At 67.3% G+C, this 347,342-nt stretch carries 331 protein-coding genes and 2 pseudogenes (1 of these 333 cut by a window edge); 180 read left to right on the top strand and 153 right to left on the bottom strand.

Features of this window, described 5'->3' with window-relative positions; genetic code table 11:
* The first annotated feature begins 29 nt into the window (after window positions 1–29).
* Window positions 30–1,247 carry a patatin-like phospholipase family protein gene (locus tag U5798_RS09520; RefSeq protein WP_185658147.1) on the top strand — a complete coding sequence of 406 codons (1,218 nt, stop codon included), beginning with the start codon at window positions 30–32 and terminating at the stop codon, window positions 1,245–1,247.
* Between the two features lie 60 nt (window positions 1,248–1,307).
* Window positions 1,308–1,772 carry a signal peptide protein gene (locus U5798_RS09515; protein ID WP_322081886.1) on the top strand — a complete coding sequence of 155 codons (465 nt, stop codon included), beginning with the start codon at window positions 1,308–1,310 and terminating at the stop codon, window positions 1,770–1,772.
* 43 nt (window positions 1,773–1,815) lie between these two features.
* Here the strand turns inward: U5798_RS09515 and U5798_RS09510 are convergent, their stop codons facing one another.
* Window positions 1,816–2,694: a LysR family transcriptional regulator gene (locus U5798_RS09510; RefSeq protein ID WP_124450664.1), complete on the bottom strand. Its 879-nt coding sequence runs from the start codon at window positions 2,692–2,694 to the stop codon at window positions 1,816–1,818.
* Window positions 2,695–2,815: 121 nt separating this feature from the next.
* Here U5798_RS09510 and argC point away from each other — a divergent pair, with 121 nt between their 5' ends.
* On the top strand, window positions 2,816–3,757 hold the full coding sequence (argC, locus tag U5798_RS09505) for an N-acetyl-gamma-glutamyl-phosphate reductase (RefSeq protein WP_322081885.1): 942 nt from the start codon (window positions 2,816–2,818) through the stop codon (window positions 3,755–3,757).
* Window positions 3,758–3,867: 110 nt separating this feature from the next.
* Here the strand turns inward: argC and U5798_RS09500 are convergent, their stop codons facing one another.
* Window positions 3,868–4,791: a LysR substrate-binding domain-containing protein gene (locus U5798_RS09500; protein WP_322081884.1), complete on the bottom strand. Its 924-nt coding sequence runs from the start codon at window positions 4,789–4,791 to the stop codon at window positions 3,868–3,870.
* 115 nt (window positions 4,792–4,906) lie between these two features.
* Between U5798_RS09500 and U5798_RS09495 the strand changes: the two genes are divergently transcribed.
* Complete coding sequence (locus tag U5798_RS09495) at window positions 4,907–5,992, top strand: tartrate dehydrogenase (protein WP_124450670.1); 1,086 nt, start codon at window positions 4,907–4,909, stop codon at window positions 5,990–5,992.
* 38 nt (window positions 5,993–6,030) lie between these two features.
* Here the strand turns inward: U5798_RS09495 and U5798_RS09490 are convergent, their stop codons facing one another.
* The 3 genes from U5798_RS09490 to U5798_RS09480 form a co-directional block, all read right to left on the bottom strand.
* Window positions 6,031–6,192, bottom strand: coding sequence for a hypothetical protein (locus U5798_RS09490; RefSeq protein WP_322081883.1), 162 nt, complete (start codon window positions 6,190–6,192; stop codon window positions 6,031–6,033).
* A gap of 195 nt (window positions 6,193–6,387) precedes the next feature.
* Window positions 6,388–6,867 (bottom strand): DUF1348 family protein, encoded by a 480-nt coding sequence (locus tag U5798_RS09485; RefSeq protein WP_124450672.1) that lies wholly within the window; start codon window positions 6,865–6,867, stop codon window positions 6,388–6,390.
* 63 nt (window positions 6,868–6,930) lie between these two features.
* Complete coding sequence (locus tag U5798_RS09480; protein WP_322081882.1) at window positions 6,931–7,536, bottom strand: TetR/AcrR family transcriptional regulator; 606 nt, start codon at window positions 7,534–7,536, stop codon at window positions 6,931–6,933.
* A 168-nt stretch (window positions 7,537–7,704) separates the two neighbouring features.
* Between U5798_RS09480 and U5798_RS09475 the strand changes: the two genes are divergently transcribed.
* Together U5798_RS09475 and U5798_RS09470 are read left to right on the top strand one after the other, a co-directional pair.
* Window positions 7,705–8,343 carry a GNAT family N-acetyltransferase gene (locus U5798_RS09475; protein ID WP_322081881.1) on the top strand — a complete coding sequence of 213 codons (639 nt, stop codon included), beginning with the start codon at window positions 7,705–7,707 and terminating at the stop codon, window positions 8,341–8,343.
* Entirely contained in the window at window positions 8,340–8,756 is a 417-nt protein-coding gene (locus U5798_RS09470) for a hypothetical protein (protein WP_322081880.1), read from the top strand. The genes U5798_RS09475 and U5798_RS09470 overlap by 4 nt, the downstream gene beginning before the upstream one ends.
* A gap of 373 nt (window positions 8,757–9,129) precedes the next feature.
* Here the strand turns inward: U5798_RS09470 and tdh are convergent, their stop codons facing one another.
* Window positions 9,130–10,158, bottom strand: coding sequence for an L-threonine 3-dehydrogenase (gene tdh / locus U5798_RS09465; protein WP_047902093.1), 1,029 nt, complete (start codon window positions 10,156–10,158; stop codon window positions 9,130–9,132).
* A gap of 13 nt (window positions 10,159–10,171) precedes the next feature.
* Window positions 10,172–11,371 carry a glycine C-acetyltransferase gene (locus U5798_RS09460; RefSeq protein ID WP_124450682.1) on the bottom strand — a complete coding sequence of 400 codons (1,200 nt, stop codon included), beginning with the start codon at window positions 11,369–11,371 and terminating at the stop codon, window positions 10,172–10,174.
* 161 nt (window positions 11,372–11,532) lie between these two features.
* On the opposite strand from U5798_RS09460, the gene U5798_RS09455 reads away from it, so the two are divergent.
* The 3 genes from U5798_RS09455 (at window position 11,533) to U5798_RS09445 (ending at window position 13,785) form a co-directional block, all read left to right on the top strand.
* A complete protein-coding gene (locus U5798_RS09455) occupies window positions 11,533–12,144 on the top strand; it encodes a helix-turn-helix domain-containing protein (RefSeq protein ID WP_124450684.1) in 612 nt (203 codons plus the stop codon).
* Between the two features lie 141 nt (window positions 12,145–12,285).
* Window positions 12,286–12,663 carry a DUF2471 family protein gene (locus U5798_RS09450; RefSeq protein WP_124450686.1) on the top strand — a complete coding sequence of 126 codons (378 nt, stop codon included), beginning with the start codon at window positions 12,286–12,288 and terminating at the stop codon, window positions 12,661–12,663.
* Window positions 12,664–12,765: 102 nt separating this feature from the next.
* The gene (locus U5798_RS09445) at window positions 12,766–13,785 is read left to right on the top strand and encodes a tyrosine-type recombinase/integrase (RefSeq protein ID WP_124450688.1); all 1,020 of its coding nucleotides are present in this window, start codon (window positions 12,766–12,768) and stop codon (window positions 13,783–13,785) included.
* A 137-nt stretch (window positions 13,786–13,922) separates the two neighbouring features.
* Here U5798_RS09445 and U5798_RS09440 read toward each other — a convergent pair whose 3' ends face one another.
* Complete coding sequence (locus tag U5798_RS09440; RefSeq protein ID WP_124450690.1) at window positions 13,923–15,104, bottom strand: DNA-binding protein; 1,182 nt, start codon at window positions 15,102–15,104, stop codon at window positions 13,923–13,925.
* Window positions 15,105–16,925: 1,821 nt separating this feature from the next.
* Here U5798_RS09440 and U5798_RS09435 point away from each other — a divergent pair.
* Window positions 16,926–18,293, top strand: a complete 1,368-nt coding sequence (locus tag U5798_RS09435; RefSeq protein ID WP_006480193.1) for a replication initiation protein — start codon at window positions 16,926–16,928, stop codon at window positions 18,291–18,293.
* A gap of 91 nt (window positions 18,294–18,384) precedes the next feature.
* Here U5798_RS09435 and U5798_RS09430 read toward each other — a convergent pair whose 3' ends face one another.
* Together U5798_RS09430 and parA are read right to left on the bottom strand one after the other, a co-directional pair.
* Complete coding sequence (locus tag U5798_RS09430; protein ID WP_322081879.1) at window positions 18,385–19,446, bottom strand: ParB/RepB/Spo0J family partition protein; 1,062 nt, start codon at window positions 19,444–19,446, stop codon at window positions 18,385–18,387.
* Window positions 19,447–19,469: 23 nt separating this feature from the next.
* A complete protein-coding gene (parA, locus tag U5798_RS09425) occupies window positions 19,470–20,132 on the bottom strand; it encodes a ParA family partition ATPase (protein ID WP_124450694.1) in 663 nt (220 codons plus the stop codon).
* Window positions 20,133–21,082: 950 nt separating this feature from the next.
* Between parA and arsC the strand changes: the two genes are divergently transcribed.
* Window positions 21,083–21,439, top strand: a complete 357-nt coding sequence (arsC, locus tag U5798_RS09420) for an arsenate reductase (glutaredoxin) (protein WP_322081895.1) — start codon at window positions 21,083–21,085, stop codon at window positions 21,437–21,439.
* Between the two features lie 124 nt (window positions 21,440–21,563).
* Here the strand turns inward: arsC and U5798_RS09415 are convergent, their stop codons facing one another.
* Complete coding sequence (locus U5798_RS09415; protein ID WP_322081878.1) at window positions 21,564–21,779, bottom strand: zf-HC2 domain-containing protein; 216 nt, start codon at window positions 21,777–21,779, stop codon at window positions 21,564–21,566.
* On the bottom strand, window positions 21,757–22,356 hold the full coding sequence (locus tag U5798_RS09410; protein WP_124450698.1) for an RNA polymerase factor sigma-70: 600 nt from the start codon (window positions 22,354–22,356) through the stop codon (window positions 21,757–21,759). The genes U5798_RS09415 and U5798_RS09410 overlap by 23 nt, the downstream gene beginning before the upstream one ends.
* A gap of 365 nt (window positions 22,357–22,721) precedes the next feature.
* Here U5798_RS09410 and U5798_RS09405 point away from each other — a divergent pair, with 365 nt between their 5' ends.
* On the top strand, window positions 22,722–23,276 hold the full coding sequence (locus U5798_RS09405) for an NADPH-dependent FMN reductase (protein WP_124450700.1): 555 nt from the start codon (window positions 22,722–22,724) through the stop codon (window positions 23,274–23,276).
* A gap of 59 nt (window positions 23,277–23,335) precedes the next feature.
* Here U5798_RS09405 and U5798_RS09400 read toward each other — a convergent pair whose 3' ends face one another.
* Window positions 23,336–25,585 carry a hybrid sensor histidine kinase/response regulator gene (locus tag U5798_RS09400; RefSeq protein WP_322081894.1) on the bottom strand — a complete coding sequence of 750 codons (2,250 nt, stop codon included), beginning with the start codon at window positions 25,583–25,585 and terminating at the stop codon, window positions 23,336–23,338.
* Window positions 25,586–26,055: 470 nt separating this feature from the next.
* On the opposite strand from U5798_RS09400, the gene U5798_RS09395 reads away from it, so the two are divergent.
* From U5798_RS09395 to U5798_RS09385, 3 genes are read left to right on the top strand one after another with little or no spacing between them, the layout of a single operon-like run.
* Window positions 26,056–26,424, top strand: coding sequence for a response regulator (locus U5798_RS09395; protein WP_034187557.1), 369 nt, complete (start codon window positions 26,056–26,058; stop codon window positions 26,422–26,424).
* Window positions 26,417–27,043 (top strand): chemotaxis protein CheC, encoded by a 627-nt coding sequence (locus U5798_RS09390; protein ID WP_124450704.1) that lies wholly within the window; start codon window positions 26,417–26,419, stop codon window positions 27,041–27,043. The genes U5798_RS09395 and U5798_RS09390 overlap by 8 nt, the downstream gene beginning before the upstream one ends.
* Entirely contained in the window at window positions 27,040–27,978 is a 939-nt protein-coding gene (locus U5798_RS09385; protein ID WP_124450706.1) for a GGDEF domain-containing protein, read from the top strand. The genes U5798_RS09390 and U5798_RS09385 overlap by 4 nt, the downstream gene beginning before the upstream one ends.
* Window positions 27,979–27,994: 16 nt before the next feature.
* Here U5798_RS09385 and U5798_RS09380 read toward each other — a convergent pair whose 3' ends face one another.
* Window positions 27,995–28,879, bottom strand: a complete 885-nt coding sequence (locus U5798_RS09380; RefSeq protein ID WP_322081877.1) for an alpha/beta fold hydrolase — start codon at window positions 28,877–28,879, stop codon at window positions 27,995–27,997.
* 192 nt (window positions 28,880–29,071) lie between these two features.
* On the opposite strand from U5798_RS09380, the gene U5798_RS09375 reads away from it, so the two are divergent.
* The 5 genes from U5798_RS09375 to U5798_RS09355 all read left to right on the top strand — a co-directional run bounded on the left by U5798_RS09375 (window position 29,072) and on the right by U5798_RS09355 (window position 34,474).
* On the top strand, window positions 29,072–29,404 hold the full coding sequence (locus U5798_RS09375; protein ID WP_322081876.1) for a hypothetical protein: 333 nt from the start codon (window positions 29,072–29,074) through the stop codon (window positions 29,402–29,404).
* Between the two features lie 258 nt (window positions 29,405–29,662).
* The gene (hpnD, locus tag U5798_RS09370; RefSeq protein WP_322081875.1) at window positions 29,663–30,511 is read left to right on the top strand and encodes a presqualene diphosphate synthase HpnD; all 849 of its coding nucleotides are present in this window, start codon (window positions 29,663–29,665) and stop codon (window positions 30,509–30,511) included.
* Between the two features lie 13 nt (window positions 30,512–30,524).
* Window positions 30,525–31,778 carry a hydroxysqualene dehydroxylase HpnE gene (hpnE, locus tag U5798_RS09365; RefSeq protein ID WP_322081874.1) on the top strand — a complete coding sequence of 418 codons (1,254 nt, stop codon included), beginning with the start codon at window positions 30,525–30,527 and terminating at the stop codon, window positions 31,776–31,778.
* A gap of 11 nt (window positions 31,779–31,789) precedes the next feature.
* Window positions 31,790–33,763, top strand: a complete 1,974-nt coding sequence (shc, locus tag U5798_RS09360) for a squalene--hopene cyclase (protein WP_322081873.1) — start codon at window positions 31,790–31,792, stop codon at window positions 33,761–33,763.
* A 54-nt stretch (window positions 33,764–33,817) separates the two neighbouring features.
* Complete coding sequence (locus tag U5798_RS09355; protein ID WP_322081893.1) at window positions 33,818–34,474, top strand: phosphorylase; 657 nt, start codon at window positions 33,818–33,820, stop codon at window positions 34,472–34,474.
* A gap of 101 nt (window positions 34,475–34,575) precedes the next feature.
* Here the strand turns inward: U5798_RS09355 and U5798_RS09350 are convergent, their stop codons facing one another.
* Both U5798_RS09350 and U5798_RS09345 read right to left on the bottom strand, forming a co-directional pair.
* On the bottom strand, window positions 34,576–35,604 hold the full coding sequence (locus tag U5798_RS09350; protein WP_322081872.1) for a VacJ family lipoprotein: 1,029 nt from the start codon (window positions 35,602–35,604) through the stop codon (window positions 34,576–34,578).
* A complete protein-coding gene (locus U5798_RS09345) occupies window positions 35,597–38,230 on the bottom strand; it encodes an MMPL family transporter (RefSeq protein WP_124450723.1) in 2,634 nt (877 codons plus the stop codon). The genes U5798_RS09350 and U5798_RS09345 overlap by 8 nt, the downstream gene beginning before the upstream one ends.
* Before the next feature lie 326 nt (window positions 38,231–38,556).
* On the opposite strand from U5798_RS09345, the gene U5798_RS09340 reads away from it, so the two are divergent.
* Window positions 38,557–39,153 (top strand): phospholipid-binding protein MlaC, encoded by a 597-nt coding sequence (locus tag U5798_RS09340; protein WP_124450725.1) that lies wholly within the window; start codon window positions 38,557–38,559, stop codon window positions 39,151–39,153.
* A 472-nt stretch (window positions 39,154–39,625) separates the two neighbouring features.
* On the opposite strand, the gene U5798_RS09335 is transcribed toward U5798_RS09340, so the two are convergent.
* The 9 genes and pseudogenes from U5798_RS09335 to U5798_RS09295 all read right to left on the bottom strand — a co-directional run.
* Entirely contained in the window at window positions 39,626–39,853 is a 228-nt protein-coding gene (locus tag U5798_RS09335) for a hypothetical protein (protein WP_322081871.1), read from the bottom strand.
* Window positions 39,850–40,443, bottom strand: a complete 594-nt coding sequence (locus U5798_RS09330) for a type VI secretion system amidase effector protein Tae4 (RefSeq protein WP_124450727.1) — start codon at window positions 40,441–40,443, stop codon at window positions 39,850–39,852. Before U5798_RS09330 ends, U5798_RS09335 begins: the two co-directional genes overlap by 4 nt.
* Window positions 40,443–41,006 carry a PAAR domain-containing protein gene (locus U5798_RS09325; protein ID WP_322081870.1) on the bottom strand — a complete coding sequence of 188 codons (564 nt, stop codon included), beginning with the start codon at window positions 41,004–41,006 and terminating at the stop codon, window positions 40,443–40,445. Before U5798_RS09325 ends, U5798_RS09330 begins: the two co-directional genes overlap by 1 nt.
* Before the next feature lie 209 nt (window positions 41,007–41,215).
* Window positions 41,216–41,860, bottom strand: coding sequence for a response regulator (locus tag U5798_RS09320; RefSeq protein WP_059238338.1), 645 nt, complete (start codon window positions 41,858–41,860; stop codon window positions 41,216–41,218).
* 32 nt (window positions 41,861–41,892) lie between these two features.
* Window positions 41,893–43,275 (bottom strand): cache domain-containing protein, encoded by a 1,383-nt coding sequence (locus tag U5798_RS09315; protein WP_322081869.1) that lies wholly within the window; start codon window positions 43,273–43,275, stop codon window positions 41,893–41,895.
* A gap of 135 nt (window positions 43,276–43,410) precedes the next feature.
* Window positions 43,411–44,976, bottom strand: coding sequence for a diguanylate cyclase (locus tag U5798_RS09310; RefSeq protein ID WP_322081868.1), 1,566 nt, complete (start codon window positions 44,974–44,976; stop codon window positions 43,411–43,413).
* A gap of 568 nt (window positions 44,977–45,544) precedes the next feature.
* Window positions 45,545–47,719, bottom strand: coding sequence for a malate synthase G (locus tag U5798_RS09305; RefSeq protein ID WP_322081867.1), 2,175 nt, complete (start codon window positions 47,717–47,719; stop codon window positions 45,545–45,547).
* A 44-nt stretch (window positions 47,720–47,763) separates the two neighbouring features.
* A complete protein-coding gene (locus U5798_RS09300) occupies window positions 47,764–48,168 on the bottom strand; it encodes a GlcG/HbpS family heme-binding protein (protein ID WP_322081866.1) in 405 nt (134 codons plus the stop codon).
* 20 nt (window positions 48,169–48,188) lie between these two features.
* Window positions 48,189–48,453, bottom strand: a pseudogene (locus U5798_RS09295) (heterodisulfide reductase-related iron-sulfur binding cluster); the annotation flags it as partial.
* A 337-nt stretch (window positions 48,454–48,790) separates the two neighbouring features.
* On the opposite strand from U5798_RS09295, the gene U5798_RS09290 reads away from it, so the two are divergent.
* Entirely contained in the window at window positions 48,791–50,242 is a 1,452-nt protein-coding gene (locus tag U5798_RS09290; RefSeq protein ID WP_322081892.1) for a DEAD/DEAH box helicase, read from the top strand.
* A 79-nt stretch (window positions 50,243–50,321) separates the two neighbouring features.
* On the opposite strand, the gene U5798_RS09285 is transcribed toward U5798_RS09290, so the two are convergent.
* The 5 genes from U5798_RS09285 to U5798_RS09265 all read right to left on the bottom strand — a co-directional run bounded on the left by U5798_RS09285 (window position 50,322) and on the right by U5798_RS09265 (window position 56,663).
* Window positions 50,322–51,173 carry a carbohydrate ABC transporter permease gene (locus U5798_RS09285; protein ID WP_322081865.1) on the bottom strand — a complete coding sequence of 284 codons (852 nt, stop codon included), beginning with the start codon at window positions 51,171–51,173 and terminating at the stop codon, window positions 50,322–50,324.
* Between the two features lie 21 nt (window positions 51,174–51,194).
* A complete protein-coding gene (locus U5798_RS09280) occupies window positions 51,195–52,136 on the bottom strand; it encodes a sugar ABC transporter permease (RefSeq protein ID WP_322081864.1) in 942 nt (313 codons plus the stop codon).
* A gap of 54 nt (window positions 52,137–52,190) precedes the next feature.
* Entirely contained in the window at window positions 52,191–53,450 is a 1,260-nt protein-coding gene (locus U5798_RS09275; RefSeq protein ID WP_322081863.1) for an ABC transporter substrate-binding protein, read from the bottom strand.
* A gap of 64 nt (window positions 53,451–53,514) precedes the next feature.
* Window positions 53,515–55,506, bottom strand: a complete 1,992-nt coding sequence (locus U5798_RS09270; protein ID WP_322081862.1) for a beta-galactosidase — start codon at window positions 55,504–55,506, stop codon at window positions 53,515–53,517.
* A gap of 8 nt (window positions 55,507–55,514) precedes the next feature.
* The gene (locus U5798_RS09265) at window positions 55,515–56,663 is read right to left on the bottom strand and encodes a sn-glycerol-3-phosphate ABC transporter ATP-binding protein UgpC (RefSeq protein WP_322081861.1); all 1,149 of its coding nucleotides are present in this window, start codon (window positions 56,661–56,663) and stop codon (window positions 55,515–55,517) included.
* Between the two features lie 189 nt (window positions 56,664–56,852).
* Between U5798_RS09265 and U5798_RS09260 the strand changes: the two genes are divergently transcribed.
* Window positions 56,853–57,878, top strand: a complete 1,026-nt coding sequence (locus tag U5798_RS09260; protein WP_322081860.1) for a LacI family DNA-binding transcriptional regulator — start codon at window positions 56,853–56,855, stop codon at window positions 57,876–57,878.
* A 21-nt stretch (window positions 57,879–57,899) separates the two neighbouring features.
* Here the strand turns inward: U5798_RS09260 and U5798_RS09255 are convergent, their stop codons facing one another.
* Window positions 57,900–58,541: a GntR family transcriptional regulator gene (locus U5798_RS09255; RefSeq protein ID WP_322081859.1), complete on the bottom strand. Its 642-nt coding sequence runs from the start codon at window positions 58,539–58,541 to the stop codon at window positions 57,900–57,902.
* A gap of 132 nt (window positions 58,542–58,673) precedes the next feature.
* On the opposite strand from U5798_RS09255, the gene U5798_RS09250 reads away from it, so the two are divergent.
* Window positions 58,674–59,150: an OsmC family protein gene (locus tag U5798_RS09250; RefSeq protein ID WP_124450753.1), complete on the top strand. Its 477-nt coding sequence runs from the start codon at window positions 58,674–58,676 to the stop codon at window positions 59,148–59,150.
* Between the two features lie 28 nt (window positions 59,151–59,178).
* Complete coding sequence (locus U5798_RS09245; protein ID WP_322081858.1) at window positions 59,179–59,823, top strand: glutathione S-transferase family protein; 645 nt, start codon at window positions 59,179–59,181, stop codon at window positions 59,821–59,823.
* An 87-nt stretch (window positions 59,824–59,910) separates the two neighbouring features.
* On the opposite strand, the gene U5798_RS09240 is transcribed toward U5798_RS09245, so the two are convergent.
* Window positions 59,911–60,861, bottom strand: coding sequence for a LysR substrate-binding domain-containing protein (locus U5798_RS09240; protein WP_124450755.1), 951 nt, complete (start codon window positions 60,859–60,861; stop codon window positions 59,911–59,913).
* 114 nt (window positions 60,862–60,975) lie between these two features.
* Between U5798_RS09240 and U5798_RS09235 the strand changes: the two genes are divergently transcribed.
* The 7 genes from U5798_RS09235 (at window position 60,976) to U5798_RS09205 (ending at window position 69,406) form a co-directional block, all read left to right on the top strand.
* On the top strand, window positions 60,976–62,727 hold the full coding sequence (locus tag U5798_RS09235) for an IlvD/Edd family dehydratase (protein WP_124450757.1): 1,752 nt from the start codon (window positions 60,976–60,978) through the stop codon (window positions 62,725–62,727).
* Window positions 62,728–62,843: 116 nt separating this feature from the next.
* The gene (locus U5798_RS09230) at window positions 62,844–63,773 is read left to right on the top strand and encodes a dihydrodipicolinate synthase family protein (protein ID WP_124450759.1); all 930 of its coding nucleotides are present in this window, start codon (window positions 62,844–62,846) and stop codon (window positions 63,771–63,773) included.
* A 25-nt stretch (window positions 63,774–63,798) separates the two neighbouring features.
* Window positions 63,799–64,728, top strand: coding sequence for a Gfo/Idh/MocA family protein (locus U5798_RS09225; RefSeq protein ID WP_124450761.1), 930 nt, complete (start codon window positions 63,799–63,801; stop codon window positions 64,726–64,728).
* An 88-nt stretch (window positions 64,729–64,816) separates the two neighbouring features.
* Window positions 64,817–65,830: an arabinose ABC transporter substrate-binding protein gene (locus U5798_RS09220; protein WP_124450763.1), complete on the top strand. Its 1,014-nt coding sequence runs from the start codon at window positions 64,817–64,819 to the stop codon at window positions 65,828–65,830.
* A gap of 20 nt (window positions 65,831–65,850) precedes the next feature.
* Window positions 65,851–67,401: an L-arabinose ABC transporter ATP-binding protein AraG gene (araG, locus tag U5798_RS09215; RefSeq protein ID WP_322081857.1), complete on the top strand. Its 1,551-nt coding sequence runs from the start codon at window positions 65,851–65,853 to the stop codon at window positions 67,399–67,401.
* A gap of 32 nt (window positions 67,402–67,433) precedes the next feature.
* Complete coding sequence (gene araH, locus U5798_RS09210; protein ID WP_124450767.1) at window positions 67,434–68,453, top strand: L-arabinose ABC transporter permease AraH; 1,020 nt, start codon at window positions 67,434–67,436, stop codon at window positions 68,451–68,453.
* A gap of 50 nt (window positions 68,454–68,503) precedes the next feature.
* Window positions 68,504–69,406 (top strand): SMP-30/gluconolactonase/LRE family protein, encoded by a 903-nt coding sequence (locus U5798_RS09205; protein ID WP_322081856.1) that lies wholly within the window; start codon window positions 68,504–68,506, stop codon window positions 69,404–69,406.
* Between the two features lie 74 nt (window positions 69,407–69,480).
* Here U5798_RS09205 and U5798_RS09200 read toward each other — a convergent pair whose 3' ends face one another.
* Window positions 69,481–70,389, bottom strand: coding sequence for an amidohydrolase family protein (locus U5798_RS09200; RefSeq protein WP_322081855.1), 909 nt, complete (start codon window positions 70,387–70,389; stop codon window positions 69,481–69,483).
* Between the two features lie 169 nt (window positions 70,390–70,558).
* Here U5798_RS09200 and U5798_RS09195 point away from each other — a divergent pair, with 169 nt between their 5' ends.
* The 3 genes from U5798_RS09195 to U5798_RS09185 all read left to right on the top strand — a co-directional run bounded on the left by U5798_RS09195 (window position 70,559) and on the right by U5798_RS09185 (window position 74,879).
* A complete protein-coding gene (locus tag U5798_RS09195) occupies window positions 70,559–71,386 on the top strand; it encodes a p-hydroxycinnamoyl CoA hydratase/lyase (protein ID WP_124450773.1) in 828 nt (275 codons plus the stop codon).
* 42 nt (window positions 71,387–71,428) lie between these two features.
* Entirely contained in the window at window positions 71,429–72,880 is a 1,452-nt protein-coding gene (locus U5798_RS09190; protein ID WP_322081854.1) for an aldehyde dehydrogenase, read from the top strand.
* Between the two features lie 97 nt (window positions 72,881–72,977).
* Window positions 72,978–74,879, top strand: coding sequence for a feruloyl-CoA synthase (locus tag U5798_RS09185; RefSeq protein ID WP_322081853.1), 1,902 nt, complete (start codon window positions 72,978–72,980; stop codon window positions 74,877–74,879).
* A gap of 264 nt (window positions 74,880–75,143) precedes the next feature.
* Here U5798_RS09185 and U5798_RS09180 read toward each other — a convergent pair whose 3' ends face one another.
* The 3 genes from U5798_RS09180 to U5798_RS09170 all read right to left on the bottom strand — a co-directional run bounded on the left by U5798_RS09180 (window position 75,144) and on the right by U5798_RS09170 (window position 78,066).
* Complete coding sequence (locus U5798_RS09180) at window positions 75,144–76,106, bottom strand: PDR/VanB family oxidoreductase (protein ID WP_322081852.1); 963 nt, start codon at window positions 76,104–76,106, stop codon at window positions 75,144–75,146.
* Between the two features lie 55 nt (window positions 76,107–76,161).
* Window positions 76,162–77,205 carry an aromatic ring-hydroxylating dioxygenase subunit alpha gene (locus U5798_RS09175; protein ID WP_322081851.1) on the bottom strand — a complete coding sequence of 348 codons (1,044 nt, stop codon included), beginning with the start codon at window positions 77,203–77,205 and terminating at the stop codon, window positions 76,162–76,164.
* Between the two features lie 93 nt (window positions 77,206–77,298).
* A complete protein-coding gene (locus tag U5798_RS09170; protein WP_322081850.1) occupies window positions 77,299–78,066 on the bottom strand; it encodes a GntR family transcriptional regulator in 768 nt (255 codons plus the stop codon).
* 255 nt (window positions 78,067–78,321) lie between these two features.
* Between U5798_RS09170 and U5798_RS09165 the strand changes: the two genes are divergently transcribed.
* The 4 genes from U5798_RS09165 (at window position 78,322) to U5798_RS09150 (ending at window position 83,277) form a co-directional block, all read left to right on the top strand.
* A complete protein-coding gene (locus tag U5798_RS09165) occupies window positions 78,322–78,816 on the top strand; it encodes a MarR family winged helix-turn-helix transcriptional regulator (RefSeq protein ID WP_185658148.1) in 495 nt (164 codons plus the stop codon).
* A 290-nt stretch (window positions 78,817–79,106) separates the two neighbouring features.
* Window positions 79,107–80,312 (top strand): 3-(3-hydroxy-phenyl)propionate transporter MhpT, encoded by a 1,206-nt coding sequence (mhpT, locus tag U5798_RS09160; protein ID WP_124450787.1) that lies wholly within the window; start codon window positions 79,107–79,109, stop codon window positions 80,310–80,312.
* 67 nt (window positions 80,313–80,379) lie between these two features.
* The gene (locus tag U5798_RS09155; RefSeq protein ID WP_322081849.1) at window positions 80,380–81,519 is read left to right on the top strand and encodes a porin; all 1,140 of its coding nucleotides are present in this window, start codon (window positions 80,380–80,382) and stop codon (window positions 81,517–81,519) included.
* 33 nt (window positions 81,520–81,552) lie between these two features.
* Complete coding sequence (locus U5798_RS09150; RefSeq protein ID WP_124450792.1) at window positions 81,553–83,277, top strand: tannase/feruloyl esterase family alpha/beta hydrolase; 1,725 nt, start codon at window positions 81,553–81,555, stop codon at window positions 83,275–83,277.
* Window positions 83,278–83,352: 75 nt separating this feature from the next.
* Here the strand turns inward: U5798_RS09150 and U5798_RS09145 are convergent, their stop codons facing one another.
* Window positions 83,353–83,829: an Lrp/AsnC family transcriptional regulator gene (locus tag U5798_RS09145; RefSeq protein ID WP_309288222.1), complete on the bottom strand. Its 477-nt coding sequence runs from the start codon at window positions 83,827–83,829 to the stop codon at window positions 83,353–83,355.
* Between the two features lie 182 nt (window positions 83,830–84,011).
* Between U5798_RS09145 and U5798_RS09140 the strand changes: the two genes are divergently transcribed.
* Window positions 84,012–85,244: a diaminopropionate ammonia-lyase gene (locus tag U5798_RS09140; protein ID WP_124450796.1), complete on the top strand. Its 1,233-nt coding sequence runs from the start codon at window positions 84,012–84,014 to the stop codon at window positions 85,242–85,244.
* A gap of 38 nt (window positions 85,245–85,282) precedes the next feature.
* Window positions 85,283–86,467 carry a M20 aminoacylase family protein gene (locus U5798_RS09135; RefSeq protein ID WP_124451130.1) on the top strand — a complete coding sequence of 395 codons (1,185 nt, stop codon included), beginning with the start codon at window positions 85,283–85,285 and terminating at the stop codon, window positions 86,465–86,467.
* Between the two features lie 52 nt (window positions 86,468–86,519).
* Here the strand turns inward: U5798_RS09135 and U5798_RS09130 are convergent, their stop codons facing one another.
* Entirely contained in the window at window positions 86,520–87,878 is a 1,359-nt protein-coding gene (locus tag U5798_RS09130) for an aspartate aminotransferase family protein (protein ID WP_124450798.1), read from the bottom strand.
* 438 nt (window positions 87,879–88,316) lie between these two features.
* Here U5798_RS09130 and U5798_RS09125 point away from each other — a divergent pair, with 438 nt between their 5' ends.
* Window positions 88,317–88,895, top strand: a complete 579-nt coding sequence (locus U5798_RS09125) for a hypothetical protein (protein WP_124450800.1) — start codon at window positions 88,317–88,319, stop codon at window positions 88,893–88,895.
* A 655-nt stretch (window positions 88,896–89,550) separates the two neighbouring features.
* Here the strand turns inward: U5798_RS09125 and U5798_RS09120 are convergent.
* A complete protein-coding gene (locus U5798_RS09120; protein ID WP_124450802.1) occupies window positions 89,551–90,060 on the bottom strand; it encodes a GNAT family N-acetyltransferase in 510 nt (169 codons plus the stop codon).
* 229 nt (window positions 90,061–90,289) lie between these two features.
* Window positions 90,290–90,925 carry a glycine zipper 2TM domain-containing protein gene (locus U5798_RS09115; protein ID WP_124450804.1) on the bottom strand — a complete coding sequence of 212 codons (636 nt, stop codon included), beginning with the start codon at window positions 90,923–90,925 and terminating at the stop codon, window positions 90,290–90,292.
* A 465-nt stretch (window positions 90,926–91,390) separates the two neighbouring features.
* On the opposite strand from U5798_RS09115, the gene U5798_RS09110 reads away from it, so the two are divergent.
* The 3 genes from U5798_RS09110 to U5798_RS09100 all read left to right on the top strand — a co-directional run bounded on the left by U5798_RS09110 (window position 91,391) and on the right by U5798_RS09100 (window position 94,371).
* Window positions 91,391–92,590 (top strand): amidohydrolase family protein, encoded by a 1,200-nt coding sequence (locus U5798_RS09110; RefSeq protein WP_322081848.1) that lies wholly within the window; start codon window positions 91,391–91,393, stop codon window positions 92,588–92,590.
* Between the two features lie 66 nt (window positions 92,591–92,656).
* The gene (locus tag U5798_RS09105) at window positions 92,657–93,841 is read left to right on the top strand and encodes an amidohydrolase family protein (RefSeq protein ID WP_322081847.1); all 1,185 of its coding nucleotides are present in this window, start codon (window positions 92,657–92,659) and stop codon (window positions 93,839–93,841) included.
* 56 nt (window positions 93,842–93,897) lie between these two features.
* Window positions 93,898–94,371 carry a nuclear transport factor 2 family protein gene (locus U5798_RS09100; protein WP_322081846.1) on the top strand — a complete coding sequence of 158 codons (474 nt, stop codon included), beginning with the start codon at window positions 93,898–93,900 and terminating at the stop codon, window positions 94,369–94,371.
* Window positions 94,372–94,444: 73 nt separating this feature from the next.
* On the opposite strand, the gene U5798_RS09095 is transcribed toward U5798_RS09100, so the two are convergent.
* Window positions 94,445–95,308: a LysR family transcriptional regulator gene (locus U5798_RS09095; RefSeq protein WP_124450814.1), complete on the bottom strand. Its 864-nt coding sequence runs from the start codon at window positions 95,306–95,308 to the stop codon at window positions 94,445–94,447.
* Between the two features lie 153 nt (window positions 95,309–95,461).
* Between U5798_RS09095 and U5798_RS09090 the strand changes: the two genes are divergently transcribed.
* A complete protein-coding gene (locus tag U5798_RS09090; RefSeq protein WP_415859492.1) occupies window positions 95,462–95,785 on the top strand; it encodes an ankyrin repeat domain-containing protein in 324 nt (107 codons plus the stop codon).
* Here U5798_RS09090 and U5798_RS09085 read toward each other — a convergent pair.
* On the bottom strand, window positions 95,764–96,243 hold the full coding sequence (locus tag U5798_RS09085) for a helix-turn-helix domain-containing protein (RefSeq protein WP_124450816.1): 480 nt from the start codon (window positions 96,241–96,243) through the stop codon (window positions 95,764–95,766). The genes U5798_RS09090 and U5798_RS09085 overlap by 22 nt on opposite strands.
* Before the next feature lie 158 nt (window positions 96,244–96,401).
* Between U5798_RS09085 and U5798_RS09080 the strand changes: the two genes are divergently transcribed.
* The 4 genes from U5798_RS09080 (at window position 96,402) to U5798_RS09065 (ending at window position 99,167) form a co-directional block, all read left to right on the top strand.
* Complete coding sequence (locus tag U5798_RS09080) at window positions 96,402–96,647, top strand: AbrB/MazE/SpoVT family DNA-binding domain-containing protein (RefSeq protein WP_124450818.1); 246 nt, start codon at window positions 96,402–96,404, stop codon at window positions 96,645–96,647.
* Window positions 96,644–97,042 (top strand): PIN domain-containing protein, encoded by a 399-nt coding sequence (locus U5798_RS09075; RefSeq protein WP_124450820.1) that lies wholly within the window; start codon window positions 96,644–96,646, stop codon window positions 97,040–97,042. The genes U5798_RS09080 and U5798_RS09075 overlap by 4 nt, the downstream gene beginning before the upstream one ends.
* Window positions 97,043–97,467: 425 nt before the next feature.
* On the top strand, window positions 97,468–98,271 hold the full coding sequence (locus tag U5798_RS09070; RefSeq protein ID WP_322081844.1) for an ABC transporter substrate-binding protein: 804 nt from the start codon (window positions 97,468–97,470) through the stop codon (window positions 98,269–98,271).
* Between the two features lie 47 nt (window positions 98,272–98,318).
* Window positions 98,319–99,167, top strand: a complete 849-nt coding sequence (locus U5798_RS09065) for a phytanoyl-CoA dioxygenase family protein (RefSeq protein WP_322081843.1) — start codon at window positions 98,319–98,321, stop codon at window positions 99,165–99,167.
* A gap of 74 nt (window positions 99,168–99,241) precedes the next feature.
* On the opposite strand, the gene hutC is transcribed toward U5798_RS09065, so the two are convergent.
* Both hutC and U5798_RS09055 read right to left on the bottom strand, forming a co-directional pair.
* Window positions 99,242–99,979 (bottom strand): histidine utilization repressor, encoded by a 738-nt coding sequence (gene hutC, locus U5798_RS09060; RefSeq protein ID WP_124450826.1) that lies wholly within the window; start codon window positions 99,977–99,979, stop codon window positions 99,242–99,244.
* A gap of 30 nt (window positions 99,980–100,009) precedes the next feature.
* Window positions 100,010–100,552 carry an XRE family transcriptional regulator gene (locus tag U5798_RS09055; protein WP_322081842.1) on the bottom strand — a complete coding sequence of 181 codons (543 nt, stop codon included), beginning with the start codon at window positions 100,550–100,552 and terminating at the stop codon, window positions 100,010–100,012.
* 133 nt (window positions 100,553–100,685) lie between these two features.
* Between U5798_RS09055 and U5798_RS09050 the strand changes: the two genes are divergently transcribed.
* Window positions 100,686–101,468 carry an aldolase gene (locus U5798_RS09050; protein ID WP_124450830.1) on the top strand — a complete coding sequence of 261 codons (783 nt, stop codon included), beginning with the start codon at window positions 100,686–100,688 and terminating at the stop codon, window positions 101,466–101,468.
* 137 nt (window positions 101,469–101,605) lie between these two features.
* On the opposite strand, the gene U5798_RS09040 is transcribed toward U5798_RS09050, so the two are convergent.
* Window positions 101,606–102,370, bottom strand: coding sequence for an SDR family oxidoreductase (locus U5798_RS09040; protein ID WP_322081841.1), 765 nt, complete (start codon window positions 102,368–102,370; stop codon window positions 101,606–101,608).
* A 383-nt stretch (window positions 102,371–102,753) separates the two neighbouring features.
* Between U5798_RS09040 and U5798_RS09035 the strand changes: the two genes are divergently transcribed.
* The gene (locus U5798_RS09035) at window positions 102,754–103,464 is read left to right on the top strand and encodes a YceH family protein (protein WP_124450834.1); all 711 of its coding nucleotides are present in this window, start codon (window positions 102,754–102,756) and stop codon (window positions 103,462–103,464) included.
* A gap of 32 nt (window positions 103,465–103,496) precedes the next feature.
* Here U5798_RS09035 and U5798_RS09030 read toward each other — a convergent pair whose 3' ends face one another.
* Genes U5798_RS09030 through U5798_RS09020 form a run of 3 tightly spaced genes read right to left on the bottom strand, consistent with a single transcriptional unit; the run spans window position 103,497 to window position 105,766 of the window.
* Window positions 103,497–104,762, bottom strand: coding sequence for a hypothetical protein (locus U5798_RS09030; protein ID WP_124451133.1), 1,266 nt, complete (start codon window positions 104,760–104,762; stop codon window positions 103,497–103,499).
* Entirely contained in the window at window positions 104,762–105,184 is a 423-nt protein-coding gene (locus U5798_RS09025; RefSeq protein ID WP_124450836.1) for a hypothetical protein, read from the bottom strand. Before U5798_RS09025 ends, U5798_RS09030 begins: the two co-directional genes overlap by 1 nt.
* A gap of 27 nt (window positions 105,185–105,211) precedes the next feature.
* Window positions 105,212–105,766 (bottom strand): hypothetical protein, encoded by a 555-nt coding sequence (locus U5798_RS09020; protein ID WP_322081840.1) that lies wholly within the window; start codon window positions 105,764–105,766, stop codon window positions 105,212–105,214.
* 405 nt (window positions 105,767–106,171) lie between these two features.
* On the opposite strand from U5798_RS09020, the gene U5798_RS09015 reads away from it, so the two are divergent.
* The 4 genes from U5798_RS09015 (at window position 106,172) to U5798_RS09000 (ending at window position 110,373) form a co-directional block, all read left to right on the top strand.
* On the top strand, window positions 106,172–107,488 hold the full coding sequence (locus U5798_RS09015) for a lipase family protein (protein ID WP_322081839.1): 1,317 nt from the start codon (window positions 106,172–106,174) through the stop codon (window positions 107,486–107,488).
* 195 nt (window positions 107,489–107,683) lie between these two features.
* Window positions 107,684–108,814, top strand: a complete 1,131-nt coding sequence (locus U5798_RS09010; RefSeq protein WP_322081838.1) for a 3-deoxy-7-phosphoheptulonate synthase — start codon at window positions 107,684–107,686, stop codon at window positions 108,812–108,814.
* 48 nt (window positions 108,815–108,862) lie between these two features.
* Window positions 108,863–109,798 carry a hypothetical protein gene (locus U5798_RS09005; RefSeq protein ID WP_322081837.1) on the top strand — a complete coding sequence of 312 codons (936 nt, stop codon included), beginning with the start codon at window positions 108,863–108,865 and terminating at the stop codon, window positions 109,796–109,798.
* A gap of 146 nt (window positions 109,799–109,944) precedes the next feature.
* On the top strand, window positions 109,945–110,373 hold the full coding sequence (locus tag U5798_RS09000; protein ID WP_322081836.1) for a PRC-barrel domain-containing protein: 429 nt from the start codon (window positions 109,945–109,947) through the stop codon (window positions 110,371–110,373).
* Between the two features lie 104 nt (window positions 110,374–110,477).
* Here the strand turns inward: U5798_RS09000 and dapF are convergent, their stop codons facing one another.
* Window positions 110,478–111,308 carry a diaminopimelate epimerase gene (gene dapF / locus U5798_RS08995; RefSeq protein WP_322081835.1) on the bottom strand — a complete coding sequence of 277 codons (831 nt, stop codon included), beginning with the start codon at window positions 111,306–111,308 and terminating at the stop codon, window positions 110,478–110,480.
* Between the two features lie 270 nt (window positions 111,309–111,578).
* Between dapF and U5798_RS08990 the strand changes: the two genes are divergently transcribed.
* Both U5798_RS08990 and U5798_RS08985 read left to right on the top strand, forming a co-directional pair.
* Window positions 111,579–113,657: a carbon starvation CstA family protein gene (locus U5798_RS08990; RefSeq protein ID WP_124450848.1), complete on the top strand. Its 2,079-nt coding sequence runs from the start codon at window positions 111,579–111,581 to the stop codon at window positions 113,655–113,657.
* A 12-nt stretch (window positions 113,658–113,669) separates the two neighbouring features.
* Window positions 113,670–113,876 (top strand): YbdD/YjiX family protein, encoded by a 207-nt coding sequence (locus tag U5798_RS08985; protein ID WP_006480280.1) that lies wholly within the window; start codon window positions 113,670–113,672, stop codon window positions 113,874–113,876.
* 136 nt (window positions 113,877–114,012) lie between these two features.
* Here the strand turns inward: U5798_RS08985 and U5798_RS08980 are convergent, their stop codons facing one another.
* Window positions 114,013–115,170 carry an MFS transporter gene (locus tag U5798_RS08980; RefSeq protein ID WP_322081834.1) on the bottom strand — a complete coding sequence of 386 codons (1,158 nt, stop codon included), beginning with the start codon at window positions 115,168–115,170 and terminating at the stop codon, window positions 114,013–114,015.
* Window positions 115,171–115,305: 135 nt separating this feature from the next.
* On the opposite strand from U5798_RS08980, the gene U5798_RS08975 reads away from it, so the two are divergent.
* Both U5798_RS08975 and trhA read left to right on the top strand, forming a co-directional pair.
* Window positions 115,306–115,692, top strand: a complete 387-nt coding sequence (locus U5798_RS08975) for a transcriptional regulator (RefSeq protein WP_322081833.1) — start codon at window positions 115,306–115,308, stop codon at window positions 115,690–115,692.
* A 202-nt stretch (window positions 115,693–115,894) separates the two neighbouring features.
* Window positions 115,895–116,515: a PAQR family membrane homeostasis protein TrhA gene (trhA, locus tag U5798_RS08970; RefSeq protein ID WP_124450852.1), complete on the top strand. Its 621-nt coding sequence runs from the start codon at window positions 115,895–115,897 to the stop codon at window positions 116,513–116,515.
* Between the two features lie 24 nt (window positions 116,516–116,539).
* Here trhA and U5798_RS08965 read toward each other — a convergent pair whose 3' ends face one another.
* The 4 genes from U5798_RS08965 to U5798_RS08950 form a co-directional block, all read right to left on the bottom strand.
* Window positions 116,540–117,892 carry an MFS transporter gene (locus tag U5798_RS08965; RefSeq protein ID WP_322081832.1) on the bottom strand — a complete coding sequence of 451 codons (1,353 nt, stop codon included), beginning with the start codon at window positions 117,890–117,892 and terminating at the stop codon, window positions 116,540–116,542.
* Between the two features lie 53 nt (window positions 117,893–117,945).
* Window positions 117,946–118,383: a nuclear transport factor 2 family protein gene (locus U5798_RS08960; RefSeq protein WP_322081831.1), complete on the bottom strand. Its 438-nt coding sequence runs from the start codon at window positions 118,381–118,383 to the stop codon at window positions 117,946–117,948.
* Between the two features lie 119 nt (window positions 118,384–118,502).
* Window positions 118,503–118,856, bottom strand: coding sequence for a DOPA 4,5-dioxygenase family protein (locus tag U5798_RS08955; RefSeq protein ID WP_322081830.1), 354 nt, complete (start codon window positions 118,854–118,856; stop codon window positions 118,503–118,505).
* Window positions 118,857–118,949: 93 nt separating this feature from the next.
* On the bottom strand, window positions 118,950–119,189 hold the full coding sequence (locus U5798_RS08950) for a hypothetical protein (protein ID WP_322081829.1): 240 nt from the start codon (window positions 119,187–119,189) through the stop codon (window positions 118,950–118,952).
* Between the two features lie 157 nt (window positions 119,190–119,346).
* On the opposite strand from U5798_RS08950, the gene U5798_RS08945 reads away from it, so the two are divergent.
* From U5798_RS08945 to U5798_RS08935, 3 genes are all read left to right on the top strand, one after another.
* A complete protein-coding gene (locus tag U5798_RS08945; RefSeq protein ID WP_322081828.1) occupies window positions 119,347–119,724 on the top strand; it encodes a hypothetical protein in 378 nt (125 codons plus the stop codon).
* 223 nt (window positions 119,725–119,947) lie between these two features.
* Window positions 119,948–120,427, top strand: coding sequence for a hypothetical protein (locus tag U5798_RS08940; RefSeq protein WP_124450866.1), 480 nt, complete (start codon window positions 119,948–119,950; stop codon window positions 120,425–120,427).
* A gap of 169 nt (window positions 120,428–120,596) precedes the next feature.
* Window positions 120,597–120,857, top strand: coding sequence for a hypothetical protein (locus tag U5798_RS08935; protein ID WP_322081827.1), 261 nt, complete (start codon window positions 120,597–120,599; stop codon window positions 120,855–120,857).
* Window positions 120,858–121,011: 154 nt separating this feature from the next.
* On the opposite strand, the gene hpnH is transcribed toward U5798_RS08935, so the two are convergent.
* A complete protein-coding gene (gene hpnH, locus U5798_RS08930; protein ID WP_069749367.1) occupies window positions 121,012–122,172 on the bottom strand; it encodes an adenosyl-hopene transferase HpnH in 1,161 nt (386 codons plus the stop codon).
* Window positions 122,173–122,184: 12 nt separating this feature from the next.
* Window positions 122,185–123,126, bottom strand: coding sequence for a 4-hydroxy-3-methylbut-2-enyl diphosphate reductase (ispH, locus tag U5798_RS08925; protein ID WP_124450870.1), 942 nt, complete (start codon window positions 123,124–123,126; stop codon window positions 122,185–122,187).
* A gap of 401 nt (window positions 123,127–123,527) precedes the next feature.
* Here ispH and U5798_RS08920 point away from each other — a divergent pair, with 401 nt between their 5' ends.
* On the top strand, window positions 123,528–124,715 hold the full coding sequence (locus tag U5798_RS08920) for a glycosyltransferase (RefSeq protein ID WP_322081826.1): 1,188 nt from the start codon (window positions 123,528–123,530) through the stop codon (window positions 124,713–124,715).
* A gap of 112 nt (window positions 124,716–124,827) precedes the next feature.
* On the opposite strand, the gene U5798_RS08915 is transcribed toward U5798_RS08920, so the two are convergent.
* Window positions 124,828–126,237 (bottom strand): phage tail protein, encoded by a 1,410-nt coding sequence (locus U5798_RS08915; protein ID WP_322081825.1) that lies wholly within the window; start codon window positions 126,235–126,237, stop codon window positions 124,828–124,830.
* 108 nt (window positions 126,238–126,345) lie between these two features.
* Window positions 126,346–127,353, bottom strand: a complete 1,008-nt coding sequence (hpnA, locus tag U5798_RS08910) for a hopanoid-associated sugar epimerase (protein ID WP_226223478.1) — start codon at window positions 127,351–127,353, stop codon at window positions 126,346–126,348.
* 154 nt (window positions 127,354–127,507) lie between these two features.
* On the opposite strand from hpnA, the gene U5798_RS08905 reads away from it, so the two are divergent.
* The 3 genes from U5798_RS08905 (at window position 127,508) to U5798_RS08895 (ending at window position 130,252) form a co-directional block, all read left to right on the top strand.
* Window positions 127,508–127,804: an acylphosphatase gene (locus U5798_RS08905; protein ID WP_322081824.1), complete on the top strand. Its 297-nt coding sequence runs from the start codon at window positions 127,508–127,510 to the stop codon at window positions 127,802–127,804.
* 16 nt (window positions 127,805–127,820) lie between these two features.
* Window positions 127,821–128,720 (top strand): EamA family transporter RarD, encoded by a 900-nt coding sequence (gene rarD / locus U5798_RS08900; RefSeq protein ID WP_322081823.1) that lies wholly within the window; start codon window positions 127,821–127,823, stop codon window positions 128,718–128,720.
* Between the two features lie 407 nt (window positions 128,721–129,127).
* Window positions 129,128–130,252 (top strand): OpgC domain-containing protein, encoded by a 1,125-nt coding sequence (locus U5798_RS08895; protein ID WP_124450880.1) that lies wholly within the window; start codon window positions 129,128–129,130, stop codon window positions 130,250–130,252.
* 46 nt (window positions 130,253–130,298) lie between these two features.
* Here the strand turns inward: U5798_RS08895 and U5798_RS08890 are convergent, their stop codons facing one another.
* The gene (locus U5798_RS08890; RefSeq protein WP_124450882.1) at window positions 130,299–130,505 is read right to left on the bottom strand and encodes a hypothetical protein; all 207 of its coding nucleotides are present in this window, start codon (window positions 130,503–130,505) and stop codon (window positions 130,299–130,301) included.
* A gap of 119 nt (window positions 130,506–130,624) precedes the next feature.
* On the bottom strand, window positions 130,625–132,145 hold the full coding sequence (locus U5798_RS08885) for a peptide MFS transporter (RefSeq protein WP_124450884.1): 1,521 nt from the start codon (window positions 132,143–132,145) through the stop codon (window positions 130,625–130,627).
* A gap of 498 nt (window positions 132,146–132,643) precedes the next feature.
* Between U5798_RS08885 and U5798_RS08880 the strand changes: the two genes are divergently transcribed.
* The 7 genes from U5798_RS08880 to U5798_RS08850 all read left to right on the top strand — a co-directional run bounded on the left by U5798_RS08880 (window position 132,644) and on the right by U5798_RS08850 (window position 140,516).
* Window positions 132,644–133,222 (top strand): cupin domain-containing protein, encoded by a 579-nt coding sequence (locus tag U5798_RS08880; RefSeq protein ID WP_322081822.1) that lies wholly within the window; start codon window positions 132,644–132,646, stop codon window positions 133,220–133,222.
* A gap of 179 nt (window positions 133,223–133,401) precedes the next feature.
* Window positions 133,402–135,015 carry a peptide ABC transporter substrate-binding protein gene (locus U5798_RS08875; RefSeq protein ID WP_124450888.1) on the top strand — a complete coding sequence of 538 codons (1,614 nt, stop codon included), beginning with the start codon at window positions 133,402–133,404 and terminating at the stop codon, window positions 135,013–135,015.
* 11 nt (window positions 135,016–135,026) lie between these two features.
* Window positions 135,027–135,965 carry an ABC transporter permease subunit gene (locus U5798_RS08870; protein WP_124450890.1) on the top strand — a complete coding sequence of 313 codons (939 nt, stop codon included), beginning with the start codon at window positions 135,027–135,029 and terminating at the stop codon, window positions 135,963–135,965.
* A gap of 13 nt (window positions 135,966–135,978) precedes the next feature.
* Window positions 135,979–136,881, top strand: a complete 903-nt coding sequence (locus U5798_RS08865; protein WP_124450892.1) for an ABC transporter permease — start codon at window positions 135,979–135,981, stop codon at window positions 136,879–136,881.
* Between the two features lies 1 nt (window position 136,882).
* Window positions 136,883–137,875, top strand: coding sequence for an ABC transporter ATP-binding protein (locus U5798_RS08860; RefSeq protein ID WP_124450894.1), 993 nt, complete (start codon window positions 136,883–136,885; stop codon window positions 137,873–137,875).
* Window positions 137,872–138,891, top strand: coding sequence for an oligopeptide/dipeptide ABC transporter ATP-binding protein (locus tag U5798_RS08855; RefSeq protein ID WP_322081821.1), 1,020 nt, complete (start codon window positions 137,872–137,874; stop codon window positions 138,889–138,891). Before U5798_RS08860 ends, U5798_RS08855 begins: the two co-directional genes overlap by 4 nt.
* 164 nt (window positions 138,892–139,055) lie before the next feature.
* Complete coding sequence (locus U5798_RS08850) at window positions 139,056–140,516, top strand: OprD family outer membrane porin (protein WP_124450898.1); 1,461 nt, start codon at window positions 139,056–139,058, stop codon at window positions 140,514–140,516.
* 56 nt (window positions 140,517–140,572) lie between these two features.
* Here the strand turns inward: U5798_RS08850 and U5798_RS08845 are convergent, their stop codons facing one another.
* The 3 genes and pseudogenes from U5798_RS08845 to U5798_RS08835 all read right to left on the bottom strand — a co-directional run.
* The gene (locus U5798_RS08845; protein ID WP_322081820.1) at window positions 140,573–141,568 is read right to left on the bottom strand and encodes a DedA family protein/thiosulfate sulfurtransferase GlpE; all 996 of its coding nucleotides are present in this window, start codon (window positions 141,566–141,568) and stop codon (window positions 140,573–140,575) included.
* Between the two features lie 154 nt (window positions 141,569–141,722).
* On the bottom strand, window positions 141,723–141,992 hold the full coding sequence (locus tag U5798_RS08840; RefSeq protein WP_012493620.1) for a hypothetical protein: 270 nt from the start codon (window positions 141,990–141,992) through the stop codon (window positions 141,723–141,725).
* A gap of 277 nt (window positions 141,993–142,269) precedes the next feature.
* A pseudogene (locus U5798_RS08835) lies at window positions 142,270–142,616 on the bottom strand (phospholipase domain-containing protein); the annotation flags it as partial.
* A 220-nt stretch (window positions 142,617–142,836) separates the two neighbouring features.
* Between U5798_RS08835 and U5798_RS08830 the strand changes: the two are divergent.
* Together U5798_RS08830 and U5798_RS08825 are read left to right on the top strand one after the other, a co-directional pair.
* Window positions 142,837–143,337: a GNAT family N-acetyltransferase gene (locus tag U5798_RS08830; protein WP_322081819.1), complete on the top strand. Its 501-nt coding sequence runs from the start codon at window positions 142,837–142,839 to the stop codon at window positions 143,335–143,337.
* Window positions 143,338–143,597: 260 nt separating this feature from the next.
* On the top strand, window positions 143,598–145,196 hold the full coding sequence (locus U5798_RS08825) for a thioredoxin family protein (RefSeq protein WP_322081818.1): 1,599 nt from the start codon (window positions 143,598–143,600) through the stop codon (window positions 145,194–145,196).
* Window positions 145,197–145,235: 39 nt separating this feature from the next.
* Here U5798_RS08825 and U5798_RS08820 read toward each other — a convergent pair whose 3' ends face one another.
* Entirely contained in the window at window positions 145,236–145,487 is a 252-nt protein-coding gene (locus tag U5798_RS08820; RefSeq protein WP_124450906.1) for a DUF4148 domain-containing protein, read from the bottom strand.
* Window positions 145,488–145,854: 367 nt separating this feature from the next.
* Window positions 145,855–147,258, bottom strand: a complete 1,404-nt coding sequence (locus tag U5798_RS08815; RefSeq protein ID WP_124450909.1) for a GntP family permease — start codon at window positions 147,256–147,258, stop codon at window positions 145,855–145,857.
* A 316-nt stretch (window positions 147,259–147,574) separates the two neighbouring features.
* On the opposite strand from U5798_RS08815, the gene U5798_RS08810 reads away from it, so the two are divergent.
* From U5798_RS08810 to U5798_RS08790, 5 genes are all read left to right on the top strand, one after another.
* Complete coding sequence (locus U5798_RS08810; protein ID WP_322081817.1) at window positions 147,575–149,062, top strand: sigma-54 interaction domain-containing protein; 1,488 nt, start codon at window positions 147,575–147,577, stop codon at window positions 149,060–149,062.
* Window positions 149,063–149,116: 54 nt separating this feature from the next.
* A complete protein-coding gene (locus U5798_RS08805; RefSeq protein ID WP_124450913.1) occupies window positions 149,117–149,644 on the top strand; it encodes a BON domain-containing protein in 528 nt (175 codons plus the stop codon).
* 61 nt (window positions 149,645–149,705) lie between these two features.
* Window positions 149,706–149,978 (top strand): hypothetical protein, encoded by a 273-nt coding sequence (locus U5798_RS08800; protein WP_282508284.1) that lies wholly within the window; start codon window positions 149,706–149,708, stop codon window positions 149,976–149,978.
* A gap of 103 nt (window positions 149,979–150,081) precedes the next feature.
* Complete coding sequence (locus tag U5798_RS08795; RefSeq protein ID WP_322081816.1) at window positions 150,082–150,384, top strand: H-NS histone family protein; 303 nt, start codon at window positions 150,082–150,084, stop codon at window positions 150,382–150,384.
* Window positions 150,385–150,956: 572 nt separating this feature from the next.
* The gene (locus U5798_RS08790) at window positions 150,957–153,314 is read left to right on the top strand and encodes a GNAT family N-acetyltransferase (RefSeq protein WP_322081815.1); all 2,358 of its coding nucleotides are present in this window, start codon (window positions 150,957–150,959) and stop codon (window positions 153,312–153,314) included.
* Window positions 153,315–153,957: 643 nt separating this feature from the next.
* On the opposite strand, the gene U5798_RS08785 is transcribed toward U5798_RS08790, so the two are convergent.
* Window positions 153,958–154,509, bottom strand: a complete 552-nt coding sequence (locus tag U5798_RS08785; protein ID WP_124450921.1) for a hypothetical protein — start codon at window positions 154,507–154,509, stop codon at window positions 153,958–153,960.
* A gap of 177 nt (window positions 154,510–154,686) precedes the next feature.
* A complete protein-coding gene (locus U5798_RS08780) occupies window positions 154,687–155,508 on the bottom strand; it encodes an IclR family transcriptional regulator (protein WP_124450923.1) in 822 nt (273 codons plus the stop codon).
* A 663-nt stretch (window positions 155,509–156,171) separates the two neighbouring features.
* Between U5798_RS08780 and U5798_RS08775 the strand changes: the two genes are divergently transcribed.
* Window positions 156,172–157,020 (top strand): ureidoglycolate lyase, encoded by an 849-nt coding sequence (locus U5798_RS08775; protein WP_124450925.1) that lies wholly within the window; start codon window positions 156,172–156,174, stop codon window positions 157,018–157,020.
* An 89-nt stretch (window positions 157,021–157,109) separates the two neighbouring features.
* Here the strand turns inward: U5798_RS08775 and U5798_RS08770 are convergent, their stop codons facing one another.
* Together U5798_RS08770 and U5798_RS08765 are read right to left on the bottom strand one after the other, a co-directional pair.
* Window positions 157,110–157,493, bottom strand: a complete 384-nt coding sequence (locus U5798_RS08770; RefSeq protein WP_124450927.1) for a VOC family protein — start codon at window positions 157,491–157,493, stop codon at window positions 157,110–157,112.
* Window positions 157,494–157,522: 29 nt separating this feature from the next.
* On the bottom strand, window positions 157,523–157,648 hold the full coding sequence (locus U5798_RS08765; protein ID WP_260434874.1) for a hypothetical protein: 126 nt from the start codon (window positions 157,646–157,648) through the stop codon (window positions 157,523–157,525).
* Between the two features lie 99 nt (window positions 157,649–157,747).
* On the opposite strand from U5798_RS08765, the gene U5798_RS08760 reads away from it, so the two are divergent.
* Window positions 157,748–158,407, top strand: a complete 660-nt coding sequence (locus U5798_RS08760; RefSeq protein WP_322081891.1) for a CGNR zinc finger domain-containing protein — start codon at window positions 157,748–157,750, stop codon at window positions 158,405–158,407.
* Between the two features lie 21 nt (window positions 158,408–158,428).
* On the opposite strand, the gene prpR is transcribed toward U5798_RS08760, so the two are convergent.
* Window positions 158,429–160,411: a propionate catabolism operon regulatory protein PrpR gene (prpR, locus tag U5798_RS08755; protein WP_322081814.1), complete on the bottom strand. Its 1,983-nt coding sequence runs from the start codon at window positions 160,409–160,411 to the stop codon at window positions 158,429–158,431.
* Window positions 160,412–160,581: 170 nt separating this feature from the next.
* Here prpR and prpB point away from each other — a divergent pair, with 170 nt between their 5' ends.
* The 4 genes from prpB (at window position 160,582) to prpF (ending at window position 166,581) form a co-directional block, all read left to right on the top strand.
* Window positions 160,582–161,475, top strand: coding sequence for a methylisocitrate lyase (gene prpB / locus U5798_RS08750; protein WP_006480320.1), 894 nt, complete (start codon window positions 160,582–160,584; stop codon window positions 161,473–161,475).
* A gap of 39 nt (window positions 161,476–161,514) precedes the next feature.
* A complete protein-coding gene (prpC, locus tag U5798_RS08745) occupies window positions 161,515–162,687 on the top strand; it encodes a 2-methylcitrate synthase (RefSeq protein WP_124450931.1) in 1,173 nt (390 codons plus the stop codon).
* An 82-nt stretch (window positions 162,688–162,769) separates the two neighbouring features.
* The gene (gene acnD / locus U5798_RS08740) at window positions 162,770–165,364 is read left to right on the top strand and encodes a Fe/S-dependent 2-methylisocitrate dehydratase AcnD (protein ID WP_322081813.1); all 2,595 of its coding nucleotides are present in this window, start codon (window positions 162,770–162,772) and stop codon (window positions 165,362–165,364) included.
* A 26-nt stretch (window positions 165,365–165,390) separates the two neighbouring features.
* Window positions 165,391–166,581, top strand: a complete 1,191-nt coding sequence (prpF, locus tag U5798_RS08735; RefSeq protein ID WP_322081812.1) for a 2-methylaconitate cis-trans isomerase PrpF — start codon at window positions 165,391–165,393, stop codon at window positions 166,579–166,581.
* Window positions 166,582–166,639: 58 nt separating this feature from the next.
* Here the strand turns inward: prpF and U5798_RS08730 are convergent, their stop codons facing one another.
* The 7 genes from U5798_RS08730 to U5798_RS08700 all read right to left on the bottom strand — a co-directional run bounded on the left by U5798_RS08730 (window position 166,640) and on the right by U5798_RS08700 (window position 174,166).
* On the bottom strand, window positions 166,640–167,578 hold the full coding sequence (locus tag U5798_RS08730; protein WP_322081811.1) for an alpha/beta hydrolase: 939 nt from the start codon (window positions 167,576–167,578) through the stop codon (window positions 166,640–166,642).
* 37 nt (window positions 167,579–167,615) lie between these two features.
* Entirely contained in the window at window positions 167,616–168,770 is a 1,155-nt protein-coding gene (locus U5798_RS08725) for an acyl-CoA dehydrogenase (protein ID WP_322081810.1), read from the bottom strand.
* A gap of 38 nt (window positions 168,771–168,808) precedes the next feature.
* Window positions 168,809–170,131, bottom strand: a complete 1,323-nt coding sequence (locus tag U5798_RS08720; RefSeq protein ID WP_322081809.1) for an MFS transporter — start codon at window positions 170,129–170,131, stop codon at window positions 168,809–168,811.
* Between the two features lie 10 nt (window positions 170,132–170,141).
* Window positions 170,142–171,194 carry a porin gene (locus U5798_RS08715; protein ID WP_322081808.1) on the bottom strand — a complete coding sequence of 351 codons (1,053 nt, stop codon included), beginning with the start codon at window positions 171,192–171,194 and terminating at the stop codon, window positions 170,142–170,144.
* Between the two features lie 85 nt (window positions 171,195–171,279).
* A complete protein-coding gene (locus tag U5798_RS08710) occupies window positions 171,280–172,080 on the bottom strand; it encodes an enoyl-CoA hydratase/isomerase family protein (protein ID WP_322081807.1) in 801 nt (266 codons plus the stop codon).
* Window positions 172,077–173,297: a CoA transferase gene (locus tag U5798_RS08705; RefSeq protein WP_322081806.1), complete on the bottom strand. Its 1,221-nt coding sequence runs from the start codon at window positions 173,295–173,297 to the stop codon at window positions 172,077–172,079. Before U5798_RS08705 ends, U5798_RS08710 begins: the two co-directional genes overlap by 4 nt.
* A gap of 86 nt (window positions 173,298–173,383) precedes the next feature.
* A complete protein-coding gene (locus tag U5798_RS08700) occupies window positions 173,384–174,166 on the bottom strand; it encodes a crotonase/enoyl-CoA hydratase family protein (protein ID WP_124450948.1) in 783 nt (260 codons plus the stop codon).
* Between the two features lie 134 nt (window positions 174,167–174,300).
* On the opposite strand from U5798_RS08700, the gene U5798_RS08695 reads away from it, so the two are divergent.
* The 4 genes from U5798_RS08695 (at window position 174,301) to U5798_RS08680 (ending at window position 176,859) form a co-directional block, all read left to right on the top strand.
* The gene (locus U5798_RS08695) at window positions 174,301–175,068 is read left to right on the top strand and encodes an IclR family transcriptional regulator (protein WP_124450950.1); all 768 of its coding nucleotides are present in this window, start codon (window positions 174,301–174,303) and stop codon (window positions 175,066–175,068) included.
* An 89-nt stretch (window positions 175,069–175,157) separates the two neighbouring features.
* Entirely contained in the window at window positions 175,158–176,210 is a 1,053-nt protein-coding gene (locus tag U5798_RS08690; RefSeq protein WP_322081805.1) for a CaiB/BaiF CoA-transferase family protein, read from the top strand.
* Between the two features lie 129 nt (window positions 176,211–176,339).
* Window positions 176,340–176,588 (top strand): type II toxin-antitoxin system Phd/YefM family antitoxin, encoded by a 249-nt coding sequence (locus U5798_RS08685; protein WP_124450954.1) that lies wholly within the window; start codon window positions 176,340–176,342, stop codon window positions 176,586–176,588.
* Window positions 176,578–176,859 (top strand): type II toxin-antitoxin system RelE family toxin, encoded by a 282-nt coding sequence (locus U5798_RS08680; RefSeq protein WP_124450956.1) that lies wholly within the window; start codon window positions 176,578–176,580, stop codon window positions 176,857–176,859. The genes U5798_RS08685 and U5798_RS08680 overlap by 11 nt, the downstream gene beginning before the upstream one ends.
* 40 nt (window positions 176,860–176,899) lie before the next feature.
* Here the strand turns inward: U5798_RS08680 and U5798_RS08675 are convergent, their stop codons facing one another.
* Window positions 176,900–177,343 (bottom strand): PaaI family thioesterase, encoded by a 444-nt coding sequence (locus U5798_RS08675; protein ID WP_011353771.1) that lies wholly within the window; start codon window positions 177,341–177,343, stop codon window positions 176,900–176,902.
* Between the two features lie 270 nt (window positions 177,344–177,613).
* On the opposite strand from U5798_RS08675, the gene U5798_RS08670 reads away from it, so the two are divergent.
* Window positions 177,614–179,233, top strand: a complete 1,620-nt coding sequence (locus U5798_RS08670) for a methyl-accepting chemotaxis protein (RefSeq protein WP_322081804.1) — start codon at window positions 177,614–177,616, stop codon at window positions 179,231–179,233.
* On the opposite strand, the gene U5798_RS08665 is transcribed toward U5798_RS08670, so the two are convergent.
* Entirely contained in the window at window positions 179,206–180,315 is a 1,110-nt protein-coding gene (locus tag U5798_RS08665) for an AGE family epimerase/isomerase (protein WP_124450960.1), read from the bottom strand. The genes U5798_RS08670 and U5798_RS08665 overlap by 28 nt on opposite strands.
* A gap of 115 nt (window positions 180,316–180,430) precedes the next feature.
* On the opposite strand from U5798_RS08665, the gene U5798_RS08660 reads away from it, so the two are divergent.
* From U5798_RS08660 to U5798_RS08645, 4 genes are all read left to right on the top strand, one after another.
* Entirely contained in the window at window positions 180,431–181,129 is a 699-nt protein-coding gene (locus U5798_RS08660) for an MgtC/SapB family protein (RefSeq protein ID WP_322081803.1), read from the top strand.
* A 92-nt stretch (window positions 181,130–181,221) separates the two neighbouring features.
* Complete coding sequence (locus U5798_RS08655) at window positions 181,222–182,598, top strand: flagellar hook-length control protein FliK (RefSeq protein ID WP_322081802.1); 1,377 nt, start codon at window positions 181,222–181,224, stop codon at window positions 182,596–182,598.
* Between the two features lie 175 nt (window positions 182,599–182,773).
* The gene (locus U5798_RS08650; RefSeq protein WP_185658149.1) at window positions 182,774–182,929 is read left to right on the top strand and encodes a hypothetical protein; all 156 of its coding nucleotides are present in this window, start codon (window positions 182,774–182,776) and stop codon (window positions 182,927–182,929) included.
* A 191-nt stretch (window positions 182,930–183,120) separates the two neighbouring features.
* Window positions 183,121–183,600: a GNAT family N-acetyltransferase gene (locus U5798_RS08645; RefSeq protein ID WP_322081801.1), complete on the top strand. Its 480-nt coding sequence runs from the start codon at window positions 183,121–183,123 to the stop codon at window positions 183,598–183,600.
* 139 nt (window positions 183,601–183,739) lie between these two features.
* On the opposite strand, the gene U5798_RS08640 is transcribed toward U5798_RS08645, so the two are convergent.
* The 3 genes from U5798_RS08640 to U5798_RS08630 form a co-directional block, all read right to left on the bottom strand.
* A complete protein-coding gene (locus tag U5798_RS08640) occupies window positions 183,740–186,835 on the bottom strand; it encodes a heavy metal translocating P-type ATPase (protein ID WP_124450967.1) in 3,096 nt (1,031 codons plus the stop codon).
* Window positions 186,836–187,025: 190 nt separating this feature from the next.
* Complete coding sequence (locus U5798_RS08635; RefSeq protein ID WP_124450969.1) at window positions 187,026–187,349, bottom strand: type II toxin-antitoxin system HicB family antitoxin; 324 nt, start codon at window positions 187,347–187,349, stop codon at window positions 187,026–187,028.
* Window positions 187,346–187,597, bottom strand: coding sequence for a toxin HicA (locus U5798_RS08630; RefSeq protein WP_124450971.1), 252 nt, complete (start codon window positions 187,595–187,597; stop codon window positions 187,346–187,348). Before U5798_RS08630 ends, U5798_RS08635 begins: the two co-directional genes overlap by 4 nt.
* A 269-nt stretch (window positions 187,598–187,866) precedes the next feature.
* Between U5798_RS08630 and U5798_RS08625 the strand changes: the two genes are divergently transcribed.
* Both U5798_RS08625 and U5798_RS08620 read left to right on the top strand, forming a co-directional pair.
* Window positions 187,867–189,303: a DUF1254 domain-containing protein gene (locus U5798_RS08625; RefSeq protein ID WP_124450973.1), complete on the top strand. Its 1,437-nt coding sequence runs from the start codon at window positions 187,867–187,869 to the stop codon at window positions 189,301–189,303.
* Window positions 189,304–189,451: 148 nt separating this feature from the next.
* Window positions 189,452–193,258 (top strand): DUF748 domain-containing protein, encoded by a 3,807-nt coding sequence (locus U5798_RS08620; protein ID WP_322081800.1) that lies wholly within the window; start codon window positions 189,452–189,454, stop codon window positions 193,256–193,258.
* A gap of 53 nt (window positions 193,259–193,311) precedes the next feature.
* On the opposite strand, the gene U5798_RS08615 is transcribed toward U5798_RS08620, so the two are convergent.
* Window positions 193,312–193,533 carry a hypothetical protein gene (locus U5798_RS08615; RefSeq protein WP_124450977.1) on the bottom strand — a complete coding sequence of 74 codons (222 nt, stop codon included), beginning with the start codon at window positions 193,531–193,533 and terminating at the stop codon, window positions 193,312–193,314.
* A 251-nt stretch (window positions 193,534–193,784) separates the two neighbouring features.
* Between U5798_RS08615 and U5798_RS08610 the strand changes: the two genes are divergently transcribed.
* The gene (locus tag U5798_RS08610; RefSeq protein ID WP_322081799.1) at window positions 193,785–195,467 is read left to right on the top strand and encodes an alkaline phosphatase family protein; all 1,683 of its coding nucleotides are present in this window, start codon (window positions 193,785–193,787) and stop codon (window positions 195,465–195,467) included.
* Between the two features lie 81 nt (window positions 195,468–195,548).
* Here U5798_RS08610 and U5798_RS08605 read toward each other — a convergent pair whose 3' ends face one another.
* Window positions 195,549–196,445: a LysR substrate-binding domain-containing protein gene (locus tag U5798_RS08605; protein WP_322081798.1), complete on the bottom strand. Its 897-nt coding sequence runs from the start codon at window positions 196,443–196,445 to the stop codon at window positions 195,549–195,551.
* Window positions 196,446–196,607: 162 nt separating this feature from the next.
* Here U5798_RS08605 and U5798_RS08600 point away from each other — a divergent pair, with 162 nt between their 5' ends.
* The 8 genes from U5798_RS08600 (at window position 196,608) to U5798_RS08565 (ending at window position 203,034) form a co-directional block, all read left to right on the top strand.
* Window positions 196,608–197,459 carry an ABC transporter permease gene (locus U5798_RS08600; protein ID WP_124450983.1) on the top strand — a complete coding sequence of 284 codons (852 nt, stop codon included), beginning with the start codon at window positions 196,608–196,610 and terminating at the stop codon, window positions 197,457–197,459.
* Between the two features lie 7 nt (window positions 197,460–197,466).
* Complete coding sequence (locus U5798_RS08595) at window positions 197,467–198,510, top strand: ABC transporter ATP-binding protein (protein ID WP_322081797.1); 1,044 nt, start codon at window positions 197,467–197,469, stop codon at window positions 198,508–198,510.
* 26 nt (window positions 198,511–198,536) lie between these two features.
* Window positions 198,537–199,625, top strand: a complete 1,089-nt coding sequence (locus tag U5798_RS08590; RefSeq protein WP_322081796.1) for an extracellular solute-binding protein — start codon at window positions 198,537–198,539, stop codon at window positions 199,623–199,625.
* A gap of 10 nt (window positions 199,626–199,635) precedes the next feature.
* A complete protein-coding gene (locus U5798_RS08585) occupies window positions 199,636–200,466 on the top strand; it encodes an ABC transporter permease (protein WP_124450987.1) in 831 nt (276 codons plus the stop codon).
* Window positions 200,467–200,542: 76 nt separating this feature from the next.
* Window positions 200,543–200,998, top strand: coding sequence for a TIGR00725 family protein (locus U5798_RS08580; RefSeq protein WP_322081890.1), 456 nt, complete (start codon window positions 200,543–200,545; stop codon window positions 200,996–200,998).
* A 121-nt stretch (window positions 200,999–201,119) separates the two neighbouring features.
* The gene (locus U5798_RS08575) at window positions 201,120–201,314 is read left to right on the top strand and encodes a YqaE/Pmp3 family membrane protein (RefSeq protein WP_124450989.1); all 195 of its coding nucleotides are present in this window, start codon (window positions 201,120–201,122) and stop codon (window positions 201,312–201,314) included.
* 103 nt (window positions 201,315–201,417) lie between these two features.
* Window positions 201,418–202,734 carry a type II toxin-antitoxin system HipA family toxin gene (locus U5798_RS08570; protein ID WP_322081795.1) on the top strand — a complete coding sequence of 439 codons (1,317 nt, stop codon included), beginning with the start codon at window positions 201,418–201,420 and terminating at the stop codon, window positions 202,732–202,734.
* 15 nt (window positions 202,735–202,749) lie between these two features.
* Window positions 202,750–203,034, top strand: coding sequence for a helix-turn-helix domain-containing protein (locus tag U5798_RS08565; protein ID WP_322081794.1), 285 nt, complete (start codon window positions 202,750–202,752; stop codon window positions 203,032–203,034).
* A 327-nt stretch (window positions 203,035–203,361) separates the two neighbouring features.
* Here the strand turns inward: U5798_RS08565 and cydB are convergent, their stop codons facing one another.
* Complete coding sequence (cydB, locus tag U5798_RS08560; RefSeq protein ID WP_034187693.1) at window positions 203,362–204,369, bottom strand: cytochrome d ubiquinol oxidase subunit II; 1,008 nt, start codon at window positions 204,367–204,369, stop codon at window positions 203,362–203,364.
* Between the two features lie 29 nt (window positions 204,370–204,398).
* Window positions 204,399–205,811: a cytochrome ubiquinol oxidase subunit I gene (locus U5798_RS08555; RefSeq protein ID WP_322081793.1), complete on the bottom strand. Its 1,413-nt coding sequence runs from the start codon at window positions 205,809–205,811 to the stop codon at window positions 204,399–204,401.
* Window positions 205,812–206,275: 464 nt separating this feature from the next.
* On the opposite strand from U5798_RS08555, the gene ltaE reads away from it, so the two are divergent.
* A complete protein-coding gene (gene ltaE, locus U5798_RS08550) occupies window positions 206,276–207,289 on the top strand; it encodes a low-specificity L-threonine aldolase (protein WP_322081792.1) in 1,014 nt (337 codons plus the stop codon).
* A 104-nt stretch (window positions 207,290–207,393) separates the two neighbouring features.
* Here ltaE and U5798_RS08545 read toward each other — a convergent pair whose 3' ends face one another.
* From U5798_RS08545 to U5798_RS08535, 3 genes are all read right to left on the bottom strand, one after another.
* Complete coding sequence (locus U5798_RS08545; RefSeq protein ID WP_124451001.1) at window positions 207,394–207,606, bottom strand: DUF1059 domain-containing protein; 213 nt, start codon at window positions 207,604–207,606, stop codon at window positions 207,394–207,396.
* A 159-nt stretch (window positions 207,607–207,765) separates the two neighbouring features.
* Complete coding sequence (locus U5798_RS08540) at window positions 207,766–208,671, bottom strand: HTH-type transcriptional regulator ArgP (protein ID WP_124451003.1); 906 nt, start codon at window positions 208,669–208,671, stop codon at window positions 207,766–207,768.
* Window positions 208,672–209,049: 378 nt separating this feature from the next.
* A complete protein-coding gene (locus U5798_RS08535) occupies window positions 209,050–209,652 on the bottom strand; it encodes a hypothetical protein (RefSeq protein WP_124451007.1) in 603 nt (200 codons plus the stop codon).
* A gap of 1,485 nt (window positions 209,653–211,137) precedes the next feature.
* Here U5798_RS08535 and U5798_RS08530 point away from each other — a divergent pair.
* Entirely contained in the window at window positions 211,138–212,208 is a 1,071-nt protein-coding gene (locus U5798_RS08530; protein WP_322081791.1) for a rhodanese-like domain-containing protein, read from the top strand.
* 124 nt (window positions 212,209–212,332) lie between these two features.
* A complete protein-coding gene (locus U5798_RS08525) occupies window positions 212,333–212,992 on the top strand; it encodes a glutathione S-transferase family protein (protein WP_124451011.1) in 660 nt (219 codons plus the stop codon).
* Between the two features lie 101 nt (window positions 212,993–213,093).
* On the opposite strand, the gene U5798_RS08520 is transcribed toward U5798_RS08525, so the two are convergent.
* Both U5798_RS08520 and U5798_RS08515 read right to left on the bottom strand, forming a co-directional pair.
* Window positions 213,094–213,786, bottom strand: a complete 693-nt coding sequence (locus tag U5798_RS08520; RefSeq protein ID WP_124451013.1) for a phosphatase PAP2 family protein — start codon at window positions 213,784–213,786, stop codon at window positions 213,094–213,096.
* Between the two features lie 436 nt (window positions 213,787–214,222).
* Window positions 214,223–215,455 (bottom strand): MFS transporter, encoded by a 1,233-nt coding sequence (locus U5798_RS08515; RefSeq protein WP_124451015.1) that lies wholly within the window; start codon window positions 215,453–215,455, stop codon window positions 214,223–214,225.
* A gap of 101 nt (window positions 215,456–215,556) precedes the next feature.
* On the opposite strand from U5798_RS08515, the gene U5798_RS08510 reads away from it, so the two are divergent.
* Window positions 215,557–216,555, top strand: a complete 999-nt coding sequence (locus U5798_RS08510; protein WP_322081790.1) for a LysR family transcriptional regulator — start codon at window positions 215,557–215,559, stop codon at window positions 216,553–216,555.
* A 14-nt stretch (window positions 216,556–216,569) separates the two neighbouring features.
* Here the strand turns inward: U5798_RS08510 and U5798_RS08505 are convergent, their stop codons facing one another.
* Window positions 216,570–217,208, bottom strand: a complete 639-nt coding sequence (locus U5798_RS08505; RefSeq protein ID WP_322081789.1) for a 2-hydroxychromene-2-carboxylate isomerase — start codon at window positions 217,206–217,208, stop codon at window positions 216,570–216,572.
* 148 nt (window positions 217,209–217,356) lie between these two features.
* A complete protein-coding gene (locus tag U5798_RS08500) occupies window positions 217,357–218,175 on the bottom strand; it encodes an IclR family transcriptional regulator (protein WP_124451022.1) in 819 nt (272 codons plus the stop codon).
* A 172-nt stretch (window positions 218,176–218,347) separates the two neighbouring features.
* Between U5798_RS08500 and U5798_RS08495 the strand changes: the two genes are divergently transcribed.
* The 4 genes from U5798_RS08495 (at window position 218,348) to U5798_RS08480 (ending at window position 223,140) form a co-directional block, all read left to right on the top strand.
* Window positions 218,348–219,334 (top strand): hydroxymethylglutaryl-CoA lyase, encoded by a 987-nt coding sequence (locus tag U5798_RS08495; RefSeq protein ID WP_124451024.1) that lies wholly within the window; start codon window positions 218,348–218,350, stop codon window positions 219,332–219,334.
* Entirely contained in the window at window positions 219,331–220,623 is a 1,293-nt protein-coding gene (locus U5798_RS08490; RefSeq protein ID WP_124451026.1) for a CaiB/BaiF CoA transferase family protein, read from the top strand. Before U5798_RS08495 ends, U5798_RS08490 begins: the two co-directional genes overlap by 4 nt.
* 83 nt (window positions 220,624–220,706) lie before the next feature.
* A complete protein-coding gene (locus U5798_RS08485; protein ID WP_124451028.1) occupies window positions 220,707–222,014 on the top strand; it encodes an MFS transporter in 1,308 nt (435 codons plus the stop codon).
* Between the two features lies 1 nt (window position 222,015).
* The gene (locus U5798_RS08480; protein WP_124451030.1) at window positions 222,016–223,140 is read left to right on the top strand and encodes an amidohydrolase family protein; all 1,125 of its coding nucleotides are present in this window, start codon (window positions 222,016–222,018) and stop codon (window positions 223,138–223,140) included.
* Window positions 223,141–223,155: 15 nt separating this feature from the next.
* Here U5798_RS08480 and U5798_RS08475 read toward each other — a convergent pair whose 3' ends face one another.
* From U5798_RS08475 to U5798_RS08465, 3 genes are all read right to left on the bottom strand, one after another.
* Complete coding sequence (locus tag U5798_RS08475) at window positions 223,156–223,632, bottom strand: SRPBCC family protein (RefSeq protein WP_124451032.1); 477 nt, start codon at window positions 223,630–223,632, stop codon at window positions 223,156–223,158.
* 127 nt (window positions 223,633–223,759) lie between these two features.
* A complete protein-coding gene (locus U5798_RS08470) occupies window positions 223,760–224,245 on the bottom strand; it encodes an SRPBCC family protein (RefSeq protein ID WP_124451034.1) in 486 nt (161 codons plus the stop codon).
* Window positions 224,217–224,582 (bottom strand): ArsR/SmtB family transcription factor, encoded by a 366-nt coding sequence (locus U5798_RS08465; protein ID WP_124451036.1) that lies wholly within the window; start codon window positions 224,580–224,582, stop codon window positions 224,217–224,219. The genes U5798_RS08470 and U5798_RS08465 overlap by 29 nt, the downstream gene beginning before the upstream one ends.
* A gap of 201 nt (window positions 224,583–224,783) precedes the next feature.
* Here U5798_RS08465 and U5798_RS08460 point away from each other — a divergent pair, with 201 nt between their 5' ends.
* Together U5798_RS08460 and U5798_RS08455 are read left to right on the top strand one after the other, a co-directional pair.
* Entirely contained in the window at window positions 224,784–225,314 is a 531-nt protein-coding gene (locus U5798_RS08460; RefSeq protein WP_124451038.1) for a GNAT family N-acetyltransferase, read from the top strand.
* Between the two features lie 145 nt (window positions 225,315–225,459).
* Window positions 225,460–226,038 carry a hypothetical protein gene (locus U5798_RS08455; RefSeq protein ID WP_322081788.1) on the top strand — a complete coding sequence of 193 codons (579 nt, stop codon included), beginning with the start codon at window positions 225,460–225,462 and terminating at the stop codon, window positions 226,036–226,038.
* A 20-nt stretch (window positions 226,039–226,058) separates the two neighbouring features.
* Here U5798_RS08455 and U5798_RS08450 read toward each other — a convergent pair whose 3' ends face one another.
* Window positions 226,059–226,643 (bottom strand): TetR/AcrR family transcriptional regulator, encoded by a 585-nt coding sequence (locus U5798_RS08450; RefSeq protein WP_124451042.1) that lies wholly within the window; start codon window positions 226,641–226,643, stop codon window positions 226,059–226,061.
* 342 nt (window positions 226,644–226,985) lie between these two features.
* Between U5798_RS08450 and U5798_RS08445 the strand changes: the two genes are divergently transcribed.
* A complete protein-coding gene (locus U5798_RS08445) occupies window positions 226,986–227,690 on the top strand; it encodes an SDR family oxidoreductase (RefSeq protein WP_322081787.1) in 705 nt (234 codons plus the stop codon).
* Window positions 227,691–227,747: 57 nt separating this feature from the next.
* Here the strand turns inward: U5798_RS08445 and fabV are convergent, their stop codons facing one another.
* Window positions 227,748–228,950, bottom strand: a complete 1,203-nt coding sequence (fabV, locus tag U5798_RS08440; protein ID WP_322081786.1) for an enoyl-ACP reductase FabV — start codon at window positions 228,948–228,950, stop codon at window positions 227,748–227,750.
* A 160-nt stretch (window positions 228,951–229,110) separates the two neighbouring features.
* Between fabV and U5798_RS08435 the strand changes: the two genes are divergently transcribed.
* From U5798_RS08435 to U5798_RS08410, 6 genes are all read left to right on the top strand, one after another.
* Window positions 229,111–229,644: a GbsR/MarR family transcriptional regulator gene (locus U5798_RS08435; protein WP_006480371.1), complete on the top strand. Its 534-nt coding sequence runs from the start codon at window positions 229,111–229,113 to the stop codon at window positions 229,642–229,644.
* Between the two features lie 88 nt (window positions 229,645–229,732).
* A complete protein-coding gene (locus U5798_RS08430; RefSeq protein WP_322081785.1) occupies window positions 229,733–231,055 on the top strand; it encodes an SDR family oxidoreductase in 1,323 nt (440 codons plus the stop codon).
* Window positions 231,052–231,522 (top strand): DUF2269 domain-containing protein, encoded by a 471-nt coding sequence (locus U5798_RS08425; RefSeq protein WP_322081784.1) that lies wholly within the window; start codon window positions 231,052–231,054, stop codon window positions 231,520–231,522. Before U5798_RS08430 ends, U5798_RS08425 begins: the two co-directional genes overlap by 4 nt.
* A 102-nt stretch (window positions 231,523–231,624) precedes the next feature.
* Window positions 231,625–232,494 carry a DUF393 domain-containing protein gene (locus U5798_RS08420; protein WP_322081783.1) on the top strand — a complete coding sequence of 290 codons (870 nt, stop codon included), beginning with the start codon at window positions 231,625–231,627 and terminating at the stop codon, window positions 232,492–232,494.
* Window positions 232,491–233,990, top strand: a complete 1,500-nt coding sequence (locus U5798_RS08415; protein ID WP_322081782.1) for a TIGR01777 family oxidoreductase — start codon at window positions 232,491–232,493, stop codon at window positions 233,988–233,990. Before U5798_RS08420 ends, U5798_RS08415 begins: the two co-directional genes overlap by 4 nt.
* 72 nt (window positions 233,991–234,062) lie before the next feature.
* On the top strand, window positions 234,063–234,686 hold the full coding sequence (locus U5798_RS08410) for a glutathione S-transferase (RefSeq protein WP_322081781.1): 624 nt from the start codon (window positions 234,063–234,065) through the stop codon (window positions 234,684–234,686).
* A gap of 67 nt (window positions 234,687–234,753) precedes the next feature.
* Here U5798_RS08410 and U5798_RS08405 read toward each other — a convergent pair whose 3' ends face one another.
* Window positions 234,754–236,154 carry a serine hydrolase gene (locus tag U5798_RS08405; RefSeq protein WP_322081780.1) on the bottom strand — a complete coding sequence of 467 codons (1,401 nt, stop codon included), beginning with the start codon at window positions 236,152–236,154 and terminating at the stop codon, window positions 234,754–234,756.
* Between the two features lie 223 nt (window positions 236,155–236,377).
* Between U5798_RS08405 and U5798_RS08400 the strand changes: the two genes are divergently transcribed.
* From U5798_RS08400 to U5798_RS08380, 5 genes are all read left to right on the top strand, one after another.
* Entirely contained in the window at window positions 236,378–236,797 is a 420-nt protein-coding gene (locus U5798_RS08400; protein ID WP_124451061.1) for an HIT family protein, read from the top strand.
* A 253-nt stretch (window positions 236,798–237,050) separates the two neighbouring features.
* Window positions 237,051–237,215: a hypothetical protein gene (locus U5798_RS08395; RefSeq protein WP_011353821.1), complete on the top strand. Its 165-nt coding sequence runs from the start codon at window positions 237,051–237,053 to the stop codon at window positions 237,213–237,215.
* 158 nt (window positions 237,216–237,373) lie between these two features.
* Window positions 237,374–238,033 carry an isoprenylcysteine carboxylmethyltransferase family protein gene (locus U5798_RS08390; RefSeq protein ID WP_322081779.1) on the top strand — a complete coding sequence of 220 codons (660 nt, stop codon included), beginning with the start codon at window positions 237,374–237,376 and terminating at the stop codon, window positions 238,031–238,033.
* A gap of 377 nt (window positions 238,034–238,410) precedes the next feature.
* Window positions 238,411–238,857, top strand: a complete 447-nt coding sequence (locus tag U5798_RS08385; RefSeq protein WP_124451065.1) for a hypothetical protein — start codon at window positions 238,411–238,413, stop codon at window positions 238,855–238,857.
* A 789-nt stretch (window positions 238,858–239,646) separates the two neighbouring features.
* Complete coding sequence (locus U5798_RS08380; RefSeq protein ID WP_124451067.1) at window positions 239,647–240,483, top strand: bifunctional allantoicase/(S)-ureidoglycine aminohydrolase; 837 nt, start codon at window positions 239,647–239,649, stop codon at window positions 240,481–240,483.
* Window positions 240,484–240,636: 153 nt separating this feature from the next.
* Here the strand turns inward: U5798_RS08380 and U5798_RS08375 are convergent, their stop codons facing one another.
* The 3 genes from U5798_RS08375 to U5798_RS08365 all read right to left on the bottom strand — a co-directional run bounded on the left by U5798_RS08375 (window position 240,637) and on the right by U5798_RS08365 (window position 242,297).
* Entirely contained in the window at window positions 240,637–240,978 is a 342-nt protein-coding gene (locus U5798_RS08375) for a hypothetical protein (RefSeq protein ID WP_322081778.1), read from the bottom strand.
* 98 nt (window positions 240,979–241,076) lie between these two features.
* Window positions 241,077–241,484, bottom strand: coding sequence for a nuclear transport factor 2 family protein (locus U5798_RS08370; RefSeq protein WP_322081777.1), 408 nt, complete (start codon window positions 241,482–241,484; stop codon window positions 241,077–241,079).
* A gap of 30 nt (window positions 241,485–241,514) precedes the next feature.
* Window positions 241,515–242,297: a glucose 1-dehydrogenase gene (locus U5798_RS08365; protein WP_322081776.1), complete on the bottom strand. Its 783-nt coding sequence runs from the start codon at window positions 242,295–242,297 to the stop codon at window positions 241,515–241,517.
* A 114-nt stretch (window positions 242,298–242,411) separates the two neighbouring features.
* Here U5798_RS08365 and U5798_RS08360 point away from each other — a divergent pair, with 114 nt between their 5' ends.
* The gene (locus U5798_RS08360) at window positions 242,412–243,311 is read left to right on the top strand and encodes a LysR family transcriptional regulator (RefSeq protein ID WP_322081775.1); all 900 of its coding nucleotides are present in this window, start codon (window positions 242,412–242,414) and stop codon (window positions 243,309–243,311) included.
* Window positions 243,312–243,430: 119 nt separating this feature from the next.
* Here U5798_RS08360 and U5798_RS08355 read toward each other — a convergent pair whose 3' ends face one another.
* Window positions 243,431–244,225 carry an aminoglycoside phosphotransferase family protein gene (locus tag U5798_RS08355; protein ID WP_322081774.1) on the bottom strand — a complete coding sequence of 265 codons (795 nt, stop codon included), beginning with the start codon at window positions 244,223–244,225 and terminating at the stop codon, window positions 243,431–243,433.
* A gap of 243 nt (window positions 244,226–244,468) precedes the next feature.
* Between U5798_RS08355 and U5798_RS08350 the strand changes: the two genes are divergently transcribed.
* On the top strand, window positions 244,469–246,589 hold the full coding sequence (locus U5798_RS08350) for a PBP1A family penicillin-binding protein (protein ID WP_322081773.1): 2,121 nt from the start codon (window positions 244,469–244,471) through the stop codon (window positions 246,587–246,589).
* 8 nt (window positions 246,590–246,597) lie between these two features.
* The gene (locus U5798_RS08345) at window positions 246,598–247,209 is read left to right on the top strand and encodes a trimeric intracellular cation channel family protein (RefSeq protein WP_124451079.1); all 612 of its coding nucleotides are present in this window, start codon (window positions 246,598–246,600) and stop codon (window positions 247,207–247,209) included.
* Window positions 247,210–247,231: 22 nt separating this feature from the next.
* On the opposite strand, the gene U5798_RS08340 is transcribed toward U5798_RS08345, so the two are convergent.
* The 10 genes from U5798_RS08340 to U5798_RS08295 all read right to left on the bottom strand — a co-directional run bounded on the left by U5798_RS08340 (window position 247,232) and on the right by U5798_RS08295 (window position 256,769).
* Window positions 247,232–247,615, bottom strand: coding sequence for a VOC family protein (locus U5798_RS08340; RefSeq protein WP_322081772.1), 384 nt, complete (start codon window positions 247,613–247,615; stop codon window positions 247,232–247,234).
* A gap of 87 nt (window positions 247,616–247,702) precedes the next feature.
* Window positions 247,703–248,524, bottom strand: a complete 822-nt coding sequence (locus U5798_RS08335; RefSeq protein ID WP_322081771.1) for a heme ABC transporter ATP-binding protein — start codon at window positions 248,522–248,524, stop codon at window positions 247,703–247,705.
* A 19-nt stretch (window positions 248,525–248,543) separates the two neighbouring features.
* Window positions 248,544–249,632: a FecCD family ABC transporter permease gene (locus tag U5798_RS08330; RefSeq protein WP_124451083.1), complete on the bottom strand. Its 1,089-nt coding sequence runs from the start codon at window positions 249,630–249,632 to the stop codon at window positions 248,544–248,546.
* 15 nt (window positions 249,633–249,647) lie between these two features.
* Entirely contained in the window at window positions 249,648–250,565 is a 918-nt protein-coding gene (locus tag U5798_RS08325; RefSeq protein ID WP_322081770.1) for a helical backbone metal receptor, read from the bottom strand.
* A complete protein-coding gene (locus U5798_RS08320) occupies window positions 250,562–251,653 on the bottom strand; it encodes a hemin-degrading factor (protein ID WP_322081769.1) in 1,092 nt (363 codons plus the stop codon). Before U5798_RS08320 ends, U5798_RS08325 begins: the two co-directional genes overlap by 4 nt.
* Before the next feature lie 49 nt (window positions 251,654–251,702).
* Entirely contained in the window at window positions 251,703–253,970 is a 2,268-nt protein-coding gene (locus tag U5798_RS08315) for a TonB-dependent hemoglobin/transferrin/lactoferrin family receptor (protein WP_322081768.1), read from the bottom strand.
* Window positions 253,971–254,206: 236 nt separating this feature from the next.
* Window positions 254,207–254,434 carry a hypothetical protein gene (locus U5798_RS08310; RefSeq protein ID WP_124451104.1) on the bottom strand — a complete coding sequence of 76 codons (228 nt, stop codon included), beginning with the start codon at window positions 254,432–254,434 and terminating at the stop codon, window positions 254,207–254,209.
* A gap of 190 nt (window positions 254,435–254,624) precedes the next feature.
* Window positions 254,625–255,017, bottom strand: coding sequence for a DUF6232 family protein (locus U5798_RS08305; RefSeq protein ID WP_322081767.1), 393 nt, complete (start codon window positions 255,015–255,017; stop codon window positions 254,625–254,627).
* Between the two features lie 124 nt (window positions 255,018–255,141).
* Window positions 255,142–255,402 carry a DUF2866 domain-containing protein gene (locus U5798_RS08300; protein ID WP_011548992.1) on the bottom strand — a complete coding sequence of 87 codons (261 nt, stop codon included), beginning with the start codon at window positions 255,400–255,402 and terminating at the stop codon, window positions 255,142–255,144.
* A gap of 209 nt (window positions 255,403–255,611) precedes the next feature.
* Window positions 255,612–256,769 (bottom strand): porin, encoded by a 1,158-nt coding sequence (locus U5798_RS08295; protein WP_124451107.1) that lies wholly within the window; start codon window positions 256,767–256,769, stop codon window positions 255,612–255,614.
* Between the two features lie 595 nt (window positions 256,770–257,364).
* On the opposite strand from U5798_RS08295, the gene U5798_RS08290 reads away from it, so the two are divergent.
* Window positions 257,365–258,171, top strand: coding sequence for a MetQ/NlpA family ABC transporter substrate-binding protein (locus tag U5798_RS08290; RefSeq protein ID WP_124451110.1), 807 nt, complete (start codon window positions 257,365–257,367; stop codon window positions 258,169–258,171).
* 136 nt (window positions 258,172–258,307) lie between these two features.
* On the opposite strand, the gene U5798_RS08285 is transcribed toward U5798_RS08290, so the two are convergent.
* From U5798_RS08285 to U5798_RS08270, 4 genes are all read right to left on the bottom strand, one after another.
* On the bottom strand, window positions 258,308–259,423 hold the full coding sequence (locus U5798_RS08285) for a succinylglutamate desuccinylase/aspartoacylase family protein (protein ID WP_322081766.1): 1,116 nt from the start codon (window positions 259,421–259,423) through the stop codon (window positions 258,308–258,310).
* A 226-nt stretch (window positions 259,424–259,649) separates the two neighbouring features.
* A complete protein-coding gene (locus U5798_RS08280; RefSeq protein ID WP_124451114.1) occupies window positions 259,650–260,432 on the bottom strand; it encodes an ABC transporter substrate-binding protein in 783 nt (260 codons plus the stop codon).
* 226 nt (window positions 260,433–260,658) lie between these two features.
* Entirely contained in the window at window positions 260,659–261,579 is a 921-nt protein-coding gene (locus U5798_RS08275) for a LysR substrate-binding domain-containing protein (protein ID WP_185658152.1), read from the bottom strand.
* Between the two features lie 67 nt (window positions 261,580–261,646).
* Window positions 261,647–262,594, bottom strand: coding sequence for a GlxA family transcriptional regulator (locus U5798_RS08270; RefSeq protein WP_322081765.1), 948 nt, complete (start codon window positions 262,592–262,594; stop codon window positions 261,647–261,649).
* Window positions 262,595–262,700: 106 nt separating this feature from the next.
* On the opposite strand from U5798_RS08270, the gene U5798_RS08265 reads away from it, so the two are divergent.
* Window positions 262,701–263,009, top strand: coding sequence for a DUF3817 domain-containing protein (locus tag U5798_RS08265; protein WP_322081764.1), 309 nt, complete (start codon window positions 262,701–262,703; stop codon window positions 263,007–263,009).
* On the top strand, window positions 263,006–263,407 hold the full coding sequence (locus tag U5798_RS08260) for a CopD family protein (protein WP_322081889.1): 402 nt from the start codon (window positions 263,006–263,008) through the stop codon (window positions 263,405–263,407). Before U5798_RS08265 ends, U5798_RS08260 begins: the two co-directional genes overlap by 4 nt.
* A gap of 18 nt (window positions 263,408–263,425) precedes the next feature.
* On the opposite strand, the gene U5798_RS08255 is transcribed toward U5798_RS08260, so the two are convergent.
* From U5798_RS08255 to U5798_RS08245, 3 genes are all read right to left on the bottom strand, one after another.
* Window positions 263,426–264,019 carry a hypothetical protein gene (locus U5798_RS08255; RefSeq protein WP_124451122.1) on the bottom strand — a complete coding sequence of 198 codons (594 nt, stop codon included), beginning with the start codon at window positions 264,017–264,019 and terminating at the stop codon, window positions 263,426–263,428.
* Window positions 264,020–264,224: 205 nt separating this feature from the next.
* Window positions 264,225–265,613: an NCS2 family permease gene (locus tag U5798_RS08250; RefSeq protein ID WP_124455488.1), complete on the bottom strand. Its 1,389-nt coding sequence runs from the start codon at window positions 265,611–265,613 to the stop codon at window positions 264,225–264,227.
* Between the two features lie 539 nt (window positions 265,614–266,152).
* Window positions 266,153–266,830, bottom strand: a complete 678-nt coding sequence (locus tag U5798_RS08245; protein ID WP_124455489.1) for a TetR family transcriptional regulator — start codon at window positions 266,828–266,830, stop codon at window positions 266,153–266,155.
* Between the two features lie 48 nt (window positions 266,831–266,878).
* On the opposite strand from U5798_RS08245, the gene U5798_RS08240 reads away from it, so the two are divergent.
* Window positions 266,879–267,544, top strand: a complete 666-nt coding sequence (locus U5798_RS08240; protein WP_322081763.1) for an O-methyltransferase — start codon at window positions 266,879–266,881, stop codon at window positions 267,542–267,544.
* A 123-nt stretch (window positions 267,545–267,667) separates the two neighbouring features.
* Here U5798_RS08240 and U5798_RS08235 read toward each other — a convergent pair whose 3' ends face one another.
* From U5798_RS08235 to U5798_RS08205, 7 genes are all read right to left on the bottom strand, one after another.
* Window positions 267,668–268,186, bottom strand: a complete 519-nt coding sequence (locus U5798_RS08235; protein WP_124455491.1) for a DUF3455 domain-containing protein — start codon at window positions 268,184–268,186, stop codon at window positions 267,668–267,670.
* A gap of 138 nt (window positions 268,187–268,324) precedes the next feature.
* The gene (locus U5798_RS08230; RefSeq protein WP_124455492.1) at window positions 268,325–269,287 is read right to left on the bottom strand and encodes a cyclase family protein; all 963 of its coding nucleotides are present in this window, start codon (window positions 269,285–269,287) and stop codon (window positions 268,325–268,327) included.
* 19 nt (window positions 269,288–269,306) lie between these two features.
* On the bottom strand, window positions 269,307–270,422 hold the full coding sequence (locus U5798_RS08225; RefSeq protein ID WP_322081762.1) for an alkene reductase: 1,116 nt from the start codon (window positions 270,420–270,422) through the stop codon (window positions 269,307–269,309).
* 222 nt (window positions 270,423–270,644) lie between these two features.
* On the bottom strand, window positions 270,645–271,451 hold the full coding sequence (gene dkgB, locus U5798_RS08220) for a 2,5-didehydrogluconate reductase DkgB (protein WP_124455494.1): 807 nt from the start codon (window positions 271,449–271,451) through the stop codon (window positions 270,645–270,647).
* A 151-nt stretch (window positions 271,452–271,602) separates the two neighbouring features.
* The gene (locus U5798_RS08215) at window positions 271,603–272,553 is read right to left on the bottom strand and encodes an LLM class oxidoreductase (protein WP_124455495.1); all 951 of its coding nucleotides are present in this window, start codon (window positions 272,551–272,553) and stop codon (window positions 271,603–271,605) included.
* A gap of 12 nt (window positions 272,554–272,565) precedes the next feature.
* Window positions 272,566–272,889, bottom strand: coding sequence for a MoaF-related domain-containing protein (locus U5798_RS08210; RefSeq protein ID WP_124455496.1), 324 nt, complete (start codon window positions 272,887–272,889; stop codon window positions 272,566–272,568).
* A 29-nt stretch (window positions 272,890–272,918) separates the two neighbouring features.
* A complete protein-coding gene (locus tag U5798_RS08205) occupies window positions 272,919–274,121 on the bottom strand; it encodes an MFS transporter (RefSeq protein WP_124455497.1) in 1,203 nt (400 codons plus the stop codon).
* A gap of 101 nt (window positions 274,122–274,222) precedes the next feature.
* Here U5798_RS08205 and U5798_RS08200 point away from each other — a divergent pair, with 101 nt between their 5' ends.
* Window positions 274,223–275,161, top strand: a complete 939-nt coding sequence (locus tag U5798_RS08200) for a LysR family transcriptional regulator (RefSeq protein WP_322081761.1) — start codon at window positions 274,223–274,225, stop codon at window positions 275,159–275,161.
* Window positions 275,162–275,232: 71 nt separating this feature from the next.
* Here the strand turns inward: U5798_RS08200 and zwf are convergent, their stop codons facing one another.
* Complete coding sequence (gene zwf, locus U5798_RS08195; RefSeq protein ID WP_124455499.1) at window positions 275,233–276,708, bottom strand: glucose-6-phosphate dehydrogenase; 1,476 nt, start codon at window positions 276,706–276,708, stop codon at window positions 275,233–275,235.
* Between the two features lie 200 nt (window positions 276,709–276,908).
* On the opposite strand from zwf, the gene U5798_RS08190 reads away from it, so the two are divergent.
* On the top strand, window positions 276,909–277,487 hold the full coding sequence (locus U5798_RS08190) for a TetR/AcrR family transcriptional regulator (RefSeq protein WP_124455500.1): 579 nt from the start codon (window positions 276,909–276,911) through the stop codon (window positions 277,485–277,487).
* Between the two features lie 153 nt (window positions 277,488–277,640).
* Window positions 277,641–278,516, top strand: a complete 876-nt coding sequence (locus U5798_RS08185; protein WP_124455501.1) for an SDR family NAD(P)-dependent oxidoreductase — start codon at window positions 277,641–277,643, stop codon at window positions 278,514–278,516.
* 114 nt (window positions 278,517–278,630) lie between these two features.
* Here the strand turns inward: U5798_RS08185 and rfbB are convergent, their stop codons facing one another.
* The 10 genes from rfbB to U5798_RS08135 form a co-directional block, all read right to left on the bottom strand.
* Window positions 278,631–279,647 carry a dTDP-glucose 4,6-dehydratase gene (gene rfbB / locus U5798_RS08180; RefSeq protein ID WP_322081760.1) on the bottom strand — a complete coding sequence of 339 codons (1,017 nt, stop codon included), beginning with the start codon at window positions 279,645–279,647 and terminating at the stop codon, window positions 278,631–278,633.
* Window positions 279,644–280,528 (bottom strand): dTDP-4-dehydrorhamnose reductase, encoded by an 885-nt coding sequence (gene rfbD / locus U5798_RS08175; RefSeq protein WP_322081759.1) that lies wholly within the window; start codon window positions 280,526–280,528, stop codon window positions 279,644–279,646. The genes rfbB and rfbD overlap by 4 nt, the downstream gene beginning before the upstream one ends.
* Window positions 280,525–281,106, bottom strand: coding sequence for a dTDP-4-dehydrorhamnose 3,5-epimerase (rfbC, locus tag U5798_RS08170; protein WP_322081758.1), 582 nt, complete (start codon window positions 281,104–281,106; stop codon window positions 280,525–280,527). Before rfbC ends, rfbD begins: the two co-directional genes overlap by 4 nt.
* Window positions 281,103–281,999 carry a glucose-1-phosphate thymidylyltransferase RfbA gene (gene rfbA / locus U5798_RS08165; RefSeq protein WP_124455505.1) on the bottom strand — a complete coding sequence of 299 codons (897 nt, stop codon included), beginning with the start codon at window positions 281,997–281,999 and terminating at the stop codon, window positions 281,103–281,105. Before rfbA ends, rfbC begins: the two co-directional genes overlap by 4 nt.
* Window positions 282,000–282,098: 99 nt before the next feature.
* On the bottom strand, window positions 282,099–283,496 hold the full coding sequence (locus tag U5798_RS08160) for an MFS transporter (RefSeq protein ID WP_322081757.1): 1,398 nt from the start codon (window positions 283,494–283,496) through the stop codon (window positions 282,099–282,101).
* On the bottom strand, window positions 283,493–284,212 hold the full coding sequence (locus tag U5798_RS08155; RefSeq protein WP_124455507.1) for an ABC transporter ATP-binding protein: 720 nt from the start codon (window positions 284,210–284,212) through the stop codon (window positions 283,493–283,495). The genes U5798_RS08160 and U5798_RS08155 overlap by 4 nt, the downstream gene beginning before the upstream one ends.
* Window positions 284,209–284,994, bottom strand: a complete 786-nt coding sequence (locus U5798_RS08150) for an ABC transporter ATP-binding protein (protein ID WP_124455508.1) — start codon at window positions 284,992–284,994, stop codon at window positions 284,209–284,211. Before U5798_RS08150 ends, U5798_RS08155 begins: the two co-directional genes overlap by 4 nt.
* Entirely contained in the window at window positions 284,991–285,878 is an 888-nt protein-coding gene (locus tag U5798_RS08145; protein WP_322081756.1) for a branched-chain amino acid ABC transporter permease, read from the bottom strand. The genes U5798_RS08150 and U5798_RS08145 overlap by 4 nt, the downstream gene beginning before the upstream one ends.
* Window positions 285,871–286,764 carry a branched-chain amino acid ABC transporter permease gene (locus U5798_RS08140; RefSeq protein ID WP_124455510.1) on the bottom strand — a complete coding sequence of 298 codons (894 nt, stop codon included), beginning with the start codon at window positions 286,762–286,764 and terminating at the stop codon, window positions 285,871–285,873. Before U5798_RS08140 ends, U5798_RS08145 begins: the two co-directional genes overlap by 8 nt.
* 36 nt (window positions 286,765–286,800) lie before the next feature.
* Window positions 286,801–287,901, bottom strand: a complete 1,101-nt coding sequence (locus tag U5798_RS08135) for an ABC transporter substrate-binding protein (protein ID WP_124455511.1) — start codon at window positions 287,899–287,901, stop codon at window positions 286,801–286,803.
* A gap of 318 nt (window positions 287,902–288,219) precedes the next feature.
* Between U5798_RS08135 and U5798_RS08130 the strand changes: the two genes are divergently transcribed.
* The 10 genes from U5798_RS08130 to U5798_RS08085 all read left to right on the top strand — a co-directional run bounded on the left by U5798_RS08130 (window position 288,220) and on the right by U5798_RS08085 (window position 296,974).
* Window positions 288,220–288,570 carry a RidA family protein gene (locus U5798_RS08130; protein WP_185658242.1) on the top strand — a complete coding sequence of 117 codons (351 nt, stop codon included), beginning with the start codon at window positions 288,220–288,222 and terminating at the stop codon, window positions 288,568–288,570.
* A 17-nt stretch (window positions 288,571–288,587) separates the two neighbouring features.
* A complete protein-coding gene (locus U5798_RS08125) occupies window positions 288,588–289,832 on the top strand; it encodes a D-amino acid dehydrogenase (RefSeq protein ID WP_322081755.1) in 1,245 nt (414 codons plus the stop codon).
* Window positions 289,829–290,644, top strand: a complete 816-nt coding sequence (locus U5798_RS08120; protein ID WP_124455513.1) for an aspartate/glutamate racemase family protein — start codon at window positions 289,829–289,831, stop codon at window positions 290,642–290,644. The genes U5798_RS08125 and U5798_RS08120 overlap by 4 nt, the downstream gene beginning before the upstream one ends.
* A 90-nt stretch (window positions 290,645–290,734) precedes the next feature.
* Window positions 290,735–291,436, top strand: a complete 702-nt coding sequence (locus U5798_RS08115; RefSeq protein ID WP_124455514.1) for a GntR family transcriptional regulator — start codon at window positions 290,735–290,737, stop codon at window positions 291,434–291,436.
* 155 nt (window positions 291,437–291,591) lie between these two features.
* Complete coding sequence (locus U5798_RS08110; protein WP_124455515.1) at window positions 291,592–292,476, top strand: glycosyltransferase family 2 protein; 885 nt, start codon at window positions 291,592–291,594, stop codon at window positions 292,474–292,476.
* A 79-nt stretch (window positions 292,477–292,555) separates the two neighbouring features.
* Window positions 292,556–293,491: a dihydrodipicolinate synthase family protein gene (locus U5798_RS08105; RefSeq protein WP_124455516.1), complete on the top strand. Its 936-nt coding sequence runs from the start codon at window positions 292,556–292,558 to the stop codon at window positions 293,489–293,491.
* A gap of 104 nt (window positions 293,492–293,595) precedes the next feature.
* Window positions 293,596–294,774, top strand: coding sequence for an L-rhamnonate dehydratase (gene rhmD / locus U5798_RS08100; RefSeq protein ID WP_124455517.1), 1,179 nt, complete (start codon window positions 293,596–293,598; stop codon window positions 294,772–294,774).
* A 76-nt stretch (window positions 294,775–294,850) separates the two neighbouring features.
* Window positions 294,851–295,639: an SDR family NAD(P)-dependent oxidoreductase gene (locus tag U5798_RS08095; protein ID WP_124455607.1), complete on the top strand. Its 789-nt coding sequence runs from the start codon at window positions 294,851–294,853 to the stop codon at window positions 295,637–295,639.
* A 17-nt stretch (window positions 295,640–295,656) separates the two neighbouring features.
* A complete protein-coding gene (gene rhaM, locus U5798_RS08090; RefSeq protein ID WP_322081754.1) occupies window positions 295,657–295,971 on the top strand; it encodes an L-rhamnose mutarotase in 315 nt (104 codons plus the stop codon).
* A 106-nt stretch (window positions 295,972–296,077) separates the two neighbouring features.
* The gene (locus U5798_RS08085; protein ID WP_322081753.1) at window positions 296,078–296,974 is read left to right on the top strand and encodes an amidohydrolase family protein; all 897 of its coding nucleotides are present in this window, start codon (window positions 296,078–296,080) and stop codon (window positions 296,972–296,974) included.
* An 83-nt stretch (window positions 296,975–297,057) separates the two neighbouring features.
* Here U5798_RS08085 and U5798_RS08080 read toward each other — a convergent pair whose 3' ends face one another.
* Entirely contained in the window at window positions 297,058–297,768 is a 711-nt protein-coding gene (locus U5798_RS08080; protein WP_322081888.1) for an IclR family transcriptional regulator, read from the bottom strand.
* Between the two features lie 165 nt (window positions 297,769–297,933).
* Between U5798_RS08080 and U5798_RS08075 the strand changes: the two genes are divergently transcribed.
* From U5798_RS08075 to U5798_RS08020, 12 genes are all read left to right on the top strand, one after another.
* Window positions 297,934–298,632 carry an RraA family protein gene (locus U5798_RS08075; RefSeq protein WP_322081752.1) on the top strand — a complete coding sequence of 233 codons (699 nt, stop codon included), beginning with the start codon at window positions 297,934–297,936 and terminating at the stop codon, window positions 298,630–298,632.
* Complete coding sequence (locus U5798_RS08070; RefSeq protein ID WP_322081751.1) at window positions 298,632–299,579, top strand: NAD(P)-dependent oxidoreductase; 948 nt, start codon at window positions 298,632–298,634, stop codon at window positions 299,577–299,579. Before U5798_RS08075 ends, U5798_RS08070 begins: the two co-directional genes overlap by 1 nt.
* 21 nt (window positions 299,580–299,600) lie before the next feature.
* The gene (locus tag U5798_RS08065) at window positions 299,601–300,530 is read left to right on the top strand and encodes an SMP-30/gluconolactonase/LRE family protein (protein ID WP_322081750.1); all 930 of its coding nucleotides are present in this window, start codon (window positions 299,601–299,603) and stop codon (window positions 300,528–300,530) included.
* A gap of 86 nt (window positions 300,531–300,616) precedes the next feature.
* Entirely contained in the window at window positions 300,617–301,996 is a 1,380-nt protein-coding gene (locus tag U5798_RS08060; protein WP_322081749.1) for an MFS transporter, read from the top strand.
* 44 nt (window positions 301,997–302,040) lie between these two features.
* Window positions 302,041–303,192, top strand: a complete 1,152-nt coding sequence (locus tag U5798_RS08055; RefSeq protein WP_322081748.1) for a porin — start codon at window positions 302,041–302,043, stop codon at window positions 303,190–303,192.
* Window positions 303,193–303,203: 11 nt separating this feature from the next.
* Window positions 303,204–304,247 carry an amidohydrolase family protein gene (locus U5798_RS08050; protein ID WP_322081747.1) on the top strand — a complete coding sequence of 348 codons (1,044 nt, stop codon included), beginning with the start codon at window positions 303,204–303,206 and terminating at the stop codon, window positions 304,245–304,247.
* Window positions 304,247–305,527 (top strand): MFS transporter, encoded by a 1,281-nt coding sequence (locus U5798_RS08045; protein WP_322081746.1) that lies wholly within the window; start codon window positions 304,247–304,249, stop codon window positions 305,525–305,527. Before U5798_RS08050 ends, U5798_RS08045 begins: the two co-directional genes overlap by 1 nt.
* Window positions 305,524–306,762: an MFS transporter gene (locus tag U5798_RS08040; protein ID WP_322081745.1), complete on the top strand. Its 1,239-nt coding sequence runs from the start codon at window positions 305,524–305,526 to the stop codon at window positions 306,760–306,762. Before U5798_RS08045 ends, U5798_RS08040 begins: the two co-directional genes overlap by 4 nt.
* 11 nt (window positions 306,763–306,773) lie before the next feature.
* The gene (locus tag U5798_RS08035; RefSeq protein WP_322081744.1) at window positions 306,774–308,096 is read left to right on the top strand and encodes an MFS transporter; all 1,323 of its coding nucleotides are present in this window, start codon (window positions 306,774–306,776) and stop codon (window positions 308,094–308,096) included.
* 2 nt (window positions 308,097–308,098) lie between these two features.
* The gene (locus U5798_RS08030) at window positions 308,099–309,031 is read left to right on the top strand and encodes an amidohydrolase family protein (protein WP_322081743.1); all 933 of its coding nucleotides are present in this window, start codon (window positions 308,099–308,101) and stop codon (window positions 309,029–309,031) included.
* 167 nt (window positions 309,032–309,198) lie between these two features.
* A complete protein-coding gene (locus U5798_RS08025) occupies window positions 309,199–310,389 on the top strand; it encodes a M20 aminoacylase family protein (RefSeq protein ID WP_322081742.1) in 1,191 nt (396 codons plus the stop codon).
* 56 nt (window positions 310,390–310,445) lie between these two features.
* Window positions 310,446–311,777 (top strand): MFS transporter, encoded by a 1,332-nt coding sequence (locus tag U5798_RS08020; RefSeq protein WP_322081741.1) that lies wholly within the window; start codon window positions 310,446–310,448, stop codon window positions 311,775–311,777.
* 34 nt (window positions 311,778–311,811) lie between these two features.
* Here U5798_RS08020 and U5798_RS08015 read toward each other — a convergent pair whose 3' ends face one another.
* Window positions 311,812–312,732: a LysR family transcriptional regulator gene (locus U5798_RS08015; RefSeq protein WP_322081887.1), complete on the bottom strand. Its 921-nt coding sequence runs from the start codon at window positions 312,730–312,732 to the stop codon at window positions 311,812–311,814.
* Window positions 312,733–312,869: 137 nt separating this feature from the next.
* Here U5798_RS08015 and U5798_RS08010 point away from each other — a divergent pair, with 137 nt between their 5' ends.
* Both U5798_RS08010 and U5798_RS08005 read left to right on the top strand, forming a co-directional pair.
* Entirely contained in the window at window positions 312,870–313,661 is a 792-nt protein-coding gene (locus U5798_RS08010; protein WP_322081740.1) for a transporter substrate-binding domain-containing protein, read from the top strand.
* Window positions 313,662–313,720: 59 nt separating this feature from the next.
* Complete coding sequence (locus tag U5798_RS08005; protein ID WP_322081739.1) at window positions 313,721–314,836, top strand: succinylglutamate desuccinylase/aspartoacylase family protein; 1,116 nt, start codon at window positions 313,721–313,723, stop codon at window positions 314,834–314,836.
* Between the two features lie 210 nt (window positions 314,837–315,046).
* On the opposite strand, the gene U5798_RS08000 is transcribed toward U5798_RS08005, so the two are convergent.
* On the bottom strand, window positions 315,047–315,835 hold the full coding sequence (locus U5798_RS08000) for an IclR family transcriptional regulator (RefSeq protein ID WP_124455524.1): 789 nt from the start codon (window positions 315,833–315,835) through the stop codon (window positions 315,047–315,049).
* A gap of 226 nt (window positions 315,836–316,061) precedes the next feature.
* On the opposite strand from U5798_RS08000, the gene pcaF reads away from it, so the two are divergent.
* Window positions 316,062–317,264, top strand: coding sequence for a 3-oxoadipyl-CoA thiolase (gene pcaF / locus U5798_RS07995; RefSeq protein ID WP_124455525.1), 1,203 nt, complete (start codon window positions 316,062–316,064; stop codon window positions 317,262–317,264).
* Window positions 317,265–317,364: 100 nt separating this feature from the next.
* On the opposite strand, the gene U5798_RS07990 is transcribed toward pcaF, so the two are convergent.
* The 4 genes from U5798_RS07990 to U5798_RS07975 form a co-directional block, all read right to left on the bottom strand.
* Entirely contained in the window at window positions 317,365–317,844 is a 480-nt protein-coding gene (locus U5798_RS07990) for a DUF523 domain-containing protein (protein WP_415859491.1), read from the bottom strand.
* Between the two features lie 122 nt (window positions 317,845–317,966).
* The gene (locus tag U5798_RS07985; protein WP_322081737.1) at window positions 317,967–318,527 is read right to left on the bottom strand and encodes a GNAT family N-acetyltransferase; all 561 of its coding nucleotides are present in this window, start codon (window positions 318,525–318,527) and stop codon (window positions 317,967–317,969) included.
* The gene (locus U5798_RS07980; protein ID WP_322081736.1) at window positions 318,524–319,381 is read right to left on the bottom strand and encodes a class I SAM-dependent methyltransferase; all 858 of its coding nucleotides are present in this window, start codon (window positions 319,379–319,381) and stop codon (window positions 318,524–318,526) included. Before U5798_RS07980 ends, U5798_RS07985 begins: the two co-directional genes overlap by 4 nt.
* Window positions 319,378–319,530 carry a hypothetical protein gene (locus tag U5798_RS07975; RefSeq protein WP_185658233.1) on the bottom strand — a complete coding sequence of 51 codons (153 nt, stop codon included), beginning with the start codon at window positions 319,528–319,530 and terminating at the stop codon, window positions 319,378–319,380. The genes U5798_RS07980 and U5798_RS07975 overlap by 4 nt, the downstream gene beginning before the upstream one ends.
* A gap of 163 nt (window positions 319,531–319,693) precedes the next feature.
* Between U5798_RS07975 and U5798_RS07970 the strand changes: the two genes are divergently transcribed.
* Window positions 319,694–321,238: a methyl-accepting chemotaxis protein gene (locus U5798_RS07970; RefSeq protein WP_322081735.1), complete on the top strand. Its 1,545-nt coding sequence runs from the start codon at window positions 319,694–319,696 to the stop codon at window positions 321,236–321,238.
* A 123-nt stretch (window positions 321,239–321,361) separates the two neighbouring features.
* Here U5798_RS07970 and gabD read toward each other — a convergent pair whose 3' ends face one another.
* Complete coding sequence (gabD, locus tag U5798_RS07965) at window positions 321,362–322,831, bottom strand: NADP-dependent succinate-semialdehyde dehydrogenase (RefSeq protein ID WP_124455533.1); 1,470 nt, start codon at window positions 322,829–322,831, stop codon at window positions 321,362–321,364.
* Window positions 322,832–322,931: 100 nt separating this feature from the next.
* Window positions 322,932–324,221 carry a 4-aminobutyrate--2-oxoglutarate transaminase gene (locus U5798_RS07960; protein ID WP_185658234.1) on the bottom strand — a complete coding sequence of 430 codons (1,290 nt, stop codon included), beginning with the start codon at window positions 324,219–324,221 and terminating at the stop codon, window positions 322,932–322,934.
* Window positions 324,222–324,340: 119 nt separating this feature from the next.
* Here U5798_RS07960 and U5798_RS07955 point away from each other — a divergent pair, with 119 nt between their 5' ends.
* Entirely contained in the window at window positions 324,341–325,849 is a 1,509-nt protein-coding gene (locus U5798_RS07955) for a PLP-dependent aminotransferase family protein (protein ID WP_322081734.1), read from the top strand.
* Between the two features lie 98 nt (window positions 325,850–325,947).
* On the opposite strand, the gene U5798_RS07950 is transcribed toward U5798_RS07955, so the two are convergent.
* The gene (locus U5798_RS07950) at window positions 325,948–326,784 is read right to left on the bottom strand and encodes a DMT family transporter (protein ID WP_322081733.1); all 837 of its coding nucleotides are present in this window, start codon (window positions 326,782–326,784) and stop codon (window positions 325,948–325,950) included.
* 115 nt (window positions 326,785–326,899) lie between these two features.
* On the opposite strand from U5798_RS07950, the gene selD reads away from it, so the two are divergent.
* From selD to U5798_RS07935, 3 genes are all read left to right on the top strand, one after another.
* The gene (selD, locus tag U5798_RS07945) at window positions 326,900–327,964 is read left to right on the top strand and encodes a selenide, water dikinase SelD (protein ID WP_124455541.1); all 1,065 of its coding nucleotides are present in this window, start codon (window positions 326,900–326,902) and stop codon (window positions 327,962–327,964) included.
* A gap of 72 nt (window positions 327,965–328,036) precedes the next feature.
* Window positions 328,037–328,630, top strand: coding sequence for a LysE family translocator (locus U5798_RS07940; RefSeq protein ID WP_124455542.1), 594 nt, complete (start codon window positions 328,037–328,039; stop codon window positions 328,628–328,630).
* Window positions 328,631–328,860: 230 nt separating this feature from the next.
* Window positions 328,861–329,940, top strand: a complete 1,080-nt coding sequence (locus U5798_RS07935; protein WP_124455543.1) for a purine-nucleoside phosphorylase — start codon at window positions 328,861–328,863, stop codon at window positions 329,938–329,940.
* Window positions 329,941–330,148: 208 nt separating this feature from the next.
* Here U5798_RS07935 and U5798_RS07930 read toward each other — a convergent pair whose 3' ends face one another.
* Both U5798_RS07930 and U5798_RS07925 read right to left on the bottom strand, forming a co-directional pair.
* Window positions 330,149–330,442 (bottom strand): DUF4148 domain-containing protein, encoded by a 294-nt coding sequence (locus tag U5798_RS07930; protein ID WP_124455544.1) that lies wholly within the window; start codon window positions 330,440–330,442, stop codon window positions 330,149–330,151.
* A 382-nt stretch (window positions 330,443–330,824) separates the two neighbouring features.
* Entirely contained in the window at window positions 330,825–331,607 is a 783-nt protein-coding gene (locus U5798_RS07925) for a response regulator transcription factor (protein ID WP_260434965.1), read from the bottom strand.
* Between the two features lie 229 nt (window positions 331,608–331,836).
* Between U5798_RS07925 and U5798_RS07920 the strand changes: the two genes are divergently transcribed.
* Together U5798_RS07920 and U5798_RS07915 are read left to right on the top strand one after the other, a co-directional pair.
* Window positions 331,837–332,154 (top strand): H-NS family nucleoid-associated regulatory protein, encoded by a 318-nt coding sequence (locus U5798_RS07920; RefSeq protein ID WP_124455545.1) that lies wholly within the window; start codon window positions 331,837–331,839, stop codon window positions 332,152–332,154.
* Between the two features lie 297 nt (window positions 332,155–332,451).
* The gene (locus U5798_RS07915; RefSeq protein ID WP_322081732.1) at window positions 332,452–333,150 is read left to right on the top strand and encodes a hypothetical protein; all 699 of its coding nucleotides are present in this window, start codon (window positions 332,452–332,454) and stop codon (window positions 333,148–333,150) included.
* An 18-nt stretch (window positions 333,151–333,168) separates the two neighbouring features.
* Here the strand turns inward: U5798_RS07915 and ceoR are convergent, their stop codons facing one another.
* On the bottom strand, window positions 333,169–334,173 hold the full coding sequence (gene ceoR / locus U5798_RS07910; protein WP_124455547.1) for a putative multidrug efflux transcriptional regulator CeoR: 1,005 nt from the start codon (window positions 334,171–334,173) through the stop codon (window positions 333,169–333,171).
* Window positions 334,174–334,347: 174 nt separating this feature from the next.
* Here ceoR and U5798_RS07905 point away from each other — a divergent pair, with 174 nt between their 5' ends.
* From U5798_RS07905 to opcM, 4 genes are read left to right on the top strand one after another with little or no spacing between them, the layout of a single operon-like run.
* Entirely contained in the window at window positions 334,348–335,208 is an 861-nt protein-coding gene (locus U5798_RS07905) for an alpha/beta hydrolase (protein WP_124455548.1), read from the top strand.
* A gap of 32 nt (window positions 335,209–335,240) precedes the next feature.
* Window positions 335,241–336,458, top strand: coding sequence for a multidrug efflux RND transporter periplasmic adaptor subunit CeoA (gene ceoA / locus U5798_RS07900; protein WP_124455549.1), 1,218 nt, complete (start codon window positions 335,241–335,243; stop codon window positions 336,456–336,458).
* Window positions 336,459–336,503: 45 nt separating this feature from the next.
* Complete coding sequence (gene ceoB / locus U5798_RS07895; RefSeq protein WP_322081731.1) at window positions 336,504–339,689, top strand: multidrug efflux RND transporter permease subunit CeoB; 3,186 nt, start codon at window positions 336,504–336,506, stop codon at window positions 339,687–339,689.
* Between the two features lie 10 nt (window positions 339,690–339,699).
* On the top strand, window positions 339,700–341,235 hold the full coding sequence (opcM, locus tag U5798_RS07890; protein WP_124455551.1) for a multidrug efflux transporter outer membrane subunit OpcM: 1,536 nt from the start codon (window positions 339,700–339,702) through the stop codon (window positions 341,233–341,235).
* 216 nt (window positions 341,236–341,451) lie between these two features.
* Here opcM and U5798_RS07885 read toward each other — a convergent pair whose 3' ends face one another.
* Window positions 341,452–342,192: an SDR family NAD(P)-dependent oxidoreductase gene (locus U5798_RS07885; protein WP_322081730.1), complete on the bottom strand. Its 741-nt coding sequence runs from the start codon at window positions 342,190–342,192 to the stop codon at window positions 341,452–341,454.
* A gap of 122 nt (window positions 342,193–342,314) precedes the next feature.
* Here U5798_RS07885 and U5798_RS07880 point away from each other — a divergent pair, with 122 nt between their 5' ends.
* On the top strand, window positions 342,315–343,205 hold the full coding sequence (locus U5798_RS07880) for a LysR family transcriptional regulator (RefSeq protein ID WP_322081729.1): 891 nt from the start codon (window positions 342,315–342,317) through the stop codon (window positions 343,203–343,205).
* Between the two features lie 101 nt (window positions 343,206–343,306).
* Here U5798_RS07880 and U5798_RS07875 read toward each other — a convergent pair whose 3' ends face one another.
* Window positions 343,307–343,801, bottom strand: a complete 495-nt coding sequence (locus U5798_RS07875) for a GNAT family N-acetyltransferase (protein WP_322081728.1) — start codon at window positions 343,799–343,801, stop codon at window positions 343,307–343,309.
* Window positions 343,802–344,311: 510 nt separating this feature from the next.
* On the opposite strand from U5798_RS07875, the gene U5798_RS07870 reads away from it, so the two are divergent.
* The 4 genes from U5798_RS07870 to U5798_RS07855 all read left to right on the top strand — a co-directional run.
* The gene (locus tag U5798_RS07870) at window positions 344,312–344,689 is read left to right on the top strand and encodes a carboxymuconolactone decarboxylase family protein (RefSeq protein ID WP_322081727.1); all 378 of its coding nucleotides are present in this window, start codon (window positions 344,312–344,314) and stop codon (window positions 344,687–344,689) included.
* 1 nt (window position 344,690) lies between these two features.
* Window positions 344,691–345,998 (top strand): MFS transporter, encoded by a 1,308-nt coding sequence (locus U5798_RS07865; protein ID WP_322081726.1) that lies wholly within the window; start codon window positions 344,691–344,693, stop codon window positions 345,996–345,998.
* Window positions 345,995–346,978, top strand: coding sequence for an aKG-HExxH-type peptide beta-hydroxylase (locus tag U5798_RS07860; protein ID WP_322081725.1), 984 nt, complete (start codon window positions 345,995–345,997; stop codon window positions 346,976–346,978). Before U5798_RS07865 ends, U5798_RS07860 begins: the two co-directional genes overlap by 4 nt.
* 243 nt (window positions 346,979–347,221) lie before the next feature.
* A protein-coding gene (locus tag U5798_RS07855) for a hypothetical protein (protein ID WP_322081724.1) crosses the window boundary here: on the top strand, window positions 347,222–347,342 show its 5' portion. 293 nt of this gene lie beyond the right edge of the window; the window shows 121 of its 414 coding nt (coding positions 1–121); the start codon lies at window positions 347,222–347,224; the stop codon falls past the right edge of the window.

Below are 347,342 nucleotides of genomic sequence, written 5' to 3'. Positions count from 1 at the left end.
TTCATCGTCAGCCACGGCTGGTTCATGCAATGAAGCCGCACGCCCGCACCGAAAAGCAGGCCGTCGATGCGGCGGACCTGCAACACGAAGCCGGCGCACCGGCCCCCGCGCGGTCGCTGCCGTACGAAACGATCGCGCTCGTCCTGCAGGGCGGCGGCGCGCTCGGCGCGTATCAGGCCGGCGTGTTCGAAGGGCTGCACGAGGCGGGCGTTCCGCTCGACTGGATCGCGGGCATCTCGATCGGCGCGCTCAACACCGCGCTGATCGCCGGCAATGCGCCCGAGCATCGCGTCGAGCGCCTGCGCGAATTCTGGGAAACGATCTGCCAGCCGGCGTTCTTTCCCGCGATTCCGGCCGCGTTCGAATTCGCGCTGTTCAACAGCATCGACCAGGTCCGCACGTTCTTCACCGCGTCGCAGGCAGCCAGCGCGATGATGCAGGGCCAGCAAGGATTCTTCGTGCCGCGCTTTCCGCCGCCGCTGCCGGGCGTGGCCGATCATCCGGAAAAGATCAGCTGGTACGACACGTCGCAACTGCGCGCGACGCTGCTGAGGCTGTGCGACTTCGACCGGATCAATTCGGGCGAGACGCGCGTGTCGGTCGGCGCGGTCAACGTCGGTACCGGCAACTTCGTGTACTTCGACAACTCGCGCATCCGTCTCGAGCCCGAGCATTTCATGGCGTCCGGTGCGTTGCCGCCCGCGTTCCCGCCCGTCGAGATCGACGGCGAGTACTACTGGGACGGCGGTGTCGTGTCGAATACGCCGCTGATGGAAGTGCTCCGCGCCCGGCCGCGCCGCGACACGCTCGCGTTCCAGGTCGATCTGTGGAGCGCGCGCGGGCCGCTGCCGCGCACGATGGCCGACGTGGCCGAGCGCACGAAGGACGTGCAGTATTCGAGCCGCACGCGTTTCGTCACCGACACGCTGCAGCGCGAACAGCGCTACCGCAACGTGCTGCGCCACGTGCTCGAACAGGTGCCGGAAGAGCAGCGCAAGAACGACCCGTGGTGCGTCGAGGCTGATGCGATGTCGAGCGGGAAGAAGTACAACATCCAGCACCTGATCTACCAGCAGAAGGCGTACGAGCACCACTACAAGGACTATCAGTTCGGTCTGTCGACGATGCGCGACCACTGGTCCGCGGGTCTCGACGACATCCGCAAGACGCTCGCAGTGAAGGACGGCCTCGCGCTGCCCAACAACGACGCGGGCTTCGTCACGCACGACATTCACCGCCGCCGGTAATGCCGTGTCCGGCGGCCCGGCGCGATGCATGCGCCGGGCCGTTCTCTTTTCCGATTCGACATGCCGATTTTCATTGCGCTATTCGCGCTCATCGCAATTGGATGGGGCGCGGTTCACCTGTTTCACGTCATCGCCGCGCAGTTCGGCCAGCCGGTCGCGATCGCGGCCGCCGTGCTCGCCGCCGCCATCGCGATCGCACTGGTCGCGTGGTGGATCAAGCGCCGCCGCGACATCGCACCGAATACGAAGGAAGACGGCTGGACGCACATCGTGCATCGCGCGTGGGGCGAGTTGCGGCTTTCCGCGACGCAAGGGCTGCTGTGGCTGTCGCATGACGGCGCAGACGGCCGCTATACGCTGTCGCAGCTCGACGGCTGCCAGGCCGCGCCGATCGGCGGCCGCTGGCATCTCGTCGTGCGCGTGCGCGACGCCGTACCCAGCGAATGGAAGCTGCCGATGACCGACAAGCGCGATGCGCAGCGCTGGGCGCGCGTGCTCACGCTCGCGAAGGACAACCGGCTCTGAACGACGCGCGTCCGACCCGCACGGGCCGCCGCGCCGCGATCCGCTATCGCGCGCCGAGCAGCGCATCGAGCACGTGCTGCGTCGCCCGTTCGACCGGGCCGGCGCGATGGGCAATACCCAGCTCGCGCCACAACGCCGGGCGTAGCGGCCGCATGACGATGCGCGCATCCGGCAGCGGCGCACCGGCCTCGTGCGGCAGCAGCGTCGCACCGTAGCCTGCGGCGACCAGGCTCTTGATCGCATCGTTGTAGTTGAGCTCGATCCGCGGCTCGGGCCGGTGGCCGCCGAGCGCGAACCATTCCGTCGTGAGCCGTGACAGGCGCGTCGTCGCGTCGTTGAGAATCAGCGGGCGCGCAGCCAGATAGGCCGGCGTCACGCGTGCCGGAAGCCGCCAGTCGGCGGGCAGGAAGGCCATCACCGGATCGCGCCGCCATGCGCGGATCGACAGCCCCGCGACCGGCGCCTGCGGCAGCGCGACCAGCCCGACGTCGAGCGTGCCCTGCGCAATGCGCGCCAGCGTGTCCTGCGACGTGAGCACCGCGATCTGCACATCGATATCCGGATGCTGTTCGCGCAGCCGCGCCACCGCCTGCGGCAGCAGGTGTGCGATCGCACCGGTCGACGCGCCGAGGCGCACCCGTCCGGTCAACCCCTGCACCTGCCGCTGCACGTCGTCGAGCGTGGATTCGACCTCGGCCAGCAGGCGTCGCGCCCGTTCGACCAGCACTTCACCGATCGTCGACGGCCGCACGTTTCCGCGCGTGCGGGACAGCAGCGGCGCGCCGACGCGACTTTCCAGTTCGGCAATATGAAGACTGACGGTCGGCGGTGCGAGATGCAGCCATTGCGCCGCCGCGACAAAGGATCCGTGGTCCGCGATCGCGACCAGCGTACGCAGGCGGTCGAGACTGATCTCGCGCATCAAACACCTCTCGTTCAGGAAAGCTGAATCGGATGGTCAGTAAATTCAACTTTTCCTATTCTATGCGCCGGCGGACGATACGGCTTTCCCCCGACGACCGAACGCGAGGAACACGACCATCATGAGCTTCCCCACTGTCTTCATCGACGGCGACCAGGGCACGACCGGGCTGCTGATTCACGAGCGCCTGCGCGAGCGCACCGACGTGCGGGTGCTCACGCTTCCGGCAGCCGAACGCAAGGACCCCGCACGACGTGCCGACGCGCTCAACGCATGCGATATCGCGATCCTGTGCCTGCCCGATGCGGCCGCGCGCGAAGCGGTCGGCTTCATCCGGAACCCGGCGGTGCGCGTGATCGATGCGAGTTCCGCTCATCGCACGCAGCCCGAATGGGTCTACGGCTTTCCCGAGATGGCCGACGGACACGCGCAGAATATCGCGCACGCGAAGCGCGTCACCAATCCGGGCTGCTACCCGACGGGTGCGATCGGCCTGCTTCGCCCGCTGCAACAAGCCGGCCTGCTGCCGCGCGACTACCCGGTGAGCATCCATGCGATCTCCGGCTACTCGGGGGGCGGAAGGGCGGCCGTCGATGCATTCGAATCGGCTGACGCCGACGCGCGCGCGCTGCCGCTGCAGGTGTACGGCCTCGCACTCGAGCACAAGCATGCCCCCGAGATCGCGCTGCACGCCGGGCTCGCGCACCGCCCGTTCTTCGTGCCGGCCTACGGTGCCTATCGACAGGGCATCGTGCTCACCATACCGATCGAGCTGCGCCTGCTTGCGGCCGGCGTGACCGGTGAGCAACTGCATGCCTGTCTCGCGCACCATTACGCCGTCGCGCGTCACGTCGACGTCACGCCGCTTGCCGACGCGCACGCGATCACGCATCTCGATCCGCAAGCGCTGAACGGCACCAATGACCTGCGGCTCGGCGTGTTCGTCAACGAAGCGCGCGGCCAGGTGCTGCTGTCCGCCGTGTTCGACAATCTCGGCAAAGGCGCATCGGGCGCAGCCGTGCAGAATCTCGACCTGATGCTCGGTGCGTCGAGCGTGGCGTGAGTCTTCCGCAGGCATCGTCGGAGTCCGGTCCGGCAAGCGGATCGGCGTCGCATCCAGCGCTGCGTCGGTGCCTGCGCACGCCTCCCGCAAAAGCTCACCTTTAGCCGAATTCAGGCCGTATCGTCAGCCGCTGCGGCATTCGAGGCGGCGAGCGTCTCCGCCAGAAAGTCCACGCACACGCGCACCTTCGCCGACGCCGCGACGCGCTCCGGATATACGGCCCAGATGTTCGCGGGCTGGATCGCGTCCGGCAGCACGCGGCACAGTTCACCGCGCTCGATCAGCGGCGCAGCCTCCCAGATCGAACGCAACACGATCCCGCGTCCGGCCAGTGCCCATTGCACGGCCACCTCGCCATGGTTCGTCGACAGCGCGCCGCCGACCTTCACCGTGACCGTCTCGCCGCGCACGTTCAGCCGCCATACACCGAACGGATGGTCGCGCTCCTTGATTGCAAGACAATCGTGCGAAGCAAGATCCGCGAGCGAGCGCGGCGTGCCGCGTCGTGCGAGATAGTCGGGCGACGCGCAGAGCACGCGATGGTTCGCGGCGAGGCGGCGCGCGATCAGATGATCGGCGATCTCGTCGCCGATGCGCACGTCGAGGTCGTAGCCTTCGCCCGCGACGTCGACGAGCCGGTCGAACAGATCGAGCCGCACGTTCAGTTGCGGGTAGCGCGCAATGAAGTCGAGCAGCGCCGGCGCGACGACGTGCCGGCCGAAGCCGAAGCTGCTGGAGATGCGCAGCGTGCCGCGCGGCACCGTGCGGGTGGTCGACACGTCCTCGACGAGATGATCGACGTCGTCGAGAATCTTCTCGGCACGCGCGAACACGCGTTCGCCGGCCTCCGTGACGGTGACGCGGCGCGTCGAGCGATGCAGCAGGCGCGTCCCGAGCTGCGCCTCGAGCAGCGCGATGCGCTTGCTGACGTACGCGGGCGACACCGCGAGCTGCTCGGCGGCCGCGCTGAAGCTCGTCAGGCGGACGACCAGGCTGAACACGCGCAGGTCGTCGAGATTCGGCGATTTATTCACGATTCGTGGAAAGTCGATTAACCTTTCGTGCGATTCTAATCCAGATGGAAATAAATAGAATGGCGTGACAGGCCGTTGCCTCCCCGCAGCCGGCCAACCAGCCAAGGAGATTTGCATGACCGACAAGACCTACAGGATTGCCGTGATCCCCGGCGACGGCATCGGCCGCGAAGTGATGCCCGAGGGCCTGCGCGCGCTCGCCGCCGTGACCGCGCGCTTCGGCATCCGCTTCGATTTCGTCGAGATCGACTGGGCGAGCTGCGACTACTACGCGCAGCACGGCAAGATGATGCCGGACGACTGGAAGGCGCAGCTGTCGGGCATGGACGCGATCCTGTTCGGCGCGGTCGGCTGGCCCGCGACGGTGCCCGATCACATCTCGCTGTGGGGCTCGCTGCTGAAATTCCGCCGCGAATTCGACCAGTACATCAACCTGCGGCCCGCGCGCCTGTTCGACGGCGTGCCATCGCCGCTCGCCGGCCGCCGCGCGGGCGACATCGACTTCATGATCGTGCGCGAGAACACCGAGGGCGAATATTCGTCGGTGGGCGGCACGATGTTCGAGGGCACCGAGCGCGAAGTCGTGATGCAGCAGTCGATCTTCACGCGGCACGGCACCGAGCGCGTGCTGAAATTCGCGTTCGAGCTCGCACAGCGGCGCGCGAAGCGTGTCACCGTCGCGACGAAGAGCAACGGCATCGCGATCAGCATGCCGTGGTGGGATGCGCGTGCGGCCGACATGGCCGAACGCTATCCGGAGATCGCCGTCGACAAGCAGCACATCGACATCCTGTGCGCGCGCTTCGTGCTGCAGCCGGACCGCTTCGACGTCGTCGTCGCGTCGAACCTGTTCGGCGACATCCTGTCGGATCTCGGGCCGGCCTGCACGGGCACGATCGGCATCGCGCCGTCGGCGAACCTGAACCCCGACCGCACGTTCCCGTCGCTGTTCGAGCCCGTGCACGGTTCGGCACCCGACATCGCGGGGCAATACATCGCGAACCCGGTCGCGATGATCTGGTCGGCGGCGATGATGCTCGACTTCCTCGGCAACGGCGCGGGCCGCGAACGTGAAGCGCACGACACGATGATCGCCGCGATCGAGGACGTGCTGCGCACAGGGCCGCATACGCGCGATCTCGGCGGCAACGCAGGCACGCAGGAAGTGGGCGAGGCGGTCGCCGCGCGGATCGCGGGCTGAAGCGCGAGGGTGATGCCCGGCGCGCGCCGGGCATCACTTCATGAATCGCTCGGCGGTGAGCAACGCACGACGCGTTTGCGCACTCGTGCAGATTCCTCGGCGGCCTGCATGGTGAAGTCGATCCGATCGGTGAGATGCACGTCACGCGCGCGCACACCGATCGTCGACGCTTCACCAATGCGATCGGTGAGATGCATCACGCGACGAAGCACACCGCTGCATGTCGACATGCGTGCTTTACCCGTGCGATGCCGCGTCGACCTGCTCGAAGCACACAGGCCGACACGACATTTCATCGCGTCCCGAAAAATCTCACCTCAGCGTAGCAACTCCCGAATTTCCTCACCATTGGACCGCGGTGATGCGTTCGCCGCTCCGCTGAATCGACGTGAACCTCACAGCCCGAGGTCGGACAGCCCCGGATGATCGTCCGGACGACGACCGAGCGGCCAGTGATAAAGACGGTCGGCCTCGCGAATCGGCAGATCATTGATGCTCGCGTGACGATGCGCCATCAGGCCGTTCTCGTCGAACTCCCAGTTCTCGTTGCCGTACGAGCGGAACCAGTTGCCCGCATCGTCGTGCCATTCGTACGCAAAGCGCACCGCGATGCGATTGCCGTCGAACGCCCACAGCTCCTTGATCAGACGGTAGTCGAGTTCGCGCGCCCACTTGCGCTGCAGCAGCCCGACGATCTCGTCGCGGCCCGTCACGAACTCGGCACGATTGCGCCACCGGCTCTGCGGCGTATAGGCGAGCGACACGCGCTGCGGGTCGCGCGTGTTCCACCCGTCCTCGGCGGCGCGCACCTTCTGGCGCGCCGTTTCGAGCGTGAAGGGCGGAACGGGCGGGCGGACTTCGGGGGAATCGGACATGAGTTGCTCCTGTTCAGGTTCTGGCCGCGAACGAACGCAGCCGGTTCGGATTCGCTGCGTCGCCTACCGCGACACGGTATCGAGCAGCAGTTCGGCCGTCGCGCGCGCATCGCGCGCGGCGTTTGCATCGCCGCTGACGAGCGCCACGCCGATCGCGCCGTCGATCAGCACGAGCCACTGGCGTGCGATGCGCGCAAGCCCGCGACGCTCGATGCCGGCTTCGTCGGCATACGCATCGAAGCGCTCGCGCACGAACGCCAGCAACCGTGCCTTGTGTTCGCGCGCGACGACACGCACGGGATCGTCGGCATCGGGGATCTCGCCCGATGCGTTCAGGAACGCGCAGCCGTGAAAATCGGGCTGCCCGAACCAGTCGCGCAACACGTCGAACATGCCGAGCAGCTGCGTGCGCGGCGCCTTGCCGCGCGCCAGCGTGGCGTCGACGAACCAGCGCATCCAGCGTTCGTCGCGACGCTCGAGCGCGGCGACCACCAGCGCCTCTTTCGATTCGAAATGCGAATAAAAGCTCTTTCGTGCCGCGCCGGAGCGCTTGACGATCGCATCGACACCCGTTGCATGGATGCCGCCCGAATAGATCAGCGCTTCGGCCGCGTCGAGCAGCCGGTCGCGAACGCCCGGTTCGCCGGAGGAGTCGTGAGGTGTATTCATGGGTTTACGGTAGAACGATCGTTCTCCGTCGTCAATACCCATGTGAAAGGCCCTGTCGGTGAGAGGGCTGATGCGCGGCCTGGCGGCGCGCGTTTACGACATTTTTTCTTGAAGCCGATACGGGACGCTCACTACACTTCGGTCACCCTGTCTGGGCACAAGGACATCATGCAGCGACCGGAATCCGCGCGCCCCGCGCGCGCCTATGCGGCTTATGCGAAGCGGCTCGACGGCCGCGTCGTCGTGCGGCGCTTCGATCCGCGCAGCGATTCGTACGACGCACTGACCGCGCTGCTGCATCGCGCGTTCGCGCCGCTCGGCGCACTGGGCTTCAATTGCCCGGGCGTCGATCAGCCGGCGTCGGCGACGCGCGAACGCATGCTCACCGGCGAGTGCTTCGTCGCGCTCGGCAACGCGCATCTGGTCGCGACGATGACGCTGCAGTCGCACGATCCCGACTCCCGCTGCGATCCGTATCGCAGCCGGCGCGTCGCGACGCTCGGCCAGCTGGCCGTCGATCCCGTCTGGCAGGACCGCGGCATCGGTCGTTCACTGCTCGCGTTCGCACAGCATCGGGCCGCCGCGCGCGGCGCGACGCACCTGGCGCTCGACGCGCCGCATGCGGCGGTTCGGCTCATCGATTTCTATCGTCGCGAAGGATTTCAGCCGGTCGACGTGATGCGTTTTCCGGGGCACAACTACGACAGCGCGATCCTGTGCAAGGCCGTCAGCATCGCGAACGACCGCATGCGCGCGGTCGGCACGATGCAGATCGAGGTCGCACGGCAAGCCGGTGCGGCGACATGAGACACGAGGTGCCGAAGCGCGACGACGGCGACGATCGCACCCGGCTCGACGCCTGGCATGCCCGCGTGCGTGCCGCTCTGCGGCTGCGCGGCGTGATGAAGCTGACGATCGTCACGATCGCGGTCGCGCAGGCGCTTGCGTTCGCGTTCGAAAGCCTGCTGGTTGCGGCCGGATTCGCGCCGGACGCCGCGACGGTGCTGCTGTTCCGCTTCGTGACGTGTGCGCTCGTCAGCTTCTGGCTGCAGGCCGATGCATTGCGTGCGTATCAGTATGCGGCGCAGCACGGGTTCATCACGATTCCCGGCACGCATGGCGATCCGGTCGACATTGCGCCTCAATGCCCAAAGCGCTGGCTAGTCGTGTTGAATCTTCAGCTCGAACCGCGATGGATGAAGGGTGAACGGAGCAAGTAGTGATCTGCGCACCGTTGGACGCCGTGCGCCATGCGCATGAGTGAGTCGCAACGAGGTTTGCGGGCTCACGGTTGATGTTCCGGTTCGGTTCGGCGCCGCATGCGGTGCGTCGCGAACGATCACCCGGCCAGCGAAGTAGCAACTCATGTGGAAGGGCGTGGAAGGGACTAAGCGAAGCGGAGGCAGACAGGTGAAGCGAACGTGCGCTTGCAATTCACCGATGCCGAATCGCGTCGCGATTCGGCGCACAAACACATCTCCCGAATATTCTCACCTCAAGCGTTGAATCACGCGCTTCGGTGCGACGGTACGCACGTAAACGAAAGCGGGGCAGGCGGCCAACATGCCGCGCTGCCCCGCCTCGACACTCGACTCAGGCCGTCCAGTCGAGAATCACCTTGCCGCTTTCGCCGGACAGCATCGCGGCGAAGCCTTTCTCGTAATCGTCGGCCGCGAAGCGATGCGTGATGATCGGCGACAGGTCGAGGCCGCTCTGCAGCATCGCGACCATCTTGTACCAGGTCTCGAACATCTCGCGGCCGTAGATGCCCTTGATCTCGAGGCCCTTGAAGATCACCTGGTTCCAGTCGATCGCCGTCTGCGCGGGCGGGATGCCGAGCAGCGCGACCTTGCCGCCATGGTTCATCGCCTCGAGCATGCTCGTGAACGCGCTCGGCACACCCGACATCTCGAGACCGACGTCGAAGCCTTCGGTCATGTGCAGGTCGGCCATCACGTCGCGCAGCGACTCGCGTGCGACGTTGACCGCGCGCGTCGCGCCCATCTTGCGCGCGAGCTCGAGCCGGTAGTCGTTGATGTCGGTGATCACGACGTTGCGCGCGCCGACGTGCTTCGCGATCGCGACGGCCATGATGCCGATCGGGCCCGCGCCGGTGATCAGCACGTCCTCGCCGACGAGGTTGAACGACAGCGCCGTGTGCGTCGCGTTGCCGAACGGATCGAAGATCGACGCGAGATCGTCGGAGATCTCCGGCGGAATCTTGAACGCGTTGAACGCCGGGATCGCCAGATACTCGGCGAACGCGCCTTCGCGGTTCACACCGACACCGACCGTGTTGCGGCACAGATGCCGGCGCCCCGCGCGGCAGTTACGGCAGAAACCGCACGTGATGTGGCCTTCGCCGGACACGCGATCGCCGATCGCGAAGCCGCGCACTTCCTGCCCCATCTCGACGATCTCGCCGACATATTCGTGACCGACGTGCATCGGCACGGGAATCGTCTTCTGCGCCCAGTCGTCCCACTTCCAGATATGGATGTCGGTGCCGCAGATCGCCGTGCGGCGGATCTTGATCAGCACGTCGTTGTGGCCGACTTCGGGACGCTTCACGCGCGTGAGCGTCAGGCCGGGGCCGCGTTCGAGCTTTGCCAGTGCTTTCATGGTCGCGCCTCCGTCAGATGATGCCGAGCGACTTGCCGACGCGCACGAACGCGGCGACCGTCTGGTCGATCTGCTCGGGCGTATGCGCGGCGCTCATCTGCGTGCGGATGCGCGCGCGGCCGCGCGGCACGACGGGGAACGAGAAGCCGATCACGTAGACGCCTTCGCCGAGCAGCTTGTCGGCCATGTTCGTCGCGAGCTGCGCGTCGCCGAGCATCACCGGAATGATCGGGTGTGCGCCGGGCACGAGCGTGAAGCCCGCTTCGGTCATCTGCTGGCGGAACCGCGCGCCGTTCTCGCGCACGCGCTCGCGCAGCTTCGCGCCTTCGTCGCTGCCGAGCAGTTCCAGCACCTTCAGCGATGCCGCGGCGATGCTCGGCGTGAGCGTGTTCGAGAACAGGTACGGGCGCGAGCGCTGGCGCAGCAGCTCGATCACCTCGCGACGCGCGGCGACATAGCCGCCCGATGCACCGCCGAGCGCCTTCCCGAGCGTGCCCGTGATGATGTCGACGCGGCCTTCGACGCCGCAGTACTCCGGCGTGCCGCGACCGTGCGTGCCGATGAAGCCGACCGCATGCGAATCGTCGACCATCACGAGCGCGCCGTAGCGATCGGCGAGATCGCAGATGCCTTTCAGGTCGGCGATGATGCCGTCCATCGAGAACACGCCGTCGGTCGCGATCAGCTTGTGGCGCGCGCCGGCCGCGTCGGCTTCCTTGAGCTTCGCCTCGAGGTCGGCCAGGTCGTTGTTCTTGTAGCGGAAGCGCTTCGCCTTGCAGAGGCGAATACCGTCGATGATGCTCGCATGGTTCAGCTCGTCGCTGATGATCGCGTCGTTCTCGTCGAGCAGCGTCTCGAACAGCCCGCCGTTCGCGTCGAAGCAGCTCGAATAGAGGATGCTGTCCTCGGTGCCGAGAAACGCGGCCAGCGCGCTTTCCAGTTGCTTGTGGACGGTTTGCGTGCCGCAGATGAAGCGGACCGATGCCATGCCGAAGCCGTCCTGGTCGAGGCCGGCCTTCGCCGCCGCGATCAGGCGCGAATCGTTCGCCAGACCCAGATAGTTGTTCGCGCAGAAATTGAGCACGCCGGCACCGCCGGCGAGCCGCACGGCTGCCGCCTGGGGACTCGCGATCTCGCGCTCGGTCTTGTAAAAACCGTCCGCGCGGATCTGGTCGAGCGTCCCGCGCACCTGGGCGAGAAAGGCATCACGCATCGCAAAGCTCCTGACAGGGATTCGCATTCCGCGGCGCACCGCTCGTGGCGGCGGCGCAACGGCCTGCTACTGTTATAGTCGGTCGTTCGGTTGACCGCGTTTATCCGATATTCCGAACTAGAATTCGAAATATCGAACAACTCTAAGCGAACGGAATCCAAATGGCAAGTTCCTCCGGGCCGCGGCGCACGCCTGCCGGCGCCGCGCCGCAGCCGCCGGCCATCACGCCGCCGCGTGTGGGCGAGCAGATCCAGCGGCTGCGCAACGAGCGCAAGCTGACGCTCGACGACCTGTCGCGCGCGGCCGGCGTATCGAAATCGATGCTCTCCGAGATCGAACGCGACAAGGCCAACCCGACGATCGCCGTTGCGTGGCGGCTGACGAATGCGCTCGGCATCACGCTCGACGAGCTGTTCTCGCAGCCGAAGGCGCCCGAGACGATCCGGGTGGACGGCCCGCACGACATCCCGACACTCGCCGGCCACGACGGCCGGTACCAGTTGCGCGTATGGGGCCCGATCGACCTCGCCGGCAAGTTCGAGTGGTACGAACTGACGCTGCCGGGCGGCGGCGCACTGGTGTCGAACGCGCACGAACCCGGCACGCGCGAGCACCTCACCGTGCTGCAGGGCGCGATGGAAATCGAGGCCGCAGCGGCCAGCCGGCGCCTGAAGGCGGGCGACACGGCACGCTACCCGGCCGACGAGCCGCATGCGATCCGCAACCCCGGCAAGGCCGAAGCGCGTGCATTGCTGATCGTGATCCATCGCTGACGACGCGGATAGTCGGCCGAAAGGTCAATCGCAGGCCAGTTGCGGAAAATACTGTATGTTTGTACAGTATACGGACATTCCGCCATGCACGGGCCGGAGCCGGCGCACCGAGGCGCCCGTCCCGGTCGACAGGAGCCTGCAATGACAGAAGAACAAGATTTGGCCGCGCTCAGCTTCAAGGCTGCCGCGCATGATCTCGAGCTGATCGTCCGGCATATCGCCGGGCGCTACATCCGCCAGCGCGTGCCGCTCACGTGGCGCCTGCTGCACGCGATCGAAGCCGAGGCGCTCGCCGATCTCGGCTTTGCCAGCCGGCACGACGCCGGCATGCGTCAATTATTCGAACGGCCGTCGGACATGACGTTTCCCGAAACGGACGATCCGATCGACTTCGGGCGCTCGAATGCGCTGCCCGCCGTCTTTTCGTTCGCGGTCCTCGCGTACGAGGCCGCGGCAACGTCGCACGGCACGGCACCCCGCGAGCGCGCTCACCGTCAGTCCAAGGCGTGGGGCGACTGACGGCCAGGCTCCGGCCGCGGCGCACGGCGGCCGGTTCAGTCCCTTGCTGCCCGACATGTTGCGGAAAGGGCTACCATATACGCAACTAACGGAATTAACACCATGTCCCTTCCCGCCTCTCCCGACACCGCTGCACGCCCGGAAGAAAAGGATCTGTTCGACCGCGGTGCGTCCGACTGGATCCTCTCACCCGAAACCGCGTTCGACGCGTGGCTCGCGATGCAGGACTATCGCCGTTCGTCAGCCGACGTCTATCGCGCGCAATGGGGCGCCTTTCTCGCGTGGATGCGTGCGCATCAGAAGAATCTGGCCACGGTCGACACGGCCACCATTGCAAACTTCGTCGGCGAACTGCCGATCAAGAAGACGCAGCGCATGCGCTATTTGCGGCTGATCGAGCGTGTGCTCGATCACATCCGGCGTACCGAATACGCATCGACCAACCCGGCCCGTTTCATTGCTCAGGATGGCGAAGCGAACTGGCGCCAGGCACGCGACAACGAGCCGACCGGTTTCCTCACGCCGGCCGAACGCGCGACGTTGCTCGCCTATCTGTTCTCACCGATCGGCGTATCGGGTTCCGCGTACTGGAAAGAGCGGCGCGACCGCGCGCTCGTTGCCGCGTTTCTCGGTGCCGGCATCAAGACCGGCGAAGCGCGTGCCCTCACCATTAGTTGCATCAATACGACCGGCACGTCATTGCAGATCGAGTCGACGCATCCGGATTACGCGCGCGAAACCCATCTGGCCTCGTTTGCAATCGCGCTGCTCGAAGCATGGCTGACCGAGCGCAAGCGCCAGGAGATCCCGGGAGAACTCGTATTCCCCGCATCGCATGCCGGGCGGCCGATGCACAAGGCCACAATGCTGCGCGCGATCGACGCGATCGTCGAATCGGCCGGGCTCACGTCGTCGCGCACCGCACGCGCGAGCCCGCAAACGCTGCGCAATACCTATGCGGCCGAGCTGTTCGAACATGACGTGCCGCCCGAGCGCGTCGGCAAATGGCTGGGCTTCATGCGGCCGATCTCGTCGAACCGCCTGCATCGCGCGTGGAAGAACTGGCGCGATGGCTTGGCCGACCACAACGGTGACGCGACCGACAGCGACGAAACTCACTGATCCTGATGCGGCTGCTCACGCGATACCATCCGTGAGCAGCCTTGCGTGGCGCAGCCTCACCGTTCCACAGCTCCCGAAAAACCTCACCTCAAGCGTCCCGAATCGTCTCACCTGTGCGGGTGCCGCCGATCTCCGGGTCAGGAATGCGCAAAGCGCGCGACGGCTTCGAACCGCGACGGCCACGCGCCCGAAGCGTGTTCGCATTCCGGGCACGCCACTTCAAATCCTTCGTCACCGTGCGACAGTTCCGGCTCCCCATCGCAATGCGGGCACCGGGCCGGCACCGGAATATCGTGATCCAGCGCGGTACCGATCGCGGAAAACGCTTCCGCATCCAGTTGCCCGGCATCGGCCAGGCGCCGGATCAGCGCAGCGATTTCCGGATTCATCCCTCGGCTCGCACGTAACGAACTCACGTCGCGCGTCGCACGTTCCAGTTCATCGCCCTGCGTACGCAACTGTTCTTCGAGCCGATCCGCGCGGGCCTTGGCCGAACTCAATTGCTGCAGGAAATCGAATTCCTTGCGCTGAACGTCGCGCAAGCCACTCTGGTAGGTCGACGCCATGCTGCGCAACGAATCCAGCTCGACCAGCATCGGTTTCACGCGGCGCTCGGCTTCGGCCACGGCGTCCTTGATTTGCTGCGCGTAGTGCTCCGTGCGTTGCTGCAATTCAGCTTGCAATGCATCGATGCGGTCGCGAAGCGTCGCGTTTTGCGCCTGCTCGGTGTCGATACGGGCCGCTGCCGCGGCGAGTTCCTTCTCCAGTCGGGCGACTGTGGTGAGTAACGTCGCTTCGCTTGCCGAACCGTGTGTCGATTGAGACGCGAGTTGAACCTCGAGTTCGGTCACGCGGGCCTGCAGCTGTTCGTTTCGGGTTTCGCCGCGGGCGAGCGCCGCTTCGAGCGTTTCCTGGCGGACGGTTGCGTCGCGCAACCGCTGCTCGGCGTCGGCCACGCTGGCCCGAACCTGTTCGCGATCGCTATCGAGACTGTCGCGAGCTGCTTTCAGTGCTTCTTCATAGAGTGCACCGAGCAAGGCGCCGGCTTTTTCCTCGACGGCCTTCGGGATGGCTGCTCCGTCGAGCCGGATCTTGGACGCGGAACGGATGCGCTCCCAGAAATGGTCGATATCTTTCGGAATGTCGCTGGCGCTGCCGGTCTGGGTGAGATCGCGAACGTTGGCGGCCGACGGACGGATGCCGAGATCGAAGAACAAACGCTTGCAGGCATGCAGCGACAATTCCTGACGGCGTGCACCGCTGGCACGCAGCGATTCCAGTTCGTCGCGAATGACTTGGCGCATTTCGTCCAGGGTCATGACAGTGCTCACAGACATTGAAATGTGGCAATCATAACGAAATACGTATTTCTTGATACTTGTTTTGTGCGGACGTGGTGAATTTACGTCGCTTCGCACAGAAATCGGATCTGTGAGCCGATCTGGTCGACTGTGCTCAAGGATTCCGTGAAACAAAGCGAAGAAAGTCAGCCAAGTCTTTGTCTTACAAGCGTTTTCTTGCAGACCCCGAATTTCGGCGTTTGTTTCACATGACAACGGATCCCGTTGCCTGTGGGTGTTCAGGGGTTGGGGTGTCTGTGGAAAACTCGTCAGCCGATGTCTTGAGAGTATTAGAAGTAAACACCCTTGAACCCTTAGTTAAAAACGTTAACGCCACGGCACAGCCTTACGTAGCAAGGCTTTCCGGCCGACAAGGTGAAGTTTTACGGGAGCCAAGGTGATCTTCTGCGGGAGCTGACGTGATGGGGTTCAGGGAGCAGCGTGAGCCGTTGCAGGAAAGATCGTGAGCGGATTCGGGATCACAGTGAAACACGAGATTTCCCAAAGGTGAGGGTTTTCGGGGCCACACAGCCACGGAACCCGCGCTATGCCTGTCTGCACAGTTTTCTGCCTGTGCAGACACAGGTGAGAACTTGCGGGACCTTCTTCGCGCCCCGATTCTGCCCATCTTTTGGGCAGTTTTGGCGAAAGGTGAGGTTTCACGGGACTCCGCGGGATTTTGCTGTGAGGATTTCCGGGACGCGAGCGCCATTTTGCACAGCAAAAGTGCGCACAGGGGCCTGTGATGCCCTAAAGGTGAGGTTTTTCGGGAGGGAAATCCGGGTTTTCCTGCCCTGATCCCACTAAGGTGAGCTTTTTCGGGGCATGGATCACAGGCTTTGTACGTGCCCACAGGTGAGGCTTTTCGGGAATGGAATTTGCCCGAAAAATGGTCAAAGGTGAGGCTTTTCGGGACCTGTGATCGGCCGGATTCGCCGAAAAGCCCGCCAGGACTGGAAGAAATCTCGTTTTTGCTGTGCCACTTTTTGGCACAGGTGAGATTTTTCGGGGGGCGACATACCGTTGTCGTATGAAGGATTCCCGTCTAAAGGTGAGGCTTTTCGGGGGATGTCCATGATGCACAGCCAAATGCCTTCTGAGCATAAGTATCGGAACGCATTGAGGTTTTTGATACTGTGGCGGTTACGGTGAGGTTTTTCGGGAGCCATTTCCGTGCCCGTTGCGGCACAGCATTTTTTCCGAAAGGTGAGCGTTTTCGGGAGGCGTTGCCAGCCAATCCCGCGCGTGCCGGGCATTCGTCGGCATCCGGACGAAAGAACTTGCTGTGCTCAAGGTGAGTATTTTCGGGACCTGATCCTATTGGTGCGCTGTACAATGCGCGCCCAGGCCTGCAAATCAGGTCCGGTCGGGCCGTACGGGCCGGTTTCGGCGGTGTCTTTTCGAACGTCTGACCCGATCCCTGTCCCTCCGCGAACCGTGCCTGTACATGCATACAGGCGCCCGTGAGCGATCGGGGACGCACAGCGACGGACAATCGCGACCCTGTGCAAAACGCACGGCCGTGCAGTCGCAAAATTACGACAAATTCAAAGGTGAGCCGATACGGGAGCGAATTCCGCACGTGTCGTGCACAGGTGAAATTCTGTGAATCCGCGCATCCCGCGGCACGTCTGGAAGAGTCCGGAACGCTGCAATGGCGGACCGGTGAGGGTTTTCGGGAGTGGTTGGGGTGAGCGCCGTTTTGCATGCGCGCTTCACCGGCTATGGTGAGCATGTCGTTCTGGACGCACATCACCGCAGGCGCTATCCTTCCGGGAAACTTCACCTCCGACCCGACGTATGGCCACGACGAAGCGCGCCAAGAAAACCGATGTGGATGTGGTGAGTGCCAGTTCAGCCGAATTGCGCAAGGCCGTCGAGGCGATTGCCATTCAGCCGAAAAGCGGCAAGATCACGCTCCTCACTCGCAAGCTGTTCAATGTCCTGCTGGCCGTCGCGCAGCAGGCCGACGACTCGGGCGACACGTATCGCGCGCTGCTGTCGGACATCGTCGCCAACTCCGCTTTCGATTCGAACGACACCGCGCTGGTGAAGGAACACCTGCGCCGCATGGTGTCGGTGCAGGTCGAATGGAGCACGGGGACGTCGAGCCAGAAGCCTGGCCGCAAGTGGGGGATCTCGACGCTGATCGCCGACGCGGAAATTCTCGAGGATCCGACGACCCGCCGCGTGTGGGTCGAATTCTCGTTCGCACCGAAGATCAAGAAGAAGCTGCTCGACCCGGTCCAGTACGCGCGCCTGAGCCTGCAGTTCCAGAGCCAGCTGCGCAGCAGCGCCGGTCTCGCGCTGTACGAGATCTGCGTGCGCTACCTGACGAACCCGAGCCACCTGACGATGCGCGAGCCGTGGGAATGGTGGCGGCCGATCCTGTCGGGTACGCCCGATACGGAAGCCGGCGACGAGGCGAAGCGCGAGTACAAGTACTTCAAGCGCGACTACCTGCGTCCCGCGATCGCGGAAGTCAACGCGGTCACCAACATCTTCGTCGAGCTGATCGAGCACCGCGAAGGGCGGCGGGTGGCCGAGATCCAGTTCCGCGTGACCGAACGCAAGCAGCCGATGCTCGCGCTCGATGAACACCCGAACGTGTTCGACAGCACGCTGGTCGACCGGATGGTCAAGCTCGGGATCCCGCTGAAGGAAGCGCAGACGCTCTATGCGGACAGCGAGGAGAACCGGATTCGCGCCGCCCTGCAGATGACCGAACAGCGGATGCGCAGCACGACGCTGCCGCCGGTGCGCAGCGCGCCGGCGTTGTTCAAGGATGCGCTGAAGAAGGGCTATGCGCCGCCGGTCGAGTCGGTCGACGCGCTGCCTGCCGGCACGCCGTCCGCGAAGGTCGCGGCGGCCCAGCCGGACGATCTGAAGGCGCGCTTGCTGAGCGAGTTCGCGGCGTTCCGCCGCAAGGAAGCGAAGGTGCTCTACGAAGAGCAGGGCGACGCGGAGCGCGAAGTGGCGCGCGAGTCGTTCGAATCGGAGGCGCTGCCGACGATGGGCTCGCATCTGCGCGACGACTGGCGCAAGCGCGGCCTCGATTCCAAGCTGGCCGAGACGGCCTTTTTCGACTGGCTGGCCCAGAAGACCTGGGGCGAGCCGACGGACGGCGACCTGCTGTCGTTCACACTGAACCAGTCGCGGGCCGCCTGAGGCCCGCTCAGGCCCGCTGACGGGCCGCCGCCGGCCTTGCCCCTAGTGGGGCGGGCCCGGTGTCCTCACCAGGCCCTGCCGGCCGTTTCCATCACTCCGACAACAGCATCCGCTCGAGCTGCTCGAGAATCGCGTCGCGCTTGTCCTTCGGGAGGCCGCGCAGGCGCAATTCGATGCGATCTTCGCCATACGACTTCAGGTCGCCGACCGATTTACCGCCGAGCTTGATCTCGAGACGCTGCGCATAGCGCTGACGGCCTGCAGCCTTCGGCGTTTCCTGCGCTGCGACGCGGCCCTTGACGATGTCCGACACCTGGCGTGTGCTCAGGTCGTCCGACACGATCTTGTTGATCAGCCGCAGCGTCGCCTCGGTACCGCGCGCGTTGTGATAGCGGCCGACCTGATACGCCATGTTCGAACCGAAGCGGTCGGGGCGCGCGACCATTTCCTGCATGATCGATTCCGGCAGCTTGCCGATCGACAGCGCGACGGCCACCGTCGACTCGTCGAGGCCGAGGTGCTCGGAGAGCTCCTTCTGGCTCTGGAAATGCTTGTCGTCGAGGAAGCGACGCCACACGACGGCGTTGTCGAACACCGTCTGCGAATCGCGCTGGACGTTCAGGTCGTAGCCGAGCTTGTAGCTCTGGATGCCGATCGGCACGTCGATCACGATCGCCTTGACCGACTCCTTGTTCGCTTCCTTCAGCGCCCGCACGCGGCGCCCGCCGTCGCTGACGAAATACGTGCCCGGGTTGTCGTAATCCGGAATCACGTGGATGGCCTGCTGCTGCCCCTGCTTGGCAAGGTTGACCGCGAGTTCGGCAATCGACGACTTCAGATAGAAGTGCCGCGGGTTGAACGGGCTATGCTTGATCGCCTTCAGCGACAGCTCGATCACCTGGCCCGGCGCGTAGCGATTCTCGAGGCGCCACGCGCGATATTGCGGCGACTCGTCGATCGACGGATCGATCGTCAGTTCCGGAGCGGGCGGCGGCGCGATGTCTTTCTTGGCGGATTTGATCGGCGTCGGCGTGGGTGTCTCGGACTTGACGATGCCGTCGATCGCATTGAGCCGGTCGAGCGCCGTGCGCTTCTCGCTCGTCGTGATATCCGGGCGCGCTTGGAATCCTTTGGCAAATTGGGAGGGTTTCATGTGACTCCTTTATGCGCATAAAGTCAGGGCAGCATGGCGACGATTTCGTCGGCACATGCGCGTATTTCGGTGGCGGCCAGCTTGCCGCCGCGATCGTTCATCTGCAGCACGGTCTGACCGAGCGCCATCGCCTGCTTGTACGCTTCCCGTGTCGGGATCTGCGTTTTCAGCAACGGGAAGCCGAGCTCCTCGAGCGCGCGCTTCAGCTCGCGGGTCAGCATGCGCTTCTCTTCGGTCTTGTTCAGCAGGAAGACCGCGCGGAGGTCTTCGTTCATGACCTGCGCCTGCTGGATCAGCTTGACCAGCCCGACGCTCGACCAGTAGTCGGCCGGCGACGACGAAGTCGGGATCACGGCAATCGATGCGGCCAGCAGGACGACGCCGGAGACCTTCTCGGTGATCGACGGCGGGCAGTCCACGACGATGATGTCGTAGTCGTTGATGAACTTCTTGATCTCGCGATGGATCTGGCCGTCGGCTTCGGCAAGGTTGACGACCGGAAACGGGATGCCGTTTTCGCTGTCGCCGGCCGCGCTCGACCAGTGAACCAGCGTGTTTTGACGGTCTGCGTCGATGACGAGGACGCGCTTCCCTTTTTCATGGAACGCGGCGCCGAGGTGCATGGCAATCGTGCTTTTGCCGACGCCACCTTTTTGTTGAGTGACTGCAATGATTTCCGCGGCCAATTTTCACTCCTGTTTTGGTCGTTGGAATTCTACAGGACGATATTTGAATTTCAATGAAATTGTCGTTCGACAACTACGCATTAGCCATTCGGGCTATCGGTTTATGCGCATAAACGAGCCTGAGGAGATCGGTGACTCGATTGGATGGTGTCGCGGATGCCTTGCTTCGTCGATGGAATGCTGGATGGATGTGTCATCGCGTGCGGTGTCGTCGGGTGAGTGATCGCGCTCTGCGATATCCCGTATGCACTGCCCTTTCGACGGATGGCGTGGGTGTGTGGGAAAGCCGGTAAGTTTGTGCGCATAAACTCGACCGAGATCGAGCGGCCAACCTTGTGCTGCAACAGCTGGGCATTCACGAGCGAGGGCCTTCTTTGGGTACATCCCCCCGCATTGCGCTTCGGTGTTGCGTGTCGTTGAACGCGCATGCGCGGATGTGAGGTCCTGTTCAGACGCGACGTTTATGCGCATAAACCGGTGGCGCTCGATGGCGAGCAGCGACGGGCCATGTGCAGCCTCCACGTGAATCCGATGCACGATGATGCTGTGGCGAGTCCGCGTATCGATGCAGCGATCCCTCGGTGCCGTGGCGTTATCGACATACGGTCCGCCATGGATCGCGATACATGTCCCCCGACGATCGCCGGCTTTATGCGCATAAACCAATCGGTTTACGCTATCCCCCGTACCACTCATTCAGCGCTGCGGCCGTCACGAGGAATTGGCTCGCAGATCCATCCCCCTCGTCCCGCAACAATGCACCGCCCGTCTTTATGCGCATAAACACATCCATTCGTCGACGCGCGCTTTCCGGACCGTACTCCCCTTTCGAGCCTTCAGTTCGCGATGCGTCGCCCCGCCGATTCAACGAATCCATACGCGACCGCGTCCCTCCGAATCCCCATCCCAGACTGGCTACAATACAGGGCTCTACCATCCAGGCCTGAATGATGATCACGATCTACCACAACCCCCGATGCTCGAAGTCGCGCGAGACGCTTGCGTTGGTCGAGTCGCTGAATGCCGCCGGCACGCCGCTGAATGTCGTCGAGTACCTGAAGACGCCGCCGACGGTCGAGGAACTGGAAACGCTGCATCGGCAACTCGGCCGCCCGGTCCGTGACATGTTGCGTGACGGCGAGGAGCCGTACAAGGCGCTGGATCTGGCGCGCGCCGATCTGACCGACGCCGACGCCTATGCCGCGATTGCCGCGCATCCGATTCTGCTGCAGCGGCCCATCGTCGTGTATCGCGGCAAGGCAGCCATTGGCCGGCCGCCCGAATCGGTGAAGGCGCTGTTCGAATAATTCTTTCCCACCGTATTTTTCTTATTGCATCAGCCCGGCGTAAGCACCGGCATTCACCGCCTGCGCGATCGCCGGGCAATCCGACGCCCGCGACGCGAACGGTAGCGGCAACACGAACCGAGTCTTAACGCTCCCCGGACGACGCATCGCCGTCGTCCGGTTCCTGCCCCGCCGCCGCTTTCGCGGCCGTCCGCAACAGCGAAATCTGTCCGCGATAGGCTCTGCATCCGCTGCAGGTCGGCAGATGCACGCGCACCTGCAGTCGCTCGTGCAGTGTCAGATGCCGGTCGAGCGCATCCGACAGCAGTCGCGTGATGTCAGTACATTTCCCCGGCAGCATCTTCGGTCGTCAGTCCTTTTTCGCTCAGGCAGGTTCGCAGGCGCGTGCGCGCCCGATACAGCAGCACGCTGCAATGATTCGTCGTCAGCGTCAATTCGCTGCAGATGTCCGGAATCTCGACATCGAGAAATTCGCGCATCATGAACACGCGCCCGATCTGCTCCGGAAGGTGGTCGAGGCAGACCTGGAACAGCGTCCAGAACTGCTGCTGCTGCAACAGCGTCTCGGGCTTCGGCCACGGTCGCGGCTTCGCATGCGCGGCCCAGTGCCCGTTCTCCTTGAACAGTTCGCGATCGAGCAGCGATTCGCCGTCGAGTTCGGCGTCGAGCGCGGACAGGTTGACCGTCCGCTGCCGCGCGCGCAGCACGTCGATCAGCTTGTTGCGCAGGATGCCGAACACCCAGGTCTTGTGGGCCGACAGCCCGGCAAAATCGCCTGCGTGCGACCACGCGGCGGTCAGGGCTTCCTGCACGGCGTCTTCGGCCGCGTCGGCATCGCGGAGCTGGAGTCGCGCGAAGCGCAGCAGGTCGCGCCGCAGTTGCGCGAGATAAACGGGATCGTCGTAGTCGGACGGCATGTCTGGATTGGGGTGTTTCGAAACGATCGCGCCTGCGCCACCGCGCGCGCATCGTGGTGCGAGCAGCTTACTGGGCGCGCCGCCTGCCCGCAACGCATGTTCCGTCACGATTTCATGAAACCGGCCGGCGCGCTGCGCTATGCTTGCCGAACCCCGGCTCGCGCGTCGACGGCGCCGCGCGGCGGGCAATCTGTAACGTCAGAACATAACGGTCGAGTTATCCACAATTTCTGTGGAAAACCTTGTGGAAAGTCGGCCGGACGGCCCCGTGGGACGGCTCGCGGGCTGGCTTGCCTATAAACAGACCTTTGTCGCCCATTCGGAAGCAATCGATCCGATTCCTCACTCACCGGAAGGAGAATGCCATGTCCTATCGTATTGCGGTCGTCGTCGGCAGCCTGCGCCGTGCTTCGACGAACCGTGCGCTCGCGCACGCCGTGATTTCGCTCGCCCCCGCCGATTTTTCGTTCGAGTTCGTCGAGATCGGCGAACTGCCGCTGTACAGCCAGGACTACGACGCGGATTTCCCGGAAGTCGCGAAGCGCTTCAAGCAGTCGATCGAAGCCGCCGACGCGCTGCTGTTCGTCACGCCCGAGTACAACCGGTCGATTCCGGGCGTGCTGAAGAACGCGCTCGACTGGGGCTCGCGCCCGTGGGGTTCCAACTCGTGGTCGGGCAAGCCGGGCGCGGTACTCGGCACGTCGCCGGGCGCCGTGGGCACCGCGCTCGCACAGCAGCACCTGCGCAACGTGCTCGCGTACCTCGACGTGAAGACGCTCGGCCAGCCCGAGATGTTCATCAAGCATGATCCGGCACGCATCGACGATCAAGGCCAGATCGTCAGCGAGGACACCCGCAAGTTCCTGCAGGGCTTCGTCGATCGCTACGCGGGCTGGGTGCGCCTGCTGAAATCCGCCTGATGACGCCGGCCTGAGCGTCACGCCCGTTCAGCCGCCGGCGCCGGCCCGCATGCCGCGGGTCACGCGCCGGCGTGCCGCGCGTCGCGTGCGTCGCGGATGCCCAGCAGGATCTCGTCGAGCAGCGCGATGTCGAACGGCTTCGACAGCACGCGGACGTTGACGGTGCGGGTGCGGTCGAGCTCCTCCGCGTAACCCGTGACGAGAATCACGGGCAGCTTCCCCGGCCGCTTGTCGACCGCTTCCGCGAGGTCGATGCCGTTCAGGCGGCCCGGCATGTGGATATCCGAAATCACGAGGTCGAACGCATCGTTCGCGGCCGCGCCCTCGATCAGGCGCAACGCGTCGTCGGCGGTGGGCGCATAGGTCACGCGGTGTCCGAGCAGCGACAGCAGCGCCTCCGTGCCGGCCGCGACTTCGCTGTTGTCCTCGACGAGCAGCACGTGCAGGCCCGCGAGCGCGCCGGTGCCTGCGTCGTGCGCGACGGCCGGCGGCCGCGCGACGACGTCCTCGGCACGTGCGCGCGGCAGATAGAGGCGCACCGACGTGCCGGCGCCGACCGCGCTGTCGATCGTCGCAAGGCCACCCGAGCGTTCGCAGAACGCGAACACCTGCGGCAGGCCGAGCCCCGTCCCCATCCCCTGCGCCTTCGTCGTGAACAGCGGTTCGAAGGCGCGCGCGAGCACGTCGGGCGCCATGCCCGAACCCGTATCGTCGAGCGAGATCTGTACGAAATCGCCGGTCAGCGGGAAGCCGTCCTCGCGACGCAGCGTCACGTTGCGCGCACCGACCGTGAAGCGCCCGCCCGTCGCCATCGCATCGCGCGCGTTGACGGCGAGGTTGATCACCGCGAGCTCGAGTTCCGCGACGTCGACGCGGATCGGCCAGACGCCGGGCTCGATCGCGACGACCAGCGACGACGTCGAACCGAGCGACGTCTTGAGCAGTTCGCGGCAGGTGCCGACCCATTGGCCGACGTCGATCGTCTCGTTGTGCAGCGGCTGCTTGCGCGCGACGCCGAGCAGCTGGCGCGTGAGCGACTGCCCGTTCTTCAGCGCGCGTTCGATCGCGCCGAGTTCCTTGTCGAGATGCTGGACGCCGCGCCGCCGCGCGATCTGCACGTTGCTCGAGATGATCATCAGCAGGTTGTTGAAGTCGTGCGCGACGCTGCCGACGAGATTGCCGAGCGCCTGCATCTTGCGCGACTGCCGGTATGCCGACTCGATCGAACGCCGCATCGATGCTTCGGCCTGCCAGCGATCCCATGCCTCCTCTTCCGCCTTCAGCCGCTTGAGCGACAGCCAGATCACCGACCACAGCGCGATCGACGGCGCGAACATCGAGAGGAACAGCACGCTCAGGTGTTCGTACCATTCATGCCAGATCGCCGACGTGCGGTACGAGCAGGTCACGTACACGGGATAGCTGCCGACCTGGCGGTACGCGACGATCTCGCTGCTCGCGCCTTCGTGGCGTACGCGTACGACACCTGCACGCGCATCGTTGCGCGCGTTGCCGAACGTGACCGAGCGATCGGTGTGCGCGAGCGACGGCGGCGGCGGATACGACGCGATCACCGCGCCGTCCGAGCGCGCGAGCGCCATCGTCATCGGCGTGCTCGCACCGCCGAGCAGGTCGCGATAGAACGCATTGAAATACGACGACTTCAGCGCGATCGACACCATTCCGGCGAACGAACCGTCGCTATGACGGCGCGCGACGCCCGTGTTGAACACCGGAATGTTCTCGAGCTTGAGCGGCCCCATCATCAGCCGCGAGATGTGTTCGATGACCTTGCCGTCGCGGATGCCCGCGAAGTCGTCGCGGTTCGCGATCGACGCATACGGCGCCGGGTAGTAGAGGCTGTTGGCGAGCAGCATCCCGCTCGCGCCGAAGATCGACACGGCGGCCACCTGCGGATAGCCGCCGCCGATCGTGTTCAGCGCTTCGTGGATGTCGGATTCCTTGTTGCGCACGGTGGCGTCGTCCATGTCCTGCACGAGGTCGACGATGCGCGCATCGAGCGTCTCGCTCAGGTCGAACACCTTGAGCGCATGCTCCTCGGCGACCCGCACCGTGCGCATCGTCACGTCGCTCGCGGCGGCCTCGCGGGTCTTCAGGTCGTTGTACGCCATCACCACCACGTAGATGCACGGCAGCACGATCGCCGCGACGAGCAGCACGATCAGCGTCACGCGGCGCACCGCGAAATCGTGTTCGGGTGCGCCGGACGCGTAGCTGCCGTCGTCCTGCCAGTCGTCGGCGGGCGGGGAGGCGGGAGCGTGGGAGTCGGCAGGCCGGTCGGACGTCATCGAAGCAGAGGGTGAAGCGGAGGTGCCTGCCATCATAAACGAGTTGCGATGCCCCGCCGCGCAGCCCCGCAACGACGCGATCCTGTCGGTTCCGACAGGGGGAGAATGTCAGATTGAAAACGCGACGAATCCGGCAGCGCAAACGTACACAAGGAAAAATCTTGCGTGCTTATCTCGAAAATAATCGGGACTGTTTCCGGAATGGCGCGCGATCGGAGCGATTCTGTTCGAAATGGTGAAAATGGCGAGTTGCATCGCCTCCGGTTTACTCCGAGAATCGCGCCTTGCTTTCCCTATGACAGATATATGCGCCCGCCGGCGATCGCCGCGCGGGCATCGCGCGCACCTGCGTCGCGACGCCCGCGCACGGCTGCAAGGCGGTTGCCTGCGCCCGATCGCACGGCCCCCTAAAGAAGTGCGCCGCGCGGTCGTTAACGCGAGAGAGACCATTCCGTATACTGCATCGCCCCATGCCTTTGCCGATTGTAATTGCCGACGATTCGCTGCTCGCTCGCAAACTTCTGACAAAGGCGCTGCCGGGAGACTGGGACGTTGAAGTCGCGTATGCCGCGAATGGTCGCGAGGCCTTGGCGCTCTATCGTGACGGCAAAGCTTCCGTGATGTTTCTGGACCTGACGATGCCCGACATGAGCGGATATCAGGTCCTCGAGACACTGCGCCACGAAGATCTGAACACGTTCGTGATCGTGGTATCCGCCGATATCCAGCCGCAGGCGCAAGCACGCGTGCGTGAATTGGGCGCGATCGCATTCGTAGCCAAGCCCGTGACGTCGGAGGCATTGCTGCCCATTCTCAAGGAGTATGGGTTGTATGCCTGACTCGGTGTTCACGGCGGAGCAACGCGACGCGTTGCAGGAGATCGCCAACCTTGCAATGGGCCGCGCCGCCGCGCGGCTTGCGTTGCTGCTCGGGCGCTTCATCGAGTTGTCGGTGCCGCGCGTGCGCGTCGTGAAGGCAGCCGACGCGGGCAACGCGCTGCGCGAGATGACGGGCATTCACGACAACGTGACCGCCGTGCGCCAGGGTTTCCGGTCCGACATCAAGGGCGAGGCGATCGTGCTGTGCCGCACGTCGGGCGTCGCGCGGCTCATGTCGGTCGTCGACCGCACGTTCGGCGACGGCGTCTATGGCGGGATGGCGACGCCCGACGAACTCGTGTTCGACGTTGCAAACGTGCTGATGGGCGCATGCGTCGCGTCGATCCTCGACGAGCTCGGCCGCAAGCCCGTGTTCTTCCCGCCGGGGCTGCTCGGTGCGAACGTTTCGTTCGACGACGTGTTCGAGCCGAACGCGCTCGCGTGGAGCGACGCGCTGCTGCTCGAGGTGAACTTCGGGCTCGAGGACCACACGTTCCGCGCTCACTTCGTGATGCTGATGGCCGAGGATTCGATCCGGCTGATGGGTGACGCGCTCGACGCGTTGCTGTCCGCGCTATGACGGCCGCCGCTCCGTCGCTGAGCGACCTCGTGATCGAGCGGGTCGGCTTCGGGCTGTTCGTGCTCGACCGCTCGATGACCGTGCTGATGTGGAACCGCTTCATGCAGGATCACAGCGGCATTCCGGCGGCCGACGTGATCGGCCGCAACCTGTTCGACTGCTTTCCGGATCTGCCGCACGCGTGGCTGTCGCGCAAGCTCGAGAGCGTGTTCCAGCTCGGCAGCTTCGCCTTCAGCTCGTGGGAGCAGCGGCCCTACCTGTTCCGCTTCGAGCACGACCGCCCGATTACCGGCGGCGTCGACTACATGCAGCAGGACTGCACGTTCATGCCGCTCACGCGCGGCCGCGACGTCGAGGCCGTGTGCGTGACGATCTCGGACGTCACGCACGTGAGCGTGATGCAGCGCGAGCGCGAGGAAGCGGTCGCGAAGCTGCGCGAACACGCGAATCGCGACGGGCTGACCGGCATCGCGAACCGGCGCTTCTTCGAGGCGCGGCTCGGCGACGAATTCGCGCGCTGGCAGCGCTACGGCGGCGACATGTCGGTGCTGCTGTTCGACCTCGACCACTTCAAGACGATCAACGACCGCTTCGGGCATGCGGCCGGCGACGCCGTGCTGCGCGAGACGGCGCGCCGCGTCTCGTCGATCGTGCGCGCGCAGGATACGTTCGGCCGCTTCGGCGGCGAGGAATTCGCGCTGCTGCTGCCGTGCACGAATCTCGACGAGGCGATGCGGGTGGCCGACAAGGTGCGCGACGCGATCGGCAGCGTGCCGGTCGATGCCGAGGGTGTCAGCGTGCCGGTGACGGCGAGCGTCGGCGGCACGTGTGCGAAGGCGGGCGTGCCGACCAGCGACGTGCTGGTCAACGAGGCCGACGCCGCGCTCTATCGTGCGAAGCGCCTCGGGCGCGATCGTTCGGTGGCCTACGCGTAGACCGCGCCCGCCCCGCTCAGCTTTTTGCGATGTCGGCGAGCACGCCGGCCAGCACGGCCGGCTGCGACATGAACGGCGAGTGGCTGCTGTCGAGCTGGTGCACGTGGGTTGGATTGCCGGGCGCGAGCGTGTCGGCTTCGTCGATGAAGCGCTGCTGCAGCGCGGGCAGGATCACGCGATCCTCGAGACACTTGATGTAGTGGCGGTCGATCGCGCCCCAGCGCGCGGCGGTGGTCGGGATCGCGGTCGCGAACGGCGCGGCCGGCACGTCGCAGGTCATCAGGTTCGCGACGGCGTCGAAGTCGGCCTGCGGCACGTCTTCATACAGCGCACGCTTCATCGTGTCGCGATACGCGGCGTCGCCGCTGTGCGGATCGATGCGCAGCGCACCGGCGACGCGCGGGCTCGCGAGCATCAGCGGGCCGAGCATCTCGCCCTTGTTCTCCGGCGCGCGCACGTAGTCGAGGCCCGGCACGCCCGAGCCCGGCATGAAGGCCGCGAGATAGACGATCTTCGCGATCTTCTCCGGTGCGCGCTCGGCGGCCGCCGTGATCGCGAGGCCGCCCATGCTGTGCCCGACGAGCACGACCTTGCCGCGACCGAGCGCATACGCGTCGTCGACGGCCTGCATCACTTGCGTCGCGTAGTCGTCGAGCGTCGTGTTCGCGACCGGCGAAGGCTCGGCGCCGAACGCATCCTTGTCGAGCGGGCGTTCGAGATACGACGCGGGAAAGCGCGCGTTGATGCCGTGCGCGGGCAGGTCGCGCGCGATCGACAGGTAGCCGCGCGCGGCCAGCGCAGCCGCGACGTGCGTGTAGCACCAGGCGCCATGCCAGGCGCCGTGCACGAGCACGAAAACGGGATGGCCGGACTGCGGGGTGGCGGTGTCGTTCGTCTCCATGATGTCCGTATTTTTTTCGGGAAAGGTGTCATCTTAGACGAACCGGCCGGCATCCAGACGCGGACGCGCGCGCGGTTGCGCGGCCGGTCGCGATCCGTCCCGCTTGTCTCGTGCAGGCCACATTTCGTTCGTATCCGATTTGAATTTGTGCCGAAGCACGCTAATTTGTTGCTTTACTCGCGATTGCGCCCCATGAACGTCGACTATCTCTTCTACCGGAAGCCGGACAAACCCGGCCCCTATTCGCTCGACGACCTGGGCGACATCGCGCCGCCGATCGGCCCGGGCGACCTGGTGCGCGCGGGCATCGCGCGCGTGTTCGAACAGATCGACTGGAAGGAATCGGCCGACGTGCCGGGCGCGTGGTTCGGCACCGGCGGCGCGGTGTTCCAGTTCACTGCGGAGCCCGACGGCCGCGTGACGAGCTTCATGGGCTCGCGCCTCGAACGCCGCTCGATGCTGCAGCTCACGCGCGAAATGGGGCTCATTGCGCTCGATCTGCAGCGCGACATCGTTTACGGCTGACGCGCCGCCGGTGCCGCGCGGCGCCGTTTCCCGCCGAGGCCGGCCGCGCCGGCCTCCGGCGCCCCGCCGGGCGTGGCGCGTGTCCGCCATCGAACTTCAAAGATTGCTATACTTTCGCCCAATTCCGGCTTCCGGCCGGTAATTTGTGCCTGTCTGCGTCGATCGTTCGCATATCTCGCACGCATTTGACGCCCTGACCATCCCAGCCGGGCATGGCTTCTTCAATCGCCCCGCGTGGGTGTCTCCGTGGAGCTCGTCTTGGCCGTTTCCAATTCCGTCGTGGACGAACAAGAAACCGACGCCGCTGCCGTTACATCGGGCAGTTCTTTCTACCTGGCGATGCGCATCCTGCCGGCCGTGCAGCGCGATGCGATGTTCCAGGTCTATGCGTTTTGCCGCGCGGTCGACGACATCGCCGACAGCGACCTGCCGCGCGCGAAGCGCCACGCGGGCCTCGATCGCTGGCGCGCGGACATCGACGCGTGCTTCGCGGGCCGCCCGCCGCGCCACCTGGCTGCGCTCGACCGCGAGATCCGCGCGTTCAACCTGCAGCGCGCCGATTTCCACGCGATGATCGACGGGATGGCGATGGACGCGGTCGAAGACATCTGCGCGCCCGACGAGCCGACACTCGACCTGTTCTGCGATCGCGTGGCGAGCGCGGCCGGCCGGCTGTCGGTGAGGATTTTCGGGATGCCGGAAGCCGAAGGGATCACGCTGTCGCACCACCTCGGCCGCGCGCTGCAACTGACGAACATCCTGCGCGACATCGACGACGACGCGGCGATCAATCGCTGCTACCTGCCGCGCGAGCTGCTCGAGCGCGAAGGCATCGCGATCACCGATCCGGCGACGATCGTGCGCGATCCGGCGCTGCCGCGCGTGTGCGCGACGCTCGTCGAGCGCGCGCTCGAGCACTTCCGCCAGGCCGATGCCGTGATGGATACCTGCCCGCGTGCGCAGGTGAAGGCGCCGCGCATCATGTCGGGCGCGTATCGCTGCATTCTCGAAGCCGCGGTCGCACGCGGCTTTGCCGCGCCGCGCGCGCCGCTGCGCAAGCCGAAGGCGCGCATGCTGATGATCGCCGCGCGCTACGCGCTGTTCTGAACCGGCCGAGTCGATGCCCAGAACCGTCCACGTGATCGGCGCCGGACTCGCGGGCCTGTCGGCCGCGGTCGAGCTGCAGCGCCGCGGGCGGCGCATCGTGCTGCACGACGCGCACGCGCATGCGGGCGGCCGCTGCCGCTCGTGGTTCGACGGGACGCTGAACGCGACGCTCGACAGCGGGCTGCACACGGTGTTCGCGGGGCAAGCCGCGACGCAGCGCTACCTGCGCGCGATCGGCGCGGCCGACCAGCTCGCGGGGCCCGCGCTGCCTGAATGTCCGGTCGTCGACATCGCATCGCTGCAGCGCTGGACGCTGCGCTTCGGCAACGGGCGCTGGCCGTCGTGGCTGTTCGATGCCGCGTCGCGCGCGCCGGGCACGACACCGCTCGACTACCTCGCGCTCGCGCCGCTCGCGTTCGCGCGCACGGGCCGCTCGCTCGCACAGACGATGCGATGCGACGGCGTGCTGTGGGATCGTTGGCTGCGGCCATATTTCCTCGGTGTGCTGAACGTCGAGCCGCGCCACGCGAGCGCCGAGCTCGCGCGCGCCGCGCTGTGCGGCACGTTTGCCGCGGGCGGGCCCGGCAGCCGTCCGCTCGTCGCGCGCCACGGGCTCGGCAGCGCATTCGTCGAGCCGGCGCTGCGGATGCTGCAGCACGGCGGCGCGCAGATCCGGCTGAATTCGCGACTCGACGCATTCGAATTCGGCGCGCACGGCAACGCGGTCGATGCGGTTTCGGCCGGCGGCGAGCGCATCGATCTCGCGCCGGGCGACGCGGTCGTGCTGGCCGTGCCGCCCGAGGTCGCGCAGCCGCTCGTGCCCGAGCTCACCGCGCCCGACACGTTCAGCGCGGTCGTGACCGCGTATTTCGCGGTCGAAACGCCGGCCGGCCATCCGCTGCAGACGACCGTCGTCAACGGCGTCGTCGATGCGGTGCGCAACGGCGGCGGCCAGCTCGCGGCGACGATCCGCGACGCGGGCCGCTGGCTCGACGTGCCGCGCGACACGCTCGCGCGGCGCATCTGGGAAGACGTCGCGCGCGTGACCGGCGCGAACCCGGAAACCATCCCCGCGTGGCAGCTCGTCGTCGAGCCGCGCGCGGGCTTTGCGGCGGTGCCGTCGCAGGAAATGAAACGTCCGGCCGTGCGTACGCGCTGGACCAATCTTGTGCTGGCGGGCGACTGGATTGCCACCGGCTTGCCCGCCACGATCGAGGGCGCGATCCGTTCCGGCCAGCTGGCCGCGGACGTGCTCCAGACACAATAAGAGAGGGACCGATGAACGATCTCACCGAAATGGCTACCTTGTCCGCCGGCGCCGTGCCGGCCGGCGTCGACGCGGCTGTCGCACGTGCGACCGACGCGCTGCTGGCCGCGCAGCAAGCGGACGGACACTGGGTCTACGAACTCGAAGCCGATTCGACGATTCCGGCCGAATACGTGCTGCTCGTCCACTATCTCGGCGAGACACCGAACCTCGAGCTCGAACAGAAGATCGGCAACTATCTGCGCCGCATCCAGCAGGCCGACGGCGGCTGGCCGCTGTTCACCGACGGCGCGCCGAACATCAGCGCGAGCGTGAAGGCGTATTTCGCGCTGAAGGTGATCGGCGACGACGAGAACGCCGAGCACATGCAGCGCGCGCGCCGCGCGATCCACGCGATGGGCGGCGCCGAGATGTCGAACGTGTTCACGCGCATCCAGCTCGCGCTGTACGGTGCGATTCCGTGGCGCGCGGTGCCGATGATGCCGGTCGAGATCATGCTGCTGCCGCAGTGGTTCCCGTTCCACCTGTCGAAGGTGTCGTACTGGGCGCGGACCGTGATCGTGCCGCTGCTCGTGCTGAACGCGAAGCGCCCGATCGCGAAGAACCCGCGCGGCGTGCGCATCGACGAGCTGTTCATCGATCCGCCTGTCAACGCCGGCCTGCTGCCGCGCCAGGGCCACCAGAGCGCCGGCTGGTTCGCGTTCTTCCGGGTGGTCGACCATGCGCTGCGCGCGGTCGACGGCCTGTTCCCGAGCTATACGCGCGAACGGGCGATCCGCCAGGCCGTGTCGTTCGTCGACGAGCGCCTGAACGGCGAGGACGGCCTCGGCGCGATCTATCCGGCGATGGCCAACGCGGTGATGATGTACGACGTGCTCGGCTACGCGGAAGATCATCCGAACCGTGCGATCGCGCGCAAGGCGCTCGACAAGCTGCTCGTCGTGCACGAGGACGAAGCGTACTGCCAGCCGTGCCTGTCGCCGGTGTGGGACACGTCGCTCGCCGCGCATGCGCTGCTCGAGACGGGCGATGCGCGCGCGGAAGAAGCCGTGCTGCGCGGCCTCGAATGGCTGCGTCCGCTGCAGATCCTCGACGTGCGCGGCGACTGGATCTCGCGCCGCCCGCACGTGCGGCCCGGCGGCTGGGCGTTCCAGTACGCGAACGCGCACTACCCGGACGTCGACGATACGGCCGTGGTCGTGATGGCGATGGACCGCGCGCAGAAGCTCAAGCAGTCGGATACGTATCGCGATTCGATGGCGCGTGCGCGCGAATGGGTCGTCGGCATGCAGAGCAGCGACGGCGGCTGGGGCGCGTTCGAACCGGAAAACACGCAGTACTACCTGAACAACATCCCGTTCTCGGATCACGGCGCGCTGCTCGATCCGCCGACGTCCGACGTGTCGGGCCGCTGCCTGTCGATGCTGTCGCAGCTCGGCGAGACGCCGCTGAACAGCGAGCCGGCCCGCCGCGCGCTCGACTACATGCTGAAGGAGCAGGAACCGGACGGCAGCTGGTACGGCCGCTGGGGGATGAACTACGTGTACGGCACGTGGACCGCGCTGTGCTCGCTGAACGCGGCCGGCCTGACGCCGGACGATCCGCGCATGAAGCGCGGCGCGCAGTGGCTGCTGTCGATCCAGAACAAGGACGGCGGCTGGGGCGAGGACGGCGACAGCTACAAGCTGAACTACCGCGGTTTCGAGCAGGCGCCGAGCACGGCGTCGCAGACGGCGTGGGCGCTGCTCGGCCTGATGGCGGCGGGCGAAGTGAACAACCCGGCCGTGGCGCGCGGCGTCGACTACCTGGTCGCCCACCAGAACGACGAAGGCCTGTGGGACGAGACGCGCTTTACTGCGACGGGCTTCCCGCGCGTGTTCTACCTGCGCTACCACGGCTATCGCAAGTTCTTCCCGCTGTGGGCGCTGGCGCGCTACCGCAACCTGAAGCGCGGCAACACGACGCGCGTCACTGTCGGGATGTAACGCGTGGGCGTGTCACGACACAACGGCGCATTGCCCGTCATCGCGGTGACGGGGATGGCGTTCGAGGCGCGCATCGCGCGCGGTAACGGCGTCGAGGCCGTGTTCGCCGCGCGCGCCGACCGGCTCGAACGCGCGCTGGCCGACGCGACCGCACGCGGTTGCGCGGGCATCGTCAGCTTCGGCACGGCGGGCGGGCTCTCGCCCGACCTGGTGCCTGGCGCGCTCGTGATCGCGAACGCGATCGACGGGCCGTTTGGCCGCGTGGAGACCGACGCGGGCTGGAGCACGCGGCTCGTCGCGTCGCTGCACGACACGCCGGTGTGGGCACGCGTCACGCGCGGCACGATCGCGGCCGTCGGCGCGCCGGTCGTCAGCGAACAGGAGAAGACGTCGCTGCATCACGCGAAGGGTGCGCTGGCCGTCGACATGGAGTCGCACATCGCGGCGGCCTTCGCGGCGGCGCGCGGCGTGCCGTTCGCGGTGTGCCGCGCGATCGTCGATCCGGCGTGGCGCACGCTGCCGCGTGCGGCGACAGCCGGCCTGCGCGACGACGGCAGCACGGCGATCCTGCCGATCCTGCGCGAATTGCTGAAGCAGCCTTCGCAGCTCGGCCCGCTGCTGCAGGTCGCCAGCGACGCGCGCGCCGCGCGCACCACGCTGATTCAGGCGCGCCACGCGTTCGAGCGTACAGGCGCGATGCGGATCGTCTGAGCGGGCTGCGCCGCTTTCCCCCTCTTCCCGTTTCGTACGGACAAAAAAAGAGCGCTGCATCATGCAGCGCTCTTTGCTTTTGCGCGGCCGCCGTTGCAGCGTTACTGCACGGCCGGACTGCTTGCAGGCACGGTCGGCATCGCCGGCGCGATCGGCGCGCCGTTGGCGGCCGGCGCTGTCGTCGCTCCGGCCGAAGCGGCAGCCGGCACTGCGGCCGACGCCGCGGCCGGTGCCGCAGCAGGCGCACTCGCGGGCATCGCATTGTCCGCACCCGGATCGTCGTATTGCGGCAATCCCGGCGCGGCCGGTGCGTTGCTCGGCGCGGTACCCGATGCACCGCCCGACTCGCCCGGATCCTCGTAGTTCGGCAGCCCCGGCACGGCCGGCGTCGCGGCCGGCACGGCGCCGGATTCACCCGGCTCGTTGTAGGCCGGCAGCGCGGCCGACGACGACTGGCTGCGGTACGTCAGCGACTTGCGCTGCTGCAGGTATGCGTCGCGCACGAACGAATACGGATCGAGCGCGGCCTGCTTCAGCAGGTCGGTCGCGCCGAGCAGGTCCGAACGCGCGCTGATGAACTGCGCGATGTACATCGGGTTGCGTGCGGCCGGCTCGATGTAGTTCAGCAGGTTGAAACGCACGTCCACCGCGCGGCCGACGCCGTCGCGGATCGTGCTCGGCCCGAACACGGGCAGCACGAGGTACGGGCCGGACGGCATGCCCCAGCGCGCCATCGTCAGCCCGAAATCCTGGTGGTGCTTCGGCAGCCCGGCCGGCGTCGCGATGTCGATCAGGCCGGCGACGCCGAACAGCGAGTTCATCGCCACGCGCATCAGATCCTGCGTCGCATCGGTGATGCGCAACTGCAGCAGGTTGTTGGCCATGTTGCCGAGATCGCCGAGGTTCGAGAAGAAGTTGCTGATCGCGGTACGCACCGGCGTGGGCGTCACCTTCTGGTACCCCTTCGCGATCGGCTGCGCGATATTCGTGTCGACCGTGTCGTTGAACTTGTACATCGCCCGGTTCATCGGCTCGAGCGGGTCGTTGGGATTGCGGTTCGGTCCCGTCGCGCAGCCGGTCAGCATCGCGCTGGCGGCGACGGTCGCCGCAATGATTCGCACCTTATTCATTGATTCCTTGCGATTGGTTCTTGGCGCGTTTGACGCGCGGTTTGCCCATCAGGACGGGCTGGAACACCACGGCGCCGATCAGCGTGCAGGTCAGGGCCAGCGCGAGCAGCTTGCCCATGCTCGACGTGCCCGGATGGTGCGACAGCCACAGGCTGCCGAATGCGGTTGCCGTCGTCGCGGCGCTGAACAGCACGGCGTGCGTGAGGCTCGAGTGCAGCAACCCCGTCTGCCCCGCGCGCCACGCCATCACGAAATACACCTTGAACGCGACGCCGACGCCGAGCATCAGCGGCAGCGCGATGATGTTTGCGAAGTTGAGCGACATGCCGAGCACGACGCACATCTCGAGCGTCACGATGCCCGACACGAGCAGCGGCACCAGCGTGCGCAGCACGTCGCCGAAGCGGCGCAGCGTGATCCATAGCAGGACCGTGATCGAGATGATCGACCACAGCGCCGCGTGCAGGAACGCGTTGATGATCGTGTCGGCCGAATGCAGGATCGAGATCGGCCCGCCGGTCGCGCCCGGCTCCGCGGCCTTCACCGTCTTCGCGAAGCGGCGCAGCATCGTGTCGTCGTTCGGGTCGACGCCCTTCGGCACCTTCGGCGAGATCTGCACGAGCGCGTGGCCGTCCGGCGCGACCCAGTCGCGCACGAGTTGCGGCGGCAGCGATTCGCGCGTGACGTCCTGCGGCTGCAGCAGCGACGCGAGCTGGTTGAGCGCGATGCGCAGCGTATCGCCGAACGCGCGTTCGGCGCGGTCGCGCGTCGCGCTGTCGGCGGCCGCGAGCTTCGCCAGCGAGGCGGACAGGTGCTGCGCGGCAGCCGCGCCGGGGCCCGGGTGGTCTTCGGCAGCATAGCCCAGCAGGTCCGACACGCGCTTGAGCGCGGCGACGCGCTGCGCATCGGTCGCGGGCGGCGCGGCCGGCTGCGTCAGCGCCGGCAGCAGGTTGCTTGCGGCCGCGGCGATCGCCGCGCGCTTGGCCGGCTGGTCGGCGGGGATGAAGGTCGACAGCGTGGTCGTGCGGCCGACTTCGGGCAGCGCGTCGAGGCGTTTCGCGGCCGCGTCGGCTTCGGCGAGCGACGGCGCGAGCAGCGTCACGTCGTTGACGGCGGCTTCCGGCGAATCCTTCAGCGCGAGCAGCGTGGCCATCGATTCGCTGTTCGGATCCTTCAGGTGCAGCGGGTTGAAGTCGAAGCGCAGGAACGCGAGCAGCGGCAGCGCGCCGATCACGACGACGAGCGTGCCGATCAGGATCGGCTTGCGATGGCGATCGAGGTAATCGTCGACCGGTGCGAGCCACGGGAAGCCCGGCGTCTTCGATTCGCCCGGCGGCGCGAACAGGCGCAGCAGCGCCGGCAGCAGCGTGATCGTGGTCAGCAGCGCGACGAACATCCCGACGCCCGCGATCAGCCCGAGCTCGGACACGCCGCGATACGCAGTGGGGATGAACGAGAAGAAGCTCGCGGCGACGGCCGCGGTGGCCAGCGCGAGCGGCATGCCCATCGAGTGCGCGGCGCCGATCAGCGCGTGATCGATACGCGGATCGCGGAAGCGTTCCTCGCGGTACTTCACGCCGTACTGGATCGAGAAGTCGACGCCGAGGCCGACGAACAGCACCATGAACGCGACCGAGATCATGTTCAGCGAGCCGACCATCGCGAGGCCGAGTGCCGCGGTCACGACCAGGCCGACGAACAGCGTGACGAGCACCGAGCCGATCATCCGCTTCGAGCGCAGCGCCAGCCACAGGATCACGAGCACGGCGAGCAGCGTGAGCGCGCCGTTGAGCGCGGCGCCGTCTTCGACCGATGCGAATTCGTCGTCGGCGAGCGGCTGTTCGCCGGTCAGGCGCACGGCCGCGCCGTAGCGCTTCTCGAGGTCGAGCGCACGGGCCGCGTCGCGGATCACCTGGCTTGTTGCCGCGCCGGCCTTCAGCGCGCCGTAGTTGACCACCGGCTGCACGGTGACGAACGCGCGCGCGGGCTGCCGTGCGGCATCGTTGTCGACCAGTGCGCGCCACGAGAACGCGGCCGGCTTCCCGGCCAGCACGTCGTCGACCGTCGCCGCGCTGCGCGCGAGCAGCTTCGCCATCGCGGGCAGTTTCACCTGGCCGGTCAGCAGCGGCTGGCCGAGCGTGGTGGCCAGTGTGGTGGCGAGCCCGGTCAGGCTCGGGTTCTTCGCGAGCTCGTTGACGAGCGGGCGCGCGCTCGCGAGCTGCGACGTCGTGTCGGAGACCTCCTGCGGCGACAGGAACAGCAACCCGTTGTGCTCGAAGAACGGCCCGCCGCCGGGCTCGGCGACCTGGCCGATGCGGCCGGCTTCGGCATCCTTCTGCAGCGCTTCGGTCAGCGCATGCGCGGCGGCATTCGCGAATTCGGACGCGGGCGCCTCGACGACCGCGAGGATCGTGCCGTTGCGCTGCGGGAACGCCTTGTCGACGGCCTGGCCGAGCGCGGCCCATTGCGGTTCCGCATCGACGAGCTTGCTGATGTCGGTGTTGATCTTGAAATGCTGCGCGACGTAGACGCCGCTGACGGCGGCGATGACGAGCGACAGGACGACGACCCAGACGGGGCGGCGCACCGACCACGCAACGAGTCGGACGATGAGAGATGTCACCATGTGGCGGTGGGGAGCGGCTGGCAAGGGCAAAGTAGCCAAGTATACCGGCGCGGCGTGGCGGCGGTCGTGACGTTGGGGAGATTCGGGGCGGGAAGGATATTTGCTCGCGACGGCGGAATCGATACCGGCGGCCGGTTCATTTGTATGGGGATATTTACATAATCGGCGAAGCGGTGCGTCGACATGCCGCTGCGCCCCTGTGACAAACGGCGCTGAAAGGTAACAGTCGGTCACCGGACGGCAACCGGGCGTCGGGCCCGGTATACTTTGCTTCGCCGGCCGACGCAAAGAGCCGGTCGTTTTTTCCCATCGAGTGCGATATCCGTATGAAACGTCAATTGTTTGCTTTCGTCGCGGCCGCCGCCGTGTCGGTTTCCGCTTTCGCGCAGAGCGCGCCGGTCGATATCGTCCGCAATGCGGTCGAGGGCACCGTCAATGCGATGAAGGCCGATCCGGCCGCGCGCGGTGGTGACATGGCGAAGGTTTCGGCCGTCGTCGAGCAGCGCTTCCTGCCCGCGACCAACTTCGAGCGCACGACCCGCATCGCGGTCGGCGACGCATGGAAGCAGGCCACGCCGCAACAGCAGCAGGAGCTGTACAAGCAGTTCAAGCTGCTGATGACGCGTACCTATGCCGCATCGCTCGCGCAGCTCGGCAGCCAGGACGCGAAGTTCTCGTTCAAGGCCGGCGGCGCGTCGGGCGCCGACGCGCTCGTGCAGTCGACGGTCTCGACGCCGGGCGACAGCCAGTCGGTCGGCTATCGTCTCGGCAAGGTCGGCAACGACTGGAAGATCTACGACATCGACATGTCGGGTGCGTGGCTGATCCAGGTCTACCAGGGCCAGTTCAAGAGCCAGCTGGCGTCGGGCGGGATCGACGGCCTGATCGCGTACCTGCAGAAGCACAATTCGCGGACGAACTGACGGCCGTTGCAAGGCCGCGGACCGGATGCATGAAGGGCGCCCTCGGGCGCCCTTTTTTATTCGTAGGTCGGTCGAGCGGTGGAGAGAGGATGGCTACCGCGAGATGCTGGCTCATCGAATCACATACGAAGCGAGAAAAAACAGCATCGTAGGGGCAATTAATGTGGCCAAGGAGCACAGCACCTTTTGCGGTGTCGCCCGTCGCTGCCCTTAGTCTCCAGCCCGCGAGGCAAACCCAAGCGATGGCCCAATCAGAAACCCGACCAGCAGAGTGACAAGCGGCCACGGCGGTGAGCACAGGTCGATCTCATGGCAACCGTCCCGGCCCGAAGGCAGTCGCAAGCCGATATGAATTTGCCAGTTGATCCGGTTTCCGATCCAGCATGCGAGCCAAGTCGTGATCAGGCCGGCGATCCAGTACAGGGGCGAGTATCCGACGCGTCTCATTCTGAGTTGCCAGTCGGTCGGATGGTTAACGGGATTTCCTGCGAGTTACGGCAATTGCGCCGGCCAATGCGAAAATTAAAATCAATCCGCCCCATGCGACGAAAAATAGATTCGCGATCTCGGGGTTCGTGTCGAAGAGGCTTCCCTTGCCGCGCAGGACGAATGCCCCGTACACGTAGAGCGCTCCCCAGCAGATCATTGTCGCGAGCGCTCCACCGACAAGTGCGCCAGCTACCACGTTCACGAGTTTCATTTGACGGGAAAAAACAAGATGGTTTTCGAATTTCGGAAATCCGACCAGATGCCCGGTAGGACTATATTCCATGAAATCCGCACGCCTGATCCGAAGCCGGTGAGTTTGTTCCCGTTCCAGAGGTCGACGTGACCGCCACTCAAGTTGTCTGGTGAGTCGCCATCCTGCAGCCAATAGCCGTCGAAGAATATGATTCCGGTCCGCCCGGATACCTTACTCGCCCAATTCGGTCCCGTGATGTTCTCGGGAGCCAGTACTCCCGCGACCGGCCGCAGCTTCAACCACTCCGCGAACTCGTATGCGCGAGTCGCGGTCGGCTTGTCGTCGATCAGAAGTCGGCCCAGCGTCGGTTTGCCCGGCATCGGCCGAACCTGCTTCTGCGAAAACGACTTCATTGCGATGCCGACCTTGTGCAGCGTCACGCTCATCCGGATCGCACACTGGTTCTTGTATTGTCCGTTCGGATCGTCGTATGGGTTTCCGTGCGCGTAGTTCTTCCAGAGCTCGGAAAACGTCACCGACTTCAACTCGACTTCCTTGTGCGACTTCGGCACGGCGGTCGTCTTTACGGCTGTTCTCGGGTTCGGCATTATGCGGCCCCCCTTGATCTGGCGAGGGCTTCGTCACCCCAGTAGACGACGTATTCATCCTCACTCGCAGTGTGAATACGCGGCAGATACCCGCTGTCGTCGAGTTGGCCCGAGTGGATGCGTCCATCCGATGTCTCGATAACGTACGGATAACCGGCCGACGCTCCACTCCCGATGGCGTGAACGGATTCGTCGTAAGTGCCCGCGATGATCGACACGACACCGCCTTCCCGATTTCTTCCGGACGTCACAACACCTGCCGTTTCCATCATGTCGTCGCACCATGATTCACCGGCGAGAAGCGCAACGATGCGTGGCGGTGTCGGGCAGCCGCATAAGACGACGTCGCCGTCGGCGGCCGTTTCACCCATGAATTTGAGGCGTCGTGGCCCGCCGGACTTGGCGATCGGCCCGGTACCTTGGCATGCATCGCAGAATGCCAGACCGCCGATCAGCGCAACCTGACGGCCGGGACTGCCGAATGTGAATGTCGGCCCCGTGTAGGCAAGAATGCTTCCCCCGGTTTCCAGCGCGTCGCCGACCACCGCGATACGGCGCATCATGATTTCGCTCCTCGGTTCTGGTCGCCAACCCGTGTCGGCGATGCCGTGTGCCGCGTGACGACGTCGCGCACTCGAAGGCGTGGCTCATGAAGCTGTCGCCCGCCGCGGCAAGCGAAAGAATTCCATCGCCCCCGGGGTGAGGTCGATTGGACAAGTATGAAATTTGAAGGTGAATCGCGCGTCGCGCGAGCAATCTAGGTACGCTTGCCCTATCGCCGCCGATGCTCGACCGCGAACTTGATCAGCTCGGCCTGCCCTTCGATCTCCAGCTTGCGCTTCAGGTTGAGCCGGTGCGTTTCGACCGTGCGCACCGACAGCCCCGTCTGCTGCGCGATCTGCTTGCTCGACAACCCTTCCGCCAGCGCATCGAGGATGTCGCGTTCGCGCGGCGTCAGCCGGTCCAGCGGCGACGCGGTCGCGCTCGCCTGGATCATCCGCGCGGCGAGCCCTTCGCTGAAGAACGTCTGCCCGGCCAGCACCGCGCCGATCGCGCGGACGATCTCGCTCGCGGGCGAATCCTTCAGCAGGTAGCCGCTCGCGCCGGCCCGCACGGCCTGCGTCACGTATTCGACGTTGTCGTGCATCGACAGCATCAGCACGCGGATGCCGGGAAAACGATCGTGGAACACGCCCGCGAGCGTGATGCCGTTCATCCCGTTCATGCCGACGTCCATCAGCGCGAGGTCGGGCTCGAGCGACGCGGCGAGCGCGAGCGCCTCGTCGGCGTTGCCGGCCTCGCCGACCACCGACAGGTCGGCCGCTTCGAGCCGCATCCGCAGGCCGTCGCGCACGAGCGGGTGATCGTCGACGAGCAGCAGTCGGGCGGCGGGCCGGGCGGTGTCGGGGGCGCTCATGCGTGAAAGGTCTCCTGTCATGGGGCGTATCGTCACGCCGCACTGCGCAGCGGCACGCGCGCGGCAACGATCGTATGGCCGACCTGCGACGTGATCGACAGCATGCCGCCGAGCGCGTCGAGGCGCTCGCGCATGTTGCGCAGGCCGATGCCGCGGCGCGCGTCGGCCTGCGAGCGTTCGGCGTCGAAGCCGCAGCCGTTGTCGGCGATGGTCAGCGTGACGGAATGCGCGCCGACGTCGAGCGTGACGGCCGCGCGCGACGCCTGCGCATGATGCACGATGTTGCTCAACGCTTCCTGCGCGATCCGGAACAACGCGGTGTTCACGGCCTCGGGCAGCGGCTGCGCGCCGCTGTGCGCAACCTGCGTATAGCCGATGTCGATGCCGCTTTCGGCGCCGAGCTCGCGCACGAGCTGTTCGAGCGCGGCCGCGAGGCCGAGATCGTCGAGCATCGACGGACGCAGCGCATGCGAGATGCGCCGCACTTCGCGCAGCGTGTCGCCGAGCCGCCCGACACCCGACGCGAGCGCCTGCTCGGCCTCGGGCACGCGCGACGTGCCGCGCTCGAAGCGCGCGAGCGCGGATTCGAGCATCAGCTTCGCGGACACCATCATCTGGCTGATCCCGTCGTGCAGCTCGCGCGACAGCCGCGCCCGCTCCTGCTCCTGCGATTCGACGACGCGCTGCGCGAGCAGCTTGAGCTTCGCGTCGGCGCTGCGCGACTCGCTGACGTTCAGCACCAGGGCGCACACGGCGATCGCCGCCGCGCCGGTCAGTGCGATCGCGGTGAGCCAGCTCATCGTGCGCTCGATGTTCGCGGACGCGCGCGCGTCGATGCGTTGCAGCGCGGTATCGACATCGTCGAGATAGATGCCGGTGCCGACCATCCAGCCCCAGCGTTCGAGCGCGACGACGTAGCCGAGCTTCGGCGCGACGCGGCCGGTGGACGGCCGCTGCCACGCATAGCGCACGTAGCCGCCGCCGCTCGACGCGGCGCCGATCAGCTGCTGGATCGTCAGCGCGCCCTGCGGGTCGCGCATCGACCAATAGTTGTGGCCGACGCGTTCGGGCTCGCGCGGATGCATCAGCGAATTGCCGTGCAGGTCGTACACGAAGAAATAGCCGTCCGGGCCGAAATCCATTTTCTGCAGCATCGCGAGCGCCTGCGTGCGCAGCAGCGCGTCGTCGCGCGCGTTGCGGCCGCTCGCGTCGTAGAGCGGCATGATCGCGCTCGTCGCGAGCTCGACGTAGTGCTTCAGCTCGACTTCCTTGCTCGACAGGTACGCGGCCTGGATCGTCGCGTGCTGCGTACGCGCAAGCGACGTAGCCTGCTGGCGCACGCCGAAGCCGATGCCGGCGATCGCGAGCAGGAACGGCACGATGGCCAGAAGGAAGATCTTTGCCTTGAGTCTCATGGTGGTGCGAAGCGGCCGCGAACCGGCGCGGGCCGGCCGGGCGCATCAGCCGCGCGGCGGCGTGGTGGCGGATCGAGCCGACATTGTCGGCGATTTTGCGCGCGGGCGGCTGCAGCGGCCCGGGCACCCGGGCGCTCAGGCCCGGCGCGATTCGAGATGGCTGGCGGACACTGCCGTCTGCACGACGATGCGGTTGCGCCCGGCTTCTTTCGCGCGATACAGCGCGTCGTCGGCGAGCTTCAGCGCGCCCTGCATGTCGTCGTCGCGTTCGGGATAGCTCGTCGTCACGCCGATGCTCACGGTCAGGCGGCCGGCCGTGCCGGCGTCGTGCCGGATGCCGAGATCGAGGATGCCCGTGCGGATCGTTTCGGCGATCGTCACCGCGCCGTCCGTGTCGATGTCGGGCAGCACCACGACGAATTCCTCGCCGCCGTAGCGTGCCGCGTAGTCGGCCGGGCGGCGCAGGCAGCCGGCGATGCAGTGGCCGACCGCGGCGAGCGCGTCGTCGCCGGCCTGGTGGCCCTGCGTGTCGTTGTAGCGCTTGAAGTAGTCGACGTCGATGAACAGCAGCGACAGCGCGTGCTGCGAACGGGCGGCGCGGCGCCATTCGCGCGCGAGCGTGACGTCGAGCATCCGGCGGTTGTCGAGGCCGGTGAGGCCGTCGGTACGCGCGAGCGCCTGCAGTTCGGTTTCCGCGCGGTGGCGCTTGCGCAGCTGCACGTCGAGCAGCAGCGACAGGCCGACGAAGCCGATCGCGAGCGCGGCCATCGCGGAGCCGATCGGAATCGCGCGGTCGTACCACGCGGCGTAGGTGTCGGCTTCCGAGCGCGCGACCATGATGATGAGCGGCAGGTGCTCGAGGTGCCGGAACACGTACAGGCGCCGCACGCCGTCGATCGACGCGGTGTCGGCGAAGCTGCCTTCGTTGGCCATCATGAAGCGCCGGAACGTGCTGGCATGGCTGATGTCGCGGCCGACGATCTTGGGGTCGTACGGCTCGCGCGCGAGCATCTTGCCGTCCGTATTGATCAGCGCGATCGAGCCGCGATCGCCGAGCGACAGCCGCGAGAACAGGTTCTGGAAATATTCGAGCCGGATCGACATCACCGCGACGCCGCCGAACGACCCGTCGGGTTTCGTGATCCGCCGGCTGAGCGCGATGCTCGGCGAGCCGCCGCGCAGCCGCGAATGGTATGGCGGGCTGACGTACAGGCCGACGTCGGGGTGGTCGCGAGGCACGGTGAAGTACGGTTCGTTGGCGAAGTTGGCCTTGCGCGGCACGTCGCCCTTGCCGTCGACCGAGATGTCACCCTTCGCATCGAGCACGTAGATGCCGCCGAGGTACTTGGCCGTCGTCGCCCGGTCGAACAGCACCTGGCGGCGCAGCGGCATCGGCAGCTTGACGACGTCGGGGTCGTTCTCGCCTTCGACGACGGCCTGCAGCGACAGCGAGTAGATCTCGATGTTGCGTTCGATGTCCCACGACGCCATCAGTGCGAGATTCTGCTGCATGGCGATCGAGCGGTCGCGCGCGTCGATGCGGCCTTCGTACAGCACGATCCCGCACAGGAGCAGCAGGATCAGCGCGATCAGCAGCCCCGTATAGAAGATCAGGTGCGGCAGCAGGAACCTGCGCAAATGAGCGGCGACACGGCTCGTCAGGCCGGATTCGCTGGGCATTGCGTAGTCGGTTTCTGCCATGGTCCGAGGATCGATGGGCATCGTCGCCAGGCGGCGGGCCGATGCGATTGTTCGTATGACGTGTCGGCGGCGATCCGGCGTGCGGCCCTTCCGGCGCCTCTCAGCCTTTCAGCGGAGAAAATGGACACCGATTATCGGCAATCGCGGCCAGATAAACCGGTAAATCATCGATTCACCGGCAACATCTGCCGCGATTCGACGATCCGGAGAATCGGGCGGCGCGGATTCAACGGAGTATAACGCGCGCGTTCGCGTACGCGGAAAATGTTGCAGCCCGTTGATCCGGATCAAATTACCGTGAATACCCGAACTTGCAAATATCGGGGAAAGCGTTGCGGCGCAAGGCTCCGTGGGGTGGCAGATGCGTCCGCGATGCGCAAGACCGGCGATTTCGCCGGTTTAACGGCGCGCACGCCTGAAACTTGAATGCGGAAGATGCGTACCGATTATCGGTTTCAACGGACGATTTCAACGGCCGTACGAAAGTGAATATGAAAACGGGCGGCCGCGCGGGCCGCCCGTTTCATGACGCCGGCTGGCATGCGGGCCGGGCCCGCATGCGCTTGCCTCAAGCGCCGTGCTGTTGCGCCTTGAATGCGAGGCGGAACTGGTGCAGCAGCGGCTCGGTGTAACCGCTCGGCTGCGACGTGCCCTGCAGCGCGAGCGCGCACGCGGCCTTGAACGCGGTCGACTGGTCGTAGCCGGGCGCCATCGGTCGATAGTTCGGGTCGCCGGCGTTCTGCTGGTCGACGACGCGCGCCATCCGCTTGAACACGTCGAGCACGAACGCCTCCGTGATCACGCCGTGGCGCAGCCAGTTCGCGATGTGCTGGCTCGAAATGCGCAGCGTGGCACGGTCTTCCATCAGGCCGACGTCGTGGATGTCGGGCACCTTCGAGCAGCCGACGCCCTGCTCGACCCAGCGCACGACGTAGCCGAGGATGCCCTGCGCGTTGTTCTCGACTTCGCTCAGGATCTCGGCCTCGCTCCACGCGGCGCGCTCGACGACCGGCACGGTCAGCAGGCCTTCGAGCAGCGTGTCGCGTTCGCTCGCGTACGGCGTCTTCTCGAGTTCCTGCTGGACGGCCTGCACGTCGACGAGGTGGTAATGCAGCGCGTGCAGCGTCGCGGCGGTCGGCGACGGCACCCAGGCGGTGTTCGCGCCGGCGCGCGGATGCGCGATCTTCTGCTCGAGCATCGCGTGCATCAGGTCCGGCATCGCCCACATGCCCTTGCCGATCTGCGCGCGGCCGCGCAGGCCGGCCGACAGGCCCGCGAGCACGTTGTTGCGCTCGTACGACTGGATCCACGCCGACGATTTCATGTCGCCCTTGCGGATCATCGGGCCCGCTTCCATCGCGGTGTGCATCTCGTCGCCGGTGCGGTCGAGGAAGCCGGTGTTGATGAACGCCACGCGCGCGGCGGCGGCGGCGACACACGCGGCGAGATTCACGCTGGTGCGTCGCTCCTCGTCCATGATGCCCATCTTCAGCGTGTTGCGCGGCAGGCCGTACAGATCCTCGATGCGCGCGAACAGCGTATCGGCGAACGCGACTTCGACCGGGCCGTGCATCTTCGGCTTCACGATGTAGATCGAGCCCGTGCGCGAATTGCGTTTCGCCTTCAGGTCGTGCAACGCGCACAGCGTCGTGACGACGCCGTCGAGGATGCCTTCCGGAATCTCGTTGCCGTTGCGGTCCAGCACGGCGCCGTTGGTCATCAGGTGGCCGACGTTGCGCACGAACAGCAGCGAGCGGCCGTGCAGCGACAGCGTGCCGCCGTCGGGCGTCGTGTACTCGCGATCGGCGTTCAGGCGGCGCGTGAAGCTTTTGCCGCCCTTCGCGACTTCCTCGACCAGCGTGCCCTGCATCAGGCCGAGCCAGTTGCGGTAGAGCTGGACCTTGTCTTCGGCGTCGACCGCCGCGACCGAATCCTCGCAGTCGATGATCGTGCTGACCGCGGCTTCGAGCACGACGTCCTTCACGTTCGCGAGATCGGCGCGGCCGATCGGCGTCGAGGCATCGATCTGGATCTCGAGGTGCAGCCCGTTGTGCTTCAGCAGGATTGCGGACGGTGCGTCGGCGGCGCCCTGGTAGCCGACGAACTGCGCCGGCTGCGCGAGATGCACGACGCCCTTGCCGGTTTCGACGGCGAGCTGGCCGTCCTGCACGCGATAGCGCAGCGCGTCGCGGTGCGAGCCGCTCGCGAGCGGCGCCGCGTTGTCGAGCACGTCGCGCGCGTAGTCGATCACGCGCTGGCCGCGTGTCGGGTTGTAGGCGGCGGTGCGTTCGGCGCCGCCGTCTTCGGGCAGCGCGTCGGTGCCGTACAGCGCGTCGTACAGGCTGCCCCAGCGGGCGTTCGCGGCATTCAGCGCATAGCGCGCGTTCGACAGCGGCACGACGAGTTGCGGGCCGGCCTGCGTGGCGATCTCGCTGTCGACGTTCGCGGTGGCTGCCGCGACGTTCGACGGGACCGGCACGAGGTAGCCGATTTGTTCGAGGAACGCGCGGTACGCGGCGTGGTCGCGTACGGGGCCCGGGTGTGCACGGTGCCACGCGTCGAGTTCCTGCTGCAGGCGGTCGCGTTCCGCGAGCAGTTCGCGGTTGCGCGGCGCGAGATCGTGCACCAGGGCCGAGAAACCGCTCCAGAACGCGGCCTTGTCGATGCCGGTGCCCGGCAGCGCTTCGTTTTCAATGAACTGGCTCAGCGCTGGCGCGACTTGCAGTCCTGCTTGGTCGATCATCGTGATTCCTCCCGGGGAATGAAAAACGCGCGCACGTTGGCTGGCTATGCCACGACGCTTTGTGTACCGGCGTGGGCGATCTGCGCGTCTTGTTCGGACTTTACGCCAGACACACCGATCGCGCCTGCGATCCGGCCGCCGACCGTGACCGGCACGCCGCCTTCGAGCAACCCCGTCAGCGGCGCGCTGAGAAACGCGGTGCGGCCACCGTTGATCATATCCTCATACGCCTTCGTCTCGCGACGTCCGAGCGCCGCCGCGCGCGCCTTGTCCTGCGCGATGGCGCTGCTGGCCGGCGACGCACCGTCCAGCCGCGCGAACGCGAGCAGGTGGCCGCCGTCGTCGACGACGGCGATCGACACGGCCCAGCCGTGGCGCTCCGCTTCCGCGCGGGCGGCGGCGAGCATGCGGTCGGCATCGGCCAGTTCGAGTTCGGGTTTCGTCTGCATGGAGATCCTCCGGAATCAGGTCAGTTGACGAGTCGGTTGTCGACGAGCTCGATCCAGTGGCGCACGGGCGTGCGGCCCGCGCCGTTCAGGTGAGTCTGGCAGCCGACGTTCGCCGTGACAATCAGGTCCGGCCGCGCGGCTTCGAGCGCATCGAGTTTGTTGTCGCGCAGTGTCGTCGCGAGTTCGGGCTGCGGGCTGCGTCAGCGAATCCGTGCCGGCCCGGTCGCGGCATCGAGGGCCGTCGGCGGCATTCGTCAGATCAAATCCGGGCCGCGTCGGGACGCTGCAATCGCTGACCGGCCTGCTGCTCAGTTCGGTGTTCGCGTCGGTGAACAACCTCTATCACCGCGAGCCGCTGAAGAAGCAGATCGATCGCCAGCATGCGCGGCACTACAACGCGGTCACGGGGCGGTTGCCCGACCAGGCGCGCAAGGCCGCGAGCGAACCTGTCCGCCAGTGCGTCGCGTATCTGCGCGAGATCGAGCGGGAGGAGCAGCGGCTCGTGCGCTCGACGTTGCGGCTCGAAGGGTGGACTCGAGCCGGCGTGGCTGCGCGGCGGGGCGCACGGGTCGCAACCAGCGCCGTAACCGCTAGAATTGCGGTTTTAGCCCGGAATACGTCCATGTCCTTTGCCTCGCTTGGCCTGATCGAGCCGCTGCTGCGTAACCTGCAGGGCCTCAATTACCAGACACCTACGCCGGTGCAGGCCAAGGCGATTCCCGCCGTGCTCGGCGGCAAGGACGTCATGGCCGCGGCGCAGACCGGCACGGGCAAGACGGCCGGTTTTGCGCTGCCGCTGCTGCAACGGCTCGTGCAACACGGCCCGGCGGTGTCGAGCAACCGCGCGCGCGTGCTGGTGCTGGTGCCCACGCGTGAGCTGGCCGAGCAGGTGCTGCAAAGCTTCGTCGAGTACGGCAAGGGCCTCGATCTGCGTTTCCTGGCCGCCTACGGCGGCGTGAGCATCAACCCGCAGATGATGAAGCTGCGCAAGGGCGTCGATGTGCTCGTTGCCACACCGGGCCGTCTGCTCGACCTCAATCGCCAGAACGCGGTGCAGTTCGATCAGGTGCAGACGCTGGTGCTCGATGAAGCCGACCGCATGCTGGACCTCGGCTTTGCGCGCGAACTCGACGCCGTCTTCGCCGCGTTGCCGGCTCGGCGCCAGACGCTGCTGTTCTCCGCGACGTTTACCGACGATATCCGCGCGATGGCGGCGAACATCCTGCGCAGCCCGGTCGATATCAGCGTCAGCGCGCCCAATGCGACGGCCAGCAAGATCAAGCAGTGGGTGGTGACGGTCGACAAGCGGAACAAGCCCGACTTGTTCATGCACCTGGTGGCCGAGAACAACTGGGAGCACGCGCTGGTGTTCGTCAAGACCCGCAACGGCGTGGATTACCTGGCGGCGATGCTGGATGAAGCGGGCTATGCGGTCGACACCATCCATGGCGACAAGCCGCAACCCGCGCGCCTGCGTGCGCTGGAGCGCTTCAAGGCACGCGAGGTCCAGATGCTGGTCGCCACCGACGTGGCGGCGCGCGGACTCGATATCGACGATCTGCCGCTGGTGATCAACGTCGATCTGCCGATCGTCGCGCAGGATTACGTGCACCGTATCGGCCGTACCGGCCGCGCGGGCGCCAGCGGGGTGGCGGTGTCGCTCGTGTGTGCCGATGAGGCGCCGCAGCTGGCGGCGATCGAGGCGTTGATCCGGCAGACGCTGCGGCGTGAAGAAGAGCCGGGCTTCGAAGCCGAACACCGCGTGCCGGAAACGAGCGCGACGGGGCAGATCGTCAAGAAGCCGAAAAAGCCGAAGAAGCCCAAGGTGCAGCAAGCGGCGCCGGTCGCCAAGCCGATGCCGGGAAAGAAGCCGCGTCCGCAAGCGCAAGGCGGGGAAGGCAAGCGCAAGCCCGCCGCGCCGCACGCGAAGCCGGCCGGTAACGGACCGGATTACACCATCGGCAGCCCGTTCAGTGTGCAGAAGCCGCGCAGCAAGCCCGCTGGCAAGGCGGGTTCGGGGGCAGGCAAGCCGGCGGGGAAACCCGCTGTTGGCCGTGGCAAACGCCAACCCTGATCCGGAATGAAAAAAGCCCGCCAAGGCGGGCAACCTCACGATGCGGAGGGGGAGATACGAAAACGCGGGCCGCGCGCGTTCAGCCTTTCGTCGCGCCGAACGTGAGCCCTGCGACGAAATGCTTCTGCATCGCGAAGAACATCGCGACCGACGGCAGCGCGGCGAGAATCGAGCCGGCCGATACGAGATTCCACGACGTCGTCCATTGCCCTTTCAGCGCCGCGACACCCGCCGTGATCGGTGCGGCCTCATCGCCTTGCGTGAGACACAGCGCCCAGAAGTAATCGTTCCACACGAACGTGAACACCAGGATCGCCAGCGCGGCCAATGCCGGCCGGATCAACGGCAGCACGATCCGCCAGAACACCGTCCATTCCCCGGCGCCTTCGATACGCGCGGCCTCGATCAGCTCGAACGGCAGCTGCTTGATGAAGTTGCGCAGGAACAGCGTGCAGAACCCTGTCTGAAACGCGACATGAAACAGGATCAGCGCTTCGACGGTATTGAACACGCCGAGCCTCAAGGACAGGTCGCGCACCGGAATCATCAGCACCTGCACGGGCACGAAGTTGCCGGCGACGAACGTGCCGAACAGCGCGACATTGCCGCGAAACCGGTAGGTTGCGAGCGCGAAGCCGGCCATCGACGCGAGCGCGATCGAGCCGACCACGGACGGCACCGTGATCTGCACGCTGTTCCAGAAGTAATGCAGCATCGGCGACGTCGTCAGCGCGTCGCGGTAGTTCTCGACCATCGCGAAGTGCCGCGGCCAGCCCCAGTAGTGGCCTTCGACGAGTTCCTCGGTCGAGCGCACCGACGTGACGAACACGGCGATCATCGGCAGCAGCCAGATCACGAGCGCGACGGGCAGCGACAGCTTGTACAGCCGGCGCGATACCGGTTTCCAGTGGGCAACGGGTGTCGGAAACATGGTGAATGAACTCCCGAAAGGTCACTGTTCGTTGCGCAGCATGCGGCGCAACTGGAACACGATGTAGACGAGCATGATCGCGAACAGCACGACCGCGATCGACGCGGAATAGCCGAGCCGGTAGTACTTGATCGCCTGGTCGTACATGTAATACGCGAGCACAGTCGAACTCTCGAACGGGCCGCCGCTCGTCATCACCGAGATCAGGTCGAAGCTGCGCAGCGCGCCGATCACCGTGACGACGATCGCCATGAACGTGGTCGGCCGCAGTTGCGGCAGCACGACGTGCCACAGCAGCGCGAAGCCGCGCGCGCCTTCCATTCGCGCCGCTTCGATCTGTTCCGGATTGACCGACGTGAGGCCGGTCAGGTACAGGATCATGCAGTACGCGGTCTGCGGCCACAGCGCGGCGAACACGACGCCGAGCGTTGCATAGCGCGCGTCGCCGAGCACCGGGATGCCGTGCCCCGCGAGCAGCGCGAGCAGCCCGAAGGTCGGATCGTAGAACCACGAGAAGATCAGGCCGACGACCACGCCGGACAGCACGAACGGCGCGAAGAACAGCGATTTCACGAGCCGGATGCCGCCCACCGCCTGGTTCAGGTACAGCGCGAGCGCAAGGCCGAGCGGCGGCGCGAGCATGAAGAGCGCGAGCCAGATCACGTTGTTGCGCAGCGCCGTGTAGAACGTCGGCGCCTGCAGCAGTTCGGCATAGTTCGCGAAGCCGACGAACGTGCGCTCGGTCATCCCGTCCCAGTTGTACAGGCTCAGCCATAACGTCGACAGGATCGGCCAGATCACATAGACGGCAACCATTGCGCAGGCCGGCGCGAGAAACAGCCACGCGGCGCGCCGTTGCCGCCGCACGGCGGGCGAAGGGCGGCGCGCGGGCAACGCGGTGGCGGATGTCCCGCGCGGCGGCGCGGTGCCGGCGGGCGGGGTGGACGTGATCGGACTGGACACGGCAAGCCTCCTGAACGGACACGGCGGCACGCGGCCGCCGGTTGGGTCACGCGGTCACTTCTTGTAGATCCGCTTGCGGGTCTGTTCGAGTTGCGCGAGCACCGTATCGAGCTGCGCGGGATTCGCGAGGAACTGCTGCATGCCCTTCATCCCTTCGTCGGCCATTTCCTTCGTCATGTCGCGGTCGTAGAACTGCGCGACGCCGCCCTTCGTGTCGGCGAGGATCCGGAAACCGATGCGCGAGATCGGATCGGCCGGCTCGGGCGACTTGCTGTTGGCCGACAGCGAGCCGAGGCCTTCCGCGAGCTTCGCGCCCATCTCGGGCGTTTCGACGAACGCGAGGAACCTGTGCGCGTCGGCCTTGTTCTTCGCCTTCGTCGGGATGTGCAGCGATTCGACCGGGCCGTCCTCGGCGGTCGGCACCTTCGGGTCGATGATCGGGAAGCGGTAGTAACCCATTTCCGGCTTCACGTTCGGCGGGAAACCGGCCGCGATGAAGGTGCCCATCAGCATCATCGCCGCCTTGCCCTGGAACAGGAACGGCTGCGCGCCGTCGAGATCGTAGGACAGCGCGTTGTCGATGAAGTAGCCGGCATCGATCAGCGACTTCCACGTCGTGTAGACCTTCTTCACGCGCGGGTCGGTGTACGGCACGTCGCCGGCCATCAGCTGCTGGTGGAACGCGTTGCCGTTCAGGCGCAGGTCGAGATAGTCGAACCAGCCGGCGAGCGTCCATGCGTCGCGGCCGCCGATCGCGACCGGCGTGATGCCGGCCGCCTTCAGCTTCTTGCACGCGTCGAGAAACTGGTCCCAGGTCTTCGGCTCGTCGGCGATGCCGACCTTGCGGAACAGATCCTTGCGGTAGAACAGCCCCCACGAGTAGTAGACGGTCGGCGCTGCGTACTGCTTGCCGTTGTACGACGATGCGCTGCGCGTCGACGCATACATCGCGTCCCAGCCGTTCTTCGTCCAGTCGCCGCTCAAGTCCTCGAACAGCCCGCGCTTCGCGTAGTACGCCATCCGCTCGCCCGCGTGCCAGTTCACGACGTCCGGCGCGACAGTCGTGAGCCACGCGGGGAGCTGCACCTTGTACGCTTCCTCGTCGACGAAAGTAGGCTTCACGTCGATGTCGGGATGCGCCTTGTGGAACGCTTCGATCGTCGATTGCCAGACCGCGCGCTGGCTCGCGCCCTTGAACGCGATGTTGATCGTCAGCGTGCCGGCATCGGCGGGCGCGGTCATGCCGAGCGACGCGAAGGCGACGGCGGCGGCCGTGGCGAGCCGTGCGGCGGCGCGAAGGGGGCGATGTGTCATGCGTGTCTCCAGTCCTGGGTGTCGTTGTGCGTGACCGGCGTGGCGTGGCGCCGGTGGCGGGGGGCTACGAACGGCTTCGATACACGGCCACGTCCTGCGGGCCGACCTGCGCGGCGCCGAGCACGAACGCCGACGGCGGTACTGCGTCGATCGTGTGCGGTGCGTTGCCGTAGTTGAACACGTAGGTCAGGCCGCCGCGCCGGCTCACGCGCACGCCGTCGCCGAGCGGCGTCGGTGCGAGGCCCGCTTCGGCCGCGACATCGGCGAACAGCTTCACGGTGGTCGTCTCGTCGAACAGCGCGGCCCAGTAGTGCAGCGCGCCATGCGACACGCAGGCCGGATGACCGTCGGCGAAGCGTGCGTGCACGACGCTGCGCGTGCCGTCGTGCAGTTCGACGAAGTCGCGCCAGTGACGCGCGTGGCCCGCGAGCGGCGAACCGTCGCGCAGCGTGCCGTCGATCCGCTCGGTCACGTTCGGCCGCAGCGACTCGACGCGCCACACGCGCACCGGCAGGCTCGATGCGAGCGGGCCGGGCGGCAGCGTCGGCGGAATCTGCAGGTCGACGGTCTTCGAGCCGGTGCGCGGCCCGAACACCGCATGGGCGCCCGATGCGGCGAGCCGTGCCGCGAAATCGTCCGGGACGACGGGCAGCGGCGGGACGACGACCAGACGGTAGCCGTCGAGCGGCGCGTGCGCCGACACGATGTCGACGTCGAGGCCGAGCGAGCGCAGCGCCGAGTAGTACTCGAACGCGAAGCGCGGGTAGTGGAAATCGGCGCCCTGCGGCTGCACTTCGAGCAGCCACTTCGCCTCGTAGTCGAACACGAGCGCGACGGGCGCACGCACCGTACCGTTCGCGTCGGCATCCGCGCCGGCGTCGAGCACGGCGGCGATCTCCCGGGCGACCCGCTGCGCTTCGCGCCCGCCTTCGTCGAGCTGGTTGTCGGGCGTGTTCAGGCCCGCATGCATCTGCTCCTGCGCGAACGGCGCCTGCCGCCAGCGGAAGTACGACACGCAGCCTGCCCCGTGCGCGAACGCTTCCCAGCTCCACAGGCGCACCATGCCCGGCAGCGGCGCGGGGTTCCACTGCGCCCAGTTCACGGGCCCCGGCTGCTGCTCCATCACCCAGAACGGCAGCTTCGACATGCCGCGATACAGGTCGTGATTGAACGACGCGAAATCGGGATGGCCGGTGCGCAGCCAGCGCGCCTTCACGTCGGGTGCGAACCACAGCTCCTCGAGCGCACCGAGCGGGTAGCTGTCCCACGTCGCGATGTCGAGGTCGCGCGCGACCTCGTAGTGATCGAACTCGGTGAACAGCTGCATGAAGTTGTGCGCGACGGGCCGGCCCGGCGAATGCGCGCGGATCACGTCGACCTGCATCCGGTGATAGCGCGCGACCTCGTCGGACGCGAAGCGCCGGTAGTCGAGGCGATGCGACGGATGGGCTTCGGTCACGGTGCCGACGGGGGCATCGACTTCGTCGAAATGGCGATATTCCATGCTCCAGAACACGGTGCCCCACGCGCGGTTCAGCGCGTCGATCGTGCCGTAGCGTGCCTTCAGCCACGCGCGGAAGCGTACGAGCGCGGCCGGCGAGTAGCTGACGACCGTCTGGTGGCAGCCGAGTTCGTTGTCGGTCTGCCAGTAGCGCACGGCCGGGTGGCGGCCGTAGCGTTCGGCGACCGCCGTGCAGATCTGCCGCGACGCTTCGAGATAGGTCGGCGACGAGAAGTCGTAGTGGCGGCGCGAGCCGAACGCGCGCGGCCGGCCGTCCGCGCCGATCGCGAGGATGTCGGGATGGCGGTCGACCAGCCACTTCGGCGGCGTCGCGGTCGGCGTGCACATCACGATCTCGAGGCCGGCCGCGCCGAGCACGTCGACCGCACGGTCGAGCCAGCCCCAGTCGTATTCGCCCGGCGACGGCTCCATGCGGCTCCACGCGAATTCGGCGATCCGCACCTGCTCGATGCCGAGCGCTTTCATCCGGCGGGCGTCATCGGCCCACATCGATTCCGGCCAGTGTTCCGGGTAGTAGCAGACTCCGAGGCGCATGCCGATCCTTATGCGTAGTGGTGGACGTGGAGGTCGGCGCACGCGGGCACCGCGCGGCCGTCTTCGGTGAAGAGATGGCAGGCCGCGGCCGGCGCGTGCACGCGGACACGCTCGCCGGTGCGCACCTGCGCGTCGCCGGGCACCTTCGCGATCAGCGGTGCGCCGCCGGGCGTGTCGAGGTGCACGTAGGTCTGTTCGCCGAGGCGTTCGATGAGCGCGACGTCGCGCGCGAGCGTCGTGGCGTCGAGCGCGGCGCCGAGCGTCAGGTGTTCGGGGCGAATGCCGAGCGTCACGGCGGCGCCGGCACCGAGCGCAGAGCCGTCGCGCGGCAGTGTGAAGGTTTCGCCGGACGGCACGAGCGTGACCGTCGTGCGACGTGCGTCGCACGCGGTGACGACGGCCGGCAGGAAGTTCATCCGCGGCGAGCCGATGAAGCCCGCGACGAAGCGGCTGGCCGGGTGGTGGTAGAGGTCGAGCGGCGCACCGACCTGCGCGATGCTGCCGTGTTGCGCGGTGTCCGCGCCGGCGTGCAGCAGCACGATCTTGTCGGCGAGCGTCATCGCCTCGGTCTGGTCGTGCGTCACGTAGACGACGCTCGCGCGTTCGAACTGCCGGTGCAGCTTCGCGATTTCGACGCGGGTCTGGCCGCGCAGCGCCGCGTCGAGATTCGACAGCGGTTCGTCGAAGAGGAACACGCCGGGCTCGCGCACGATCGCGCGGCCGATCGCGACCCGCTGCCGCTGGCCGCCCGACAGCGCCTTCGGCTTGCGCTCGAGCAGCGTGTCGAGCTGCAGGATGCGCGCGGCGTCGCGCACCTTCCGGTCGATCTCGGCTTTGGGCACGCGGGCGAGCTTCAGCCCGAACGCCATGTTCTCGTACACCGTCATGTGCGGAAACAGCGCGTAGCTCTGGAACACCATCGCGACGCCGCGCTCGGCGGCCGGCACGTCGTCGACGCGGCGCCCGTCGATCGACAACTCGCCCGCGCTCAGGTCCTCGAGGCCGGCAATCATGCGCAGCAGCGTCGACTTGCCGCATCCGGACGGCCCGAGGAACACGCAGAACTCGTGCGCGCCGATCTCCAAATCGACGTCGCGTATGACCGGCGCGTGCTCGCCATAGGCTTTCTGCACGCGCCGCATCGAGATGCTCGCCATTGTCTCCGCTCCATGTTTTAATGCGCCGTACAGCTTGATTAAGCGCTTAATCATTGCGATCAAAAAAAGGGGCGATGCGATCGCGGCCGAGTCGCGCCCGTCGGTCGGGCGGCAAGGTGTGCGACGATAGTGCGCCGCTTCGGTGAGCGAAGCAAATACTGGATCGGTGTCTCATATAGTGAGCAAACGATGGCAACACTGGATGAAGTGGCGCGCCGCGCCGGCGTGACGGCCGCGACGGTGTCGAACGTGCTGCGCGGCCGTGGCCGGGTGGGCGACGCGACGCGTGCGCGCGTGCTGGAGGCCATCGAGGCGCTCGGGTACCGGCCGCATCTCGCCGCGCGGGCGCTGGCGGAAGGGCGCGCGCCGACGGTCGCGCTGATGGTGTCGAGCATCGCGAACCCGTTCTATCCGGAGTTCGCGCTGGCGGTCGAGCGGGCGGTGCGCCGCAACGGGCAGTTCCTGATCGTCTGCAATACGAACGAAGATCCGTTGCAGGGGCGCGCGTATCTCGACCAGATCGCCGGCACGATTTCCGAGGGGATACTCGTGACCAACGCGAACCTGCACCTGCCGGATCTGCTCGACGTCGCGCGGCGCGGCGTGCCGGTCGTGCTGTGCCTGTGGGAGCGGCCCGAGGCGCCGCCCGACGGATTGCCGTGCGTGGCGATCGATTTCCGCGAGGCGGGACGGATCGCGACGCGGCATCTGCTCGAACTCGGTCACGAGAAAATCGGCGTGATCATCGGCGGGTCGGCGAGCGGCGTGCAGGCGGCACGCTACGACGGCTTCATCGACGTGATGCGCGAGGCCGGGCTCGATGCGTCGATCGTCGCGGCCGAGCCCGATTCGATCGAAGGCGGCGTGCGCGCGGCGGGGTGGCTGCTCGATGCGCATCCGCAGCTGACCGCGCTGGTGGCGACCAACGACCTGCCGGCGATCGGCGCGCTGCATGCGGCGGCCGATCGCGGCAGGCGCGTGCCCGATGATCTGTCGATCGTCGGGATGACCGACATTCACCTCGCCAGCGATACGCGCCCCACGCTGACGACCGTCGCGATCCCGACCGCCGAAGCGGCCGGCCTTGCGGTCGAGCTGCTCAATACGTTGCGCGAGGCGGGCGGCCAGAGTGACGAGGCGTCGCGCGTGCGTGTCGCGTCGTTGCCGAAACTGAGGGTGCGCGGGACGACCGGGCCGGTGCCGCGCGCGGTATAACGGCACGCGGGCGAGCCGGGCTCAACTGCCTTCGACGAGCCGCATCACGATGCTTCTCGCCGACTCGAGATGCGCGATCGTCATCGAGCGTGCCGCACGCGCATTGCGTTCGCGACATGCCCGCAGAATCTCTTCGTGCTCGACCTGGAACGACGGCGTATCGGCGAGCAGCGTGGTCTGCAGGCGCTCGTAACGTTCGACCTGGCTGCGCAATTCGGCAATCGACTTCAACTGTCGCGCGTTACCGCAGCACGAGTAAAGCAACGCGTGGAATTCGCGGTTCAGTTCTCCCTGCCTGCGCGACACGGTCGCATCGCCGAGCAGGCGATGCACGAGTTCGGCGCGCGCCAGCGTTTCGTCGTCGAGCCGCTTCACGCTCCGGTAGATCGCGTCGCCTTCGAGCAGCACGCGCAGGTCGTAGATTTCCTGCACGTCGGACGCACTCAGCATCCGCACGACCGCGCCGCGATTCCTGAAGATATCCAGCAAGCCTTCGCGTTCCAGCCGCTGGATCGCCTCGCGCATCGGAATCCGGCTGACGCCGAACCGCTCGGCCAGGTCGCGCTCGACGAGCCGTTCGCCGGCCGAAAGCTCGCCGTTGATGATCATGTCGCGCAGCGATGCGGCGACGGCATCCGCCGTGGAGTCGAGTTTGGCTTCCATGCCTGCGTGTTTCGTCAATTTGGAATAATGGTATACCAAACGGCAATCCAGTGCCACAATGACGGCACACAGGCGGGTGCTGCAAAACGGCATCCGGCACGGTCGAAGCAACCGACATCAATGGAGAGCGAGATGGCATCAGGTGAACACACGTATCGCGTCGCAGTGGAGTGGACGGGCAATCGCGGCACCGGCACGTCGGGATATCGCGAGTACGGCCGCGATCATGTGATCCGTGCCGGATCGAAGCCGGATATCCCCGGTTCGTCGGACGCGGCGTTCCGCGGCGATGCCGCGCGCTGGAACCCCGAGGACCTTTTGGTCGCGTCGGCATCAGCGTGCCACAAGCTCTGGTATCTGCACCTGTGCGCCGAGGCAGGCATTCGCGTGCTCGGCTATGTCGACGACGCGGAAGGCACGATGGTCGACAACGCCCAGGAAGGCCGCTTCACCGAAATCGTGCTGCGCCCGCACGTGACCATTCAGGCGGGCGACGATCGCGAAAAGGCGGCGCACCTGCATCACGATGCGCATGCGAAGTGCTATGTCGCGAACTCGGTCAATTTTCCGATCCGCTGCGAGCCGGTGATCGAGTTTGCTGCTGCCTGACACAGACGCCCGCTAAACGAAATCGACGATGAAGCTTTTCTATTACCCCAGCAATGCCAGCATGGCGCCGCACTTCGTGCTCGAAGAAATCGGTGAGCCGTTCGAGCTTGAGTATGTCGACCGCATGCACGACCAGCATAAGTCGCCGGACTACCTTGCGCTGAATCCGAACGGGCTCATTCCGGTGCTGGTCGATGGAGGTCTCGTGCTGTACGAAGCGGCGGCGATCTGCCTGCATCTGGCTGACACGCATCCGGAGCAGCGGCTTGCGCCTGAACTCGGCACACCGGAGCGCGCGCAGTTCTACAAGTGGCTCATGTGGCTCACCAACACGCTACAGGCGACGCTGATCGCGTACTTCTATCCGGAGCGCTGGGTCGATGCGGGCAACGCGTCAGGCGCCGCGCAGGTCAAGGCGCATGCGGAGGCAAAGATCGCGACGCTGCTGGACCAACTCGAGCAGCAACTGGAAACGAGCGGCGGCTCGTGGCTGCTCGGTGCGCACTACACGGTGCTGGATCCTTATGCGCTGATGCTGTGCCGCTGGACGCGCGGTTTCGCGGCGCCGGCCCGGCAGCGGCCGGTACTCGGTGGTTATCTGCAGCGGGTGCTTGCGCGCCCGGCGATCCAGCGGGCGTTGAAGACGGAAGGGCTCGCGGCGCCCTGGGTGTAACGCGTTAGTGCGGCAGCATGTGCGCCACGCGGCGCGCATGCATTTCGGGTGATACGGCAACCCGGCGACCAAATTGCCGCCGCATCGTCACTGCACGACCCCATAAACCTCCCGCGCAGCCGCACGAATCGCATCGGCCATCATCGCGACGGCCGGCGAATGCAGCCGGTCGGTGCGCGTGATGATGCCGAAATCGTCCATCCGGCAATCCATCTCCAGCGGCAGCAACGTGACGATCCCGTGCCGCGCGTAATAGCGCGCGACGTCCTCGGCGAGCACCGCGATCATGTCGCTCTGCTCCAGCAGTTGCGTGATGAACAGCAGCGCCGCCGTTTCGACGAGGTTCGCCGGCGGCGCGAGGCTCGCGCGCTGGAACACGAGCTCGAAGCGGTGCCGCAGCACGCTGCCGGCCGGCGGCACGACCCACGCGGCGCGCTGCACGTCCGCGAGCGACAGCGGCGCCTGCGCGAGCAGCGGATGGCCGGGCCGCACGACGGCGGCGACCGACTCGCCGGTCAGCGGCTCGTAGCGCAGGCGCAGCTTGTCGTGTTCGGCCGAGAGCCGGCCGAGCACGATGTCGATCTTCTCCTGCGCAAGATGTTCGAGCAGCACGTTGCTGGTGTCGATCTCGACCGACACGTGCAGGCCCGCGTGCGTGCCCTTCACCGCGGCGACGGCCGGCGGCACGAGCCGCAGCCCCGGCGACGTGATCGCGCCCACCGCCACGTGGCCGAGATGGCCGGCCTTCAGCGCGGCCAGTTCCTCGTGCGCCTGGTCGAGGCTGCCGAGCGCCGCACGCGCGTGGCGGATCAGCGCGTCGCCGTACAGCGTCGGCCGCATCCCGCGCGGCAGGCGTTCGAACAGCACCGCGCCGATCGATTCCTCGAGTTCGCGCAGCAGCTTCGACGCGGCCGGCTGCGTCATGTTCAGCGCGGCCGCCGCGCGATGAATGCTGCCTTCGTCGGCAAGCGCGACGACCAGCAGGAGCTGGCGCGTCTTCAGGCGGCCACGGTTTCCCCACGGACTGGCTTCGGGCATCGTACGGGTTTATATCGATATCGGAATCTATATCGTAATCGCCAAAAACGTCATTAGCCAGTTATCAAAATTCTGCCTAGACTGCGCCGGTATCCCGTCACCACAGGACTGACGATGTCGGCAACAAAACCCAGGCTGCGCTCCGCTCAATGGTTCGGCACGAACGACAAGAACGGCTTCATGTACCGGAGCTGGATGAAGAACCAGGGCATCCCCGATCACGAGTTCGACGGCCGGCCGATCATCGGCATCTGCAACACGTGGTCCGAACTGACGCCGTGCAACGCGCACTTCCGCAAGCTCGCCGAGCACGTGAAGCGGGGGATCTCCGAGGCGGGCGGCTTCCCGGTCGAGTTCCCGGTGTTCTCGAACGGCGAATCGAACCTGCGTCCGTCGGCAATGCTCACGCGCAACCTCGCGTCGATGGACGTCGAGGAAGCGATCCGCGGCAACCCGATCGACGCGGTCGTGCTGCTCGCCGGCTGCGACAAGACGACGCCCGCGCTGCTGATGGGCGCGGCGAGCTGCGACGTGCCGGCGATCGTCGTGTCGGGCGGCCCGATGCTGAACGGCAAGCTGGAAGGCAAGAACATCGGGTCGGGCACGGCCGTGTGGCAACTGCACGAAGCGCTGAAGGCCGGCGAGATCGACGTGCATCACTTCCTGTCGGCCGAAGCCGGGATGTCGCGCTCGGCCGGCACCTGCAACACGATGGGCACCGCATCGACGATGGCGTGCATGGCCGAGGCGCTCGGCGTCGCGCTGCCGCACAACGCGGCGATTCCGGCCGTCGATTCGCGCCGCTACGTGCTCGCGCACATGTCGGGCATCCGCATCGTCGAGATGGCGCTCGAAGGGCTCGTGCTCTCGAAGATCCTGACGCGCGCGGCATTCGAGAACGCGATCCGCGCGAATGCGGCGATCGGCGGCTCGACGAACGCGGTGATCCACCTGAAGGCGATCGCCGGCCGCATCGGCGTGCCGCTCGAACTGGAAGACTGGATGCGCATCGGCCGCGACACGCCGACGATCGTCGACCTGATGCCGTCGGGGCGTTTCCTGATGGAGGAGTTCTATTACGCGGGCGGGCTGCCGGCCGTGCTGCGCCGGCTCGGCGAAGGCGGGCTGCTGCCGCACCCGGACGCGCTGACGGTCAACGGCAAGTCGTTGTGGGACAACGTGCGCGAAGCGCCGAACTACGACGAGGAAGTGATCCGCCCGCTCGACCGGCCGCTGATCGCGGACGGCGGCATCTGCATCCTGCGCGGCAATCTCGCGCCGCGCGGCGCGGTGCTGAAGCCGTCGGCGGCGAGCCCCGAACTGCTCAAGCATCGCGGTCGCGCGGTGGTGTTCGAGAACCTCGACCACTACAAGGCGACGATCAACGACGAAGCGCTCGACATCGACGCGAGTTCGGTGATGGTGCTGAAGAACTGCGGGCCGCGCGGTTATCCGGGCATGGCCGAGGTCGGCAACATGGGGCTGCCGCCGAAGCTGCTGCGCCAGGGCGTGAAGGACATGGTGCGGATTTCCGACGCGCGGATGAGCGGCACCGCGTACGGCACGGTCGTGCTGCACGTCGCGCCGGAAGCCGCCGCCGGCGGGCCGCTCGCGGCCGTGCGCAACGGCGACTGGATCGAACTCGACTGCGAGGCCGGCACGCTGCATCTCGACATTACGGATGAAGAGCTGCAGCGCCGCCTGTCGGACGTCGATCCGACCGCGGCGCCGGGCGTGGCCGGCCAGCTCGGCAAGGGCGGCTACGCGCGGCTGTACATCGATCACGTGCTGCAGGCCGACGAGGGGTGCGACCTCGACTTCCTGGTCGGCACGCGCGGCGCGGACGTGCCGAGCCATTCGCATTGAGCGGCGGGCGGCGCGACATGCGCCACCGCCGGTTGCGGACCGTTCCGGTCCGCGCAACGTGAAACCGTGAACGCAAGACGGCCGGCCATTACCGAGGCCGGCGCAGGACGCGAAACATGACTTCGAGCAGCACGCCGCGCTATCGCGGCATCTTTCCCGTCGTCCCGACGACGTTTACCGATTCCGGCGAGCTCGACCTCGCGAGCCAGAAGCGCGCGGTCGATTTCATGATCGACGCGGGCTCGGACGGGCTGTGCATCCTCGCGAACTTCTCCGAGCAGTTCGCGATCACCGACGACGAACGCGACGTGCTGACGCGCACGATCCTCGAACACGTCGCCGGCCGCGTGCCGGTGATCGTCACGACGTCGCACTACAGCACGCAGGTGTGCGCGGCGCGCAGCCTGCGCGCGCAGCAGCTCGGCGCGGCGATGGTGATGGCGATGCCGCCGTATCACGGCGCGACGTTCCGCGTGCCGGAAGCGCAGATTTTCGAGTTCTACGCGCGCGTCTCCGACGCGATCGCGATCCCGATCATGATCCAGGACGCGCCCGCGAGCGGCACCGCGCTGTCCGCGCCGTTCCTGGCAAGGATGGCGCGCGAGATCGAGCAGGTCGCGTACTTCAAGATCGAGACGCCGGGCGCGGCGAACAAGCTGCGCGAGCTGATCCGGCTCGGCGGCGATGCGATCGAGGGGCCGTGGGACGGCGAGGAGGCGATCACGCTGCTCGCCGACCTGCATGCGGGCGCGACCGGTGCAATGACGGGCGGCGGCTTTCCTGACGGGATCCGGCCGATCCTCGAAGCATGGCGCGAAGGGCGGCACGACGATGCGTTCGCGCATTACCAGGCGTGGTTGCCGCTGATCAATCACGAGAACCGCCAGTCCGGGATCCTCACCGCGAAGGCGCTGATGTGCGCCGGCGGCGTGATCGCGTGCGAGCGGCCGCGGCATCCGATGCCGGAACTGCATCCAGACACGCGCGCGGAGCTGCTCGCGATCGCGCGCCGGCTCGATCCGCTCGTGCTGCGCTGGGCGCACTGAGCGATTCGCGAAGGAGACATGCACGATGAGTGATCCGATTTCGCTGGGTGTCGTCGGGATCGGCAAGATCGCGCGCGACCAGCATTTGCCGGCGATCGCCGCCGAACCGGGCTTTGTGCTGACCGCGTGCGCGAGCCGCCACGCGGAAGTCAGCGGCGTGCGCAACTATCAGGATCTGCGCGCGCTGCTGGCCGCCGAGCGCGAGCTCGACGCCGTGTCGCTGTGCGCGCCGCCGCAGGTGCGCTACGCACAGGCGCGCGCGGCGCTCGAAGCCGGCAAGCACGTGATGCTCGAGAAGCCGCCGGGCGCGACGCTCGGCGAAGTGGCGGTGCTGGACGCGCTCGCACGCGAACGCGGCCTCACGCTGTTCGCGACCTGGCATTCGCGCTGTGCGAGCGCGGTCGAGCCCGCGCGCGCGTGGCTCGCGACGCGCACGATCCGCGCGGTGCAGGTGCGCTGGAAGGAGGACGTGCGGCGCTGGCATCCGGGGCAGCAGTGGATCTGGGAGCCCGGCGGCCTCGGCGTGTTCGATCCGGGCATCAACGCGCTGTCGATCGTCACGCGGATCCTGCCGCGCGAGCTCGTGCTGCGCGAGGCGACGCTGTTCGTGCCGAGCGACGTGCAGACGCCGATCGCGGCCGATCTCGATTGCGCGGATACCGACGGCGTGCCGGTGCGCGCGGAATTCGACTGGCGGCACGGCCCTGTCGAGCAATGGGAGATCGCGGTGGACACGGCCGACGGCGTGCTCGCGATCAGCCGCGGCGGCGCGCAATTGTCGATCGCGGGCGAGCCGGTCGAGATCGGCCCCGAACGCGAGTATCCGGCGCTGTATGCGCATTTCCGTGCGTTGATCGCGCGCGGTGAGCGCGACGTCGACGTGCGGCCGCTGCGGCTCGTCGCCGACGCCTTCCTGTTCGGCCGGCGCGTGCAGACCGACGCGTTCGGCCGCTGAACGTGCGCGGACGCTTCGGCTCGACGCGCGCACGACGTATCAATTTCGGCACACATCACGGCACCAGCCGACATAAAGGAGACACCGCATGAACCGCACGACTCACACGATTCGCCGCCATACGTTGCGCGCGCTGCTGGCCGCGCTCTGCATCGCACCGCTCGGTATGCAGGGCGCCGCGCGCGCCGATGCGCCGCTAAAGATCGGCTTCCTCGTGAAGATGCCCGAGCAGGCATGGTTCATCAACGAGCAGAACGCGGCGTCCGCGCTCGGCCAGAAGGAGAATTTCTCGGTCGTGAAGATCGGCACGCCGGACGGCGAGAAGGTGCTGGCCGCGATCGACAACCTCGGTTCGCAGGGCGCGCAGGGCTTCGTGATCTGCGCGCCGGACGTGCGCCTCGGCCCGGCGATCGCCGCGCGCGCGAAGCGCTACAACATGAAGTTCGTGACGGTCGACGACCAGCTCGTCGATTCGACCGGCAAGCCGCTGACGAACGTGCCGCACCTCGGGATGTCGGCGACCAAGATCGGCAACCAGGTCGGCCAGGCGATCGCCGACGAGATGAAGCGGCGCGGCTGGAAGCCCGAGGAGGTCGGCGCGCTGCGGGTCACGAACTACGAGCTGCCGACCGCGAAGCTGCGCACCGACGGCGCGACGCAGGCGCTGCTCGCGAACGGCTTCCGCAAGGAGAACATCTTCGACGCGCCGCAGAAGACGACCGACGACGAAGGCGGCTTCAGCGCGGCCGCACCCGTGCTCGCGCGCCATCCGAACGTGAAGAAATGGGTGGTCTACGCGCTGAACGAGGAAACCGTGCTCGGCGCGGTGCGCGCGACCGAACAGCTGCACATCCCGGCGTCCGACGTGATCGGCGTCGGCATCAACGGCGCGGGCGAGGCGTTCGCCGAATTCCAGAAGAAGGAGCCGACCGGCTTCTACGGGACGATCGCGGTCAGCTCGACGAACCACGGCAAGGACAGCACGCAGAACCTCGTCGACTGGATCCGCAACGGCAAGATGCCGCCGGCCGACACGCAGACGAGCGGCAAGCTGATGACGCGCGCGAACTGGCAGGCCGTGCGCACCGAGCTCGGCATCTGAGCGCACGAGGCGAGAACGCGATGACGATGCAGACGATGACGGCCGTGTCCGGGCGCGACGCCGAAGCGGGAACGCCGAGGCCGGACAGCCCGCTGCTCGCGCTCGACGGCATCACGGTGACGTTCCCGGGCGTGCGTGCGCTCGACGCGGTGTCGCTGTCGGTGCGTGCGGGCGAAGTGCACGGGCTGATGGGCGAGAACGGCGCGGGGAAATCGACGCTGCTGAAAGTGCTGTCCGGCGTGAACCAGCCGCAGGCCGGCACGCTGATGCTGAACGGCGCCGTGCAGCGCTTCGCGTCGACGCGCGCGGCGCTCGAGGCCGGCATCGCGATCATCTACCAGGAGCTGCATCTGGTGCCCGAGCTGACAGTCGCGGAGAACCTGATGCTCGGGCAGCTGCCGAGCCGGCTCGGCGTGGTCGACGAGCGCACGCTCGCCGCGCGCGCGCTCGATGCGCTGGAGCGGCTCGGCGAGCACATCGATCCCGGCATCCCGGTGAAGTATCTGTCGATCGGTCAGCGCCAGATGATCGAGATCGGCAAGGCGCTGATGCGCGATGCACGCGTGATCGCGTTCGACGAGCCGACGAGTTCGCTGTCCGCGCGCGAAACCACGCAACTGTTCCGGATCATCCGCGCGCTGCGCGCGGAAGGCCGCGCGATCATCTACGTCACGCACCGGATGGAAGAGGTCTACGAACTGTGCGACCGCGTGACCGTGTTTCGCGACGGCCGCCGCATCGACACGTTCGATTCCGTCGCCGATCTCGACCGCGACCGGCTGATCGGCTGCATGGTCGGCCGCTCGATCGAGGACGTGTACGGCTATCGGCCGCGCACGGCCGGCGACGTGCTGATCGAGGCCAAGGGGCTCGCGGGGCCGGGCCTTGCGGAACCCGTGTCGTTTACCGCGCGGCGCGGCGAGATCGTCGGCTTCTTCGGGCTCGTCGGCGCGGGCCGTTCGGAGTTGATGAAGCTGCTGTACGGCGCGGTGCGCCCGAGCGCGGGGCATGTCGAGCTGAACGGGAAGCGCGTCGCGTTCGGCAGCCCGCGCGACGCGGTGCGCGCCGGCATCGCGCTGTGTCCGGAAGACCGCAAGCAGGAAGGCATCGTCGCGATCGCGTCGGTGGCCGACAACCTGAACATCAGCGCGCGCCGCCATTTCAGCCCGGCGCGCGTGCTGCTCGACGGACGGCGTGAACGCGAACTCGCGCAACGCTACATCGAGCGGCTGGCCATCAAGACCCGCGACGGCGATACGCCGATCGGCGCGCTGTCGGGCGGCAACCAGCAGAAGGTCGTGCTCGCGCGCTGGCTGGCCGAGCGCATCGACGTGTTCCTGATGGACGAGCCGACGCGCGGCATCGACGTCGGCGCACGCGCGGAAATCTACAACTTGTTCTACGAACTCGCGGAAGCGGGCCGCACGGTGATCCTCGTGTCGAGCGATCTGGCCGAGGTGATCGGCGTGTCGGACCGCATCATCGTGATGAAGGAAGGACGGATCGCGGGCGAGGTCACGAAGGAGCACGCGACGCCCGACGCGCTGATCAAGCTCGCACTGCCGCGCTAGCGGCGCGCTGCAACAACCGGAACGCATACGACATGAGCCAGGCCATGCAACCCCAACGCACTTCCCCGTCACCCGATGCCGCCGCCGTGCCTGCACGCGCGCGCGGCGGCGTGTGGCAGCTGATCAACCGCTCCGGCATCGTGATGGTGTTTCTCGTGCTGTTCGCGACGCTGTCGCTGACGGTGCCGGACTTCCTCACGCCGCGCAACATCCAGGGCCTGCTGCTGTCGGTCACGCTGATCGGCTCGATCGCGGTGACGATGATGTTCGTGCTCGCGCTCGGCGAAGTCGACCTGTCGGTCGCGTCGATCGTCGCGTTCGCGGGCGTCGTCGCATCGACGCTGATCACCGCGACGCACAGCGTCGTGCTCGGCATCGCGGCCGGCGTGCTCGCGGGCGGCGCGGTCGGCCTCGTGAACGGCGTGCTGATCGCGCGCTACCGGATCAATTCGCTGATCGTCACGCTCGCGATGATGGAAGTCGTGCGCGGGCTCGCGTTCATCACGTCGAACGGCGACGCGGTGATGATCTCCGAGGAGCGCTTCTTCGATCTCGGCGGCGGCTCGTTCCTCGGCATTTCGTATCCGATCTGGAGCAACATCGTCGGCTTCGTCGTGTTCGGCTTCCTGCTGCGCAAGACGGTGTTCGGCAAGAACGTGCTGGCCGTCGGCGGCAACGGCGAAGCCGCGCTGCTCGCGGGGCTGCCGGTGATGCGCATCAAGATCACGGTGTTCGTGCTGCAGGGGCTCGTGACGGGCTTCGCCGGCGTGATGCTCGCGTCGCGGATGAGCCTCGGCGACCCGAAGACGTCGGTCGGCCTCGAACTCGGCGTGATCTCCGCGTGCGTGCTCGGCGGCGTGTCGCTGACGGGCGGCGTCGCGACGATCTCCGGCGTGCTGGTGGGCGTGCTGATCATGGGCTCCGTGCAGGATGCGATGAGCCTGCTGAACGTGCCGACCTTTTACCAATATCTGATACGCGGCGGAATTCTGTTGCTCGCGGTGCTGTTCGACCAGTATCGTCGCAACCAGCGGCGCGCGATGAAGATCTGACTTCGACCACGCGCGGCCGCCTGCAAATACGACGAATATCGGGAGACGGCATGCAACAGACTCAACCGGCCGCGTCGGCGACGCTGCTGGCCGACACCCGCAACACGCTCGGCGAAGGCGCGACGTGGTGCGACAAGGCGCACGCGCTGTACTGGGTGGACATCGAAGGCGCGCAGCTGTGGCGCTGCCGTGCGGACGGCGCCGGCCTGACGTCGTGGGCGATGCCCGAGCGGCTCGCGTGCTTCGCGCTGACCGGCGATCCGGACGTGCTGCTCGTCGGGCTCGCCACGCATCTCGCGTTTTTCGACCTGCGCAGCGGCGCGTTCACGCGGATCGTCGACGTCGAGCCCGATTTGCCCACGCGGTTGAATGACGGGCGCTGTGACGGGGCGGGTGCATTCGTGTTCGGGATGAAGGATGAGGGCGGCGAGCCGCCGCGCGCGGTCGGCGGGTTTTATCGGCTCAATCCGGATCTCACGCTCGAACGGCTTGCGTTGCCGCCGGCCGCGATCGCGAACAGCATCGCGTTTTCGCCGGACGGCTCGAAGATGTATTTCTGCGATTCGCTGGTGCGCGAGATTTTCGTGTGCGACTACCGCGCGGGCGGCGACGTCGCGAACGTGCGGCCGTTCGCGCGGCTGACGGACGTCGACGGCGACCCGGACGGCTCGACGACCGATCGCGACGGCGGCCTGTGGAACGCGCAGTGGGGCGGCCGGCGGGTCGTGCGCTACGGGCCGGACGGTGTCGAGACCGAACGCGTCGCCGTGCCGACCGCGCAGCCGAGCTGCGTGGCGCTCGACGGCGACGGCCGGCTGTACGTGACGAGCGCGCGTGTCGGGCTGAGCGACGCCGCGCTGGCGAGCGATGCCGAGGCCGGCGGCGTGTTCGTGACCCGGACGCGCCATGCGGGGCTGCCGACCGCGCGCTTTGCGGGCCGCTCCACGCCCTGAATACGGCGGCGCGGCGGCGTACCACCCACCGACTGCCGCGCTGCGTTCACCGCGATCGTCGCGCTTCCGGTTCCTCACATCCCCGCATCGACGCGTGATGCCTGTTCCGCGTCGAGCCCCAGCAACGCCACCGCGTTGTCCTTCAGGATCAGCGGATGCACGTCGGGCCGGAAGCCGGCGCCCTGGAAATCCTCCAGCCAGCGATCCGGCCGGATCAGCGGAAAATCCGATGCGAACAGGACCTTGTGCCGCAGCAGCGTGTTCGCATGCTTGACCAGCTCCGGCGAGAAATACTTCGGCGACCATCCCGACAGATCGATGTAGACGTTCGGCTTGTGCAGCGCGATCGACAGCGCCTGCTCCTGCCACGGCCACGATGGATGCGCGATCACGATCTTCATGTCGGGGAAATCCGCGGCGACATCGTCGAGGTGAATCGGTTCGGAATACTTGAGGCGCAGCCCGCCGCCGCCGCGCATGCCCGATCCCATGCCTGAATGGCCGCTGTGAAACACGGCCGGCAACCCGTATTCGGCGATGACTTCATAGATCGGATAGGCGATCGGGTCGTTCGGATAGCACCCTTGCATTGTCGGGTGGAACTTGAAGCCCTTCACGCCGTGTTCGTCGATCAGGCGACGCGCCTCGCGCGCGCCGAAGCGGCCCTTGTGCGGATCGATGCTCGCGAACGCGATCATGATGTCGCTGTTCTCCTGCGCAAAACCGGCGATCTCCTCGTTCGGAATGCGGCGCCGGCCAATGTTCGTCTCGCAGTCGACGGTGAACATCACGAAGCCGATGCGGCGCTCGCGGTAATACGCGATCGTTTCCGGAATCGTCGGCCGGCGGCCCTGCTTCAGCACCGTGCCGAAGTACTTGTCGGCCGCGTCGTCGAATGCCTTCGCGAACAGGTCGGGCGGCTGGCAGCACGACACTTCGGCATGCACGTGCGTGTCGATTGCAATCAGGTTCCGGATATCCAAGCGTGTCTCCTCATGTCGTGAGCCGTCGCCGCAGCGACGTGTTTTCCAGGCGTTTGCGCCCGATTAGGGGTTTCTCCCGAGCCGTTTCCATTCTACTTTACATATCAGGCTACCTGATAGTAAATTGGCGACGAGTCGCGTAGGGCGGCACTGTCATTGGAGAACGAAGATGAGTTACGAAGGTCGCTGGAACACCGTGAAAGTCGCGGTCGAGGGCGGGATCGCATGGGTGACGCTGAACCGTCCGGAGAAGCGCAACGCGATGAGCCCGACGCTGAATTCGGAGATGATCGACGTGCTGGAAACGATCGAGCTCGATCCGGAAGCGCAGGTGCTCGTGCTGTCCGGCGAAGGCGACGCGTGGACGGCGGGGATGGACCTGAAGGAGTACTTCCGGGAAATCGACGCGGGCCCGGAAATCCTGCAGGAAAAGATCCGCCGCGACGCGAGCCGCTGGCAGTGGCAATTGCTGCGCATGTACGCGAAGCCGACCATCGCGATGGTCAACGGCTGGTGCTTCGGCGGCGGCTTCTCGCCGCTCGTCGCGTGCGATCTCGCGATCGCGGCCGACGAAGCCGTGTTCGGCCTGTCGGAGATCAACTGGGGCATCCCGCCGGGCAACCTCGTCAGCAAGGCGATGGCGGACACGGTCGGCCATCGCCAGGCGCTGTACTACATCATGACCGGCGATACTTTCACCGGGCAGCAGGCCGCGCAGATGGGGCTCGTCAACAAGAGCGTGCCGCGCGCGCAACTGCGCGACGAAGTGCTTGCGCTGGCCGCGAAGCTGCTCGACAAGAACCCGGTCGTGATCCGCAACGCGAAGCATGGCTTCAAGCGCTGCCGCGAGCTGACGTGGGAGCAGAACGAGGACTACCTGTACGCGAAGCTCGACCAGGCGAACCATCGCGATCCGGAAGGCGGCCGCGAGCAGGGGCTCAAGCAGTTCCTCGACGACAAGAGCATCAAGCCGGGCCTGCAGGCGTACAAGCGCTGACGCGCGAAGCGGCACGCAAACGGACTGAGGGGAGACAGCGAAATGCATGAAGTGAGTTTGTTGATCGATGGCGTGTCGCGCGGCGCGTCGGACGGCGCCACGTTCGACCGGATCGATCCGGCGACGGGGCAGGTGGCCTCGCGCGCCGCGGCGGCGACGCTCGCCGATGCGGATGCCGCCGTCGCGGCGGCGGCGCGCGCGTTCCCGGCGTGGGCCGCGCTCGGGCCGACCGAGCGTCGCCGGCGGCTGCTGGCGGCGGCCGACCGGATGGACGCACGCGCCGGCGAATTCATCGAGACCGGCCGGGCCGAAACCGGCGCGATGGCGAACTGGTACGGCTTCAACGTCATGCTCGCGGCGAACATGCTGCGCGAGGCCGCCGCGATGACGACGCAGATCGACGGCGCGGTGATTCCGTCCGACGTGCCCGGCAGCATCGCGATGGCCGTGCGCCAGCCGTGCGGCGTCGTGCTCGGGATCGCACCGTGGAACGCGCCGGTAATCCTCGCGACCCGCGCGCTCGCGATGCCGCTCGCCTGCGGCAACACGGTCGTGCTGAAGGCGTCGGAAGGCTGCCCCGGCGTGCACCGGCTGATCGGCAGCGTGCTGCACGAAGCGGGGCTCGGCGACGGCGTCGTCAACGTGATCACGCACGCGCCGCAGGACGCGCCCGCGATCGTCGAGCGGTTGATCGCGAACCCGGCCGTGCGGCGCGTGAACTTCACCGGATCGACGCGCGTCGGCCGGATCGTCGCGACGCTCGCCGCGCAGCATCTGAAACCGGCGCTGCTCGAACTCGGCGGCAAGGCGCCGGTGCTCGTGCTCGACGACGCGGATCTCGATGCCGCGGTCGACGCGGTCGCATTCGGCGCGTTCTTCAACCAGGGGCAGATCTGCATGTCGACCGAGCGCGTGATCGTCGACCGCAAGGTCGCGGACGCGTTCGTCGACAAGCTCGTCGCGAAGGCGCGTACGCTGAAGGCCGGCAACCCGGCCGCGCCGGGCGTCGTGCTCGGCACGCTCGAAAGCGCGGCGGCCGCGCAGCGCATCGCCGCGCTGGTCGCCGATGCGCGCACGCACGGCGCGGCGTTGCCGCTCGGCTGCGAAGTCGACGGCGCGGTGATGCAGCCGACGATCGTCGACGGCGTGACGCGCGACATGAAGCTCTACGCAGACGAATCGTTCGGGCCGGTCGTGACCGTGCAGCGCGTCGACGGCGACGACGCAGCGCTCGCCGCCGCGAACGACAGCGAATACGGATTGTCGGCGGCGGTGTTCAGCCGCGACATCGCGCGCGCGATGCAGGTCGCGAAACGGATCGAGTCGGGCATCTGCCACGTCAACGGCCCGACCGTGCACGACGAGGCGCAGATGCCGTTCGGCGGCGTGAAGGCGAGCGGTTACGGCCGGTTCGGCAGCAAGGCGTCGATTGCCGAATTCACCGACCTGCGCTGGATCACCGTGCAGACCGGGCCCCGCCACTACCCGATCTGAGCGGGCCGCCGCCTCGCGGCAAACACGACGACAACGACACAACGCAGTGTCCGCCGGCGCGGCCCAACGCGCCGGCGGAACCGACTGGAGACAAACCTTGGATGCGGATCCGACTCCCCTGCGCGGCACGGCCGCCGTGCAGCCCGACCTCGCCGGTTACCGTCCCGTCGCGATCGGCGCGGCGCCGCCCGAGATCGCGCAGCGCGACGGCTGCTGGACCCTGCGCGCCTCGACCGCGCTCGGCGCGTATCCGCGCCGCCTGACCGACCGGCTCGTCAGCGGCGCGCAAGCGCACCCGGACCGCTGGCTCGTCGCGCAACGCGGCGCCGACGGCGCATGGGTCGGCATCAGCTATGCGCAAATGCTCGAACGGGCGCGTGCGATCGGCCAGGCGCTGCTCGATCGCGGGTTGTCGGCCGAGCGTCCGGTCGCGATCCTGTCCGGCAACGATCTCGAACATCTGCAGATCGCATTCGGCGCGATGTGGGCCGGCATTCCGTACGCACCGCTGTCGCCCGCGTATTCGCTCGTCTCGAGCGATTACGGCAAGCTCCGCCATGCGCTGGCGCTGCTGACGCCGGGCCTGGTGTTTGCCGCCGACGGCGGCGCGTTTCGCGCGGCGCTCGATGCGACGGTGCCGGACGACGTCGAGCGCGTGGTCGTGTCGGCGCCGGACGGGATGCGCGGCGTCACGCGCTTCGCGGCGCTGCTCGACACGGCGCCGCACGGCGTGGACGCGGCGCACGACGCGATCACCGGCGACACGATCGCGAAATTCCTGTTCACGTCCGGATCGACGCGCATGCCGAAGGCCGTGCCGACCACCCACCGGATGCTGTGCAGCAACCAGCAGATGCTGCTCGAAACGTTTCCGCAATTCGGCATCGAGCCGCCGGTGCTCGTCGACTGGCTGCCGTGGAACCATACGTTCGGCGGCAGCCACAACGTCGGCATCGCGCTGTACAACGGCGGCACGCTATACGTCGACGACGGCAGGCCGGTGGCGGGCAAGTTCGACGAGACGCTGCGCAACCTGCGCGAGATCGCGCCGACGGTGTATTTCAACGTGCCGAAAGGCTGGGAGGAACTGGCCGCCGCGCTCGAAACCGATGCCGCGCTGCGCGCGACCTTCTTCTCGCGCGTGAAGATGTATTTCTTCGCGGGCGCGGGGCTGTCGCAGGCCGCCTGGGACCGGCTCGAACGCGTGACGCTCGCGCACTGCGGCGAGCGCATCCGGATCATGGCGGGTCTCGGGATGACCGAAGCCGCGCCGTCCTGCATGTTCACCACGGGGCCGATGTCGGGCGCCGGCTACATCGGGCTGCCCGCGCCCGGCTGCGATGCGAAGCTGGTGCCGGTCGACGGCAAGCTCGAAGCGCGTTTTCGCGGGCCGAACGTGATGGCCGGCTACTGGCGCGCGAGCGGCGACGACGCGCGGGAAGTCTTCGACGACGAAGGCTATTACCGCAGCGGCGACGCGGTGCGTTTCGTCGACGCGCAGCGCCCGGAGATCGGGCTGATGTTCGACGGCCGCATCGCCGAGGATTTCAAGCTGTCGTCGGGCACCTTCGTGAGCGTGGGGCCGATGCGCGCGCGGATCGTGTCGAACGGCGCGCCGTATGTGCAGGACGCGGTCGTGACCGGGATGAACCGGGACGACGTCGGCGTGATGATCTTCCCGCGTGTGGACGAGTGCCGCCGTCTCGCCGGCGCGGGGCCGGACGCCGACGTGCGTACCGTGCTGCAGGCGCCGCGCGTACGGGCGTTCTTTGCCGACCTGCTGGCGCGGCTGAACCGCGAGGCAACCGGCAGCGCGACGTTCATCGCGCGGCTGTGCCTGCTCGACACGCCGCCTTCGCTCGATCTCGGCGAGGTGACCGACAAGGGTTCGATCAACCAGCGCGCGGTGCTCGCGCAGCGCGCGGCGCTCGTCGACGCGATGCATGCGGCCGACGCCGCCGACGCGGGCGTGCTCGTCGCCGGCCCGCGCGGCGCGTGACGCGTGACGCTCGCGAGCTGAACGGCCGGGCAGCCGATTTCGCGCGTTGAAGCGCGACAGGCCGTTCGTCATCGGCGAACGGCCCGGCGCGCTGGCGTTGCGGCGAACGAATTTGCCAGGCAGACGGCGCGTCTCACGCGTTGCACGTGCCCCGAAGGCGGTCCCGTCTAGGACGCCTGTCGACGCACGTTCGCAAGCTCGTCATCGACGTGAACGGGCACCGGGCCGCGTGCTTCGCGACCGGGCGCCGCTTCACGGACACCTTCACAGATCCAGCACCAGCATCGGCGTCACCGCACGCGAGCAGCACGGCAGCATCTGGTCGTTGGCCGCGCGTTCGTCGTCGGTCAGGTAGACGTCGCGATGATCGGGCGTGCCGGACAGCACGCGCGTGAGACACGTGCCGCACACACCCTGTTCGCACGACACCGGCACGTCGATGCCGCAGCCGCGCAGCGCTTCGACGATCGATGTGCCGACGGGCACGTCGACCACGCGTCCCGATTGCGCGAGCGATACCTGGAAAGCTGCGTCGCCGCCGCCGGAAGGCGCGGCATCCGCATCCGGGCCGACCGGGCCGAAGTGCTCCCGATGCACGTTCGCCGCGTCCCAGCCTGCGTCGGCCGCCGCCGCCAGCGCGGCGCCGATGAAGCCGCCGGGGCCGCACACGTACAGATGCGTGCGGGGCGCGGGGTTCGCGAGCAGCTGCGCGAAATCGATGCGCCGGCCGGCCGGCGCGTCGTCGAACCAGAGCCGCGTGCGGGCCTTCAGCCCCGGCGTGTCGAGCCGGTCGAGAAAGGCGGCGCGCGCCGGCTCGCGCGCGCAGTAATGCAGTTCGAACGACTGTCCGGTCTCGATCAGGTGCGCGGCCATGCTGAGCAACGGCGTGATGCCGATGCCGCCGGCCAGCAGCACGCTGTGCGCGGCATCCGGGGCGAGCGGGAAATGATTGCGCGGGGCGCTGACGTCGAGCGTCGCGCCGGGCTCGCACGCGTGCATGGCGCGCGAACCGCCGCGCGACGCGGGCGCGTCCAGCACGCCGATCCGGTAGACGCCCGCTTCGGACGGGCTGTTGCACAGCGAGTACTGGCGGACGAAGCCGCCGACGTGAACGTCGATATGCGCGCCGGCCGTGAACGGCGGCAGCGCGGCGCCGTCGGCGGACGCCAGTTCGAACACGCAGATGTCGGTCGCGGCGGGAAGCTTGCGGGTGACTGTGACTTTCATGGGAAGAAGGGAGTGAGCGACTCGCACCGCCGCGGCGCGACGGTGCGGGTCGCGGTCAGCACGACAGCGCGGCGGCGCGCTCCTGGTCGATCAGCCGGTCGAGCACGCGCCGCGACTGCACGCCGCCCGCGTCGATGTTGAGCTTGAGGAGCGGCCGGTCGGGCCAGGTCAGCAGGTTGCGCTGCTGCGCTTCGAGCATGTCGAGATCCTCGGCGAAGATCGCGCCCTGTCCGTTGCGGATCGTCTCCGTCAGCGAGCGATCGTCGACCGCGAAGCTGCGCGCCATGCCCCAGAAGTACCAGATCGACGTTTCCGTCTCCGGCGTGATGAAGTCGACGACGATGCTCGACACCTTGTCGCGCGGGTCCGCGTCGTAACCGCCCTTGCCCGCATGCGCGACGCCGACCTCGATCATCACGTGGCTCGGCGGCGTGAAGTGGCAGATCTGCCAGCGGTCGCAGCGCACGTCGTCGGCCAGGCCGTTGCCGCGCAGTGCGGCCGCCCAGAACGGCGGCGGAACGATGCCTTCCATGAACCGGCTGGTCGTGACCGTGTCGCCGTTCACTTTCGTCGCGGGCGGCGCTTCCTCGATCTCCGGCTGCCCGATGCTCGACGCATGCACGTAGGTTTCATGCGTGAGGTCCATCAGGTTGTCGATCATCAGCCGGTAGTCGCAATCGATGTGATACAGGCCGCCGCCGTAGGCCCAGCCCGGATCGTCGGCCCACTCGAGGCGGTGGATCGCGGCCGGATCGGCGCGCTCGGGATCGCCGGGCCACACCCATACGAAGCCGTACCGCTCGACGGCCGGATAGGTGCGGATCGCGGGAATGCCGCCGACGCGCTGGCACGGCATGCTCGTGCACTTGCCGTTCGACGCCATCGTCAGCCCGTGATAGCCGCACACGAGCCGGCCGTCCCGGACGGTGCCGAGCGACAGTGGCGCACCGCGGTGCGGGCAGAAATCCTCGAGCGCGGCGACCGCGCCGTCCGCGTCGCGAAAGAACACCATCCGCTCGCCGCAGATCTGCCGGCCGAGCGGCTTGCCCGCGAATTCGTCGGGCGTGCACGCGACATACCACGCGTTTTTCAGGAACATGCGTCTCCTCCATGGCGTGCGCGCACGCCAGGCGTCTCGTTGAATGAACGGTGCCCCATGCTTCATGCACCGTGCGAAGAGGCCGCGCGCCGGTCAGCCGGCGTCGCGGCGAATCAGGTTGCCACCCTTGAGCCGCGTCATCGCGCGCTGGTTGTCGAGTACGCGCCGCAGGTTGCCGTGCGCGATCTGCGCGTGCTCCCGCATCAGCGCTTCCGCGCGCGCACCCTGGCGGCATTCGATCGCGTCGAGCACGGCGCGATGCTGGGCCTGCGCGACGATCAGCGTGTCCCGCGCGCGCGGATCGAGCGATTGCACGACGACGAATGCGCTCGCGGACGCGAACGGCAGCGTAGCGACCTTGTCGATCTGCCGCGCGACCACGTCGCTGCCGGCCGCGGCCGCGAGCAGCCGATGGAAACGGGCATTTGCGTCGACGTAGCGGGAGATAGTGTCGTCGGTCAGCGGGCCGGCCAGCAGCACGTCGATTTCGTCGGCGCACGCATGCAGGTCGCGCAGGATCGACGGCGGCACACCGCGCTCGGCCGCGAACCGCGCGGCGAGCCCTTCGAGCGTGCCGCGCAGCTCGATCGCGTCGCCGATCTCGCGCGCCGAGAACGCGCGCACCGCAAACCCGCCGGTTGCGATCGGCTCGATCAGCCCTTCCTCCTGCAGCCGGATCAGTGCCGCGCGCACCGGTGTGCGCGACACGCCGAGCCGCTCGACGACCCACAGTTCGGAAATGCGCGCGCCGGGCGCGAGTTCGCCGCCGACGATGAGCTCGCGCAGGCCGAGCAGCGTACGGACGGTTTGCGACGGGGAAGCGGTGCGAAGGTCGGAAGGCGAGGTGTCGAGGTCGGTCATGGCGAGTAGCGGGGCGGTGCCGCAAAGTCTGCGTCGATGTGCGGTGTTGTCAGGTTGCCTGAGAAAATTGTATACATCGATGCTGCACGATCAAGCGAAATCGTGCGGATCCTCGGGTAAACGACGATCGAAACAGCCGGAAGCCGGGCGTCGTGTATACAGTGCGCCGGCCGCCGCGATCGGGCCCTCGCGCGCCTGTCCGCCGTGCGGGTCGCGTGAGGTAAGATGGCCCGCGATATTCATCCCGACACGTTCATGAGTTCGACTCCCGTCAAACCGGCCGGCGCGAAACGCGCTGCCCGCGCCACCGAAGCCAAATCGCCGATGCGTGCGCAGCAACGGCTGACTTACCTGATCGGCAATCTCGATCGGTTGCTGCGCCGCCAGATGAGCGATGCGCTCGCGCCGCTCGGCGTGACGCTCGCGCAATACACGGCGCTGTCGGTGCTGGAGGCGCGCGGCGCGCTGTCCAACGCGCAGCTCGCGGTGCGCTCGTTCATCACGCCGCAATCCGCGAACGAGGTGATGGTGGCGATGGCCGCCCGCGGCTTCGTCACGCGCGAGGCCGATCCGAACCACGGCCGCGTGATCCTGCTGCGCCTGACCGACGAAGGCTCGGCGATCCTGCGCGACTGCGAACGGGTGCTGCGCCCGCTCGAGCGCCGGATGCTCGGCGACGACGTGACCACCGACGAAGTCGCACAGGTTCAGCACACGCTCGAACTGTTCGTGCGCAACCTGCGCGACTGAGCGTCCGTCCCTTTCGGCACATTGCGCGTTCCGCGCGGCCGTGTCCGGCCGGTTTCCGCGCGCCTTGCGGGTTAACACCGGCGCTCCGCACACTTGAAATATCAGGTTACCTGTTATTAAATCGTCCCGTCCCGTGAAGGGATGACGATCCGAACGGTCTGCTGCCGAGCGGATTTTATTTCGGACACTGAATCAGGTTGCCTGATATTTTGTGGTACGTGATCCGATCATGAAAAATGACCCCGCGCATGCATTCGGGCATGTCGCGCAAGTCAAGGCTTGGAGACGAAATGGATACTACCGTTGCCGCAAGGCCGGCCGTCGCGACGACGCTCGGTCTGTGTTTCGCGATCGCGCTGCTGGAGGGGCTCGACCTGCAGTCGGTGGGCGTGGCCGCGCCGCGCATGGCGCATGAATTCGGGTTGACGGTGTCCCAGATGGGGCTCGCGTTCAGCGCAGGCACGTTCGGCCTGCTGCCGGGCGCGATGCTCGGCGGCTGGCTCGCCGACCGCGTTGGCCGCAAACGGGTGCTGATCGCGTCGGTCTGCCTGTTCGGACTGCTGTCGATCGCGACCGCGCAGGTGTCGACCTTCGCGATGCTGGTCGTGGTGCGCGCGCTGACCGGGCTCGGGCTCGGCGGCGCGATGCCCAACCTGATCGCGCTGTCTTCCGAAGCCGTCGACGCACGCTCGCGCAGCAGCGCGGTGGCCGTGATGTATTGCGGCATTCCGTTCGGCGGCATGATCGCGTCGCTGATCGGCGTGCTGCTGGCCGGCGACACCGAATGGCGGCACATCTTCTACGTCGGCGGCGTCGGGCCGCTGCTGCTCGCTCCGCTGTTGCTCGTCCTGCTGCCGGAATCGCGCGCATTCCTCGACGTCAGCGCGTCGGGCGCCGCGCGTCCGGGCGTCGCGCACACGCTGTTCGGCGGCGCGCGCACGGGCACCACGCTCGCGCTGTGGCTCAGCTATTTCTGCACGCTGATCGTGCTGTATTTCCTGCTGAACTGGCTGCCGTCGCTGATGGCGGCGAAGGGGCTCGCGCGCAGCCAGGCCGGGATCGTGCAGATCTTCTTCAACATCGGCAGCGGCCTCGGCGTGCTCGGCATCGGCATGTCGATGGACCGGATGAAGCCGTCGCGGGTCGTCGTCGGGATGTATGCGGGGATCGTGCTGTCGCTTGCCGCGCTGGCGGTCGCGCCGGGGCTGGCCTGGCTGTCCGTCGCGGCATTCGCGGCAGGGATGTTCGTCGTCGGCGGCCAGTCGGTGCTGTATGCGCTTGCCGCGATGTATTACCCGACCGCGATGCGCGGCACCGGCGTCGGCTCCGCGGTCGCCGTCGGCCGGCTCGGCTCCGTCGTCGGGCCGCTCGCGGCCGCGACGCTGCTGGCCGCCGGGCGCAGTGCGCCGATGGTGATCGGCGCGAGCATCCCCGTCACGCTGGTCGCCGCCGTCGCCGCGCTGGTGCTGATCCGGCGGCCGCAGGCACACGACTGAGTTCCGTTTCTTTCATCCACGAGCGCCGACAGAGCGCGATATCGACACAGGTCTGGAGACACCCACCATGAAGCACACCAAAGCCTTGCTGGCAGCCGGCGCATGCGCGCTGGCCGCGACCGGCGCGCATGCGCAATCGAGCGTGACGCTGTACGGGATCATCGACACGGGCGTCGAGTTCGTGTCGCACGCGAACGCGGCCGGCGACCACGTCGTGCGCATGCCGGCCGTGACGGGCGAACTGCCGTCGCGCTGGGGGCTGCGCGGCAGCGAGGATCTCGGCGGCGGCTATCAGGCGGTATTCACGCTGGAAAGCGGCTTCAACGTGCGCGGCGGCGATCTCGGCCAGGGCGGCCGGCTGTTCGGCCGGCAGGCATTCGTCGGGCTGAAGGGCGGTTTCGGCACGCTCGCGTTCGGCCGCCAGTACACGATGACCTACCTCGCGCTGCAGGGCGCGGACATCATCGGCCCCGACATCTACGGGCTCGGCTCGTTCGACGCATACGTGCCGAACGGCCGCGCCGACAACGCGGTGACCTACCTCGGCACCTATCGCGGCGTGACGCTCGGCGCCGCGTATTCGTTCGGCCGCGACGGCGCGGGCACCGGCAACTCGCCGGGGCAGGGCACGTGCGCGGGGCAGGTGCCCGGCGACGCGGTCCAATGCCGCAACTGGTCGGTGATGCTCAAGTACGACAGCGCGAACTTCGGCGCGGCGGCGTCGTATGAAGAGCAGCGCGGCGGCACGGGCGCGGCCGCGAACTTCTTCGACGGTGTCGCGCCGGTCGCGTTCACGAGCCACGCCGGCAAGGACGCGCGCGTGCACGTGAGCGCCTATGCGCAGGCGGCCGGCGCGAAGATCGGCGCGGGCTGGATCGGTCGGCGCGTGTCGACCGGGTCACCGGCCGCGCCCGGCGCGCATTCCGACCTGTTCTTCGTCGGCGCGTCGTATGCGGTGAAGCCCGATTTCGTCGTCGACGGCGAAGGCTACCGGATCGTCAATACCGCGCACGACACGCGCGCGACGATGGCGACGCTGCGCGCGACCTATCTGCTGAGCAAGCGCACGGCCGTCTATGCGCAATCGTCGTATCTGTGGAACAGCGCGCATGCACGCTACGCGGTCAGCGGCGGCGGGCCCGGCACGACGCCCGGCGCAGGGATGGGGCAGCTCGGCGCGATGGTCGGCGTGCGGCACATGTTCTGATTCACCGGCGTGACGAACCCAACGGGAGTTATCTTGAACAGGAAATCTGCATTCCTCTGTATCGCGCCGCTCTCCGCTGCGGCCGTGCTCGCCGGTTGCGGCGGCGACGATTCGGTCAGCTCCGCGCCGACGCACCTGAGCGCCGCGACGCCGGCCGCGATGGCGCAGACCTGCGACGCACTCGCCGCGAAACTCGCGTATGCGAACACGTCGTTCACGTCGGTGACGACCGCGGCCGCCGGCGCGCTGACGGTGGCCGGCAAGCCGGTCGCCGAGCACTGCGTGATCGCAGGGAAGATGAACGAGCGCGTGAGCGCGGTGGACGGCAACACCTATGCGATCGGATTCGAGATGCGTTTGCCGAAAGCGTGGAACGGTCGCTTCTTCTACCAGGCGAACGGCGGGCTCGACGGCAGCGTCGTCACCGCAACCGGTGCGATCGGCGGCGGCGGGCCGCTGACCAATGCGCTGAACCAGGGCTTCGCGGTGATCAGCTCGGATTCCGGGCACAGCGCCGCGCAGAATCCGCTGTTCGGCCTCGACCCGCAGGCGCGGCTCGACTATGGCTACGGCGCGGTCGATGCGCTCACGCCGATGGCGAAGCAGGTGATCCGGCTCGCTTACGGCAAGGCGCCCGATCGCAGCTATTTCGGCGGGTGCTCGAACGGCGGCCGTCACGCGATGGTCACGGCCGTGCGCAATCCGGCCGACTACGACGGCATCATCGCCGGCGATCCGGGTTTCCATCTGCCGAAGGCGGCGATCGGCGAGATGTACGGCGCGCAGCAGTTCGCGAAGATCGCGTCGGCCACCGGCTCGAACGGGCTGCCGGACATCCGCAGCGGCTTCAACGATGCGGAGCGGCAGTTCGTCGGCGCGAAGATCCTCGAGAAATGCGATGCGCTCGACGGCGCGGCCGACGGGATGGTGCAGGACGTCGCCGCATGCCAGGCGCATTTCAGCGTCGATGCCGATATCCCGACCTGCGCGAACGGCACGCGCACCGGCGCCTGCCTGACGCCTGCGCAGAAAACCGCGCTGGAGAACGTGTTCGCGGGGGCGCGCAACAGCGCGGGCACGGCGCTGTACGCGAGCTTTCCGTACGATCCGGGCGTGGCCGCCGGCGGCTGGGCTGCATGGAAGCAGTCGAACTCGGTCACGCTCGATCCGGCCGCGATGGCGTTCACGTTCATGACGCCGCCGAAAACCGCCGCGACGCTCGCGAACCTCGCCGGCTTCGCGCTCGGCTTCGACATGGACAACGATGCGCCGGCGATCTTCGCGACAAACGGCACGTACACGCAATCGTCGTGGTCGTTCATGACGCCGCCCGACGAGACGAACCTGTCCGCGCTGAAGGCGCGCGGCGCGAAGCTGATCGCCTATCACGGCACGGGCGACCCGGTGTTTTCGTTCAACGATACGCGCGACTGGTACGCGAAGGTCGCGCAGGCGAACGGCGGCGATGCGTCGGATTTCGCGCGCTTCTATCCGGTGCCGGGGATGAACCATTGCTCGGGCGGGCCGGCGACCGACCAGTTCGACATGCTGACGCCGCTCGTCGCGTGGGTCGAGCAGGGGCAGGCGCCTGCCGCGATCGTGGCCGCCGCGCGCGACACGACCAATGCGGTGCCGAACGCGGACGTGCCCACGTCGTGGGGCGCCGGACGCACGCGGCCGCTGTGTCCGTATCCACAGGTCGCGCGCTACAACGGCTCGGGCGACGTGAATTCGGCCGCGAGCTTCAGTTGTCGTTGACGTAGCCGTCGATGGGAAGCGGCCGGCGCGTGCAGTCTCGCGCCGGCCGTTTCATTTCTGCAAGCGGGCGCTCACTCACTCGCCGGGATCGACCGGCACGTCGAGCCCGACCTTCACGCGGCTCATGCTCACGAGCGTCTTGAACCGCTTCACGTTGTTGTTCGCGAAGAACAGCTCGCGCGTGAGCGCGTTGTACTGATCCATGTTGCGCACTGCGAGGATCAGCACGAAATCCCATTCCCCCGTCACGTAGTAGCACTGCTGGATCTGCGGGCAGCGCTCGAACGCGCGCTTCATCGCGTCGAGCTGGTCGATCTGCTCGCTCTCGACTTCGACGTTCACGACGATCGTCAGCGGATGGTCGACCTTGTCCGGCGCGATCACGGCCGTGTAGCGCTCGATCACGCCGTCTTCCGCGAGACGCCGCAGGCGCCGGTTCACGGCGGCGGTCGACAGGTTGACGCGCGCGCCGAGCTCGGCCTGCGGCGTTTGCGCGTCGCGCTGGAGTTCCATCAGCAGCTTGCGGTCGAACGCATCGAGTGGGGTCGTCATGATGGCGCGTGAAACCTCGAAAGAATGAGAAATTTTTGCGTTGATGCCGTCGATTTGGCGATTTTGTTGACCGGCTTGCGCAATATTATTTTTCCATCCGACGACGAGCGCAACCGGCGCTTGCCCGATCCGACCCACTCGACAGGCCGCCCGCGCGCGGTCCCGCTCAGGAACCTTCCGCCATGCTGATTGCCAACCCGCGCGCGTCGCGCACCGCCTACCCGAACGCGCTGCGCCGCGTGATGAACATCGCCTCGGCCGACGAAAGCGGCGCGTGGCTGGCGCACTGGCCGCTCGTCGGCCACGCGCGCACGCCGCTGCGCACGCTGCCCGACCTCGCCGCGCGGCTCGGCGTCGCGAGCGTCAGCGTGAAGGACGAGTCGTGCCGCTCGCCGCTCGGCAGCTTCAAGGCGCTCGGCGCGCCGATCGCGCTGGTGCGGCTCGTGAAGCGGCTGCGCCGCACGCAGGATCTCGATCCGCAAGGGCTCGTCACCGGCGCCTATGCGTCGGCGCTGGCCGACCTGACGGTGATCAGCGCGACCGACGGCAACCACGGCCGCGCGCTGGCCGCCGCCGCGCGCGCGATCGGCTGCGGGTGTGTGATCGTGCTGCACGCGAACGTCGACGCCGAGCGCGAACGCGCGATCTCGGCGTACGGCGCGCGGATCGTGCGTATCGCGGGGAACTACGACGAGTCGGTCGTCTGCGCCGCGCAGCTCGCGCAGGCGAACGGCTGGTACGTCGTGTCGGATACGTCGTACGACGGCTACGAAGCGATTCCGCGCGATGTGATGCAGGGCTATGGCGTGATCGCCGCCGAAGCGGCCGCGCAGGCGGCAGAGGAGGACGGGCGGCCGTTCACGCACGTGTTCCTGCAGGGCGGCGTGGGCGGCCTCGCCGCGGGCGTCGCGAGCTATCTCTGGGAGCGCGACGGCGTGCAGCGGCCGCGCTTCGTCGTCGTCGAGCCGCGCCAGGCCGATTGCCTGTACCAGAGCGCGCTGGCGGGGCGCGCGACGAGGGCGACCGGCAGCGTCGATTCGGTGATGGCCGGGCTCGCGTGCGGCGAGGCGTCGCCGCTCGCGTGGGATTTCCTCGAGATGTGCATCGACCACTTCATGCTGATCGACGACGAAGACGCGGTGCACGCGATGCGCGGCCTCGCGGCCGGCAGCGAGCGCGACGTGCCGCTCGTCGCCGGCGAATCGGGCGCGGCCGGCGTCGCGGGGCTGGCGGTGCTGATGCGCGACCCGGCGCTCGCGCGGCAGGTCGGGCTCGACGCGAACGCGCGCGTGCTGGCGATCAATACGGAAGGCGCGACGGCGCCGTCCGTGTACCGGAACTGCGTCGGCGAGACGGCCGACGCGGTGCTCGCACGGCAGCGCGACTGGCTGAGCCGCGCGGCGGTGGCTGCCTGAACGACATGACGACCGACGAGGCGAATGCAATGGACCCAATGGACCCAACCGACGCAAGCGAAGAAAGCACGCTCCAGGGGCGACTGAAGACCTGGCGCCGCCATCTGCACCAGTATCCCGAGACGGGTTTCGAAGAAGTGAACACGTCGGACTACGTCGCGCGCATCCTGACGACGCTCGGGCTCGACGTGCATCGCGGGATCGGCGGCACGGGGCTCGTCGCGAACCTGACGGCCGGCACCGGCGCGCGCGCGATCGGCATCCGTGCGGACATGGACGCGCTGAACATCGCCGAGCACGCGCCGGGCCGCGAACATGCATCGCGCACGCCGGGCAAGATGCATGCGTGCGGGCACGACGGCCACATGTCGATGGTGCTCGGCGCCGCGCAGCTGCTGGCCGAGCGCAAGGATTTCGACGGCACGGTGCGCTTCATTTTCCAGCCGGCGGAAGAGCATGGCCGCGGCGCGAAGGCGATGATGGCCGACGGTTTGTTCGAGCGCTTTCCGGTCGATGCGATCTTCGGCGCGCACAACATGCCGGGCATGCGTGCAGGCACGTTCTCGACGCGCGCGGGCGGCATCATGGCGAGCGAGGACAATTTCGTAATCCGGATCAATGGGCGCGGCACGCATGCCGCGCGGCCGCACATGGGCATCGATCCGATCGTGATCGGCTCGCAGATCGTGCTCGCGCTGCAGACGATCGTGTCGCGCAATCTCGACCCGGGCCAGCAGTCCGTGATCTCGTGCACGGAATTCATCACCGACGGGCTGCGCAACGTGCTGCCGTCGACCGTGACGATCAAGGGCGACACGCGCAGCTATTCGCGCGATGTGCAGGCGTTGCTGGAAACGCGGATGCGCGAGATCAGCGAAGGGATCTGCCGCACGCACGGCGCGACCTGCACGTTCGAGTACACGCACGAGTTCGCGCCGACGGTGAATTCGCCGGAATGGGTCGACACGGCTGTGCAGGCCGCCGCGCAGATTGCCGGCGCCGACGCGGTGAACGCCGACGTGCAGCCGATGATGATCTCGGAGGATTTCGGCGCGTTCCTGCAGGCGGTGCCGGGCAATTTCGTGTTCATCGGCAACGGCGAAGCGGCCGGGCAGGGCGGCGTGCCGCTGCACAACGCGACGTACGATTTCAACGACGCGATCTTGCCGGTCGGCGCGCGGTATTTCGCGGAAGTGGCGCGGCGCGCGTTGAAGGCGGACTAACGGAACCAACGGGCGAGGCGGTACGGCGCGCGCCGTACCGTGCGTCAGCCCCTCACACCAGTTCGCCGAGGCACGCGTCGAACTGCGCGACGAGCCGGTCGACATCGTCGGCCGTCGTCTGCGGACACACGAGCATCATGTTGTGGAACGGCGTGATCAGCACGCCGCGATTCAACAGGTACAGGTGCACGATGTGTTCGAGTTCGCTGTCGAGTTGCGCGCCGGCCAGCGTGCCGTTGCGCGGCGGCACGGGCGCGAACTGGAATTCGGTGCGCGCGCCGATGCGCGTCACGCACCACGGCAGCCCGTGTTTCGCGATCGCCTGTTCGAGCCCCGTCGCCAGCCGCGCGGCGAGTTCGAACATGTGCGCATACGCGGCGTCGGTCGCGACGTCGGCCAGCGTCGCGCGCATCGCATGCATCGCGAGCATGTTCGCGGTGAGCGTCGTGCCGATGCCCGAATGGCCGGGCGGTGCGTTCAGCTTCGCCTGCTTCGCGCGTTCGGCGAATTCGGCGCTGAAACCGTACACCGCGCACGGCACGCCGCCCGCGATCGGCTTGCCGACCACCAGCATGTCCGGTTCGAGATCGTGCGCGACCGCGTAGCCGCCGGGGCCGCTGCTGATCGTGTGCGTCTCGTCGATCACGAGCAGCGTGCCGTGGCGGCGCGTCAGTTCGCGAGCGGCCTCCCAGAAGCCCGGGTCGGGCAGCACCATCCCGATGTTCGTCATCGCGGGCTCGGCGAGCACGCACGCGACATCGCCATGTTTCAGCGCGGCTTCGAGTGCGGCCAGGTCGTTGAATTCGACGACGCGCGTGTTCGCGAGCAGGTCGTAGGACTGCCCGAGCAGGCTGTCGCGCTGCACCGGGCGGCAGTCGACGAGATCGACGAACACGTCGTCGACCGTGCCGTGATAGCAGCCGTTGAACACGACGATCGTATTGCGGCCGGTGGCCGCGCGCGCCCAGCGCAGCACGAAGCGGTTCGCGTCGCTGGCGCTCAATGCGAATTGCCAGACCGGCAGCCTGAAGCGGCGTGCGAGTTCGCGCGATACCCATGCGGCGTCCTCGCTCGGCAGCATCGTCGTGTAGCCGCGCGTGGCCTGCTCGACGAGCGCGCGGGCGACCGGTTCCGGCGCATGGCCGAACATCGCGCCGGTATCGCCGAGGCAGAAGTCGACGTAGCGGTGGCCGTCGACGTCGGTGAACGTCGCGCCGCGCGCCTCCTTCACGTACAGCGAGAACGGTGTCGACCAGTCCTGCATCCAGTGCAACGGCACGCCGAACAGCAGGTGCTCGGACGCTTCCGCGGACAGCGCGCGGGAGACCGGCATGGCTTCGGTGAACGCTTGGCGCTCGCGATCGAACAGCGCGCGGGCGCGGATGAGGTCGACTCCGTGGCGGGAAGGCAAAGGCAGCTCCTGGGCTGTGAAGAAGGAGAAACGATAGCGCGGGCGGCAGGCGGCTGAACAGGGGCGGAATTACCGAGGCACGTCGGCGAGGGATTTTCCGGGCATGTCCTATTTGATTTCAAGATGGCACTGGTGAATGGAAACCGCAATGAACCGTGAAGGTTTCCATGGATGTCTAACGGATCTTTCGCGACCTATCGTTGTTGCATGCCGTGGCGCGACGGGTTCGCGCGAGCAGGCCGGTATTGGCCTGCGCGCGAATCCGGTACGTGGTTGCGATCGAATCCGGCTGACTCGATCGTGCGCGCATGCGGCAGGGCGCAGCGAAATCGACGGGGATATTGCGGGCTAATTTCGGGATAGTGGAATACCGGAATCGCCTGCAATGGGACGCGTTCGGGCGCCCGAATCCAACTCTCCAGAATGCGGGGCCGCACAATGAAAATCCGAACCCATCTCGCCACGCTCGTCGCCTGCGGTGCATTGGCCGGCATCGCGCACGCCGGCCCGACGTCGCCGCAAGCTGTCGTCAAGACAATCACGCTGACCGCGCATATCGGTGACAGCTTGTTCGCATCGAAGCCGAACGACACCGCGTACGACGTGGTCGAGCTGAATGCGATGGACGGCGCGCAGCAGACGTTCGCGGCGACGCTGCCGATCCGCATGCGCACGACGAATCCCGATATCAACGTCACGGTGCTGCAGCCGCTGCGGCTGTCGAACGGCCGCGACGACATGGTCAACGCGAAGGTCGTGCTGATGATGGCGGGCGCGGGCACGGCGGATATCGTGCCCGGTGCCGCTTGCCCGCTCACGCTGGTGAGCCGCGGACACGACGGATTCGACGGCTACGACGAAACCCGCAACGTGAAGATCAGCGCGCAAGCGCCGGCCGCCGGTGACGCGGTGTCGCCGAACCGGCACTATCGCGGCGACCTCGTGCTGGTGTTCGAGGCGGCTGCTTCAGCAGGGCGCGAGCCGGCGACGGGGGCCGTCGCGTCGGCTGGCGAGTAGGAAGTCGCCCCGGCGGAGAGCTTCCGCCGGGGATTTCTAGTTGAAGTTTTTGCGCATAAACATACGACAACACATCTCTAGAGATGCGTTTTTCAAATGTGAGTGTGCGCACACATTCGCGGCATTGAGTCAGTAAAAAATGGGTTGGCCGGCAAATACCTGCCCTGTTTGAATTGCGTCCAGACTGAGCGATGTAGTACGACGACGTATGAATAACAATCCGCCGTCCCGGCGCATCGATATCCCTACGCTGAAGGAATGCCTACCGCCGCCGTTCGTCTAAGTCCGTCCTGTCGCTCTCGTCGAAGCGGGTGTCGCGCCGTGCCTTCATCGGTCGGACCGGCGCATGATGCGGTGCGCCCACGCCCACCCATCGTGCAGACCGTGATGAACCAGGTCGTGAAGGCGAGCAACGCGAGGCTGAACGGCGTGACCGCGTCGTGTGTCCAGGCGATCGTCGCGCAGGGGCCCATTGCGTTCGACTGCAACGGCACGCTGCCGATCACGTCGCCGGGCAGGTGGTCAACACGACGATCACCGACAAGCGGTGAAGCAATGAGGTGCGGGAGGAAGGGTGTTCGCGTGCGGGGTGGCCGCTCGATGCACGCGAACGCGACGGCACAGGCAAAAGCAAAAGCGAGCGAACGTGAACGCGTTACGCGAGCGTCTTCACCATGTGGTGCTCGTCGTAGAACTTGCCGTCGACGAACAGCGAGCGCGGCTCCGTGCCGAACCGCACGAATCCCTGCGACGCATACAGGCGCTCCGCGGTGCCGTTCGCTGCGTTTACGCACAGCATCAGCTGCTTGCAGGCCCACGCTTGCGCGGCATGCCCGGTCGCGCTTTCGAGCAGCGCCTGCGCGATGCCTCGCCCGCGATACGCGGGATCGACGAACACGCCCCAGATCGTCGCCTTGTGCGCGATCTTCACGCGTGCATCGCGGCGCACGCCGGTGATGCCGACGAGCGTGTCGCCGTCGAACGCGCCGAACACCGCGCGCTCGTGGGTCGGCGTGATGCGCGTTGCGAATTCGTCGACCGGCACCTGGGATTCCTCGTCGAGCGTCGGCAGGAAGGACGTGGGGGCGGTGTCGACCGCACGCAGGCGAACGGTCTGGAAACGGGCGGCGTCGGCCGCATCGAGCAGGCGGGTCGTGATCGTCATCGGCTGGATTCCGGTTGAAGGTCGTGCATGCCGGCGCGCGCCGCTGCGGCCGCGCGATGCATCGCGCCTATCCTAATCGGAATCCGGATCACGCGTGGTCGCGTTCGGCGCGTGGCGCCGGCTTCAAGGAAGGGATGACGTGAAGCGCGCGACGTCGTGGCGAATCCGTGCACGACGTCGAACGTGCAACGTGCGCGCGATCAGGTCACGCGCACGCAACGGGCATCGATCAATACCGCGACAGCTGATTGCCGTTGATCTGCACGCGGTCGCCCGGACGCAGGTTGCCCGGCGACTGCACGTCGAACGAGCGCATCGAGCCGTCGCTGACCTGCACGTCGATCCGGTAGCTGCTCGGGCCTTGCGCGGCGCCCATCTGCTGGCCGATCTGGTTGCCCGCGACCGCACCGCCGAGCGCGCCGATCACGGTTGCGGCATCGCGGCCATGGCCGCGGCCGAACTGGTTGCCCACCAGGCCGCCGACCAGCGCACCGACGACGGTGCCGGCCACGCCCGACGGGCCGACCGAGCCGTTGACCGGCTGGATGTTCGACACGGTGCCGTACTGCGTGCCGTACGGGGTCGCGTATTGCTGTTGCTGATTGCCGTACTGGTCATACGGTTGCGATCCGTACTGCGGCTGGTTGCCGTATTGATCGTACGGCTGCGGCGCCTGGTTCGGGTATGCGGGCTGCTGCTGCACGTAGCCCGGTTGCGAATACGCGGGCGTCGCGTATTGCTGCTGCTGCGGATAGCCCGGCTGCGCGCCGTAGTAGCCGGGCGCGACACAGGCGGTCAGCGGAAGCGCCGCCACGGCGACGAGCGAGGCGAACAGAACGGTCTTCGTGGAAGGCATGCGCATCATGGTATTTCCTGCATCGGCAACGTGTCCGCCGATGGATTCCCGTCAAGGGTGGCGAACTCGGCGTGAGTATAAGGAATGGCCGGATGCGCGTCCGGTGCGGCCGGGTAACAACGTGTAAAGTCTGTTGCCGCGTAAATCGCCGCGCGGACGGGCCGTTCCAGCCATGCCCGGCAAGGGCGCGCGGCGGTTGCCGGCCAGCCGTGTGACGGTGACGCGGCCCACGTGTTTCAGGCGGCATCGCCGTCCTCTCCCCGGCGATCGAGCCCCGTCGTCGCGCCAGGCCCGGCGGGCATGTGCGCCGCGCATCGCGAAATCGAATGCGCGGCATCGCGACATTTAATTGGCCTCGGGCGGCAGCGTCCGATATCGTGGCCGGATTCCCTGCCAACGTTCGCGCCGCGCCGGCTGCGGTTCCTTCCCCTGTCCGCGCCGGCATCGCGCAGCGACTGCCCTACATGCCAAGCCATGACTGAACGACTCTTCATCAACGCCGTCGATGCCGGCGGCCAGCCCGTCAACCTCGTCGTCCGTGACGGCCGCTTCGCCGCGATCGGCGCCGATTGCGCAGCCGCGCCCGGCGCGCAGACGATCGACCTTGGCGGCCGCGTCGTGCTGCCCGGTTTCGTCGACGGCCACATCCACCTCGACAAGAGCTTCGTCGGCGATCGCTGGGTGCCGCACGAATCGGCCGGCTCGCTGCGCGAGCGGCTCGCGGTCGAGAAGCGCCAGCTCGCCGCCGCGCCGCCGATCGTCGAGCGTGCGAACGCGCTGATCGCGCAGGCCGCCGCGTTCGGCACGATCGCGATGCGCAGCCACGTCGACGTCGATGCGACGACGGATTTGTCGAACCTGCAGGCCGTGATGGCCGCGCGCGAACAATGGCGCGGGATCGTCGACATCGAACTGGTCGCGTTTCCGCAGGCCGGCGTCGTGACGTGCCCGGGCACCGCCGAGATTCTCGATGCAGCCGTGCGCGAAGGCGCGGACGTGGTCGGCGGGATCGACCCGACGACGCTGGACGGCGATGCGGACGGCCAGCTCGACATCGTGTTCGGCATCGCCGAGAAGCGCGGCGCGAAGATCGACATCCACCTGCACGAGCCGGGCGAAACCGGCATCGCGCAATTGCTGCGGATCGCGGCGCGCACGCGTGCGGCCGGGCTCGGCGGCCGTGTGAACGTGAGCCATGCGTATGCGCTCGGCCAGGTGAGCGATGACGACGTGCAGCGCACCGCGGCGGCACTCGCCGAAGCCGGCGTGTCGATCCTGACGAATGCGCCGGGCGATTGCGCGTTCCCGCCGGTACGGCAACTGCGCGACGCGGGCGTGCACGTGTTCGCGGGCAACGACAACATTCGCGACGCGTGGTGGCCGTACGGCAACGGCGACATGCTGCAGCGCGCGATGATGGTCGGCTACCGGTCGGGCTTCTACACCGACGAAGCGCTCGCCATCGCCCTCGACATGGTGACGCATGCCGGCGCACGCGCGATCGGCAAGGAACGCTACGGCATCGCGGTCGGCTGCGACGCGAGCTTCGTCGCGGTGCGTGCGCCGAACGCGGCGGCTGCCGTCGCGGGCGTGCCGGCCGAGCGCTGGGTATTCCGTCGCGGCGAAAGCGATACGGGTGCGCCGTTCGCGCCGTCGCTGCGCTTCACGCGCTGATCCACCGACCGGCGGCGCGGCATGCGCCGTGCGCGCTTCGCACTGACCGTCCCCATCGGAACCGACATGACGAACCTGCTGATCCGCAACGTCCGCACGAGCGCCGATACTGCGCTCGACCTCCTGATCGAAGGCGACCGCATCGCGCGTGTCGGCCCGTCGCTCGACGCGCCCGCCGGCTGCGCGATCGAGGACGGCGCGGGCGCGCTTGCACTGCCTGGCCTCGTCGAAGGCCACACGCACCTCGACAAGACGCACTGGGGGATGCCGTGGTATCGCAACCAGGTCGGGCCGCGCCTCGTCGACCGCATCGAGAACGAGCGTCACTATCGCGCGACCAGCGGCCACGACGCGGGCGCCGCATCGCTCGCGCTCGCACGCGCATTCCTCGCGGCCGGCACGACGCGCATCCGCACGCACGTCGACGTCGATACCGAAGCCGGGCTGCGCCATCTGCACGGCGTGCTCGCGACGCGCGAGACGCTGCGCGGGCAGGTCGAAATCCAGATCGTCGCTTTTCCGCAATCGGGCGTGCTCAAGCGGCCGGGCACCGATGCGCTGCTGTCCGACGCGCTCGGCGCGGGAGCCGACCTGCTCGGCGGGCTCGACCCGTGCGCGATCGAAGGCGATCCGGTCAAGGCGGTGGACGTGCTGTTCGCGATCGCCGAGCGCCACGGCCGCGGGCTCGACATCCACCTGCACGAGCGCGCGTCGATGGGCGCGTACTCGCTCGACCTGATCCTGCAGCGCACGGCCGCGCTCGGCATGCAGGGGAAGGTCACGATCAGCCACGGCTTCTGTCTCGGCGATATCGCCGAACGCGAGCGCGACGCGCTGCTCGCGCAGATGGCCGAACTCGGCGTGGCGATCGTCACGACCGCGCCGGCGGCGGTGCCGGTGCCGCCGGTGGCAGCATGCCGCGCGGCCGGCGTGACCGTGATCGGCGGCAACGACGGCGTGCGCGATACGTGGACGCCGTACGGCTCGCCCGACATGCTCGAACGCGCGATGCTGATCGGCATGCGCAACGACTTCCGCCGCGACGATGCGCTCGAAGTCGCGCTCGACTGCGTGACCCACAGCGCGGCGCGCGGTTGCGGTTTCGCGGCTTACGGGCTGGAGCCGGGCAGCCGCGCGGACGTCGTGCTCGTCGATGCGCTGACCTTCGCCGAAGCCGTCGTCGCGCGGCCGGCGCGGCGTCTCGTCGTGTCGTCGGGGAAGATCGTCGCGCGCAACGGCGCACTGGTCTGAGCGCGGCGTCGCCCCGGTATGATCCGGTTTTCAGCCGGATTTCCGGGGAAACGACGATGCGACGCACGACAGCGGCACGGGCCGCACGATGGATGGCGGCGGCCCTGTTCGCCGTGACGGCCGCGCATGCGGTGGCGGCCGGCCCGGCCGACGCGCAGCAGGAAGCGAACCGGCGCGCGGTGCTGGCGTTCTACGAGAAAGGCCTGAACGAGAAGGACGCCGACGCCGCGCTCGCGTATGTCGGCGATCGCTACGTGCAGCACAACCCGAACGCGGCCGACGGCCGCGACGGCTTTCGCAAGTTCGTCGCGTTTCTGCGCGACAAATATCCGCAGTCGCACAGCGAGATCAAGCGCTCGTTCGTCGACGGCGACTACGTGATCCTGCACGTGCACGCGGTGCGTGAACCGGGCACACGCGGCAGCGCGATCATGGACATCTTCAGGCTCGAGAACGGCAAGATCGTCGAGCACTGGGACGTCAACCAGCCGGTGCCCGAGCAGGCCGCGAACGGCAACACGATGTTCTGATGCGCGCGGGGCGCAGCACGCCTCGTTCCGTTCTCCGTTCCGTGCTGCCGAATGAAACCCGCTTCGCTTTTGCCTACTGACGCTCGAGCTCCAGCATCGCCGCGAGCGTCTTCGTCAGCTCGCTGACCATCGGGTCGGCCGTCGGCCGGTGCAGGATCGCGATGTCCATGTGCTCGATCGGCGCGAAACCCTGCTTCGCGGTCAGCACGACGTGCTCGTCCGTGACCACGCGCGCGGGCAGCACGCTGATGCCGAGCCCGTCCGCGACGGCCGCCTGGATGCCGCTCAGGCTCGACGTCGTGAAGCTGATCCGCCAGCGGCGGCCGCGCTCCTCGATCGCCTTGATCATGTCGTCGCGGTAAAGCCCGCGCGGCGGAAACACGACGATCGGCACCGGGTCGAGATCGATCGACGGATGCTTCGCGCTGTCGATCCAGCGCAGTTTCTCGGGCCAGCGCGCGACGGCCTCGCGGCTGTCGCGCCGCTGCTTGATCAAGACGAGATCGAGTTCGCCGCGATCGTAGGCGGCGCTGATGTCGCGGCTCAGCCCGCACGTCACTTCGAGCTTGACCTGCGGATGCTCGCGCTTGAATGCGGCGAGCGCATGCGTCGTGCGGCCCGCTGCGAAATCGTCGGGCACGCCGAGCCGGATCGTCAGCGCGACCGTCGCGCCCGACAGCGCTTCCAGCATTTCGTCGTTCAGCGCGAGCATGCGCCGCGCATAGCTGAGCACCGTCACGCCCGCGTCGGTCGGCCGGACGTCGCGCGTGCCGCGGTCGAGCAGGCGGTGGCCGGCGATTTCCTCGAGCCGGCGCACCTTCTGGCTGACCGTCGACTGCGTCGAATGCAGGCGCGCGGAGGCCGTCGTGAAGCTGCCGCAGTCGGCGACCATCACGAGTGCACGCAACAGGTCGAGGTCGAACAGGGGTCTATTCATTTCTGCACTTTTGCGGATTCAAGCATTTCATTTTCAAATGTGTGCGACGACTTTTAACATGACCGGAGGCTGCGGACAATCGCGGTTTCGCCGGACTGGGCGGGGCGTTTTCGCAGCGGCTTTGAAGCGTCTGACGCATCGTATTGACCGCGCATCGGCGAGCGTGGGCATGTCGATACGGCGCGCACGCTGATCGACGCGGGCGTGAACGTCGACCACGTGAACCTGCTCGGCTGGACCGCGCAGCTGGAGGCGATCAGGCTCGGCGACGGCAGCGAGCGTTATGTGCGGATCGTGAAGTTGCTCGTCGACGGGCACGCGAACGTCGATCTGCCCGATTCGAACGGTGTGACGCCGCTGCGGCATGCACAGCAGCGTGGGTGCGGCGCGATCGAGCGGGTGCTGGTGGCGGCGGTGGCGCGGTGGGGTTTAGCGGGGGCAGCAAGGCGCTGCGGTCAGACCCATACTTTCCGGTAGAGGTGCAGCGCCTGTGACCATGCGGCAAGGTTTTTCCAGATGGACCGCAGTGGGATGCCAGAGCGTTGCGCAGCTTCCTCGGCTGCCTGCACGACGACGGGTAGCGGAACCTCGTCGAGCATGACGGCGAACTGCGATTCATATCCTGCCGGGATGTGCCCGGTGGCCAATGCGTCGACCAGTCGCAGCTCGGTCAATTCACCTTTGTAGCTGACGTTCGCACTCACGACGGCTTTGTGGAGGCCCCTTTGAGCGGGCCGCGCACGGGTCACGAGGTCGATGCCGAGCAATGCGAGCAACGGAATCAGCTTGTTGATGCCGAGATCGTTGAGCTTACCCGTTTCGAGCTGGTTGACGGTGAGGCGAGACAGCCCGGCGAGCCTGGCCAGTCGGGCCTGTGTGAGGTCAAGTTCGGCACGCCGTTTCGCGATGGCCTGACCGATTTCATAAAGTTGCATGAAGACCTTCCAACAATGGCCGAGGGTTCTCGAGTGTAAGATATATCTTACATTTCAGGGTCGGTTATCGCATGCCATCGGCAACGAGTTGCGTCGGCGGGGCGCCCTTGCTTTATCATTCTCCTTACCTTAAAGTAAGGAATCAAGGAGGTGCCATCATGACGGCAGCAACGATCACTTCGAAGGGCCAGGTCACGATCCCCGTGGACGTGCGCAATCAGCTTGGCTTGCAGTCTGGCGACCGGATCGAATTCAGTTTCAACGAGACAACCGGCCGGTATGAAGTCATTCCGGCCACGCGCTCGCTTGCGTCGCTCAAGGGCATCGTGAAGAAGCCCCTGAAACCTGTGTCGATCGAGGACATGAATCGGGCCATCGCCGAGCAGGGAGCATCCGGGCGATGATCGGACTGGATACGAATGTGCTGGTTCGCTATTTCGCTCAGGATGACGTCGTGCAATCGAAGAGGGCGACGGCGCTGATGGAGTCCCTGTCGGCCGAGCGGCCGGGGTATATTTCACAGGTGGCCCTGGTCGAGGTCGTGTGGGTGCTCGGGCGCTGCTACGGCGTCGAGCGCGAGCAGATGAAGGACATCATCGACTCGATGATCGGCACCAAGGAACTCGTGGTTGAAGGCGCCGATACGGTGCGAAAGGCGCTTCGTGTTTTCGCGGCGTCCGCGAAGGCGGACTTCTCGGACTGCCTGATCGAGCGCTCGGGGTTTGCGGCCGAGTGCGAGTACACAGCTACATTCGACGTGACGGCCTCGAAGGTCGCCGGGATGCGGTTGATCAAGTAGTTATCGCCCTGGCCGAAAAGCCGCCACATGGGACGGCCGCGCGGAGCGATTCGCGATGCGGTATAGGTCGCAATGTCGATATCGCGCTGGGCGCACCTTCGCGCCGATCATCCGTACAAATATCGCCACTCCACGGAAATCCGAAAAAAGCCCTCTTTGGCGAGCGTGCTTCGTGCAGGGTAAACACCCCAAAACCCCCACAGTAGTGCTATAGATCAAGCTCCGTCCCACCCCTCCGATACCTCCTTACCCTCGGTTCACGCCACCCGGTGCGCTCCTGCTTGCGCTCGAAAATTAAGCGGTCTAGACTGCATCGCAGTTTCATCGAAGTCCCCCGTCTTTCGCGTACCGTGCCGGCGTCCCGGCGCGGCGCCTCCACCGGACGCCGGCGTCGCCCGCCGCGTCGAGACTTTCAAGGACACGCCATGAACCGCACTGCAAAGCTCCTCGTTTCCACGCTGGCGTTCGCGCCGCTCGTGTCGTTCGCCCAGGACACGTCGACGATCCGCTGGGGTATCGACCCCACGTATCCGCCGTTCGAGGCGAAACAGCCCGACGGCTCGCTCGCCGGCTTCGACATCGACCTGCGCAATGCGATCTGCGAGCAACTGCATGCGAAATGCGTGTGGGTCGAGCAGGGCTTCGACGGGATGATTCCGGCGCTGCGTGCGCGCAAGTTCGACGTGATCATGTCCGCGATGACGGCCACCGACGAGCGGCTCAAGCAGATCGACTTCTCGAACAAGCTGTATGCGTCGCCGGGCGCGCTCGTCGCGCCGGCCGGCTCGAAACTGCTGCCGACCGCCGCGTCGCTCGCGGGCAAGCGCATCGGGATCGACCAGGGCACGACGCAGGAGGCCTACGCGAAGGCCGAATGGGCGACCAAGGGCGTGACGATCGTCTCGTACCAGAACCAGGATCAGGTGTACCAGGATCTCGTCAACGGCCGCCTCGACGCAACCTTCCAGGACAAGACGCAGGCCGGCTACTCGTTCCTGAAGACCCCGCGCGGCAAAGGCTATGCGTTCGCAGGCCCCGATGTGACCGACGTGCGGATCACCGGCTACGGCGTCGCGATGGGCGTGCGCAAGGGCGACGCCGACATGAAGAAGCGGCTGAACGACGCGATCGTCGCGATCCGCGCGAACGGCACGTACCAGAAGATCGCCGCGAAATACTTCGACTTCGACATCTACGGCGCGAAGCAGCAGCTGACTTCTGCACCGTGACTCCGTGATTCCGTGACTCCGTGACTCATTCCATCGACAGGCACACCATGACGAGTATCCAGGACCGCGTCGCGCAAGCCGTGACGCCCGAACTGATCGCCGCGTTCCGCGAAGAAGGGGCGGTCTGCATCAAGGGCATCTTTTCGCCCGACGAAGTGGCCGCGCTGCGGGCCGGCATCGACGCGAATCTCGCGCAGCCGAGCGAGCGCGCGAAAGTGGCGAGCCGGCCCGACGATCCCGGCTGGTTCTTCGAGGATTTCTGCAACTGGCAGCACAACGACGCGTATCGCGATTTCATCGTGCGCTCGCCGGCGCCGTCGGTCGCCGCCGCGCTGATGGGGACAGAGAGCGTGCGGCTGCATCACGACCACCTGCTCGTGAAGGAGCCCGGCACGCGGCAGCGCACGCCATGGCACCAGGACCAGCCGTACTACAACATCGAAGGCGACGACAACGTCAGCATGTGGATTCCGGTCGACCCGGTGCCGCTCGAATCGACGCTGGAATTCGTCGCGGGCTCGCATCGCGGGCCGTGGCTGATGCCGCGTACGTTCATGGACAAGGAAGCGAAGTGGTTCCCGGAGGGCAGCCTGGCCGACCTGCCCGACATCGAAGCCGACCGCGCGGCGTTCCCGATTCGCCACTGGGCGCTCGAACCCGGCGACATGGTCTGCTTCCGGATGCTCACGCTGCATGCCTCGGGCGGCACGCAGAACCGCCGGCGCGCGTTCTCGATCCGCTTCGTCGGCGACGATATCCGCCACGCGCCGCGCCGCTGGAAGACGTCGCCCGAATTCCCCGGCCTCGCGGAGCAACTGGCCGACGGCACGCCGCTCGACCACCCGCTGTTTCCGGTCGTATGGTCGCGTGCGGCGGGGCAGGTTCGCGCGATCTGAACCACGCAGGTCACGAACGCGGCGGCCGTTTCAGCACGAAACGGCCGCCGTGCGCTTTGAGCGGGTGATAAAGGTCAGGTCGGGTGACGCCCCGCGCCCGGCTTGAAGCGCGAGCCGAGCCGGTAGCGGTTGCCCGGATGCAGGAAATGCACGAACGTGACCGGCAGCCCGTCCGTCCAGGTGCGGCGCGTGAGCGTGAGGCACGGCTCGTCGGCGCGCATGTCGAGCAGCCGCGCCTGCTCGACGGTCGGCAGCGACGCGTCGACGACGTGCTCGATTTCCAGTTCGTAGTGCGACACGTTGTTGAACAGGTATTCGGAGGGCGGCTCGGCCTGGAAATCCTGGTCGATGAAGCCGGGCGCGGCGGCCGGGTTCACGTAGCGGTCCTCGAGCTGGATCGGGCGGCCGTTCTCCTCGTGCACGCACACCACGTGAAAGACCGGTGTATTGACCGGCAGCCCGAACGCGGCCGCGACGTCGAACGACGCGGGCTCGCTCGACCGGCTCAGCACGCGACAGCGATATTCGTGCCCGCGTGCGCGGATTTCATCGCGGATATGCGCGATCATCAGCAGGTTCGACTGCGGCTTCACCTCGGCGACGAAGGTGCCGACGCCCGCGATGCGCTTCAGCACGCCTTCCTCGGTCAGCTCGCGCAGCGCGCGGTTGACCGTCATGCGCGCGACGCCGAACTGCGCGGCGAGATCGAGTTCCGACGGAATGCGGTCGCCGGGGCGCCAGTCGCCGGACTCGACGTTCTGGCGAACGAGCGTCTTGATCTGCTGGAACGGTGCGGTGGCCTTGGTGACCATCGGGGGTCCTTGCGCGAAGAAGTGACGAGGCTAGTCGTCGTGACTGACGATGACCAGGATCTCCGCCTGCGCGGTGCCGAGGCTGCGCGTGCGGTGCGGGATGAGTGCGTTGAAATAGACTGAATCGCCGGTCTTGAGTTGCACCGTCTCGTTCGGAAATTCGATTTCGACGCGCCCCTTGTGCACGAACAGGAATTCCTCGCCCTCGTGCTCGCGCAATGTCGACGCGACGAATTCGTGCGGCGGCTGCACGACGAACGGCAGCATCCTCTTCGGCGCGACGCCGGCCGCGATGCTTTCGAAGCGGTGCGCGTGGCGGTCGGCCGCTGCGCCCATCGCCGTGCGCTCGCCGGCGCGCGTGACCGTGATCAGCTCGCGGTTGTGGCTTTCCGAGAACAGCTGCTCGACGTCGACGTTCAGCGCCTTCGACAGCTTCAGCGCGACCGCGATCGACGGCACGCTCAGGCCGCGCTCGACCTTCGACAGGTAGCTCTTGGTGAGGCCCGTCTCGTCGGCCAGCACATCGAGCGTCCAGCCCTTCTGTTTTCTGAGCAGCTTCAGGCGAATCGTCATGGGGCGCCAAGTGTCCGTCGAAAAACCGATTGTAACGCATGACACAATGTGTCCTAGGGTGTATCGTGTGTCACGTGATCCCGAAAAACGGCCGCGGACGGCGCGGCAGACCCGATTCATTCAGGAGGCGAACATGGCGGAAACGCTGAACTTGACGAAGGAAGCGCTGGTCGCGCTGGCGGAGCGGCGGCTCGAGAACGAGGTGGGCGACAGCGGCTGGACCGCGCGGCAGAAGCTCGCGCTCACGTGCCGGATCCTGTTCGATGCCGGCCACGACTCGGGGCTGGCCGGGCAGATCACCTGCCGCGCGGGCGATGCCGGCACGTATTACACGCAGCGGCTCGGGCTCGGGTTCGACGAGATTTCGGCCGCGAACCTGTTGCACGTCAACGAGGATCTCGACGTGGTCGACGGCGAGGGCATTCCGAATCCGGCCAACCGGTTCCATACGTGGATCTATCGCGAGCGCCCGGATGTGAACTGCATCATCCATACGCATCCGGCGCATGTCGCGGCGCTGTCGATGCTCGAGCAGCCGCTCGTCGTGTCGCACATGGACACCTGCCCGCTGTACGACGATTGCGCGTTCCTGAAGGACTGGCCCGGCGTGCCGGTCGGCAACGAGGAGGGCGAGATCATCTCGAAGGCGCTGGGCAGCAAGCGCGCGATCCTGCTGTCGCATCACGGCCAGCTCGTGGTCGGCAAGACGATCGAGGAAGCGTGCATCCTCGCGCTGCTGATCGAGCGCGCCGCGAAGCTGCAACTGCTTGCGATGTCGGCCGGGGAGATCAAGCCGGTGCCGCCGGCGCTGGCGCGCGAAGCGCACGACTGGATCTCGAAGCCGAAGCGTGATGCGGTGACGTTCGACTATTACGCGCGCCGTGCGCTGCGTACGCATCGGGACTGCGTCGCCTGAACGCGCGTGTCGACCCGCGCGGTGCGCCGTGCCGCTGCTGCCGCCCGGCTGGCACAAGATGCCTGACAAGCGCCGGACGGAACGGCTGGTCGAAGGCTGGACGAAGCGGCTCGAAGGGTGACGGGCCGCGCCGCGGCTTACTGGGCCGGCAGGTTCCGCACGTCGGCGGTCGGCTCGGTGCCGAACGCGTCGCTCAGCGCATAGCTGATCAGTTGCCGTGCGGCTGCCGCGGGCGTCGCGAGCGCGCCGCTCGACTTCAACTCGTCGAACTTCTCGCGCATCGGGAAGTTGTCTTCGCTGGTCGAGCGGATCGTCGCCTGCATGCCCGTGTCGACGACACCGGGCGCAACGCTGCAGATCCGCAGCGTGCCGTTCGCGTCGAGCGCGACTGCGCGTGCATGGTGATCGAGCGCGGCCTTGGTCGCGCAGTAGATGCTCCAGCCCGCGTATGCGTTGCGTGCTGCGCCGCTCGACACGTGCAGGATCCGGCATTCGGTCGTGGCCGTTGCCGCCTGCGCGAGCGCGGCCGACAGCATCAGCGGCGCAGCGACGTTCAGGCCGACCGCGCGCGCGACGATCGCAGGGTCTTGCGTGGCGAGCGTGCCGATCGGATCGACGATGCCTGCGTTGTTGAACAGCAGCACGAGCGACGCGCCGTCGACGAAGCGGCGCAGCGTGTCGCCGGCCAGCCAGGTTGCGACGGCCGCGGAGTCGGACAGATCGATCTCGACTTCGGAGAAGCGGTCGCCGGCTTGCGACGCGAGCGACGGATGACGGCTGCGCGACACGCCGAGCACGGCGACGCCTTCCAGCAACAGTTGTTCGGCGAGCGACGCGCCGAGGCCGCGCGTGTGTCCGGTGACGATGGCGCGTACGTGCGGCGCGGAAGAGGATGCAGTCATGACGGTGAACCGGTGAAGGGGTGAACGGTGTTGACGGGCGGCGTGCATGCGCGGCGGCAGCACGTTCAGGACGGGCGATGCGTGGCATCGGCGCGTGAAGACGGTCGCGCGCGGCGCCACGGATATCGGGGTGAACGCACATCGTAGCGCCAGCGTGCGCATCGCGCAAACGCCGGGGTATGCGCGTACGCGTCGCCGCGCGGCACTGCGCGGTATCGAGCGCGCCGACAGGTTGGACGAAAGCCCGCTGCGGCAAGTGCGCGCGCCGGCGCGGCGAGCGGTGCCGGGCTACCCGCCGCGAGCTATCATATGGCTCGCCCGTGCGCGATGCCGGACGGGCCGCGACCGTTTCCCTTCACCTGCTGCACGCTGCGAAGCTACTCATGAACACCACGCCGGACATGCCCACGCCACGCGCCCTGCGCGAACTCACGCCCCTTGAGGCTCGCATTCTCGGGGTGCTCGTCGAGAAGCAGCACACGGTGCCGGATACTTACCCGCTGTCGCTGAATGCGCTGACCGCGGGCTGCAACCAGAAAACCGCGCGCGCGCCGGTGATGAACGTCAGCGAGGACGAAGTCACGACCGCGCTCGACGGGCTGAAGCACCTGAGCCTCGTGATGGAGGGCAGCAGCAGCCGCGTGCCGCGTTTCGAGCACAACATGAACCGCGTGCTCGGCATCCCGAGCCAGGCGATCGCGCTGCTGACGATCCTGCTGCTGCGCGGCCCGCAGACGGCCGCCGAGTTGCGCCTGAACAGCGCACGCCTGCACGGCTTCGCGGATATCTCGTCGGTCGAGGCGTTCCTCGACGAGCTCGCGACGCGCGCGCAGGCGCTCGTCGTCCGGCTGCCGCGTGCGCCGGGGGCCCGCGAGAACCGCTGGATGCACCTGATGTGCGGCGAAGTGAACATCGCCGACTTCGCAAGCGCGGAGGCCGGTGGCGGCGCGGATTCGGTGCCGCCTTCCGAGTTCGAGGCGCTGAAGGCCGAGCAGAAGCGTCTCGCGGACGAAGTGGCACGGCTGAGTGCGCTGGTTCAGCGGATGGCGAGCGAACTTGGCATCGACGCCGACGCGCCGGGCGAAGCGTCTTGATGCCATGACGGCGGTGCATGCGCACCGCCGCGCTACTTCAGTTTCACACCCGGCACGAGATAGCGCGCACCACCCGATTTCAGGATCGGTGCGAGCGTCGCAAACGGCGCGTCGAGCTGCGGCCCGAGACAGGCGCCCGCCGCGTGGACGATCCCGGATACGACGAACGACAGCTTGCCGGGGGCATCGAGTTCAAACGCCAGATATTGAGGGAATACGTCGGCACACGACAGCGAGTTGCCTTCGCCGTCGGTCGCCTGGTTGCGCGGGGCCGCCCCGTCGCGCAGCCGCGTGATGAAATTCACTAGCGCGGGGCTTGTTGCCGATTCGCCGTCCTTGTCGGCCGTTGTCGTGTCGATCACGCGGTTCCAGTCGAGGTACGCGCCGCGCAGCAGGTCGAACGTGACCGGATCGTAGTGATTGTCCGGATACGCGCCGCCGCAGAACGTGCTGCCCGATTCCACGATGCTCAGCGCCGCGTTCGACAGCCACGTGACTGTCACTTGCTCGTCGTCGTAGCCGCCGAGTGTTCCTGCGGCCGGCCCGTCGTCGGTAAAGCGTGTCGACGCGCATTCAAGCGCCGCGAGATTCATCCGCCAGTGCCGCTGTTCGAGCAGATGGTTGACGCGTGCCATTACGGCCGGATCGGGGTGGCGGCTCAGCCGCGGATACGCGAACACCGTGCGCGAATCGCGCCACATCCGGTACGCGACCGTGCCATCGCCGATTTCGCGACCGGCCGGCCGTGCGTGTCCGGCCAGCTTCAGCGTGGCATATGGCGCATGCTTCATGTCGATGGCCGCGCCGCGGGCGATGCCGCTGCCGACCCCGCCCGCGGAGACCGCGGTAATCGCCTCGACCGGGCTGGGCGCGATTGCATCCGGATCGTATTCGGCCACGCGGCGCAACGTGAAGGTGCGCACCTTGCCCGAGCGGGCATCGGTCCAGCGGCCGCGATAACCATCCTTGTCCCGCGTGCCCTGCCAGGCTGCAGCGACATGATCGAAATCGGCGTGCTCGTGGAATGTCGATGAGTCGCGCGCATTGTCCGGCAATTGCGTACGCGCGAGCGGCTCAACCAGTTGCGCGGGTTTGCCGTGCAGTGGAATGTCGACGCCGAACTGTGCGTAGAAATAGCGGCCAGAGAGCGTGCCGTCCGCGGCCGGCAGCGTGTCGAGTTCCATCACGACGGTGCCAGCACCTTGCAACGTTCCTTCGTAGACCGTGCGCGGCGCGCCATCGGCGAAGCCCGCGTGCAGCGCGATCAGTACCACAGCCATCCGGATCGACGGGCGCATCACCAGCGGCACCCGGTTTGCTCGGACGCGTCGACATCCAGTGCGCGGCCGAACGAAGTCTTCTTGCCGGTGCGCGCGGAGGTGTAGGTCATCGAATAGATCATCGCGCCCTGGCTCGTCATTTCGTACCGCCCGTTGATCCTGCCGTCCACCAGTTCGACCCAGGTGGTCGTGTACTGGTGTGGGCGATCTTTCGCGAGCACTTCGTCCTCTTCATGTTCGATCACCAGAGGGAGCGCCGTTTTCGCGTTCGCGTACCGGACCATGCCTCCCGACCATTTGACCACATCGTCGTAGTAGGTACGCATCTCGAAGCGCACGGGTTTGTCGCCATCCGACCTGAAGCAAAATACTTCGGTGGAAACCGTGGCGAGTGCCGGCAACGAGATGCATAGCAGCAGCGCGGCGAGGAGTTTTTTCATGAGGATAGTTACCGATGACGAGCGATATTAACCGACACTGATCCGCGTCGCACCCGCATCGACGAGCCGGAACAGCAGATCCTCGACGGCCGTTTCGGGCGCGGAACCGAGATCTGCGTTGACGCGCCACCCGTGCTCCGTGCGAACCGGTTCCGACAGGTAATGCACGATGCCGTGCAGCCCGTCTTCGGCCGGATCGTTCTCGTCGTCGACATCGAACCACGCGAGGAACCACGTCTTGAACGCATCGGCCGCAGCGCTTTCGTCGAGACCGTCGGCCTCGATCTCGGCCCAGTCCCACACGAACGGGCGGATCGACACGGCCGCCGTTTCAAGGTCGAACTCGAGCGGGTCGAAATCCAGCTGCGTGGTCGAATCGATCATCACGGGCTGGCCGGCCGCTTCGCCTTCGGCCGCGATGGTGTCGGCGCGGCACGGCAGCGCGAGCGGCCCTTCGGTGGCGAGCGTGCCGTCGGCCTGCCGGTAGGCCGGCTCGACGATCACCGACGGTTGCGTGGCCGCATGCGCGAGCAGGTCGGCGTAGGGTTGGCGGATGGCGCGGAGCAGTTCGGATACGGTCATCGTGGCGTGTCGGTCGGGCAGGGACGATCGGTTGCGGGCAAGCGGTGCACGGTGCGCCCGTGCGTCATGCGACGGGCCGCTTCGTTACCGGACAGCCGTGATCGTACGGTGCTTCGTCGGCTCGCGAACAGTCGGCCGAACGGCCGGTGCGTTCGCGTCGACCGGCAAGGGTTTTAGACGTTTACCTTCAAACAATCGAAAACCGGCATCGAACGCGTTCGCGCTGTGCTTCAATGAAATCCGGTTTGTACTCCTACTAAAACTGCAGATTCAGAACAAACCGGATCACTCATATACAGGAGACAGTCGATGGCACGGACGCACATTTGATTCGGCAAGCGAGAGGGTCTGCAATACCGCCGAACTTCCTTCGATGAAAGCAGGTTATCCCAAGGGCCCCCACCCATGTCCTCCAGACGAGTCATGACCGTCGCGGCCGCCGTGTGCGCCGCGCTGGCCATCATCGCACCGTCGGCCGGCACCGCCGCGCCGACCGTGCCCGATCCGTTCTATACGTACACCGGCACCACGCCGCTGGCATCGATTCCACCGGGCACGGTGCTGAAGACGCGCAACGTCACCTATCACGTGGCCGGTATCCCGACGGCCGTGACCGCGCAGCAGTTGCTGTACCGCACCAACGACGCGCGGAACCAGCCCGTCGTCAACGTGACGTCGGTGATCCGCAGCCAGGTCAGCAACGGCCAGGCCATCTCGTACCAGTCGGCCTACGATTCGCTGAACCCGTACGACGAGCCGTCGCAGGTGATCGCCGGCGACCGCGACGTGACCAAGGTCATCAACATCGGCACGCTGCTCTACAGCGCGGAATCGGTTCCGCTGTCGACGCTGCTGCTGCTCGGCTACAACATCATCGTGCCCGATACGGAAGGCCAGACGGCCGACTTCGCGGCCGGCCCCGAATACGGGATGACGACGCTCGATTCGATCCGCGCGGCGCTCAATACGCCGTCGACCGGCCTGAATCCGTCGAGCAAGGTCGCGATGATCGGCTATTCCGGCGGCGCGATCGCGACGAACTGGGCCGCGCAGCTCGCGCCGAGCTATGCGCCCGACGTCAACAAGCAACTCGTCGGCGCGGCGGAAGGCGGCGTGCTGGTGGATCCCGCGCACAACCTGCGTTACGTCGACGGCAGCATCGTGTGGGGCGGCGTCGCGGCGGCCGCGCTGGCCGGCCTGTCGCGCGGCTACGACTTCGACCTGACGCCGTATCTCAGCGAGACGGGCGTCGCCGTGTTCAAGGACATCCAGAGCCAGTCGCTCGCGTACATCCTGCCGAAGTACACGGGGCTGCACTGGGGCACGCTGTTCAAGCCGCAATACGCGAACGACATCAACAGCATCCCGGCCTACGTGACGTATGCGAACAAGGTGAATGCGGGCCTGGCCGCGTCGCCGACGATTCCGATGTTCATCGGCCAGGGCACGGCCGGCGCGCTCGACGGCACCTTCGGCAGCCAGGTGGGCGACGGCGTGATGCTCGCGTACGACGTGCGTGCGCTGGCGCAGAAGTTCTGCGCGAGCGGCACGCCGGTCACGTACACCGAGTATCCGCTGGAGCATGCTGGCGCGATCGTGCCGTGGGTGGCCGGGATGCTGCCCTGGCTCTACGACCGCTTCAACGGGAAAGCCGCGCCGAGCAATTGCTGGCTGACGTCGCTGCTGCCGAGCAACTCGCTGGCGCCCGAGACGCTGCACTAGACGCGAGGGCGTACGACTCGATGCATGGCCGGGCGACCCTTTTGCGGGTCGCCCTTCTTTTTGACGGCGATTCGACGTCGGTTGCGCGATCGCAGCCACCGCCACCCGCGTTACGCCACCGTAACCTTCTGCCACCTTCTCCGGGTGCCATAATCGAGCCTGCCCATCATTCCAGACGTCCCCCGGAGAATCACCATGCAGAACCTCGACAATCCTTCCCATGATCGCGAGGTAGGCAGCGCCGACGCGACGCAGGACACCACGCGCATCGACGACGTCCGCATCGGCGCCGTGCGCCCGCTGATTTCGCCGGCGCTGCTGCTGGACGAGCTGCCGGTGCCGGCCGGCACGCAGACGCTCGTCGAGGATACGCGCCGCGCGATCGGCGACATCCTGCACGGCCGCGACGACCGGCTGCTGCTCGTCGTCGGCCCGTGCTCGATCCACGACCACGACCAGGCGCTCGACTACGCGCGCCGCCTGAAGGTCGCCGCCGATGCGCTGAAGGACGACCTGCTGATCACGATGCGCGTCTACTTCGAGAAGCCGCGCACGACGGTCGGCTGGAAGGGCTACATCAACGATCCGCGTCTCGACGGCAGCTTCCGCATCAACGAAGGGCTGCGTGCCGCGCGGCAACTGCTGCTCGACGTCAATGCGCTCGGCCTGCCGGCGTCGACCGAATTTCTCGACCTGCTGAGCCCGCAGTACATCGCCGACCTGATCGCGTGGGGCGCGATCGGCGCGCGCACGACCGAGAGCCAGAGCCATCGCCAGCTCGCGTCGGGCCTCAGCTGCCCGATCGGCTTCAAGAACGGCACCGACGGCGGCGTGCAGGTCGCGGCGGACGCGATCGTTGCCGCGGCTGCGAGCCATGCGTTCATGGGGATGACGAAGATGGGGATGGCCGCGATCTTCGAGACGCGCGGCAACGACGACGCGCACGTGATCCTGCGCGGCGGCAAGACCGGCCCGAACTACGACGCCGAGCATGTCGACGCGTGTTGCGCGGTGCTGCGCAAGGCCGGGTTGCGCGAGCAGGTGATGGTCGACTGCTCGCACGCGAATTCCAACAAGTCGCACGACCGGCAGGTCGACGTCGCGCAGGATCTCGCACGGCAACTGTCGCAGGGCGAGCAGCGGATCGTCGGCGTGATGGTCGAGAGCCATCTCGAGGCCGGGCGCCAGGACCTGAAGCCGGGCGTGCCGCTGAAGTACGGCGTGTCGATCACCGATGCGTGCCTGAGCTGGACGCAGACGGAGCCGGTGCTTGACGTGCTGGCGGAGGCCGTGCGGCAACGGCGTGCGCAGTCGCGCAACGCGTGACGGGGGCGAGGCCGACATGACCGATTTCCCGTCGACGACGCAACGGCCATGCCGGGCGAACCGGCTGCTTCCGGCCGGGCGGCATCGGCCGCACCGGTGCCGCCTGGCAAGCTGTTCACGATGGCGGGCGTCGGCTGGGCGGCATTTCTCGGCTCGCCGCTCGCCGGCGGCATCCTGCTCGCGGCGAATGCGCGGCGTCTTGGGAATCGCGCGCTCGCGCAGCGGCAGATTCTCGCCACGGCGCTCGTCACGCTCGTGTCGATCGTGCTGTACGCGGCGGTGAACATTCCGGAAGCCGCGGCGGTGCCGCCCGTGCTCGTGCATGCAGTCGTCATTGCGGGTCTCGCCGGGACGATCGTCTACGCACGGCACACGCAACGCGCGGCCGTCGACGCGCACCGGGCCGCCGGCGGCGCGCTGCAGTCGAACTGGCGCGCGGCGGGCATTGGCCTGCTGACGCTGCTCGGTGTCTGGCTGTCGATTGCAGTGGTGGTCGTGGCGCTGGGTGTCGCGGGCGTGCTGAACTTCAACAACGATCTGCAACTCGTGCGCAATTATCCGGCGCCTGCGGAGCTGCGTTTGCCGGCGGGATGGCGGGTCGCGAACCAGCCGGAGAATCGCGGCGAGGCGAGCTACCGGATCCGGCGTTTCCGATTCGGACTGATCTCCGCGGGGATCGATTTCGTCATCGGCGACAAGAGTGACGATGCCCTGTCGAGCTTCTGCGACGGGTGGGACGATCCGGTCAAGGAAGCTGGCGGCGCAATCGAGTCGTCGCGCGCGACGAACGGCACGCTAGCCGGCCGACCCGCGCAGATGTGCGAGCACAAGGAGGCGCTCAACGATGCAATCGTGCACCAGGCGGTCGTGGCGACCTCCGGCAACACCAAGACCTGTGCACTGATCTACACCGCGCGCGAGGAGAACTACGCGCGCTATCTGCCTGAATTCGCGCAGGTTCGCGATTCGCTGCGTTGTCCGTAACGCTGCGATCGCCCGGGCTGCGTCATCGCGTCCGATGCAGCATTGTGCGAGTGGCGCTAACATGGGCCGGTGCGATGTGTCGCGCATACGGAGGCGGAGAGGCCGGCCGCCGATACCGACAACAATTCACCGGAGTGCATAACAGCATGGCTTTCTACAAGACCCTCATCGCAGCAACCATCCTCGCCTCGAGCGTCAGCGCGCATGCGCAGATCGCGGGTTCGCAACCGATCAGCGTGACCGTCGAGCAATCGCAGGCGCTGCTCGAAGGCTGGAGCGTGAAGAAGAGCGTGCTCGGCAAGGCCGTGTACAACGACGACAACCAGAAGGTCGGCACCGTGCGCGACCTGATCGTCGCGCCGGACGGCTCGGTGTCGGCTGCGATCGTGTCGGCCGGCGGCTTCCTCGGCGTGGCCGCGCATGACGTCGCGGTGCCGATCGCATCGCTCGACGTGCGCAAGGGCAACATCTACCTGCCGGGCGCGACGAAGGAAGCGCTGAAGGCGACGCCGGCGTTCCAGTACGCGAAGGTGCCGTCGCCGCCGAAACCGAAGAAGATCGACGAAAAGCAGTGATGCAGGTGGCCCGGCACGCCCTGTGCCGGGTCATGCCGACCGCGCGTCCGGAATCGCCGCGCGTGTCGGCATCCCGATTCCCTCCGCAGTACTCATGCCGGCGATCAGCTTGCCGCTGCCTCCCCGTCCACCCACACCGCGCTGAATCCGAACGCAACCGGCCCGCTCAGGAACACGCTGCCGGCGCCGTCCCATTGAACGGTGACGTCGCCGCCGTCGCAGGTCACGCGTACCGTCTCGTCGAGCAGCCCGCGCCGGATGCCGTTGACCACCGCGCCGCATGAGCACGAGCCCGATCCGAGCGGCACGCCGCCGCCACGTTCCCAGATGCGCAGGCGAATGTGCGAACGGTCGATGACCTGCACGACATGCACGTTGGTTTTCTGCGGAAACAGCGGATGCGTTTCGATTGCGGGGCCGAACGCTTCGAGGTCGACCGTATCGACATCGTCGACGAAGAACGTGCAGTGCGGATTGCCCATGCTGCACGCGGCCGGCGCGCCGGGCAGCGGCAGCGCGAGCGTGTCGGCGGCTTCGGCGACGGGCACGTCCTGCCAGCCGACACGCGGCGCGCCCATCTCGACCTTGATCAACCCGTGCGCGTCGTGTGCACACAGCAGGCGCCCGCGATTCGTGCGCAGCACGACCGACGCCGCGCCGGTTTCCCGCATCAGCTTCCATGCAACGCCGCGCGTTGCGCTGCCACAGGTATCGAGCGCGGAACCGTCGGGATTCCAGAACGCGACGCGCGCGGCCGCGTCGTCGCAGTCCGAGATCACCGCGAGCTGGTTGAAGCCGATACCGTTATGCCGGTCGCCCATGCGCCGCACGAGGTCGCGATCGATGCGCGGCACGTGATCCCGATCCTGACCGCGCAGGTCGACGATGACGAAGTCATCGCCGTTCGCATTCATCTTCTGAAATCCGATCGGCATGGCGGTTCCGGAATGGAGGCAGGTGAATACTGTACGTGGCTCGCCGTTCACGATCAATCGCACGTCGGACAATGCACGCGCAACCGGCATCTACGTAATTCTACGTAGCCCCGCATACGTAGTTAACCGCTTGTAAGCCGCCCCCGTCACACGGAATACTACGGCCCATCGTCGCGGCCTTTGCGAGGCCGCGGCACGACGCATCGACGTCACGCGGGTTCGGCGCCTCGCCGCATCCACTCAAAAACACATTGGAGACCAGGAGACGCCATGAATCGGGCTTCCAGTACCCTGCTCTGGATCGCGGTCGCGCTGCTCGGCGCGTTCTCGTTCGGAACGATCGCACTCGCGCACGGCGAGCGCGTCAGTGCCCTCTGGATCGTGATCGCCGCAGTCTGCGTGTATCTGATCGCGTATCGCTTCTACAGCCGTTTCATCGCCAGCAAGGTCATGCAGCTCGACGGGCTGCGGATGACGCCGGCCGTCAAGTACAACGACGGCCTCGACTACGTGCCGACCAACAAGTACGTGCTGTTCGGCCATCACTTCGCCGCGATCGCCGGCGCCGGCCCGCTCGTCGGGCCCGTGCTCGCCGCGCAGATGGGCTACACACCCGGCATGCTGTGGATCCTGGCCGGCGTCGTCTTCGCCGGCGCCGTGCAGGACTTCATCGTGCTGTTCATCTCGACGCGCCGCGACGGACGCTCGCTCGGCGACCTCGTCAAGATGGAACTCGGTACGGTGCCCGGCGTGATCGCGCTGTTCGGCGCGTTCCTGATCATGGTGATCATCCTCGCGGTGCTCGCGCTGATCGTCGTGAAGGCGCTGACCAACTCGCCGTGGGGCACGTTCACCGTCGCCGCGACGATTCCGATCGCGCTGTTCATGGGCGTCTACACGCGCTACATCCGTCCGGGCCGTATCGGCGAAGTGTCGATCATCGGCTTCGTGCTGCTGATGGCGTCGATCGCGTTCGGCCAGCATGTGCACGATTCGCCGACGCTCGCTGCGTGGTTCACGTTCACCGGCACGCAGCTCACGTGGATCCTGATCGGCTACGGCTTCGTCGCCTCGGTGCTGCCGGTGTGGCTGCTGCTCGCGCCGCGCGACTATCTGTCGACGTTCCTGAAGATCGGCACGATCCTCGGCCTCGCGATCGGCATCCTGGTCGTCGCGCCGGAACTGAAGATGCCCGCGCTGACGAAGTTCGTCGACGGCACGGGCCCGGTGTGGTCGGGCAACCTGTTCCCGTTCCTGTTCATCACGATCGCGTGCGGCGCAGTGTCGGGCTTCCACGCGCTGATCTCGTCGGGCACGACGCCGAAGCTGATCGACAACGAAACCAACGCGCGCTTCATCGGTTACGGCGCGATGCTGATGGAGTCGTTCGTCGCGATCATGGCGCTGGTCGCCGCCTGCGTGATCGAACCGGGCATCTACTTCGCGATGAACGCGCCGGCCGCCGTGCTCGGCTCGACGCCTGAGGCCGTCGCGAACACCGTCACGCAATGGGGCTTCGTGCTGACGCCCGACATGCTGACGCAGACCGCGAAGGCGGTCGGCGAAACGACGATCATCGCGCGTGCGGGCGGCGCGCCGACGCTGGCCGTCGGCATGGCGCACATCCTGCACCAGGTGATCGGCGGCGAAGCGATGATGGCGTTCTGGTATCACTTCGCGATCCTGTTCGAGGCGCTGTTCATCCTGACGGCCGTCGACGCCGGCACGCGTGCGGGCCGCTTCATGCTGCAGGACCTGCTCGGCACGTTCCACCCGGCGCTCAAGCGCACCGAGTCGCTGCCGGCGAACCTCGTCGCCACCGCACTGTGCGTGGCCGCGTGGGGCTACTTCCTGTATCAGGGCGTGGTCGATCCGCTCGGCGGCATCAACACGCTGTGGCCGCTGTTCGGCATCTCGAACCAGATGCTCGCCGCGATCGCGCTGGTGCTCGGCACTGTCGTGCTGTTCAAGATGAAGCGCGAACGCTATGCGTGGGTGACGATCGTGCCGACCGCGTGGCTGCTGATCTGCACGCTGACGGCCGGCTGGCAGAAGATTTTCGACGCGAACCCGAAGGTCAGCTTCCTCGCGCACGCCGCGAAGCTGCAGGCCGCGGTGGACGAAGGCAAGGTGCTCGCCCCGGCGAAGTCGATCGCGCAGATGAAGCGGATCATCTTCAACGACTACATCGATGCGGCGCTGGCCGGGCTGTTCATCTTCGTGGTCGTGGCAATCGCGGTGTACGGCGTGATCGCCGTGCTGCGCGCGCGCCGCGAGTCGAAGCCGACCGTGCGCGAGACGCCGTACGAAGCGATGCCGGCCGCGCAGGCGCTCGGCAGCGGACGTTAAGGGGAGGCCGCGATGTTCAGCGATCTTGGCAGCGACCTGCGCAGCGCGGGGCGTTACCTCGGGCAGGCGTTGCGGCTGATGGTCGGCCTGCCCGACTACGACACCTACGTCGCGCACATGCGCGAAACCCATCCGGACCGCGAGCCGATGACGTACGAGGAATTTTTCCGCGAACGCCAGAATGCGCGGTACGGGTCGGGTGCGGGGAAGTGCTGTTGAGCGTGTGAAACGGCACGAACGAAGAAACGAGGCGTCATGGCGTGAAGGCCATGACGCCTTTTTTCATGGCGGCGCATGGCGATGGGGTCGCGCGACGCATCGTCTCACGGGCAGCCGTAGTCGGCCGTCGCGACGGTCAGTCGCTTTCGTTCCGGAGCGCAAGAACCGCTGCGGCCCCCGCGACGAGCGCGATGACGGTCAGTGCGACGGCAAAGCCGGTCGCGCCGGCCGTGAAGCCGATGCGATCGATCGCGTACCCGGTCATCACGGGCATCAGTCCCGCCGGAAGGTAGCCGCCGATGTTCATGACGGCGTTCGCCTCGGCGCGTCGTGCGTCCGATACGTGCAGGCCGATCAGCGTCAGGCCGCCGAGCTGCCCGAGGCCCTGCCCCGCACCCGCGAAGAGCGCCGCCGCGACGAGGACGGCGGCCGACGACGCATGCACGGCGATGCACAGCATCACCATCGACAGCGTGGTGGCGACCGTGCCGGCCACGAACGTCGTGCGGATCGATCCGCGCCGCGCGACGAACTGGACTCCGGTGGCGGCGATGAACATCGCGCAGGCCATCCCGCCCGCGAGCAGCGGGCTGCGCACGTGAAGCAGGCGCGCCAGCAACGACGGACCCAGCGCCAGCACGAAGGAGGTCGCGGTGATGCCCGGCCCGAACACGGCGATGCCGCCGGCGACATGGCGCCGGTTGTGCGACGGTACGGACGGCAGGCGCAGCGGCGGCGCGTCGCCAGGCACTTGCGCGGGCCGGTTGCGCGGCAGCCGCAGGGCGACGGCCAGCGCGCTCAGCAGGATCACGAATTCGACGCCGAAGACGAGGGCGACCGGATGTGCGGCGGTTTGCGCGGCAATTCCGGCGAGCAACGGTCCGAGCCCCGCGCCGAGCACCATCGCCACGGACGCGAGCAGCGCGGCCTTGCGCCGCTCGGTGCCGGCGAGATCGATCACCGATGCCATGCCCGCCGACACGATGACGCCGACCGCGATGCCCGTCAGCAAGCGGGCGACCGCGAGCATCGCGACGGACGACGCGGTCGCGAACAGCGCGCACGCGATCAGCGCCGCGGCGAGGCCGGGCAGCAGGACCGGCTTGCGCCCGTAACGGTCCGAAAGCTGGCCGGCGACGAGCAGCGTACCCAGCAGCCCGGCGATGTAGAGCGCGAAGATGACGGTCAGCGTGCCGGACGAGAAGCCGAGTGTGCGCTGCCAGGCAACGTACAGCGGTGTCGGCGAGTTGGACAGCATGAACACGGCGGTGACCATCCAGGCAGCATGTGCCATGCGGGGCACGCCGCGCGGAGCTGCGCGTTGCGATTGGGGAACGACGGTGTCGGACATGAACGGACTCCTTGTACGAGTTTTTTCGAACTATAGCCTAGTTCGAAAAAACTCGTACAAGGTGATATGCTGGCGGACATGAAACGAGTTCATCCTGAACGGGCGGCCGGCAGCGTGCCGGCACCTGCGGATTTGCCCGATCCGCTGCCGGAGCCGGCCGTCGCCGAGCTTCGCCTCGAAACCATTCTTGGCGCGCTGGCCGATCCGCTGCGGCTGACGATCGTGCAGAAGCTGATGCTGGAATCCGAGGCATACGACCATCCTTGCGGCTGGTTCGGCTTCGATCGCCCGAAATCGTCGCTTACCCACCATTTCAAGGCGCTGCGTGACGCGGGCGTGCTGCGCCAGCGTCAATACGGGCTCGAGCGGCGCAGCCGCGTGCGCACGGAAGATCTCGACCTGCGCTTTCCCGGCCTGCTGAAGCTCGTGGCCGAGTGGGCGCCGCTGGCCAGCCACGACGGTTGATGGCGGCCATCCGGGATGGACGCGCGGCGACGGGCCGGGCCGGTCGCCATGCGGCGGCGAGCGTGACGCGCCGGGCACGCCGCGCTGCGCAGCCGTCCTTGTGTCGAGCTTGATCTACCCGCAACCCGGGAGCGTTTCCCGGCCGGTATCATGTGAGCTTGAGCCGTTGGCTCCCGATGAACCCGCACAGGAGGATCCCGTCGTGCATGCCGGTGAGCGTTTCAACAGCATTACCCATCTCGTCGGCGCGGTGCTATCGGTAGCAGGGCTGGCAACACTGGTGACGATGGGCGCGCTCGAAGGCGACGCCTACAAGGTGGTGAGTTTCAGCGTCTACGGCGCGATGCTCTGCGCGCTTTACGCAATCTCGACGCTGTATCACAGCGTGCGCAATCCGCGCCTGAAAGCGATCCTGCAGAAGTGCGACCACTCGGCGATCTACCTGCTGATCGCCGGCAGCTATACGCCGTTCACGCTCGTCACGCTGCGCGGCCCGTGGGGCTGGTCGCTGTTCGGCGTGAGCTGGGGGCTCGCCGTGTTCGGGATCGTGCAGGAGCTGACGCTCGGGCGCCGCACGCGCTTGCTGTCGATGATCCTGTACGTGCTGATGGGCTGGCTCGCGCTCGTCGCGGTGCGGCCGCTGATCCATGCGCTGCCGCCGATCGGCACCGCGTGGCTGGTGGCCGGCGGCCTGATCTACAGCGCCGGGATCTACTTCTTCATCAACGACGAACGCATCCGTCACGGGCACGGCATCTGGCATCTGTTCGTGCTGGCAGGGAGCCTGTGCCAGTTCGTCAGTGTCGCGATGTACGTTGCGTGAGCGGCGCATCTGCCGCGGCATGCGCTAGCGGCGCGTGGCGGCCGCCTGCAGCTGCGCGGCCGCTTCGCCGGCTGCCGGTGCCGGCCGCGTCGTGATCCACCACGTTGCCGCGGCGAGCGCCGACAGCGCGATCGCCATGACCAGCGCCACCCGCATCGCCACCGGAAACGGCTGCAGCGTCGCGATGCACGCACCGAAGATCGCCACGCCGAGCGCCGAACCGCTCTGCCGCGCCGCGTTCAGTGCCGCCGCCGCCACGCCGGCGCGGCGGCGGTCGATCGTCCCGAGCGCCGGTGACGTCGCGGCCGGCGAAATGAATCCCGATGCGAAGCCGATCGAGAGCATGGGCGCGACGGCGAGCCATGCGGGCGTCGTCGCCCCGATGGCCGTCATCCCGAGCGCGCCGGCCGCATAGAGCCCGAACGCCGCGCACATCGTGCCGCGCGCGCCGAAGCGCGCCACCAGCCGCCCCGAACCCAACCCGCCGAGCGCGACCATCGCGGTCATCGGCAGGAACGCGAGCCCCGTGTCGAGCGGGCTCGCGCCGCGCACCTGCCGATAAAAGAGGCTGAGCACGAACAGCAGGCCGTAGAACACGAACGCCGATGCCATCGACACGAACGTCGATCCCGCGAACAACCGGTTGCGGAAGAAGGCGAGCGGCAGCATCGGCTCGCGGCGCCGTGCTTCGATCGCGATGAACGCGATCCACGCGACGACACTCGTCACGGCACCGCCGACGATCGGCGCCGAGCGCCAGCCGAGCGACGGCCCTTCGATCAGCGTGCCGATCAGCGCGGCGATCGCGACGATGGCGGTGGCCTGGCCGGCCCAGTCGAACTGCCGCGACGTGTCGGCGGCGGTGCGCGCGACCGTGCGGCCGAGCCAGATGCCGGCGAGCCCGAACGGCAGGTTCACGAAGAACAGGCTGCGCCACCCGAATAGATCGATCAGCAGCCCGCCGATCAGCGGACCCGACGCCATCGCGATGCCGCCGCAACCCATCCACAGGCTGATCGCCGATGCGCGTGCGGCCGGTGCGGGGAATGCGCGGTTGATCAGCGCGAGCGAGCAGGGCACCAGCATCGCGCTGCCGACGCCTTGCAACGCGCGAGCGGCGGCGAGTGTCGGGAGGGTCGGCGCGAGGCCGCACAGTGCCGACGCGGCGACGAATACCGCGAGCCCCGCGACATAGACGGTGCGGTCGCCGAGCCGGTCGCCGAGCGTGCCGCCCGTCAGCAGCAGGCTCGCGAACGCGAGCGTGTAAGCGTTCACTATCCATTGCAGGCCAGCGACCTGGCTGCCGAACGTATGCGCGATGTCGGTGAGCGCGACGTTGACGATCGACGCGTCGAGCAGCACGAGCGTGTAGCTCATGCAGGTCGCGGCGAGCACGCGGCGCGCCGCAGCCCTGTTTGGTGCGGCGGCCGTCATGCGTGGCCGCGCGACGGCGTGGCAGCCCGCAGCGCATTGAACCCGACCCATCCCCAGTACACGCGATGATGCGCGATCAGCCCGTCGCGGAGATCCATCACTTCGACGAGATCGACCTGGTCGCCGTCCGGCGTGGCGCGCGGGTATTCCCAGACGAGCTGGCGACCGTTCGAGAAGAACAGCCCGGTCCGGTACCAGCGCCCGAGCTTGTTGTCCGGATTGCGCAGGCCGGCCGCGAAGAATGCGCCGATCGCGGCCTTGCCGTGCAGCACGCCCGAGCCGTGTTCGGGCAGCGTGGCGACGACGAGCGGCGTTTCGAGCACCGCGTCGTCGGCATACAGCGCCATCAGCGCGTCGAGGTCGCGCGCGACGACGGCGGCGTGCCAGTTTTCATGGATGCGCCGGGCGGCGGCGTCGGTCTCTGCGGGTGTCATGGCGGGTGTCCGGAAGCGTCGTTGACGGAAGCCCACTGTATGGGCGCACCGTCGCGTGACGTTTCACGTCGACCCGAAACGTGGATGCAGCGTCGGGCAGGTTGCGCCGTGGCCCGCCCTTATCCGGCCAGCGCGTCGAGATTCAGCGTATACGACTTGCCGATCCACACCGCGCAATCGCGATGGTCGCGCAGTTCGTCGTGCGTATTCGGATGCAGGAAGATGTCGAGCGCGCCGTGGTTCAGCACGAGCCACGGCACGATGTCGTCGAAGCGCGCGGCGTCGAACGCGATCTGGTACGACCATGCCGGATGCGGGCCGACGAGCCGTTCGTGAAAGCGCCCGAGTTCGATGACCGCGCCGAACTTCGCGTCGACGACCTGGCGAAACGCCCAGGCCGCGTCGCGGCTCGCCGCATCGAAATAGACGTGCGCGTGCCAACTGTCGATGGCGGTAATGTCGAGGGCAGCCATGGAGAGACTCGATTAAAAATGAAGAATGCGTGAGAGGCCCTGCGAAACGGCCGATGCGTGATTATCGCGCGTCCTTGCATATTGAGTCGCGTCTCAATCCGGCACGTCGATGCGAGTGATTTGTCCTGCATCAGAAGAATCGGCTGATCCGACGAAATCGCTTCGGCGGCATCCGCGTGCGCGATATTGCGCCGAAAGCCTTGTGCGCAGGCGCGCCCGCCGAAATCGCACCGGCAACACGTCATTTCGGAAATTGAAAAAGCGGGGCGAGCGCCCCACCGGATCGCCGGTAAAAATCCGATCAGATCGTTGAATGAAATAAAGAAATTCCATTTCGAAGGGATCCGCGAATGACGCAACTCGAACGCCGAATGCGCGGCTGAAAATAACAATTGCGGATTCGGCTATTCAAGCGGCATACGGCCCGACATACGATGATTTCAACGCATCGACGCTCGATCGATGCGGGGACAACCATCTGGAGGCCATTATGCGATCCCTCGTTCCCGTTGCCGTTCTTTCCTGCGCACTCGCTGCGCTGCCGGCCGTCAGCTTCGCGCAGTCGATCGGCGTCGCCGACGCCCCGAATCCCGCGCCGTTGACCTGGTCGGCGGCGCGTGCCGAAACCGATGCGCAGCTGATGCAGATGACGCGTGCCGGCTACCGCGCGACGACGGCCGGCAACCAGAACTATCCGCTCGCGATGCAGCGTGCGCTCGAGCGTGTGTACAACCCGGTGCCCGACCGGTGGGCCGACGAGAAGGCCGCGATGGAGGCGCGGGCGGCCCGCGACGCGCAGAGCGGCCATCCGGTGAAGGCGTTCTTCGTGAAAACCGCGTACTACCTGAAGGGCGAGAACACGTTTTGAGGCAGGAGACGAACATGGCATGCCCGAACCGACTGCCCGGCGTGTCGCGTGCGTCGGCGATACGCAAGCTGCCGGAGGCGTGCGCGGCACGGCGGCGCGTCGATGTGCACGGCATGCGACGCCGGGCGAATACCCTGCGCGACGCGGGCCGCGGCGGCGCCATGTGCCGCCGCGCGTGGCCGGGCGCGGCGGGGGATGACGCGTCCGCGAACGAGGTCGCATCATGAAGGCTGCCCGCAAAGGCCGTCGCCATCCGCCGTTGACGCGCGAATGGCTGCTGCCGCTGCCGCCCGCGCATGCCCGTGACATCTCGCTGAAATGCCACATGGCGCTGGTCGCGCTGCGCGGCGAGCACGGCAGCGAAACGCTGCTGATGCGGCTGCGCACGAGCGTGTATCTGGTGTTCCTCGCGCTCGACGATGCGGTTTCTCCCGACGCGACCATCGACCTGTGCGTCGACGCGGAGCGCGTGCTGGACGCAAGCGTGGCGCGAGCCGCGCAAAGCGGTGCCTGGATGCTGCACGACGACGAATGTGCGGTGCTCGAACGCGTGCTCGCCGCCAACGACGCATGCGTGGCGACGCTCACGCGGCATCGGCTGGCCGAGCTGTGGCGTCATGTCTGCACGTTCGCTTCCGCCGAACAGCCGGGGATCGTCGCGCAGGCCGCGGAGAAGATGCGGGCGTCGGCCGTTCTGCATTGAATGGCAGGCCGCAGGACGTGTTTCATACGCGTCCGATTCCATCGCGCGGCCGCGCGCCGTCTAATGACTTGACTGGAACCTGGCGTGGCCGGGTGACGAGGATCCATCCTCGCGTTTGCGACGGTCGTGCGTGTCGACGCGAACGCATTCGTTTTAGTCAGGAGGAGCGATGGCGCTATACAGGAGCGGCGGCTACTTCACATGCGGAAGTGGCCGCGCATTCAGCGAGAATCTGCCGCCGGGCAGCAAGGTGACGGTCGCGGGCATCTATCGATGCACTGTATGCGGCGACGAAATCGGCATCGCGAAATGGCAGGCATTGCCGTCCGAGGACGCGCATCGGCACGATCTCGATCCGCCGTCCGACCCGCTGCTCGATCCGGGGCCGACCGCGTGGCAACTGATCGCCGCGGCTGAGTCGCGAAGCTAGGCATCTGACGTTCGCCCCCGCGCGCAGGCGCGCAAGCGCTGCCCGTCACACGGCGTCCGTCAAAACAAAAAGCGCCACGGAGCGAACTCCGTGGCGCTTCTTCGATGCGAGGCCGCTGCGAAGGCGCAAACCTCCGCGCAGCGCAACGCGTGGCTTAAGCCGCCGTTGCCGGCTTCGCCGGCTTCTGCAGCTTGCCCTTGCCGGCGCGCTGGATTTCCTCGAGCTTGATCTCGACGTGGCGCGAGAACACGTACTCGGCCGGACGCTGCTTCGCGATCGAGATGTCCGGTGCGAACGGGCCGTCGGTCTTGATGCCCTTGCGGCTCACGCGCAGCGCCTTCAGCGGGTTCGAGATGGTGTCCATCACGGCCGTCGCCTCGAAGCCGCAGTGGACCATGCAGTCCGCGCACTTCTCGTAGTTGCCGACGCCGTAGTTGTCCCACTCCGTCGTTTCCATCAGTTCCTTGAAGGTCTTCACATAACCTTCGCCGACCAGGTAGCACGGCTTCTGCCAGCCGAACACCGTACGCGCCGGGTTGCCCCACGGCGTGCACTTGTACGTCTGGTTGCCGGCCAGGAAGTCGAGGAACAGCGACGACTGGCTGAACGACCAGCGCTTGCCGCCTTCGCCGCGCTTCAGGATTTCGCGGAACAGGTTCTTCGTCTTGTCGCGGTTCAGGAAGTGCTGCTGATCCGGCGCGCGCTCATAGGCGTAACCCGGCGACACCGTGATGCCGTCGACGCCGATCGGGCCCAGCGTGTCGAAGAACTTCGCGACGCGCTCCGGCACGGCATCGTTGAACAGCGTGCAGTTGATGTTCACGCGGAAGCCGCGGCGCTTCGCTTCCTTGATTGCCGCGACGGCCTTGTCGTACACGCCTTCCTGCGACACCGAGTGATCGTGCGCTTCCTTGTCGCCGTCGAGGTGGACCGACCAGACGAAATACGGGCTCGGCTCGTAGTCGTCCATCTTCTTTTCCATCAGCAGCGCGTTCGTGCACAGGTACACGAATTTCTTGCGCTTCATGATGCCTTTGACGATTTCCGGCATCTCCTTGTGGAGCAGCGGCTCGCCGCCGGCGATCGACACGACGGGCGCGCCGCACTCGTCGACGGCCTGCAGGCATTCCTCGACGGACAGGCGCTGGTTCAGGATCGGATCCGGATAATCGATCTTGCCGCAGCCGTTGCACGCGAGGTTGCAGCGGAACAGCGGCTCGAGCATCAGCGCGAGCGGATAGCGTTTGTTGCCGGACAGGTGCTGGCGCACGATGTAGGCGCCGACACGGACTTGCTGGAGCAGCGGAATAGACAAGGGATGTCCTCCTTAAACTTCGCGGGCGACAGCTTGCGTGAGCTTCGCCGGCAGCTTGAATTCGACTTTTTCTTCACGGCCCGCCATCGTCGCGACATCGACGGGCCCCAGTGCGCGCAGCGCGCCAATTACATCCTCGACCATCTCTTCGGGCGCCGACGCGCCGGCCGTCAGGCCGACCGTCTGCACACCCGTGAACCATTCGGCCTTCACTTCCGAGCCGTCGGCGACGAGATAGCTCGGCACACCGCTTTCGGTGCCGATCTCGCGCAGGCGGTTCGAGTTCGAACTGTTCGTCGCACCGACGACGAGCAGCACGTCAACCTGTTCGCTCAGCTCGCGCACGGCGGCCTGGCGATTTTGCGTCGCGTAGCAGATGTCGCGCGTGTCCGGGCCGACGATGTCGGTGAACCGGCGCTGCAGCGCTTCGATGATGCCGCGCGTATCGTCGACCGACAGCGTGGTCTGCGTGATGTACGCAACCGGCGTGTCGACGGGCAGCGTCAGCGTATCGACTTCGGCTTCGCTCTGCACGAGGATCACCTCGGCCGGAATCTGGCCGATCGTACCCTCGACTTCCGGGTGGCCCGCGTGGCCGATCAGGATCAGCCGGCGGCCGGCCCCGACATACTGGCGGCCCTGCACGTGCACCTTCGTGACGAGCGGACACGTCGCATCGAGCACGTCGAGCCCGCGCGTTTCCGCGTCGCGCTCCACCGTCTGGGCGACACCGTGCGCGCTGAAGATCGCGACAGCGCCGTGCGGCACCTCGTCGAGCTCCTCAACGAATCGTGCCCCTTTATTACGCAGATTTTCTACGACGTGCCGGTTATGCACGATTTCATGGCGTACATAAACCGGCGCACCGTGCTGCTGCAGCGCGCGATCGACGATCTCGATCGCACGGACAACCCCCGCACAAAAGCCGCGGGGCTGGGCAAGGATGACTCGCATAGGTGAGCGAACTCCGACGACAGACGCCGGGGTTCGAGAGCTGGCACTCGCTTGCTCGCCCCGGCTTGATGTTATGAAGGCAGGAACGAACCGGCCGGCCAGGCCCCGGAACCCCGAATTAATCGCGCATTTTAACCCTATCGCGCCGTCCGTGCTTTGGTGCTGTGCCGGCACTGTTGCAATTGCGGGAGAGCCGCGTCGGCGCTGGCGCGCGCGGAACCCGGTAAACTGCGCGGTTTCGCGGGCGGCCGCTCCGGCTGCCCGGCGTCGCGCTCATTTCAAGGCCATTCGATGACCGTCGATTCTTACGCGTATTGCCCGGCCGCCCCTGCGGTTTCGGGTGTTTTGTTCCAGACCCCAATTAAGCCCGGGCGAGCCGGCACCCGGCAGGAGGCATGCCGATGATGCTGGTGATCGCTTTCCTGGGGTCCGGCCTGTCGCTGGTGATCTGGCTCGTGCTGCTCGTCGCGCGCGGCGGCTTCTGGCGTGCGCAGCCCGCGCGGCCGCTGCCGCCCGAGGCACGCGGGGCGGCGGCCGAGGCCGGCTGGCCGGCCGTCGTCGCGGTCGTGCCGGCGCGTAACGAAGCCGACGTGATCGCCCGCGCGGCGACTTCGCTGCTCGAGCAGGACTACCCGGGCGAATTTCATCTGATCATCGTCGACGACCACAGCGACGACGGCACCGCCGATGCGGCCCGCGCGGCCGCGCTCGCGATCAACCGCGCCGACCGGCTGACGGTGCTGGGCGCGAAGCCGCTGCCGGCCGGCTGGTCGGGCAAGGTGTGGGCGCAGTCGCAGGGGATCGCCGCGGTGCAGACGCTCGGCCTGCCGGCCGACTACCTGCTGCTGACGGATGCCGACATCGGCCATCCGCCCGACGCCGTCGCGCAGCTGGTCACGCGCGCGCAGGCCGAGAACCGCGATCTCGTGTCGCTGATGGTGCGGCTGCGTTGCGATTCGTTCTGGGAAAAGGCGCTGATCCCGGCGTTCGTGTTCTTCTTCGCGAAGCTGTACCCGTTCTCGTGGATCAACAACCCGCGCAACCGCACGGCCGGCGCCGCCGGCGGCTGCATGCTCGTGAAGCGCACGGCGCTCGAGGAAGCGGGCGGCATCGAGTCGATCCGCGGCGCGCTGATCGACGATTGCAGCCTGGCCGCGCAGATCAAGCATCGCGGCAGCGGCCGCCATCCGATCCGGCTCGACCTCGCCGACCGCAGCGTGTCGCTGCGCCCGTACGACAGCTGGCGCGACATCTGGAACATGATCGCGCGCACCGCGTTCACGCAGCTGCACTATTCGCCGCTGCTGCTGGCCGGCACGCTGCTCGGGATGACGATCATCTACCTCGTGCCGCCCGTCGCGGCGCTCGCGTACGGCGCGCGTGCATGGCCGGCCTGGCTCGCGTGGGCGTCGATGTGCGCCGCGTATGCGCCGATGCTGCGCTACTACCGTCGCTCGCCGCTGTGGGCGCCCGCGCTGCCGCTCGTCGCGCTCTTCTACGTGGGCGCGACGTTCGCTTCGGCGTGGCGCTACTGGCGCGGCAAGGGCGGCCAGTGGAAGGCGCGCGTGCAGGCGCCGGTGGATCGCTGAGTATTGATTGCCCGGGAGGTACGTCTCCCGGCAGCCCGAAAGCAAACAGCCCGATCGGTGCGAACCGGTCGGGCTGTGTCGTTTTCGGCGGGGCCGCCGACGGTGCGCGTGCTTACCGCTGGGTCAGCATCATGTACATCTGGACCACGACGTCCGGCGAGAACGTGAACGGCACCCAGCCGTAGCCGGTGTGGCGCGCGACCAGCAGGCGGTCGCCGTTCGACTGCTTCTGCACGGCCATCATCGGGTTCTTCGTCGTCACGAAACGCCAGCCGGCCGGGATGCCGGGCGGCGGCTCCGGCTGCATCGACGCGCGTGCGTGCGCGAGCTCCTCGATCAGCTGGCCCAGTTGCTCCGGATGCAGCGTGATCGACTGGCCGTTGACGGTCAGCGTGAGTTCGTTCTGGGACGGGCGCGCGACGTGCAGCGTCGCCTTGTCGGCCGGGGCGGGCGCGGCCTCGACTTCGACCGCGGGTTCGGCTTGCGCCGCCGGGACGATCGCAGTACCGGCTGCAGCCGCAGCGGTAACGTCGGCCGTTTCTGCCTCAAGCGCTGCAACTGCGCTCGCGACCGGTTCAGCCGCCGGCGTATCCGCCGGTGCCGCTTCGACGTCTTCGGCCGCAGCGGCCGCAACGGCCGGGGCGGCAACCGCGTGCGTCGCGGCTTCCTTGACGACGGCCTCGACCAGCGCCTCCGCGTCGGCGATGGCCTTCGCGTGGTGCTGCGCGGCCGCTTCGGCCTGCGCGATCGCTTCGGTATGGCGCTGCGTGACGGCCTCGGCCTCGGCGGTCGCCTGCGCGTGACGTTGCGCGGCGGCTTCGGCCTGCGCGATCGCTGCCGCGTGGCGCTGCGTGACGGCTTCGGCCTCGGCGGCCGCTTCGGCGTGACGCTGCGCGGCAGCCTCGGCTTCGGCGATCGCCTGCGCGTGACGCTGCGCGAGTGCTTCGGCCTCGGCGATCGCAGCCGTATGGCGTCGTGCGGCAGCTTCGGCCTCGGTCGTCGCTTCCACGTGGCGCTTCGCGGCGGCTTCGGCTTCGACCGTCGCGGCCGCATGGCGTTGTGCGGCCGCATCGGCTTCGGTCGCGGCGGCGTGATGACGCTGCGCGGCGGCCTCGGCTTCGGCGATCGCGGCCGCGTGGCGCTGCGACGCGGCTTCGGCATCCGCGTGACGCTGCGCGAGCGCTTCGGTCAGCGCGGTGGCTTCCGCATGGCGCTGCACGGCCGCCTCGGCTTGCGCGGCGGCATCGGTGTGACGTTGGGCGGCAGCTTCGGCGGTGGCGGTCGCGGCGGCGTGGCGTTGCTGCGCGGCTTCGGCGTCGGCAGCAGCGGCCGTGTGGCGCTGCGCGGCAGCCTGCGCCTCGGTTTCCGCGGCGGCGTGACGCTCGGCCGCGGCCTGGGCTTCCGCCGCGGCGGCGCGCGCGAAGGCTTCCGCGCTGCGTGCCGCCTGCTGGGCGGCGTGGTGATCGTGGAGGAGCTGATCGACGCCCGTGGCGAGCGAAGCGATCTGATCGTTCAGGTTCATGCGTGTCTTCTCTGCGTAAGACCCGCGATTTTAACCGCTGCGCCGGTGCCGGTCCGCGCGGGACGTGTAACAAAATGCGCAAAGCGGCGCGAGGCGCGCCGCTTTGTGTTACTTCAGGTAGCCCGCCGAGCCGAACCAGTCGAGCGCATCGCGCAGCCCTTCGCGGTATGGACGCGCACGGTAGCCGAGCTCGCGCTCGGCCTTCGCGGACGTGAAATACATCTTGTTCTTCGACATCCGCAGCCCGTCCACGGTGACGAACGGTTCCTTCTTCGTGAACTTCGCGACCGCTTCGGCGCCGACCGCGAGCGGGTACAGCGGCCAGCGCGGCAGCGCGATCGTCGGCGCCTTGCGGCCCGTCATCTGCGCGATGTCGGCGAGCATCTGCTGCAGCGGCAGGTTCTCGCCGCCGAGGATGTAGCGCTCGCCGATCCGGCCGCGCTCGAGCGCGAGGAAGTGGCCGTGCGCGACGTCGTCGACGTGCACGAGGTTGAGCCCCGTATCGACGAACGCGGGAATCTTGCCGAGCGCGGCTTCGACGATGATGCGGCCGGTCGGCGTCGGCTTCACGTCGCGCGGGCCGATCGGCGTCGACGGATTGACGATCACGGCCGGCAGCCCTTCGTCGGCGATCATCCGCTCGACCGCGCGCTCCGCGAGCACCTTGCTGCGCTTGTACACGCCGATCGCCTGCTCGGCCGTGAGCGGCCGGTTCTCGTCGGACGGGTCGCCGGCGCTTGTCACCTTCAGCGTCGCGACGCTGCTCGTGTAGACGATCCGCTCGACGCCCTCCGCGCGGGCCGCGCGCATCGTCGCGACGGCCCCCTCGAGGTTCGCGCGCTCGATTTCGTCGGGATCGGGCGCCCACAGCCGGTAGTCGGCCGCGACGTGCAGCAGGTAGCGCACGCCGCGCAGCGCGGCGCGCATCGACGCCTCGTCGCGCATGTCGCCGGTGACGATCTCGGCATCGAGATCCGCGACGTTCGTGCGCAGGCTGGTCGGGCGCACGAGCACGCGCACCGCATAGCCTTTCTGCTGCGCAATGCGTGCGACGGCCGAGCCGACGAAACCGGACGCGCCGGTGACGAGAACGAGATCGCGGGAGGTATCAGTCATGCGTTTCCTTCAGGGCCGCGCGCGGGCGGCGCGGCGGTTGGGCATCGGCGAGATTGTACGTGGTCGGCGCGCGCGGCGACGCCTGGCCGGCGCGTGTGCGAAGCGGCCGACGCGACTACAATGCCGGGCTTGAATGCAACGGGAGGGCGACGCGATGAGCCGCAATGAACTGGACGAACGGATCGAGACCTACTATGTGCGGGTGCGCGGCGTCGTGCAGGGCGTCGGTTTCCGTCATGCGACGGTGCGCGAGGCGCATGCGCTGAAACTGCGCGGCTGGGTCGCGAATCTCGAGGACGGCACCGTCGAGGCGATGATCCAGGGCCCCGGCGCGCAGATCGACCGGATGCTCGCATGGCTGCGTCACGGGCCGCCGGCCGCGCGCGTGACCGAGGTGACGTTCGAGGAACGCCAGACCGCAAGACGCTTCGAGCGTTTCCAGCAGCAGTAAGAGGCACACAACAATCATGACGGGGTATCCGGAAGCCGGGCGCGGCCTCATGCTGTCGGTGATGGCGTCGACGCTGTTCGCGCTGATGTCGGCTTACGCGAAACTGCTCGCGCCGCTCACGGGGCTCGACATCTTCGCGTGGCGCGTATTGTGGACCGCACCGGGCGCATTCGCGCTGATCGCACTGCGCGGCCGCTGGCCGTCGCTCGTCGAGCTCGCGCGGCGCACCGCGCGCGACTGGCGCCTGCTGATCGCGCTTCCGGTGAGCGCGGCGCTGCTCGGCGTGCAGCTGTGGCTGTTCCTGTGGGCGCCGCTGCACGGCCGCATGCTCGAAGTGTCGCTCGGCTATTTCCTGCTGCCGCTGACGATGGTGATCGTCGGCCGCTTCTACTATCACGAACGGCTCGACCCGCTGCAATGGGCGGCGGTCGCGTGCGCCGCGCTCGGCGTCGCGCACGAAGTGTGGGCGACGCGCGCGTTCGCGTGGCCGACACTCGTCGTCGCGCTCGGCTATCCGCCGTATTTCGTGCTGCGCCGGCGGATCAACGCCGATTCGCTGGCCGCGTTCGCGATCGAGATCGCGCTGCTGGGCCCGGTCGCGTTCGCGATGGTCGCGACGAGCACGACTCGCGTCGCAACGCATCCGGTGCTGTGGGCGGTGCTGCTGCCGGGGCTCGGCATCCTCAGCACGCTCGCGCTCGCGAGCTACCTGAAGGCGAGCCGGATGCTGCCGATGGCACTGTTCGGGATCCTCGGCTACGTCGAACCCGTGCTGCTCGTCGCGGTGTCGCTGCTGCTGCTCGGCGAGACGCTGAGCGTCGCGAAGCTCGCGACGTACGGGCCGATCTGGGTCGCCGTCGCGCTCACTGCGTGGCACAGCGCAATGCTGATGCGGCGTCTGCCCGCACGCGGATAAGCGTCGATCGCGATGCCGGGGCCGCACGGAACGTGCCGCGCCTCGCCGATCGATCGACGATCGAACGGGAATCGTTCGGCGGTCGAATGCGACGATGCTGACCGCGAACTGGCGTCGCGCTGACGTGAATCTGGCGACGCCGACCGCCTTGCCCCACAAGGCTCGCGCGTGTAATCGAAGAGAAGATTCGGTTGCACTTTGTTACTTAGGGTCTCCCCTGATCGGCCATTAGACTGGTCTGAACGACTTCCCTTCGTATGCAGCTTTTCAATGAACGGTCATCTCCGTGCCTGGCCAGCCGGGTTGGCGCGATGCGAGCATACGCGCATCGCCGCTGATCGCGCTCGCCTTCTCCTTTCCGATCCCTTCCCCGGTGCGTGCCGCACCGCCGTCGTGCAGGTGCGCTCATGTCGTTGAGCCCGCCGCCTCCCGCCACGGTCCAGCCGCCACGCAGCGGCCGCCTGATCGAAATCGACTTCTTCCGCGGGCTCGTGCTGTTGATGATCGTCGTCGATCACATCGGCGCGAGCGTGCTGTCGCGCGTGACGCTGCACGCGTTCGCGCTGTGCGATGCGGCCGAGGTGTTCGTGTTTCTCGGCGGCTTCGCGACCGCGAGCGCGTACGGCGCGATCGCCGAGCGGCACGGCGCGCGCGCGGCGCAGGCGCGGTTCGTGCGCCGCGCGATGCAGATCTACCGCGCGTTTCTCGCGACGTCGACGCTGATGCTGGTCGTGTCGGCCGTGCTCGACCACTACGGGATCGATGCGCCGAACCTCTCGCTCGACGACGTCAGCGTGATGCTTGCGTCGCCGCTCACGGGCCTGGCCGAATTGCTGACGTTCCAGCGCCAGCCGTATCTCGCGTCGGTGCTGCCGATGTACGTGCTGTTCGCGCTCGCGTCACCGGTGCTCGTGCCGTTCGCACGCCGCCATCCGTGGCTGCTCGTCGCGTTCAGCGTCGCATCGTGGATCGCGGCCGGCTGGCTCGGCCCCGAGCTGCTGGACACCGACGGCTTTCGCTGGAGCTTCAACCCGTTCGCCTGGCAGCTGATGTTCGTCGCCGGCGTGCTGGCGCGCTGCCAGCCGTTTTACCGGCACGTCGCGCTCGGGCGCTGGGGCGCGGCGGCGACCGGGCTCGCGTGCGCGGTCGTGCTCGGTTGCGCGAGCTACAAGCTGTTCTCGGGGTTGCCGCTGCCGGAAGGCGTGTTCAAGCGCGACCTCGCGCTGCCGCGCGTCGTGAGCTTCGCGGCCGTCGCATGGCTGATGGCCGATTGCGTGCGCTTCGGCTGGATCGCGCGGATCGCACAGGGTGTGCGGCCCGTCGTGGCGGTCGGCCAGCGCGGGCTGATCTGCTTCGTGGCAGGCGCGGCGATTTCGCTCGTCATCGATTCGCTGCTGCATCCGGTCGTGCGCAGCGCCGACCTGCGGCAGGTCGGCGTGGGCCTCGTGGCCGACGCGTGCGCGCTCGGGCTGATGATGGCCGTGGCCGGTTCGGGAACGTGGATCGCGCGGTGGCGCAGTGCGGCCGCGTAGGCGGCGCGGGAGGTGGCGCGTGCGGCACGGCATGCGCCGCGCGGCGTCAGTGAGGTGAGTCGATACGGGAGCGGGGCACGACGGTTGCGTCGTCGGGTTCGGTGTCGTCGCGTTCGTCCTGCGCGGGATCGTCGCGTTCCGCGAGTACCGCGTCGGCTTCGGCTGCGGCCCGGGCGGCGCGCATCGCGGTGCAGCGCTGAGCGTGCCGGATGTCCGACAGTATTCTCAGCAGCCGCGTGGTCTTGCTTTTCATGGGTTTCTCCCGCCAGGCGCATCGCGGGAAGCGGATGCGCGTCCTGCAACCAGTGTAGGACGCGTTCGCGTGCCTGGCGGGAGAATGTGGCGTGCAGGCCGCACGCCAAGGGATAGTACTTACTGGATCGCGGCGACGCCCTGCGCCTGCAGCGTTTCTTCGCGACGCTCTTCCACGCAGCGCTGATGCTGGCGCGACAGGCGGTTCATCAGCGGCAGCAGCAGCAGGGCGAGCACCATGCCGATCGCGGCGAGCCAGCCGAGCTTCTCGAACAGCGACAGGTAGAGCGGCAGCGATTCGGTGGCCGGCAGCTCGTGCGACGGCATCTGCGCGAAGTTCGCGACGACGCTGCCCAGATACTGCGACACGCCCGTCGCGACGAAATACGCACCCATCATGAAGCCGCTCATGCGCGCCGGCACATAGCGGGCGATCATCGCGAGGCCGAGGCCGCTCACCAGCAGTTCGCCGAGCGAGTAGAGGCCGTAGCCCCACACCATGAACCACGACGACACGCGGCCGTCCACCGCATAGCGGCCGCTGATCGTGAACACCAGGTAGCCTGCGGCCACCGCACCGAAGCCGAGCGCGTACTTTGCGGCGACCGGCAGGTCGCGGCCGCCCTTCGCGACGGCGTTGTAGATCCACACGAGCACCGGGCTCAGCAGCATGATCCAGATCGGGTTCAGCGCCTGGAACTGCGCGGCGCTCCACGTGAACAGCGTCGTGCCGAACAGCATGAAGCGCGGATCGACGTTGCGCAGCGCGAACAGCGTCAGCGACGTCGACATCTGCACGTAGAAGATGAAGAACAGGATCACCTGGCCGATCAGCACGAGTGCCGCGATCAGGCCCGCGCGCTCCGAGCGCTCCGACTTCGCGATCATGTAGGCGAAGATCGCGAGGATCGCGAACGCGGCCGTCCACACGCTGGCCACGGCGAGCTGCTTGTGCTGCAGCACGTACAGCGTGACCAGCGCGAGCCCGACGCCGCCCAGCGCCACCGCGCCGAGGCGCTTCCAGCGGATCGGTTCGTCGTCCGGCTGCGAGCCGACGTGTGCGAGCGTGCGATGCATCAGCATGAAGTTGAGGATCGCGAGCAGCATGCCGCCGCAGCAGACCGCGAACGCGGTGTGCCAGCCCCAGTGATCCTTGATCCACGGCGTCGCGAGCATCGACACCGTCGAGCCGATGTTGACCGCCATGTAGTAGATCGTGAACGCGCTGTCGATGCGCGCGTCGTCGCCTTCGTAGATGCGGCGCACGAGGTTCGCCGCGTTGGCCTTGAACAGGCCGTTGCCGACGACGATCACGCCGAGCGACGCATACATGTACGCCAGGTGGTCGTTCGGTACCGCGAGCATCAGGTAGCCGGCGCACAGCACGGACGCGCCGATGATCATCGTGCGACGGGCGCCGAGCACCTTGTCGCCGATCCAGCCGCCGATCGACGGTGCCGCATAGACGAGCGCGGTGAACGCACCCCAGGTCAGGTTCGCATGGCTGTCGGTGAAACCGAGCCGGTCGACCATGAAGAGGACCAGGAGCGCGGCCATGCCGTAATAGCCGAAGCGCTCCCACATTTCGATGAGGAAGACCGTCGTGAACGATCGGGTTTGTGAAACAGGTGAATGCATCATCAATCTCGGTTGAAACGGACGGCACGGATCGCGCGTCGTCTTGGGGGTCGAACTGGCGCCGGAGCACTGTGGCCGGGTAGGCTTTGCGTCGGCGATGGAGCAGTCGGGCGGTTAGCCCGGGCCGGGGTGGGACGCCGCGCCGGAAGGCGGGGCGCGACCCCGACCGGCGCGCGAATGGTAACGTTTGCCGGTCCGGTGCGTCGGGTCCGCGCCACTTAGGGAAACTCCCGATATGGCAGCAGCTTTCAGGAACATTCGTCTCATCATTTATTTGTAAGCTTCGCGCCCGTTCTCCGCAGATTCCCGGAGAGCCGCTTGCAGCTTGCCTGTGAAGCCTGCGAGTCTGGCAAGATAGCGCGTCGTTTCGCTCGCTTCGGGCCCTGTTTAGTGCACCGGGCTCAATGCCGAAGGCGTGTGCGAACCCGAAGATTAAGCTATCTCCAATTAACTTAGTTACTTTCCATCAAACATTTTTTGACGACCACTTTTCGGCCTGCTATGGTTCCCCCCACTGAAAACTCGCGATCGGCAGACGCTGTCGCGCTTGGCAACAAGATTCGCGCGTTGCGCCAACGTCTGAAGCGCACGCTCGACGACACCGCTACCGCCGCCGGGATTTCGAAGCCGTTTCTGTCTCAAGTCGAGCGCGGGCTCGCGTCGCCGTCACTGACGTCGCTGGCGGGTATTGCGCACGCGCTCGGTGTGACGGTGCAGTACTTCGTGGATACGCCGAGCGAGGAACGCTCGGTCTGCCGAGGCGATCAGCTGCGCTTCTTCGGGTTTGCCGATTCGGCGAACCTGTTCGCAAGGCTGACGAACGTGTCCGAAGGGCGCCAGCTGGAGGCGATCCTCGTGAGGATGCCGCCGGGGCAGAAGCGGTCCGAGGTGACGACACATGCAGGAGAGGAATTCCTGTATGTGATTGAAGGGGAAGTGTCGCTGACGCTGGAAGGCAAGACGTTCGTCCTGCAGGCCGGCGACAGTTCGCATTATCAGTCGACGGTGCCGCACAGTTGGGTCAACACCGCGAAAGTCGAGTCGGTGGTGGTCTGGGTAGGTACACCTAGGCTGTTCTAACGCACAGGTATTCCTTCGTTTCCAAGACGGGATGCCTGTCGAAAGAAACGTAAGGAATACTAAAATGCTACACGAGAATCACGGGCCTCCTCAATCGCTGCACCCGTCAGCGTCTCACGCGTAAGCCGCGGCATCCGCCGCGCGACGCTCACCGAACAAACCTTCTCAAGACTGCCACGATGAAATCCTTGCATGCCATGTCGGCCGTGCTGGCCGCGCTCGCCCTGACGACGCCTGTTGCCCACGCCGTTACCGTCCCGTCGAACGTCGCGCTCGCTCCCCAACAGGACCTGACGCGACAGGTGCCCGCCGAAATCGAGTCGCTCGACCCCGCGCACATCGAATCGTGGACCGGCAACACGATCGGCCTCGACCTGTTCGAAGGGCTGGCCCGCATCGATGCGGCCGGCCAGGTCGTGCCGGGCGTCGCGCTGTCGTGGGAGCGCAAGACGCCGCAAACATGGATCTTCAAGCTTCGCCATGACGCGAAGTGGAGCAACGGCCAGCCGGTGACGGCCGCCGATTTCGTCTATTCGTGGCAGCGCCTCGTCGATCCGAAGACGGGCTCGAAGTACACGATCCTCGTCGAGTTCGTGAAGAACTCGAAGGACATCATCGCGGGCAAGGCCGCGCCGTCGACGCTCGGCGTGCGCGCCGTCGATCCGTACACGCTGGAAGTGACGACCGACGTGCCGGTCGCATTCTTCCCGGAACTGACGGCCATGGTGCCGCTCGCGCCGGTGAACAAGGACACGGTGACGAAGCTCGGCGACGCATGGACGCGCCCGGGCAACATCGTCAGCAACGGCGCATACCAGCTCGTCGACTGGCAGCCGAACAACCGCATCGTGATCTCGAAGGATGCGAAGTACTGGAACGCGCCGAAGGTCGTGATCAACAAGGTCACGTACCTGCCGATCGAGAGCGACGAGACGGCGTTGCGCATGTACCAGGCCGGCCAGATCGACTACAGCTACTCGATCCCGTCGGGGATCTTCCAGCAGGTCAGCAAGCAGTTCGGCGGCGAACTGCGCCAGGGCCTGCAGCTCGCGACCTATTACTACTACCTGAACAACAGCGATCCGGCACTGAAGGACAAGCGCGTGCGCCAGGCGCTGTCGATGGTGCTCGATCGCGACGTGCTGACGCAACGGCTCACGCAGGCCGGCGAGAAGCCGATGTACGGCCTGATGCCGAACGGCACGAAGGGCGTGCAGCCGTTCACGCCGGATTGGGCGTCGTGGCCGATGGCCAAGCGCGTCGAGACCGCGAAGAACCTGCTGAAGCAGGCCGGCTACTCGGATGCGAAGCCGCTGTCGTTCACGCTGACGTACAACACCAACGACCTGCACAAGAAGGTCGCGCTGTTCGCCGCGTCGGAATGGCGCACCAAGCTCGGCATCAATACGAAGCTCGAGAACGTCGAGTTCAAGGTGCTGATGAAGGAGCGTCATGACGGCAAGGTGCAGATCGCCCGTGACGGCTGGTTCGCCGACTACAACGACGCGATGACGTTCTTCGACCTGCTGCGCTGCGGCAGCGCGCAGAACACCGTCGGCTACTGCAACAAGCAGGCCGACGCGCTCGTCGACGAAGGCAACCAGAAGCTCGACGACAAGGCACGCGCCGCGCTGCTCACGCAGGCGCACGACCTGGCGCTGAGCGACACGCCGATGGTGCCGCTGTTCCAGTACTCGGCCGATCGTCTCGTGAAGCCCTATGTGGGCGGCTACTCCCTGAAGAACGTGATCGACATGCGTGCTTCGCAGGACATGTACCTGATCAAGCACTGAGCGGAGCGATCATGCTGGCCTACGCATTGAGGCGCACGTTGTGGGCGGTGCCGACGATCCTCGCGGTCGTCACCGTCTGCTACCTGCTGCTGCACTTCACGCCCGGCGGTCCGTTCGATACGGAAAAGCAGTTGTCCGCCGCGACGCTCGCGAACCTGAACGCGAAGTACCACCTCGACCAGCCGCTGTGGAAGCAGTACCTGATGTACCTCGATTCGCTGCTGCATGGCGATCTCGGTCCGTCGTTCCGCTACGTCGACTGGTCGGTGAACGACCTCGTGAAGAAGGCGCTGCCCGTGAGCCTCGGCGTGGGCGGCGTGTCGATCCCGATCTCGATCGGGCTCGGCGTGCTGCTCGGCACCGTCGCGGCGGTGCGCCGCGACAGCTTCATCGACCGCGTCGTGATGCTGATCGGCAACGTCGGCAACGTCGTGCCGCCGTTCGTGCTCGGCCCCGTGCTCGTGTGGATCTTCGCGATCCTGCTGAAGACGTCGGCCGGCAACGGCTGGCTGCCGGCAGGCGGCTGGGGCGACGGCGGCTGGCAGTACCGGCTGCTGCCGATCGTGCTGCTGACCTTCATCAACATGTCGCTGCTCGCGCGCGTGATGCGCGGCTCGATGATCGAGACGCTGTCGAGCAACTACATCCGCACCGCGCGCGCCAAGGGCCTGCCGGGCTCGACGATCGTGCTGCGCCATGCGCTCAAGCCCGCGCTGATGCCGGTCGTGTCGCTGTTCGGCACGGTCTGCATCTCGTCGATCACGGCGGCCGTCGTCACCGAGTCGGTGTTCGCGCTGCCGGGCCTCGGGCAGCTCGTCGTGAACGGCGCCATCAACCGCGACTACACGCTGGTGCTCGGCCTCGTCGTCCTGACCACCGTCTGCGCCGTGCTGTTCAACCTGCTGGTCGACCTCGCGTATGCGTGGCTCGATCCGCGCATCCGTTATTGAGCGAGGCACCGCGATGACTCCGACTACTCCCGTCGTCGGCCTGCCCGTGCAGACCGATTCGCCGCCCCGTTCGCGCTCGCCGCTCGCGCTCGCGATGGCGCGCTTCCTTCACAACCGCGCGGCCGTGTTCAGCCTCGTGCTGCTGGCGCTGGTCACGCTCGCCTGCTTCGTCGGCCCGTGGCTGCTTGCGGCCGATCCCGCCGCGAGCGACTGGGGCGCGATCAGCCTGCCGCCGACCTGGGCGAACCAGCACTGGTTCGGCACCGACGAGCTTGGCCGCGACCTGCTCGTGCGCACGCTGATCGGCGGCCGCGTGTCGATCGAGGTCGGCGTGCTCGGCACGCTCGTGTCCGGCCTGTTCGGCGTCGCGTGGGGCGCGACCGCGGGCTTCGCGGGCGGCCGCGTCGACTCCGTGATGATGCGCGTCGTCGACATGATGTACGCGATCCCGTACCTGCTGATCGCGATCCTGATGATGACCCTGTTCGGCCGCTCGTTCATGCTGGTCGTGCTGACCATCAGCGCGTTCTCGTGGATCGACATGGCGCGCGTCGTGCGCGGCCAGACGCTGTCGCTGCGCAACCGCGAGTTCGTCGATGCGGCGCGCGCGATCGGCGTGACGCCGGCCACGATCGTGCGGCGCCATGTCGTGCCGAACCTGCTCGGCGTGGTCGTCGTGTACGCGACGGTCTCGGTGCCGGGCATCGTGCTGACCGAATCGGTGCTGTCGTTCCTCGGCCTCGGCGTGCAGGAGCCGATGACGAGCTGGGGCGTGCTGATCCAGGACGGCGCGCAGAAACTGGAATCGATGCCGTGGCTGCTGCTGGCCCCGGCCGTGATGCTTTGCGTGACGCTTTACTGCGTGAATTTCGTCGGCGACGGCCTGCGGGATGCGCTTGACCCGAAGGATCGTTGAGATGGCTGCACTACTCGAAGTAGAAAATCTCGGCGTGCGCTTCACGCGCAAGGATGCACCGCCGATCGACGCCGTGAGCGGCGTGTCGTTCTCGCTCGAAGCCGGCAAGACGCTCGGCATCGTCGGCGAATCGGGTTCGGGCAAGAGCCAGACCGTGATGGCGCTGCTCGGCCTGCTGGCCGGCAACGGCACGACGACCGGCGCCGCGCGCTATCGCGGCGACAACCTGCTCGACATGGACACGCGCGCGCTGAACGCGGTGCGCGGCGACCGGATCGCGATGATCTTCCAGGATCCGATGACGTCGCTCAATCCGTTCCTGACGATCGAGCGGCAGATGACCGAGACGCTGCAACTGCATCGCAAGCTGTCGCGCAAGGAAGCGACGAAGCGCGCGATCGAGGCGCTCGAATCGGTGCGCATTCCCGACGCGGCGCGGCGCATCCGCATGTATCCGCACGAGTTCTCGGGCGGCATGCGCCAGCGCGTGATGATCGCGATGGCGCTGCTGTCCGAGCCGGAAATCCTGATCGCCGACGAGCCGACCACCGCGCTCGACGTGACCGTGCAGGCGCAGATCATCGACCTGCTGCGCGAACTGAACCGCGAGCGCGGCACCGCGATCGTGCTGATCACGCACGACATGGGCGTGGTCGCCGGCCTCGCGGACGACGTGATGGTCATGTACTCGGGGCGCACCGTCGAATACGCGCCGGCCGAATCGATCTTCGCGGCGCCGTCGCATCCGTACACGATCGGCCTGCTCAATGCGCTGCCGCGCCTGACCGACGCCGACGACGCGCCGCTCGTCGCGATTCCCGGCAATCCGCCGATGCCCGGCACCGCGCCGGCCGGCTGCGCGTTCGCGAAGCGCTGCACGTATGCGGAAGAACGCTGCGGCACGGCGCGCCCCGCGCTCGAAACCTATGGCGCCGTGGGCGCGGTGCGCGCATGCCACCGCCCGGTGGCCGATCTGACGGGAGGTCTGCGATGAGCGTCAATGAACACCGCGATGCCGGCGCGACGGACGACACGCTGCTGTCCGTCGACAATCTGAAGGTGCATTTCCGCGTGCCGCTCGGCGGCTATCCGTGGTCGCCGAAGGGCACGCTGCGCGCGGTCGACGGTGTCTCGTTCGACGTGAAGCGCGGCGAGACGGTCGGGCTCGTCGGCGAATCGGGCTGCGGGAAGTCGACGCTTGCGCGCGCGCTGATCGGCCTCGTGCCGATGACGGCCGGCTCGGTGAAATGGCGCGGCGAAGCCGTCGCGCCCGATCACCTGCGCGGCAACGCGATGCGGCGCGAAGTGCAGATGATCTTCCAGGATCCGCTCGCGTCGCTCGACCCGCGCATGACGATCGAACAGGTCGTGGCCGAGCCGATCGTCACGCACCAGGCCGGCCTCGGCCGTACCGAAGTGCGCCGCCGCGTGGTCACGATGCTCGAACGCGTCGGCCTGAACGCGCATCACCTGCTGCGTTATCCCCATGAATTTTCCGGCGGGCAGTGCCAGCGCGTCGGTATCGCACGTGCACTGATCGGCGAGCCGAAGCTCGTGATCTGCGACGAACCGGTGTCGGCGCTCGACGTGTCGATCCAGGCGCAGATCGTGAACCTGCTGCGCGACCTGCAGCGCGACCTGTCGTTGTCCTATCTGTTCGTTGCACACGATCTCGCCGTGGTGAAGGCGATCAGCCAGCGTGTGCTCGTGATGTATCTCGGCCGCGTGATGGAGTTCGGCACGCGGCATGACGTGTACGGCGTGCCGCAGCACCCGTACACGAAGGCGCTGCTCGATGCGGCGCCGACGCCGGAGCCGGCGCGCGAGCGTGCTCGCCGTCCGATGCTGCTGGCGGGCGAGATGCCCTCGCCGCTCAACCCGCCGTCCGGCTGCGCGTTCCGCACGCGCTGCCCGGTCGCGATCGACGCGTGCGCGCAGGACGTGCCGCTGCCGGAAGTGCGGCAGGGGTCGGCTGCACGTGTCGCGTGTATCCGCGCGGGCGCGGCGTGATGTGAAGTAACTCGGCAAATAAAACCAGGCAGGTCAACAGGGGCAGTGGCGGCGCGAATGATCTTCGCGTCGCGGGTACAGGCGCGTCCTTAGCCGGGCGTGCCGGGGGGCCGGGAGCGGATCGCGACCGGCGTGGACGGATATCAAACAAGACGAGAATGACGATGAAAAAACAGAAGACGATCGGGACGGCATCGAAGATGCTGCTTGCATGGGGACTGCCGGCACTCGCCGGCGTCTCGCTGACGGGCGTGGCGCACGCCGACGACGCGGCACCCGCGCCGCTGACGGTCGCGCAGGCCGCACCGGCCGCGACCGTTGCGCAGGCATCGACCCCGAACGCCATCATCAACGCCGAAGCGAACCAGGCCGTCACGCCGCCGGACGAGCCGTCGGCGCAGTCGAAGTCGAACGGCTTCATTGCCGACAGCCATCTCAACTTCCTGTTCCGCAACTACTCGGACGTGCTCGACAGCAAGGGCGGGCCGCATCGCCACGCGTGGGTCCAGGGCGCGATGGCGAACTTCGAGTCGGGCTTTACGACGGGCCTGATCGGCATCGGCTTCGACGCATCGCTGTATGCGGCACTGAAGCTCGACGGCGGCCAGGGTGCCGGCAGCATGGTGCACATCGCGAAGGGCGGCGGCGGCGGCAACCAGCTCGCGTGGGCATACCCCGGCATCTACGACATCAAGGCGCGGATCTCGAACACGGTGGTCAAGTACGGTCTGCAGGCCGTCGACAACCCGTTCATGGAGCAGCACGACAACCGTGCGCTGCCGCCGACGTTCCTCGGTGCGACGATCGTCAGCAATGAATTCAAGAACGTGATGCTCGAGGCCGGCAGCTTCACGAAGACCGACGCGCGCGGTCACACGACGCTCACCAACCTGACGACGCAGTACGGCGGCACGCGCATCGATCGCCTGACGTATGTCGGCGGCACGTGGGACTACTCGCCGAACGGCGAAGTCGCGCTGTACGCGAACCAGGCCGACGACGTGTGGCACCAGTACTACGCGTCGGTGAAGCACAGCATCGGCAGCCCGCAGACGATCAAGTGGACCGGCTTCGGCAACGTCTACTCGACGCACGACACGGGCGACGCGCGGCAGGGCAAGATCGACAACAACGCCTACAGCCTGTCGGTGGCCGCACAGCACGGCCCGCACGAGCTGCTGCTCGGCTTCCAGCAGGTGCTCGGCGACCAGTTCTTCGACTACCTGAACGAAACGAACGGCATCTTCCTGACCAACTCGATGGACGTCGACTACAACGCGCCGCACGAAAAGTCGCTGCAGCTGCGTTACACGTTCTACGGCAAGGAAGCGGGCCTGCCGGGCTTCAAGGCGATGGTCTGGGGCGTGACGGGCTGGGGTGCGGACGGCAGCGCGGGCGCGGCCAACGACCCGAGCAAGTCGAGCATCTACTGGGCCAACGGCGCGCCGGTGCAGGGCCGTCACCACGAGTTCGGCTTCATCCCGTCGTACACGTTCCAGAGCGGCAAGCTGAAGGACACGAAGGTCACGTTCATCGCGATGTGGCACAACGGTTCGGCTCACTACTCGGACGCGACGAACCGCGAGTACCGCCTGGTCGTGAACCTGCCGCTGCACGCGTTCTGAACGAAGGGGGACACCGGTTCCCCCGCATCGCGCAGCCGGCCGGGCCCGCAGTTCGGTCAGGCCGGCTTGTGCAGCCCCGCGACGGGATCGTTCGCGGCGGGCATCTCTTCCACGAGCGACGTGAGCTGGCGGCCCGTATCGCGCCAGGCGTCGAGGCCGCCGCGCAGCGCGAGCGCATCGGTGAAGCCTGCGTCGAGCAGGCGCTTCGCCATCAGCGCGGCCGTCACTTCATTCGGGCACGAGCAATACACGACGAACTTCTGCGACAGCGGATAGCGCGCGACGATGTCGCCGATCTGCCGCTCGTCGGCGAATTGCGCACCGGGAATCGTGAACGGGTCGAGCTTGCGGTGCTCGGGCGAGCGCACGTCGAGCACCACCGGCGCGGCGGTGTCGCGCAGCAGCACGTCGAGTTCGTCGACACCGATCCGCGCGTTCGCGAGCTGGCGGATCAGCGCGCGGCGGCGCATCCAGCGCACGGCCGCATAGATCGCCAGCAGCGCGACGATGACCAGCAGCACCGCGCGGCCGAGATGGCTCGCGCCGGCGAACAGCCAGTCGATCTGACGGTAGAACACGAGGCCGGCGATCAGCCCGACGATGGTCCACAGCGCGGCGCCGAGCGCGTCGTAGCCGGCGAACGTGCGATAGCGCGTGCCGAGCGCGCCGGCCATCGGCACCGACACCAGCGACAAGCCCGGAATGAAGCGTGCGACCGCGAGCACGCGCACGCCGTAGCGGCCGAAGAAGCGCTCGGTCTTGCGCACGCAGGTATCGCGCGACAGCGACAGCCGGCAGATCGTCTTCAGCGTCGTGCCGCCGTAACGGCGCCCCGCGACGTACCAGACGGTGTCGCCGATCAGCGCGCCGAGCACCGACAGCGCCACCACCGTCACGAGCTGCGACCCGATCATCGCCGGGTGCATCGCGGACATCGCGCCGAACAGCACGAGCGTCGGCATCGCGGGCACCGGCAGGCCGATGGCCGCCGCGAGCACGTTGGCGAACACGAGAAGCGGCCCGTACTGGGCGACGAGGTCACGTAGGAGCATGACGGCTGGCCGAAAAGGAGACGCGTGGGCAGGAAACGCAGATGGGCCGATTATCGGCCTTTTTCAAGACAACGGCGGGAATGACGCAAAGCGCCTGACGGCGGCAGGGGGATACCGGTGAGCCGGCGCGCTGCGCGCGGCTCACCGATCGGGATCAGGAGGGGGTACGGGCGAGCGACGCGGCACCGTGGTTTTCGCCGGGCAGCTCGGCGCCGTGCGAGCGGATCGCCGCGATCAGTTCGGCCGGCGTGATCTCGTAGCGGACCTCGCGGTGGATGCCGGGTTTGCGTTCGTCGATCTCGATCAGCAGCACGCTTTTGCCGTCGCCCGTTGCTTCCAGCCGGAGCGAGCGCAGTTCGCGGCCGTCGGCCGGGTCGTGTTCGGTGAGCAGGGTCATTGCCCCGGATGAGCCGGTAGTGCGCATCGAACCTATCCTCGTATCGTGTCGTGGATGCCGTAAAGGCAAAGATGTCTTTGTTGACTACAGCTTGACGCAGTTTAACGCGAACGGGCCGCGGTACGGAGCATTTTCGTGCGGTGAAATGAGGGCTGCACCACCGATCCTTCTGATGTTTGAGCCGCGCCGGGCGGGCGTTTCAGCCGGATCGGCCACAGTCGCGGCCGGCGCGTGAGCGGCGTGCGCGGTTGCACCGGCGCGGGTGGCGACACGCGAGGCGAAGCGTGTCGCCGCGGTGCCGTCGGAAGCGGTCGGCGAGACCCATCGCCGGCGCCGACCGAGTGGCGGCCGGTTTCGACGCGCCGGCCACGCGGCGCGAGAAGCTCGCGTCGCTGTCGGCGGTGACGATGAAGTCGTATCAGTGGCCGGTCGAGTCGCGTTTCCGGTGCAGCTCGGCCCGGTCGCCGGCGCGTGCCGTGACGGTCCACGTGGGACCGGTACCGTGGCCGCGACCCAGGCTGTTGCCGTCCTCGTTGCCGTGGCCATGACCATGATCGTCGTTGCCGCGGTTGCCGGCGAGCGGGCCGTAGACCGGGATCGACTTCGCACCGTGCCGTCGCCGCCGCCGTCGTTGCGCGGCCGCAGTTGGAGGAGGTGCGCGCATCGCGTTCGACACGCGGTGTCGCGCGAAGGCAGCGGCCATCGTCCGGATTCCGTTCGAATCTCCTTGCCACGTTCGTTGCGGGTGCAACGTGATGCGCGAGCGCGTGACGCCCATGTTTCAAATGCGTGAAATCGGATAAGCTCGACACGTTGCTGCGCCCATGCGCAGTCCGCGCCTTCAGCGCGATTTTTCGGAACCGGCCCACCCATGACCGACATCACGATCCGGCACAGCGAGACGCACGACGTCGACGCGATCCGGCACATCGCCGCGCATCCAGCGGTATACAGCAATACGTTGCAGTATCCGTTTCCGTCGCTCGAAAAATGGCAGAAGCGGATCGAGAACGTGCATGAGCGCGGCGTGAGCCTCGTCGCCGAAATCGACGGCACGGTCGTCGGCCATCTCGGCCTGCAATTCGAGCCGAATCCGCGCCGGCGCCATGCAGCAGGGCTCGGCATGATGGTCGATGCGGCCCGTCACGGGCGCGGCATCGGCAGCCGGCTGCTCGCGGCCGCGATCGACCTCGCGGAAAACTGGCTGAACCTCACACGCCTCGAGCTGACCGTATTCACCGACAACCGGGCGGCGATCGCGCTCTACGAGAAGCACGGTTTCCGGATCGAAGGCGAATCGCCGGGCTACGCGTTGCGCGACGGCGTGCACGCGTCCGTGTATCACATGGCGCGGGTCAAGGCACGGCAGTGAAAGGCCTGCAGACGCGCACGCGACGGCACATGCGGCCGCGATAGCGCACGTCATATTCATTCGAGAATTCGTTCGTTTTCCACCGTCTGTACCCGTCGTATCGTTGAATGATTTGCCGGCCGCTTCGGCCGGCGTTCGTTGTTCCGACTCGATGCATGCGCGGCGTCGCACGCTGGCCAGCCTCATCGTCATCGCTTCCCGGCCGTTGTTTCGCGCGCCGCACTGTCCCGCAACCGCCTCCTTCAACGGAACCCGCTTCGATGAAAACCGTTCTCCGGAATCTGACTGCCGCCTGCCTGTTCGCTGCCGCCGCAGGTGCGGCGTTTGCCGCCGCCACGCCCGCCGCCGCCCCGCTGGCGAGTGCCTCGCCCGACGGTGCGCACCTGCCGCCCGGCATCGCGTGGCAGCACGGCGACGTCGACGCCGCGTTCGCGCTCGCGAAGCGCACCGGCAAGCCGCTGCTGCTGTACTGGGGCGCGGTGTGGTGTCCGTCGTGCAACCAGGTGAAGTCGACGATCTTCAGCCAGCAGGCCTTCAAGACGCGCTCGTCGTTCTTCGTGCCCGTGTATCTCGACGGCGATACCGAAAGCGCGCAGAAGCTCGGCGAGCGTTTCAAGGTGCACGGCTATCCGACGATGATCCTGTTCCGCCCCGACGGCACCGAGGTGACGCGGCTGCCGGGCGAAGCCGATCTCGACCGCTACATGCAGGCGCTGTCGCTCGGGATGACGGCCGCGCATCCGGTGCGGCAGACGCTGGCGATGGCGCTGAAGAACGGCGCGTCGCTGACGCCGGACGAATGGCGCCTGCTGGCCGACTATTCGTGGGATACGGATGGCGCACTGCCGGTGCCAGCCGACCGCGTCGCCGAGACGCTGCAGTCGCTCGCGCAACGTGCGCGGGCGGCCGGCGCGAAGGCCGAGGCGGCACGCTTCGCGTTGAAGTCGGCGGTGGTCGCCGCGTCGGCCGATCCGGCGCAGGCCGGTGCGCTCGACAAGGCGGCGCTCGCCGATTCGCTGCGTACCGTGTTGCACGATCGGGCGCTGTCGCGGGCCGATTCGGACGTGCTGGTCGCGGCGCCCGCGCGCGTGGTCGCGTATCTCGGCAGCGACGACGCACAGCGTGCGACGCTGCGCGGCGCGTATGACGCTGCACTCTCGCGCCTGTCGACCGACACGACGCTGTCGTCGATCGACCGGCTGATGGCATTGCACGGCCGCGTGCTGCTCGCGCACGGCGACGCGACCAAGGGCGCGCCGCTCGCTGCGCCGGCGCTGGCCGATACCGCGCGCAAGCAAATCGCCGCATCGGTGCAGCAAGCGGCGAACGCGTACGAGCGGCAGGCGCTCGTCAGCGAAGGCGCGGACACGCTGACCGACGCGGGGCTGTACGACGAGTCGGATGCGTTGCTGAAGGCAGAGCTGCCGCGTTCGTCCACGCCGTATTACTTCATGTCGGGGCTGGCCGCGAATGCGAAGGCGCGCGGCGACAAAGCCGCCGCGCTCGACTGGTATCGCAAGGCATACGACGCGGCGAGCGGGCCGGCGACGAAGCTGCGCTGGGGTGCCACCTACTTTGCGAATGCGGTCCAGCTGGCGCCGGACGATTCGGCACGTATCGAAGGCATTGCCGCGAGTGTGCTCGCGCAGGCCGACAAGACCCGCGACGCGTTCTACGGCGCGAACCTGCGCGCGTTGACCAAGGTCGTCACGCAGCTGAACCGCTGGCGCGGCAGCGGCGCGCACGATGCGTCGGTCAAGTCGGTCGTCAAGCAGTTCGACGGCGTATGCGGAAAACTGCCTGCAGGCGATCCGCAGGCAGCGGCGTGCGCCAAGCTGATCCAGCCCGTGAAGGCGTAACGGCGCAGCGATGCGTCGTCGAGCGGGCCGGACGCGGGATTACTGGCCCGACTCCGACGACGCGCCGCGATCGCTGCCGTATCCGGCGTCGTGCTGGCGGGCGATTTTCGCTTCGGCGGAAACGATGCTGGCGGGGTAGAACCAGTCGCTCGACTGGAAGCCGGCCTCCTTCAGCGCCTTGACTTCGGCGCGGACCTGCGCGCGCGTCAGCGGCTGGTTCGACTGGGCTTGCGCGGCGAGCGGGGCCGAGATGGCGAGGGCAATGGCAACGGCTTGGACCAGGCGCTTCATGATCGGGACCTCCAGGATTCCGGTGAATCGCTGCACTTCGTTCATCGAAGCACCGTGCGACGTTGAACCCAGTGTAGGCCGGAGCACGTGCGCGAAAAATGCGATCGCGCCCAACGCAGTGTTTTGTTGCGGGCAACAATGGTTGCGCGGAGGCGGAGGCGAATGCCGGATGCCGGATGCTGGATGCCGGATGGCATCGCGGGCGCTGCGCAGGCGCCTGGCGGTACGGATTCGACAAGGTTCGCGAGCGGGGAAATGAAATCGGACCGGATGCGAATTCCGGAATCCGTTCCGGTTCGCATGCGATCCGATCCTGACGCGCAGGCGAGGCGGGAGGCGGTGTACGAGTGCCGCCTCAGGCAGGCACTTACACGAGCCCCGTCGCGTAGTACACGGCGATCACGAAGAACACCGCGAGCGTCTTGATGACGGTGACCGCGAAGATGTCACGATACGACTCGCGGTGCGTGAGGCCCGTGACCGCGAGCAGCGTGATGACGGCGCCGTTGTGCGGCAGCGTGTCCATGCCGCCGCTGGCCATCGCGACGACCCGGTGCAGCACGTCCATCGGAATGTTGGCGGCCTGTGCGCCCTTGATGAACAGGTCCGACATCGCGGCGAGCGCGATGCTCATGCCGCCCGACGCGGAACCCGTGATCCCGGCGAGCGAGCTGACCGACACGGCTGCGTTGACGAGCGGGTTCGGGATGCTCTTCAGCGCATCGCCGACGACGAGGAAGCCCGGCAGTGCGGCGATCACGCCGCCGAAGCCGTATTCCGACGCGGTGTTCATCGCGGCGAGCAGCGCGCCGCCGACGGCGGCCTTCGAGCCGGCCGCGAAGCGGTCGCTGACGCGCTTGAACGCGGTCAGCACGACCAGCACGATGCCGAGCAGCAGTGCGGCTTCGACCGACCAGATCGCGACGACGGTCTTGATCGACGTCGTGACCGGCGTATGCACGCCCGGCAGCACGTCCGGCGCGACCGTGTACGACGCGGCGCCGTACCACTGCGGGATCAGCTTCGTGAACGCGAAGTTCGACACGCCGACGAGGATCAGCGGCAGGATCGCCAGCGCGGGATTCGGCAGCGACGTCGCCTCGACGCGCTCCGGCTCGTTGACGAGCGACGTGCCGTAGCCTTCACCCTTCGCCATGGCCGAACGGCGGCGCCATTCGAGATACGAGAGGCCGACGACGATGATGAACAGCGAGCCGATCGTGCCGAGCGCGGGCGCGGCCCACGCAGTCGTCTTGAAGAACGTGGTCGGGATGATGTTCTGGATCTGCGGCGTGCCGGGCAGCGAATCCATCGTGAACGAGAACGCGCCGAGTGCGATCGCGCCGGGCATCAGTCGCTTCGGAATGTTGCTCTGGCGATAGAGTTCGGCCGCGAACGGATAGACCGCGAACACCACGACGAACAGCGAGACGCCGCCATAGGTGAGCAATGCACACACCGCGACGATCACCGCATTCGCGCGCGAGCGGCCGATGTAGCGGATCGCGGCATGGACGATCGACTCGGAGAACCCGGACAGTTCGATCACCTTGCCGAACACGGCGCCGAGCATGAAGACCGGGAAATACAGTTTGACGAAGCCGACCATCTTCTCCATGAAGATGCCGGAGAAGACCGGTGCGACGGCGGCGGGTTCGGTCAGGAGCACCGCGCCGAGCGCGGCGATCGGTGCGAACAGGATCACGCTGTAGCCGCGATACGCGGCGTACATCAGGAACGCCAGCGCGGCGAGGACGATCACGAAAGACAAGGGAGTCTCCTAATGGCTTTGGTTGTTGTTCGATCGCGCGACGCGCCGCGGACCGGCTCAGGTTCGTGCAGGTTTCGTGCCATCGGCCGGATTGCGCCGCCGGACATGGGTCCGCCGGAGGCCGGCGGGCCCGCGCCGGCCTATGTCTGACGATTCTACATAAAACGTCTCCGCCTGGAGACGATATGGCCGTCCGGCCAGCCCGTGAAATCGGGCAAGGCATTCCCGGACAACGTATTGCGGCATGTCTCCGTAATGAGATAATCCGTCTCGTTCCGGAGACATCCGGTCGACAATACGCGGAGACGAAGACACGATGATGAACGACTGGGCCCGCCTGCCCGTCAACTACGGCGACGTGCTGCGGCGCGCCGCCGAGTCGCTGTTCCGGACCTTCGAGGATTCGAGCGCGGGCACGGTGGTCGTCGATCGCGATGCGCGCGTCGTATGGATGAACGAGCGTTACGCGGCACGCTTCGGCTTTGCCGATCCGCAGCAGGCCGTCGGCCTCGACTGCGAAGCCGTGATTCCGAACAGCCTGATGCGCGAGGTCGTGTCGACCGGGCAGCCGATCCTGCTCGACATCATGGAGACGGGCCGCGAGCCGCTCGTCGTCACGCGCCTGCCGCTGAAGAACGAGGCCGGCGAGACGGTCGGCGCGATCGGCTTCGCGCTGTTCGACCAGTTGAAGACGCTCACGCCGATCTTTTCCCGCTATGCACAGCTTCAGCAGCAGCTGATCGCGACGCAGCGTTCGCTCGCGCAGGCGCGCCGCGCGAAATACACGTTCGCGAGTTTCGTCGGCACGAGTGCCGCGAGCCTCGAAACCAAGCGTCAGGCACGGCGCGCCGCGCAGGTCGATTCGCCGGTGCTGCTGCTCGGCGAGACGGGCACCGGCAAGGAGCTGCTCGCGCACGCGATCCACGCGGCGTCGGCGCGTGCGCTTCAGCCGCTCGTTACCGTCAACGTCGCCGCGATTCCCGATACGCTGCTCGAAACCGAATTCTTCGGCGCGGCGCCCGGCGCGTACACGGGCGCCGACCGCAAGGGGCGCATCGGCAAGTTCGAGCTGGCCGATCGCGGCACGCTGTTCCTCGACGAGATCGGCGACATGCCGCTGCCGTTGCAGGGCAAGCTGCTGCGCGTGCTGCAGGACAAGGAGTTCGAGCCGGTCGGCTCGAACCGGATCGTGCGCGCGGACGTCCGGATCATCGCCGCGACGTCGGCCGACCTGCCGGCGCTCGTCGCGGCCGGGCGCTTTCGCGCGGATCTCTATTACCGGCTGAACGTGCTGACGATCCATGCGCCGCCGCTGCGCGAGCGCGCATCCGACATCGCGGCGCTCGTCTACGCGACGCTCGAGGAACTGGCCGCGCAGCACGGGCGCGCCGCGCACTGTGAACTGACCGACGACGCGTTGCGGATGCTGTGTGCGTATCCGTGGCCCGGCAACGTGCGCGAGTTGCGCAATACGCTCGAGCGCGCGCTGATGCTGTCGGATCGTTCGGTGATCGATGCGCGTGCGCTCGCACCGTTCCTCGGGCCGGTGCGCGTCTCGGCGGACGGCGCGGCTCCTGCGCCGCGGGTTGCCGCGACGCCGGTCGAACCGCGAGCGGGCGATGCATCCAGCGTACCCGGTGCGGCGGTCGCTTCGTATGCCGATGCGTTGGCGGCGTGGGAGCGCCAGTTCCTGACCGATGCGCTCGCGGCCTGTGACGGGAAGGTCGTCGAAGCGGCCGCGCGCATCGGGATCGGCCGCGCGACGCTGTACAAGAAGCTGGCGGCGCTGGGCATCGACCGGTAGGCCGATCGGCGATGCCGATCCGGCCGGACGTGAAGCATCGAACAGGAGATCACGATGAGGCGGATCGGTATCGCAGGGTGGCTGACCATGTTGCTGGCGACTTCCGCGTTCGCGCAAGCCGGCGACGCCGACGCGCCCGAGGCGCGGCGCAACTGGTACAACGATCCGTTCATCGCGCTGTCGCGGGACGTGGCCGAATGCCCGTTGCCGCTCGGCCCGTGGATGACGCGTGCCGAGATGACGGACGACGCGCATTACCGCGCCGAACGCGGCACGACCTGCTGGCTCGCCCACCGCTGCACGAAGCCGAACTCGTATATGTATGACGCGTCGATCGCCGATGCCGCGAAAGCGCACTTCGCCGGCTCGGATCGCCTGCGCGGCACGAGCCTGTGGATCACCGTGCAGCGACGTTTCATCTACGTCGAAGGATGCGCGCAGACAGCGTTCGATCGTCAGGCGCTGCAGCGCGAATTTGAGGCACTGCCGGACGTCGAGCAGGTTTTCGTTCGCATCACCGACGATCCGCGCCGGAGCTTGCCGTACAAGGCGCGCGGGCAACCGGACCGGGTGCCGAACTGACGGTGGAAGGGCTGCGCATGGCATACTCGCGACATTCAAAAAAAGGTTGACGGGAAGAACAATGAAACACATGCTTGCGTCGGTCTGTCGGCGGTCTCGGGCGGCTGCATTGTTGGCTCTGGTGGCGGGGCTTGGCGGGTGTGGCGGCAGCGCGCCGCTGTTCACTTCGGACGGGCGCCCGACGACGCAGGTGCAATGCACCGGCAGCGACTGGAGCAATTGCACGGACAATGCCCGAGCGATGTGCAACGGGGATTTCGAAGTGATCCAGCAATCGACCGATGACGCCGTACGAAATCTTCTCTTCGCATGCAAGAAGAAAAGCGGTTATTGATCCCGAAATGACCGGCTGAGGAAACCACGATCGGGCGCAGCGCTTTTCCATTTGCTTGGTGTTACCTATTTTTCACGAATAACACTCACGGAGTCCCATCCATATGGCGACCTACAGGCAACTGTCCGCACAGCTCGAACGGCTTCAGCAAAAGATCGACAAGGAACGTGAAAAGGCGATTGCCGACGCGATTGCCGAAATCCGCGCGAAAATCGAGGAATACGACATTACGCCCGAGGAGCTCGGTTTTCGTCCGATCGGGGCCGCCGTTGCTACCACCGCGAAGGCGAAGCGGTCGTTGCCGCCGAAGTACCTGAACCCGAAGACCGGCGAAACGTGGAGCGGCCGCGGACGGGCGCCGACCTGGCTCGGCAAGAACCGCGCACGTTTCCTGATCAAGGACTGACTCCCGAAAATCCTCACCTTTCGTGTGCCGACTGACGGTGCGAATGACCCTACGGTCATCGCACCGTTTTGTTTTCGTGCAGTCGCCGAGCGATTTTCCCCGGTGAAGGGATGCGCAATGCTGCGCAATTAACGGATCCCGTTTTGCGAATTCGCCGCGATCCGGCCGCATATCGCGGCGAATTCCCGTAAACAGCCGTGCAATTGCGCAGCGCATGCGCATGGGCAATCGCGATTTTCGCGGTGCATGCGTGCCGTGGATTCCCATCACCTTTCGCGTGTTCGCGTGCTGCGTCGTGCAAATCCCGAAGAGTCTCACCATGGCTCCTGTAAATCCTCACCTTTGAGGAAGCGGACGCAGCGTCGTGCCGCGTTGCCTGCGTCGTGCGGCGATGCGTCGCCGCGTGTGTTGCAGGTCCATGGTGCAAGCGTTGACGCTCGTCGAACAGTCAGCCGTTCGGCATATAGGCAGTCGCATGCGCTTCGCCTATGCTTGGGATTCGCGTCGATCGGCACCCGGTCTCTCGGGCCGCATGCCGATCGTGTCGTCTTTCGTCACCGCAGGGAGCCGATGTGACCGTTCGCCATCTCGATGCGTTGTTCCAGCCCAAGTCCGTTGCAGTCGTCGGCGCGTCATCGCGTGCGGGCAGTATCGGCGCGATGGTGTGGTCGCGCGTGCTCGACGGCGCGTTCCAGGGGCCCGTGTGGCCCGTCAATCCGAAGTATCGCGAGCTGGACGGGCATGCGGTCGTGCCGGACGTCGACCGGCTGCCCGCGCCGCCGTCGGTTGCCGTGATCTGCACGCCGCCCGCGACCTGGGCCGGCATCGTGCGCAAGCTCGGGGAGCTCGGCACGCGCGTCGCGGTGATCGTCGGCGAGGCGCGCACGGATGCCGATCGCGCCGCCGTCGATCGTACGTTGAAGGCGGCGAAGCCGTTCGTGCTCCGTATCGTCGGGCCCGGCAGCCTCGGCGTGTTGTCGCCCGCACGGCATGCGCATTTCGGTGCGCCGGCCTATACGGCGCGATCGGGCGGCGTCGCGTGGGTGTCGCAATCGAATGCGCTGACGAACGCGGTGCTCGGCTGGGCCGATGCGCGCGGCCTCGGCTTTTCGCATGTCGTCGCGCTCGGCAGCGAATCCGACGTCGACGCCGGCGACGTGCTCGACTATCTGGCGAGCGATCCCGGCACGCGCGCGATCCTGCTCGAACTCGATACCGTGCGGGCCGCGCGCAAGTTCATGTCGGCCGCGCGTGCGGCCGCACGCAACAAGCCGGTCCTCGCGTTGCGCACCGGGCGCGCCGATCCCGGCGACGCACTCTATACGGCGGCATTCCAGCGCGCGGGCATGGTGCGTGTCGATGCGCTCGACGATCTGCTCGACGAGATCGAGACGCTCGGCGTCGGCCGCGTGACTGCGCGCGGCGCGGCGACGCTCGTCACCAGCGATGCGGGTGTCGCGAAACTCGCGGTCGATGCGGTCGCCGAAGTGCGCGACGTGCTGGCCGACTGGTCGCCGGCGGCAACGTCGGCCGTGTCGGCCGCGCTGCCGCATCTCGCGGCGCCCGGCAATCCGCTGACGCTGGGTGACGACGCACGCCCCGAGCACTTTGCCGCGGCGATCAAGGCGCTTGCGCCGTTCCCGCAAACGGGCACGCTGTTCGTCGTCCATTCGACGTCCCACAGTGCACCGGCCGATTCGGTTGCGCGTACGCTGATCGACTCGCGGCAGTACGCGCATCGCGGCATCCTCGCGTGTTTCTTCGGTGCCGTCGACGCCGCGACGCGCGATGCGCTGCATGCGAACGGCATTCCCGTGCATACGACACCGCAGCGGCTCGCACGCGCGTATGCGCGTCTCGTCGACTACAACCTCGGGCGGCAACTGCTGATGCAGACGCCCGAAGGCGCGCCGCCGCAGCCGGCCGAGTGCGTCGCTTCCGCGCAGGCGGAAGCGCGCCGCATGGTCGAAGCCGGCCAGCACGAGCTGGCCGGCGATGCCGCGCTGCGGTGGCTGTCCCATTTCGGCCTGCAGGGCGAGCAGGCTGCCGAGCCGGCCGGCAAGAAGGTTGTCGATGTCACGGTCGACATGTACGACGATTCGAACTTCGGTCCGGTGTTTCGCTATGCCGTGCCGCCCGCGGACGGCGTCTCGGCGCCATTCGTCGTCTACGGCCTGCCGCCGCTGAACACCGTGCTTGCCCGCGCGGTGATGGAGCGCTCGCCGTATGCGCGCAGCACGCCCGTCGAGCCGACGCTCGACGCATTGACGGCGTTGTCACAGGTCGTCTGCGACGTGCGCGAAGTTGTCGCGCTGTCGGTCACGCTGCGCGTGCTGTCCGGCGGCGCGCGCATGATCGCACCGCGCATCACGCTGGCCACGGGGCGCAGCCGGCTCGCGATCATGCCGTATCCGCGGCACCTCGAACAGACGCTCGAGTGGCGCGGCGAGACGGTGACGATCCGCCCGATCCGTCCGGAAGACGAGGCCGCGCACAATGAACTGCTCGCCGCGATGACGCCGGACGATCTGCGGATGCGTTTCTTCGGCGCGGTGCGCAGCTTCGATCACTCGCAGGTGGCGCGCATGACGCAGATCGATTACGACCGTGAGATGGCTTTCATCGTGTCGTTCACCGATGTGTCGGGGCGCGACCATACGCTCGCGGTGGCGCGCGCGGTCGCCGATCCCGACAACGAGACGGCGGAGTTCGCGATCGCGGTACGCCCCGATCAGAAGGGCAAGGGGCTCGGCAGGCTGATGATGGCCCGCATCATCGACTACGCGCGCTCGCGCGGCACTGCCTGGATGATCGGCGAGGCGCTGCGCGAGAATTCGGCGATGATCTCGCTCGCGAAGTCGTGCGGCTTTGCGGTGTCGAGCACGGAGGAGCCTGGCGTCGTGGGCTTCAGGATGAAGTTGCAGCCGTAGCGGCTGTCGGCTGCGCGAAGCGAGGAGGCATCGTCTGCAGGTGGCTGTCTCCATTTATTCACCGGTAACGCACGTAGTCACTCAGGAATGCAAATTATTTGCGCAGGCTTTCGCAGGCTGCACCTGAACCTGTCGAACCAGTTTGTCACGCCGATCCGGACAGCATCTGAAGGCGCTTGCCGAGCACCGCGTTACCCGCCCCGCGTGGTCATTTCACGCGATGTGTTCAAGCGTTTCGAGCACCGCATTCCGGCCTCGCCGATTCGGATCGATCGCAAAGGTGAGATTTTTCGGGAGCGGTAAGTGAGCGTTTCCGGGAACGCGTGGTGAGCCGATACGGGAGCATTCGGTGAGCCTTCCCGGGAGTGGCCGGTGAGCCCCTGCGGGAGCCGCTGGTGAGCCTTTCCAGGACGTATCGGTGAGCGCTTGCGGGAGCATCCGGTGAGGACATTCGGGAGCCGTTGGTGAGCGTCTTCGGGAGCGTTGGGTGAGCTTGTTCGGGAGGTGTCGGTGAGTGCTTGCGGGAAGCTGAGGTGAGATTTTTCGGGAGCAGGCTGATGGACCGCTCCCGCGAGCGCGGCACCAGCCAATGCGGGCGTCGCGCGAGGGTTCGGGCACGCATGAACCGTGCCCGATGCCACATTTACGCGGCGAGTTTCGACGCCGCGTCGTTCACCTGATCGCGCGAAATCGCGAGTTCGTCGAGGTGCGGATCGGCATAGACGGCGCCGGTTTCGCGCTCGAGGCGGGCGATCGTCAGCGCACAGCGTGCGGTGTCTTTCGGCATCGCGATGAAGCGCTTGATCGACTCGCCGGCCGTGAATGCTTCGAACAGCGCGCCGCGCACGTCGTCCGGAAGCGTCTTGGTCCATTGGTACGGCTTGCCGTTGAACGTGATCGACGGCGGCAGCGTGCGCTCCTTCTTGGTCGCCGTGATGAGCCCGTAGGTGCGGGCCGCGTCGCCGATCTGTTCGGGCGAGAAGAGTTCGTCAGGCGTGATGTCGAACTGCTCGATGTAGTTTTCAATCGTCTGCATTGCGGCAGCACGATCGTCGCGCTTCTGCTGCGCGCGCGCGACGATATCGCGCAGCTCGTCCGCTTCGTCGGGCGTGATCGTGAAGCTTGCCTGCTTCTGCTGAAGTTCGGAGAAACGCTGGAATTCTTGATCGTTCAGAAGTTTGGCCATGACATCCATCGGACACGACGGCCGCGACAACCGACCGTCGTAGTTTTTGAGAGGGCCGCTATTTTAGCGTAGCGCCGCGGGCGCACGATATGACACCGCATATCGCGTACCGCACGGGCGTCGCGCGCAACCGGGGGCCGGCGCTGCCGCGCCGCGCCCGGTGTGTTTCGTGGAGAAATCCGCGGGTCAGCAGATCTCGGTGCGGCCCATCGACAGATGGGCGGCCGTGTCGCGCAGCCCTTCGACGACGAGGTCGACGGGAGGCGCCGCGTGTGCATCGATCCGGCGCATGTACGGGCAGGTCAGCACCGCGATCGCATGGCCGGACGGCCCGAGGATCGGTGCGGTCAGGTCGGTCACGCCATAGGCCTGGCGGCTGTCCTGGCGCAGGTAGCCATCCTGCCGGATGGACTGGCACGCATACGCGAGTTCCTGCTCGTTCAGCGGCGCCTCGCCCTTGACCTTGCGATGCTCGGTCAGCATGTGCGCACGCTGCTCGGGGCCCTGGAACGCCAGCATCACGCGTCCCGACGCCGTATCGGCGAGCCCGACGCGCGAGCCGAGCCGGACCGACACGCCCCACGGGCCGGGCCCGTCGACCTGGGCGATCACGAGCAGGTTGCCGCGATCGTAGACGGACAGGTGGCACGACTGTTCGGCTGCATCGGCGAAGCGCTGCATCGGCGGCAGCGCTTCGGCAATCAGCCGGCTCATCGGCGGGTGCCGGTGCGCAAGCGCGAACAGCTTGAGGCTGAGCGTGTAGCGATCGCCGCCGGTCGAGCGCATCACGTAGCGGCGTGCGACGAGGCGTTCGAGCATCCGGTAGATCTCGCTCGCGTTGCGGCCGAGCTCCTTCGTGATTTCAGTGCGGGTGAGTCCTTCTTTCTGCTCGGCCAGGAGCTCGAGAATGTCGAGTCCCTTGTCGAGCGCGGGGGCGCGATAGCGGTCGATAGCGGCCATCGATTCCCGTGCGTCGCAGCCGGGAAGCGGGTCGTTGGTTGTCTGCATTGTCGGTGTGAGGTTGGGGATTACCGTCGATCGGCTGGCGACGCACGCTGGCCAGTTCTGCACGCGCATAGGGTGGGCCCGCGTATGGCGATGAAAGCCATTCGTACGAGCTTAGCAATAAACATACAGTGTGCAATGCAGCGTCTTTTTACCGATCATTACCGGACAAGAACGGATTGGCAAACGTTCTCGATGACAGGGCCACCCCGAATATCCAGTATTCATGGTCTGATGGCAGGCGATACCGGCAATCCCGACCGGTCGGTCGATGTATGCGCATCCAATGCTGCGCCGCAACGTCTGCAGGTGCACCAATAGTCGGTATCCGTCGCGGGCCATTTCACGGCGCGCGGCCGATGGTACAAAGGCTGGCGGGCCAACGACGGCGCGGTCGCGCGTGAAGCCGGCCGGCATGGGCCGGCACGCGTCGCGGGTGCCGGGCCGTCGTCGCCGATGCGCAGACCGGCGGCCGCCCGTTCGATGCGCGCCATACTGTTCGTGCGGCGCCGCGATCGCTGCGCCCGCGCGACCCTCGCGCGTCGAACCGCCTGCCGGATGCGGTGCCGACGCGCGCTATCGACGATCGACAATCAGTCCGGCGCGCGGCCGCGAAAGGTCGCGTCGGCCGCTATCCTGTCCCATTCGACAACAGAGGTGAGCACGATGAAACTGCTTCGCTATGGCCCGTCCGGCCAGGAAAAGCCCGGTATTCTCGACGCGGACGGCCGGATTCGCGACCTGTCCGCGCACGTGCCGGATCTGGCCGGCGATGCGCTGTCCGACGCCGGTCTCGCGCGGCTGCGCGCGATCGATCCGGCCACGCTGCCGCTCGTTTCCGGCGAGCCGCGCATCGGCGCGTGCGTCGGGCACGTCGGCAAGTTCATCGGCATTGGCCTGAACTATGCCGATCACGCGGCCGAAGCCGGCATGCCGGTCCCGAAGGAGCCGGTCGTGTTCGGCAAGTGGACGAGCTCGATCTGTGGCCCGAACGACGGCATCGACATCCCGAAGGGTTCGGTCAAGACCGACTGGGAAGTCGAGCTGGGCGTCGTGATCGGTGCAACGTGCAAGGACGTCGCCGAAGCGAACGCGCTCGATTACGTTGCGGGCTATTGCGTCGTCAACGACGTGTCCGAGCGCGAATGGCAGATCGAGCGCGGCGGCCAGTGGGACAAGGGCAAGGGTTTCGACACGTTCGGCCCGATCGGTCCGTGGCTCGTCACGCGCGACGAAGTGCCCGATCCGCAGCGTCTCGACCTGTGGCTCGAAGTCGACGGCCACCGTTATCAGAACGGCAACACGCGCACGATGGTGTTTACCGTCGCGCAGTTGATCGCGTATCTGTCGACCTGCATGACGCTGCAGCCGGGCGACGTGATCACGACCGGCACGCCGCCGGGCGTCGGCATGGGCATCAAGCCGTCGCCGGTGTTCCTGAAGGCCGGCCAGACGGTGCGCCTCGGGATCGAAGGGCTCGGCGAGCAATTGCAGCACACGCGCGGCGCGCAATAACCGGTCGCTTGCGCGCTAAAACCGAGGGCCCGATTCCGCATCGCACGGAATCGGGCCCTCGGCATTGGTACGCGATATATGCAGCGGCGTCACACGACGTTGTCGAGCTCGCAATGCGCTTCCAGCCGATACCCGTCGGGATCGACGACGAACGCCGCGTAATAGCCGGGGCCGTAGTGTTCGCGCTTGCCGGGCCCGCCGTTGTCCTTGCCGCCGTGCTCGAGCGCGGCGCGGTAGAACGCGTCGACCTCGACCGGCGAAGCAGCCTTGAACGACAGGTGCAATCCGGAATCGGGATCGGCGACGACGGGCCGAGCCGCGTGCTCCAACCACAGCTGGGGCTCGGTCGTGCCGTACCCGACGGCGCCGTCGTCGCTATATAGACGCTTGTAGCCGAGTGCGCCGAGCGCGCTGTCGTAGAAGGTGCGGCTGCGGTCGATGTGGGCAACGCCGAACGAAAGATGGTCGATCATCTGTAGCTCCTTGAACCGAGAGGGGGACGTCAGTGCGGCAAGCCTGCTTGCAGGCACCATGCCAGCCGCTTGTAGCGAAGCGCGCCGAGCGTGCTGTCGTCGTACGTGCGGCCGGCGGCGGTGTGGATAACCCTGAACGAAAAGCGATCGCTCATCTGTGTCTCCTTGGATTGAAAGGGGCGTCAGTGCGGCAAACCTGTTTTTAACCAGCATGCAGGTTATGTTAGAAATCGCTCGGGCGCTTGTCAACCGGCATGGTGGTTAGATACGATCGCGTCATGAGCAAAACGCAACCTTCCGTCACGACGGACTATCTGATTCCCGCGCCGTCCGAAACGTTGAGCCTCGATTTCGCGAATACGCTGTATTGGCGCGGCAGCGACCCGCCAACGGAAACCTTCGGCACGATGGACGACCTGCTGGCCTGGTGCCGCGATCAGGCGGGCGTACCGGCCGCACTGGCCGATGCATGTCGCGTGCCCGACAAGGAGAAATGGAAAGAAAAGGGCGACGAGCCGGCGATGCTGGCGCGCTCGCTCGCGTTGCGCGAGGCGCTGTACCGGCTCTTTCATGCGCAGGCCGAGCAACGCGAGCCGCAGGCCGACGATCTCGCGCTGTTGAGCGGTTTTCTGGCGGAAGCGTCGCCGCGCGTCGCGCTGGCGCGCATCGACGGCGGCTATGCGTGGCGGATCGATGCGTCACGCGCCACGCTCGCGGGGCTGCTGAGCCCGGTGCTGTGGTCGGCGGTCGACCTGCTCGGCGGCGCGCGGCTCGCGAAGGTCAAGCGCTGCGCGAACGATGCATGCCAGTGGCTGTTCGTCGACGACAGCAAGAACGGCAGCCGCCGCTGGTGCTCGATGTCGTCGTGCGGCAATCGCGCGAAGGCGTACCGCCACTATCACAAGGCCGACTGACGGGCCGGCCGCGCGCCGGGCCTATTTCGCCGACAGCTTCCGCCACAGCGTCGTCTTGCTGATGCCGAGCATCGCGCACGCACGGTCGCGGTCGCCGCCGCATGCGTCGAGCACCGCGCGGATCTCGTCGGCTTCCGCGCGGCGGCGGCGCGCGTGCAGCGTCTGCGCGTCGTCGGTATCGGCCGCGTCGGGCGGCGCGGCGAACAGCTCGGGCGCGATCGCCTGCAGCGCGTCGGGATCGAGCGCGGCGCACGCGGCGGCGGGATCGTTTTCATCGGCTTCCTCGGCGAGTTCCACCGCGATCCGCTCGATCACGTTCTGCAGCTCGCGCACGTTGCCGGGCCACCGGTAGCGCGCGAGTGTGGCCTGCGTCGTGCCGAGCACACGCGCGGCATCGCCGGCATCGCGCAGGCGTTCGGCGAGCCGCGGCTCGCGCCGCGCAGCCTGCACGAGCAGCGTCGCCGCGAGCGCGGGAATGTCGGCCGCGCGCTCCCGCAGCGGCGGCAGGCCGACGTTCAGGATGTTGAGCCGGTAATAGAGATCCGCGCGGAACGTGCCGGCCTCGACGGCCGCGAGCAGCGGCCGGTGTGTCGCGGCGATCACGCGCACGTCGATGCGGATCGGCTCGGTCGAGCCGAGGCGGATCACCTCGCGCTCCTGCAGCACGCGCAGCAGCCGGCTCTGCAGCGATGGCGGCATCTCGCCGATTTCGTCGAGAAACAGCGTGCCGCGGTGCGCGGCCTCGAACAGGCCGGTCTTGCCGCCGCGCCGCGCGCCGGTGAACGCGCCTTCCTCGTAGCCGAACAGTTCGCTCTCGAGCAGCGCCTCCGGAAACGCGCCGCAGTTGACCGCGACGAACGGGTAGCTGCGCCGCGCGGACAGCGCGTGCAGGCTCTGCGCGATCATTTCCTTGCCGGTGCCGCTTTCGCCGAGCACGAGCACGGTCGCATCGGATTTCGCGTAGCGGCGCACGAGGTCACGCACGCGCGCCATCGGCGCCGACGCGCCGACCACGTCGTCGAGCGCGTAGCGCGCGGCGAACTGCTGCGTGGTCGGCTGCGACCGCAACGCGCGATCGAGCCGCTCGACCGCCCGCGATTCCTGGAACGTCAGCACGCTGCCCGACGTCACGCCGCGATCGACGAGCGGCCCGCGATGCACGACGTAGCGCACGCCGCGTACGGTCGCGAGCGCGTCGCCGTCCTCGCCGCGCAGCGTGCGCAGCTCGGGGCGCAAGTCGACGAGCGCGCGGCCGACGGCCGCCGCAGGTTCGACCCCGAGCGCCGACGCGAGCCGCTCGTTGATCGCCTCGACGCGGCCGTGCGCATCGAGCGCGACGACGCCGTCGCGCAGGTGCTGCAGCAGCGTGTCGAGCCGCTGGCGGCGGAATGCCTCGGCGTGCGTCGCATACGCGACTTCGAGCGCGGTCTCGACGGCCTTGCGCACCGATGCGTGCGAATACAGGAATACCGCGCCCATGCCGGCACTCGCCGCGAGATCGGTGACGAGGCCCGGGCCGACGATCGTTTCGATGCCGCGATCGTGCAGGTCGTGCACGCAGGCTTCCGCTTCCTGTGCCGACTGATATGACGCAAACTGCACGTCGAGGCCGTACGCGGCGACGAAGCGGCGCACTTCGGGCGGCGTTTCCCCGGCGCTGACGAGCGCGATCCGCGACGCGTCGCGCCGGGCGCGCGCAAGCGCCTGCATCACGTCGAAGCCGGTCGGCGACACGACCACCACCGGCACCTGCGCACGCGTTTTCAGGAAGCCGCCGTTCGAGCCGGCCGCGACGATCACGTCGGGCCGCGCGGCGCCGGCCTCGGCGATCGCGCTCAGCGCATCTTCATAGGCGCGCGTGACGATGCGCACGTCGGCGCGTTCGTCGAATTCGCCTGCGATCTCGCGAAACAGGTCGCGCAGGCGGCTGATGCCCATCGCCCAGATGCGCGGGCGCACCGTGCGATCGGCCGGGCCGACGGGCTTGGTCGAGGAGAGGTCCATGACGATCGATTATGCGCGTGCGATTTCATTTTTGAAACACGAAATTGCTGAATTGAAATGTCTGGGCGCTGCGTCGCGTGTGCCGGTTGCTTAAGAATCAGTGGGTTAGCGACGTTTCGCGAGCTGGCCCGGTCCTTGCTGTTATCGGGCATTCCATCAGGAGGCCGTTCATGAGCAATACGCATCTTCAGAGCGCCGGCGCGAAATTCCGCGCGGCAGTCGCGGCGGAACAGCCGCTGCAGGTGGTCGGCGCGATCACCGCGTACGCGGCCAAGATGGCGCAGGCCGTCGGCTTCAAGGCCGTGTACCTGTCGGGCGGGGGCGTCGCCGCGAACTCGCTCGGGATCCCCGACCTCGGCATCAGCACGATGGAAGACGTGCTGATCGACGCGACGCGGATCACCAACGCGACCGACCTGCCGCTGCTGGTCGACATCGACACGGGCTGGGGCGGCGCGTTCAACATCGCGCGCACGGTCCGCTCGTTCATCAACGCCGGCGTCGCGGCCGTGCACCTCGAGGACCAGGTCGGCCAGAAGCGCTGCGGCCACCGTCCGGGCAAGGAAGTCGTGCCGATCGACGAAATGGTCGATCGCGTGAAGGCCGCGGTCGATGCGCGTACCGACGACCAGTTCGTGATCATGGCGCGCACCGACGCAGCCGCCGCGGAAGGGATCGACTCGGCGATCGAACGCGCGGTGGCCTACGTCGAAGCCGGCGCCGACATGATCTTCCCGGAAGCGATGAAGACGCTCGACGACTACCGCCGTTTCAAGGCTGCCGTGAAGGTGCCGATCCTCGCGAACCTGACCGAATTCGGCTCCACGCCGCTGTTTACGGTCGACGAACTGCGCGAGGCGAACGTCGACATCGCGCTGTACTGCTGCGGCGCGTATCGCGCGATGAACAAGGCTGCGCTGAACTTCTACGAGACGCTGCGCCGCGACGGCACGCAGAAGGCGGCCGTGCCGACGATGCAGACGCGCGCCGAGCTGTACGACTTCCTCGGCTATCACGAATACGAGCGCAAGCTCGACGAGCTGTTCGCGCAGGGCAAGAAGTAACGCGGCCCGCACCCCCGATACCCATTGGAGAAAGGAAACATGAGCGAGACGAAAGACGCAGCAGCACCGGCCGCCGCAGGCGCATTCAAGCCGAAGAAATCGGTGGCGCTGTCGGGCGTGACGGCCGGCAACACGGCGCTGTGCACGGTCGGCAAGACCGGCAACGACCTGCACTACCGCGGCTACGACATTCTCGACGTCGCCGAATCGTGCGAATTCGAGGAAATCGCGCATCTGCTCGTGCACGGCACGCTGCCGAACCTGACCGAACTGGCCGCGTACAAGACCAAGCTGCGCGCACTGCGCGGCCTGCCGAGCGCGCTGAAGGCCGCGCTCGAGCAGATCCCGGCGTCGGCTCACCCGATGGACGTAATGCGTACCGGCGTGTCGGTGCTCGGCACCGTGCTGCCGGAGAAGGACGACCACAACCTGCCGGGCGCGCGCGACATCGCCGACCGCCTGATGGCGTCGCTCGGCTCGATGCTGCTGTACTGGTATCACTTCTCGCACAACGGCAAGCGCATCGAGACGGAAACCGACGACGACTCGATCGGCGGCCACTTCCTGCACCTGCTGCACGGCAAGACGCCGTCGAAGTCGTGGGTCGAGGCGATGCACACGTCGCTGATCCTGTACGCGGAGCACGAATTCAACGCATCGACGTTCACGGGCCGCGTGATCGCGGGCACGGGCTCGGACATCTACTCGGCGATCACCGGCGCGATCGGTGCGCTGCGCGGGCCGAAGCACGGCGGCGCGAACGAAGTCGCCTATGAAATCCAGAGCCGCTACAGCTCGCCGGACGATGCCGAAGCCGACATCCGCCGCCGCGTCGAGAACAAGGAAGTCGTGATCGGCTTCGGCCACCCGGTCTACACGATCTCCGATCCGCGCAACAAGGTGATCAAGGGCGTCGCGCACAAGCTGTCGAAGGAAGCGGGCGACCTGAAGCTGTACAACATCGCCGAGCGCCTCGAATCGGTGATGTGGGACGCGAAGAAGATGTTCCCGAACCTCGACTGGTTCAGCGCGGTGTCGTATCACATGATGGGCGTGCCGACCGCGATGTTCACGCCGCTGTTCGTGATCTCGCGCACGTCGGGCTGGAGCGCGCACATCATCGAGCAACGCGTCGACAACAAGATCATCCGCCCGAGCGCGAACTACACGGGCCCGGAAGACCTGCAGTTCGTGCCGATCGAGAAGCGCTGAAACGCCCGCCGCACGCGCCGGCACCCGTGATGCGGGCCGCCGGCGCGCGCGGAACGTCATACCCCGAATTCCGCCCCACATCATGAATACCGCCAACCGCAAACCCCTGCCCGGCACGTCGCTGGACTATTTCGACGCGCGTGCCGCGGTCGACGCGATCGCACCCGGCGCCTACGACACGCTGCCGTACACGTCGCGCGTGCTCGCCGAAAACCTCGTGCGCCGCTGCGACCCGGCGATCCTTGCCGATTCGCTGAAGCAGATCATCGAGCGCAAGCGCGAACGCGACTTCCCGTGGTTCCCGGCGCGCGTGGTGTGCCACGACATCCTCGGGCAGACGGCGCTCGTCGATCTCGCCGGCCTGCGCGACGCGATCGCCGACGGCGGCGGCGACCCGGCGAAGGTGAACCCGGTCGTGCCCGTGCAGCTGATCGTCGATCACTCGCTCGCCGTCGAATGCGGCGGCTTCGATCCGGACGCGTTCGCGAAGAACCGCGCGATCGAGGATCGCCGCAACGAGGATCGCTTCCACTTCATCGAGTGGACGAAGAAGGCGTTCGAGAACGTCGACGTGATCCCGCCGGGCAACGGCATCATGCACCAGATCAACCTCGAGAAAATGTCGCCGGTGATCCAGGCGCAGGACGGCGTCGCGTACCCGGACACCTGCGTCGGCACCGACAGCCACACGCCGCACGTCGACGCGCTTGGCGTGATCGCGATCGGCGTCGGCGGGCTGGAGGCCGAGAACGTGATGCTCGGCCGCGCGTCGTGGATGCGGCTGCCCGACATCGTCGGCGTCGAGCTGACCGGCAAGCGCCAGCCCGGCATCACCGCGACCGACGTCGTGCTCGCGCTGACCGAGTTCCTGCGCAAGGAAAAGGTGGTCGGCGCGTATCTGGAATTCCGCGGCGAAGGGGCGGCGAGCCTCACGCTCGGCGACCGCGCGACGATCTCGAACATGGCGCCCGAATACGGCGCGACGGCCGCGATGTTCTTCATCGACGGCCAGACGACCGACTACCTGCGCCTCACCGGCCGCAGCGACGAGCAGGTGAAGCTCGTCGAGACCTATGCGAAGGCAGCCGGCCTGTGGGCCGATACGCTCGCCAACGCGCAGTACGAACGCACGCTGACGTTCGACCTGTCGAGCGTCGTGCGCAACATGGCCGGCCCGTCGAACCCGCACAAGCGGCTGCCGACGTCCGATCTCGCCGCACGCGGGATCGCCGGCCAGTGGGAAGAGACGCCGGGCGAGATGCCCGACGGCGCGGTGATCATCGCCGCGATCACGAGCTGCACGAACACCAGCAACCCGCGCAACGTGATCGCTGCGGCCTTGCTCGCCCGCAACGCGAACGCGAAGGGCCTGACGCGCAAGCCGTGGGTCAAGAGTTCGCTCGCGCCGGGCTCGAAGGCGGTCGAGCTGTATCTCGAAGAAGCGAACCTGCTGCCGGAACTCGAGAAGCTCGGCTTCGGCATCGTCGCGTTCGCGTGCACGACCTGCAACGGGATGTCGGGCGCGCTCGACCCGAAGATCCAGCAGGAGATCGTCGATCGCGACCTGTACGCGACGGCCGTGCTGTCCGGCAACCGCAACTTCGACGGCCGCATCCACCCGTATGCGAAGCAGGCGTTTCTCGCGTCGCCGCCGCTCGTCGTCGCGTATGCGATCGCCGGCACGATCCGTTTCGACATCGAGAAGGATGTACTGGGCCACGACCAGGACGGCCAGCCCGTCACGCTGAAGGACATCTGGCCGACCGACGAGGAGATCGACGCGATCGTCGCGTCGAGCGTGAAGCCCGAGCAGTTCCGCAAGGTCTACGAGCCGATGTTCGCGCGCAGCGCCGATGCGGGCGAGCGCGCGGCGCCGCTGTACGACTGGCGCGCACAGAGCACGTACATCCGCCGTCCGCCGTATTGGGAAGGCGCGCTGGCCGGCGAGCGCACGCTGAAGGGCATGCGCCCGCTCGCGGTGCTCGGCGACAACATCACGACCGACCACCTGTCGCCGTCGAACGCGATCCTGCTGGATAGCGCGGCCGGCGAATACCTCGCGAAGATGGGCCTGCCGGAAGAAGACTTCAACTCGTACGCGACGCACCGGGGAGACCACCTGACCGCGCAGCGCGCGACCTTCGCGAACCCGACGCTGATCAACGAGATGGCGGTCGTCGACGGCGCGGTGAAGAAGGGCTCGCTTGCGCGGGTCGAGCCGGAAGGCAAGGTCATGCGGATGTGGGAGGCGATCGAGACGTACATGAATCGCAAGCAGCCGCTGATCGTCGTGGCCGGCGCCGACTACGGCCAGGGCTCGTCGCGCGACTGGGCCGCGAAGGGCGTGCGGCTCGCGGGCGTCGAGGCGATCGCCGCCGAAGGCTTCGAGCGGATCCATCGCACGAACCTGATCGGGATGGGCGTGCTGCCGCTCGAGTTCAAGCCCGGCACGAACCGGACGACGCTCGGCATCGACGGCACCGAGACCTTCGACGTGATCGGCGAGCGCACGCCGCGCGCCGACCTGACGCTCGTGATTCACCGCAAGAACGGCGAGCGCGTCGAAGTGCCGATGACGTGCCGGCTCGATACGGCCGAGGAAGTGTCGATCTACGAAGCGGGCGGCGTGCTGCAGCGTTTCGCGCAGGACTTCCTCGAATCGTCGCAGGCGGCGTGACCGACGCACACAGGGATAACGCAAACATGGCTCACATTCCTCAAATCAGGATTCCCGCGACCTATATGCGCGGCGGCACCAGCAAGGGCGTGTTCTTCCGGCTGCAGGACCTGCCGGATGCCGCGCAGGCGCCGGGCGCCGCGCGCGACGCGCTGCTGCTGCGCGTGATCGGCAGCCCCGATCCGTACGGCAAGCAGATCGACGGGATGGGTGGCGCGACGTCGTCCACCAGCAAGACGGTGATCGTGTCAAAGAGCACGCGGCCCGGGCACGACGTCGACTACCTGTTCGGGCAGGTCGCGATCGACCGCGCGTTCGTCGACTGGACCGGCAACTGCGGCAACCTGTCGGCGGCCGTCGGCCCGTTCGCGATCAGCGGCGGGCTCGTCGATCCGGCGCGCGTGCCGCGTGACGGCGTCGCGACCGTGCGGATCTGGCAGGCGAACATCGGCAAGACGATCATTGCCCACGTGCCGATCGTAAACGGCGCGGTGCAGGAGACGGGCGACTTCGAGCTGGACGGCGTCACGTTCCCGGCCGCCGAGGTGCAGCTCGAGTTCATGGACCCGGCCGCCGAGGAAGAAGGCGCGGGCGGCTCGATGTTCCCGACCGGCAACCTCGTCGACGATCTCGCGGTGCCGGGCGTCGGCACGCTGAAGGCGACGATGATCAACGCGGGCATCCCGACGATCTTCGTCGAGGCGGAAGCGATCGGCTACACGGGCACGGAGCTGCAGGACGCGATCAACGGCGATGCGAAGGCGCTCGAGAAGTTCGAGACGATCCGCGCGCACGGCGCGCTGCGCATGGGCCTGATCGATACGCTCGACGAAATCGCGACGCGGCAGCACACGCCGAAGATCGCGTTCGTCGCGAAGCCGGCCGACTATGTCGCGTCGAGCGGCAAGCGCGTGAACGCGGCCGACGTCGACCTGCTGGTGCGCGCGATGTCGATGGGCAAGCTGCATCACGCGATGATGGGCACGGCGGCGGTGGCGATCGGCACGGCCGCGGCGATCCCCGGCACGCTCGTCAATCTGGCGGCCGGTGGCGGCGAACGCAACGCGGTGCGCTTCGGCCATCCGTCGGGCACGCTGCGCGTCGGCGCGGAAGCGCAACGCGAGAACGGCGAGTGGACCGTCACGAAGGCGATCATGAGCCGCAGCGCGCGCGTGCTGATGGAAGGCTGGGTGCGGGTGCCGGGGGATGCGTTCTGATCGTTGCCGGTTACGGCGATGGCGATGCGGGCGGCTTCGGCCGCCCGCGTCGTTTTCGTCAGCCGTGCAGGAAGCGGCGCAGCGCGTCGTGGCTCAGGCGGCGTGCCGTTTCGGATACGCGCGCACCGGGCACGATGTCGAAGCCGTGTACGCCGCCGGGCAGCACGTGCAGCTCGGTCGGTACGCCCGCGCGGAGCAGGCGCTGCGCGTAGTCGAGATTTTCGTCGACGAACAGGTCGAGCGAGCCGACCGACAGGAACGTGGGCGGCAGGCCGTCGAGCCGCGTGGCGCGTGCAGCGGCCGCGTACGGCGACACGCCGTCGATGCCCGGCGCGTGACCGAGCAACGAGGTCCAGCCGAACCGGTTGTTGGCTGCATGCCAGACGAATTCGCCGGCATGCGGATGCGGCGGGCGCGTGCAGGTGCGATCGTCGAGCATCGGATAGACCAGATGCTGGAACGCGAGCCGGTACTCGCCGCGGTCGCGGGCCAGCAGCGCCAGCGCGGCGGCGAGCCCGCCGCCCGCACTTTCGCCTGCCACGCCGATGCGCGATGCGTCGATGCCGAGCGCGTCGGCATCGCGGAAGACCCATGCGAGCGCCGCGTAGCAATCCTCGATCGCGCCGGGAAACACGGTTTCCGGCGCGAGCCGGTAGTCGATCGAGAACAGCGCGCAGCCGAGCTGCGTCACGAGTGATCGATGAACCGCTTCGAGATCCTTCGCCTTGCCACGCACGAAGCCGCCGCCGTGCATGTGGACGATTGCCGGGAGCGGGCGCGCGTGATCGTCGGGCAGGTAGACGAGCACCGGGACGTCCGGCGCGCCGGCCGGACCGGGCACCGTGCGGCGTTCGCGCGTGCTGCCGGCAAGGTCGGGCGGCGGCAGCGGCAGCACGCGTTCGCGCGACTGCGCAAGGTTGTCGATGCCGAGGGTGACGGTCGGCCAGGTCTCGAGCAGCGGGCGGATTTCGGGATCGACGAGGTGCAGGGTGTCCAACGCGTAGCTCCATCGTGAAGGTGGGGGCGCGCCGTGGTCAGAGTGCGCTGCGCGCGATGACCCAACGGTGCACCTCGGTCGGGCCTTCGAAGATGCGCATCAACCGCGCCTCGCTGGCCATCTGCTGCAACGGCATTTCCTTCGTCATGCCCATCGCGCCGAGCGTCTGCATCGCATGGTCGATGACGCTCGATGCCATTTCGGTGGCGAACACCTTGACCATCGAGATCTGCGTGCGAGCATCCTGTCCGGCATCCACGCGCGCAGCCGCTTCGTAGGTCATGAGGCGGCACGCGTGGATCTGCGTGAGCGCGTCGGCGACCCACCACTGGACCGCCTGGCGCTCCGCGAGCGGCACGTCGAAAGTCTTGCGCTGTTTCGCATGGTCGCACAGCATCGCGACCGCGCGCTCGGCGCGGCCGATGCACCATGCGGCCATCTCCAGCCGCCGGTTCGCGAGCCGCGCCTGCATCGGCGCGAAGCCGGCGCCTTCCGCGCCCAGCAACTGCGCGGCGGGGAGGCGACAGTCCTCCAGCACGATTTCGTAGGTCGACAGCCCGCCGATCATCGGGATCCGCCGTTCGATGACGAAGCCCGGCGTGTCGCGATCGACGATGAACGCCGTCATGCCGCCGCGCTTGCCCTTGCTTCGATCGGTGAGCGCCATCACGATCGTCCAGTCGGCCTCGGGCGCGTGGCTGATCCAGATCTTCCGTCCGTTCAGCACCCAGCTGTCGCCGTCGCGCACGGCCGTCGTCGACAGCGCACCCGGATCCGAGCCGGCACCCGGCTCGGAGATCGCCATCGCGGCGCGCGTGGCGCCGCGTGCGTACGGTTCGAGATAGCGCGCGCGTTGCGCGTCGTCGGCCACTTCGCACAGCATCCGCAGGTTCGGTGAATCGGGCGGCAGGATGTACGGCGTCACGGTCGTGCCGATCGCTTCGTTCACGCCGACCATCGCGACGGCCGGCAGGTCCGAGCCGCCGGCGTCGAGCGGTGCGTCGAGGCCCCACAGGCCGAGTTGCCGGGAACGCTCGTCGAGGTGCGCGCGTTCATCGTCGAGCAGCCCGAAGCGCTGGCCGTCGGCCTCGCGCGCCATCACCGCGGCTTCGAGCGGAATCAGCTCGTCCTTCACGAAACGTGCGACGAGATCGCGGATCATCCGGTGTTCGAGTTCAAGGTCGAAATTCATGGGAGTCGATGAGTGTGAGGTAGGAGAGGCGGATGCCATCAGCCGGCATGCACGGGAGCCGATGCCCTGGCCCGTAGCGTGCCGAGCAGCGCGATGGCGCCGGCCGCGAGCAGCGCGGCGTTGAAATAGAGCCCGCCGCGCATCGACCCGGTGGCCGTGTTGAGCACGCCCATCAGGAACGGGCTCGCGAACCCGCCGATCGCGCCGGACATCGTGATCGCCGCGATCGCGACCGCCATCGAACGCTTCGGCAGCGCGAGCCCCGGCAGCACCCAGAAAGCGGGCAACGACGCGGCGTGCGTGGCGACCGCGATGCAGAGCGCGATCATCAGGTGCGATGTGCCGCCGACGCTCGCCAGCCCGGCGAGCGTCACCGCGCACGCGAACATCGCGACTGCACCGTGCCCGCGCCACTCGCGCCGGCGCTCGGTGCGCCAGCCCATCGCGAGCATGCCGACGATGCCGCACAGGTACGGCAGCGCGGACAGCAGCCCGATCTGCATCGCGCCATGCAACCCGCCGCGATGCAGGATCACGGGCATCCAGAACACGAGCGCGTAGCCGGCGGCCGCGATCGCGAAATTGGCCGCGCACAGCAGCCAGAAGTCGCGGTGCGCGAGCACCGACCGCGCCGCGTTTGCGTTCGGCGTGCCGGCTTCAGCCTGCGCGTGCGCGGCGCGCAGCGCGGCCTTGTCGGTATCCGACAGCCAGCGTGCGTCGTCCGGCCGGTCGTCGAGAAAACGCAGCGCAACGAGGCCGAGTACGCTGCTCGGCAGCCCTTCGACGACGAACAGCCATTGCCAGCCGCTCAGGCCGGCGGCGCCGTCGAAGTACGAGAGGATGGCGCCCGACACGGGGCCGGCGATCAGCCCCGCGAGGTACAGCGCGGTCATGAACAGCGCGAACGCCTTCGCGCGTTGCCGCGGCGGATACCACGCGCCGAGATAGAACAGGATGCCGGGGAAGAAGCCGGCCTCGAACACGCCGAGCAGGAAGCGGCACGCGTAGAACTGCGCGGGCGTCGTGACGAACATCGTCGCGGCCGAGCCGAGCCCCCATAGCACCATGATCCGGGCGATCGTCCTGCGTGCGCCGATCCGTGCAAGCAGCGCGTTGCTCGGAATCTCGAACGCCATGTAGCCGATGAAGAAGATGCCCGCGCCGAGCCCGTAGACGGCGTCGGAGAAGTGCAGTTCGGCCGCCATCTGCGCGTGCGCGAATCCGATGTTGATCCGGTCGATGAACGACAGCGTGTAGCAGAGGATCAGGAACGGCAGCAGCCGGCGAGAGATCCGCCGGTAGAGCGCCTGCGTCGCGCGCTCGTCGATGGCGGCCGCGTGAGTGGAAAGGGTCGGGGTCATGGATACTCCGTCAGAAGCGGTGGACGATGCCGAGCGCGAACACCTGCTCGGTGCCGCCCGGTTGCGGCTGCAGGCCGACCACGACCGTGTTGCGGGCGGCGCCGCCGTTCTTCATGTACAGATAGCGCGCGTAGAGCGACGTGCGCTTCGACAGCGGATGGTCGTAGCCGGCGCCGAGCGCGGTCGCGTCGTTCGCCGAGCCTTTCACGTCGCGGCGCACGACCGAGACGAGCAGGCGATCGAGCGTGCCGACGTTGATCGATGCGCCGGCGCTCGCGGTCGAGAACGCGGGCAGGTGCGGCGCCGTTCCGACGCCGTACAGGAACGCGGCGTACAGCTTGACGCGCGCGAACGCGTAGTTGGCTGCGAACACGTAGTGTCGCGTCGTCGACGGCGAGACGACGGGCGCCAGGGTGCCGGCCGACGTGTCGCCCTGGAAGCCGGCGCCGAGGTAGAGCCCGCCGATCCGGTACTGGAGCCCGGCGCCGTAGTTGCGCCCGGCCTGCGTCGACAGCGCGTTCGGCGTCGGAAAGCCGTACGTGGCCATCACGCGCAGGCCGTTCCAGTCGGGGCTCAGATACGACGCCGCCTGGTTGAAGCGCGGAATCGGCGGCGTCGTGTTGCTCGTGATCGTGTCCGTCGACGTCGCGAGCAGCGCAAGCGGCGACAGCCGTTCGTTGAGCCCGAACGGATCGCCGTCATAGACGACGTAGAACGCGGGCGTGTATTGCCGGCCGAGCCGGAGGTCGCCGTAGCGCGTGTTCTGCAGCGACACGTAGGCCTGCCGGTAGAACAGCGTGCCGCCCTGGAACGATCCGTCGGCCGGCGAGAAGCCGCTTTCCAGCACGAACTTCGTCGAGGTGCCGCCGCCGAGATCCTCGACGCCTGTCAGTCCGAGGCGGCTCGTCGACGAGCCGCCGCCGCTTTGCCGCATGCTCGACAGGCTGCCGATGCGATCGAATTCGACGTAGCTGTCGACGATCCCGTACAGCGTGACCGACGACGCGTGTGCCGACGTGGCGCACAGCACGCACGCTCCGATCAGGAGTGCTTTCCGTTGCATGAAGGTGTCTCCGTTCTATGTCTTTTTTTGCACGCCCGCGTTCTGGGAGCGGTTGCGCGCGTGGTGCCGCCGTGCCGTGTCGGGTTCAGCGCCCCTTGAATACCGGCTTGCGCTTCTCGAGAAACGCGCGGGCACCTTCGATCCGGTCCTCGCTCGCATAGACGTCGGGGCCGACGTCCAGCCGCAGCGCAGCGGCCACCGGCAGCCCTTGGCTGCGCGTCGCGGTTTCCTTGATGCGGCGGATCGTGAGCGGCGCGTTCGCGGCGATCGTCTGCGCCAGTTCGCGCACGGTGTCGTCGAGTGCGGCGCCGGGGACGACGCGGTTCAGCAAGCCGACCCGCTGCGCTTCTTCGGCATCGAAGCGGCGGCCCGTGAACAGCAGCTCCATCGCGATCGCGCGCGGCAGCATGCGCGGCAGCAGTACGCTCGCGAAGTTCGCACCCATCCCGACCCGCGCTTCGGGCAGCGCGAAGGTCGCGTGATCGGCCGCGATCCGCAGGTCGCACGCGAGCGCGATTTCGCATCCGCCGCCGATGGCGTGGCCGTTGATTGCCGCGATCGTCGGCTTGCGCAGTTCGAGGATCAGCTCGTGCACGTTGCGGGCGAGCCCGCGCATCGGCTGCATCCCGCGTATCTCGGGATCGCCGAGATCGACGCCCGCGCTGAACGCGCGTTCGCCCGCGCCGCGGATCACGATGACGCGGATCGTCGGGTTGTCGTCGAGCGTGACGAGTTCGTCGCACAGGCGCCGGATCGCTTCGGCGGACAGCGCATTGGCGACATGTGGACGATGGATCGTCAGCCATGCGATGCCGTCGTCGTCGTTGCGCAGGATCGACGGCGCGTCGTCGCCCGTCAGCGAGGAAAACGAGCCGGATGCGCTCATGACGTGCTCCCGGTGGCGTCGGCGCGCGTGTCGTGGAGCACGCCTGCCAGCCGCAGCGCATCCCGGCGCGCCGCGTCGATGCCGAGCGCGTCGAGCACGGCGTCAGTATCGGCGGCGAACGACTGGGGCGGCCGGCGTATCGAGCCGGGCGTGCGCGACAGTTTGGCCGGAACGCCCGCGCCGGTATACGTGTCGCTCTTGATGAACATCGCGTTGCGGGCCGCCTGCGGATGGTTGAAACCATCGGCGATGGTGTTGACCGGCCCCGTCGCGACGCCGGCGCGCATCAGTCGATCTACGACCTCGTCGGCGGGCAACTCGCCGGTCAACTGCCCGATCAGCGCGTCGAGCGCATCGCGGTGCGCGACGCGCTGCGCGTTGGTCGCGAAACGCGGATCGCGGGCGAGCTCGGGCACGCCGAGCGCTTCGACCATCCTTGCGAACGTGCGGTTGTTGCCGGCGCCCGTTGCGACCGGCTTGTCCTTGCACGGATAGACGCCGTACGGCGCGATCGCGGCATAGACGTTGCCCGTCGCGACGGGCACCTCGCCGGTCGCCATCCAGCTCGTACTGACCGGATGCAGCATCGACAGCGCGGTGCTGAACAGGTCGATGTCGACATGCTGCCCGAGACCGGAGCGCGTTCGTTCGACCAGCGCCAGCAGGACGCTCGACACGGCACTCAGGCCGGCCGCGAAATCGACGACAGGAAACGGCACCTTGAGCGGCACGCCGCCCGGCTCGCCGTTGATCGACATGAAGCCGGCGAGGCCCTGCGCGACGGCGTCGTAGCCCGGAAACCGCGCGAGCGGGCCGTCGGTGCCGTATCCGGAGATCGAGCAGTGGACGAGGCGCGGGAAGCGTTCGCGCAGGCAGTCTTCGTAGCCCATGCCCCAGCGTTCGAGCGTGCCCTGCTTGAAGTTGTCGATCAGCACGTCGGCTGTTTCGAGCAGACGGAACAGCACGCCGCGTCCGTCGGGATGCGACAGGTCGAGCGCGAGATTGCGCTTGTTGCGGTTGAGCCCCCAGTAGTAGCTGGACAGGCCGTTCGGCATCGCGGGCCCCCAGTCGCGCGTTTCGTCGCCCTGCGGCGGTTCGATCTTGATGACGTCCGCGCCGTGGTCGGCGAGGGTTTGTGCGCAGAACGGTCCCGCATAGACGCGGCTCAGGTCCACCACACGCACGCCTGCGAGCGCGCCTTCGTTACTGCTGGTCATGACGATGTCTCCTTCGATGTGGATTCGATGCGCCGGCAGGCCGGCACGCACCGGCTGCGCGGCCGTGATGCGTCGCGGTCGCGGGTTCAGCCGCGTGCGGCGAACAGTGCGTTGACCGCCGCGCGATGTTCAGGGGTCGCGTGCGCGAACGCCTGGTACGACGCGGACAGGTCGAGCAGCGTCTCGAGACTCGCGTGGCGGCCTTCGCGCAGCAGCCGCTTGGTCAGGCGCAGCGCGGTGCCTGAATGACGGGCGATGCGGCCGGCCAGCTCATGGGCGTGCGCGAGGAGATCGCCGTCGGGCACGACGCGCGACACGAGCCCGCAGCGCAACGCTGCCTGCGCGTCCAGCGCATCGCCCGTGAACGACATTTCCGCGGCGACGGCGGCGCCGACGATCTGCGGCAGGAACCATGCGCCGCCGTCGCCGGGCACGAGGCCGAGGGCGATGAAGCTCTCGGCGAAGCGCGCGCGGTCGGCAGCGATGCGGATGTCGCACATGCACGCGAGATCGGTGCCGGCGCCGATCGCCGGGCCGTTGACCGCCGCGATGGCAGGCACTTCGAGATGCTGGAACGCCTGTGCAAGGCGCTGGATCCCGCGGCGATAGCTGGTCCGGATCGCGGCGGGATCGTGCGGGTCCGATTCGATGAACGCGCGCATCGCCTTCACATTGCCGCCCGACGAGAACGTCGTGCCGGCGCCGGTCAGGACCAGCACGCGGATCGATTCGTCGCGGTTCGCGTCGTCGCAGCATTCGGTCAGTGAGTCGATCGCATCGGTGTCCGAAATGGCGTTGCGGGTTTCGGGACGGTTCATCGTGACGGTCAGGATCGGGCCCTGCCGTTCACGGATCAGAAAGGCTGCCATGGTGTCTCCGTGTGTTCCGTGCCGCGGGACTTCACGCCGCGGGCCGAAGCCTAGTATCGTCACGACGGTTGGCGGCGGGAAATTCCGTTCCACATATGTGGAAGGCCCGTCCCGGTAGCTGCGGAGAGGGCGGGATGAGCGGAAACGTGGTCAAGAGCGCGGCGCGCGTGTTCGAGGTGCTGGAACTCTTCAGCACCTTGCAGAGGCCGCTGAGCGTGCGCGAGATCGCCACGCGCTGCGGGTATCCGGGGTCGAGCGCGGCGGCGCTGCTGACCAGCATGAAGGCACTCGGCTATCTCGCGTACGACGACGCCACTCACGCGTATGCGCCTACGGCACGGCTCGTCAATCTCGGCGAGGCGCTGGTCGATTCGGCGGCCGGCAGCCGGCGACACTGGCATGCCGTCGCGAAGCGGCTGGCGGCACGCACGCACGAGGCAGTCGTGATCGCGGTGCAGAGCGATCTGTACGTGCAGTACATCGATGCGGTGGAGGGCTCTCATACGATTCCGATCCAGTTCTACGCGCCGATCGGCACGCGTCGCGAGATCTGCATGTCGGGGCTCGGCTGGGCGCTGCTGAGCCTTCAGCCGGACAGCGCGATCCGCCGGCTCGTGTCGCGCAGCATCCGCCGGATCGGGAAGTCGGGCAGGACGATCGACGAGGATGTCGTGCTCGACAAGGTCGAACAGACGCGCCGGCTCGGCTACTCGTATTCGGCACATACGGTCACGCAGGGCGCCGCGATGATCTCGATGGTGATCGCGGACGGCTGGAACGGCCTGCCGCTGGCGATGGGGGTGGCCGGGCCCGTCGAGCGGATCGACGCGCGTCGCGACGCGATCGTGAAGGCGATGCGGGAGGCGCTGGACGCGCAGCGTCGGGATGCGGCGGCTGGCTGATCGGACGAGGCGGACGCGCGCAGGCATTCGCATAGAATCGGGAGGTTTCGCCGCTCTTGTGCCGGCTGCATTTCAGCGAGGTCGTCGCCATGTCATTGAACGCGCCGCTTGCCGGCATCCACATCGTCGAATTCGAAGGTCTCGGCCCCGGCCCGCTCGCGGGCTGGATGCTCGCCGGGATGGGCGCGCGGATCACGCTGATCGCGCGCCCGTCCGGCCGCACGAGCGCGCCGGATGCGCTGCGGGCCCGCGACGGCGACCTGCTGCGCGAAGGCAAGACGATCGTCGAGCTCGACCTGAAGGCGCCGGCCGGCCGCGCCGCCGCGCTCGACCTGATCGCGCAGGCCGACGCGCTGATCGAGGGCTTGCGGCCCGGCGTGATGGAGCGGCTTGGCCTCGGGCCCGACGATTGCGCGCGCCGCAACCCGAAACTCGTGTACGGGCGGATGACCGGCTGGGGCCAGCACGGCCCGCTCGCGGCCGCGGCCGGGCACGACCTGAACTACGTCGCACTGACGGGGCTGCTGTCGCTGTCCGCGCCGCGCGACGGCCGGCCGGGCGTGCCGCCGACCGTCGTCGGCGATGCGGGCGGCGCGCTCGGGCTCGCGTTCGGGATCGTCTGCGCGTTGCTCGATGTGCGCGGCGGCGGGCCGGGGCGCGTGGTCGACGGCGCGATCGTCGACATCGTGTCGATGCTCGGTTCGCTGGCGCTATGGGCACGCGCGAACGGGCAGCTCGACGGCGCGCAGCCGAGCCTGTTCCACGACGCGCCGTTCTACGACGTGTATCGCTGCGCGGATGGCGAATGCGTGACGATCGGCGCACTCGAGCCGCCGTTCTATGCGCTGCTGATCGAACGGCTCGGGCTGACCGACGTCGATCCCGCGTCGCAGTACGACCGGGCGCGCTGGCCCGCGCTGAAGGCGCGTTTCGCGGCGGTGTTCGCGCAGCAGCCGTCCGCGCACTGGCGCGCGCTGCTCGAAGGCACCGACGCGTGTTTCGCGCCGGTGCTGAGCGTGGCTGACGCGGCCGTGCATCCGCACAACGCGGCGCGCGGGATCTATCGGACGGATGAACACGGGAACGTGCGGGCGAGGGTGGCGCCGCGGTTCTTGCCGTTGGCGGAGGAGGGAGCGGAATAGGCGCGGCGTCAGGGAGCCGACTTCCGTTTGTCGATGGCCGGGTGTCGAACGCATCGAGAGTGCCAATTTTGGTACTAAATTTAGTATCAAATCAAGTACAATCGATGTTCGATCGAACAAGGAGCAGATATGCCCCACACCATTCTGGCAAGCGTGACGGCTAGCGTTTCGGAGCTGAAGCGGAATCCGATGGGAACCGTTGCCGCCGGCGAGGGTTTTCCGGTCGCGATCCTGAATCACAACGAACCCGCGTTCTACTGCATTCCCGCGAAGACGTGGGAGGCGATGGTCGAACGTCTGGAAGACATTGAAGACAATGTGTTGGCCGATTCGCGCGCCAGGGAGAAGGTCGTCAAGGTCAAGCTGAATGACCTTTGAACTCGCCTTTCTCGACTCCGCATTGAAGGAGTGGAAGAAGCTCGATCGCTCCGTGCGCGATCAATTCAAGGTCAGGCTCGCCGAACGGCTCGAGCATCCTCGCATCCCGTCAGCCAAATTGCACGGCCACCCGGATCGCTACAAGATCAAGCTGCGCGGTGTCGGTTATCGCCTCGTCTACGAAGTGCGCGACGCGGAAGTCATCGTGCTGGTGGTCGCGGTGGGCCGCCGCGAGCGTGATGCGGTCTATCTGGCTGCGATGAAACGCTAGCGCGACGGGCAGCGCGGCATCGATGCCTGCGCTCGGCAATTCACGCCGTTTCCTCCGGCGCATCCGGCATCTTGCCGTCGCCGACGCGGTTGATCGTGCCTTGCGCGATCGCGACGAGCCGCTCGTGGTCGCCGTCGATGACGAACACATGGCACTGGCACGTCGCCTGATGCCGGCCCGCGTAGACGAGCTTCGCGCGGGCGACGAGCGTGCCGTTCACGGCCGGCCGCAGATAGTTGATCTTGTATTCGGCGGTGATCACGCGCGGGCCGAGCACGAGTGCGCCGGCGAACGTCAGCGCGTTGTCCGCGAGATAGCTGATGACGCCGCCGTGCACGAAACCGTGCTGCTGCCGAAGTTCCTCGCGCACCGGCAGACACAGCGACACTTCGTTGTCGCCGATATGCATCAGCTCCGTGCCCAGCAGCATGCTGAACGGCTGCGCGCGCAATGCGCCGCGCGCGTGGTCCGTGATGTCGGTCATTGAACTTCCTTCGCAATGAGTGCCCGCTTGCGCTGAACTCTAGGAAGGGGGCTCCGGATAAGCAAGGAAATTCGTCCGCGTTTCGTGCAAATTCAGAAGCGATGCGACGCGATTATTGCGTCAAATACCGAAGATCTCGCGGTTTGCAGGCGATTCCGCGGGGATGCGCGGGCAACGCGAACTTTGCCGCCTTCCATTCCTAAAGTCCGACGAAGAAATGCCGCTAATGCCGGGGCATTGCCTCATCGTCCGCTCTCCAGGAATCTCCCCATGTTCGGAAAAATCAAGCTCGCGTCGGGTCTGCTCGGCGTGTTGACCGTGTTTTGCCTCTTCCTGCTCGCGATCGAAGCGCTCGGCTTCTGGACGCTCACGTCGACGCGCAGCGGCGTCGACGATCTGTCTAACGTCGCGATCGCGCAGGTCGATGCGGCCAGCCGGGCGACCGAGCAGCTGCTCGACGCGCGCATCAACCTGTCGCGTGCGGGCACGCGGATGGTGCGCGGCGGCCCGAAGCCGGAAGACATCATCCGCCATGCGGGCGCGTCGCTCGCGCAAGCGGACAAGGCGTTCGCCATGCTGACGGCCGCGCAGGCGGTCGACGACACGAACCGCGCGCGCGTCGCCGCGCTCACCGAACGCTATCGCGCGCTGCGTGGCGCGCTGGGCGAACTCGTGCAGTTCCTCGACGCCGACAACATCCAGGCCTTCCTCGACCAGCCGACGCAAAGCATCCAGGATGCCTATATCGCCGAACTGCACCGCTTCACCGACTATGGCAGCGCATCGAGCCGCGTCGCCCTCGACACGATCGACGGCGGCATGCGCTGGTTCAAGTCGGTCGGCATCGTGCTGCTGGTGGCGATGCTCGCGGCGAGCGCCGCGATCTACGCGGCTGCACGGCGCGCGGTCGTCGCGCCGCTGGAGGAAGCCGGCCGTCATTTCGAGCGGATCGCGCAGGGCCGGCTCGATGAAGCCGTGCGGGCCGGCGGCGTGTTCGAGATCGACCGCATGCTGCGCGGCCTCGCCACGATGCAGACGAGTATCGCGGGCACCGTGCGCACGGTGCGCCACGCGTCCGACGCGATTCACCTCGGCGCGGGCGAGATCGCGGGCGGCAACGCCGACCTGTCGGCGCGCACGGGCACGCAGGCCGCGTCGCTGGAGGAAACGGCCGCAAGCATGGAGGAACTGACCGCGACGGTCCGGCAGAACACCGACAGTGCACGCGCAGCCAGCGCGCTGGCCGATGCGGCGCTCGAAGCGACGAGCCACGGCGGCGGCGTGGTCGACAGCGTGATCGACCGGATGCGCGGCATCGCGCAGAGCTCGGGGCGGATCGCGGAGATCATCTCGGTGATCGACGGCATTGCCTTCCAGACCAACATCCTCGCGCTGAACGCGGCGGTCGAGGCCGCGCGGGCCGGCGAGCAGGGGCGCGGTTTCGCGGTGGTCGCGGGCGAAGTGCGCTCGCTCGCGCAGCGCAGCGCGCAGTCGGCGAAGGAGATCAAGGCGCTGATCGAGGATTCGGTCGCGCAGATCAACGGCGGCGCGGAGCTCGTGGAGCGCGCCGGCGACGCGATGCGGACGGTGTCGGCGTCGATCACGCGCGTCGTGCAGACGATGTCGGAGATCACTGCGGCGTCGGTCGAGCAGACCGTCGGGATCGAGCAGGTAAACCAGGCCGTCACGCAGATGGATCAGCTGACGCAGCAGAACGCGGCGCTGGTCGAGGAAGTCGCGGCGGCGGCCGCGTCGCTGAACGACCAGACCGCGCACCTGATGCAGGCGGTGTCGGTGTTCGAGCTGGGTGACGGACGCGCCGCGCACGGCGAGCGCGCGGCGCCGTCGTTCGCCGGGACGCCTTACGAACCGGCCGGCAGCGCCGCGTAGGCGGTCGCGAGGTGGTAGGGCGTCGTCGACGGCATGTCGGCGCGCGCGACCTGCCCGTCCGCCGTCTTGCACTCGAACCAGCCGCGCGGATGCAGGAAGCGCGCGGCGAACCGCTCGATCTGCCGCGCGAGCGGCGCGGAGGCCGGCGTGCCGCCGTGCGTCGCGAGCGCACGCAGGTATTCGGTCTGCGCCCAGATCCGCTGCGTGCCGTCGATGCACGCGCCTTGCGCGTCGAGCGCCGCGCACACGCCGCCCGTCTGCGGATCGACGCCGTATTGCTCGGCGAACGCGAACGCGCGCGACAGCGCGGCGGGAAGGCCCGTCTGCGCGAGTCGCGTGCCGGCCGCATCGACCAGGTAAAACCACTCGAACTGATGGCCGGGCTCGAAACGGTTGTCGGCCGCCCCGAGCGGCAACTCGGCGACGCAGCCGGTCGCCGCATCGACGAACGTGCGCTCGACGGCGTGCGCGGTGCGCGCGAGCGCGTCGTCGAACGCCGCGTCGCCGAATGCGTCGGCGGCCGCGAGCCACGCTTCGGTCAGGTGCATCAGCGGATTCTGCAGCGCACCGCTGCCGGAGGGCGAGAAATCGGCATGGCGGGCCGCGTCGAGCAGCGCGTCGCCGGGGTGCGGCGCGAAGCGGTCCTGGATCAGCGCGGCGGTTTCCTCGGCCACCGCGCGCGCGGCGGCGTCGCCCGACGCCGCGTGCCAGGCGGCGCACGCGAACACGATGAACGCGTGCGTATAGAGATCCTTGGTCGTATCGAGCGGCGCGCCTTGCGCGTCGACGCTGTAGATCCAGCCGCCGTGGCGCGCGTCGCGGAAGCGCCGGCACAGTGCGTCGAACAGTGTGGCCGCGTGCGCGGAATCGCCGGCCTGCGCGAACACGAACAGTTGCCGCGCGCACGCCATGGCGCGATAGCGGGTGACGGGCAGCGGCGCGTGGGTGGCCGGATCGACGGCCTCGAACGGCAGTTGCAATGTCTGGTCGAACCCTGAACCCCGCCAGATCGGCAAGACGACGTGCGCGAAATGGTGGCGCAGCTGGGCGGCCTGGGCGGAAGCGGAGTCGGAAACGGGCATGACGGGGTTGAGCGCTTGGATCGAAACGTGTCGGCGCGGCCCGGAGGATCGGCGCGGCCGGGGCCAAGGATAAAACATTCCGCGCGGCCGGCACCAGAAAAAGGAGAGAAAGCGGATGCTCAGCAACCTGGAACTCGTGATGCGGCTCGTTCTCGCGGCGGCGCTCGGCAGCGTCATCGGCTTCGAGCGCGAGCGCCTGTCGTGGGCGGCCGGCCTGCGCACGCACATGCTGGTGTGCGTCGGCTCGACGCTGATCATGATCGTGTCGGCGTTCGGTTTTGCCGACGTGCTCGGCCGCAGCGACCACATCGTGCTCGACCCGTCGCGGATCGCCGCGCAGGTCGTGTCGGGCATCGGCTTCCTCGGCGCGGGCTCGATCCTGCTGCGCGGCGAGATCGTGCGCGGGCTGACGACGGCCGCGAGCCTGTGGTCGGTCGCCGCGATCGGCCTCGCGGTGGGCGGCGGGCTCTACGTCGCGTCGATTTCCGCGACGATCATCATCCTGATCATCCTGGCCGGCATCAAGCCGCTGGAGCGGCGCTACTTCACGGTGCGCCAGCGGCGCCAGCTCGCGCTGACGGTCGTGAGCGGCGCCTTGACGTTCGATTCGCTGCACGCGGCGCTCGGCCCGTCGAGTGCGCGTGTGAAGCAGTTCATCGTGCAGCGTGCCGACGAGACCGGCGAGCACGACGAAGTGCGCATCGCGCTCGCACGGGTGTCGGAACTCGAATACCAGGCGATCTGCGACAAGCTGCGTGCGCTGAAGGGCGTCACGCGCTTCGAAGAGGGCAACGGGCTGTCGGGCGACGAATAGGCTGAATCGGCAACGGACCATGCGACAATGGCCGACCACCGATTCCGTTCGACATCCGGCTCCGCGCCTGCGGGCCCCGCCATCCGATTTCCATGACCGAATCCGTTTCCTCGCCTCGCCCCCGCTCCCGTTCCATTCGTTCGTCGACCCGTTCCCGCCGGCGCTCGGCCGCTGCCGCGGGCAGCACGTCCGCGAGGGCGACGGCGCGGCCCGTCAATGCGCCGGCCGGCGATGCTCCGCGGGATGAACGGACGCTCGACCTGTTCGGCGATCCGGTGCTCGAGCCGGGCGAGCGTGCGCCGGTTGCGGCGCGCGACGAGGCCGTCGCGGAAGCCGACGCGGCGGCGGGTGCCGCGGACGGGCGCCAAGCCTCGCTGGACGGGTTCAGCGTGCCGGAGGGGGCGGCTGCGGCCTCGGCCGGGCACGCGGAAGCGGGATCGGAAGGTGCGGCGACGCCGGATGTCGTGGTGGCAGGCGAGGGTGTTGCGACGCCGGAAGGTGGTGCGACCGCGAACGTCGACGGCGCATCTGCCGGTGGCGGCGCCACGAAGGCAGCCGATTTGCCTGCGGCCGATGGCGTGGCAACGAAGGCTGGCGTGCCTGCGGCCGACGCCGCCGTGAAGGTGGCGGCCACGCTGCAATCGGCTGATGTCGCTGCGGCGAATGCGGCCGAAGCGCCACCGGCGGATGCCGAAGTCGTCAAGCCGGCCGCCGAGGTGGCGGCCGTCAAATCCCGCGAAGGAAAATCGGCCGGCGATGCCGTGAAGGAGCGCCGCCCGTCGTCGGGAGGCAAACGCCGGGCGGCTGCCGGCGCCAGCGAAGCGGCGCCGATGCAATCCGCGCCGGCTGCGACGAGCGTCGCCGCGGTACCGGAAGCGGCTGAATCGACCGGCTCGCCGGACGTTGCCGCCGCGCCTGCCGCGCCACAGACGCCGGTACAGTCCGCCGAGCCGGCAATTGCCACGAACTCCGCGCCCCCCAGGGAAGCGACCGCGCAGCCTGACATTGCGCCGCCACTCGTTGCCCAGCCTGTGGCTTCCGCTGCGTCCTTCGTCACGAAGCCGTCGGCGGAACGCACGCAACCGGCCGCGCCGGTCTTCGACCCGGACACGCACCTGCGCCCGCTGACCGACCGGTTCGCCGCGCTGCAGGCCGACGTGGACGGCCTGACGCACGCGGCCGATCGCGAGATGCGCCGCGTCAACCGCCTGCTGCTGGCGCTGGCTGTCGTCGTGCTGGCCACGCTCGTCGCGCTGGTGCTGCAAACGCGACAGATCGCGCACCTGAAACAGGACGTGGCCACGAAGCAGCAACGGATCGATCGCCTCGCGGCCGATCTGTCGACGCAGCAGGCGACGCTGATGACGCTCGAGGAACACCACGAAGCGCTCCTGTCGCAAGTCGACCGGCTGCAGCGCACGGCGAACCGCGAGGCGGCCGTCGCGAAGCGTGCTCGTCGCACGCGTTAATCGTTTCGACCCTATCCTGAAAGCCCGACGGAGCAAGGATCGCCGTTCCGCGGCGGCGATCGGCTGTCGCGCGCCTGCGGCAAACTGATGCGGTTCACTGGCAGAGTTCAGGGAAAACCCTTAGAATGGAGGTCATCTAAGGGAAAACCCTAGTCACATCTGTCAGGAGTCTCACATGAGCTTCATCCTCGCCCTGCTGCAAAAGATCGACGACCTGTTCGTGTCGCCGCACCTGCCCCTCGACGCCGAATACTCGTACGCAGCGCGTCATGCCGAAGCCGAGCGCGTGCGCCGTGCGCATCTCGTGCCGATCGTCCTGTACCGTCGCTGATTCGCTGATTCGCTGATTCGTTGATTCGTTGATTCGCTGATTCGCTGATTCGCTGATTCGCTGATTCGCTGATTCGCTGATTCGGCGCGGCGCTCGCCGCACCCGCCTGCCCGCTTTCCACCGCCGCATTGCGCGCCGGTGCGACCGTCCCGCTACACTGGAAGTCCGATTCCCTCGACGGCGACCGGGCCATGCTGCAGATGCGGCCGATGTCGGCCGGTGAATTCCATGCGTACCGCACGCGAGCCATCGACGGCTACGCGCGCGATCTCGTTTCATCCGGACAAAACGCTGCCGAAGACGCCGCCGATCGTGCGCGCGCCTGTTTCGACACGCTGCTGCCGGACGGCCTGCTGACCGCCGGCCAGATCCTCGTGATGCTCATCGACGGCGCCAGCGGCGACGCGGTGGGCGACCTCTGGTACGCGATCGTGCCCGAAGGGCCGAACCGCACGCTGTTCATCTACGACCTCGACATCGTCCCGTCCCGGCGCCGCCAGGGCTGGGCCACGCGCACGCTCGATGCGCTCGACGCCGAGGCGCGCCGGTACGGCGTCACCGAGATCGGCCTGTCGGTGTTCAATCACAACACGGCGGCCCGCGCGCTGTATCGCGCGTGCGGCTTCGCACCGATCACGACGACGTTGATCAAGCCGGTCGTTTCGGACTGAATTCACCGGCGCGGTACGCGCTGCCGATCCGGCGTGCCCCAACCGGCCGACGTCGACAATCCTCCCGAACCTTACTGCTGGCTGCTGGCCGATGGCCGATGGCCGAACGGCCACTCTGCCGTCCGGCCATCGCCGCGCATCAGCGTGCGCGGCCTTTCCATCTCCGCAGCAGCAACGCGTTGGTCACGACGCTGACGCTGGAAAACGCCATCGCCGCGCCCGCGATCACCGGGTTCAGCAAGCCGAATGCCGCGAGCGGCACGCCGACCAGGTTGTAGACGAACGCCCAGAACAGATTCTGCTGGATCTTCCGGTACGTGCGCTTGGAGATGTCGATCGCGTCGGCGACGAGCGCCGGGTCGCCGCGCATCAGCGTGATGCCGGCCGTGTGCATCGCGACGTCCGTGCCGGTCGCCATCGCGATGCCGACATCGGCCGCGGCGAGCGCGGGCGCATCGTTGATCCCGTCGCCGACCATCGCGACGACCCCGCCGTGCGTGCGCTTCAGCTCGGCGACGACGCGCGCCTTGTCGTCGGGCAGCACTTGCGCATGCACTTCGCCGATGCCGAGCGACGCCGCGACGGCCGCCGCGCTGCCGCGGTTGTCGCCGGTCACGAGCGCGCTGACGACGCCGCGCGCCGACAGCGCCGCGATCGCGTCGCGGGCGCCCGGCTTCACGGTGTCGCCGAACGCGATCAGCGCGAGCAACGCGCGCGGCGCATCGGCACGCATCAGCCACGAGATCGTGTTGCCGGCGCGTTCGAGTTCGGCTGCGCGGGCGTCGAGCTCGGGCGGCACCGCGAGGCCGAGCTCGTCGCGCCAGCGCGTGCTGCCGAGCGCGAGCAGGTGCCCGCCGACGCGCGCTTCCACGCCGCGTCCGGCCACCGCGCGCGCGTCGACTGCGACGGCCGGCAGTGTGGTGTCGCCGCGCGCGGCCACGTCCGCATCGTGTGCCGCGACCACGGCCCGCGCGAGCGGATGGTCGCTCTGGCGCTGCACGGCCGCCGCGAGCGCGAGCGCTTCGTCGCGCGGCAGGCCGACGGCTTCGAAGGCCGTCACCGACGGCTTGCCTTCGGTCAGCGTGCCGGTCTTGTCGAATGCGATCACGGTCGTGCGCTGCGCGAGTTCGAGCGCTTGCGCGTCCTTGATCAGCACGCCGTGCCGCGCCGCGACGCCGGTGCCTGCCATGATCGCGGCGGGCGTCGCGAGGCCGAGTGCGCACGGGCAGGCGATCACGAGCACCGCGACCGCGTTGAGGATCGCGGTTTCCGTCCCGGCGCCGGCAATCAGCCAGCCGGCCAGCGTCAGCACCGCGATGCCGAGGATCGCCGGCACGAACACTTCGCTGACGCGATCGACGAGCCGCTGGATCGGCGCCTTCTCGGCCTGCGCGGATTCGACGAGGCGGATGATGCGTGCGAGCGTCGTTTCCGCGCCGATCGCGGTGGTTTCGACGACGAGCGCGCCTTCGCCGTTGATCGAGCCGGCCGTGACGAGGTCGCCGTCGTCTTTCGGCACGGGCAGGCTTTCACCGGTGATCAGCGATTCGTCGATGTGCGAGCGGCCCGACACGATCCGGCCGTCGACGGGCACGCGTTCGCCCGGCCGGATGCTGACCTGCGTGCCGACGCGCACCTGCGCCAGCGGTACGTCGCGTTCGACGCCGTGCTCGATGACGCGTGCGCGGTCCGGGCGCAGCGCGTTCAGCGCACGGATGGCCTCGGTGGTCTGGCGCTTCGCGCGCGATTCGAGCCATTTGCCGAAGCGCACGAGCGTGACGATCACGGCCGACGCCTCGAAATACAGGTGGCCGTGATGCGCGGGGTCGCGCAGCAGCATCCACAGGCTCAAGCCATACGCGGCCGACGTGCCGAGCGCGACGAGCAGGTCCATGTTGCCGGTGCGTGCCTTCACCGCATGCCAGGCTGCGCGGTAGAAGCGTGCGCCGAAACCGAACTGGACGATCGACGCGAGCACCAGCTGGAGCCAGCCCGGCAGCATCAGGTCGATGCCGAACGGCGCGACCAGCATCGGTGCGACGAGCGGCGCGCTCAATACCGCCGACCAGATCACGAGGTTGCGTTCGCGAACGGCCTCGCGACGCTTGCGGGCGTCGGGGTCCGGTGCGGCGCTGGCCGGCTGCGCGTCGGTGCCGGTCGTGGCGCCGGCTGACGGCGCGGCGGCGAGTGATGCACGGTAGCCGGCTGTGGTGACCGCCGCGATCAGCGTGGCGGCATCGAGTGCGCCGGCGCCGTGCACCGACGCGCGCTCGGTCGCGAGGTTCACGGATGCACGCGCGACGCCCGGCACGGCGGCCAGCGCTTTTTCGACGCGGCCGGCGCAGGACGCGCAGGTCATGCCGCCGATGTCGAGTTCGAGGTCGGTGGAGGCGGGCGAGGCTGCGGGCGGCGTGGCGACGGCGACCGGTGTCGCGCCGTAGCCGGCCTGTTTCACCGCTTCGGCGAGCCGTGCGGCGGATACGTCGGCCGACGCGTCGACGGTGGCGCGTTCGGTCGCGAGGTTGACCGACGCGTGTGTGACGCCCGGTACCTTCGCCAATGCCTTCTCGACGCGCGACACGCACGATGCGCAGGTCATCCCGTCGATATCGAGTTCGATGCTGGCGGGTGCGGCGGGTGCGGCGGGTGCGGCGGGCGTGGCAGGTGTAGCGGGGACGGCGGTCGGAAGCGTGAGATCGGCCGCCGTCGGCGTCGCGTCATAGCCGGCCTGCTTTACGGCATTCGCCAGTTGCAACGCGGAAACGCCAGCCGATACGTCGACGGTGGCGCGTTCGGTCGCGAGGTTGACCGACGTGCGCGTGACGCCCGGCACCTTCGCCAGCGCCTTTTCGACGCGCGACACGCACGATGCGCAGGTCATGCCCTCGATATCGAGTTCGATCGTGGCAGCGGTGGGGGGAGGTTCAATCGCTGCCGACGGTGTTTCGTCGCGCTGCGCAGGTGCCGCAGGCGCGGTCGCAACGGCTTCGACCGCCGCTTCACGCACGGCCGCGCCGTAGCCGGCCGCACGGATTGCATCGACGAGCCGGCCGGCTTCGACCGTGTCCTGCGCGGTGACCGTCGCCGCCTGCGTGTCGAGATCGACCGCCGCATCGACGACGCCCGGCACGGCGGCCAGCGCGCGCTGCACGCGGCCCGTGCAGCCGCCGCAGTGCATGCCGTCGACGCTCAGTTCGATCGTTTGCAGCGCTGCGGAGGCAAGTGGTTCAGTCATGTCGGATTCCCCAAAAGCGCGGTTCGAGCCGCGAATGGTTCCAGTATCAACATTCCCATGATGGCAAGGTCAAGCGTCGGCGACGATGCGACGCATGTCGATGTACACAGCGTGTCACAACGTGAAAAAAACGATCGCCCGGCTTCCAGACGGACAGCCGGGCGGTCGTGCGTTGCGCTTGATTACGTGGTCAGGCGCAGAGCTTGGCGCTCGCGAGGCGATTCAGGCTGACGCCTTGCTCGGCGGCCTGGATGACCAGCGCACGGTGCGCCTGTGGCGGGATGCGAACCTTGAATTCGCCGCTGTAGGTGCGGTCGGCGATCGGATCGGGCACCTTCTCGCCGTTCGTGGTCATGTCGCGCACGACATCGGCGACGAGCCGGCGAATGCCCGTCAGCGCGCCTTCCGGCGTGGCGTCGAGCCACGAAAGAGACGGAAACTCCGCACAGAGGCCGACGTGCTCCCCGTCCTCCGGGGACCACGTTACGCGGTACGTAAAGTGGTCTTGGGTCATGATTTCTGTTCCTTCGGTCGATCGAGCGCGTCGAGAACCTGTCGCACCGGGTACGCCTTCGCTTTCCCGCGATCATGCTGGATATTCACTCGAGGATCGCCTTGCCACGGTGTCTTGAAAATAGCGTGGCTGGAACCCGATTGGCGGGCCGCTCCGAAGTGTGCCTCGCAGACCTTGAACAGGTCGTTGAAACGCACATTCGCGGGCTCGCGCCCCATTTGATCGTGGATCTTCCATTCGCTTGCCATAGCAAATGGTGTCAATAATGACACCATTTGTCAGCGCTGGTCACGAACCCTCTGTCACCGCCGTTCCCGCCGGCAACCGAACTAGCGCCCGCCCTGTTATTCGGCATATTGGGGGATGCCCTTAGGCGCTATGATACCGGCCTGACATCAGCGCCCACCGTTGCGAACCGTAGCGAGACGGTATCCGGGCAGGCTGGGGTGCCTTGCATTCGCCGTTCGCGAGACGAACAAGGCGTTGACTGAAAAGAACGATATTCGGCCAGTAATCGATGATTGAAAACCTGCAGGAATCAGTTTCTCTGCGGCGCGCGTGCGCGTCGCTGGCCTTGGCGGCATTGCTCGCCGGGTGTGCGTCGCAACCGGACGCGATCCAGCGGAAAACCGGCTGGATGCGCGCGGAAGTCGCCGACTCCTATGTCTATGCGTATCCGCTCGTGCTGATGGACGTCGCGAAGGAAGCGGCGACGGGCGGCGACGGCGCGCAACCGGGGCAGGCGCCGCTCAACACGCTGCGCCACGCGCAGGCGCTGCCGCCCGTCGGTGCGGTCAATCCGCCGCTGCCGGGCGTCGATACCCTCGACTCGACCGGCTGGCTCGACGTCGCCGCCGAACCCGTGATCGTCACGCTGCCCGACACGCGCGGCCGCTACTGGGACGCGCGCGCGCTCGACATGTGGACGAACGTGCTGTGGTCGTCGTCGACCATCGCAGTACGCACGGCACGCGGCGGCGCGCGATCGCAAACGATTGCGTTTGCCGCGAAGGGCTGGCAGGGCACGCTGCCGAAGGGCGCGCTGCGGGTCGACGTGCCGTCCGCCAACGCGTGGCTCGAAGTGCGGCTGCAGACGAGCGGGGGGCGCGACCTCACGGACGTGAAGAAACTGCAGCGCGCGATTCGCGTGGTGCCGCTGTCTGTATACACAGGCGCGGCGCGCGGCGCGTCGGTCGCGGTTCATGCGGGCAGCGCGCCTTCCGAAGCGGCGGGCGGCGGCACGCCGGCCGAGCAGGTGGCCGCGCTCGACCCGAAGGCGTTCTTCACGCGCTTCGCGCAGGCGCTGCAGGACAACCCGGCGTCGGCCGACGATGCGCACGCGCAGGAACTGCTCGGCGACATCGGCGTGACGGCCGGCTATCCGGTGCTGTGGACCGGCGACCGCCTCACGGCGGCGACGGCCGGCGTCGCCGAGGCGCGTGCGCGGCTCGCGACGCCGCCGTCGAACCTGCTGAACGCGAACGGCTGGAACTGGATCGGCGACACGGCCGGCAAGTACGGCCAGGACTACACGCTGCGCGCGTACGCTGCCTACTCGCAGTTCGGCACCGCGACGCGCGACGACGAGACGCTCGCGGTCGTCCGCGTCGACAGCGACGGCCATCCGCTGAACGGTGCGAACCGCTACGTGCTGCATTTCGCGCCGGGCGCGCTGCCGCCGGCCCGCGCGTTCTGGACGCTCACGCCGTACACGACGAACGGCGCGCTGCCCGACGTCGGGTCGGCGCGTCGCTCGCTCGGCGATCGCGACCGGCTGCGCCGCAACCGCGACGGTTCGATCGACATCGTCGTGTCGGCGTCGCCGGGTGGTGCGCACGCAGGCAACTGGCTGCCGGCGCCGCGCACCGATTTCGCGCTCGCGTTGCGCCTGTATGCACCGAAGCCGCAGGCGAGCGACGGGTCGTGGATGCCGCCCGTCGTCGTCCGGAAATGAACGGATGACCGGCGCCACTGTCCGACCGGCGGGCGCGACGGCGCCCGAACCCCGTACCGTCACCTCCTGAGCCTATACTTTCGGGATAGCGTGCGCGGCCGCCCGGTTGTCCGGCGCGGCCCGGCATCCATTCCCGAGGCATTCAAGCATGGCAAGCGCAGACAAAGAAACCATATCCTCGACCCTCCATGCCCTCGGTGGCGTTGCACGTTCACGTCGGACCCGGCGTATCGGTATCGGCGTGCTGATCTTCCTCGTATTGTTCGGACTGCTCGGGTTCTTCGCAGCACCGCCATTGATCCGCCATGTCGCCGAACAGCAGTTGAGCAAGCAGCTCGACCGGCCGGCCACGATCCAGCGGATCGCACTGAACCCGTACACGCTGAACCTCGAAGCCGACGGCATCCACCTCGGCGAGCGCGGCGGCCAGGGCGACTTCGTCGACATCGGCAAGCTCGTCGTGAGGCCGTCGTGGTCGTCGCTGTTCCGCGGCGCGCCGATCGTCAATGAAATCCGGCTCGATTCGCCGCGCTTTCACATCGTCCGCTACGACGCGCAGCGCTTCAACTTCACCGACCTGATCGAGAAATTCTCCGCGCCGTCGCCGAAGCCCGCAAGCAAGCCGACGCAATTCTCGGTGTCGAACATCCAGGTCAACGACGGCCGGATCGACTTCGACGACCGCCTGCTGAACGAGCAGCACGTCATCGACAACTGGACGCTCGGCATTCCGTATATCGCGACGCTGGCGTCGAAGACCGACATCTTCGTCGAGCCGAAGCTGCGCGCGCGCTTCGACGGCAGCCCGATCTCGATCGACGGCAAGACCAAGCCGTTCGCGCAGTCGCGCGAATCGGAGATCGCGCTGAAGTTCGATCGCCTCGACGTGCCGAAGCTGATCTCGTACGTGCCGGCGAAGCTGCCGGTGGTCGTGACGAGCGGCCTCTTGAGCAGCAACCTCGCGGTCAATTTCGTGATGAGCGGCGAGACGCCCGCGCTGCGCGTGTCGGGCACCGTCGACCTGAACGACGCGAAGGTGACGGACCATGCGTCCGCGCCGCTGTTCGCCGCGCGCGGCGTGCACGTCGCGGCAGCCAGCCTCGAGCCGCTGCGCAACGCGATGCACTTCGACGAGATCCGGATCGACCAGCCGGTGGTCGACCTGGCGCGCGACAAGCAGGGCGTGCTGAACGTCGAGAAGCTCGTCGCGCAGCCGGCCGCCGCCCCGAAGGCCGAAGCCGGCAAGCCGGCCGCATCGGCCGCCGCCGCTTCCGGTGCCGCCGTCGCCGCGGCCAGCGGCGTCAGGGCCGACAGCGCCGCCGCCGCGAAGGAAGCACCGCCGCTCGACCTGACGATCCGTCATTTCGCGATCGACGGCGGCACGGTCAACGTCGACGACCGCGTGCCGGCGACGCCGACCGCGATGTCGCTGACGAAGCTCGCCGCGACGCTCGACGGTTTCTCGCTGCAAGGCAAGACGCCCGCGAAATACACGCTGTCGACGTCGCTGTCGCGCGGCGGCGACGTGAAGGCCGAAGGCGCATTCAATCTCGCGGACAAGCAGGCCGATACGAAGCTGACGGTCGCCGCGCTCGCGCTGCCGGCACTGCAGCCGTACCTCGGCGAGGCGACGCGCGCGCGCGTGCTCGACGGCACGCTCGGCGCGACCGTCAACGCGAAGACCGACTGGGGCAAGACGCCGCTCGCCGCGGAAGTCGCCGACAGCACGATCGGCCTGAAGTCGCTGAAGATCGCTGCACCGGACAACAAGGCGCCGGCAATCGTGCTGCCCGACGCGAGCGCGAAGATCGCGAAGGTGGACGTCGCCGCGCGCATCGTGGAGATTGCGAGTGTCGACGCGAGCGGGCTCGCGCTCGAGGTGAAGCGCCTGAAGGACGGCAAGATCGACCTCGCCGCGCTGGCCGAACCCGCGCAGGCGGCGGTGCCGCAGCGCACGGTCGCGCGCAAGGCGCAGGCCGCCGCGCCGTCGTGGCACTACCGGATCGACGCGCTGAACGTGGAGGATTCGTCCGCGAACTTCACCGACCTGTCGACGCCGCGCCCGGTGAAGCTGGCGATCAAGCCGCTGGAGCTGTCGGTGCAGAAGCTGAGCGACGACATGACGAAGCCGCTGCCCGTGCAGTTGAAGGCGACGCTGAACCGCAAGGGCTCGCTGAACGTGACGGGCGACGTGACCGCGCAGCCGCTGAAGCTCGGCCTGAAGATCAACGGCAACCGCCTCGACGCGGCCGCGTTCGAGCCGTACTTCGGCAGCGCGCTGAACGCGACGATCGCGAGCGCGCTGCTCAACGCGCAGGGCAACCTGACGTTCGCGCAGGTGAAGGACACGCCGCGCGCGACCTATCGCGGCGACGTCGCGCTGGTCGACGTGCGGATGCTCGACAAGGCGACGTCCGACCCGTTCGCGGGCTGGCGCTCGCTCGCGCTGTCGAACCTGAAGGCGAACTACGACGAGAAGGGCACCGACGTCGATGCCGCGCGCGTGACGTTCTCGAACTTCTACGGCCGCGTGCTGCTCGATGCGCAGGGGCGGCTGAACCTGAAGGACGTGGTCGCGAAGGAGTCGGGCCCCGCGCAGTCGCTCACGCGCGACGCGAGCAAGGGCGAACCGGTGCCGCTTTCGCCGGGCATGACGCCGCCGGCCGCCGCGCAGGCTGCATCGGCTGCCGCCGCCCAGCAGGCATCCGTGCCGGCCGCTGCGCCCGCGACCGTGGTCGTGAAAGCCGCGCCGCCGCCGCAGAACCCGGTGCGGATGCAGTTCGGCCAGCTGCTGCTCCAGAGCGGCCGCGTGACGTATACCGACAACTTCATCAAGCCGAACTACACGGCGAACCTGGTCGCGATCAACGGGACGGTCGGCGCGTTCGGCACCGATTCGACGACGTCCGCGCCGGTCGACGTCGCCGCGAACCTCGCCGGCAACGGGCCGATCTCGATCAAGGGCTCGGTGAACCCGCTGATCGAGAAGCCGGCGCTCGACCTGACGGCGACCGCGCACGACATCGAGCTGACCAACCTGACGCCGTACTCGGCGAAGTACGCCGGTTACCCGATCACGAAGGGCAAGCTCAACGTCGACCTGCACTACCAGCTCGCGAACGACCAGCTGTCGGCGAACAACCACATCTTCATCGACCAGCTCACGTTCGGCGATCACGTCGAGAACGACACCGCGACGAAGCTGCCGGTGAAGCTCGCGATCTCACTGCTGAAGAACACGCGCGGCCAGATCGACGTGAACCTGCCGGTGTCGGGTTCGCTGTCGAACCCGGAGTTCAGCGTCGGCGGACTGATCTGGCATGCCGTGCTGAACCTGATCGCGAAGGCCGTCACGTCGCCGTTCACGCTGCTCGCGAATGCGTTCGGCGGCGGCGGCGAGGATCTCGGCTACGTCGAGTTCGCGCCGGGCACCTACGAGCTGACCGACGCGCAGCAGAAGAAGCTCGACACTGTCGTAAAGATGCTGACCGAGAAGCCGTCGATCCGCCTCGACCTGATCGGCCGCGTCGACCCGGCGCAGGACACGCCGGGGCTGCGCGACGCGTACGTCGAGCGGCTGGTGCGCCAGCAGAAGCTGAAGGACGTGGTCGGCCAGGGCGAGAGCATCGATCCGATGTCGGTGAAGGTCGACAAGGCCGAATACTCGAAGTACCTGGCGCGCGCGTACAAGGCCGCCGACTTCAAGAAGCCGCGCAACCTGGTCGGCCTGCAGAAGACGCTGCCCGATGCGGACATGAAGCAGGCGCTCGCCGATCACGCGCCGGCCGACGACAACGCGCTGCGTGCGCTCGCGCAGCAGCGCGCACAGGCCGTGCGCCAGTACCTCGACGGGAAGATCGATTCGAGCCGCGTGTTCGTCGTCGCGCCGAAGCTCGACGCGAAGGGCATCTCGGACAAGGGCGCGACGACGCGCGTCGACTTCGGGCTGCAGTAAGTCTTGCCGTCATCCGCCGCCGCGCCCGCGTCCGCCGGGCGCGGCGTTTTTTTTCAGCGCGCGGCGATCGCCGGTTCGCGCTTGTCCAGTTCCTTCCTCGCGGCCAGCGGCAGACGCGCGTCGTCCCACTGCGTCAGCCATTCGATTTCCTTCGTGGTGAACACCGGTCCGTGGTTGCGCAGCGCGTACTGCAGCGCGTCGACGACGTGGTGGCGAATGATTTCGGGGGTACGTGCATCGTCCAGCACGAACCGGAGAGCTTCCAGGGTCGACATAGTCGTGCTCCGGGTCAGGGAAAACCCTTTATTACACGCCAATAGTCGCCGGCCAAGTCGAAAAAAAATCCCGCCGCACGGGCCGGTGCACGCGACGGCCGCCCATTGCGACCGATTCGTATCGCTTGCGATTGGTTACGTTTGACAGACAACAGAAAGCCGCGCTTCACGTGGCCGCCGCACGATCCGGCGATATTTTGCGCGCCTGATGGCAAGTCGTGCAGTTCAACGTCAATCGATGAGGTGGGGTGATGATTTCCAGGTTCGTCAAGCAACGAAAAATGGCGGTGATGGTGGCGGGCGCGCTGGCGCTCGCAAGCGTGGGCGCATATGCGGCGCAGCAGGACGGCAACAGCCAGGGCGAGGACAACGGCAACGGCCGTGCGAGCCGCGTCGTGAAGCACGTGCTGCTGCTGAGCATCGACGGCCTGCACGAACAGGATCTCGCGCGCTGCATCGGCGCGAACACGTGCCCGAATATCGCGGTGCTCGCGAAGAGCGGCGTGACGTACACGAATGCGTACACGCCGGGCCTGTCGGATTCGTTTCCGGGCCTCGCCGCACTGGTGACGGGCGGCTCGCCGAAGACGGCCGGCCTGTTCTACGACGTGTCGTATGACCGCAACCTGTACGCGCCGAGCGACACGACGTGCTCGGGCAAGCAGGGCTGGAACGTCGTGTTCGACGAGACGACCGGCATCGACGCGCAGAACGGCGGCGCGCTCGTGCATCTCGACGGCGGCGGCGCGTTCAATCCGCAGGCGATCCCGCATGCGAAGGTCAACGGCCAGTGCGTGCCGGTCTACCCGCACAACTACGTGAAGACCAACACGGTGTTCGAGGCCGTGAAGGCCGGCGTGCCGAACGCGCACACCGCGTGGGCCGACAAGCACGCGTGGGGCTACGACTGGCTGAACGGCCCGTCGGGCACCGGCGTCGACGACCTGATGCGCACCGAGATCAACTCGATCGACCCGGCGACCAACACCGCCTACACCGACGTCTATTCGCACACCGCCCGCTTCGACAACCTGCACGTGCAGGCGCTGATCAACCAGATCGGCGGCCGCGATTCGACCGGCACGAAGACCGCGCCGGTGCCGACGCTGTTCGGCGCGAACTTCCAGACGCTGAGCGTCGCGCAGAAGGCGCCGGTCGCGAAGGGCGGCGGCTATCTCGACGCCGACTTCACGCCGAACGGGCAGGTCGCGAACGCGATCACGTATGTCGATGACGCGATCGGCCACGTCGTCGCGGCGCTGAAGCAGGCCAACCTGTATTCGTCGACGGCCGTGATCGTCACGTCGAAGCACGGCCAGTCGCCGAGCGATCACACGAAGCTCGTGAAGAACGGCGACACGCTGACGAAGCTGCTCGAAGCGAACAACTTCTTCGATCCGAACGGCAACTTCGGCCAGAACAACACGACGACGGGCAACCTGAACGACGGTTCGGGCCTGGTCGGCACGGGCTTCGTGCAGACCGACGACGTCGGCCTGATCTGGCTGCGCGACCGCAGCCAGCGCACGGCCGTGGTCGAGAAGCTGAAGGCGAACCTGGGCTGCAACGCGCCGGGGATCTGTGCGGACGGCCCGCAGGCTTACGTGCTGTACGGCGCGGCGCTGGCCGACCGCTTCGGCGATCCGGCCAACGGCCGCACGCCAGACATCGTCGTCCAGCCGAATCCGGGCGTGATCTACACGTCGAGCACGAAGAAGGACGAGGAGCACGGCGGCAACGCACCGGACGACAGCCACCTCGGCCTGCTCGTGTCGTACCCGGGCGTCCATCGCGCGCGCACCGTGAACGATCTCGTCGGCACGAAGCAGGTTGCGCCGACGATCCTCGGGCTGCTCGGCGCAGACCCGCGCCTGCTGCATGCGGTCGTGGCCGAGAACACGCACGTGCTGCCGGGGCTCGGTATCGGGCGCTGACGCGGGATGCCGGATGCCGCCGCCGGGCGGCGTCCGGCGCAGGGCGCGCGCGGCCGTGCGGCGGCGCGCGCCGTTCCCGGCCTACGCACCTCCCGATTCGTCCAGCATCCAGTCCCTGAACCGCCGCAACGCATCGCTCGTGTCGAGGCGCTCCGGCGCATAGCAGAGATAGTGCCCCTGCGCGTCCACGTCGACCGGTGCATCGAACGGCTCGACCAGCGTGCCCGCCGCGAGGTTGTCGAGAATCAGGAAGCGCGGCACGAGGGCGATCCCGAGCCCGGCCTGCGCGGCCTGGATCAATACCGAATACTGCTCGAAGCGCGGCCCGGCCAGCGCGTTCATCTGCGACGCGCGATGACGCTCCGCCCATGCGGACCATGCGATCTCCGCCTGTTCGTGCACGAGGCGCGGTGCCGCGACCGCGTCGGCGGGCGCGTGCAGCGCATGCCGCTCGGCGAATTCGCGCGAGCAGACCGGCACGAAGGTCCGCCCGCCCAGATAGTCGCTTCGCACGCCTTCCCATCCCCCGTCGCCGTAGCGGATCGCCGCGTCGAGTCCGAACGGAAACACGTCGCCGGGCGCGAGATGGCGGCGGAAACTCAGCGTGACGTCCGGTGCCGTGGCGAGAAAGCGCGTGAGCCGCGGCAGCAGCCACTTGGTCGTGAACGTCGGCACGCTCGCGATCGTCAGCAGGTCGCTGTTCTCGCGTGCGCTCAACAGTTCGATCGACGCGTTGCCGATTTCGCGCAGCGGCCCGACGACGCGTGCGTGATACACCTGGCCCGCACGCGTGAGCGCGAGGCCGCGCCCCTCGCGCACGAACAGCTTCACGCCGAACAGTGCCTCGAGGTTCGCGATCTGCCGGCTGACCGCGCTCGGCGTCAGGCCCAGTTCGCGGGCCGCGTAGGAGAAGTTCAGGTACTTCGCGGACGCGGCGAATGCATGCAGCTCCGCCACGTTCGGATACAGGTGCTTCATGGCGGGCTGTTCCGTCTTTGCACAGGTCGATGCGCGCTTTTTACGTTTTTTTCATGACGATGCCATGTCGAAACCGCACACTGCGCCGGCTTCGACAACGCAAGCGGGCCCCGTCCGGCGGGCGTCGTGCGAGGTATTCCCCGATCGTCAGCGAGTGAGTTCATGCATCCGTCAACCGCCCCGGCATTGGCCGACGGTGTTCCGATTCGTCGTAACAGAGCGGCGCATCCGCGTGTCGGCCGCCTGTTGCTGCAGGCGCTGCTCGCGGTGTTCGCGCTCTACCTGCTGCTGCCGATCGCATTGCTGCTGATCGGCGCGGTAGGCGAATCGTGGACGAACACGTTGCTGCCCACCGGCGTCACCGGGCACTGGTTTGCCGACCTGGCCGCGAACCGGAGCTTTACCCGCGCGTTCGGCGTGAGCTTCATCGTGGCGCTGGCGTGCTGTGCGCTCAACGCGGCGATCGGCCTGCCGCTCGCGTATGCGCTGCATCATCGTGCGCAGGCCGGCGGCGGGTTCGCGACGCGCATCGTGATGCTGATGCCGGTCGCCGTGCCGGCGCTGACGCTCGGCTTCGGCTACATCGCGATCTTCAGCGGCGACACGCTGCCGTGGCTCGGCACGTTGCCGCTGATGATCGCGGCGCACGCGGTGCTGACCTTGCCGTACCTGCTGCAGACGCTGCTCGGCGACTTGCGCCACCTCGGCCTCGCGCGGCTCGAGGCCTGCGCGGCGACGCTCGGCGCGACGCCGCTGCGCCAGTTCGTCACGATCGTGCTGCCGAACCTGCGGCACAGCCTGTTTTCCGGCCTCGTGATGGTGGCCGCGCTGTCGATCGGCGAATTCCAGATCTCGAACCTGATCGCCGGCTTTCGCTACCGGAATTATCCGATCGTGTTGCTGCAGGCGTTCTACGGCGCGACGGGGATGGCGTGCGCGGCCACCGTCGTGCTGCTCGTGCTCGCCGTGCTCGCGACGCTCGTGTCCGTCGGCACCGTGCAACGTCTGAAGTGAGTCATCCATGAGCCTCGAATTCGAACACGTCAATTTCCAGTATCCGGGCGCCCGTCATGGCGTCGAGGACGTCACGCTGTCCGCCGCGCAGGGCGAACTGCTCGCGGTGATGGGGCGCAGCGGGTCCGGCAAATCCACGCTGCTGAGGCTCGCGGCCGGGCTGCTCGACGGCTGGCGCGGCCGCATCGCGATCGGCGGCGACGACGTGGCCGGCGTGCCCGTGTGGCGGCGCGAAGTGGGGATGGTGTTCCAGCACTACGCGCTGTTCCCGAACCTGTCGGTCGTCGACAACGTCGCGTACGGGCTGCGGATGCGCGGCGTCGCGGCCGACCTGCGGCGCCGGCGTGCGCTGGACATGCTTGAGCGGGTCGGGCTGTCGGCCCATGCGGCGCGCGGCGTCGCCATGCTGTCCGGCGGGCAGCAGCAGCGCGTCGCGCTCGCGCGGGCGCTCGTGATCGAGCCGAAGCTGCTGCTGCTCGACGAGCCGCTCGCGGCGCTCGATGCCGGCATCCGCCATCAGCTGCGCGACGAGATCCGCGCGCTGCAGCGCGCGTGCGGCGCGACAACGCTGTTCGTCACGCACGACCAGGACGAAGCGCTGAGCATGGCCGACCGCGTCGCGATCGTCGACGGCGGCCGCGTGCTCCAGGCCGGCACGCCGCGCGAGCTGTACGAGCGCCCGGCCACCGCGCAGGTCGCGCGCTTCGTCGGGCATTCGACGCTGCTGCGCGGGCGGGTGCTCGCGCACGGCGAAATCGACGTGAGTTTCGCGACGCTGCGCGCGGAAACGGGCGCGCATCGGGCGGGCGACGAAATCGCGGTGCTGGTGCGGCCCGAGCACGTGCAGGCCGATCCGCCGGCACGGAGCGCGAACCGCATCGAAGGCCGTCGCGGGGAAGTGCGTTACTTCGGCGCGACGCAGCGCTACGACTTCATTCCGGACGGCTCGGCCGACGTGCTGCTGTGCGAAGGGCGCGAGCCCGCCGCGCGCAGCATCGCGATCGACCCGTGCCATCTGCTCGTGCTGCCGGCCTCGCCGGACGCGCGCTGACCCTTTTCGTTCAAAGGAGATTCACGATGCTTGCAGGCTCCCCTCTTGTGAAGGCCATGCGCGCCCGCGTGCTGGCGCTGTGTGCGCTCGCGGCGCTTTCTTGCGCGGCGGCGCAGGCCGCGCCGCTGTATCCGGGCGAAGACGCGCTGTACGCGAAGGCGGCCGACGAAGGGCTCGTCGTGTCGTTCGATACCGGCCCCGAATGGGCGAACTGGAAGGCGCTGTTCGCCGAATTCCGCAAGCGCTACCCGAAGGTCGAGATCACGTACAACGACATCGGCTCGGCCGCGACCGTCGTCGCGCTCGACAAGTCGCGTCGCCGTCCGCAAGCCGATACCGCGTACTACTTCGCGGCATCGGCGCTCGATGCCGCGGGCAAGGACGTCGTGGCGCCGTTCCGGCCGGTCAACTTCGACAAGCTGCCGGGCGTGTTTCGCGCGACCGACGCCCGCTGGTTCGCCGTGCATTCGCTGAACATCGCGTTCCTCGTCAACCGGAAGCTCGTCAAGAACGTGCCGCAGCGCTGGTCCGACCTGCTGAAGCCCGAGTACCGCAACGCCGTGGTCTATCTCGACCCGCGCTCGACCGGGCAGGGCCAGGTCGCGGTGTTCGCGGCCGCTTATGCGAACGGCGGCAGCGTCGAGAACCCGAAGCCGGGCGCCGACTTCTTCGGCAAGCTGAAGCAGGCCGGCAACGTGCTGCGCGTCGAGGGCACGACGCCGTACGCGAAGTTCGTCAAGGGCGAGATCCCGATCCTGATCGGCTACGAGAACGACGGCCTCAAGGCGAAGTACGCGGACGGCATGGGCGACGCGGCCGACATCGTGATTCCGCAGGACGGCAGCGTGTCGGCGCCCTATGCGATGAGTCTCGTGAAGAACGGCCCCAACCCGTCCGCCGCGCAGCTCTGGCTCAACCTCGTGATGAGCGACGTCGGGCAGGCGCTGTTCGCGCAAGGCTATGTGCGTCCCGCGGTGCCCGGCACGCCGGTCGCACCGGAGGTCGCGGCGAAGCTGCCGAACGCGCCGCAGGTGCGCCCGCTCGATGTCGCGAAGGCGGCGGCGCGCAAGGCCGAGGTCGACCAGCTCTGGTCGCAGGCCACGCTCGGCCAGTAAGGGGCGCGGGATGCAGGTTTCGTTACCGGAACGCGGCGTGCTGCGCCGCTTCGGCGCGCTGCCCGCCGCGGCGTTGCTCGCGGTGTGCTTCGTGCTGCCGCTCGCCGCGCTGGTCGATGCGGCGTGCGCAGGCGGCGGCCGCGCGTTTGCGGCGGTGTGGCGCGATCCGCTCGTCGCCGACGCGATCGCGCGCTCGCTGGCGCTGGCGATCGGCGCCGGCACGCTGTCGGTCGGCGTGGGCGTGCCGGTCGCATTCGCGCTGGCCGGGCAGTCGCCGGCGCGCCGCCACTGGTCGCTCGCGCTGCTCGGCGTGCCGCTCGCGTTCTCCGGGCTGGTGATCGCGTACGGCTTCATCCTCGCGTTCGGCCGCGCGGGCTTCGTGACCACGCTGCTGGCCGCGCTGGGCGCCGATCCGACCTTGGTCGGCGGGGCGATCTACACGATGCCGGGGCTCGCGGTCGCCTACGCGTACTACCTGATTCCGCGGGTCGCGTTGATGATCTATCCGGCGCTCGCGAATCTCGACCGGCGGCCGCTCGAGGCGGCGCTGACGCTCGGCGCACGGCCGTGGCGGGCCTGGCTCGACGTCGCGTGGCGCGAGCTGTGGCCGTCGGTCGCGTCCGCCTGGTGCCTCGTGACCGCGATCGCGCTCGGTACCTACGGCACGGCGATCGCGCTGGCGGGCACGCAGATCAACATCCTGCCGCTGCTGATGTACCTGAAGCTGTCGGACGGGCAAACCGATTTTTCGCAGGCGGCCGTGCTGTCGATCGTGCTGACGGCCATCTGTACCTGCGTTCTGGCACTGGGAGAAGGTCTTGTTCGCCAACGACGTCATTGAATGCGCGTGGTCCGAACCGGCGCGCGACGCGCTCGCGCGACTGGCGCAGCGGCAACGCGGCGTGCACCGGCACCGGATGCCGGTCGGCCTGATCGGCCCGCGCGACGCGACGGACGAGCAGATGCGGGTCGCGGAACGGATTGCGCACGCGGTGGCGTCGACGGGCGTCGCGCTCGTCGGCGGCGGCAAGCAGGGCGTGATGGAGGCCGCCGCGCGCGGCGCGCACGCGGCTGGTGGCTGCGCGATCGGGCTGTTGCCCGAGGACGATGCGACGCTCGCGAATCCGTACCTGAGCGTCGCGCTGCCGACCGGGCTCGGCATCACGCGCAATGCGCTCGTCGCGCGTGCGTCGCTGTGCCTGATCGCGGTCGGCGGCGGGCTCGGCACGCTGTCCGAAATCGCGCTCGGCTTGCAGTGGGGCAAGCCGGTGTTCACGATTTGCGGCGCGCCGCAGGTGGCGGGCGTCGAGTGCTTCGACGAAGCGGACGGGCTCGTCGCGCGCGTCGCGCAGTGGCTGGCCGAATCGGCGTAGCGCGGGGGTAACGGCGCGGGGCTTTGCCCGGCGAGTGTCGCGTCCGGGCTTGAAACGGGGCGCGCAACCCGCCATATTGGCCGCGCATCACCCGTTCAACGACGTACCGAGAGGATCGTTCATGCGCCTTTTGCTTGCCCTGCTGCTCCCATGGTTCCAGTTCTTCACGATCGGCCGCCCGATCGCCGGGATCATCTGCCTGCTCCTGCAGATCACGATCATCGGCTGGCTGCCGGCCGCGATCTGGTCGGTGTACGCGCTGAGCCAGTACAAGACCGATCGCAAGATCGAAGCGGCGTTGCGCGAGCGGCGGTAGGCGGGGCGCGCCGTATCTGCCGAACAACATGGTTTCTATTTCGGCAGAAATTTATATAATTCACTGATAGCCAGTGACATATTTTGTATAGATTTCTGCTTAAATGATGCCTTCTTGCACGATTCAGCTTCACGCCGACGGTACCTGGCATGACGTGGGTGGCGTCACCCTGTTCGGTGAGCCGGACGAAGGGTGGCGCGGCCGCGCCTATACAGGCTACGACGTCGAATGGGTCGTTCGGCATCAGTTCGCCCGCGACGCGCGCGCGATGTCGTGCACTTTCCCGGTCGACCTCGAGCCGCTGGTGACGTCCCATTGGCCGATTTTCCTGATCGACTTGTTGCCGCAAGGATTCGGCCGTCAGGAACTGCTGCGTCGACTCGACCTTCCCGAAACGGCCGAGGAGCGTGCCGACTGGCGCTTGCTGCTCGCGGGAGCCGGCAACTCGATCGGCAATTTGCGGGTCAAGGAAGCCGCGCAATGGCTCGCCGAGCGCGGAGGGCCACAACAAGGATTTACGGACGATGACGTTGCCGCCCGCGGCGACGAATTCAGCGAATATCTCGCCGAACATGGATTCTTCGTTGCAGGCTCGTCTGGCGTGCAGGGCGAGTGGCCGAAGCTGTTGCTGACTCGCGCTGACGATGGACTGCTCTATCTCGATCACACGCTGCCAGACGAGCGCGCAATCGAGCATTACATCGTCAAGTTCGGACGCGGCACGAACGAACGCCTTGCCCGGATCCTGCGGCATGAGGCACCGTACATGGCATTGGCTCGGCGTCTAGGCTTGCGCGTGCATGCGCCGCTGATGTTGCGGGATCGGTCGCTGTTCATCCCGCGGTTCGATCGCGCGCGAAGCGGTGGCAGTGTTGTCCGGTTCGGCCAGGAGAGTATCGCTTCGCTGACGGGCAAGGCCGGCTTCGGTGTCGTGCCGAGTCACGATGAGGTGTGCCGGCAACTCGTGCGTCGATGCACGGATCCTCAATCCGAGGTGGCTGAATATCTGTGTCGCGATGTTGCCAACCTTGCGCTTGGCAACAAGGACAATCATGCGCGAAACACGGCGTTGCAACGGGACTTCGACGGTCGCATCGCCCTGACGCCACTGTACGATTTCGCGCCGATGTATCTTCATCCTGACGGCATTGCGCGCCGCATTCGCTGGGAAGGAAATGACGATGGCCGACCGGATTGGGCGAGGGTACTTGACGCCGTCGTGCAGTCGAGTGAACCGCAATCGGGGGATACGCATGTTGCGCTCGATCGTCACGTATTGCAGATGCGTCTGCGTGCAATGGCGCCGCATCTGCAGGATATCGCCGATCACGGTGTTGATTTCGGGCTGGAACACGACGTGCACGCATTTCTGAAACCCGGTCTCGAGCGGCTTGCTGGCGAGCTCGACGCGTTGCGCTAGCCCAGACGCGACGCCATGGACAAACGCTACAACGCGATGTCGCTTCCTGAACAGCTTGCGCTGCGGCGCCAGGCGATCGAGGACGTTCTCGCGCACCCCGAATGGCCGCTGCGCGAATCGATGCGTCATTTGAAGAAGACGATGCGGCTGACGAGCGCTGAAATGGCGAAGCTTGCCGGCGTATCGACGAAGACGATTCAGGATATCGAACAGGGTCGCAGCGACGGAACGGTTCAGACGATGAATCGCATCTTCGGCATGCTGGGGCTCAAACTGGGTGTGGTGCGACAGAACGCGTAGCCAGGCGATGCCCACTGCCGCTCACTGCGGCGGCCGGTCCAGTGCGTCCGCCCGCGAGTGCGGCGCTGCCCGACCGCGAGCGTAGCCGCAAGCCGGGGCGCCCGGCGCGTCGGCATGCAGCCATCAATGACAAAACGGCCGCCCCCGTCATCGTTCGACCGGGGCGGCCGCTCCGCCTACTACACCGCAAACAGCGTCAGGTTCATGAAGATCTTGAACGCATAGCCGAGCGTGACGGCGCCGATCACGCCGCCCGCCCACAGAACGACGAACCACATCCAGCCGCGCATCCGCGGCCGTGGCGCCTCGGGCGGGCGATCGGCGGAATCAGTGGTGGTAGTAATGCTGGTCTTCATGGCGCACCTTGCCTCGGAATACCCAGTATCCCATCGTCGTGTAGGCGATGATGATCGGGAGGATAACCGCTGCGCCGACCAGCGTGAAGGTCTGGCTCGAACGCGGCGCCGCCGCTTCCCAGATCGTCATCGTCTGAGGAATCGCATACGGGAACAGCGTGACGAGCAGGCCGACATAGCCGAGCAGCACCAGCGCCAGCGCGAGCACGAACGGCGTCATGTCGTGCCGGTCGCGCACCGCGCGGCGCATCCACACCGCGCATCCGGCGACCAGGAACGGCACCGGCAGCAGGCGCCAGAACAGCCCCGAATCGAACCAGCGCTGCGCGATGGCCGGATCCTGCAGCGGCGTCCACAGGCTGACGACCGCGATGAAGCCGAGCAGCACGACGGTCAGTGGCCACACGACGCGATGCAGGCGGCGCTGCAGGTCGCCTTCGGTCTTCGCGACGAGCCAGCAGCAGCCGAGCAGCGCGTAGGTCACGATCAGGCCGAGGCCCGTCAGCAGGCTGAACGGCGTGAGCCAGTCGAACGCGTCGCCGGCGAACACGCCGTCCTTCACGTTGATGCCCTGCAGGAACGCGCCGAGCGCGATCCCCTGGAACAGCGTCGCGCCGGCCGAGCCGCCGATGAACGCGAGATCCCACAGCTGCTTCGTGCGCCGCGCCTTCGCGCGGATCTCGAACGACACGCCGCGGAAGATCAGGCACACCAGCATGAAGATCAGCGGCAGGTACAGCGCGGACAGCACGGTCGAGTAGACGATCGGGAACACCGCGAACAGCCCGGCGCCGCCGAGCACGAGCCACGTCTCGTTGCCGTCCCACACGGGCGCGACCGTGTTCATCATCAGGTCGCGTTCCTTCTCGTCCGGGAAGAACGGGAAGACGATGCCGATGCCGAGGTCGAAGCCGTCGAGCACGACGTACATGAAGAGCCCCAATGCGATGATCGCGGCCCAGATTACGGTGACGTCCATAGGTTTTCTCGTATGCGAAAGGGGTGGGCTCAGACGGTCTCGATCAGTTCGTCGACGGCCGACATCGGACGGCGCGCGGTGTGATCGGGGCGCGTGTCGGGCGTGTCGTCATGCTTCACGTCGGGCAGCGCGGGGCCGGCTTTCATCAGCTTCAGCATGTAGTACACGCCGGTGCCGAACACGAGGAAGTACACGATCACGAACGTCATCATCGACAGGCTGACCTGCTGCACCGACAGCGGCGACACCGCGTGCGCGGTACGCATCACGCCGTAGACCACCCAGGGCTGGCGGCCCGCTTCGGTCGTCACCCAGCCCGCGAGCAGCGACACGAAGCCGGTCGGGCCCATCACGAGCGCGAAGCGCTGGAACCACTTCGATTCATACAGGCGGCCACGGCGGCGCAGGAACCACGCGAGCGCGGCGAGGCCGATCATCGCGAAGCCGAGGCCGACCATGATCCGGAAGCTCCAGAACACGACCGTCGAGTTCGGGCGGTCTTCCGGCGGAAAGTCCTTCAGCCCGCGGATCTCGCCGTCCCAGCTGTGCGTGAGGATCAGGCTGCCGAGGTGCGGCACCTTCACCGCGTAGCGGGTCGTTTCCGCCTTCATGTCCGGAATGCCGAACAGGTTGAGCGCGGTGCCGCCCTTTTCGGTTTCCCACAGCCCTTCGATCGCGGCGATCTTCGCCGGCTGGTGCTTCAGCGTGTTGATGCCGTGCTGGTCGCCGATCAGGGCCTGCAGCGGCGCGAGCACGAGCAGCAGCCACAGCGCCATCGAGAACATCTTCTTCACGCCCTTGTCGCGGCGGCCCTTCAGCAGGTGCCATGCGCCCGTCGCGGCCACCACGAGCGCGGCGACGATGAACGCGGCGATCGCCATGTGGAACAGGCGGTACGGGAACGACGGGTTGAAGATGATCGCGAACCAGTCGGTCGGCACGACGCGGCCGTCGACGATTTCGAAGCCCTGCGGCGTCTGCATCCAGCTGTTCGACGCGAGGATCCAGAACGTCGAGATCAGCGTGCCGATCGCGACCATCAGCGTCGCGCCGAAGTGCGCGCGCGGGCTGACGCGGTTCCAGCCGAACAGCATGATGCCGAGGAAGCCGGCCTCGAGGAAGAACGCGGTCATGACCTCGTACATCAGCAGCGGCCCGGTGACGGCGCCGGCGAAGCTCGAGAAGCCCGACCAGTTCGTGCCGAACTGGTAGCTCATCACGACGCCGGAGACGACGCCCATCCCGAACGCGACCGCGAAGATCTTCGACCAGAACAGACAGAGGGTCTTGTAGTACTGCTTGCCGGTCTTGAGCCAGCGGTATTCGAGCACGGCGATGAAGCTGGCGAGGCCGATGCTCAACGCCGGAAAGACGATATGAAAGGAGACGGTGAACGCGAATTGCAGGCGGGCCAGATCGAGGGCCGAAAGTGCGGTGTCCATACCAGATGACCGAAGCTGACGATACCCGCCGGCGGGTGCCGGCGGACCCCGACGGACAGGCGTCGGGGTTGGCTGGAGTATGTGCCGCGATGTTGCACCGCGAAATGCGCCAACTCGTCGCAGATGTCCAGCCCGCCGAGTGCGATTTCGGGATAAATCGTTGATTCGTATCAAGAAGGCCGCTCGCGGCGCGCGCGGCCGCGGCGTGGCGGTCTGACGCACGTGCGTCAATATGGCGCGCTGCGTCATCGGAACGGTTTTGCGCAGGCGAATATGCAGCGGCGGGTAGCGCGGCGCCGCCGATGCCGCTTGCAAGCGTCCAGCCGCCGCCGCCGCCGCGATATTGATGCGCGCGATTGCGGTTCGCCGGCCGGCGCGCGCTGCGTGAATTGCGTACACTCTGAGTCTCGTTTCGGCAGGGCCGGACGCAGGGATGCCGGTCCGCGTTTACTCAGGGCATAGCGATGATCGATTTACGCAGCGATACCGTGACACGTCCGAGCCAGGCAATGCTGGCCGCCATGACCACCGCCGAGACCGGCGACGACGTCTGGGGCGACGACCCGACCGTGCTGCGCTTGCAGGCGGTGACGGCCGAGCGGGCCGGCAAGGAAGCCGGCCTGTTCTTCCCGAGCGGCACGCAGAGCAACCTGGCCGCGCTGATGTCGCATTGCGAGCGCGGCGACGAGTACATCGTCGGCCAGCTCGCGCACACCTACAAGTACGAAGGCGGCGGCGCGGCCGTGCTCGGCAGCATCCAGCCGCAGCCGATCGAGAATGCGCCCGACGGCACGCTGCCGCTCGCGAAGATCGCCGCGGCGATCAAGCCGCTCGACAATCACTTTGCCCGCACGCGCCTGCTCGCGCTCGAAAACACGATCGGCGGCCAGGTTTTGCCGGACGGCTATGTGCAGGAAGCCGTCGCGTTCGCGCGCAGCCGCGGGTTGTCCGCGCACCTCGACGGCGCACGCGTGTGCAACGCGGCCGTCGCATCGGGCCGCCCGATCGCCGAGCTGTGCGCGCCGTTCGACACCGTGTCGATCTGCTTCTCGAAAGGGCTCGGCGCACCGGTCGGCTCCGTGCTGGTCGGCAGCCGTGCGCTGATCGAGCGCGCACAGCGCTGGCGCAAGGTGCTCGGCGGCGGGATGCGGCAGTCGGGCATCCTCGCGGCGGCGTGCCTGTATGCGCTCGACCACAACGTCGAGCGGCTCGCGGACGATCACGCGAATGCCGCGCATCTCGCGGAAGGCCTCGCGCGCATCGATGACGTGAAGGTGATGTCGCACGCGACGAACATGGTGTTCGCGCAATTTCCCGAAGCCGATTGCGCGCCGCTCGAAGCGTGGCTCAAGGAACGCGGGATCCTCACGCAGATGCTGTACGCGTCGCGCTTCGTCACGCACTGCGACGTGTCGCGTGCGGACATCGACACGTTCCTCGGCGCGGTCGGCGCGTATTTCGCGCAGCGTCGCGCGTGAAGCGGAATGCGCCGGCCGGCGGCGGGCCGGCGCGCCGTGGCATGACGCACGATACGGAAGGGTGACGCGGCGCGTCGTCGGTTGATCTTCTCCGTGCCGGCGGATTACGCTTGCCGCGGCGTATCGACGGGCGGCGTGCCGTCATGGAACAGCGATTTCAGCTGCGTGCGCAGTTCGGCGCTGTCGGTGTGCTGGTGCACCGAGACCGCATGTTGCACGGCGGCCTCCAGCAGTTCGTTGTCGGAGTCGGCGGAAATTGCGACCGAGCAATTCGTCGCGCTGGGAAACTCGCGGCAATCGATAAAGCGGCGGGACATGATGTTCTCCTCACATGAAAGGGAACGGCCGGACCTGGATGAGCGGCCGCGCGGCGCGTTCGCGAGGCCGATGGAAAAAGTATAGGCGGCGCGGCCGGCTTTCTCGTCGCAGTGCGTACCGTGCCGGCAGTCTCGATCGCCGTCGCGCGCGCCGGCGCGCTACGGCAACGGCGAGAGCAGCCGGCGTGCCGCTTCGACCACGCGCGCGGACAGCGACGCCATCGTCGGCGACTGCACCGTCCACGCGTGCCAGTACAGCGTGACGTCGGTCGGATGTGCGGGCGCGAGATCGACGAGGCCCTGCGCATCGAGCGGCGTCGTGCCGATCAGCGGCTCCGGCACCATCGCGTAGCCGAGCCCGTGGCGCACCGCCGCAAAGTGCGAATGGGTGCCCGGCACGTAGTGGCACGGGTACGCGCCGTCCGGTAACCCGAACTTCTCCTTCAGGAACGACGACTGCAGCGTGTCGCGCCGCGAATACGCGACGACAGGCGCCTTGCGCGCGCTCGTGCGGTTCAGCCCGCGCGGAAACCAGCGCACCGCGAACGCGGCGGCCGCGAGCAGCCGGTAGCGCATCGTGCCGAGCGGCGTGGCGATGCAGCCGCGCATCGGCTTCGGCTCGGTCGTCACGCAGCCGACCGCCATCCCGCTTTCGAGCAGCGCAAACGTATGGTCCTGGTCCTCGATGATCAGCTCGAACAGGATGCGCTCGCCCGCGAGCACGGACGTCAGCGCGGGCAGGAACCAGGTGCCGAGGCTGTCGGCGTTCAGCGCGATCGTCACGGAGATCGGCGATTCGCGCTCGGCCGCGAGCGTGCTCTGCAGGTCGGCCTGCAGCAGCGCGACGCGGCGCAGGTGCTGCAGCACGCGCTGGCCGGCTACCGTCGGGCGGCACGGCCGTGTGCGCAGCACGAGCGGCGTGCCGAGGCTGGCTTCCAGTGCGCGGACCCGCTGCGTGACGGCGGATGCGGTCACGTGCAGGCGCACGGCCGCCTGCTCGAAGCTGCCGGTGTCGGCGACGGCCAGCAGCGCGGCGGCCTGCTTCGGATCGATCGTCAGCGACATGGATCGGATGGATCGAGACGGATGGTTGTGCTCAAAACGATGAAGCCCTGCTAGTCATGGCGTTGCGGCCGATTATGACGCGTGGCGATCGATTGAGACAGGGAAATCGGTCCAGCCTTGGGACAAGACGGTGACCGATTCGGCATGTCGTGCCGGATGGTCTGGCGCAAAAGGTACGCACGGCGGAGAACCATGTCGTAACCCGGCCGTCCCCCAGTTCCTGCAGCCACTCGAGCGGTGCGCCACGCTGAACGTGCCAGCTGGCCCAGGTGTGCCGCACATTGCGGAATCGAAAATGCTCGACGTTCGCCCGAGCGGAAGGTGCGACGACAGGATGCACCCTGCTGAGGGCAGTGCGCATCCCTGGGGCGTCGGCGATCAGTAGGCCGCCACCTTTTCAGTATTCCGTTGTTCAGCCGGCGCCCTGGATTTCGCCACTGCCGTGATAAACAACATGACGGCGATGCCGGCCGCAATCAGTGCCGGGTAAGCGGCCAGGATCTGGATCAACGAATACTTCCAGCTCAACGGGCGCCCGACGCCGAGCATCGCCGCATAGAACCACGACACGGCGGAAATCACGCCCACGAAAATGGCGACCATGCGCCGTTCGAAGGAAAGCTTCAGCAAGGAGCCCGCTTTCTCCAATGCCGGGAGGACCGCGGAGTGCAGAGCGATACCGTTGAACGTCAGCAAGGCGACGATAGCGATCTTGGCCTGCAGCTTGGGATTGCCGAGATACCCGAGACCTTGAGTCCGCATATCGAACGCAATGATCGCGATGCCGGTGATCCACAGCGCCGTCAGTGCCCACGTGACGGTGCGCTGCAGGCTGGGCAGGTGGACCTGGGCAAGATCGGAAGGTGCGTCGGAATCCAGCAGTCGCCTGACCATGGCAATGTCGCTGGTCAGCACGAGACCGATCGCGACACAGCAGGCGATGAGATGAACAAAGACGATTCCCATTCGTACGAATTCCATTTTCTGTCCTCTTTCGGCGCGTTGCGCAAAGTTAAGCCGTACCGTCGAAAACTGGGGTGAATCTCGGCGATACGTTTAGTAGTGCGACGCAAATATCAAAATTCGGCCGTGGATTCCGCTATCAAACCGGCTCCAGTTCGGCACGACATGAACGGACTCGGCGCGCTCACGACGACACGTCGGGTTCCAAGGGGCTGCTTGTAATCGAATCGAAACCCGTTGCGAGTTCGACCGCTTGATCAAGCCCGCACGGCGTGCAGGCTTGCAGTGTCGGATGGCTGACCATCCAGGTATCCGGCACGTCGCGATTTGTAGAATGAAACGTCGCCCAACTACCGGACGCTGCTGGGCGACGGCCGAAATTTAAAACAGCACGTCCTGACGAATCAACCCGACTTGTTACGAAATGCAAATGACGTAACGAGCGGGAAATGAGTGCGAGAAGGGTCCGACCCATGCGCGACATCCACCAGTCCGGAGTATGCAGAATTGTTCTGACATGGATTCGGGCACCGATTAATGAGTCACTTCCTTTTACATTTTAGGGAAAACGCTAAAGGGGTCGTAGTTCAGAATGCGCGTTGTGAAATTTTTGTGTGTCGATTGGAGAAAATTAAGTCAATCAAAAAATAAAAAGAGTATCGATTTTCTCAGACGAAACGCCGGTGGCACCGGGATTGACGCACCGGCTGGTACCTGAAAAACTGCACAGTTTGCCGATAAATCTCCCATCCCTCTCTTCGCGTCGGCTAACCGAGTTCAAATGGACGAAATAAGGTGATCTGGATTTCTGGCTCATGCCTTGTGATTGATTTTCGATGAAAATCGATAAATCCGACTGGATCTGAATTTACCGTTGATTGCGGCTGAAGAAGTCGAGTTTTATTCGCGACGATTCGGTCCTTGGTCAGTTTGAGCAGTCGCTACACATCAGTGATCGCGTGGTTCGATGCGGGTTGGTAGCAGCCATTGCCGATATTCCGTGGCGCAGGACAGCTGCGACCAGACAGCGCCTGCGATGAAGAACGGTTGTCCGGTAATTCAATAAAAACCAGATTGCCAGCGTCTTGATAGGCGCGGGACCAACGATTAAAAGTCAAACGTTTTCGTGACTATTCATGTGATCGATCGTCAGCGACAAGGCAGCGCACGCCACCGTCGGGGCTCGGCAAATCGTCCGCCGTGTGCCATTTGTCGTCGGAATCGATTGCCGTATATGGGACGCCGGTGGCGCGTGCATTTTGATCTACGCTATATCAAGATGCGAAACGCGGCAGGTGTGATGCCGGCTGCCCGGCGGCGATGTCATCTTGCCGACGTCGGTTCCGGACGACCATGTTCAACTGACGCAGCCGTGAACCTCCGGATCATGCGGTGCGGCAACATTTACGGACGGCGCGGCACTCGAGCTCACGCGCGCACCGGCGACGCACGGCACGTGGGCTGCACAATACCAACCTGGACAGGCGACGGAGCGACTTCGCGATGATCTTCCGGCAACTTTTCGACCCGCAATCGTCGACCTACACGTACCTGCTCGCCGACCGCGCGTCGCGCGAAGCGCTGCTGATCGATCCGGTGTTCGAGCAGGTGCGCCGCGACGCGGCGCTGCTCGACGAACTCGGGCTGCGGCTCGTCGCGACCGTCGACACGCACGTGCATGCCGATCACGTGACGGGCGCATGGCTGCTGAAGCAGCGCACGGGCAGCGCGATCGCGATCTCGGCCGCGAGCGGCGCGCAGGGCGCCGACCGCTACCTGAACGACGGCGACCGCTGCGCGTTCGGCGCGCGCTACCTGACCGTGCGTGCGACGCCCGGCCACACGAGCGGCTGCATCAGCCTCGTGCTCGACGACGAATCAATGGCGTTCACCGGCGATTGCCTGCTGATCCGCGGCACCGGCCGCACCGACTTCCAGCAGGGCGACCCGCGCGCGCTGTATCGCGCGGTACACGGCCGGCTCTTCACGCTGCCGGCCGCGTGCCTGCTGTATCCGGCTCACGACTATCGCGGGCTCACGGTGACGAGCGTCGGCGAGGAGCGGCGCTTCAATCCGCGCCTCGGCGGCGATCTCAGCGAAGACGATTTCGCGGGCTACATGCGCAACCTCGGGCTCGCGCATCCGCGCCAGATCGACGTCGCCGTGCCGGCGAACCTGCAGTGCGGCGTCGCCTCGAACGCACCCGATGCGCAGGCGGCGCCCGACTGGGCGCCGCTCGTCTATACGTTCGCCGGGTTCTGGGAAATCGACCCGCAGTGGCTCGAGGATCACCTGCCGGCCGTGCAGGTCGTCGACGTGCGCGAACCGGACGAATTCGCGGGCCCGCTCGGCCATCTGCCCGGCGCGACGCCGATTCCGCTCGGCGAACTGGCCGCGCGTGCCGGCGAGATCGCGCGCGACCGGCCGGTCGTGACCGTGTGCCGGGCCGGCGGGCGCTCCGCGCAGGCGACCGTGATCCTGCTGAAGGCCGGTTTCGACGCGGTCGCGAATCTGGGCGGCGGGATGCTGCGCTGGCGTGCCGAAGGGCGCGTCGTGAGGGACGGCCGGTCGTAGCGATCCGAAGAAACCGAAAAAAATTGCCGGGCCGATGTCGAAACGGCGCGGCGCCCTACGTCGTCAAGGTATCCGATCACGTGGCGCCGCATGACGTGGCGCCCCCAACCCCGAGAGACACGCGATGATGCCGACCCTTTACGCCCATCCCTTTTCGTCCTACTGCCAGAAGGTGCTGACCGCGCTGTACGAGAACGGTACGCCGTTCGAGTACCGCCTGCTCGCGCACGACGATCCGAAGCCGATGCAGGAGCTGACCGCGCTGTGGCCGCTGAAACGCTTTCCGGTGCTGGTCGACGCGGGCCGCACGGTGATCGAGGCGTCGATCATCATCGAGTATCTCGGCCTGAACCATCCGGGCCCCGTGCGCCTGCTGCCCGACGATCCGCACGCCGCGCTCGAGGTGCGGATGATGGATCGCTTCTTCGACAACTACGTGTCGACGCCGCAGCAGAAGGTCGTGCATGACGCGCTGCGCCGGGAGTCGGAACGCGATGCACGCGGCGTCGCCGATGCGCGTGCGATGCTCGACACGTCGTATGCGTGGCTGGACAAGAAGATGGCCGATCGCGAATGGGCGGCCGGCGATCGTTTCAGCCTCGCCGATTGCGGCGCGGCGCCGTTCCTGTTCTATGCGGACTGGACGCACCGGATCGATCCGGCGTTCGCGAACGTGATCGCGTACCGCAAGCGTCTGCTGGCGCGGCCGTCGTTTGCGCGAGCGGTCGACGAGGCGCGGCCGTTTCGCTCGTTCTTTCCGCTCGGCGCGCCCGACCGCGACTGACATGCGCGGCCGTCGCGCGGCGTGCGGCTGCCGCGCATGGCCGGCAGCGCGTGCCGGGACGACGGAACGACAGCAGCAGGGGCAGCATCGGCACCGACCCGTTACATCGTATGCGTGACCGACTGCGCGAGCGTCAGCAGTTCGTCGAACTGCGTGATGAGCTCGAAGCACAGCAGGAACGCGAGCGTATAGGCCGGCGCGGGGAAGCGCCGGATCATCTCCAGCACCTGCGGCGCGAAGCGCGAGCGGATCGCGTCGCGCGTCAGCAGCCACGCGATCGCGATGCCGATCGCGGCGCCTGCGATCAGGTCGGTCGGGTAGTGAAAGCCGAGGTACGCGCGCGGCAGGCAGATGAACACGACCGAATACAGCAGCGCGACGATGCCGACGCGGCGCGCGATGATGAAGATGCCGGTTGCGATCGCCATCCACAGCATCGCGTGATCGCTCGGAAACGAGCTCCATGCCTGCAGCGTCGCGGCGCGCAGTCCGGCCGACGGGAAGTGCAGGTGCAGGTCGGGGTTGTAGATCGGCCGCACGCGGAACGGCAGCACCTGCGCGAGCAGTCGGCCGATCGCGAGCGCGACGAGCCCGCTCGCGATCGTCGCGACGACCAGCTCGCGTTGCCGCTCGCGGTTCGGGCCCGGCTGGAACCACAGCCAGCACAGGACGGGAATGAGCACGAAGCCCTTGAACGTGTACAGGCCGGCGATCACGCGGATCGCGTGATTCATCAGCGGGCCGAACGTCACGTGAGTGAGGAAGATCTGGATCGTGGTGTCGAAATTGTTCATGTTCTGCGACCCCGGCGGACGCGCAGCGCATGACGTGCGGCCGGCAGGATCTGGAAGCGCGCTCGCCCGGAGCGCAACGGGGGGCAAGTATGTCACCCGTTATTTCGAAGAAAATGCGAAAAAATACCGGGAATCCCCTGATAAAACGGGTTGGTGTGGTGGGGCCGGATGGGCGGGCGCCGTGCGGCGCGGCAGGGGCGAATCGTCCGACGTTTGCGCGCAAGCACGCATCGCCGTTATAAAAATAATTGGGTGAACTGGACAATTTTCCAGGCCGGTGCGGACTTTGCGCCGGATGAGCGATTGCCGTGCATACCGTGCAATTCGCGAGCGAATCTGCCGGCCCGCGCGGCGTCGCGCATGCGCCGATCGAAAATAAAAGAAAAGGCGGGCAAGCCCTGCAGGCCTGCCCGCCTCGCCGGTGCGATGCCGGATGTCAGTTGCGCCAGACCCGCACGGCGAGCGCGGCCAGCGATGTCGAGACGGCCAGCGCGGTCACCGCATTCCAGCCCAGTTGCGCGAGCAACAAACTGCCGATCGCGGCGCCGGCCGCCATCCCGATGAACATGCCGACGAACAGCACCGCGTTGAGGCGGCTGCGCGACGCAGGATCGATCCGGTACACGATTGCCTGGTGCGCGATCAGCGTCGCCTGCACGCCGAGATCGAAGCCGATCGTCGCGGCTGCGAGCAGCACGAGTTGCGCATGCGGCGACATCAGCGGCGCGGCGGCCATCGATGCGAACGACAGCGCCGCGATGCCGATGCCGATGCGCGTGACGCGCTCGGGGCCGTGATGGTCGGCCAGGCGTCCGGCGATCGGCGCTCCCAGCGCGCCGGCGGCACCCGCGAGGCCGAATGCGCCGGCCGCCGCGCTGCCCAGATGGAACGGCGCGCCGTGCAGCATCACCGCGAGCGTCGACCAGAACGCGCTGAAGCCGATGGCGAGCAGCCCCTGCGCGAGTGCGGCGCGGCGCAGTGCCGGATGATCGCGCCACAACGCGCCGAGCGAGGCGATCAGTGCGCGATACGGCAGGCGCGTGGTCGGCTCGAAGCGCGGCAGCCCGCGCGCGGCCACCGCGCCGATCGCGGCGACGCTGACGGCCGCGAGCGCGAACATCGCGCGCCAGCCGGCCGTTTCCGCGATGAAGCCGGCCACGACGCGCGACAGCAGGATGCCGAGCAGCAGCCCCGTCATCACCGTGCCGACGATGCGGCCGCGATGCATGTCGTGCGCGAGCGTCGCGGCGGCGGGCACGACGTCCTGCGCCATCGTCGCGGCGAGGCCGATCGCGAAGCTGGCCGCGAGCAGCAGCCCGAGCGACGGCGCGATCGACGCGAGCAGCAGCGCGACGACCAGCGCGGCAGCCTTGGTCACGATCACGCGGCGCCGGTCGAAGCGGTCGCCCAGCGGCGCGAGCAGCAGGATGCCGAGCGCATAGCCGAGCTGCGTGAGCGTCGGCACGAAGCCGATCGCGCGCGCCGACGCGCCGAGATCGGGCCCGAGCGCGCCGAGCATCGGCTGCGCGTAGTAGAGCGGGGCGACGCCGAGGCCGGCGGCGGCCGCGAGCAGCAGCACGAGCCGGCGATCGGGCATCGAATGGGCGGCCGGATGGGCCGGGGCGTGCGCCACACGGGGCGCGGCGTCGAGACGGGTCGGGGTGGACATGGTGTGCATCCTTGGCTGGATAACAGGATGGATGCGAGTGTGGCGGCACACGGTCGGGCACGGTAGTGCCATCTGGCGCAGATTTGTTATACGCTTCACGAATGACCGATAAATCCTCTCCTTTTCCCGCCACTGGCGGGTCTCGGCGCATTCAGGCCGTGCCGGTGGACGGCGCCGGCTATCGTTTCGAGCTGATGGAAACGTTCGTACGCATAGTCGAGGCCGGCAGCCTGTCGGCCGCCGCTGCGCAACTGCATACGACGCAGCCGACGATCAGCCGGCGGCTGCAGGCGCTCGAACGTTCGCTCGGCATGCGGCTGCTGCAACGGACGACGCACACGATGCGGCTGACCGTCGACGGCGAGCGCTGCTTCAAGCGTGCGAAGGAGTTGCTGGCGAACTGGGCGGCGTTCGAAGCGGACTTGCGCGGTGCGCAGGAGGAGCCCGACGGGCTGCTGCGCGTCGCGGTGCCGCACGCGTTCGGGCAGGAGCGTTTCGTCGCGCCGCTCGCGCGGTTCCTGCGCGACTATCCGCGCGTATCGGTCGAGTGGCTGCTGCAGGATGAGGTGCGCGACTTCGTCGGCAGCGGCATCGATTGCGCGATCCAGGTCGGCGAGCCGACCGATCCGGGCGTGGTCGCGATCCGGCTCACGAAGGTGCCGCGTTTCGTGGTCGCCGCGCCGTCGGTGCTGAACGGTGCCGACGTTCCGGCCGACCCCGACGCGCTGGCCGCGCTGCCGTGGCTCGCGTTGCGCACCTACTACCGCAACGAGCTTGCGCTGACGCATGCGGTCACGGGCGATACGCGGCGCATCGCGATCCGGCCGCGCATCACGACCGCGAACCTGTATGCGCTGCGCAGCGCGGCGCTGCTGGGCGTCGGCGCGTGTGTCGGCTCGTCATGGATGCTCGCCGGCCATCTCGCGCGCGGCGAGCTCGTCCATCTCGCGCCCGAGTGGCAGGCCGCGCCGCTGCCCGTCTACCTGACCTATCCGCATGCGCAGTTCTATCCGTCGCGGCTCGTGCGGTTCGTCGCGATGATGCGCGAGGCCGTACCGACGCTCGTCGAAGGGCGCGAGGGCGATCCGGCCGGCGCGTGACGGCCGCCGTGCCGTCAGCCGCGCCGGATGCCTTCCGGCAGCGCGCTGATGCGGCGTACCTCGGGCGAGTCGAGCCACGCGCGTGACGTCGCGCAGTCGACAAACATGTCGGTCGCGTCCTCGCCCCAGAACAGGTCGCCGTCGAGTGCGAAGGTCGGCACGCCGAATACGCCGTCGGCGATCGCCTGATCGGTGTTCGCGCGCAGCGCGTCCTTCACCGGCTGTGCTTCGACGGCCGTCACGCCCTCCGGAAAACCAACGGCTTCGCACAGCGCGGCGAAGCCTTCCGGCGTCGACACGTCGCGACCGTTGCGCCAGATATGCCGGAAGATCCGCTGGATCGCGTCGCGCGAGCTGCCCATCGCGATCGCGAGGCGCAGCGGTTTGATCGGATTGAATGGATGCGCGGGCGGCATCCGGAATGCGATGCCGAGCTTGTCCGCGCGGTATTGCGCGTGGCGATAGGTGAAGACGCGCTTGGCCGCGATCTCGGCCGGCGCTTTCTGCCCCCAGTGCGCGAGCAGTGCGCCGAGCACGATCGGCCGCGGCTCGAACGCGGCGGCCGGCGGCAACCGGTCGAACTGTTCCTGCTGCAGATAGGCGAACGGCGAAACGAAATCGAAATACCAGGCGGCGGGGCGTGCGGCGTTCATCGCGAGCGTCTCCTCGTGCATGTCCGGTTGGCGGCGGCACGCACCGCGCGCCCGCGGGCGTCGCGCGATGCGTGCATCGGCGGCCAGTGTCGCATGCGGCCGCTTTTCGCGCTCCCTCATGCGTCGCCGGCCCGGCGTAACCGGTGCGCTACGACGAGGCGGCGTCGTCCGCCGATGACGCGAGCCGCGCGAGACTGTCGCGCACGGCGGCTGCATCGTAGCGCGTGCCGGCGCCGCCGAGCGCGACGGTCGCCTTCTGCGCGAGCGACAGCAGCATCGCGAGCGCCGCCGCCATGGCCGGCGCGGCGGCGAGCCGAGATTTCGGGCCCGACACCGTCAGCGCGCCGACGCATTCGCCGGCCGCGTCGAACACCGGCACGGATGCCGATGCCGTCTCGGGGTCGCGCTCGCCGTAGGACGCGGCCCACAGCTGTTCGCGCACGTCGTTCCAGCGGGCGTCGTGCGTGTCGGTGAAGGCCAGCAGCACCTTCCCGGATGCGCCCTGGCGAACCGGAAATTCCTCGCCGACGCGAATCGACACGCGCACCGCGCGTGCGGGCTCGACGCGATAGAGCACCGAGCGCATGTCGCCCTGGCGCACGTAGAACGACGCCGTTTCGCCGAGTTCGCGGCTCAGCGCCTCGAGCAGCGGCTCGACCACCGGGCCGACGCGGAACGAACGCTGGTACAGCGCGGCGAGCCGCAGCGGCTCGTGCCCGATCGCGTACTGGCCGTCGTCGAGCTTGCGCATGAAGCCGCCATGCTCGAGCGCCGCGAGCAGGCGCAGGAGCGTGCTCTTGTACAGGCCGGTGCGGCGCGACAGCTCGGCGAGCGACAGCCGGTCGTCGGTCTGCCCGAACGCACGGAGGATCGCGAACGCACGGTCGAGCACGGCGACGCCGCTGGACGCTTCTTCGGCCGCCGGATCGCGAGCGTCGCCGGCAAGATCTGCTTGGTTCGTGGGCACTGCGGACTTCCTTCGAATGATGGTCGGTCGACTATATCGTTCTGTCTGACAGAACGCAAGTTCCGTAAAATCGCAATTTCACGGGTATACCCCGCTTATCGCCCATTCAATGTGCGCCTAAAGTTCTGTCAAACAGAACGGTGTTCTTTTAGATAGAACGGTGAGGTGTCGAATGAGCGTTTCCGAAATACCGAAGGTGCTGGTCAGCGAGGTCGGTCCGCGCGACGGGCTGCAGAGCATCAAGGCCGTGATGCCGACGGCCGGCAAGCTGCGCTGGATCACCGCGCTGGCCGCGGCCGGGCTGCGCGAGATCGAGGTGGGGTCGTTCGTGCCGGTCAGGCTGTTGCCGCAGATGGCCGACGTACGCGAAGTCGTCTCGCATGCGCTGGCGATTCCCGGGCTGCACGTCGCTGCGCTCGCGCCGAACCTGCGCGGTGCCGAAGGCGCATTCGACGCTGGTGTGCACAAGCTGACGCTGCCGGTCTCGGTCACGGAAGCCCATTCGCTGGCGAACATCCGCAAGACGCCCGCGCAGATGATCGACGAAGTGCGCGCGGTCGTCGCGCTGCGCGATGCGCGGTATCCGTCGGTACAGATCGAGGCCGGCGTGTCGGTCGCGTTCGGCTGCACGATCGCGGGCGCCGTCAGCGACGACGAGACGATCGCGATGGCCGTCGCGATGGCCGAATGCGGCGTCGACGAAATCGGCCTGTCCGACACGAGCGGCTATGCGAACCCCGCACAGGTGCGCCGGCTGTTCGCGCGCCTGCAGCGCGAAGTCGGCGACAAGGCCGGTGGCGCACATTTCCACAACACGCGCGGGCAGGGGCTCGCGAACGTCGTCGCGGCGCTCGACGCGGGCGTGACGACGATCGACGCGAGCCAGGGCGGCCTCGGCGGGTGTCCGTATGCGCCCGGCGCGACCGGCAACATCGTCACCGAGGATCTCGTGTTCCTGCTCGAAGCGATGGGGTACGACACGGGCATCGACGTCGACGCGCTGCTCGCCGCGCGCGCGATCCTGCACGCGGCGCTGCCGTCCGAGGCGCTGTACGGCCACGTGCCCGACGCCGGGTTGCCGAAGGGGTTCCGCTATGCGGACGGCCGCGTGCCGACGGCGGCGCAACCGGAAGGATGCATGGCGGGAGTCGCGCAATGAACGATCGCCAACCAAATTCCGCGCTGCCATACGCAGGCGTGCGCGTGATCGAGATGACGCACATGGTGATGGGGCCGACCTGCGGGATGCTGCTCGCGGATCTCGGCGCGGAAGTGATCAAGATCGAACCGATCGCGGGCGACAGCACCCGGGCGCTGCGTGGTTCCGGCGCGGGCTTCTTCGGGATGTTCAACCGCAACAAGAAGAGCCTCGCGGTCGACGTGAAGGATCCGCGCGGGCTCGAGATCGTGCTGCGGCTCGTCGCGACGGCGGACGTGTTCAGCGAGAACTTCAAGAGCGGCACGATGGACCGCATCGGCCTCGGTTATCCGGCGCTGGACTCGCTGAATCCGCGCCTCGTGTACGTGTCGCACAAGGGCTTCCTGCCGGGGCCGTACGAGCATCGCACCGCGCTCGACGAGGTCGTGCAGATGATGGGCGGCCTCGCGTACATGACGGGCCCGGAGGGGCGGCCGCTGCGCGCGGGCACGAGCGTGAACGACATCATGGGCGGCATGTTTGGCGCGATCGGCGCGATGGCCGCACTCGCCCAGCGTGAACGCACCGGCCGCGGCCAGCAGGTGCAGAGCTCGCTGTTCGAGAACAACGTGTTCCTCGTCGCGCAGCACATGATGCAGTTCGCGGTGACGGGGCAGGCCGCGTCGCCGATGCCGAGCCGGATTTCCGCGTGGGCCGTCTACGACGTGTTCTCCGTCAAGGACAACGAACAGATTTTTCTCGCGGTCGTGTCGGACACGCAATGGGCGCTGTTCTGCGATGCGTTCGGCCTGACCGCGCTGAAGGACGACCCGCGCCTGGCGACCAACAACCTGCGCGTGCAGGCGCGCGAATGGCTGCTGCCCGAGCTGCGTTCGCGGCTGGCGTCGTACTCGGCCGCGGAGATCGGCGCGACCTTCGAATCGACCGGCCTGCCGTATGCACCGATCACGAAGCCGCAGGACCTGTTCGACGATCCGCATCTGCTCGCCACGGGCGGCCTCGAAGCCGTGACGCTGCCGGCCGATGCGAGTAGCGCCGGGCGGCCGGTCGAGACGCGCACCGCGCTGCTGCCGCTGACGCTCGCGGGCGAGCGCCTGCGGCTGCGCTCGGCGCCGCCCGCCCTCGGCCAGGACACGTGCGCGCTGCTCGGCGAACTCGGCTACACGCCGGACGATGCGCGTGCGCTGATCGATGCCGGCGTCGTTGCGGGGCGGTACGGTGCCGACGATGCAGCGAACGGCGACGGGCCTGGCGGCGCGCCGTCGGCGAACGAAGTGGCGAGCGCGTAGCGCAGCCGCGATTCATCGAACGAACAAAGGCGTCCCGGCCGCGCACCGTGCGGCAGAGGATCGCCGCCTCCACGGAGACAATCATGACATCCGCTTCCCCGGCAATGCCCGCCGATCGCGAGACCGACGCATCGGTCGAGCAACGCGCCGTGCGCAAAGCCGCGTGGCGCTTCATCCCGCTGCTCGCGCTCGCGTATTTCTTCAACTACCTGGATCGCACGAGCGTCGGGTTCGCGGCGCTCACAATGAACCGCGATCTCGGGCTGACCGCGACGCAGTTCGGCTGGGGCGCGGGGATCATGTTCGCGGGCTACTGCCTGTTCGAGGTGCCGAGCAATCTCGCGCTGTACCGCTTCGGCGCGCGCCGCTGGCTCGCCCGCATCATGATCACGTGGGGGCTGATGGCGGCCGCGACCGCGCTCGCGACCGGGCCGACCAGTTTCTACGCGATCCGGTTGCTGCTCGGCATCGGCGAGGCCGGGTTCTTTCCGGGCGTGATCTTCTTCCTCGCGGTGTGGTTTCCGCCGAGCTACCGCACGCGCGTGCTGGCGTGGTTCACCGTGTCGACGCCGCTGTCGTCGCTGATCGGCGGCCCGCTGTCGACGTGGCTGCTGCAGCTCGACGGCGCGCTCGGGCTCGCCGGCTGGAAGTGGATGTTCATCGTCGAAGGGCTGCCCGCGTGCGCGCTCGGTTTTCTCGTGCTGAAGCTGCTGTCCGATTCGCCGGCGAACGCCGCGTGGCTGTCGGACGACGAGCGTGCCGCGCTGCAGCGTGCATTCGAGCGCGACGGCGCGGCGGCCGGCCGCAAGAAGCAATTCGGCGTCGCGTTGCGCGACGTGCGTGTGTACGTGCTTGCGTTGATCTCGTTCGGTTTCACGATGGGCTCGTACGGGATCGGCATCTGGCTGCCGCAGATGCTGAAAGCGCACGGCATGTCGACGATGCAGACGGGCTGGCTGTCCGCGGTGCCGTACTTCTTCGCGACGGTCGCGCTGCTGTGGTGGGCGAAGCGCGTCGATCGTCGCGGCGGCCCCGTCGTGAACCTGGCGATCGGGCTGTTCATCGGCGCGGTGGCGCTCGGCGTGTCGACGCATTTCCTGACGCTCGGGCCGGCACTCGTCGGCATCACGCTCGCGCTGATCGGCACGATTGCCGGCCGCACGATCTTCTACACGCTGCCGTCGCGGTTCCTGTCCGGTCAGGCGGCGGCCGGCGGCCTCGCGCTGATCAACTCGATCGGTGCACTCGGCGGCTTCGCGGGCCCCTATCTCGTCGGCTACCTGAAGGACAGCTTCGGCACCTTCACGGCAGGCATGCTCGGCCTCGCGATCGTGCTGGCGATCACGACGCTGCTCACGCTGTCGCTGGTTGCGTTCGACCGGAGCGAATGACATGGACACGACGATTTCGATCAAGCGACGCCGGCTGCTCGGCGCGGCCGCCGCCTCGCTCGCGCTGCCCGCGTTCGCCGAGACGCCGGCCCACGATGGAGTTTCCCGCATGACGACGCAAGGCAACTATCTCGCGGTGCGCCCCGACTGGCTCGCGTCGGCGCTCGAACCTGCGCTCGAGCCCGACCTGCCGATCGTCGATGCGCATCATCACTTCTATGAACGGCCGGGCTGGATCTACATGCTCGACGACTACCTGCAGGACGCACGCTCGGGGCACAACATCCAGGCGTCCGTCTACATGCAGGCGCAGACGCGCTATCGCGATTCGGGCCCGGCCGAACTGAAGCCGGTCGGTGAAACGGCCTATGTCGCCGGTGTGACCGAGCCGCTGCAGCACGGCCCCATAGCCGTCGCGAAAGGCATCGTCGGCCATGCGGACCTGCGGCTCGGCGCACGCGTGCGCGACGTGCTGGAAGCGCATCTCGAAGCGGGGCGCGGGCGGTTTCGCGGCGTCCGGCACCTGACGACGTGGGATGCCGATCCGACGCTCGCCAATCCGCTGTCGGCGGTGCCGCGCGGGCTGCTGCTCGATCCCGCCTACCGGGCCGGCGTCGCGCAGCTCGCGCCGCTCGGGCTGTCGTACGACGCGTGGCTGTTCTTTCCGCAATTGCCCGAGTTGTTCGAGCTCGCGAAGGCGAACCCCGACACGCGGATCATCGTCAATCACTGCGGCGGGGTCGTGCGGATCGGCAGCTATGCGGACAAGCGCCCGGAGGTGTTCGAGCGCTGGTCGGCGTCGATGCGCACGCTCGCGCAGTTGCCGAACGTGTACGTGAAGGTCGGCGGCCTCGGGATGCGCATCAACGGCTTCGATTTCGAGAAGGGCGCGAAGCCGCCGTCTTCCGCGCAGCTTGCCGACACGTGGAAGCCGTGGATGATGACCTGCATCGACGCGTTCGGCCCCGGGCGCTGCATGTTCGAGGGCAATTTCCCGGTCGACAAGGGCTCGTATTCGTTCGTGAACGGCTGGAACGCGTTCAAGCGGCTGACCGCGCAGGCCAGCGCGGACGAGCGCGACGCGCTGTTCCGCGGCACGGTCACGCGCGCATACCGGCTCGGCTGACGTGCCGGCGCAGGCTCACGCCGCTTCCACCAGCGCCGCGAGCCGCGCCAGCGCCATCTGCCAGCCGGTTTCGTTGTCGGCGGCCGGCACGCCAGGTGGAACGCCGTCGTGCACGGCGTCCACGCGCGTGCCGCCCGCTTCGTCGGACAGCGTGATCGTGATCGTCATCGCGCCGCGCAGCATCGGGTCGTCGGTTTCGAACACGTCGATCTCGACGATCCGCTCGTCCGGCACGAGCGTGACGAAGCGGCCGTGATAGGTGTCGGTGCGCGCGCCGGACTTGCCGGTGCCGCCCGACGCCGCGTCGTAGCTCAGCGACACGCGCAGCGCGCCGCCTTCGCGCGCATCGTATGCATGCACGCGGCACGTCATGCCGTCGGGCACCTTCCACTGCTCGACCGCGTGCGGGTCGAGCAGCGCGCGGTAGACGCGCCCGCGTGGTGCGTTCAGGTGCCGGCTGACCCGGGTCGAATGCGTGTGCGTATGCAACATATTGCCTCCCGCGGAATGCGCGCGACGGTGCACGCCGGCGGCCGGCGTGTCGTCATGCTTCCTTCAGGAATCCTAGGCGCGGGCGCGGCGGCATGCAATGGCCGCCCGCGCGGGCATGCCCGGCCGCTCAGCGCAGGGCGGCCGCGAAGGCTTCGAGCTGCGTGATGCAGGTGTTCCAGCCCTCGAAAAACCCGAGCGCTTCGTGGCGCTCGCGGGTCGCGGCATCGGGATGCATCACGCGCGCCTCGTAGCGGCTGCCCGCATCGTCGTCGGCCATCGTGATGATCGCGGTGAAGCCCATCCACGGCGCCTGCGGCCGCCAGCCGCCGGTGAGCATCGACGTGAACACGATGCGCGATTCCGGCACGATGTCGAGGAAACAGCCGGGATTGTCGCTCGTGCCGCCGTCGGGGCCGCGCATGAACGTGTGGAAAGCGCCGCCCGGCCGCAGGTCGAAGGCGCGCACCTCGGTGGTCCACGGCTTCGGGCACCACCATTCCTTCAGCAATTCGGGGTCGGTCCACGCGCGCCACAGTGCGCGGCGCGGCGCGTGCAGCGTGCGCGTGATGACGAGATCGTGGGCTTCAACGGGTTCGACGTGGCTGGCTGACATCGTGCTCCTCCTGATGGTGGCGTTCGACGAATTCGACGAGACGGTCGGCGCGCGCTTCCCACAGCGCGCGTTGTGCGGCGAGCCATGCCTCGGCTTCGGTCAGCCGGCTGCCGACCAGTGCGCAGGTGCGCGAGCGGCCGGTCTTGCGGGTCTGCACGAGGCCGCTGCGCTCGAGCACGGCGACATGCTTCATGAACGACGGCAGCGCCATGTCGAACGGCGCCGCCAGCGCGGAAACGGTCCGCTCGCCCTGGCCGAGCGCGCTGACGATCGCGCAGCGCGTCGGATCGGAGAGGGCGTGGAATACGTCGCTGATGCCGGGTTGAAAGTTATCCATTTGGCTAAGTGTAGGCGATGCCGACGCCGATGCAGCGAAAATTCTCGTCGCGTAGGATAAGGGGCGGTAACGCGCGCCGACCGGGCGCCGCGCTGCCGGACGCCTGCCGCCGTTTTGCACGCATCGACGGCGGCTGGCGCGCTTTCTATCGCGGCCCATGCCGAACCCGCGCATGCGGTCCGCCTGACTACCGGAGATGGCATGACCGAATCTGTTACCGTCCGCCGCGTCGATGCGCGCGAAGCGATGCGCTGTGTCGATGCACTGGCCGACGTGCTGATCGATTGCGTGGAAGGCGGCGCGTCCGTCAGCTTCATGTTGCCGATCGCGCGTTCGACCGCCGTCGCGTTCTGGACGCGCGTGGCCGAGGGCGTCCAGGACGACGAGCGCATCCTGCTGATCGCCGAGGATGCGGCCGGCCGGATCCTCGGCACCGTGCAGGTCGTGATCGCGCAGCCCGAGAACCAGCCGCATCGCGCGGACATCGCGAAGATGCTCGTGTCGCGGCACGCGCGCCGGCAGGGCATCGCCGCGCGGCTGATGGCGGCGGCCGACGCGGCTGCACGCGATGCCGGCAAGACCGTGCTCGTGCTCGACACCGTGACGGGCAGCGACGCCGAGCGGCTGTACGAGCGGGCCGGCTGGCAGCGCGTCGGCGTCGTGCCGAACTATGCGCTGATGCCCGACGGCGCGCTCTGCGCGACGACGTACTTCCACAAGCAATTGGTGTAATGGCATCCGTCATGCATCCGGTCTCCCCGGTGCTTGTGTTCTTCACGCTCGCGGCGGGTGAATGAAAATCCGGGCCGGAAGCGTCGCCGGTCCGATATATTCACGCCGGAAGACTTCAACGAAACGCCACGGAACCGCCGCCCGGATGAAACGCTCCCACGTCGCTTTCGCCCTCACGGGCCTGCTCGTCGCGCTGCCGATTGCCGCGTATGCGCTCGTCAAGCCGCTGCGCATCGTCGCGCCCGCGCTGATCCCCGGCGTGTCGTGCCCGAGCGCCGATATCTGCACGGACGATGCCGCGAAGCTCGGCGACGCACAGCAGCTCTATCGCGAAGGCTATGCGCGCGCGGCGGCGGCTGTCGGCCCGTTCCGCGAGGCGCCGCGCGTCGTGTTCTGTGCGACGCGCACGTGCGCCGATGCGTTCGGCCTCGGCCAGCGTGCGGCGCTGACGCTGGGCAATTTCGGCGTGGCCGTGGCACCGCGCGGCTGGACGACCTACTTCATCGCGCACGAGCTGATCCATCATCGCCAGGCCGAAGTGCTCGGCAACGTGGCCGTCGTGACCAAGCCGCGCTGGCTGATCGAGGGGATGGCGTATTCGCTTAGCGACGATCCGCGCCATCCGCTGGCCGAGCCGTTCGAGGCGTGGCGCACGCGTTTCGCCGCGTGGCATGCGGCGCTCGGCGGGCGGCCGCTGTGGGATGCCGCACGGGCGGTCGAGTAGCGCCGGCGGGCGGCGCAGCGTTACGCCGGCGTGCCCTGGGCGCCGCGTCCGCCGGTCAGCGTCTGCCGTCCCGCGTCGAGGATTTCGTCGGCCAGCGCGCGATCGGTGCCCGCGATCGCGCGCGACAGCACGAGCGCACCGACCATCTGGCTGAAAACCGCGAGCGCGTCGCGACGCGTCTGCTCGGGCGTTGCGCCTTCGGTCGCCACCATCGGTTCCAGCCGGTCGAGATAGGCGGCGAGGCCGTGCGCGTAGCATGCGCGCGCTGCGTCGGTCAGCCGCGGCGCGTCGCCGGCGAAGGCGGACAGCGGGCACCCGGCCTCGACGTTGTCGCGATGCGCGGCCGACAGGTACAACGCCACCTGTGCGTCGAGACTGCCGGCGTTCGGCGAATCGGCGCGGTCGTGCATCGCCTTTTCCATCACTTCGGCGACGAGCGCGTCTTTCGACTTGAAGTGGTTGTAGAAGCCGCCTTGCGTGAAGCCGGCTTCCTTCATCAGCTCCGTCAGCCCGACGGCATCGACGCCGCGCGCGCGGAACAGCCGCTCGGCCGCCGCGACGATCGCGCTCCGGTTCTCGGCGGCCTGCTGTCTTGATACGCCCATCGATCTCTCCCTGATTTTGCCGATCACGTCGATTGGAAAACACAATGGCGATCGCCATTGACATACCGATGCGGTGCGAACAGAATGCACCGCAAAGACAATGGTGATCGACATTGACATCGAGTGTAGCCGACCTGGCGGGCGATGCAAAGCCACGGCCGGCCGGACATGGATGGCAACCGGTCGCGTCTTTGGCGCTGCGGGATGACGGGCAGCGGACGGCTCGCCGTCTGCCCTCGGCGGCGTACCGGTTCGGCAAGCAATGGCAACCTCGTTTTCCACCGGATCTCATGCGCGCGGCGAGCCGGCGCGCAGGCGATTCATCATGCGAAAGGAACGATCATGAAGATCGAAGGTGCAGTCGTTTTCGTGACGGGCGCAAACCGCGGGCTCGGGCTCGAGTTTGCGAAGCAGGCACTCGCGCGAGGGGCGCGCAAGGTTTATGCGGCGGCGCGCGATCCGGCCAGCGTGACGCTGCCGGGCGTCGTGCCCGTGAAGCTCGACGTGACCGATCCGGCGGCCGTTGCCGCAGCTGCCGACGCGGCACGCGACGTCACGCTGCTGATCAACAACGCCGGCATCGCGCGGCTCGGCAGCCTGACGGACGACGGCGCGCCCGACGCGTTGCGCGACCACTTCGAAACCAACGTGTTCGGGACGCTGGCGATGTCGCGCGCGTTTGCCGGCACTCTCGCCAGCCACGGCGGCGGCGCGATCCTGAACATCCTGTCCGTCGCGAGCTGGGTGAACCGGCCGATCCTGTCGGGCTACGGCGTGTCGAAATCGGCCGCATGGGCGCTGACCAACGGGCTGCGCCATTCGCTGCGCGAGCAGCACACGCAGGTCGTCGGGCTGCATGCCGGCTTCATCGACACCGACCTGACGGCCGGCCTCGACGTGCCGAAGGCCACGCCGGCCGACGTCGTGCGCCAGGCCTACGACGCGATCGAGGCGGGAGAGGAGGAAGTGTCGACCGACGAGTTCACGCGGCAGGTGAAGGCCACGCTGTCGTCGGGCGTCTATCTGGAAGAACCGGCGCCGCGTTGACGCCGCCGGCCACGCGCATCCGCCGCCCGTGCGTGTGCACGGCGGCGGCGCGTTTCGTCAGACCGTCGTGTCGATGATGCCCGGGATCTTCACGTCCGGGTTCACGTCCGCGTCGTAGTCGACACCGGCGATCTCGAAGCCGAACAGGCGCAGGAACTCGGTCTTGTAGCCCGCGAAGTCGGTCATCTCGTACAGGTTCTCGTTCGTCACGTGGTCCCACATCGCGACGACCTTCGCCTGCACCTGCGGGTCGAGTTCCTTGTAGTCGGCGCGCAGGCGGCCTTCTTCGTCGACGTGCGGCGTCGCGCCGTACAGGCTGTCCTTCAGGAGCCCGTATACCTGCTCGATGCAGCCTTCGTGCGTGCCGGCTTCCTTCATCACCTTGAACAGCAGCGACAGGTACAGCGGCATCATCGGGATCGCCGAGCTGGCCTGCGTGACCACGGCCTTCAGCACCGACACGCGGGCGTCGCCGCCGTGCGCGGCCAGCTTGTCGCGGATCGACAGCACCTTCTTGTCGAGATCCTTCTTCGCTTCGCCGATCGAGCCGTTCCAGTAGATGTCGTGCGTGATCTGCTCGCCGAGATACGTGAACGCGGTGGTCTTTGCGCCGTCGGCCAGCACGCCGGCGTCGGCCAGCGCGTCGATCCACATCTGCCAGTCCTCGCCGCCCATCACGGCGACGGTGCCGTCGATCTCTTCCTGCGTCGCCGGTTCGAGCGACACTTCGCGGATCACTTCCTTGTCGGTGTCGAGGCCGCGGAACGTGACGGCCTTGCCGATCGGCTTGAGCGTCGAGCTGATGGTTTCGCCCGTCTTCGGGTGCGTGCGACGCGGTGCCGCGAGGCTGTAGACGACCAGGTCGACCTTGCCGAGATCCTGCTTGATGGTGTCGATCGTGACCTGCTTGACCTTGTCGGAGAATGCGTCGCCGTTGATGCTGCGCGCATAGAGCCCCTTTTCAGCGGCGAATTTCTCGAACGCGGCGCTGTTGTACCAGCCGGCCGTGCCGGGCTTCGTCTCGCTGCCGGCGCGCTCGAAGAACACGCCGAGCGTGTCCGCGCCCGAGCCGAATGCGGCCGAGATCCGGGCGGCGAGGCCGTAGCCGGTCGACGCGCCGATCACGAGCACCTTTTTCGGGCCGTTGGCGATCGGGCCGTGCGAAGTCACGTAGTCGATCTGTTCCTTGACGTTGGCTTCGCAGCCGACCGGATGAGTCGTCACGCAGATGAAGCCACGCACGCGCGGTTTGATGATCATGGAAACCTCTTATCAGAAAGGCGGGGACGGCCTGAAATCGGAAAAATCCCGCGCATTGTAAAGGAAGCGGCCGATCGCGGGCGGGCGCGGCCGGAAGGTGCCGGATCGTCCGGTTATTTCTCTCTTGACAGAAATAACTGAAATGAATAAATTTGCCGACATGGAACTCACACCGATCGCCGAACGATTCATTCTCCACTGGGGCGAAATGGGCTCGCGGTGGGGCGTCAACCGCACCGTCTCGCAGATTCACGCGCTGCTCTACCTGGCCGGGCGGCCGGTCGCGGCCGACGAGATCGCCGAGACGCTCAACGTCGCGCGCTCCAACGTCAGCACGAGCCTGAAGGAGCTGCAGGCGTGGCGCCTCGCGAAGGTCGTGCACGTGCTGGGCGATCGCCGCGACCACTTCGAGACGTCGACCGACATCTGGGAGTTGTTCAAGCTGATCGTCGAAGGGCGGCGGCAGCGCGAGATCGAGCCGACGCTCACGGTGTTGCGCGACTGCCTGACGAATCCGGAGATCGCGAACGAGAGCCGCGAGACCGAACAGCGCATTCGCGACACGCTGCAGTTCGTCGAGACGCTCACGACGTGGTCGGACGAGATGCTGCGGCTCAAGCCCGATACGCTGATGAAGGCGCTCGGCATCGGCGCGAAGATCAGCCAGACAGTCAGGCGCAAGCCGTCGAAGTAAGCGGTAGCGGAAGTGCGGGCGGACAGCCCGCTTTTTTCGGGATCGATATTTCTGTCTGTACAGAAATAACTGTAAATAGAGGATAAAAATGAACGCGGCCTTGCCGTCGACCTGCCCGCCCGAGCGTACCGGCGCACGCGGCATGACCGTGCTCGTCTGCGGCGGGAACGGCTTCATCGGGCGGGCGCTGTGCGCGCAGCTCGAAGCCGGCGGCCATCGCGTGCTGCGCGGCGTGCGTCACGCGGCCGGCCCGCGCGACGTCGCGATCGACTTCGCGAGGGACGTCGATCCGGCCGCGTGGCTCGCGCGGCTGAAGGGTGTCGACGTGGTGATCAACGCGGTCGGCATGCTGGCCGATCGACGCGGCACGACGCTAGACGCCGTGCATCGCGCCGCGCCGTGCGCGCTCTTTACCGCGTGCTGCCTTGCCGGCGTGCGGCGCGTGATCCAGGTCTCGGCGCTCGGTGTCGAGCGCGGCGATACGCGGTACTTCGCGAGCAAGCACGCGGCCGACCGCTTCCTGCAGACGCTGCCGATCGATTTCCGCATCGTGCGTCCCGCGCTCGTCTACGGCACGGCCGGCACGTCGGCGCGGTTTTTCCGGATGCTCGCGAGCCTGCCCGTGCAGGTGCTGCCGGCGGGCGGCCGTCAGCGGCTGCGCCCCGTGCATGTCGACGATCTCGCCGAAGTCGTCGCGCGGCTCGTCGTGCAACCGGGCGATGCGCCGGCGGCCGGCAGCCGGGTGATCGATGTGGTCGGCAACGACGAAGTCGAATACCGCGAGATGCTGGCCGGCTATCGTGCCGCGCTGGGGTTCCCGCCGGCTGCCCGCGTGTCGCTGCCGGGCCCGCTGGCCGGCGCGGCGGCCATGCTGTCCGGCATGCTGCCGGGCGCGATGTTCACGCGCGACACGTGGACGATGCTGCGCGGCGGCAACACCGGCGATCCGGCGGCCACCGCGGCCGTGCTCGGCCGGCCGCCGCGCGGCATCGGCAGCTTCATCGGCGCGGATGCCGCCGCACTGCTGCGTCGCGACGCGCTCGCGATGTGGCGGCGCCCGTTGCTGCGGGGCGCACTCGCGATCGTGTGGATCTGGACGGCGATCGTCAGTGCGTTCGTCCATCCGCTGCACGCGAGCCTCGCGCTGCTCGCGCCTGCGCACCTGACGGGGCTGCCTGCGCTGATCGCGCTCTACGCGGCCAGCGCGCTGGATTTCGCGTTCGGCATCGCGACCGTTGCCGCGCCGTCGCGGCGGCTGTGGGCCGCGCAAGCGGCACTGATCGTCGCGTACTCGGCCGTCATCGCGGTCACGATGCCCGGCCTGTTGGCCGAACCGTTCGGCCCCGTGCTCAAGAACGTGCCGATTCTCGCGATCCTGTTGATCCTTTTTTCAGAAGAAGAACAAGCATGAATACCTATCTCGTCATCAAGGCGCTTCACATCCTGTCCTCGGTGCTGCTGGTCGGCACGGGGTTCGGCACCGCGTTCTACCTGTTCTTCGCGAACCGCACGCGGTCGGTGCCCGCGATCGCGGCCGTGTCGCGGCTCGTGGTGCGCGCGGACTGGTGGTTCACGACGCCGGCCGTGATCTTCCAGCCGGCGTCCGGGCTGTGGCTCGCGCATACGGCCGGCTGGTCGTGGCATACGCCGTGGCTGCTCGCGTCGATCGTGCTGTATGCGATCGCCGGTGCGTGCTGGCTACCGGTCGTGTGGCTGCAGCTCGAACTTGCCTCGATGGCGAAGCTCGCGCACGCCAACGGCGACGCCACATTGCCCGAGCGCTACTGGCGCTACGCGAAGCGGTGGGAACTGCTCGGCTATCCGGCGTTCTTCGCGATGCTGACCGTCTATTTCGTGATGGTGGTCAAGCCGATGTAGGCGTGTCGCCGCCGCGCGGGGCCGGCGCGGCGGCGACACATCCCGAAAAGCAGTCGATCGATCGCTTCATGATGCTTGCGAAAACAAAAAGGAGTGCGAAGCATGGGCGCAAGTGAATTGGTTCTTTACTTCGACGGACGCTGTCCGTTATGCGTCGCGGAAATACGGCGTCTCGGGGCCCGCGACGCGCGGCACCGGCTGGCGTTCGTCGATATCGCCGAGCCGGGTTTCGACCCGGCGCCGCTGGGCGTCGACCTGCCCGCGCTGAATCGCGAGCTGCACGCGCGCCTGCCCGACGGACGCATGCTGACCGGCGTCGACAGCATCGTGGCCGCCCATGCGCTGGTTGGGCGCCGCTGGCTCGTCTGGCTGCTGCGCGTGCCGGCCATGCGCGCCGCGCTCGCGCCGCTGTATCGCCGCTTCGCACGTAACCGGTACGCGGTTTCGCGCTGGCTCGGGTATCGCGCCGAGGCGCGCTGCGACGATGCGGCGTGCGGTATCGGCGAGGCCGCCGAAAGCAGGGAAGCAGACCGCCCGGCGCGCGACACGCTGCGACGCATCGTCGTGAACTGGATGATGGCGGCAGCGATCGTGCACCTGCTGGTCGGCGCAGTCGTGCCGTGGGTGGCCGGCGCGCCGTGGCTCGATGCCTATCACCGCGGCATCGAGCTGTATTTCCGGGCGGGAACGATGCCCGATGCGGCGCGTGCGCAGCAGATCTGGTGGATGTCGCTGATCGGCGCGACGGTGCAGTGCGCGTCGGTCTGGATGATCGCGCTGGTCCACCTCGGCAACCGGTTGCGGAAACGGGAAGTGTGGGGCTGGCTGCTGGCCGGCCTGTTGATCTGGGCGCCGCAGGACGTGCTGTTGTCGTGGCAGGCGCATGTGTGGGGCCATGTGGCGATCGATGTCGTCGCGCTTGTCTCGATGGTGCCGCCGCTGGTCTGGCTGTGGAGGAGGGATACCGAATGAACACCTTGCCTGCTTTCGACTGGGCGCTCAACCTGCTGATCGTGCAGGGCGCGATGGGCGCATTCGATACGCTTTATCACCATGAGCTCACGCAGGACCTGCCGCACAGCCCGCGCGCACGGCTCGAACTGGCAATTCACGCGGTGCGTTCCGTGCTCTACGGCCTCGTGTTCGCATCGATCGCGAACGTCGCGTTTCACGGCGCGTGGGTTGCGGCCCTCGCTGCGGTCGTGCTCGTCGAAGTGGCGCTGACGTTGTGGGACTTCGTCGTCGAAGACCAGAGCCGCAAGCTGCCGGCGACCGAGCGCGTGCTGCATACGCTGCTGGCCGTCAACGGCGGCGCGTTGTTCGGGATGATCGCGATGCAGCTTGCGGCCTGGGCGCACGAGCCGACCGCGCTGCAGCCGCTCGACCTCGGCTGGCGCGGCTGGCTGCTCAGCCTGTTCGCCGTCGGCGTGACCGTGTCGGGCATCCGCGACGGGATCGCCGCGTGCCGCATCGCGCACCGCGCGCCGGCCGCCAATCCGTTCGCGGGGCAGCCGGCCGGCAACGTGCTCGTGACCGGCGGGACCGGCTTCATCGGCGAAACGCTCGTGAACCAGTTGCTCGCTGCAGGCCACACGGTCACGCTGCTGGCGCGCGATCCGCTGCATGCGGCCTACCTGTTCCACGGCCGCGTGCGCAGCGTGACGTCCGCCGACCAGTTGCAGCCGCACGAGCGCTTCGACACGGTCATCAATCTCGCGGGGGCGCCGGTGCTGGGCGCGCGCTGGAGCAAGCGCCGGCAGGCGGTGCTGCTCGCGAGCCGCGTCGGCGTCACGCAGGCGCTGATGCGCTGGGTCGACACCGCCGAGGTCAAGCCGCGCACGTGGATCCAGGCGTCGGCGATCGGCTATTACGGCGTGCGGCCGGGTGACGAACGGCTCGACGAGGGCAGCCGCGCCGGCACCGGCTTCATGGCCGAACTGTGCCGGCAGTGGGAGCAGTCCGCGCAGCCGCTCGAACGTCACGGCGTGCGCTCGGTGGTGCTGCGGCTGGGTATCGTGTTCGGCCCCGGCGGCGCGCTGCGCCCGATGCTGCTGCCGCATTACTTCGGGATGGGCGGACGATTCGGCGACGGCGCGCAGGTGATGAGCTGGATTCACCGGGACGACGTGCTGCGGATCGTCGCACGTGCGATGTCGAACGCGGGCATGCACGGTGTCTACAACGCGGTTGCACCGGTGGCAGTGACCCAGCGCGAGTTCGTGCAGGTCGTGACGAAGGTGCTGCGCCGCCCCGCGTGGCTGCACGTTCCGGCCGCGCCGCTGCGCACCGCAATGGGCGAGATGGCCGAGTTGCTGCTCGACGGGCAGCGCGTGATGCCGGCGCGGCTGCATCGGGACGGATTCATGTTCCGGTTCCCGACGGTCGAGCACGCGCTGCGTGACCTGACGAATCGGCCGCACACCGATTTCGCGCCCGCGGCCTGCCGTTTGCCGCGAGGTCGTGTATAAATTCGGCATGAACGCGTTCGAGGCGTGCCGTGCGCCCCGAACGCTCCGCATCCGACCTCACAAGGAGACTGCATGCTGCACATCCTCGGCAAGATCCCGTCCATCAACGTCCGCAAGGTGCTGTGGCTGTGCACCGAACTGAACCTGCCGTTCGAACAGGAAGACTGGGGTGCGGGCTTCCGCACGACCAACGATCCGGCCTATCTCGCACTGAATCCGAACGCGCTCGTGCCCGTCATCAAGGACGACGACTTCGTGCTCTGGGAGTCGAACACGATCATTCGCTATCTCGCGAACCGCTACGGCGGCGATGCGCTGTATCCGGCCGAGCCGCAGGCGCGTGCGCGGGTCGACCAGTGGATCGACTGGCAGGGGGCGGACCTGAACCGCTCGTGGGTCGGCGCGTTCCTCGGCCTCGTGCGCAAATCGCCCGATCATCAGGATCCGGCCGGCATCGCGCAGTCGATCGCAGGCTGGACGAAGCACATGCACGTGCTGAACGCCCAGCTCGAAAAGACCGGCGCGTACGTGGCCGGCGATACGTTCACGCTTGCGGACATTCCGATCGGCCTGTCGGTGAACCGCTGGTTCGGCACGCCGTTCGAGCATCCGGATCTGCCGGCGGTGTCGCGCTACATCGAGCGTCTCGCGACGCGTGAAGGTTTCAAGCAATACGCAGGCAGCGCGAATCCGTAACGCGCGGGCGGTAGCGCGTGAAGCGGCAGTGTTGCCATTGCCGCCGCTTCACGCGTGAATCATCGCTTCACGCGCCAGGCGCCGGCACCGCAGCGAGCACGCGCGCGAGAAACGCCTCGTGATTCCACGCGGATTCCGGCCGCGACAACCCGAGCCGCACGACCACCAGCTGACGGCTCGGCACCACGCTCACGAACTGGCCTTCATGGCCGACCGCATGAAACGCGTCGGCCGGCATCGCGCTCGCCTGCGGATCGCGATCGTTGAACGGCTCCGGCACCTTGACCCACAGCTGCGCGCCGAACTCCTGGCGCGACGACTGCGGCGTCGCGCGTGTCAGGTAGCGCACCCAGCCTTCCGGCAGCAGCCGCTGCCCGTTCCACACGCCGTCCTGCAGCAGCAGTTGCCCGAAACGCGCCCAGTCGCGCGCGCTCGCATACAGGTACGACGGAGCGACGAGCGTGCCGGATGCATCGGGCTCGAACACCGCGCTGCGCATCGCGAGCGGCGCGAACAGCGCGCGGCGCGGATACGCAAGGTAGTCGTCCTCGCTGCCGCCCAGCGCTTCGCGCATCACGCGCGCGACGATCGCGCTCGTGCCGCTCGAGTAGTACCACTGCGTGCCGGGCGTCGCGGCGAGCGGCTTCGCCGATGCGAACCGTGCCATGTCGGGCTGCGTGAACAGCATCACGGCGACGTCGGACAGCGGGTCGTCGTAGTCCTCGTTGAACTGCAGGCCGCTCGTCATCCGCAGCAACTCGTCGAGCGTGATGGCCGCGCGCGGGTCGCCGCTGCCGCGCCACTCGGGCAACAGCGCCGCTGCATCGGGCGACAGCTTGTGCTGCGCGACGAGCGTGCCGACCAGTGCGGCCGTCACGGTCTTCGTCATCGACCAGCCGGGCAATGGCGTGTCGGCCGTGAAGCCGGGCGCGTAGCGTTCGGCGATCACCTGGCCGCGCCACATCACGACGATCGCGCGCGTGCGGCGAGGCCGTGCCGGATCGGGTTCGTCGAACGCGCGGTCGAGCGCGGCCTGCAGCTTGTGCGCGTCGATGCCGGCGGGAGGCGTGGCAGGTGCAGGCTGGTCGGACGGCGGATCGGGAAGCGGCGGCAATGCGGCCGGCAACGTGGTCGGCGTCGCGTCGGGCACGAGCGTGCAGCCGAGCCCCGGCCGGAAGTCGGCTTCGCGCTCGGCGAAACCGGCGAAGGTCGCCGTCGCGCGATGGTGGTCGCGATCGATCGACGGGCGTACCAGCTTCAGCAGCGGATGGACGCCGGCCATGATGTCGACGTCGATCACGGACGCGGCCGGCCGGCCCGACACGAACACGCCCGAACACAGCGCCTTCGCCGCGTAGCCGGTCGCGATCGGCGCGAGCCGGGACAGCATATAGCCGGTGTAGCCGACCGCGGCGACGAGCACGAGCGCGACGCCGCGCAGCATCAGCTTCTTGAGGGGGATCGTCATGCGCGAGCGTCCTCGGTGGCGTGCCGGCCGGCAACGATCCGGCAGTGTCGCAGGTTCGGGCGATGCGTGGCAATCGCGGCCGCGTGACGATCGGTTCGCGATGCTTCGCGCCGGACGGCTCGACCCGCCGCGCCGCGCGAGTTGAAATCGAGGCGCTCGCCGGCCGATAATCGTCCGGCATCGCCCTCCCGGCCCCACTGTCCAACCGATATCGGAAAACACCATGTCCTACGACGACAACAACCCGTTCGCCAAAATCCTGCGTGGCGAACTGCCTTGCGTGAAGGTCGCGGAAGACGACGCGACACTCGCGATCATGGATCTGATGCCGCAGGCCGACGGTCACGTGCTCGTGATCCCGAAGGAGCCGGCCGCGCAGATCTTCGAGCTGTCCGGCGACGCGGCCGCGGCCGGCATCCGCATGACGCAGCGCGTCGCGGCGGCGGTGCGTGCGGCGCTCGAGCCGGACGGCGTGTTCATCGGCCAGTTCAACGGCGCGGCGGCCGGCCAGACGGTCCCGCACGTGCATTTCCACGTGATCCCGCGCTGGGAAGGCGCCGAATTGCGGATGCACGCCCGCGAGATCGCCGACGCGGCGACGCTCGAAACGCTCGCGCAGCGCATTCGTGCGCGTTTCGTGTAACGGGTCGATGGCACGAGGCACGGCGAAGGCCCGCCGGCCGGACGCCGCGCCGCCACCGGTTGTTTCGGCGGTCATGCGAGGTAACACGTGTAACCGCCGGCGAAACTCGTCCGGCCAGGCCCGGCGCTAGACTCCGCGCATTGCATCATCGAGCGACAGGAAGGGCGGATCGCCTCTTCGTGCCGGTCGCCGCCCTTCGCGGCGGCGCGGTTTTCGCGAGGTGCCATTCGTCTTTTGCGCCGGGAATCGAGCCATGACCAGACTTCTCATCACGCTTGCCCTGATCGGCGGCCTGTCCGGCTGCTACGTCGCACCGCCGTACGGCTACGCGCCCGCGCCGGCCTACTACGGCTATGCGCCCGCGTACTACGCGCCGCCCGTCAGCGTCGGGATCGGCGGCAACTTCCGCATCCGCTGATCCGTTGCAGCGCGCGCGAGCCTCGGCCGCAGCGGCCCGGTTCGCCGCCTTGCGCCGGATGATTCGCGCAGGTTCATGCGCCGCGTGACTGCCGCGCACGACACTTCGTGTGCGCACTTCCTATACTTCACAGGAAAGTGCATCGCTACGAGGCCGTCATGACCGTCACCCGCAAGGCCGTCGTCCTGTCGAGCCTGTCCACGCTCGTCTATCTCGGGCTTGCCGTGCTCGGCAGCGGCGGGTTCGCCGCGTTCTTCTCGCATCCCCAACTGACCGTCGTCGCGATCGCGACGCTCGCGATGGCCGTCGCCGCGCTGTTCTCCGAAGGCAACCTGAGCAGCGGCGAGCGCGAGAATCGCGACAACCGCTGGGTGCTCGCCGCATTCGCGGCGAGCGGCTTCCTGCTCGCATACCTGCCCGCGCTGACCGACCGGCTCGACGCCTGGACCTTCGGCGGTGAGACGGTGCGCTGGATCGGCGTCGTGCTGTTCATCGCGGGCGGTGTGCTGCGCATGTGGCCCGTGTTCGTGCTCGGCAAGCGCTTCAGCGGGCTCGTCGCGATCCAGCCGGGCCATACGCTCGTGACCGGCGGCATCTACAGCCGCATCCGCAATCCGAGCTATCTCGGCCTGGTCGTCAATTCGCTCGGCTGGGCGCTGGTGTTCCGCTCGGGCGTCGGCGTGCTGCTGGTCGTGCTGACGCTGGTGCCGCTCGTCGCGCGGATCCGCTCGGAGGAGGCGCTGCTGCGTTCGCAATTCGGCGCCGAATACGACGCCTATTGCGCGCGGACCTGGCGGTTGCTGCCCGGCGTGTACTGACCCCGTCATCTCTTCCCGACCGCTGCGCGGGCGCCTGCGCACGCCGCGTACCCGATGTGTTGCCACGTGTGTCGCAAACGCGCGACGCCGCGCATGGCCGGCGTGTTGCGCCGCAGGGCCGGAACGTCTCGAAAGCCAATGCCGGCGCGGGTTTCGGGCGAATCCGGCGGGCCCGTTCGACGTCCGTTATCCGTAAACAACTTGTTACCAGAATGTCCACGGCAAGGAAGCGGGACCGGTGCTATTCTTCGCCGCAAGCTCATTGAAATGAATTGGTCCGCGGTTCGGCACAAAGCCCGACCGGATGTCGATCGATTCAGATCGGCGTACCGAGCGGACCTTCAATAACCAGATCGTGAACAAGGAAGAATACGGGAATGTGGAAGAAAATCGCCCCCACTCTCGTCGTCGCCGTGCTGACCGGCGCGACGTCGCTGCCGGCACTGGCCGGTGACCTGAACAACGCACTTGGCGGCGCGCTCGGCGGGGTAGCCGGCGCAGCGGTCGGTGGTGCAGTCGGCGGCAGCACCGGCTCGGTGATCGGCGGCGCCATCGGCGGCGGTGCCGGCGGCGCGGTGACGTCGAATCGTCGCGAGCGTACCGGTGCGATCATCGGCGGCGCACTCGGCGGCGGCGCGGGTACCGCGGCAGGCAACGCGATGGGCGGCCGCACGGGCGGCCTGCTGGGCGCGGCCGTCGGCGGCGGCGCAGGCGCGGCACTCGGCGGCAACATGTCGCGCAACTCGTACGAGCGTGATTACGGCGGCGACCGCGGCTATCGTCACCACAAGCATCGTCATCACCGCGACCGCGACTGGGACTGATCGCCGCGGGCGCGGCACGGTGCGCAACACGCGCACCGGCGCGCCGACGGCGTCGGCACCCGACGCGAGATTCGGCCCGGCGGCCTGCCGGGCCGTCATCGCCGGCCTGACCGTCGACCCCTTCCGGCTTCATCAGCCGCTGCCATGCGCCCGATCGACGGGCCGGCAATCACCTCCCGCCGTGTTTCCCCCTCCATCGACGACCTGACCTGCCGCGCATGATCGTGCCCGGGCAGAATCGGCATGCGCCATCACGGATCGTGCTTCCGTCCGTACCAGCCTGACGACCCCGACACGGCGAGCGATCCGCTGGCGCGAGCACGTCGCCACCGCGCCGATCCGCGTGACCGGATGTGCCGCGACCCTGACGCATTCGTCAGGATTTCCCTGATAGCCAGCCTGCCGCGCAATGCCCGTTCACCGCGCATCGCGGGTGCCGGGCGGCAGTGGGAAATCGAATGCATGTCATCGCAACATTTAATTGGTCGATCGCGATCGACTTCGCTATCGTCGGCGGTGCTCGCGTATCGAGTCGAACCGTGCCGCCGTCCGCGCCTCGCCGCATGATCGCGAGCTCCGCGGCCCGGCCACCGGCCCGACAACCCGGGCCGCCGCGTCCGATGAACCGGACGGACCCGACGCGAAGCCTGGCCGACCGAACGAAGGCGCATGCGCTTTCAAGCCACCCCGGCAACGATGTCCCGCCGCCGCATGCGTGCCCCACGCGCGTGCGAACCGCCCGATGCCGTTTGCGCCAGGGGCCGGACCAACCCATTGCCTGGATGCAATATGTCTAAGACAACGTATTACGCGCCGCATGGCGGCCACCCGCCGCAGACGGATCTGCTGACCGATCGCGCGATGTTCACCGAGGCGTACGCGGTGATCCCGAAGGGGGTGATGCGCGACATCGTCACGAGCTGGCTGCCGTTCTGGACGAACACGCGCCTGTGGGTGATCGCTCGCCCGCTGTCGGGTTTCGCCGAAACCTTCTCGCAGTACATCGTCGAAGTGAATCCGGGCGGCGGCAGCGACAAGCCCGAGCAGGACAAGAACGCCGAAGCCGTGCTGTTCGTCGTCGAAGGCGAAGCCGAGCTGACGCTGCAGGGCAAGAAGCACACGCTGAAGCCGGGCGGCTACGCGTTCATTCCGCCGGGCGCGGACTGGACGCTGCACAACGTCAGCGACGCCGCGGTGCGCTTCCACTGGGTGCGCAAGCACTACCAGGCCGTCGACGGCATTCCGCTGCCGGAAGCGTTCGTGACCAACGAGCAGGACGTCGAGCCGATCCCGATGCCGGGCACCAACGGCGCATGGGTGACGACGCGCTTCGTCGACATGAGCGACATGCGTCACGACATGCACGTGAACATCGTGACGTTCGAGCCGGGCGGCGTGATTCCGTTCGCGGAAACGCACGTGATGGAGCACGGCCTGTACGTGCTGGAAGGCAAGGCCGTCTATCGCCTGAACCAGGACTGGGTCGAGGTTGAAGCGGGCGATTTCATGTGGCTGCGCGCGTTCTGCCCGCAGGCCTGCTATTCGGGTGGGCCTGGGCGCTTCCGTTATCTGCTGTACAAGGATGTGAACCGCCACATGAATCTGTTGCTGAATCCGGCGCGTTAAGCGTCGGGCAAGCAGTCGGATGTGAAAGCCCGCCGGCGGATGCCGGCGGGTTTTTTTGTTCTTCGTGGGTTGATGAGGATGTCGGTTGCCGAGCCGCTACCTGCGAGGCGCGACAAGTGTGGACGTCGATCGACATCCGGCTGGTGCGGATCGTCAGTCGATGAAGGCGAACAGCTCGAGCAGCCTTCCCTGGCGTGTGACTGCGATGTCGATGCCGGTCACGGCCGTCCTGTTTGCTTCGGGCCCATATCCCCATGCGAGACGGCCGATTCCGTGCATGGCCTGAATCGGCCCACGCTCGACGAACTCGAAATCCGGGAATCTTGCCTGCAACTCATCGACCCTGCGATTGATCTCGCCGAAGCCGGTATACCGGCCGTCTGGATCGACGAAGACACCTTGCGGCAGCCAGATCGTTTTCAATTCAATCAAGCGTGCCGCGGAATCTCGCTCGCCAAAGACCGAAAGCAGGTTTCGCTTCAGAAGTTCATTCACCGAAAAGCCCATCGTGGATTCCCTCGAGTCGCCGGAGATCTGACCGAACCGTGTCCGCGCTGCCGACGAGCCGGTCCATTGAAGGCGGATGTTGCGCGTCAGTGTCGGGCGGCAACTGATACGGCGAAGCTGTCCTCCAGCAGCAGGAAACTCGCGATCTTTTCGCCGGAGAAGGTCAGGACGATCGCAAATGCACTGTCGATCAGTTTTCCCGTGGCGTTGACCCGCGTGGTGAGGTGGCCGAGAATCACGGCCCGATTGTCGCCGGCGAGCACATCCTCGACGTCGAGGCTGATGCGCTCGATCATCGTCTGCGTGTCGCGAATGAAATCCGCCAGGGCGTCGCGTCCTCTCCTCCGGCCAACCCATGGCAATACGCCTGCATCGCCGGGGATATTCCAGTCCAGATCGGGCGTGCACAACGCAGCGATTTCCTCAGCACTTGCGCCCGAACTCATTTTTTCAAGAAACAGATGGGTGAGGCGAAGATTGTCCTGCGAACGCATGGTGTTCTCCTTGATACGTTGCGACGAGCGTCAGACCTGAACGCGTCCGCCGTCGACGAACATCTCGATACCGGTGATGTAGCTCGCATCGTCGGATGCGAGGAAAGAAACCGCCTTGGCGATCTCGTCGGTGGTGCCGACCCGGCCAAGCGGTGTCGTCTCGGCCACTTCCTGGCGATACGCGTCGATCTGCTCGTCAGTCATCCTGAGTTCGGTTTTGTAAGCCGGCGTCACGACGACGCCCGGCGCAACCACATTGACCCGGATGTCACGGCCTTTGAGATCGGATGCCCAAGTTCGTGCGAACGATCGCAGCGCCGCCTTGGTGGCCGCGTAGACACCGAACGACGGCACGCCCTGTATCGACGAGATCGACCCCGTGATCACGATCGCGCTACCAGGCGGCATGAACGGCAGCGCGCTTTGCACGGTGAGCAGTGTCCCTTTCACGTTGATGCCGAAGTATTTGTCGAATTGCGCTTCGGTGATGTCGCCCAGCCTCGCAAATTCTCCACCGCCGGCGTTCGCGAACAGGATGTCGATTCTCTGGTGGGCCGACGTGACCGTCCGTACGATGCGCTCGAGATCTTCTGCGGACGAAATGTCGCCGCGAATCGCGTGCGCACCGTGACCGATCTCGGATACCGCCGCGTCCAGCTCGGCCTGCCGTCGCCCGGTAACGAACACCGTGGCGCCTTCGCGCGCCAGGCGCTTTGCGGTGGCGAGGCCAATTCCGGTACTGCCGCCGGTAACGAGCGCGATCTTTCCCGCATGCTTCGTCGAATGGATGTTGTCGTAAAGGGAGGTTGTCATCTCAAGGCGCCCGATTCATTTAGCCGATGACTCATCCTAGATTAAGCACATATGCAGATAAATGGGTAAATTGTGCTTTCTCTATGCACATCTGTAGATAATTGGAGCCAGACGATGGACCATTTGCAGGCGATGCGCGTGTTCTTCCGCGTTGTCGAGACAGGCGGGTTCGGGCGGGCGGCCCATTCCCTGAACATGCCGAACGCCACAGCGAGCAAATGGGTCAAATCGCTGGAAGCGCATCTCGGCGTCAAGTTGCTGGAACGCAATACGCGGCGGGTCAGCGTGACGACCGATGGCGCGGCCTACTACGAGCGCGCGCGGCAACTGCTCAGCGAGCTCGACGACATCGAGGCCACGCTCGGCCAGGATCAGGCGAGTCCGCGCGGTGTACTCAGAATCGATGCCGGCGGGTCGACCGCAAGCGGCATCCTCATTCCCGAGTTGCCGGCCTTTCTTGCCCGCTATCCGAATATCACGGTCCAGCTAGGCGTGACCGACCGCACCACGGATCTGATCGCCGAGAACATCGACTGTGCGATCCGAAGCACGTCGGATGACCCGGATCTCGTGACGCGTCCGATCGGTACGCTGGCGTGGACCACCTGTGCGAGTCCGGCGTATCTCTCGAAGCATGGCATTCCGAAACATCCGCGAGACATCGTGGACAGGAACATGCCGGTGGTCGGATATTTTTCCGCCAGTACCGGTATGACGCAGCCCCTTGCGTTTCGCCGAGGCCAGGAGTCGATTACGCTCGGGCAGGTGCGCAACGATGTTCTTGTCAGCGAGAGCAATGCGCATCTTGCAACCGCACTGGCTGGTTTGGGCATCGTCCACACGCTGGACTTTATGGTTCGCCCGTTCATTGAGCAAAAGAAACTGGTGCCCATTCTCGCGAGATGGCGGCCAGACCCGCTCGAGGTCTATATCGCATATCCGCCCAGCCGACGATACAGCACCAAGGTACGTGTGTTCGCGGATTGGGCCGCGACACTTTTTTCATCCACGTGAGCCTTTGGTCAACCGTCGGTACGCATCCTCGGCCACGGGGCGGTATCCGCCAGGATGCGACGCTGAAAGCGGCTACCGGTGCATCCGCGACGGCCTGCGTCCCGATCCGGGGCGCATTGCTACGGGCCGAGTGCCGCTGCTGCCAGCGTCGCAACCTGCAGCCGCGTATCGGGCGGCAGCCCGTCCTCCATCAGCCATACCGCCGACAAGCCCGACCACGCGAGAATCCACTGCAATAGCCGGTGCCGGTCCAACTGCGCGGCGTCGGCCACGACCGTAACGCGCTGCTCGAAACGCACGGGATCGACCGCGATGTCATGCGCGGGATTGCAGAACAGGTTCGCGTAATCGAACGTGCGCTCGCCGCGCAGCGCTTTCGGGTCGATCGCGCGCCAGCCGCGATCGCCGAAATGAAGGATGTTTCCGTGATGGATGTCGCCGTGCAGGACGACTTCGTCGACGGGCGACTCGGCCAGCAACTGACGAGCGATCGCCGCCGAGCGGCGCAGCGCGTCGTGGTCGGCATCGTTCGACAGCAGCGCGTAAAACCAGTCATGCAGCGGCACGACCGGAGGCACCTGCGGCGCACGATGCACGTGCAGCCGCGCGACGACGTCGCAGGCGATGCGCATCGTGTCGTCGTCGTGGCCCGATGCGGACAACGCGGCCAGCGACGGCGCCGGCTGCGCGCGTTCGAGCAGGATCGCGTCGCCGTCGTGCTGCCACACCTGCGCGGCGCCTTGCCCGTTCCACCAGCTCATCAGCGCATTGCCGCGCCGCTCTTCGTCGCATGTGGCGACCTTCAGCATCGCGGGCCGCGCGTGCCAGACGACCGGCAACAGGCCGCCGCTCGCGGTCAGGATCGGGCCGCCGTCGGGGACGAGGCCCCACAGGGTGAGGTATCGATCGAACATCCGACGATGGTACAAGCGAACCGGCTCGCGTGCCCGGCGCGCTCGGCTGCCGCGTCATGCCGCAGATCCGCATACACGGTGCGTGCGGGCCCCGAAGCGCTTTCCTAAATAAAATTTAGCCAGCCAAACTTTGGCTAAAGAATCTTCCGGTTTCGGGCCATCCCTTCGACAATGCGCGCCTTCCGTGACCGGTCGGTGCCCCTCTTGCGCCGGCTGTCGCGGGCACTGAAGAAGGAGCCCGACATGACCGACCACACCGCCAACCCTCCACCGCCACCTGCGCCGCCGCCACACCGCCGCCGCGTGTGGCGCACGCTCGCGGGCGCGCTGCTGGGCCTGACGCTCGCGTGCGCGGGCATCGGTGCATGGACGATCGATCGCATCTGGACGCAGCTGCCGTCCGTCGAGCATCTGGCCGTCTATCGTCCCGCGCTGCCGCTGCGGATTTTCTCGCGCGACGGCGACCTGCTCGCCGAATACGGCGTCGAGCGGCGCGAGTTCGTGCCGCTCGAACGTATCCCGCCGCTGATGCGTCACGCGCTGCTCGCGGCCGAGGACGCGAAGTTCTACGAGCACGGCGCGGTCGATGTCGGCGGCCTCGCGCGCGCGACGTTCGCGAACGTCGTCACGGGGCAGCCGGGGCAGGGCGGCAGCACGATCACGATGCAGGTCGCGCGCAACTTCTACCTGACGCGCGACAAGGTGCTGAGCCGCAAGCTCGCCGAGATCCTGATGGCGGCCAAGCTCGAACGCGAATACAGCAAGGACAAGCTGCTCGAGCTCTACATGAACGAGATCTACCTGGGCGAGCGCGCGTACGGCTTCGCGGCCGCCGCGAACGTGTATTTCGGCAAGCCGCTCGATGCGCTGAGCGCGGGCGAAGCGGCCGTGCTCGCGGGGCTGCCGAAGGCGCCGTCGGCGTTCAACCCGGTCGTCAATCCGACGCGTGCGACCGCGCGGCGCAACTATGTGCTCGGCCGCATGCATGCGCTCGGCCAGCTCGACGACGCGACGTATCGCGCGGCCGTCGACGCACCGATCGCGCTGGCGACCACGCCGCCGCCCGGGATCGTCGCGGCGCCGTATGTCGCCGAGCGTGCGCGCCGGATGATGGTCGAGCGGTTTCATGACGACGCGTACACGCTCGGCCTCGACGTGACGACGACGATCTCGATGCGCGACCAGCGCGCGGCCGAAGCGGCGCTCGAGCGCACGCTGAACCGGCAGCCGCGCGCGCAGCGCGATGCGCGCAACGGGCTCGAAGGCGCGCTCGTGTCGCTCGATGCGGCTACCGGCGACATGCTCGCGCTGGTCGGCGGCGCGGATTTCAACCGCAACGTGTTCGACCATGCGCTGCAGGCGTATCGCCAGCCGGGCTCGAGCTTCAAGCCGTTCGTCTATTCGGCGGCGCTGGAGAAGGGCTACTTCCCCGGCGTGCTGGTCGATGACACGCAGCGCACGCTCACGCGCGCGGAAACCGGCGCGCAGCCATGGCGGCCGCGCAATTTCGGCAACCGCTACGAAGGCTTCATCCCGGTGCGGCGCGGGCTCGTGCGCTCGAAAAACCTGGTTGCGGTCAGCCTGATGCAGGCCACCGACGCGCGCTACGTGCAGCAGCACGCGGTGCATTTCGGCTTCGACGCGCAGCGCAATCCGGCGTCGCTGCCGCTTGCGCTCGGCGCGGGCGCGGTGACGCCGCTCGAACTCGCGAGCGCGTACAGCGTGTTCGCGAACGGCGGCACGCGGATGGAGCCGCGCCTGATCCTGTCGGTGAAGCAGCGTCACGGCGGCGCGATGTACGAAGCGACCGCGCCGTCGGGCGGGCGCGTCGTGTCGGCGCGCAACGCGTTCGTAATGGACAGCATGCTGCGCGACGTCGTGCGCGCCGGCACCGCGCGCGGCGCGCTCGCGCTGCGCCGCGACGATGCGGCCGGCAAGACGGGCACGTCGAACGGCTCGAAGGACGTGTGGTTCGCCGGTTACTCGTCGGGCATCGTCGCGGTCGCGTGGCTCGGCTACGACACGCCGCGCCCGATGGGGCGCGCGACCGGCGCGACGCTGGCGCTGCCGGTCTGGCTCGACTACATGAAGACGGCCGTCGACGGGCGCACGCCGGTCGATGCGACGCCGCCGCAGGATGTCGCGCTCGTCGACGGCGACTTCGTCTACGCCGAATACACGCACGGCGCCTGTACGGCCGACGTGCCGTCCTACATTCGCAGCCGCTTCGCATGCGGCGGTGCGCTGGCAGCTGATGCGCCGGATGCGCAGCGCGACGGCGGCAGGCACGACGAGCCGATGCCTGCGGCCGTCGATGCGGCCGAGCGCGAACGCGTGCTCGACCTGTTCCGGACCGACGACTGACGCGCACCATGCATACGCTTTATCTGATTGCGATCGTCGCGGAAGCGATGTCGGGGGCGCTGATGGGCATGCGCCGCGGGATGGACCGCTTCGGGCTCGCGCTCGTCGGCGCGGTGACGGCGCTCGGCGGCGGCACCGTGCGCGACGTGCTGCTCGGCCACTATCCGCTCGGCTGGATCGCGCACCCGGAATACCTGGTGATCACGCTGGCCGCGGCGACCGTCGCGTCGTGGGCGGCACGGCACGTCGCTCGGATGAAGGCGCTGTTCGTCACCGTCGATGCGATCGGCCTCGCGGCGTTCACGATCATCGGCTGCGACGTCGGCGCGTCGACCGGCACCGCACCGATCATCGTCGTGCTGGCTGGTGCGATCACGGGCGTCTGCGGCGGGATGCTGCGCGACCTGCTGTGCAACGAGATGCCGCTGATCCTGCGCGAAGAGCTCTATGCGAGCGTCGCGTTCGTCACGGGCGGGCTGTATGTCGGGATGCAGCATCTTGGTATCGACGCGGGTTTTGCGACGATCGTCGCGCTGGCGGCCGGGTTCTCGATGCGGATGCTCGCCGTGCGGCTCGGGTGGAAGATGCGGACGTTCGGCGCGGCGGACCTGGAACACTGAGTGCTTGCGGCCGCGCCTGCATTCAATCGCGCTGCATCACCTGAAAGACGGTTCCTTCCGGATCGAGGCCATCGAACATCCGGTACGGGAAGCCGTCGTAGCGCTTGAGATCGCGCACGGTCACGCCGTCGCGGGCGAGCCGGTCGCGATGCGCGGCGATATCGGTGCCGATGCCGAAGACGAGTTTCACGTTGCTGGTGTCCGTATGCGTACGCGCGAGCGTGCCCGCATGGCGGAAAGCGGGGCCGGCCAGATGCAGCGCAAGTTCGATCGCGCCTGCGTCGAGCACGACCCATTCGCCATCGATCTCCTCGATGACCGGTAGCTCGAAATGCCGCTGGTAGAACGCCTTCAGCAGCGCGACGTCATGGACGTACAGGATGATGCGGGTCATCGGAAGCGGCACGTCGGTCTCCTCGACGGGAATGTACGGTCGATCTTGATCGAAAGGTGCGGACAACGGCAATGCATCGAGCGATGCGGCGCCCTCGCGCTACGCGGGCACCATCACCGGCGGCGCACCGTCGCCGGTGTCCACCATCTTCACCGCGAACCCGTAGCACTGCGCGATATGCGCGGGCGTCATCACGTCGCGCGGTGCGCCGTGCGCGACGATCGTGCCGTCGGCGAGCATCGCGATCGTATCCGCGTGCCGCGCGGCGAGGTTCGGATCGTGGACGATCGCCAGCACGCCGAGCTGCCATTCGCGCGCGACAGCGCGCACGGTGTCGAGCAGGCGATGCTGGTGCGCGAGGTCGAGCGCGGCGGTCGGCTCGTCGAGCAGCAGGTAGCGCGGGCCGCCTTCCGTCGCGTCGTCGTTCGGCCATAGCTGCGCAAGCACGCGGGCGAACTGCACGCGCGCGAGTTCGCCGCCCGACAGCGTCGTGACGTCGCGGCCGACGAGCGCATCGGCGTCCGCGCGTTCGAGGGCACGCCACGCGATGTCGCGATCGCGGTGCGACGTCGCGCCGCTGCGCCGCGCATGCGGATAGCGGCCGAGCAGCACGATTTCGTCGACGCTGAACGGGAAGGCCGGCTGCGCGGCCTGCGGCAGCACCGCGCGCAGGCATGCGAGCCGCAGCGCGTCGATGCGCGCGAGCGGTTCGCCGTTCAGCGTGACGTCGCCCGTCACGCGCACGCCGTTCGGCGCGACGCTGCCGGTCAGTTCGCCGGCGAAGGTCTTCAGCAGCGTGCTCTTGCCCGCGCCGTTGCGGCCGAGCAGCGCGGTCACGCGGCCGGGTTCGATGGACAGCGACAGGTCGCGCAGGATCGTGTCGTGCCGGCGGGCGACGTCGAGGTGGTGAGCGGTCAGCATGGTCGTCGTGAAGAAAGGATTACCCGCCGAGCGCACCGCGGCTTTTCCACAGCAGCGCGAGGAAGAACGGCGCGCCGAGCAGCGCGGTCAGCACGCCGAGCGGAATTTCCGCCGGTGCGGCGACGGTGCGCGCGGCGAGATCGGCGGCGAGCGTGAGCAACGCGCCGAGCAGCGCGGCACCGGGCAGCACGATGCGCTGGTCGGGGCCGCATGCGAGGCGTACGCAATGCGGCGCGACGAGCCCGATGAAGCCGATGATGCCCGCGCACGACACCAGTGCACCGACCGCAAGCGCGACCGCGACGAGCACGCGCCGCTTCAGCCGCTGCACGGGCACGCCGAGGTGCAACGCCTCGGTTTCGCCGAGCTGCAGCGCGTTCAGCGCATCGCGTTCGCGCGCGAGCAGCATGCAGCCGACCGCGACGCACGGCGCGACGGCCGCCAGCGCGGACCATTGCGCGCCGCCGAGGCTGCCGAGGCTCCAGAAGGTCAGCGAGCGCAGCTGCGCGTCGTCGGCGACGAACGTGAGCAGCCCGATGGCCGCGCCGACCAGCGCATTGATCGCAATGCCGGCGAGCAGCAGCAGCGGCAGCGCGAGCCGGCCGCGCGACGCGGCGAGCCGGTAGACGAGCGCGGCGACCGCGAGCGCGCCCGCGAACGCGGCGACGGGCAGCAAGGCCGCGCTCGCGTGCGTGGCAAAGAGCGCGGGGCCGAGCACGATCATCGTCGTCGCGCCGAGTGCGGCGCCGCTCGACACGCCGACGAGGCCCGGATCGGCGAGCGGATTGCGGAACAGCGCCTGCATCGCGGCGCCGGTTGCGCCGAAGCCGCCGCCGACCAGCAGCGCGAGCGCGACGCGCGGCGCGCGGATGTCGAACAGCACCGCGCGCGCCTGCTGCGCGGCGGCATCGCCGGTCAGCGCGGCCCACGCTTCCGCGAGCGGAATGCGGTACGCGCCGACGCACAGCGCGACGACCGACATCGCGCACACGAGCGCTGCGAGCGCGGCCAGTGCAAACGGGGCAACGCGGCGCGACGTGCCGACGCGCGCGGCGCCGGAGCGCGAGGCGGGCGACGGCGTGGAGAAGGGCGAAGCGTGAGCGGGCATCGTGGCGATCCGGAATCAGGCGAGCGCATCCGACAGGCGTCGGTGCAGGGTCGTGACGGCGAGCGGCAGGCGCGGACCGAAGCCGAGCAGGAACAGCGCATCGAGCGACACCACGCGTTGCGCGCGGCCGGCCGGCGTCGCGCCGAAGCCGGGCGTTGCCAGCAGCGCGGCGCGACCGCCGACGGCCGCGAGCCCTTCGTCGGAGATCAGCACGACATCGGGCGCGGCGGCCGCGAGCGCCTCGGTCGTCAGCGGCTTGTAGTGATCGAAGCCCTGCATCGCGTTGCGCGCGCCCGCGTAGCGGATCATCGCGTCGGCGGCCGTGCGCTGGCCGGCGACGAGTGCCTGGTTGCCGGTATGGTTCAGCACGAACAGCACGCGCTGCGACTGCGCGCCGCCGGGCGCGCGTGCGGCGACCGCGTCGCGCGCGGCCTGCCAGTCGCGATCGAAGCGTTGCAGCAACGCGGTGCCTGCGTCGCGCACGTCGAGTGCCTGAGCGATGCCGGTAATCTTTGCGCGCGCCGATTCGACGTCGTGGCGCTCGTCGAACGTCGTGACCGTGACGCCGGCGCCTTTCACCTGCGCGATCGCGGTCGGCGGGCCGGCTTCCGCCGACGCAAGTACGAGATCGGGCCGCAACGACAGCAGCCCTTCGGCCGACAGCGCGCGCTGGTAGCCGACTTTCGGCAAACGCTTCGCGGCGTCGGGATACGTGCAGGTCGTGTCGGCGCCGACGAGCCGGTAGCGCGGCGTCTCGGCACCGCCGAGCGCGAACGCGGTTTCCGCGAGCGCGCCGCCGATCACGACCACGCGTTTCTGCGCGGCCGAAGCAACCTGCGCGAGCACGCTGCCGGGCAGCGCGCCCGCGAGCGCACCGGCCGCCGCGCCGGCGAGTACTGCGCGGCGGCGCGTATCGAACGGCCGCGCGCTCACCGCGCGTCCCCACGCGCGGCCACCGGCAGCGTCGCGACGAGCGCACGCCAGTCGTCGCGTTCGACCTTGCCGGGCTTGCGCTCGCCGAACAGCAGCGCCACGTGGTCGCCCTGCCGGTCGAACAGTTCGAGCGACGTGACGATGCCGTCGCTCGTCGGCTTCTTCACGACCCAGGCGGCGGCGATCAGGTCCTCGCGCACATGCAGGTTGAAGTCGGGGTCGAGCACGTTGATCCACGCGCCGACCTCGCGCACGTTCGCGACGGGGCCCGTATGGATCTGGATCATCCCCGCGTTGCCGACGAATACCATGATCGGCTGGCCGCTTCGTGCGGCCTGCTGGAGCACGTGACGCAGCGCATGCGCGGTCTCGACCGGATACGCGTAGCGCGGATCGGCAAGGCGCAGCGCCTGCATGCGGCTCACGCCGAAGCGCTGCGTGATGCCGAAGAACTGGTGCGTGTCGGTCATCGCGTCCCACGCGGCGCGGAAGCCCGCGACGTCGATCTCGGTATCGGCGCGCTCGGGCGTTTTCGGTGCGGCGGGCGCGACGTCGAGGCCCGGCTCCTGCGACGGTGCGCGCCAGCGTTCGACGAACGCGTCGTACGCCGCATGGTCGCTGTGCGCGCGCAGGTACACCTTGTGGATCGCATGGCCTTGCGCGTCGAAGAACTGCAGGCTCTGCAGCGGGCCGTGCGCGGTTTCGTCGCGCACCGCGAACGCCGACACCCAGTGGCGATAGAAGATGCGCAGGTCGATGTCGCCGAGCGCGAGGCCGACGGGGCCGTCATGGCTCATCTGCGCATATTCGCCGTCCTTCTCGTGGACGGCCGTGTCGTTGCGCGTGAGCGCCATCACGCGGCCGAGGCGCGGCATTTCCTCGAACATCGCCGGAAAGCGCGCGTCGAGCCGCACGACGTGCTCGCCGACGAACGCGGCGAGCGCCTCGCCTTCGCTGACGCCGAGCGCCTGCGCAACGTCGCGGTTGCGCAACTGGCGCTCGGTCTTGAGCTTGATGAACGCGTCGCGCAGCGCGGCGGCCGCGCGGGCCGGCGTGGCTGGTTGACCGGGAAGGGCGGATTGCATCATGTCGGACTCCTTCGTGTAACGGTTGAGGTGGTTGCGCGGGCGGCGCGCATCAGAAATCCACTTTCATGCTGACGGCGACCGTGCGGCCGGGCGACGAATACGCATCGAGCACCTGCGAATCGGCCGCGATGCCGCGCACGTCCGACCAGTTCCAGTACTTGCGGTCGAACAGGTTGCGGATGCCGATCGTCGCGCTCACGTGCTTGTTGAAGCGATAGCCGCCGCGCAGGTCGACGACGAACGACGACGGCGGCGTGAAGCAAGCCTTGTTCGAGCAGTCGGACTTGTCGACGTCCTTGTCGCGTTTCGCGGCCTGGAACAGCAGGTCGCCCTGTACGAACCAGCGTTCGCCGGGCTCATAGCGCACGCCGAATACGGCCGAGAACGGGTTGACGGTGTTGAGCGGCTGACTGGCCGCGCCGTCGTTCTGCGTCGAGCCCTTCGTGAACGCCATCGCCGTCTTCAGCGTGATGCCGTTCGGCATCGCCCATTCGGCGCGGCCTTCGAGGCCGTGGATGCGCGCGTCGGCGAAGTTCACGTACTGGAACACGAACGGGTCGGCCGGCCGGCCGCTGCCAGCGATCGTCGTGCGCGAGATGAAGTTGCGGTAGCGGCCCGTGAACGCGGCCGCGCTGTAGCGCACGACGCCGTAGCCGGTGCCGGCCTTGCCGCGCAGGCCGGCCTCGAACGTGTCGCTCGTCTCGGGCTTCAGGTTCGGGTTGCCGATCGACGTGTAGCCGTACACGGGGTTCGAGAAACTGCTGTTCACCTGGTCGGGCGTCGGTGCGCGGAAGCCGTGCGCGTACTGCACGTACGGAATGACCGCCGGCGTGATCTCGTAGAGCACGGCGACGCGCGGCGACAGTTCGTTCGCGCTCGTCGACACGGCCTTGCCGGTGAACAGCGGATCGTTTTCGGTCGGGCTCAGCCGGTACGTGTCGAAGCGCAGGCCCGGCGTGACGAGCAGGCGGCCGTAGCCGATCTGGTCCTGCACGAACGCGCCGAACAGCGTGTAGTCGGTGTCCGGGAATGCCTTGTTCGGGAACGCCTCGCCGACGCCCGGCACCGTGCCGTCGCGCAGGTTCGTCACGCGCGACAGGCTGCCGTCGACGCCATACAGCAGCTTGTGTGCGAACGGGCCGGTCGCGAAGCCGCTCTCGGCGAACGCGGAGCCGCCGAACGTGCGTTCCTTGTACTGGTTGTCGCGCGAGCGCGAAGGCTGCCTGCCGCGCGTCTCGAACGCGTACTGGTCCTGCTTCGCGTCCTGGTAGTAGAACTGCACGTGCGCGGTCTGGAACCAGCGGAACGCGTCGTCGCGGAAGTCGTAGTCGACGCTGAAGCGGTTGCGCTCGAGGCGGTCGTGGGTCGTGAGGCCGAGCGTGGCCGGCGCATTGATCGCGGACAGCACGTCGGTGCTCACGCGCCGCTGCACCGTCTCGGCGGTGAACTTGAACGTGTCGCGCGTGGTGGGCGTCAGCACGAGCTTGCCGAGCAGCGATTCCGAATAGACGTCCTGCGGGTTCGACGTCGTGCGCAGCGTGCTCGCCGAGTTGTTGCTGCCGCGCGTGTCGACTTCGTGGCCGCGCCGGCCGTCGGCGATGATCATCCCCTGGATGCGATCGTTGCCGCCCGCAGCCGATATGGTCGCGCCGATGCTGCGGTCGGCCGAGTCGTAGCTCGGCCGGAACGAGAAGTAATAGGGCTTGTCGTAGACCGATAGCAGGTCGCGCGGATCCTTCGTGATGAAGTTCACCGCGCCGGTCAGGCCGTCGCTGCCGTACAGCGCCGACGCGGGCCCGCGCAGGATTTCGATGCGCTTGAGCGTGTCGAGATCGGCGTAGTCGCCGCGCCCCGCTTCGAGCGGGCCGAACGAGAACGCGCTCGGCAGGCGGATGCCGTCTTCCATCAGCAGCACGCGATTGCCTTCGAGGCCGCGGATGTTGATGCTCGAATCGCCGTCGCGGCCGCCGCCGAGCGCGGCGCTGCCGGGCCGGTACGCGGTGCGGCGCACCGTGATGCCCGGCTCGTAGCGCAGCGCGTCCTTGATGTTGGTGGCCTGCTGTTCCTCGAGGTCCTCGTCGGTGATCACCGACACGGACGCCGCCGTGCGGCTCGCGGCGGTGGCCGTGCGGGTGGCCGTGACGGTGACGGGGTCGAGCAGCGCCGCATCGCCGCGTGCGGATGCGGCGACGAGGACGGTGGAAGGCAGGGTGGCGCCTTGCGGCGACGAATCGGCGTGAGCCGTGGCGGCGGACAGGCCGAACGCGCCGAACAGCGCGGCACAGATCGGCCGCCGCGCCAGCGTATAGCAATGCACAGGTGGTCTCCCATTGACGATAACAAGCCCGAAGGCTGGCTGGGTGACGCGTTCACCTGGCTGGCCCGTTTGCGCGCGGCAGGCGGCAAACGGCGAATTGAAAGGCAACTGATAACTTTACCAGTGTAAATGAGAATTATTATCAATACAAGAACGAAACACGACGCGTGTGAGTGAGCGCTCGCCTGCGGCCGGCGCGAGCCGCGGCGGGGTATTCCGGGGAAATCGCCGGCCGGTCAGGCCAGCGACTCGATACGGATCAGCAGGTTGCGCGCGTGGGAGATGAACGCATCGTGCGTCGCGCGATCGCTGTGGACGTCGAGGCCCGCCTGCTCGGCGAACACGATCTGTTCGGTGTAGAGGTCGACGAGCGCACGGCGTGTGTCAGGGGGAAGCGCGCGGATCATCGACACGATCAGCAGTTCCTGTGCGCGGAGCGTGCCGGACAGCGATTGAACGTTCATGCTGGCCTCCTCGGACGATGCGGCGGCGAGCCGCTCTTTCCATACTAGGCGGTCGGCGCATGCAACGCAGGCGCGAGGCAGGCGATCACGTGGAGGAATGCGATGCGACGGGAACGCCACGCGCGACGAAATGCGTCGCGCGCGGACGGCAATCGCGGATCGAAGCGTGCAGCGTGCGCTGCGAACGGAATCAGCCGGCGGGACTGGCGGCCTTCGCGGCCTGCGCATCGCGCACGACCTGCGCGACGCGTTCGACGAACTCGGCGTCGGCGCTCGACAGCGCTTCGCGCTGGCCGTCGGGCATCTCGACCATCAGCCGGTACGTGATGTCCTGCGTGGCCCACGAGAGATAGCCGACGACGACGAGCATCACGCCGACGACGAGCGCGGCGCTCGACGCGCCGATGCCGCCGGCGACGGCAGTGGCCGCGCCGATCAGCGAGATCAGCGACGGAACGAGGCGGTTCTTCGGAATCTTGACGACGTCGACCTGGCGGATGTCACGCAGTGCGAATACCTGCCCGGCGGTCGACAGGCCGTTGCGCGTGACCATGACGCCACGTTCGTTGAATGCGTTTTCCATCGTGTGTTGCGTGGACGAAAACGCGCAGCGTAGCAGGTTTCATTGCCGCGTCAAACGAGACCGACTGCCGCACGATGCGTGCGGCAGGGCCGAAAGACGGGAAGCGGGTGGCGCGGGAATGCGTTCAGAACTGCAGCCGGCCGTCGCCGTAAAGCCGGCCCGGCACGTGCGAGGCGACGACCTCGGCGATCTCTTCGTCGGTCGATTCGGCCGGCACGATCTGGCGCCGCGCGGGTGCGTCGAGGTGCATCGTCCATTCGACGAGCCGATACGGGCGGCCCCATGGCCGCTGCATTTCAACCGAGACGCGGCAGCTCTGGACCGGCAGCGAGTGTTGGCACGTCAGAATCGCGTGCAGATGGCTGAAAACGGTATCTTCGATCATCATGGCCTCCGATCCTGTCTTGTGGGCAATCGATGGCGGCGCCGTCGGCGTGTCTTAAAAAAAAAGCCGCCGATGCTCAGGCGGCCAACAGGGGGGGTGAGAGCATCCTCTCAGCCCAGAATTAAGCGAAACTTAAAAGCCCATAAAAAAGCGCCCCGCGTGGAGCGGGGCGCTTCTTGCCGTCGTGATCCGCGAGTTAAGCGGATGCTTTAGAACTTGTGACGGATACCGATACGTGCGGCGATCTGGTTCTTCGAACCCGTGCCCGACGTGTTGAAGTAGCTCGTGCTCGAGCCGATCTGCGCTTGCACGCCCTTGCCCGAAGCCTGCTGGTACACGACCAGGCCGTACACGTCCGTACGCTTGCTGAGTGCGTAGTCGGCGATACCGTTGACCTGGTTCCAGTGCCACGAGTTGCCGTTCTGCGTCGCGTTCGTGTACGTGTAGCCGAGGCCGCCCGACAGTGCCGGCGTGAAGGCGTACTTCGCGCCTGCTTCGTAGGCGTTGTAGAACGTGCCGCCTGCGCCCGAAACGGTCGAGAACTGCGTACGCGTCCACAGCAGCCATGCCGTTGCCGGGCCCCAGACGTAGCGGCCACCGACGCCGTACGTGCGCAGGTCGCGGACGTTGCCCGTGCTCAGGTTCGCGATCGTCGTCGAGAAGCCCGGCGTCGACTGGCTCGGGTAGCGGATGTCCGTGTACGCCGCGCCGACCGAGACCGGGCCGTTCGCGTAGTTCAGGCCGAAGCTGTATGCGCGCGACGAGCCTGCGGTCGTCGTCGTGCCCGTCGTCGTGGCCGGTGCGCCGGCGAAGTCCGTCGAGTTCGAGAAGCCGTACAACGCGCCGAACGTGAAGCCCGAGTAGTTCGCGCTCTGGAACTTCACGGCGTTGTTGATGCGGCTCGACGTGAGCTGGTCGATGTCGTTGACGTGGTACGCGTAGTTACCCGCGACGGTGTTGCCGCCCGTCGAGTAGTTCGAACCGAGGATGTCGGTCGAGAACGAGTACTGGCGGCCGAACGTGACCGTGCCGTATTGCGACTGGCTCAGGCCGACGTAAGCCTGGCGACCGAAGATCGCGCCACCCTGGCCGATCGTGCCGTTGCCGCTGTTGAAGCCGTTTTCGAGCACGAAGATCGCCTTCAGGCCGCCACCGAGGTCTTCGGTGCCGCGCAGGCCCCAACGGCTGCCCTGGGCAACGCCGTCGTCATACTTGAACAGCTTGCCCGTGCCGCCGTTGGCGGTCTTGCTGTGGTTCACGTAGCTGATACCGGCATCGATGACGCCGTACAGCGTCACGCTGCTTTGTGCGTGCGCCGTGCCGGCCGTTGCTGCCAGGACGGCGATGGTCAACAGTTTCTTGTTCAAAGGATTCTCCGAGCGAATAAATGGCGTGTCCAGTTGCGGTTCCGGCGCTCTCTCTGGGCGCTTTCACGTACCGGCCGCAACTTTATCGGCGGGCCACGTAATGAATATGACAGCGACTGTCATATGAAGAATGTGTGGTGCCGATGCGACATTAGGGCCTGCTTGCATAGGGAACGTGCATGCGTTGCCACGAGAACGGCCGCTCGCGAGGCGCGCGACGCCGCGAATACTGGCGTATCGCCAAGGAGCGCAACGCGGCGAGCGGCCGTTCTCGTGGCAACCCCAAATTGAAAAATACGTTCCACGGGAATGCCCGAAATCGCCCGCATGGCGGCGTCGCTCGTCGCTTGTTTGGCTCGGCCAAACGGCGCTCCTCACTTCTTGCCCTGCGAGCGATTTCGGGCATTCGCATGCATGTTCCCTATGCAAGCAGGCCCTAAATTCTGCCCGGGTTGTATAGCGGGAGTTATACCGATTTCGGCTGAGATTCGATCGCGATCAGGAATATGCACATGAAATAAGCTTGGTTGGTGGCGTTTGGGCCCCGTGTCACGATCCGTCCTCCAACAATCGACATGGGACAAGAGGACACCACATGCGACGCTCGATTCTGACCGGCCTCGGCGCACTCGCCGCCGCGCTGGCATTCGCCGCACCCGGCGCGCACGCCGATTCTCAAACGCTGAAGATCGGCACGATGAGCGGCCCCGACGCACAGATCTGGACCGAAGTGACGAAGGTCGCCGCGCGCGAAGGGCTCGCGATCAAGGTCATCGAATTCAACGACTACGTGCAGCCGAACGCGGCGCTCGATGCGGGCGACCTCGACGCGAACGGCTTCCAGCACCAGCCGTTCCTCGACAGCCAGATCAAGCAGCGCGGCTACAAGATCGTGAACGTCGGGCTCACCTACACGGCGCCGATGGGTTTCTATTCGAAGAAGCTCAAGTCGCTGAAGGACTTGCCGGTGGGCGCGAAGGTCGGGATCCAGAACGATCCGTCGAACGGCAACCGCGCGCTGCTGCTGCTGCAGAAGTACGGGGTGATCAAGCTGAAGCCGGGCGTCGGTGCGAACGGCGTGAACGCGACGCCGCTCGACATCGCCGAAAACCCGAAGAAGATCAAGATCGTCGAGCTTGATTCCGCGCAACTGCCGCGCGCGCTGCCCGACGTCGATGCCGCATCGATCAACACCGACTACGCTGTAAAGGCCGGGCTCACGCCGGTGAAGGATGCGATCGCGATCGAGGATCTGCGCGGCCCGTACGCGAACCTGATCGCGGTGCGCGCGCAGGACAAGGACAAGCCGTGGGTGAAGAAGCTCGTTGCGGCCTATGAATCGGACGACGTGCGCAAGTTCATCGACCAGAAGTTCGGCGGCGCGATCGTGCCGGCCTTCTGAACGGTCTTCACGCTGAACGGCCGGCGGCCTGAGCGGCCGCCGCGCCACGCTCTCCGGAAAGCAAATCGCCCGCGCAAGCGGGCGATTTCGTTGGTGCGTGCGATGCGCGCCGTGACCGGGCGCGCGGGCCGGCCGCTCAGGCCGACAGCAGCGAACCCGTGCGGATCGCGGTCGCGCCGGCGATCCGCGCGACTTCCATGCCGGCCGTCGCGAAGCGCACGATCTGGCGCGCGTACAGCACGCCCGATACGCTGCTCTTCAACGTGACGACGCGATCGGTCAGCGGGTCGACGATGTCGGCCACGGCCTCGCCGGCCTCGATCATCGCGCCGACCGGCGTGCGGAACACGATCACGCCCGACACGGGCGCGACGAGCGGATCGGTGCCCGCAAGCGGCGTGGCCGGATGCGCGAGCGGCGGCAGCGGCGCCGGCGTGCCGTCGACGACGCCGCGCTCGGTCAGGTATTCGACGATTGCCTGTGCATCCTTTTCGGCGAGCTCGTACGACACGTCGCGTTCGCTGCGCAGTTCCACCGTGACGGAAATCGCGCCGTTCGGGATCGGGAAGCGGTCGCCGAAGCGGTTGCGCAGATCCGACCAGCAGAAGCTGTGGATTTCGTCGAACGGATTGCCGACCGAATTCAGCGCGAGCAGCGACGCTTGTGCGTCGAGATAGCGCGACAGCGGCTCGACGTCCGGCCACAGGTCGGGATTCGTGTAGAGGTGCATCACCGCATCGCTGTCGCAGTGCAGGTCGAGCACGATATCGGCGTCGAACGACAGCTTCTGCAGCGCGAGGCGCTGCGAGTCGAGCTCGGTGCGCGGCTTCTGCTCGTCGAGCGCTTCGCGCATCGCGGCGCGCACGGCGACGAGGTTGCGTTGCGCATCGTTCGTGAGGTGGTGTTCGACGCGCGGCAGCACCAGCGCCGCGAGATCGTAGAAATTGCGGTTGAAGTTCTGCATCGAGCCGAGCTCGAAGCGGCCGAGGTGATCGCCGAACACGTGCTGCGACAGGCCGATCGGGTTCGGCACGGGCACGATCACGACTTCGCCGCGCAGCTTGCCGGCCGTCTCGAGCGCGGCGATCTTGCGGCGCAGCAACGTGGCGACCAGCATGCCGGGCAGTTCGTCCGCGTGCAGCGACGACTGGATGTAGACCTTCTTGCCGCCGCGCGGGCCGTAGTGGAAGCTCGTGATCTGTCGTTCGGTGCCGACGGCGGGGGAAATCAGCGGATGGGTCTGCGTTTGCATGATGAGGGGAGTGCGGCGCAGCCGCGAATGATCCGGTGTGCGTGGAAGATCGATTGTACGTTGCCTTCCTCGCCGCCATCAAACCGGCGCCAGAACATTGCGTTTTCCGTTGTGAATCATCAGGTTGGCGCGGAAAAAATAACGGTGCGTGCACCGCGCGCCCAAGCAAAACGGGCGCCTCGCGGCGCCCGTTCCGTTGCGGCGCATGGTGCGCCGGCTGGCCGTGTTACTTGCCGTAGACGTCGAAATCGAAGTACTTCTTCGCGATCTTGTCGTAGGTGCCGTCCTTGCGCATGCCGGCGATCGCGCCGTCGATCTTCGACTTCAGGTCGGTGTCTTCCTTGCGCAGGCCGATGCCGGCGCCGTTGCCGAGCGTCTTCGGATCGTCGATATCCTTGCCGGCGAAGTCGAAATTCGCGCCGCGCGGCGTCTTCAGGAAGCCGATCTCGGCCTGCACCGCGTCCTGCAGCGCGCCGTCCAGACGGCCCGAGATCAGGTCGGCGTAGACCTGGTCCTGGTTCTGGTAAGGCACGACGTTCACGCCCTTCGAGGCCCAGTACGTCTTCGCGTAGGTTTCCTGGATCGTGCCCTGCTCGACGCCGACCGACTTGCCCTTCAGCGATTCAGCCGTCGGCAGCAGGCCCGTGCCCTTCTTCGTGACGAGGCGCGTCGGCGTGTTGAACAGCTTCGCCGAGAAGGCGATCTGCTCGGCACGCGCCGGCGTCATCGACATCGACGACAGCACGCCGTCGAACTTGCGGGCCTTCAGCGCCGGGATCATCCCGTCGAAGTCGTTCTCGATCCACACGCACTTTGCGTTGATGCGGCGGCAGATTTCGTTGCCGAGATCGACGTCGAAACCCACAACCTTGCCGTCAGCGCCTTTCGATTCGAAAGGCGGGTAGCTCGCGTCGACGCCGAACCGCACGGTCGACCAGTCCTTTGCGTACGCGCCGCCAGCCGATACGGCGAGCAGGGCAACGGTCACAGCCGCAAGAATCTTTTTCACCAGGTGACTCCTCGTTTTGTTCGATGGGTGCGCGGTTGTGCCGCGCCGTAAGCCTTCGGTCCGCCGCGGCTTCGCGTCGGACTGTCCGTTTCGCCCACCCGATGCGGGCGCGCGACGTGCGGAAGATTATCAAGACAAAATACCGGCAGGGCGCCTAGGACAAGCCCCGATACCGGGCCCGGCGGCGGCGCGTCGCGGGTGCCGCCGTTTCAGACACAGGAACGATTCAGCCGAGCGTTTCGTTGACCGCGCGCTGCAGGCACGTGACGAATTGCGATACGGCGGGCGTGGGCAGCAGGTCGCGCCGCGCGATGATCGACAGGTCGAAGCGTGGCATGCTCTCGTCGAGTTCGGCCGTGCGGATGCCGAGCGGCGCGACCATCTCGGCCAGCGGCCGCGTGAAGCAGCCGATCACGTCGGAGCGCGCGACGAGCCCGAGCGTCACCGCGAACGACATCGGCGAGCGCAGCAAACGTTTCGGCAGCGGCAGCCCGTGCGTCTCGAACATCCCGACCATCACGCTATGCGGAAACTGTTCGGCGCCGACGGTGACGATCCACTCGGCATCGAGCAGTTCCTCTAGACGGCGCGCATGCGCGAGCGGATGGCCCTCGCGCATCACGATCGTGAATTCGGTCGACAGCAGCGGCGATTGCGTGAAATCGCGGTCGAGCGCGGGCACATGGTGCATCGCAGCGATGTCGAGCGTGCCGTTGCGCAACTGCGCGAGCGCGTCGGGCACCGTCACTTCCTCCAGGTGCAGGCTCACGTTCGGCATCGACCGGCGGAACGCCGTGACCGCATGCGGCAGCGCAGTCAGCGCGATCGACGGCATCGTGCCGACCGCGACGCGCCCCGCCATCTCGCCCTTCACCTGCTCGACGGCCTCGACCGTGCGGCGGATGTCGCCGAGCAGCTGCTCGGCGCGCGGCAGCAGCGCCTGGCCGCACGCGGTCAGCTCGACGCCGCGCACGCTGCGCGCGAGCAGCTCCGCGTTGAGCGCCGTTTCGAGCTCGCGGATCGTATGCGTGATCGCGGGCTGCGTGACGCCGAGTTCGCGCGCGGCGGCGCGCAGGCTCTTGAGGTGCGCGGCGGAGACGAACGCCTGGAGCTGCGCGATGTTCAGGGGGTTGCGGATGCGGGTCATCGGTCGGGTCCGGTTGGCGCGGGAGGGGGTGGCGGCTTCATGCCTTATGTAGCGATCCTGATGAACGTCACGCGCCGGCGCGTGCGCGGAACGTCTGGCGATAGCGCTGCGGCGACGTGCCGACGATGCGTGCGAACCGCTCGCGAAACGCGGTGACCGAACCGAACCCGGCTTCCGTCGCGACATGCTCGATCGACAGTTCCGTCACTTCCAGCAACTGCTGGGCATGCCTGACGCGTGCGGTCTGCAGCCATTGCCGCGGCGACGTGCCGGTCTGCTCCTGGAAACGCCGCGTCAGCGTGCGCACGCTCGTCGACGCCTTGCGGGCCATCGCGTCGAGCGTGAGCGGCTTGCGCAGGTTCGCCTGGAGCCAGTCCATCAGGTCCTGCAGCCCGTCGCCGCCGGCCGGCCATTCGGGCGCGATGAACTGCGCCTGCCCGCCTTCGCGCACGCGCGGCGCGACCGCGCTGCGTGCGGCGTCGACGGCAACCGCCGCGCCGTAGTCGGCCTGGATCATGTGCAGGCACAGGTCGAGGCCGGCCGCCGCGCCGGCCGACGTCAGGATCTGCCCGTTGTCGACGAACAGCACGTTGGGATCGACGTCGACGTCCGGATAGCGGCGCGCGAGTTCGGCGGCCGCGAGCCAGTGCGTCGTCGCGCGCAGTCCGTCGAGCAACCCGGCTTCCGCGAGCACGAACGCGCCGCTGCAGATCGACGCGATCCGGCAGCCGCGCGCGGCCGCCGCGCATAACGTCGCGAGCACGCGGCGCGACGTCGGGGCGAGCGGCACGGACGTGCCGGGGACCATGATCGTATCGGCATCGGCCAGTGCGTCGAGACGAAACGGCGGGCGCAGCTCGAACAAGTCGCCGGCGACGCGCGGCTGCTCGCTGCACACGCGCACGCGGTAGGCAGGTGCGCCGTCGGGCAAGCACACGCGCGCGAACGTGTCGCATGCGACGCCCAGGTCGAACGGCACGACATCGGGCAAAGCGAGGACGGCGACCGTGTGCATGACATCTGAGGCCGTGGCCAGAATCCGTTGAAAGATGTCATTCTAGCCAATGGCTCGAACCCGCACCACACGCGACAATCGCGTTGGATCAACCTGGAGCCTGACGATGCAACAAGACGATCGCAACGCGTTGCGGAACCTGCAGTACCTGTCGCTGCTCGAGGCGGCCACGCTCGTCGTGCTCGTGTGCGTCGCCGTGCCGCTCAAGCATCTGGCCGGCTATCCGGCCGCGGTATCGATCATGGGCCCGGTGCACGGGATCGCGTTCGCGATGTACGTGTGGGCGGTCGTCGGCACCGCGTCGAGCGGGCTGTGGAGCCGGGGCGAGGTCGCGCGGCTCGTGCTGTCGGCCGTCGTGCCGTTCGCGGGGCTGGCGAGTGCGGGATGGATCGCGCGCAAGCGGCACGCACGATGATCTACCTGGTACTGAAGGCCGTGCACGTGGCGGCCGTCGTCACGTTCGTCGGCGGGCTGCTGATGTTGTCCGTCGGTATCGGGATCGCGAACCTCGCCGTGCATCGCACGGTGCGGCGCTGGGATCGCACGGTGACGGCGCCCGCGCTTGCGCTCGTGTGGATCACGGGGATCGCGATCGCGTTGAACGGTCACTGGTTCGGCGCCGCGTGGCTGTCGGTGAAGCTGGTGGTGGTCGTCGCGCTGTCGGCACTGCACGGGATGCTGGCCGGCACGCTGCGGCGCATGGAGCGCGACGATCTCGTCGTCGTGCCGGCGCCGTGGCTCGGCCATGCAGCGGGCGCGGTCGTGGCCGCGACCGCGATCGTCGTCGGGCTGGTCGTGGTCAAGCCGTTCTGATATTGGCGTGAACAGGCCCTAGGCCAGCGCCAGCTCGACCGCCGCCAGCGTCCGGCGCCGGATCCAGCCGCTCCCCAGCCGAATCGCGAGCCAGTAAGGCATGAACAGCCAGCGCGCCCGCGCACTCGGGCAATGAACGAAGGTTTCGGTGCGCAGCACGTGCGCACCCGATGCGAGCCCGACGACCTCGAAGCGAAGCACCAGCTTTGCATCGAGCGGGTCGTCGTGGCGCGTGAAGGCCGCTGCGTCGGCGATCGCGCGCACGTCGAGCGTCGGGCGCCAGAAGCGTCCGATGAGGCCGAGCGACAGCGACGTGTCGTCGCGCTGGAGCGGTGTGAACGTGTGGAGGCCGAAGCGCGCCCGCTCGTCGCGGGCCGGCCGGTGGCGGAGCGTGCCGACGAGCGTCGTCGGGAGTTCGCGCACCGTGAGCAGCGCGTTGACGACCGGATCGGTGCGCATGTCGAGCGACGCGACGATATCGATGATGCGCGCGGGCGGTGCACCGATCGGCTGCGATTCATGCACTTCGTGAAACCCGAACGACGGAATGAACGGCGGCTTGCGCGCCGAGGTGCGGGTGGTCGATTCGGAGACGATGCCGAGCGCGTTCATCGCGGCTCCTGAAGGGGCAATGCGCGATCGTAGCACCGGGCGCGGATTGGCGTCACGGCGTTTCCGCGCGGGGCGCCGTCCCGACAAAAAAAGCCTGGAAACTCGCGTTCCCAGGCCTGGAGACCATCAACGATGATGGTGGAGGAGACGTCGTCGTCCCGATGCGCGCCGCCCTTCTGCAGGCGACGTCGCGCATGTGTCGCGGTCAGATCGCCCAGCCGCCGAGATAGAAGGTGACGAGCACGGCCGCGATGAGCACGGTGCCGACGTTGAGCTTGCGGAATTCGCCGCTGGCGATGCGGCCGATCACGAGCGTCGAGAAGCCGAGCATGATGCCCGTCACGATGTTCGCGGTCAGCACGATGAACACCGCGCACACGAGGCCCGACATCGCGTCGACCATGTCGTCCATGTGCAGCTTGCTCACGCTGCCCAGCATCAGCAGGCCGACGTACATCAGCGCCGGTGCGGTGGCGTACGACGGCACGAGGCCCGCGAGCGGCGAGAAGAACATCACGACGAGGAACAGCAGGCCGACGACGGCAGCCGCGAGGCCCGTCTTCGCGCCGGCGGCCACGCCGACGCTCGACTCGATGTAGGCCGCCGCCGGCGCGCCGCCGAGGAAACCGGAGAAGATCGAGCTGAGCGAATCGGCGGTCAGCGCGCGGCCGCCGTTGATGATGCGGCCGTTCTCGTCGAGCTGGCCGGCTTGCCCGGCGACTGCGCGGATGGTCCCGGTCGCGTCGAACACGGCGGTCATCACCAGTGCCAGCACGCTCGGCAGCACGGCCATCGAGAGCGCGCCCTTGATGTCCATCGCGCCGATCAGCGAGGCATGGCCCGGTGCGCTCAGCGACGGCAGCGCGAAGATGCCGTGGTACTTCACGGCCGGATCGAAGACCAGGCCGAAGATCGAGATCGCGATCACGACGAGCAGGATGCCGCCCGGCACGCGACGCTTCTCGAGGCCGAAGATCGCGGCGAGGCCGACGATCGACATGATGACCGGGAGCGCGGTGATCTGGCCGAGCGAGACCGGCAGGCCGGCGCCCGGGTTCTTGACCACGAGGCCGACGTCGTTCGACGCGATCAGCAGCAGGAACAGGCCGATGCCGATGCCCGTGCCGTGCGCGACGCCCGCGGGCAGGTTGCGCAGGATCCACGAACGTACGCCGGTGACCGAGATGCCCGTGAACACGAGGCCCATCAGGAACACGGCGCCGAGCGCGACCGCCGGTTGCAGGCCCTTGCCGAGCACGAGGCCGAACGCGGTGAACGCGGTCAGCGAGATCGCGCAGCCGATCGCGATCGGCAGTTTCGCCCACAGGCCCATCAGCAGCGAGCCGAATGCGGTCGTGAGGCAGACCGCGACGAACACGGCGCTCGTGTCGAAGCCGGCCTTGCCGAACATGCCGGGCACGACGAACACGGAATAGACCATCGCGAGGAAGGTGGTGACGCCGGCGACGATCTCCGTGCGCTGCGTGCTGCCGCGCGACGAAATGCCGAAGTACCGGTCGATGACTCCCTGGGTGCCAAAGTCCGTTTCTGCCGAGCCGACGTCGACCGTCGGCTGCACCGGGGTATCACTCATGAGCTTGCTCCTTTATCAGCATGCTGAAACGGTCCGTAGCGAACCGTCGTCAGGGTGTCTCGTATCTAGTTGGGATTTGTCGGCAACGTCGTGGGGACGAGTGACGCGTGATGCGTGTCGTTACGTGCGAATCGAAACGATCGCGAGGGTGTCGCGTCGGACGACGCGTGGTGTGGTCGACCCCGTCACGTGTGCTTTGCCGTAGCGAAGGTTAGGCGAGCCGCCCATCACGTCCCATCGGGGGAAGAGCATGCAGCGCATGTCGCAGCGCTTATATCGGCGTGCAACGGGGCTTCGTTGCGACGACACGCGTGTATACGCCTAGTTCGAATCCGTTAAGGCGACTATTTGAATGCGGGGTCGGCGGGCAGGATGGAAGCGGGTGCGGCATCGAGTCTTACGAATATCTTTCATTGAGGCTGCACGCGCGCATGAAAACGGCGGCGTGCGACGCGATGCGCGGCCGTGCGCCCGCGGCACCCGGATGATACCGGTGCCGCGCGCGGCTTGCGCTCGCGTGCGTTCCGGCCCTCGTCGCGTCAAGCGCGGGTGAGATGCGCGAGGTACGTGCAGAACATGTCGGCCATCGCGGTCGAATAGGCATCGATTTCCGCCGGCGTGCGCGCGGTTTCGGAGAACGTCTTGCCGCCCGACGTGAGCGTCGTCTTGATCAGCTCGCAGGCGAGCGCATGCGTGGCGTCGGGCACGCCGGGCAGCGCTTCGCGCATGAACGCATTGAAGACCCGGTTGCCCTCGGCCCGCACTTCCTGCGCCTCGGGGGCGTCGCGATAGAGCGGCGCGGCGTCGTCGAGTGCGATGCGCATGCCCGCCTCGTCGCATTCCGAACGGATGAACGCATGGACGGCCGCGCGCAGCCGCTCGGGCGGCGTCTTCTGCGTGTCCTGCAGTATTGCGCACAGCATGTCGGACGTCTGCCGCCATTCGTCGTGCTGCAGCCGGAACAGCACGGACGCCTTGTTCGGGAAGTACTGGTACAGCGAGCCGACGCTCACGCCGGCGCGCTCGGCGACGCGCGCCATCGTGAAACGCTGCGCGCCTTCGGCGGCCAAAACCTGAATAGCGGCCTCGAGCACATCTTCGACGAGACGGGCCGAGCGCGCCTGCCGAGGCAGCCTGCGCGTGGCGATCGGGGCGTTGCGGCGGTCGGTCATGGGTGGTTTGCCAATGCGAATAGTAAAACCTGAATAGTTCGTCATATTCTAGTCGGGCGCACTGACGCACTCAACCTGACACCGGAGATCCGCATGACCACCCTGATTCACGACCCGCTGGCGTCGCTGCTCGCGCGCCTGTTCGACGAAGCCGAGGCGTCGTCGCCCGCGACGAGCCCGGCCTTCGCCGGCGTGTCGCGCGACGAGCAAGCGCGGCTGATGCGCAGCAAGACGGACTACGCCGATCTGTATGCGCGCCTGAAGGACTTTCCGCTTCCCGTGTCGCGCGAGACGGGCACGCTGCTGTACATGCTCGCGCGCAGCGGCGGCGTGCGGGCGATCGTCGAATTCGGCACGTCGTTCGGCATCTCGACGCTGCATCTCGCGGCTGCGTTGCGCGACAACGGCGGCGGCCGGCTGATCACGAGCGAATTCGAGCCGTCGAAGGTCGCGCGCGCGCAGGCCAACCTGACTGCGGCCGGGCTCGCCGATCTCGTGGAGATTCGCGAAGGCGATGCGCTGCGCACGCTGGCCGCCGATCTTCCGGATGCGGTCGACCTGTTGCTGCTCGACGGTGCGAAGGCGCTGTATCCGGAAATCCTCGCGCTGGTCGAGCCGCGTCTCGGGACGGGGGCGTTCGTGGTGGCCGACAACGCGGAATACAGCCCCGAGTACCTCGCTTACGTGCGCGCACCGGAAAACGGCTATCTGTCGGTGCCGTTCGGCGGCGACGTCGAGTTGTCGATGCGGATACGCTGAGCCGCGCGAAACGAAGGCGGCGATCGTTTCGCTTTTCCATGCATGAAAGATAGGAAAACTGATTGAATGGAAGCGTGACGGAAGGCACCGGGACGATGCGCGGTACGTGTGAAGCCGCGCGTGTCACTTCAGGAACACGTATCGCGCGAAGTACGGAAAGCGGCCGACCGCATGCTCGGTCGTGCACGCCGCGGCCGGCGGCGTGCCGCCCGCCGTGTCGAGCCGCTGCACGAAGCGCACGCCGGCGAGCGTGCCTGTTGCGGCCGGCGTTGCCGCGAGCAGCAGTTGCGGAATGCTGGCCGGGCTTGCGCTCGGCGTTTCCGCGAGCTTCTTGCCGGTAATGCGGCTGCCGTCGAGCGCTTCCCACGACGGCCCCGTGCCGTGCCGGACGACGAGCGTGCCGCCTGCATCGAACAGCAGCGCTTCGGGATGCTGGAATGTCCATGCGAGCCGGTGTTCGGCATCGTATTCGCACGTGTAGACCTGCAAGCCGCTCGCGCTGGTCGACAGCACCGGCGTGGCCGGCTCGGGCGGCGCGAGACCGGCAGCGTCGTCGGCATGCGCGGGCGCGGTGAATGCCGCGCAGGAAAGGCCGGCCGCGAGGGCCAGCAGCATGTCGCGTGTCGGGGAGCGGCTTGGCATGGCGCGGCGTCCTTTCAGGTCGGGTGACGGTCGTGTGGAGTCGATCCTGTCAACACTAGACGCCGATTGCGTGGGCCGCAACCCGGAAATGACAATCGCGGCGATAGCGGCCGCGATTGTCGGGGGGCGGACATGCGATCAGCGGATCGCGACCGGGTTGATGTTGACCTGCGTGGAGCCGACGTACAGCGGCTGGCCGAGCACGAACAGGAATTCCCACGCCTTGTCGCGCACCAGCGCGCGGCTGTCGATCAGTTCCAGGTTGTAGATGCCGCGCTTCGCGAGCATGTACTGGTTGATCGGGAATTCGTCCTGCGTGTGCGGATTCGGATAGACCTCCGACGCCCACGTGTCGCCGCCGAACGCGACGATCCCCTGGTCGGCCAGCCACTTCGCGGCTTCCATGCCGATGCCGGGCTCGACTTCGAGGAACTGCTTGTCGTCCTTGCCGATCAGCTCCAGCCAGCCGGTGTTGAACAGCACGACGTCGCCCTTGCGCAGCGTCAGCCCCTGCCGCTTCAGCACGGCCTGGATGTCGGCGACCGTGAACTCGGTGCCGCCCGGCACGATCGGCTTGCCGTAGTAGGCGGTCATGTCGAGCACGACGCCGCGCGTGACGATCGGCGGCACCTTCTCGACGCCGAGCTTCTTCACGCCGTCGACGGTCACGAAATCGGCCGCCCGGTTGCCGTTGTAGTACACGTTGTCGATGCCGATGTGGCCGATGCCGTTGAGCTGCGTGCCGACGCCGGTCCACGCGTTGACGAGTTCGTCGTTGAACGTGAACTTGTTCGGGCCGAGGCTCTTGCCGGCCTGCTGGCCGACCTGCACGTTGTACAGCCGGAAGCTGCGGTGGCGGAACGCCGGCAGGTTCTTGTCCACCGGCACGGCCAGCGGATAGGTCTTGCCGGCCTTCACGAGGCCGACCGCGCGCCTGATGACGTCGGGCGTCAGCAGGTTGGCCGCGCCGATTTCGTCATCGGCGCCATAGACGGACGGATACCAGTCGGCCGCCGCCGCGGACGGGGTCGCATGGGCCGCCTGCGCGGCCGCGAACGGCAGGATCGCGGCGAGTGCGAGCCGGGCGAGCGTTGCTTTCATTCCAGACTCCTGTCGATCGTTACGCCGCGGCTTCCGCGAGCGTCGGGTAGTCGGTCAGGCCGTGTGCGCCGCCGCCGAACAGCGTGTTGCGGTCGTGCGGCGCGAGCGTGGCGCCGGTGCGCAGCCGCTCGGGCAGGTCGGGGTTCGCGACGAACGGGCGCCCGAAGGCGACGAGGTCGGCCCAGCCGGCGGCGATCGCTTCACGGGCGCGCTCGGCGGTATACGCGCCGGCATAGATCAGCACGCCGGGGAACGCGGCGCGCAATTGCTGCTTGAAGGCGACCGGCATCAGCGGCGCATCGTCCCAGTCGGCTTCCGCGATGTGCAGGTAGCCGACGCCGAGTCCGCCGAGCAGCTTCGCGGCCGCGAGATAGGTCGTTTCCGGATCGTCGTCGACGCAGCCGTTCAGCGTGGTCAGCGGCGCGAGGCGGATGCCGACGCGCGATGCGTCGCCGGTGCCGTCGATCAGCGCTTGCGCGACTTCGCGCAGGAAGCGCAGCCGGTTCTCCAGCGAGCCGCCGTATTGGTCGGTGCGCGTGTTCGCGTTCGAATCGATGAACTGGTTCACGAGGTAGCCGTTCGCGCCGTGCAGCTCGACGCCGTCGAAGCCGGCCTCGATCGCATGGCGGGCGGCTGTGCGGTACTGGCCGACGATCTCGCGGATCTCGTCGACCGACAGCGCGCGCGGTTCGGACGCCTGCACGAAGCCCGGCGTGCTGCCGTCCTCGCCGGCGACGAACACGTTCACGCCCTTCGCCTGGAGCGGCGACGACGATACGGGTTGCGCACCGCCGAGCAGGCTCGTGTGGCTCAACCGGCCGACATGCCACAGCTGCGCGAAGATGCGGCCGTGCGCGGCATGCACGGCGTCCGTCACCTTGCGCCAGCCGGCGACCTGCGACGGCGTGTGGATGCCGGGCGTCCACGCGTAGCCCTTGCCGAGCGGCGCGATGTAGGTGCCTTCGCTGACGATCAGGCCCGCACTCGCGCGCTGCGCGTAATACGCGGCCATCAGTTCGTTGGCTTCGTCGCCGGGCTGGCTGGCGCGCGAACGCGTCATCGGCGGCATCACGATGCGGTTCGGCAGCGTCAGTGCGCCGAGTCGCAGCGGTTGGAAAAGCGGGTCCTGGGTCATGGTGGTGTCCTGTGAGTGCCGCGGCCGGCTGGCCGCGGGCGGGTCTTGTCGAACGAGGGCACGTTCCCCTGTTTGGAAAAATTCATTCGTGGGGCTGGCCCCCAGAAGGGCCGATCGCCGCGTCATACTCCTCACGAATACGTCGAGTATTCGCTTCGTCGCAATCCTTGCGCTCGGCCCTTCTGGGGGCCAGCGCAAGCCCGTTATTAGCGGGAACAGGCCCTAGTCCCACTTCGGCGCGAGGCCGGCCGGGTCGACTTCGCGGCCGTTGCGCTCGAGCGCGGCGATCTGCGCCATGTCGTCGTCGGTCAGGCGCAGCGTCTGCGCGAGCAGGTTGCTCGCGAGGTTCTCGCGCTTCGTCGACGACGGGATCACGGAGTAGCCGAGCTGCAGCGCCCAGGCGAGTGCGACTTGCGCGGGCGTCGCGTCGTGACGCTGCGCGATCGCGCCGATCACCGGGTCGCCGAGCACCTTGCCGTATGCGAGCGTCATGTACGACGTCACGTGGATGCCTTCGGCGTTCAGGAACTCGACGAGCTTGCGGTTCTGCAGGTACGGGCTCAGTTCGATCTGGTTCGTCGCGATCGCATCCTTGCCGACGGCCGCGATCGCTTCCTTCGTCAGTTCGATGTTGAAGTTCGAGATGCCGATCTGGCGCGTCAGGCCCTTCGCCTTCGCGTCGGCGAGTGCGGTCATGAACGCCTGGATCGACACGCCGTTGTCCGGGGCCGGCCAGTGGATCAGCGTCAGGTCGACATGGTCGGTGCGCAGCTTGCGCAGGCTTTCTTCAAGGCTCGCGACCAGCTTTTCCGGTGCGTAGTTGTCGACCCAGATCTTCGTGGTCAGGAACAGGTCTTCACGGCGCACGCCCGATGCGGCGATCGCCTCGCCGACTTCGGCTTCGTTACCGTAGATCTGCGCGGTGTCGATCGCGCGGTAGCCGACTTCGAGGCCGTTGCGGACCGAGTCGATGACCACCTGGCCTTGCAGGCGGAAAGTGCCGAGGCCGAATGCGGGAATCTTGCTCATCATGTGCTCCTGGGAAGGATGGAACGGTTGCGGTATGGGAGTCATTCTGGTGCTTGAGACTGATGAGATAAACGCCTTTAGAGGTCAAAAATATTTGATTTGAAGTCAAATATAGGTCGTGCCCCGGGCCTGCCGGAGACCGTTGCCGGCCTTATGCGGCATGCGTTTGCGCGTTCGTCTTCGGATGGAACGCGGGCAGCACGTCCGACGCGATCTCGGCCATCGTCTCGTCGAGCGGGCGGCGGTTGCGGCGGAAATGCAGGCCGATGTGCCGCACGCCCGCGTCGCGCATCGCCGCGAGTTCTTCCGTCAGCGCGATGCGCCCCGCGCGGGCGCCGAAGCGGTGCCGCTGCAGCGGCTCGTGCGGATCTTCCGCGAGGTCGAGGTGGATGAAGCTCACGTACGGCTTGTCGCCGGCCACCGCGCGCCAGTTCGCGGCGCGCTGCGCATGGTCGGCCGGCGTGCCCGGATACGCGAGGCAGCCGTCCATGTGCTCGCCGATCCACGCAGGCGTCTGCTGCGCGAGACCCGCGACGAGCAGCGGCACCGGCGAACGGGCTGCCGGCAGCACTTCCAGTCCGGGCGGCAGGTGGCCGCGCGCGCCGTCGCGCAGCAGCGCGACCTGGTCGCGGAAATTCGCGCCGCGCGACGCGAAATCGCGGCCGAACAGCGGATATTCGACCGGCCGGTCGCCGCTCGCGACGCCGAGCATCAGGCGCCCGCCGCTCAGCTCCTGGATCGTCGCGGCCGATTTCAGCGTCAGCAGCGGCTCGCGCAGCGGCAGCACGACGGCGGCCGTGCCGAGCAGGATGTCGTTCGTGATCCCCGCGAGGTAGCCGAGATACGAGAACGTCTCGAACACCTGCGCGGCGTCGCCGAACGACGGGTCGTACAGCGGCACGTCGCGCACCCAGAGCGCGCGGAAGCCGAGCGTGTCGGCCAGTTGCGCGAGCTCCGCATGGATCTCCAGGTCGGGCACGCCGGGGCGGCGGCCCTGGTGCTGGCGCTTCGCGTCGCCGGCCGGCGACCAGTCGTTGTCGAGCGGCAGTTCGATGCCGACGCTGAAGCCGCCGTCGGCGAGTGTGTCGAGTGAAGTGGACATGTCGGGCTCCGTTCAGACCGCGCGCAGGCTGCCTTCGAGGCGGTGGAAATCGAGCGACGACGCGGTGAAGAACGAGCGCGACGTGCCGGCGGCGAAATCGTCGATGTGCACGACCGTCGCGCGGTCGGCTTCCTGCCACGAGATCGCGTAGGTCTCGCCGGCGATCGGCTGCCACGTGTATTCGACTTCACCCTTCGCGCCCGCGTACGGGCCTTCGGTGATCTCGTAGCGCATGCGGCGGCCGTCCTCGTCGTACGCATTGAGCGCGGTGAGGCCGTCGTAACGGACTTCGAAAGTCTTGCCGGCGAACGGCGGACGTTGGGTCGATGCGTTCATGCGGGGGCGCTCCTGCAAAAAAGTGACGTTCAATGAGCGAGTTCGACGGGTTCGGCCGTGCGTTCCGGCAGCCCGTGGCGGCGGTCGAGCCGGCCGCTCAGCGCGGTGAGCGCGAAGGCGCCGAGCGTGACGACGGCGGCGATCCACGGCGTGTGGCCGAGGCCGACGTTCGCGACGATCAGGCCGCCGAGCGACGAGCCGCCGGCCACGCCGAGGTTGAAGGCGGCGATGTTGAAGCCCGATGCGACGTCGGTGGCGTCCGGCGCGAAGTGGCGCGCCTGCTTGACGACGTAGACCTGCAGCCCCGGCACGTTGCCGAACGCGACGGCACCCCAGGCGAGCATCGTCAGCACTGCGAGCCATTTCACGTGGATCGTGAAGGTCAGCGCGAGCAGCACGATTGCCAGCAGCAGGAAGATCCGCTTGAGCGCCTTCACGGGGCCGACGGCATCCGCGAGCTTGCCGCCCCACACGTTGCCGAACGCGACCGACACGCCGTAGCCGACGAGCACGAGGCTGACCTGCGACGGCGTGAAGCCGGCGATCTGTTCGAGCAGCGGCGCCATGTACGTGAACGCGATCAGCGAACCGCCGTAGCCGACGGCCGTCATCGCGAAGACGAGCAGCAGGCGCGGCTGGGCGAGCACGCGCAGCTGGCGGGCGAGCGGCGCCGGCGGCGTCTGCGGCAGCCCGCGCGGCACGAAGGCGACGGCGCCGAGGAATGCGACGAGGCCGAACAGCGCAACGATCAGGAACGTCGCGCGCCAGCCGAAGTGCTGGCCGATGAAGGTGCCGAGCGGAATGCCGGCGACGAATGCGACGGTCATGCCGCTGAACATCGTCGCGATCGCGCTGGCGGCCTTCTCCTTCGGCACGAGCGTCGTCGCGATGATCGAGCCGACCGAGAAGAACACGCCGTGCGCGAGGCCGGTGAGGATGCGCGCGACGATCAGCGATTCGTAGCTCGGCGCCTGCCAGGCGACGAGGTTGCCGACGGTGAAGAGCGCCATCAGGCCGGCGAGCAGCGTCTTGCGCGGCACGCGGCCGGTGAGCGCGGTGAGCAGCGGCGCGCCGATGGCGACGCTCAGTGCATAGAGGCTGACGAGCAGGCCGGCCGACGGCAGGCTGACGCCGAGATCGGCGCCGATCGTCGGGATCAGCCCGACGATCACGAATTCGGTGGTGCCGATGGCAAAGGCGCTGATGGTCAGCGCAAGCAGGGCGAGTGGCATGGTGGGATCCGGGTTCCAGTAAGGATGGATCGCAGTGTGCCGCCTTTACTTTTGCGGAAAAACTAGGCTATAAACCAAATTGTTTTGATTTCAAATCAATAATGAAGATCACGCTCGACGAACTCCAGGCCTTTGCGGCCGTGGTCGACACCGGTTCGATCACCGCTGCCGCCCAGCAGCTCGACCTCACCGTGTCGGCAACCAGCCGCACGCTCGCGCGGCTCGAGGAGAAGCTGAAGACCACGCTGCTGCGCCGGACCACGCGCCGGCTCGAATTGACCGAGGAGGGGCGTGCGTTCCTGCAGGATGCGCGCGCGATCATCGAATCGGTCGAGAGCGCGGAGGAGCAGATGCTCGCGCGGCGTGAGATGCCGTCGGGGCGCCTGCGCGTCGACGCCGCGACGCCGTTCATGCTCCACGTGATCGTGCCGCTCGTGCGCGGCTATCGCGAACGCTTCCCGAAGGTCGAGCTGGAGCTGAACAGCAACGAGGGCATCATCGACCTGCTGGAGCGGCGCACCGACGTCGCGATCCGGATCGGCCGGCTGAAGGATTCGACGCTGCACAGCCGGCGCATCGGCAACAGCCGGCTGCGCATCCTCGCGAGCCCCGCGTATCTCGAAGCGCACGGCCAGCCGCGCAAGGTCGAGGATCTCGACAAGCACGCGCTGCTCGGCTTCACGCAGCCCGAATCGCTGAACGTGTGGCCGATCCTCGGCACCGACGGCGAAGCGTGCCGGATCGAGCCGGACGTCTGCTCGTCGAGCGGCGAGACGCTGCGGCAGCTTGCGCTGGAGGGCGTGGGCGTCGTCTGCCTGTCGGATTTCATGACCGCGCAGGATCGCGAAGCGGGGCGGCTCGTGCAGGTGCTCGCGCGCCAGACGCTCGAGGTCGAGCAGCCGATCCATGCGGTGTACTACCGCAATACCGCGATCTCGTCGCGGATCGCGTCGTTCGTCGACTACCTGATCGAGGTGCTGGGCGGCGGCAGCGGCGATGCGCCGGCGCGGCGCAAGGCCGCGTGGATGGAGCCGCGGTAGCGGCGCCGGGCAGGCGGCGCTGCCCTTCGGGAGCGGGCGTGCCGCGCGGGCGGCACGCCGTCGTGCTGCGGTTACGCCTCTTCGGCCCAGGACATCCCGTCGCGCGCGAGCAGCGCCGACGAAGCGGCGGGCCCGAACGTGCCGGCCGTGTACAGGCGCGGCCGGTCGCCGAGCTGCTTCCAGCCTTCGAGGATCGGCTCGACCCACGTCCACGCGGCTTCGAGCTCGTCGCGACGCATGAAGTGCGTGAGGCGGCCGCGGATCACGTCGATCAGCAGCCGTTCGTACGCTTCCGCGCGCCGCTCCGGAATCGCCTGCTGCAGGTCGAGGTTCAGGTTGACCGGCACCATGTTCATCCCGCTGCCAGGCTCCTTCGCGAGCATCTGCAGCTGGATCGACTCTTCCGGCTGGAGCTGGATCACGAGGCGGTTGCCGTAATTGCGCGGGCCGGTCGGGATGATCGAGAACGGCATGTCCGCGAACTCGATCACGATTTCCGACTGGCGGCGCTGCAGCCGCTTGCCCGTACGCAGGAAGAACGGCACGTTGGCCCAGCGCCAGTTGTTGATGTGCGCGCGCAGCGCGACGAAGGTTTCCGCGCGGCTGTCGGCCGGCACGTTGTCTTCCTCGAGATAGCCCTTGACCGGCTGGCCGTCGACCGCGCCGGCCGTGTACTGGCCGCGCACCGTGTCGCGTGCGACGTCCGACAGCGACATCGGCCGCAGCGAGCGCAGCACCTTCAGCTTCTCGTCGCGCACGGCGTCCGGGTCGAGCGACACGGGCGGCTCCATCGCGACGATGCACAGCAGTTGCAGCAGGTGGTTCTGCACCATGTCGCGCAGCGCGCCGGTATGGTCGTAGAAACCCGCGCGGCTGCCGACGCCGACCGTCTCCGCGACCGTGATCTGCACGCTGCGGATGTTCGGCGCCTGCCACAGCGGCCCGAAGATCGGGTTGCCGAAGCGCAGGACCATCAGGTTCTGCACGGTTTCCTTGCCGAGATAGTGGTCGATCCGATAGATCTGCGATTCCTCGAAGTGCTTGCCGACCGCATTGTTGATCGCCTTCGCGGACGCGAGATCGTGACCCAGCGGCTTTTCGAGGACGACGCGCGAGCGTGCGTCGACGAGGTGCGCGGCCGACAGGTTGTCGCAGATCGTCGTGAACAGCTCGGGCGACGTCGACAGGTAGAACACGCGGATCGCATCGCCGCGCGCCGCTTCGGCGAGCCGCAGGTAGTCGTCCGGTGCGTTCACGTCGATCAGCACGTACTTGAACAGGTCGAGGAAGCGGCTCCACGCGTCGGCGTCGAACGCCTTCTCGTCGATGAACGGGCGCGACTGCTCGTCCATGAACTTGCGATAGCCGTCGATGCCCCAGTCGCGGCGGCCGACGGCGATGATGCGCGTCTCGGGCGGAAGATTGCAGTGCAGGTGCGCCATGTACAGCGCGGGCAACAGCTTGCGGGCGGCAAGGTCGCCGCCGCCGCCGAAAATGATCATGTCGACGGGCCGGTCGGCCGCGGTCTGGGAAGGCTGATTCGTCATGGGAGGTTCGCGGTTTGAAACGGTGAACGTGAAACGAACGTCGAGGCATCGGGCGCCGGATGGCCGGCGCCGGTACGGCAAAACGCTAATAGTGCACCGTTTTGATGGATTGCGTATGCGTTCCCCCGGATGTAACAGGGCTTGCGTTCCCGATGATGTGTTGATTATGATTGAGCGCTCACTCATTAAAGGAGCCGAACGTGGCCCGACCGCGCAGTCCCGACAAGCACGAAGCCATTCTCGCCGCGGCCGCGCGCGCGCTCGCCGAGGACGGCGCGACCGCGACGACCGCGCGCATCGCGCGGCTTGCCGGTGTGGCGGAAGGCACGGTGTTCACCTATTTCGAGACCAAGGATGCGTTGTTCAACGCGCTGTACGTGAGCCTGAAGGCCGACATGCGCGAAGCGATGATGACCGGGTTTCCGGAACACGCGCCGGCCGAGCAGGCGGTGCGGCATGCGTGGAACGGCTATGTGTCGTGGGGCGTCGCGAATCCGGACGGCCGGCGCGCGCTGCAGCAGCTCGGCGTGAGCGGTCGCATCGACGACGCGCATCGGGCCGCCGGCTCGGAGGGCTTCGGCGCGATCGGCACGCTGCTGCGCGAGCAGGTCGCCGCGTCGGGCGCGTTGAGCCGCGACGAAGCGCATGCGTTCTGCGCGGCGTTGTTCACGTCGATCGCGGAAACCGCGATGGAGTCGATCGCACGCGATCCGGCGCGGGCCGATGCCTACCGGGAAGCGGGGTTTCGTGCGTTGTGGGCCGTGTTGCACGCGGTGTGAGTCGGGAACTGGCGTCGTGGCGGTGCGTGCCGCAACGACAGGCAGGCTGTTTCAGGCAGGGCGATGCTGGTCACGAAGGATCGATGCGTCGCCCATATTAATGAGTGAGTAATCATTCATTTTCATCGTTTCACCACGATCAAGGAGTGGAAAATGTCGAAAGTCTGGTTGGTAACAGGGGCCGCACGCGGCCTGGGGCGAGCGATTTCGGAAGCGGTGCTGGCGGCGGGCGACCGGCTGGTGGCCGGGGCGCGCGATCCTGCGCGACTGGCCGATCTGGCCGAACGGTACGGCGACCGGTTGCTGCCGGTCGAGCTCGACGTCACCGACGAAGCGGCGGCGGCGCGGGCCGTCGCGGCGGCACGTGCCGCGTTCGGACGCATCGACGTGCTGGTGAACAACGCGGGTTACGGCCACACGGCGCCGTTCGAGCAGACGAGCGCCGACGCCTTCCGCGACCAGATCGAGACGAACCTGTTCGGCGTGGTCAACCTGACGCGCGCGGTGCTGCCGGCGATGCGCGCGCAGCGCGCGGGGCACATCTTCCAGGTGTCGTCGGTCGGCGGGCGCACCTCGACGCCCGGATTGTCCGCGTATCAGGCGGCGAAGTGGGCGGTCGGCGGATTCAGCGACGTGCTCGCGAAGGAAGCCGCGCCGTTCGGCGTGCGCGTGTGCACGCTCGAACCGGGCGGAATGCGCACCGAATGGGCCGCGCAGGCGAAGCGCGGGATCGACGACCTGCTGCCCGACTACCAGCCGTCGGTCGGGAAGATCCTCGACCTGCTCGGCATGTATGGCGGCCACGAGATCGGCGATCCCGCGCGAATCGCGGCGCTGATCGTCGACCTGTCGCGCCGCGACGACGTGCCGCTGCGCCTGCTGCTCGGCGGCGATGCGCTGTTCGTCTGCGAGCAGGCGGAGCGGCAGCGCGCGGAAGAGGCCGCGCGGTGGCGGGACACCACGCTGTCGACGCAGTTTCCGGATGCGACGCTGCCGGACGGGCTGGATGCGTTGAAGGGAATCGACTGAACCGGGCGGTTCGTTGCCGGCAGCATCCGCATCCGGGGATGAGCGCAGCGGGCCGCGAGCCCGCGCGCTCGATTCGGTCCACGGTTTCATGACGGTCGTGCTGCCGGCCGGACGTCACACATACCAGTCCAGTGTCTTCACGATTCCCGTTTCGAAACTCTCCGCCGGCCGCCATTGCAGTTCGCGGTCGAGCTTTCCTGCATCGATCGCATACCGTCGGTCGTGACCGGGGCGATCGGTGACGAACCGGACGAGGCGCGCATGCGGCGCGTGTTCGGGCCGCCGCTCGTCGAGCAGCGTACAGATCAGCGCGACGATGTCGACATTGCGCCATTCGTTGCAGCCGCCGACGTTGTAGGTCTCGCCGACCGTCCCGCGCCGGATGACCGCGTCGATCGCGCGGCAATGGTCGTCGACGTACAGCCAGTCGCGCACGTTCGCGCCGTCGCCGTACACGGGGATGTCGGTGCCGTCGATGCAATGACGGATCACGGTCGGAATGAATTTCTCGCCGTGCTGGCGCGGCCCGTAATTGTTCGAGCAGTTCGTCGTGGTGACGGGCAATCCGTACGTATGGAAATAGGCTCGCGCGAGATGGTCCGAGCTTGCCTTGGTGGCCGAGTACGGAGAATTCGGCGCATAAGGCGTCGTTTCGGAAAAGGGCGGGTCGTCGGGGGCCAGCGAGCCGAACACCTCGTCGGTGCCGATATGGTGAAAGCGGCGGCGCGCGTGGGCGTCGGCCCTGCCGAGTTTTTGATCGTTCAACCAGATCTGGCGGCACGCATCGAGCAGCGTCCAGGTGCCGAGCACGTTCGTGCGGACGAATTCGCCGGGGCCGTCGATCGAGCGGTCGACGTGGCTTTCGGCCGCGAAATGGACGACGGTGTCGATCGCATGGTCGCGCAGCAGCGACTCGACGAGCGGTCGGTCGCAGATGTCGCCGAGGACGAAGCGATGACGATCGGCGCCCGGCAGGTCGTCGCCGAGATTGTCGAGGCTGCCCGCATAGGTCAGCAGATCCAGCGTGATGACGCTGACCGGCGGATCGCTTTCGAGCAGATGACGAACGAAATTGGCGCCGATGAAGCCGGCACCGCCCGTCACCAGCACGTGTTTCGGTCGATAGCTCATAAGGTTCGGTTCCAGGTGGCAAGCACTTCGGATAGTCCGGCGAGCCACGACGGCGACGCGATGCCGAAGTGTTCTCGCAGGAGGCTGCAGTCGAGCGCGGAATTCGCCGGCCGCGACGCTGGCAACGGATAGGCGTCGGTCCGGATCGGCCGGACGAACGGTACGCGATCGATGAGGCCGGTGCGCCGCGCCTCGGTGAAGATCGTCTCCGCGAAGCCGTGCCACGTCGTCACCGGCGTGCCGCACAGGTGATAGGTGCCCCAGCGCAGCGTCTCACCGGCCCGGTATCGCGCCGCGATCGTCAACAGCGCATCGGCGATCGCACCGGCATGCGTCGGGCCGCCGTACTGATCGGCGACGACACCGACGACGTCGCGCTCGCGCCCGACCCGCAGCATGGTTCGCACGAAATTGCTGCCGTGCGCGCCGAATACCCATGCGACGCGCAGGATCAGATGACGGTCGGGCAATCGCGCGCGCACCGCTTCCTCGCCGGCGAGCTTGCTCTGGCCGTATACGCCGAGCGGCGCGACGGCGGCGGTTTCCGCATACGCGCCCGGCATGCGGCCGTCGAACACATAGTCGGTCGACAGATGGATCAACGGAATGCCGGTCGCGGTGCATGCGTCGGCCAGCACGGCCGGACCGTCGCGGTTCGCCTGCCATGCGGCATCGGGCTCGGTTTCCGCGCGGTCGACGGCGGTCCATCCCGCAGCATTGATCACGAGCGTGGCGCGGTGTTCGTCAAGCGCGCGGTGCACCGCGTCGGCATCGGCGATGTCCAGCGCCGCACGCGACAGCCCGACGAGCGGCTGCCTGCCCGCGCGCAGCACGAGTTCTCGCCCCACCTGGCCGAGTGCGCCGGTCACGACGATCGTCATCGCGCACTCCCGTATGCCGGCAGCATCGCCGGCGCGTCGGCGGCCAGTTCGGCGAGCGGAGGCTGCCGCCGATCCTTGTCCGACAACTGATACGGCGCGCCGGGATCGGGCCAGTCGATGCCAATCGCCGGATCGTCCCAGCGCACGCCCGCATCCGAATCGGGATCGTAGTACTGCGTGCACTTGTACGCAAAGTCGGCCTCGTCGGACAACACGCAAAAGCCGTGTGCGAAGCCGGGCGGAATCCATAGCATCCGGTGCGATACGTCGTCGAGCTGCGCGCCGAACCAGCGGCCGAAGGACGGCGAGCCGCGCCGGATGTCGACGGCGACGTCGTAGACCGCGCCGCGCGCCGCGTGCACCAGCTTGCCCTGCGGATTCACCCGCTGGTAGTGCAGCCCGCGCAGCACGCCGCGACGCGAGCGCGACTGGTTGTCCTGGACGAAGCTTGCGTCGACACCCGCGTCGCGCAGCCAGCTTTCCCGGAAGCTTTCGACGAAAAAACCGCGTGCGTCGCCGAACACGCCGGGCTCGATCATCAGCACGCCGGGCAGCGGCGTTTCGATCACGCGTGTCATGCGGCGACCTCCTTGCTCAGCAGGTCGAGCAGATAGCGGCCGTACCCGCTTTTTGCGAGCTTGTGGGCGAGCGTTTCGAGCTGCTCCGCATCGATCCAGCCGAGCCGGTACGCGATTTCCTCGGGACACGCGATTTGCAGGCCCTGCCGCGCCTGCATCACCTGGATGAAATTGGCCGCGTCGAGCAGCGATTCGTGCGTGCCGGTGTCGAGCCATGCGTAGCCGCGCCCGAGTATCTCGACATTCAGCGCGCCGCGCGCAAGATACGCGAGGTTCAGGTCGGTGATTTCCAGTTCGCCGCGCGCGGACGGTCGCACGGCCTTTGCCAGTTCGACGACGTCGTTGTCGTAGAAATAGAGGCCGGTGACCGCATAGTGCGACTTCGGCTCGCGCGGCTTCTCCTCGAGGTCGATCGCGCGGCCGTGCGCGTCGAACGACACGACGCCGTAGCGCTCCGGATCGCGCACGTAATAGCCGAACACGGTCGCGCCGGCGGTCCGTGCGGCGGCTTGTTGCAGCAGCGACGACAGCGCGGGCCCGTGATAGATGTTGTCGCCGAGCACGAGCGTCGCCGCGTCGTGGCCGATGAACGGCGCGCCGATCACGAATGCCTGGGCAAGACCGTCGGGGCTCGGCTGCGCCGCATACGAAAAGTTCATGCCCCACTGGCTGCCGTCGCCGAGCAGTTGATGGAAGGCGTCGAGATCGCGCGGCGTCGAGATGATCAGCACGTCGCGGATACCCGACAGCATGATCGTGCTGAGCGGGTAATAGATCATCGGTTTGTCGTACACCGGCATCAACTGCTTCGATACCGAATGCGTGAGCGGATGGAGCCGGGTGCCCGAGCCGCCCGCCAGAATCAGTCCTTTACGGCCAATCGCTGTTTGCATGAGGTCCCTCGCTTCAAGAGGAAAAATGCGTGCGTGATATTCGGAATGCAACGAATGCGTCGATCGCGCCGGCTGCGGCCGAGATCCGTGCGCGCCCGGCTACGGTTGCTCGGCGCCTCCGGCGTGAATCGCACGAAATACGATCGCGAAGCCGAGCGCGTACAGCGCGGCGATCACCGCGAAGCCGACAGCCGTCGCGCGGTCCGGGTCGTCGATCACGTGCAGGATCACCGATGCGATCGCGATACCCACGAGCGAGCCGATCTGCCTGCTCGCGTTCAGCGACGCGGCGGCGAGGTTCGCGTCCGCCGCATCGGCCGACTGCATCACGACGAGGTTCATCGCCGGAATGGCCTGGCCGGCGCCGAAGTTGGCGACGCCGACCGCGATGGCCAGCAGCGGATACGGCATCGCCGCGACGCCGACGAGCGTCATGCTGCCGAGTGCGGCGAGCGCGAGCCCGATGAGCAGCGTGCGGCGCGTGCCGAGCCGGGCGCTGACCTTCGCGGACGCGAGATTGCCGATGCCGAACATCGCCATCAGTGGAAACAGTTCGAATCCGGCGACGAGTGCGCTTGCGCCGCGGACGTTCTGCAAATAGAGGCTCAACAAGAAGATTTCGGCGAGGATCCCGAAGTTGATCGCGAGGCCCAGCGTGCTGCCCGCGACGAAACGCCGGTTCGCGAGCAGCGCCGGCGACAGGATGCGCGAGTTCGCGTAGCGCTCCCGTAATGCGAATGCCGCGGTTGCGGCCAATGTCGCGGCCACGCCGGCGATGATGGACGGCGAGCGCCAGCCGGCGCTGGGCCCTTCGATCAACGTGAAGCTCAGCGCGGCGAGCGCCAGCGCCCCGAACAGATGACCGAGCGCATTCAACGGGCCGGGATGGCGCGGCGCCCGCGCGATATGCCGGTACGTGAGCCACAGGCCGGCGGCACCGACCGGCAGGTTCACCCAGAAGATGCCGCGCCAGCCGATCGCCTCGACCAGCACGCCGCCGACGCAGGGGCCGAGCGCCATCGCGGCCGACACCAGCGCGCCCCAGATGCCGATCATCCGCGTGCGCGTCGGTCCCGGCGGGAACGCGAGCGTGAGCAGGCTCAGCGAACTCGGCATGAAGAGCGCCGCGCCGACGCCCTGCGCGAGGCGCGCCGCGACGAGTGCGCCGCTGGACTGCGCGGCCGCGCACAGCACCGACGCGCCGACGAACAGCGCGAGCCCGGCGACGTAGACGGCTTTCGACCCGTAGCGGTTCGCGAGCGCGCCGCCGAGCAGCAGCAGCGCGGCGAAGCTGAGCGTGTACGCATCGACGACCCACACCAGCGCGGTCAGCGACATCGACAGGCTGGTTTCCATGGCCTTCAGCGCGACGTTGACGATCGTCACGTCGAGCATGGCCATCACGAAGCCGCATGCGAGCGCGACCATCACGAGCACGGGGCGCGCGGCCGCGGATGCGTACGCGCCGGTGGCCGGCGTGGCGCTCCCGCCGCTCATGCGGCCCGCCCGCCGAGGTACAGGCGCCGCATCTCGTCGCTGTCGAGCAACTCGGCAGCGGGCCCTTCGAGCGCGACGCGCCCCATCGTCAGCACGATGCCGCGATCCGCGATGCGCAGCGCCTCGATCGCATTCTGCTCGACCATCAGCACACCGATATGCTCGGTGTCGCGCATCCGGACGATCGCGTCGAACACCTCGTCGACCATCTTCGGCGACAGGCCCGCCGACGGCTCGTCGAGCAGCAACAACACCGGGCGCGGCATCAGCGCACGCGCGAGCGACACGATCTGCCGCTCGCCGCCGGACAACGCGCCTGCCGGCGACCGGTAGCGACGCCGCAGGACGGGATACTGCTCGCACAGCTCGTCGATCCGCGCTTCGCGCGGAAATGCGGACATCGACTGGCCGCCGAGCATCAGGTTTTCCCGCACGGTCAGCGACGCGAACACGTTGTCGGTCTGCGGCACGAAGCCGATGCCGTATTCGCGGATCTTCCGATGGACCGGCACGCGCGCCACGTCGGCGCCCTGGATCGTCACGCTGCCCGCACGAGGCAGGAGGAAGCCCGCGATCGACTTCAGCAGCGTCGATTTTCCGCAGCCGTTCGGACCGAGGATCGTCACGATGTCGATGGCGCCGACCGTGAGCGACACGCCATGCAGGATGTCGACTTCGGGCGTGTAGCCGGCGACGAGTTCGCGCACGTCGATCATGAGGCCTCCAGTGGACGACGGGCGGCATGCGCGCGGCCGAGATAGGCATCGAGTACGCGACGGTTGCGTTCCAGTTCCGTCGGACGGCAGTTCGCGATCGCCACGCCGCGGTCCAGTACGACGCAGCGGTCGCATAGCTCGCGGATGAAATGCATGTCGTGCTCGATGACGACCAGCGTGACGCCCTGTTCGCGAATCCGCCGCAGCTCGTCGATCAATTCGCCGCGCAGGTTCGGGTGCACGCCGGCGGTCGGCTCGTCGAGCAACAGCAGCTTGGGCTCGGTCATCATCGCGCACGCAATGCCCAGCAGCTTCTTCTGGCCGCCGGAGATCGACGCGGCGGCCAGGTGCGCGACGCCGGACAGCTTCAGCTCGTCCAGCAGCGCGACGGCGCGCGCACGGGTAGCGGCATCGAGCGCGCGCGTCGCACGGCCGCGCCAGAGTGCGGCACCGATTCCGTGGCGCGCGGACGAAGCCGCCATCGCGAGTTCGAGCACCGACATGCGCGCTGGCATCGACGGCAACTGGAACGTGCGGCGCACGCCCAGCCGGGCGATCCGGTGCGGCGACAGCGCGTCGATCCGCTGACCGTCGAAGCGGATGGCGCCCGCCGCGAGCGGCGCGAAGCCGGTGATCGCGTTGAGCGCGGTGCTCTTGCCCGAGCCGTTCGGGCCGAGCAGGCCGACGATCTCGCCGCCGTCGACCGACAGCGTGACGCCGGACAGGACGACGTTCTCGCCGTAGCGGATCGTCACGCCGTCGAGATCGAGCAGCGCGCTCATGGCCGCACCTCCAGGCGCTCCGGCACGAGCCCATGCGGGCGCCAGAGCACGCACGCGAGCAGCATCAGGCCGACCAGGCCGAGCCGCACCGCGCCGGTCAGGTCGCTGCCGACCGCGAGCCAGTCCTTGAGAAACGGCGCCAGCGCGTAGACGGCCTGCACGATCAGCGTGCCCACCAGCACGCCCGCGTGGCTGCCGAGGCCGCCGACCATCACGACGGTCCAGAGCGCGAAGGTCTCGGACGCGATCATCGCGTCCGGCCCGACATAACCGATGTACCAGGTGGCGAGCGCCCCGGCGAGCGCGGCGGGGAGCGCACCGGCAATGCATGCACGCGCTTTCAGCGCGAGCGGATCGTAGCCGAAGCAGACCGCGAGCGCGGGTTCTTCGCGCATCACCTTCAGCGCCCGGCCGAAGCGGCTTGCGGTCAGGCGCCGGTACGTCGCGTAGGTGAGCGCGAGGCAGCCGGCCGTGACCGCGAGAAAGGCGAGATCGCCCCACGGCGCCCGCAGCCCGGGGAACAGCGGCGCGATGCCGCCGATGCCTTGCGCGCCGCCGGTGAGCCAGCTTTCGTTGAGCGCGATCGTGCGCAGGATCTCGGCGATCGCGAGCGTCGCGATCCCCCAGTAGTCGGCGGAGAGCTGCCGTCCCAGCCGCGCGACGACGAGCGCCAGCGCGCCCGCCGCGACCAGCGCGAGCGCCAGCGCCGAAAACAGCGGCCAGCCGAGCTGCGACGCGATGCCGGCCGCGTACGCGCCGAGCCCGGCGAACGCAATGAAGCCGAAATTGACGAGCCCCGCATAGCCGGCCTGCAGGTTCAGCCCGAGCGCCATCGTCGCGTACAGGCAGCCGATGGTCAGCAGATGGATGACGAAGCTAGACACGCCGCACCTCCCGATCGAAGATTCCGTAGGGCCGGAAGATCAGCGCGACGAGCAGGATCGCGAACGACACTGCGCCGACATACTCGACCGGAAAGAATTGCATCGGCCGATCGACGAGCGCACCGAAATCGACGTTCAACGCGACGGTTTCGGCGACGGCGATCAGAAGCGCGCCCGCCGCGGCGCCGAGCGGATTGCCGAGACCGCCCAGGATCGCCGCGGAGAACACCGGAATCAGCAGCCCGTAGCCGAGATTCACATGCACGCTCTCGGTGGCGCCGAGCATCGTGCCGCCGAGCGCCGCCAGCACGCCGCTCGCGAACGTGATCACGTTGGTCACGCGCGTCGCGTCGATGCCGGTCGCGAGCGCCAGCGCGCGATTCGACGCGAGCGCCCGCATCGCCCGCCCGAGGCCGGTGCGGTACAGCAGCGCCGCGAACAGGGCGAGCGCGCCCGCGCCGCACGCGATCGAGCCCAGTTGCGGCACGGACAGCGCGACGCCGGCGATCGACAGCGGCGGATGCACGTCCTGCGCATACTGCTGCGGCCGCGAGCCGGCGATGCCGAGCACCAGCGCGACCGCGAGCATCGAGATCGCGAGCGAGCCGATCATCGCCACCGCGCTGCCCGAACGCAAGAGCCTCGCGAACACGAACAGGTTCAGCAGCGTCGCGGCGGTGCCGATCAGCACGCAGGACACGGCCGTCGCGAGCGCGAACGGCAGCCCCGCGCGCTCCAGCCAGAGCGTCGCGAATGCGCCGAGCATCGCGTACTGGACATGCGCGATGTTGGGAAAGCGGATCAGCGAATAGAGCGTCGACAGACCGACCGACACCAGCATCAGGTCGGCGGTGCGGATCAATACGTCGACAATGAATGACAGCATGGCGATGTCCTCGGGTTCATCCAGGCGAGCGGCCGCTCACTGCTGCGCGACGACCGATTGGCGGTAGACCACCTTCTCGTAGGGCTGTACTTCCCGCTGGCCGTCGGCATCGAACGCGATCGCGCCGGTCACGCCGGCATACGACTTGCCCAAGGCCGCGAGCGCCGTGCGAATCCTGGCCGGGTCGGTGGACTGCGCACGGCCGATCGCCGCGGCAGACAACAACGTCGCGTCGTACGCATAGCTGCCGAACGCCGATCGCGGCGCCTCGTTGTACGCGGCTTGATAAGCGCTCGCATACGCTTTCGCGCCCGCGCCGAGCGCGGCGACTTCGAGGCCGATCTGGCCTTGCGCGATCTGCGAAGGCGTGTCGCTCGTGCACATCGTCAGATAGATGCCGTACCACGGATGCTGGTTGAGCTGCATCTCGAATGCCTGCCGGTTCAGCGTCGCGGCCTCCTGGCCATACGCGCTGTAGACATACGCGTCGGGCTGCGCGCGCGACGCCTGCTCCAGTTCGCGGCGATAGGTCGACTGCCCTTCCGTGTAGAGCACCGTCGACACCACCGTGCCGCCGAGTGCCTCGAAACGCTTCTTGAATTCGCCGGCGATACCCTGGCCATAGCCGTTGTTCGGCGCAATCAGCGCGATGCGGCGCAGCTTGCGGGCGTACACGTCCTGGGCGGCGAAGCGCGCGGACAGGTCGTCCAGCCCGATCACGCTGAACGAGCCCGCGCCGATCTTGCGCACTTGCTGACTCGACGAGCCGATGTTGATGTGCACGTCGCCCTGGCGTACCAGGAACTGTCCGACGGGAATCGTCACCGACGACGAGAACTCGCCGAGCACGACCGGCACGTGCTCGACGGTCGCGAGCTTGCGCGCGGCGTCGAGTGCGGTATTGGCCGAGCCGCCCGAATCCTCGATCCGCACGGCGAGCTTCTGGCCCAGCACGCCGCCCTTCGCATTGATCTGCGCGACGGCAAGCTCGATGCCGCGGCGCTGGTCTTCGCCGATGGATGCACTCGCGCCGGTCAGCGGCAGCACCGCGCCCACGCTGACGTCGGCCTGCGCGGCGCCTGACGCAATCGCACCGAGCGCGATCCAGATACCGACACTCCACTGACTTGTCTTCATCTTCGTTCTCCCGTCGCATGGTCGGCCGCACGGATGGCGGCGTGGTTTGATATACAGAAGTGTCGACAGAATCACAGATCAAAAATCGTTTGAATATAAATTTTCGAACTGCTGTGAAGAATGGCGAAGGCCGCGGAGGTGATAGAAAAATCGCCCTGTTTTCATGCATTTATGCACGCGGATAAAGAGCGTGGATAGTCTTGGTGCACACTCGCGCCACGATGGAGCAATTGAGGGTATTTCTGAAAAAAGTGTATACAGAGGTGAATTGCGGTGCTTAAATTTGCCCAACTCGACACGACATCGGAGGGCGGTCAGATGGTGGAGATCAAGCGATACGGCGTGAGTGAACGGATGAGCCAGCTGGTGGTCGCGGGCGGGCTGGTATTCGTCTCCGGGCAGGTAGCGGACGACACGTCGCTCGACGTGGCGGGCCAGACCCGTCAGATCCTCGACAAGATCGACCGGCTGCTCGAAGACGCGGGGCTCGACAAGCGCCGGATCGTGTCCGCGAGCATCTGGCTGGCCGACTATCGCAGCTTCGCCGAGATGAACGGCGTATGGGACGCGTGGGTGCCTGAGGGCGACGCACCGGCACGGGCGTGCGTCGAATCGAAGCTCGCGTTTCCGCAGTACACGGTCGAGATCGCGGCGATCGCCGCGAGCTAGCGCAGGAGAACCGAACGATGAAGACGATTGTGCTCGGCGGCGGCATCGTCGGCGTGACCACTGCGTACTTTCTCGCGAAGGCGGGCGACGAGGTGACGGTGATCGAACGTCGCGACGGCGTCGCGCTCGAAACGAGCTTCGCGAACGCGGGCTTGATCGCCCCCGGGCATTCGTACACCTGGGCGTCGCCGCGCGCGCCGAAGATTCTCTTCAAGTCGCTGTTTGCCGACGGCCAGGCGCTGCGGCTCAAATGGACGCCCGACTGGCGAATGTGGGCATGGTGCGGGCTGTTCCTGCAGAACTGCACGGCCGAGCGCTCGCGACGCAACACGTCGATCAAGGTACGGCTGTGTCGTTATGCGCAGCAGCGGCTTCAGCAGGCGACGCGCGACGAACTGCTCGAGTACGACCGGACGAGCGGAGGGCTGTTGTACCTGTACCGTGATCCGGCGTCGTTCGAGCGCGGCGTCGCGAACATGCGGATCCTGACCGACAACGGTCTGCCGCTCGACATCCTGGATGCGCGGGCCACCATCGAACGCGAGCCGGCGCTACGCCATGCGGCGGGTGCGATCGCGGGCGCGATTCACTGCCCGACCGACGAGAGCGGCGACGCGCATCTCTTCACGCGCGCGCTCGCCGAGCGCTGCCGTGCGCTCGGCGTCGAATTTCGCTTCGACACGTCGATCGACGGCGTGCGCGCGAGCGCCGATGCGATCGACTACGTCGAGACGTCGCACGGCCGCGTGACCGGCGATCGATACGTGCTCGCGCTCGGCTCGTATTCGCCGGTCGTCGCGCGGTCGCTCGGTTACCGGTTGCCGATCTATCCGGTCAAGGGGTACTCGGTCACGCTGCCGATCGGCGACACGCACGAGCCGCCCGCGCTCGGCGGCGTCGAGGAAAACCAGCTCGTTGCATGGGCCCGCTTCGGCAACCGGCTGCGGCTGACCGCGACAGCCGAGTTCAGCGGCTACGACACCACGCATTCGCCGGCCGATTTCGCGCACATGCTGGCGACCGCGCAGGCACTGTTCCCGAACGGCGCCGACTACTCGACACCGTCGTACTGGGCCGGGCTGCGGCCGATGACGCCGGAGGGCACGCCGATAATCGGCGCATCCCGGCACCGCAACCTGTTCTTCAACACCGGCCACGGCCATATGGGCTGGACCATGTCGTGCGGCACCGCGAAGATCGTGGCGGATCTGATCCACGGCAAGCGGCCCGATATCGACATCACCGGAATGACACTGCAATGAGCGAACTACTCTCTTCCTCTCGGGCGTCCGAACCGGGCGTCGGAGCCGGCCCGGTGCACGACGCCTACGCCCGATTCGGTTTCTCGCTCGACGCCGGCATCGCACGGCGTGCGGCGATCGGCCTGGTCGTGCTGGCGACCGATCATACGATCGAATACGAGTGGCGGCGTCTGCTCGCGATCGATGGCGTCGCATTCTACGAAAGCCGGATCGCGAATTCGGCCGAGATCACGGCCGAGACGCTCGCGCGGATGGATGGCGGGATCTGCGCCGCGGTCGAATTGATCCGGCCGGGCGAGCGCCTCGACGTCGTGGCGTTCGGCTGCACGTCGGCGTCGACGGTGCTCGGCGAGGAGCGCGTATTCGAGCGCATCCGCGAGGCGCGGCCCGGCGTCGCGTGCACGACGCCGATTACCGCGGCGCGCGTCGCGCTCGCGGCGCTCGGCGCGCGCGGGGTCGCGCTGCTGACACCGTACGAGCGCGCGATCAACGATGCGATGGCAGCGTATTTGCGCGCGCGCGGCGTGGATATCGTGCGGGTAGGCTCGTTCGAGCACCGCGACGACAACGAGGTCGCGCGGATCGAGCGCGCGTCGATCGAGCACGCGGTGCTGACGCTCGCCGCCGATCCGGCCGTCGATGCCGTATTCGTGTCGTGCACGAGCCTTCGCATCGTCGATGCGCTGGCCGAAATCGAAGCGCGTGCGGGCAAGCCCGTGCTGTCGAGCAATCATGCGCTCGCGTGGCACGCGCTGCGGCTCGCCGGTATCGACGATCCCGTGCCGGGCTTCGGCAGCCTGCTGATGCGCTGATGCATGGCTCGTGCGGGTAAAAAGACGCGCGCTGGCAAATTGCCGATGGATAATGACGCGCGGTGACAACAGGTGGAACCAGGAGACGAGATGTCGACTTCCGTTATGGCTGGCCGGGAGACCGCGGCGCCGACGCGCACGGGCCTCACGGTCAACGAGATTTACGAGCAGCTGAAACAGATGGCTGTGCTGTACAAGATTCGACCGGGCGAGCGGTTCAACGAGCTGGAACTCGCCGAGCGCTTCAACGTGAGTCGCACGCCGATTCGCGAGGCACTGAACCGGCTCGTTGCCGAAAACCTGCTGGTGTTCGTGCCGAACCGCGGTTTCTTCATTCGGGAACTGGAGGGGAAGGATGTGTTCGATCTGTTCGAATTGCGCCGCTCGATCGAGACGACCGCGGTGACGCTGGCGTGCGAACGTGCGTCGGACAACGACATCAAGGCGCTGCGTCGCTTCTGGAAGCAGGTGATGAAGAATGCCGCGCGGATGTCGTCGTCCGAGCTGGTCGTCAAGGACGAGCAATTTCATCTGGAGCTCGCCGCGTTGTCGGGCAATGCCGAGATCGGCCGCGTGCTGCAGGGGATCAACGCCCGGATTCACTACGTGCGGTGGGTCGATGTCGATCAGCGACGCAACGAGGCGTTCACCGAGCATCTCGAGATTCTCGACGCGCTCGCCGAACGCGACGCGGCGCGTTGCGCGACACTGACCGACACGCATATCCGCTGGCGGATGGAGGAGATCACGCGCGTCGTCCAGGCGAGCGTCGTCAAGCTGTACGCAAAATAGAGAAAGACCGGCGGCAGCGCCTGCGACGGCCGCGTGCGGCACGCGAACGGGCGGGACCGGGCCGGTCGGCGAGACAAGCAGTCGTGCAAAGGAGGACGGGCCGCCCGGATCGACCGGCGCGGCGCATCGCTACTTGATCGTCACGAGGTGCCGTCATGACACACGGTACGTTGGTCACGCTGTATAAACCCTCCGCAGCGCAGATCGAGCATTTGCTGACCTTGCCTGCGAAAAGCCCCGCCGTCGTCGCGGTCGACAATTCGCCTGCCGCCGATCGTGCGCTGTACGCGCGTCTGGCGGCAGGCGGCGTCGACGTGATCGCGAATCACAATCGCGGCGGAATCGCCGGTGCGTTCAACGCCGGCGTCGAATTCCTGATCGGCCGCGGCTGCGACGTCTTCTTCATCTTCGACCAGGATTCGCACGTTCCGGACGACTATTTCGATCGGATGCTGGCCGGCTGCGCGCGGGTGGGCGACAGCCGCTTCCTGGTCGGCCCGCGGATCTTCAACCGCAATTTCCAGCGCGACCTGCCGTTGTTCACGGTGCGCCGCTGGTCCGCGCAGATCACGCCGATCCACGGCGGCGCGCATGGCTTGCTGTCGTGCTCGGTCATCATCTCGTCGGGCACCGCGATTTCGCTCGACGCGTATCGCGCCCTCGGCCGCTTCCGCGAGGATTTCTTCATCGATCACGTCGACGCGGAATACTGCATGCGCGCGCAGGCGCACGGCGTGCCGGTGCGCGTCAACGCCGACGTGTCGCTGCCTCACGAGCTCGGCAGCCCGTCGGCGCAGCAGCACTGGCCGCGCGTCGAGATATTCGATCAGAGCGCGCTGCGCCATTACTACGCGGCGCGCAATTGCATCCTGGTCGCCCGCGACTACTGGCGACGCTATCCGGCCATGCTGCTGATCAATCTCATCACGCTCAAGCACGTGGCGTTCGTGCTGCTGCATGCGCGCAACAAGCGCCTGAAGTTGAAGGCGATCTATTGCGGCGTGACGGACGGGCTGCGCGGCCGGTACGGCCGCGTGTGACGCACGCGGCAGCGCGCGTATCGGCGCATGACGAATGCGCCACATAATTTGGACTTCTTATTATAAAGAGGAATTCGCGATGACCCAGACTACGCCGATTCACCGCCGCTATACGGGCGCGTTCTCCGTCGCGCCGACGATCTTCACCGAAGCGGGCGAGATCGACATGCCGGGCCAGAAGCGCTGTGTCGACTTCATCATCGAGGCGGGCGCGGACGGCCTTTGCATCCTGGCGAACTACTCGGAACAGTTTTCGCTGACCGACGACGAACGTGAGCGGCTCATCGCGGCGATCCTCGAGCACGTGGCGGGACGCGTGCCGGTGATCGTGACGACCACGCATTTCAATCCGGCGATCTGCGCGGCGCGCAGCCGTGCCGCGCAGGCGGCCGGTGCGGCGATGGTGATGGTGATGCCGCCGTACCACGGCGCGACGATTCGTTGTGGCGAGGCCGCGATCGAGCAGTTCTACGCGGCGCTTTCCGATGCGATCGCAATCCCGATCATGTACCAGGACGCGCCGATGAGCGGCACGCAGGTATCGGCCGCGTTCCTGGCCCGCATCGCGCACACGATTCCGAACCTGCGCTATTTCAAGATCGAGGTGCCGCAGTCGGCGTCGAAGCTGCGCGAGCTGATCGCGCTCGGCGGCGACGCGATCGAAGGGCCGTTCGACGGCGAGGAAGCGATCACGCTGCTCGCCGATCTCGACGCGGGCGCGACCGGCAGCATCCTCGGCGGCGGTTATCCGGACGGGCTGCGGCCGATTCTCGCCGCCTATCTCGCCGGGCGGCGGGACGAGGCGGTTGCCCAGTACGAGCGATGGCTGCCGTTGATCAACTACGAGAACCGTCAGGCCGGCTTGCTCGCGGCGAAGGCGCTGATGAAGGAGGGCGGCGTGATCGCATCGGACGCGCCGCGCCGTCCGCTCGCGCCGCTGCATCCGGCGACGCGTGCGGGCCTGGTCGAAATTGCGCGACGGCTCGACGCGCTGGTGCTGCGCTGGGCACGCTGACGCGACGATCTCGCAGGACGAGGTGGCGATTTGCGCCGCAATCCGTGCGCACGACGCGTACGGGCGGCTTCCGGACTCGACGACCCAACCAAGGAACCCGAAGAATGAGCATGCCGACGATACGCGCGGTCCGCGCGCTGACGGTGCGTGGTGGCGGTGCCGACTACCACGACCAGGATGCCGGTCACTGGATCGACGACCACATCGCGACGCCGATGTCGCGCTATCCCGAATACCGGCAGAGCCGCCAGTCGTTCGGCATCAACGTGCTCGGCACGCTCGTGATCGAAGTCGAGGCCAGTGACGGGACGGTCGGTTTCGCCGTGACGACCGGCGGCGAGATCGGCGCGTTCATCGTCGAGCGGCATCTCGCTCGCTTCATCGAAGGGCAGCGCGTGACCGACATCGAAAAGATGTGGGACCAGATGTTCTACGCGACGCTGTACTACGGGCGCAAGGGTGTCGTGCTCAATGCGATTTCGGGCGTCGATCTCGCGCTGTGGGACCTGCTCGGCAAGGTGCGGCAAGAGCCCGTGCACCAGCTGCTCGGCGGCAAGGTGCGCGACGAGCTCGAGTTCTACGCGACCGGCGCACGGCCGGATCTTGCAAAGGAGATGGGCTTCATCGGCGGCAAGCTGCCGCTGCATCACGGCCCGGCCGAGGGGGACGCCGGCCTGCGCCGCAATCTCGATGCGCTCGCCGAGATGCGCTCGCGCGTCGGCGACGATTTCTGGCTGATGCTCGACTGCTGGATGAGCCTCGACGTGCCGTATGCGACGCGGCTCGCGCACGGGGCGCACGCGCTCGGCCTGAAATGGATCGAGGAATGCCTGCCGCCCGACGACTACTGGGGCTATGCGAAGCTGCGCCGCGATGTGCCGCGCGGCATGCTCGTCACGACCGGCGAGCACGAGGCGACCCGCTGGGGCTTCCGGATGCTGCTGGAGATGGAGTGCTGCGACATCATCCAGCCGGACGTGGGCTGGTGCGGCGGGCTCACGGAGCTGATGCGCATCTCGGCGCTCGCCGACGCGCGCGGCGTGCTGGTGATTCCGCACGGGTCGTCGGTCTACAGCTATCACTTCGTCACGACGCGGCACAACAGCCCGTTCGCCGAATTCCTGATGATGGCGCCGCAGGCGGATCGTGTCGTGCCGATGTTCGATCCGCTGCTGCTCGACGAACCGGTGCCCGTCGGCGGGCGCATGAAGGTGCCCGACACGCCCGGCTTCGGCGTGCGCCTGAATCCGGACGTGCGCATGCAGCGCCCGTATGAACACTGAGCGCGCGCAGGCGCACGCCGGCGTCGCGACGCCGGCTGCTGCCGAAGGCGTGATCGTCAAAGTCGAAGGGGGCGCAATGACGAAGTTGCTCGAAGACAGGGTCGTCGTCGTGACGGGCGGATCGCGCGGGATCGGCCGCGCGATCGCGCTGGCGTGCGCGCGGCATGGTGCGGACGTCGTCGTCAACTACTGGACGAACCCGCTGCTGCCTGCGCAGGCCGATCACGCGATCGATGCGCTCGTCGACGCGATCCGCGCGACGGGGCGCCACGCGCTTGCCGTGCCGGGCGACGTCGCGCAGCCCGACACGGCTAGCGCACTGGTCGCGGCGGCGGTCGAGCGATTCGGCCGGATCGACGTGCTGGCGAGCAACGCCGGAATCTGCCCGTTCCACGGGTTCCTGGATTTGCCGCCCGATCTGCTGCAACGAACGATGGAAGTGAACCTGCACGGTGCGTTCTACATGACCCAGGCCGCCGCACGACAAATGGCCGCGCAAGGGCGCGGCGGCGCGATCGTCGCGACCAGCTCGATCAGCGCGCTGGTCGGCGGCGGCATGCAGACGCACTACACGCCGACCAAGGCCGGCGTCCATGCGCTGATGCAATCGTGCGCGGTCGCACTCGCGCCGCATCGGATCCGCTGCAATTCGGTGCTGCCGGGCACGATCCGGACCGAGATCAACGACGACGATCTCGCGGCGCCCGGCAAGACCGAGTACTTCGAGCGCCGGATCCCGCTCGGCCGTCTCGGCGAGCCGGACGACGTCGCCGACTGCGTCGTGTTTCTCGCATCCGACATGGCGCGCTACGTGAACGGCGCCGCGCTGCTCGTCGACGGCGGCATGTACGTGAACCTGCAGTGAAACTACGAGGCATGGCCATGGAAACGATCGCCTTCAGGATGCGCCTGCACCCCGGCAAGCGGGACGAATACCGACGCCGGCACGATGCGATCTGGCCGGAACTGGCCGACGCGCTTCGTGCGGCGGGCATATCGGACTACCGGATTTTTCTCGACGACGACACCCATCACCTGTTCGCCGTGCTCAAGCGGCCGGCCGATCACCGGATCGCGCAGCTCGCCGAAACGGACGTGATGCGTCGCTGGTGGGCGTACATGGCCGACCTGATGGAGACCGGGCCGGACGGGCGTCCGGTCGAGAAATCGCTGGAGCCGATGTTTCATCTGGAATGAGGCCGGCGCCGGCGCATCGTGCCGGACGACGCTGGACGAAGAACGCGCGGCGTGCGGCATCGTGCGCGCCGCGCGTCACCGATTCGCATGAACTGATGGAGCCGTCATGCAGATTGTCGATCCACACGTCCATTTCTGGGACGCGGACATGCTCAGCTACAGCTGGCTCGATCGCGCGCAGCCGGCGTTCTCCGGCGCGGTCGCGGATTTGCCCCGGCGGTACGGGCCCGCGGAGTTGCGCGCCGACGCCGGTGCGGATATCGACTTGTTGAAGGTCGTGCACGTCGAGGCGATCCACGATGCGTGGACGACCCCGAGCGAAGTCGACTGGCTGCAGGCGCTTGCGGATGCGCCGGCGAGCGACGGGATGCCGAACGGCATCGTGGCGGGCGTCGACCTGTTCGCGCCGGACGCGCGCATCCGGCTTGCCGGCGCGGCGGCACATCCGAACGTGCGCGGCATCCGGCAGGTATTGAACCGGCATCCGGACCCCTGGTACAACTACGTCGACGTGGACTATCTCGCCGAACCGCGCTGGCGCGAAAATTTCGGCATGCTAGACGAATTCCGGTTGTCGTTCGACCTGCAGTTGTACCCCGCCCAGGTCGGTGCGGCGCTCGCCGTGATCGATGCGCATCCGGACACGCCCGTGATCGTCAATCACACGGGCATGTTCGTCGATCGAGCCAGCGTGCACGGCTGGCGCGAATGGCGCGACGGACTGCGCGGGCTCGCGCGGCGTGCGAACGTGACGATGAAGCTCTCCGGGCTCGCGATGTTCGACCATCGCTGGACGGTCGAAAGCTTCCGTCCGTACGTGCTGGAGGCGATCGACGTGTTCGGCGCGACACGCTGCATGTTCGCGTCGAATTTCCCGGTCGACCGGCTCCATGCCGACTACCGGGCGCTCTGGCGCGCGTATGCGGCGATCGTCGCCGGCGCCGGCGAGGACGAACGCGACGCGCTGTTCACCGGCACCGCGCTGCGGGTTTATCGGTTGTGAGCCGCGTGGCGTGGTGCGAACGTGTCCGCAGTCAGGCGACGCACGGCGCGTCCGCCTGAATCATGCGTGTGCCGAAGCGGCGATCAGGTGCCGTAGATGTGCTCGCAGAGCGCGACGCTCGCTCCCAGCTTCCGGGACAGATCCGCGGCCGCGTCCAGTTGCGGTCGATCGAGTTCGCCCGACTCGTGCGCGACGCTGAGGCGAGACGCGGGACCGGAAAGCGTCAGCGCCGCCATGAACTTGTCGCCGGCGCCGAAGACCGGCACCGCGAACGCTGCCGTGTGCACGTCGCGCGCACCGGCGGTGAAGAGGGGCAGTGCGGGCGGCTTGTCGTAGATCGGTTCGCCGAGTCCCCAGAAACGGATCACCTGGCTGATGGCGGTGTCGTCGAGCGGCAGCATCGTCCCCGCGAGCCGCGTTTCACGCAGACCTTCGGACGGCTCGACCCGAAACAGGCAAAGCCGATGCCCGCTGTCGTGCACGTAGTACGATGCGCTCTCTTTCGTCAGCGCGGCCAGCGCATGCAGCGCCGGTTCAACCACCGTGGACAGATGGAAAGATTGCTCGTACAGCTTGCCGAGGTACAGCACGCGATGTCCGAGCGAATAGTTGCCGGATTGCGCGCGCACGACATAGCCCATTCGCTCCAGTGAATTCATCAGGCGATAGACCGTCGTCTTGTGCATGCCGGATGCCTGCGACAGCATCGCGAGCGACTGCGATTCGGCGCCGGGCTTGAAGCAGTCCAGCAGCGAAAGCGCTTTCTCCACGGCAACCACGCCGTCATTTCCCATTCCTTCTCTCCCGTCGTCACTCGACAAGAATTGTACAGAGTAAAACGCTGGTTTACCACGTAAAAGGGTAAACGCCAGTGCCATGGCGCGCGTCCTCTGGCTATAGTGGTTTCACCATGTACACCAGTGTTGTACAGAGTACAACGCATAACCCGAGGTCGAGTCATGAGCAACCCATCCGTCAGCCCTTCTCCGATCAATCGCGACATCGAGCGCGTGCCGCCCGAACTCGTTCAGGCAGCCGCGCGCTACCAAGCTGCGATCCTGGCCGATGTCGCCGGCCGGCGCGGCACGGTGCATGGCCGCGTTCGGCCGCTGTCGTCGAAGATGAAGGTCGCCGGCCCGGCGCTCACGGTCGAAGTCCGCGCGGGCGACAACCTGGCGATCCATGCGGCGCTTGCCGTCGCGAAGCCGGGCGATGTCATCGTGGTCGACGGCAAGGGCGACATCTCGTGCGCGCTGCTCGGCGAAATCATGGCGGCGCAGGCGAAGGCGAGCGGCATCGCCGGCATCATCATCGACGGCGCGGTGCGCGACGCGCATGAGCTGGCCAACGGCGACTATCCGGTCTTCTCGGCCGGCCTCAATCCGTGCGGCCCGACCAAAAGCGTCGCGGGGCGCGTGAATGCGCCGATCTCGCTGGGCGGCACGGCGGTCAATCCGGGCGACCTGGTGGTCGGCGACGCCGACGGCGTCGTCGTCATTCCGCGCGACGACGTCGCGCGCATCGTCGATCTCGCGCAGAAGAAGCTCGACGCCGAAACCGCGCGTATCGCGGCGATCCACAAGGGCGACCTTCGTCCGGGCTGGGTCGAGAAGGAACTGCGCGCAGCGGGCATGCTGGCCGAAGGCGAGGCGCTGTGATGCAGACCGCTTCGCATCGACCCGTGGTCCTCGTGACCGCCGCCGACCTTGCGCCGCAAGCGCTCGACATGCTCACGCAATTCGACGTCGTGTTCGCCGGCAAGCAACCGACCGAAGACGACCTCGTGGCGCTCTGCACCAAGCACAAGCCGATCGCGATCATCGTCCGGTACGGCAAGATCAACGCCCGCATCATGGACGCGGCCGAAAACCTGCAGGTGATTTCGAAGCACGGCAGCGGCATCGACGTGATCGATCAGGACGCGGCCGCCGCGCGCGGCATCGCGGTGCGCGCCGCGGTCGGCGCGAATGCGGCCGCCGTCGCCGAGCATGCATGGGCGCTGCTGCTCGCGTGTGCGAAGTCGGTTCCGCAACTCGATATCCGTATGCGCGAAGGCCATTGGGACAAGGCGACTCACAAGTCCGTCGAACTCGACGGCCGTACGCTCGGCCTCGTCGGACTCGGCGCGATCGGCCGGCGGGTGGCCGCGATCGGTGCGGCGTTCGGCATGAAGGTACTCGCGTTCGATCCGTTCACGAAGGAAGCGCCTGCCGGTGTGAAGCGGGTGCCGCTCGACACGCTGTATGCAGAGGCGGACGTCGTGTCGCTGCATTGCCCGTTGACGGCCGACAACCGCCGGATGCTCAACCGCGACACGTTCGCGCGCTTCAAGCGCGGCGCGATTCTCGTCAATACCGCACGCGGCGGCTTGATCGACGAAGCCGCGCTTGCCGACGCGCTGGCGAGCGGCCAATTGCGCGCGGCCGGGCTCGACAGTTTCGACGTGGAACCGATGACGGTGCCGCACCCGTTCCAGCAGATTCCCAACGTGATTCTGTCTCCGCATGTCGGCGGCGTGAGCGATGCCGCGTACGTGAACATGGGCAAGGGCGCGGCCGCCAACGTCCTCGCGGTGCTCGACGAACGCGCGCACAGCGCGGCCTGAACCCTGAACTTCGAGGTACGCATGTTTTATCTGACGAACCCCGACGTGCGCGAAGCCGAAGTATTCACGCGCATGCCGGAGAAGTTTCGCAAGCCGGACGTCCGCACGGAATGGGCGCGCGCGAATCGCGGCGGCATGGTCACCGATTCTTTTCTCGAAGGGCCGGTCTGGGATCCGGACGGCTACCTGTTCGTCACCGACATTCCGCACGGGCGCATTTTCCGCATTTCGCCGTCGGGCGACTGGGATCTCGTCGCCGAATACGACGGCGAGCCCAACGGGATGAAGCGCTTCGACGCATCGCACCTGATCATCACCGACTACCGGAACGGCCTGATGCTGCTCGATATCGAGCGCGGTGAAGTGCGCCCGTATCTCGCGCGCCGCAACACCGAGCGCTTCAAGGGCGTGAACGACCTGACGTTCGACTCGGCCGGCAACCTCTATTTCACCGACCAGGGGCAGACCGGGCTGCACGATCCGACGGGCCGCGTGTATCGGCTCTCGCCCGACGGCAAGCTCGACATGCTGCTCGGCACCTGCCCGAGCCCGAACGGGCTCGTCCTGTCGCGCGACGAGAAGGTGCTGTTCGTCGCGATGACTCGCGGCAATGCGGTGTGGCGCATGCCGCTGCAGGCCGACGGGTCGGTCAGCAAGGTCAGCCAGTTCTTCACGTCGTACGGGCCGAGCGGCCCGGACGGCCTCACCGTCGATCTCGAAGGCCGCCTGTTCGTCGCGAATCCGGGGCTCGGCCGCGTGTGGGTGCTCAACCACTGTGCGGAGCCCGTCGAGATCCTGACCGGACCGAAAGGGGCGTCGCTCACGAGCGTGTGCTTCGGCGGTGCCGACATGAAGACGCTCTTCATCACCGAATCGACATCCGGTTCCGTCCTGAAAGCGGACATGGCCATTGCCGGCCCGCTGCCGAAACAGTCAGTCAGTCAGGGCTGAGACCCACGAGCCGGGAAGCCGCTCGCCGGTTTCCCGCCCGCATGCCGAAAGATCGCGCCGCCAGCCGCGCGACGAAGGAGACAAGCATGACCATTTCGCACGCGCTCAATGCCGGCGAGGACGTACCGCGCGTCGCCTCGCCATCCGCGGAGCGCCTGGCCGCCGACGATTACGCGGCAAGCGAGCGCACGCTCGCCAAGGCGTTCCGGCGCATTCTGCCGTTCATCTTCGTCTGCTACGTCATCAGTTATCTCGACCGGACCAACGTCGGTTTTGCCGCGCTCACGATGAACAAGGATCTCGGCCTCACGGCCGAGCAGTTCGGTGTCGGTGCCGGCCTGTTCTTCATCGGCTATTTCCTGTTCGAGATCCCGAGCAACCTGATCATGCAGAAGGTCGGCGCGCGCGTGTGGATCGCGAGAATCATGATCACGTGGGGCCTGTTCTCGATGGCGACGGCGTTTGTCGTCGGACCGAAGAGCTTTGGGGCTGCGCGCTTTCTGCTCGGGCTCGCCGAGGCGGGATTCACGCCCGGCATCTATCTGTATTTCACGCACTGGTTTCCCGGCAAGTGGCGCGCGAAGGTGACGGCCGCCTTCCTCGTCGGCATCCCCGTCGCGAACATGATCGGCTCGCCGATTTCCGGTGCGCTGCTCGAACTCGGCGGCCTGCACGGGCTGCGCAGCTGGCAGTGGCTGCTGCTGATCGAAGGCGTCCCTGCGGTGATGCTCGGCATCGCGTGCCTGTTCGTGCTGGCCGACCGTCCCGAGAAAGCCGCGTGGCTCAGCGACGAAGAGAAGGCGTCGCTCGCGAAGCGCCTCGCGTTCGAGCAGCGCGACATCGGCGCGAAGCACGGCAGCAGACTGCGCGACGCGATGACGAACTGGCGCGTGTTCGTGCTCGCGTTCGTCAACTTCTGCGGGATCGTCGGCTCGCTCGGCGTCGGCTTGTGGATGCCGCAGATCATCAAGCAGTTCGGCGTCGAACACGCGGTGGTCGGCTGGCTGACGGCCATTCCGTATGCGATCGGTGCCGGCGCGATGCTCTGGTGGGCGCGTCTCGCCAATCGCACGGCCAACCGCATTCCGTATGTCGCCGGTGCACTGGCCATTGCCGCCGTGGCGTTGTGTGCGAGCGCCTTCCTTCATGCGCCGGTTTTCAAGCTGATCGCACTGTGCGTGACGGTGAGCGGGATCCTCGCGTTCCAGGCGACTTACTGGGCCATCCCGTCGGGATTCCTCACCGGCCGGGCCGCCGCGGGCGGACTCGCGCTGATCGTGTCGGTCGGCAATCTCGGCGGCTTCGTCGGGCCGTCGATGATCGGCGCGCTCAAGCAATTCTCCGGTGGCTTCACCGCGCCGCTCGTCGCCGTGTCGGGTGTGCTGCTGCTCGGCGCGTTGACCATCGCGTGGCTCGGCGATCCGGGCTCGGGCGCCGGCGAAGCGCCAGCCGCCCGCGAGCCGTGAATTTTTCTTCGTCACACAACCCACAAAAACAGTTTGGAGACTTCATGTTGTCGAATCAGGCCCGCAAGAATGCCCGCCCGAAAACCCGCTTCGCGCGCAGCGCCGTCACCGTCGCGAGCGCGACCTTGTGGTGCGGCGCCGCGCATGCGCAAAGCAGCGTCACGCTGTACGGCATTGTCGACGTCGGCATCGAGCACATCAACAATACGAGTACCGGCGGCGCGCAGACGCGCGAAGCGTCGGGCAACCTGTCCGGTTCGCGCTGGGGACTGAAGGGCGTCGAGGATCTCGGCGGCGGCATGAAGGCCATTTTCCAGCTGGAAAACGGCTTCAACGTCAATGACGGCACGACCGCGCAGTCGACGAAAGGCCTCGGTTCGAATGCCGCCACGACGTCGCGAATCTTCGGCCGGCAGGCGTGGGTCGGGCTGTCGTATCGAGGCCAGCAACTGACGTTCGGCCGCCAGAACGCGCTCTTCTACGACCAGGCCGTGGCCTTCGACCCAATGGGCGCATCGTCGCGATACTCGGTGCTGTCGCTCGACTATGCAGCGGCCGCGCGTATCGACAATTCGGCGAAGTACACCGGCGTATTCGGTCCGCTGACGGCGCAGGCGATGTACAGCACGCGCTACGACACCGGGTACGGCGCCGAGGTGCCAGGCGCGCAACTCACCGGCCGCTTCTTCAGCGGGGCGCTGACTTTCGCGCAAGGGCCGCTCGCCGCGAGCGTGTCGTACGAGCAGCGCAACAGCAACACCGTCGCGACGAATACGGGCACCGAGCGGCGTGCCACGGCCGCCGCGTCGTATGCGATCGGACCGGTGAAGGGATTCGCCGGTTATCGCTATCTCCATGCGTCGAACGCGTTCCTGCCCGCGAACCCGATCCGTGTCGCGAACGGTTCCGAAGCCAGCGCGGCGAACCTGTACTGGGCCGGCGCGCAATACACGGTGTCGCCGGCGTTCGTGGTCACGGCAACGGCCTATTACCAGGACGTGCATTCGACGAGAGCCGATCCGTGGCTCGCCGTGCTCTGTGCGGACTATCTGCTGTCGAAGCGTACCGATATCTATGCGACGGCGGGGTTCGCACGCAACAAGGGCGGCTCCGCGCTCGGCGTGAACGGCTATGGCACGGTCGCGCCCGATCACAACCAGACGGGCGTGGTGATCGGCATGCGCCAGAAGTTCTGACGGCGAGCGCGATGCAGACCGTTCATGCGCCCCATCTGCCCGTCAGGCCCGAGTGGCTCGCGTTGCGCGACGAGCCGGTGCTCGAACCCGAGCTTGCCATAGTGGACGCCCATCATCACCTGTGGGACCGCCAGACCGGGCGCTATCTCGCGGACGAGTTCGGCGCGGACGTGCGCAGCGGCCATCGGGTCGTGTCGACGGTCTACGTGCAGTGCCGGTCGATGTTGCGTGCAAGCGGGCCGGAGGCGTTCAAGCCGGTTGGCGAAGTGGAATTCGCAAGCGGCATCGCCGCGATGTTCGACAGCGGCGCTTACGGCTCCGCGCGGTGCTGCGAGGCCATCGTCGGCGGCGCCGATCTGTCGCTCGGCGCGGAACTCGAGGCAGTGCTCGACACGATGCTGCAGGTGTCCGGCGGCCGGCTGCGCGGCATCCGCAATCCGCTCGCGTGGCATGCGAGCCCCGACGTGCGGTCGAGCCCGGTGACGCCGCCGCGCGACCGGATGTCGGATCCGGCCTTCCGGCAGGGCGTGACGACGCTCGGCCGCTACGGGCTGTCGCTGGACGCGTGGGTGTATCACACGCAACTCGACGATCTGTACGAACTCGCGCGCACCTGCGAGGGCGTCACCGTCGTCATCGACCATTTCGGCGGTCCGCTCGGCGTGGGCCCGCATGCCGGCCGGCGTGCGGAAGATCATGCGCAATGGAGACGGCAACTCGCGCGTCTTGCCGGGCTGCCGAACACGCGCATGAAGCTGGGCGGCGCGGGCATGAGCGTGTTCGGTTTCGACTTCGCCGCACGCGACCTGCCGCCGTCGTCGCAGGAACTGGCGGCGGCGTGGCAGCCATATTTCGACACCTGCGTCGAACTCTTCGGCGTCGATCGCTGCATGTTCGAAAGCAACTTCCCCGTCGACAAGGGGATGTTCGGCTATCGCGTGCTGTGGAACGCCTTCAAACGACTCGCGTCCGCGATGTCGGCCGATGAAAAGGCCGCGCTGTTCAGCCGGACTGCCGCATCGACGTATCGCGTCGCGATTCCCGGAGACAACTGATGAAGACGAGTGCAACCGTGGCGACGCAGGACGTGGCGTCCGCAGCCGCGGAAAGAGGGTCCACGCGCATTACCGGTACCGAGTGGCGTTCGCTGTCGCTCGCGGGGCTCGGCTGGACGTTCGAGAGTTACGACTCGTTCCTGCTTTCGCTGCTGCTGCCGACGCTCGCGCTGCAGTTCGGGCTGAGCAAGGCGCAGCTCGGCATGTTCACGAGCGTCACGGCGGCCGGACAGATCGTCGGCGGCATTCTGTTCGGCTTCGTGTCGGACCGGATCGGGCGCGTGCGCTCCGCGCTGCTCTGCGTCGGCATCTACTCGCTGTTCTCCGGCCTGATCGCGTTTGCGCCGGACGCGCACTCATTTGCCGCGCTGCGCTTCTTCGGCGCGCTCGGCATGGGCGGAACCTGGACCGCCGGCGCGGCGCTCATCGCGGAAACCTGGCATCCGAGCCGGCGCGGAAAGGGCGGCGCGCTGATGCAGATGGGCTTGCCGATCGGCGCGATTCTCGCGATCGCGATCTCGGGCATCGTCGGTGCCGCGCATGGCGGACTGGCTGGCGGCAGCTGGCGTCTGCTGTTCCTGATCGGTGCGTCGCCGTTCTTCATTCTGTTCTGGGTCGCGCGCAGCACGCCGGAATCGCCGATCTGGCTCGAACGCCGGCACGCGAAATCGCAGGCCCGCAAGCCCGGCGCGGCAGGTCACGAGAAGCTGAACGTGCGCGGCCTGTTCACCGCCTTCTGCTTCATCTTCTTCCTGCAGTACCTCTACTGGGGCGTATTCACGTGGACGCCGACGTTCCTCGTCACGGTGAAGCACCTCGACTTCGTGCATAGCCTGAAGTTCGTGCTTGCGTTGCAGTTCGGCGCGATCGCCGGGTTCCTGCTGTTCTCGGCATGGGTCGACCGGATCGGCCGGCGCCCGATGTTCCTGGCGTACTTGCTGGTCGGTGCGCTGGCCGTCGGCGTGTACATCGTGTCGGCGAATCCGTTGCTGCTGATGGCCGCCATCTTCCTGACCGGCTTCAGCGTGAACGGCATCTTCGCGGGGGCCGGCCCGTTTCTCGCGGAGATCATCGGCAACACGGCATCGCGCGGGTTCTTCATGGGCCTCGCATACAACGGCGGCCGGCTCGGCGGCTTCATCGCGCCTTTGGTCATCGGTGCGCTGGCGTCGACGTCGGGCGGCTTCGCGCTCGGACTCGCGACGACGATCGTCGCGTTCATCGCCGCGGCCGCGGTCGTGCTGTTCGCGCCCGAAACGCGCGGGAAGACGCTGTCATGAACGTGGCAACGCAATCGGGACGGGTGAACAAGCTGTTTCCCGCGCTGACCGAGGCATCGCTGCGGCGCTATCTGGGCGGCCAGGTCGCGTCGGTGCTCGGCAGCTGGACGCAGAACGTCACGCTGAATCTACTGATCTATCACCTGTCCGGCTCGGCGGCGATCCTCGCGCTGCTCAACTTCCTGCTGTACGGGCCGCAGTTGATCGTCGCGCCGGTGGCGGGCTCCCGCATCGGCTCGGCCAACGCGCGCCGCGTGACGCTGTGCGTGCTGATGACGTCGCTGCTGCTGACGGGCAGCCTCTTCACGTTGTCGCTGCTCGGCCTGCTCGGCGTGAAGCTGATCCTCGCGCATGCGCTGGCGATCGGCGTGTCGAGCGCGGTGGAAACGCCGGCACGGCAGGTGCTGCTGCTGACGAGCCTCCAGGATGCGACGCACACCTCCAACGCGGTCGCGATGAACACGATGGTCTACAACGTCGGGCGCATGGTCGGCCCGACCATCGCCGGATTCGTCTATCCGACGCTGGGGCCCAGGACGTCGTTTGCGATCTATGCGCTCGCGCTGTGCTTCATGGCGACGTGCGTGCGGTCGATCCGGACTGCGGCGGTGGACCGCCCGTCGCGCGTGGAGAGCGGCCTGCGCGACGCGGTCGGCTATGTGCTGTCCGATGCGTTCTCGGCCCGCTATCTGCCGATTCTCGCGTGCATCGGCCTGTTCGCCGGCAGCTACCAGACGCTCGTGCCGCTGCTCGCGGACCAGGGCTTTCACGACGCGGCGCGCTTTACCGGCGTGTTCTTCGCCTGCGCCGGCGCAGGCTCGTTGAGCGCGGCGGTGCTGCTGTCGTCGGCGTTCGGGCCGCGTGCATCGCGCCGGTTCATCGCGTATGCGCCCTGGACGGCAGTCGGCGCGCTGGCCGTGCTGGCCGCGACGACCGATGCGGCGGGATCGATTCCCGCGTTCTATGCACTCGGTTTCAGCCTCACGTTCGCGGCCACGTCGACGAACGCGACCATTCAGCGCCAGTGCCCGGAACACGTGCGCGGCGGGCTCGTCGGGATGTACGGCATGGCCTACAACGGCACGATGCCGTTCGGTTACCTGCTCGTCGGCAGCGCATCCGAGGCGCTCGGCGTGCGACACACCTTCGCCGCCATGGCCGCCGTGCTCGCGTGCGGCGTCATTGCAGTCGTCGCGTGGCAACGATTCACAGCAACGCGCTCAGGCGCACAATAAACGGAGACAACATGCAAACCGGTTTCATGGACGCGTCCGCGATCGAGCGCCGGACCATACGAAAGGTCGTCTGGCGACTCATTCCCTTTTTGATGATCTGCTACCTGCTTGCCTTCATCGACCGGGGCAACGTGGGGATGGCGTCGCTGCAGATGAACCACGACCTCGGGATGTCGGCGCAGGTCTTCGGCTTCGGCAGCAGCCTGTTCTTCATTTCGTACTTCTTTTTCGAAGTGCCGAGCAATCTCGCGCTGCAGAAATACGGCGCGCGGATCTGGATCGCGCGGATCATGATCACGTGGGGCATCGTGTCGGCGGCGACCGCGCTCGTGCACAACGCGACGACGTTCTACGTGCTGCGCTTCCTGCTGGGCGCCGCCGAGGCCGGCTTCTTCCCGGGCGTGCTGCTTTATCTGTCGTACTGGATTCCCGCGCAGTATCGGGCGCGGATCGTCGCGACGTTCATGGTCGCGATTCCGGCCGCAAGCTTCATCGGCTCGCCGATCTCCGCGCTGCTGTTGCAGATGGACGGCGTCTGGGGCCTGCGCGGCTGGCACTGGCTGTTCATCCTCGAAGGCATCCCGACCGTGCTGCTCGGCATCGCATGCCTGTTCATGCTGACGAACAAGCCGGAACACGCGCGGTGGCTCGACGACGACGAGCGCGCATGGCTCTCCAGCGCGCTAGCCGCCGGCCACAAGACACGCAAGAAGGTGCCGTCGCTGCCGCTCACGCAGCTGTTCCGCAACCGCTACGTGCTGTGCCTCGCGCTCGTCGACACGTGTGCTTCCGCGGCAGGCAGCACGCTGTCCGTGTGGCAGCCGCAGTTGCTCAAGTCGTTCGGCCTGACCGTCATGGAAACCGGCCTGCTGAACTCGGTCCCGTACGCCGTGGCCTCCGTCCTGATGGTTTACTGGGGCCGGCGCTCGGACCGTGTCGGCGAACGGCGCTGGCATACGGTCGTGCCGATGTTGCTGATCGGCGTGGGCCTGTTCGCGACGTCGCTGAGCGGATCGCTGCTGCCGACGGTCTGCATGCTCTGCGCGGTGCTGGTCGGCGCGTATTCGTTCAAGGGGCCGTTCTGGGCGCTCGCGACCGACATGCTGTCCAACAGCACCGTGGCGGCCGGCCTCGCGACGGTCAATGCGATCGCGAACCTGCTCGGCGGCGGGCTGATGGTGAACGTGTACGGGTGGGTGAAGGCGGCGACGGGCAGCTACGCGCTCGCCTTGATGCCGCTCGCGATCCTCACGCTCGTGAGCGTCGCGACGCTGTTGCTGCTCACGCGCAATCACGCGTCCGGCAAGCTGGTCGGCAAGACGGGGACCATCTGATCATGGCGCGCATCGCGAGACGCGGGTTCCTCCGGATCGCCGGCGCCGCGCTGGCTTCGGCTGCATTGCCGAGGCCGGCCGCCGCGGACGAAACGTGGTCGAGCGGCATCGAGCGGCCGGCGTTCCGGCTGCCCGAGGGCGCGATCGACTGTCACATGCATGTCTACGACGACCGGTTCCCGGTCGCACCGGGCACGACGCTGCGGCCGCCGAATGCGACCGTCGCGCAATACCGGAGCGTGCAGGCGCGTATCGGTGTGAAGCGCAATGTGGTCGTGACGCCGTCGACGTACGGAACGGACAATCGCTGCACGCTGGCGGCGATCGCGCAGTTCGGCGACGGCGCGCGCGGCGTCGCCGTCGTCGACGCCGCCGTGAGCGACGACGAACTTCGGGCGCTCGATCGCGGTGGCATCCGTGCGATCCGTTTCAACCTGAGCTATCCGGGCGCGACGACGCTCGACATGCTGGCGCCGCTCGCCACGCGTATCGCGAACCTTGGATGGCATATCGAGCTGGTGGTTCAGGGCGCGCGGCTGCCGGAGCTGGAGCGTCATCTTGCGATGCTGCCTTGTCCGCTCGTCATCGACCATATCGCGCATGTGCCGCAGCCCGGCGGGCTGTCGTCGGCCGCGTTTCGGACTGCGCAACGCCTCGTTGAAAAGGGCAATACGTGGATCACCTTGTCGGGACCGTACGTCGACAGCGGGACGGGCGCGCCTGCTTACGAGGACGTCGCACCGGTCGCGAAGGCGCTGATCGACATGGCGCCGGAGCGCATGCTCTGGGGCACCGACTGGCCGCACCCGACGCAGAAGACGGACAAGCCGGACGATGCAAGCTTGCTGGACGTGATCGCCGGCTGGATCGCGCGTCCGGACTGGCAGCAACGGATATTCGTCACCAACCCGGCGAAGTTGTATGGATTTGCATAGATCGAAAGCTGCACGGCCAAACCGAGGCATCCGTACTAACCCTGATTAAAAATTCTTATCACGGTGAAAAATTCAGCATCTTATTGAACCGATATCGGCTGGATATAGTGGCTCGCTTTCCCGCACGCCTCCCCGGCGTGCGCAGACGAACGGCAGGAGCCCCTTTGATGACCACCGATACCCGCTTCACTGAAGTCGAGGATCTGATGCCCGCCGCCGGCGGGCTGCGCGAGATCCGTCACCACATCCATCACCATCCCGAACTCGCGTACGAAGAGCACGACACGGCCGCGCTCGTCGCGGACAAGCTCGAGCAATGGGGCTGGCAGGTGACGCGCGGGGTCGGCAAGACGGGCGTCGTCGGCACGCTGCGCGTGGGTGACGGCGCGCGCAGCATCGGCATCCGCGCCGACATGGACGCGCTGCCGATCGTCGAGGCGACCGGCCTGCCGTATGCGAGCGGCACGCACGGCAAGATGCACGCGTGCGGCCACGACGGCCACACGACGATGCTGCTCGGCGCCGCGCAGCATCTCGCGAAGACGCGCAACTTCTCCGGCACCGTGCACCTGTATTTCCAGCCGGCTGAAGAGCACGGCGTCGACAGCGGCGCGAAAAAGATGATCGACGACGGCCTGTTCGAACGCTTTCCGTGCGACGCGGTGTTCGGCATGCACAACCATCCGGGCGCGGCGCCCGGCGTGTTCCTCACGCGGCGCGGCCCGTTCATGTCGGCGGGCGACAAGGCGATCATCACGATCGAAGGCGTCGGCGGCCACGCCGCGCGGCCGCACCTGACGGTCGACCCGGTCGTCGTCGCGGCGAGCATCGTGATGGCGCTGCAGACGATCGTCGCGCGCAACGTCGATCCGTCGCAGCCGGCGGTCGTCACGGTCGGCTCGATGCACGCGGGCACCGCGAACAACGTGATTCCGAACGGCGCACGCCTCGATCTCAGCGTCCGGTCGTTCAGCCCGGAGGTGCGCGCGCTGCTCAAGCGCCGCATCACCGAGCTGGCCGAATCGCAGGCCGCGAGCTACGGCGCGACCGCGAACGTCGAGTACATCGAAGGCTATCCCGTCGTCGTCAATACGGATGCCGAAACGGATTTCGCGGCGCAGGTCGCACGTGAACTCGTCGGCGATGCGCACGTGGTCGAGCAGACCGACCTGCTGATGGGCAGCGAGGATTTCGCGTTCATGCTGCAACAGCGGCCGGGCTCGTTCGTGCGGCTCGGCAACGGCGAAGGCGAGGACGGCTGCATGGTGCACAACCCGAAATACGACTTCAACGATCGCAACCTGCCGATCGGCGCGGCATTCTGGACGCGCCTCGTCGAGCGCTACCTCGGTCAGTGATCGCAACGGCGGCGCGCGGCCGGCGCTTCCGGCCGCATTGAGTGGAGACGACAAATATGCAGAAAGACCATCTCGCGCTGCACCCCGCGTCGACGGGCGCCGCCGCAGCCGGCGCGCCTGCCGCGCCTGCCGTCACGCGGCGCGGCGCGATCGCCGCGGCCGTGATCGGCAACTGGCTGGAATTCTTCGATTTCACCGTGTACGGCTTCTTCGCGGTGCTGATCGGCAAGCTGTTCTTCCCGTCGAGCGACGCGACCACGTCGCTGCTGCTGTCGGTCGCGACGTTTGCGGCCGGCTTCTTCACGCGGCCGCTCGGCAGCGTCGTGCTCGGCGTCTATGCGGACCGCAAGGGACGCAAGGCCGCGCTGAACCTGACGATCATGCTGATGGCGCTCGGCACGGGCCTGATCGCGATCGCGCCGACCTATGCGCAGGTCGGCGTGGCCGCGCCGCTGCTCGTCGTGTTCGCGCGGCTGCTGCAGGGCTTCTCGCAGGGCGGCGAATTCGGCGCGGCGACGACGACGCTGCTCGAACAGGGCGGCACGTCGCGGCGCGCGTTCCGCGCGAGCTGGCAACTGGCGACGCAGGGCGGCGCCGCGCTGATGGGCTCGGGCTTCGCGGCGCTGCTGTCGAACACGATGACGAAGGACGCGCTGGAAGGCTGGGGCTGGCGGCTGCCGTTCCTCGTCGGCGTGCTGATCGCGCCGGTCGGCATGTATCTGCGCCGCCGGCTGGCGGACGACGCGCCCGGCGACAGCCATCACGGGATCGAGCGCGGCGTGCTGCACGAGCTGTTCTCGAAGCACACGCGCACGGTGGTGCTGCTGATGCTCACGGTGATGGGCGGCACGGTGTCGACCTACATCCTGACGTTCTACATGCCGACTTACGCGATCCACACGCTCGGGCTGCCGATGAAGCTGTCGATGCTCGTCGGCGTCGCGTCGGGCTGCGTGATGCTGGTCACGTGCCCGCTGTTCGGCTGGCTGTCGGACACGCTCGGCAGCCGGCGCCTGCCGATCTTCGTCGGCCGCGGCGTGCTGGTCCTGCTGCTGTTCCCGGCGTTCTGGCTGATGAATCATCATCCGACGCTGTCGGTGATCCTGCCGCTGACCGCGCTGCTGCTGCTGTTCTATTCGCTCGGCTCGGCCTCGGAAATGGCGCTGATGTGCGAGTCGCTGCCGCGCCACGTGCGGGCGACCGGCATCTCGATCGCTTATGCGCTCGCGGTGACGATCTTCGGCGGCACCGCGCAGCTGATCGCGACCTGGCTCGTGAAGACGACCGGCAGCAAGCTCGCGCCGGCCGGCTACGTGGCCGCGTGCGTGGTGCTGTCGCTGATTGCGGTCGCGATGCTGCGCGAGACGGCGCAGGAATCGCTGGACTGACGCGCGATGCGGGCGGCGGCGCGCGCTCGTGCGCTTACCGCCCGCGCACCATCCTCAGGTACGACGCGAGCATCGTGGCGAGTTCCTGCGCGGCCGGCGTCAGCGGCACGGCCGCACGCTGCAGCAGGCAAATGTCCTGCGCTTCGGCCTGCTCGCGCACGGGCACCTTCACGAGCGCGCCGGCGAACGGCCCATGCCGCGTGATGGCTTCGGTTTCGAGCGCGAGCGAATCGGTCTGCGTGACGATCTGCAGCGTCTCGAACATCCCTTCGACGGTGGCGAGAATCTTCGGCGGCGGCTGGCCATGCGCGTCGAAGTACGCGAGCAGCCGGTTGACGACCGGGTCGGCACTGAGGTTCGGCGAGCGCGTGGACACCCACCCGTAACCGGCCAGCTCGGCGAGCGATTGCGCGTGCATCGCCGGATGCCCGTGCCGGCAGACGACGACCGGCGCCGACGCGCGCAGCGGCGTGACCGCGAGATCGGTCGTGTCGGTCTGCTTCGCGACCAGCGCGATCGCGAAATCCACCGCGCTTTCGCGCAGCCAGCCGATCATCATCCGCGACGTGCCGGTGCGCAGGTGCACGTCGACCTTGTCGAAGCGCGCGCGGAACGCGGTCAGCACGGGCGCGAACGCGTCGATCAGCGGCTCGGCCACGAGGCCGAGCGTGACGGTGCCTTCGTACGCGCCGCTCAACTGACGGATCTCCCGCTCGACCTGCTCGCATTCGCCGAGGATCGAGCCGGAGCGCGCGAGCAGCCGCTGGCCGACGGCCGTCGGCACGATCCCGCGATTGGTGCGCGTGAACAGCGTCGCGCCGAGCGTCGCCTCGAGGCTCTGCAACTGCTGCGTGACGCCGCTTTGCGCGAGATCGAGCGCGCGCGCGGCGGCGCGCAGGCTGCCGTGCTCGACGACAGCCTGGAAGATGCGGAGCTGGGACAGCGTGAACGCCATGAGCGAGCGGCGAGGCCGGTGATCGGAAATACCGATCATGATAAGGCAGTCGATGGTTCCGGCGGCGGGCCGTGACGCCTACGATCGCAGGCAGTCCGGCTCATGCCGCTTGCGTCTCTTCCCGCCCTCCGTCGACCATGAAACGTTTCCTCGTCCCGCTCGTTTCCCTGTGCCTTGGCCTGGCTGCCGCATCCGCATCCGCATCCGCATCCGCGTCCGCGCTCGACACGCACGTCGTGCGGCTCGGCATCGACCCGACCTATCCGCCGATGGATGCGAAGGCGCCCGACGGCAGCCTGAAGGGCTTCGACGTCGACCTCGGCAACGAGATCTGCCGCCGCGCGCAGTTGCGCTGCCAGTGGGTCGAGCTCGAGTTCTCCGGGATGATTCCGGCGCTGCAGGCGCGCAAGATCGACGCGATCCTGTCGTCGATGGCGATCACGGAGAAGCGCGAGAAGCAGATCCTGTTCTCGTCGAAACTGTTCCGCTTCAAGTCGCGGCTCGTCGCGCGGCCCGACCTCGGGCTCGGCAGCACGACGGCGTCGCTGGCCGGCAAGCGCGTCGGTGTGCAGTCGGGCACGCAGTTCGAATCGTGGGCGCTCGCGCACTGGGCGACGGCCGGTGTGAGCGTCGTGCCGTACAAGAGCCAGGACGACGTGTTCGCCGATCTCGTCAACGGCCGCCTCGACGCGGCGCTGCTCGGCACGGTGGAAGCCGACTACGGGTTCCTGCGCCAGCCGCGCGGCAAGGGCTTCGCGTTCGTCGGCGCACCGCTCGACATGGGCGATCGCGGTGTCGGCATCGGCATGCGGCAATCCGATACGGCGCTGAAGGCGTCGATCGACGGCGCGATCGCATCGATGCTGAAGGACGGCACGTACGACCGGATCGCGAAGAAGTATTTCGACTTCAACCCGTATGGCGACTGAGCGCCGCGCCACCTCGCCGTTTCACCCGCTTCCCTGATTTCATCCGTTCGAGACCATCGATGCAGATTCGCACCACGCCGCTCCTGTCGCCGTCGATCGGCACGCAGCGCACGCTGACGAGCTTTCATTTCGGGCCGGCCGATAGCGGCCGCAAGATCTACCTGCAGGCCGCGCTGCACGCGGACGAGACGCCCGCGATGCTCGCGGCGTTCGTGCTGAAGCAGCGCCTCGCGCAGCTCGACGCCGAAGGCCGGCTCGCGGCCGAGATCGTGCTCGTGCCGGTGTCGAACCCGGTCGGCCTCAATCATCATCTGCTCGGGCAGTTCATCGGCCGCTTCGACCTGGCGAGCGGCCGCAACTTCAATCGCGGCTTCCTGCCGCTCGCGGCGATCGCCGCACGTACGCGCGACCGGCTCGGCGCCGACGGCGAACGCAATCGCGCGATCGTGCGCGAATGCGTCGGCGCGACGCTCGACGCCATCGAGCCGCGCACCGAATTCGACGCGCTGCAGCTTGCGTTGCTGAAGCTGTCGCATGACGCGGAGGTCGTGATCGACCTGCATTGTTCGCTCGAAGCGGTGATGCACGTGTACACGAGCGACACGGCGTGGCCCGAGGTCGAACCGCTCGCGCGCTATCTCGGTGCGGAGGTATCGCTGCTCGCGGAGGATTCGGGCGGGCATGCGTTCGACGATGCCCATCACCTGCTGTGGGCGCAGTTGCGCCAGCATTTGCCGGAAGGCACGCCGATGGCGGCCGGCGCCGTGGCCGTGACGGTCGAATGCCGCGGCCAGCGCGACGTGACGTATGAATATGCCGAACGCGATGCCGACGCGCTCGTCGACTACCTCGTCTGGCGCGGCGCGGTGCAGGGCGAACGCACGCCGCTGCCGCCGCTGGCCGCACCGGCCACGCCGCTCGCGGGCAGCGAGCAGTTCTACGCGCCGGTGAGCGGAATCCTCGTGCACCGCGCGGCGATCGGCGCGACGATCCGTGCGGGCGACCCGCTGTTCGACATCGTCGATCCGCTGACGGATGCGATCACGACGATCTCGAGCGCGACCGACGGCGTGTTCTACATGCGCCGCGCCATCCGCTTCGTGACGGCCGGCGCGCCGCTCGGCCGCGTGACGGGCACGGTGCCGGTGCGCACGGGGATGCTGCTCGGCGCGTGAGCGGTGCGGTGTCCTACGAGCCGGGCGCAATTTCGTTCTCGTCAGATTGACCGGCTTTCCGCGTGTCACTAAATTGTGCGGCGCGGAGTGTGCTCCGTGTTCCGTGAGACGAACGTTGCAATGAAGTCAGAGTTTGAGCGGGCGGCCCAGGCTGCCCGCTTTTTTTATTGGCGAATCGTCGTGCGGCCGGTACGACAATCGGCAGGGCGCTCAACCGCGCCGCGCCACCAGTTCCGACACCGTCTGCGCGGCCTGCTGCAACGGCCCGAGAAACTCCTTCACCATCTGCTTCGCGGTATGCCGCTGCGCATTGCCGCTGATGTTCATCGCCGCGATGATCTGCCCGCGCCGGTTGCGGATCGGCGCGGACAGCGACATCAGGCCCACCTCGAGTTCCTGGTCGACCACGGCCCAGCCCTGCTGGCGTACTTGCGCGATCGTCGCCTTCAGCTCGCCGAGATCCGTGATCGTGCGCTGTGTATGCGCGCGGATGGCGCTTTGCGCGAGCGTTTCGTCGAGTGCCGCGTCGTCGAGCGCGGACAGCAGCACGCGGCCCATCGACGTGCAGTACGCGGGCAGCCGGCTGCCGATCGACAGGTTGATCGTCATGATCTTGCGGGTCGGCACGCGCAGCACGTAGACGATCTCGGTGCGGTCGAGCACCGCGGCCGAGCAGCTTTCGTGGATCTGCGCGGACAACTGCTCCATCACCGGATCGGCGAGATTCCAGAACGGCATCGAGGTCAGGTACGCGAAGCCGAGCTCGAGGATCTTCGGCGTGAGCCGGAACAGCCGGCCGTCTGCCTCGACGTAGCCGAGCGTCTGCAGCGTGAGCAGGATCCGGCGCGCGCCTGCGCGCGTGAGCCCGGTGGCCGACGCGACTTCGGTGAGCGTCTGCTCGGGGCGTGCCGCGTCGAATGCGCGGATCACCGCGAGGCCGCGCGCGAACGACTGCACATAGGAGTCGCCGGGTTTAGTCTGAGTGTCTTCGGTTGTCATGAGCGCCTGGAATATCGTGCAGCCGAGAAGATAGCGCATGGGGCCTGACACGCCAACCGCGCGGCGGACCGCGTGCTTGACAGGTCGTCCCTGCACTCCCTATGATGCGTTGAACGTTCGATACACGATCTTATGTTCGTATATAGAACATTTAAGCGCATCCCGGCGGGCAATGCAAGGGGCGCGCCCTGTTCATTTCCCAGCCTTCATGGGACCGGAGACACTGATGACCGAAGCTTTTCTGTGTGATGCGATCCGTACGCCGATCGGGCGTTACGGCGGTGCGCTGTCCGGCGTGCGCGCCGACGACCTGGGCGCGGTACCGCTCAAGGCGCTCGTCGAGCGCAACCGCGACGTCGACTGGACGGCGATCGACGACGTGATCTACGGCTGCGCGAACCAGGCCGGCGAGGACAACCGCAACGTCGCGCGCATGTCGGCGCTGCTCGCGGGCCTGCCGCAGGGCGTGCCGGGTTCGACGATCAACCGCCTGTGCGGTTCCGGGATGGACGCGGTCGGCGTGGCCGCACGCGCGATCAAGTCGGGCGAAGCCGCGCTGATGGTCGCGGGCGGCGTCGAGAGCATGACGCGCGCGCCGTTCGTGATGGGCAAGGCCGCCAGCGCGTTCGCGCGCCAGGCCGACATCTACGACACGACGATCGGCTGGCGCTTCGTCAATCCGCTGATGAAACAGCTGCACGGTGTCGATTCGATGCCGGAAACCGCCGAGAACGTCGCGGTCGACTACAACATCAGCCGCGCGGACCAGGACCTGTTCGCGCTGCGCAGCCAGCAGAAGGCCGCGCGTGCGCAGCAGGACGGCACGCTCGCCGAGGAAATCGTGTCGGTCACGATTGCCCAGAAGAAGGGCGATCCGGTGGTCGTGTCGCGCGACGAGCATCCGCGTGAAACCTCGCTCGAGACGCTCGCGAAGCTGAAGGGCGTCGTGCGCCCGGACGGCTCGGTGACGGCCGGCAACGCGTCGGGCGTCAACGACGGCGCCGCCGCGCTGCTGCTTGCGAACGAAGCAACCGCGAAGCGCTTCGGCCTGACGCCGCGTGCACGCGTGCTCGGCATCGCAACGGCCGGCGTCGCGCCGCGCGTGATGGGCATCGGCCCCGCACCGGCCACGCAGAAGCTGCTCGCGCGGCTCGGGATGACGATCGACCAGTTCGACGTGATCGAGCTGAACGAGGCGTTCGCGTCGCAGGGCCTCGCGGTGCTGCGCATGCTGGGCGTCGCCGACGACGATCCCCGCGTGAACCCGAACGGCGGCGCGATCGCGCTGGGCCATCCGCTCGGCGCTTCGGGTGCGCGCCTCGTGACGACCGCGATGTACCAGCTGCATCGCACGAACGGCCGCTTCGCGCTGTGCACGATGTGCATCGGCGTCGGCCAGGGCATCGCGATCGCGATCGAACGCGTCTGATCGATGTGACGTGGTGAAGCGGCCGGATACGCGCCGCTTCGCTGCAGCGCTGTTTCCGTGATGACGGGCGGCACGAGGATTCTCGTGCCGCCCGTCGTCGTTAACCGCGCTGCGACAGTTGCCTGAGGCGCGCGTCGAGCGCATCGATCTCGGTGTCCGCGAACACCTCGATGCCGTGCTCGCGCAGCAACGCCGCGGTGACGCCGGCACCCGCATGCCGCCGGTTCTCGAAACTCCCGTCGTAAATGAACGTGCTGCCGCACGACGGACTGCCGTCGGCGAGGATCGCGAAGCGGCAATCGTGCGCCTGCGCGACAGCCAGCGCGGTGTGCGCGCCGGCAACGAACGGTGCCGTCACGTCGGTGCCGTTCACGTCCACGATGCGGGCCTTGCCCGACAGGACCTGCTCTCCCGATTCGCCGCCGGCGATTTCGGCAGGCGGGCGCGGCACGCTGAAGCCGCCCGCCAGTTCCGGGCAGACGGGCACGAGACGCCCCTCACGCTGCCACCGTTCGAGCGCGGCGTGCGCGGCCGTTTTCGCCGAGCCGTTGTAACGGACCGGATGGCCGACCACGCACATGCTGACGAGAATCTTCGGCGTGGCTTGCGGCTGCGGGTCGTTCTTCAATGTCGTGCTCCGTGATGGCTGACGGCGGTGGCGGCAGCGCGGGAAATTCTACGCTTCATCCGCGCGCCGGACCGTCAGGCCACGGGCCCTTCCAGATGAAGGTCCTCGGGCTCGAGCGCGTAAAGCTCGGGGTCGGGCGAAGCGCTGACCGTGAAGCCGAGCCGCAGGTAGAAGTCGATCGTGCGCTGCGACGGCGTGGCCGACACGTACAGGCGCTCGGCACCCATCGCGCGTGCCTGCACCCGGGCCGCGCGATAGAGCTGCTCGCCGAGCCCGCAGCCGCGCCAGTCGCGGCTCACGTGCAGGAACTTCAACTGCAGCATGTCGCGTTGCGGGCCGAGCGGCCGGCTGTCGACGACGACCGCCGCGACGAGCCTCGCGCCGTCGAACCTGCCGAGGAACCAGCCGCCGCGATCGTGGCAGTCGAGCAGGATCGGCGTGTAGTGACTGGCTTCGCCGTCGGGCCAGCCGGCAACGTCGTAGAACTCGGGCACGAGGTGCAGCGTACCGTCGCGCAGCACGTACAGGTGCTCGATGATCTCGCGCCGGTCGATGGTCCACACGAGCGGCACGTCGTCGCGCGCCAGGAGGCGGGTGGACAGCGCGTCGCGCTCGGCGGCGGTGCGGCGCATCACGCGGCCACCCGGTGCGCGGCGATCCCGTACATCAGCGGCAGGCGCGGCATGCCGTCGGGCGGCACCATCCGGCGGCCTTCGAGCTCGCGCATGCCGTCGAAGCCCTTCCAGCCGTTTGAGTACGGATATTCGTTCAGGCGGTCGATCGCGAGCCCGGCCGACACGAGCGCATTCACTACGTCGCCGATGCCCCACATGAATTCGTAGCTCGGATGCGGATTCGCGAAATCGACGACACCCGGGTGGTCGTGCTGCGCGCCGAGCCCCGTGCCGGACGCCGCGACGTAATCGCTGACGCCCGCGGGCTCCTCGGTCGCGTCGCCGTTGAAGTAGTCGTAGCGCGGCTGCCAGTGTTCGTCGAAATACAGCGCGAAGGGATGGAACTCGACCATCGCGAAGCGGCCGCCCGACGCGAGCAGCGCGGCGATCCCGCGCGCCCATGCGTTCAGGTCCGACAGCCAGCAGATCGCGCCGTACGACGTGAACACGCGATCGAAGCGCTCGCCGCGTGCGGCGGCCTCGGGCATCCAGTCGAGCACGTCGGCGCGCTCGAAGCGCGCGGGCAGGCCCGCGTCGGCCGACAGTTGCCGCGCGAAGCCGATCGCTTCGTCGGAGATGTCGACGCCGGTTGCGTGCGCGCCGTCGCGCACGAGGCTCAGCGTGTCCTGTCCCGCGTTGCATTGCAGATGCAGGAGCCGCAGGCCCGCGAACTCACCGAGCAGTTCGCGTTCTTCCGGATACAGCGTCGAGCCGCCATTGCGGAAAAACGCGGCCTGATCGCCTTTATGGCTGTTATGCGCGACCGTCGCCGTATTCCAGGACAGCCGATTCAGTTCGTGCAATGCCTTTTTCATCGAATTTGAATTCCGGTGGAATGGAGCAGGATAGGCCAAATCGCTTCGCTGCGCGCAACGGTTGCCGGCATTGGCGCGCCGGGCGGCGCGTTGTGGCAGGCGGATGAACGCGCGCGGCGATTATCGCCGAAATACTTGATCGAAATCATGGTAATGGCCGGATTGCATATTTTGTGCGCGACAGGATTAAGGTTTTTCGCTGAATTGCCGACAGTAAGGACGAGAGTGTCGTAAAGCGATCAACCGTTTTTCGGCTACTGAGCGTGATTTTCAGCGCGGCGCGGACAACAGATCCGCCTTTCGGAGCCTTGCATGCGCAATAACCAGCCCGTTACCCAACAGGAATTCGATTTTCCCGACGACGTCACGCTGATGTCGACGACCGATGCCGACAGCACGATCACCTACGCGAACACGACATTTGCGCAGGTGAGCGGTTTCTCGAACGAGGAGCTCGTCGGCCAGCCGCACAATGCCGTGCGTCACCCCGACATGCCGCGCGAGGCGTTCGCCGACATGTGGGCGACGCTCAAGCGCGGCGAGCCGTGGACCGCGCTCGTGAAGAACCGCCGCAAGAACGGCGACCACTACTGGGTGCGTGCGAACGCGATTCCGGTGATGCGCAACGGCGAGCCGCAGGGCTACATGTCGGTGCGCACGAAGGCGCCAAGCGACGAGACCGCAGCCGCAGACGCGCTGTATCGCGCGTTTCGCGAAGGCAAGGCCGGCCAGCGCCGGTTCCACAAGGGGCTCGTGATTCGCACCGGGCTGCTGCGCATCGCGTCGCTGCCGCAGACGATGTCGGTGCGCGCACGCGTGCATTCGGCGCTGTGCGTGCTGGCGCCGGCGGTCGTCGGCACCGGGTGGGCATGCGGGTTGTCCGGCGGCGGGCTCGCGGCGTTTGCCGGCGTGACGGTCGGCGTGGCGGCCGCGGCCGGCTGGTGGCTCGACGCGCAGATCGTGCGACCGTTGAAGCGGCTGCACGAGCAGGCGCTGAATGTCGCAACCGGTGAAAGCCGGCGCGGCGTGCGGATGAACCGCATCGACGAGATCGGCATGACGCTGCGCACGATCAACCAGCTCGGGCTGATGTTCCGCTGGCTCGTCGACGACGTCAGCGAGCAGGTGCACAACGTGCAACGCGCGAGCAACGAGATCGCGCAGGGCAACAGCGACCTGAGCGCGCGTACCGAGCAGGCCGCGTCGAGCGTGCAGGAAACGGCCGCCTCGATGGCCGAGATGACGGCGACGGTGTCGAGCAACGCGGAGACGGCGCTGCAGGCGAATCAGTTGTCGGTTTCCGCGAGCGATGCGGCGGAGCGTGGCGGGCAGGCGGTGAGCGAGGTCGTCGCGACGATGAACGACATCACCGACAGCTCGCGCAGGATCGCGGACATCATTGGCGTGATCGACGGCATCGCGTTCCAGACCAACATCCTCGCGCTGAACGCGGCGGTCGAGGCGGCGCGTGCGGGCGAGCAGGGGCGCGGTTTCGCGGTGGTCGCCGGTGAAGTGCGCGCGCTCGCGCAGCGCAGTGCGAACGCGGCGAAGGAGATCAAGACGCTGATCGGCGCGAGCGTCGAGCGCGTGGAGTCGGGCGCGCGGATCGTCGACGGTGCGGGGAAGACGATGGAGGACATCGTCACGCAGGTGAAGCGCGTGTCGGATCTGATCGCGGAGATCAGCTCGTCGACGGCCGAACAGAGCACGGGCGTCGCGCAGGTCGACCAGGCGGTCGTGCATCTGGACAACATCACGCAGCAGAACGCGGCGCTCGTCGAGCAGAGCACGGCGGCGTCGGAAAGCCTGAAGCAGCAGGCGACGCGGCTCGTGGATGCGGTGAACGTGTTTCGGTGATGAGCGGGGAGAGAGGTGACGCGGGCATGGCGGAGAGGGATACCGGCCCGCGTCGGACCGCCCGGTTCCGGCCGGGCGGTCTCAAGGGCCCGTCGCCGCAGCGGCAGGCTCTTGATCGTTGCTTCAGACGGCCAGGCAGAGATACTTGATCACGACGTAGTCGTCGATGCCGTAGTGCGAGCCTTCGCGGCCGAGGCCCGACTGCTTGACGCCGCCGAACGGCGCGACTTCGTTCGAGATCAGGCCCGTGTTCACGCCGACCATCCCGTATTCGAGCGCTTCCGCCACCTTCCACACGCGGCCGATGTCGCGGCTGTAGAAGTAGGCGGCGAGACCGAACTCGGTGTCGTTCGCGAGGCCGATCACTTCTTCGTCGCTGCTGAACTTGAACAGCGGCGCGAGCGGCCCGAACGTCTCTTCCTTCGCGACCTTCATCGCCGGCGTGACGCCCGTCAGCACGGTCGGCTCGAAGAAGCCGTGGCCGAGCGCGTGGCGCTTGCCGCCCGTCACGACGGTCGCGCCCTTCGCGAGCGCGTCCTCGATGTGCGCCTCGACCTTCAGCACGGCCGCCTCGTTGATCAGCGGGCCTTGCGTCACGCCCGGCTCGGTGCCGCGGCCGACCTTCAGCTGGCCGACGGCTGCCGCGAGCTTCTGCGCGAACTGGTCGTACACGGCTTCATGCACGTAGAAGCGGTTCGTGCACACGCACGTCTGGCCGCTGTTGCGGTACTTCGACGCAATCGCGCCCTGCACGGCTGCATCGAGATCGGCGTCGTCGAACACGATGAACGGCGCGTTGCCGCCGAGTTCCAGCGACACCTTCTTGACCGTCGCCGCGCATTGCGCCATCAGCAGGCGGCCGACCGGCGTCGAGCCGGTGAACGACAGCTTGCGCACGATCGGGTTCGACGTCAGCTCGCCGCCGATCGCCTTCGGGTCGCCCGTGACGACGCTGAACACGCCGGCCGGCACGCCCGCGCGCTCGGCCAGCACGGCCATCGCGAGCGCGGAGAACGGCGTGGCCTCGGCCGGCTTCACGACGATCGGGCAGCCGGCGGCGAGCGCCGGGCCGACCTTGCGCGTGATCATCGCCGCCGGGAAGTTCCACGGCGTGATCGCCGCGCACACGCCGATCGCTTCCTTCGTCACGACGATGCGCTTGTCGCTCGCCGGCGTCGGGATCGTGTCGCCGTACACGCGCTTGCCTTCTTCCGCGAACCACTCGAGGAACGACGCCGCATAGCCGATCTCGCCCTTCGCCTCGGCCAGCGACTTGCCTTGCTCGGTGGTCAGGATCAGCGCGAGGTCGTCGGCGTTTTCCATCATCAGGTCGTGCCACTTGCGCAGGATGACCGCACGTTCCTTCGCGGTCTTCTTGCGCCACGCCGGCCAGGCGGCGTTCGCGGCGTCGATCGCGTGACGCGTCTCGGCCGTGCCCATCGCCGGCACGGTGCCGAGCAGGCCGCCCGTCGCCGGGTTGCGGACTTCGAACGTCTCGCCGTTCGTTGCGCCTTGCCATTCGCCGTTGACGTACGCCTGCTGGCGGAACAGCGACGGATCTTTCAGTGCCAGGGTTTCCTGAACGGTGCTCATATGAATCGCCTGCTTTGAAAAGGACGGATAAGGGCGGAAGAAAACGGCCGCCGCCGTCTTCACGACGGCGGCGGCGCATTCAGTTGAAGTGGGCGGGAACTCAGGCCGGCACGCCGACCGTTTCCTTCAACACTTCCTCGAGGATCACGAGCGCTTCGTCGAACACGGCTTGCGGGATCGTCAGCGGGAACAGGAAGCGCACGACGTTCGAGTACACGCCGCACACGAGCAGCAGCAGGCCGCGCTCGAGCGCACGCGTCTGCACGCGCTTCGTGAACTCGGCATCCGGCTCGCCCGAACCGGGCTTCAGGAACTCGACCGCGATCATCGCGCCCGGGCCGCGCACGTCGGCGATCTGCGGCACGTCGGCCTGCAGTGCGTTCAGCTTCGCCTTCAGCACGTCGCCGAGTTGCGTCGCGCGGTCGCACAGCTTCTCTTCGTCGATGATCTCGAGCACCGCGTGCGCCGAGGCGACGGCCAGCGGGTTGCCCGCGTACGTGCCGCCGAGGCCGCCGGGCGCTGCCGCGTCCATCACGTCCGCACGGCCGACGACGCCCGACAGCGGCATGCCGCCGGCGAGGCTCTTCGCCATCGTGATCAGGTCGGCCAGCACGTCGTAGTGCTGCATCGCGAACAGCTTGCCGGTACGCGCGAAGCCCGTCTGCACTTCGTCGGCGATCAACAGGATGCCGTGTTCGTTACAGATCTTGCGCAGCGCGCGCACGAATTCGGCCGGTGCCGCGTAGAAACCGCCTTCGCCCTGGACCGGTTCGAAGATGATCGCGGCGACGCGCTTCGGATCGATGTCGGCCTTGAACAGCATCTCGATCGCCTTGATCGAGTCGGCCGTCGTCACGCCGTGCAGTGCGTTCGGGTACGGGGCGTGGAACACGTCGCCCGGGAACGGGCCGAAGTTCAGCTTGTACGGGGCGACCTTGCCGGTCAGCGCCATGCCCATCATCGTGCGGCCGTGGAAGCCGCCCGAGAACGCGATGACGCCCGGACGGCCGGTCGCCGCACGTGCGATCTTGATCGCGTTCTCGACGGCTTCGGCGCCGGTCGTGAAGAACGCGGTCTTCTTCGGGAAGTCGCCCGGCGCGCGGTCGTTGATCTTCTCGGCCAGCTCGACGTACGACGCGTACGGGACGATCTGGTAAGCGGTGTGCGTGAAGTTGTTCAGTTGATCCGCGATCGCCTTGACGATCTTCGGATGGCGGTGGCCCGTGTTCAGCACCGCGATGCCGGCGGCGAAATCGATGAAGCGGCGGCCTTCGACATCCCACAGTTCCGCGTTCTCGGCGCGGGCTGCGTAGAAATCGCACATTACGCCGACGCCGCGCGGGGTGGCGGCGTTCTTGCGGGCCTGCAGGTCGGCATTCTTCACGGTCATCTCCTTGATGTTCTTTCCGGTGGGTAGAAATCGGGCGCCTTGGCAGCCCATGGAGGCGACTATAATCACATTTGGCTCTGGCAATCAGAGCCATTTCAATAAATATTCAGGAGCCAATCATGCGCGCGAGCGTGCTGTCGGACTGGCTGGCGCAGCGCCTCGTGCGCGGCGGCGAACAGCCGATCTACCGGCAGCTTCACCGGCTGCTGCAACAGGCGATCCTGTCGCGCGAACTGCCGGCCGGCACGCGCGTGCCGTCGTCGCGGCTGCTGGCTGCCGAACTCGGGATCGCGCGCAACACGGTCACGCAGGTTTACGAACAGCTTGCACTCGAAGGCTACGTGAACTCGGCGACCGGCCGCGGCACGTTCGTCGCCGACAGCGCGCCGGACGAAATCGTCGGCGCACCGCCCGACGCGGCGGCCGGCCCGGCCGTCGTGACGCCGTCCGCCCGGCGGCTGTCCGCGCGCGGCACGCGGCTCGTCGAAGGTGCCGGCGTGTCGAAGCGCCAGGGCGGCGCGTTCATGCCGGGCGTGCCCGATGTGTCGCGATTTCCGGCGCGCGTGTGGACGCGGCTGCACAACAAGTACTGGCGGCGCCTGCGCCCCGACCTGCTGACCTATGCGCCGGGCGGCGGGCTCGCGCTGCTGCGCGAGTCGCTGGCCGACTACCTGCGCACGTCGCGCTCGGTGCGCTGCACGCCCGAGCAGATCGTGATCACGACCGGCATCCACCAGTCGATCGATCTCGCGGTGCGGCTCTTGACCGATCCGGGCGACGCGATCTGGACCGAAGACCCGTGCTACTGGGGCGTGCGCAGCGTGCTGAACGTGTCGGGGCTGACCACGCGGCCGATTCCGGTCGACGACGAAGGTATCGCGCCGTCGGCCGCCGATCTCGCCGAGCCGCCGAAGCTGATGCTCGTCACGCCGTCGCACCAGTATCCGCTCGGGATGGTGATGAGCCTCGCGCGGCGCCGGATGCTGCTCGAATACGCGCGCCAGCACGGCTGCTGGATCATCGAGGACGACTACGACAGCGAATTCCGCTACGGCAGCCGGCCGCTCGCGTCGCTGCAGGGGCTCGATACGGCCGGACAGGTGATCTACGTCGGCAGTTTCGGCAAGACGCTGTTCCCGGGGCTGCGGGTCGGCTATCTCGTCGCGCCGGAGCCGCTCGCGGAAAGCTTCGCGACCGCGAGCGCCGAGCTGTACCGCGAAGGCCAGTTGCTGCAGCAGGCCGTGCTCGCGGAATTCATCGCGGAAGGGCACTTCGTGTCGCATATCCGCAAGATGCGCACGCTGTACGGGCAACGCCGCGAAGTGCTGCTCGACGCGGTTGCGCGCCGTTACGGCGACACGCTGCAAGCGCTCGGCAGCGATGCGGGGCTGCACCTGGTCACGCAACTGCCGGAAGGCGTCGACGATCGCGCGGTCGCGCAGGCCGCGCTGGAACGCAACATCGTCGTGCGGCCGCTGTCCGGCTACTACGCGGATCGCGAGCGCGCGGCATCGGGGTTGCTGCTCGGCTATGCGTGCGTGCCGGAGGACGAGATCGCGACCGCGTTCGCGACGCTCGCCGAGGCGATCGACGAGCGGGCGTTCGGTGGGGCCGTCGCGGTGGCTTGAAGGGAACGGTGCAACGGCATGGCTGCGGCGTGGTGCAGGTTTTGGATGCGAGGCCGACGCATGCATCCCACCGCGCGGATCGCCTGCATGCGATGCGCTTAAAGCCGGATCAGCGCCGCGCCGGCCACCACCAGCGCGCACGCGGCGAGCCGCTGCGCGCCGGGCCGCTCGCGCATCACGAACCAGCCGATCGCGACCGCGAAGATCGAGCTCGTTTCGCGCAGCGCCGATACCGTCGCGACCGGCAGGTGCCGGTACGCGAGGATCACGATCCCGTACGCGGCAAGCGAGATCGTGCCGGCGATCGCACCCTGCACGAGCGCGGTGCGCGACGCGAGTACCGCGCGCGGGCCGCCGCGCAGCGCGCAGACGAGCACGAGCTGCGGCACGCTCCACAGCAGGTACACCCACGCGATGTAGCCGAGCGCGCTGCCGGAAATGCGCGAGCCGATCCCGTCGCAGATCGAATACGCGGCGATGAACACGCCGGTGAGCAGCGCATACGGCACGCCTTCTCCGGAGAACCGGAAGCCGCGCCGCAGCGCGAGCGACATGATGCCGAACGACACGAGCGCGATGCCCGCGAAGCCGAACGGCGTCGGCCGCTCGTGCAGCAGCGCGAGCGCCAGCACCGATACGAGCAGCGGCGCGAGGCCGCGCGCGATCGGATAGATCTGCCCGAACTCGCCGCTGCGGTACGCGCGCGCCAGCGTGAAGCAGTACGCGACCTCGAGCGCGGCCGAGGCGGCGATGTACGGCCACGCGGCGGGTGCCGGCACGGGCAGCAGCGCGGCGCCGGCGGCGCCGAACGCGAGATACGGCAGCGCCATCGTGCCGAGCTGGACGAGCCGGTCTTCGCTGACATGGAGGAAGGCGTTCCAGATGGCGTGCAGCAGCGCGGAGCACAGCACGAGGCCGATGAACAGGTGATCCATGAACGAAGGTGCGGACGGAGGCGGGAGCGGGGCAGCGCCGTCAATTATGTGGGTATCCGGCGCGCACGCACGGAATTGTCGATAATAGAACGTTGTTATTCACCGGATGCCGACGATGACCGAAGCCACCCAAGCCCAGCCTGCCGTTCCGCGCCTCACGAGCCTGTCGCACGGGGGCGGCTGCGGCTGCAAGATCGCACCGGGCGTGCTGTCCGAGCTGCTGAAGCGCGCGACGCCGCCCGCGCTGTTCCCGGACCTGCTGGTCGGCACCGAGACGTCCGACGACGCGGCCGTCTACCGGCTCAACGACGAGCAGGCGATCGTCGCGACCACCGATTTCTTCATGCCGATCGTCGACGATCCGTTCGACTTCGGCCGCATCGCGGCGACCAACGCGCTGTCCGACGTGTATGCGATGGGCGGCAAGCCGATCCTCGCGCTCGCGCTGGTCGGCATGCCGATCAACGTGCTGCCGCACGAAACGATCGCGGCCGTGCTGCGCGGCGGCGAATCGGTGTGCGCGGACGCCGGCATTCCGGTCGCGGGCGGCCATTCGATCGATTCGGTCGAGCCGATCTACGGGCTCGCGGCGATCGGCGTCGTGCATCCGTCGCGCGTGAAGCGCAATGCGGCCGCGCGTGCGGGCGACGTACTCGTGCTCGGCAAGCCGCTCGGCGTCGGCGTGCTGTCGGCCGCACTGAAGAAGAACCAGCTCGACGCCGACGGGTACGCGCAGATGGTCGCGACGACCACCAAGCTGAACCGGCCGGGCGCGGAGCTGGCCGCATTGCCGGGCGTGCATGCGCTGACCGACGTCACGGGCTTCGGACTGCTCGGCCATACGCTCGAACTGGCGCGCGGCGCGCAGCTGACCGCACGCGTGCACTATGCGTCGCTGCCGTGGCTCGCCGGCGTCGAGACGTTCGTCGCCGATGGCGTGTTCACCGGCGCGTCGGGCCGCAACTGGGCCGCATACGGCACCGACGTGCGGCTCGCCGACGGCCTGCCGCCTGTCGCGCAGGCGCTGTTGACCGATCCGCAGACGTCGGGCGGCCTGCTCGTCGCGTGCGCGCCGGACGCGGTCGACGACGTGCTCGCGTGTTTCCGTGCCGACGGTTTCGACCGCGCGGTCGTGATCGGCGAGATGGTGGACGGGCCCGCACGCGTCGACGTCGCCTGACGCTCGATTCACACACCGGATCGTTTTGGCGTCGCTAGAATCGATGCCTTTCCTCGAAGGCATCGACGACCGGTGAACGACTTCCTGTTCGGGCTGATGATCGCGCTGTCGGTCGGGCCCGTCGCGCTGATGATCGCGAACTACGGCATGCGCGCCGGCACGGCGACCGGCGTGCGCGCGGCAATCGGCGTGGCCACCGCGGACGGCTGCTATGCGGTCGTCGCGTTCACGATCGGCGCGCTGCTCGCAAGTACGCTCGCGTCGCATCTGTCGCTGTTCCGTATCGTCGGCGCATGTGTGTTGCTCGCGATGGGCACGCGGATGCTGTGGCAGGCACTGCGTGACCGGCGCCGCACGCTCGATGGCGACGCATCGCCGCCGCCGGGCGATCGCCCGTTCATGTCGATGTTCTTCGTCACGCTCGCTAACCCGCTGACCATCCTGCTGTTCTACGGCTACGCAACGGCTGCCGCCGGCGCGCACCGGCACTGGCTGCTCGGCGCCGCTTGCGTGTTCGCGGGCAGCCTCGCGGGTCAGCTCGTGTTCGCGTTCGGCGGCAGCGCGATCGGTCGTTTCGTGAAATCGCCGCGGTGGCTCGCGGCGAGCCACGTGGTCGCCGCACTTGTCGTGCTCGGTTACGGCGTCGCGGGGCTGATGCGCGTGTAGTACCGTACGAAACGATTGACGTCGCACCTGGCGACCAACCCGATAGCATTCCTGATGTTTGCAATACGGCGGCGAACGCGTGCATTCCATCACGCAACACGCGTCCATTCGCACGAAACACCGCGGGCCGTTTCGTAGTCGGGTTCCGCATTGCGTACGCCCGTTCTATACTCCCTCGCGCAGTCTCCGACAGCCGTTCTCACCCAACATCATCGAAACAAGGAACGCCGATGCTGACTCGCTCCATTCTTTCTGCTGCTGCATTCTCGCTCGCAGCCTGTGCCACTGCGCCGTCGATCGCGCAGGACAACCAGGGCAACAATGCGGGCAACAACGCATTCGCCGAGACCGGTGCACAGGGCCGCCCGGTCAAGGTCATGATCATCACGATGTTCGGTCCGGAGGGCCAGGCGTGGCTCGACCGGCTCGGCCCGTGGCGTGACATCACCGTGCCGGGCCTGTCGCCCGACTACCCGGCCGTTCACTGCAACAAGCAGGACGTGTGCGTCGTGACGACCGGCATGGGCTATGCGAACGCGTCGGCGACGATCATGGCGCTCACGTTCTCGCAGCGCTTCGATCTGCGCCGCACGTATTTCCTGATCTCCGGCATCGCGGGCGTCGACCCCGCGCAAGGCACGGTCGGCTCGGCCGCGTGGTCGAAGTACCTCGTCGATTTCAGCCTGCAGTGGGAGCTCGATGCGCGCGAGATTCCGGCCGGCTGGAATACGGGCTTTCTCGGCATCAACACGAAGAGCCCGAACGACAAGCCGCCGCTCGACTATCGCACCGAAGTGTTTCAGCTCAACCCGCAGCTGACCGACGCGGCGGTCGCGCTGTCGCGCAACGTCGTGCTCGCCGACAGCGCGCAGGCACAGGCCGCGCGCGCGAAGTTCACGTATGCGCCGGCGAACCGGCCGCCGACGGTGATCCAGTGCGACACGTCATCGGGCAACACGTGGTTCTCGGGCACGCTGATCGGCGAACGCGCGCGGCAGTGGACGAAGATCCTGACCGATGGCAAGGGCACCTATTGCATGACCGCGCAGGAAGACAACGCGACGTATGAAGCGCTCAAGCGTGCGGCGAGCGTGAAGCGGGTCGACCTGTCGCGCGTCGCGGTGCTGCGTACGGGTTCCGATTTCGACCGGCCGTATGCGGGGCAGACGAGTGCCGACAACCTGCTGAACTACGCGGACCAGGGCGGCTTCGCCCCGGCGACCGAAAACCTGTACCGCGCGGGCAATCCGCTCGTGCAGGACATCGTCACGCACTGGGGCGAATGGCGCGACGGCGTGCCGCGCCGGTGAAATCCACGCGACATCTCAGTCGAGGGTCAATGCGAATGCGGCGCGGAACGGAACGGCGTCCAGACCGGCGTGGTGTCGTCCCAGTGATCGAGCGGCGAAGGAAGTTGATCGTTCATCATGTACTCCTGCAACTAACTGACTCAACGAGTCGTCGATAGGTGTGTCGCGACGCCGCGCGCGGGGCAACCCGCTGCGTGGCGTTGCACTTTTACCGGCCCCCGCCGGCGAGCTGGTTGCTTTCCGGCGTCGGGCGATACGGGCCTTGCGCGAGTTCGATTCCTTGCGGATACGAAGTCGCCTTGCGCAGGTACGCGAGCGTGCCGTCCTTGCGTGCCTGTTCGACTTCCGCACTCACTTCGGCGCGCGTACGCGGGCCGTTGTGTTGCGAGTACCACGACGTGTTGCCGTAATCGCCGGCGTGCGGCGTGCCCGAATCGGCGAAGGCCGGGGCGGACACGGCGAGCGTGAGAGCGAGGGCGGAGAGAAGATGGCGGCGGTTCATGGCTAACTCCTAGAAATGTCGGAGCTGGCGCCTGAGCGTTTACTCCGGTCCCGCCAGGCGGGATCTGTTCGATGCGCAACGAGGTGCGCGACAGGGTTTACTCTAGGTATCTGTTCCGTCGCGATAAATGCGGCAGATGCGAATTGAATTGTCGCCGTACCGAAACAATTGGAATCCGCACACGCAGTGAGGACATGCGCACGGCCTTGCCTGGCGGCGCCGACAGCGGGATACCGCAGGTCGAACGGAGCGCGCCGCGACGATCGGTGCGAGTGCAGCAACAGTCCTTTGCGCACGGTGGCACGATGCCGCGGCCGTGCCGTTCGGCGCGCATCGTGCCGACGGGAGCGGCCAGCTACGCCGCACGCTGGTGGGTGGCGGGTCAGATCGCTTCGAGCCGGTAGCCCAGCGTATAGACCGCGCTGAGGCGCACGCCGTTCGACGGCTGCAGCGCGAGCTTCATGCGCAGCCGGTAGATATGCGTGTCGAGGCTGCGCGACACGCCTGCCATGTCGCGCCCCCAGAGTGACCGAATCAGCGCGTCGCGCGGCATGATGCGCCCGGGATTGCGAAACAGCAGCACGGCGAGATCGAACTCGCGCGGCGTCAGCTTGACCGGCACGCCGTTCAACAGCGCGGTGCGCGTCGTCGTGTCGATCACGTAGCTGCCGAGATTGAGCACGTTGTGCCGGCTGTTGCCGCCGTGATAGGCGCGCCTCAGCAATGCATTGCTCCGTGCCAGCAGTTCGAACCGGTTGATCGGCTTGACCATGTAGTCGTCCGCCCCCGCGTTCATCGCGGAGAAGATCTCGTCCTCGCGCATGCGGTTGGTCAGAAAAAGGATGGGCAGGCGGCCACCGATGCGTTCGCGCGTCCACTGAAGTACCTCGAATCCGGACATGCCGGGCACCTGCCAGTCGAGAATCAGCAGATCGACCACCGAACTCTCAAGGTGACGAATGGCCTGGTTTCCGTTACTCACCGCATGCACGCGATAGCCGGCCATTTCCAATATCGAGGCGATCAATTCGACATAGGCGGGATCATCCTCGAGATAGAGGACGTTCATATACGTCTCCTTCGATGTTGACCGGAGCGATCGGGCCGTATCGTGCGTCCAGGCGGGAACGGACGATCCGACGCGACGCGCGATGATCGGCAGCACGTAATTTGCCGCGATATGCGCGTCGATGCGCCGGAAAAATTGTCAACGATTTTGAACGTTGGAAATGCGCGAATGTGGGGCAATAACTCAATTTTCGACGGATGGATGGAGGGAGTGAGGCCAGTTTTTGTTGACAAACGTTGTCAATGTGCGCGAACGACGCGATTACGCTTGATCGTGTCGGCAGCAGGTCGGCGCAACGACAGGAACGAACGATTCGGGAGCGGGCATGTTGATTTACAAGTCGTATGTGGAAAAAAAGGCACTCCTCGAAACACAACTGGAGCGGGAGCGTCTCGCCATTGCGGCGACGGTGCTGCTCGAGGTACGGCGTTGCGTCGAGGAGTTCGGTTTCACGCCGAACGAAATTTTTCCCGGTGACGGCGGTACACCCTCAAGAAAACGTCGCGCGAAATACGTCAATCCGGATACGGGCCAAACGTGGTCAGGCGTCGGCCGTGAGCCGACATGGTTGCGGGGGCAGGATCGAAGCCGGTTCGCGATCGATGCGCCGGCGGGTGATTCGAATCAATCTGAGCATTCCTGACGATGTGATGGGCGGCGAATGAGTGCATGGATACGGGCGACGTGACAACGCGGCCGCTTCGCGGTAGTCCGCCTGCGTGGTACACCGGCCATCCGCAGTGCAACCCGCAGCACAAACCGTTTGCCGGCTCGACCGCTCCGATGAACTCATCCGGAGCGGCACGCTGTTACGAATGGTACCGGTTCCATGGCGGACATATTACATTTTCATTGTGACATTTAGTGAAGCAGATCAATTTCGTGCCGACAACGAGCGCACGACGTGGGTCGGCAACGGGGAGTTCGTATGAATGATGCAATGGCCGATCGTGATAGCGTCGGGCTGTGGCCCGAGCCCGTGTGCGTGGGTATCGGCGTGACGCACGAGACGCTCGAGATGTGTATTTGGTCGCTGAGCGTGATTTTCGGCTACCGGAACGAGACGTTCGGCATCGAGTCGCTGGCTGATGCGATCGCCGCATGGGCGCCCGCGCTCATCGTGCTGGAATCGGCCGGCGGGGCCGAGCATGAGGTGGCGTGTGCGCTTCAGGCGCTGCGATTGCCGCTTGCCATCGTCAAGCCGCATCAGGCGCGGGACTGGCTGCCGGATTCGGCGACGCTACCGCTCGACGGAAAAGGGGCGCGGGCGCGCCTTCTGGCGGCGCTCGCCGATGCGCTGGACCGGCATCCGTCGGGCGGGCGCCTCGTCGAGCCGCTGTCCGATCCGCAACTGGCGCACGTGCAGGCCCTGGTTCAGCGGCGACGTCAACTGGCGCGCATGCACATCGCGGAATATCAACTGCTGACGTTGTGTCACGCGAGCGTGCGCAGTGGCATCGTGCAGACGATCGCCTTCCTGAAACACCAGATCGCGGTGGTCGATCGCCATTGCGCGCGGCATGTGAACACGCAGCGCGTCGAGTTCGCGCGGCTGCTGGCGCACGAGGTGCGGCCCGGCCGCGTCGCGCGTCACGTGCAGGTCGGTGCGTTCATCCGGCGGAACTGGCGGGCGAAGTGACGCGGCGATGCCCGCCGTTCAGGCGACCCACTCGTTGATGACCGGCGTGTCGAGCGCCGGCGCGCGTTCGGCTTCCTCGAACGTGCGCTTGCTGCACGTTGCGTCGAGGCTGCCCTTGCCGCTCAGCAGCGGGCAGCGGTCGAACACTTCGGCGACCCAGTCGACAAACACGCGCACCTTCGGCGACAGATGGCGGCTGTGCGGATAGACGACCGAGATCGGCATCGGCAGCGGCTTGACGCCGGGCAGCACTTCCTTGAGCCGGCCTTCGCGCAGGTGCGGCAGCACCATGAAGAGCGGCGGCTGCACCAGCCCGAAGCCTTCGATCCCGCAGGTCACGTACGCATCCGCGTCGTTTACCGACACGATCCCCTCCATCTTCATCTCGACTTCCTTGCCTTCGATCAGGAAGGTCCAGTCGATCGTGCGGCCGGTGCGGCTCGAGAAGTAGTTGACGGCCTTGTGCTGACTCAGGTCGTCGATCGTCTGCGGCTCGCCGTGGCGTTCGAGATAGTCGGGCGACGCGACCGTCACGCATTCGAACAGGCCGACGCGGCGTGCGACGAGCGACGAGTCCTGCAATGCACCGACGCGGATCACGCAGTCGACGCCTTCCTGCAGCAGGTCCACCGGCCGATCGGACAGGCCGAGCTGCAGGTCGATGTCCGGATAGCGCGTATGAAATTCGCACAGCGACGGAATCACGAGCAGCCTGCCGATCGAACCGGGCATGTCGATACGCAACTTTCCGTGCGGCTTCCGGTTATTGGCCTGGAAGCTCGCTTCGGTTTCCTCGACGTCCGCGAGGATCCGCACGCATCGTTCGTAGTAGGCGGCGCCGTCCGGCGTGAGCGACAGCCGGCGCGTGGTCCGGTGCATCAGCCGCACGCCGAGGAAGGCTTCGAGATTCTGGATGATCGTCGTGACGGACGCCCGCGGCAAGCCGAGCGTTTCTGCTGCCTTGGTGAAGCTGCTTGTATCGACGACGCGAGTAAACACCTGCATGGCCTGAAGCCGGTCCATCACAACCTCCGCAATCTAATGAGCCGCCGGAACAACAAGGCTGCGCTACCTCGTGGGTGAACGCAGCCTCGGATTGTTCGGGGGCGTTGAATTGTGTTGCCGGATTATAGGCATTTATCCCAATGTCTGCCGGACCCAGAATTCGTTCCATCTCGAAATGGATGCTGCATCGTCATGGACGCTTCTGAATTCAGCAAATTCCTGAAAGCCACGCTGCCCGCCCAAGCCTTGGCAGGCGCGGCGCTGACGGTCGCCGAAGTGGAAATTCCCGGCTACGCGCAGGACATCGTGCTGCGCCTCTACCGCCGCCCGGACAAGACCGGGTTGCCGGTAGTGCTTTATTTCCACGGCGGCGGCTTCGTCCGCGGTTCGCTCGAAGACGCGGATTTCGCTGCGCGCTTTTTAGCAGAACGCTTACCAGCGCTCGTAGTGTCGGTCGAATATTCGCTCGCGCCGGCCTTTCCTTTTCCGGCTGCGCCTGAGGATGCGTATCGCGCGGCCGTCTGGGCCGCGACGCGTGCCCGCGCATTCGGCGGCAACCCGAAGAAGATCGGGGTCGCGGGCCACGACGCGGGCGGCCAGCTCGCGAACTGCCTCGCCTTCATCGCCCGTGACCGCGGCGAAGTGTCGATCGCCGCGCAGGCGTTGTTCGGGCCGATGCTCGATCCGAGCATGACGCGCATCGGCGACGCCGAGCGCCTCGCGTCCGACATCACCGCGCGCGAATGCGCGGCCTGCTATCGCGCGTATCTGCCGCAGGCGGCGCAGCGCATGCACCCGTACGCGGCGCCGCTCGAATCGGTACGCCTCGCGGGGCTGCCGCCGACGCTCGTCGTCACCGCGCAGAACGACGTGCTGCACGTCGAAGCGGAGAAATATGCGAGCTGCCTGATCTCGTCGGGCGTGCTCACGCAGGTGATCCGCTATCCGGACATCACGCACGCCGCGCTCGCCACGCACGAAGCCGCATTCGAGGAAGCCGTGCGCTTCTTCCAGTGCCGCTTCCAGGCGCGCCAGCCGAACCGTTCCGAATAACCAAAACCAATCCACGTTTATTGGAGATCCACATGGCCATCCTACGCACCTCCCGCTCGCGAATCGCCACCGCGGCGATCGTGACGCTCGCCGTCGTCGGCCTCGGCACGTTCGGCGCCATGCGCGTCAACGCGAACGCGCCCGAGAAAGCGGCGGCACCGCTGCCGGAAGTCGACGTCGCGACCGTCGTGCCGCAGACCGTGACCGACTGGCAAAGTTATTCGGGCCGCCTCGAAGCGGTCGAGAAAGTCGACGTGCGCCCGCAGGTATCGGGCACGATCGTCGCCGTGAACTTCAAGGACGGCGCGCTCGTGAAGAAGGGCGACGTGCTGTTCGTGATCGACCCGCGCCCGTACCAGGCCGAAACCGATCGCGCGGCCGCGCAGCTTGCCGCCGCCCAGGCGCGCAACGGCTATGCGCAGACCGACTGGCAGCGCGCGCAGCGGCTGATCGGCGACAACGCGATCGCGAAGCGCGACTACGACGAGAAGCAGAACGCGGCGCGCGAGGCGGCGGCGAACCTGAAGGCCGCCGAGGCCGCGCTGGAAACGGCGCGCATCAATCTCGGCTATACGCGGATCACCGCGCCCGTGTCGGGCCGCGTGTCGCGCGCGGAAATCACGCTCGGCAACGTCGTGTCGGCCGGCGCATCGGCCGCGCCGCTGACGACGCTGGTCTCGGTGTCGCCGATCTACGCGTCGTTCGACGCGGACGAACAGACCTACCTGCAATACATCAACGGTGCGCGCAACGGCCGCAAGGTGCCGGTCGAGCTCGGGCTCGCGAACGAAACCGGCTACTCGCGCAGCGGCGAGATCGATTCGGTCGACAACCGGCTCGACACGTCGTCCGGCACGATTCGCGTGCGCGCCCGCTTCGACAATGCCGACGGTGCGCTGGTCCCGGGCCTGTATGCACGCGTGAAGGTGGGCGGCAGCGCGCCGCACGAGGCACTGCTCGTCGACGACGCGGCGATCAACACCGACCAGGACAAGAAGTTCGTGTTCGTCGTCGACCAGCAGGGCCGCGTGTCGTACCGCGAGGTGCAGCAGGGGCTGCAGCACGGCAACCGCCGCGTGATCGTGAGCGGGCTGACGGCCGGCGATCGCGTGATCGTGAACGGCACGCAGCGCGTGCGCCCCGGCGAGCAGGTGAAGCCGCACATGGTCCCGATGACGGGCGGCGATGCGCCGTCCGCGCCGCTCGCGAACAACGCGAAGCCGGCTGCACCGGCGAAGGCGGATTCGTAAGCGGCCCGCCGCTTCGCATCCGCGTTCAACCAGACAGAGCCACACATGAACATTTCCAAATTCTTTATCGACCGGCCGATCTTTGCAGGAGTCCTATCGGTGATCATCCTGCTCGGCGGGGTGATCGCGATGTTCCTGCTGCCGATTTCGGAATATCCGGAAGTCGTGCCGCCTTCCGTGATCGTGAAGGCGCAGTACCCGGGCGCGAACCCGAAAGTGATCGCCGAGACGGTCGCGTCGCCGCTTGAAGAGCAGATCAACGGCGTCGAGGACATGCTCTACATGCAGTCGCAGGCGAACAGCGACGGCAACATGACGATCACCGTCACGTTCAAGCTCGGCACCGATCCGGACAAGGCCACGCAGCTCGTGCAGAACCGCGTGAACCAGGCGCTGCCGCGCCTGCCGGAAGACGTGCAGCGGCTCGGCATCACGACCGTGAAGAGCTCGCCGACGCTGACGATGGTGGTCCACCTGATCTCGCCGGACAACCGCTACGACATGACCTACCTGCGCAACTACGCGCTGATCAACGTGAAGGACCGCCTGTCGCGGATCCAGGGCGTCGGCCAGGTGCAGCTGTGGGGTTCGGGCGACTACGCGATGCGCGTGTGGCTCGATCCGCAGAAGGTCGCGCAGCGCGGGCTGTCGGCCGAGGACGTCGTGCAGGCGATCCGCGAGCAGAACGTGCAGGTCGCGGCCGGCGTGATCGGCGCGTCGCCGTCGCTGCCGGGCACGCCGCTGCAGCTGTCGGTGAACGCGCGCGGCCGCCTGCAGACGGAAGACGAATTCGGCGACATCGTCGTGAAGACCACGCCGGACGGCGGCGTCACGCACCTGCGCGACATCGCGCGGATCGAGCTCGACGCATCCGAATATGGGCTGCGCTCGCTGCTCGACAACAAGCCGGCCGTCGCGATGGCGATCAACCAGTCGCCGGGCGCGAACTCGCTGCAGATCTCGGACGAAGTGCGCAAGACGATGGCCGAGCTGAAGCAGGACATGCCGGCGGGCGTCGACTACAAGATCGTCTATGACCCGACGCAGTTCGTGCGCTCGTCGATCAAGGCCGTCGTGCACACGCTGCTCGAAGCGATCGCGCTGGTCGTGATTGTGGTGATCGTGTTCCTGCAGACCTGGCGCGCGTCGCTGATTCCGCTGATCGCGGTGCCGGTGTCGATCATCGGCACGTTCTCGCTGCTGCTGGCGTTCGGGTATTCGATCAACGCGTTGTCATTGTTCGGGATGGTGCTCGCGATCGGGATCGTGGTCGACGATGCGATCGTCGTCGTCGAGAACGTCGAGCGGAACATCGAGAGCGGGATGAACGCGCGGCAGGCGACCTACAAGGCGATGCAGGAAGTGAGCGGGCCGATCATCGCGATCGCGCTGACGCTCGTCGCCGTGTTCGTGCCGCTCGCGTTCATGTCGGGCCTGACCGGCCAGTTCTACAAGCAGTTCGCGATGACCATCGCGATCTCGACGGTGATCTCGGCGTTCAACTCGCTGACGCTGTCGCCGGCGCTGTCCGCGATCCTGCTGAAGGGCCACGGCGACAAGGAAGACTGGCTCACGCGCGTGATGAACCGCGTGCTCGGCGGCTTCTTCCGCGGCTTCAACAAGGTGTTCCATCGCGGTGCGGAGAACTACGGCCGCGGCGTGCGCGGCGTGCTGTCGCGCAAGACGCTGATGCTCGGCGTGTACCTCGTGCTGGTGGGCGCGACCGTGCTCGTGTCGAAGGTCGTGCCGGGCGGCTTCGTGCCCGCGCAGGACAAGGAATACCTGATCGCGTTCGCGCAGCTGCCGAACGGTGCGTCGCTCGACCGCACCGAGAAGGTGATCCGCGACATGGGCTCGATCGCGCTGAAGCAGCCGGGCGTCGAGAGCGCGGTCGCGTTCCCGGGGCTGTCGGTGAACGGCTTCACCAACAGCTCGAGCGCGGGCATCGTGTTCGTCACGCTGAAGCCGTTCTCGGAGCGGCATGGCAAGGCACTGTCGGCGGGCGCGATCGCCGGTGCGCTGAACCAGCAGTACGGCGCGATGAAGGATTCGTTCGTCGCGGTGTTCCCGCCGCCGCCGGTGCTGGGCCTCGGTACGCTCGGCGGGTTCAAGATGCAGATCGAGGATCGCGGCGCGGTCGGTTACGCGAAGCTGTCGGATGCGACCAACGACTTCATCAAGCGCGCGCAGCAGGCGCCCGAACTCGGCCCGCTGTTCACGAGCTACCAGATCAACGTGCCGCAGCTGAACGTCGATCTCGACCGCGTGAAGGCGAAGCAGCTCGGCGTGCCGGTGACCGACGTGTTCAACACGATGCAGGTGTATCTCGGCTCGCTGTACGTGAACGATTTCAACCGCTTCGGACGCGTGTACCAGGTGCGCGTGCAGGCCGATGCGCCGTTCCGCCAGCGCGCGGACGACATCCTGCAGCTGAAGACCCGCAACGACAAGGGAGAGATGGTGCCGCTGTCGTCGCTCGTCACCGTGACGCCGACGTTCGGCCCGGAAATGGTCGTGCGCTACAACGGCTACACGGCGGCCGACATCAACGGCGGCCCGGCGCCGGGCTTCTCGTCGGGGCAGGCGCAGGCCGCGATCGATCGCATCGCGCATGAAACGCTGCCGCGCGGCGTGCGGTTCGAATGGACCGACCTCACGTACCAGCAGATCCTTGCGGGCGATTCGGCGATGTACGTGTTCCCGATCAGCGTGTTGCTCGTGTTCCTCGTGCTCGCGGCGCTGTATGAAAGCCTGACGCTGCCGCTCGCGGTGATCCTGATCGTGCCGATGAGCATTCTGTCGGCGCTGACGGGCGTGTGGCTCACGCAGGGCGACAACAACATCTTCACGCAGATCGGCTTGATGGTGCTGGTGGGGCTGTCGGCGAAGAACGCGATCCTGATTGTCGAATTCGCGCGCGAGCTCGAACACGACGGCAGGACGCCGCTCGACGCCGCGATCGAGGCGAGCCGGCTGCGGCTGCGCCCGATCCTGATGACGTCGATCGCCTTCATCATGGGTGTCGTGCCGCTCGTCACGTCGACGGGAGCCGGTTCGGAAATGCGCCATGCGATGGGTGTCGCGGTGTTCTTCGGGATGCTGGGCGTGACGCTGTTCGGGCTGATGCTGACGCCGGTGTTCTACGTCGTGCTGCGCACGCTCGCAGGCGGCAAGATCCACGTCGCCGGCAAGGATTCGGCAGGTTACGGCGTGCCGGCTCCCGATGCTTGAGGACAACAAAATGAACAATTTGCACAACACGAACGGCCTGGTGCGCTTCGCGAAGGTGGCCGCCGCGAGCACCCTGCTCGCGACGCTGCTCGCCGCGTGCGCGGTGGGCCCCGACTACAAGCGCCCGGACGCCGCGGCGCCCGCCGCGTTCAAGGAAGCGCCGACGCTCGCCGCCGGCGAACAGGCCGGCACGTGGAAGACGGCCGAGCCGGCGGACGGCGAACATCGCGGCGAATGGTGGAAGGTGTTCGGCGACCCGGTGCTCGATTCGCTCGAGACGCAGGCGCTCGCCGCGAACCAGAACCTGAAGGCCGCGGCTGCGCGGGTCGAGGAAGCGCGTGCGGCGACGCGTTCGGCGCGTTCGCAGTGGTTCCCGCAGGTCGGTGCCGGGTTCGGGCCGACGCGCGAAGGGCTGTCGTCGGCGTCGCAGTTCCAGCCGCAGGGCACGGGCCCGACCAACGCGACGCTGTGGCGCGCGCAGGGCACGGTGTCGTATGAAGCCGACCTGTTCGGCCGCGTCGGCCGCAACGTCGAGGCGTCGCGTGCCGACCAGGCGCAGAGCGAAGCGCTGTTCCGTTCGGTGCAGCTCGCGCTGCAGGCGGACGTCGCGCAGAACTACTTCGAACTGCGCCAGCTCGATTCGGACCAGGACCTGTACCGCCGCACGGTGGAGCTGCGCGAGCAGGCACTGAAGCTCGTGCAGCGCCGCTTCAACGAAGGCGACATCAGCGAGCTCGACGTGTCGCGCGCGAAGAACGAGCTGGCCAGCGCGCAGGCCGACGCGGTCGGCGTCGCGCGCCGGCGCGCGGCGTCCGAGCATGCGCTCGCGATCCTGCTCGGCAAGGCGCCGGCGGATTTCGGGTTCAAGGAAACGCCGATCGTGCCGGTCGCGGTGAAGATCCCGCCGGGCCTGCCGTCCGCGCTGCTCGAACGGCGTCCGGACGTGTCGGCGGCCGAGCGTGCGATGGCGGCCGCGAACGCGCGGATCGGCCTCGCGAAGTCCGCGTACTTCCCGAAGCTCGATATCACGGGCGCGTTCGGGTATGAGGCGTCGACGCTCGGCAACCTGTTCCTGTGGTCGAGCCGCACGTTCCTGCTCGGGCCGTTCGCCGGCACCGCGCTGACGCTGCCGCTGTTCGACGGCGGGCGCCGTGCGGCCGGCGTGCAGCAGGCGCGCGCGCAGTACGACGAGCAGGTCGCGAACTACCGGCAGCAGGTGCTCGTCGCGTTCCGCGAGGTCGAGGACAATCTCTCCGACCTGCGCCTGCTCGACGACCAGATCCGCGCGCAGGATGCGGCTGTCAACGCATCGCGACGGGCGGCGACGCTGTCGCGCACGCAGTACCAGGAAGGCGAAGTTGCCTATCTCGACGTGATCGACAGCGAGCGCTCGGTGCTGCAGTCGCAATTGCAGGCGAACCAGTTGACGGGTGCGCAGGCGGTATCGACCGTCAACCTGATCCGCGCGCTCGGCGGCGGGTGGGGCGCGGCGCCGACGGCCGTCGGCGATGTGGCGGCCGTCAAGGCGGAGGTCGCTGCGCGGTGATACGTGAACGGCGGGCGATTCGTCGCTCGCCGGCCATGAAGCGAAAAACCCCGGCATGCAGGCGCAGGTCTGCATGCCGGGGTTTTTTATGGGTTATCGAGCATTTTCCGGGAGGAGCGTCGGTGATCGGCGGCGATTCAATCGGGCGATGCAACACACTCCGGGATGCGGCTGGCGCGGTCGTCGTATGCGGGTCGTGTCGACGACATTCGGATCTCAAACCTGGCCGATACCACCGTCGGCCATCAGATCCGCGCCCGTCACATAGGAACTCTGGTCGGACGCAAGGAACAACGCTGCGTTGGCGATCTCCTCCGCGCGTGCGAGCCGGCCGAGCGGGACCATGCTCCGATACATGTTCACCAGTTCGTCCCGTCCCATCGCCTGGGCGTCCAGGATCGGCGTGTCGGTTACACCGGGGCTCAGCATGTTGACGCGTATGCCGCGATCCTTGAACTCCGCCGCCCAGGTACGGGCATAGGAACGCAGGGCCGCCTTGGTTGCCGCATAGGCCGTATGGCCGGGAATGCCCATGACATGCATGGCTGAAGAAACCAGGACGATCGAACCACCCCGCGTCATCATCGGCAGTTGTTTCTGCACGAGAAAGACGGGGCCGCGAGCCATGAGGTTGAACGCCTTGTCGAAATGCTCGGGCGTGATGGTCTCGATCGAAGCCTGCTCCGTATAACCTGCGTTCGATACGATGATGTCGACGACTCCCTTTTCGTTGCGGACTGCCGCGGCGATCCGGTCGAGGTCGTCGAGGTTCGAGGCGTCGGCCTGGATGGCGGTGACGTTGCGTCCGATCAGCCTGGCGGCCTCGTCGAGCTGCGCCTGCCGGCGGCCAAAGATGACAACGTGGGCGCCTTCGGCGACGAACCGCCGAGCAATCGCCAGACCGATACCTGTGGTTGCGCCGCTGATGACGGCGACTTTGCCTTCGAGCGTGGACATGGAACCCTTCTTCCGTTTGTGAATGAACAGGAGCAGGTTACTTGTCATCGCTTCCGACGATAATTCCCGGATTTCCCATAAGATCTATTCTTGTCGAGAATGGGTCGAGCGGGAGGAACGCAATGGATCGGTTCCATGAGATGAGCGCCTTCATGGCCGTCGTGGAAGCGGGTGGGTTTTCTGCTGCGGCACGTAGAACCGGCGAATCGCAGTCAGCCATCAGCAAGGCCATCGGTGCGCTGGAAAAGCGCCTCGGCGTGGCGCTGTTCAACCGAAGCACACGCAGCGTCACGCTGACGGACCAGGGGCAGCGATATTACGACCGGACCAAGCCGCTCATCGACGAAATCCATGAAGCCGACTGCGAAATGTCGAGCAGCAGGCTCGACACCGCCGGTCTGGTCCGGATCGCCGCGTCTGCTACGTTCGGACGCCTGCACGTGCTTCCGCTCATCCCCGAACTGCTGTCACTCGTTCCCGGCCTGCAGGTCGATCTTGTTCTTTCGGACTTCATACGAGATATGGTGGAGGACCGGATCGATCTGGCGATTCGGGTGGGGCCCGTCAGCGATCCCGATGCGGTTGTCCAGCGCGTGGCGAGTACGCCGCTCGTGTGTGTCGGTTCGCGAAGCTACTTCAAGCAACACGGAATACCCGAGACTCCAGCTGACCTCATCGATCACAACTGCCTTGTATATGGCGGCCTGAACGAGTTGGCGAACTGGCCCTTCGTCGGCCCCGACGGCCCATACAACGTGCCGGTCCGCGGAAATCTGTCGTCCAACAGTGTCGAAACGATTCGGGCCGGGGTGCTGGCCGGTGTTGGAATCGGCTTGTTCGCCAAGGTGTCGCTCGCCTGCGAACTGCGCGATCCGGAAGTGATCACGATCCTCGATCGATTCATCAACGAGGTCAGGGACGTTAGCCTGGTCTGGCCGAGACGTCGATTTGTGCCGGCGCGAGTGCGTCGCGTGACGGAGTTTTTTGCCAAAGCGCTTCCGCAGCGCATTTAGGTGAGTGGATCAAATTCGCTTGCCGATTTACGGTGGTATCGGAGCGGGTCGGTCATGAGGCCGTATGCGTGCCTGACGTCCGACGCCGATGATCGAACTCACTATCCCATTGGGCGCTGCATGACGATCAGATCCCCGGCAAATTCCGGACTGCTCGCGCGTCGAATCTCCTCGAAGCCTTCGCGTTGCCAGAATGCAGATGCACGAGGATTGGTTGAAACGACTGCGAGTTGTATGGCGCGATGGCCGCACTCGCTTGCCATTTCGATCAACAGCCTTAAAGCTGCCTTTCCATAGCCTCGACCCTGATTCGCTTCGGTGAGAAGCATCAGGCCAATCCATATGCAGTCGTCCGTTGGATACGAACGGATCACGTCTGCGCAGCCGATCATCTCCCGTTCGACAAAGAATCCGAAGACTGATTTTTGTGCTGCATCCGTGCCCACTGGCTTACCGAAGAAGAAGTCGTCGACGTCTTTCGTGGACGGCAATCGGCCTGCCACGAGTTCCGTGTACGAAGGCGCCTCAGTGAAGATACGCAAGACGTTTGCGCGGTCGCTAGCGGATTCGCTGACAAGTGGGCGCGCTGTGAGCATCGGGTACTCGAGCGAAATGGAAAATTCGATTCTAAGCCGGCTCATTCGGCAGTAGTGCATTGCACCGTTGCCGCGAACTTCCGCGTGGAGGAAAGTCGAGTGGTTCTGCAGGGGCGGCGTTCGACAGGGAGCGGACCTTCGACAATCGCCTGGCTGATCTGCTGAATACACGTCGATGCGCCGAGAGGTTGAAGCCTTTACAAAACCCAAGACGGCACAGTAGCAAAGTGCCCGACCAATTGATCTAATATTTTTTCGCTTTACCAAATTTTGTTTGCCTGAAAGTATAGCCCCGCAGTTCGCGCGATTTGCAAGGAGTCTGAGTTTTTCTTTCTGATTTATTTAACTTTCCATACGTGGAGCTTGAAATGAAGATCGAAAACAAGATGATCATGAAAGGTGCACAGAGCAAAATCGTTCATGCAATTACCGCCGCCCTGAAGTGATCGCGGCATAGTGAATCGCTGATGGCGGATCCCGGGATCCGCCATCCAGGACGGATGGTGAGTAATGAATCCCATTGAACAGAACGCCGACCTGCTTCGTTTGTTCAATCCAGACGGCGTGCGGCTAGCCAATGAAACGGTGCGACCGGTATTTCCGGATCTCGTCGACAAACTGGCTTCGGACATTTACGGATACGCGTATCGCCGGTCGGGCATCGATCTGAAGACGCGGCACCTCGTCACGCTCGGAGTAATCAGTGCGATGGGCGGCTTCGAGAATCATTTGCGTTTCCAACTTGGCGCTGCCCTGCATCTCGGCATATCGGTCGAGCAGATCCGCGAGGTATTCATTCAGGTGCAAGTTTTTGCCGGGAATGCGCGGGCGTTCAACGCGGCAGCCATTTTCAAATCCGTTGCCGACGAATTTCAGAATAACGAATAGCATGATGCCCTCGACCCGGTGGCAACTGATCGTGACGTATGTGTGCGCCGACGCAGCCGTGACGGTTTCGTCGCGCATCCTGCAGTTCTATGCCACCTGGCTTTTGCTGAAGGGTATCGCGAATCCGTCGGCACTTACGCTGACGCTGATCGCAACGTGGGCGACGACCCTGCTGATCCTTCCGTTCACCGGCATCGTCGCCGATCGAGTCCGCAAAAGTATGGTTTTGCTGGGCGCATCGCTGCTTGCCCTTGCGTCCGTGATACCGGTCGTCGTCGCCGCACTGACGCTTCACGGCGCCAACATGAATGGGCTTGTCGTCGTCATCGTCATCGCAAGCGTAACTTCGAGCGTCGCCGTGGCGGCCCTTATGCCGCTGAGCACGCCGCTCATACCTGAAATTTCTCCCGATGCCGACGAGGTCCGTAGAGGTCTGCGCCTGAAGGCGTCGGGTTTCATCCTGAATATCCTGTTCGGCCCGACGCTGGCAGGTTTCATGATTGGGGCATTCGGCGGCGAGTCCGCGCTATGGGTGAGCGTCGCAAGTGCTTGTCTCGGCGTCGTAGCATCGCTCGCGTTCCACCTGTCGTTCAGCGCGGGGCAATCCGTACGTGCGCGCTCCGGCGAAGCGACGTCGTTTTTCCAGGACCTGCGCCGCGGGATGCAGCGAGTGCTCGGTATTCGAGCCGAGCGGGCGATTGCGACAGCATCGCTGCTCGCCAACATGCTGTTCGTTCCGTTCGTTTTCTTCCTGTTGCCGGCCAAGGTTCTCGCGGAGGGAGGCTCGATGCTGAACGTCGCCGGCATAGAACTGGCATTGGGTGCGGGCGTATTGGCGGCTTCAGCCTTTCTGATCCAGCAAGCACGACGCATGGTTTCTGATCATGCCATTTCGATCTTCGGCATCGCAATGATCGGCGCCTCCATCTTCGCGTTCGGGTGCTCGCACAATCTCCCCGCCTGGTGCGTGCTTGGTTTCGCGTTGGGTACCGGATTGACGATGTTCAACGTCACCGTCAATTCGAAACGGGCGATGGCGATACCAGCCGGGCATCGTGCCGGCATGGAATCGAGCCTGATGTTTCTTTGCACGGCCGCTGCTCCTTTGGGTATCTGGATGTCGGGCGCGGCGCTGAAGGCGCTGTCGCCAGACGCAGTCATCATCTACGGCAGCGAACTTTTCGTACTTGCGCTCCTTTGCATTGCCTTTTCGAGGCCCTTGAGGCTCATGCTCAATTCAGACGATGGTGGCTCGCCTCACTATCTCCAGACCAACCGGGAATTATTCGACCTTCAATCGCCGACATGACCTATCCATTTCTGCCAGTGCCGAGCGTGGCTTCGTCACTGTCAACGGGGTTCAAGTCCCAGCTGAAGTCCGCGTATGACGATCTGCTCGAACAACTCTCGGCGCACGCGCCAGATCTGTTTCCCGACAGTGTTCACGCATACTTCGCGGCCTTGCAGCCAGCCGGATTCAATGGATTCCACAGCTTTGCCTACCACTACGTCATCCGGTTGGCGGAGCAGAACAAGCTGCCGGAAGCGTCGCGTCTGCTGATGGTCATGGCGCGCGATCGATACGAGACGCTGCCTCGATTCACGCCGGCATCGCGCATCGATCGCGAGTTGCTTCGCGAGGTGCTGGACGAAATCTCGGGCGGCACTTCCTATACCGGGATTCTCTTGCGGCCGCTACCACGGGACAAGGAGCAGCTTGCGGAAACGGCGATGATGCGTGGCGTTCGAGTGCTCGAAGCTGCATATCCGGAATTGGCGGAGGAAATCGGGATCCTCGTTGGCTCCATCGTCTTTTTTGAATCGACCGGCGCGACCAATGAGCGGGCATTGTCGCCCACCGGAGACAAGCTTCAATCGATGATTCTCGTGAACGGAGAGATAGACTTGAGCTGGATCTTCCTGCTCGACAAGCTGATTCACGAAGCGGCGCATACCTACCTATATGGCATCAACCTGCGCGAGGAACTCGTTCACAACAGCTCGGAAGTAAAGTATGCGTCTCCGCTACGTCGGGATGGCCGCGACATGCTTGCGATCTATCACGCGACGTTTGTCATACAACGCTTGTTGGTCGCGTTCACCCGCATCTTCGAGCGTGCGGAGCTGTTGGACGCCGATCGGGCTACGATCATGGAGATGCTTGCGCTGTATCGTGCCCGGCTCGAGGCCGGCTTCTCGACGATCGAGCGCCATGGCGTTTTGTCCGACGTCGCGCGGGAATTGATCCATGAGGGGCAGGAATACGCGAAATCGCTGGCAACTTGCTGATTAGTGCTTCTGCGGAGCAAGCTGTCGGACTCCGTTCGGCCAGTCGACATCGCGCTCAAGCACATCGTTCGATACGCGTCACGGACGGGGCCGTGCCGATAGACGCAAGAGTCGAAATCCGGTCCCGGTCGACACAGCGGCCGTCTGATCGTGGAGTAGTATTCCCCCATGTCCAGGTTATTACCCGGCCTCTGCGGCGCACAGCCGACCCATCCGTGGCAACGGCGTTGATGGGAACACATCATGTCAACCGAGTGGAAGCATCGCGTCAGACTGTTTGTCCAGCGTTTCTGGCAGCCGACCAGTGCGTGCATGACGTGCATGCCGGGGAGTTGGGGAAATATCGCGAGCGTTGCCCACTGGA

Source organism: Burkholderia sp. BCC1972, assembly GCF_905339605.1.
Classification (GTDB): domain Bacteria; phylum Pseudomonadota; class Gammaproteobacteria; order Burkholderiales; family Burkholderiaceae; genus Burkholderia.
The sequence above is the reverse complement of the archived record's forward strand: the minus strand, read 5'-3'. Positions and strand labels throughout refer to the sequence as shown.

Bases quoted from the DNA above. Each gene is read 5' to 3' on its own strand.
- U5798_RS09520 (WP_185658147.1), top strand. From the start codon at position 30: ATGAAGCCGCACGCCCGCACCGAAAAGCAGGCCGTCGATGCGGCGGAC.
- U5798_RS09515 (WP_322081886.1), top strand. From the start codon at position 1,308: ATGCCGATTTTCATTGCGCTATTCGCGCTCATCGCAATTGGATGGGGC.
- U5798_RS09510 (WP_124450664.1), bottom strand. From the start codon at position 2,694: ATGCGCGAGATCAGTCTCGACCGCCTGCGTACGCTGGTCGCGATCGCG.
- argC (WP_322081885.1), top strand. From the start codon at position 2,816: ATGAGCTTCCCCACTGTCTTCATCGACGGCGACCAGGGCACGACCGGG.
- U5798_RS09495 (WP_124450670.1), top strand. From the start codon at position 4,907: ATGACCGACAAGACCTACAGGATTGCCGTGATCCCCGGCGACGGCATC.
- U5798_RS09485 (WP_124450672.1), bottom strand. From the start codon at position 6,867: ATGTCCGATTCCCCCGAAGTCCGCCCGCCCGTTCCGCCCTTCACGCTC.
- U5798_RS09480 (WP_322081882.1), bottom strand. From the start codon at position 7,536: ATGAATACACCTCACGACTCCTCCGGCGAACCGGGCGTTCGCGACCGG.
- U5798_RS09475 (WP_322081881.1), top strand. From the start codon at position 7,705: ATGCAGCGACCGGAATCCGCGCGCCCCGCGCGCGCCTATGCGGCTTAT.
- U5798_RS09470 (WP_322081880.1), top strand. From the start codon at position 8,340: ATGAGACACGAGGTGCCGAAGCGCGACGACGGCGACGATCGCACCCGG.
- tdh (WP_047902093.1), bottom strand. From the start codon at position 10,158: ATGAAAGCACTGGCAAAGCTCGAACGCGGCCCCGGCCTGACGCTCACG.
- U5798_RS09460 (WP_124450682.1), bottom strand. From the start codon at position 11,371: ATGCGTGATGCCTTTCTCGCCCAGGTGCGCGGGACGCTCGACCAGATC.
- U5798_RS09455 (WP_124450684.1), top strand. From the start codon at position 11,533: ATGGCAAGTTCCTCCGGGCCGCGGCGCACGCCTGCCGGCGCCGCGCCG.
- U5798_RS09450 (WP_124450686.1), top strand. From the start codon at position 12,286: ATGACAGAAGAACAAGATTTGGCCGCGCTCAGCTTCAAGGCTGCCGCG.
- U5798_RS09445 (WP_124450688.1), top strand. From the start codon at position 12,766: ATGTCCCTTCCCGCCTCTCCCGACACCGCTGCACGCCCGGAAGAAAAG.
- U5798_RS09440 (WP_124450690.1), bottom strand. From the start codon at position 15,104: ATGACCCTGGACGAAATGCGCCAAGTCATTCGCGACGAACTGGAATCG.
- U5798_RS09435 (WP_006480193.1), top strand. From the start codon at position 16,926: ATGGCCACGACGAAGCGCGCCAAGAAAACCGATGTGGATGTGGTGAGT.
- U5798_RS09430 (WP_322081879.1), bottom strand. From the start codon at position 19,446: ATGAAACCCTCCCAATTTGCCAAAGGATTCCAAGCGCGCCCGGATATC.
- arsC (WP_322081895.1), top strand. From the start codon at position 21,083: ATGATCACGATCTACCACAACCCCCGATGCTCGAAGTCGCGCGAGACG.
- U5798_RS09415 (WP_322081878.1), bottom strand. From the start codon at position 21,779: ATGCTGCCGGGGAAATGTACTGACATCACGCGACTGCTGTCGGATGCG.
- U5798_RS09410 (WP_124450698.1), bottom strand. From the start codon at position 22,356: ATGCCGTCCGACTACGACGATCCCGTTTATCTCGCGCAACTGCGGCGC.
- U5798_RS09405 (WP_124450700.1), top strand. From the start codon at position 22,722: ATGTCCTATCGTATTGCGGTCGTCGTCGGCAGCCTGCGCCGTGCTTCG.
- U5798_RS09400 (WP_322081894.1), bottom strand. From the start codon at position 25,585: ATGACGTCCGACCGGCCTGCCGACTCCCACGCTCCCGCCTCCCCGCCC.
- U5798_RS09395 (WP_034187557.1), top strand. From the start codon at position 26,056: ATGCCTTTGCCGATTGTAATTGCCGACGATTCGCTGCTCGCTCGCAAA.
- U5798_RS09390 (WP_124450704.1), top strand. From the start codon at position 26,417: ATGCCTGACTCGGTGTTCACGGCGGAGCAACGCGACGCGTTGCAGGAG.
- U5798_RS09385 (WP_124450706.1), top strand. From the start codon at position 27,040: ATGACGGCCGCCGCTCCGTCGCTGAGCGACCTCGTGATCGAGCGGGTC.
- U5798_RS09380 (WP_322081877.1), bottom strand. From the start codon at position 28,879: ATGGAGACGAACGACACCGCCACCCCGCAGTCCGGCCATCCCGTTTTC.
- U5798_RS09375 (WP_322081876.1), top strand. From the start codon at position 29,072: ATGAACGTCGACTATCTCTTCTACCGGAAGCCGGACAAACCCGGCCCC.
- hpnE (WP_322081874.1), top strand. From the start codon at position 30,525: ATGCCCAGAACCGTCCACGTGATCGGCGCCGGACTCGCGGGCCTGTCG.
- shc (WP_322081873.1), top strand. From the start codon at position 31,790: ATGAACGATCTCACCGAAATGGCTACCTTGTCCGCCGGCGCCGTGCCG.
- U5798_RS09355 (WP_322081893.1), top strand. From the start codon at position 33,818: ATGGCGTTCGAGGCGCGCATCGCGCGCGGTAACGGCGTCGAGGCCGTG.
- U5798_RS09350 (WP_322081872.1), bottom strand. From the start codon at position 35,604: ATGAATAAGGTGCGAATCATTGCGGCGACCGTCGCCGCCAGCGCGATG.
- U5798_RS09345 (WP_124450723.1), bottom strand. From the start codon at position 38,230: ATGGTGACATCTCTCATCGTCCGACTCGTTGCGTGGTCGGTGCGCCGC.
- U5798_RS09340 (WP_124450725.1), top strand. From the start codon at position 38,557: ATGAAACGTCAATTGTTTGCTTTCGTCGCGGCCGCCGCCGTGTCGGTT.
- U5798_RS09335 (WP_322081871.1), bottom strand. From the start codon at position 39,853: ATGAAACTCGTGAACGTGGTAGCTGGCGCACTTGTCGGTGGAGCGCTC.
- U5798_RS09330 (WP_124450727.1), bottom strand. From the start codon at position 40,443: ATGCCGAACCCGAGAACAGCCGTAAAGACGACCGCCGTGCCGAAGTCG.
- U5798_RS09325 (WP_322081870.1), bottom strand. From the start codon at position 41,006: ATGATGCGCCGTATCGCGGTGGTCGGCGACGCGCTGGAAACCGGGGGA.
- U5798_RS09320 (WP_059238338.1), bottom strand. From the start codon at position 41,860: ATGAGCGCCCCCGACACCGCCCGGCCCGCCGCCCGACTGCTGCTCGTC.
- U5798_RS09315 (WP_322081869.1), bottom strand. From the start codon at position 43,275: ATGAGACTCAAGGCAAAGATCTTCCTTCTGGCCATCGTGCCGTTCCTG.
- U5798_RS09310 (WP_322081868.1), bottom strand. From the start codon at position 44,976: ATGGCAGAAACCGACTACGCAATGCCCAGCGAATCCGGCCTGACGAGC.
- U5798_RS09305 (WP_322081867.1), bottom strand. From the start codon at position 47,719: ATGATCGACCAAGCAGGACTGCAAGTCGCGCCAGCGCTGAGCCAGTTC.
- U5798_RS09300 (WP_322081866.1), bottom strand. From the start codon at position 48,168: ATGCAGACGAAACCCGAACTCGAACTGGCCGATGCCGACCGCATGCTC.
- U5798_RS09290 (WP_322081892.1), top strand. From the start codon at position 48,791: ATGTCCTTTGCCTCGCTTGGCCTGATCGAGCCGCTGCTGCGTAACCTG.
- U5798_RS09285 (WP_322081865.1), bottom strand. From the start codon at position 51,173: ATGTTTCCGACACCCGTTGCCCACTGGAAACCGGTATCGCGCCGGCTG.
- U5798_RS09275 (WP_322081863.1), bottom strand. From the start codon at position 53,450: ATGACACATCGCCCCCTTCGCGCCGCCGCACGGCTCGCCACGGCCGCC.
- U5798_RS09270 (WP_322081862.1), bottom strand. From the start codon at position 55,506: ATGCGCCTCGGAGTCTGCTACTACCCGGAACACTGGCCGGAATCGATG.
- U5798_RS09265 (WP_322081861.1), bottom strand. From the start codon at position 56,663: ATGGCGAGCATCTCGATGCGGCGCGTGCAGAAAGCCTATGGCGAGCAC.
- U5798_RS09260 (WP_322081860.1), top strand. From the start codon at position 56,853: ATGGCAACACTGGATGAAGTGGCGCGCCGCGCCGGCGTGACGGCCGCG.
- U5798_RS09255 (WP_322081859.1), bottom strand. From the start codon at position 58,541: ATGGAAGCCAAACTCGACTCCACGGCGGATGCCGTCGCCGCATCGCTG.
- U5798_RS09250 (WP_124450753.1), top strand. From the start codon at position 58,674: ATGGCATCAGGTGAACACACGTATCGCGTCGCAGTGGAGTGGACGGGC.
- U5798_RS09245 (WP_322081858.1), top strand. From the start codon at position 59,179: ATGAAGCTTTTCTATTACCCCAGCAATGCCAGCATGGCGCCGCACTTC.
- U5798_RS09240 (WP_124450755.1), bottom strand. From the start codon at position 60,861: ATGCCCGAAGCCAGTCCGTGGGGAAACCGTGGCCGCCTGAAGACGCGC.
- U5798_RS09235 (WP_124450757.1), top strand. From the start codon at position 60,976: ATGTCGGCAACAAAACCCAGGCTGCGCTCCGCTCAATGGTTCGGCACG.
- U5798_RS09230 (WP_124450759.1), top strand. From the start codon at position 62,844: ATGACTTCGAGCAGCACGCCGCGCTATCGCGGCATCTTTCCCGTCGTC.
- U5798_RS09225 (WP_124450761.1), top strand. From the start codon at position 63,799: ATGAGTGATCCGATTTCGCTGGGTGTCGTCGGGATCGGCAAGATCGCG.
- U5798_RS09220 (WP_124450763.1), top strand. From the start codon at position 64,817: ATGAACCGCACGACTCACACGATTCGCCGCCATACGTTGCGCGCGCTG.
- araG (WP_322081857.1), top strand. From the start codon at position 65,851: ATGACGATGCAGACGATGACGGCCGTGTCCGGGCGCGACGCCGAAGCG.
- araH (WP_124450767.1), top strand. From the start codon at position 67,434: ATGAGCCAGGCCATGCAACCCCAACGCACTTCCCCGTCACCCGATGCC.
- U5798_RS09205 (WP_322081856.1), top strand. From the start codon at position 68,504: ATGCAACAGACTCAACCGGCCGCGTCGGCGACGCTGCTGGCCGACACC.
- U5798_RS09195 (WP_124450773.1), top strand. From the start codon at position 70,559: ATGAGTTACGAAGGTCGCTGGAACACCGTGAAAGTCGCGGTCGAGGGC.
- U5798_RS09190 (WP_322081854.1), top strand. From the start codon at position 71,429: ATGCATGAAGTGAGTTTGTTGATCGATGGCGTGTCGCGCGGCGCGTCG.
- U5798_RS09180 (WP_322081852.1), bottom strand. From the start codon at position 76,106: ATGAAAGTCACAGTCACCCGCAAGCTTCCCGCCGCGACCGACATCTGC.
- U5798_RS09175 (WP_322081851.1), bottom strand. From the start codon at position 77,205: ATGTTCCTGAAAAACGCGTGGTATGTCGCGTGCACGCCCGACGAATTC.
- U5798_RS09170 (WP_322081850.1), bottom strand. From the start codon at position 78,066: ATGACCGACCTCGACACCTCGCCTTCCGACCTTCGCACCGCTTCCCCG.
- U5798_RS09165 (WP_185658148.1), top strand. From the start codon at position 78,322: ATGAGTTCGACTCCCGTCAAACCGGCCGGCGCGAAACGCGCTGCCCGC.
- mhpT (WP_124450787.1), top strand. From the start codon at position 79,107: ATGGATACTACCGTTGCCGCAAGGCCGGCCGTCGCGACGACGCTCGGT.
- U5798_RS09155 (WP_322081849.1), top strand. From the start codon at position 80,380: ATGAAGCACACCAAAGCCTTGCTGGCAGCCGGCGCATGCGCGCTGGCC.
- U5798_RS09145 (WP_309288222.1), bottom strand. From the start codon at position 83,829: ATGACGACCCCACTCGATGCGTTCGACCGCAAGCTGCTGATGGAACTC.
- U5798_RS09140 (WP_124450796.1), top strand. From the start codon at position 84,012: ATGCTGATTGCCAACCCGCGCGCGTCGCGCACCGCCTACCCGAACGCG.
- U5798_RS09135 (WP_124451130.1), top strand. From the start codon at position 85,283: ATGGACCCAACCGACGCAAGCGAAGAAAGCACGCTCCAGGGGCGACTG.
- U5798_RS09125 (WP_124450800.1), top strand. From the start codon at position 88,317: ATGAAAATCCGAACCCATCTCGCCACGCTCGTCGCCTGCGGTGCATTG.
- U5798_RS09120 (WP_124450802.1), bottom strand. From the start codon at position 90,060: ATGACGATCACGACCCGCCTGCTCGATGCGGCCGACGCCGCCCGTTTC.
- U5798_RS09115 (WP_124450804.1), bottom strand. From the start codon at position 90,925: ATGATGCGCATGCCTTCCACGAAGACCGTTCTGTTCGCCTCGCTCGTC.
- U5798_RS09110 (WP_322081848.1), top strand. From the start codon at position 91,391: ATGACTGAACGACTCTTCATCAACGCCGTCGATGCCGGCGGCCAGCCC.
- U5798_RS09105 (WP_322081847.1), top strand. From the start codon at position 92,657: ATGACGAACCTGCTGATCCGCAACGTCCGCACGAGCGCCGATACTGCG.
- U5798_RS09100 (WP_322081846.1), top strand. From the start codon at position 93,898: ATGCGACGCACGACAGCGGCACGGGCCGCACGATGGATGGCGGCGGCC.
- U5798_RS09095 (WP_124450814.1), bottom strand. From the start codon at position 95,308: ATGAATAGACCCCTGTTCGACCTCGACCTGTTGCGTGCACTCGTGATG.
- U5798_RS09085 (WP_124450816.1), bottom strand. From the start codon at position 96,243: ATGCAACTTTATGAAATCGGTCAGGCCATCGCGAAACGGCGTGCCGAA.
- U5798_RS09080 (WP_124450818.1), top strand. From the start codon at position 96,402: ATGACGGCAGCAACGATCACTTCGAAGGGCCAGGTCACGATCCCCGTG.
- U5798_RS09075 (WP_124450820.1), top strand. From the start codon at position 96,644: ATGATCGGACTGGATACGAATGTGCTGGTTCGCTATTTCGCTCAGGAT.
- U5798_RS09070 (WP_322081844.1), top strand. From the start codon at position 97,468: ATGAACCGCACTGCAAAGCTCCTCGTTTCCACGCTGGCGTTCGCGCCG.
- U5798_RS09065 (WP_322081843.1), top strand. From the start codon at position 98,319: ATGACGAGTATCCAGGACCGCGTCGCGCAAGCCGTGACGCCCGAACTG.
- hutC (WP_124450826.1), bottom strand. From the start codon at position 99,979: ATGGTCACCAAGGCCACCGCACCGTTCCAGCAGATCAAGACGCTCGTT.
- U5798_RS09055 (WP_322081842.1), bottom strand. From the start codon at position 100,552: ATGACGATTCGCCTGAAGCTGCTCAGAAAACAGAAGGGCTGGACGCTC.
- U5798_RS09050 (WP_124450830.1), top strand. From the start codon at position 100,686: ATGGCGGAAACGCTGAACTTGACGAAGGAAGCGCTGGTCGCGCTGGCG.
- U5798_RS09040 (WP_322081841.1), bottom strand. From the start codon at position 102,370: ATGACTGCATCCTCTTCCGCGCCGCACGTACGCGCCATCGTCACCGGA.
- U5798_RS09035 (WP_124450834.1), top strand. From the start codon at position 102,754: ATGAACACCACGCCGGACATGCCCACGCCACGCGCCCTGCGCGAACTC.
- U5798_RS09030 (WP_124451133.1), bottom strand. From the start codon at position 104,762: ATGCGCCCGTCGATCCGGATGGCTGTGGTACTGATCGCGCTGCACGCG.
- U5798_RS09025 (WP_124450836.1), bottom strand. From the start codon at position 105,184: ATGAAAAAACTCCTCGCCGCGCTGCTGCTATGCATCTCGTTGCCGGCA.
- U5798_RS09020 (WP_322081840.1), bottom strand. From the start codon at position 105,766: ATGACCGTATCCGAACTGCTCCGCGCCATCCGCCAACCCTACGCCGAC.
- U5798_RS09015 (WP_322081839.1), top strand. From the start codon at position 106,172: ATGTCCTCCAGACGAGTCATGACCGTCGCGGCCGCCGTGTGCGCCGCG.
- U5798_RS09010 (WP_322081838.1), top strand. From the start codon at position 107,684: ATGCAGAACCTCGACAATCCTTCCCATGATCGCGAGGTAGGCAGCGCC.
- U5798_RS09005 (WP_322081837.1), top strand. From the start codon at position 108,863: ATGCCGGGCGAACCGGCTGCTTCCGGCCGGGCGGCATCGGCCGCACCG.
- U5798_RS09000 (WP_322081836.1), top strand. From the start codon at position 109,945: ATGGCTTTCTACAAGACCCTCATCGCAGCAACCATCCTCGCCTCGAGC.
- dapF (WP_322081835.1), bottom strand. From the start codon at position 111,308: ATGCCGATCGGATTTCAGAAGATGAATGCGAACGGCGATGACTTCGTC.
- U5798_RS08990 (WP_124450848.1), top strand. From the start codon at position 111,579: ATGAATCGGGCTTCCAGTACCCTGCTCTGGATCGCGGTCGCGCTGCTC.
- U5798_RS08985 (WP_006480280.1), top strand. From the start codon at position 113,670: ATGTTCAGCGATCTTGGCAGCGACCTGCGCAGCGCGGGGCGTTACCTC.
- U5798_RS08980 (WP_322081834.1), bottom strand. From the start codon at position 115,170: ATGGCACATGCTGCCTGGATGGTCACCGCCGTGTTCATGCTGTCCAAC.
- U5798_RS08975 (WP_322081833.1), top strand. From the start codon at position 115,306: ATGAAACGAGTTCATCCTGAACGGGCGGCCGGCAGCGTGCCGGCACCT.
- U5798_RS08965 (WP_322081832.1), bottom strand. From the start codon at position 117,892: ATGAGCTACACGCTCGTGCTGCTCGACGCGTCGATCGTCAACGTCGCG.
- U5798_RS08960 (WP_322081831.1), bottom strand. From the start codon at position 118,383: ATGACACCCGCAGAGACCGACGCCGCCGCCCGGCGCATCCATGAAAAC.
- U5798_RS08955 (WP_322081830.1), bottom strand. From the start codon at position 118,856: ATGGCTGCCCTCGACATTACCGCCATCGACAGTTGGCACGCGCACGTC.
- U5798_RS08950 (WP_322081829.1), bottom strand. From the start codon at position 119,189: ATGGAATTTCTTTATTTCATTCAACGATCTGATCGGATTTTTACCGGC.
- U5798_RS08945 (WP_322081828.1), top strand. From the start codon at position 119,347: ATGCGATCCCTCGTTCCCGTTGCCGTTCTTTCCTGCGCACTCGCTGCG.
- U5798_RS08940 (WP_124450866.1), top strand. From the start codon at position 119,948: ATGAAGGCTGCCCGCAAAGGCCGTCGCCATCCGCCGTTGACGCGCGAA.
- U5798_RS08935 (WP_322081827.1), top strand. From the start codon at position 120,597: ATGGCGCTATACAGGAGCGGCGGCTACTTCACATGCGGAAGTGGCCGC.
- ispH (WP_124450870.1), bottom strand. From the start codon at position 123,126: ATGCGAGTCATCCTTGCCCAGCCCCGCGGCTTTTGTGCGGGGGTTGTC.
- U5798_RS08920 (WP_322081826.1), top strand. From the start codon at position 123,528: ATGATGCTGGTGATCGCTTTCCTGGGGTCCGGCCTGTCGCTGGTGATC.
- U5798_RS08915 (WP_322081825.1), bottom strand. From the start codon at position 126,237: ATGAACCTGAACGATCAGATCGCTTCGCTCGCCACGGGCGTCGATCAG.
- hpnA (WP_226223478.1), bottom strand. From the start codon at position 127,353: ATGACTGATACCTCCCGCGATCTCGTTCTCGTCACCGGCGCGTCCGGT.
- U5798_RS08905 (WP_322081824.1), top strand. From the start codon at position 127,508: ATGAGCCGCAATGAACTGGACGAACGGATCGAGACCTACTATGTGCGG.
- rarD (WP_322081823.1), top strand. From the start codon at position 127,821: ATGACGGGGTATCCGGAAGCCGGGCGCGGCCTCATGCTGTCGGTGATG.
- U5798_RS08895 (WP_124450880.1), top strand. From the start codon at position 129,128: ATGTCGTTGAGCCCGCCGCCTCCCGCCACGGTCCAGCCGCCACGCAGC.
- U5798_RS08890 (WP_124450882.1), bottom strand. From the start codon at position 130,505: ATGAAAAGCAAGACCACGCGGCTGCTGAGAATACTGTCGGACATCCGG.
- U5798_RS08885 (WP_124450884.1), bottom strand. From the start codon at position 132,145: ATGATGCATTCACCTGTTTCACAAACCCGATCGTTCACGACGGTCTTC.
- U5798_RS08880 (WP_322081822.1), top strand. From the start codon at position 132,644: ATGGTTCCCCCCACTGAAAACTCGCGATCGGCAGACGCTGTCGCGCTT.
- U5798_RS08875 (WP_124450888.1), top strand. From the start codon at position 133,402: ATGAAATCCTTGCATGCCATGTCGGCCGTGCTGGCCGCGCTCGCCCTG.
- U5798_RS08870 (WP_124450890.1), top strand. From the start codon at position 135,027: ATGCTGGCCTACGCATTGAGGCGCACGTTGTGGGCGGTGCCGACGATC.
- U5798_RS08865 (WP_124450892.1), top strand. From the start codon at position 135,979: ATGACTCCGACTACTCCCGTCGTCGGCCTGCCCGTGCAGACCGATTCG.
- U5798_RS08860 (WP_124450894.1), top strand. From the start codon at position 136,883: ATGGCTGCACTACTCGAAGTAGAAAATCTCGGCGTGCGCTTCACGCGC.
- U5798_RS08855 (WP_322081821.1), top strand. From the start codon at position 137,872: ATGAGCGTCAATGAACACCGCGATGCCGGCGCGACGGACGACACGCTG.
- U5798_RS08850 (WP_124450898.1), top strand. From the start codon at position 139,056: ATGAAAAAACAGAAGACGATCGGGACGGCATCGAAGATGCTGCTTGCA.
- U5798_RS08845 (WP_322081820.1), bottom strand. From the start codon at position 141,568: ATGCTCCTACGTGACCTCGTCGCCCAGTACGGGCCGCTTCTCGTGTTC.
- U5798_RS08840 (WP_012493620.1), bottom strand. From the start codon at position 141,992: ATGCGCACTACCGGCTCATCCGGGGCAATGACCCTGCTCACCGAACAC.
- U5798_RS08830 (WP_322081819.1), top strand. From the start codon at position 142,837: ATGACCGACATCACGATCCGGCACAGCGAGACGCACGACGTCGACGCG.
- U5798_RS08825 (WP_322081818.1), top strand. From the start codon at position 143,598: ATGAAAACCGTTCTCCGGAATCTGACTGCCGCCTGCCTGTTCGCTGCC.
- U5798_RS08820 (WP_124450906.1), bottom strand. From the start codon at position 145,487: ATGAAGCGCCTGGTCCAAGCCGTTGCCATTGCCCTCGCCATCTCGGCC.
- U5798_RS08810 (WP_322081817.1), top strand. From the start codon at position 147,575: ATGATGAACGACTGGGCCCGCCTGCCCGTCAACTACGGCGACGTGCTG.
- U5798_RS08805 (WP_124450913.1), top strand. From the start codon at position 149,117: ATGAGGCGGATCGGTATCGCAGGGTGGCTGACCATGTTGCTGGCGACT.
- U5798_RS08800 (WP_282508284.1), top strand. From the start codon at position 149,706: ATGAAACACATGCTTGCGTCGGTCTGTCGGCGGTCTCGGGCGGCTGCA.
- U5798_RS08795 (WP_322081816.1), top strand. From the start codon at position 150,082: ATGGCGACCTACAGGCAACTGTCCGCACAGCTCGAACGGCTTCAGCAA.
- U5798_RS08785 (WP_124450921.1), bottom strand. From the start codon at position 154,509: ATGGATGTCATGGCCAAACTTCTGAACGATCAAGAATTCCAGCGTTTC.
- U5798_RS08780 (WP_124450923.1), bottom strand. From the start codon at position 155,508: ATGCAGACAACCAACGACCCGCTTCCCGGCTGCGACGCACGGGAATCG.
- U5798_RS08775 (WP_124450925.1), top strand. From the start codon at position 156,172: ATGAAACTGCTTCGCTATGGCCCGTCCGGCCAGGAAAAGCCCGGTATT.
- U5798_RS08770 (WP_124450927.1), bottom strand. From the start codon at position 157,493: ATGATCGACCATCTTTCGTTCGGCGTTGCCCACATCGACCGCAGCCGC.
- U5798_RS08765 (WP_260434874.1), bottom strand. From the start codon at position 157,648: ATGAGCGATCGCTTTTCGTTCAGGGTTATCCACACCGCCGCCGGCCGC.
- U5798_RS08760 (WP_322081891.1), top strand. From the start codon at position 157,748: ATGGTGGTTAGATACGATCGCGTCATGAGCAAAACGCAACCTTCCGTC.
- prpR (WP_322081814.1), bottom strand. From the start codon at position 160,411: ATGGACCTCTCCTCGACCAAGCCCGTCGGCCCGGCCGATCGCACGGTG.
- prpB (WP_006480320.1), top strand. From the start codon at position 160,582: ATGAGCAATACGCATCTTCAGAGCGCCGGCGCGAAATTCCGCGCGGCA.
- prpC (WP_124450931.1), top strand. From the start codon at position 161,515: ATGAGCGAGACGAAAGACGCAGCAGCACCGGCCGCCGCAGGCGCATTC.
- acnD (WP_322081813.1), top strand. From the start codon at position 162,770: ATGAATACCGCCAACCGCAAACCCCTGCCCGGCACGTCGCTGGACTAT.
- prpF (WP_322081812.1), top strand. From the start codon at position 165,391: ATGGCTCACATTCCTCAAATCAGGATTCCCGCGACCTATATGCGCGGC.
- U5798_RS08725 (WP_322081810.1), bottom strand. From the start codon at position 168,770: ATGAATTTCGACCTTGAACTCGAACACCGGATGATCCGCGATCTCGTC.
- U5798_RS08720 (WP_322081809.1), bottom strand. From the start codon at position 170,131: ATGACCCCGACCCTTTCCACTCACGCGGCCGCCATCGACGAGCGCGCG.
- U5798_RS08715 (WP_322081808.1), bottom strand. From the start codon at position 171,194: ATGCAACGGAAAGCACTCCTGATCGGAGCGTGCGTGCTGTGCGCCACG.
- U5798_RS08710 (WP_322081807.1), bottom strand. From the start codon at position 172,080: ATGAGCGCATCCGGCTCGTTTTCCTCGCTGACGGGCGACGACGCGCCG.
- U5798_RS08705 (WP_322081806.1), bottom strand. From the start codon at position 173,297: ATGACCAGCAGTAACGAAGGCGCGCTCGCAGGCGTGCGTGTGGTGGAC.
- U5798_RS08700 (WP_124450948.1), bottom strand. From the start codon at position 174,166: ATGGCAGCCTTTCTGATCCGTGAACGGCAGGGCCCGATCCTGACCGTC.
- U5798_RS08695 (WP_124450950.1), top strand. From the start codon at position 174,301: ATGAGCGGAAACGTGGTCAAGAGCGCGGCGCGCGTGTTCGAGGTGCTG.
- U5798_RS08690 (WP_322081805.1), top strand. From the start codon at position 175,158: ATGTCATTGAACGCGCCGCTTGCCGGCATCCACATCGTCGAATTCGAA.
- U5798_RS08685 (WP_124450954.1), top strand. From the start codon at position 176,340: ATGCCCCACACCATTCTGGCAAGCGTGACGGCTAGCGTTTCGGAGCTG.
- U5798_RS08680 (WP_124450956.1), top strand. From the start codon at position 176,578: ATGACCTTTGAACTCGCCTTTCTCGACTCCGCATTGAAGGAGTGGAAG.
- U5798_RS08675 (WP_011353771.1), bottom strand. From the start codon at position 177,343: ATGACCGACATCACGGACCACGCGCGCGGCGCATTGCGCGCGCAGCCG.
- U5798_RS08670 (WP_322081804.1), top strand. From the start codon at position 177,614: ATGTTCGGAAAAATCAAGCTCGCGTCGGGTCTGCTCGGCGTGTTGACC.
- U5798_RS08665 (WP_124450960.1), bottom strand. From the start codon at position 180,315: ATGCCCGTTTCCGACTCCGCTTCCGCCCAGGCCGCCCAGCTGCGCCAC.
- U5798_RS08660 (WP_322081803.1), top strand. From the start codon at position 180,431: ATGCTCAGCAACCTGGAACTCGTGATGCGGCTCGTTCTCGCGGCGGCG.
- U5798_RS08655 (WP_322081802.1), top strand. From the start codon at position 181,222: ATGACCGAATCCGTTTCCTCGCCTCGCCCCCGCTCCCGTTCCATTCGT.
- U5798_RS08650 (WP_185658149.1), top strand. From the start codon at position 182,774: ATGAGCTTCATCCTCGCCCTGCTGCAAAAGATCGACGACCTGTTCGTG.
- U5798_RS08645 (WP_322081801.1), top strand. From the start codon at position 183,121: ATGCTGCAGATGCGGCCGATGTCGGCCGGTGAATTCCATGCGTACCGC.
- U5798_RS08640 (WP_124450967.1), bottom strand. From the start codon at position 186,835: ATGACTGAACCACTTGCCTCCGCAGCGCTGCAAACGATCGAACTGAGC.
- U5798_RS08635 (WP_124450969.1), bottom strand. From the start codon at position 187,349: ATGACCCAAGACCACTTTACGTACCGCGTAACGTGGTCCCCGGAGGAC.
- U5798_RS08630 (WP_124450971.1), bottom strand. From the start codon at position 187,597: ATGGCAAGCGAATGGAAGATCCACGATCAAATGGGGCGCGAGCCCGCG.
- U5798_RS08625 (WP_124450973.1), top strand. From the start codon at position 187,867: ATGATTGAAAACCTGCAGGAATCAGTTTCTCTGCGGCGCGCGTGCGCG.
- U5798_RS08620 (WP_322081800.1), top strand. From the start codon at position 189,452: ATGGCAAGCGCAGACAAAGAAACCATATCCTCGACCCTCCATGCCCTC.
- U5798_RS08615 (WP_124450977.1), bottom strand. From the start codon at position 193,533: ATGTCGACCCTGGAAGCTCTCCGGTTCGTGCTGGACGATGCACGTACC.
- U5798_RS08610 (WP_322081799.1), top strand. From the start codon at position 193,785: ATGATTTCCAGGTTCGTCAAGCAACGAAAAATGGCGGTGATGGTGGCG.
- U5798_RS08605 (WP_322081798.1), bottom strand. From the start codon at position 196,445: ATGAAGCACCTGTATCCGAACGTGGCGGAGCTGCATGCATTCGCCGCG.
- U5798_RS08600 (WP_124450983.1), top strand. From the start codon at position 196,608: ATGCATCCGTCAACCGCCCCGGCATTGGCCGACGGTGTTCCGATTCGT.
- U5798_RS08595 (WP_322081797.1), top strand. From the start codon at position 197,467: ATGAGCCTCGAATTCGAACACGTCAATTTCCAGTATCCGGGCGCCCGT.
- U5798_RS08590 (WP_322081796.1), top strand. From the start codon at position 198,537: ATGCTTGCAGGCTCCCCTCTTGTGAAGGCCATGCGCGCCCGCGTGCTG.
- U5798_RS08585 (WP_124450987.1), top strand. From the start codon at position 199,636: ATGCAGGTTTCGTTACCGGAACGCGGCGTGCTGCGCCGCTTCGGCGCG.
- U5798_RS08580 (WP_322081890.1), top strand. From the start codon at position 200,543: ATGCCGGTCGGCCTGATCGGCCCGCGCGACGCGACGGACGAGCAGATG.
- U5798_RS08575 (WP_124450989.1), top strand. From the start codon at position 201,120: ATGCGCCTTTTGCTTGCCCTGCTGCTCCCATGGTTCCAGTTCTTCACG.
- U5798_RS08570 (WP_322081795.1), top strand. From the start codon at position 201,418: ATGATGCCTTCTTGCACGATTCAGCTTCACGCCGACGGTACCTGGCAT.
- U5798_RS08565 (WP_322081794.1), top strand. From the start codon at position 202,750: ATGGACAAACGCTACAACGCGATGTCGCTTCCTGAACAGCTTGCGCTG.
- cydB (WP_034187693.1), bottom strand. From the start codon at position 204,369: ATGGACGTCACCGTAATCTGGGCCGCGATCATCGCATTGGGGCTCTTC.
- U5798_RS08555 (WP_322081793.1), bottom strand. From the start codon at position 205,811: ATGGACACCGCACTTTCGGCCCTCGATCTGGCCCGCCTGCAATTCGCG.
- ltaE (WP_322081792.1), top strand. From the start codon at position 206,276: ATGATCGATTTACGCAGCGATACCGTGACACGTCCGAGCCAGGCAATG.
- U5798_RS08545 (WP_124451001.1), bottom strand. From the start codon at position 207,606: ATGTCCCGCCGCTTTATCGATTGCCGCGAGTTTCCCAGCGCGACGAAT.
- U5798_RS08540 (WP_124451003.1), bottom strand. From the start codon at position 208,671: ATGTCGCTGACGATCGATCCGAAGCAGGCCGCCGCGCTGCTGGCCGTC.
- U5798_RS08535 (WP_124451007.1), bottom strand. From the start codon at position 209,652: ATGGAATTCGTACGAATGGGAATCGTCTTTGTTCATCTCATCGCCTGC.
- U5798_RS08530 (WP_322081791.1), top strand. From the start codon at position 211,138: ATGATCTTCCGGCAACTTTTCGACCCGCAATCGTCGACCTACACGTAC.
- U5798_RS08525 (WP_124451011.1), top strand. From the start codon at position 212,333: ATGATGCCGACCCTTTACGCCCATCCCTTTTCGTCCTACTGCCAGAAG.
- U5798_RS08520 (WP_124451013.1), bottom strand. From the start codon at position 213,786: ATGAACAATTTCGACACCACGATCCAGATCTTCCTCACTCACGTGACG.
- U5798_RS08515 (WP_124451015.1), bottom strand. From the start codon at position 215,455: ATGTCCACCCCGACCCGTCTCGACGCCGCGCCCCGTGTGGCGCACGCC.
- U5798_RS08510 (WP_322081790.1), top strand. From the start codon at position 215,557: ATGACCGATAAATCCTCTCCTTTTCCCGCCACTGGCGGGTCTCGGCGC.
- U5798_RS08505 (WP_322081789.1), bottom strand. From the start codon at position 217,208: ATGAACGCCGCACGCCCCGCCGCCTGGTATTTCGATTTCGTTTCGCCG.
- U5798_RS08495 (WP_124451024.1), top strand. From the start codon at position 218,348: ATGAGCGTTTCCGAAATACCGAAGGTGCTGGTCAGCGAGGTCGGTCCG.
- U5798_RS08490 (WP_124451026.1), top strand. From the start codon at position 219,331: ATGAACGATCGCCAACCAAATTCCGCGCTGCCATACGCAGGCGTGCGC.
- U5798_RS08485 (WP_124451028.1), top strand. From the start codon at position 220,707: ATGACATCCGCTTCCCCGGCAATGCCCGCCGATCGCGAGACCGACGCA.
- U5798_RS08480 (WP_124451030.1), top strand. From the start codon at position 222,016: ATGGACACGACGATTTCGATCAAGCGACGCCGGCTGCTCGGCGCGGCC.
- U5798_RS08475 (WP_124451032.1), bottom strand. From the start codon at position 223,632: ATGTTGCATACGCACACGCATTCGACCCGGGTCAGCCGGCACCTGAAC.
- U5798_RS08470 (WP_124451034.1), bottom strand. From the start codon at position 224,245: ATGTCAGCCAGCCACGTCGAACCCGTTGAAGCCCACGATCTCGTCATC.
- U5798_RS08465 (WP_124451036.1), bottom strand. From the start codon at position 224,582: ATGGATAACTTTCAACCCGGCATCAGCGACGTATTCCACGCCCTCTCC.
- U5798_RS08460 (WP_124451038.1), top strand. From the start codon at position 224,784: ATGACCGAATCTGTTACCGTCCGCCGCGTCGATGCGCGCGAAGCGATG.
- U5798_RS08455 (WP_322081788.1), top strand. From the start codon at position 225,460: ATGAAACGCTCCCACGTCGCTTTCGCCCTCACGGGCCTGCTCGTCGCG.
- U5798_RS08450 (WP_124451042.1), bottom strand. From the start codon at position 226,643: ATGGGCGTATCAAGACAGCAGGCCGCCGAGAACCGGAGCGCGATCGTC.
- U5798_RS08445 (WP_322081787.1), top strand. From the start codon at position 226,986: ATGAAGATCGAAGGTGCAGTCGTTTTCGTGACGGGCGCAAACCGCGGG.
- fabV (WP_322081786.1), bottom strand. From the start codon at position 228,950: ATGATCATCAAACCGCGCGTGCGTGGCTTCATCTGCGTGACGACTCAT.
- U5798_RS08435 (WP_006480371.1), top strand. From the start codon at position 229,111: ATGGAACTCACACCGATCGCCGAACGATTCATTCTCCACTGGGGCGAA.
- U5798_RS08430 (WP_322081785.1), top strand. From the start codon at position 229,733: ATGAACGCGGCCTTGCCGTCGACCTGCCCGCCCGAGCGTACCGGCGCA.
- U5798_RS08425 (WP_322081784.1), top strand. From the start codon at position 231,052: ATGAATACCTATCTCGTCATCAAGGCGCTTCACATCCTGTCCTCGGTG.
- U5798_RS08420 (WP_322081783.1), top strand. From the start codon at position 231,625: ATGGGCGCAAGTGAATTGGTTCTTTACTTCGACGGACGCTGTCCGTTA.
- U5798_RS08415 (WP_322081782.1), top strand. From the start codon at position 232,491: ATGAACACCTTGCCTGCTTTCGACTGGGCGCTCAACCTGCTGATCGTG.
- U5798_RS08410 (WP_322081781.1), top strand. From the start codon at position 234,063: ATGCTGCACATCCTCGGCAAGATCCCGTCCATCAACGTCCGCAAGGTG.
- U5798_RS08405 (WP_322081780.1), bottom strand. From the start codon at position 236,154: ATGACGATCCCCCTCAAGAAGCTGATGCTGCGCGGCGTCGCGCTCGTG.
- U5798_RS08400 (WP_124451061.1), top strand. From the start codon at position 236,378: ATGTCCTACGACGACAACAACCCGTTCGCCAAAATCCTGCGTGGCGAA.
- U5798_RS08395 (WP_011353821.1), top strand. From the start codon at position 237,051: ATGACCAGACTTCTCATCACGCTTGCCCTGATCGGCGGCCTGTCCGGC.
- U5798_RS08390 (WP_322081779.1), top strand. From the start codon at position 237,374: ATGACCGTCACCCGCAAGGCCGTCGTCCTGTCGAGCCTGTCCACGCTC.
- U5798_RS08385 (WP_124451065.1), top strand. From the start codon at position 238,411: ATGTGGAAGAAAATCGCCCCCACTCTCGTCGTCGCCGTGCTGACCGGC.
- U5798_RS08380 (WP_124451067.1), top strand. From the start codon at position 239,647: ATGTCTAAGACAACGTATTACGCGCCGCATGGCGGCCACCCGCCGCAG.
- U5798_RS08370 (WP_322081777.1), bottom strand. From the start codon at position 241,484: ATGCGTTCGCAGGACAATCTTCGCCTCACCCATCTGTTTCTTGAAAAA.
- U5798_RS08365 (WP_322081776.1), bottom strand. From the start codon at position 242,297: ATGACAACCTCCCTTTACGACAACATCCATTCGACGAAGCATGCGGGA.
- U5798_RS08360 (WP_322081775.1), top strand. From the start codon at position 242,412: ATGGACCATTTGCAGGCGATGCGCGTGTTCTTCCGCGTTGTCGAGACA.
- U5798_RS08355 (WP_322081774.1), bottom strand. From the start codon at position 244,225: ATGTTCGATCGATACCTCACCCTGTGGGGCCTCGTCCCCGACGGCGGC.
- U5798_RS08350 (WP_322081773.1), top strand. From the start codon at position 244,469: ATGACCGACCACACCGCCAACCCTCCACCGCCACCTGCGCCGCCGCCA.
- U5798_RS08345 (WP_124451079.1), top strand. From the start codon at position 246,598: ATGCATACGCTTTATCTGATTGCGATCGTCGCGGAAGCGATGTCGGGG.
- U5798_RS08335 (WP_322081771.1), bottom strand. From the start codon at position 248,524: ATGCTGACCGCTCACCACCTCGACGTCGCCCGCCGGCACGACACGATC.
- U5798_RS08330 (WP_124451083.1), bottom strand. From the start codon at position 249,632: ATGCCCGCTCACGCTTCGCCCTTCTCCACGCCGTCGCCCGCCTCGCGC.
- U5798_RS08320 (WP_322081769.1), bottom strand. From the start codon at position 251,653: ATGATGCAATCCGCCCTTCCCGGTCAACCAGCCACGCCGGCCCGCGCG.
- U5798_RS08310 (WP_124451104.1), bottom strand. From the start codon at position 254,434: ATGAACGTTCAATCGCTGTCCGGCACGCTCCGCGCACAGGAACTGCTG.
- U5798_RS08305 (WP_322081767.1), bottom strand. From the start codon at position 255,017: ATGGAAAACGCATTCAACGAACGTGGCGTCATGGTCACGCGCAACGGC.
- U5798_RS08300 (WP_011548992.1), bottom strand. From the start codon at position 255,402: ATGATCGAAGATACCGTTTTCAGCCATCTGCACGCGATTCTGACGTGC.
- U5798_RS08290 (WP_124451110.1), top strand. From the start codon at position 257,365: ATGCGACGCTCGATTCTGACCGGCCTCGGCGCACTCGCCGCCGCGCTG.
- U5798_RS08285 (WP_322081766.1), bottom strand. From the start codon at position 259,423: ATGCAAACGCAGACCCATCCGCTGATTTCCCCCGCCGTCGGCACCGAA.
- U5798_RS08275 (WP_185658152.1), bottom strand. From the start codon at position 261,579: ATGACCCGCATCCGCAACCCCCTGAACATCGCGCAGCTCCAGGCGTTC.
- U5798_RS08270 (WP_322081765.1), bottom strand. From the start codon at position 262,594: ATGCACACGGTCGCCGTCCTCGCTTTGCCCGATGTCGTGCCGTTCGAC.
- U5798_RS08265 (WP_322081764.1), top strand. From the start codon at position 262,701: ATGCAACAAGACGATCGCAACGCGTTGCGGAACCTGCAGTACCTGTCG.
- U5798_RS08260 (WP_322081889.1), top strand. From the start codon at position 263,006: ATGATCTACCTGGTACTGAAGGCCGTGCACGTGGCGGCCGTCGTCACG.
- U5798_RS08255 (WP_124451122.1), bottom strand. From the start codon at position 264,019: ATGAACGCGCTCGGCATCGTCTCCGAATCGACCACCCGCACCTCGGCG.
- U5798_RS08250 (WP_124455488.1), bottom strand. From the start codon at position 265,613: ATGAGTGATACCCCGGTGCAGCCGACGGTCGACGTCGGCTCGGCAGAA.
- U5798_RS08245 (WP_124455489.1), bottom strand. From the start codon at position 266,830: ATGACGAACTATTCAGGTTTTACTATTCGCATTGGCAAACCACCCATG.
- U5798_RS08240 (WP_322081763.1), top strand. From the start codon at position 266,879: ATGACCACCCTGATTCACGACCCGCTGGCGTCGCTGCTCGCGCGCCTG.
- U5798_RS08235 (WP_124455491.1), bottom strand. From the start codon at position 268,186: ATGCCAAGCCGCTCCCCGACACGCGACATGCTGCTGGCCCTCGCGGCC.
- U5798_RS08230 (WP_124455492.1), bottom strand. From the start codon at position 269,287: ATGAAAGCAACGCTCGCCCGGCTCGCACTCGCCGCGATCCTGCCGTTC.
- U5798_RS08225 (WP_322081762.1), bottom strand. From the start codon at position 270,422: ATGACCCAGGACCCGCTTTTCCAACCGCTGCGACTCGGCGCACTGACG.
- dkgB (WP_124455494.1), bottom strand. From the start codon at position 271,451: ATGAGCAAGATTCCCGCATTCGGCCTCGGCACTTTCCGCCTGCAAGGC.
- U5798_RS08215 (WP_124455495.1), bottom strand. From the start codon at position 272,553: ATGTCCACTTCACTCGACACACTCGCCGACGGCGGCTTCAGCGTCGGC.
- U5798_RS08210 (WP_124455496.1), bottom strand. From the start codon at position 272,889: ATGAACGCATCGACCCAACGTCCGCCGTTCGCCGGCAAGACTTTCGAA.
- U5798_RS08205 (WP_124455497.1), bottom strand. From the start codon at position 274,121: ATGCCACTCGCCCTGCTTGCGCTGACCATCAGCGCCTTTGCCATCGGC.
- U5798_RS08200 (WP_322081761.1), top strand. From the start codon at position 274,223: ATGAAGATCACGCTCGACGAACTCCAGGCCTTTGCGGCCGTGGTCGAC.
- zwf (WP_124455499.1), bottom strand. From the start codon at position 276,708: ATGACGAATCAGCCTTCCCAGACCGCGGCCGACCGGCCCGTCGACATG.
- U5798_RS08185 (WP_124455501.1), top strand. From the start codon at position 277,641: ATGTCGAAAGTCTGGTTGGTAACAGGGGCCGCACGCGGCCTGGGGCGA.
- rfbB (WP_322081760.1), bottom strand. From the start codon at position 279,647: ATGAGCTATCGACCGAAACACGTGCTGGTGACGGGCGGTGCCGGCTTC.
- rfbD (WP_322081759.1), bottom strand. From the start codon at position 280,528: ATGACGATCGTCGTGACCGGCGCACTCGGCCAGGTGGGGCGAGAACTC.
- rfbC (WP_322081758.1), bottom strand. From the start codon at position 281,106: ATGACACGCGTGATCGAAACGCCGCTGCCCGGCGTGCTGATGATCGAG.
- rfbA (WP_124455505.1), bottom strand. From the start codon at position 281,999: ATGCAAACAGCGATTGGCCGTAAAGGACTGATTCTGGCGGGCGGCTCG.
- U5798_RS08160 (WP_322081757.1), bottom strand. From the start codon at position 283,496: ATGAGCGGCGGGAGCGCCACGCCGGCCACCGGCGCGTACGCATCCGCG.
- U5798_RS08155 (WP_124455507.1), bottom strand. From the start codon at position 284,212: ATGATCGACGTGCGCGAACTCGTCGCCGGCTACACGCCCGAAGTCGAC.
- U5798_RS08150 (WP_124455508.1), bottom strand. From the start codon at position 284,994: ATGAGCGCGCTGCTCGATCTCGACGGCGTGACGATCCGCTACGGCGAG.
- U5798_RS08140 (WP_124455510.1), bottom strand. From the start codon at position 286,764: ATGCTGTCATTCATTGTCGACGTATTGATCCGCACCGCCGACCTGATG.
- U5798_RS08135 (WP_124455511.1), bottom strand. From the start codon at position 287,901: ATGAAGACAAGTCAGTGGAGTGTCGGTATCTGGATCGCGCTCGGTGCG.
- U5798_RS08130 (WP_185658242.1), top strand. From the start codon at position 288,220: ATGGTGGAGATCAAGCGATACGGCGTGAGTGAACGGATGAGCCAGCTG.
- U5798_RS08125 (WP_322081755.1), top strand. From the start codon at position 288,588: ATGAAGACGATTGTGCTCGGCGGCGGCATCGTCGGCGTGACCACTGCG.
- U5798_RS08120 (WP_124455513.1), top strand. From the start codon at position 289,829: ATGAGCGAACTACTCTCTTCCTCTCGGGCGTCCGAACCGGGCGTCGGA.
- U5798_RS08115 (WP_124455514.1), top strand. From the start codon at position 290,735: ATGTCGACTTCCGTTATGGCTGGCCGGGAGACCGCGGCGCCGACGCGC.
- U5798_RS08110 (WP_124455515.1), top strand. From the start codon at position 291,592: ATGACACACGGTACGTTGGTCACGCTGTATAAACCCTCCGCAGCGCAG.
- U5798_RS08105 (WP_124455516.1), top strand. From the start codon at position 292,556: ATGACCCAGACTACGCCGATTCACCGCCGCTATACGGGCGCGTTCTCC.
- rhmD (WP_124455517.1), top strand. From the start codon at position 293,596: ATGAGCATGCCGACGATACGCGCGGTCCGCGCGCTGACGGTGCGTGGT.
- U5798_RS08095 (WP_124455607.1), top strand. From the start codon at position 294,851: ATGACGAAGTTGCTCGAAGACAGGGTCGTCGTCGTGACGGGCGGATCG.
- rhaM (WP_322081754.1), top strand. From the start codon at position 295,657: ATGGAAACGATCGCCTTCAGGATGCGCCTGCACCCCGGCAAGCGGGAC.
- U5798_RS08085 (WP_322081753.1), top strand. From the start codon at position 296,078: ATGCAGATTGTCGATCCACACGTCCATTTCTGGGACGCGGACATGCTC.
- U5798_RS08080 (WP_322081888.1), bottom strand. From the start codon at position 297,768: ATGGGAAATGACGGCGTGGTTGCCGTGGAGAAAGCGCTTTCGCTGCTG.
- U5798_RS08075 (WP_322081752.1), top strand. From the start codon at position 297,934: ATGAGCAACCCATCCGTCAGCCCTTCTCCGATCAATCGCGACATCGAG.
- U5798_RS08070 (WP_322081751.1), top strand. From the start codon at position 298,632: ATGCAGACCGCTTCGCATCGACCCGTGGTCCTCGTGACCGCCGCCGAC.
- U5798_RS08065 (WP_322081750.1), top strand. From the start codon at position 299,601: ATGTTTTATCTGACGAACCCCGACGTGCGCGAAGCCGAAGTATTCACG.
- U5798_RS08060 (WP_322081749.1), top strand. From the start codon at position 300,617: ATGACCATTTCGCACGCGCTCAATGCCGGCGAGGACGTACCGCGCGTC.
- U5798_RS08055 (WP_322081748.1), top strand. From the start codon at position 302,041: ATGTTGTCGAATCAGGCCCGCAAGAATGCCCGCCCGAAAACCCGCTTC.
- U5798_RS08050 (WP_322081747.1), top strand. From the start codon at position 303,204: ATGCAGACCGTTCATGCGCCCCATCTGCCCGTCAGGCCCGAGTGGCTC.
- U5798_RS08045 (WP_322081746.1), top strand. From the start codon at position 304,247: ATGAAGACGAGTGCAACCGTGGCGACGCAGGACGTGGCGTCCGCAGCC.
- U5798_RS08040 (WP_322081745.1), top strand. From the start codon at position 305,524: ATGAACGTGGCAACGCAATCGGGACGGGTGAACAAGCTGTTTCCCGCG.
- U5798_RS08035 (WP_322081744.1), top strand. From the start codon at position 306,774: ATGCAAACCGGTTTCATGGACGCGTCCGCGATCGAGCGCCGGACCATA.
- U5798_RS08030 (WP_322081743.1), top strand. From the start codon at position 308,099: ATGGCGCGCATCGCGAGACGCGGGTTCCTCCGGATCGCCGGCGCCGCG.
- U5798_RS08025 (WP_322081742.1), top strand. From the start codon at position 309,199: ATGACCACCGATACCCGCTTCACTGAAGTCGAGGATCTGATGCCCGCC.
- U5798_RS08020 (WP_322081741.1), top strand. From the start codon at position 310,446: ATGCAGAAAGACCATCTCGCGCTGCACCCCGCGTCGACGGGCGCCGCC.
- U5798_RS08015 (WP_322081887.1), bottom strand. From the start codon at position 312,732: ATGGCGTTCACGCTGTCCCAGCTCCGCATCTTCCAGGCTGTCGTCGAG.
- U5798_RS08010 (WP_322081740.1), top strand. From the start codon at position 312,870: ATGAAACGTTTCCTCGTCCCGCTCGTTTCCCTGTGCCTTGGCCTGGCT.
- U5798_RS08005 (WP_322081739.1), top strand. From the start codon at position 313,721: ATGCAGATTCGCACCACGCCGCTCCTGTCGCCGTCGATCGGCACGCAG.
- U5798_RS08000 (WP_124455524.1), bottom strand. From the start codon at position 315,835: ATGACAACCGAAGACACTCAGACTAAACCCGGCGACTCCTATGTGCAG.
- pcaF (WP_124455525.1), top strand. From the start codon at position 316,062: ATGACCGAAGCTTTTCTGTGTGATGCGATCCGTACGCCGATCGGGCGT.
- U5798_RS07990 (WP_415859491.1), bottom strand. From the start codon at position 317,844: ATGTGCGTGGTCGGCCATCCGGTCCGTTACAACGGCTCGGCGAAAACG.
- U5798_RS07980 (WP_322081736.1), bottom strand. From the start codon at position 319,381: ATGAAAAAGGCATTGCACGAACTGAATCGGCTGTCCTGGAATACGGCG.
- U5798_RS07975 (WP_185658233.1), bottom strand. From the start codon at position 319,530: ATGATTTCGATCAAGTATTTCGGCGATAATCGCCGCGCGCGTTCATCC.
- U5798_RS07970 (WP_322081735.1), top strand. From the start codon at position 319,694: ATGCGCAATAACCAGCCCGTTACCCAACAGGAATTCGATTTTCCCGAC.
- gabD (WP_124455533.1), bottom strand. From the start codon at position 322,831: ATGAGCACCGTTCAGGAAACCCTGGCACTGAAAGATCCGTCGCTGTTC.
- U5798_RS07960 (WP_185658234.1), bottom strand. From the start codon at position 324,221: ATGACCGTGAAGAATGCCGACCTGCAGGCCCGCAAGAACGCCGCCACC.
- U5798_RS07955 (WP_322081734.1), top strand. From the start codon at position 324,341: ATGCGCGCGAGCGTGCTGTCGGACTGGCTGGCGCAGCGCCTCGTGCGC.
- U5798_RS07950 (WP_322081733.1), bottom strand. From the start codon at position 326,784: ATGGATCACCTGTTCATCGGCCTCGTGCTGTGCTCCGCGCTGCTGCAC.
- selD (WP_124455541.1), top strand. From the start codon at position 326,900: ATGACCGAAGCCACCCAAGCCCAGCCTGCCGTTCCGCGCCTCACGAGC.
- U5798_RS07935 (WP_124455543.1), top strand. From the start codon at position 328,861: ATGCTGACTCGCTCCATTCTTTCTGCTGCTGCATTCTCGCTCGCAGCC.
- U5798_RS07930 (WP_124455544.1), bottom strand. From the start codon at position 330,442: ATGAACCGCCGCCATCTTCTCTCCGCCCTCGCTCTCACGCTCGCCGTG.
- U5798_RS07920 (WP_124455545.1), top strand. From the start codon at position 331,837: ATGTTGATTTACAAGTCGTATGTGGAAAAAAAGGCACTCCTCGAAACA.
- U5798_RS07915 (WP_322081732.1), top strand. From the start codon at position 332,452: ATGGCCGATCGTGATAGCGTCGGGCTGTGGCCCGAGCCCGTGTGCGTG.
- ceoR (WP_124455547.1), bottom strand. From the start codon at position 334,173: ATGGACCGGCTTCAGGCCATGCAGGTGTTTACTCGCGTCGTCGATACA.
- U5798_RS07905 (WP_124455548.1), top strand. From the start codon at position 334,348: ATGGACGCTTCTGAATTCAGCAAATTCCTGAAAGCCACGCTGCCCGCC.
- ceoA (WP_124455549.1), top strand. From the start codon at position 335,241: ATGGCCATCCTACGCACCTCCCGCTCGCGAATCGCCACCGCGGCGATC.
- ceoB (WP_322081731.1), top strand. From the start codon at position 336,504: ATGAACATTTCCAAATTCTTTATCGACCGGCCGATCTTTGCAGGAGTC.
- opcM (WP_124455551.1), top strand. From the start codon at position 339,700: ATGAACAATTTGCACAACACGAACGGCCTGGTGCGCTTCGCGAAGGTG.
- U5798_RS07885 (WP_322081730.1), bottom strand. From the start codon at position 342,192: ATGTCCACGCTCGAAGGCAAAGTCGCCGTCATCAGCGGCGCAACCACA.
- U5798_RS07880 (WP_322081729.1), top strand. From the start codon at position 342,315: ATGGATCGGTTCCATGAGATGAGCGCCTTCATGGCCGTCGTGGAAGCG.
- U5798_RS07875 (WP_322081728.1), bottom strand. From the start codon at position 343,801: ATGCTCACAGCGCGCCCACTTGTCAGCGAATCCGCTAGCGACCGCGCA.
- U5798_RS07870 (WP_322081727.1), top strand. From the start codon at position 344,312: ATGAATCCCATTGAACAGAACGCCGACCTGCTTCGTTTGTTCAATCCA.
- U5798_RS07865 (WP_322081726.1), top strand. From the start codon at position 344,691: ATGATGCCCTCGACCCGGTGGCAACTGATCGTGACGTATGTGTGCGCC.
- U5798_RS07860 (WP_322081725.1), top strand. From the start codon at position 345,995: ATGACCTATCCATTTCTGCCAGTGCCGAGCGTGGCTTCGTCACTGTCA.